The sequence below is a fragment of the Bradyrhizobium sp. USDA 3240 genome (assembly GCF_054063295.1).
Window position 1 is genome coordinate 3503145 of the sequence record NZ_JBSSGD010000002.1, and the last position, 461373, is coordinate 3964517.

The following is a 461373-nucleotide window of genomic DNA, read 5'->3' on the forward strand; positions in this document are numbered from 1 at the left end:
GCGGTGGAAAAGCCTCATAGCAATGCTTAACTTTGTGGGAACATGTGGACGCACGGCCGCGGACTCTTGCGCCAGAGTCACGCCATATTGTAGCGTTTGGCCTGTCGGGTACGACATCTCGTGCGGCAGTACTGGACCCTCTAAGTAGCCTTCGTTCTCGCGTAAACGTTCGGGCGCAACACCGTGCCCGGCGAGGGCTAAGGGATTCTGGCCGCAGGGATATTTGTCCAGATTGGCTCGCAGCGCCGCTCCGATGAGTGGCCGGCGCCATGCGAAAGGAAGAATGTGATGACTGTATTGACATGGTCCGACGATCGCGTCGAGCAGCTGAAGAAGCTCTGGGAATCCGGCCTCTCGGCCAGCCAGATCGCGGCGGAACTTGGCAATGTGACGCGAAACGCCGTGATCGGCAAAGTGCATCGGCTCGGCCTCTCCGGCCGCGCCAAGGCTCCCTCCACGGCTGCGCCGCGGCAGCGCAAGGCCCGCCCCGCCCAGCACATGATGCGGGTGGCGCGCCCGGTCTCGCGCGGCAACACCGCCCTTGCGCATGCCTTCGAGGTCGAGATGGAGCCCGATCCGATCTCCTTCGACAATGTGGTGCCGATGAGCCAGCGGCTGTCGCTGCTCGAACTCAACGAGGCCACCTGCCATTGGCCGGTCGGCGATCCCTCGAGCCCGGAATTCTTCTTCTGCGGCGGCAAGGCGCTCGGCGGCCTGCCCTATTGCGCGCACCACTCGCGCGTCGCCTATCAGCCGGCCAGCGATCGCCGCCGGCCGTCGGCGAAGCCACAGATCAAGTAAGCACTCGGGAAACTGCCTGGACTGCAAAAACAAATCCCCGCGAAAGCGGGGATTTTTTTTTGTGGCTCGTAGCCCGGATACATCCACCGCGTCGTCCCGGCGAAAGCCGGCAACTGTTATGTTGGTTTGGTTTGCAGGTACGGCTTTCGGTCTCGCATGATGGCATTGAGGACCGTCAGCAGCTTCCTGGCGACGGCGATGAGGGCGAGTTTGGCTGGTTTTCCGGCCTGTCGCAGTCGTGCATAGAAGGCCTTGAACGGATCAGCTCTGCGGACTGCGTTGAGGGCCGCCATATAAAGGGCGTCACGAACGCGCTTTCGGCCGCCCGCAATCTTGCGCTTGCCGCGGAAGGCGCCGCTGTCGACGTTGAAGGGGGCAAGGCCAGCGAGCGCTGCGAGCTGTTTCGGTCCGATCCGCCCGAGTTCCGGCATCTGCGCGATGAGCTGCATGCAGGCCACGGGACCCACGCCGGGCAGCGAACGCATTAACTTCGCATCGTCCGCGATCTCCGCTTCGGCTTTAATCAATGCGCTGATGTCGGCCTCGATCTCGGCGATCTCGCTGTCGAGGACCTCGATGAGGCGGCCAATGCGTTCGGCCATGGCGCGATCGTCGGCCTCGCTGCGCCGGTTCTTCTCCTGGGCGCGCATCAGGACCAGCTGATCCCGCCGTTTTGCAAGCCTCGCCAAGGCGTTGCGTGCAGGATCGGCGACCTGCTCGGGGGCGGGCTGCATGGCCCGCGCAAAGGCTGCCAGCATCCGCGCATCGATCGGATCGGTCTTGGCGAGCAGGCCGCTAGCCCGTGCAAAGTCGCGGGCACGGGCCGGGTTGATCCGTGCGAACTGGATCCCGGCCTGACGTAGCGCCTCGCGAAGCGCGAGGTCATAGATACCCGTCGCCTCGAAGACGACCAGCGCATCGCATTGCCAACGCGCCACCTGCTGTGTGATGGCCTGTGTCGCGTTGGCAATGCGCCTCGGCACGCCGTCAGCCTCATCAAAGATATCGAGGTGTTTTTTGGAGATGTCGATTCCGACGTAACGAAGAGCTATGATCACGGTGCCTGTCCCTGTGATGCGAGGTCTGTTGGCGCAGCCTCGTGCAACTGTTCAGGTTTGTAGATGGAACGGGCGGGAGACCGAGCCGGCTCACGGCGTCAAGCGCCAAGGACCCAACGGCTTCCCGCCCACCCCATCATGACAGACTTCCAAGACACAGGGACCCATAACCACGAATGGGTGTTGTTAGAAAGCCGTCTAGCCGCGTGCCGATTGCGACGGCCGCGGCGTATGGGTCCCCTGAGTTCACAAACGAAGTGCAACACTTCCTTGAGGAGGTGTTGCCATGGGGCGGACTTACAAGCAGCTCTCTCTGGACGACCGATGCGAGATTGCCTGTCTATCGGCCAATGGCAGCTCGGTCCGGCAAATCGCGGCAGCTCTGGATCGCTCGCCATCAACAATCTCTCGGGAACTGAGCCGTAATCGGAGCGTTCAGGCTGGCTACAAGCCAAATTATGCCCAGCAACAGATGCGAGCGCGGCGCTGGACGGGCGGACGCCTCGAACGGGAGCCCGTCCTGCGCCGCGCGGTGTTGCAACGCCTTCGCCGAGGTTGGTCGCCGGAGCAGATCGCCGGCCGGCTGGCCCGCGAGTGCGGGCACAAGGTGATCTCCCACGAGACCATCTACCGCTTCATCTATGGCCAACTCAGGCGCACCACGAACTTCAACTGGCGACGCTACCTGCCGCGCGCCAAGAGCAAGCGCGGCCTCCGCGGCAAGCGAGGCGGCAGCCCCGCAAGCTTCATCGAAGGCCGTGTTTCCCTGGCAAATCGGCCCCTTGAGGTTGCCGACCGTAGCGTCGCCGGGCATTGGGAGGCCGATTTGATGATGTTCTCGAAGTACGGTCAGGCCGTGCTGACCGTGCATGAGCGCACCTCTCGCCTGCTGCTCGGCATCCGCCTTGCCAGCAAGGTTGCGCGCGGTGTCGCACGCCATCTCGTCCGCTTCTTCGCTGCCCTTCCACAAGAGCTGCGCCAGACCGTCACCTTCGACAACGGCACCGAGTTTGCCGGTCACCTGGCGCTACATCGCCTCTCGATCGAGACCTTCTTCTGCGATCCCCACGCGCCCTGGCAGAAGGGTGGTATCGAGAACGCCATCGGCAGGATGCGCCGCTTCATCCCTCGCAAAACGGATCTCGTAACCCTCTCGACCGCCAGATTCCGCCAGTTCATCGCCACCTACAACAACACCCCACGCAAATCCCTTGACTACCGCACGCCTGCGGAGTCCTTTGCCGATCAAGTGTTGCACTTCGAGTGTGAATCCACCTCCCGGCTTTCGCCGGGACGACGGCGTGTTGCGGTCTATGATCACTGCACAGCCTTACGGCTGCGGCTCGGCCTTCGCGAAGCGGTCGTCGAGCGCGTAGCCGGCACCGCGCACGGTGCGGATCGGATCCTGCTCGCGGCCCGGATTGAGCAGCTTGCGCAGGCGGCCGATATGCACGTCGACGGTACGCTCATCGATGTAGATGTCGCGGCCCCAGACGCTGTCGAGCAGCTGTTCGCGGCTGAACACGCGGCCGGGATGCTCGAGGAAGAATTCGAGCAGCCGGTACTCGGTCGGACCGAGATCGATCGGACGTCCCGAGCGCGCCACGCGGCGCTTTTCGCGGTCGAGCTCGATGTCGCCATAGGTCAGCACGGTCGCAAGCCGTTCCGGGCTCGCACGGCGCAGCAGGCCCTTCACCCGCGCCAGCAGTTCCGGCACCGAGAACGGCTTGACGATGTAGTCGTCGGCGCCGGTGGCAAGCCCGCGCACGCGCTCGCTCTCCTCGCCGCGCGCGGTCAGCATGATGATCGGAAGCTGCTTGGTCTCGGGCCGCGCCCGCAGGCGGCGGCACAGCTCGATGCCGGACAGGCCCGGCAGCATCCAGTCCAGTACCACGAGGTCGGGAACGCGCTCCTTCAGGCGGGTGTCGGCATCGTCGCCGCGCCCCACCGTCTCGACATCGTAGCCTTCCGCATCGAGGTTGTAGCGCAACAGTGTCGTCAGCGCTTCCTCGTCTTCGACTACCAGAATGCGTGCGCTCATCGGTTTAAGTTCTCTCTCTGTGATGATCCGTTGCCCAGACGCAAACCGAAACGCTTACTTTCCTGAGCACAACCCCCGCGGAAACGACTTGTCGTGAAGACAATCCGGCTCCGCGCCTGCGGATCATGTCCTAGGTACCCGGCACCGTGGTGGCAAAGTTGGTCATGTCGCCCTTCGGGCGCTTGTCGGTGATCTGCTGGCCCTCGATCATGTAGAACACCGTCTCGGCGATGTTGGTGGCGTGATCGCCGATCCGCTCGATGTTCTTGGCGCAGAACATCAGATGGATACAGAACGAGATGTTGCGCGGATCCTCCATCATGTAGGTCAAGAGCTCGCGGAACAGCGAGGTGCAGATCGCATCGACCTCCTCGTCGCCCTTCCAGACGTTCATCGCCGCCGGCAGATCGTGCGCGGCATAGGCGTCGAGCACCGACTTGACCTGCGACAGCACGAGGTCGGTCATGTGCTCCAGGCCGCGGATCAGCTTCAGCGGCTGGAAATCGCTCTCCAGCGCCGCGACGCGCTTGCCCATGTTCTTGGCGAGGTCGCCGATCCGCTCGAGGTCGGTGGCGACGCGCATCGCGCTGACGATTTCGCGCAGGTCGATTGCCATCGGCTGGCGGCGGGCGATCGTCAGCACCGCGCGCTCTTCGATGACGCGTTGCAGATTGTCGATTTCGATGTCGGCGGCGACCACGCGCTTGCCGAGCGCGACGTCGCGACGGATCAGCGCGTCGACCGACTCGGTGATCATCCGCTCGACGAGGCCGCCCATCTCGGCGACCAGGCGAGTCAACTCCTGCAGGTCGCTGTCGAATGCCTTGGCGGTATGTTCAGAAGCCATCTTGTATCTCCTCAGCCGAACCGGCCGGTGATGTAATCCTGAGTCCGTCGATCGCTCGGCGAGGTGAATATCTTGTTGGTGTCGTCGAACTCGATCAGCTCGCCGAGATACATGAAGGCGGTCTTGTCGGAGACGCGCGCCGCCTGCTGCATATTGTGGGTGACGATCGCGATCGTGTAGTCCTCTGAGAGTTCCTGGATCAGCTCCTCGACCTTGGCGGTCGAGATCGGATCGAGCGCCGAGCACGGCTCGTCGAACAGGATCACCTCGGGCCGCACCGCCACGGTGCGCGCGATGCACAGGCGCTGCTGCTGGCCGCCGGAGAGCGACAGGCCGGAGGCGTTCAGCTTGTCCTTGACCTCGTTCCACAGCGCGCCGCCGCGCAGCGCCTTCTCGACCCGATCGTCCATCTCGGACTTCGAGATCTTCTCGTAGAGGCGGATGCCGAAGGCGATGTTCTCGTAGATCGTCATCGGGAACGGCGTCGGCTTCTGGAAAACCATACCGACCCGCGCGCGCAGCAAATTGAGGTCGAGCTTGGGATCGAGAATATTGGTCTGGTCCAGCATCAGCTGGCCGACCGCGCGCTGGCCCGGATAAAGGTCGTACATCCGGTTGAAGATCCGCAGCAGGGTCGACTTGCCGCAGCCCGACGGGCCGATGAACGCCGTGACGCGGTTGGTGCCGAGCGTCAGGTTGATGTTCTTCAGCGCGTGGTGCTCGCCGTAATAGAAGTTGAGGTTGCGCACCGTGACTTTCGGCGGCGCTTCCGGCAGCGGAACCTGGGGAACGTGGCTCGCGACGGTCGTGGAGACGGAAAGCTCGGTCATTTTGTGGCCCTTTCGGCACCAAGGATACGCGCGCCGATATTCAGCGCGAGCACAGTGAAGGTGATGAGCAGCGCACCGCTCCACGCCAGCTCTTTCCAGTAGGCGTAGGGGCTCTGCACGAAGTTGTTGATGGTCACCGGCAGGTTGGCCATCGTCTTGGTCAAATCCCAGCTGAAGAACTGGTTCGACAGCGCGGTGAACAGCAGCGGCGCGGTTTCACCGGCAACGCGGGCGGTCGCCAGCAGCACGCCGGTGATCAAGCCGCTACGCGCAGCACGATAAGCGATCCGCTTGATCACCAGCGAACGCGGCAGGCCGAGCGCGGAGGCCGCCTCGCGCAGCGGATTGGGCACCAGCAGCAGCATGTCCTCGGTGGTGCGCACCACGACCGGGATCACGATCACGGCGAGCGCGAGCGCACCCGCAATCGCCGAGAAGCCGCGCATCGGCATCACCACCGCACCATAGATAAACAGGCCTATGATGATCGAGGGCGCGCTGAGCAGGATGTCGTTGATGAAGCGGATCACCGAGGTGAGCTTGTCGTGCTTGCCGTATTCGGCGAGGTAGGTGCCGGCGAACAGGCCGAGCGGCGCGCCGATGCCGACGCCGATCACGGTCATGATGACCGAGCCGACGATGGCGTTGAGAAGGCCGCCGTCGGTCGAACCGGGCGGCGGCGTGTTCTGGGTGAACAGCTGCACGCTGAGGCCGGCAAGGCCGTTGTAAAGCAGCGTGAACAGGATCAGCGCCAGCCAGGTGACGCCGAACAGCGCCGCGCCGACACAGAGTGCGCGAATGACGATGTCGTTGCGGCGGCGGGATTTGTAGATCGGGTTCATGGCGCTATTTCCCCGCCTTCTTTTCAAGCCGCATCAGCATCAACCGGGCGCCGGCGAGCACGAAGAAGGTCAGCACGAACAGCAAGAGGCCGAGCAGGATCAGGCCGGACTGGTGCAAGCCGTCGCTCTCGGCGAATTCGCTGGCGATCGCCGCCGAGATCGTGGTGCCCGGCGCGAAGATCGACGACGAGATGCGGAACGAGTTGCCGATGATGAAGGTCACCGCCATGGTCTCGCCGAGTGCGCGGCCGAGCGCCAGCATGATGCCGCCGATCACCCCGACGCGGGTGTAGGGGATCACGACGTTGCGGACGACTTCCCAGGTGGTGCAGCCGATGCCGTAGGCGGCTTCCTTCAGGACCGGCGGCACGGTCTTGAACACGTCGACCGAGATCGCGGTGATGAAGGGCAGCACCATGATCGCGAGGATCAGCGCGGCGTTGAACAGGCTGAGATAGGACGGTGGCCCTGCGAACACCGCGCCCAGCACCGGGACGCCCTCGAAGATCCTGATCATGAAAGGCTGGAACGTGTTGGCCAGGAACGGGCCCAGCACGAAGAAGCCCCACATGCCGTAGATGATCGAGGGGATGCCGGCGAGCAGCTCGATGGCGATGCCGATCGGACGGCGCAGCATTTGCGGGCAGAGTTCAGTGAGGAACACGGCGATGCCGATGCCGACCGGAATGGCGATCATCATCGCGATGACGGACGTGATCAACGTGCCGTAGATCGGGCCGAGCGCGCCGAGCACCGGCGGATCGGCCGAGGGCGCCCAGCGCTGCGTCCAGAGGAAGGCGAAGCCGTATTCCTTCATCGCCGGCCAGGCGCCGGCGATCAGCGACAGGATGATGCCGCCGAGGATCAACAGAACCGAAATCGCCGAGATCCGGGTGATCCAATAGAACGCGAGATCACCGAGCTTGAAGGCGCTGAGGGCCTTGGCGCGATCGTAAGGTCCCGCGGCTTCCATCACATCGCTCTGAACAGCCATGTCTGCCACGCCAATCCCCTCATTACTATGTGAAAGCTACGCAAACCGCTACGCCCCGAAGCGATCTTCACTGACGCATTTGGCCAGGCGTCGTTCCGGCTTGCGCCACCCGGGCGCGACCCCCGGCCCCGCCCCGCGTTTCTTGCCGCGTTGATGGAGCCCGGGTCTCAATCGGTCGACCTGTGCCGCCCTTGGGAGGCGGCACAGGCCGTTTTCGAAACGTCGGACTTAGCTCTTGATGTCCGAGGACCAGGTCTTCTCGATCAGCTTGACGACCGATTCCGGCATCGGGATGTAGTCGAGCTCTTCGGCCGCCTTGCCACCCTTCTCGAAGGCGTACTTGAAGAACTTGATCGCTTCCTGCGAGGACGCCTTGTCGGTCGAGTCCTTGTGCATCAGGATGAAGGTCGCCGCGGTGATCGGCCAGGAGGCTTCGCCCGGCTGGTCGGTCAGGATCACGTAGTAGCCGGGAGCCTTGGCCCAGTCGGCATTCGACGCAGCAGCCTGGAAGGCGGCGATGGTCGGCTGCACGGTCTTGCCGGCCTTGTTGACCAGCGCGGTGTAGGTCAGCTTGTTCTGCTTGGCATAGGCGTATTCGACATAGCCGATCGCGTTCTTGGTCTGGCTGATGTTGCCGGCAACGCCTTCGTTGCCCTTGGCGCCGACGCCGACCGGCCACTCGACCGCGGTGCCGGAACCGACCTTGGACTTCCAGTCGGCGTTCGACTTGGAGAGGTAGTCGGTGAAGTTGAAGGTGGTGCCCGAACCGTCCGAACGGCGCACGACGGTGATCGCGTCGGCCGGCAGGGTCAGCTTCGGATTGAGCTTGGCGATCGCCGCGTCATTCCACTTGGTGATCTTGCCGAGATAGATGTCGCCGAGCACTTCGCCGGAGAGCACGAGATCGCCCGACTTGATGCCTTCGACGTTCACGACCGGAACGATCGCGCCCATCACCATCGGCCACTGGACGAGGCCGTCCTTCTCGAGCTGCTCGGCCTTGAGCGGCGCGTCGGTGGCGCCGAAAGTCACGGTCTTGGCCTGGATCTGCTTGATGCCGGCGCCGGAACCGATCGACTGATAGTTCAGGCCATTGCCGGTGTCCTTTTTGTAGGCATCAGCCCACTTCGAATAGATCGGGAACGGAAACGTCGCGCCCGCGCCGGTAATATCGGCAGCGAAGGCCGACGTCGAAGCGGCGATCATGCCGGCAGCGACGATTGCTTTGATGAAATTCATGGGGTCGTCTCCATTTGTGAGCGAAGCGCCGCATGCGCCCGATAGCGCTCACGCCGGTCCATCTAGGAGCGGTCGGTGCTGCTTTTACGAAGGTTGGATGACAGTTCGATGACAGCTCTAAGCGGCTGAAAACGCTTAACTTTGTGTCGGTAACGGGGTCTTCGGCCGAGGAAAACAGGCGGTAAAAGTCGCGCCATTCTTCGGCACGCTCTCGATCAAGAGACGCCCGCGATGACGGTTAAGAATATGTTTCACCAGCGATAATCCGAGACCGGTTCCACCCTGGTTGCGGCTGTCGCCGACGTCCACCCGGTAGAACCGCTCGGTCAGCCGCGGCAGGTGCTCCGGGGCGATGCCGGGACCGAAATCCCGTACCATGACACGGATTTCGGGGATCCCCTCGCCCGATGCGCCCGAAACGGCCTGATTGAGCGACACTATGACGCGGCCGCCCGAGGCGCCGTATTTGAGGGCGTTCTCGATCAGGTTCTCGAACAGGCGGAGCAGTTCCTCGCGGTCGCCGGCGATCGTGACCGGGGTCAGTGGCAGGTCGACATCGATCTCGACCTGGCGCTCGCTGGCCAGCGCCTCGAGCCCGTCGGCCACCTGGCGGATGATCGGCACGATATCGATCGACGCCTCGGGCCGCACATGGGCCGACAGTTCAACCCGCGACAGCGACAGCAGGTCGTCGATCAGCCGCGCCATGCGGGTGGCCTGGGTGTGCATGATGCCGAGGAAGCGCTCGCGCGCCCGCGCGTCTTCGCGCGCCGGCCCCTGCAGCGTGTCGATGAAGCCGGACAACGCGGCGAGCGGCGTGCGCAGCTCATGGCTGGCATTGGCGACGAAATCGGCGCGCATCTCCTCGACCCGGCGCAGCGGAGTCAGATCGTGGAACGTCATCAGCATGCATTTCTCGGTGCCGCCGAACTGGGTCGGCACCGGCACCGGCGTGATCACCAGTTCCATCCAGCGATCGACCGGAACGTGGTCGGAGTAGGTGGCGCGGCGCGGCTCGGTGGTCGCGATCGCCTCGCGCAATGCGGTGATAATCTCCGGCGAACGCAGGGCAAATTGCGCCAGCTCGTTCTTGCGCAGCGCCGGCGCCAGCTGCGCCGCGGCGGTGTTGAGATGGATGACGCGACCCGCGCGATCGAGCAGCACGGCCGGGTCCGGCATGCCGGCGACGACCGCGCTGACGGCGGTCGCCTCGACCGGATTGCCGTGGCGGACATCCTCGCGCGAGGTGCCGGCATCATGCAGCCGCCAGGGCACCAGCGCCGCGGCCGCGATGCAGACGAACACCGCGCAGGCGCGCACCAGCGACAACTCGCCGAGCGCGACCACGACGCTCAGCGCCAGCGCTGCGGCAAGCAGGATCAGCGCGGAATGGCGCAAGCGGTCGGGCCAGGGCGAGAAAATCGAATGCGGCGTATCGTCAATGGCCATCGCGGCGGCTTTCTTCCCGTCGGTTCATGTCTCGCCCAGGCGCGGTCATATCGACCTTCCCTCGGGAGGCATCGGGCCGCGTCATCAGACCCCTGAATCACCGCGCTTGCGGACCAGAACCGCCTCATGGTGCGGCTCGGCGCGGGGACCCGAATCAGTCTGCGGCAGCCGTTTGAGTCGGGCGCCGACGATAACCTCCCGAAACGTCAGCAAGATTACAGATATGACGAACGGCGCAATATAGTAGAGCAGGCGGAACAACAGCATACCGCCGAGCAGGTCCTCGCGGTCCATCTGCCAGAGGCCGACCAGCATGGCGGCGTCGAACACCCCGAGCCCGCCGGGGGAGTGGCTGGCGAAGCCGAGCAGGGTCGCCGACACGAAGATGACCGCGACCACGACGAAGCCGAGATTGGGCTCGTCCGGCACCAGCACGTACATCGCCAGCGCGCAGAAGCCGAGGTCGACGATGCCGATCGCGATCTGCAGCAGCGTCAGCGGGCCGCCCGGCAGGGTCACCGTCCAGGGACCGCGGCCGACCACCCGCGGCTGGGTCCAGACCCAGACCACATAGGCGACCAGCGCGATGATGATGCCACACGCCAGGGTGCGGTTGAGCCAGGGCGGCAGCTGGTCGATGTTGGCGGCGGCTTCCGGATGATAGGCGATGCCGAGCCCGAGCACTGCGGCATTGCCGAGCCAGAAGGTCAGGCCGGCGAGAAAGCAGATCTTCGCGACGTCGATCGCGTTCAATCCCCAGGCCGAATAGATCCGGTAGCGCACCGCGCCGCCGGTGAAGACGCTGGCGCCGACATTGTGGCCGATCGAATACGAGGTGAATGCCGCGAGCGCATTGATGCGATAGGGCACGTGGGCGTGACCGATCGCGCGCACCGCGAACAGGTCGTAGAAGGTCAGCGTGAAGTAGCCGGCTGCGACGAACAGTCCCGCGAGCGCGATTTGTCGCGGCTCGGTGCTCTTGATGGCCTCGAGCACCTCGTTGGTGTCGATGCCGCGCAGCATGTGATAGAGGACGTAGCAGGCGATGCCGATGACGGCGATGCTGATGACAACACCCAGCCGATGCAGGATTTGCTTCTGGCGCAGAAACGCCATCGCCCTGCGTATTGCTTCCAGCATCTAGACCTCGAATTGCGATCCCGCGACGACGGCTCCCGGGCGAACTCCGCCGGCGCTTCGCTGTGCCCCGACCCCTGTAGCGCGTTTTAAGCCGGAGTGGAATTCGTCAAACGACAATAAAACGCGCATCTTCAAGATATTAGGGATGATTCATGACAGCGGGTGCACAAATATGCGCGTTTCTCGCCACGTTCGACAAGACTTGACATCGACGTGCGGCAGTTAGCCCGCCGAACGCTGCGCAAGGCCATCCGGGAAACTACGGGGGCGAGAGCGACGCGCGGCGTCCGCGCAGCGAAAATCGCCGCCGCAATGGTCATGCGACGGCGATCAGGCAAGCCTGCGTAGACTTTTATGCCCGTGCCGCAGCCACTGCGGTGACGATTTCGGCGGCATCGGGGAAATGCCCCTTCACGCGCTTGGCGATCACTTTGCCGTCAAGCTTGACCTCAAAGACGCCGCCCTTGCCGGGCACCAGCTCTGCATCGAGCGCAAGCCGTTCGCGCAGCAGCGCGGCGGCCTCCCCGGCGCGCTTCTCGTAACCGCAGGGACGGCAATAGATGATCGAGAGATCGGTCATGGCGTGCTCTCCCATCCACTCATGCTGCAAGATGTTGCGCGTTGACGGCTTCGATCCCGGCGATCCACCCTGCAACCGAGCGGCCGATCGCCTCCGGATGGTCTTCCTGCAGATAATGCGCGCCGGCGCCGAGCTGGATGACCGCGCAATGCTGGAGCCTCGGCGCAAAATCGGCGGCGAAGGCCGGCGACACCAGTGCCCCGGGAGATCCCGCAAACAGCAGCTTCGGATAGGTCGATGCCGCGAGCGCCGCATGCGCTGTGGCGAGCGCCTGATCGACGTCGGCAGGTTCGCCCGCGATCGGCAGCTCGCGCGGCAGCATCAAGGTCGGCTTGCGGCTCTCGCGCGTCGCAAATGGCGCACGGTAAGCGGCCATCTCTTCCTCACTCAGCTTGCGCAGCATCCCGTTCGGAAGAACGCGCTCGATGAAGGCATTGCCTTCCAGAATCATCGCCTCGCCCACACCTTCGGTCCTGAACTTGCGAAAGGTTTCTTCGCGCACGCCGTGATCGGGATCGAAATCGCTCCATGTCGACATCGGCCGGATAAATTCCATGAAGGCGAGCCCGCGCACGAGTTGCGGACGGCGCGCCGCGAGATGGAACGCGAGCGCGGTGCCCCAATCCTGGGCGACGAGATATGCCGAGCTGATGCCGAGCGCGTCGATCAGCGCATCGAGATAGTCCGCATGGTCGAAGAAGCGGTAGGCGATGTCGGGCTTGCCGGACTGGCCGTAGCCGATCAGGTCGGGCGCGATGCAGTGCCCGACCGGCGCCACCAGCGGCATGATGTTGCGCCAGATATAGGATGACGTCGGATTGCCGTGCAGGAACAGCACGTGCGGCGCGTCGCTGCGTCCGGTTTCGCGATAGGCCATCGTGGTCCCGAGCACCGGGCGATGATGCAGACTGATATCGGCAGACACGGTCATGGCAACTCCTTGAACACGGTTTGGAAGGCGATGGTCTTGAAACGCTCGAGCGCGGCCGCGCTGCGCTCGACCTTCATGCGCAGCATCGCGCCCTGCCAGGATGCGAGCAGGAAATCGGCAAGCGCATCGGGATCGAAGTCGGACGCGATCTCGCGCCTGGCCTGGGCCTCAGCGATGCAGGCCGCAAACGGCGCACGCCATTCGCAGAAAATCTCGTCGAGCTGCTCGCGCAGCATCTCGCTCGAGCCCGACGCCTCGAGGCTGAAATCGCCGATCAGGCAGCCGCGGGTGAAGCCGTCATGCGCGAGCTTGCCGGTGATGAGATCGAGATAGCGCCGGAGCCTGTCGCGCGGCGGCAGTGTCGTGTCGCCGAGGGCTTCGGCGACGAGGCCGCGCACATAGAGGAAGTAGCGGTCGAGCACTTCCGACGCGAACAGCTCCTTGGAGCGGAAATGGTTGGTGAACGAGCCCTGCGGCGCGCCGGCCGCGGCGGTGACGTCGCGCACGCTGGTGCCGTGATAGCCGGTCCGGAACATTTCCTTCAGGCCGGCGTCGAGGATGGCATCGCGGAGAGAGGGTTTTGGCATGGGCACGATTTAATACGTACGTACGTATTGATGTCAAGCGGTAAAATGCATGCGGCTCGCCCTGCACTCGGCGACGCCGCTCGGACCTGTTGGATCAGGGGTTTGGGGTCAGCTCGCGGGCCTGCTGCGCGAGACCACCCAGTCGCGCAGCCAGGAGCCGATCGCGCAGCCGACGAGATAGAGCGCGAACATGACAAGGAACAGGTCGAGCCAGTAGCCGAAGCGGCCGGGCACGACCCGCGCAAACGATGCCGCGACCAGCGCGACGGCGAGCAGAGCCAGCCAGCGGATCCACACCTTCGAGACGCCCTGCGCCCGATGCACCACCGCGATCCAGCCCATGCCGAAGCCGAGCAGCGCGGCGCCGAGCAGCCAACCCCAGAAGAATGTCGCGAGCACGGTCATCGCTACTTCACCACGAATTCGATGCGGCGGTTCTGCGCCTTGCCGTCTTCACTCTCGTTGCCGGCGAGCGGCTGCGTGCTGCCATAGCCGATCGGAGTGAAGCGGTTGGCAGGCAGTCCGGCGCGCACGAGGTAATCGACCACGGCCTGCGCGCGGCGCTCCGACAAGGCCTGGTTGGCCGCCTCTTCGCCGTCGCTGTCGGTATGGCCGGCGACTTCGATCGTCGCGTTGGGACAGCGCATCGCGGTCTCGATCAGGCGGTCGAGCAGACCGGCAGAGTCAGGGACGATGTCGGCCTTGCCGGACTCGAAGCGGATCTTGCCCTTGGAGAGGATTTCGGAAAACAGCTGCTGACACACCGTCGGATCGACCGGCGCCGCCGCCGGCTTCACGGTGACCTCGGCCTTGTACTGCCAGCCCTGCGGAAAATCCTTGCCGAGCCCGTCGCGGATCTGGCCGGCCGCGGCATCATAGAGCGCATCGCCCGACAGCTTCACCTCGCGGTCCGACACCACGAGCGTCCCGGTCGACAGCCGCGACAGCGCGCCGAGCGCAGGCACAACTGCCGCCGCAAACCCTGAGGGAGCGCCGATGCTGGCCTTCAGATTGTCGACCACCTTCTCGCTAAAGAACTTGCGGCCGGCGGCGGCGACCAACGCGGCATGCACGTTGTTGTCGGGCACGTAGCCGGTCAGCGTCAGCGTCACCGCGACCGGATCCTTGTAGGCCTGAAACACGTAAGGCGGCGCCTTGATGTCGTTGGCGGCGATCGAATAACCTTCCGGCAGATTCTTCAGCGCCGCCGCCACCGCTTCGCGTCCGCCGAGCTCGCGCGCCATGCCGGCAAGCGCAACCTTGTTGTCGGTCAGCGTAATCTTGCCTTCCTTCAGCTTGCCGATCTGGTCGAGCAGCAACAGCGCCGCCGGGTCGAAACGCGACGGCGCGCCACGGGCCAGCGCCATCTGATCCACCACCTCGACGCCGCCGAGACTGGCCTTCGCGGCCTCGGTCAGCTTGCTCTTGCTCGACGGCAGCGGCGCGTTGCCGCCAAGCGTGACCCGCACCACGTCGCGTTCGGCGGACCACACAAAGGGCTTGGCTTCGGCAACGAGCCGGGTCTCGTCGTTGACCAGCCGCACGCCCGGCACCGCCTCGACCGACGCCACTGCGCTGAGACGGCCGTCCTCGGAGAAGGCGTTGGCCGCAAAGGTCACATCGCGGCCGTCGACGCTGATGCGGCGCTTGTCGAGCACGGTGTCCTTCAGTGCGGCATTAGCGCGCGCAGCAAGGTCCGCTTCGACCGTTCCCGTTGAGGTCCAGGCCGCGATGCCCCACAGGACGACCAGTGGAATCACCCCCGGCCACCACTTGCTACTCCACTTGAAAAGTCCGTGCATTCAGCGTCCTGCGGGTCTGGAACTAGAGAGAAAACAAACCCTTGGCCGGCTGTCAAACCCCAAATCAAAGGCCGAATCAAAGACCATGGCGGGGACGCCATATTGGATCGGGATAACAGTTTCTTCAGTGGTGTTTCGCTAAGTTTCCGGCGGAATGCAAATCGGCCAGCCCGTGCCCCTCATGAAACAACTCCGCAACACCGTGATCCGTGCCGGGATGGAGGCGTTGTATTTCTCGGGTGCGCACATCCTGCTGCGGCCGATCTTTGCCGGCGTCGGCGCCATCTTCATGCTGCACCACGTCCGCCCGCGCCGCGCCGACGCGTTCCAGCCCAACCATCATCTCGAGGTCACGCCCGACTTCCTGCGCGCGATGCTGACGCACCTGCGCGCGCTCGACGTCGATGTCGTCAGCATAGACGAGGCGCATCGCCGCCTCACCGAGCGGAATTTCGCGCGGCGCTTCGCCTGCTTCACCTGCGACGACGGCTACCGCGACAACCGTGATTTCGCGCTGCCTGTCATGCGCGAATTCGGCGCGCCGTTCACGGTGTTTGTCGCGAGCGATTTCGCAGAGGGCTGCGGCAAATTGTGGTGGATCGCGCTGGAGCGGATCATCGCCGCAGCATCGGCCTTCGAGGTGCCGATCGCCGGCGTCATGACGCGGATCGACACCGCGACGCCGCAAGCTAAGCGCACGGCGTTCAGCCGCATGCACGACTGGCTGCGTTCACTGCCGGGCGAGAAGGAGATGCAGGCCGAGATATCCGCGCTGTGCGCCCGCCACGGCGTCGACGAGGCCGGCATCGCGCGCGAGCTCTGCATGTCCTGGGACGAGTTGCGCGGCTTTGCCGACGATCCGCTGGTCACCATCGGCGCCCACACCATCACCCATTGCAATCTCGCCAAGCAGAGCGAGACCGTCGCATCGTTCGAGCTCGCTACCAGCCGGGCACGGATCGAGGATGCGCTGCAGCGGCAGGTCGCGCATCTCGCCTATCCCTACGGCGACCGGATCGCCGCCGGGCAGCGCGAATTCGCGCTCGCCAGATCGATCGGCTTTCGGACAGCGGTGACGACGCGGCCGGGCATGCTGTTTCCCGAAAGCGCCGAGCATCTGACCGCATTGCAGCGGGTCTCGCTGAACGGCAATTACCAGGACGCGCGGCTCTTGCCGGTGCTGACATCCGGCGCCGCCACCGCGGTGTGGAACGGTTTTCGCCGCATCGACGCGGCGTAATCAAGCAACGTCCTAAACCACCAGCAGCAGTCCCGACACCAGCAACAGGCCGAGGATCACCCGCCTGAAGTTGGCCTCGTCGATGTTGCGAAAGGCAAAGATGCCGAGCCCCGAACCGGCAAGCAGCGCCGGAGCGCCAAGCACAACGTCATAGGCGACCTTCATCGAGAGGTCGCGATGCAGCAGCATCATCACGAGCGCCGAAATCTGCATCGCGGCGATGAAGGGTTGCACGAGGCCGCGCTGTTGCTGCTTCGGCACGCCATGCATATCGCACCAGATGGTCGGCAGCGCGCCCGGCATCGCCGTCAGCCCGCCGATCAGGCCGCCGCCAAATCCGACAAGCGCGTTGCGCCCCTCCGGCAACCGGCCGTAGCCGATCGCTGGCCTGAACAGCATGTAGCCGGCATAGAATGCGACCAAGATTCCGAAGCCTTCACGAAAGGTCCGGCTGTCTGTGTTGTGCAACAGCCAAAGCGCGAGCGGCACGCCGAGCAGCCCACCGGCGATCAGAGACAGGCTCTGCTTCCACTGGATGTTGTGCCGAAGCGCCCACAGATTGGCTGCCTGTACACCGACGCTGCATGCCATCATCAGCGGCACCGCTTCGGTCGGCGACATCGCATGCAGCAGGATCGCGCCGGCGATTGCGGAAAAGGCAAAGCCGGCGAGACCGGACACGAAGGCGCCGCAAAACACCGCAGCGCTGAGCACAAGAAATGACGTGACGTCGGCCACAGCGTGGACCTCCGTTGATGACGGCGATGATGGATGGATCGGGAAGGCGCTAGTCGGTGTGAACCGCCCTCGCCTCTTGCGGCGCGGCCGCATCGGCCGTGGCCGCTGGCATCAGCAACGTCGCAGTGAGGAAGTGCAGCACAAGAAATCCGATTGCGATGGCAACAAGCAGCGTGATCTCGCTGACCTCCGGGAGCCGGATGACCGATTTGCGCGTCGACGACCGTTCAGTAACGGACATTGCGGCCGCCCTCCAAATTGGTGCAATGCCGGTCGGCGCGGTCGATCAGATGCTGATATTGCTTGAGAACGCGTCGCGCCTGAATCCGCCGCGAATAGTGAATTGCGCCGACGATCGCTGCGAACAGTCCTTTCCGCCTTCGGCGAAATTGAACGGGGGTGACAGGCATCACACCGGCCACCGGCAATGAAATGTGCTTCATTATTGGAACTCCTTGATCTGGAATTCCACCCCACGCGCATGATGCGGCAAAACCGGCTGACCAGTTTGTGCACTGCATCACATCTCAAGAAAGCTTGATCGATTCGACGCCCGCCCTTCGCGGGTAAACTGATCAGAACATCGCCGGAGATCGAGCAGGCTGAGCGTTCGCCGGCCGCGGCGGTTCCTTGACTAGCTCCATCAACCCGGCCAGAACGCTTGGCATAGCTAAGGAGGCAACATGTTCAAGGATCTGTTCTCACTGAAGGGCCGCGTCGCGCTGGTGACCGGGGGATCACGCGGCATCGGCAAGATGATCGCGGCCGGTTTCCTCGCGCAGGGCGCCGCGAAGGTCTACATCACCGCGCGCAAGGCCGGTCCCTGCGAGGCCACCGCCCAGGAGCTCACCGCCGCCTATGACGGCGAATGCATCGCGCTGCCGATCGACATCTCGACCGTCGAGGGCTGCGACAAGCTCGCGGGCGAGATCATCAAGCGCGAGCCGAAGCTCGACATCCTGGTCAACAATGCCGGCGCGGCATGGGGCGCGGACTTCGACGAATTCCCGGAGAGCGGCTGGGACAAGGTGATGAACCTCAACGTCAAGTCGATCTTCTTCCTGACCAAGGCGCTGGCCAAGCCGCTGCGCGCCGCGGCGACGCAGGACAAACCGGGCAAGGTGATCAACATCGCCTCGATCGACGGCATCTTCGTCAATCCGATGGAGACCTATTCCTATGCCGCCAGCAAGGCCGCGGTGATCCATCTGACGCGCCGGATGGCGACGCGACTGATCAAGGACAACATCAACGTCACCGCGATCGCACCCGGCGCCTTCAAGTCGGACATGAACCGCGCCGCGCGCGACCACGCCGACGAAGTCGCACAACGCGTTCCGTCGCGACGCGTGGGCAGCGACGAGGACATGGCAGGCACCGCGATCTATCTCGCCTCGCGCGCCGGCGACTATGTCGTGGGCAACACCATCGCGGTCGATGGCGGCGTGGTGTATGCGACCGCGGGGCTCGAGATCGCGGGGTAAGCGACCGCGTCGCTCACGCGCATTAGAACACCGCCGCGCGGCGCTTGGCAGCGAGACTGGTGATACACAAAGGGCGCCTCGCTCGCAGCGAGGCGCCCTTTGTCGCATGGAGTCCGATGGCAATGGGCCTCGCCAAGAAGCGAGGCCACTTTCGTCACTGTGGTCACCCCCAGTTGCGGCCGTGACGCCTCTGGCGCATGTCATTCAGATGCATTACATTGATCGTGAGTAAGGAGATCGCTATGGCTTCGAATGCCCTAGTCCAAACCCGCATCGATGCGGACGTAAAAGAGAAGGCCACCGCGGTTCTGGAAAACATGGGTCTCACGGTGTCGGACGCGGTGCGGATATTGCTGACGCGCACGGCCAATGAAGGGACGCTTCCACTGGAGCTCGTCAGCAACAGCCAAGCTTACGACAGCTGGTTTCGCGAGAAGGTGCGCCAGGCGCTGGCGGATACACGGCCGAGTCTCGATGATTCCGAAGTCGAAGCGCATTTCGCGCAACGTCGTGCCGCCGCACTTCGAAAGGCGGCGGAACGCAAACGGTGAAGCTCGTCTGGACGCGCTTCGCACTGTCCGATCGCGACGACATTTTCAGCTACATCGAGGCGGAGAATCCCCGTGCCGCGGTTCATGTCGATGAACAGATCGCCGATGCCGCGCGGCGCCTGCTCGACTTTCCTGACAGTGGCCGGCCCGGGCGTGTCGCCGGAACGCGGGAGTTAGTCATCCCGCGCACACCTTATGTCGCAGCGTACCTTGTCGACGGCGAGACCGTTCGCATCTTGCGCGTGCTTCACGGCGCGCAGATGTGGCCCGACGAACTTGCAAATGACGATTAAAGCCGGTTGAGCGGCGAACGCCGAGCAGCCACCGCCGATCCGCCTTCCTCAGAGACTCGACGCGAACTCGTCGACGAGCCGGTCGAACGCGTCGGCTCTTTCCCACTGCGTGGCGTGGCCGGCACCGTCGACCACCTGAACCTGGCCGCGCCATAGCGTCGGCGCGGGCAGCCGTTGCAGATAACCGAGATCGACCATCTGCTCCTCGCTGCCATGCACGATCGCCAGCGGAATCCCGAGGCCGCGCACGATCTCGACCTCGTCGGCGAAGCGGCCGGCCTGCACGCTGGCGCCGAGGTAGCCGCGCGCATTGCCGTCGGTGCGGCGGAAATCGGCGTCGACGAACGAGGGCAACGGCGCATAATCCGGCGCGAAGACCGTCTTCAGCCAGGCCGCGATCTCGGCATCGCTGGGCGCCGGCGTGAAGGTGGTCGCCGACAGCCCCTTGAACCCGGAGAACCCGTCCGGCGCCTTGCTGATCGGTGGCGTACCGAAAATCATCAGCCCGGCCGTCATCGGCAAAGACGGGGCTGCGTTGAGCACGGCATGTCCACCGAGGCTCCAGCCCACCACCACCGCGTCCTTCAGGCCGAGCTCCTTTGCGGCCGCGGCAATGCAGCCGGCATAGCCTGCACCCGAATAACCGTGTTCCGGATCGGGCGCAGGCGACGAACCGCCATGTCCGGGAAGATCGATCGAGATCACGCGGTACTTGGCGCCAAGCGGCCCCTGGAGTTGCTTCTGCCAGATCTGCGATGACGACGAATTGCCGTGGATCAGCAGGATGTCGCGGCCGGTGCCCGCACTCTCGAAGCCCGCGATCGTTTGCTCACCGAACTGGAGCTTGAGCGGACGCAGGGTCGGCCCCGGAAAAATCTCTTCACTCATGATGGCCCCGCCGTATTCCTGATCCGCGACAACCGGCTCAAGCGGTCATTGCAGTTCATGTTGAAGCTGCGTGATTTCCGCGCGAAGGCGTCTCGCTTGTCAAGCCGGGAAGCTCCAAGGCTTCATCGCGCACGCGAACGCACGTCTCAAAAAGAAAAGGGGCAAGCCAGGACCTTCTCGGCTTACCCCTTTTCGGCCCCTCCGGGAGGAGAGGAACTGCTAGCTGAAACTCAGCTCTCGATTCTCACATATTCGAAGTCGCCGGGCTTGTTGTCGATGCCGACCTTGGGCGCCGAAATCCACGAGGCGAACTCGCCGGGTTCGGTCACCGGCTTCATCAGCGAGGCGATGAAGTCGCCGTCCGCGGTCGACGGCAGCCAGTCGTTCTTGCGCTTGGCCCAGGTGGCGTCGTCGATCAAGAGGCCATCCGGCGTCGCATGGATGTCCTTGAACTCGCCGATCTGGCGGTGGAAGGCGGTGTTCGGCACCGCGAGCTTGTAGTCGATGCCGGCGGTGGAGATCACCTTGTTCCAGCGCAGCATGCCCTTGACGCAATCCTGCGTGTAGTCGTCGCGCAGCCGCATGTTGAGCGCGGTCAGCGCCGGCTCGTCGACCATCTTGATCTGGCCGTCCACCATCTTCATGACCGGATAGGTCGAGCTCTTGAGCTGGTGATCGTCCTCGATCGTGGTTTCCTTGTAGCGGCCCTTGATGCCGGCATTGAAGGCATTCGCCGCGTTGGTCGATACTTCGGAACCGAACAAATCGAGCGACAGCGAATAGTGCAGGTTCAGCTTCTTCTGGATGGTCGGCAGATCGATCACGCCGAGCGCGCGGATTTTTGCGATGTCGTTCGGATCGGTGATGCCGGCTTCCGTCATCGCATCGCAGGTGCGCTGCACGACGCGGGTGATGCCGGTCTCGCCGACGAACATGTGATGGGCTTCCTCGGTCAGCATGAAGCGGCAGGTGCGCGACAGCGGATCGAAGCCCGACTGCGCCAGCGAGTGCAGCTGCATCTTGCCGTCGCGGTCGGTGAAGTAGGTGAACATGAAGAACGACAGCCAGTCCGGCGTCGCCTCGTTGAAGGCGCCGAGCATGCGTGGGCTATCCGCATCGCCCGAGCGGCGACGCAACAAATCGTCGGCTTCCTCGCGGCCGTCGCGGCCGAAATACTTCTGCAGGAGGTAGACCATCGCCCAAAGATGGCGGCCTTCCTCGACATTGACCTGGAACAGGTTGCGCATGTCGTAGAGCGAGGGCGCGGTCTTGCCGAGATGGCGCTGCTGCTCGACCGAGGCGGGCTCGGTGTCGCCCTGGATCACGATCAGGCGGCGCAGCATGGCGCGATGCTCGCCGGGGACTTCCTGCCAGGCCGGCTTGCCGTAGTCTTCGCCGAACGGAATGACGCGGTTCTCTTCCTGCGGTGCAAGCAAAATGCCCCAGCGATATTCGGGCATCCGCACGTAGTCGAACTTGGCCCAGCCGCGCGGATCGACCGAGTAGGCGGTACGCAGATAGACCAGCGACTCCTGGAAGCCGTCCGGCCCCATGTCCTTCCACCAGTCCATGTAGCCGGGGTGCCAGCCCTCCAGCGCCTTGAGCACCTGGCGGTCTTCGGCGAGATTCACATTGTTTGGAATCTTGGTCGAGTAATCGACGTTCATGATGTTCATGGCCGTGCTCCCTTAAACGCGTGTCATGTCGAATTGCGCCTTCTGGCCGGTGCCGTAGCGGCGCAGCGCGCCGTCCTCACCGACCGCATTGGGCCGCTGGAAGATCCAGTTCTGCCACGCCGTGAGGCGCGAGAAGATCTTCGATTCCATGGTCTCGGGACCGACAAAGCGCAGATTGGCTTCCATGCCGGTGAGGCCATCGGGAGAGAACGAGGTCCGCTCTTCGAAGAACACGCGGACCTCGTCGTCCCAGTCGATATCGTCGAGCGCGAAGGTCACGAGGCCGAGCTCCTCGGCCTCCTCCGCGTCGAGCGCCTTGCCGATCGAGCCCTGCGCGCGTTCGATATCCATTGGGTCGGCCTGGAAGCGCGATTGCAGCCGGGTCAGGCCATGGCTCATCGGATACGGCCCGAAATTCATCGCCGTCAGTTCGATCGCCGGCGGCGGGCGGTTATCGCCCTGCTTCTGGCCGATCAGCATATAGGAGCGGTCGGCGGCGAACACGAGCTCGGCCAGGGTGCCGACGAAGCAGGAGCCGGGCTCGACCAGCGTCACCAGCGTGCGTGAGGTGACGTCGATGCGCTTGAGCACGCGCTTCCAGTAATGCCTGACCTCGTTGACCAGCCAGTGCGCCTTGTTGGCTTCCATGAACGCGTCATAGGAGACGACATTGGCGCGGTCGCCATGGCTCTTGAACACCAGCATCGCGGTCTCGAGCTCGTTGATGCGCAGATGCAGGATCGCATCGTCGAGCTCGCGGGCGACCTGCAGCGGCCAGAACGAAGCGCCCTGTCCGATCATGCCGTCGATGTCGGCAGGCGCCGCAGCTTCCGGCGCCTTGATCGAAATGGTGGCGATGCGCGCGGCGCGATCGATGTCGACGCTGACGAAGCCGTAGCGGATGGCGCTGTCGTCGATGGTCCGCGTCAGCGGCGCCAGTGCGATGCCACGGCCCTCGCCGTTGCGCTTCGACCTGGCGGCGAATTCCTTGACGCGCTCGGCAAGCTTGCCCTCGAGCTTGGAGTTCGGCGCGATCTCGTCGACCAGCCGCCACTGCACCGCGCGCTTGCCCTTGATGCCTTCCTCGATGGTGCAGAAGAAGTCGGCGTGGTCGCGGCGCACCTTGCGCTTGTCGACCACACGCGTGAGGCCGCCGGTGCCCGGCAGCACCGCGAGCAGCGGCACTTCCGGCAGCGCGACGGCGGCCGCGCCGTCATCGGCCATCATGATGTGGTCGGTCGCGAGCGCCAGCTCATAGCCGCCGCCGGCGGCGGTGCCGTTGACGACGGTGATGAAGCTCTGGCCGGAGTTCTCGCTGGAATCCTCCAGCCCGTTGCGGGTCTCGTTGGTGAACTTGCAGAAGTTGACCTTGTGGGCGTGGGTCGAGCCCGCCAGCATCCGGATATTGGCGCCGGCGCAGAACACGCGGTTCTTGCCCGAGCGCATCACCACGACCTTCACCTCGGGATGCTCGAAGCGCAGCCGCTGCACAGCGTCGGCAAGCTCGATGTCGACGCCGAGATCGTAGGAGTTCAGCTTGAGCTGATAACCCTCGAACAGGCCGGCGTTCTCGTCGACGTCCATGGTCAGCGTCGCGACGTCGCCGGCAATGTCGAGCTTCCAGTGCCGGTAGCGCGACGGGTTGGTCTGGAAGTCGATGTACTTCGCCCCGCCTGCAAGGACGCGATCGTCACCAGCCATGGGCCACCCTTATCTGTTGTTCGTTTGAAGGTTCGTTCGTCGAGGTCGTCATGCACAATAGTGCATGTTTTTGATTTCGTCTAGCTCAAAACTCAAAAACATGCATTTTGTTTCATGTTCGAGAAATTCACCCATTGGGCCAATGGCCTGGCACCGGCACCAAAAGTCAGGCCGCCAGTGCCGGGTCGTCGCGCAGCGCCGCTTTGGCGAATTCGGTGACCGCTTCGAGCGTGACAGAGGGCGCCTCGCGGTGCGGCGAGTGGCCGGCGCCGCCGATCGCGGCGACGTCGACCGGGCAGTAGCACTCGTCCTGGGCGATCTCGACCTGACGCATCGTGCCGTATTGATCATCCGCACCCTGCACGATCAGCACGGGCACGCGGATGTAGGCGAGATATTCGGAGATATCCCAGTCGCGGAATGCCGGATCGAGCCAGGCGTCGTTCCAGCCACGGAAGGCGTTGTCGACATCCTTGTGCCAGCGCGCCAGCTTCTCCTTCAGATTCGTGGTCTCATACGCCGTCTTGATCTCGGCGATCGACTTCACCGAAATGTCCTCGACGACGAAGTGCGGCGCGAGCAGCGCGAGGCCGTGCAGGCGATGATCCTGATGCGCGCCGGCATAGATCGCCGCGATCGACGCGCCGTCGGAGTGGCCGACCAAGAGGCCGCGGCGGAAGCCGATCCGATCGAGTAGCTTCGGCAGCACGTCCAGCGCTTCGCGATGCATATAGTCGACCGGACGCGGCAGCTTCGCCGGCGACGACGCGCCATAGCCCGCGCGCGAATAGGCGAACACGCCGGCGCCGGTCGCCGCCTGCAGCTTGTCGGGGAAGTCGCCCCACAGCCCGACGCTGCCGAGACCTTCGTGGAGCATCACGAGGGTCGGCGCCGTCTCGGGTGACGGACCGATCATCCGGTACTCGAGTTCGGCGCCGCCGATGCTGAGGAAGCCCGCGGGGTTCAAGTTCGTCATGGTGGGCCTTCCTCACTCGTCGTCCCGGCGAAGGCCGGGACCCATAACCACAGGGGTCAGTTGTTGCGCAAAAGCCGTTGAACAGCGTCTTTCAAAAACGAAGGACGCGGCGTATGGGTCCCGGCGTTCGCCGGGACGACGCAAGTGGAAATGCTAGTGCGCGCCGTCGTCGTGCCGCAACTTGAACCGCTGGATCTTGCCGGTCGCCGTCTTCGGCAGATTGTCGACCACATCGATCCAGCGCGGATATTTCCACGGGCCGATCTTCTGCTTGACGTGTTCCTTCAGCGCCTCGTGCAAACCATCGGCCGAACTCTCGGGCCGCAGCACCACATAGGCCTTCGGCTTCAAGAGCCCTTCCGGATCGGCCTCCGGCACGACGGCGGCTTCCAGCACGGCGGGATGGGTGATCAGCGCGCTCTCGACCTCGAACGGCGAGACCCAGATGCCGGACACCTTGAACATGTCATCGGCGCGGCCGCAGAAGGTGTAACGACCGTCGGCATCGCGCGTGTATTTGTCGCCGGTGCGGGTCCACGCGCCCTCGAAAGTGGCGCGGCTCTTGGCGCGCTGATTCCAGTAGCTCTCGCCGGCCGAGGGTGCATCGACCAAGAGCTCGCCGACCTCACCGTCGGCGACGTCGGCTCCGAGCTCGTTGACCAGCCGCACCTTGTAGCCGGGCACCGGACGCCCCGAGGAGCCGTATTTGATGTCGCCGGGCGCATTCGACAGGAAGATGTGCAAGAGCTCGGTCGAGCCGACGCCGTCGAGGATGTCGACGCCGAACCGCGCGCGCCACGCATTACCGACCGATTCCGGCAACGCCTCGCCGGCCGACGTGCAGACCCGCAGGCGATCGCCGCCGGACTGCGCCTTGGTCGCCTCGTCGTTCAGCATCGCGGCGAACAGGGTCGGCACGCCGAAGAAGATGCTGGGATGATATTTGTTCATCAGCGCGAACATCACCGCCGGCGTCGGACGCTCCGAATTCAGGATCGTCGTTGCGCCGACCGACATCGGGAAGGTCAGCGCATTGCCGAGCCCATAGGCGAAGAACAGCTTTGCCGCCGACAGGCCGACATCGTCCTCGCGGATCCCGAGCACCTGCTGGGCATAGGTCTCCGCGGTCGCCGCGAGATTGGAATGCAGATGGCGCACGCCCTTCGGCATGCCGGTCGAGCCCGACGAATAGAGCCAGAACGCCGGCTCGTCGGCATGCGTCGACGCGGTCGCGAACACGTCGCCCTCGCGCGCGATCTCATCCGACAGCTTCTTGTGGCCGTGCGCGTCCTTGCCGGAGACCACGACATGCTCGAGATCGGGCATGCGCGCGATGATGTCCTTCACGACAGGCAGCAGCGCCTCGGACACGAACAGCACGCGCGCGCGGCAATCACTGAGGATGTAGGCGTATTGCTCTGATGTCAGCAGCGTGTTGAGCGGCACCGGCACCACGCCGGCGCGGATCGCGCCGAGGAACACGATCGGGAAATCGACCGTATCGAGCATGATCATGGCGACCCGCTCCTCGCGGCGGACGCCGAGCCGGCGCAGCATGTTGCCGACCCGCCGGGTCTGCTGCTGCAACTCGCCATAGGTGATTTGCGAGACCGTATCGTCGAACACGACCTTGGCGCCGCGGCCCTCATCGACATTGCGGTCGAGCAGCCAGGTGACTGCATTGTAGGTCATGGCCCGCTCCTCAGGCACAGGCGCGCCGCGCCTGTCCTCTCTCGTCAAGATTTAAGAATTATAATTCATACAAAGCCACCACATTGGCTTGCTGTCAATCCTCATCGGCATTATGTTTCCTAGACCATTGGACCTGATTCAGTCAGGACCGCGCGTCGCATGGGGATCATGACCGAAGCCAACGATCCGGAAACCGACTTCCTCGAACAGCTCGGGCAGCGGGTGCGCACCATGCGCGCGCTCCGCGGCATGTCGCGCAAGGTTCTCGCCAAGGTCTCCGGCATTTCCGAACGCTACATCGCCCAGCTCGAAAGCGGCAAAGGCAATGTCTCGATCGTGCTGCTGCGCCGTGTCGCAGGCGCGATGGGCGCGCATCTCGAGGATCTGATCCCCTCGAGCGAGCCGATCCCGGACTGGGCCGTGATCCGCGATCTCCTGCGCAAGGCGTCGCCGAACCAGATCGCGCAGGCCAAGGACATGCTCGCCGGCAGCAGCCCGCTGGCGCCGCGCGGCGCCTCGTTCTCAGGCATCGCGCTGATCGGCCTGCGCGGCGCCGGCAAGACCACGCTCGGGCGGATGCTGGCGAAGAAGATCGGCTGGAGTTTCGTCGAGCTCAACAAGGAGATCGAGGCGCAGAACGGTCTCTCGGTCGCCGAGATCATCGCGCTGTACGGCCAGGAAGGCTTTCGCCGCATGGAGCAGGCCGCGCTGACGCAGCTGCTCGCGCGCAAGGAATTGATGGTGCTGGCGACCGGCGGCGGCATCGTCTCCGAGGCGCTGACCTTCGACCTGATCCTGTCGTCGTTCTACACGATCTGGCTGAAGGCCGAGCCGGAAGAGCACATGGCCCGCGTCCGCCGCCAGGGCGATCTGCGCCCGATGGCCGACGACCGCTCCGCGATGGCCGAACTGCGCAACATTTTGGTCAGCCGCGAACCGCTTTATGCTCGCGCATCCGCGGTGGTCGACACCGCCGGGCTTTCGGTCGATGCGGCCGCGGCGCGATTGATCGATTCGGTGCGGCCGGTGCTGCAGAACGAGGCGCGCAGCTTCGGGCTGCGCAGCGTGGCGCTGTAATCTTACAGCTTGATCGACCCGCTATCCCCGTCATTGCGAGCGAAGCGAAGCAATCCATCTTTCCGCGCGTATGGATGCATGGATTGCTTCGTCGCTAACGCTCCTCGCAATGACGAAGCATCGCGAGGAAATAAGAGCGCCTTACAATAGCCTGCTCTTCACATCATCCGCACCGTCGCGCAGCAGCGGCAGGAAGCGGTCGATCAATTCCTTGGCCGGCACGCGATCGACATGCGCGCCCATGTTGATGGCGGCGACGATGGTGCCGTCATAGCGATGCACCGGCACCGAGATCGAACGGAAATGCGGCTCGGCCTCGCGGTCGACCAGCGAGTAGCCCTGCGCACGATCGGCGATGATGGTGGCGAGCAGCTTCTTCGGATCGGTCGTGGTCTGCGGCGTCACCGGATCGCGGCGCATCGCCTTCAGGCGTACCGCGAGCTCGGCATCGCCGAGCCGGCCGAGCATCGCGCGGCCCACTGACGTGCAGAACGCCGGCAGCCGGTAGCCGATATCGAGACCGCCGGAGAACACCCGCGTCGGGCTCGAGCGCGCGACGAACACGACGTCGTCGCCATCGAGCAGCGCGAGCGAGGCGATCTCCTGCGCTGCGGTCGCGATGCGGTCGAGCACCGGTTGCAGCACCGTCACCACCTGGTTGGATTGCAGGAATGAGCCCGCGAGCGTCAGCACATGCGGTGTCAGCGTGAACAGTTTGCCGTCGGTTGCGACGAAGCCGCCATGCGCTAGCGTGAACAGGATGCGGCGCGCGGTGGCGCGCGGCAGGTCGGCGGCGCGGGCGAGGTCACTCAGCGTGGCCGGACCACTGACAGTGCCGAACACCTGCAAAAGGCGCAGGCCGCGATCGAGCGCCTCGACGAAGTCGGTGGCGCGCTCGTCCTGATCGGTCCGCTTCAGCTTGGGCATTGGGGGCTCGCGGATTTGAACGGTTCAAAAATTGCGCTTGCGGTTGGAATGAGACATGGCATAATTCGCACATTCGTTCAATAGGCGAACAAATCCACATTCGGGAGACGCCGCCATGATGAGCCAGGAAGCGAACGATCTGATCACCCGCACCGGGCGCAAAGACCCTTGCGGAAAGCTTATGCGGATGTACTGGCAGCCGGCGGCGCTGGTCGACGAGTTGGAAGGGCCGCGCCCGGTTCGACCGGTGCAGCTGCTCGGTGAAAACCTGGTGCTGTTCCGCAGCGAGGACGGCAGCTACGGGCTAATCGATCGCCACTGCGCGCACCGCGGCGCCGACCTCGCCTTCGGCCGGCTCGAGAATGGCGGGCTGCGCTGCGCCTTCCACGGCTGGCTGTTCGACGCATCAGGCCAGTGCATCGAGACGCCGGCCGAGCCTGTTGGATCGCAACTCTGCAAGGGTATCAAGCAGCGCTCCTATCCCGTGGTGGAGAAGAGCAGCATCCTGTGGGCCTATCTCGGCGAAGGCGCCCCGCCGGCATTTCCGGAGCTCGACTGCTTCGTCGCACCCGACAGTCATACGTTCGCGTTCAAGGGCCACATGAACTGCAACTGGCTACAGGCGCTGGAGGTCGGCATCGATCCGGCGCACGCCTCCTTCCTGCATCGCTTCTTCGAGGACGAGGACACCTCGGGCGCCTACGGCAAGCAGTTCCGCGGCGCCTCCGCCGGCAGCGACATGCCGATGACCAAGATCCTGCGCGAATATGATCGGCCGATCATCAATGTCGAGCACACCGAATACGGCCTGCGCCTGATCGCGCTGCGCGAGCTCGACGAGGAGCGCACCCATGTGCGCGTCACCAACCAGCTATTCCCACACGGCTTCGTCATCCCGATGTCGACCGAGATGACGATCACGCAGTGGCACGTGCCGGTCGATGACGAGAACTGCTACTGGTACGCGATCTTCACCAGCTACGCGGCCCCGGTCGACAAGCAGAAGATGCGCGACCAGCGGCTCGAGCTCTATACGCTGCCCGACTACAAGTCGCGCAAGAACCGCAGCAACGACTACGGCTTCGATCCCCACGAGCAGGCGACCGAGACCTATACCGGCATGGGCAGCGACATCAACGTCCACGATCAGTGGGCGGTGGAATCGATGGGGGCGATCCAGGATCGCACCAACGAGCATCTCGGCCAGAGCGACAAGGCGATCGTGCAATATCGCCGCCTGTTGCGGCAGGAGATCGAAAAGGTTTCCGGCGGCGAGAAACCGATGCTGTTCCTCGACGAAGCCTCCGCGCGTAGCATTCAGGGTCCGGCGACGATGGACGGCATCGGACCGACGCTGGGCTGGGAGCTCTACTGGATGGAAGTCGACGTCAAGCGCCGCCGCGGCGCGCCGTGGGCCGCCCCCGTGCCGCGCGAGATCGCCGGCAAGGTGCACCACCTGACGGCGGCGGAGTAATGTGTGTGAAGTTGTCATTCCGGGGCGATGCGGCAGCATCGAACCCGGAATCTCGAGGTTCCCCGATGCGCAGTGCGCATCTGTGGTCTGGTCCTTCGGACCATCCCGGAACGACAGCAACAAAGGAGTGACGCGATGAGCTTCGTCGAGCGTCACGGCCTGTGGTCGGATGAGCAGAAGGAGGCCGCGAACCGCCTCCGCCGCATCGTCGAGGAGAAGAACCTCGAAGTCATCCGCCTCTCGTTCCCCGACCAGCACGGCATCCTGCGCGGCAAGACCTTGATCGCGAGCGAAGCGGTGCGCTCGCTGGAGGGCGGCTGCTCTATCACCACGACGATGCTCGCCAAGGACACCTCGCACAAAACGGTGTTTCCGGTGTTCACCGCAGGCGGCGGCTTCGGCATGAAGGAGATGGAGGGCGCGGCCGACGTGCTGATGGTCGCCGACCCCACCACGTTCCGCGTGCTGCCCTGGGCGGAGAACACCGGCTGGCTGCTCTGCGACCTCTATTTCAGCGACGGACGGCCGGTGCCGTTCGCGACCCGCAACCTCTATCGCAAGGTGCTCGATCAGCTCGGAAGCCGCGGCTACGATTTCGTCGCCGGCCTCGAGGTCGAATTCCATCTGTTCAAGCTCGACGACGCCCACATGGCGCCGGAGGATGCCGGCCAGCCCGGGCGGCCGCCGTCGGTCAGCCTACTGTCGCATGGCTATCAGTACCTCACCGAGCAGCGCTACGATCAGATGGAGCCGGCGCTCGAAATCATCCGCCGCGACATCATCGCGCTCGACCTGCCGTTGCGCACGGTCGAGGTCGAGTTCGGTCCGAGCCAATGCGAATTCACCTTCGCGCCGACCGTGGGGCTTGCACCCGCCGACATCATGGTGCTGTTCCGCTCCGCCGTGAAGCAGATCGCGCGCCGCCACGGCTATCACGCGACCTTCATGTGCCGACCCAAGCTGCCGAACGTGTTCGCCTCGGGCTGGCATCTGCATCAATCGCTGGTATCGCGCGCCAACGGCGAGAACGTCTTCATGCCGAAGGAAGCCGGCGAGCCCTTAAGCGCGCTCGGCCGCGCCTGGCTGGCCGGCCTGATCGAGCATGCACGCGCCTCGACCGTGTTCACGACGCCGACCATCAACGGCTACAAGCGCTATCGCTCCTATTCGCTGGCGCCGGATCGCGCGATCTGGGGCCGCGACAACCGCGGCGTGATGATCCGCGTGCTCGGCGGCGCGGGCGATCCGGCAACGCGGCTGGAGAACCGGATCGGCGAGCCGGCGGCGAATCCGTATCTCTACATGGCGTCGCAAATTCTTTCTGGCCTCGACGGCGTCGACCGCAAGCTCGATCCCGGCCCGTCCGCCGACACGCCCTATGAGACCAAGGCAGCGCTGTTGCCGAAATCGCTGCGCGAAGCCGTGTTTGCGCTTCAAGACGATCCGTTCTTCCGCCAGGCGCTCGGGCCCGAGTTCGTCGACTATTACGTCTTCATCAAGAACGCGGAGATCGAACGCTTCCAGGCCGAGGTGTCGGACTGGGAGCAGCGCGAATATTTCGAGATGTTTTGACCTCACCGCGGCACAACCACCTGACCCGTCACCCTGAGGAGCGCGAAGCGCGTCTCGAGGGCTCGACGGCCACCAGCCGGGCCGGCATCCTTCGAGACGCGCGAAGACGCGCTCCTCAGGATGACGGGGATGGAGTGAGCGCACCTGCTCCGCCTCAAATCCCCAGATACTTGTGCTGCAGATCCGGCTCGGCGATCAGCTGTTTGCTCGTCCCGCTCCACACCGTCTTGCCACGCTCGATGATGTAGTGGCGGTCGGCGATACGGGTGAGGTTGCCGACGTTCTTGTCGATCACCAGCACCGACTGCCCGCGTCCCTTCAGCATCGACAGACAGCTCCAGATCTCGTCGCGGATCAAGGGCGCCAGGCCTTCGGTGGCCTCGTCGAGGATCAGGAGCTTCGGGTTGGTCATCAGCGCGCGGCCGATCGCAAGCATCTGCTGCTCGCCGCCGGACAGGGTGACGCCCATATTGCCGGTGCGTTCGGCGAGCCGCGGGAACAGCGCATGGATCTTGTCGATCGTCCACGGATCGGAGGCATTCAGCCTATTGCCTGATGCCGCGACGAGGTTTTCGCGCACCGTGAGATTCGGAAAGATCTGGCGTCCTTCCGGCACGAGGCCGATGCCGAGCTTTGCGATCTTGTACGACGGCAGGCCGTGCACCGCCTCGCCGGCGAAGCGGATGGCGCCCCCACGCGCCGGCGTCAGGCCCATGATCGAGCGGATGGTGGTGGTCTTGCCCATGCCGTTGCGGCCCATCAGCGCGACCATCTCTCCCGCTTTGATCTGCAACGACAGGCCGTACAGCACCTGGCTCAACCCGTAGCAGGTCTCGATCCCATCGACTTCGAGCAACGTTTCAGCGGTGTTCGTCTCAGCCATGGCGCGTCACCGCATGCTGATCGCCGAGATAGGCGCGCTTGACCTTTTCGTCCTTGCGGATCGCATCCGGCACGCCGCAGGCGATGACGCGGCCATAGACCAGGACCGTGATGCGGTCGGCGAGCGCGAACACCGCCTCCATGTCGTGCTCGACCAGCACGATGGTGACTTCCTTGCGCAGCTCCTTCAGTAACGCGACCATCCGCGCCGACTCCGTGACGCCGAGGCCAGCCATCGGCTCGTCGAGCAGCAGAAGCTGCGGCTTGGTGGCGAGCGCGACCGCGAGCTCGAGTTCGCGCTGCTCGCCATGGCTCAATTGCGACACCACGATATCGGCGCGCTTGCCGAGGCCGACGCGTTCCAGCGCCGCGCGGGCGGTGTCGCGCAGCTGCCGCTCCTTGCGCGCATTGCCCCAGAAGCGGAACGAATGGCCGTCATGCGCCTGCGCGGCGAGCGCGACATTGTCGATCGCGGAAAAATCCTTCAGCAGCGAGGTGATCTGGAACGAGCGCGCCAGCCCGAGCCTAGAGCGCTTGTAGGACGGCAGGCTCGTGACGTCGCGGCCGGCGAAGCAAATGGTGCCGGAATTCGGCATCACCTGCCCGGTGAGCTGGCTGATCAGCGTGGTCTTGCCGGCGCCGTTGGGGCCGATGATGGCGTGCAGCTCGCCCGGAATGACCTCCATCGAGAGGTTGTCGGTCGCGGTGATGCCGCCATAGCGGCGCACAAGATTGTCGACGCGGAGCAAGGGATTTGGCAAGGGATCAACCACGACTCATCCTCCCGAGCAGGCCCATGATGCCGCCGCGCGCGAACAGCACGATCAACAGCAGCACCGGGCCCAGGATCAGTCCCGAATATTCGGTGAACTGCGACAGCAGCTCCTCGAGCAGGAGATAGACGATCGCGCCGACGACAGGGCCGAACAGCGAGCCCATGCCGCCGAGGATCACCATCACCATCAGGTCGCCGGACCGGGTCCAGTACATCACGGCGGGGCTGACGAAGTCGGTGTTGTTGGCAAGCAGCGCACCGGCGAGGCCACAGATCGTGCCTGCGATCACGAAACAGACCAGGCGATAGCGGTTGGCGTGGAAGCCGATCGCCTGCATGCGCTGCTCGTTGGAGCGGACGCCCTGCACCACGAGGCCGAAGCGCGAATTGACGATGCGCCAGATCAGATAGAGGCCGCCGAACAGGCAGCCGAGGCAGAGATAATAGAACTGCGTACGGTCGGACAGATTGATCAGGCCGGCGAAATCGCTGCGCTTGTAGACGGTGAGCCCGTCGTCGCCGCCGTAGCGCGACAATGCGGAGGCGACGTAATAGGCCATCTGCGCAAAGGCCAGCGTGATCATGATGAAATAGACACCACGGGTACGCAGGCTGAGCGCGCCGATCAACAGCGCAAACAGCGCCGAGACCGCGAGCGCCACCGGCCACTGGATGAAGCCGGAACCGATGCCCTCGGCGGCGAGGATGCCGACGGCATAGCCGCCGATGCCGAGATAGGCGGCATGGCCGAAGCTCATCATGCCGCCATAGCCCATGATCAGGTTGAGGCTCGCGGCCGCCAGCGCATAGATCGCGATGCGGGTGAACAGCGTCAGGATGAAGATATTGCCAGTGACGGCCGAATAGACCGGCAGCAGGACCAAGGCGGCGCACAGCAGCGCCGCGACCGCATTGGAGGCGTTGAGCTTGGGCGTCATCGTTTGGCCGCCGGGAACAGCCCTTCGGGCCGCAGCACAAGGATGATCGCCATCAGGAGATAGATCAGCATCGAGGACAGCGCCGGCGCGGCGGTCGAGGCCGCCGCCCCGCTCAGCACCTTGCGCAGCAGGTCGGGCAGGAACGCACGGCCCATCGTGTCGATGATGCCGACGAAGATCGCTGCCATGAAGGCGCCGCGGATCGAGCCGATGCCGCCGATCACGATGATGACGAAGGCGAGGATCAGGATGTTCTCGCCCATCCCGATCTGCACGGTGAGGATCGGCGCCTGCATCAGCCCGGCGAGACCGGCGAGCGCGGCCCCCAAGCCGAACACCAGCGTGAACAACAGCTTGATGTTGATGCCGAGCGCCCCGATCATCTCGCGGTTGGAGGCGCCGGCGCGGATCAGCATGCCGACGCGGGTGCGCATCACGACGAGATAGAGCATCGCTGCAACCGCCAGCGCGACCACGATGATCATCAGCCGGTAGGCCGGGTAATACACGCCGGGAATGATCTGCACCGGCACGGTGAGCCAGGCCGGCAGCGGCAGCGCGAGGCCGGCCGGGCCCCAGATCAGCCGGACGGCGTCGTTGAAGAACAGGATCAGGCCGAACGTCGCCAGCACCTGGTCGAGATGGTCGCGGCCGTAGAGATGCCGGAGCGCGACATATTCGAGCACGATGCCGAGCAAGAGCGTCGCGCCCAGCGCCAGCAGCGCACCGAGCACGAAGCTTCCGGTCCAGGCCACGAAAGTCGCCGCGAAATAGGCGCCCATCATGTAGAGCGAGCCGTGCGCCAGGTTGACGAAATCCATGATGCCGAACACCAGCGTCAGTCCGGCCGCCAGCAGAAACAGCAGCAGGCCGAATTGCAGGCCGTTCAGCAGTTGTTCGACGACGAGATACATCGTGAGGCTACATCATCCCTAAAAAAACAGCGGCAGTGCATGCCCACCGCCGCATTGCTCGCTGCGTGTTCTCCCTCGCCCCGCTCTTGCGGGGAGAGGGTTGGGGTGAGGGGTAGCTCCACAAACCGGATTCGCGGAAGGAGCCCCTCACCCAATCGCTTCGCGCATAGCCGAAGCTGCGCTTCGGCGTCCTTCGTCAAGAACGGCCGCCGGAGGCGGCCTATGCTCTCCCCGCAAGAGCGGGGCGAGGTGAAGAAAGCAAGCCACGGGCCAGAATTGCCCGAAGATCACTTCATCGAACACTTGTCGTGAAACTTGTCCTGGTCGTCCTTGACGATGGTCGCGACCGTCTTCAGCGAGAGCTGGCCGTCGGCGTCCTTGACCACGTCCTGCAGATAGAAGTTCTGGATCGGGATGTGGTTGTTGCCATACTTGAACGGGCCGCGCAGCGACTTGAAGTTGGCCTTCTCCATCTCGGCCTTCATGGCGTCCTTCTTGGTGAGGTCGCCCTTCACCGCGACGACCGCGCTGTTGATCAGCTGGGCGGCGTCATAGGCCTGGGCGCCGTAATAGGTCGGACGCAGGCCGGGATACTTCTTGCGATAGTCCTCGACGAACTTCTTGTTCTCGGCGTTCGGCAGGTCGTTGACCCATTCCTGCGCGCCGGGAATGCCGATCGCGTTGTCCTTCTGCAGCGGCAGCGACAATTCGTCGACGGTGAACGCGGTATAGAGCGGGATTTGCGCCTTGATGCCGGCCTGGGCGTACTGGTTCAGGAACTGGACGCCGGCGGCGCCGGGATAGAACACGAAGATCGACTCGGCCTTGGAGTTGCGCGCCTTGGTCAATTCGGCGGAGAAGTCGAGCTGGCTCGGCCACACCGTGTATTCCTCGCCGACCACCTCACCCTTGAAGGTGCTCTTCACGCCCGCGAGCATGTCCTTGCCGGCGGCGTAGTTCGGGCCGATCAGGAACACCGACTTGACGCCCTTCTGGTTCATGTAGAGGCCCATCGCGGCAGGCGTCTGGTCGTTCTGCCACGAGGTCGAGAACACGTAAGGCGAGCACAATTCGCCGGCGAGCTGCGACGGACCGGCGTTGGCCGAGATCAGGAAGGTTTTCGAATCGACCGCGGTCTTCAGCGACGCCAGCAGCACGTTCGACCAGATGTAGCCGACGATGAAGTCGACCTTGTCGGACTGCACCAGCTTCTCGGTCTTCTGCTTGCCCACATCAGGCTTCTGCTGGTCGTCCTCGTAGATCACCTCGACCGGCTTGCCGTCGATCTTGCGGCCGAGATGGTCGAGCGCGAGCTCGAACGAATTGCGCATGTCGTTGCCGATCACGGCGGTCGGACCGCTGAAGGTCGAGACAAAGCCGATCTTGACGCTGTCAGCCGCCGTCGCGGGCTGCGCGAGCGCCAGAGCCATGGCGCCTGCCAGCCAGAATGCCTTTTTCATATTCACTCCCCTCCTCAACCAAAGATCCCGCCAGGCTTGATCACGATGGCCCGGGGGTCACGCTTTGCGCGCGCCGTTCTGTGACGTGTTTTGTGCGCGATATCGCAAGTGTGCAGCAAGCATGAACCGACGGCACCCAATTAGAACCTTCGGCGCATACCCCAGCACCTTGCATCATAATTCGTCCAAATCGACCATTGCAAGAAATATAATGCCGGTTGCGTAGGCAACGATTGTCGCAGGGCCCGGCGCAATGCCAGCGACCGGCGCCCGCCCACAGCCGCAGGCTTTAACGATCCGGTAAAGCACCCGGAAACCACGGGCCGGCAAGCGCTCGCGGGCTTCATGGTCTTGAAAGCATCACCGGGCGAGGCTGGGCCCAAAGGGGTGCGTCACATGCTGAATTACATCTTCGGCTTCAATGCCCGGATGGGCCGGTTGGCCTTTTTCTTCTGCACCCTCGTCGTGGGCCTTGGCTTTGTGATGCTGGTCTACGGGATCACGGGCAATGTGCCGCGCGGCAGGACGGACGTGCTGCTGGCGCAGGCGTCGAACAGCCCCGCGCTGATCTTTTCCTTCTACGGCATGCTCGTCGTCTGCTTCATGCTGCAGTCGATGCGGGTGCGTGACATCGGATGGGATCCGGTCTGCGTGATGGCGGCATGGATCGCCCTCATCGTGCTCGACAAAGCCATTGCCGGACGATTTCCCGAATATGCGCTGACCTACCAGCACGCCGGAACGGTGGTCGGTGCGCTCGCCAATGCCGCGATGAACCTCGTCCTGACGTTCTGGCCGGGCGGCCGCTCCGAAGAAGCGCCGCCGTTGCCGCGTGAGAGCAGCGGCGATGGGCTGTTTGAAAGAAGCAGCGCCCCCGCCGCAGCCGGCAGCCGCGTCGCGCGGATCGCCAAAGGCGAGTTCGGCGGCAAGACGCGGTAGTGGCTGTCGTCCCTGCGAAAGCAGGGACCCATAAAACAGGCCTGGATTGTTGAAGGACGCTGGGGCCCCAGCGATACAAGACAATTCCCATGCGTGGTTATGGGTCCCGGATCGCGCTTCGCTTGTCCGGGACGACAGTCAGTTTGTGGCGCGGTCACTGCGCCACGCGCTGATAGCCGCTTACCCTTGATCCACCGCCCATTCGGCGCCGTCGATCGCGTAAGCCGCGTGGCGGAAGTCCCTGATCGTCGCGACCTTGTCGGCCGACCAGTCGAGCAGCATGAACGATCGCGGCGGCCCACCCTGGGCGTTCGGATCGAACACCAGGATCGCGGGACGGCCCTCGACCTGTCCGGTCACCAGGTGCCAATCGTCGATCTTCGCATAATTGCCGAAGTAGCGTGACACCTCGGCCTTGCCGTTCAGACGTGTCTTGTTGACGAGCTCGAGCCTGATGTCATCGGCGATCATGGCGCGGATGGCATCGAAGTCGTGAGCGTTGAAGCGGCCGACATAGGCATTCAGCCGGTTGCGATCGGCCGGCGACAGGCCGGGCCGCGGCGCCTCGTCGGGCTCGCGGGCGAACGCCCGCAGTTGCGTACGTCCGCGATGCAGCGCGGCCTTCACCGCGGGCAGGCTGAAATCCATGATGCCGCAGACTTCCTGCAACGAGCAGCCGAGCACGTCCATCAGGATCACGCTGGAGCGCTGCGCCACCGGCAACCGCATGAAGGTGCGCAGGCTGCTTGCTGCGATCTCGCGGCGGCTGACGTCGTCAAGCTCTCCGGCCATCATGTCCACCTCCTCCGGCGCGTGGAGCGCGTCCTGGCGGTTGCGCCGCCTGAGGAAATCGAGCGCGGTGTTGTGCGCGATCCGGAACAGCCAGGCCTCCGGATGCTGGATCGGGCCTGCGGACGCGAACGCTTCCATCGCCTTGATCAGCGCGTCCTGCAGCACATCCTCGCCGTCGATGACCGATCCGACCATGCGGGCGCAGTAGCGATGCAGCCTTGGCCGCATCGCCGCCAGCAGCGCGTCGACCTCGGCCGGCGCCTGGGGTGGTGACGTCATGATGGCTCCGCCAGATCGCTTCAAGGCCAGTCGGTTCAAAGCCGGTCGGTTCACGGCGCATCCAGCATACGATAATTTCCGACAATCACAGCACTACGAACCAGCGGCGGCTCGGCGCAGCGATCGCGGATGCCGTCCTGGAAGGTCTGGAACGCCGCCAGCTTCGGGATCGGGCTCGAGCCGTCATCGGCCGCGGTCTCGACCATGTGGATGAAGGTGTCGTCCTCCAGTCGCAGGGTCAAATAGCGCACGCCGTCCGGATTGGCCGCCTTCAGTTCGGCGAACACCGCCGCAACCAGCGCGGCATTCTTCTCCGCCATTTCGGGCTTGGTCTTGTACCTGATCAGGGTCCGTCTCATCGCAGCCTCCTTGGCCTCGGTTTTCGGCCTGAACCGGCCGCGTCAGCCCTAAGGACGTTTGCCGGCGGCCAAAGGATGCGGTCCGGCAAAAATAATTCTTCGGCCGCATCCTTTGCCCGCTCCGGTTCGTCCTGGCCTGCGAAGCGCGCCGCAACCTTGCGGTGCGCCAACGGAGAACCACCATGCAAACCTCACAGCAGCGCGCCGAGCAGCGCTGGGTGCTCGGCCTCACCGCGCTGGCATCCTTCATGATGGCGCTGGACGCCATGATCATGACCACGGCCTTCGCCACCATCCGCGCCGATTTCGGCAGCGCCGTCGAGACGCTGCAATGGACCGTCAATGCCTTCAATCTGACCTTCGCGGTGCTGCTCCTGACCGGCGCGGCGCTCGGCGACCGTTTTGGGCGGCGTCGGATGTTCGCGGCCGGGATCGGCCTGTTCGTCGTGGCGTCCGCGGCCTGCGCGCTGGCCGGCAACGCCGCGGCATTGATCGTCGCGCGCGCCCTGCAGGGCGCAGGCGCGGCGCTGGTGATGCCGCTGGCGATGGCGATCCTGAGCGGTGCCTTCGGCCGCGAGGAGCGCGCCCGCGCTCTCGGCATTTTCAGCGGCATCACCGGATGCGCGCTGATCATCGGCCCCGCGATCGGCGGCTTCATTACCGAGCATCTCGGCTGGCGCTGGATCTTCTGGATCAATTTGCCGATAGGCCTCGTCGCGATCGCCCTCGTGATGGCGCGCCTGCGCGAGAGTTTTGGGCCGACGGCGCCGCTCGATATCGCCGGATTGTCGCTGGTCGCGCTCGCGGCGCTGGCGCTGGTCTGGGGCCTGTTGCGCGGCAACAGCGCCGGATGGGCGAGCGCGGAGGTGACGGGCGCGCTGATCGCCGGCATCGCGCTGGCGGTGATCTTCGTGCTGTGGGAGCTGCGAGCGACCAGCCCGATGGTGCCGATGCGGCTGTTCGCTGCCAGACCGTTCGCGGCCGGCATCGCCGCAAGCGTGCTGTTCTACGCCGCGATGTATGGCGTGCTGTTCCTGCTGCCGCAGTTCCTGCAGATCGCGCTCGGCTTTGACGCCTTCGGTGCCGGGCTGCGCCTGCTGCCGTGGACGGCGACATTGTTCGTCACGGCGCCGATCGCCGGCGCCGTGGTCAACCGGTTCGGCGAACGCACGCTCGTGGTCACCGGTCTCCTGATGCAGGCAATCGGGCTCGGTTGGATCGGCGAGATCGTGAGCCCGTCGGTGCCCTACTCCGCACTGATCGCGCCGCTGATGCTCGCCGGCGTCGGCGTCTCGATGGCGATGCCGGCCGCACAGAACGCGGTGCTGAGCGCGGTCGCGGTCAGCGAGATGGGCAAGGCATCTGGTATCTTCAACATGGGCCGCTTCCTCGGCGGCATGTTCGGCATCGCGGCGCTGGTGGCGAGCTTCACTGCCAATGGCACGGCCGATTCGTCCGGACATTTCACGAGCGGATTCGCTGCGGCGATGAGCCTTGCGGCAACGCTGTCGTTCGCCGGCGCGGTCGCGGGACTGTTCCTGCCGATGCGGCGGCGGGTCGTCGCCACGACTGCGCCGCAGGACGCGTGAGGCACGCAGTGATTGGGTTTCGCTATCGGGCGATCGGGCATTTCGTGTTGGAATGAGGCTGCGAATGACTACATAATCAGATGACGAAGCCGTTCGAAACCGAGGGCGACATCAGATGACGCAAGCGCCGGCCAAACCTCATCGCGTGGTGATCGTCGGCGCCGGCTTCGGCGGGCTGGAAGCCGCCTTCGGTCTCGCAGGCGCGCCGGTCGAGATCACGCTGATCGACCGCCGCAACCACCATCTGTTCCAGCCGCTGCTCTATCAGGTCGCGACCGCGTCGCTTGCGACCAGCGAGATCGCCTGGCCGATCCGCTATCTCTTGCGCGACCGGCCCGAGGTGACGACGCTGTTCGCCAATGTCTGCGGCGTCGACGCGGCGGCGAAGCAAGTGCAGCTCGATGACGGCGGCAGCATTCCCTACGACACGCTGGTCCTCGCCACCGGCGCGCGCCACGCCTATTTCGGCCATGACGAATGGGAGCCGTTCGCGCCCGGCCTGAAGACGCTGGAGGACGCGACGACACTCAGGCGGCGTATCCTGGTCGCTTTCGAGCGCGCCGAGCGCGAGACCGATCCCGACAAGCGCGCGGCGCTGCTCACCTTCGTCATCATCGGCGCCGGGCCGACCGGCGTCGAGATGGCCGGCACCATCGCCGACCTCGCCAAGGACACGCTGCCGCAAGACTTCCGTCACATCGACACGCGCAAGGCGCGCGTGGTGTTGATCGAGGCCGGCCCGCGCGTGCTGGCCGGCTTCCCGGACGATCTCTCGGCCTACGCGCAGGCGTCGTTGGAAAAACTCGGCGTCGAGGTGATGCTGGGCGAGCCGGTCACCGAATGCTCGGCCGACGGCGTCGTGTTCGGTGGCAACAGGCTGGAGGCGCGCACCATCGTCTGGGCCGCCGGCGTGCGCGCCTCGCGCGCCGCCGAATGGCTGAACGCGCCGGCCGATCGCGCCCATCGACTGCAGGTCGAGCCCGATCTGACGGTGCCTGGTCATCCCGACATCTTCGCGGTCGGCGACACCGTCACGATCAAGGACCCCGACGGCAATCCGGTGCCCGGCATCGCGCCGGCGGCAAAGCAAGAGGGGCGCTACGTCGCCGCACTGATCAAGGCGCGGCTCGACGGCAAGACGCTGCCGCCATTCCGCTACAAGCATGCCGGCAGCCTCGCGCAGATCGGCAAGAAGAAGGCGGTGATCGATTTCGGCTGGCTCAAGCTGCGCGGCTCACTGGCATGGTGGATTTGGGGCCTCGCCCACATCTACTTCCTGATCGGCGTGCGGCATCGGATTGCGGTGGCGATGAACTGGCTCTGGATCCACACCCGCGACCAGCGCGCCGCACGGCTGATCACGCAAGGCAGCAGCAAGGTCGCGCAGTAGGCGCTGCTCGGCGCGGCCCCCATCTCAGACAGTCTGGACCGGCACCCCCGCGCAACGGCTTTGCCGTTGTCGCTGGAGGTGGCCGCCTCTTCGGCGGCCCTCGAAGGGTCGACGGCCCGGCTGGTGGCCGATTCATCCTTCGAGGCTCGCTCCGCTCGCACCTCCAGCGACAAAGGCGAAGCCTTTGCGCGGGGATGACGGAACTACGTTCAAACCATTGTGCGGCAAGATAGCGCGTGAAATACTTGCCATAGCAACAATATTGCATGGGGAGGAAACGATGCGGATCAATGCGCGCACATGGGCGTTCGCGGCTTCGCTTGTCACATTGATGTCGTGCGCTTCGGCCGCATTTGCGACCAGAATGACCGGTGATCCCGCGGCAACCTGCAGCGGCCTTGCCGGTCCCGCCGACGGCGCCGTCAAGATCGACAGCGCCACACTCCAGGCACCATCGCCGCTCTCGGCCGCCGAGAAAGCGCCGACGCCCGCGGCGCGCATCATCCCGGCCAATCCCGCGTTCTGCAAGGTGCTCGGGCAGATCACCCCGACCGATCCTGCCGCGCCGCCGATCAAATTCGAGGTCAACCTTCCAGTGGAGTGGGACGGCCGCTCGCTGCAATATGGCGGCGGCGGCTTCAATGGCGTGCTGATATCAGGCCTCGGCCTGCCGCCGGCCTATCCATTCGACAAGGCCTCGCCGCTGGCACTCGGCTTTGTGACCGTCGGCACCGACTCCGGCCACGAGCAGAAGCCCGGCGAGCCGCCGCAGCTGTTCTCGCTCAACGACGAGGCGTTCGCGAATTTTTCGCACGAGGCCTACAAGAAAGTGCGCGACGCCGCGCGGGCACTGACCGTCCGCGCCTACGGCAAGCCGCCGGCGAAGACGTATTTCATGGGATCGTCCGAAGGCGGCCGCGAGGCGCTGACCATGGCGCAGCGTTACCCCGACGATTTCGACGGCATTTTCGCGCGCGTGCCTGTCATCAACTGGGTCGGATTGCAGCATGCTGGCACCCGCTCCGGCCTCGTGACCATGGGCGACGGCTGGATCAGGCCGGCGCAGGTCAAGCTCGTCGCCGACGCCGTGCTCAGGGCTTGCGACACGCAGGACGGTTCCGACGACGCACTGGTGCAGGACCCCGTCGGCTGCAAGTCCGCGTTCAAGCCGGCGACGCTGGCATGCGCCGCGGGCCACAGCGGCGACGACTGCCTGACCGACAAGCAGATTGCCGCGATCGAGACGCTGCATGCGCCGTATAAATTCTCGTTCCTGCTCGCCAACGGCCTCGACGACTATCCCGGCTGGGGCGTGTCGGGCGAGAATACGCCGGCGTTCGGCCCGACCGGCGGCTGGAAGGCCTGGTGGCTCGGCAGCGCGGCGCCGGCACAGCCACCGGCTCCGACCAACGGCATCGCCTGGATCTATGGCGCCGGCGGCATGCAATATGTCTTCGCCCGCAATCCGAAACTCGACGTCACGACCTACAAGCCCGAGGACCACAAGGCGCGCGTGCTGGAGGTCTCCGCGCTGATGGATTCCACCGATCCGGACCTCACGCGCTTCCACGCCCACGGCGGCAAGCTCGTGATCCTCGAACACATGTCCGACTACGCGCAAAGCCCCTATGCCGGCATCCGCTACTTCGAGAACGTCGAGAAGACGCTCGGCAAGGACAAGGTCGCGGAGTTCGCCCGGCTCTACACTGCGCCCGGCGTCGACCATGTCGGCTCCGGCGCACCCGCCAATGTCGACATGCTGGCCGTGCTGGTCGATTGGGTCGAGAACGGCAAGGCGCCCGGCGATCTCGAAGTGCGCGAGCAGAAGACCGAGGCGCCGGCCTTCGACACAGTCCGTGCGCTGCCGCTTTGCCGCTGGCCCGCATGGCCGCATTACAAGGCAGGACCGGTCACCGCGGCCGCGAGTTTTGCCTGCGCGCCGTAACGAGAGGACGCCCCGCCCCTCACCCCATCACTTGATGCGGCGAGCGGCCGAACGCGGCCTTGAAGGCGCGGCTGAAATGCGAGACGTCGCTGAAGCCGAAGCTGAGCGCCGCATCGGTGACGTGGCTGAAGCGCCGTTCGGCCAGCGCCTGGTAGGCGCCGGCGAGGCGCTGCTGCCAGAGCCAGCGGATCGGCGTCGTGCCTTCGCGCGCGAACAGGCGATTGAGCGTGCGCGGCGCCATGTTCTGCGCGGTCGCAATCGTATCGAGATCGAGTTCGGGATCGTCGAGATGGGCCAGGATGTAGGCCTTGATCCGCGCCAGCCGTTCGTCGCCGCGCTGCGGCACCTCGTCCGTCAGCTCGGTCTGGAGCGTGGTTGCGAAGATATCGAGCACTGAGGCGCCAAGCCGGTTCGCCGCGGGCCCGGCCTCGTCGTCGAGGCGCGTCAGCCGGCGGATCAACGATCCCGCCAGCGCGCCCACTTTTGACGCGTTGCCGACCCGTCGTGCCGTCAACCGCTGCGCATCCGGCAGGCGCGCGAGCAGCAGCGGCCGCGGGATCGACACCATGATCGAACGCGCGCTCGGCGCGAATTCGAGCGTGAACGGCTGCGCCTGGTCATGCAGCATGAGATCGCCGCGGCGCATCCGCACCTCGCGTCCGCCCTGCGCGAAGCCGACCTCGCCGCGCAGCGTCAGCCACAGCATGAAATAGTCGCGCGGATCCCTGCGGACGTCGCTCGCGCTGCGCATCACCCGGATCCGGTCCGCGGCCGGCGTCGACGACCAGATGTCGTTGATCGCGAGCGGCCCGAAATGGCGGATCGAGATCGCTGCCTGAAATGCCTCGTCCGCGACGCGGCGGCATTCGGTCAGCGAGAATTCGCGGCAGGTGACGTGATGCCAGCGGTCGAAGCTGTCACCCGGCGCAACAAGCGTTTGCGCGACGACTGCGTGATCTGGGGTCTGCATTGGCCTTGCTCCCGCCCAACCCGGCAGCGGGATATTCGGCGTCTACCGCCTGTCTGGCAAGCAGAGTCCAGCGATTGGCCCGCACAGCCAAGAACCGCCGCAGGAACCGGCGTAGAAAATGTCTCCCACCAGGAGAGGAGACATCAAATGGGCTACCAATGCGACATCATCGATCCCGACCGCACCGTCATGATCGTGGTCGACATGCAGAACGATTTCGTGGCCGAGGGCGCCAAGCTGCGTTCGGCGCAAGCCGCCGCCATGGTGCCCCGGCTGGCGCAGACGCTGAAGGCCTGCCGCGACAAGGGCATCCGCGTCGTCTACACGGCGCATGTACATCGTCGCGACGGCAGCGACATGGGGCTCTATGACGATCTCTATTCGCCGATCGCCGACCGGTCGTCGCTGGTCGATGGCACCGCGGGCGTCGAGATCTTCAATGATCTTGCACCGGCACCGGGCGAGCACGTCATCAAGAAGCACCGCTACAGCGCCTTCTTCGCCACCGACCTCGACCTCATCCTGCGCGAATGGGGCATCACGACGGTCATCATTTCGGGGACGACGACCGAGAACTGCTGCCACGCCACCGCGCGCGACGCCATGTTCCACAACTACAAGGTCGTGTTCCTGTCGGATGCGACGGGCACGTTCGACTATCCGGATGTCGGCCAGGGCGCACTATCAGCCGAACAGGTGCAGCGCGCCACGCTGACGATCCTCGCGTTCTCAACGGCGCATGTGATGACGGCAGCCGAGATGCTGGGGCGGGTGAAGGCTGCCGACGGGGCGGCGAAGGCGGCGTAGTAACGGCCAATTCTCGCGCAACGAACTCGGTTCGCCTCTCCCTTTGTGGGAGAGGCCGGAACGCATGAAGCAGAGCGAAATGCGATCCGAGTGAGGGGCTGCGGTCCCTCCACCCGGTACGCCGTGTGTAGAGCACCTCACCCTCCCCTGGAGGGGGGAGGGTCGGATCGCAACGAGCGAAGCGACGTGCGATCCGGGGTGGGGTGATCTCTCAACACGGGCACTGCTCGACTGGAGGGACTTTCACCCCACCTCGGTTTGCATTTCATGCAAACCGATCCTCCCCCTCCAGGGGAGGATGCGCGCGCGGCCGGCGGCTCACTTCACCAAGGCGCACCCGCCATCGGCGATCGGCCGGAACGCCTGCTCGGCCGGGATGGTTGCGATCAGCTTGTAGTAGTCGTAGGGATGCTTCGACTCCTCCGGCTTCTTCACCTCGAACAGGTACATCGGGTGGATGACGCGGCCGTCCTGGCGGATCGTGGTGTCGCCGAACAGTCTGTCCTTGCCCTTGAAGGTCTTCATCTGCGGCACCACGACCTTGGCGTCGTCGCTGCCGGTGGCGGCGACGGCGTTGAGATAGGCGAGCGTCGAGGCGTAGACGCCGGCCTGGTTGCCGCTCGGCATCTTGCCGTTCATGCCGGGCCGCGCGGCAAAGCGCTTTGCGAACGCGCGGGTGTCGTCGTTCATGTCCCAGTAGAAGGCCTCGAGCAGTTGCAGGCCCTGCGCGACCTTCAGGCCCATGCCGTGGACGTCGTTCACGAACAGCAGGAACGCGACCATGGTCTGGCCGCCCTCCTGGATGCCGAACTCGGCCGCCTGCTTCACCGCGTTGATGGTGTCGCCGCCGGCATTGGCGAGGCCGACCACCTTTGCCTTCGAATTCTGCGCCTGCAGCAGGAAGGACGCGAAGTCCGACGTGCCGAGCGGATGCTTGCTCGATCCCAGCACCTTGCCGCCGTGCTTCTCGATGTAGTTCGTCGCCTCCGCTTCAATGCCTTTGCCGAGTGCGTAGTCGACGGTCACAAAGTACCAGTCCTTGCCGCCACGCTGCATCATCGCGGCCGCCGTGGTGTTGCCGGTCGCCCAGGCGTCGTTGACCCATTGAATGGTGTTCGGCGAGCAGGCCTTGCCGGTGAGGTCGGAGCTTGCGGTCGACGACGCCAGGAACGTCATCCGGGAGTCGCGCAGCACGGTGTTGATCGCGAGGCCGACCGCCGAGTTCGGCACGTCGACGATGGCGTCGACGCCTTCGACATCGAGCCATTTGCGCGCGATCGCGGAGCCGACGTCGGCCTTGTTCTGGTGATCGGCATAGACGATCTCGACCTTGATGCCCTTGCCGCCGCCGTTGAAATCCTCTGCCGCCATCCGCGCGGCTTCCACCGAACCCATGCCGTTGGTGTCCTGGAAGATGCCGGAAATGTCGTTGAGCACGCCGACGCGCACGACATTGTCGGAAATTTCCGCGCGTGCGCTGCCGGCGGCACAGGCCAATGCCAGCGCAAGTCCGATCCCAAATCGCCCAACCCCAAAGCTCGTCATCGTATCCCCTCCCATGCTTCCTTTGCCGGTATTGAGCGTCTCGTCAGGCCGGCGTGATCTCGACCGGCAGGCTGCTGAGCCCGCGTAGCGTGTTGTTGAAAAGCCGCTTCGGCTCGCCAGTGATTTCGATCCTGGCGACACGACGCGCCAGCGCCGCCATCATCACCTCGCCTTCGAGGCGGGCGACCAGTTGGCCGACACACATGTGGATGCCCGAACCGTAGCCGACATGGCCCGAGGTACGACGCGTGATGTCGTAGCTATCGGGCGCGTCCCAGCGGCGCGGATCACGATTGGCCGCGGCCAGGAACATCAGCACCTTCTCGCCTTCGGGAATGGTGGCCCCTCCGAGCTCCACGTCGCGGGTCGTGGTGCGGAAGAAGGTCTGGACCGGACTTTCGAACCGCACGGCTTCCTCGAAGGCGTTGCGCGCCAGCGTCGGATCGCCGCGGAGCTTCTGGAACTGGTCGGGGAAGCGGGCGAGGCAGTAGACGGCGGCGCCGATGCCGTTGACGGTCGTGTCGAGACCGGCCGAGAGCAGCGAGCGCACCAGCAGCGGCGCTTCGGTCGCGGTAATGGCGCCGCTATCGACATGGGCGTGGATGCAGGCGCCAATACCACCCGGGGTGAGATTGTCGCGCTGACACTGTTCGGAAATATAGGCCTGGTGCGGCGCAGAGCGCTCGATCGCCTGCTTGCGCAGTTCGTTCGGCGGCCCGAAGGCGTTGAACACCAGGCTTGCGTAAGGCAGCAGATTCTCGCGGCCCTCCGGCCGCAGGCCCAGCGCATCCGGGAAGATCGACAGCGGATAGGCTTCCGCGAGGTCCTCGATCGCATCGAAACGGCGCTTCTCCAGCAGCGCATCGATGCAGGCCTCCGCCGCCGCGGCAAATCGCCCGCGAAGCTGCTTCATCACGGTCGCCGACAGCACGCTGCTCAGCACCGCGCGGGTGCGGGTATGCGCCGGCGGGTCGGCCTCCAGGATCAGGCTCGGCGGCCGCCAGGGCTTCTCCCTGGAGAAGTCGCTGAGGCCCACGCCGCGGCTGGAGCAGAAGGTCGCGGGATCGTTCAGGACCGCATGGACCTCGGCATAGCGCGCCACGCCATAGACATTCCACTTGTCGAGATAGACCACGGGTGCGGCCTCGCGCAGCCGTTCATGGGTCGGGAACGGGTCGGCGAAGAACTCGAGCGCGAACGGATCGACGTCGAGATGCGGGACGGACGCAGCTTCTGTTGCAGTCATCGGGACCTCCCGAGGTTTGATCTTGTCAATACGGGCCGCATGTCTATTGCTCCCGAACAGTTTCGCAGCGATGATTTGATAAATGAGCAGCCAGCCCCTCCCCCGAAAGCCCCGCCGGCCCAAACCGGCCGATCCCGCAGATGCCACCGATGGCCCGCTGCTGGACCTCAATCGCTATGTGCCGGCGTTCATCACCTTCATCGGCAACAAGCTGTCGAACAGCGCCACCGCATTTTACCAGAAGAATTTCGGCGTCAACGTCACCGAGTGGCGAATCATCTCGCAACTGGCGATCGAGCCGGGGATTCCTGCCTCCCGGATCTGCCAGGTGATCGGCTTCGACAAGGGCCCGGTCAGCCGCAACCTCGCGGCGCTGCAGAAGCGCGGCCTGCTGACGATTCGTACCGCGCCCGACGACGGCCGCACCCATTCGATCACCCTGACCGCGCGCGGCCGCGCCATCCACGACAAGGTCATCGTCGCGGCGCTGGAACGCGAGCGGCGACTGCTGTCGTGCCTGAAAAAGGACGAGCGCGAGGTGCTGATCGACCTGCTGCGCCGGCTCCACGAGAATCTCGGCGCCGTGACCGGGCAAAGCACGACCTGACCGCACGGCGGGACCGCGGGCGGCGCCCTGCGCCACCGCGATATTCGCCCGGACTTCCATGCGTGCCGCTCGCGCGCTGCTGCGCAAAATTGTCCTCCCGAAAGCGCGGCCGTTGACCGGCCCTGTCCCTATGGGTGCGGAAACTCGCACAGCTTAGTTGCTATGGCAACTAAAAACGCGCGCGTGCGGCGCGAGGCCCCAGGGAACCGGTGCCGACGGCTCAAGTGGGGTCCATCAGACGTGCCACAAATTCGGTGTCGTCCCGGCCTCCGAGCCGGGACCCATAACCACCAATGCTGATTATTTCACGCCGGCGGAACGACGACCTTTGTACACAAAGTCGGCCGCAGAGTATGGGTCCCTGCTTTCGCAGGGACGACGGCGGTGGCGTCCTCCCAGCACTCTACCGGTACAAATCACGTCACGAGCCCGCGCAGCGGATCGCCTCACCCGATCCGTCGTCCTCCAGCACTGCCACCGCCGCGGCGCGGTGCGTCAGCACGGCGCGCTGGTTGATGTAACCCTTGTCTGTGATCTCCCCGCCGTCGACCGAAGCGGGCTCGGCGAGCAGCAGCGCCCGGGTGGCATGGCCGGAGGAATGGCCGCCCTGCGCCTTCAATCGTGCCAGCCCCTGCCCGATCGCGGAACGGACCGCCGGATGGCTGATCACCTCCCTCGCGTCGGCGCCTTCGGGCAGGCCCGCCAACGCACGGCAGGCGGCGAGGTTCGGGAACACCAGGAAGCGGACCTCGTCGCGGCCGTGGCCGGTGACGACGATATCCTGCGCAAGCGGCGCCAGCGCCGCGATGCCGGCGACCCGCAGGGTGCCGACGCTGACCCAGGTGCCGGAATTGAGCTTGAAATCCTCCGCCACCCGGCCATCGAAGAACAGGCCGAGATCGGGCCGTGCGGGATCGGCGAAGGTGACGGCGTCGCCGATCTTGTAAAAGCCTTCGTCATCGAAGGCCTCTCGGGTAAGTTCGGGCGCTTTCCAGTAGCCCGGCGTGACATTGGGCCCGCGCACGCGGACCTCGAGCTTGTCGCCCGACGGCACGAGCTTAAGCTCGGTGCCTGATATCGGCACGCCGATATTGCCGGAGCGTTTAGCGAGGAAGTGGCAATCGGTCGCCAGCGGCGAGGTCTCGGTCGAGCCCCAGGCCGACACCATCGGAAGCCTGCGGCCGACCGTCTGCAGCGACAATTCCTCCAGCGCGTCCCACAGATTCTGCGGCAGCGCCGCGCCGGCATAGAAGGCGAATTTGGTGCCTTCGAAGAACTTGCGGCGCAACTCGTCATCGGTGCGCAGTGCCGCGATCAGCATGTCGAAGCCGCGCGGCACATTGAAATAGACCGTCGGCACCACGCTGCGCAGATTGGCGAGCGAGGCCGCGAACAGGCCGGGCGCCGGCTTGCCGCCGTCGATATAAAGCGTGCCGCCGTTGCACAGCACCAGATTGAAATTGTGGTTGGCGCCGAAGGTGTGGCTCCAGGGCAGCCAGTCCAAAATCACCAACGCCTCGCCGGTCTGCTCCAGGAACGTCCAGGTCTGCGCCTTGGCCTGCTGGCTCGATGTCAGCATGCGCTGGGTGTTGATCACGGCTTTCGGCGTACCGGTCGAGCCCGAGGTAAACAGGAATTTTGCGATCGTGTCCGGCGTCACCGCAGCGAAGGCGGCGGCGACATCAGGCGATTCAGGCGTCGCCGCGACAGTGCGGAACGACAATGCATCAGCATCATCCGGGTTGCCGCTGACGATGGTTGCCCGATGCAGCGGCGCGATCGCAGCCAGCGCCGCCGCGAACGGCTTGGTGCCCACAACATAGATCGCGCCGGGATCAAGCAGGCTGATCATGCTCTTCAGCTTGTCGAAGTCTTTCGACATCAGCGAATAGGCCGGCGAGATCGCGGCCGAGGGCACGCCGACATGCTGGGCGGCGAGCGCGAACAACGCGTGGTCGATGCCGTTGTCGGCGAGGATGACCAGCGGCCGCTCGGTGCTCAGGCCTTGCGCCAGGATCCACGATGCGGTCCGGCGAACGATTCCGAGCGCATCGCGATAGCTGACGGTGCTCCAGGGCGCTTCGGCGCTGGCGCGCTCACCGAGGAAGATGCGATCCGGCGCCTGCCGCGCCCAATGCTCGAGCCAGTCGCCGACGCAGCGGGCGCTCGGCTTCAACGGCGTCGTGGAGCGGACGAGGATGCTACCGTCCTCGCGGCTGACTGCAATGATCGCGGGCGTGGCGAACAGGCGTTGCGGATCGTCTCCGCTGGCGGCCATCGTCATGGTTTCCTCCTCGCCCGTGTCTTATCAGGATCGCGCTGCAACAAGGTGCGGCGCCGCGGTCCCGGTCGGGCTCTTTGGTCATAATGTTGCGGACATCAATTGTTGTCGTCAACAACAATCTTTCCCTCGCGACGCCGTCGCGCTAGCCTTGAGGCATGGCGAGCAAGCAACAGACGTCGCGCAAGGCGGCAGGAACGGGAGCGGCAATCCGCCGCCCCCAGACACGCGCGGCGAACGGCCGGACACACGGCGATGCCGGCGACGACATCGGCCTCGACGCGCTGGTCGGCCACGCCGGCTATGCGGTGCGGCGCTTCCAGCTCTGGATCTTCCAGGACTTCGTCAAGACACTGGCGACCGTCGATATCCGCCCGACCCAATATTCGGTCATGACCGTGATCGGGGCCAATCCGGGCCTCAGCCAGATGGCAGTCGCAAAGCGGCTCGGGATCGAGCGCGCGCGGCTGGTGCATCTGCTCGACAGCCTGGAAGAACGCGGCTTCGTCAGCCGCATCCCTTCCGCCACCGACCGCCGCTCCCACGCGCTGCATCTGACCGCGCGCGGCAAGACCGCGCTGGCGCAATTCAAGCGGCTCGCCGCCGAGCACGAGCGGCACGTCGCCGACAAGATCGGCAAGGAAAACCGCGAACAACTGCTGCAGATCCTCGCCTGCTTCACCTGATTGATCGACCGGATTTCGGCTTGATGCTATTTGCCTGAAAATTGAGCAGACGCGCTCTCAGGCGAGTTTGCTTCAGCTCCCGTCGACCATTTCAAGCAATTGATATTGTGCAATAATCCGCCGCGCCAGGGCGCAAGCGCATTGTACACAATGGCACATTGCTTGCTTCGATCAGGCTGCAAGCGAGCATCCGATGCTTCACCGCGCCAGAGACGAGGCCAACCACGTGACTGAAACTGTCGCCGCGATCGTTGCCGCACACCGCGCCGGGACCATGACGCCGGCGCAAACGGTAGCACGCAGCTACCAGCGCATCCGCGAGCATAATGACCCCGCCATCTTCATCAGCCTACGCGACGAGAAGGACGCGCTCGCCGAGGCCGCGCGGCTCACGGATCCGACGCTGCCGCTCTACGGCGTGCCGGTCGCCGTGAAGGACAATATTGACGTCGCGCGGCTGCCGACCACGGCCGCCTGCCCCGCGTTCTCCTACCTGCCCGTGCAGGATTCGACGGCGGTGGCAAAACTGCGCGCGGCCGGCGCCATCATCATCGGCAAGACCAATCTCGACCAGTTCGCCACCGGCCTGATCGGCGTCCGCTCGCCTTACGGCATTCCCAAAAATCCGGTGCGCGGCGATCTCGTGCCGGGCGGATCGAGCTCGGGCTCCGCGGTCGCCGTGTCAGCGGGCCTCGTGCCACTGTCGCTCGGCACCGATACCGCGGGCAGCGGCCGCGTGCCGGCGATGCTCAACAACATCGTGGGGCTCAAGCCGAGCCTCGGGTTGATCTCCAACGCGGGGCTGGTGCCGGCCTGCCGCACGCTCGACTGCATCTCGGTGTTCTCGCTCACCGTCGACGACGCACTGGCCGCGCTCGCGGTGATGGCCGGGCCCGATGACGCCGATCCGTTCTCGCGCGACCGGCCGCTGGCACCGCTCGGGCTGTTTCCAGCTAAGCTGAAGCTCGGCATTCCCAAGAGCGGCCAATTGATCTTCTTCGGCGACCGCGAGGCCGAGAAGGCCCATCGCGAAGCCTGCAAGCGCTGGCAGGCGCTCGGCGCCGAGCTCGTCGAATTCGATCTCGAGCCGTTCTACGAGACCGCGCGGCTGCTCTATGAAGGCCCCTGGATCGCCGAGCGCTATCTCGTGATCCGCGACCTGCTGGCCTCGTCCCCGGACGCGATCCATCCGGTGACACGCGAGATCACGATCGGCGGCGCGCGACCCACCGCGGCGGATACCTTCTCCGCGTTCTATCGCCTGCAGGCGCTGCGCCGCGTTGCCGCGCGCACCTTCGCTCAATGCGACGCGATCGTGCTGCCGACCGCGCCGACCATCTATTCAACTGCTGACGTGCTGGCCAACCCCATCGAGCTCAACTCGCGGCTCGGCACCTACACCAATTTCGTCAACCTGCTCGATCTCTGCGGCCTGGCGCTGCCGGCGGCGATGCGGCCCGACGGCGCACCGTTCGGCATCACGCTGCTGGCGCCCGCCGGCCGAGACGCTGCGCTTGCCGGCATCGGCCGCGTCTTCCACGCCGACACCGGGCTCGCTGTCGGCGCCAAGGCGGTGCCGCAGCCGCCGCTTGCCGCGGTCCCGGCGCAGGCCGGCGCCGATGAGATCACGATCGCGGTGGTCGGCGCGCATCTCTCCGGCATGGCGTTGAATCATGAACTGACCACGCTCGACGCGCGCCTGCTGGAAGAGACCGCCACCGCAGCGGACTACAGACTCTACGCGCTCGACACCACGCCACCGAAGCCCGGCATGCTGCGCATCGAGCCGGGAGCGGGTCATGCGATCAAGCTCGAGCTGTGGGCGATGTCGCCGGCCGCGTTCGGCACATTCGTCGCTGCGATTCCGCCGCCGATGGCGATCGGCACGCTCCGACTCGCCGACGGACGGCAGGTCAAGGGCTTTATCGTGGAGCCCGCCGCGATCGCCGGCGCGAAGGATATTTCGGCCTATGGCGGCTGGCGGGCGTTCATGGCGGAGAAGGCGAAGGGATAACCGACTTTCCTGCCGTCATTCCGGGGCGCGCGCAGCGCGAGCCCGGAATCCATTTCGCCGCGGTGACGATCTTAACGTAGCGCATCCATGCGGATGAATGGATTCCGGGCTCGCGCTTCGCGCGCCCCGGAATGGCGGCGTTGATGGATTTGCGCGAGACCTACACCGACACCGCGTAGGTCTCGTACTCCCCGCGCACCTGCTCGATATGGGCGCGCATCGCAGCCGCAGCACCTGGCTTGTCGCCGCGCATGATAGCTTCGACGACGCGGTCGTGCTCGGCGTGGGATTTCGCCAGCCGCCCGAGGTTGCGGAACTGGGCGCGGCGGAACGGCTGCACGCGCACCCGCGTCGCGAGCGTGATCTCGGCAATATAGGCGTTCTGCGAGCCGGCATAGATCGCGTTGTGAAAGCGCTCGTTGACCTCGTGGAAGCGGTCGGGATTGCCGGTGTAGCTCAACACCCGCAGTTCCTCATGGACCGCCTCGAGCGCGTGGCGCTCCGCCGCAGACATCCGCTCGGCGGCAAGGCTGGCGCACATCGCCTCGAGCTCGGCCATCGCCTCGAACATGCCGGTGAGCCGCTCGAGCGAGGGCCGCGCGACCACCGCGCCGCGGTGCGCGCGCGCGTCGATCAGCCCGCTGGCGGCGAGCTGTCGCAGCGCCTCGCGCACCGGTGTGCGCGACACCTTGAAGCGGCGCGCCAGATCGGTTTCATCGAGCCCGGCGCCCGGCGGCAGCGTGCCGCGCACGATCTCGTCGGCGAGCTGCAGCCGGAGTTCCTCCGCGCGGGTGGTCTTATCGACCAGAGACGACGCGCGATCGACACGCGGCACCAGCTCGGCGCCCTGCGCTGGCGGCACGCGGGTCGGAAGATCGTCCAGGCTCATGGCTGCAACGCCCTTTCAATCACCCTGGTTCAAGCCCCCTTAAGTTCATCGATGACGCTGACATGGGCGGCGACGATTCTCCAGCCCTCGGCGAAGCGAATCCATGTCTGCATCTGCCGCCCCACCCGGCCCGGTGTGCTGTCCCGATAGAACAGCGTCGAGGCGATTGCGGTGTCGCGGCCGTAGGTCGTGATCACGGTGCGGTCGATCCTGCGCATCAGCCCGGCCGCCGGCCGCCCCGCGCGAAACGCCGCGATCTCGCCGTAGCCATAAAGGTTCTCGCCGATGCCATAGCGCAGCGTCCGGCTGTCGCTCCGGAACAGCTCGTCGAGCACGGCGACATCGTTCGAGACCAGCGCCTTCTCGTAGCGCTCGAACTGCACGGTGACCTCGGCGAGCACGTCGGGAAGATCGATTTCCATTTTAGAGTCCTCTTGGCGCGGGAGCCGCCACGACACCCATCTGTTCCAGCGCGTAGGCGACCCGCAGCGCGATGTCCTCACGCCAGGGCGCGGCAATGATCTGCACGCCGATCGGCATCGGTTCAAGCGGCACCGGCACGGCGGCCACCGGCAGGCCGATGAAGGAGATCGGCTGGGTGTGGATCCCGATATTGGGACGCACCGGAAGCTCGACCCCGTCGAGCGTGAACGTGGCCTGACCGATCTTCGGCGCCACACATGGCGTTGCCGGCGCCAGGATCACGTCGACCGACTGGAACAGCTCCAGCACCTTGGCGCGGTACCAGCGGCGGAATTTCTGCGCCTTGTCGACATAGACCGCCGGGATCATCGCGCCCGAAAACAAGCGGTCGCGCACCGGCGGATCAAAGTCGTGGGGCCGCGTGCGCAGCCGATCGAGGTGCAGCGCGGCGCCCTCGGTGGTGGTCATGATGAAGGCGGCCGCGCGGGCGCGCGCCGCTTCCGGCAGCTCCACGGTCTGCGTGGCGCCGAGCGCCTTTGCCACGCGCGCGACCGCTTCGACGGCCTCCGGCAGCAGATTCTGCTGGAAATAGCCACCGGCAATCGCAAAACGCAGCCGGCTGACATCATTGGCAAGCAGCGGCACGGTCGGCTCGACCGACTGTACACTGCAGGCGGGATCATCGGCATCAGGCCCCTGCATGGCGTCATAGGCGAGTGCGAGATCCTTCACGCTGCGCGCAAACGGACCGAGGTGATCGAGGCTTGCGACGAACGGAAAGGATCGCGCGCGCGACAGCCGGCCATAGGTCGGCTTCAGGCCGAACGTGCCGCAGAATGACGACGGCACCCGGATCGAGCCGTTGGTATCGGAGCCGAGCGCGATCGGCACCAGCGCGCCGCCGACGGCGCTGCCGGAGCCGCCCGAGGAGCCGCCGGCCATCCGCGTCGGATCATGCGGATTGCGCGACGGACCGTCATGCGCGTTCTCGCCGGTGAAGTCGTAGGCGTATTCGCCCATGTTGAGCGCGCCGACCAGCACGGCGCCGGCTGCTTCCATCCGCTCGATCAACGTGGCATCGCGCGGCGACGGAGGCAGGTCGCGATTGATCTTCGAGCCGGCGCGGGTCGAGAGGCCCTGCACGTCGAACAGGTTCTTCACCGCGAAGGGCACGCCGGCGAGCGGACCGGCCTGTTGGCCCGCATCGATCGCGGCATCGACCGCCTTGGCGCGGGCCCGCGCGCGATCTGCGGTCACGTCGGTGAAGGCATTGAGGACCTTGTCGTGCGCAGCGATCCGCGCGAGCGCCGCCTCGGTCGCGGCGAGGGCCGTGATCTTGCGGCTCGATACCGCCTGCGCGATTTCGGCGGCCGACGTGGCGGTGGGAGTTTCTGACATCGCGATCTCAGGTCGAATAGACGGCGGCCGATACGACGTCATCGGGCAGCGGAAAGTCATCGACCAGCCGCGCCAGCCGCAGCGCGACCTCGAGATTTGCGCGCACCGCCGGACGCCAGGCGTCTTCCAGCGGCAACGCCATCGTCCGGGCGACGGCATTCATGTAATCGTCGAGATGATCGTCCATTTCGCTCCCAGTACGTTTTTTCAGGCCACCGGCAACGGCGGATGCGGGATCGCCGTCAGCAGCTCCCTTGTATAGGCATCCTGCGGATTGCCCAAGACGTCATCGGATGCACCCTGCTCGACGATGCGGCCGCTGCGCATCACGATGACGCGATCACACAGCAGGCGCACCACGTTGAGATCGTGCGACACGAACAGATAGCTCATGCCCATCGACTGCTTGAGGTCCTGCAGCAGATTGAGCACCACCGCCTGCACCGAGACGTCGAGCGCCGCGGTCGGCTCGTCGAGGATCACGAGCTTCGGGTGCAGCGCAATCGCGCGCGCGATGCCGACGCGGGCCTTCTGGCCGCCGGAGAGCTGATGCGGAAAACGGTCCAGCAGATTGACCGGCAGACCGACCAGCCGAGCGAGTTCCTCGCAGCGATCGCGGAGCGCGTCGCGCCCCCTGATGTCACCGAGCTGCATGATCGGGTCCGCGATCGCGCGCGCCGCGGTGAAGCGCGGGTTGAGGCTGTCGGTCGGATCCTGGAACACCATCTGGATCTGGCTGCGCCGCGGCAGCCGCGCGAAGGATTGCGGCATGATGCCGCCGATGTCTTCGCCATCGAACATGATGCGGCCGGAGGTCTGGTCCAACAGCCGCATCACCATCATCGACGTCGTCGACTTGCCGCAGCCGGATTCGCCGACTAGCCCGACGCTCTCGCCATGGTCGATGGAGAAACTGATGCCGTCGACGGCGCGGAAGATGTCCTCCTCGACCGGCGGCTTGCGGCCGAACAGTTTTGCGAGCACCGAGCCTGCGCCCTGGCGAGGATATTCCTTGACGAGCTTTTCGACTGACAGGAGGGGTTCTCTCTTCTCGTCACCCCCCGGCTTGACCCGGGGGTCCATCGAGGAAGGAGCATCCCGCGAAGATTGATGGATGGCCGGGTCAAGCCCGGCCATGACGGAGATAGGCTGCGGAGGCTTCGCCTCCTCCTCCGGCAGCAGATCCCGCAATGACACCCCGATCCGCGGCGTCGCGCGCATCAGCTTCTTCGTGTAGTCGTGCTGGGGCGCGGCGAAGATGTCGGCCGACTTTGCGGTCTCGACGACGCGGCCCTTCTCCATCACCACGACGCGGTCGCAATAGGCGCCAGCCAAACCCAGATCGTGCGTGATCAGGATCGTCGACATCGACCGGCGCCGGGTCAGCTCGACGATCAGGTCCATCACCACCTTCTGGGTGGTGACGTCGAGGCCGGTGGTCGGCTCGTCCGCGATCAGAAGCTGTGGGTTGCAGGCCAGCGCAAGCGCGATGACGACGCGCTGGCACATGCCGCCGGAGAGCTCGAACGGATAGGCGTGATAGCGCTCGCGCGGGCGCGCGATCTTGACCTGCTCCAGCGCCTCGATCGCCTTCGCGCCGCGATCGGTGACCTGCGCCTGCTGCACATGCTGGCGCAGCACGTCTTCGATCTGGTGCCCGACCTTGCGGATCGGATTGAGGGCGGCGCGCGGGTTCTGGAAGATCATCGAGACTTCGCGGCCGCGCAGATCGCGCATCTGGCTCTCCGAGGCCGACTTGACATCGATGCCGGAGAACATCACCGATCCGTCGGCGATCCGGCCGGCGCGGTCGAGGATGCGCATTACGGTATATGACGTCACCGACTTGCCGGAACCGGACTCGCCGACGATGCCGACGGTCTCGCCCTTGCCGACGGAAATGTTGACGTGCTGTACCGCCTTGACGATGCCGCGACGGGTCGTGAACTCGACCGTGAGGTCGCTGACGTCGAGCAGGGGCTGGGCGGTCATGCGCGGCTCCCCTCATGCGAGGCGTCATCCAAAAATCCGCAAAACAACCCCATGCAAAGTAGCGCAGCGGTAGCATGGCACCGTACAGAGACAGTCATCACGTCCTCCGCTGCGGGTCGACGATGTCGCGCAGGCCGTCGCCGAGCAGGTTGAAGCAGAAAACCGCGATCATCAGCGCAAGGCCCGGGAATAGCGCGATCCACCATTCGCCTGAGACCATGAAGCCGGCGCCCTCGGCGACCATGATGCCCCACTCCGCGGTCGGCGGCCGGACGCCGAGGCCGATGAAGGAGAGTCCCGCGGCATTGAGGATCGCGTAGCCCATGGTCAACGACATCTGCACGATCATGATCGGCATGATGTTGGGCAGGATGTGCCCGAGCAGGATGCGGTATTCGCCATTGCCGGACAGCCGCGCCGCCTGGACGAAGCCGGCGTTGCGGCGGACGTTGGCTTCTGCGCGTGCGACGCGGGCATAGAGCGGAAAGTTCACGATCGCGGTGGCGATGATGATGTTCTGCACGGTGTTGCCGAGCGCCGCGACGATGCCCATCGCCAGCACGAACAGCGGGAACGCCATGATGGTGTCGGCGATGCGGCCGACGATGCGATCGGTCCAGCCGCCGAAATAGCCGGCGGCGATGCCGGCGAGGCCACCCATCAGGAACACCAGCACGACAGAGGCGACCGCGATGAAGGTATCGAGTCTGGTTGCAACGATGACGCGGCTGAAGATGTCGCGGCCGAGCTGATCGGTGCCGAACCAGTGCGCGGCGGACGGTGGCTTCAATGCAGCCGCGGTGTTCGAGGCAAGCGGGTCATACGGCACCAGGTAGGGCCCGAACAGCGCGGCGAACATGATCAGGATCAGCAGCGCGAAGGCAAAGCCGGTGACTTTGTTTTCGCTCAGCACATAGCGGGTCTGCTCGATGATTGCGGCGAGCCCGGATGTTCGCGCAGGACCGACAGGCTCGACCGTTGGCGCAACGGAGCTCATGGTTTCAACCCTCCAGCCGCACGCGCGGATCGATCACGCCGTAGAGAATGTCGATCAGGAGATTCAGCAGCACGTACATGACCGCCATGGTGAGGACAAAACCCTGCACCGGTGCGAAATCGGACGCGATCAGCGCCTCGACCGCGTAGGAGCCGATGCCGGGCCAGGCGAACACCTTCTCCACCAGCACATTGGCCCCGAGCAGGAAGGAGAACACCATACTGAGCGTGGTGATGACCGGCAGCATCGCGTTGCGGAAGGCGTAGGTCACGATCACCTTGCCGGGCGACAGGCCGCTGGCGCGCGCGGTGCGGACGAAATCGGACGCCAGCACCGCCAGCATCGAGGCGCGCGTCATGCGCGCGATCGGCGCCAGCGAGAAGATCGCGAGCGTCACCGCCGGCAGGATCAATTGACTGAACGCCGAGCGGAACGCCTCGAAGTCGCGCGCGATGAGTGTGTCGATGAGATAGAAGCCGGTGACGGTCGGCGGCGTACTGTAGAACACGTCGAGCCGGCCGAGCGGCGCCGGCGACCAGCCGAGCCGGAAGTAGAACACGTAAACCAGCACGAGGCCGGTGAAGAACACCGGCAGCGACACGCCCGCCGTCGTGGTGACGCGGCAGAGATGATCGATCCAGGAGCCCGGCCGCGTCGCCGCCAGCACGCCGAGCGGGATCGCGATCACGATCGAGACGACGAGGCCGAGCAGCGTGAGCTCAGCGGACGCCGGCAGGCGATTGCGCAGTTCGGCCGCGACCGGCTGGCCGGTCGTGAGCGAGGTGCCGAGATCACCATGGGCGAGATCATTGGTGTAGCGGACGAACTGTTCGATCAGCGGCTTGTCGAAGCCGAGCTTCTTCCTGATCTGGTCGACCGCTTCCTTGGTTGCCGCTGGCCCTGCAAAATACGCCGCGGGATCGCCCGGCAGCGCGCGCGTCAGCAGGAACGTCACGATCACGACCCCGATCAGCGACGGGATCGCGAACAAGAGTCGCTTGCCGATGAGGGTCAGCATGGCGCGCTCCTGGCGGTATCCAAAGCCACAGCGAGACTGGTAGGGCTCCCTCCCCCCTTGTGGGGGAGGGTTGGGGAGAGGGGTGCCGCTAGCTCCGCTGCCAAACGGAACGCTTCGCTGACCCGCGCGTGATGCTGCGAATGGTCGGGCACGATCTCGCTTGACGTCGTCCTTGCGCGTTCGCGGCTTACCCCTCTCCCCACCCTCCCCCACAAGGGGGGAGGGTGCCTGAGAGGCGCGCTCACCTCACTTGAGTAAGCGGCCCACGCCGACGTGTCGCGGACGATCAGCATGCGCACCTCACCCCTTGGCCATCGCGCGGTAGTCGAGGCGGCGGTGGAACCAGTATTGGTAGCCCGAGATGTTCTTCTGCATCGCGACGTTGACGAAGGGCTGATACAGCGGGATGCGCGGGATGTCGGTGTAGGCGAGATCGACGAAACCCTTGACGTCGGCGTCGTAGGCCGCGGTGTCGCCGTTGGCGGCAGCGATGCGCGCGCCGTCGATGAGCTTGTCCATCTCCGGCGACTTGTAGCTCATCGTGTTGAAGATCGAATTGTTGCCGTGATAGCACCAGTAGAAGAAGTACTCGGGGTAATCGAGCCAGCCCGAGAACACGTTGGTGAACAGCGGCATTTCCTTCTTGGTGAGCTCGGTGCGCCAATTGGCACCGGGCACCTTGTTGATGGTGGTCTTGATGCCGAGCTGCGCGAGGCTCTCCTGCACCAGCACGCAAAGCGGCTCGTTGACTCCTGCGAAATTCAGGTCGAACGAAATCGTGGTCTCGAAGCCGTTGGCGTAACCGGCTTCAGTGAGCAGCGCCTTGGCCTTCTCCATGTCGGTGTTGTATTTGGTCGGCTGCGGCCAGGCCACCTCGGTCGGCTTGTCCTTTGGTGCGCCGAACATCGGGTTGGCGAGGCCGAACAGCACCGCATCCATGATCTTCTGATACGGCATCGCGTAGGCCATCGCCTGCCGCACCTTCGGATTGTCGAACGGCGGCTTGGTCACGTTCATGCCGATGTACTGGATGCCGTTGGAGAACGGCAGCGAGACCACGTTGAGCTTGCCGTTCGTCTTCATCTCCTGGAAATCCTTGAACGGCAGCTCGTAGGAGATATCGGCATCACCGCGTTCGAGCAGCGCCCGGCGGTTACCGGCCTGCGGCACCATGCGCCAGATCACGCGCTTGATCTTGGGCATCGGGCCGGAGACCCAGTCGTCGTTGCGCTCCATGACCACTTCGGTGCCCGCGGTCCATTTGGTCACCTTGTAGGCGCCGGAGCCCGCAGTCTGCTGCTTGGTGAATTCGAGGCCCCACGGATCCTTCTCGCTGGCGTTCTTCTTCACCAGCTCGGAGTTGACGACGCAGGGCACGATGACAGCGAGGTCGGGGATCGTGAGCTTGTCTTTCTTGAGGAAGTCGACGCGCACCGTGTGGTCATCGACGACAACGAACTGCTCGGGCTTGGTCAGCGAGCCCGCGCTCATCTGGAAGGTCGGGAAGCCGCCGACGCTGACGGCACGGTCGAGCGACCATTTGACGTCCTTCGCCGTCACCGGCGTGCCGTCGTGGAATTTGGCGTTCTTGCGCAGCTTGAAGGTGACCGACATGTCGCCGATGTTGAAGTCCTCGGCGAGCTCGGGCTTGAACTTGTCGCGGTCGTAATAGGGCACGCCGCCCGGACCGCTCTTCATCTCGTGGCTGATCAGCCGGTCGTAGCAATTCCACGACACTTCATAGCCGGGCACGTTGGTGCCGACGCCATGGATATCGAGATTGTTGGGACCGCCCTCGGAGACGATCAGCAGCGTCTCGGAGCGCGCGTCGGCCTTGGCCGGCGACCAGATCGCGGGCGCGGTCGGCGCCAGCGCCCCCGCGGCCAGCCCGGACACCGATTTGAGGAAATCGCGACGCTTCATGTGATGCTCCAACGCCCTTGAGAACGGCCTTGGAACTCAGATCGCAAGGATTGTGCCAACCCTTAACGAAACCTTATGAGGCGATAACACACTGGAGATATAGGAGAAATCGCCGAAGGTATCTTGTTCTGACGTCAATCAGGACGGCAAGCATTGCATACAAAGAAGAGCTATCTGCTCAATAGATAGGCGCACCATAGATATTGCTCGCTTTCTGACCGGCGACCGACGTCAGTCGGGCCAAACCAACTCCTGCAACTGCACGAGATCGTCGACCCGGTCCGGCCAGCCCGCGATGCAGATGTGCCGGAGCGGATCGCTGGCCGAGTGCAGCATCATGAGCGCCAGCAGCCGCCGCTTCAGCGCGAAATTCACCTCGCTGCGCGGGATGCCGTAGCCATCGAACAGGCTGCGCACGCGGCGCGGATGACCGGCGGCCATGAAGGCGCTGGGACCGAGCAGGTCGTACTCGCCCCACCCCGTCCGAACGTCGCCGAAGTCGAACAGGCCGGCGACGTGCCAGCCGTCGGGGCGGCGGCCGAGCAGGAAATTCTCCGGGATGTACTCGCCGGTCAGGATCACCGGCGGCGCGTGCATCGGGATCAACTCAGTGGCGTCACGCAGGAGATCGTCGAGCGAGGTGAGGAATTTCGCCGGCAGGCCGAGCCGCTCATGCCGCGCCCGGCACTGCGCGATCTGGGTGCGCATGAAGGCCTCCCAGCGCGGCTCGATCGCAAGCAGGCTGCCGGGCGGCACGCGCTGCACCTCGGCAATCACAGCGCCGATCTCGCCGAGCACGCGCTCGCGCTCGGCTTCCGGTAGCGATGGCCACACCTCCGAGCCGACGGTGCCGGCGAGGTGCGTGATGACGAGATAGGGCCAGCCGTCGCGCTCGCCCTGCGCAACGAGATCCGGGATCGGAATGCCGAGCCGTCCGCGCAGCTCGGCGAGCGCACCACGTTCGGACACGAATTGCGGGCGCAGAAACGGCGGAAACAGTTTCAGGATCAGCTCACCGTCGAGCCCGACGACGAGGTTGGTGCCGGTCGAGAACACATGCGGCGTGCCAAAGGATAGCCCGTGGCTGTCGGCGATATCGCGCGCGACCGGCAGCCAGCGCGACGCGTCGCCGCGCCAGGCGCGGTAGGTGTCGTAGTCGGTAAGGGGTGGCAAAGGCGCGGTCATATTTCAATCGTCATTGCGAGGAGCAAAGCGACGAAGCAATCCATGTTCGAGCAGGCGGCGCGATGGATTGCTTCGCTGCGCTCGCAATGACGCTGGAGAGAGCGCACCACCCTCACCGGTCCGGGTTGGCGCGCTCGAACTGGCGCAGCAGGCGGTTGCCGCGCTCGACGGCGTTGTCCATCGCGGCCTGCGCCGAACGCTTGCCGGCGAACACCTGCTCGAGCTCCTCCTCGATCACGTCGCGGATCAGGACGAATGAGCCGAGCCGAATGCCCTTGGAATTGTCGGTTGGCGGCTTCAGCGTGACCTCCTCGATCGAGATCGAGGCGCCGGGATTGCGATCGTAGAAGCCCTGCGTGCGGGTGAGATCGAATGCGGCGCGGGTGATCGGCAAATAGCCGGTGCTCTGGTGCCAGGCGGCCTGCACCTCGGGCCGCGACAGATAGGCGAAGAACTTCGCCACCCCGGCATATTCGGCGCGCGGCCGGTCGCGCAGCACCCACAGCGTCGCGCCGCCGATGATCGAATTTTGCGGCGCGCCCTGCACGTCAGGCTCATACGGCATCATGCCGTAGCCGACCTCGAATTTCGAATTGGCCTGGATGTCGGCGCGCGTGCCTGACGAGCCGATGAAGATCCCGCATTCGCCCTTTTGAAAACGCGGCTCGGCCGCCTGCCCGCGGCCGCTGTAATCGAAGGTCTTGTCGGCCTGCCATTGCGCCAGCTGCGCGATGTGGCGCAGCACGATCGGGTTGTTGAAGACCAGCTGTGCGTCGAGCCCGGCAAAGCCGTTGGACCTGGTCGCGATCGGCAGATTGTGAAAGGCGGAGAAGTTCTCGACATTGATCCAGGACGGCCATGACGTGGTCACGCCGCACATCGCACCCGCGGCACGCAGTCGCTTGGCGGCGACGCCGAGCTCGGGCCAGGTCTTCGGAGGCACGCTCGGATCGAGCCCGGCGGAGCGGAACATATCCTTGTTGTAATACAGGATCGGCGTCGAGGCGTTGAACGGGAACGACAGCATGTTGCCGTCGACATCGGCATAGTAGCCGGCCACCGCGGGCAGATAGGCCGACGGCGCGAACGCCGCCGACTGATCGCGCATCAGCTCGAACACCGGATAGATCGCGCCGCGCGCCGCCATCATGGTTGCGGTGGCAATCTCGTTGACCTGAACGATCGCCGGCTGGCTGCGCGAGCGGAACGCGAAGATCGCCGCGGTGACGGTCTCGGTGTAGTTGCCCTTGTAGGCCGGCACGATCCGGTAGTCGGATTGCGCGGCGTTGAAGTCGGCGGCGAGTTTTTCGAGCTGCTTGCCGAGCTCGCCCGACATCGCGTGCCACCACATGATCTCGGTCGCCGCCTGCGCTGGTGCCACAAGCAGACGGGTCGCGACGGCGAGATACAACAGCTTCAAGGCGAACTTCACAACGAGTCGTTCCCGGATGCCAACACGCGGTCATAAGGCGCTACAACCGTAAATTCAATCGACACCGCAGGTTGCAGCGCGGTTCTAGCGTTTGGCCGATGGGCGAACCACCGCCATTCTGCTAAAAGCGTTGAACCTTTTGCTCCCGCCCTGGACACAAATCACAAGGGGAATTGTAACCAGTGTACCGCCGCGCCGGCCTTTCGCGGACAATAACGCTTGCCGTCGCGCTGTTATGCACAGCGGTCTCGACGAGCGCTTTCGCGCGCGAATTCCGCACCGCCGATACCCAGAATGAGGACTATCCGACGGTCCAGGCGCTGAATTACATGGACCGCCTGATCGCCGAACGCACCGGCGGCCGGCACCACATCGTGGTCTTCCATTCCCGCCAGCTCGGCGAGGAAAAGGAGACGCTGGAGCAGACCCGGGCCGGCGCCATCGATCTGAACCGGACCAATGTCGCGCTGATCGGAACCATGGTGCCTTCCGTGAACGTGCTGGCGATGCCGTTCCTGTTTCGATCCCTTGAGCACCTGCAGCATGTGCTGGATGGACCGATCGGCAACGATATCCTGAACAGCCTCGAGGCCCACGGCTTCGTCGGGCTGACCTTCTACGATTCCGGCGCCCGCTCGATCTACAACAGCGTCCACCCGGTGCGTTCGCTCGACGATCTCAAGGGGCTGCGGCTGCGCGTGCAACAATCCGAGCAGATGTCGGACATGATCCACGCGCTTGGTGCCCAGCCGATCCAGATGGCCTACGGCCAGGTGCTGACCGGGCTCGCCAACCGGCTGATCGACGGCGCGGAGAACAACTGGCCGTCCTTCGTCACCACCGGCCACTACAAATACGCCGGCTACTACACCCTGACCCAGCACACCGTGAGCCCCGAAGTGCTGGTGATGTCGCGCAAGGCCTGGGCCAGCCTCACGCCGGATGAACAGATCATCTTCCGCGAAGCCGCGCAGCGCTCCAGCCTCTACATGCGCGAGAAGTGGCGGGAGCTCGAGGAGCGCTCGCGCAGGCAGGCGGAGCTGGCGGGCGTCAAGGTCGTAACCGATTTCGACCGCAAGCCGTTCGAGGCAGCGGTGGCCGGCATCTATGCCAAGGCGGAGCGCGATCCGGCGGTATCAGCGCTGATCGAACGCATCCGCAACATGGAGTGACCGGATCTTGGACGCGCCCAAACAGGACGGGACGAAGCGACGGCGGGCGGCCTTTGGGCCGCAGGGCCGTTTCCGCATCGTCCAGCTCCTGCGTGCGGTGCCGATCCGCTGGCGCATTCTTTCGATCGCGCTGCTCAATTCCGCGGTCGTGATCGTGCTCGCGGTGCTGATCTGGAACGGCGCGAAGGTGCTCGGCTCGGCCTGGGACGATGTCCGCCAGGTCCGTGAATCCGACAAGATCCTGGCCAAGCTCGAAAGCGAGACCAGCCGTCTGCAGAACCTGATCCATCGCTACATCAACCAGCCGAGCCCGGACCTATTCGCGGAAATCCTGCTGCTGCGCGAGGCCGTGCTCGGCACGCTGACCAACCGGGCCTCGACCGACCCGATGCTGTCCGGCTCGGTCGAGCAGCTGGAGCGCGTCACCAGCCGCTTCCTCGACGGCTTCGGTGAATTGCGCACCGTGCAGACCAAGATCTCCAAGACCTATGACGAAGAGGTGCTGACGCCGACCAGGGACATGGCCGGGCTCTATTCTATCATCGAGGGCGCCACCGGCCATCGCGACGCACTGATCTGGCCCGCGCTCGGCAAGTCGCGCGAAGCCTTCACTTCACTCCTGGTCGCCGCCAACGCCTATTATCTCTCGCTGGCCTCCTCGTCGGCCGAGGAAGCCCGCCGCAACATCGATACGATCGAGAAGACGATCCCCGTCATGACCGATATGGCGGAGAACGATCTGCAGCGCATGGCGCTGGCGCGGCTCAAGGTCAAGACCGCCGAGCTGCGCGACGGGCTCGGCAAGCTCAGCGAACAGCTCACCAACCGCACCGATCTGTTGCGCAATTCGATCGACGCCAGCCAGGCCGACGCGATCGGCGCGATCGACGATCTCTCGGTGAAGATGCGCCAGCGCGAGCAGAAGGCGCAGGAGACCTTCGACAGGACGCTGACGTCGATCTCGCGCCGGGTGCTGTCGATTGCCGTGATCTTCCTCGGCGTCATCATGTCGGCCGGCGTCATGATCGCATTGTCGATCCGGCTGCCGCTGGCGCAGATCATGGCCGCGATGCGCACCATCACCTCGGGCGACCTCGACCGGCCGGTGCAGGGCACCTCGGCCAAGGACGAGGTCGGCGCGATGGCGCGTGCGGTCGAGGTGTTCCGCGAAAACGCGATCGCCAAGCGCAAGACCGAGGACGAGCTGCGCAGCGCCAAGGAGAAGGCCGAGAGCGCGCTGCTCGAGCTCAACGCCGCGCAGCAGAACCTGATCGATGCCGAGCGCCTCGCCGCGCTCGGCGGCCTCGTCGCGGGCGTCGCCCACGAGGTCAACAACCCGATCGGCATCAGCCTGACGGTCGCCTCGAGCTTTGCCCGCCGCAGCGAGATGTTCGAGAACGACCTGAAGACCGAGCCGCTGCGCCGCTCCAAGCTCGACGAATTCGTGCGCGCCTCGCGTGACGCATCGCAGCAACTGGTCTCGAATCTGCAGCGCGCCGGCGAACTGATCCAGTCGTTCAAGCAGGTTGCCGTCGATCGTTCGCATGCCGAACGCCGCCAGTTTGCCTTGAGCGAAGCGACCGACCAGATCGTGGCGAGCCTGCGGCCGGTGCTGAAGAAGGCCGCCATCGCGCTGTCCGTCGATGTGCCGGACGGGCTCCTGATCGACGGCTATCCCGGCGCCTATGGGCAGATCTTAACCAATCTTTTCCTCAACGCTGTCAATCATGCCTTCGCGAACGGCCGCTCCGGCAACATCACGATCTCGGCGCGGGGCCGCGGCGCTGATGATGTCGAGATCATCTTCGCGGACGACGGGGCTGGCATGACGCCGGACGTGCAGCGACAGGCGTTCGACCCGTTCTTTACGACGCGACGCAACGAAGGTGGTACGGGCCTCGGCCTTCACATCGTCTATAACCTCGTCACCCAGCAGCTCGGCGGACGCATGATGCTGGAGTCAAGGGTAGGACAAGGCACCACTTTTCGCATTATCATGCCCAGGATCGCCAAGGGTGAGCCCACGATCACTGACGCAGCAGCCGACGGAACCAGTCAATGGCCGAACAGGACGATGTCCTCCAACTGATCGACGACACCGAGAGCCCCCCGGAGGACTCGCCGGTACGGAAATGGAAGATCGCCGTGATCGACGACGATCACGCCGTCCACGAAGGCACCCGTTTTGCGCTCAGCGACTACAATCTGAACGGCGCGACGCTGGAGATCCTGTCGGCCTACTCTGCGGCCGAAGGCCGCACGGTGATGCGGGACAACCCCGACATCGCAGCCGTGCTGCTCGACGTCATCATGGAGACCGACGTCGCCGGCCTCGAGCTCGTCGAATACATCCGCAACGAGATCAAGAACGAGACCGTCCGCATCATCCTGCGCACCGGCCAGCCCGGCCAGGCGCCGGAGCGGCGTGTCATCGTGCAATACGACATCAACGACTACAAGGCGAAGACCGAGCTCACCGCCGACAAGCTGTTCACCTCGCTGACCGCGGCGCTGCGCAGCTACCAGCAGCTCGAGCGCATGGTGCAGACCAGACGTGGCCTCGAGATCATCATCGACGCGGCTTCGACGCTGTACGACTTCAAGTCGATGCAGCGGCTGGCCGAGGGCGTGCTGACGCAACTCGCCTCGCTGCTCAATGTCGATTGCGCAGGGATCCTGGTGCTGCGTGACGACGGCAATTCGGCCGCCGCCGATTTCTCGGTGCTGGCCTGCTCGGGCTGCTACAGCCGCTTCATCGGCACGACGTCGTCGAAGGCACTCGATGCGGACCTGCGGCACATGGTGGAGGAAGCGTTCCAGCGCCGCAAGAACGAGTTCGCCGACCACCGCAGCGTGCTCTATTCGCGCACCGGCAGCGGCCGCGAGGTCGTGGTGCTGCTGCAGGCCGAGCGCCAGCTCTCCGACACCGACCGCGCGCTGGTCGAGATCTTCTCAAGCCGGCTGTCGATCGCGTTCGACAACGTGATCCTCTACCAGCAGCTTCACGAGGCCAACAGCCAGCTCGAGGACCGCGTCGCGCAGCGCACCCGCGCGCTGATGCAGGCCAACCGGCGGCTGTCGGCGCAATGGCTGCGGCTGCAGCGCGCCAACGGCTTCAAGAACGAAATCCTCGGCACCGTCGCCCACGATCTGAAGAATCCGCTCGGCGTGATCCTCGGCCGTACCGAGATGCTGACCGAATTGATCGGCGCCGGTTCGCCGAAGGAAAACGTCACCTCCCAGGTCGAGCACATCAGGGATGCCACCAAGCGGCTGACCTCGATGGTCGACCATTTGATCTCGGATGCGATGGCCGACGCGTTCGACATCACCATCCGCCGCGAGCCGGTCGACATCGCGGCCCTCGTCAACGAGGTCACCGAGGCCAATTTGCCCTCGGCCGTCAACAAGCAGCAGAGCATCTCGGTCTCGGGACCGCAGCAGTTCGTCACGATGTGCGACTCCGACCGGATTCGCGAGGCGATCGACAATTTGGTCAGCAACGCCATCAAGTACTCGCCGATCGGCGGCAAGATCACGGTCGCGGTCAGCCACGAGGGCGAAGACACGGTGGTCCGGATATCCGACCAGGGCCCCGGCCTCAGCCCCGAGGATCTCGGCCGGCTGTTCGGCCGGTTCCAGCGGCTGTCGGCCAAGCCGACCGCGGGCGAAAGCTCCACCGGGCTCGGCCTCTCCATCGTCAAGCGCATCATCGACATGCATGGCGGCCATGTGACTGCACAGAGCCCGGGCCCCGGACAGGGGTCGACCTTTACGGTTACACTGCCGGCGACAGAGACATCATGAACCAGAACCCGCATATCTTCATCGTCGACGATGAGGCGCCGGCCCGCGAGATGGTCGGCGATTACCTCAAGATGCACGGTTTCGGCGTGACGCTGTGCGATGGCGGCAAGAGCCTGCGCAAGGAGATCGAGAGCAGCACGCCCGATCTCGTGGTGCTGGACCTCAACATGCCTGAGGAAGACGGCCTCTCGATCATTCGCGACCTCAAGAGCAAGATCAACGTCCCCGTCATCATGCTGACAGCTACCGCCAGTCCGATCGACCGGGTGGTCGGGCTCGAGCTCGGCGCCGACGATTACGTGGCCAAGCCGTGCGAGCTGCGCGAGCTGATGGCGCGCATCCGCTCGGTGCTGCGGCGGAGCGGCCCCGCAAAATCAGCCACGCCGGAACCGGCGAGCGCCAAGGCCGAAAAGGAGCAGCTGGTGCGGTTCGGCACCAAATGGCTCGATCTCGAGGCCCAGGCGCTGCGCGACGACGAGGGCAATGAGCACCCGCTGACCGCCTCCGAATTCGGCCTGCTCAAGGTGTTCGCCGCCAATCCGAAGCGCGTGCTGTCGCGCGAGCGGCTGCTGGAACTCGCCAATGCGCGCGACGCGGAAGCCTTCGACCGCGCCGTCGACCTGCGCATCATGCGCATCCGCCGCAAGATCGAATTCGACCCGACCAAGCCGTCGGTGATCCGGACCATCCGCGGCGGCGGCTACCTGTTCTCGCCGACCGGGGATAAGGCGTAGTCTATTCCGCAGCTACCCCGTCACCCCCGCGCAAAGGCTTCGCCTTTGTCGCTGGAGGAGCCGCGAAGCGGCGTCTCGAAGGGCCACCGGTGGGGCCGATTCATCCTTCGAGGCTCGCTGCGCTCGCACCTCAGGATGACGGATTTGCACGTATAGCGCGGGCACAAATCCATGAATTCGCTGTGCGGCACACCCCGAATCCACACATGTAAGGCTGTCAATCCGCGCAAAAATCCCTAAGTTTCGGCCATGCCGAAAACAGCCTCCCAAGACCCCGCCAAATCAGCCCCGAAGACCGCAGCCAAGCCCGTCGCCGCCAAGCCTGCGGCGAAGGGCGACCACGTCTTCCTGGTCGATGGTTCGGGCTACATCTTCCGCGCCTATCACGCGCTGCCGCCGCTGAACCGCAAGTCCGACGGGCTGCAGGTCAATGCCGTGCTCGGCTTCTGCAACATGCTGTGGAAACTGTTGCGCGACATGCCGGAGGACCACCGGCCGACGCATCTGGCGATCGTGTTCGACAAGTCGGAGATCACGTTCCGCAACAAGCTCTATCCCGACTACAAGGCGCACCGGCCGCCGGCGCCCGACGATCTGATCCCGCAATTCGCGCTGATCCGCGAGGCGGTGCGCGCCTTCGAGCTGCCCTGCCTCGAGCAGGCCGGCTTCGAGGCCGACGACCTGATCGCGACCTATGCGCGGCTCGCCACCGAGCGCGGCGCGACCACGACGATCGTGTCATCGGACAAGGATCTGATGCAGCTCGTCAACGACAAGGTCGTGATGTACGACACGATGAAGGATCGCCGCATCGGCCGCGACGAGGTGATTGAGAAGTTCGGCGTGCCGCCGGAGAAGGTGGTCGAGGTGCAGGCCTTGGCCGGCGATTCCACCGACAACGTGCCTGGTGTCCCCGGCATCGGCATCAAGACCGCAGCCCAGCTGATCATCGAGTATGGCGATCTCGATCAGCTGCTGTTCCGCGCCGGCGAGATCAAGCAGCCGAAGCGCCGCGAGGCGCTGCTCGAGAACGCCGAGAAGGCGCGCATCTCGCGCCAGCTCGTGCTGCTCGACGACAAGGTCGATCTCGAGGTGCCGCTCGACGACCTCGCGGTGCACGAGCCCGACTCGCGCCGGCTGGTCGCCTTCCTCAAAGCGATGGAGTTCTCCACCCTCACCCGCCGCGTCGCCGACTATGCGCAGATCGACCCGGCCAATGTCGACGCCGATCCCGGCAACAAGAGCGGCGCCAGCGTGTTCTCGCCGCTGCCGCCGTCGGACGTGACGCCGGCACCGGGAGACGCTCCGACATCGGCCGCGGCACCACCTGCGAAGGCCAAGCCGACCGGTGCACGCGACGACAAGAACTCCAGCCTGAAGGGCACGCCGGCAACGCTGGCCGAGGCCCGCGGCGAAGCGATCCGCAAGACCGGCTTCGATCGCAAGGCCTACCAGGCGATCGGCAGTCTCGAGCAGCTCAACGCCATTGTCGCGCGCGCGCACGACGGCGGCTACATCGCGATCGAGGCGATGTCGGAATCGATCGACCCGATGCAGGCCGAGCTGTCGGGACTGGCGCTCGCCGTGGCGCCGAACGATGCCTGCTACATCCCGCTCAGCCACAGAGAGCCTGGCGGCGGCGCCGGGCTGTTCGATGCCGGCCTCGCGCCCGGCCAGATCAAGACCGCCGATGCACTGAAGGCGTTGAGGCCGCTGCTGGAGTCTGCCGGCATCCAGAAGGTCGGCTTCAACGTCAAGTTCACCTCGGTGACCTTGGCGCAGCACGGCGTCACGCTGCGTAACATCGATGACGCCCAGCTGATGTCCTATGCGCTCGATGCGGGCCGCGGCTCGCATGCGCTGGAGGCGCTCGCCGAGCGTTGGTTCGGGCATGCCGTCGTCAGCTACGGCGGCCTCGTCGGCAGCGGCAAGGGCAAGCTGACCTTCGATCAGGTCACGATCGACAAGGCCACCGAATACGCCGCCGAAAGCGCCGACCTGATCCTGCGGCTGTGGCGGGTGCTGAAGCCGCGTCTCGTCGCCGAGCGGATGACGACGGTCTACGAGACGCTGGAGCGGCCGCTGGTCTCGGTGCTGGCGCGGATGGAGCGCCGCGGCATCTCAATCGACCGCCAGGTGCTCTCACGCCTCTCGGGCGATTTCGCCCAGACCGCGGCGCGGGTCGAGGCCGAGATCCAGGAGATCGCCGGCGAGCCGGTCAATGTCGGCAGTCCGAAGCAGATCGGCGACATCATCTTCGGCAAGATGGGATTGCCCGGCGGCACCAAGACCAAGACCGGCGCCTGGTCGACCACCGCGCAGGTGCTCGACGATCTCGCCGAGCAGGGCCACGACTTCCCGAAGAAGATCCTGGAGTGGCGCCAGGTCTCGAAGCTGAAATCGACCTACACCGACGCGTTGCCCAACTATGTCAACCCGCAGACCCATCGCGTGCACACCACCTACGCGCTGGCCGCGACGACGACAGGGCGGTTGTCGTCGAACGAGCCGAACCTGCAGAACATCCCGGTTCGTACCGAGGACGGCCGCAAGATTCGCCGCGCCTTCATTGCAACACCGGGCCACAAGCTGGTGTCGGCCGATTATTCGCAGATCGAACTGCGGCTGCTCGCCGAGATCGCCGACGTGCCGGTGCTGCGCCAGGCGTTTCGCGACGGGCTCGACATTCACGCCATGACGGCCTCCGAAATGTTCGGCGTGCCGATCAAGGACATGCCGAGCGAGGTGCGCCGCCGCGCCAAGGCGATCAATTTCGGCATCATCTACGGCATCTCGGCGTTCGGCCTCGCCAACCAGCTCGGCATCGCGCGCGAGGAAGCCTCCGCCTACATCAAGAAGTACTTTGAGCGCTTCCCCGGCATCCGCGCCTACATGGACGAGACCAAGGACTCTTGCCGCCGCAACGGCTATGTGACGACGCTGTTCGGCCGCAAGATGTACTACCCGGACATCAAGGCGTCCAACGCCTCGGTGCGCGCCTTCAACGAACGCGCCTCGATCAACGCGCGCCTGCAGGGCACCGCGGCCGACATCATCCGCCGCGCCATGATCCGGGTCGAGGACGCACTCGCCGAGAAGAAGCTCTCGGCGCAGATGTTGCTGCAGGTGCATGACGAGCTGATCTTCGAGGTGCCCGACAACGAGGTCGCAGCGACGCTGCCGGTGGTGCAGAAGGTGATGCAGGACGCGCCGTTCCCCGCGGTGATCCTGTCGCTGCCGCTGCAGGTCGACGCCCGCGCCGCGAACAACTGGGACGAGGCGCATTAGAATCCACCTCGCCCCGCCTGCGGGGAGAGGTCGGATCGCATGGAGCGAAGCGGAATGCGATCCGGGTGAGGGGGTACAGGTCTAACTACGGCCCTCATACGTGGATAGGCCCTCACCCCAACCCTCTCCCCGCAAGAGCGGGGCGAGGGAGTGCACCACTGCTGCCGCGACATTGCTCCGAGAGCAATTCCAACATGGCCGCGCGGCGGATGGCACGCTAGAAGTGCGTGTATCCCCTTGCGAGATCCACCATGCCCCACACATCCGCGTTGCTCGGCTTTGCGCTCGTCTGCCTCGGCATGGTGCTGACACCAGGGCCGAACATGATGTATCTGATCTCGCGCTCGATCACGCAGGGTCCGGCGGCCGGCATCGTCTCGCTCGGCGGCGTGGCGCTCGGCTTCGTGTTCTACATGCTGTGCGCGGCGTTCGGCATCACCGCGCTGCTGTTTGCGATTCCCTACGCCTATGACGCGCTACGTTTCGCCGGCGCGGCCTATCTGCTCTGGCTGGCGTGGCAGGCGCTGAAGCCGGGCGGCCGCTCGCCGTTCCAGGTCAAGGCGCTGAAGGTCGACGGCCCGCGCAAACTGTTCGCGATGGGCTTCATCACCAACCTGCTCAACCCGAAGATCGCGATGCTTTATCTCGCGCTGTTGCCGCAGTTCATCGATCCCGCCGGCGGCAGCGTGCTGACGCAGTCGCTCGCGCTCGGCTCGATCCAGATCGTGATCAGCGTCAGCGTCAATGCAATGATCGCGCTCGCCGCCGGCTCGATCGCGGTGTTCCTCGGCACCCGCCCGACCTGGCTTTTGGTGCAGCGCTGGCTGATGGGCACGGTGCTCGCAGGGCTCGCGATGAAGATGGCGCTCGAGGCGCGGCGGACGTGAGCCCAACTCGTCATGCGCGGGCTTGACCCGCGCATCCATCGCCCGCTCAAGCGGGCGGCAACTAAAGGGTCTTTGCGAAGAGGATGGATTGCCGGGTCAAGCCCCGGCAATGACACACCCAATCAATCCAGCTTCGCCTCCATGCCCCGCTTCGTCGCGGGGCGGGCCATCAGCGTCTCGTACCAGCGCTTGACGTTGGGGAAGTCTGATAGCTCGACCTTGTGGCGCGGATGGCGCCAGGCCCAGCCGAGGATGGCGAAATCGGCGACCGACAGATCACCGGCGACGAATTCGCGGCCATCGAGCCGGCGGTCCAGCACGCCGTAGAGCCGCCGCGTCTCGGCCATGTAGCGCTTCAGGCCATAGGCGCGGTCCTGCTCGTTCTCCAGCGCGATGAAATGGTGCACCTGGCCCGGCATCGGGCCGAAGCCGCCCATCTGCCACATCAGCCACTCATAGACCGGGATCCGCTCGATGAGCGGTTTCGGCAGGAACTTGCCGGTCTTCTCGCCGAGATAGAGCAGGATCGCGCCGGATTCGAAGATGCTGACCGGCTTGCCGCCGGGGCCATCCGGATCGACGATCGCCGGGATCTTGTTGTTCGGGCTGATTGCGAGGAAGTCGGGCGCCATCTGCTCGCCCTTACCGATATTCACCGGGATGACCTTGTAGGGCAGCCCCATTTCCTCCAGCGCCACCGAGATCTTGCGGCCGTTCGGCGTGTTCCAGGTGTGCAGCTCGATGGTCATTTCCGCTTCCCTCGCAAGTGTTTGGCGTCTGCTTTAGGGGGATTGGAACGGGCGCACAACCCGCGCTTTCCGCACGCGGCTGCGCTGAAATGGCGGCGCGGGCACTGTTGACGGCGGGATTTACCCGCTGGAATGTGCGCCAGACCGCCGATAGATTGCCGGCCGCCTGAAAGCCCCAAAGAACCCCCAAGGGAAAAAGCCTTTGTCCAAATCAGCCTCCCGCGCCCGCCTCGCCGAGATCATCCGCAAGCGCTCGTTCGGCCGCGGCGAGATCACCTTGGCGTCGGGCCGCAAGAGCGATTTCTATTTCAACCTGAAGCCGACGATGCTCGATCCCGAGGGCGCGGCGCTGCTCGCCGAGCTCACCTATGAAGCGCTGAAGGACGACCGGCTCGATTTCGTCGGCGGGCTCGAGATGGGCGCGGTGCCGCTCGCCGGCGCCATCGCGCAGCTCTCATGGCTGAAGGGTCACCCGATCGCCGCCTTCTTCGTGCGCAAGAAGCCGAAGGAGCACGGCGCGCGGCTCGCCGTCGAAGGGCTCGCCAAGGGCGAGAGCCTGGCGGGCAAGCGCATCGTGATCGTCGAGGACGTCACCACGACAGGCGGCTCGGCGCTGAAGGCTGTGGAAGCCGTGCGCGAGGCCGGCGGCGAGATCGCGCTGGTCTTCACCATGGTCGACCGCGAGGAAGGCGCGACGGAGACGTTTGCCGAGGCCGGCTTGCCGTTCCGCGCGCTGTACAAGGCCGGCGAGTTCCTGAAGGACTGAGGCTCTTTTCTTCCCCCTCGCCCCGTTCTTACGGGGAGAGGGTTGGGGTGAGGGGCTGCTTCCACGAGCCGTGAACGCGGTGAGACTTGTACCCCCTCACCCGGATCGCATCTCGCGATGCGATCCGACCTCTCCCCGCAGGCGGGGCGAGGTGAAGAAGGGTTCGCGCAACCTCGCCTTCCTGTGACGCCGTCACCCCTGATCAATCGCTCGTTTACCATCCCGCCTTAAGGTGAATCCGCCGGGGCACCTTGTCGCCGCGGCGAGGCGCGTCGGGTGGAGTTGGCGTTGCGTACAGAGTTGAGTGATCGGCGCATGCGGCGCCGCGTGATGCTTGCCGCCGCTGCCTTTGCGGGTTCCGTCCTAGTCGTGCCCGCTCCCGTCTCGGCCGAAGGACTGTTCGACTTCTTCTTCGGCGGTGCCCAGAAGCAGCAGGGCCGGCAGGCCCCGCCGCAAGCCAATTTCTTCGCCGATCCGTTCGGCCTCAACCAGCAGCCGGAACGGCAAACGTCCGCACCGGTCTCGGGGACGCGCGTGGCCGGTTCCGGACCGGCATATTGCGTGCGCAGCTGCGACGGCAAGTATTTCCCGCTGACGATGCGCGGCAACGCGACGCCGGCGCAGCTCTGCCAGGCGTTCTGCCCGGCGAGCGCGACCAAGGTCTATTACGGCGGCGGCCATATCGACAGCTCCGCCTCGGCCACGGGTGAGCGTTACGCCGACAGCGAGAACGCCTTCGCCTATCGCAAGGCGCTGCGCGCCGACTGCACCTGCAACGGCCGCGACCCGGCCGGGCTCGCGCCGGTCGACCTCGCGCTCGATGCCTCGCTGAAGGCCGGCGACGTGATCGCAACCACCGACGGCCTCGTCGCTTACACCGGCGTCCGCGTCGGCAACGAGCAGTCGTTCGACTTCACGCCGATCGCCTCCTATCCCGGATTGACCGCGGCGGTCCGCGCGCGGCTCGGCGAAATGAAGGTCGCGCCTGTCAGCGCCGAGATCGCCAGCGACGCGCCGCTGCCGGAAACCAGAAGCGATGTCGCGCCCGCGACACCATCGTCGGTGGTGCCGAAGGGCCATGCCGCAAAGCCCGCCAAGCGGGCCGAGGCGAGCTGACGGGCGTAAGCCCGTCATTCCGGGGCGCCTCGACGAGGCGAGCCCGGAATCTCGAGATTCCGGGCTCGATGCTTTGCATCGCCCGGAACGACGTTACGACAACACTCAGCGCGCCACGATCACGCCGATCACGTTCGGCGCGGCCATGTATTTCTCCTCGATCGCGGCCCGCGCCGCCGCGCGGTTCTCCGGATTGAGGAGGCCGCGCTTCTCGGCGAGGATCATCCAGCAATAGCCCCACCAGTCGGTCAGCATGCCGTGATCGTCGACGAGGTCGTAGCCCTGTTCACCGGCGAAGATCCGCGCATGCGCCTCATCGAGCGAGTCGAGCCAGGCGTGATCCTCGTTCGAGAACAGCTCGTCGCTGAAATCATCCGTGGTGTAGCCCCAGATCGACATGCAGACCGCGTTGAACTCGCGGTCGAGCTGGTCATCGTCGATCGGCTGCCGCCGCGAGGCCTGGTGCAGCCGCGACAGCGACCGCGCAAAATCGGCAATCCGGGTCAGAGCGAATTGATCAAAGGCGATGGTGGACATGTAGTCCTCGCGGAGACTGAGAGACCATAGATATTGTGTCGGCGCAGGCGCCGAATCACAATGATATATCAAAGACTTGCTAAAGTGTTCTTAATTCGTTCTGTTGGGTTAATGGGCGTCGCCCCGGCGAAGGCCGGGGCCCATAACCGCCGCTATCGGACATCTCACGTGACCGGTGCCCGGAAATGAATGCCGCAGTCTATTACGTTTACATTCTCGCGAGCCGCCGCCACGGAACGCTCTACATTGGCGTCAGCAACGATCTTTCCAATCGGCTTACGCTTCATCGCTCTGGACGCGGCTCACAATTCGTCAAAAAGTACGGCGTCACGCGTCTGGTTTACATGGAGGTCTATGCTTCACCACAAGAGGCGATCGCACGGGAAAAAGCGCTGAAGGAATGGCGCCGCGACTGGAAGGTTCGCCTGATCGAGCAAGACAATCCGGAGTGGAGCGACCTGTCCCATCTTCTCTGACGGCTGTGGTTATGGGCCCCGGCCTTCGCCGGGGCGACGGGTTGCGGTGACTGCCATTACCCCATGAGAAATGCGGTCGCCGTGCTCGGATATGCCTGCCCGCAAAGCAATACGGGCCGCTGAAAATGTCAGCGGCCCGTTGAAAAATTGCTTCGGAATGAAATGCGTCGGAGCTGAAAATGTGCCCGCCCCATGCGCGACAGGTGTGTTTGTAAAGAACTCGTTAAGCCTTGGAAATCCGTATCACTCCGGTGTTCGCGACCGCGCGTGGACGCGCGTTGTGCGGCCGTCTAATTCGCTGCGGACAACAGCTTGTCACCGCAGGCATTGGCGTAGAACTTGCCGCCGCATTGCCGCTTGATGGCGGCGCAGCGCGCGGCAGGCGTTGCGTTCTGCGCCACGCTGAAGCTGCAGCTCAGGCCGTCGGCGCTGCGGCCCGTTTTGCCCGCCGCATAGGCTGCGCTGGTCGCCGTGATGCACACCATGAGCAACGCCGCGGTCGCGATCTCGATCAAGAGTCTCATCACGCGCATCCTCCGCCCAGATTGCCGCAAGATCCCGGCTTCCACGGCCGATCGTAGCACCGGCAATGACGGTTCCGAAGGCCCCTAAATCGGCCCGGTCCTTGCATAAAATATCGGCAGCGCGATGCACGGCAACGTTCCGGGCGGTTTCGGTTGCCATGCAACGCGCGTATCATCGACCTGGGGCATGATCCGGACACTATGATCGCATCATGATCCGGAAATCTGAACGGCAGGATTGGGCGCTTTGCACGAACAAACAAACTACCCGGCATTGAACCAGCCGATCGATGAGCTGGCGCTGACCGAGATCAAGGGCGCGATCCTCGCCAAGCTCCGGCTTGCGATCGGCAAGGACGCTGGCATGGCGACCAGGCGCGACTGGTACAAGGCGGCGGCGCTGGCGCTGCGCGACCGCATCGTGCACCACTGGCTGACGGCCGAGAAGCAGACCTACGACGCCGGCTCCAAGCGGGTTTATTATCTCTCGCTCGAATTCCTGATCGGCCGCCTGTTCACCGACGCGCTGAACAATATGGGATTGCTGCCGCTGTTCGAGGCGGCACTCGGCGACCTCGGCGTCGATCTCTCGGACCTGCGCAAATGCGAGCCGGACGCGGCGCTCGGCAATGGCGGTCTCGGCCGGCTCGCGGCCTGCTTCATGGAGAGCATGGCGACGCTGGCGATCCCCGCGACCGGCTACGGCATCCGCTACGATTTCGGCCTGTTCCGCCAGATCATGAATCAAGGCTGGCAGCAGGAATATCCCGACGAGTGGCTCGCCTTCGGCAACCCCTGGGAATTCCAGCGGCCGGAGGTGGTCTACAACGTCCATTTCGGCGGCCATGTCGAGCATGTCGACGAGCGCGGCCGAGACCGCGCCACCTGGCATCCGGCGGAAACCGTCGAAGCGATGGCCTACGACACGCCGATCGTCGGCTGGCGCGGCCAGCACGTCAACGCGCTCCGCCTGTGGTCGGCGCACGCGCCCGATCCGCTCAAGCTCGACGTCTTCAACACCGGCGACTACGTCTCGGCCAGCGCCGAGCAGGCGCGCGCGGAAGCGATCTGCAAATTCCTCTATCCGAACGACGAGAGCGCGGCAGGCCGCGAGCTCCGGCTGCGCCAGGAATATTTCTTCGTCTCGGCCTCGTTGCAGGATCTCGTGAACCGGCATCTCGCCTCCGACGGCGGCCTGCGCAACCTCGCGCAGAAGGCGGCCGTGCAGCTCAACGACACCCATCCGAGCCTTGCGGTCACCGAGCTGATGCGCATCCTGGTCGACCTGCACAGTTTCCGCTGGGACGAGGCATGGAAGATCACCGTCGCGACGCTGTCCTACACCAATCACACCCTGCTGCCGGAAGCGCTCGAGACCTGGCCGGTCGAATTGTTCGAGCGGCTGCTGCCGCGACACCTCGAGATCATCTACCGCATCAACGTGGCGCATCTCGCGCTCGCCGAGGAACGTTTCCCCGGCGACATCGAATACCGCGCCTCGGTCTCGCTGATCGACGAGCGCAGCGGCCGCCGCGTGCGGATGGGCCAGCTCGCCTTCGTCGGCTCGCATCGCATCAACGGCGTCTCCGCGATGCATTCGGACCTGATGAAGGAGACCGTGTTCCACGACCTGCATCATCTCTATCCCCAGCGCATCACCAACAAGACCAACGGCATCACCTTCCGCCGCTGGCTGATGCTGGCCAATCCGCGGCTGACCGCGCTGTTGCGCGAGACCTGCGGCGAGGCTGTGCTCGACGACTTCTCGCTGCTCGAGCGGCTCGAGACCCATTCGAGCGACCTGGAATTCCAGAAGCGCTTCCGCGACGTCAAGCACCACAACAAGCTGGCGCTGGCGCGGCTGATCGGGGAGCGCAACCACATCAAGGTCGATCCGTCGGCGCTGTTCGACGTGCAGATCAAGCGCATCCACGAATACAAGCGGCAGCTGCTCAACATCCTGGAGACGATCGCGCTCTACCACGCGATGAAGGACGATCCGGGTGCGAACTGGGTGCCGCGGGTAAAAATCTTCGCGGGCAAGGCGGCCGCGAGCTACCGCTACGCCAAGCTGATCATCAAGCTGATCAGCGACGTCGCCGAGGTCGTCAACAATGACGCTTCGCTCGGCGGCAGGCTGAAGGTCGTCTTCCTCGCCGACTACAATGTCAGCCTCGCCGAGGTGATCATCCCGGCCGCCGATCTCTCCGAGCAGATCTCGACTGCCGGCATGGAAGCCTCCGGCACCGGCAACATGAAGCTCGCGCTGAACGGCGCGCTGACCATCGGCACGCTCGACGGCGCCAACATCGAGATCCGCGATAATGTCGGCGAGGAGAACATCGCGATCTTCGGCCTCGAGGCCGGTGACGTCATGGTCCGCCGCAAGCAGGGGCTCGATGCCAGCGACATCATCCGCAAATCGCCGCGGCTCGAGCGCGCGATCCGCGCCATCGAGAGCGGCGAGTTCTCGCCGGGTGATGCCGCGCGCTTTGCCTCGATCGGGCACGCGCTGCGCTACCTCGACCACTACATGGTCTCGGCCGATTTCGATTCCTATTACAACGCGCAACGCGGCATCGACGCCCGCTGGCAGGTGGTGCCGGCCTGGACCCGCGCCTCGATCCTCAACGTGGCGCGCATGGCATGGTTCTCCTCCGACCGCACCATCCGCGAATATGCCGAGGACATCTGGCACGTGCCGGTGCATCCGAGCGCCTCGCTGCAGCTCGGCAATCAGCGCGAGGCGAAGGGGTAATCCCGGGACGCGGAAATCGATTACGTCCGGCGTTATTGAATTCCGCGCGCCAGCCCGCGATATTGCCAGTAAAGCTCATGCCGTCATTGCGAGCGAAGCGAAGCAATCCATCGCGCCGCAGATGCGGATCAATGGATTGCTTCGTCGCTTCGCTCCTCGCAATGACGAGCAAATATTCAAGGTAATTCATGCTCACCAAGGCTCCGCACCTTTTCGATGAAGCCACCACAGTGACGGCCGGCGACAGCCGCTGGCAGGGACGGACCAGCCCGGATTACTGGGCGTTCGTCGGCCCGTTCGGCGGCTGCACCGCCGCGACGATCCTGCGCGCGCTGATGCAGCACCCGCAGCGCGCCGGCGATCCGCTGGCGCTGACGGTCAATTACTGCGCGCCGGTCGCCGAGGGCGCGTTCGATCTCGATGTCCGCCTGGTGAGAAGCAACCGCTCGAGCCAGCATTGGTCGGTCGAGATGACGCAAGGTGGCGGCGAGGTCGCGACCTTGGCGACGGCCGTGTTCGCCGAACGCCGCCCGTCCTGGTCGCACCAGCCTGCGGAATTTCCCGGCGCCGTGCCATTCGAAGAGCTGCGGCCTTATCCGAAGCTCGCGATGACCTGGGCCAACCAATATGATTTCCGCTTCGTCGAGGGCGAACCGAAGTTCGGCGGCGGCACCGCGAAGCAGCCGTCGAGCCCTTACTCCAAGCTGTGGATCGCCGACCGCGTGCCGCGCAAGCTCGATGCGCTGTCGCTGATGTCGATGTCGGACGCGTTCTTCGGCCGCGTGTTCCACGCGCGGCACGAGCTGGTGCCGTTCGGCACGGTGTCGCTGACCACCTATTTCCACGTCGACGGTGCCGACATGGATGCGGAGGACACCACCCGCGTGCTCGCCACCGCCGACGCCAAGACCTTCCACAAGAGCTATGGCGACCAGCACGGCGAATTGTGGTCGCCGTCCGGCCGCCTGCTCGCCACCACGACGCAGATCGCTTATTTCAAGGCCTAGCGCGTTTTCGAGCGAAGCCTGTCTCGCACTTGATCCGGGATGGGCACCGGTTCGCGGTGAGGAAAACGCGTCAAATCTGGACGCACAGCTCAACTATCCACATGGCCGGATTGGACCGGGTTGCCTATTTCAAGGGTTGAGGGAACAGTGGCGCGTCGCTTCTGTTCCACGCCTTTGGGAGCCCTGCCGCATGTCCGAAGCCGACAATTCCAAGCCCTCGCGCATCGCCCTGCTCGGCGTTCCCATCGAGATCGGCGCGTCGCAGCCCGGCCCGCTGATGGGCCCGGACGCGCTGCGCACCGCGGGCATCGCGCGGCTGCTTGAGCAGCTCGACTTCCACGTTGACGATCACGGCAACCTTGCGATCCCGGCTGTGGTCGCCGACGGTCCGGTGCCGGCGAACACCAAATTCTACGACGAGGTGAAGACCTGGACCCGCGCGCTGTCCGAGCGCGCCTACTGGCTGGCGCATTCCGGCGCGATCCCGATCTTCATGGGCGGCGATCATTCGCTGTCGATGGGATCGATCAACGGCGTCGCGCGCTACTGGCAGGAGAAGGGCCGGCCGCTGTTTGCGCTGTGGGTCGACGCCCATGCCGACTACAACACGCCGGCCACCACCATCACCGGCAACATGCACGGCATGTCGGCGGCCTTCCTATGCGGCGAGCCCGGCCTCGACGATTTGCTCGGCGGACTGCCGCGCGCCTCGATCCCGCCGGATCAGCTCGACCTGATCGGCACGCGCTCGGTCGATCCGCTGGAGCGCAAGCTGCTGCGGCAACGCAACGTCTCGATATCAGACATGCGCCAGATCGACGAGTTCGGCGTCGCCGTGCTCATCCGCCGCATCATCGAGCGCGTCAGGGCCAAGCACGGCGTGCTGCATGTCTCGTTCGATGTCGACTTCCTCGATCCGGACATCGCGCCCGGCGTCGGCACCACCGTGCCGGGCGGCGCGACGTATCGGGAAGCCCATCTGATCATGGAGCTGCTGCACGATTCCGGACTGGTGCGCTCGCTCGATATCGTCGAGCTCAATCCGTTCCTCGACGAACGCGGCCGCACCGCGCGCGTCGCCGTCGAATTGATCGGCAGCCTGTTCGGCCTGCAGATTACGGACAGGCAAACCCCGAGCAATGCGGTGTTGCCGGAGATAGGGGAGTAGCGGACACCTTTCGGTCCCGTCATCCTTGTAAGTCTCGAATCGCCGGATCGGATAGAGTGTCCGGTGCGGTAGCGGACGGGAGACCGCTTCATCCCAGGGCTTTGAAGCCCGATCCTCAGCGCGGCGCCCCGTCCGTTGTTCCATTGAACCCGAACAGTCGCGAGGGCCGCCTGGCGAGCCCGGTTGCGCAAGGAGGGGTGCAGATGGACGCGATCTACGTTGGCATTGATGTGTCGAAGGACCGGCTGGACGTGCATGTGCGTCCGAGCGGGGAAGCCTTTGCCGTGGCGCGTGACGGCAAAGGCTTGGAAGAGCTCGTTGCGCGCTTGCAGGTGATCTCGCCAGCGCTGATTGCGGTGGAGGCAACCGGCGGCTTCGAGACCATCGTCGCTGCTGCGCTGGCGGGCGCTCAGCTGCCGCTGGTGGTGGTCAATCCGGCCCAGATCCGGCACTTCGCGCAGGCGGTTGGTCAGCGTGCCAAGACGGACCCGATCGATGCGGCAGTCATCGCGCGGTTTGTCGAGGCCGTAAAGCCGGAGCCACGTGCCATGCCGGATCAGGAAGCCCGGCTGCTGGCTGAACTGGTCAGTCGCCGACGGCAGATCATCGAGATGATCGTTGCCGAGCGTCAGCGCGAGAAGCGGGCCGAGAATGTCCGCGTCCGCAAGAGCCTTGCCCGCCATATCAAGGTCCTCGAGAAGGAGCTGCCGGAGATCGACAACGACATCGACACGCTGGTGCGCGGCTCGCCAGTCTGGCGCGCCAAGGAGGAACTGCTGGTCAGCTTTCCTGGCGTGAGCAACACCCTCGCGCGGACCTTCCTTGCCGAGGTGCCGGAGCTCGGCGCACTCAATCGGCGCCAGATCGCGAGCCTCGCCGGTCTTGCCCCGTTCACCCGCCAGTCGGGCCGCTGGAAGGGCAAGAGCATGATCGGCGGCGGAAGAGCCAAGCTGCGCGCCGGGCTCTACATGGCCGCTCTGTCGGCCAGCCGATACCATCCGCAGCTCAAGGTCTTCTATCGGCGCCTGGTGACCGCTGGAAAGCCCAAGATGGTCGCCCTCAGCGCCGTTGCGCGCAAAGTTCTCACCACCCTCAACGCCATGCTCAGGGACAAAAAACCATGGCAACCCGCTTGACGAAGAACACAGTCGCTGAGGAGCGCCGCAGGCGCGTCTCGAAGGATGCACGGCCCGACTGATGGCCGTCGACCCTTCGAGACGCGCTTCGCGCTCCTCAGGGTGACGGATTGAGGAAGTGTCGCGCGGCGGTAGAGCGATCGGAACAAAAAAAGGCGGCCACGATGGCCGCCTTTTCAAATCGCGAGATCAGCGCGAGCGAATTACTCCGCCGCGAGCTTCACTTCCGGCGCGGCGGCGCGGACTTCGGCGTCGACCTGCGCTTCGAACTTCGCGAAGTTCTTCTGGAACATGCCGACCAGCGCACGCGCGGTCTTGTCGAAGTCGACCTTGTCGGCCCAGGTCTTGATCGGGTCGAGGATGTGCGGCTCGACGCCCGGCAGCGAGGTCGGCACCGCGAAGCCGAAATACTTGTCGGTGCGGAAGTCGGCGTTGCGGAGCGAGCCGTTCAGCGCCGCGGTGAGCAGCGCGCGGGTCACCTTGATCGGCATGCGGCGACCGGTGCCGTACTTGCCACCGGTCCAGCCGGTGTTGACCAGCCAGCAATCGACATTGTGCTTGGCGATCAATTCGCGCAGCAGATTGCCGTAGACCGACGGATCGCGCGGCAGGAACGGCGAACCGAAGCAGGTCGAGAATTCCGGCTGCGGCTCGTTGCCGAGACCACGCTCGGTGCCGGCGACCTTCGCGGTGTAGCCGGACAGGAAGTGATACATCGCCTGCGCCGGCGTCAGCTTGGCGATCGGCGGCATCACGCCGAAGGCGTCGGCGGCGAGCATCACCACATTCTTCGGATGCGGCGCGCGGCCGGTGCGTGAGGCGTTCGGAATGAAATCGAGCGGATAGGCCGAGCGGGTGTTCTCGGTCTTCGAGCCGTCGTCGAAATCAGGCACGCGATCGTTCGCGCCGAGCACGACGTTCTCCAGCACCGCGCCGAAGCGCTTGCTGGCGGCATAGATTTCCGGCTCGGCTTCGCCTGACAGCTTGATGCACTTGGCGTAGCAGCCGCCTTCGAAGTTGAAGACGCCGTCATCGCTCCAGCCATGCTCGTCGTCGCCGATCAGCGTGCGCTTGGGATCGGCCGAGAGCGTGGTCTTGCCGGTGCCGGACAGGCCGAAGAAGATCGCGGTGTCGCCATCGGGGCCGACATTGGCCGAGCAATGCATCGGCATCACACCCTTCTCGGGCAGATAGAAGTTCAGCGTGGTGAACACGCTCTTCTTCATTTCGCCGGCATAATAAGACCCGCCGATCAGGACGATCTTGCGGGCGAAATCGATCGCGACGACGTTCTCCGACTTGCAGCCGTGGCGTTTCGGATCGGCGCGGAAGCTCGGCAGATCGATGATCGTGAGTTCGGGCACGAAGCTCGCGAGCTCCGACGTCTCGGGGCGAATGAGCAGCGTGCGGATGAACAGCGAATGCCAGGCGAGCTCGGTGAAGACGCGCGTCTTGATCCGATGCGTCGGATCGGCGCCGCCGTAGAGATCCTGCGCGAACAGCGTCATGCCTTCGGCATGCTTGAGGAAGTCGGCATGCAGCGTCGCGAACTGCTCCGAGGTGATCGACTGGTTGCCAGCCCACCACATGCTCTTGTCGGTCAGCCCGTCGCGGACCGTGAACTTGTCCTTCGGGCTGCGGCCGGTGAACTCACCGGTATCGGCGCAAAGCGCGCCATCGGCCGAGAGCACCGCTTCGCCATTGCGCAACGAGTGCTCGTAGAGCTGCGGCGCACCATAGTTCCAATGCACGCCTTTGAGATTTTTTAAGCCGAATTTGTCGGCACCGAAGGCACCGTTATGCACGCCCGTCTCTTGCACGAAGAACCTCCTCGAACCCGCGTATCCTTGTTCGCGCGAATGTCGCTAATCGCGCCCCGTCGCGGTGATGACCGTCAACAGAATATAGCCTCTCGGCCCCGGTCCGGCGACCTAATAGTGGGGATCGCCGGGCTTGCCAAGCCAGTCGAACGGCTTTTGGTTTATTCCAAGGCCAGCACATCGTTGGGTGCAAATACCGCAGCGCGAAACCCTTTCGCTTTGCTTTCGCTTTCCCGTTGTTTTCGCGGCGATCGGGCGACGTTTCGTCGCCGTTCCCGCCGCCAGCAAGGCGTTGCAATGCACAAAGAGTGCCAGCGATTGGCGTATGTCCGCGCCGCGCAACGCAGCAGGCACGGGGAATGCCCGGTATGCGTTTCGCGCTGAGGATGTGTCGTTGAGATCAACCGCCGCGAGTTGACGCTGCGCTGCCGTGCCAGGCGTGTCGTCCACCATCGTGTTGCACGCGGACGGCACCACTGGGTCGGCATTGAGCTGCATGCGATTGAGCTCAACGCTCCGTCGTCCAAGCTGGATCATTTCAATCCCCGGCGACGACGAATGTTCCGCAACGCGCACTGCGTTCGGCGGCAACAAGATCACTGACCGCAACGATCGATGGTAACGCAATCACCGCGTTGGACGTGCATTCAGCGCGGTTGAACTTCGCAATCCGAACGATTTTCCAGCGCAGCAGCACCGGAAATTCTCGCAACGCGCATCGCGCATCGCGCCGATCGGCGACCATATCGGGTGGAGGTGCGAAATGATCGCGCTGTCAGAGGCGCGACGCCCGGCCTCGGCAACTGCGCGCGCGCGGAGCCGCCCCGTGCGACACCATGTCTCGTCGCGCCAGCACCGCTGCTCGAAGCGAGCCGGTCGTACTCCGCCATCCCTTGCCTATCCCTTGGCGCGCGCTTCGCCGGCGAGCCGCACCAGCATCTTGCGCAGCTCGGTGCCGTTGCTGACCCGCTCGGGGAAATCAAGCCGCAGCGTGTTGCGGTCGGCCTGCATGTCCATGCCCTCGGGGTCGCAGCCGGTGCACAGCCAGTCGGCACTTTCCGCGCCAAGCAGCCGCGTGGCGTAGAGGTTCATGGCCTCGCGGTGATCCTCGTTCATATGCGCCACCGCGCCCGCCTCGGCCTCCAGCAGCGCTTCGGCGCCACCGAGGTCGGTCAGAAACTGCGCAGGCTTGAGGTCGACAATGCGGCCGAACCCGGCAACCAGATGGGCGCTGCTCGGCCGGATCACGAAAAACGAGAAATCCTTAAATTCTACAAAGGCTTCCGCCGACGGATGAGCGCCAAGGTAGCGCCGGTGAACGAGCTCCCGCTCGGCCTCAGCAGCCTCCTCCGCCCGGCCGGCCAGCATGATCCGGGCGCCCTCCAGCGGATCGCCCTCGGCACGCTCGTCCAGCATCAGCGACACCCTGCTGTCGGCCAGGATGTTCTTCGTATGCAGCGCCAGCCGGGAAATCAGCAGGATCGGCGAGCCGTCGGGGTGGCTGGCCAGATTAACCAGCGAGCAATAGGGATCGCCGGTACCGGCCATCAGCGTGGCGAGCGCGCCCTGGCGGCTGCGGCGGAGCAGCGAGCGGGCAAGATCGGCGGGGTCAAAGTCGGCGGTCGGTTGCATGGGCCTATCAGGTCATTTTGAGGGCGAATCGAGCCGGTTCCCGTTGAAAAAATAGCCTTTTCTCACGGTCTCAGGGTGCTATATGGGGGTCCAACGCGTGGGTCGCAGAGCGTTTTGCGGAACTCGGTCACACTTCAGCCCAGCTTGCATTGCTCGTTGACCGCGTTCGAAGCCCATTTTCTACGGCGAGTCGCCAGAGTGCCCGCCGTCTAAACCACTCTCAATTGTGAAAGCAGCTCATGCCCACAATCGCCTTGGTCGACGACGACCGCAACATTCTTACGTCGGTCTCGATCGCGCTCGAAGCCGAAGGCTATCGCATCATGACCTACACGGACGGTGCGTCGGCGCTGGATGGGTTTCGCACGTCGCCGCCCGATCTCGCGATCCTGGATATCAAGATGCCGCGCATGGACGGCATGGAAACGCTGCGCCGGCTGCGCCAGAAATCCGACCTGCCGGTGATCTTCCTCACCTCGAAGGATGAAGAGATCGACGAATTGTTCGGCCTGAAGATGGGCGCCGACGACTTCATCCGGAAGCCGTTCTCCCAGCGCCTCTTGGTCGAACGCGTCAAGGCGGTGCTGCGCCGCGGCCAGCCGAAGGATCCGACCGCGGCGCCGAAGGAGCCGGACGCCCGCGCGCTCGACCGCGGCCTGCTGCGGATGGATCCGGAGCGCCACACCTGCACCTGGAAGAACGAGCCAGTGACGCTCACCGTGACCGAATTCCTGATCCTGCAGGCGCTCGCCACCCGCCCCGGCGTCGTGAAGAGCCGCAACGCGCTGATGGACGCGGCCTATGACGACCAAGTCTATGTCGACGACCGCACCATCGACAGCCACATCAAGCGGCTGCGCAAGAAGTTCAAGGTGGTCGACGACGATTTCGAGATGATCGAGACGCTGTACGGCGTCGGCTATCGCTTCAAGGAAGCCTGATCTGCGCTTCGGGAGCGGCTTGTTAACTGACAGGCTCCGCACGGCTGGGGTAAGCTCGGGCGAGGACCTGCTTCGCGGGACGACATCCATACCAACCGGCAGCTTTGCCAGTGCTTGATCGAACGCAGCTCGAGCAGGGACTGAACCCCGAGGACGCCTCACAGCTCCTCGATCAAGAGGCCGTGGCCGACGATCTGGTGCGGGACAAAGGCTGGCGCCGTCCGCTCGGCTGGGTGCGCCGCGCCGGTCAGTTCTTCTTCGCGCTGTCGTTCTCGAGCCTGACGCGCCGCATCGTCTCGCTCAACCTTGCCGGCCTCGTCGCGCTGGTCGCCAGCATCCTTTATCTCTCGCAATTCCGCGCCGGCCTGATCGAGGCGCGCACACAGAGCCTTCTGGTCTATGCCGAGATCATTTCGGAGGCGATCGCGGCGTCTGCGACCGTCGAAGGTAACACCGTCACCATCGATCCCGACCGGCTGCTCGACCTCAAGCCCGGCGAGAGTTTTGGCCAGCCCGATGAATCGGCGGATTTCCCGATCAATCCCGAGCGCGTCGCGCCGACGCTGCGCCGCCTGATCGCGCCGACCAAGACGCGGGCCCGAATCTTCGACCGCGACGGCGGCCTGATCCTCGACAGCCGCAACCTGTTCGCGCGCGGCGACGTGCTGCGCATGGAGCTGCCGCCGCCGTCGGAGAAGCCGTCGCTGTATGAGAAGACCAAGGCCACGATCAAGACCTGGCTCAACCGCGGCGACCTGCCGATCTACCGCGAGCTCGGCCCCGAAGGCGGCAAGGGCTATTCCGAAGTCGCGCAATCGCTCGAAGGCATGAAGGGCAGCGCGGTGCGCGTCACCGATCGCGGCGCGATCATCGTCTCGGTTGCCGTTCCAGTGCAGCATTTCCGCGCCGTGCGCGGCGCATTGATGCTGACCACCCAGGGCGACGACATCGACCAGCTGGTGATGTCGGAGCGCCTCGCCATCCTCAAGATCGGCGGAGTCGCATCCACCGTCATGATCATGCTGTCGCTGCTGCTGGCGAGCACGATCGCGGGCCCGGTGCGGCGGCTCGCCGAAAGCGCCGAGCGCGTCCGCAACCGCATCCAGACCCGCGTCGAGATTCCCGACTTCACCGGACGCCGCGACGAGATCGGGCATCTCTCGGGCGCGCTGCGCGACATGACCAACGCGCTCTACAGCCGCATCGAGGCAATCGAGATGTTCGCCGCCGATGTCGCCCATGAGCTGAAGAACCCGCTGACCTCGCTGCGCTCGGCGGTCGAGACGCTGCCTTTGGCGCGCAACGAGAACAGCCGCGCGCGGCTGCTCGCCGTGATCGAGCATGACGTCAGGCGGCTCGACCGCCTGATCTCCGACATTTCAGACGCGAGCCGGCTCGACGCCGAATTGCAGCGCCAGGATATGGCGCCCGTCGATCTGCGCCGGCTGCTGACCACGTTGACCAGCGTCGCCAACGAGACCCGGCTCGGCCACGACGTCGCCGTCGAAGCCCGCTTCGAGGGCCGCGGACCGACCGACACGCTCTCGGTGCCCGGCCATGATTCCCGGCTCGGCCAGGTGATCTCGAACCTGCTCTCGAACGCGCAATCGTTCTCCAAGCCGGGCGACAAGGTGCGCATCGTCTGCCGCCGCACCCGCAGCGAGATCGAGATCGTGGTCGACGATGACGGGCCCGGCATCGGCGAGGATGCGCTGGAGCGGATCTTCGAGCGCTTCTACACCGACCGGCCGCACCAGGGTTTTGGCCAGAACTCCGGCCTTGGGCTGTCGATCTCCAAGCAGATCATCGAAGCGCATGGCGGACGCATCTGGGCCGAGAACCGCACGGGCCCGGCGGACGAAGACGGCAAGCCCACCGTCGCCGGCGCTCGTTTCGTGGTCAGGCTGCCGACACTATGAGCGACAATTCAAGCGTGCACGCATCCGCCGTTCTGGTCGGCGAGCGTGCGGTGCTGATCCGCGGTCCGTCGGGCGCGGGCAAGTCGCGCCTGGCCTTCGATCTGATTCTCGCCGGACGCACCGGAGCGCTTCCGCCGGCCATTTTGGTGGGCGATGACCGTGTCCATCTCGACACAGCCGGCGAACAATTGTTGGTTCGCCCGGCACAGCAATTGGCCGGTCTGATCGAGATCCGAGGCCTCGGAATCCGCCATTGTCCGTTCGCAGGCGAGGCCGTGGTCGGCTTGATCGTCGACCTCGCCGCCGACGACGCCGAGCGGCTGCCGCCGCCCGAGGCGCTCAAGATCAGCCTTAATGGTGTTTCAATACCGCGAATTCCCGTGCCGGCCGGCTTCCAACCCCTGCCGCTGGTTGTCGCTGCGCTGACGACAACCTGAAAGTTCATCCTCCCGTAATCTTGCGGCCAATTGTGAGAAGGGAATTGGTAACCATATCACATCCACTATCGCGTCGGATTTTGCCGGCGCAGCCTCCCCTCTCTACCGCCAGGAACCGGGAGACTAGCCAAGATGCCCTCTTGCGCAGGGCCTCTGGATGGTCAAAGTGGCGCGTTCGTGCGGTGCACCAAAGGGCGCCCGCGAGGAGTTTCCGATGATTGGTCTAGTGCTGGTGACCCATGGGCGCCTTGCCGACGAGTTCCGAGCCGCGCTCGAACACGTCATGGGTCCGCAGAAACAAATTGAAGCAATTACGATCGGGGCCGAGGACGATTCCGATCTCTGTCGAAGCGACATCATCGAGGCGGTGAACCGCGTCGATAGCGGCGACGGCGTTGCGATCCTCACCGACATGTTCGGCGGCACGCCGTCGAACCTTGCGATCTCCTGCATGAGCCGCCCGAAGGTGGAAGTGCTCGCGGGCATCAATCTTCCCATGCTGGTCAAGCTCGCCAAGGTTCGCGAAGAGCGTTCGCTGCCCGACGCGATCGCGATGGCGCAGGAAGCCGGCCGCAAATACGTCACCATCGCCAGCCGCGTTCTCGCAGGCAAATGAGCGGCGCGGCCCCGGGCGAAAATCATGTCGGCCCGGGCGTGCCGGCGGGCGCCATTTCGCGCGAACTCCTGATCGTCAACAAGCGCGGCCTGCATGCGCGGGCATCGGCCAAGTTCGTCCAGCTGGTCGAGCGCTTCAACGCCGAGATCTGGGTGACGCGCGGCGGCGAAACCGTCGGCGGCACCTCGATCATGGGCCTGATGATGCTGGCCGCAGGGCCTGGCACCACGGTCGTTGTCTCCGCGAAAGGCGACGAGGCGCAGCAGGCGCTCGACGCCATCGCCGAGCTCGTCGCCAGCAAGTTCAACGAAGAAGGCACGTAAGCGCCGCTCGCGCGCCGCTACTCTCCCCGTCATCCTGAGGAGCGCGTAGCGCGTCTCGAAGGATGCACGGCCCGGCTGGTGGCCGTCGATCCTTCGAGACGCCGCTTCGCGGCTCCTCAGCGACTGTGTTCTTCGTCAAGCGGGTTGCCATGGTTTTTGGTCCCTGAGCATGGCGTTGAGGGTGGTGAGAACTTTGCGCGCGACGGCGATGAGGGCGACCATCTTGGGCTTTCCAGCGGTCACCAGGCGCCGATAGAAGACCTTGAGCTGCGGATGGTATCGGCTGGCCGACAGAGCGGCCATGTAGAGCCCGGCGCGCAGCTTGGCTCTTCCGCCGCCGATCATGCTCTTGCCCTTCCAGCGGCCCGACTGGCGGGTGAACGGGGCAAGACCGGCGAGGCTCGCGATCTGGCGCCGATTGAGTGCGCCGAGCTCCGGCACCTCGGCAAGGAAGGTCCGCGCGAGGGTGTTGCTCACGCCAGGAAAGCTGACCAGCAGTTCCTCCTTAGCGCGCCAGACTGGCGAGCCGCGCACCAGCGTGTCGATGTCGTTGTCGATCTCCGGCAGCTCCTTCTCGAGGACCTTGATATGGCGGGCAAGGCTCTTGCGGACGCGGACATTCTCGGCCCGCTTCTCGCGCTGACGCTCGGCAACGATCATCTCGATGATCTGCCGTCGGCGACTGACCAGTTCAGCCAGCAGCCGGGCTTCCTGATCCGGCATGGCACGTGGCTCCGGCTTTACGGCCTCGACAAACCGCGCGATCACTGCCGCATCGATCGGGTCCGTCTTGGCACGCTGACCAACCGCCTGCGCGAAGTGCCGGATCTGGGCCGGATTGACCACCACCAGCGGCAGCTGAGCGCCGGCCAGCGCAGCAGCGACGATGGTCTCGAAGCCGCCGGTTGCCTCCACCGCAATCAGCGCCGGCGAGATCACCTGCAAGCGCGCAACGAGCTCTTCCAAGCCTTTGCCGTCACGCGCCACGGCAAAGGCTTCCCCGCTCGGACGCACATGTACGTCCAGCCGGTCCTTCGACACATCAATGCCAACGTAGATCGCGTCCATCTGCACCCCTCCTTGCGCAACCGGGCTCGCCAGGCGGCCCTCGCGACTGTTCGGGTTCAATGGAACAACGGACGGGGCGCCGCGCTGAGGCACGGGCTTCAAAGCCCTGGGATGAAGCGGTCTCCCGTCCGCTACCGCACCGGGCACTCTATCCGATCCGGCGATTCGAGACTTACAAGGATGACGGAAAACGTCACTGACGCCGGGAAATAACTACTTCGCCGGCGGCACCAGATAGACCTTCCACATCGTCGACGGACCGGGATGGCCGTTGAAGAAGCGCATGGTGTTCATCACCATCGGCTCGGCATTCTTGGCATGCTCGGCCATCCACGCCTCGCATGGCTGCAGGAACACCGGATCGGTGGTGTCGCAGACGCCGATGAAGCCGAGACGCTTGGCTTCGTCGAGCGACGTCAGCCCCGACGACCACGCTTCACCCGGCACCAGCGAGGCCGGATGATCCGGACTGTAGAACGTCATCGGCTCGCCGATGTCGGAACGTGCGACCACCACCGCCCAGCGCGAATGGAATCGGTCCTGCCAGGTCTGGGTCAGCTCGCGCGCCAATTCGGAGCGCGCGGCGTAGGTCGAACCGCCGACACGGTTGGACGCGATCTCCTGCGTCGCGATGCTGGGCGCGGCGATCAGCGTCGCGATGGTGGCCACCAACCACACCGCCGTGATCGAGAACAGCGCCATGCGCGGGAAACGCAGCGAGGGGATCGCAACCAGCGCAAGCGGCACCAGGAAGAACAGCGGGATGCCCCAATCGGTCTTGATATAGACGGTGAACGCCAGCGCGCCGAGCGGCGGCCCGATCGCGACGATCAGCTGGATGATCCAGACGTTGAGCGCCTGCGGAAGGTTGACGGCCGGATTGGGACCGCGCGACCAGATCCGCGCCAGCACGTCCGACGGCCGCCATGGGACCGACCCCAGCAGCAGCGCCACCAGGCCCAGCACGGTCGGAATCGCGAGCAGCCCGAGATTGTGCACGATGTAGCCGATCACGAGCTGGACGTTGAGCTCGCGGCTCGACAGCGCGTAGACGTCGCCGGCATAGGTGAACGGCACGAAGTTCACCTCCTCCAGCCACACCAGATGCGGAATCATCGTCACGATCATCGTGCCGATCGCAACCCATGGCGCCGGCGAGCGCAGGAATTGCATGCGCTGCGGATGGATCAGCGCGGCAAGCCCGACGGCGCCGATCATCGTCACCACCCAGTACTTGGTCATCAGCGCCAGCATGCCGGCAAAGCCGAGCCAGAGCCCCGATTTGAAGCTGCGCTTCTCGAACGCGTTCAGATAGGCCAGCACCAGCAGCGGCAACGGCACCAGCTGCGCGAGGTCGGCGTTGTATTTGAAGCCCTTGAAATTGAAGATCGGGTAGAGCGCGAGCATCACCACCATGAAGAACGCACGGCGGCGATCGACGACACGCAGTGCGATCAGCCAGCACACCACAAGCGCGAAGCTGACGGTTGCCATCGCGAGCGCGTAGGTCGACCAGTTGGTGACGGGGAAGATCCTGAACCAGACCCCGGCGATCCAGCCCGACAGCGGCGGATGCTTGCCATAGCCGAGCAGGAAGCGCTGGCCCCAGGCATAGGCCTCTGCGACATCCATATGGACGTCCTGCGCAGCCTTGAGCTTGACCAGGATCATCGTCCACAGCACCGCGTGAACCAATGCGAAGCCGATCACGAACCACAGGCTGGTCCTGGGATCGACGGCGCGCGAGGCAATCCAGGCGGCAATCCGCCGGATCGTCAGTCTGCGGGTGGTGCGCCTTGCGGCAGGGAGAGCGGTGGCGGTCGACATGGCCTGTGCCTGAGGCATGCCCCGGAAACGTGGAAAGCGGTTTCCCGGAAGGATCATGCCGAATGGAAGCGGAAGGAGCGATGAGTGATTGCTCACCAGCATTTCATGGCGCTTTAGCGCGTTTTTGTGGCCAGTGTAATCAGCTTGGCGTGAGAATGCCTCAAGCTGGCCTGTTCACTTTGCGAGAAACTCCGGCCGGTACTCGAAATGCATGGTGTCGTAGTGGTACCACTTGCCGCCCCAGATGAAGCCGTGGCGCTCGAAGATGTCGACGATCTCGCGCGGCATCCGGTTTCTATAGGGGATGGTCCCGCTGCCCTTGCCCGCCCAAAGCCGGTAATCCGAGACCTTCAGGTTGAGGTCGATGGCGGCCGCATAGCCATGCATGCTCATCCGCCCGGTATCGGCGACGGCGCGACAAGATAGCACACCCGCGATCGGGAAGGCCGCGGCGCGCAGCGCCGGATCGAGCGCGTCGATCTCGGCGGAGACCTGCTTCAGGCGCTCGGCGACGCCGTTGACCCGCGTGACCTGAACCGGCTTGCCCCAGGACCGCGGCAGCCAGGTGATCGTCACCAGGTTCCGCCTGACCTCGGCCGTGTTGCAGTCGCCATACATCTTCTTGAAGAAGGCCTCGTTGCGGAAGCGGCCGGGATCGACATTCGCGGCCGGTGGCGCCGCCGGCCCGGACGGATAGGGCTGCCGCATCTGGTCGAGGATCGAGGCATTGCGCAGCAACTGATCGAACGGCTTGCCGGAGACGCCGTCGTCGACCGGCATCACCGTGCCGTCGCGCCAGGTGATCGTGGTGTCGTCATGGGCGGACAGCGCGTCCGGATAGGCGCGCACCAGGCGGTCGAGCAGTTCGCGTCTGTCTTGGGCATGCGCAGGTGGCGGCATCAGTGCGAGCAAGAGCGTCAGTGCGAGCAAGACATCGGCGCACGCCACCCAGCGCACAGCCGTTCGGCGTTTCCCGGCCTGATCGAACCGCGCAACATTGGCCTCTTCGATCGCGTTCATCCTCGGATTCCAGCTGTTCGGCGCATGCCAGGAGAAGCGAGGGTTTTGGGCCGAAAGACCTAGCAGAAACATGCCCGAAAATCGAACACGGCAGATCTGACTGAAACACGGCCGTGATTCGCCGTCACATCCCTGCAAAATACCGCAATATGGTTGCCCGTGCGGGGGTGCGGATGCTATCCCGCGCCCCATGACAACTGCCCCGATTTCGAACATCCGCAACTTCTCCATCGTCGCCCATATCGACCATGGCAAATCGACCCTTGCCGACCGCCTGATCCAGATGACGGGCGGCCTGACGGATCGCGAAATGGCGGGCAAGGAGCAGGTGCTCGATTCGATGGATATCGAGCGCGAGCGCGGCATCACCATCAAGGCGCAGACCGTCCGGCTGAACTACCGCGCCAAGGACGGCAAGGATTACATCTTCAATTTGATGGACACGCCCGGCCACGTCGACTTCGCCTACGAGGTCTCGCGGTCGCTGGCGGCCTGCGAGGGTTCCCTGCTCGTGGTCGACGCCAGCCAGGGCGTCGAGGCGCAGACGCTCGCCAACGTCTACCATGCGCTCGACGCCGGTCACGAGATCGTGCCGGTCCTGAACAAGGTCGACCTGCCCGCGGCCGAGCCCGAGAAGGTCAAGCAGCAGATCGAGGACGTGATCGGCATCGACGCCTCCGACGCCGTGATGATCTCGGCCAAGACCGGCCTCGGCGTGCCCGACGTGCTGGAAGCCGTCGTCACCCGCCTGCCGCCGCCGAAGGGCGACCGCGACGCGACCTTGAAGGCGCTGCTGGTCGACAGCTGGTACGACGTCTATCTCGGCGTGGTCGTGCTGATCCGCGTCGTCGACGGCGTGATGAAGAAGGGCAGCCGCATCCGCATGATGGGCACCGGCGCCGCTTACGACATCGAGCGCGTCGGCTTCTTCACGCCGAAGATGCAGCAGGTCGATGAGCTCGGCCCCGGCGAGATCGGCTTCATCACCGCGGCGATCAAGGAAGTCGCCGACACGCGCGTCGGCGACACCATCACCGACGACAAGAAGCCGGTCACGGAAATGCTGCCGGGCTTCAAGCCGGCGATCCCGGTGGTGTTCTGCGGCCTGTTCCCGGTCGACGCCGACGATTTCGAGACGCTGCGCGCGGCGATGGGCAAGCTGCGCTTGAACGACGCCAGCTTCTCCTTCGAGATGGAAACCTCCGCCGCGCTCGGCTTCGGCTTCCGCTGCGGCTTCCTCGGGCTGCTGCATCTGGAGATCATCCAGGAGCGGCTGTCGCGCGAGTTCGATCTCAATTTGATCGCGACCGCGCCGAGCGTCATCTACAAGATGAAGCTGACCGACGGCACCGAGCTCGAGATCCACAACCCGGTCGACATGCCCGACGTGGTCAAGATCGCCGAGATCGAGGAGCCGTGGATCGAGGCCACCATCCTCACCCCGGACGAATATCTCGGCAGCGTGCTGAAGTTGTGCCAGGACCGCCGCGGCGCGCAGAAGGAGCTCACTTACGTGGGCTCCCGCGCGATGGTGAAATACGATCTGCCGCTCAACGAGGTGGTGTTCGATTTCTACGATCGCCTGAAGTCGGTCTCCAAGGGCTACGCCTCGTTCGACTATCATCTGACCGACTACAAGCCGGCCGACCTGGTCAAGATGCAGATCCTGGTCAACGCCGAGCCGGTCGACGCGCTGTCGATGCTGGTGCATCGGACCCGCGCCGAGGGCCGCGGCCGCGCCATGGTCGAGAAGATGAAGGAGCTGATCCCGCCGCACATGTTCCAGATCCCGATCCAGGCGGCGATCGGCGGCAAGGTGATCGCGCGCGAAACCGTGCGCGCGCTGCGCAAGGACGTCACCGCGAAGTGCTACGGCGGCGACATCACGCGCAAGCGCAAGCTTCTGGAGAAGCAGAAGGAAGGCAAGAAGAAGATGCGGCAATTCGGCAAGGTCGACATCCCGCAGGAAGCCTTCATCGCCGCGCTCAAGGTGGATAGCTGAGGCGCCGACGCCGGCGCGCCTGTTGCTCATTCTTGTCCCAGCAACAAAACGCACCATGATTTGAATCGCCACGACGCGGCGTGCCGACTAAGCTGCCGTCATGTTGCGCATCCTGTCTCTCTCGATCGTCATCCTCGCCTTGCTGCAGCCGGACCTGAGCGCGGCCGCCTCCTCGAAGAAGCGGCACGGCAGCACCCGCTGGCATGGCTATGGCTTCCTGCCCGGCTACCGCCAGCCGCCCAACGAGACCATTCCGGTGCTCGGCCCGCGCGGCGCCGCCCGCGGCTATCCGGACTTTTCGCCGGAATATTACTATGGCGGCGATTGGCACTATTTCGGCCGGCCCGGCTTCCATGGTGGCGGGCGCTACAACGGCGGCAGCTACGGCCCGTGCTGGAGCTGGACGCCGATCGGCCGCGCCTGGAACTGCGGCTAGCCGCGCGTCGCTGCGACATCCTGCTCATGCGACGCACAATCCGCTTGATCCCGGAATGAGAGGCATGTTGCCCGTCATATTGCCCCTGGACCTCGGATAGGCCACCATCCTCCCTGCGCACACCACAACAAACAACAGCGCCGGGGAAACGCATGAGCAAGGACGCTCGGTTCGACTATGGCTGGGTCGTCGTCGGCGCGGGCGCGCTGATGACCTGCGTCGGCTTCGGCACCATGCTGTCGCTCGCGGTGTTCCTGCAGCCGATCTCGGATGCGATGGGCTGGTCGCGCGCCGGCGTCTCGGCGGCCGCGACGTTGGATTTCCTCTGCATGGGCTTTGCCGCGTTCGCATGGGGCGCGCTGTCCGACCGCTTCGGCACCCGCATCGTGGTGCTGGCGGGCAGCCTGCTGCTCGGGCTTGGCCTCGTGACGGCAAGCCAGGCACAGACCCTGTGGCAATTCCAGCTCTGCTTCGGCGTGCTGATCGGGATCGCCGCCGGCAGCTTCTATGCGCCGATGATGGCGCTTGCGAGCGCCTGGATCGACAAGCATCGCAGCCTCGCCGTCGCACTCGTGTCGGCAGGGATGGGCGTATCACCGGTGACGGTCGCGCCATCCGCCAGCTGGCTGATCACGGCCTATGACTGGCGCTTCGCGATGCTCGTGATCGGCATCGTCGCTTGGGCGCTGCTGATCCCCGCGTCGTTCCTGGTGCGCCCCGCACCGCAGGGAACGAACGTTGCGATCCCAACGGCGGGTAATGCGCCGCAAGCGGAATGGACCGTGGCGCAGGCGCTGCGCACGCCGCAATTCATCACGCTGGCATTGGCGCATTTCGCCTGCTGTGCGGCGCATTCGGGCCCGATCTTCCACATGGTGTCCTACGCGATGGTGTGCGGCATCGCGCCGCTCACCGCGGTCACGGTCTACAGCCTCGCCGGCTTCTCCGGGCTCGGCGGTCGGCTGCTGCTCGGCGTGCTGGCCGACCGGCTTGGCGCCAAGCCGGTGCTGGTCGGCGGTCTCCTCGTGCAGGCGCTGTCGATCGCGACTTATCTTGCAGTGGCGCAGCTCGGCGAGTTCTACGCGCTGTCTGTCGTGTTCGGCCTCGCCTATGGCGGCGTGATGCCGCTCTATGCCGTGCTGGTGCGCGAGTTCTTCGGCGCGCGCATCATGGGCACGGTGTTCGGCGCGGTGTCGGCCTTTGCTAGCCTCGGCATGGCGCTCGGGCCGTGGGCCGGCGGTTACGTGTTCGACACGTTCCACGGCTACACGTGGCTGCACGCCGGTTCCTTCGCGATCGGCCTTGCCGCGGTCGCCGTGGCGCTGAGTTTCTCCACCAAGCGCCAGCCGTCGCTCGATCTCGGTCGCGCCGCCGCCTGAGCGCGGATGCATGCATCGATCGCGCGGCCGCGATGGATAGCTGATCTGCGCCGGCGCCGCCCCGCCTTGCCCTCGTTTGCCGGATGGGCCACCATCGCCTGCCCCGCCCAACAACAACGTCAGAAGGGGCGCCGAGGACACGCATGAACAAGCCGCAGGGAGTAGACCTTGTCGAGCGGGCGCGCGCGCTGGCGCCGCTGATCATGAGCGAAGCCGACGAAATCGAACGGACGCGGCGGCTGACGCCTGCCGTCACCGCGGCCGTCGTCGAGAACGGGCTCTATCGCGCGCTGCTGCCGAAGCGTTTCGGCGGCGCCGAGGCGACGCTGGACGCGTTCATGCAGATGCAGGAGGAGATCGCCAAGGCCGATGCATCGACCGCTTGGTGCCTCGGCCAGTGCAGCGTCTGCGCCATGACCGCGGCCTATCTCGAGCCCGACGCAGCAAACGAAATCTTCAACACCGCACCCGGCATTCTGGCCTGGGGCGCGATCGCCCATGAGGTGCGCGCCGAGCCCGGCGGCTACCGCGCCACTGCGCGCTGGGACTTCGCCTCGGGCTCGCGGCAGGCGAGCTGGCTCGGCGCCCATGTCCGTGTCGTCGAGGCCGACGGCTCGCCGCGCAAGAAGGCCGACGGCTCGCCGGAGATCCGCACCATCCTGTTTCCGGTGTCGCAGGCTGTGATGTACGACGTCTGGGACGTGATCGGCCTGAAGGGCACCGGCACCGATTCCTATTCGGTCGACAATCTCTTCATCCCCGACAAATTCGCCGCGCTGCGCGACGACCCCAGCGCGTGCCGCGAGGGCGGCCCGCTCTACAAGCTCTCCACCAACATGGTGTTCAGCATGGGCTTTGCCGCCACCGCGCTCGGCGTCGCGCGCGCCATGCTGGATGCGGCGACCGAGCTTGCCCGCGGCAAGACCCCGCAAGGCCTCAAGGCGATGCGCGACAACAACGCCGTGCAGGGCCAGATCGGGCGCACCGAGGCCAGCCTGCGCGCCGCGCGCGCCTATCTGTATGCGACGGCGAACGAGGTCTGGAGCGATCTCGCCCGCGGCGATCCGATCAGCGAGGCGCATCGCATCGCGATCCGCATCGCCTCGACCTGGACCATCCACCAGTCGGCCGCCGTGGTCGACATCGCCTATCACATGTCGGGGGCAACGGCGGTGTTTGCGAAGAATCCGTTCGAGCGCCGGTTTCGCGACATGCACGCGATCGCGCAGCAGATCCAGGCCCGCGACACCCAGTATGAGGATGCCGGCAAGGCTATCCTGTCGGGCAATCTCTCCGCCCCGCCGACGACGCGCTGAAACGTGATGAAGTCAGATTGAACCAGGGCGTGCACTCATACATCCGCCATGTCTGTCCTCCTGAAACCTGATATCGCCGGGTGACCACGGCATGTCGGTTTTGGGTCAGAAGCGGAAGTGAATCAGAGGTCGTAAGGTCGGCCTGCGTCGGTAGAATTGACAGAATGCGTGGCTGAAGATAACAATTTCACTTGGGTAGATACGACCCGCTGCTTGCGCCCCATCGGGGCACGGTGAATGTATCGAACCGCTTCAGCCACCCTTTGCCAGAGCGAACGGGTCAGCAACGCAAGCACCTGATAATCCTTCTCTCGTTCGCCAAGCAGAGGATCATCCATGCGCGATTTTCGCGATGCGAAGCCCATGGCGCAAACCTTGCGCGAAGCCCTTAAGGCGAAATCGATTTCTATCACTCACAGTGAGAGCCTTGAGCTAATTGCCAAAGCGCTTGGCTCCCACGACTGGAACGAACTATCTTCAAAAATAGAGGCGACCCGGCCAACTCTCACCAAATCAAGAAGGCTCGTGACGGCGACCACGCTCTTTGAAGCAGCCGTCCCGATCTTACCCTTGCGAGACATCGTATTGTTCCCTGAGATGGTCTGCCCGATCTTTGTGGGACGTCACAAAACCCGGCGCGCCGTCGACAACGCCCTGGACCGGGACGGCCTCATGTTCGTGGTCGCCCAGAGACGTGAGAGTGACGATGATCCCAATCTTGAGGCTCTTCATTCAGTTGGCGTTGCGGCGCACATCACCAATCACTGGACTCTTGTGGATGGGACACTCAAGGTGCACGTTTCTGGCATTGAACGCGCGACCGTCAAGCGCTTCATAAGCGACGAATTTCTCGTAGCTGAGATCGCGCCGGTTAAGCAAGTACGCGTCGATGTGCCCGAAGCGACCGCGCTGTCACGCGCTGTTCTCGAAGCATATCAATGCTACTTCGACGTCGACTTCTCATCACTGCGAGACTCCGAAGGAATGCTTAGTCTGGCCCATGTCGGCAACCCTGGCGCGTTGGCGGATTCCATCGCGCCAGAGCTATCGATCGATATCGACAAGAAACAGAAGATATTGGAGGCCAGCGACGTGGTTAGACGCCTCGAAATGATCCTTGAGCTCATGGCTGGTGGAAAGGCCGCCTGAGGTAGCGATGCTCTGATCAGGACCACGTCTCTTGAGAGGCAAGCGCGGACGTGACCAGATCCTGCGTCACGTCCGCTATCGGTCAAAAGCCCTCGATCGCGACCAAATCTAGGGACGTCCGATTCACTTCGGGGAGCCACTGCTACTAAGCTAGGCATCGTCAACGCCGGTCGTCATTTCCCGGACGGATCACCACATACGCGACGGAAGCAGCCTTCGTGCTGGAAACCGGTGTCGCGGCTCGTCGCCAAACTGATGAGGGGGTTGACGGTATCGTACAAAAATCAAGAATTCTGTCCCATGCGGGTGGCCCGTAATGGCAGGGCTTTACTGAGGGCCGGACTGTGTAAGAAAAAGCGCGGCGGGTTCGCCCCGCCGTGTCTTATCGTATTCGAGGTTTCTGCAGCTCTACTGCAGTTGTGTTTGTGCACAGCGCGCCAGGTTGGCCCTGACCACGAGGTGATGAAAAGGCCTGATCGCGTTGAGATAGGTGAAGCCCAGGGCATTGTGGGTATGCACAACGGTTGTCGCGATGAGCAACGTGCCTGTTGGAGAATGGCGTCGGAGCAGAGATAGCCGGAAGTCCAGGTGTCGGTCATCCGTACCGAGCACAATTTCGTCCTTGCCCTCCCAGTGCACCGGGAAGAAGTCCACCCGTTCATGGCTGTCCGGGGTCGTCCTGACCGTGTCGGAGGTTTTGATGCCGAAGGGCGTCACCATGGCGTCGCGCAGCGCGATCAACGCCTTTTGCCACGCGGGTGGATTGACGAGCGTCCGCGTCGCCAGCTCGCGCATGCTCGACTGTTCCGATGCACCCAAGTCGATGCTGTAGCTGTCGAGTAAACTGGCGTTCTCGTACCAGCTCGCAACGACACTTTCCGACGGCGGCGTCGTCCGGCGCACCTGCGGCTTGTGGTCTAAACCCATGCTCATGACGATGTCACCTATTCAACGGGCCGATCGGAAGAGCCATTCTCTGTTTCAGACGCGAGTAGTTTCCCGACGCTGAGCTCGCAACTTGTCGCTGGTCTGCAGGTCTTCAACTTTACGGCGATTGGCGCGGGGTCTCAAGCGGGGGAGAGCAGGGTTTGGGGGTATCGCCGCTATTCCCATCGTGGAGAGCCCCCACCCGCCGCAAGCGGGAGAGGGGAAGCGAGTCTGCGGCCCCGACTGATTCAGCTCACCTCATCTCGATTTGGCCGCATGGTACGAAAGTAGGCACCGGCGACAATGGTCACGGTACGAATTTTCGGCGGTGCAACACCCGGTTGTTAAGCTTTTTCTGAGACTTTCCGGCTGGCGCTAATGCCTGGAGTTCCGCTGGTACCATGTTCAAGCTTCGATCTATTGCCGCCCGCCTGATCCTGGCGATTTCACTGACCGTTGCAATCGCCTGCGCCATCCTCGGCAGCTTCTGCATCAGCCAGCAGCGCACGCTGACGCGGCTCGCGCTCGATCAGCAGCTCAAGCTGCAATATGACAGCGTGATTGCGGCGATCGAATACGAAGGCCGCGCCGCGCTGGCGGTCTCGGCCGTGATCGCCGCCCTGCCACCGGTCGAAGACGCGATCGCCAAAGGCGACCGCGACGGCCTCGGAAAGCTGCTCGGCGCGCCCTTGGCCGCGATGAAGGCGCAAGGCATCCCGCTGATCTCGTTCTGGCAGGCCCCGGCGACGAGCTTCTACCGGGTCCACGCGCCAAAACTGTTCGGCGACGACGCCTCCACGCGGCGCACGACGGTGGTGGAATCGATCAGGGCCGGCAAGCCGATCGTCGGCGTCGAGCCCGGCCGCGAAGCGCTTTCGATCTTCGGCATGACCCCGGTCATGCATGACGGCAAGACGCTGGCCAATGTCGACGTCGGCGCCGCCTTCGGCAAGGAGTTCGTCGACCGCGCCAAGAAGCGCTTCGGCATCGACCTCGCCGTGCATTCCTTCGACGGCCAGACCTTCAAGCGGCTGTCCTCGACCTTCGGCGACAATGTGGTCGCGACCCAGGACGAGCTTAAGGGCGTGATGAACGGCGCAGCCCTGCTGCGCGACGCCAAGCTCGATGGCCATGCGGTGGAGCTCTATCTCGGGCAGATCAAGAACTATGCCGCGAGCCGGTCGCCGTGCTCGAGATCATCAAGGACACCAGCGATTATGAGGCCGCCGCGGCGAGCGCGCAGCGCAATCTGATCCTCGGCACGGTCGCGATCCTGGCCGCGGCCGTGTTGCTCGCGTTCCTGCTCGGCCGCGGCCTGTCACGGCCGCTCACCGCGATCACCGCGGTCATGAACCGCCTGTCCAGCGGCGACACCAGCGTCACCATCCCCGGCAGCGAGCGACGCGACGAACTCGGCACGATGGCCAAGGCCGTCGACGTGTTCCGCCGCGGCATGCTCGAAACCTCTTCGCTGCGCGATGCGCAGGAGGCCGACAAGGTGAAGGCTGCGGCCGACAAGCAGGCGCTGCAGCGGCAGATGGCCGACCGCTTCGAATCCGACGTCAAGGGCATGGTCGCCGCCGTCGCGCAATCGTCGAGCGCCATGCAGCGCGTCGCGGGCGAGATCACCACCAGCGTCAACGGCACCTCCGAACGGACCGCGGCGGCCGCCGCCGCGTCCGAGGAGGCGTCGGCCAGCGTCAATGCGGTCGCAGCCGCCACCGAAGAGCTGGCGTCCTCGATCACCGAGATCGGCCGCCAGGTCACCCATTCCAGCCGCGTCGCCGACAATGCCGTGGCCAAGGCGATGGAGACCACCGAGATGGTGACGAGCCTCGCCGCATCCGCCGAGAAGATCGGCGACGTGCTGCGCCTGATCAGCGCGATCGCCAGCCAGACCAATCTGCTGGCGCTCAACGCCACCATCGAGGCCGCCCGCGCCGGCGAGGCCGGCCGCGGCTTTGCCGTGGTCGCCGCCGAAGTGAAGGGACTGGCGAGCCAGACCGCGAAGGCGACCGAGGAGATCGCCGGCCAGGTCGGCGCGATCCAGTCCGCCACCGGCAATTGCGTCAGCGCGATCGGCGACATCAGCGGCACCATCCGCGAGATCTCGGGTATCGCGACCGCGATCGCGGCCGCCGTCGAGCAGCAGGACTCGGCGACGCGCGAGATCGCCCGCAGCGTGCAGCAGGCGTCCTCCGGGACGGTCGAGGTCTCCGCCAATATCGCGGGCGCGAGCGAGGCCGCCGGCCAGTCCCGCGCCCTCACCGGCAATGTGCTGGATACGTCCGGCCAGCTCGGCGATCACGCCTCCGCGCTGTCGCACAGCGTCGACACCTTCCTCGCCGGCCTGCGCAACGCGGCCTAGAAAAGCGCTCTGGCCGGCAGCGCAAGGCTCGACTCATGGCCAGGGTAATACGGGCGGAGGCGCGGATCGATCCGGCTTGTCGTCCGGCCCCGGCTCGGACCGTCCCCAGCTGCCCATGAAGGGCATCTTCAACAGCCCGCGCAGCGATTGCTTCTCGGCAGCGTCAAAGCCGTCGAGGCCGTAGCGCAGCTCCGCGAAGCGCGGGCCGTGATTGTAGGTGCCGCCAAGCCGGTCCCAGATCGAGAGCAAATTGGAATAATTGCTGTCGGTCTCCGGCTGGTGACGGGAATGATGCATCTTGTGCATGTTCGGGGTCACGAAGAGGAGCCGCAGCCAGCGGTCGAGCCGTTCCGGCAAGCGGATGTTGGCGTGCTCGAACTGGGCGTTCAACGCGGACAAGGTCAGATAGGTGACCAGCACCCAGGCCGGCGTTCCGAGCACCAGGACACCGGCGATGTGCCAGCTGATCCGCCACAGCGTCTCGCCGGGATGCTCGCGGAAGGCCGTGGTGACGTCGACGAAGCGATCGGCGTGATGCATGCGGTGGAAACGCCACATCCAGCCGAGCTTGTGCATAGAGACGTGGGCGAAATAGGCGAACAGATCGAGTCCGATGATGCCGAGCAAGAGCTGGCTCAGGGGTGACAGGCCGAGCCACCAGGACAGGCCGAATTTCGCATCCAGCGTCCATTGCGCGGCCAATGGCGACAGCGGGCTGAGCAGCAGATTCACACCGACAAAGATCACGGTGATCGTGGCGTTGCGGCCGATATTGCGCATCCGGTCGCTTCGGCTGTAGCTGAACAGTGGAAACGCGGCCTCGAACAGTAGCACTATCGCGAACGACGCGAGCAGGAAGCCGATCCGCGCGCCGATCGACGGCAGCTCGACATGGGCGATCTCGCCGGCCCCCGGATGCCACAAAAGCTTTGCAAAGCCGATCATGCCGGCTGCTCCTCTCTTTACAAAACGAATATTCGTTCTTTATAATGAGCACAGGCGATCGTCAAGCTGGCCCCTGCGCCACGAACAAGGATCGACAATGCCGAAGGTGAAGCCCGAGACCCTGGCGATCCGCCGCGAGGAGATCCTGCAGGCCGCGGAAATCTGCTTTGCGCGCCAGGGATTTCACCAGGCCACGATCCAGGACGTGATCAAGCAGTCGGGGCTCAGCGCCGGCTGCATCTACGGGCATTTCACCAACAAGGAGGAGCTGATCCAGGCGATCGGCGAGAGCCGCCATGGCCGCGACAACGCACTGCTGGCGCTCAAGGGTCCGTCGGACGACCCTTTGCAGAGCCTGCGGTCTATCGCCCGCGGCTTTCTCGGCGACCTGCAAAAGGAAGAAGGACTGCGCACCCGCCGCGTCGCATTGCAGCTCTGGGCTGAAGCACTGCGCGACGACGTTGTTCGCGAACAGGTGACCAGCGGAATCCGCCAGCCGATCGCCTTGATCGTGGAACTGCTGCGGCGCGGCCAAAAGAGCGGTGCAATCGACCGCAACGTGCAGCCGCGCGGCGCGGCGCGGGCGATGGTCGCGATGTTCCAGGGCATCGTGCTGCAACGGCTGTGGGGCGAGACCGTCTCGACGGCGGAAGCGATGCAGGCTTTCGACATCTTCCTCGCCGGCCTAGCCGCAAGGCGCTGACGGGAGATGCGACGATGATCCACGATCTCCTCCTCGGCATCGTCACCGGCCTCGCCGGCGGTCTGAGCGCAGGCCTGCTCGGCGTCAGCCCCGGCGGCGGGCTGGTGGTATTCTCGGTGCTGCTGCTCGGCGCCGGCCAGCACGTCGCGCAGGGCATCTCGCTGGTCGCGCAGGTGCCGCCGACCAGCCTTACCGGAATCCGGCGCTATTGGCAGAGCGGCAATCGGACGCCGCTGCGCTGGATCGTGCTGCTGACCTTCGGCTTCGTCGCCGGCGGCGCAGCCGGTGCGCTTGCCGCCAACCGTGTCGCCGAGCCCGCGCTGCGCTGGACCTACGTGGCCTACCTCGTCGCGCTCGACGCGATGCTGATCCTGCGCGGCAGGCGCGACAAGAAGGAGCATGAGGCCGGCGCCACGCGCGACGTGTCCTGGCCGGCACTGCTCATTGTTGGTCTGCTGGCCGGCCTGTCGTCGGGCTTTCTGGGCATCGGCGGCGGACTGGCGACCGTGGTCGGATTGAGCGCCGTGCTCGGCGTACCGCAGCACCAGGCGCAGATGGCAAGCCTCGTGATGTCGCTGATCCCGACCACGATCCCATCGGCCTGGATCTATTGGAGCGAGGGCACGCTCGCATCATGGCCGGTGCTCACCGGCGTAATCGTCGGCCTGCTCGCCGGCACCGATCTCGGCGCCCGCGCCGCCAACCGCATCGACCGCGCGACGCTGCGCAGCGCGACGATCTTCTTCGTGTCGCTGATGGCGCTCTATATGACCTTCAAGGCGCTGTCATCGTGAGGCGCGGCTGGCCCGCGCGCCGGGCAACTTGCCCCGCCAGCCCAGCGCGATGACGCCCGCCATTCCGAGCAGCAGCACAACGCTGAGCAGGAGGTCGACGACCTTGTGCGCCGGCGCACAGGAATTGAACGCACAGCCTCGCAACAGCATGTCGGCAATCACCGCGAGCAAGGTGACGATAACGAAGATGAGCGGCAGATACAGGCAGATCATCAAGATGCGCTGCCAGCGCGCCGGCATGAGGGACGCGCGCGTCTCCTCGATCCGCGCGACGACGAATTGGCCCGGCCGCGCCTTCGCGGGATCGCGGATCTGCACCGTCGACCGCGTCACCAGATCGTGGATCGCCTGATTGCGGCGCGTCGCCGCGATAACGACGAATGAGTACCAGCCGAGAAAGCCCTTGATCAGGAGCCGCGCGCACGCCTTCAGGAAGCCGACATTGCCGCCGGTCGCGTCATCGACGACGCGCAGATTGCTGAGATGATGCCCGACGGTGCCGCCCGTGAATGACACCAGGACCGGTTCGTAAAGCAGCAGCCCGGCGATCACCACGATCCCGAGCGCACGCGAAACCGAATCGATCGCGACCACGGACACCACGAGCAAGGCAGCGCATATTGCCACCAGCGTGACGACCCAATCGATGAAGATGCCGCGAAAGCGGCGGGAGAACCGCGCATAGAGCGGCGGTACCGCCGCAACAGGTGGTACGGTGCTGCTCATGCTCATCGGGCTCATCTCGTTCTCGCACCCCTGCCGTTAAGACGAGACGGCGGCGGCGAAGGTTCAACCCTTGGCTTTCACGCCGTTGGCGATTGGTCTAGTTTCTGTGCAAGCACACCAAACAACCATGACCGGGCGATGAAGAAATCGAGCGCCAGTGTGACGAGGAAACCGCGCCCGGGCAATCCCGCCTCCGCGGGCGCGTTGTTCGACGCATACCCCACGCCAGTCAGGGCCAAGCTGCTGGCGCTGCGGCGACTGATCTTCGACACCGCGAAGGCAACCAGGGGCGTCGGCGCGCTGGAAGAGACGCTGAAATGGGGGCAGCCGAGCTATCTCACGCCGGAGACCGGCAGCGGCAGCACGGTCCGGATCGATCAGGTGAAGCCCGCCGCCGACCAGGTCGCGGTCTACTTCCACTGCCAGACCAATCTGGTCGAGACCTTCCGCGAGCTCTATCCCGAGCTCAGCTACAGCGGCAACCGCGCGATCCTGCTCGATGTCGCGGAGAAGCTTCCGGAGCCCGCGCTGCGCCACTGCGTGGCGCTGGCGCTGACCTATCATCTGAAGAAGCGAAAGCCGAGCGACCGGGTGTAATCCTCTCCTCCGTCATCGCGAGCGCAGCGAAGCAATCCATGCTGCCATTGCGGGAAGATGGATTGCTTCGTCGCTTCGCTCCTCGCAATGACGGAGCGGGCGGCTTCGCTACGCCGCCGTCGCGACGCGCTGCGCCTTCAGCAGACTGATGACTTCGGCGTTCGGCCGCGCGCGGCTGAACAGAAAACCCTGGCCCTCGTGGCAGCCCTCGGCGCGCAGGCAGCTCAGCTCCGCCTCGGTCTCGACACCCTCCGCGGTGATGGTGACGCCGAGCCCCACGCCGAGGCTGACGATCGAACGCACGATCGCCTGCGCGTCCGGGTTCGCGCCGAGGTCGCGCACGAACGACTGGTCGATCTTGATCTTGTCGAACGGAAAGCTGCGCAGATAGCTCAGGCTCGAATAGCCGGTGCCGAAATCGTCCATCGACATCCGCACCCCGAGCGCGCGCAGTGCATGCAGGGTCGCGAGCACCTGGCTGCTCTTCTCGAGCAGCAGCGTCTCGGTGATCTCGAGCTCGAGCCGTCGCGCCGGCAGGCCGGATTGCCGCAAGGCGTCGGTGATCAACGCCAGCAGGTTGCCGGTGCGGAATTGCAGCGGCGACAGATTGACCGCGACGCGGACGTCGTCGGGCCATTGCGCTGCGTCCATGCAGGCGCGATGCAGCATCAGGGAGCCGAGCGGATTGATCAGGCCGGTCTCCTCGGCCACCGGGATGAACTCGCCGGGCGAGATCATGCCGCGCTCCGGATGCGGCCAGCGCACCAAGGCCTCGAAGCCCGTGATGCGCCCGCTGGTGAGATCGACCAGCGGCTGGTAGTAGGGCCGCAGGCCTTCATTCTGGATCGCATCGCGCAGATCGATCTCGATCTTGCGGCGGCTCTGCGCCCGCGCATCCATCTCGGCTTCGAAGAAGGAAAAGGTGCCGCGGAATTCGCTCTTGGCGCGCGACAATGCCATGTCGGCGCTCTTCAAGAGCTTCTCGGAATCCTCGCCGTCGCCGGGCGACATCGCGATCCCGATGCTGGCGCCGACCACCACCGAGTGGCCATCGAGCAGATAGGGCTCGCCGATCGCATCCAGGATCCGCCGCGCCAGCAGCACCGCATCCTCGGGCCGCATCACGCCGCCCTGCACGATGGTGAACTCGTCGGAGTTGAGCCGGGCCAGCGCGTCTTCCTCGCGCAGCGTCGAGCGCAGGCGCTTGGCGACCCCGCGCAACAGCTTGTCGCCGATGCCGTGGCCGAGCGTGTCGTTGACCGCCTTGAAATTGTCGAGCCCGAGCATCAGCACCGCGACCTTGTCGGTCGAGCGGCGGGTGTGCTGCAGCATGTCTTCCATCTGCTGGCGCAGCAGATTGCGATTCGGCAGGCCGGTCAGGCTGTCGTGCTGGGCCATGAAGGCGAGCCGCGCCTCGGCGCGCTTGCGTTCGGTGATGTCCATCAGCGCGAGCAGCATCGCCGGCTGGTCGCCATGCATCAGCTGGCGCGAATAGATCGCAAGGTCGATCAGCGTGCCGTCCGCGCGCACATGCTTCCAGGTCCGCGCCGCCTGCTCGTCGCTGCTGCGGCCGGCGGCCCAGGGCAGCTCGGCATCGAACGCCTGCAGGCTCTTGATCGTCATCCTCTCGAATTCGGCACGCACATAACCATAGTGCGCGATCGCGGCGTCGTTGACCGCCAAAATCTTCTCTCCGTTGAGCGCGCACAGGATCATCGGCACCGGGTTGCCGTCGAACAGCAGGCGGAACGACGCCTCGCGCTGCTTCAGTTCGGTGATGTCGACGCGCAAGCCGACGATGCCGCCATCCGAGGTGAGCCGCTCCTCGATCAGCACCACGCGGCCATCGGCCAGCACCTGCTCGTGCCGTTCGCCCGGCTGATACATCCTCTCGAGCCGCTCGGCGATCCATTCCTCCTCGCGCCCGGCGGCCTCGGGGTAGTCGCCGCGCGCGACGCCTATGCGGATGGTGTCTTCCAGGCGCGCACCTTGCTCGAACAGGTCGGAACTGCGCTTGTAGATTTCCGAGTATTTCTTGTTCCAGAGGGTGTAGCGGCCTTCGGGGTCCAGGAACACGATGCCTTGCGGCAGGATGTCGATCGCCTCGCGCAGCCGCGCATTGGACCTGCGGGCCTCAACGATCGCGGCGTCGGCCTGCGCGCGCTGGCGCACCAGTTCGCCGATCTCGACGGCGGTGCGGCGCGAACTGCCGGACATCTTCGGCATCGGCCTCACCCGGCGGCCCCCTGGACCTGACAGTTTGGCCTGCTTCGGCTTCTTGATCTTCTTCGGCCGCATCATCGCTATCGCACGCCCCACGCGCATTCCAGTTCGGTGACATTTCTGCGGTAAGTGTCTGAAAAATTGGTATCTCTCGGCGAATAGCTGCGCTGCCTGAGAAAGCCGTAGCTGCCCGCTTTGCAGGCGAGCTCACGCCGGATGCGAGTAGCTTGCGGTGCGCACGCGGCGAACAGAGCAGATTTGCGGCGTGGACCCGCCGGAGCGTGGTGAAGAAAGCGTAAATCGGCGCACCACTGCACAATGAATGCGCCGGATGCGGCTCAAGCGCACGAATGTTTGTCAGCGCGTGACAGGGTTATCGCAGGGTTAAGGCAGCACGTGCAATGACGGGAGGACTTCCGATTGCGGGTTATAGCGGCTTGACCATGCGGATCGTCTCCGAACGAAAACCACCGCGCTCATAAAAATCAACCGCGCGTCGATTGTCGGCGAACACATCGAGACTGAGAAACCGATACTGCATTTCGCGTGCCCAATCCTCGGCATGGCTCATCAGCAATTTGGCGATGCCCTGCCCCTCGGCCTGTTCGGTAAGGGCTAGGATCGCGACATAGCCACATACCTCGTCGGTTACGCCATCCTTTCCGGGCTGCATATGGATGTAGCCCAACCGCACATCATCGTCCGACACGGCGATGAGTGTCCGGAAGTGTTCGACGGCCTGATTCACGGTGGCGGCCATGTACCGGTCTTGAAACTGTTCCATCGCTTCCAAGCCATGCCACGCGGGACCGGGGACGCCTGAGAGACGAGGAGACAATGCGAGAAGAAAGTCGCGGTCCGATTGGGTTGCCTCTCGCACGCGAACCGAACCTGTGCCAATCGGCATTACATTCTCCCACTATGGCGCTAGCGAAAGCCAGAGGAGTTACAACAGATCGGTCCGTCAGGCCACCGATACGCATTGCTGCAAGGCGCGCGTCTTGCAAGCTCGATCCGCCTTGTGGGCGATCAAGCAAATGGGATGAAAGCGCGGTTCGCCTGCGTCGAATCCATGTTAGCCTTGCGCAGACAGAGTGATCCGAATGACACCCCGCCTGCGTCTGATCCCGCTCCTGATCTCCACCCTCCTCGCCTGCACCATCTCCGCGCGTGCGCAGGACAAGGGCTCGCTCAATCCGCAGCCATTGCCGCCGCTCGCCAACCCTAACGATCCAACGATCGGGGCGAAGCAGCTGTTCGCGCGCAAGGTGCTGCCGGCGGCAATGCCGACCCAATCGATCGGCGGCTATACCAAGGGCTGTCTCGCCGGCGCCGCGCAGATGCCGCTGAACGGCGACACCTGGCAGGTGATGCGCCTGTCGCGCAACCGCTATTGGGGCCACCCCGACATGATCGCGCTGCTGAAGCGGCTTGCGGCCGGCGCGCACAAGGACGCCGGCTGGCCCGGCATCCTGGTCGGCGACATCGGCCAGCCGCGCGGCGGCCCCGCGCTCTCCGGTCACGCCAGCCACCAGATCGGGCTCGACGCCGACATCTGGCTGACGCCGATGCCGGATCGCAAATTGTCGCGCGAGGATCGCGAGGAGATGTCGGCGGTGATGATGGTGCGCGACGACCGGCTCGATATCGATCCGCGCGTGTTCACGCCCAGTCATGTGCTGGTCATCCGCGACGCGGCGCGCGAGCCTGCCGTGCAGCGCATCTTCGTCAATCCGGCGATCAAGAAGGCGCTATGCCGCCAGGCCAAGGGCGACCGCAGCTGGCTGTCAAAGATCCGACCGTGGTGGGGCCACGACTACCACTTCCACATCCGCATGCGGTGTCCGTCCGGCAGCCCCGCATGCGAGGGGCAGAAGCCGCAATCGGAGGGCGAAGGCTGCAAGCCGTCCGACCTTGCCTACTGGTTCAAGGACTCGGTGCTGCATCCGAAGCCTCCGCCGAAGCCGCCGAAACCGCGCCCGCCGATGACGCTGGCGCAGATGCCGGCAGAGTGCAAAACGGTGCTGAACGCAGCCGACGCCAAGCAATAAGCATGATCCGGAAAAGTGCAAAGCGGTTTTCCGAAAGATCATGCGAAAGCAAGAGGCCAACGCAATAACATCTTTGTCAGGCGGCTTTTCCAGCCGGCTCGAACTGCGTTATGATCCCGCGTCGTCGCGCCGTAAGCGCGTTCGAGCGATGGATCGGGGCCGCTGATCTCTTTCATCCGTCACAATTGCATTGGACCAGTCATGCGCAAATCGCTCCTCGCCGCATCGCTCCTGCTTGTCTCAGTTCCCGCCTTCGCGGCGGAAGAGCCGAGCGGCTGCGACAAGTTCAAATGGTCGATCGACCGCGCACGCGCCGCGCTCACTGCGCCCGATCGCGCCAAGCTGGCCTCGGGCAGTGAGCAGACGGCAGTACCGTCGACCGCCATCACGCTGGCGCTGGTGGCCCCCGCCGACGCCAAACTGCCGAGCCCGCCGGAGCGCGCACCGAAAGACGGCACCTTTGCCGGCTTCACCAGCTTCAAGGCCACACCGAAGGCCGGGCTCTATACCGTCAGCCTGTCGGCCGGCGCCTGGGTCGACCTGGTGCAGGACGGGCACTTCCTGAAGCCGAAGGCCTTCAGCGGCGCCACCGATTGCGACGGTATCCGCAAGACCATGAAATATGACCTCGCTGCCAGCCCCTTCGTGCTGCAAGTCAGCGGCTCCAAAGAGAACTCGCTGTCGATCGCGATCCAGCCGTCGGATGAATAGCACGCGCCGTTAGACAAACGGTCGCCTTTACCGTAAGTCCCAGCCTGCTATGTTTGCAGTGCGATATCCCCGAGGACCGTAAGTCCTTCGGGGACCAGCGGAACAGCGCTTCCGTCCGTCGCGCCCAGAATCCACCCAACGCCTGTTTTGCGCGCGCTCGTTCGTGCGCGAGCCCGCACGGAGCGCTTTCCATGTCACGACTTTCGATTTCAAGGCTTGCCGGACTTTTCACTGCCTTCGTCATCCTGCTCGGCGCGATCCATTCGCCCGCGCGCGCCGAAGACAAGACGCTCACCGTCTTTGCCGCCGCCTCGATGAAGAACGCGCTCGACGAGATCGATGCGGCCTACACCGCCAAGACCGGCGTCAAGATCAGCGCCAGCTATGCCGCGAGTTCGGCATTGGCAAAGCAGATCGAGCAGGGCGCGCCGGCCGACGTGTTCGTCTCCGCCGACACCGACTGGATGGACTACGCGATCAAGCAGAAGAACATCAATGAGCCGACGCGGGTGAACCTGCTCGGCAATTCGATCGTGCTGATCGCGCCGAAGGATTCCATGATCAGCAATGTCAACATCGGTCCCGGCTTCGATCTCGCCAAGCTCGCCGGGGACGGCAAGATCGCCACCGGCGACGTCAAGGCGGTGCCGGTCGGCAAATACGCCAAGGCCGCGCTTGAGAAGCTCGGTGCCTGGCAGGCGGCGGAGCCGAAATTCGCGATGGCCGAGAGCGTGCGCGCCGCATTGACGCTGGTGGCGCGCGGCGAAGCCGTGCTCGGCATCGTCTATTCGACCGACGCCAAGGTCGAGCCGGATGTCAAGATCGTCGGCACTTTCCCGGCCGACACCCACCCCGCGATCATCTATCCGGTTGCGGCGACCACGACCGCCAAGCCCGAGACCGCTGACTATCTCGCCTTCCTGCGCTCGTCGGCGGCGAAGACGATCCTCGAGAAATACGGCTTCAAGTTCCTGATCAGCCCGACGACCTGAGCGTGTTTGATATCTCGCCGACCGAATGGACGGCGATCCTGCTGTCGCTGCGGGTCGCCGTCATCGCAACGCTGGTGGCGACCCCGTTCGGGATCGCGCTCGCCTGGTTGCTGGCGCGACGCGATTTCTGGGGCAAGTCGCTGCTCGATGCTGCCGTGCATCTGCCGCTGGTGCTGCCGCCCGTCGTCACCGGCTATCTGCTGCTGCTGACCTTCGGCAAGCGCGGACTGGTCGGCGGCTGGCTGGCCGATCACCTCGGCATCGTGTTCGCATTCCGCTGGACCGGCGCGGCGCTTGCCTGCGGCGTAATGTCGTTTCCGCTGCTGGTGCGCCCGATCCGGCTTTCGATCGAGGCGGTTGACCGCCGCCTCGAGCAGGCCGCCGAGACGCTCGGCGCCGCGCCCTGGCGGGTGTTCGCAACGGTGACGCTGCCGCTCGCGCTGCCGGGCGTGCTGGCCGGCATGGTGCTCGGCTTTGCCAAGGCGATCGGCGAGTTCGGCGCGACCATCACCTTCGTCTCCAATATCCCCGGTGAGACCCAGACCATTTCGTCGGCGATCTACTCGCTGATCCAGACGCCCGACGGCGACACTGCCGCGGCGCGGCTCGTGATCATCTCGGTCGTGCTCGCGGTCGGTGCGCTGATCGCCGCCGAAGTGTTCGCGCGCCGCGCCACCGCGCGCCTGCACGGACAATAGCGATGCTGCGCGTCGACATCACCAAGCAGCTCGGAGAGTTCTCACTCACGGCCGCGTTCACCAGCGAGGGCCGCGTCACCGGCCTGTTCGGCGCGTCCGGCTCCGGCAAGACGTCGCTGATCAACACCATCGCCGGGCTGGTGCGTCCCGATCGCGGCACCATCGTGATCGACGGCGAGACGGTCGACGACACCGCGGCCGGCATTCACATCCCGACATATCGCCGCCGCATTGGCTACGTGTTCCAGGATGCGCGGCTGTTTCCGCATCTCGATATCAGGCAGAACCTCGATTACGGCCGCCGCATGAACGGCCTTGTGGAAGATCCTGCGCAACACAAACGCGTCGTCGATCTGCTCGACATCGGCGCGCTGCTCGACCGCCGCCCCGGGAAGCTCTCCGGCGGCGAGCGGCAGCGCGTCGCGCTCGGCCGGGCGCTGCTGTCCAAGCCGCGGCTGTTGCTGCTGGATGAGCCGCTGGGCGCGCTCGACGAGAGCCGCAAGCTCGAGATCCTGCCCTATCTGGTGCGGCTGCGCGACGAGGCCGGCGTCCCGATGGTCTATGTCAGCCACGACGCGGCCGAGCTTCGCCAGCTTGCCACCCAGATCGTGATGCTGCGCCGCGGCCAGGTCACCGCGTTCGGCGGTGTTAAGGTGTTGACGGGCGGTGCGTAGCTGGCCGTTTTTCCGAAAGTCGGCATAAGATAGCCCATCTTGTCTGCTAGGCCCGGATCGGCACACCCGATCGGGCATGGGGAAAGGTGCACTTTGCGACTGACTGGCTGGGTATTGCTGCTGATCGGCGGGCTGCTGTGCGCCACGATTTCGTGGGCCGCCCTGGGCTTCCTGCTGATGGGCGTCGGCCTGATCTCGCTGCAGGTCGCCGAGCGCCGCCGACGCCCCGGTGATGACGCCGTGCCGGCCGGGGCTGGAGGATTTACCCCGCCGCGTCTCAGTGCCGGGCTACAGCCGCCGACCCTCGACCCCGTCACTGGCCAAGACACTGGCCAGGACACCGGACCGCAGCGCCAGCCGCGCCGGGTGGCCTGGCCCGACAAGAACGGTGACGCGCCCTATGACCGGCAGGCTTGGCGCCGGCTGGTCGAGAGCGATCCCGATCTCGCCCAGCTTGCCAAGGTGCTGGCCGATTACGGCCCGCAATATGTCGATGAGCTCGCGGCCAGCTATCTCGCCGCCCCCGACAAGAGCCGCTTGGGCGCGATCGTCGACGGCATCATCGCGCGCGCCCGCGACGGCCAGCCGGCCCCGCCGCCCGCGACGGTCGAAGCATCGCAGCCACCGCCGCTGCCGTTCCGGCCGGAGCCAAGGCAGGTGGCCGGCCCTGCCGCCAGGCCGGCGACTGCGCCGAGCAATCCCGCCGATGCGCTGGAAGCGTCCCTGCTCGCCACGGTCGAGGAGGCTTCCGCCAGGGTCGCCGCCGAACGCGCGGGTCTCTTCAAGCCTGCCAAGGGGCCGGGCAAGGAGCCTGACAAGGCCACCGACAGCCGGCCGTCGACAGCGAGCCAGCGGGAGCCGCTGTTCGGCCGCGCCCCCCGGGACGCGAAGCCCGCCGCGCCGCCGCCGATGCCGGCTGCACCACCGGCCATGCCGACGGAGACGCCCGCCGACCTCGAAGCATCGTTGATCACCGCCATCAGCGAGGCCGCCGCCAGACGGGCGGACGCATCCAAGCCGGAGCCAACACCGCCGCCAGCAAAGACACCGCCTGCAAAGACACCGGCCGATAATCTCGACGAGACGCTGCTTGCGGCGCTGGCCGAGATATCCGGTCAGAAATTCAAGGACGAGCCCACGCCGGACGCTGCGTCCAAGGGCCCGCCGGCCGATGACGGCCTGTCCGACATGATCAAGAAGTTCGCCCCGGATTCGAGCTTCCTGCGCAAGCAGTGACGGCGCGGCTCAGAATGACGGAGCGCATGGTCCTATCCTCGTCATTGCGAGCGAAGCGAAGCAATCCATAGCTCCGCAAAACGGAAGGATGGATTGCTTCGTCGCTATCGCTCCTCGCAATGACGGCGCTGAAAGCTTCACTGCCTCTCAGACGCCGGCGACCGACGCCCAGATATCGGCGAGCTTGCGCCGGACGGTCTGCATCCGCGTCTGCGGTGCGACCTCCTCCTCTTCCTCCGGCAGGCGCAGGCCGACGACATTGACGCGGCCGCCGCTGATGCTGCGCGCCACCAGCACGATCTCGTCGAGCGCGAGCTCGGCACCTTCCTTCGGCGCGCGGTCGAGATTGACGTCGAAAAAATCGGCCAGCGTCAGCTTGGCCTGGTGCTCGTCGACCTTGACGCCGTAGATCTCGGCGAGCTCGCCGAGCGTATGCTCGCCCGACACCATGAAGTCGCCGAGCAGATGCGGATCGGGCGCTGACGACGGCGCCATGTCGACGAAGAAGCGGTCGAGCGCCTCGGCGCGCTCCGGCGGCGCCAGCAGATAGATGTAGTCGCCGGGCGCGACCGGATCGGCCTCGACCGGCGTCAGGATCCGCTCGTCGCGGATCACCAGCGTCGGCTTCGACCACGACGGGATCAGGCCACGGCGGAAATACAGGCTCTTCGGCCGTACCGGATACCCGACCAGCTGCTGCTCGAGCTGGCCGGGCAGATCCAGCTCGACGCGGCGCGGGCCGCGTTCGGCGCGCGGCAGCGCGACGTGCAGCCGCCGCGCCGCCGGCCCCAGCGTCCAGCCCTGTAGTAGCAGCGAGATGATGACGACGACGAAGGCGACGTCGAAATAGAGATAGGCCTTCGACAGGCCGACCAGCATCGGGATCGAGGCGAGGAAGATCGCCACCGCGCCGCGCAAGCCGGTCCAGGCGATGAAGACCTTCTCCCGCCAGTTGAACTTGAACGGCGCAAGGCAGATCAGCACCGCCAGCGGCCGCGCCACCAGCATCAGCGCGAACGCCACCAGCACCGCGCCGCCGGCGCTGGAGAGCAGGCGATGCGGTGACACCAGCAGGCCGAGCAGCACGAACATCACGATCTGTGCCAGCCAGGTCGCGGCGTCGAGGAAGGTCACTACCGAATTATGCGCGCGGGTCGGCCGGTTGCCGATGATGATACCGGCGAGATAGACCGCAAGGAATCCCGAGGCATGCACGATCTGGGAGCCGCCGAAGATCACCAGCGCCGCGGTCGTGACGAACGGCGCGTGCAGGCCTTGCGGCAGCGCGACGCGATTCAGCGCGATCACCACCAGCCGGCCGCCGATCACCCCGATGACGGCGCCGAGCACGGCTTCCTGGATGAACTCCATCGCGATGTGCGCGGCCGAGCTCTGGCCGATCGAGATGAACTCGACCAGCATCAAGGTGAGGAAGATCGCGAACGGGTCGTTGGTGCCGGACTCCGCCTCCAGCGTCGCGCCGACGCGCGGGCGCAGGCGCAGGCCCTGGGTGTGCACCAGGAGGAACACCGCGGCAGCGTCGGTCGAGGCCACGACGGCGCCGACCAGAAGCGACTCGGTCCAGTTGAGGTCGAGCACATAGCGGGCGACCGGCGCCGTGATCAGCGCGGTCAGCAGCACGCCCGCGGTCGCCAGCATCATCGAGGGCGCCAGCACCGTGCGGATGCTGGCAAACCGCGTCTTCAATCCGCCGTCGAACAGGATCAGCGCCAGCGCCACCGAGCCGACCAGATAGGTGGTGCGGACGTCGTCGAACTGCAGCCGGCCAGGGCCGGAATCGCCGGCCAGCATGCCGACCAGCAAGAACACCAGCAGCAAGGGGGCGCCGAACCGCAGCGCCAACAGGCTGGACAGGATGCCGGCCATCACCAGCACCGCACCGAGCAGGATCGCTATACTGACGGAGTCGAGGGATGCCATGCGCCTTTGGAGGTCTCAAGGACTTGGGAGGTCTCAAATACTTGCAATTGCATCCTTATCGTCGCGACACTGGGACGCCAACCAATTTCTGTCCTGAGCGGCAATGTGCCCGGTCCCGTGAGCCCTGAGAGCCTTTTTCCGTTCCGACAAGATCGGAACGGGGCTCTCGATTCTTGTTTTGATGCGTTTTCTTCACGCGAACCGGTGACCACTTCGCTCGAAAACGCTCTAACTCGCCCCGACACTGTGGTGTATCGATGGTCGCGTGCGCGCCTTTGTGGGATTCTGGCTGCACCTTCGAATCACATTCGCCTGACCCGCGCTTCGAGTTGAGATTTTGCCGATGGACATGAGCTGGAAGGACGTCCTGGAATCGCTCCAGATGGCAGCGCGCTCGGTCGGCGCCGAGATCGCCTCGCCCTGGTTCTATCTGCAGTTCGGCATCATCCTCGCCGCCGCGGGCCTCGCCTACGCCGCCGATACCGCCATTCATGCGCGGGTCAACATGTCGTCGCTGGCGAGCCGCTGGCCGCTGCCGCTCCGGCACTTTGCCCGCGTGATGGTATCGAGCGCCTCGACCGCGGTGTTCGCGGTGTTGATGGTGATCTCGCGCATCGTGATGTGGCACGCGACCTGGCCGAGCCGCAGCTATCTGATCGCGGTCTCCGCCAAGCTGGCGCTGGCCTGGCTCGTGATCCGCCTCGTGACCTCGGTGATCGACAACGCCTTCATCGTCAAACTGGTCTCGATCGCAGCCTGGGTGGTCGCCGCCCTCAGCATCATCGGCCAGCTCGACTGGGCGGCCGATACGCTGGATTCGTTCGCGGTCATCGTGGGCGGTCTGCGGCTGAGCCCGCTGCTGCTGATCAAGGCCGGCGCGGTGCTGATCCTGGCGCTGTGGCTGAGCAATATCGCCAGCAATTTCATCGATGGCCAGATCACCCGCTCGACCGACCTGACCCCGTCAATCCAGGTGTTGCTGGTCAAGATCATCCGGATCGGCCTGATGGTGATCGCGGTCGCCATTGCCCTGAGCGCGGTCGGGATCAACCTGTCGGCGCTTGCGGTGCTGTCCGGCGCCGTCGGCGTCGGCATCGGTTTCGGCCTGCAGAAGATCGTCGCCAACTTCATCTCGGGCATCATCCTGCTGGTCGACAAGTCGGTGAAGCCGGGCGACCTCGTCACCATCGGCGACAGCCAGGGCCGCATCAGCGCGATGAAGACCCGCTACATCTCGGTCGCCGCCGGCGACGGCCGCGAGTTCCTGATCCCGAACGAGGACCTGGTGACGCAGAAGGTCACCAATTGGACCTACACCGACAAGAATACGCTGGTGAAGATCGCCTTCGCCGCCAATTACGACGCCGATCCGAGGCTGGTCTGCAAGCTCGCGATCAATACCGCGACGGCCCACGCTCGCGCACTCAAGGGCAAGCCGCCGAACTGCATCCTGACCGAATTCGCTGAGCTCGGCATGAAGTTCTCGCTGACCTTCTGGATCGCCGATCCCGACGGCATGGACGGCGTGAAGAGCGACGTCATGCTGTCGCTGTGGGACGCCTTCAAGCAGGACGGCATCAAGGTGCCTTACCCGGTGCGGGAACTCCGCATCCGCGGCGGCGCGCTGCCGGTCGAGAGCGTGGTCGAGGTATCCAGCTAGCGCCTCCGCACGGCTTTTTCGGGCGAGCGGCCGCCGCTGTTCCGGATTTGGCCGGAAAATCAAGCCGTTTGAGCATTGTCCCCATGCCCAAGCTTGGCTTGCGCCGGGCGCGCCGATCATTAAATTAGGGCCTGAAATCAGCCCCTTGCCCGCAGAAACATCCCGCCCATGAGCTATATCGACGCTACCGACACCTCCCTTCGCAAGACCGGCCAGATCAAGCTGCACGGACCGAGCGGCTTTGCCGGCATGCGCAAGGCAGGCGCCCTGGTGTCGAAATGCCTCGATGCGCTCACCGACATCGTCAAGCCGGGCGTCCCGACCTCGGTCATCGACGACTTCGTCCGCAAGTTCGCCTTCGACCACGGCGCCTATCCGGCGACGCTGATGTATCGCGGCTACCGCTACTCGACCTGCACCTCGATCAATCACGTGGTCTGCCACGGCATGCCGGGCGACCGCCCGCTGAAGGAGGGCGACATCGTCAATGTCGACGTCACCTTCATCGTCGACGGCTGGTACGGCGATTCCAGCCGCATGTATGCGATCGGCGCCATCGCGCGGAAGGCCGAGCGGCTGATCGAGGTGACCTATGAGGCGATGATGCGCGGCATTGCCGCCGTCAAGCCCGGCGCCACCACCGGCGATATCGGCCACGCCATCCAGAGCTTCGTCGAGCCGCAAGGCATGAGCGTGGTGCGCGACTTCTGCGGCCACGGCCTCGGCCGCCTGTTTCACGACGAGCCGAACATCATCCATATCGGCCGCCCCGGCGAAGGCGCGCCGCTGAAGCCCGGCATGTTCTTCACCATCGAGCCGATGATCAATCTCGGCAAGCCGCATGTGAAGATCCTGTCCGATGGCTGGACCGCAGTGACCCGCGACCGTTCGCTGTCGGCACAGTTCGAGCACTCGGTCGGCGTCACCGCCGACGGCGTCGAGATCTTCACGCTGTCCGAGCGCCACGGCGAGAAGCCGTGGGTTCAGGTGTAAGCGCCCTCGACAAGGTCAATAGTCGCTCCGCGTCCGCTCGACGATCTCCTCGGGCGTGTGGTTCTCGCCGATCGACATCGCGCAGATCCGCGACAGATGCAGGTAGGATAGCCCGGTCTCCTCTGCCCAGGCGTTGAACTGCGCCTGCACCTTGGCGAGATCGCGCTTCGACTTGACCTCCTCGGCTATGTCGAGCCCGGCATCACGCAGGCAGGCGACGACGTCGCGCGAGGTGACGAAGCCGTCCCAGCCGAGAAAGCGCAGCAGCATCTGCCCGGTGTTGCCGCCGAGCCGGCTGCCGCGCTTGCTCAGCAGATCGAGCAGCCCGATCTCGTCCGCTGACGGCCAGGCGCTAAGGAATTTGCCGAAGCTGCCGTGCTCGCGCGCGATCTCCTGCACGAAGCGGCCATTGTCGCGCACCGACATGATCTTGGCGCCGTTACGCACGATCCTGGTGTCGCTGACGAGCTTCTCCCAATATTCGTCCGGCTTGAACGCGAGCTTTGCCGGCTGGAAGCCGAGGAACGCGTCCTCGAAGCCCTCCCATTTGGCGTCGATCACGCTCCAGGCAAAACCCGCGCAGAACACGCGCCTGGTCATTTCGGCCAGCACGCGGTCGTCGCCGAGCTTGCCAGTGCCTTGGCGCCCACCGGCGGCCGCAGCAGTTTCTCGAGCGCCTTCGGCCCGCCCTTGCGCTTCTCGGCACGCGAGCGGATTACCTTGAATGACGTCACGCCGCCCTCCCCTTTTCGATCTCGTTGCAGGCAACGGTAATTCGCCCGTCGCGCGGTGGCAAACCGGGAAGTTGCATCGCCCCTTGCAAAACGCGGCAAGCACGGCATGGTTGTGGCCGATGCCCGCCAGACCCGACGCCAGCAATGACGACACCGACGAGACGCCGCATTATCACGGCCATCGCGAACGGCTGCGCGAGCGCTTCTACGCCGCCGGCCCGGATGCGCTGACCGACTATGAGTTGCTGGAGATGGCGCTGTTCGCCGCGATCCCGCGCCGCGACACCAAGCCGTTGGCGAAGGCGCTGTTGAAGAAATTCGGCTCGTTCGCCGAGGTCGTGCACGCGCCGCCGGCGCGGCTGCGCGAGGTCGAAGGCGTCAAGGACGCCGCGATCAACCAGCTCAAGCTGCTCGCCGCGGCAGCGGGCCGGATCGCCAAGGGCGAGATCAAGCGCAGCGTCGCGCTGTCGTCCTGGAACGACGTCATCGACTATTGCCGCACCGGCATGGCGTTCGCCGACAAGGAGCAATTCCGCCTGCTGTTCCTCGACAAGCGCAACCAGCTGATCGCCGACGAGGTGCAGCAGACCGGCACCGTCGATCACACCCCGGTCTACCCCCGCGAGGTAATCAAGCGCGCGCTGGAACTGTCCGCCACCGCGCTGATCCTGGTGCACAATCATCCGTCCGGCGACCCGACCCCGTCGCAGGCCGATATCCAGATGACGAAAGCCATCGTCGACATCGCAAAGCCGCTCGGGATCGCCGTGCATGATCACATCATCGTCGGCAAGAACGGGCATACGAGCTTGAAGGGGATGAAATTGATGTAGTCTCGCTGCATTGAGACCATCGCCATTCCCCTTTCAACCGAAGCGTCGACACGGAGAAGCCGATCATGTCGAATGGTCCCAGCGCAGTTCTCCCTTTCGACGAGATCGACGCGATTGCACGTGACGCCGTTGCAGAAGGACGGGCGGACCGCAAGCAGGCTGCATCGCAGAAGATCCAACCGCTCCGAAAGGCCCAGCGCCACCAGCCTGAGGCCGCGATGGCGTTGTTATGGATTGTCGACGAACGAAGCCTCACGAGGGAAGAGGCAGCCGACATTCTTGCAGAGATCGCCGACGCCCACGATGACGACATAGCTATCCTCTCGAGGCTCGGCCTGTGCCTCGAAGCCGTCCGCGACATCGATGATCTGAATGCGCCGCCGCCGGAGCACCCGATATTTCAGACGATGGTCGCCAAGCTGGACCGCTTGTCCAAAGTCAATGAAGGGCGACCTGAGCAGGAGCAGATCCTTCGCGGGCTCGCTACCGCGGCGCGAATGACGGCGCGCCAGCACGATGCGATCGCCGAGGCCAGTCTTCGGAGACTGATCGACATCGATCCGCAAAGGAGCGCACATCATTACAATCTGGGCCTCTTCTACAAGACGCGCGGCAGGTTCGCGGAAGGCGTGGCGGCGAACCGGGCCGCTGCAAGCCTGTCAGAAGCGGCTGTCGACAGCACCGAATGGAATCTCGGCATCTGCGCCACGGGCGCTCGGGATGCCGAGACCGCGTTGGGCGTGTGGAAGCGCATGGAGCAGAAAATCGAGCATGGACGCTTTGGGTTGCCGGAGGGTGGATATCCGGGTTGCAAGGTGAGGCTTGCCGCGCGTCCGCTCGCTGAGCGGACGGCAGATCGTGATGACCCAGGCGAGGAGGAAACGGTCTGGATCGAACGGTTGTCTCCGTGCCATGGCATTATCCGCAGCGTGCTGTACGGCGATCTCGGCGTCGACTATGGCGATGTCATCCTCATGGACGGCGCCCCGATTACGCATCACACCTATGGCGAGCAGCAGATACCGGTCTTCCCGCATCTGGCAACGCTGCTGCGCCGGAATTACCAGTTCTTCGCTTTCGCAGGCACGCAGGAGACGGCGCGGCAATTGGCCGGCATCAGCGAAGAGCTGGACGGGGACGCCGTGATCTATTCGCACTCGGACAGCCTCAAGATCATGTGCGCGAATTGCTGGCGCAACCCCGATCTCGATCACGCTGAGCACGAGACAATGGAAAAGCACGTCGTCGCCGGCCGCATTGCCGCGTCTCCCGACATCGCGCCTGCGCAGCTTCTGGACATGATCGACAAGGCGATCGCAGAACGCGGAAGCTGCCAGCTTTATGCACCCGACCTTTGCGCCGCAGCGGGACAATCGGCGCGCGAGCGGATCGACCGCCGGCGGTTTGCAATGCTGACGGGCAATTAGTGCGATGGTCTTGGCAAGAATGGGCATGCGGGTTTGACGGGGATGCGGTTGCTGTAAGCCGCGCCGTCGTCCTGGCGAAAGCCGAGACCCATTGCCACCGCATTCGGTGACGGAGCAGATCGTGGCCCCGGCGTCGTGCAACAAATGAGATTTGGGGTAATGGGTCCTGGCCTTCGCCAGGACGACACCGAGTGTGTCGAATGGCCTGTGGATCAAACATCGGCATTCTCGCGACATGACGCGCTCGGCCTGCCCGGACGTCATACGAACCACCGGCAACTGCCGCTAAACTAGCCAATGCAACGTTTTCCGCGCGGCGGCGTTTGTTGCTGGTTGATTTGTCAGTTCCAGGCTTGGGGGACACGATGTCCGATTTTGTGATCGAGGAAGGGCTGCCCTATCCGCTCGGCGCCCATTGGAGCGGCCACGGCACCAACTTCGCGGTGTTTTCCGCCAACGCCACCAAGGTCGAGGTCTGCCTGTTCGACGGCGAGCGCGAGACGCACCGCTTCGAGCTGCCCGAATATACCGACCAGGTGTTTCACGGCTTCATCAACGGCGTGCAGCCCGGCACGTTCTACGGCTATCGCGTCTACGGCCCCTACCAACCCGATGGCGGGCACCGCTTCAATCCGAACAAGCTGCTGCTCGATCCCTATGCCTGCGCCCATGCCGGCAGCCTCACCTGGAATCCGGCGGTGTTCGGCTACAAGATGGAAACCGGCGACGACCTCACCTTCGACGAGCGCGACAGCGCGCCGTTCATGCCGAAGTGCGTGGTGGTCGATCCCAATTTCGACTGGGTCCAGGAAGCGCAGCGGCAGGACGTGCACTGGGACGAGACCGTGGTCTACGAGATCCACGTCAAGGGTTTTACCAGGCAGCACCCGGGCATCCCTGAGAACCTGCGCGGCACCTATGCCGGCTTCGGCGCGAACGCCGCGATCGATCATCTCAAGGCGCTCGGCATCACTTCGGTCGAGCTGCTGCCGGTGCATTCCTTCATCAACGACAGCAACCTCCTGGACAAGCACCTCGTCAACTACTGGGGCTACAACACGATTGGCTTCTTCGCGCCGGATCCGCGCTATGCCGCCGATGTGCCGAACGGCCTGCGCGAATTCAAGGAGATGGTGTCGCGACTGCATGGCGCCGGGCTCGAAGTCATTCTGGATGTCGTCTACAACCACACCGCCGAGGGCAATGAACGCGGCCCGACGCTGTCGTTCAAGGGCATCGACAATGCGAGCTATTACCGGCTGCTGCCCGACAAGAGGCGCTACTACATCAACGATACCGGCACCGGCAACACGGTGAACCTGTCGCATCCCCGCGTGATCCAGCTGGTGATGGACAGCCTGCGCTACTGGGCCGGCCACATGCATGTCGACGGCTTCCGCTTCGACCTCGGCACCATCCTGGCGCGCGAGGTCTACGGCTTCGACGAGCAGTCCGGCTTCCTGAAGGCAATGAACCAGGACCCGTTGCTCGCGACCGTCAAGCTGATCGCCGAGCCGTGGGACTGCGGCCCCGGCGGCTACCAGGTCGGCGGCTTCCCGCCGGGCTGGGCAGAATGGAACGACAAGTACCGCAACATTGTGCGAGATTTCTGGCGCGGCGAGGCGGCGCCCGGTGCGCTGGCGCCGCGGCTGCTCGGCTCGCACGACGTGTTCAACCGCGAGGGCCGCCGTACCTGGGCCAGCGTCAACTTCATTACCGCCCATGACGGGTTCACGCTGAACGACTGGGCGAGCTATAACTCTAAACACAACGAGGCCAACGGCGAGAACAACAACGACGGCTCGTCCGACAACCACTCCTGGAATTGCGGCGCCGAGGGCCCGACCGACAATCCCGAGATCCGCACTTTGCGCGAACGCCAGAAGCGCAACATGCTGGCGACGCTATTGGCCTCGCAGGGCACGCCGATGCTGCTCGGCGGCGACGAATTCGGCCGCACCCAGCGCGGCAACAACAACGCCTATTGCCAGGACAACGACATCTCCTGGTTCGACTGGAATTTCTCAGATGACGCCGAGAAGCTGCTCGCCTTCACCAAACGGATGATCAAGCTGCGGCGCGACTATCCGATCCTGCGCCGCAGCCGCTTCCTCTCCGGCGATCGCGATCCGCAACTCGAGATCCGCGACGTGGTCTGGATCAGTACCTCGGGCGTGGAGATGACGGCGGCCGACTGGACCACCGGCTGGATCAAATGTTTCGGCGTCGTGCTCGACGGCCGCGCGCGCAAAACCGCGATCGCCCGCGCGGGTGAGGACGACACCGTGATCGTGATCCTCAACAGCTACGAGGGCGAGGTCGACTTCAAGCTGCCGGCAACGTCCGCCGGGCCACAGTGGTCGCTGCTCATGGATACCAATGCGCCGGAGGAGCCGGCAGGTGCGCAGTTTGCGTTCGACAGCACGTACAAGACGGCCGGGCGTTCGTTCGTGCTGCTCACGGCCGGTGACGTGAAGTAGTCTCGATAGGGCGGACTAGCGAAGTATATCGACGGGATGTAGTTCCCTCCGTCGTCATTCCGGGGCGTGCGAAGCACGAGCCCGCAATCCATTGGGCCGCACATTCTGCGGATGAATGGATTCCGGGCTCGACGCTATCGCGTCGCCCCGGAATGACGAGGAGAGAGACACGGTGCATCGACCCACTCACACCGTGCAGGCCTGAACGATCTTCGGCAGATAGCCCTGGCAGAAATCCAGATAGGTTCGCACGATAGTCGATTGGTGACGGTGCGGCGGATAGAGCAGGTTGAGCGACCATTCCGGCAGCGGATGCTGCGGTAGCAACCGGATCAGACGTTTCTCACGGATCGCCGCCGCCGCCAGGAAGGGCGGCAGCTCCGTGACCACGTCGCCGCGCAGCGCGCGGGTGCACAGATGATGATAGTCGTTGGTCGACAACACGGCGTTGGGCTCGACCATTTGCCCGCCGAGCTCCCAGCGCACCTGGGTGTCGATCCGCGACGCCCATACCCCGCACGGCAGGTGACGTAGCGCGTCCGGATCTTTCGGCAGCCCGAAGCGCTTGATCAGCCGCGGACTGGCCACGAGCACATTGCGGAACGACAGCACGCGGCGCGCCACCATCGCCTCGTGAACGATCGCGCCGACCCGAAGCGCGACATCGATGCCGTCCTCGACCAGGTCGACGCGACGCTCGGTCGAGTAGAGGTGAACCTGGATGTCCGGATAGCGCTGCTGGAAGGCGGCCAGCAGTTCCCACCACGGCTCGAATGTCTGCGGCAGCGACAGGCGCAAACGTCCCTTCAACTGCATCTGGTCGTTGACGACGGCCTGCTCGGCTTCCAGCAGCTCCTCGATGCCCTGGACGGCGCGCTCATGCAGCCGCGCGCCGGCATCCGTCAGCTTCGCGCCGCGCGCCGATCGCTCCAGCAGCTGCACCTTGAGCTGCCGTTCCAGATCCCTGATCCGGCGGCTCAGTGTCGGCAGCGGAATGTCGAGCCGGGCGGCTCCCGCCGAGAGGCTGCCGGCCTGAACGACCGCGACGAACATCCTGACCGCGTTGAGATCCATGCGGGCAGCCTATCATATCCGGGAGGCTTGTTGCCAATCCTAGGCATTCATTTTCATATTTGGCTGGCTTACCTCTCCAGCCATGAGGGACCTCACCTCCGGAGAGCCTATGAAAACGAGCATCCTGACAGCCATGACATTCGCGCTCGCCAGTTCCGCCACATCGGCACCAACAGCGGCGTCACCGCCGCAACCCGTCACCGTCGCGAACTACGCGCGGGCACAAACCGACGTCTATTTCGCCGGCGTAGTCAAAGCCGGCGGCTTCGGAAAATTCCGTCATGGCCGCGAGCTTGCAGCACCGGTGCAGCAAGGCATCGTCCGCCCCAACCGCGATACGCTGTATTCGTTTGCGATCTTCGATCTCGATGCCGGACCGGTGACAATCACGCTGCCGGACGGCGCCAAGCGCTTCATGGCGATGCAAATCGTCAATGAGGATCAATACACCAGAGGTGTCTATTACGGCGCGGGCAGCCACACCCTGACGCGCGAGGCGATCGGCACGCGCTACGCCATTGCGGTGGTCCGCTTCCTGGTCGATTTCTCCGACAGCGACGAAATCCAGCAGGTTCACGCGCTGCAAGACGCGATCACATCGAACCAGCAGCGCCCCGGCACGTTCGATATTCCGAACTGGGATGAAGCCAGCCTCAACAAGGTGAAGGCAGCCCTGTTGCAGCTCGGCGCCACGGTCTCCGATACGCGGCGCATGTTCGGCGCCGACGCGCACCAGGTCGATCCGGTGAAGCATTTGATCGGCAGCGCCATGCTGTGGGGCGGCAATCCCGAGAAGGACGCGCTGTATCTGCCGATCACGCCGGCCCGCAACGACGGCAGCACCGTCCACACGTTGACGGTGAAGAACGTTCCCGTCGACGGTTTCTGGTCGCTCACGGTCTACAACAGTGACGGCTATTTGCAGCCGAATCCGACCGGCAGCTACGCAGTGAACAGCGTGACTGCCAAGAAAGGCGCCGATGGCGCGGTCACCATCCGATTCGGCGGCTGCGACGGCAAGGTCGCCAACTGCCTGCCGATCACGCAGGGGTGGAATTACACCGTGCGGCTGTTTCAACCGCGGCCCGACGTTGTCGATGGCAGCTGGACATTTCCCGAGGCGCGGCCTGCAGATTGAGCCACGTCCGAGGTAATGATCCCTCCAAGGTCCCCTCCCCGCGACCCCGGCGGCCAATTGACATTCGGCCATTGGCTGCCAGACTTCGCGGAAAATTCGGGGTGGAGACCTCTGGATGGCCAATCTTTCGGCCTCAAATCACGTCGCCCGTGTTTTGTCGGCGGCCAATCAGGTGGCTGGCGTCGACACCGAGGCGCGAATTGCCGCCTCCTGGCGGCGCTGCGTGGTCAATCACAACCTCGATCCGGCCCGGCGCGGGCCGCCGCAGACCCTGACCGAAGCCGAGGTCCGGCACATCGCCGAACCGATGGAGGATTTGATCCAGGTCGCGGTCCCGGAACTCGAGGATCTTGCCCGCCTGCTCCACGACTCCGGCTACTGCGTCAACCTCGCCGATCCCAACGCGACGATGCTGGTGAGCCGGCTGCCCGGGGGCGACTACGCGCGGATGTTCCTGGAGTGGAAGATCTACACCGGCTCGAACTTCGCCGAGACTTTTGAGGGCACTAACGGGCTCGGCACCGCGCTCGCCGAGCAGCGGCCGATCATCGTGCATGGTGACGAGCATTTCCGCGAGCAGTGGCACATGTTCACCTGCGCCGTGTCGCCGCTGTTCGATCATGCCGGGCGGCTCGCCGGCGCCGTCAACATCTCCTCCTGCCGCAGCGATCTCGGCCGCAGCGCGCATGAACTGGCGCTCGCCGTCACCGCAGAGGCGACGCGGCGGATCGAGCAGTCGTTCTTCCGCCGGCGCTACCGTGCCTCATGGATCGCGACACTGCCCGGCGACGGCCACGGCATGCTCGCCTATGACGACGACCGCCGCGTGGTCGGCGCCTGCCGCACCGCGCGCGGCGTATTCGGCCTGACGGACGCGATGATCGACGACGGCATCGACCTGTCGCGCCTGATTCAACTGGACGATCGCGCGGCGCGTTCCGCGGACGAGCCGGTCGCGCTGCGCCGGGCCGACGGCACGCCATGGGGCCGCGGCCGCGTGGCGCCGCCGGCGCGCGCGCGCGTCGCCCGTCCGCTGCCGGCACCCTCGCGCGATGCGCCGGCCGGACAGTTTTCCGGCCTGCACCGGCTCGCCGGCCGCGATCCCGTGCTGATCAAGGGCGTGAAGCGGCTGATGACGGTCGGCAATCTCGATCTGCCGATCCTGCTGCGTGGCGAGACCGGCGCCGGCAAGGACGTGTTCGCGCGCGCCATTCACGCGGCCAGCAATCGCGCCGGCCGCAACTACGTCGCGCTGAACTGCGCCGCGATGCCGGAGAGCCTGATCGACGCCGAGCTGTTCGGCTACGAGGCCGGCGCCTTCACCGGCGCCCGGCGCGAGGGATCAAAGGGGCTTATCGTGCAGGCCTCTGGCGGCACGCTGTTCCTCGACGAGATCGGCGACATGCCGCTGTCGCTGCAAACGCGGCTGCTTCGCGTGCTGGAAAATCGTGAAGTCTGGCCGCTCGGCGCGCTGAAGCCGGTCGCCGTCGACATCCGCCTGATCAGCGCCACCCATCGCGACCTCGCAGCGATGGCCGAAGACGGCAGCTTCCGCTCCGATCTGTATTACCGGCTGCGCGGCATGGAGATCCGGTTGCCCGCGTTGCGCGAACGCGCCGACCGCAGGGACATCATCACGCAGATCGCCGACGAGGAAGCGCCGCACTGCCGCATCTCGGCGGACGCCTGGGCGCAACTGATGGCCTATCCCTTCCCCGGCAACATGCGCCAGCTTCGCCACGTGCTGCGGCTCGCGGGCGCCACCGCCGAGGGCGGCGTCATCACCGAGGCCGAGCTCGATTTGCCGCCGTTCGGCGCGCGCCATGTGGAGGCCGATCATGCGGCGGCCGAGCGCGCAGCGATCGTCGAGGCCTTGCGCGCCAATGACGGAAGAGTGACGGACGCCGCCAAGGCGCTTGGGCTCAGCCGCGCGACGTTGTACCGGAAGATCAAGGCGTTAGGGATCGAGCTGGACAGCTAGACCGGAAGCGCACCTGTTGTTCCGGCCGCGCGGGAACGGTGCTATCCTACGTCTTTCATTCAACGCCACGGAGCGGGTCCCATGACACGGTTTTCCCTCGCTGTGGTCGTTGGCCTCATTGCCGCGACCATTTCGCAGCCTGCCGCCTCGGATTCTACTGAACAACGATTGGGTAAAGTGCATTTTGCGACGTCCTGCAAACCGGAGGCGCAGGAACTATTCGATCGCGCCATGCTGTATCAGCATTCGTTCTGGTACAGCGCATCGCGGCGCACCTTCGAGGAAGTGCTGGAGGCCGACCCGCAATGCGCCATCGCCTATTGGGGGATCGCGCTCAGCTATCTCTACAATCCGCACGGGCCGCCACCGCCCGAGAACCTTCCGCTCGGCCTCGAAGCCGCCAGGAAAGGCCAGGCGCTAGATGCGCAGACCCCGCGCGAGCGCGAATACATCGATGCCATCGCCGCGATGTATGTCGACTATGACAAGGTCGATCACCGCACCCGCGTGCAGCGATTCCTCGCGGCTGAAGAGCAGGTCGCGACGCACTATGCCGACGATGACGAGGCGCAGATCGCCTATGCGATCACGCTGAACGTCGCAGCGTCCCCGAGCGACAAGACCTATGCCAACCAGCTCAAGGGCGCGGCGCTGCTCGAACCGATCTTCAAGCGGCAGCCCGAGCATCCGGGTATCGCCCACTATCTGATCCATCTCTACGATTATCCGGCGCTCGCGGAGAAGGGCCTCCCCGCCGCGATGCGCTATGCCAAGATCGCCGAACGCGCGCCGCATGCCCAGCACATGCCGTCGCACATCTTCACGCGCGTCGGCTACTGGAAGGAGTCGATCGCCTCGAACAAGGAATCCGCGCGCATCGCCAAGGAAGATGGCGAACAGCAGGATCAGGCGCACGCGATGGACTACCTGGTCTATGCCTATCTTCAGCTGGGCCAGGACAAGGAGGCGCGCGCGGTGGTCGACGAGCTCGGCAAGCTCGCGTTCAAACAGGATCGGTTCACCGGCCCTTATGCGGTGGCGGCAAGCCAGGCCCGCTATGTCTTCGAGCGCGGCGACTGGAAGGGAGCTGCGGCGCTTGACGTGCATCCGACCAAATACGCCGCTGCGGACGCCATCACCTACTTCGCGCGCGCAGTCGGCGCCGCGCGCTCCGGTGATCCGGCGGCCGCCAAGGCCGATATCGCCAAGCTCGCCGAGCTGCGCGACAAGTTGAAGGACGCGAAGGACGCCTACTGGTCCAACATCGTCGACATCCAGCAGCAGATCGCGAGCGCCTGGGTGCTGTACGCCGAAGGCAAGCATGACGAGGCGCTCAACGCGATGAATGCCGCCGCGGAGGCGGAAGACAAGACCGAGAAGCATCCCGTCACTCCGGGACCGCTCGCGCCGGCGCGCGAGCTCTACGCGGCAATGCTGCTCGATCGCGGCAAGGCCGCCGACGCGCTCGCCGCCTACGAGGCCGTGCTCAAGAAGGAGCCCAACCGGCTGGCGGCCTATCTCGGGATGATCAAGAGCGCCAAGGCGTCCGGCGACCAGGCCAAGATCCGGGAATGCGCTGATCAGATCGCCCGGCTCACCGCGGATGCGGATCTGTCGAGGCCGGAGTTGATCGAATTGCGCCAGACAACCGGAAGCAAGCTGTGATGCCGCTGACGACATGGCGCAACGGTGCGGCGCTGCTCGGCGCCGTTGCGCTGTCTCTTTGCCACGTGCCGCCGCTTGGCGCGATGGAGATCCTCGGTCAGGCCGGCGTGCTCGGCGAATGGGAACTGACCGGGCATCTCACCGAAAGCGCGCCGGACACGCCCAGGCAATTCTCCGGACCGCTGAAGATGAAGCACGTCGGAATCTGCACGCAGGACGGACCGGAGGAACGCGCCGGCGAGATCCGGCTGCAACTCACGGGTCCGGATTCGCAGGTGACGGCCGAACTGGTGCTGGACGGCGCGCCCTGCACCTACAGCGCCCGCAAGACGCACAATTACGAGGGCACGCTGTCCTGCGAGGGCCGCGCGCCCGTCCCGCTCCTGGTGTGGCTCAAATAGAGGCTGCTTCAGGCCGCCGGCCGCGCGCGGCCCAGCCATTCGTTCAGGTCGATGCGGCCGAGGCGCGCCTCGCCCAACGGCACCAGCGAATGCTCTCCGACCCGGCCGCCCCAGTAGAGGGCGTCGGGGTCGCGCACCACCTGACGCGGGTCGCCGATCGTCTTCAGGTAGCGGGCCACGATCTCGTTGAATGGCGCGCGGTCCGGACCAGCGATCTCGACGATGCCGTTGCGCGGCGGCTCCAGCGCCACATCGGCAACGAGCGCAGACACGTCCTCTGCCGCGATCGGCTGGAACAGGCCGGGCGAGAGCCGGATCGTGTTTCCAACGGCGCTGGCATCGGCGATGGCTCCGACGAATTCCATGAACTGCGTCGCGCGAATGATGGTGTAGGGAATGCCGGAAGCCTCGATCAGTTTCTCCTGCGCGACCTTGGCGCGGAAGTAGCCGTTCTCGGGCGTGCGGTCGGTTCCGACGATCGAGAGCGCGACGTGGTGCTTGACGCCGGCCGGCTTCTCCGCCGCCAGCAGGTTGCGGCCGGAGGTCTCGAAGAACGCCATCACGGCCTTGTCTTCGAATGACGGAGAATTGGCTAGGTCGATTATGACGGCCGTGCCGGCCAGTGCCTCCTTCAACCCCTCACCGGTGATGGTGTTGACGCCGCTCTTCGGCGAGGCGGCGACAACGTCGTGGCCGCGTTGACGCAGAATGGCAACGGTCCTGGAGCCGATCAGTCCGGTGCCACCGATCACAACGATCTTCATGATTGGGCCTCACTTGTTGATGACGCGAGATTCCGGAGAGCGCTTGTGTCCCCGGTTGCGGCCGTCAGGCGCGATGAACGCATCGGCTGATCAACGAGCGCTGCGCGCTGGCGAGACAATCGGCCGTGCTGCTGATGAGAGGTGTTGAAGAGCTCGCGCCGCCTCATCGATCGCTCCTGCACGCGCGGCAGCACGTATAACATGCCGCGCGTGTAGATCGCGTGCGCGTTGAATTGACCAGGATTGGTCAGCGATGCTGATTGACTATGGGAGGCGTGCCGTCCGCCAGCCGCTCTAGGAAAATTCGTTCCAGCTGACGCGCCGCGCGTCGATGTCGCCGAGCACGACCGGATCATGGATGTTGCGCACGCTCTGGAAGCCGCTGCGCAAATAGATCAAGGGATCGACCGTGGTCACGGCGCGGACATGCTGGACTTCGCCGATGAAGACCGAATGGGTCTTGGTCTCGAGCTCCTGGCTCAGCACGCAGTCGAACGCCGCCACCGCATCCTCCAGCACCGGGGCGCCGGTCGCGCCGGTGGTCCAGCGGCCGAAGCCAAAGCGGTCGTCGCCGTTGACGCCCTTCTGGCCGGAGAAGGTCAGCGCCAGCAGCGCATGGTCCTCGTTCAGGAAGTTGATGACGAAATGGCGCTCGGCGCGGATGCGCTCATGCGCGCTGGCATTACGGTTAACGCAGACCAGGACGGATGGCGGATTGTCGGAGAGCGAGCAGGCCGAGGTCACCGTCAGGCCGGTGCGTTGCCCCGGCTCGCGGCCCACCGTCACCAGCGCGACGGCGCCCGCGCAATGCCGCATTGCCTGCTTGAAACTCTGTGCGTCGACCGTCATGCCCTGACCCTGAACCGGAATAGTTCCCTCAAACATATGCGAGGCAGGGTGCGAGGCAAGCCCCGCACCCTGCCTATCTGTCATGCAGCCTTCTCGAACTCGGCGCCGAGGTGCTTGAGCCGCGGCATCACCTCGTTCTTGAGCAGGTCCAGCGAGTGCCGCCAGGCCTCCGGCTTGTGCTTGTAGTCGAAGCCGAACACGCAGAGCACGCCGAAGCCGCCGACCTCCCGGTAGATCTTCTCGATTTTCTCGGTGACCGTCGCGGGCGAACCGACGACCCAATTCCGGCGCGCGCAATATTCGACGGTGACGTCGCTGTCGGGCACGTCGGGCGCGTGCTTCAGATAGTCCTTGAAGCCGAAATGGCCGAGCAGCGGCAGGAAGTACTCCCCCATCATCCGGCCCATCATGTCGCCGGTCGACAGCCTCCACGCCTCCTCATCGGTATCAGCCACGAACACCTCGCGCACCAGCCGCCAGTCCCTGCGGCTCGGCTTGCGGCCGGTCTTGGCGGCGCCGGCTTCGACCGAGTCCCAGTGGCTGCCGACATAGGCCGGGTTGAGGTTCAGGCTCATCGGGATGAAGCCGCGCTCGCCGGCGAGCTTGAGCGTGTCGGAATTCTTCGACAGGCCGGCGACGCCGATCGGCGGATGCGGACCCTGCAGCGGCTTGATGTGCGGCTTGAGGAAGTCGAACATCGTGTCCGGCTTCGACACCGTCCAGTACTTGCCTTTGTGGGTCCAGGGTCCAGGCTCGGACCACATCTTCAGGATGATCTCGAGCGCCTCGCGGGTCATGTCGCGGTTCTGGCCCGACATGCCGTCGACGTTGAACATCGCCCAGTCGCTCGGCAGGCCGGAGGCCGCGACGCCGAAGTTCAAGCGCCCGTTCGAGAGATGGTCGAGCATCGCGACGCGGTTGGCGAGCTCCGCCGGGTGATGATACGGCAGCAGGAAGCCGCCGGGCCCGATGCGGATGTTCTTGGTCTGCAGCAGCGCCTGCGCGACCAGCAGATCGGGTGACGGGTGCGGCTCCCACGGTGCGGTGTGATGCTCGCCGATCCAGGCTTCCTGATAGCCGAGCTCGTCGAGCCAGCGCAGCGTCTGCAGGTCCCAGTCGTGCCCCTCTTTCAATCCGCACTCCGGCGGGTGCGAGGGCATGGTGAAGTAGCCAAGCTCCATGTGCGTTTCCTTCCTTCGCTTTGGGTTCAGTCATGCAATGCGTCTTGCCGCGCATTCGAAGATGCGTTGAGCAAGCGCTGTGCCAGCTGAGGAAATCGCAGGAGAAGAGGAGAAAGGCGGCGTTTTCGGCCAAGTGCAAGCCATGCCTCGGGCCCAGCAAGGCCCTTGCCGTCTCATCGTCGCGAGACGCTGTCGCAACGATGAGACGCGCCGATCAGCATCCAGCCAGTTTACTCCCTCTCCCCGTTCTTACGGGGTCGAGACGAGCGAAACTCGCTCTTAAAGGGTTGGGGTGAGGGGCTGCCTCCGCACATACGGAAACAGATACTCTCGCGGAGACTCCCCCTCACCCGAATTCGAGCTTCGCTCGAATTCGACCTCTTCCCACAGGCGGGGCGAGGCGAAGCGGAGCGGCAAATCAGCCCGCCGCGCGGCGCGGCAGCTTGTTGGCATCCGGCTCCGACGGCGCGGGAAGCTGCATCAGGATGGTCTGGCCCATCGAGGCGATCTCGATGCCCTCCTCCTGGAAGCGGCGCTTCATGCGGCGGTTGAACTCGCGCTGCACCGACCAGCGGCCGCCGTCGGTGCAGCGGATCTGGCCGACGATGGTCACGACCGAGCCGTCGACCTTGTCGACGCCCCACAATTCGAGATCGCCGCGGATCAGCGCGCGATACGCCGTTTCCTGGCGCATCCCGGCGACGATGTCCTTCAGCACCTCGCCGGCGCGATCGGTGTCCTCCTTGTAGGACACGTTGACGCTGACCGCGGCATTGCCGGCGCCGCGGCTGGCATTGGTGATCGTCGTCACCGCACTGAACGGCACGATATGCACCGAGCCGTCGCCGGCGCGCAGCCGCATGGTGCGGATCGAGACGTTCTCGACCACGCCCGAGAGGCCCGACACCGTGACGGTGTCGCCGACCTGCACGGTGTTCTCGAGCAGCAGGAACAGCCCGGTGATCAGGTCCTGCACCAGCTTCTGCGAACCGAAGCCGATCGCGATGCCGACGATGCCGGCACCTGCGAGCAGCGGCGCGACATTGACGCCGATCTCGCTGAGCGCGGTGAGCCCGACCACCGCGACGATCATGCATAACAAAGCGGTGCGCAGCATCGGCTGGAAGGTGCGCAGGCGCGCGGCGCGGGCGAAATGCCCATCGCGCGACAGCGTGTCGATCTGCCGGTCCATCAGCGCATTGGCGACCTCCCAGATCACCGCCGCAGCGAGCGCGGCGACGCCGATCGTCACCAGCGCCGAGATCAGGCGAGAGCCGATCTGGCCACCATAGAACCAGACGATGGCATCGACGCCCCACACCTCGAGCAACGCTACGAAGCCGATCACGGCGATCACCGCCGTGACCACCTTGCGCAGCAGCGGCAGATAGCGATTGGCGCGGGTCTCGAGCCCCGGGAAGCGCTGCATCAGGTCCGGGCTGATCCGGAAGCCGCGATCGATCAGGCTCAGCACCACCATGGTGACGAGCCGGGTGACCAGCAGCACCGCGACGGTGCCGACGAAATACTGCAGCAGCAGCGAATAGCCGTTGCGGATGTTGAGCGCCCACACCGCCCACAGCGCGAGATCGAGCGCGATCGCCAGCACATGCCACAGCGAAGCAAGACGATTGCGCGCCCGCGCCGCAAGGCCGGTGCGATCGGCCGGCGCGCGGATGACGTCGGCGACCTGGCGGCGGCACTGCAGGATGATGACGACGACGAAGAGGTGCACCACCAGCATCACGAGCCGGAGCAGCGCGGCATAACCGGCGCGATGCAGCCCGAGCAGCAGCGCGACATTGGCAAAGGCGATACCGGAGACGCCGACCGCGACGATGCGCCGCGCCCAGATCTCGATATAGGCCGCGGTCTCGGCCCGGACGCGGAACAGGCCGAACGGCCCTGCCAGCGCGCGCACCGCGCAGATCAGCACGCGCGAGAACACATAGGCGTTGACGACGGCGAGGATCACGAGCCGCGTGGTCGACTGATCACCGATCTCGGTGCCGAGCAGCGCAGTGGCGATGCCGCCGAATACCACCACCGGCAGCAATTCGAGCAGCAGGCGGCCGAGCACGAAAGGCAGCCGGACCAGCGACTGCCAGGCCCGCGCCAGGCTGAGCCGACGGCGATGCAGATCGCCCTCCGGCGTGACGTCGGCAACCGACGACGGCGGATCGGCGCTGGCGAGCGCCTGCACCGGCACGCGCGCGGTCTGCGGCAGCCGCGCTTCGAGGAACGCGACCGGCCGCTTGATCAGGCGGAACACCACCCATTCGGCCGCCAACGCGCAGCCGAGCACCAGCGCCAGCTTCCAGGCGATGTCGATCAGCAGGCCATAGGCGGCAGGATCGTTGGCAGTGCGCACGAACCAGTAATAGAACGCCGGAAAGTGCGTCAGCGTGCGCGCGACGTCGGCGACCTCGCGCGACATCTCGCCGACCTGCTCCGAGACCATCAGCAGAAGCTGCGCACCGAGGCTGTCCGCGTTGAGCGGGATCGGTGACTGCGACGCGGGTGCAGGCGGCTCGGCCGCTGGCGCAGGTTGCGCGGCCTGCGGCGAGGCGTTAGCGATGGCGCGCAGAGTGTTGATGATCTCGCCGCGCTTCTTGTCGTCCTGCAGCGTCTCGAGCGCGCGCTTCGCCTGCTCGGGCGTCAATGCGTCGTTGGTACTGGGTTGCGGCGGCGCCGGCTTGGCAGCGTGCTGCGCCAGCGCGGGCGAGACCAACAGGGTGAGGACGAGAAGGATCGCAAAGCGAAGTTTGTGCGACACGAGGGCCTCTTATTAAAATAATTGCGCGACCGCAGATCCCCGGGAGGAAACTGCTCTCGCGCTCGCGCCATGTCGGATCGCCCCTTTTCGCCTTGATGATGTGTCGGAAGTTTGCTGCTGCGACGACCATCTCTTGGCATTTGCCGCAACACAATCGTCACAGGTGTTGAGCGGCGTTTACCCATGGCGGGCGCGGCAGGCCGAGCCGGCCGATCGGCGCGCCACACGCCAGGGCTGAAGCCGGACAATCTTTCGCTTGACGCACAGCCGTCACCATGATGTTCTTCTTTTGTTCTTTCTGTTTCCCGTTGCGTTTCGAGGTGACCATGCACGACGTCTTTGCCGATGACGGTCCGGTCCAGCTCTTCATTCACGACGACGGTGAGACGCCGCTGGAGTTCGTGCAGGACCTGCTGCGCACGGTATTCGGGAAATCCCAGCAGGAAGCCGTCGCGACCGCTGCCTTGATCGAGGCAAGGGGCGCTGTTCCATGCGGCCCCTATCCGGGCGCCGTCGCGCGGGCAATGTTCAACAGCGCCAAGTGGCTGATCCGCTCCAACGGCCACCCGTTGATGATCACGAGCGAGTCCGCCGACGCCAGCCGCCCCTGCGATCTTTGCGAAGCCCCGAAAGCCGTGACGGAGATCATTCTCTCCGGTACGACGGCCTCACTGTGCAGGGACTGCCTGCTCGCCGCGCGTCGCAGCTCGGAAGAATTGCCGAGCCACGAGTTTCGATACGCCTTTGTAGCGCTCGACTGGCATTTCGCCGGCGTGCCGCGCAACCTGATCGTGACGCGGGCACGCCAGTTTCCAGGCCACATGCGTGCCGACGTTCAGGTCGCGATCGACAAGCTGCTCACGGACCCGATTCACTTCTTCGGAATCCATGAGGAATATCGCTACGAGACGATTGGATTTGCGTCCCTAATGAAAGACAGCCGCAATGCGCCGGCGATCGCACCTCCCCAGTACCAGGACGTCGATATCGGCGAGCCCGAGCCGGTGAAATGTCTCGTCAACGGTTTGTGGCTGTGCCGGTCCGGCACGTTACGCTACGCCGTGCTGCTGACCTATCATCGTGAATATGACCGCGAACCCGCTGTTCGGATCGAGATCGCATTGCCGGCAGGCACGGCCGGCGATGCCTTCGTACAGCCGACCTTTGCCGCGCTGGAAGCCGCTGTCCACGCCGCGCGATCCTACCGCGGCAAAATACTCTCGCTCGAGGGTGGTTCGGACTATCGCGGCCGTTCGCGCGGCGTGACCGTGCATCGGCTGCCGACGGTTGCCCGCGATGACGTGATCCTGCCGGAACGGACACTGCGGCTGCTCGACCGCAATGTGCTCGGCTTTGTCGAAAGCCGCGATCTGCTGCGCAAGCTCGGCCAGTCGACCCGCAAGGGCATCCTGCTGTATGGCCCGCCCGGCACCGGCAAGACCCACACCATTCGCTATCTCGCCACCAACCTCCCGGATCACACCACGCTGATCATCACGGCCGAACAGGTCGGCCTGCTCGGCGCCTATATGAACCTCGCCCGCCTGCTGCAGCCGGCCATGGTCGTGATCGAGGATGTCGACCTGATCGCGCGCGACCGCGAGGATATGGGCGGACCGTGCGAGGAATCCCTGCTCAACAAGCTGCTCAACGAGATGGACGGCCTGAAGGAGGATTGCGACATCCTGTTCCTGCTGACCACCAACCGCCCCGAAGAGCTCGAGGGCGCGCTGGCCGGCCGGCCGGGCCGCATCGACCAGGCGATCGAAGTGCCGCTGCCCGACGAGACCGGCCGCGGCAAGCTGGTCCGGCTCTACGGCAAGGGCCTGCCGCTCGAACAGCCTGTCATCGACGAGGCCGTGCGACGCACCGAAGGCGTCAGCGCCGCCTTCATCAAGGAGCTGATGCGCCGTCTCGCCCAGGCCAGCATCATCCGCGACGGCGGCGGAGAGGTCACAACCTCCGACCTCGACGGCGCGGTCGGTGAAATGCTGTTCGACGGCGGCCGGCTCAACGCCAAGCTGCTGGGCGGCGCGCAGGGAATGAGCGCAACGTGACTGACCGGAGGGCTCGGCTGGTCGTCAGCCGCGGGACGCCTGCGGCAGCAGCAGGTCCCGCTCCCCTCGCGCGACCCGCGCAAGCTCGTCGGACATCCGGGTCAGCACGCCCTCCCAGGCCTGCGGTCTGTCCTGGCGGAACAGCCGCATGGTCGGATACCAGGGCGTGTCGGCGCGGTCGCGCAGCCAGCGCCAGTCGAGCGCATAGGGGCACAGCATCCAGACCGGGCGGCCAAGCGCGCCGGCGAGATGCGCCACCGAGGTGTCGACGGCGATGACGAGATCGAGCGCGCAGACGGCCGCGGCGGTGTCGGCGAAATCGCCGAGCGTCGGCGCAAGATCAACAATTTCAGCACCGAGACGCCGCAGCACCGGGGCATCGTCCGGCCGCGGCTCCTTCTGCAGGCTGTAGAGCTGCACGCCTGATGTGACCAGCCGCGGCAGCACGGCATCCGCCGGCAGCGAACGCTGGCGGTCGCCCTTGTGCCTGGCATTGCCGGCCCAGACCACGCCGACCTTCAGCGCGGACGGGCCTGCGAGCGCCTCGCGCCAGCGCGCGAGCTTGATGACGTCGGCCTGGAGATAGGACACGGCGGCAGGGATGGTGTCGACGGTGGTGCGGAAAATCCGCGGCAGGCTCAGCAGCGGCAGTTGCAGGTCGAACGGCGGCAACGGCTCGCCGCGCGCGAACACCGCGACATCGGGCAGCATCGGCCGCAGCAGCGAGACCAACGCCGGCTGCACCTGCAGAATGATCCGGCCGCCTCTGCCCGCCAGCATCGGCACATAGCGGACGAAATTGATGGCGTCGCCGAGCCCGTATTCGGCAAACAGCAGCAGCGTGCGTCCCGCCAGCGGCTCGCCCTGCCATTCCGGCTCGTCGAACACCGGATCGCCTTCGCTGAGCATCTTGGTCTTGCGGCGCCACTGATACTCCTCAAAACCCTCCTCGAACTCGCCGTTCATCAAGAGGAAATGCGCGTGGTTGTAATGCGCCAGCGGCTGTTCGGGATCGAGCGCGATGGCGCGGCGCGAGGCCACCAGCGCCGCATCGATCTCGCCGGCATTGCGCAGCGCGACCGCAAGATTGGCGTGGCCCTTGGCGTAATTGGGTTCGAGCTCGATGGCCCGCCGATGCGCGGCGACCGCCGCCTCGACCAGATTCTGTGCCTCGAAGATGATTCCAAGATTGGTGTGCGCGGCGGCATAGTCCGGCTTGAGCGCGAGCGCCAGTTCGGCGCAGGCGATGGCGTCGTCGACCTGTCCGAGCTCGAACAGGCAGGCGCCGAGATTGTTGAGGATGACGTGATCGGACGGATCGCGGGCCGAGACCTGCCGATAGATGCGGACCGCCTCCTCGCGCTCGCCCAGCTCGTGCAGCACCATGGCGAGCAGGCGCCGCGGCGCGAAATTGTCGGGCTCGAGCGCGATCGCGCGGCGATAGTGCAGGACTGCGTCCTCCAGCCGGCCCAGCCGGTAGAGGGCCGCTCCGAGGCCGCTATGCAGGCCGGGATGATCGGGATCCGCGCCGAGCCCGCGGCGATAGGCGGTGGCGGCGGCGTCATGCTTCTTCTGATCGGTCAACGCATTGCCGAGGTTGAGCCAAACCCCGCGATAGGCCGGATCGCGCGCGATCACCTCGCGATAGGCCTGCTCGGCCTCGACCGGCCGCTGCTGTCCGGCCAGCGCAACGGCGAGGTTGAACCGCGCCCGCGTCAGGCCGCCATCGAGGGCGATCGCGCGGCGAAACGCCGCCTCGGCCTCGTCGAAGCGCGACAGCTCGCACAGCGCGACGCCGAGCTTGATGTGCAGGCCAGCATCCTTTGGCAGCAGTGTGACGCCGCGCTGGAACGCCGCCACCGCACCCTCGTGCTCGCCCTTCACGGCGAGCGCATCGCCGAGCGTGGCGAACGCCGGTCCGTGATGCGGATCAAGGCTGAACACCCGGTTCAGCAGCACCGCGCCTTCCGCGGCGCGATCGGTCACGAAGGCGATGACGGCGGACAGATGCAGCGCCGGAATATGATCGGGATCTGATGTGAGGATGTCGCCGCACAACGTGCCGGCCTCCATCGCGCGGCCCGCGCCATAATGCGCCACCGCATCCAGCAACATCCGATCAACCGCCACACTGCCCACGATACCGCCCCCGCCTCTCAAGACCCCAATGGGGATTAAACGGGCGGCCCGGCCAAATCCGGCACGCGAAGTTCAGCGTCCGCTATCGCCCTCTTGACGTCCACCCCATCATGTAACATATGAAGTTACATGATACGCGATAGCCGTCTATCTGGTGTCCTGCACGGCCTGCTCCACATGATCGGAGCGGGCGAACCGGTCACGTCGGAGCAACTTGCGCAGGCGATGGCCACCAACCCGGTGGTCGTCCGCCGCGTGATGGCGGGCCTGCGCGAGCAGGGCCTGGTCCGCTCCGAGAAGGGCCATGGCGGCGGCTGGACGCTTGCGCGCGATCCCGCCGACATCACGCTCGCCGACATCTATCGCGCGGTCGGCGCGCCCACGATCGTCGCGATGGGCCATCGCTCGGAAAATCCCGGCTGCCTGGTCGAACAGGCCGTCAACGACGCGCTGTCAGGCACGTTTCGCGAGGTAGAGGCGATCTTCCTGAAGCGTCTCGGCGCGGTGACGCTCGAAGCGCTCGCGAAGGATTTCAAGCGCCGCCTCGCCAAACACAAACAAAGTCTCGAGGACCAGATTCATGCAGCCAAGTGACCAGGCGAAGCCGCTTCCGTTCAACGATCCCGCGCATTGGGACAAGATGGTCGCGACCTACGAGGCGCAGTCGCAGCCGTTCACGACACACTTCGCCGAGGCCGCGGTCGCGCTGCTCCCGATCGGCGCGTCGTCGAAGGTGCTCGACGTCGCCACCGGTACGGGGGCTGCGGCGCTGGCCGCCGCGCGCAGGGGCGCCGACGTCACCGCGATCGACTTCTCGGCCGGCATGGTGGCACGGGTCCGCGCGCATGATGTGGCGAATATCGAGGCGCGGCAGATGGACGGCCAGGCGCTCGATCTACCGGATGCCGCCTTCGATGCGGCGGTGTCTGTATTCGGCGTGATGCTGTTTCCCGACTGGCGCGCCGGACTGCGCGAGATGGCGCGGGTGACGCGGTCAGGCGGATCGGCGACGATTGCGGTCTGGAAAAGCGCCGACGGCGCCGCCGTGTATCTCTTGCTCTCGCAGATCATCCGGCGGCTCTATCCCGACAACGTCACGCCGATGCCGTGCACCGGCCTCGCGGAGCTCGCCGATCCCGGCCGCCTCAGCGCTGCGGTCATCGCGGCCGGCTTCTCCGATCCTGTCGTCGCCGAGATCACCCACGACTTCAAACTCAATGTCGCCAATCCCGCCGACGTCGACAAACTGTTCGCGTTCATGCCGCATTGGAGCGGGCTCGATGCGGACCAGAGCGCGGCGGTCGCGCGCGCCTTCCGCGCCGAGATCGAGCGCGGGCGGGTCGGAGACACCTTCGCGATTCCCTCGACCGCACTGATCGCGACGGCCCTGCGGCCCTGACCATCATCTGCTTTGCCTGCGCTGAATGAGAAGAGCCCGCCGCGCGATCGCCAGATCGCAACCATGGCGCGCGCCAACGCCTTCTCAGATTGTGCAATGACGTAGCGGCCCGGCAACGGCGCGACACAAAAGCAGATGCACGCGGAGATTCCGCGACGCGCCTGCCGAGCCGCGTACTACAACAATCCCGTATTTTTTAGATGTGCGCCGCCTGCTGCGGACCGGCGCGACGGGGGTTACCTTTGTTGCCGATTGCAAACCTTGCGCGGACTCGCTTCCGCTTGGCCGCCCCGCGTCTTGCGTCCGAGCTTCACAACAGACTGCCGTCGATGGCGATCGTGCGACGCGCCGGATGGCGTCTCGTCGTGATCGCCGCCGCGCTGTTCGGCTCGGTCGCCGCGGCCAGCGCGCAGGCACCGGTGATAGCCTCGATCTCCCCGACATCAGGTCCCGCCGCGGGCGGCACCAGCGTCACCATCGCGGGCGGCAGCTTCAGCACGGCCACCGCGGTGCGCTTCGGCGCCGTCAACGCAACGAGCTTCGTCATCAATTCGAGCGAGCGGATCACCGCGGTCGCGCCGGCCGGGACCGGCACAGTCGATATCACGGTGACCAACCCGTCCGGGACGTCATTCGCGTCTCCCGTGGATCGGTACACCTACGTGGCGTCCGCGCCGACGGTGACGTCGATTTCACCGACCACAGGCCCGACCAGCGGTGGAACGACGGTCATCATAACAGGCACAGGCTTGACCGCTGCGACGGTCGTAACGTTCGGCGCAACCCCTGCAACCGGCTTCACCGTCAATTCCAGCACCCAGATCACGGCGACCTCGCCGGCGGGAACGGGAACGGTGGATATCACGGTGACGACGGCAGTCGGGACATCAGCGACATCAGCGGCGGACCGCTTCACCTTTGCAGCCACCACGACGACCCAGACCGCGCTGACCTCGTCGCAGAATCCGAGCAGTCTTGGCCAATCGGTGACCTTCACGGCGAACGTCACCGCCCCAGGAGGAACGCCGACCGGCACAGTAACCTTCAGCGACAATGGATCGCCGATCGGCACCGCGACGCTCGCGGCAGGCACGGCGAGCTTCTCCATCGCGACGCTCAAGATCGGCAGCCACACCATCACGGCGAGCTATGCCGGCAGCGGCGCATTCAATGCCAGCACCTCGCCCGCGCTGGCGCAGAGCGTGAATGTCCCGACCGACAGCGTAAAGCTGCGGGCATTGCAGATCGACATCACCAAGCTGGTGGCGCAGAACTCCGGCCAGGCGATCTCGGGCGCGATCGACAACGCGATCTCGGAAGGGTTCAGCGAAGGCGGTAGCTTCATGACACCAGGCGGCGCCGGCATGCACTTCAACTTCGCGGCCGATCCGTCAGACGGCGTGACGCAGACGGACACCGGGAATCGTGGTGCCTACGCCTCGGATCGCACTTTCAGCGCGCCCGGACGCAGCGGCAACAGTTCGCGAATCGACAATGCGTTTGCGGCGATCGACCAGCAGATGCCGATCAAGGCGGCGCCCAAAACCCAGACGACGATCAATCGTGAACCGCGCGATTGGCTGTTCTGGATCGACGTCAGGGGCAGCGGCATCGACCGCTGGTCGTCGCCGACCGCGCCTGGTGTCGGCACAACGGGTTCATCGATCTACGGCAGCCAGCTCAATGCCCTGATGGGACTGACCTACCGGGCGCTGCCCAACCTCCTGGTCGGCGCCGTCGCCGGCTATGAGACGTTCAACTACACGGCGCAGGACATCAACGGAAAGCTCACCGGCGACGGCTGGACCGCGGGCGCCTATCTCGGCTGGATGATCACACCCGCGCTGCGCTACGACGCCGCCGTGACCTTCTCGCAGATCGGCTACAACGGCGTCGCCGGAGCGGCGCAGGGCAATTTCAACGGCGACCGCTGGATGTTCGCGACTGGGCTGACCGGCAGTTACAAGATGAGCAACCTGCTGATCGAGCCCTCCGCCCGCCTCTACACGCTGTGGGAGCATGAGAACGCCTATGTCGACACGCTCGGCACGCTGCAGACGGCGCGTGACTTCGTCACCGGCCGCGCATCCGGCGGTGTCAAGCTGAGCTATCCGCTGGCAACGATCGACGCCGCGATGGTCTCGCCGTATCTCGGCGTCTATGGCGACTACTATTTCAGCAAGGACGACGCCGCGGCACTTTCCGTGAGCGGCATCCCGATCAACCCGACGCTGGTGCTGGAGGGTTGGTCGGCCCGCGTCACCGGCGGGCTGAACGCCAGGCTCGCGGGCGGCATGATGCTCGGCCTCGGCGCGGAGTATGGCGGGCTCGGCGGCACGGCCCGGCTCTGGACGTTCTCGGCCAGGGCGCGCGTACCGTTCAACTGATTGAAGACGGCGCCACCGGCTCGCATCCTCGGCGATGCAGGTCCATCGGCGGCACGCTTACTTGCGCTGGCGCTGGTCGTCGCCCGGCTTCTCTCCGTCGCTCGGCGGTTGCAGGCCGGGGCTGTTGGCCCAGCGATCGAGATCTTCGATGACCCGCCTGTGGCTCGGCCGCAGCGACGGCGGACCACCGGGCTCCTGAGACAATTTTCGGGGCAGCTTGACCTGTTCTGGCATGGCGAGGCTCCAGAGCTGGGCGGTGTGCGGGCCGTTCGCAGCGAGCGTTACGCAACGGAGCCGCGAAGACTATTTGTGATCTGCCGGATTTGCCGGTGCTGCGACCGGCTGCGCGGGAGCGGCCTGCTCCCATGGCGCCGGCAGGATGACCCGCGCCGGCGGCAGGTTCTGCGCCGCGCGCTGCACATTGGCGTCCGCGTTCGCCGGCCGCGACTCCTCGCTGGCACTATCGGCGCGGGCGACGGCGATGGTGATGCCCATCGCCACTACCGCGAGGCCGAGTCCCGCGCCGATCGAAGCGGCAACGACGCCGGCCCGCGGCCTGTTCAGGATGGCAAGATGAGATGGGGTCATCACAACTGCTCCTCACGCAATACACCTGGTTCGGAGCCGTGCGCGACGCTAAAGCAGCGCACGGCTCAAGGCGGTGATCAGGTCTTGATGTCGGCCGGCAGCTTGCCGCCATTGGCGGCGAGCTTGGCCATCACCTGCTGATGCAGCCAGACGTTCATGGTGGCGGTGTTGTTGGTATCGCCGGTGTAGTGCAGCTCCTTGGCGAGCTCCTTGCGCGCAGCAAGGCTGCTGTCGAGCCCGAGCGCCTTCATCAGGTCGACGATCGAGGTCCGCCAGTCGAGCTTCTCGCCGGTGGCAGCCGCCGCCTTGTCGACGATCGCCGCGACGTCGACCGTTTGCGCGGCGGGCGTGCCAGGCGCGGTGGATGCGGCAGTTGACGTCGTTGCCGGCGATGCTCCCGGCGCAGCCGTCGTGGTCTCAGGTGTTTTGGCCTGGGCACCGTGGCCGAAGATTGCACCCATGATGCTTCCAAAAATGCTCATGTTCTCTCACTCCGTGCGCCCGGGACACCGTTGGTCCCGTGACTGGTTCCAGTGACGGGTGAACGATAGGCAGGCCATTGGCCGAGTGGAAGATGACCATCGTCACTATCGGAGTGTGGGACGGCGTGGTGCAGTTGGAGAGAGAATCGTGCGGTCCTGCACCGCACGTCGCGCGCGTTTCATCGCACGCCCCACGTGCGATGAAGTCAGCCGTCCCGGCCCGATTCGCCAGCCCCGAGAAGTCGGGACGGCTGACACAAACCTGCGCGGAGTTATGTGAGCTAGAGCTGACGGCGGCGAATGGTCTGAGCGAGATCGACAAAGCATTCGGCAATGCCGACGCCGGTCTTGGCGCTGACCGGCTTGACGCTCGACTTGGCGAGTTCGGCAATCGCGCCGGCGCTGCCGGCAGCCTCCGGCAGGTCGATCTTGTTGAGCAGCGCCCGGTAGGGCCGGCCCGGGAAGCGCTCCTCGAAACCGCGGACCAGCTCGACCATGCGGGTCACGGTCTGCGGTCGCGTGACGTCGGACACGATGATGGCGGCGGATGCGCCGGTGACATAGACCGTGTCGAAGATCTGCGTGCCGAAATCGCCGTCGGTGTCCCACAGTACGAGGCGCATCGGGTCGCTGCCATCCGCCGGCGCTACGTCATGGCTCAGGATCTCGACGCCCAGCGTGGATTTGTACTGGCCCTCGAACCGGTTGTAGATCAGCCGATAGAGGATCGACGTCTTGCCGACCCCCATGTCGCCGAGCAGCATGACTTTTGCGGTGAGCATCAGCGGGCCACTTCGCCTCGGTAGACCGTCTCGAACGCCACGCGGCGGTTGCCGCCGACGGTGGCGTCGAGCCGGTCGGTGATCGGCATCGTCGCGGCGCGCGACACCAAAATCAGTCGCGACGGGTCGACCCCGAGCGCGGTCAGCTTGCGCTGCACCTGCTCCGCCCGTTTGCGCCCCAGCGTCTTGTTGGTGCCTTCGGTGCCGCTCTGATCGGCGTAGCCGACGATCCGCAGCCTGAGATCATTGTTCGTCAGCAGCCCGGCGAGTTCACGCAGCTGCTGATCGGCCTGGTCGTTGTCGAGGATCTCGTCGGAATTGTTGATGAAGAAGATCGCGGTCGAGGCGATGAAGCGATCGAGCCGCGCCGCCGGACCGTCGGCGACGGACTGCAGCTTCGTGACTTGCTCGCCCAATTTCGCAGACTGCTCGCCGAGCTTGTCATATTGCGCGGCGAGAGCGGCATATTTCTCGTCGCCCGACTTCGCCTGCGCACCCATCGCCTCGCGCATCTGGTCGAGGCTCGCCTGCAACCGCGTCAGGCTCTGCTGCAGGCCCGCGATGCCGGCCTGCGATGCCGCCGCCTGCTCCGGCGTGGGCACCAGTCCGATGCGGTCGACCACCTTGTACGGCGCCGCGGCTACAGCGAGCGCGTCGATCACCGGCGCGGTCTCCAACTGGCTCGGCTCGAGGCCCGAGACGGCCACGCTTCGGCTGCCGTGATCGAAGTCGAGCCGCAGCGGGAAGGTCGCCAGCAAGGGCTGCTTCGCGGCGAGCTGCTCCAGCGCGGCATGGGTCCGCCGCTCCAGCAGCGCGCGTGTCACCGAGGTCGCGGCAAAATAAAGCAACAGCGCGGCCACAGCGGCGAGCACGGCGAACAGGATCACCTTGCCGCGCCGGCTCGCGATCCGCCGCGGCGTGTCGTCGGTCTCGATCGCCGTTGCGAGCGAGGCGAGCATCGGCCCGTCGCAATCCGCACCGCGGTCGATGCGCTCGATCGCATCGAAGAACAGCGAGTTGATCCTGGCATTGTCGGCGGGGCGTAGCGGCCCCAGGCACTCCGCCGCCAGGATGAAGCGCGGCGAGGCGCGCAGCGCGAGCTGCCGTCCGCCGAAATCGAGCGTCTGCAGATTGCCTTCGCCGGCCAGCGCCTGCACGGAAAATTCGAGGATCGCCGCGACCATGGCGCTGAGCAGGTCGGCGCGCTCATCGACGGTCGCCTCGCGCTTCCAGTCGACGACAAGGCGGCCATTGCCGCGTTCGATGATCAGGAGCCGGTTGATCTGCGGCGGACTGTCGGCGAGCACGAACTCGCTGATCGGGCGTCCCGTCACCAGCGACTTGACCCGCCCGACCCACAATTGCGCCGAGGTCAGCGCATTGATGCGCTGCTCGAGCGAGGCAACCAGTTCCCGGAACGCGTTCGCAACCGCGGCGCTGACCAGCCGGCCGACGATCGGATAGAGCGCCTCGATCATCTGCTCGCGCGAATTCTTGATCTCGCTGCGGATCGCGGAGACCACGACCGGCGCGATCGCTGTGGCGAGCTCGCGCGGCCGGTTGACCTCGGCGCGCTCCAGCGCCTCGACCAGAATGCCGGCGGTTGCCGTCTCCAGGCGATCGGCATTGCCGACATAGCGCTGCAACGAGTCGAGGTCGGCCTCCAGCGACGTCAGGCGCGTCGCCTCGGGCTGAAACAGCAATGTCCTGAGCTGCTCGATCTCGCGGTTCTGGCCGGCAGCAGCTGCCATGCTATTTGCCCGTGCGGCCGGATCCCAATCCGCTGATCGCAGCGCCGAGCTGGGTGATGGCCGCACCGACATCCTTCAGCGAGTCGAGACGCCTCTGCTCGGTATCGCGTTCAAGGTCGGAGAGCCGCGCCTGCAGCGCGGTGAGCTCGTTGTTGAAGTCCGCCTGCATCTGCTTTAGCGATGCCTGCATCTCCTCGCGCAGACCCGAGAGATTGGTCTCAATCGAGCGTTGCGCGCCGCCGAACAGGAGATCGCGGACCTGATCGATCGCCGCCATGCTAGGCGCCGCCGAATCCGCGCCGTTGCCGGCCGCCGCGTTTGCCAGTCCATCGCTATCCTTGGTCTGGCGCTCGATACCCTTCATGGTCATTCCCTGTTTAGTCAAAGCCGCGCAATCCGGACCTGCCATGTCAAAAAGCAAATCCGAAACAAACCTATAGCCAATTTTGTCGGCGCGGCACAGAGAAAGGCGAGCAATCTCAGCCAGATCAACCGCGTGGTGTGCGGTTGGGGGCAGTTATTTCTAGTAAGTTATTGCCTTTATTGCCAGTTCCGTACGGTTCTTGACCTGGCATTTCTCCAGGATGGTGCTGACATAGTTCTTCACCGTGCCCTCGGCCAAATGCAGCCGTTCACCGATCTCGGTATTGCTCTTGCCCTCGACGATCAGCGTGAGAATTTCATTCTCCCGCGCCGTCAGCCCGTCGCGAACCGGCAGCTTTGCCGAGACGCGCGGACCGCGCAGCCGCTTGAACTCGTCGAGGATGCGCGCGGCGACGCTGGGCGACAGCCCGGACTGGCCGTTGATCACCGCGCGGATGGTCGATGCGATCTCCTCCATCCTGGCGTCCTTCAGGAGATACGCCTTGGCGCCGGCGCTGACCGCCTCGAAGATCAGATCGTTGGTCTCGAACGTCGTCAGCACCACGATATGGGTCTGCGGCAACTCGCGCAGAATCCGTTGGGTCGCGGCGATGCCGTCGACACGCGGCATCTGCAGGTCCATCAGGATGACGTCCGGCCGATAGCGCCGTGCGAATTCGATGGCCTGCTCGCCGTCGGACGCACCGGGAAGTATCTCGAAATCGTCGTTCTGCTGGGCAAGCAGTGTGGCGATACCTTCCCTGATCAGGGTCTGATCCTCGGCGATCAGCACCCGCACCTTCTCAATTGTGCTCACGGGCTTCAGTCATCCTCTCGAAGGTCCCGAGCATGATCCGCTTGAACCGGATCATGCTCTTGTCCTCTGTTGGTCGCGTTTTCTTAACGCGAACCGGTATCCACTTCGCTCGAAAACGCGCTGAATAGGCGGCGACGACATCAATCGGCCAGCAGGCCGGCAGACGCTGCCGGCGGCACCGCCACGGGGAGCGATATCCGGACCAGCGTACCCTGTCCGGGCGCGCTCTCCACCGCGCAGCTTCCGCCGACGAGTTCAGCAAATTCGGCCATCCCGATCAATCCGAAATGTCCGGGAGTAGGCACCGCGAGATCGAAGCCGCGGCCGTCGTCGCGGATCTCGACGACGAGCTTTCGACCGACCGCAGCCGGCGCTTCGAAGGCGTGAAACGAGACACGGCGTGCCTTCGCATGTGCCTGAACATTGCGCAATGCCTCGCTGAGGATGCGTTGAACCGTCAAGCCGCAATCGCGCAAGCCGGGACGCGCCTCCTCGTCGATCTGGATCGACACCCTGACGCCGCTGCGCGCGGCGAAGTCGCTGAGCAGTCCCTCGACATCGGGATCGAGCTTCAAATCGTCGGGCGTGCGCAGGCGATCGATGGCCTCGCGGGCGCGCGAGAGGCCGCTCGCTGCGGCGTCTTCGGCGGTTGCAAGGCTGTCCGCTACGCGCTCGGGGTCGGCCGAAAGGTAATGCCTGATCAGCCGGATCTGGGTCAGCAGCGCCACGATCGAATGCACCAGCGTATCGTGCAGGTCGCGCGCCAGCCGCAGCCGCGTCCGCGCCAGCGAGGCAAAACGCACTTCGGCGCTCGCCGCCTCGAGCTGCTGCTCCATCAGCCGGCGGGCCCGGCGCTCGCTGCCGAGCAGCGTTTCGACCTGACGTCCCGCGAAGTCCGGCATGGCGATGACGAAGTAATGCGACTGCGCACCATTCCACAGCACCACCGCCGTCATCGGCTGCGCGATGCCGGGCGAGGCACCGCGGACACCGGCCAGTGCGATCATGTCCCGCTGGCCGCGAGCCAGCGCCGCCAACTCAGCCTCCATGCCGACCAGCAGCATGCATTCGCAACAATCGACGCCGATTGCGGGAAGCCATTCGACCAGCCGCCCGATCTTCCGCTGCATGCTTCGGTCGGCACCGATGACGGCGAGACCGATGACGTCAGCTCCTGCAGCCGCAAGCAAATCCGCGCTCAGATCGATCATGCGTTGCCCATCAACTCAGCGAGCAGCCCACTCTGGCGTAGGCCGGCCGCGGCCGCAAACGAATATGACTTTCGTCATAACTGATCCTGACTTTCGTCAGATGCCGCTGCCGCTCGAAATGCGGTTCTGTCTTACGAATGAGTAACAGCGCAAGCCATGATGTGCCACATGCCGGCGTCCATGGCGATGCCGGCCGGTCGCCGGGCCTCGCGGAAGGTCGCGCCCGTCGGCCGGAATGTGAGCTGACAATGAAGGCCGCGCCACGGAAATCGTTGGGTACCGAGCTCATGCTGGCGGAAGCGGAAAAGCCTGCGCGGCGCCGGCGCCTGAGCGCGACCCAGAAGCTGGCGTTGCAGGAAGCGCTGGCCGGCCGCCTGCAGCTCTACCCGCGCGGATATGCCGCGAGCAAGACCGGGCCGTTCCACTCGCGCCGCGCCATTCTCGGACTGGTGCGCGCCGGCCTGATGAGCCTCAGCGCGACCGCGCGCTATGCGGCCGTGACCCGGCGCGCACGGGACATGTACGCGACGCCGGCGACCAGCGAGAGCGAATAGCGCGCGTCATCGGGATACTGCGCATCTCCGGCCGACGCCTAGTCCGGCAGGGGCGCGCCCCAGCTTGCCGTCACGTTGCCGCTGAGCCTCGGATTATTCAAAGGCCTTCTCGAGCTGAGAATTGGCGGCAAGCGCGGATCGTGAAACCGGGCGTAATACGGCTCCATCCAGGCAAGGTCTCCCTGGAACGTCCAGGGGAAGAGCTGCTGCGGAACGTTGGTGAGAGCGCCGAAGCTGCGCTCGTCCTGCACCGCGCGAACGATCAGGTCGGCGAGCCGACGGATCGCTCCGTCGTTCTCCGCATAGAGGTCGATCTTCCGGCGGCTTGCGAGTTCGGCGCAGAACACCAGCGGGGTCAGCGCAAAGTTATGGTAGTGCAGCGCGCGCTCGCCGCGCTTCAACTCGCGCTCCAATTCGCCGCGGGCACCGATATCTCTGATGCCCTGGCGCGCCCGGGAAATGCCGGCATCGACCAGATCAGCCCGATCCGTCAGGGTGCCGATCGACATCAGATCGAGCCCGGCCCAATAGACCAAATTGTTGCCGAGGTGGTTGATGCGATCGGCATCGCGGGTTTCCTCGGCAATCCGGATCAGCCACGGCTTGATCTGCTGGAATCGATGGTCGGCCTTGATGGACGCGTTGGGGAAGCGCAGCAACGCCAGCGCGAAATCGGTCCCGGCCCACGAGCGTTCGAAATCGCCCTGATAGTTCGCCCCGATCGTCAGCAGCGCACTTCCGCTCGCCCAGCCTGCGAGCAAGTCCATCACGCAATCGAGGTCGCGTTCATCGGCGGCCTTGTTGACCTGCGCAATGAACGCATGCAGCGGCTTGATGGCGTCCGCGTAACCGCTTGCGTTCTGGTAGAAGCCGGGAGGATCGACCGATGTCAGCGCCGGTGGCGCCTCACAGGTCCGGGCCGCTGCCGGCTGCGCCAGGCAAGCGAGGACGATCGACACGCCGATCGCCGTGAAACGAACATCAAACTTCATTCCAAACAACTCCGCGAGCCACCGCGGGGACGATACGCCACGTTGTGAGCGCAAGCGCAGTCATCGACAACCGCGCGCACGAAGACAACAAAATCTAATGTGATTCACTCCGGAGCCGGGTTCAGGCGCCGTTCAGATTTTGCAGCATCGTCCAACAATGCCCTGCGACGGCACAGACGATCACGGGAATATGAAGGTAATCTGCGAAGGCAATCTTTACAGTTTACCTTCATATCTGCTAGCCTCATCGACATGAACAATGCAGCGGCCCGTACCGGCTCGGCGCGCACATCCGCGCTCGCCGAAGACCTTCGCCTGTTGATCGGAACGCTGAAGCGCCGGCTGCGCGAGCAGGGGCAGCGTGAGGATCTTCCGCCGTCCCAGGTCGCGGTGCTGCTGCGCCTCGAAAAGGCCGGCCCCGCGACCGTGTCCAGCCTGGCGCGCTCCGAAGGCATGCGTCCGCAGTCGATGAGCTCGGCGATATCGGCGCTCGAGGCAGCGGGCCTGGTCCGCGGCGCGCCCGATCCGGACGACGGTCGCCAGACCATCATGTCGCTCACCGATAGCTGCCGCGAGCGGCTGCGCACCGGCCGTGCCGCGCGGCAGGACTGGCTGTCGCGCACCATCGCCGCGCGGCTGTCGGCACGGGAGCAGGATGAACTCGCCGCCGCCGTCGGCCTGCTGAAACGGCTGGTCGCGGATTGATGCCGGCCGCGCCGCGCCAATCGCGAGAACAGGAGACGATGATGGCTCTGACGACGCTCGATCCGATCACCGCCCTCATTGTCGTCGATCTGCAATCGGGGCTTGTCGGCGCGCCGTTCGTGCATCCGTTCGGAGACGTCGTGGCGCGCGCCTGCGCCCTCATCGATGCGTTTCGGCGGCGTGGACTGCCGATCGTGCTGGTCAATGTCGACGGCACGGCGCCCGGGCGAACCGAGCGGCCGCGCCACAGCGGACAATTTCCCGACGGCTGGGCCGACCTGGTTCCGGAGCTCGACCGGCAGCCGGGCGACATCGTCGTGACCAAGCGGACATGGGGCGCGTTCGCCAGCACCGATCTCGAGAAGCAGCTGCGCGCCCGCGGCGTCAACCATGTGGTGGTCGCCGGCGTTGCGACCGGCACCGGTGTCGAATCCACGGCACGGCAGGCCTATGAGGCCGGCTTCAACGTCACGCTCGCGATCGACGCCATGACCGATGCACGGCCCAACGCACATGACTACAGCATCGAGCAGGTGTTCCCGCGGCTCGGCGAAACCGGCTCGACGCAGGCGATCATCGATCTGCTTGAAAGGACCAACGCGCATGAACTGGCTTGACCTCGTCGCCTATTTCTTCGGCGGCGCCTTCCTCACCAACGCAATTCCGCACGTCGTCGCCGGCATGATGGGCGAACCGTTCCAGAGCCCGTTCGCAAAGCCGCCGGGCGAAGGCCTGTCGTCATCGACCGTCAACATCGTGTGGGGCTTCTTCAACCTCGCGGTCGGATATCTGCTGGTCTGCCGCGTTGGCGACTTCGGCTTGAGAACGACAAGCGACGTCGTAGCGCTCGGTCTCGGCGGCCTCTTGATCGGGCTGTTCCTGGCGCGGCGGTTCGGACGGTTTCACGGCGGGAATGATCCGCAGCGAACATGAGACGCGTCTTTCGATCGCTCGCAAGCTTCAACTACCGGGTCTGGGCGGCCGGCGCGCTGGTGTCCAACATCGGCACCTGGATGCAGCGCGCCGCCCAGGACTGGCTGGTTCTCACCCAGCTCACACAACATAGCGCATCCGCTGTCGGCATCGTGATGGCGCTGCAATTCGGCCCGCAGTTGCTGTTGATGCCGTGGAGTGGCTTTGCCGCCGATCATTTCAACCAGCGCAAGCTGCTGATCGCGACCCAGGCGACGATGGGCGCGCTCGCGCTGGTGCTTGGGATTCTCACTGTCACCGGATTGGTGCAGCTCTGGCACGTCTATGTGTTCGCGTTTCTGTTCGGCTGCGCGGCAGCGCTCGACGCGCCGGTGCGCCAGACCTTCGTCGCCGAGCTGGTCAGCGACACCAACCTCTCGAATGCAATCGCGCTGAATTCGACCTCGTTCAATGCCGCGCGCATGATCGGCCCCGCCGTCGCCGGCCTGATCATCGCCTCCGTCGGCACCGGCTGGGCGTTCCTGTTCAACGGCGCCTCGTTCCTGGCGGTGCTGACCTCGCTGACCCTGCTGCGCACCCCCGAGCTGCGCCCGAACGCGCGGGCGCATCCCACCAAGGGCAGCGTCATGCAGGGCTTCCACTATGTCTGGTCCCGCCCGGATCTCCGGGCGACCTTGATCATGCTGTTCCTGATCGGGACCTTCGGACTGAACTTTCCGATCTTCATCTCCACCATGGCGGTCGGCGTGTTCCACACCGATGCGCGTGGCTTCGGCCTACTGTCGTCGGTGATGGCGCTCGGCACGATGTCGGGCGCGCTGCTGGCCGCGAGCCGCGAGCAGCCGCGGTTCTCGTCCCTGATGCTGGGATCAGCGATCTTCGGCCTCGGCTGCACGCTCGCCGCGTTGGCGCCGAACTATTGGCTGTTTGCTGCCGCGCTGGTCGTGATCGGCGTCGCCGCGCTGACCGTCGCCAACACCTCGAACGCGCTGATGCAGCTCGCGACCGAGCCTGCGATGCGCGGGCGCGTGATGGCGCTGCGGCTCGGCGTGGCGCTGGGCGGCACGCCGATCGGCGCCCCGATCGTCGGCTGGGTCGCCGATCACCTCGGCCCGCGCTGGGCACTCGGCGTCGGCGCTGCCGCCGGCTTCGCCGCCGCGATCGTCGCCCTCGGCATGCTGCCGCGGAAAACCGCCGAAGCCGGCCATGGCAGCCTGCCGCCGGCGGAATAAAGGCAATCGCGTAGCCCTATCCACGTCATTGCGAGCGAAGCGAAGCAATCCATTTCACCACATGTGGAAACGTGGATTGCTTCGTCGCTGACGCTCCTCGCAATGACGGAGTTGGATGCTTTCGCAACGGTTCAGACGAAGGCGCTCAGTCCCGTGATCGACTTGCCGACGATCAGGGTATTCATCTCGCGGGTGCCCTCATAGGAGTAGATTGCCTCGGCATCGGCGACGAAGCGGCCGATATGGTTCTCGAGCAGGATGCCGTTGCCGCCGAGCAGCTCGCGCGCATAGCCGACGGTCTCGCGGCATTTGACGGTGCAGAACGCCTTCGCCAGCGAGGCGTGCTCATCCAGCATCACGCCTTCGTCCTGCATCTGTCCGAGCCGCAGCATCATCGCCTGCGTCGCGGTGACGTTGCCGAGCATCCGGACCAGCAGATCCTGCACCAGCTGGAAGCCGCCGATCGGCCTGCCGAACTGCTGGCGCTCGGTCGCATAACGCAGCGCGTGCTCATAGGCGCCCATCGCGCAGCCGACAGCGAACCACGCCACGCCGGTGCGGGTCATGCGCAGCACCTTGGCGGTGTCCTTGAACGAGTTGGCGTTCTGCAGCCGGTCCGCCTCGGGCACGCGGCAATCCTTGAGCGTGATCAGCCCGTTCTGCACCACGCGCAGTGCCATCTTGGTCTTGATCTTCTCGACCGAGAAGCCGGGATTGTCCTTGCCCACGACAAAGCCCTTGACCTGGTTGGAGCCTTCCTCGCGCGCCCAGATCACGTTGATGTCCGCAAAGGTGGCGTTGCCGATCCACTTCTTCTGGCCGTTGAGGATCCAGACGTCACCCTCGCGTCGGCAGGTGGTCAGCATCCCGCCCGACGTCGCCGAGCCGACCAGCGGCTCGGTCAGACCAAACGAGCCGATCTTCTCGAAGCGCATCATCGCCGGCAGCCAGCGCTGCTTCTGGGCCTCGTCCCCACACAGATAGATCGAGCCCGCCGAAAGCCCAGTGTGCACGCCCCAGAAGGTCGCGACCGAGGAATCGACCCGCGCCAGCTCCATCGCGACAAAGCCGTTCAGCAGCCAGCTGCCGCCGGCCGCGCCATAGCCCTGGTAGCCGACGCCGCCGATGCCGATTTCGGCCATGTCAGGGATGATCGCGAACGGAAATTCGTCGCGGCTCCAGAACTCCTCGATCACAGGCGCGACGACACCCTCCGTGAACTCACGCACACGCCGCACCAGCGCGCGCTCCTTGTCATTGAGGACAGTGGCAATGCCGTAGAAATCGCCATTGATCGGCGGCGGCGCGTAATCCGGCTTGGCAGACCGTGTCGCCTGTGCGTTGGCCATGATGTCCTCCCTGATGCATGGCGATGGCTCGCCCTTATCCCGCGCTCCCGGCAGGACCCGCGCCCTGCCGGGATTCGTCTCATCGTGAGGTCAGGTTGACTTGTTCGGGCGGACGCTGGCGCGGAACTCCTCAAAGTTCTCCTTCATCCGGTCCTGGATAATCTTCACCGCGTCCGTGGTCGACTGCCGCGCTGTCGACGCGCTGTCCTGCGCGCCCTTGACCGCGATATCGAACACCTTCCGCGCGAATTCGGTTTGCAGAGCGAGGTTCTCATGAATCTTGCCGAGCGGCTTGTACTCGCGCGCCAAGGTCGAGGCCTCGCGCAAACCCGCCTCGATCACTTCGCGCTGCTTCTGCGCCACCGATTGCGCGCCCTGGGCCGCAACCTTCGCGCTCTGGCCGAGCGCCTCGAGGTTCTTCTTCTGGGCTTGCAGCAATTCGTCCACGTTCAGCTTCGGCAGACCGAGATCACTGCCGAACTTCCGCAGCATGTCGATGTAAGAGGTATTGTCGGTCACGATATCCTCCCTGGTTGCTGTGTCTAAGGTTTCTGCCGTCCGCCTCCGGACGTTGGAACGAGATCCCTGAAGTAGCTCGTCGTTCGCGCGAGCAGCGATGACGATGCGGCCTGACGGCTCTCGTCGGCCAGAAACGCCTCGATCAGGCCGGCGGTTTCCTTTGGCCGCGTTACCATGAACAGATGTCCGTCGTCGATCAGGCACAGCTCGGCGTTCGGGATCAGGCTCGCCATGATCTGACCGTTGACCGGAGGGACCAGCGGATCGTCACTGCCCATCAGGATCAGCGTCGGCTGCGGCAGCGACCACAGCCAGGGCAGGCTGGTCCAGCCGGTCATCGCGAGCAGCTGATAGAAGTAACCCATGCTGCGCGCGCCGTGCATCGCGGCGGCATGCCGGCCGATCAATGACGGATCGTCGCGAAACGCCCCGCCATAGATGTCGGCCGCAATCGTCTTCATGTAGCCCTTGTCGGTGTAGCGGCGCGGCGTTGCCATCTTCCACAGCACCGACGGGCTTGCCGGCACCATCGTGAAACCGGGCGCGGTCGCGGCAAGCACCAGGCGGCGGCAGCGCTTCGGAAACTGATGCGCGAATTGTTGCGCGATGCCACCGCCCCAGGACACGCCGGCGACATCGACCTCGGCGTAGCCCAGCTCCGCAACGAGCCCAGCGGCAAGCCGCGCCAAGGTCGACGGACGATAGGGCCACGCCGGCCTCGGCGATCCGCCGACGCCGGGCACGTCGAAAATAATGGCGGAGGTGCCGGTGAGCGCATCGAGGAACGGCCTCGCCAGCTCCCAATTGGCTCCGATCCCGTTGAACAGCAAGAGCGGCGGCCCGCTGCCGCCGCCGTGCCGGATCGCAACCTGAAGCAATTGGCCGTCGATCGTGATCTGCCGCGTCTCGATCGCGCCGTGCTGCGCAGCCGCCGCCGGCCCGGCCTTGTCGCCACTGGTGAGATCGTCAATCAAAGACGTAGGTCCCCGGTGCCGCGCCGAGGGATGGATAGCGCGCACTGCCGAGCGAGGCCGGCGCCGCCACCTCGTCGCCCGAACGCGCCTGCAGCCAGTCGCGCCAATCGAGCCACCAGCTGCCCTTGCGCTTCTCGGCCGAGGCCATGAACGCGTCGGGCTTGTCCTTGGAGATCGGCCCGATCATGAACGACGCCTTCGGATTGCTCGGCGGATTGAGCAGGCTCTGCAGGTGCCCGCTGTTCGACAGCACGAAGGTGGTGCCCTCGCCCATGATCTGCGCGGTCTTGTAGACGCCCTTCCACGGCGTGATGTGGTCGGTCACCCCGGCGACGACGTAGCTGTCGGCCTTGACCTTGCTCATGTCGATGGTCTTGTCGTTGAGCGTCAGCTTGCCGGCGTTGACGAACGGGTTGGAGAAATAGAGATCGAGATAGTCGCCGTGCAGCGCCGCCGGCAGGCGCGTCGTATCGGCGTTCCAGTACAGAATGTCGAACGCCGGCGGCTGGTTGCCGAGCAGATAGTTGTTGACCCAGTAGTTCCAGATCAGGTCGTTGGGTCGCATCCAGGCGAACATCCGCGCCAAATCGTGGCCATCGACGATGCCGCGCAGCTGCGAGGACGCCTTGGCCGCGCGCATGGTCTCCGGCGTCATCAGGCAGCCGAACGTGCTCTCCTCGGCCGAATTGGGATCGAGCAGGCAGACCGCCAGCACCAGGTTCTTGATCTTCTTCTCGATTGCGCTGCCGAGCGTCGCGAAATAGGCGGTCGAGGTGATGCCGCCGGAGCAGGATCCCATCATCGAGATGTCCGCGCTGCCGGAAATCTCGCGCGCCGCGTCGACCGCCTCGTCGAGCGCCGCGACATAGGTGTCCAGTCCCCATTCGCGATGCGCCGCCGTCGGGTTGCGCCAGCTCACGGCAAAGACCTGGAAGCCGCTTTCGAGCAGGAAGCGCACCATGCTCTTGTCCGGCGACAGATCGAGCGCGTAGTACTTGTTGATCTGCGGCGGCGTGATCAAAAGCGGCCGCTTCCTGACTTTCGGCGTCGTCGGGGTGTACTGGATCAACTCGATCAGCTCGTTGCGGAAGATCACCGCGCCCGGCGTGGTCGCAAGGTTCTCGCCGACCTTGAACGCGTTCATGTCCACCATCGACGGCATGCCGCGATTCTGCGTCAGATCGCCGATGTAGTTCTTCAGGCCGCTCCACAGGCTTTGCCCGCCTGTGTCGATGAACTTGCGGACTGCTGCCGGGTTGGTGAGCATGGTGTTGGTCGGCGCGACCGCATCGATCAGGATATCCGTGATCAGATGCGCGCGCTGCTTGTCGATGTCGCTGAGGCTGGTCTTGTCGACCAGGCCGTTGACCGCCTCGCCCCACGCCAGATAGGCCTTGAGCAGCCCGGAATGCAGCGAGCTCTCCTTCCAGGTCGGATCGGCAAACCGCTTGTCGCCGGCCTTCGGCGCGCGCTCGGACTTGCCGGCTACGATCGAGCCGAGCTCGCCGACGAAAGACAACCACTGCTCGGTCGCGACTTTCGGCTCGTTGATGACCGCCTTGAACAGGATGCCGGCGCCCTCGACGAGGTCCTGCCCCTGGATGCCGACCAGTGGATTGAGCGCCAACGTGTTCCTGGACGCCGCCTCGGACATGTCAGACGCCGGGGAATCCGGGCTGCGATTTTCCGTGCTCATTGCTCGGCTCCCGCTGGGGGAATCAGAAGCGCCAGCGTTTCGGCGATCAGAGCGGGCTTCTCCGATCCTTCAACCTCCAGCGTGTTCAGGGTTTTCATGATCACCTGGCCACCGTCCCTCGGCTCGATGCCGGACAGCACCACCCGCAGCCGCACCCGCGCGCCTGATGGCACCGGCGCCAGGAAGCGCACCTTGTCGACCCCGTAGTTCAACCCGGCGGCGGCATCGCGCGGGATGATCCCGACCTGCATCGCCAGCGGCGCCACCATCGCGAGCGTCAGATAGCCATGCGCGATCGGACCGCGGAACGGGCTCTCCCGTTTCGCGCGTTCGACATCGACGTGGATCCATTGATGGTCGCCGGTGCAGGACGCAAAATTGTCGATACGCTGCTGATCGATCGCGACCCAATCGGAAAGTCCGAGCTCTTTGCCGACGTGCTCGCCGAGGCCAGCCAAAGTGAGGTTGCTCATGATGTCGTCCTCCTCGATCCGTTCCCGGCTGTATTGAGCCGTCACATGTCGCCGTACAACTCGCGCAGCTCCTTCTTGTTGATCTTGCCGACGCTGGTCTTGGGGATGCTGTCGATGAACAGGATCTTGCCGGGGATGCCGTATTTCGAGATGACGCCCTTGTCGGCGAACAGCTTGAGATGGTCCTTGATGGCGTCGTCGCTGAGGCCGTCGGCACCCGACGGCTTCTTCACCACCAGCGCGAGCGGCCGCTCGCCCCATTTCTCGTCCTTGACGCCGATCACCGCGGCCTCGGCCACGCCGGCGCATTGCGAGATCAGATCCTCGATCTGCAGCGAGGAGACCCATTCGCCGCCGGTCTTGATCACATCCTTGATCCGGTCGGTAATCTGGACGTAGCCGCCCGGGCTGACCACGGCGATATCGCTGGTGTGCAGATAGCCGCCCTCCCAGAGCTGCTCCGAACCTTCGGGATTGTTGAAGTAGCCCTGAGTGAGCCACGGCGCCCGCAGCACGATCTCGCCGGCGGACTTGCCGTCATGCGGCACGTCCTTCATGTCGGGATCGACGATGCGCAGATCGACCAGCGGCCCGGCCATGCCGGCACGGGTGCGGAATTCGACCTCGCCGTCCGGATCGCCGCTGAGATCCCTGGATTGAACATGGGACACCGCGGCAAGCGGGCCGGTCTCCGACATGCCGTAACCCGCGAAGATGTCGATACCGGCCTCCATCGCCTGCTTGGCCAGCGCCTTCGGCAACGCGGAGCCGCCGATCACCATCTTGAGCCCGTGGAGATCGACCTTGGCGGCAGTGGCGGCGTTGAGCAGCATCTGCAGGATGGTGGGCACGCCGTGGGTGAAGGTGACGCCTTCGCTCTTGATCAGCTTGACCAGCATCGCCGGCTCGTAGCGGCCGGGATAGACCTGCTTGGTACCGGCCAGCGTCGCCGACCACGGAAAGCCCCAGGCGTGAACGTGGAACATCGGCGTGATCGGCATGTAGACGTCGTCGCGCGAGAAGCGTCCCTGCGACCCGGCCATGCCGAACAGCGCAAGCCCGGCGATCGTGTGCAGCACCAACTGGCGGTGGCTGTAATAGACCCCCTTGGGCAGACCGGTGGTGCCGGTCGTGTAGAAGGTGGTGGCCTGGGTGTTCTCATCGAAATCGGGAAACTCGTAGTCTGGCGAGGCTGCGGCAAGCAGGTTCTCATATTCGCCGATGAAGGACAGGTTGCCGGTCTGCGGCGACGGCTTGTCCGACATCACGATCATCCGCTTGACCTTGGGCAGCTGCGCCTTGATGCCTTCAAGCAATCCGACGAACTCTTCATTGACCAGCAGCGTCGATGCGCCGGCGTGATCGATCGTGTAGGCGATCTGCTCCGGCGACAGGCGGACGTTCACCGTCTGCAGCACAGCCCCCATCATCGGGATCGCGAAGAAGGCTTCGAGGAAGCGATGACTGTCCCATTCGAGCACGCCGACAGTATCGCCGGGCTCGACGCCTGCCTTGCTGAGCGCCGAGGCGAGGCGGCCGATCCGTTCCCTGGTCTGTCGATAGCTCTGACGCTTGAGATCGCGATAGACGATCTCCTGGTCCGGCGCCTGCACGCTCGGCGTATGCCATAGCTGCTTGAAGATGAGCGGATAGTGATAGGCGGATTGGGCAGTCTGAATCAGTCTTCCGACCATGGAAGCCTCCCTCGACCTGGCATGTCCTCCGACCGTTGCGTCCGCAGTTCTAAGCGAGCGGATCGTGTGGTCTGACGTGCTGCATCACGACGGTCTGACCGTGTGACATTAGGACGAAGCGTCGCGTGGCGCCCGAGATTTGTGAAGGTCCGAAACGGACAGGAGCCGGGTCTGAACCGGACAGAGTGCCGTCATCGACGGCAACCGGTGTTTTGCCGCCCTCGTCGCAGTCTGCGTTTCCGCGCCCACTTTGCTGCTTCGCAACAAGTGAGATCCATTGACGAGTCTTGGGTTTTGGCGCGAACCGGCTATGTTCCAAGGGCTCGCGAACGGAAATCCACTCGGGCCAGGTTTGCGGCGCACGGCTTCCGGACTGAAGGAAAGGCTGGTTCACTTTGCAACCAACCACGCGACTGAAGAGGCCTGTGGGCTCCCGCAACGATATCCTGAGCGTCGGCACCGGCGACAAGGTCTATGAGACGACCAAGCTCGGCGCTGTCTTCGACATGCTGGCGGGCGCCGGCGTCCCGGCCGACGCCATCCTGCGCGACACCCGCATTCCGCTGGCCGACGCGCACTCACCGCAGGCGCGGATTTCGCTGACGCAGCTGATGACGGTTTGTCAAAACGCACTGCGCCTGTCGACCGACCGTCACTTGCCCTATCGCATCGGCGCATCGATCCACATCTCAACCTACGGAATGTACGGCTATGCGTTGCTGTGCTGCCCGGACTTTCGCAAGGCAATGGAATTCGCGATGCGCTACCACGCGCTCGCCGCGCCGCTGGCGACGATCGAATTCACCGAGGACAAGGCCCATGCGCGATGGACCATCGAGCCCAATCTGCACGCACATGCCGATTACGCGCTCTACCGGTTCGTCGCCGAGATGCAGATCGGCATCCACATTTCGCTGATGCGCGACATCATGGGACCAGGCTTCGCTCCCTCCGAAGTCACGCTCGCCTATCCGCAGGCACAAGACTTCGAGCTTCCGCTCGATCATGTCGGGTGCCCGGTGCGCTTTGATCAACCGGCCAACCAGATCATCTTCAAGGCGCAGTTGCTGGACCGGAGCGCGGATCTCGGCAACAGGACGACCTATCCGACCATCGTCGCCCTCTGCGACGACTTGCTTGGTGACTTGAGATTGCGGACCGGCGTCGCCGGAAAAATCCGCGCCATCCTGCTTCGCGATATCGCCAATCCCCCGACCTTCGAGGCGATCGCCAAGCAGCTCGGCATGAACGATCGCTCGCTGCGGCGCCAACTTCGTCAGCAGGGCTTTTCCTTCCGGGGGCTACATGACGAACTGCGGACCCAGATCGCGCTGAAATATCTCCGCAACACGACGCTGGCCAATGACGATATCGCATTGGCGCTCGGCTTCAGCGATGCGGCAAACTTCCGGCGCGCGTTTCACCGCTGGACCAACAAGGCCCCGAGCGACATCCGCGGCGAGTAGCGTTCCTCCCCGTACGCTTTCAGGGCGCCGGTCCTAAAACGCGTAGGAATTCGTATTGGGCTGTACCGTCAGCCGGAAAGCGATGTCGGTCGAACCGTCCATCCTCTCGAGAACTTCATGGCAAACCAGACATAAAAACTCGCCTGCCGCGCCGCCCTTCGACGTCAGTTCGATCCGGCGATAGCCGGCTTGGCATTTTGGACACGTCACATCGGATTTACGCATGAAGTCAGCAAGCGGTTGAGAATCAGTAAGCGGTTGCCGTCTTCATTTTCCCATACGCCACCATCGGAAATGTGACGAGTCGCATCTCCAAGATCGAGCGTCATTGGACATCGGCGATCGTCACCGACGTCCGACCGGCGACGTGTAGACCGGCGCGGCCGGGCGATACGGAAACGCCGAGACCCCGAAGTTGCGGCCATACTGCTGCTGCACCGCCGGGATGTTGACCACGCCCACCTTGAGATCCTGCGATTTCGCGTCGATCGGCGGCGTGTTGGTCACGGGCGGATTGACCTGATCGACCTGCTTTTTCAACCGCTCGTTGATGCAGCCCAGCGAGGCCGCATCGCCGCAGCCCCCGGCGGGCGCGCCGCCGCTGCCTCTTGCCGCAGCCCGGCCGGTGCCGCCGCTGGTGTCACGGTTGAGGTTGACCGCCGGCGGCGGTGTGCCGACGACAATTTCCGGCAGCGGCGTGTGTTGCTGCGTCTGCGCCTGCGCCTGCATCGCCGACAATCCGGCAATGACGATCGCCAACATGATCACTTTCATCGGTACTGCTCCTTGCAGAACCTGAACTGTTTCAAACGATAGGAAGCCAAGGGCTGATATCAATGCGGCGGTGTCGCCGCTTGCTATTTCCCTCCCCGGGCCTGGATCACAAGCGCATTGAGCCGCGTGTTGAGCGCGACCAGATCGACGCGACCGATGCGTCCACCGCCGCCGAGGCATTTGCGGCCGCATCCGCCGCCGCCGCCGGCACGACCCGGTTCGCCGAAGGTCGCGACCGGTACGGTTCCGGTCACCCGAAAGCCGCGGGCAAATAGCCGGCTGCGCACCGCCACGCAATAATTCACCGACAGATAGGAGAAGCGGGTCTCGCCATGGCCTGCGCGGTACTTCATGACCGCGGTACACAGGTCGCCACCGGCAAGGCGCCACGCCTGCGCAAGATACATGACGCCGAGGTGAATGTTGTTTTCGGGAATCGCGAGTTCGGCAAGCGAGCCGGAGAAGCCCAGCATGCGCGCGGTCGACGGCAGCAGCTGCATCAACCCGATTTCGCCGACGCCGCCGATCACGTCGGGATTGTAGCCGCTCTCCACGCCCATCACCGCCTCGGCGATCTCGGGCGCGAGCCCGCTTCCCGCCGCCTCCTTCTCGATCAGCGCGCGATAGCGCATGCGCGCGTCCGACACCGCGGGCTGGCTTGCCGGCGAAGGCGGGAGCGTTTTCCCGCCGCCGTCCTTCGCCGCATCTTTGGCCAGCGCTGCCGGCTTCGCCGTCGCCTCGGCCGGCGGCTTTACCGTGGCGTCGGCTGAAGGGTCGGCCGACTCGCCAGCGGCAAAGCGCGTGCTGAATGACGACGCCGTCGTCGCCTGCTCCGCGTGAGCGGGCCGCGCAAGACAAAGCGCGAGCACAAGACCGCAGGCTGCGATGCGGCTGCCCCTGTGACGAACAGGATCGCGCCGCTTCCGCCGTCGGCTGAAGCTGCCCGTCTTCATCGTTGAGACATCGTCATTCATCGGTCGCTTGCGGTCCTGATCGTCGCGCGTCCGCACGATTTACTGGATCGTGGGAGTTGTCCCCGCTTCCGCAGTGTGCTCATGCGACGGCTGCTGGGCCGGCGCACCGGGTTGCGGGGCCGTAGCCGCCGCGCCATTCCGGGCGACGATCTTCGGCAGCTCCTCGCGCAGATAGGCGATCAGCTCCTGAACCAGCCGGTCCCAGACCTCGATCTGTGCCCGCACAAAATTCGGCGCCACGCCGCCGGCCACGGAGATATCGAGGCAGAACATCAGGAACGGTTGGCTGAACTGCAGCCGCCCGAACCGCCGCGTCGTGTTCCAGCGATTGACGAGGTCGAGCGGCAGCTCGCCCTGCACCTGAAGCGTGGTGACCAGCGTGGCGTCGACAAAACTCTGTTCCTCGCCGACGAGCTGGTTTCCCGGCCGGATCTCGAAGCCGAGCCCAGCCGTCGCCGAGCGCAGGTAGGTCGTGTTGGCGACCGGATCGGTCAGCGTTTCGACGCGATAGCCGACATTCTGGAAGGTGTCGCGCAATCCGTCGATGGTGAGCTTGGTGATGATCTCTGACATCTTTATCTCCGTATTATTTCTTCGACGCGTCGAGCAGGCTCGACAGTGCAAGCTCGTTGAGGACGGGCGGATGCTGCTTCAGCAGCTCGGCGAGATAGGCCCGCCGCATCATGTTCGAGCGCTCGGAGCGGATCTGCAGCACCAGCTGGTCGCGCACTTCCGGCAAGGTGCGGGTATAGGACGCCTTGGTGTCGATCAGCTTGATGATGTGCCAGCCGTCGTCGAGCTTGATCGGCTCGGACACGCTGTTCTTGGCAAGCCCCATCACCTGGTTGCGGATCTCCGGACGGATCTGGTTCTCGGCAACCCAGCCGAGGTCGCCGGCGTCCTTGGCGGCGTTATTGTCGCCGCGCGCAATCGCCGCGAAGTCGGCTCCCGGCGCCTTCAGCTTGCGCTGCACGTCGTCGAGCTCCTGCTTCGCCTTGTCCTCGGCGGCCTTGTCGCCCTCCTTCGGAGCGGCGACGAAGATCTGCGAGAGCTGGAATTGCCGCGGCATCAGGAACGCGGCGCGATTAGCCTCATAGACCTTCTGCAAATCGTCTTCGCTCGGAAAGTTCACCGGCGGCGTCGACACCGATTGCAGGTAGAGCTCGACCACCGCGCCCTCGCGCGCCCGATCGAGCTGCGCGGCGACGGCGGGTTGCTGGTCCCACTTCTTCGCCACCGCTTCCTGCAGCACGAGGCGGTTGGCGAGCAGCAGGCGGACCGCCTGGCTCAGCATGGCCGGATCCTTGGCCAGCGCAGCCTGCTCGCGCGGGGCGAGGGCTGCGACATAGCTGCGGAGATCATCGGCGGAGACGTTGGTGTCGCCGACGCGCGCGATGACATTCTCGGGCGCGGTGGGCTTCGGCGCGGCAGCGACGGGAGCCGGTGCGGGCGTGGCGGCAGCTTGCGCCTGTGCTGCGGGCTGTGGCTGCGGCTTCCTGACCGGCGCCTGCACCGTCCGCGGCGCGGGGGCCTGTGTCTGGGCCTGCGCCGAGGCATCGAGCGGCGCAATGAAGGCCACGACGGCGGCGGCGAGACCGATCGACCGGAGCGGCTTCACAATAAGGGCGGTCGTCATGGATTCACCTTCTGATCGAGGAACTTGTCCTGGCTTTCCTGCAGCTGATTCTGGATTTCGACGCGGCGCTGCTGAATCATCGGCTCGCGCGAGACCACGATCTCGCCGATGGTCAGGTCCTTGTAGCGCTGCACCATCTCCTTGCCGGCCTTGATCAGCTGGGTGTTCTTGGCGACGCAGCTCTTGGTGCTGGCCTTGTAGGCAGTGGCCTCACCCTCGAACTTGGCACGCTCGGCGTCCTTGGTGCGGGCAACGGTGGCAGCTTCTTCGTAAGCCGACTTCCACCTCTCCAGCGTCTCGTCGCGTTCGGCGAGCCGCTGATTGAACTCGTCGACAGCGTCGCGATGTTCCTTGTCGGCTTTCTTCAGCTGCGCCTTGAGGTCGTCGACCTCCTTCTTGGCCGCCGCCTTTTCGCGATCAGCGTCGGCGACTTTTGCCTGCAGTGCCGTGCGCTGGTCTTCCAGCGCACGGGTCTGTGCCGTCGCGCTGCGCAGGGCGTCGCGCAGGCGGTCGGTCTCGGACTGGGCGAATGCGGTGCCGGAGCTCAATGCTCCGATCACCATCATCAGGACGAAGAGTGCGATGCGCATGATCAGAACTTCGCGTTGAGGTCGACTTGCAGGACGTCGACGGCATAGGGGTTGCCGGCGATGCTGTTGGCGCTCATCCAGCGCAAGGTCGCCCAGACATTCTCGCCGAGACCGATATTGCCGCCGACGAAATAGCCCTTGAGATTGGTGCCGCCGAGACCGAAGTCGGAATCCGCGAAGGCATCGATGGTCGCATCGGATTCGAGGTATTTGTAACCGGCGTGGACGTTCCAATCCCAGAGATGCTTGATCTCCCTGTCGCCGACGGTGACGCGGCCGAGCCAACCCTGATTGCCGCCGTTGAACGGACCGGGCGTGTTGCCGCCATCCGGGCTCGGCCCGCGGTTGTTCATGTTGACGCCGTAGATTGCCGCGGCCGCATTCATGAGGGAGCGGCTGAAGGCGGTGTTGTTGACGTACTCGCCGTCGAGCACGATGTGGGTCGGATGGAAATGTCCGAGATCGAGCTGTCCGCTGACCACCACCGGGCGGTACTGGCTGACCAGTCCGAAATATTGGTACTGAAAGGCGGTGCCGCCATTGTTACCGAAGCCGGGGGCATCGGCGATGATGTTGCGCAGCGGAAAGTAGGTGTTTCCTTTCTGCGCAAAGGACGGCCGGGTGATGTCGGTATTGCAGACGTCGGACGCCAGCTCGACGATGCATGGGCTGGAGCGCTGGCCCTGCACATTGTCGAAGTCGTAGTAGGCGACGCCGAACCGGAACGCATATTCCGGGCTGAAGCGGGCATTGAAGCCGACCTGGCCTCCGAACAGCCACTTGTCGTGGCTTGCGAACTTGGTTGGCGCCCCGGTGGCCGGATCCGCCAGATTGATTCCGGCGTTGAAATCGGTGTTGTAGATCGGGAATGCGCCGGCCACGGCGAACGGCGTGAAGCCTTCCCACACCTCGTGCTTGGCCTGAACGGCGAAGCCGTCGAAGCCGAGTTCCTTGTACCAGACGAGATCGGTCGGCGACCAGAACGGGTTGTCGAAACGGCCTGCAGACAGGGTCAAATCGCCATTCCAACCCTGCCAGTTGATGTAGCCGCGATCCAGCCAGAGCGAATATTTCGAGAAGTTGCCTCCAGTGGCACCAAACGTCTGGTTGGTCGACACCGGCGAATTGTTTTCGCCGGTCGCGATGCGCAAGCCGGCCGTGAATCCGTACAGGAGGTCCGCTTCCATGCCGAGCCGGCCGCGAAGCCGGAACTGGTTGCGGTCCTGCGTGGCGTCATAGGTTGGCCCGAAGTACGGGTTCGAGTTCGATATGTCGAACGGCGATCCGGTATTGATCGCATTGAAGTTGCCGGCGCCGGCCTGGTCGTTGCCGGTCGGGAAATAGTTGCCCTGATAGCGCACGCGCGCATCTCCGTAGAAGCGGATGCGTTGCGCCCATTCCGGGTAGGTTCCGGGCGACGCCCAGTTCTCTTTCTGCGCCTTGGCCATCACCTCCTGCTTAATCTCTTCCCGTAACTGTCTTTTGACGACTTCGGGAACGTAGGTGACGTGCCTGGTGCCGGGCGGCTGCGCCGCCGCGGCGGCAGCCGTTGCGGCCTTGGTGGCGTCGTCGGCCTTGGTCGTGGCATCCTTGGCGGCCTGGCGGGAGACATAGGCCTCGTCCTCGGCCTGCTTGATCAGCGCCTGGGCCTGCTCTTCCTTGAGGACGCCCTGCTGCACCAGCAGATTGACGAGATTGACGGTGGCGTTCGACGATGTCGGCTTGGTGCTCGACACCTTCGGCTTCTTGGCATCGGTCCGCTTCGCCGCAGCGGCGGGACCTTGCTCGGCAGCCTGGTCCGCGGTCTGGCCCACAGCCGGCGTTGCGCAGGCGAGCGCGCTCAGCGACACCGCAAGCGGCAACGCGCGCCATTCTGCGTGAGCTCGTTTCTTAAACATCAGTCCCCCAGTTCTCACTCGCACATTGAAGCTCGAAGGTTGGTCATTCGAAGGTTGGTCGTTCGTCAGTTGGTCTCGTCAGCTCGGCCGTCGCGCGGTGACGCGCGTGACCACCGGCATCGGCATGTCCTTGGGCGGCGGCTCGCGCAGCGTCAGGCTGCCGATCACCTCGTTGCGAAGCGCCGCATCGATCTCCGGATTGCCGGACGACGGCGTCAGGACGACGCGGGTGACGTGGCCGGAGCCGTCCACCCACAGCCGCACCTGGATCTGCGTCGCCATGTTGCGGGTCTTCGGATTGGCGCGGATCGCCGCCTCGACCTGCGAGGTGATGATCGTGGTGTACCAACCCCAACGGCTGCCACCGCCGCCGCCTCCGCCATACGGGTTGCCGCCGGGCTTGCCGCCGAGATTGAACAGATCGCCGGGTCCCGTCGGCTTGGCATCGAGCGACAATGGACCGGGTGGCTCGTCGTTCTTGGCATCCTTGGCCGGCTCGTCCTTCGGCTTGTCGACCGGCTTCTCTTCCTTGAACTCGGGCTCCGCCATCTTGGGCTGCTCGATCATCTTCTGCTCGGGCTGCGGCTGTGGCGGCGGAGGCGGAGGTGGCGGCGGCAGCGTCACATTGACGATGGTGAGATCGCGCACCTGACGCGGCGGCGGCAGGTCGTCGTGACCGAGAAAGAAGTAGACGATGCCGCCGAGCAACAGCGCGACCACCGCCACCACCGCGCCGTAACGCAGCAGCGCACTGCGCTCGCCCTTCCGCGCGGCCGTCTGACGAGCAGCCGTCGGCGACGCCGGCGCTGTTGCGGGCGCGACGGCAACATCGTGATCGTCGGCCGGCGGCGCGGCACGCGCGTTCTGGTCCCGCATCGGCGCGTTCATGGCGCAGCCTCCACCGGGGCGCGGTCGAGCAACCTGTCATTGACGTATTGCATGACGAAGCTCGCGAGCGCGTCGAAGTCCCTGGTCTTCAGGATGACCTTAGTGTCGGGGCCTGCTTCGATCGCCGCGTGAAAGGTCTCAACCTCGCTCAAATAGTCGACATAGGCCGTCGCATCGATCGAGAGGCGGGCCCACGGGCACCGCGAGATCGTCAGCCGCAGCGGATTGTCGGCGGGCTCGCGGCCTGCGACGCGTCGGCGCAGAACATCCGCGAGCTTGACCAGCAGGGCCTCGCCATGAACCGGAAATGCCACCACCTCACCGCGCGGCTCCACGTGCACAGCCGCGGCGCCCGGTGCCACACCGAGTTCCGCGCCGATAGCGGCGTGGATCGACGCCGGCGACACGGGGACGGCGCGTGCAATGTCCGCGACACCGCAGCCGTGATCGAATGATCGCATCATGCTGCTCAGCCACGACCGCAGCGTCCTGCGCTCGGTCAGCGGGAAAGGTGATGGCTGCGTGATCATGGCGTCGCCTCCCGGCTGGCTCACTTCACGAGCGGCTTGGTGGCGAGCCCGACCTGGCTCAGGCCGATACGGCTGAGCAGATCGAACACATCCATTACGCTCTGGTACTGCGCCTGCGCATCGCCGCGCAGCACCACGGGAAATTCCGGCGTCAGCGCCTTCTGCTGAATCAGCCGTTGCTCGAGCTCGGCTAGGGTCACCGGTATCGTGTCGAGGAAGATCTTGCCGTCATTGGCGACCGTGATCGCCTTGGTGGTCTGGGTCGCAAGGCTCGGCGCCGCCGAGGCCTTCGGCAGATTGACCTTCTGACCCTGCACGGTCGCCGTCGTCATGATGATGAAGATCACCAGCAGCACGTAGGCGAGATCCAGCATCGGCGTGATGTTGATGTCGTCATAAGGCTTGGAGTCGGCCTGGATCTGCATGGCCGTTACTCCGCAGCGATGCGGTGTTCGATCGGGTCCGGCCGGTCGGCGGAATAGAATTCCGCCATCTTGGTCACGAACTCGTCGACGAAGACCTGGATGTCGTTGGTCAGGTCCTTGATCCGGGAGATCAGGTAGTTGTAGCCGAACAGCGCCGGGATCGCGACGCCGAGACCGGCGACGGTTGCCACCAGCGCCGCGGCGATGCCGGGCGCGATCGCGTTGACGTTGACGTCGCCGCTCGCCGCGATCGCCGCAAAGGTGATCATGACGCCGACCACGGTGCCGAGCAGGCCGAGGAACGGTCCGCCCGATATCGCGATGGTCAGCAGCACCATCAGGCGGTTGAGCCGCTGCATCTCCTTGACGACGCCGCTATCGAGCGCCGCGCGGATCGCCGCGATCGAGACCGCCGACAGCACCGGAGCGCGCTGCGAGTTGCTGAAGCGATGGCGGATTTCCGCGGCGCCGATGTGGTAGATGCGGTAGAGCGAGGACGAGCGCATCATCTTGGCGTCGGCCTCGGTGAGGCGTCCGCCAAGCGTCGAGATATCATCGGCATCACCGCGATCCAGCATGGTGAGATCGGCGGCGATCTCGCGGAACCCCTTCATGAACTGGGCATTCGCCCTGGCCTGCTTGCTGAGATACGAGGCTCGGTCGAACATCACCACCCAGCTGACCGCGGCCATGATCAGCAGAATGCCGATCACCACCCAGCCGTCGAGCGTCACCGACTTCAGGATCACCGCGAAGTAGCCGGACAGCCAGCTTGCAGTCTCCTCGTCGACGCTGAAGGCCATCAGCTTGGCCTGGTCGGGGCCCTGCCCGATCGCCATCACCTTGATCAGTCCGGTCGGGCGCGCGACCTTGCTGATCTGCAGTTCGTCGATGTCGCCGACGAAGCCGGCCATCGCTACGGCAGCGGGCGCAGGTGCCGGCGTTGCCGCCGCATCCGGCGTCGCCGCGGGCGCGGCGCCACCGTCCGCAGCCGACGCATCAGGGGGCACTGATGGTGTTGCTGCGGACGGGGCCGTCGCAGGCGCGATCGGAGAGGCACTGGAGGTCGACGAGTCTCCTCCGATCAGGCCAACGGTATTGAGGGCCGGTAGGCTTGCGTTGAGCGCGGCGTAAGATACGCCGTCGAGATAGAGCGTGACCTGACCGTTTCCGGCAACGACGGCGACATGATGCCAGCTGCCGGCCGCCACCGGTGCTCCGGCGCTTGAGCGCTGCACGGAGCCCGCATTGGTGACTTCGACAAATGGACTGCCGTTATCGATACCGACCACCAGCGCGTTGGCGCCGTCACGCCGGCTGAACAGCGCAGCGTTGGGCTGCAAGGCGGCCGGCTTGATCCAGGCCGACCAGGTCAGCGCAGCACCATCCGGCGAGGCGAGCGACGGCGAGGCCGGCACGGTCAGCGGCACGCGGCCATCGAGCCGCAAGCCGGTCCCGATCAACGAACCGTCCGCAGGCTGGCCGACGCTTTGGGCATTGTTGGCCCACACCGAGGAATCGATCGCCGGCGTGCCGCGCTCGTTGAAGTGATAGACCGTCAACGTGTCCGGGTCGTAAGTGCCCTTGGGATCGCTGGTCGCGAGGGCTTTCTTGTTGCCGTAATAGAGCCAGATATCGGTCCGCGCTCCCGGCGCGATATTCGGCACTGCCACCCAGACCAGGCCTTCGCCGAGCAGCGAATCGAACTTCTCGATGTGATGCTTCAGCGGCGTCTTGTCGTCACCGGCGACGAACCGCAGATCACTGCCGTCGTCCTTCGCCGAGCTGAAGCGGAAGTTGCCGACATGCAGCCGCACCAGCACCGGCACCCCGCCGATCGGATCGGTGACGTTGGCACCCGACGCACTGACGTCGACGGTGATCTTCTTGCGCAGCGACCATTCGTCGTTCCACCACGCATTGGCCGGCGCGAGCGACGCCACCAGGGCGACGAGCCCGAACAACAATGCCGTCGCGGCGTTCGCAATGCCTCGGCGCAGCGCCGTCCGGCGCGTGCGACGCTCGAGAGTAAGACCCATCCCCATCAGAATTCACCCCAAATTCGGAAGTTCACGCGCGGACTGTTTGCGTGCGTGTATTGTTGAGCGACCCCAGGCATCGAAAGCGCGACCATGCCGTTGAAATATTCGAACGTCTTGAATCGCGTGCCGAGGCCGTAGCTCCATGCGACGAATGACGATTGCTGATCGGGCAGCGGCTGCAGGATCGACGCGTAGCCGGCGTCGAAGAATGTGAAGAAGCGCCAATCGTTGAATGTGATGAAGCGCGGCTTGCCGTCGCCGGTTTCGCTCTTGAGCTCGCCCTGCAGCATGCTGCCGACATTGGGGGTACGCAGCTCGAAATTGGCGACAGCGCCGTTGTCGCCGAGCACCTCGGATTCGAGATAGCCGCGGACAGTGTCGAGACCACCGAGGCTGAACTGCTCGCTCGAGACCAGCGGGCCGTCGGCAATCTGCCCCTGCACCTTGCCGTAGAGCTGGAAGCCTTCCGGCAGCTCCTGGGTATGCGAGACGTCGAGGTTGAGGTGGGTGAAGCTCGGCGAGGCCTTAAACCGCTTCGCGTCGAACTCGTCCAACGGGCTGCTCGGCGTCCGGATGTTGTAGGTGACACCGGCGTTGAATTGCGTCGTGAACTTCTCTTCCTGGAACGTCGCCCCATAGGTCGCGACGACGGGATAGTAAGTGACCGGCGACGAGAACCCGTCGGTGCCGAGCTTCACGGTCTGGTCGAAATGCTTGTAGTCCATGCCGACCGACAGCGTATGGAACAGGCCCTCGCGCGTCGGCAGCGTGATCACGGCGCGCTCGCCGATGATCGTGCCGGGGCCGACTACATTGGTGCCGCCGACGGTCGCGACATTGCTGTTCGACTTGACACTGTAGAACAGCAAATTGAGCCAATCGGCGTTCGGTATCCGCGCCATGTAGGAGCCGGAGAACACCTCGGCATCGCTCGGGCGTTCCGGCGCGACCTGATAGGTGAAGCTCAGGGAATGGCCGAGCTGCCACAGATTGTCGTAATGCACGGTGGCGGAGACGCGGCTCGCCGTGGTGGACGGCGACTGCCGGTTGTTGGCTTCGAGGCTGGCGTGGAACGGCGCCTTGTCCTCGACATTGAGATCGACGTCGACCGTGCCCGGCGCCACGCCGGCGCGCAGCGCCGGAGTCACGCGACGATCCGGCCACTGGTTGAGCGACACGATGTCCTTGGTGACGTCACCGAAATTGGGAACGGTGCCTTCCTTCAGCGAAGGCGCGCTGTCCTTGATCCGGTCGAGATCGAAATAACGCGAGTTCTTCACCCGCAGCCGCCCCACCTTTAGTTCGGTCACCTTGAGGGTAACCACACCGCCCGTCACGTTCTGCTGCGGGACCGCGACGCTGACGGTCTGGAGGCCCTTGTCGTGATACGCCTTCTCCAGCGCGGCCCGCGCCTTCTCGACATCCTCCGAGGTCTTGTTCGGACCGAGGAAGGGATAGATCGCCTCCTCGATCTCGACCTGCGGCAGCTTGTCGGCGCCTTGCACAGCGAAGTCGTCGATGTCGAAGCGCTGCAGCGGCGCCGACGGCTTTTGCGCCGGCGCATTGGCCTGAGCCGGCGGCTTGCCCGCCGCCGGCGCTGCCGCTGCAGCAGGAGCATCTTTCGCTGCTTCCTTCGCCGCGCGCGCCGGAACGATGGCTGCTATGGAGCCGACCACGGTGAGTGCCGCAGCTGACACGCGCAACCCGATCCGGCATCGCTGACGATGCCTCAAAACCCAATGATCTCTTCGACTACGCACAGACGTCCCACTTACTTCGCGCAGGCGCGCGCCATCGCGACAGGAAGGCCGCGATGACGACGCCTTACTCAGAAGACGTCCGGGCGAACGCAAACCCGCAAAAGAATCTGCGGCGGCGCAAAAGAAATTTTTGGTTTGTTAGGAAATCGAGCGGCGCGGCGTCGATTCGTTCGAATAGAGCCCCGTTCCGATAGAAGCGGAACGGAGCTCTGGATCTTTTTGACGCGCTTTCTTCACGCGAAGCGGTATCCATCATCCATCCCGCATCAAGTGCGGGACAGCTTCGCTCGAAAACGCTAAGGTCAGCTCATCAGCACCACGCCGCCGGGCAGCGACGTGATCCGCGCGCCGAACAGTTGCTCGACCTGGGCGACGAAATTGTCGAGCTTGTCGACCTGGAATGTGCCGTTGACGAGCCGGCGTTTCAGTTCCGCGCTGGTAATGATGATCTTTCCGGCGCGATACCGGTTCACTTCGTCGACGACGCTCGCCAGCGGCCGGTCGCGGAAGATCAACAATCCGGTCTGCCAGGCCGCAACCTGCCTGGCGTCGACCGGAAGCGATGCCTGCAGGCCCGCGGTCGAATAGGTGACCTGCTCTGCCTTGCGAAGCTGCACCGAGCGGCCGTCCTGCTCGACGGTGACGATGCCGTCGAGGCATGTCACCGAGACGACGCCATCGAGGCAACGCGCGTTGAAATCCGCCTGCAGCGCGCTGATGCGCCCGTCGCGCGCCAGCATCACCAGCGGCGTCGACGACGACCTTCTTGTGACCACCGAGGCCTCGCCCGAAATCAACTCGACCCGCGTTTCGTTCGGCGAGGGCCGCAGCGCCAGGCTGGTCTGGGTGTTCAATTCCACCGAAATGTCGGGCGCCAGCATCACCTTGCGCTGTTCGCCCTTTCCGGTCCGGTAGTCGGCCGAGAGCTCCTCGATCGACGGCCACATCTCGAGTGGCGGGCGGATCATCACATAGCCGGCCGCGGCTGCGATCGCGCCGCCGAGCACGATGCGGCGCGTCAACAAGCGTGATGGACGGGGCGGCAACGCCGCCACGGGGGCCGCGGCGACCTGCTCATCGGCGAGCTCCTTTGCCGCGGCGCTGGCGCTGCGGAGCAGCCGGGCTGCCGCCCTGAAGGCATCCTCGTGGTCGGGACTTTGCGCGCGCCAGCGTTGCAATGCGTCGACGTCGGCGCGTGTCGGGCCGCCGGCTTTCAGCCGAACAACCCAGTCAAGCGCCTCATCCAGCAACGGATCGGGCCCGGAAGTGCGGGTCGGCTCGGTCACGACGGATTGCTCATCACCCTGCTCGCCAAACCTCAACCTCCCGATCGCGTCGAGCACATAGCGAAGGTCGCTATATAGACGATTCCGACGGCAGCAGGGCACCGCAATCGGCCGTTGCGCACAACGCAAGCAGAAACATCCGGCAATCGCAGCTTGTGCTGCATCGCGCACTGCAAGGCAGCACGGCGATCGCATGCCGGGCCGATCAGGTCTGCACGTGTCTTCAAGTGGCGCAACACTTCCAGCGAACCTTTCCCAGGCACCCAAACGGTCCTTATGAGATCGCTCTCTACCCTATAGACGACGGAAAGCCCGCTATCCCGCAGAACAGATGTTGAAAATCCAGCAGCTTGTGACCCCTGATTTCAGGTCAAGCGCCTGCAGTTGTTGGAAATAGTTCCCGCAACAAATTTCGACGACCCGCTGCGCGTGAGGGCGCGCGTCGCGGCCGCGGCAAATTCGATCACGTACGGGGACGAGGACCGCCGAGACGACGGATCAGAGTATAGTCGAGGCAATCGGCACAATGGCTCAGGGCCAACTTCAAATCACTTTCCACCGTTCGCACGCTGACGCCGAGGCGAGTTGCCACATCGTGCGCCGTCCGTCCCTCGATCGTAATACTACAAAGGACGTCGCGCGGCCGCTCCGGCAATTCGGCCAGCGCACGCTTGAAAGCATCAATATCGGAGCGCGCCTCGACGATTCGCGCCGGGCTCGGTCCGTCGTCGCTGACGTCGAGCAATGAATCGATTTCGGCCGCGCTGACGCGGAGATTCTGCGCCTTCTGGCGATCCCTGGCGATGTTGATCGCGATGCGAAAGATATAGTCGGCGGGGCTGCGGATCGGCACCGCGTCAGTGACCCGCTCCAACCGCAGGAACGTCTCGTGCAGGGCTTCGTATGCGAAGTCCGACGATCCCAGACGGCGGGTCAATTTCTTGACGAGGCCGTCGTAGTTGTCTGCAAGCTGGCCCCGCAGCCGCACTCGATTGATTTCAGCCACGTTCCGCGGCCTCCCAGACACCAGCCCGATATCCAGATTGAATTGTTCTTGAAGCTGCCCATCTCGTAACGGCCGCGCACAACACATTTATGACGGCAACAAGTCGACACCGAACGACACGCAAGCTGGTGCATCGGGATCACATCGAAAACTATGAACTGCCGCTCGCGACTGCGAAGCCGAGCGGGACCGCGCGACTGGATCAGGCCGGATCGAACACCAGGGTGATCTGAATATTGAGCCGGTCGGGCAGCGCCGACGGGATCGACGGCAGCGGCTGCGCCCGCCTGATCGCCTCGACGGCAGCCTTGTCGAGCACGGCCTGTCCGGAACTGGTCTTGACCCAGACCTCGAGCAGGGTGCCGTCCCGCTGCATGGAGAACAGCGTCTCGACCGCCCCGTGCAGCCGACCGATCCGCGCCGCGTTCGGATAGCGCTGGTAGCGTGCCACATGACGAAGCAGCGCCTGCTGAAATTTGACCGCGACACTGTTGGGCGGTGCATCGGCAGGCGACGGCGTCGGACGCAGGCTCGGCACGGTTGGCTCCGCCGGCATCGGCTCCCGCGCCGGCGCCGCGGTCAGATTGTCGAGCGGCGGATCGGAGCTCTCCAGCGACACCTCGGTCCGGCTCGCAAGCGTCGCGGTTTGCGGCTGCGACACGGGCGCAACCGGAATCGGCGCAGGCGATGGGCTCGGCAGCAACCGAACCTGGACGATCGAGCTCTGCTCCCGGCTTGCCGGTCCAGCCGGCGGCTGCAGCCGGATCCAGTAGATTCCCCCGACGAACAACAGGGCTGCGATCGCCGGCACCAGGAGCAGACGCAGCACCTCGCCCGAGGTCCACGCGCTCGGATCCTCGGGATGAAACAGCAGCGTCATCGGCCTCAAGCCGCGCACGCCATCCGCTCCGCTGCTGTCGTTGGCACTCATTGGAACGATTTCACCCGGATCGCGATCCGCACCGGCTGCGACGCATTCGCGGGTGTCGTCCGGCTGACGGTCAATCCTTGCAGCGCCGCGGTGACAGCGGCATCGCGGTTCTGATCGCCGGTCGAGCGCAGCAGCTGGGTACGCTGGATCGTGCGCGAGGGATCGATCCAAAGATCGACAACGAGCTGATAGCTGCCGCCGCGCACCCGATATTCTTCTGCAACGCCTTCTGAAGGTCGAGCTGCAGGCTTTCGCTGTAGTCGCGCAGCGCGCCGGTGTCGTTGCCGTCACTGCTCGCCCGCACCTGCAGCGTGCCGAGCGACAGATCCGCGGTCACAAGCGGGCTCGCCGGCGGATGGTCGGCGCGCACGGCGCGCGAAGCAAGCGTGATGGCATCCGGACGAATGTACTGGACCTTCAGGTCGGTTCCAGTCAGCAGCAAATTCAATGCATCCTCGGGCGTGAGGCTGCCTTCGACCGACATCGACCTCCGGCCCGTCGCAGAATTGCTCTCATAGAGCACCTGAACGCCGGTCCGTTCGCCATAGGCCTGCAGCGCGCTCGCAAGCTGCTGGGCCGGGATGTTGAATTCGATCGCGGCCGATGCCGCAACGGTGTCGCGCTGCTGCGCGGCGACGGCGCAGATGCCGCCGATCAGGAGCGGAGCACAAATCCCGAACAGATACCGCGACGTTGCGGAGATTCCCGGAGCGCCAGCGCCGACCGCAGCGCCCGCGCGTGCACCATGTGATCCAACTGCCGTCATAACCTTGCTTCGGCCCAAAGTGACCGTGGGTGAAATTCGGCCAGCATGTCTGTACGGGTTGGCCTTCCGGTCAACGAGCCTGCGTTCTTATATCTGGAATGTGACGGCCGTCTAACCGGCAACATGATCGGCCAAGGTGTCCGGAATTTGTGCTGACCTTTCAGCGCGAAAAGTTCCCGAACCGCGCCAGAGCGGCGCTGCACTCCAGACAAGTGGCGCGGCGCGCACCAAAAAACGAGCGAGCGCTCTCTCAGAAAAATTGATCATCCCCCTTTTCCGAACGGCAGTTCGTGGGCTAGGAATTGAGCAAGGGCGTAAAGCCCGGCCCGGACCGGCAATCAAATGAAATGGTCCGGGGACATAGCCAGGGAGGCAACGTGGGTCTCGCGCGTCAGCGGCCGGGGACGAATGCGTTCGCGATGGACGTGCTTTGCGCACGCATCCTCGAACGTCATCGGGATTCCATCCGGGTCCAGAAGCCGCATCTCGCCGTTCCGAACCTCACGCGCATCATCGGCGCCACGCTCACGCTTTCCAACAAGCACGGCTTTCACGCCACCACGCTGCGCCAGCTCGCGGAGGCCTCCGGTCTCAGCATGGGCGGCCTCTACACCTACTTCGACAGCAAGCCGACGCTGCTGTCGATGATCCTCGGCGAGGTCGCCGAAACGGCGGCGGAAGTCCTCACCGCGCCGCCCGCCAGCGTGAAGCAGGATGCGCGCAAGCACCTGCACTGGATCATCGCCACCCACGTTCGCATGAGCGAGGCGATGCAGCCCTGGTTCGTGTTCTCCTTCATGGAAGCGAAATCGTTTCCGCCCGCCGAGCGCCAGCGCGCGATCGAGATGGAGGTGATGACCGAGAAGATCATCGCCGACGTCCTCAAACAAGGCGTCGCCAGCGGGGCGTTCGCCATCGACCAGGTCACGCTGACGGCCTCGCTGATCAAGCCGCTGCTGCAGGACTGGTACGTCAAACGCGCGAAGTACCGCCGACGCGGCACCTCGATCGAGGCCTACATCAACGCCGTCGGCGCCTTCGTCGACGCCGCGGTCGCCGGCAGGACGCGGCCCGGCCGCGTCGCGACCGGCTCCCGCACAAGATCCAGGCAGACGGCGCAGCCATAGCCGAAAGGAAGGACGAGGCAATGAAGCGATTTCGATTCAGTCAACAGGAGATCGTCTTCGCCGTATTCGCCGTGCTGTTCCTGGCATTCTCGATTTTCCTGCGCGGCTTTCTGACGCCGGAGAACATGCTGACGCTGCTGCAGAACGTGGCGGTGCTCGGCATCCTCGGGCTTGCCATGGCGCTGGTCGTGATCGGCCGCGGCATCGACATCTCGCTGATCGCAGCCCTCGCGGTGCCTCCGGGGCTCGTGCTGCAGATGGTGCAGAATGGCCACTCGCTGCCGGCCTCGCTGTTCACGGCCGTGCTGCTCACGATCGCGTTCGGCCTGGTCAATGGCTGGCTGATCGCCTACGCCGAAGTCCCTTCGCTGTTTGCGACGCTGGCGACCGGCCTGCTGCTCGCCGGCCTCGGACAGGCCGCGCTGTTTCAGCTCGACGTCGTGCAGTGGAGCGACGGCATGCAGGGCTTCGAGCGGCTCGGACAAGGCACCATCCTCGGTATCCCGACCTCGATCGTGATGTTCGCGATCGCCTGCGTGGTGGTCGCCTTCCTGCTGCGCCAGACCCGCTGGGGCGCCTATATCTACGCGATCGGCGACAATCCCTATGCGGCCCGCGTCACCGGCATCCCCTCGCGGCCGATCATCGTGCTGCAATATGTCGTCGCGGCCCTGATCGGCTGCTTTGCGGGCCTGGTGATGGCGGCGTCGGTCAACTCGATGCCGACCCGGGTCTTCAATTCGACCCTGATCTACGACGTCATTCTCGTCGTCGTGCTCGGCGGCATCGGGCTGTCGGGCGGTCGCGGCGGCGTGCTCAACGTCATCATCGGAACGCTGCTGATCGGCACCATGCTGAACGGCATGACCATCATGGACATCTCCTATGCCGGACAAAACCTCGTCAAGGGCGTCGTCCTGCTGCTCGCCGTCATCACGGATTCATTCCTGAATCCGCGCAACGAAGAAACCGCACAGCAGGGCGACATCTAAATCAAGTGGAAGAACGATCAATCACGACCAAGGAGGAAGCAATGAAATACGCTGTCAGGACTGCCAAGGTGATCGCCGCAGCGCTCGGGCTCGCGGCCATCGCCGCCCCGGCTCTGGCCCAGCAGGGCCTCGACGAGCCGTTCCAGAAGCCGTTCAAGGAGGCCCTTGCCGGCAAGACGGTGGCCTACGTTCCGGTCGCCATGAACTTCGACCTCACCGAAGGCTGGTACGCCGGCATGAAGAAGGAGCTCGAGCCCCTCGGCGTCAAGTTCGAGATCCGCGATCCCAACTGGAACACCAACGCCGGCGCGCAGGCGGTGACCTCGCTGATCTCGGAGAAGCCGGCCGTGATGGTGATCCACAATCCGGACGTGCAGACCTACGCCAAGCTGCTGCAGCGCGCCGAGAACGAAGGCATCTACGTCATCCAGATCAACATGGGATCGGCCTATCGCTCGTCGGCCTTCGTCGGCGCCAACTGGATCGAGATCGGCGAGAAGGACACCGAAGCCGTGGTCAAGGCGTGCCAGGGCAAGTCGAACAAGATCGCCATCGTGCAGGGCGCCCTGTCAGCCGCCGCCAGCGCCTACACGCTCAAGGGCGTCGAGAACGTGCTTGCCAAGCATCCGGAGATCAAGGTGGTCTCGAGCCAGGCCGCCGACTGGGATGCGGCAAAGGCCAAGGCGATCACCCAGACGGTGCTGAAGCAGAATCCCGATCTCTGCGGCATCGTCGGCTTCTGGGACGGCATGGACATCGGCACCGCGGCCGCGGTGAAGGAAGCCGGCCTCACCGGCAAGGTGTTCGTCGCGACCTCCGGCGGCGGCGAGCGCAAGGGCGCCTGCGAGCTCGTGAAGTCCGGCGCCTTCGACCTCAACCTGAGCTACGACGTGCCGACCCAGGCCGCGCAGATGGCAGGCACCATCAAATGGCTGCTGTCGTCGGGCGCCAAGGCGGGCTCGATCAAGGGTTCGGAATACACCACCCTGATTCCGATCACCAAGGAGAATGCGGACAGCCAGACCGCGTGCTGGAATCTCAGTGACCTGAAGAAATAGTCCGGCCATTCCCGCCGGACGTCCCGGGCGCATCCCGCCCGGGACGTTCATCTCCGAAAATCGAACGCCTTGCTGGAATGCCGATGCGCGATACCCTGACGAGCCTGCGTTACCGCTACTGGCCGGATCATCTCCTCGGCGAGATCCTGTCCAAGCGTTGGACCGAGACCGCCATTCCGGTGATCCTGCTCTTGATCGTCGGCTTCGCGCTCAGCCGCTCCATCGATCACTTCCTGTCGCCGGCGAGCCTTGCCGACACCGCGCGGCAGGCCGGCGAGATCGGCTTCATCGGGCTCGGCATGGCGCTGGTCGTCATCGTCGGCGGCATCGATCTGTCGGTCGGCTCGATCTTCGCGCTGACGGATTTCTGCGCGCTCTATCTGCTCGACGTGCTGAACTGGCCGGTGCCGGCGGTGGTGGTCGCCACCCTCGCCTGCGGCGCGCTGCTCGGCGCCGTCAACGGCGTCCTGATCGGATATTTGAGGCTGCGCGCCTTCATCACCACGCTGATCACCTTGATCATCTACCGGTCGGCATTCGACCTGCTGATCCGGCGCTATTCCAATTCGATCGCCGCGGCCTTTCCCGACATCCCGTCCTGGAATTTCATCGGCGGCGGCGATGTGTTCGGCATTCCGAGCGTCGCGCTGGTCTACATCGCGATCGCGATCTTCGGGCATATCTTCATGACCCGGCTGCGCCCGGGCTGGCACATTACCGCGATCGGCGGGTCGCGCCGTTCGGCCTACAATTCCGGCATTCCGGTTCGCCGCACCATCGCGCTCTGTTACGTCGCGAGCGGCGTGCTGACCAGCATCGCCGCGCTGTTCTTCGCGGCGAGGCTCGGCACCGTCGGCGGCGACATCGGCGTCGGCCTCGAGGTGATCGTGCTGACCGCGACCGTGCTCGGCGGCATCACGCTCGGCGGCGGCAAGGGCTCGGTCGCCAAATCGCTGGTCGGCGTGCTGATCGTGCTCCTGATCACCAACGGCCTCACCACGCTCAATGCGCGCGGCGGCATCAACCGCATGGCGCTCGCAGGCATCCTGCTGCTCGCCGCGATGGTCGACATCCGCTGGCAGAAGAACCGCACCCGCATCATCAGCAAGGTCTATGTCGCGCCGACCTATCACGCGTTGCCGCCGCCCCCGGCCACCGAGATCGGCCAGGGCGGCCCGTTCGAGCAGAACGACAAGCTGCGCGACGTCGAATTGATCGGCCTCGGCCGCATCGAGGCGCCGGAGGACGTGATCCTCGACCGCAACAACAATCTCTACGCCGGTTCGCGCCATGGCGACATCATGCGCTTCTTCGCGCCCGACTATCAGCGGATGGAGGTATTCGCCCATATCGGCGGTCAGCCGCTCGGCATGGCGTTCGACCGGCAGGACAATCTCTATGTCTGCATCGGCGGCATGGGCCTATACCGGATCACGCCCGACGGCACCGTGGAGAAGGCGACCGACGAGACCAACCGCAGCATGCATTCGGTGAATGACGACAGCCGTTTGCGGCTCGCCGACGACCTCGACATCACCGACGACGGACTGATCTTCTTCTCCGAAGCCACCGTGCGCTACGAGATGGACGAATGGCCGATCGACGGCCTCGAGGCGCGCGGCAACGGCCGCATCATCTGCTACGACACCAAGACCGGCGCCACCCATACGGCGCTGCGCGGCCTCAAATTCCCCAACGGCATCTGTGTCGCGAGCGACGGCCAGTCGATCCTGTTCGCCGAAACCTTCGGCTGCTCGATCAAGCGGCTGTGGTTCGCGGGACCGAAGAAGGGCCAGGTCGAGGTGGTGATGGACAATCTGCCGGGCTACCCTGACAACATCAACCTCGCCTCCGACGGCAATTACTGGCTGGCGCTGGTCGGCATGCGCAGCCCCTCGCTCGACCTCGCCTGGAAGATGCCGGGCTTCCGCCGCCGCATGGCCAAGCGTGTCCCGGTCGACGAATGGCTGTTCCCGAACATCAACACCGGCTGCGTCGTCAAGTTCAACGAGCAGGGCAAGATCCTCGAATCGTTCTGGGACCTGCGCGGCGAGAACCACCCGATGATCACCTCGATGCGCGAGCATCGCGGCTACCTCTATCTCGGCGGCATCATGAACAACCGGATCGGCCGCTACAAGCTCGACAATGCCGACCCGAACTATGTGCAGTATGACAAGCGCTGGGGGAAAGCGTCGTGATCGCGGCCGTCAGAGAATTCGCCAACCGCTTCCTCGGCCGCGGCGAGGCCACCATCACCGTGCCGTCGTTCGACGGCGCGCTCAAGCCGAACCAGAAACTGGAGGCCGCGACGACGCTGCTGGAGTGCGAGGCGCTCGAAGATCTCGCAACCGATGGCCGCAACCTCTATGTCGCCGACGGCCGGCGCCTGCTGCGGCTCGACGGCAGCATCGCGACCGAGCTGCGCAGCTTCGAGCAGCCGATCTCGGCGCTGTGTGCACTCGCCGACGGCGGTATCGCGGTCGCGCTCGGCGGCCGCGAGGTCCGCCTCTATGCCAATCCTTCGGCAGGCGAGCCGAGCGTGACATTCAGCGATGCCGCCTTCAACGCGATCAACGCGCTGACGCCGACGGACGACGGAGCCTTGATCGCGACCGACGGCTCGACAAGCTGCGGCGTCGACGATTGGGCGCGCGACCTGATGGAGCTCAACCGGAGCGGCCGCGTGTTCCGGCTCGATCCCAGGACCCGATCGGTGAAGCCGCTGGCCTCGAAGCTCGGCTACGCCTTCGGCGCCTGCGCGCGCGGCGATGGCGTGCTGGTCAGCGAGAGCTGGCGGCATCGTCTCGTGCTTGTTGCCGACGGCAGGCCGCCGCAGACCGTGCTCGGCCACCTGCCGGTCTATCCGTCGCGATTGTCGAAGGCCGCAGGCGGCGGCTATTGGCTCACAGCGTTCACCGCACGCACCCAGCTGATCGAATTCGTGCTGCGCGAGCCGGGCTACCGCCGCCGCATGATGGCCGAGATCGACCCGGCCTATTGGGTGGCGCCGCGGCTGCGCTCGGGCTTCTCGTTCAAGGAGCCGATGCAGGGCGCGCACATCAAGACCATGGGCGTGATCAAGCCGTGGGCGCCGCCGCGTTCCTACGGCCTCGTGATCCGGCTGGGCGAAGACGGCAAGCCGCTCTATTCGCTGCACAGCCGGGTCGACGGCATCAATCACGGCGTCGTCGCGGCGCTCGAGCTGGGCAGCGACCTCGTGCTGATCGCCAAGGGACCGGGCCGCGTGCTGAAACTGCCCCTCGCCGGGCTTGCTGAGGAGACAGGCTCATGAGCGACACCGTGCTGTCCCTGCGCAAGGCCACCAAGCTTTATGCCGGCGTGCCCGCCATCGAGGGCGTCGACTTCGAGCTTCGCCGCGGCGAGATCCACGCGCTGGTCGGCGAGAACGGCGCCGGCAAGTCGACGCTGACCAAGGTGATGGCCGGCGTCGTGACATTGACGTCGGGTAGCATGACGGTCGACGGCTCCGACGTCGCGCCGCGCACGCCGCTCGAGGCCCGCAATCTTGGCATCGCCATGGTGTTCCAGGAGAACAGCCTGGTGCCGACCATGACCGTGGCGCAGAATCTGTTTCTCGGACAGGAGAAGTTCTACAACCGGCTGCGCGGCATCTACATCGCCGCCCAGCAATTCCTGCAGTCGCTGAATTTCGACGTGACGCCGACCGCGACCGTGAGTGGGCTCGGCGCCGCCAAGAAGCAGATGGTGGAGATCGCGCGCGCGGTCCTGCACAAGGCCAAGGTCATCATCTTCGACGAGCCGACCGCGTCACTGACGCCGGAAGAAAAAAAGTATTTCTTCGACCTCGTCCGTGACCTCAAGAAGCGCGGCGTCTCGATCATCTTCATCTCGCACGCGCTGGAAGAGGCCTTGCTGCTCGCCGACCGGATCACCGTGCTGCGCGACGGCAAGCACGTCGTCACCGACGATGCGGCGAAATTCGACCGGGCGGCGATCGTGCAGGCGATGGTCGGGCGCGACCTTTCAAACACGCTGTACGGCGCCAGGAAGGCCAGCGTCCGGCCCGCCGGCGCGCGCGTGCTCACGGTGCAGAACCTCAAGATGGCGCCGATGGTGAAGAACAATTCGCTGTCGGTGTTTGCCGGGCAGATCACCGGCGTGTTCGGCTTGGTCGGCGCGGGCCGCACCGAAACCTTCAAGATCGTATCCGGTGTGCTGAAGCGGGACTTCTTCCATGGCGGCGAGATCCTGCTGCATGACAAGCCGGTGCGCTATCGGGTTCCGGCGCCGGCGGTGAAGGCCGGCATCGCCTATGTGACCGAGGATCGCAAGGTCGAGGGCTTCTTCGAGACGGCCTCGATCGCCCGCAACATCTATCTCGGCCTGCTGTCGAAGTTTCCCGCCGGCCGGATGATGCTGTCGCGGCGCGAGACCAACACGGTGGGCAAGACCTGGACCCAGCGGCTCAAGGTCCGCGCCATCGGCGACGAGGCCAGGGTGGTCGAGCTTTCAGGCGGCAACCAGCAGAAAGTGGTGATCGCCAAGTCACTGGTGCAGGAGCCCGAGCTGATCATCTTCGACGAGCCGACCCGCGGCGTCGACGTCGGCGCCATTGTCGAAATCCACGAATTGATCAACCAGCTTGCCGACGAGGGCAAGGCGGTGGTGGTGATCTCATCCTATCTGCCCGAGATCATGGCCCTCTCCGACCGCATCCTGGTCTCGCGCCAGGGCAAGGTGGTCGAGGAATTCTCCGCGGTCGAGGCCACCGAGGAGAAGATCATGTACGCGGCGATCCATTGACGGACGCAAGAGAGATGCGTCGTGACCTGCTGGCCACGCCATGGAAGCCGCACCCGCTGCGCCCTCGGTTCGCCCGCTACTGCTTTGGACCGACGGTCCCGGTCGCCTTCAATCTTGCCGACCTCACCCAACCCGAGACGTCGTTGCCGCCCCGTGGATTGAGATACATCACCGACGACCAGCCGTCATTGGTTTGCGCATAGGCGACGAGCGCGTCATTCGGAATGACGAACACGCCGCTGATCGGGCAGTGCAGATTCGGCGCCGAGTAGAATTGCAGCCGTCCCTTGCCCGTCACCACATTGGCGAGCGGCGGCGACAGCATCGGGACGCGGCTGGTGCCCGCCGGCGGCTCCTTGCAGCTCGCCGGCGTCTGCGCGTGCACGGTCGCGCCTAGGGCCCCCAGGATCAGGGCACTGCAGACGATGCAGGCGAGCACGGCTCTGTCCGACATCACTCGATCTCCCGACCGCTGGACGCGATCATTCGTCATTCCAGAGTATTTGTCGCCGCGCCGGGCGGCCAGGTTCTGCGAGCTAGGACGAAAGTTTGCACCCCCGCAGCACGAGCATGGCCGCAGGCACGGTGGCCAGCCCGACGACAATATCGCTCAGATGGTGACCGCCGGCGGTCAGCGCCGATACGATGATCAGAACGTTGAGCGGGAGAAAGACGGCGAACAGGAAAGTGCCCCGGCTCGTCAGGATGAGGATCAGCGCAAGCGCTGCATGGAACGAGGGAAATTGAATGATGCCGTTGATCCTGGCCAGATCGATGACCTTCATGGATCCATCGCGGATCGCATAGAAGTCGGACAGGTAATAGGCGCTCGTCAAATGTGACACAACGTAATGCGCCCAGGCTCCCTCCGCGGGCAGCAGCATCGACAACGGAAGGATCATCAGCAGCGTGATCACAAAGAGCCAGGCGAGTTCTCTTGCCCTTTCGAGCTTTCCGATCGTGTTCAGCACGACCAGCAGCACGCCGAATTGAATGAAGAGGGTATCGTAGATGATATCGAGCGCCCAACCGATGTTGGGATGCTCGAGCTTCACCCAGTTGAAGAATGCGAGCCAATCGAAGCCTACAGCGGAATCGGACGCAGCGAGTGCGTTGTCGACCAGAGGAAATCCGGCGGACGCAGCAAGATAGCTGAGAACGGTTCCGACATTGCTGAACGCAACCAGCTGCGCGCAGGTGAGGGCAAATGACGCGATGCGTCGGTTAGGCCTGATCCTGGTGTAAACCAGATTGAGGCCGACCAACGCCAGGAAGCCGACGACGATCACAGGATTGAATGAGACCCGAAGTCCCGACAGAACGAGCCCGGCAGCGGCAACTCCGGTGAGCGCCGCGATGATAATCCAGAGGCTCCTGGCCTCTGGGGCTTCAGAATTTGAGTGAGGGAACACGCGCGCGGCCCGTGCTGAAACCGGGCCGGGCGCACAAGATTGCACCCCGTCAATATCACCCATGGAAATGCTCGTATCGTTCTATAGCCGAACTCATGTCCCGCGCCGCGCGCGGTTCTGTTTCATCGTCCTTGCAGCAACACGCGCCGGACAACACCAGCGCTTCGCGGATTCCGGCCACGAGACGAAGTGGCCGGCTCAGTTCGCACCCGCGATGATGACGAGATTGTTCAGGACGGGCGTACAACAGAAAGCGACGACAAGAGCGATGTTGTAAACGTTGGTGCTGCGCCAAAGTAGCCACGTCAGGACGAACGTGAGACCGAGCTTGGGGACCAGCCACCATACGCCGAACCATGTCTGAGCCAGATGCATGAACGGGTTCAACTCGCCCAACCCGAGAGTCAAAATCACATTGGTCGACACGAGGTCGGCGTAGCCCAGCAGCAAGGCGAAGAACAGCAAGAGGCCTTTAACCCAGTTCATTCTTTGACTCCCCATGCCGAAGATGCCGGATCGGCCAGATCACGCTGTTGATGATGTCCACCCGTTCGGCAGGCACAAGTCCCGTCGCAGGATACTCGTCCGGCTTCGGCACCCACGCCGTGCCAAACACAATGTCCAGGAGCGGAAAGAAGGCAGCAAAATTCTTGTCCCGATGCTCGGGATGGACCGAATGATGGATCCGGTGCCATTGCGGGTTGTTGACCCATGTCACGAACCGGCCGAGCGGGATGCGGACGTTGAGATGCGCGCACGCATCGGGGACGAAGAAGATGAATCCCGCGGCGATTGCCATATCCGGCGGGATCCGAAACAGGATCGCCAGGATGGGAAGGAAGGCATCAGACAACACCCTCTCCAACCAGAAATGCCGGGCGCCGGTGATGAACGTAATGCCGTTGGCGCTGTGGTGGAACGAGTGCATCGCCCAGAGAAAGGGGATCGCATGCTGCAGGCGATGGAATGTGTACTTGTAGAGATCGAGCGCCACCACGAGGATCGCGAGGGAGACGTACCACCAGTAGCCTTCGGTCGGCAGCTTGATCCAACCGACCCCGACGTAGCTCGCAATCGCACCCGCGCTGATCGCCGCGATCGGAGCAAGCATGTGCTCCAACCCGACGCTCACGATAACCGCCAGCCAGTCATCGCGAAACTCGGCGCGGGAAACATCGGCAATCGGCCACCTCTTCTCGAGGATGCGACTGCCGTAGACGACACCCAGAAAAATCGCCGCTAACAAAATGGCGTTTGAGATCTCACTCGACATGAGAGATGACCCGCCGGTTCAAATGGACAGACAAAATGAATAAAAAACGTTCTGCCGCTTATAGGCTGAAAGAACTTATTTTTTCTCAACGGTCGGACGAGCGCAAGCAGGGGTTTTACGGGGCGGCCGCTCGCCATCACCGGCGTCGATAGCGTTCGCAGGTCGGCAATGTCGAGGCCTTGCGGCTGTCCAAGCATGCGATCGAGTTCGACGACGGCCGCATGCTGCTACGCGGATAAGCGCGGGCGGAGGCAGCCGTTGCACACCTCACATATGAGAAAGCCCGCGACGCGGCCGCGGGCTTTCTGGAGTTGGACCAGTTATGCCAATCAGTGCAACGCGCGGTCCGTCCGGACAGAAGCCCGCGCGGTCGTGATCTTGCTTCGCGGCGTCAGAACACTGAGTTGATGCGGAGTTGCCGACGTCGCAGCTACCGGCGCCTGCTCGTGGACGTTGGCGGCGCCAAGCACACCAGCCTGCACCGGCGAGATCGGCAGGCCCGCGGCTTCGAAAGTCGGACGCTCCGCAGCGGATGCGACCGTCGCGCTCGCGATTGCGAGGGTGGCGGCTACGATGGACAGAGAAATCTTGGTCACTTGGAGGCTCCTCGATAGGACTTGAGCAGCACAGGTAGACGCATTTTGTTGCAATGCAATAAAATCATACTGCGTCGCACAAGTATTTGATCGTCGCGACAAGCCCGGCGCCGGCAGTCAACGGTGTCGCTCCCGCTCCGGCCAGGAGCGAGCGCGGCAAACGACACGAAACTTCAATGAAAACAATGCCAAATGGCGCGCCCGGAACGAGGCGACGGAACCGTCAGCTTCCTATTGAAAAATCAGCGCAAATCAGCGTAGCCGCTGATCGGCTAGTACCACCTTCTATGACCACCATCAAGGCTTTGCATCGACGGCTATAGCCTGCTCGGACGAAGATTGGCTCTGACGACAGCTACCAACTTCCACACGGTCAGGATCAAGATTGCTAACTGGATGGGAATGAACAACAGAAGCAGGAATGCGAATTGATCCCACGAATACCAGCCCGGCGCATAAGCAAACGGAAAATCCAGCGTCAAAAGCCCCTGCACCGTGACTACCCTACCCCACAGGACCAAGCTCAGGCCCTGTGAGATTGAAAATAGCGCGTAGACAACGGCCCCTAACAAAATCGGGACGAACGCACAGAGATAGCCGTACACGCGCCCAAAGAAGTCAGTTGTTTCGAAAGCGAACCAGTATTTGTCGGAGGTAAGTCTACCCTTCGGTAAACGCCGCACTCGTCGCCACAACTCAAAAGATAGCAAGAAATAGACTAGCGGCCCGAGCCGGATGAGTTGAGTGCTTGACGCGCTGATACCGAAATATGAGGCGTCTCTTTCCTTCTGCTCATAAAGCTGCTGCACCGCTTCGTCCAACCGCTCCGGTGCAAAGCGTTTCCCTAACTGCGCGTTCGCGAAGCTCAAAATTAGAAAATCGACCGCCTTTCGATGTAAAATCACAAAGCTTTCTGGCAGATCGAGGTAGGCCCTCAACGCGTCCGGCACCAAGCGCGCGATATTTGCAGCCTGCGCGTCAAAGGGGAAATTGCGAAAATTTCCAGCTCTTGAGGGACCAAGGAACGTCGCATCCAATGAGTCTGGTATCGCGAAAGCGAATTGGCCGTCATCTAGTCTAAAAACAAGAGCTTGGAAGTCATCGCTGGGGAAGGGCTGACATCTATGGAAGATAAGCAGCCTAACCTGACCGCTGTCCACGGTATACGTTTGTCCTACGATCAAGACTGTGGCGAAGTTGAAGCTCGTTCCCGGGGCAAGGTGCGCAACGAGCACATCACATGATCCGCTGACGGCCATGCGCATAGGCACGTCCAGAGCTACTTCCGCGTTGCCGACGAGTTCATCGCCAAACTTCGGAGGCTTGGTCTCTGGCTTTGTCTTCCCTTCCGGCTCATCCGCGTCTACGTCCATTTCCTGTATGGCTTCAGACAGCGCGCTGGAAAAGAATGCAGGGATGTCCTTCATTCGCGCGGGCCGTATCTCGATCATGTTCGCATAGGTCAGCCGCCTCAGAGCCAAGAGTTCGTCCAGGCCGACCAGCTTATCTTCGGTCGCCCGGTGCTCGTAAGTGCTCACGCCCACGTAGACGTAGAGAGCCACGAACGAGAAAATTGCGACGTACAGCGTCCATATCGAGGGGATCAGGCTATCTACGAAGCTTTCGACCGGTCGAGGCTTCAGTTTTGTTGCTGCCAGCATAAAGGTCCGTTCTCGCGGTCAAACACGCCCCGATGAGGCCGCGTGGTTATGCCATCCGGCGGCTCTATGCCAGCGCCGCACGGAGCGTCGGAAAGAAGATAGATATTGGTGTCTCAACCGCTTCGGGAGCTTCGAGCGCTCGTCTTATGTGAGAAGATATGTCCGTCTGATAGGTGCTGATACGAGGTGCGAACGAATAGATATCCGACGTATCGATGATGACGGTCCTCATCTGGTTGACATCGAATGGTATGGTGTCTGACTTCCGAACGATTTGCACGATAGGCAGGCGCATCATGTGGCGAATTGCCAGTTCATAGAAGACGTTTGGATTGTGATAGGACATATCGACGATGACAAGCCGAGCTTTGACAAGAAACTCCATAATCTGCTTGGTGATCATCCCCGGCTTATCTATCTGATCGGCGCGCACCAGTGACACCCCAAACGACGCTACGGCTGGCTCGATGAGTGTGCCCATGAACAGGTCAGAGTGCTGGCGATACTCACTGTCAGCAGCACCGATAGGACTGATGTAAAAGCACGTGGCTTCAAATTTGGCGTGGTCTGCGGTGATGACAGCGCCAGCCGGTGGCGATGTTGTTGGTGGTAGAACGGATGACGGAGAGGTTCCGGACGTCGTCTGCCCCGCAGGCTGCTGAACAGCATCCACGGCAGCGTCTTTCGAGACGAGACGCTCAGCACCGGACAGCATCGCTAACAGGCCGACATACCGCGCATTGAGGATGAATGTTTCAACGGCCTCCGGGGCGGCGTCTTTGCTTTCACCCAGCTCCATAGCTGTGTCGATTAAAGCGGTCTTCGCTGGCAAAGAACGGCCAACAAATCGTTCATGGAGCTTCGCGAAAATCTCGATATCTTCTATCGATAGCTTGATTTTAGCACGGAGCTGATCTCGTGCTGGTATCTGCGGGTCAACAGTCCGTACGCCGTCTTGCGTAAGTTCAAGCGTTTCGCCAGCATAATTGCCTTTGATGAGCCCGTACTTGTTCGCGTTGGTCACCAACATGCGGCTCGCGCCGCTGTCCGGCGACTTACCGATATGGTCGAATAGCGACAGCCTGCGGACGGCTTCACCGCTTCCGAACTCGAACATGCTCTTCACAAAATCGATGCTGTCCTCGAACGGAGCGGCCGGAAAGCTGCGCACGGTGCGCTTGCGTCGCGCGACCTCCTTCTCAACCTTGTCGTTTGCAGCTGCGATAGTTGCGGAAGTCGCCTTTGCCTTGCGTGCCATTGCCCACCCCTTTTTGCGGGTTCCCAAATAGCACTCGCGCAAATAGAAGCGCAACCGTACTACTCGGCCGCGCGGTGGTGGATGAGCTGAGACGTGCAGGCACGCCAGAGCGCTGGCGCTGCCTTCGACCCGTTAGGGTCTACCCTCCCGAGACATTTTAATGAGACACAAAATCTGTCTCATTAGGGTTGACATTTGAGTTGTGAGACATGACTGTCTCAAGGTCTAGATCCTAACGAGACAGGACCCCGAAACATGACCGTCATCGGATACGCGCGCGTAAGCACCACCGATCAGAACCTTGATGTCCAAGAGAACGCATTGCGCGCGGCGGGCTGCGACTTGATCCGCTCTGAGAAGCGCAGCGGCACGACCACCACGGGACGCGAGGAGCTTCGCATAGTGCTCGATTTCCTCCGCACCGGGGATGTCCTGATGGTCACACGTATCGACCGCCTCGCGCGCAGCATCGGAGACCTCCAAGACATCGTGCGGACCGTGAAGGGGCGCGGAGCATCCCTGCGGGCCACAGAGCAGCCCATCGACACCAGCACGGCGGCGGGGAAGTGCTTCCTGGACATGCTCGGCGTGTTTGCTGAGTTCGAGACGAACCTACGCCGCGAGCGGCAGCTTGAGGGCATCGCGGATGCCAAGGCGCGTGGGGTGTACCAAGGTCGCAAGGCTTCCATCGACCCTGCCAAGGTGAAGGCGCTACGGGCGGAGGGCATGGGCGCATCGGCCATCGCGAAGGCGCTCAAGATTGGCCGTGCGTCCGTCTATCGCGCTTTTGAAGACTGAAGGACAGGATCATGACCTTAGCAGTAGCCCTCACGATGATGTTGGCCGGAATAGCATCGGTGGCGCTGGAGTGCGCGGTGGCAGGCTCAGTGCTGCTCGGCGGCGCGGTGCTGATCGCACGTTACGCCATGTGAGAAGAGGGCCGTCCGCCCGGCCCCCTCTTCTAGAAACGGGTCCCCTTTCGCGCGGGACCCCTATTTCCAGTAACTCGCCAAACGAATTTCAAATTCGACGCCCTTTAGGCCGTTTGCTGCTCGGCTACTGCAGCGCCTCAGTGCTCCCGGGAAATCCTGAGCCTCCTGAGCGCGGCGCTACCAGCAGAAGTTCACGCCATTCTTGACCTTCTCCTCCCAGTCGGGTCCTAGGGCCTCCCGGGCGCTCACGGCTTGTTGTGCTCCGGGCTCACCATCGTGGAACATCACGAGGGCAAGGCCTTGATCATGCGAACCAGAGACGACGGTAGGTCCCGGTTGGTACGTCGTGGTCGCTTGCATTACGCCGCGCCCGTAGGTGCCCTCGGTGTTGTAGGTGCCGGGTAGTTGCGTGACGCGCACGTTGTTCTGCGCCTCACCGCCCGTGATGATGTAGCGGTCGTATCCGGCTCGAATGGTTTCGATGGCAGCAAGTCGCTGTGATGCAGCAAGCGCGCCCGTGCCACCACAGACCGCCGCCGCTGAAGTTTGAACGATCATCGTGTTGGCGGAAGTCCGCACCGCCTGCCCTCGCGCGCACGCGCCCAACACAAGCGCCAACGCTAACACGCCCAAAACTCTCATCTCAGTTAGCCCCCCTGCCTGCTCTTCTATCGCAGGTCGCGTTGCACGAAACAACACCCTCGCTAACGGACGTGCGTGCAACGGGTCCCATGATTAACGGGTCCCCTTTTTCGCAATCCGCGCGCAGCAGATTTCAAAATAAGCCAGTAAAGCGCCGTGCCGCTGCTCGGGTGCGCGCGGGGCTCTGAACGCCTCCTAAGCTCGACGGTAAAATGTGCCGCAAAACGACCTTTCCCTAAGCGGTCACAACCACATGACCGTTCTTTCCACTCACCATAGAGGAAAGGGCGCGCTTCGGCTCGCCTTCACTCGCTCCACTCATCCACGAGAACCTACGGCCGCCTCGATGCTCGCAAGTCCCGTTGGATTTTTCGCGAAAACTGGAAAGGACATACGATTGATCAGTGACGACGACGCCACCTTACCGCCCGGTCCCGCGTGGCAAGCGGCTCGCAAGGCATGTCAGACGCCCATCGACCGGGAGCGGCTTGCTGCAGCTACCAAAGCCCGCTGGCGGCCAGAAGAGTTCTCAGAGTACGCGCGCTCGTGTCATCGCCGCCGAGGGCGGGACTACGCAACCTCGCACTCCTATCGAAGCGCGCTGAAGTATCACGGCAAAGAGGATGCGAAGCTGTGGCGCAAGCTCTTCAGGGAGCGCGGCTCACTCCGACTACCGCCTAGGTGTCCCAAGGAACTCGACTATACCGCGCCTGCCTCAGGCATCGGAAGCAATCACCGGTACTGGCCGTTCCATAGCCCAGAGCTGATTGCGCTGATCGACGCGCGTGCCCGTGCGTACTTCAAGATCAGGGACACCTTCTCGGTGCATCCGCACGCGTGGATCGCGTCTTATCTCTGGCACCAGAGGGAGCAGGCCGAGGACATCAAGGCATAGTTTGGTGGGGCGGACGTCTGCTTTGGTGCTCATAGCAGACCTCCGGCACGCCGCGCGGCATTGTCAGCTAAGGGCCAACCGCGGAAATAGTTAGCCTCGCCTGGGGAACAGCTTGTCGCGGATGTAACGAGAGGTTGGTGTTAGCCGGATGCCGCGCGGCTTGCGCCACGTGGCCTTATCTATTTCCTTCTTGTCGCCTATGGCGAGACGACCGGTGGCCTTATTGGCGATGAATATAGCATCGCTCATCTTCCGTCCTGATCTAGGGTTCTTGGCCTTGACCTCTTTCCAGAGCTTCAACCGCCCCAGTTTGAGTTTTGGAAGCTCCTCCCGGATTTCTCTGCGCAGGCAATCTTTTTCTGTTTCCCGCCCGCGCCTACGCCCTCCCGGGAACATCCATAACCGGTCCCGCCTTCTTCTTACCAACAGGACCCGCCCGCGCTTTGCCGCCACGAGTTTTGATGACTTTGCCATTGCTGTTCCGTGCACCGCCTAACATCAAAGCATTTGCACGATTTTATAAGATGATTCTCAAGGCAATAGAATGAGCGGTACCTAGCTGGCGGATGCTTGCCGTGGGCGCCGCTTCTTGCCGGACTTTTTCTTAGCCTCCAGCACATCCGCCTGACTGCGATAAGCCTTCGCCATGTTCAAGAAGCCTTCGGAAATTTCGGGGTCGGCAACGGTCCGCGCCATGCGTTCAGCCTTAGCCGCCTGTTTCCGAAAAAATTTGGTTTCTTTCACCATCGCGCGCCTCAGTGCAAATGCATCGGGACGTACTGAAGGGCGACCCAAACGCAAAGCCCGAAGAGTAGGACGAACATCGCGCCGCCGATAAAAGGTTGAAGCCGCATGAGTGCCCTCGTTTCGAGCCGGGCAGAAGTCCGCCCTCCAATGGGAGCGGGCGGGCAAAGCTTATGCTGAGGGCCAAGGGTCAACACCCTGACGCCTACCGCAATCATATCATGGCGTTAAGCGCCCGGAAATTGATATAAGAGAGCACGAGGGGTTATCGATGGGACAAGAGGACCTGATAATCATCGGCAGAGTGATGGGCGCGCTCGTTATCGGTGCGCTGATCGGGTTTGAGCGCACCTCCCACGGCCGCCCTGCGGGCTTCCGTACTCACTCCCTGGTCTGCATCGCTTCCGCAATTCTGATGATCGTAACAGTTTATCAGAACCAGTGGATGACGTTTCTAGAGCATGACGCCATCCGGACCGACCCCACTCGCATGGCGCAAGGCATCATGACCGGCATCGGATTTCTTGGGGCCGGGGTGATCTTCAAAGAAGGCCTGATCACAGCCGCGTCTATTTGGGTTACGGCAGCTATCGGCATTTTGGTGGGCATCGGGTTTTGGTTTGCTGCCATTGTCGGGGCTGCTGCCGCGCTGATCGTATTGGCGTTGTTTCGGTATATTGAACGCCAACTGCCGAGCGAGTTCTATGCGCATCATATGCTCAAATTTGCACGCGATCACGTCATTGGCGAGGAGGAGGTGTACAGGCTCATCCACGATCACGGCTTCACCATCGCAAATCCGTCATCACGACTAAGCGAGAGTGGCCAGCAGTTCGAATACCGAATGACGATCAAAAGCAGAGACCGCAAGAATGCTGAGGCGCTGTCCTCATACCTTCGCGGACGGCCCGAGGTTATTGAATTTCGGATCACGCCGACCGGCTACTAAACGACCCATTGCTACATCAAACGGGGCACTGAGGACCCGCCGCTTAAGCGCGTGTTAGATTTCCGAGTTGGGTCAAATGCGGAAATCGCAGCGCGCAACCGTGACGTCCGCTTCACCATCGACACCGGACTTGCAATAGCCAGCGCGGTGACGGGTCAAATAGCGCCCGAGAGTCCGCCGCGAGCAGATCGAGACCGCCTAGGAGCCCCTCAGGGATTCGTGAGAAGCGTGGGGAACACATGGCGCCAACCACCGCGCTCCATGTGCCAACGCTCTCCAGCGGCTCCCTGAGTGATCCTAGGGGCGTCCTAGGGCCAGCGGCCTTCTGACCACCGCCCTTCTCCTGCTCCCTTAGACGCAGATAACGTCGTTGGCCCCGGTCAACGCCGCCGGAAAAGGTCCCCTTGAGACCTCTAAAGAGACTCTCTCTTAGAGCTTAGAGGGGGTCCTTTACTGGTCATCAATAATTACTCACCGACCACCATCAACAATGTCACAAGGCTGCTTAGGTGCTCCTAGGGCTCTTATGCGCCTTGTCGTGTCCATCAGGAACACCACAAGATGCCCTCTATCCCCGAAGACGTTGACAGCTACGCGCTCGTGTCACCGCAGGCTTTCTCCGAGCGCATGAACATTCATTGGACTACACCGGCCCCACAAGGCCTAGGTCAATGTGCCTCCCTTGCCCTTCGGACCTTGTGGAAGATTATGGGCGATAACTTCCAACAATCAATTGTAGAAGCCACCAAGGGCACCAAATCGCCTTGGCGCATCCTGCAGCCGCCCACGGGCACCGGGAAGACACAGGGCACCTGCGTGTACGCAGCTATGCAAGCGGACCTAAACCGCAACACCAGCGGAACGCGAAGGCCGGTGGGCATCCTGATCGTGACGCGATTGAAGGAGGAGGCTGACAAGCTCGAGGAAACCATCAACGGAACCGCAGGCCGCTCCGTCGCCGCAGTGGATCATTCAGGTAGGCGGGCGTCGCCGGAAGTGCTTCAGCAAAGCGACGTGTTGATCATAACACACGAAGCGTTCCTCAGTGCCAAGCGCGGACTCAAGGAGCACCAAAGAGCACCTTGGGAGCGGCGGACCCGGTGGCGCGGTGGACAACGTCTCCTGACCATCGTGGATGAGGCCCTTGCAAACGTGGTCGATGAGAGCCACGCCACGACGGAGAACCTGGCTTTCGCCATAGGTCACATCCCGTTTGATGTGCGCGCAGCATTACCCGAGCAAGTGGCAGTTCTGGAGCAGATGCACAGGGTTCTCTTGAGCTACGTCGAGACAGACGGAAGCTCAGACAATGCGATGACGTTGTTGTGGCCGGACGGCGGCGCTCCTGCGTGCATCGACTTCGATCCGCTCCGGACAGCAATGCTTTCTCTACGCTATGACCGCTTAGTCTATGGCCGGGACAACCCCAGCGACCGCACCCGCCTAGCTGCTCGCGTTGATGAGACCCTTAAGGCCGCTCAAGCGACACTGGATCAATTCGCCTACTATGCCAAAACAGGCGAGCGACATTCCATCAACTCAGCGGCGCTTGGGATGCCCTTGGACACCCCGGGGCCGGTCGTGTTGGATGCTACGGCAAGCGCAAACTTCCTTTGGGATCTATTCGAAGAGCGTCACATTCGCCCGGCCGTGCCGAGCAATGCACGGGACTACTGCAACGTCACCCTGCACCTTGCCCGAGCGTCGGGGCTTGGCAAGCACAGCATGATTGAACGCATTGGCGAACGATGGCCACGGGTGCAACGCGCTATCGAAGCTGAGCTTGGTCCAGAGCGCTCAGTCTTCATGTGTATGCACAAGGACGCTGAAGTCGCAGCTGAGGGATACGGCGCGCGGTTCAAGCGCTTCGCGGTAGGCCATTGGGGCGCGGTAGACGGCCGCAACGATTGGCAGGAGTACGATGCGGCGGTCATCCTAGGCCTGCCGTACCGTCCGCAGACTTGGGCAACGAACATGTTCTGCGCGTTGCAAGGTGCCCAGGATGACAAGTGGCTCCGGTCGCCCGAGTGGAAGCAGTACACGAATGTGCGGAAAGTGATGGAAGACCGGCAGCTAGCGGTATCCGTGATCCAAGCCATAAACCGAATCTGCTGCCGTCGCGTCATTGACGCAGAGGGTAATTGTCCAGCGGCTGACATCTTCATCGTGCTGCCGCAGGATAAGACGGGCGAGGCGGTGTTGGACGCCGTGCGCGCCGACATGCCGAGGCTCAATATCGTGCCTTGGTATTTCGAATTGGATGGCCCCAAGGTCCGCCTGCCACGCAGCGGAAGTTCGCACGCCCGGCTGATCAGCCATATGAGCAGCGTGCCACCGGGCATGCTCTCACTCTCTAGCGTTCAAAACGAATTGCGCATTGGGAAGAGCGGCCTGAGCAAGCTCCGTGAAACGCTCAACAACGCGGAGCACGAGACCACCAAGGCGCTGAGCGCTCTTGGCGTGCAGTACATTCCCGGCGGCGGGAGGGGCACTAAATCATACTTACTGAAGAAGGCCGCTTAAGCCTCACGCCCCGCAGCTCCCCGTGCTCCTCGAAGGACATCGTGGGCTGCGGGACGCCCCTTGGCATCAGTACGTTGATCGCTCCGCAATCAGCGGCCCGAGAACATCGTCAGCATTGATGCCCGCCGCTGTGGCCCGTGCATCCACATGCTCCTCAAGGCGCTCCCCGAGGCGCTCAAGGTTCTCACCCGCCGTGCGGAGCTTCCAAGCGAGATTAGAGCGCACCGTGTACGCCTCTGTGCCCTCAAGGCGTCCAGAGAGCGCCGCGATGCGTTGGCCCGTGTCGATGACGAACCACGCTGCGCGGGTGAGTATCGTGAGCGCCAATCGGTTGTTCAGAACTGCATTCAACATGTACGTCTACTTCCCCAACATCCACGCAGCGCAAATGCTGTGCGGGATTCCCTCTAGCTGCTCTTGCGCGTGCCGTTCGGCGCGAATGGACGCACTCGGGATAGGTCTAACCCCGAGTAAGTGATTCTGTTGACGGCATCGGAAAGGGCCGCAGCACCGAAACGTGACAGCATCGCGTTCGCGCCATAGCCCCAACTCACCGAAGATGCCTGTGCATGACCGATGAGTGCCTCACGCATCTCGTGATCCGCTCGGCCCCGCCGTAGGGCATCCTTCACCGTGTGCCTGAAGCTGTGAAACACCTTGGCCTTGTCGGTGACGCCTGAGGCGCGCAGGTATCGCCCAAACCACTGGGACCAAGCAGGCACGCCAGCGCGCCCCCGCTCTGGACACGCTGAGGGGAAGAGCCATGCGTCATTGCCATTGGCGCGGCGTCTCGCATCGACGTAGCTTAGGAAGCCCAGCCGGATCACTTCGGGATGCACAGGTACAACCCGCTCTGAGGCATCGGTCTTGACCCGCTTGCCCCGTGCTCGCTCAGTCACGAAGTAAAGCAAGGGCACAGACGTCGCTGCATCCGTCTGCACGTTAGCGACGGTGAGGCCTCCTAACTCGGCCTGCCGCGCGCCTGTGAAGAGCGCCAGCACAGGCAACCAGAAACCTGCGGCCCCATGGGCCCCTAGCGGCTCCGCGTGCTCTGTGAACACGGGCGCGTTGAATAGAAGCTGCAACTCAGCAATCTCAAACGACGTGCGCTCTGAGCGCTCCTCGGGCAGTCTCAGCTTGCTGAAAGGGTCATTCCATTCCACGTCATCCGGCACGAGGCCGTTGTCACTGGCCCAGATGCACACAGACTGCACGCCCCCGAGTTGCTTGTTGATGGTGGCTGCGGTGATCCTAGGCTCCTCTGGGTGCTCACGGCCCCACGCGGCTTGTGCCGGGAGCGCGGCGCGCAGGAGGTCGCCCTTGCGGAGCTTAGGTACATCCTGGAGCGCTTTGCGATACTCGAGCGCGTGCTTCTTCTTGATCGACACCACGGGCATGTTGCCGTGAAGCTGCACGAACATATCCACGCTGCGGCCAAACTCATCCACGGTGCGCTTAGGCCGCGTGCGGTGGCGCTTCCAGCCTTCTAGGGCCTCTTGAAGTGTGCCGCCCTCCACCGTGCCGCTTGGCCCGGGCAGCATCGCTGCTGGCGTCTCCACGGTGATGCCTGCGTCGCGTTTCTCGATTGCCTCCAAGGCCCTCAGCTCCGCATGGAGGCACGCGGTGCCGAGCTTGATGTAGGCGGGGCTCTGTTCGTTGAGCTGGATGTTAAATGCGTCCAGCGCCTCGCTGACTTGATCCTGCACGGCCGCGATGTCGCCCATAGCGGCGGCTTGGCGCAGCACGCGCAAGGTGTCCGTCAGTTCATCGCGATTGGCTTCAAACACCCTGCTCGGCACACCACGCGGCGGCCACTGCTCATATGGGACCGCCCATGGCTCGAGAGGCGTCCCGTCGCGGCGAAGGTGTTCGGCCTCAAGGCGCTCCATCTCGTCGCGGCCACCGAACCGCACTCGCTCGTCCCAAGCCAGCGTCTTGGCATACACCCACTCGACCATGCGCTTGATTTCGGTGTCGTTCAGGCTGGTACGCTTTACCGTGGGCGCCGCGTTTGTCGCGATGAGCTGCTGCGCCTTGCTTATGATCCTGTCGAACTCAGCCAATACGGGCTTGGCGCGAATGTTGGCCTCGCGGAGGTCCTTGGTGCCAAGCGAGCGCTTAAGGTGCTTCTGAACAGCCCTGCCGTTTGCGAGCACGCGCGCGACGGCGGCCTGAAGCCCCTTAGGCTTCTCAGGTACTGTCTTTCGCGCACAGTAAGTGCCGTGCCGATCCTTAATGACGCCCATCAAAACACGCACGATTCGTACTACCGCTTGTGACCACCACGCGGCAGCTAAGTGCTTCTATCTGCGCTTCTTATTGATCTTCAAGCGATTTCTGGATGAGTGGCGCGCCCGGAACGATTCGAACGTCCGACCCTCAGATTCGTAGTCTGATGCTCTATCCAGCTGAGCTACGGGCGCATCTTCGCAGGTGGGCTTAAAGCCCGCACAGCTCCGGGAGCCCCGGAGCGTCGCGAAAGAGCGCTCTAGCTACAGGCTCCCGGTCCGGTTGGCAAGGTCTGCAAGCGCCAATTTCGGCCGCGGTTTTGGCTGCCCTGGGTTACCAGAATGACCTCAGGCCCTCGCCCGCTCGCTGCGAACCGACAGCAGTTCTACCGGGCGGTCCGGGATCGAGATCTGGAAGGTGGCGCCGATGGTGCCCTCGACCAGATGGATGTGGCCGCCATGGGCGCGGATCAGCTCGGCGGCGATCGCGAGGCCCAACCCGCTGCCGCCGGGGCGACCGGAGGTCTGGAACGCCTCGAACAGATGCTCGCGCGCCTTGGCCGGAACACCGGGGCCGGTGTCGGAGACCTCGAGGATCGCAACCGTGCCCTCGCGGCGGCCGGTGATGCGAATCTGCTGGGCACCGCCGTCGCTGTCCTGCCGGCTTTCCAGCGCCTGGGTCGCGTTGCGCACCAGGTTGAGCAGCACGCGGAACAGCTGGTCCGGATCGGCGTCGATGGTGAGGCCGCGCTCGATTGCACTGATCCAGGTGATCGAGACATCGGTCGCAAGCCCGGCTGATTCCCGCACCTCGGCCACCGCAGGCTCCACCATGATCACGCGGCGATCGGGCGCCGCCTCCTGCGCGCGGCCATAGGACAATGTCGACTGGCAGAAGGCGATGGCGCGCTCCAGCGAGCGCAGCAATTTCGGCGCGAAGCGCTGCACCCGCGGGTCCGGCACGCTGGCGAGCTGGTCCGACAGCAGTTGCGAGGACGCCAGCAAATTGCGCAGGTCGTGATTGATCTTGGAGACGGCGAGCCCGAGCGCGGCCAGCCGGCTCTTTTGATGCAGCATCGAGACCAGGTCGCGCTGCATGTCCGACAGCTCGCGCTCGGCAACGCCGATCTCGTCGCCGCGCTGGCTGGGCACGATGATTCGCGCCGAACTCTCCGGATTCTCGTGGAACCCGACCAGACTCGCGGTCAGCCGCCGCATCGGGCGGACGAACAGATAATGCAGCGCCAGATAGACCAGGCCGGCGGTCAGGCCGGCGATCAGAAGCGCGACGACCAGAACGTTGCGCGAGAAGCGGTACATCGCCTGCCGCAACGGCTTCTCGTCGATCACGACCTCGATGAATTGCGCCTGGCCCGGCGCGGGTCCGACCACGCGGATGGTCTGGTCACCGTGCTCGAGCATGATCTCGAAGGCATCGACGATCGCCGACCACACCGTCATGGCCCGCATGTCGACATCATGGTCGATCGAGGCCGGCAGGTCGGCGCTGGCGAGCAGGCGGCGCTGCTGCCCGAGCTTGATGGCGACGGCGCGGGGCGCCGATGCTGGTCAGGATCTGCCGGGCCAGCGAATCCGGCACCAGGCCGGAGGGGGCGGCATCGAGCACCAGCGCCGCGGTGTTGGCGGCGGCCAGGCGGTCATTGAGCCGGTTCATCCGGAAGTTGGCGATGGCCGGCACGTAGATCAGGAGCCCGGCGATCATCACCAGCGGAATCGTCAGCAGCAAAAGCTTGCCCGACAGCCCGAGCCGGTGGGACGGCTTGGGCCGCTGTTTCTGCGCGGTCGCCTGATCGTCAGTTAGAGCCACAAGATAAGGCCTTGTTGGGCTTAGGGGTCGGAAGATGCGGCCCGGCCCCCAAGCCGGTCAAATTACGGATCGCTAATGTCGGCGGTTCCCGAACGCCCCAAAGCGCTCCTCACCGTCAAAAACCCCGCGAAAACAGTTATATTCGCCCCAATTGCGACGTTTCAAAGAAGCCTCTTTGCGACGCCCTGTGACATTGACGAGAACAGGGCGCTCCCTTATAAGCCGCGCCAACTGTCCGCGATGGCCCGGTTCTTGACCGGGGGCGGCTCATTTGGGGCCGTAGACGGCTCGCTTGGGCCCGCCAGCATCATCGGACTCCATCTCAATACAACGGCAAATTGCCCGGTCAGCGGAGAATTACCCGTGAAGCGGACTTATCAACCCAGCAAACTGGTGCGCAAGCGCCGTCACGGCTTCCGCGCCCGTCTCGCCACGGCCGGCGGTCGCAAGGTCCTCGCTGCGCGTCGCGCGCGTGGCCGCAAGCGCCTGAGCGCCTGAGCCCGGACGTCTCCTCTCCGGAGATACCCATTATGGATCGGCTGAGGCAGCGGGCGGATTTCCTCGCCGTTGCCAATGGCGCACGGGCGAATACCACGGCTTTTGTGCTGCAGGGCCGCCGTCGCGACGATCAGGGCCCGATCCGCGTCGGCTATACCGTCACCAAGAAGAACGGCACCGCGACCGAGCGCAACCGCATCCGCCGCCGGCTTCGCGAAGTGATAAGACGGGTCGATGCCGTATTCATGCGGCCACACCATGATTATGTGCTAGTCGGCCGTCGTGACGCGCTGACCCGCGACTTTGCGACCATGATTGACGACCTGCGGTCGGCGCTGGGCCGCCTCGACCGGCCTGCGCCCAAGACTGGTACCAATAAGACGGGTACCAACAAGGCGGGTAACAAAAGCGCTCCCAATCCGAATGGAATGACGAGACCATAAGAGATGTCCGACAACCGCAACACGATCATCGCCGTCATTCTGTCGGGCCTCGTCCTGATCGCCTGGCAATACTTCTATAACGTGCCGCAGATGGAGAAGCAGCGCGAGGCGCAGAAGCAGGCCGAGCTGCTGAAGCCGACGCCGCAGGCGACCCCTGGCGCTGCTGCTCCCGGCGCCGCTCCCGGAAGCTCCGCGACGCCATCACCGACGGCGGCCGCGCCTGCTGCCGACGCCCCGGTGGCGAGCCGCGAGACGGTGCTCGCGGCCGGCCCGCGCATCAAGATCGAGAGCCCGCGCATCATCGGCAGCATCGCGCTGAAGGGCGCCCGGATCGACGATCTGGCGCTGGTCCAGTTCCGCGAGACGGTTGACCCCACATCGCCGGCCGTCGTGCTGCTGTCGCCGTCGGGCACCGCCGAGCCTTATTATGCCGAATTCCTGTGGCTGACCGCCAGCGGCTCGTCGGTGAAGACGCCGAACGCCGATACCGTCTGGCAGCAGGAAGGTTCGAACAGCCTGTCGCCGAGCACCCCGGTGACGCTGAAATACGACAACGGCCAGGGCCTGACCTTCCACCGCACCATCTCGATCGACGATCGCTACCTCTTCAGCATCAAGGACGAGGTCATCAATCAAGGCAGCGCGCCGGTGACGCTGTATCCGTTCGGCCTGATCTCGCGCGGCGGCAAGCCGCCAGTCTCCGGCTACGCGATCCTGCACGAAGGCCCGATCGGCTATCTCGGCGAACAGGGCCTGCAGGAATTCACCTACAAGAACCTCGACGAGGCCAAGACCCCGACCGGTGGAAACTCGCGCGGCATCGTGTTCTCGAAGATCACCGACGGCTGGCTCGGCATCACTGACAAATACTGGGCCACCGCGCTGCTGCCGGACACCAATGCGACGCTGGACACCGCCCGCTTCACCACCGGCGACAAGCGCTACCAGGCCGACTACATGCTGGGCGCGCAGACCATTCCGATCGGCGGCACCGGTTTTGCCAATGGGCGGCTGTTCGCCGGCGCGAAGGAGGCCGCCACGGTCGGCCTCAACTTCCCGCTGGTCGGCTTCGGCGGCTACAACAAGCAGCTCGGCCTCAACCATTTCGATCTCCTGATCGACTGGGGCCATTTCTACTTCATCACCAAGCCGATGTTCCTGGCGCTCGACTGGTTCTATCGCCTGGTCGGCAATTTCGGCATCGCGATCCTCCTGGTGACGGTGATCGTGAAGCTGCTGTTCTTCCCGCTCGCCAACAAGTCCTACGCCTCGATGGCGAAGATGAAGTCGGTGCAGCCGCAGCTGGCCGCGCTGAAGGAGCGCTATCCTGACGACCGCGTGAAGCAGCAGCAGGAGATGATGGAGATCTACAAGAAGGAGAAGATCAACCCGATCGCCGGTTGTCTTCCCGTCGCCTTGCAGATCCCGGTGTTCTTCTCGCTCTACAAGGTGCTGTTCATCACCATCGAAATGCGGCACGCGCCGTTCTTCGGCTGGATCAAGGACCTCTCCGCGCCCGATCCGACCAATCTGTTCACGCTGTTCGGGCTGATCCCGTTCGATCCGATCGCGCTGCTCGGACCGCATTTCGGCGCCTACCTGGTGATGGGCATCTGGCCGATCATCATGGGCATCACGATGTGGGTGCAGATGAAGCTCAACCCGGCGCCGCCGGATCCGACCCAGAAGATGATCTTCGACTGGATGCCGCTGATCTTCACTTTCATGCTGGCCGGCTTCCCGGCGGGCCTCGTGATCTACTGGGCCTGGAACAACACGCTCTCGGTGCTGCAGCAGAGCTTCATCATGCGCAAGAACGGCGTGAAGGTGGAGTTATTCGACAATCTGAAGTCGGCCTTCGCCAAGAAGCCGACTTAACTCCACTGCGTATCCCGTCATTGCGAGGAGCAAAGCGACGAAGCAATCCATCCTTCCCGTGCTGAAGAATGGATTGCTTCGCTCCGCTCGCAATGACGGCGAAGCCGCTTGCGCCTTGATGGGATCCTTCGCATGACCGTCGAACCTGATGCGGAGCTGATCGAGCAGGGGCGAAAGCTGTTCGCCGGCGACTGGCGCTTCATCTGGGCCTCGCCCTCGATCGAGACGCTGCCGCCGATGGCCGGCCTCGAGGTCGCCTTTGCCGGCCGCTCCAATGTCGGCAAGTCGAGCCTGATCAACGCGCTGACCGGCCGCACTGCGCTGGCTCGCACCTCGCATACGCCGGGCCGCACCCAGGAACTGATCTTCTTCGAGGGCCCGCAAAACGCGGACTTTCGTCTCGTCGACATGCCCGGTTACGGCTACGCCTCGGCGCCGAAGACCAAGGTGGCGTCGTGGACCGCGCTGATCCACAAATTCCTGCTCGGGCGCGCGACGCTGGCGCGGGTCTATGTGTTGATCGACGCCCGCCACGGCATCAAGGACGTCGATCTCGACGTGCTGAAGACGCTGGATAAGTCCGCGGTCAGCTACGAGGTCGTGCTGACCAAGGCCGACCAGGTCAAGGCCGGCGAACTCAAGACCGTCACCGCCGATACGATCGCGATGCTCGCAAAACATCCCGCCGCGTTCCCCGAAGTGCTGGTGACATCGTCGCGCACCGGCGACGGCATGCCGGAGCTGCGTGCCGCCATGGTACGCCTGATCGAGGAGCGGCGCCGATGAACGGCGCATCCCGCCTCCTGATCGGCCTTGCAGCCATCATGGGCGCCTGCGGCGTGATATTGGCGGCGGCCGCAGCCCATCTGCCGGACGCCACGCGGCTGGCGGCGGCGTCCTCGATGCTGCTGTTCCATGCCACCGCCGCCATCGCGACCATTGCGGTCGCAGACCGCGCGATCATCCATGCCAAGCTCGGTGTGGCGGCGGCGGCAGGCTTCGTCATCGCCGCGTCATTGTTCGCGGGCGATCTCACGCTGCGCCAATATGGCGGCCATGGCCTGTTTCCGATGGCGGCTCCATCAGGCGGAACGCTGCTGATCCTGAGCTGGCTGGTGCTGGCGGTTTCGGCGATGTGGCCGAGGCGGTGATCACTGCCTTCCTTCTCCCCTTGTGGGAGAGGTTCGAAGACAGCTTTGCGCCCTGCCCGGCAATCAGATAGAAACGCGCCCGTCCCTCCGCTGACGTGAGACCAGCCCCATGACCGACCAGCACATCAGCCCGCTCGATCAGGCCCGCATCCTGTCCGAGGCGCTGCCGCACATGCAGGAATATGACGAGGAAACCATCGTCATTAAGTATGGCGGCCATGCCATGGGCGCCGAGGACACCGCCAAGGCGTTCGCGCGCGACATCGTGCTGCTCGAACAGACCGCGATCAATCCGGTGGTCGTGCATGGCGGTGGGCCGCAGATCGCGACCATGCTGAAGCGCCTCGGCATCCAGTCGGAATTCGCCGCGGGCCTGCGCATCACCGATGCCGCGACCATCGAGATCGTCGAGATGGTGCTGGCGGGCTCGGTCAACAAGCAGATCGTCGGCTACATCAACGAGGCCGGCGGCAAGGCCGTTGGCCTCTCCGGCAAGGACGGCAACATGGTGAAGGCGTCGAAGACGACGCGCACCATGGTCGATCCCGATTCCAACATCGAGAAGGCAGTCGATCTCGGCTTCGTTGGCGACCCCGAGAAGGTCGACCTCACGCTGCTCAATCAGCTGATCGGCTATGAGCTGATCCCGGTGCTGGCGCCGCTGGCGACCTCGCAGGACGGCCAGACGCTGAACGTCAACGCCGACACCTTTGCCGGCGCGATCGCGGGCGCGCTGAAAGCCAAGCGCCTGCTGCTGCTGACCGACGTGCCCGGCGTGCTCGACAAGTCCAAGAAGCTGATTCCGGACCTGTCGATCAAGGAAGCCCGCAAGCTGATCGCCGACGGCACGATCTCCGGCGGCATGATCCCGAAGGTCGAGACCTGCATCTACGCGCTCGAACAGGGCGTGCAGGGCGTCGTGATCATCGACGGCAAGACGCAGCACGCCGTGCTGCTCGAGCTCTTCACCAACCAGGGCACCGGCACGCTGATCCATAAGTAATGGCAGACGAGGTCGTCATCGCGGGACGCACGGCGAGGAACCCTCGCCGGTCGCCGCCGGCGCGGCTCGCGATGTCGCTGCCGGCCGCGCTGGTGTCGTTCCTGTTCTCGGCGGCGCCGGCGCATGCCGACCTCAAGCTCTGCAACCGCATGAGCTATGTGATCGAAGCCGCGATCGGCATCGACGACAAGGCCGCGACGGCGACACGCGGCTGGTTCCGCATCGATCCGGCGACCTGCCGCGTCGTGGTGCAGGGCGCGCTCACCGCTGACCGCGTGCTGCTCAATGCGCGCGCGCTCGGCGTCTACGGCGCCTCACCGATCCCGCAGAACGGCACCGACACGCTGTGCGTCGCGCAGGACAATTTCGTGATCGCCGCCGCGCGCCAATGCCGCTCCGGCCAGACACCGGCGCAATTCACCCAGATCACGCCGACGCAGAGCGATGACGGCAATCTCGTCGCCTATCTCGCCGAAGACGGCGAATATGACGACGAGCAGGCGCGGCTCGCCGGCATCCAGCGTCTCCTGGTGATCGCAGGCTACGACGCGGCGCCGATCGACGGCGTCGACGGGCCGAAGACCCAGAGCGCGCTCTCCGCATTCCTCAAGAGCCGCGGGCTTGCCAGCGACATCGTGCAGTCGCCGAACTTCTTCACCACCATGGTCGATGCCGTTCAGAAGCCGTCGCCCTCGGGACTGACCTGGTGCAACGACACGCCGCACAAGGTGATGGCCGCGGTTGCGACCGACGACGGCAAGATGGTGACCAGCCGCGGCTGGTATCGGATCGACCCCGGCAAATGCCTGCATCCCGACGTGTCGGGCACGCCGAAGCAGATCTATTCCTTCGCCGAAGCCGTCGACGGCGACAACCGCGCCATCCGCATCAAGGACAAGCCGCTGAACTGGGGCGGCGGGGTGCAGCTCTGCACCCGCGAAAGCAAGTTCGAGGTCAACGAGCAGGGCGACTGCGCCACCCGCGGCCTCACCGCGCTCGGCTTCACCACCGTCGACATGACCAGCGGCGGCAAGACGCTGCGCTTTGCGATGCCGTGATGAAGACAATGGCGCCACATGGATCACCGTCGTCCTGGCGAAAGCCAGGACCCATTACCACAGGCAATCATTTGGCGAAGACGGGTAGTGACCGGCCGTTGCGCGGTATTGGCACCGCGCTTCATTTGATGGATCACGCGGTATGGGTCCTGGCCTTCGCCAGGACGACGACGGAAAGATAACATGAAAACTCCCCGCAGCTTCGGCCATGTCGAGACCTGGGTGTTCGACCTCGACAACACGCTGTACCCGCATCACGTCAATCTGTGGCAACAGGTCGATGCGCGGATCGGCGAGTTCGTCGGCAATTGGCTGAAGATCTCGCCCGAGGAAGCGCGGCGGCTGCAGAAGGACTACTACCTGCGCTACGGCACCACGATGCGCGGCATGATGACCGAGCACGGCGTGCAGGCGGACGACTATCTCGCCTATGTGCACAAGATCGACCACTCGCCGTTGCAGCCGAATCCGGCGATGGGCGCTGCGATCGCCAAACTGCCGGGGCGCAAGCTGATCCTGACCAACGGCTCGGTCGATCATGTCGATGCGGTGCTGGGCCGGCTCGGCATCTCCGACCATTTCGACGGCGTGTTCGACATCATCGCCGCAGATCTCGAGCCGAAACCGGCGCCGCAGACCTACCAGAAGTTCCTCACGCTTCACGACGTCGATCCGGCAAAGGCTGCGATGTTCGAGGACCTCGCGCGCAATCTGGTGGTGCCGCATGAGCTCGGCATGACCACCGTGCTGGTCGTGCCCGACGGCAGCCAGGAAGTGGTGCGCGAAACCTGGGAGCTCGAAGGCCGCGACGCCGCTCATGTCGACCATGTCACCGACGATCTCACCGGATTCCTGCAGCGGCTGAAGCCGTAGCCTCTCAACGGATGTCGTCCCGGCGAAGGCCGGCAACTGTTATGTTGGTTTGGTTTGCAGGTACGGCTTTCGGTCTCGCATGATGGCATTGAGGACCGTCAGCAGCTTCCTGGCGACGGCGATGAGGGCGAGTTTGGCTGGTTTTCCGGCCTGTCGCAGTCGTGCATAGAAGGCCTTGAACGGATCAGCTCTGCGGACTGCGTTGAGGGCCGCCATATAAAGGGCGTCACGAACGCGCTTTCGGCCGCCCGCAATCTTGCGCTTGCCGCGGAAGGCGCCGCTGTCGACGTTGAAGGGGGCAAGGCCAGCGAGCGCTGCGAGTTGTTTCGGTCCGATCCGCCCGAGTTCCGGCATCTGCGCGATGAGCTGCATGCAGGCCACGGGACCCACGCCGGGCAGCGAACGCATTAACTTCGCATCGTCCGCGATCTCCGCTTCGGCTTTAATCAATGCGCTGATGTCGGCCTCGATCTCGGCGATCTCGCTGTCGAGGACCTCGATGAGGCGGCCAATGCGTTCGGCCATGGCGCGATCGTCGGCCTCGCTGCGCCGGTTCTTCTCCTGGGCGCGCATCAGGACCAGCTGATCCCGCCGTTTTGCAAGCCTCGCCAAGGCGTTGCGTGCAGGATCGGCGACCTGCTCGGGGGCGGGCTGCATGGCCCGCGCAAAGGCTGCCAGCATCCGCGCATCGATCGGATCGGTCTTGGCGAGCAGGCCGCTAGCCCGTGCAAAGTCGCGGGCACGGGCCGGGTTGATCCGTGCGAACCGGATCCCTGCCTGACGTAGCGCCTCGCGAAGCGCGAGGTCATAGATACCCGTCGCCTCGAAGACGACCAGCGCATCGCATTGCCAACGCGCCACCTGCTGTGTGATGGCCTGTGTCGCGTTGGCAATGCGCCTCGGCACGCCGTCAGCCTCATCAAAGATATCGAGGTGTTTTTTGGAGATGTCGATTCCGACGTAACGAAGAGCTATGATCACGGTGCCTGTCCCTGTGATGCGAGGTCTGTTGGCGCAGCCTCGTGCAACTGTTCAGGTTTGTAGATGGAACGGGCGGGAGACCGAGCCGGCTCACGGCGTCAAGCGCCAAGGACCCAACGGCTTCCCGCCCACCCTCATCCTGACAGACTTCCAAGACACAGGGACCCATTACCCCGAATATTAGCGATGCGGCACGCTGGGGCCACAGCATGCAACCCAATCGAGATTTGTGGTTATGGGTCCCGGCCTTCGCCGGGACGACGGAGGAGAGAGGTCGCTCTGCGGCGGCAGTTTGCCTTGACTCCGCAGCCCCAAATCCCGAAAAAGCCCTGCAAAATTCCCGTCATATCCCCGATACGCCCAAGGATTGTCCCGATGTCGCTGTCCGCCCTCGAAACCACCGTCAACACCGCGTTCGACGCCCGCGATGGCATTTCGACGTCGACCAAGGGTGAGGTCCGTGAGGCCGTCGACCACGCTCTGGAGCTGCTCGACAAGGGCGAGGCCCGCGTCGCCGAACGCGAGGCCAATGGGAAGTGGAAGGTCAATCAGTGGCTGAAGAAGGCCGTGCTGCTCTCGTTCCGCCTCAACGACATGAGCGCCATTCCCGGCGGTCCGGGCAAGGCGTCGTGGTGGGACAAGGTGCCTTCGAAGTTCGAGGGCTGGGGCGAGAACCGCTTCCGCGACGCCGGCTTCCGCGCCGTGCCGGGCGCGATCGTGCGCCGCTCGGCCTTCATCGCGCGCAACGTCGTGCTGATGCCGTCCTTCGTCAATCTCGGCGCCTATGTCGATGAAGCCACCATGATCGACACCTGGTCGACGGTCGGCTCCTGCGCCCAGATCGGCAAGCGCGTGCACATCTCCGGCGGCGTCGGCATCGGCGGCGTGCTCGAGCCACTGCAGGCCGAGCCCGTGATCGTCGAGGACGACTGCTTCATCGGCGCGCGCTCAGAGGTCGCTGAAGGCGTGATCGTGCGCAAGGGCGCGGTGCTGTCGATGGGCGTGTTCCTCGGCGCCTCGACCAAGATCGTCGATCGCGAGACCGGCGAGATCTTCGTCGGCGAGGTCCCGGAATACGCCGTCGTCGTTCCCGGCACGCTGCCGGCCAAGCCGCTGAAGAACGGCCAGCCGGGTCCGGCCACCGCCTGCGCCGTGATCGTCAAGCGCGTCGACGAGCGCACCCGCGCCAAGACCAGCATCAACGAACTGCTGCGGGACTGATCGGTCTTCCGCCGCGAGACCAGTCCATCACCGTCACCCTGAGGTGGCCGCTCCTTCAGCGGCCCTCGAAGGGTCGACGGCCCGGCTGGTGGCCGTCGATCCTTCGAGACGCCGCTACGCGGCTCCTCAGCGACTGTGTTCTTCGTCAAGCGGGTTGCCATGGTTTTTTGTCCCTGAGCATGGCGTTGAGGGTGGTGAGAACTTTGCGCGCAACGGCGCTGAGGGCGACCATCTTGGGCTTTCCAGCGGTCACCAGGCGCCGATAGAAGACCTTGAGCTGCGGATGGTATCGGCTGGCCGACAGAGCGGCCATGTAGAGCCCGGCGCGCAGCTTGGCTCTTCCGCCGCCGATCATGCTCTTGCCCTTCCAGCGGCCCGACTGGCGGGTGAACGGGGCAAGACCGGCGAGGCTCGCGATCTGGCGCCGATTGAGTGCGCCGAGCTCCGGCACCTCGGCAAGGAAGGTCCGCGCGAGGGTGTTGCTCACGCCAGGAAAGCTGACCAGCAGTTCCTCCTTGGCGCGCCAGACTGGCGAGCCGCGCACCAGCGTGTCGATGTCGTTGTCGATCTCCGGCAGCTCCTTCTCGAGGACCTTGATATGGCGGGCAAGGCTCTTGCGGACGCGGACATTCTCGGCCCGCTTCTCGCGCTGACGCTCGGCAACGATCATCTCGATGATCTGCCGTCGGCGACTGACCAGTTCAGCCAGCAGCCGGGCTTCCTGATCCGGCATGGCACGTGGCTCCGGCTTTACGGCCTCGACAAACCGCGCGATGACTGCCGCATCGATCGGGTCCGTCTTGGCACGCTGACCAACCGCCTGCGCGAAGTGCCGGATCTGGGCCGGATTGACCACCACCAGCGGCAGCTGAGCGCCCGCCAGCGCAGCAGCGACGATGGTCTCGAAGCCGCCGGTTGCCTCCACCGCAATCAGCGCTGGCGAGATCACCTGCAAGCGCGCAACGAGCTCTTCCAAGCCTTTGCCGTCACGCGCCACGGCAAAGGCTTCCCCGCTCGGACGCACATGTACGTCCAGCCGGTCCTTCGACACATCAATGCCAACGTAGATCGCGTCCATCTGCACCCCTCCTTGCGCAACCGGGCTCGCCAGGCGGCCCTCGCGACTGTTCGGGTTCAATGGAACAACGGACGGGGCGCCGCGCTGAGGATCGGGCTTCAAAGCCCTGGGATGAAGCGGTCTCCCGTCCGTTACCGCACCGGGCACTCTATCCGATCCGGCGATTCGAGACTTACAAGGATGACGGGACTAATTCCGCGTCATTGCGAGGAGCGAAGCGACGAAGCAATCCACCGTTCCGCATATGCTGAGACATGGATTGCTTCGCTGCGCTCGCAATGACGTGGATAGGCCGGACGTCCATACTCTACGCCGCCGGCACCCGGGCGCGGATCTCGGCGATCTTGCGCTTCAGCGCGGCCTGCCGCGGATCGGGCATGATGGCGGCGCGGGCTTCGGTGATCGCGGCGGCAAGATCGGGAAGCGCGAGCACGCCGTCGAAGGTCGGCTTGACCAGCCCGTCGATGATCACGTGCCAGTCCGCAATACCCTGGCGATAGGGATCGCCGTAGCCCTGGATCATGGTCGCGGTCTCTGCGACCGCCCTGGGCCGCGGCCGGCTGCTTGGTGAGGCTGCGGTCGATCATATGCAGCCAGCGCTCGACCCAGATCCGCTCCTTGGCGTAACGCCCCGAGAACAGCCGCCAGCGCTTCAGGCCGGCCTCGATCTTGAGCCGGCGAACGCTGAAGCGGGTGTTGGCGCTGAAACGGATCGAGACCCGGCGGCGGCGCCAGCCGAGCCGGTCGAGCACGGCAAGCACCGGATCGGCGACCATCTCCGGCAGGGCGTCGATCAACTCGTCGAGGCGGAGTTTCTTGACGTCATCGGCCGAGCGCGCCGCAAGGCCGCCCGCCGCGTTGACTTCGCCGAGCTTGAGCTGCGCGATGCGGATCGCGTCCTCATAGGCCATGCGCTCGGCCATCAGCCGCGCGATCTCGGCAAGCAGGGCGTCGTCAACGCCGCGGCGGCCGACGAAACGCTTGAGCCGGTCGATATAGAGCTGGGCGTAGCTCGTGCTCTGATAGGCGATCAACAGATCGATGGCCTGGGTGACCGCGGGCCCGAGGTGATCCGGGCAGGCGTCGGGCAGCACCGGCGGCCCCTCGTCCTCATCGCCGATGATGTCGGCAAACAGGTAACGAAGCGAAGCCAGCACACTGTCGTCATCCGGCACTGCGGCGCCTCCAGGACTCGTCGCGGGGCTCATGCAGGTTTCGGCTCCGCGACCTGTGGGGTGGCGTGCTGCGCGAGCCGCTGCTCGAGCGTCGAGATATTCTCGAACAGGCGGGCGCTGAACAGACGCAAGAGGTAGAAGCCGAACGCCGGGTTCTGAACGTAGAGCTGCTCGACTTGGTCATAGGTCACCGACAGCACCATGCCGGTTTCGACGCACTCCAGCGTCTGGGTGCGCGTGTTCGACGGCGACAGCATACCGAACTCGCCGACCAGGGCGCCGACCGGCAGCTCGATGCCGGACTCGACCAGGCGAAAGCGGCCGCTGACAATGTAGAACATGCTGTCGGCCTTCTCGTCCTTGTAGAACAGGACTTCGCCCGCGGTGCATTTGCGCTCCGTCGTGAACGGCCTGAGCCAGTCCATCGACAGATCGCTGTTGACCGATTTCTTCACGCTGCGGACCAGCTGCAGCATCTGGTGCAGCCGATAGGTGTTCACCGGCAGCAGCACGGCATGCAGGATCAGCGTCGCGTAATTATGGGTCGGGACGGCGGTCGCGATCAGGATGATGTTGGTCAGGATGGCGAAGACGCGCAACGGGATCATGGTCCGCATCGACAGCGTGGCGACCACGAAGATCGATGCGAAGAAACTGCCGGCGGCGCCGGCGTGCTCCGCGAGATGTGAGGTATCCATCGGAAACCAACCAATTTCTCAAGAAGTGAACAAGATCGCCTTATTAGTCGCTTCATTCCGGCTGAGGTCGCATAGGCGACCAGCATCCCTGATATACGGTGAAAAAGCGACGATTTGTCTGATTTCTCACATTCGCGCGCGCAAAAACGGGCCAACATGGTTAGGCCATTCGTCCAATGTTTGGCCTCTCGCCGCGACCATCCCGCCATCGCCTGCGCGTTGACGGCCTCAACCGGGAGAGGCACGTTGTGAACAGGCTCGGCCATTCGCAGGGCCTCGATTCCAGCAGTTCAGCGACAGGCAAGCTCCGTTCCGATGTCCAAGCCGCTCGTCCTTCCGGCCTTGACGCGCTTCATTTCCGCCACCGCCGGCCGCAACATGACCACGGCAGCCTATGTTGCGGTCACGGTCGGTGTCGCCATGATGACGCTGCTGACGGTCGCGCCGGCCTATGACGCGGTCCCGCACTGGGTCGATGCGCTGCTGTGGGCCTGCCTTGCCTATTTCGTGTTCGAATGGCTGGTGCGTCTGCGGCACATGCGGCGGCAGGACAAATTCTGGTTCTATGCGCTATCCAGCGCAGGTGTCGTCGATGCGGTCGGCGCGCTGGCGGTGCCGCTGGCGCTGCTTGCCGGCATCGAGCCGAAAACCGCATGGCTGCTCGGCGTGCTCTGGGTACTCAAGGTGGTGCCGGGCATTCCCGGCCTGCGCCAGCTCCGGCGCGTGCTGGTGGTGGAATCCGGCCCGCTGCTCAGCGTGCTGGTGATCTTCCTGATGGTGGTGTTCCTGGCCTCGGTCGCCGAATACTTCCTGGAGCGGGATGTCCAGCCGCAGACCTTCGGCAGTGTGCCGGCGGCGTTGTGGTGGGCGGTGGTGACGCTGACCACCACAGGCTATGGCGACGTGGTGCCGATCACCCCACTCGGCCGCATCGTCGCCGCCATGGTGATGATCTCGGGCCTCGGCGTGTTCGGGCTGTGGACTGGTATTCTGGCGACCGGCTTTGCCGCGGAAACCCGCCGGGATAATTTTCTGAGAACCTGGGAGACCGTCAGCAAGGTGCCGTTCTTCGCGCATCTCGGCCCGGCCGCGATCGCCGACGTCACCCAGGTGCTGCGCACCATGGATCTACCGCCGCGCACCATGATCATCCGCAAGGACACTAACGGCGACTGCATGTACTTCGTCGCCGCCGGCGAGGTGGAGGTCGACCTGCCGGGGCGCAAGGTGAAGCTCGGCGAAGGCGCGTTCTTCGGCGAGATGGCGCTGCTCGGCAACGCCAAGCGGGGCGCCAGCGTCTCGACCAGCAAGGTGACCCGGCTGTTGGTGCTTGACCTCGTCGATTTCCGCCTGTTGATGGCAAGGCATCCCGATCTCGCCGAGACCATCGACGCCGAGGCGAAGCGGCGCGAACTCGAGAATCAATGATGGAGACCGATATGGCCGAGTTGGCCGACACCGCCAGCGGACCCGTGCTCGAAATCGCCGGCGCACGCGCCACGATCCGCCTCAACCGGCCGAAGCACCTCAACCGCCTGCAGACCGAGGACCTCGGCGAGCTCGTCAGGCTGTTCGACCGGATCGAGGCCGATCCGGCGATCCGCGTGCTGGTGCTGACCGGAACCGGCCGCGCGTTCTCGGCCGGCTACGACCTCAACTCGGTGGCCGAGCGCGCGGTGAGCGCCAATGAGCAGCAGAGCGCGGGCTCGGCGTTCGAGGTCGTGGTCAACCGGCTCGAGGATCTCTGCGTGCCGACGATCTGCCGGCTCAATGGCGGCGTCTATGGCGGCTCGACCGACCTTGCGCTGGCCTGCGACTTCCGCATCGGCGTCGACACCGCCGAGATGTTCATGCCGGCGGCGCGGCTCGGGCTGCACTATTACAAGAGCGGCATCCAGCGCTACGTCGCACGGCTCGGCGTCGACAACGCCAAGATGCTGTTCCTGACTGCGCAGAAGATCACGGCGCCGGAGATGCTGCGGATCGGCTACCTCACCGCGATGGTGTCGCTCGACCTGCTCGACGAGGAGGTCGACAAGCTTGCCACGATCCTCGCCGGCAATGCACCCAAGGCGATGGCCGGTATGAAGCGCGCAATCAACGAATTCGCCCGCGGCGCGCTGGATGAGCCCGCCGCCGACCAGCGCCACCGCGACAGCATGCGCGGCGACGAGATCAAGGAAGGCATCAAGGCCTTCGCCGAGAAGCGGGCACCGAGGTTTTAGTTCGTCGCGCCCACTCTCAAGACCGTCACCCTGAGGAGCCGCGAAGCGGCGTCTCGAAGGGTCGACGGCCCGGCTGGTGGCCGTGCATCCTTCGAGGCTCGCTCAGCTCGCACCTCCAGCGACAAAGGCGAAGCCTTTGCGCGGGGATGACGGGTTTGGCATAAATGCACCGATGCTTCACCCTCCCCTGGAGGGGGAGGGTCGGCTCACATGGAGCGCAGCGGAATGTGAGACGGGGTGGGGTGATCTCTCAACGCAGGCAGTGCCCGAGTGGAGAGATCACCCCACCTCGCCGCTCATTTCATTCGCGTCGATCCTCCCCCTCCAGGGGAGGATAAAAAGCGCTACGCCCGCTTCGACCGCATCGCGCGCGTCTGCGCGATGTCAGGGTCGCGGGCGAGCACCTGGTAGCGCTTGCTGTCGACGGCGAAGAGCGCGATGCGGCCATTCGGCATCGGCATGGACGCCCCAGCCGAAGCGCTTGCCGAGCGGCGAGGCGCGCATGCAGGCCTGGCCGCGCGAGAAGAACGTCTCGCGGGCGAGGCTGCGCGCCTTCTTCGTCGCCTTCGGATCAAGCGCGCGGCCGGCCGACGACGTCGCGAACACGACGTCGTCGGAGGTGTATTTGTAGGGCGCGCCTGCGATCATCCGGAACTGCAGCACGGCAACCGTCGGCTGGCCGCCACGCAGCTGCGGCTCCTCGCCGCGCTGCGCCGGGCAATCCTCGGCGACACGGATCAGGGTGTTGAAGCAGTTGGTGCTGTACAACGGTTTCGCCATCGGCACGATCCGTATCACACTCCAGCGGCCGCCGCATGCTGCGCCGCCATCTCGTCGTCGGCCTTCGATATCCGGATGAAAGCCGGGCGTGCGCCGATACGCTCGGCATAGCGGACGAAGACGTCCCTCTTGGGCACGATGCCGAACATCATGGTCCAGCTGAGCGCGATGCCCCAGAGGATGTCGGCCGCCGTGATCTCTTCGCCCAGCAGATAGGGCCCCTTTGCGAGCTGCGCCTCGAGCGTGCCCAGCATGGTGTCGTAATCGGCATAGGGCGATTGTGTGATCGGCGCCGGCTCGCGCTTCATGAAATGGTCGATCACGGCCGGCTCGAACGAGGATCCGTAATAGGCGATCCAGCGCAGATACGGGCCGCGGCGCGGGTCGTCCAGCGCGGGCGTGAGACCCGCCTGCGGAAAAAGATCGGCGAGGTAGATGAAGATTGCGACCTGCTCGGTCACCAGCCCGCCGCGATGGCTGATCGCCGGCACCTTGCCGAGCGGATTGATCGCGAGATAGGCGTCCTTGCGCTGCTCGGCCGCCTTCATGTTGAGGACCTGCAGATCATAGGGCGCGCCGAGCTCCTCCAGCAGCACGCGCGTGCCGGTGGCGCGGCTCTGCGGCGAGTAATACAGCGTGATGCGGTCGGTGGTGGCAGCGGTGGTCATCAGCGGATCTCCTTGCGCCATCAGGGCGCATGGCCTCCTTATGTCCGCCTATACCTGACATCTTGTGTCAGGTATGATCTAGCCATGCGCGCGAGCCGGCTGTTTTCCATCCTCACCACCCTGCAGGCGCGGGGACAGGTCACCGCGCCCGAGCTGGCCGAGGCCTGCGAGGTCTCGGTGCGCACGATCTATCGCGACATCGATGCGCTCTCGGCTGCCGGCGTGCCCGTCTATGCCGACCGGGGCGCCGAGGGCGGCTATCGCCTGCTCGACGGCTATCGGGTGCGGCTGAACGGGCTGTCGCAGGGCGAGGCCGAGGCGCTGTTCATGGCCGGGCTGCCCGGCCCCGCCGCCGCGCTCGGCCTCGATGCCGCGATGGCGGCCGCGCAGACCAAGCTGATGGCAGCGCTGCCGGAGAAGCTGCGCCCCAACGCGCGGGGCATGCAGCAGCGCTTCCATCTCGACGCGCCGGGCTGGTTCGGCGAGACCGAGGAGCCGAAGCATCTGCGCGCCATCGCAAGCTCCGTGTTGCGCGAGACCCTGATCGAGATCCGCTACCAGAGCTGGAAGGCCGAGAAGCGGCGGCGCGTGGCGCCGCTCGGCCTCGTGCTGAAGGGCGGCAGCTGGTATCTCGCCGGCCTGGTCGACGGCAATGTCCGCACCTACCGCGTCGCGCGGGTGCTGGATTGCACCGCGCTGGAGGCGCCGTTCGCGCGGCCGGCGGAGTTCGATCTCGCCACCTATTGGCGCGCTTCGATCGCGCGGCTCGAGGCCGAGCTGCATCCGAACGAAGCCACAGTGCGGCTGTCACCGTTGGGGCTGAAACTGTTCGATGTGCTGGCCCATCCTTACGTGAGGGCGCGAATGCGGCTTGCCGATGGCACTGAGCCCGACGGCTGGCGGACCGCGACCATGCCGGTCGGCAAGACAGTGTGGCATGCGGCGAGCGAGCTGCTGCGGCTCGGCGCCGAGGCCGAAGTGATCGAACCGCAGGAGCTGCGCGACAAGATGGCCGAGCTGGCAGGCGCGATGGCCGCGCGCTACGCGGACGCCCCGCCGCGCCGCCCGCCGCTAGTAACGGCTGTCGGAGCCGATGACGAAGCGGTCGAGAAAATTGACCGGCAGGATCTCGAACCGGTCGAGCGTGAGCGTAATCCCGGTCACGAAGTCGACGCCCTTGATCGTGCCCTCGAGATCGATCCGCAGGCCGCGGCGCAGGCCGCGTGTTTCCGGATGTTGCTCGATATCGATATAGGCATAGATCGGGTTGCCGAGCCGCGAATGGCGATGCCAGCCGCGTTGGAGGAAGCTGAATTGCAGCACGGAGCCCGCGCCCCAGTCGATCGCGTCGAAGAAGCGGGTCTTCCAGGCAACAGGCTGTCCCAGATAATGCGCGGCGATGAACGCGTCGCGCTCAAGCGCAGGCAGACGGTGCAGTTGCCAGCTGATCTCCGCCGGCGTCAGGGAGGCGTTATTCGCCATTGTTGTTCTAGTCGTTCTTCTTGTCGTTTCTTCTTGTCCTCGGCGGGAGGGTGAACCGGCCTCCCCGCCTTGAGGAAACTATACATCCACAAATGTGACAGTATCCGCCACAGTTGCGCGCGACGTGCGGTAGCTGTTCACCTTGTGCGCATGATCCGCATAGCCGAACGAGATACCGCAGACAACCCGGCGATCGTCGGCCAGGTTGAAATGGCGGCGGATCAGGCCGGAATGGCGCGCGATCGCCGCCTGCGGGATGGTACCGAGCCCGAGCGCCTGCGCGGCGAGCATGAAGTTCGAGACATAGCCGCCGCAGTCGATCGCACCATAGATGCCGAGCGGCTCGTTGGTGTGGATCACGGCAATGTGCGGCGCGCCGAAGAAATTGTAGTTCTCCAGCGCCTGCTTGGCATACGCCGCCCTGTCGCCGCGCGCGATGCCGAGCGTGTTGTAGAGCTGGAAGCCGCTTTCGCGGCGGCGCTCCAGATAGACCCCGACATATTCACGCGGCGGCGTGAAATCGTAATCCTCGCCGAGGCCGCGCGAAGCCTCGGCATAGATTGCCTTGCGGAACCGCTCCTTGGCCTCGCCGGACACGATCAGGACTTCCCAGGGCTGGCTGTTGCACCACGACGCGGTACGCTGCGCAGTCGTCAGAATGTGCTCGATGACGTCGCGCGGCACCTCGCGCGGCTGGAACGCACGCACCGAGTAGCGCTCGTTGAGCAGGCTTTGGAGTACGTCAATGCGTTCTTGTTGGTTCACTGCAGCGTCCATTGCGCATCCCATTGTCTGCGTAGGGTGGGTAGCCGAAGGCGTAACCCACCGCCTCTATCGCACGTGGTTGATAGCCAATGGTGGGTTACGCTTCGCTAACCCACCCTACGTTCCCCTAACGGCCCTTGGTCGGGATCTTGTTGTAGGGCACGTCCTTGTCGACACGGATGTCGCCTGGCAGGCCGAGCACGCGCTCGGCGATGATGTTGCGCAGGATCTCGTCGGTACCGCCGGCAATGCGCATGGACGGCGACGACAGCAGCATCTGCTGGAACTGGCCGTTAGCCTGCTCCTCGTCAGTGCCGGTGAGGCTACCTGCGGCGCCCTCGAGGTCCATCGCGTAGGTCGCGATGTCCTGCAGCATCAGGCCGGAGACGAGCTTGCCGATGGAATTTTCCGGACCGGGCCGTTCACCCTTCGACAGCGCCGAGATGGCGCGGTAGCTGGTGTATTTCAGGCCGCTTGCCTTCACCGCCCAGCTCGCAAGCTTGGAGCGCACCGCCGGATCGTCGATCGCGAGGCCATCTTCCAGCATCAAATTCGAGCAGAACTCGAACATTTCAGGCACGCCAGTGGCGAGCCGCGATCCGATCGACATGCGCTCGTTCATCAGCGTGGTCAGCGACACGCTCCAGCCCTCGCCGACCGCGCCAAGGCGCTGGCTGTCCGGGATCACGACGTCGGTGAAATAGACCTCGTTGAATTCCTGCATGCCGTTGGCCTGCTTGATCGGCCGCACCTCGACGCCCGGGCTCTTCATGTCGAGGAAGAACATGGTGAGGCCCTTGTGCTTCGGCACATTCGGATCGGTGCGTGCGATCAACAGGCCGTAGTCGGAGTAATGCGCGCCGGAGGTCCAGATCTTCTGGCCGTTGACGACCCAATTGTCGCCCTTCTTCTCGGCGCGGGTGCGTAGCCCCGCGACGTCGGAGCCGGCCGACGGCTCGGAGAACAGCTGGCACCAGATCTCCTCGCCGGCAGCGAGCTTCGGCAGATAACGGCGCTTGGCATCTTCAGAGCCCCAGGCCATCACGGTCGGGCCGCACATGCCCTCGCCGATCTGGAACGGCTGCGTCAGCTTGCCGTAGACGCCCTCTTCCTGCTGCCAGATCACGCGCTCGATCGGCGTGGCGCCGCGGCCGCCATACTCCTTCGGCCAGTGCAGGCAGGCCCAGCCGCCCTCCGCCTTCTTCTTCTGCCAGGTCTTGCCGACTTCGACCATGTCGTGCTTGGCGAGCCTGATGCGGCCGAGCGAGGATTTTGACAACTCCTCCTCGAATTCCTTCGGCGCGTTGGCGGCGATCCAGGTGCGCGCGATCTCGCGGAATTCGGCTTCCTGCTGCGTGTCATCGAAATTCATGGCGGTTCCTTTTTCTTGTCATTCCGGGGCGATGCGGAGCATCGAACCCGGAATCCAGAGGTTATGCGGCTCGAGGTTCCGGGTTCGCCGCTTCGCGCCGCCCCGGAACGACGGTTATGCCCTTCCCTTGGTCGGGATCTTGTTGAAGGGAACGTCCTTGTCGACCCTGATGTCGCCGGGCAGGCCCAGCACGCGTTCGGCGATGATGTTGCGCATGATCTCGTCGGTGCCGCCCTCGACGCGGGTGCCCGGCGCGCGCAGCAGCATCGCCTGGAATTTGCCGGCGACCTCGGCATCCTCGGGCCCGCTCAGCGCGCCGGCGGCGCCCTGCAGGTCGAGCGCGTAGGTCGCAACATCCTGGATCATCGAACCGGCGACCAGCTTGCCGATCGAGTTCTCCGGTCCCGGGCGTTCGCCGCGGGAGAGCGCGGAGATCGCGCGCATGCTGGTGTATTTCAGCCCGCTCGCCTTCACCGCCCAGTTCGCAAGTTTCGCGCGCACCGCGCGATTCTCGATCGCCGGGCCATCCTCCAGCATCAAACTGTTGCAGAAGTCGAACAGCTCGGGGAAGCCGGTGGAGACGCCGGCACCGATCGACATCCGCTCGTTCATCAGCGTGGTCAGCGACACGTTCCAGCCGTCATTGACATTGCCGAGCCGCTGCGAGTCCGGAATGCGCACGTCGGTAAAATAGACCTCGTTGAAGTCGGAGGCGCCGTTCGCCTGCTTGATCGGCCTGACCTCGACGCCCGGGCTCTTCATGTCCAGGAAGAACATGGTGAGCCCCTTGTGCTTCGCGACATCAGGATCGGTGCGGGTCAAGAGGATGCCGTAGTCGGAATAATGCGCGCCCGAGGTCCAGATCTTCTGGCCGTTGATCACCCATTCGTCGCCCTGCTTCTCGGCGCGGGTGCGCAGACCTGCGACGTCGGAGCCGCCGGCCGGCTCGGAGAACAGCTGGCACCAGACCTTCTCGCCGGAGGCGAGCGGCGGCAGGTATCTGCGCTTCTGTTCCTCGCCGGCGAACGCCATCATGGTCGGGCCGCACATGCCGTGGCCGATGATGAACATCGAGCTGAGGCGGCCGAACGGGCCCTCCTCCTGCTGCCAGATCACGCGCTCGATTGGCGAGGCGCCGCGGCCGCCATAGTCCTTCGGCCAGTGCAGGCAGGCCCAGCCGGCGTCGGCCTTCTTCTTCTGCCAGGCTTTTGCCACTTCGAGGATATTGGCGCCCTTGAGCGCAACGCGGCCGAGCGAGGCCTTGCGGAGCTCTTCTTCGTATTGCTTCGGCGCATTGGCCGTGATCCAGGCTTTCGCCTCGGCGCGGAATGCGGCCTCCTGCGGGGTGTCGTCGAAATTCATCCTGATCTCTTTCCATCATTCCGGGGCACGCGAAGCGTGAACCCGGAATCTCGATTCCCAACCTCTGGATTCCGGGCCTGCGCTTCGCGCATCCCGGAATGACGAATCGTGGAATTACGCCGCGTTCTTCTTGCGCATGCGATCGATCAGCGCGTCTTCCCAATAGGACAGGCTGCCGAGACCGAGCGCCACCGCATTGGCGCGGCGGTAGTACATGTGGCAGTCGAACTCCCAGGTGAAGCCCATGCCGCCATGGACCTGGATGTTGTTCTTGGCGCAGTGCTGGAACGCCTGCGTCGCGCTGATGCGCGCGGCGGCGGCTGCTTCCGGCAATTCGCCGGCATTGGTCGAGAGCGCCCAGGCGCCGTAGTAGCAATTCGAGCGCGCCAGCGTCGCCGAGACATACATGTCGGCCAGCATATGCTTGACCGCCTGGAACGAGCCGATCGGACGGCCGAACGCGATGCGGTCGAGCGCGTAGTCGCGGCCCATCTCGAGCGCGCGATCGGCGCCGCCGACCTGCTCGAATGCCGTCAACACGGCTGCACGATCCAGCACCTGGGTGATCACGCTCCAGCCCTCGCCGGCCGCGCCGAGTGGCTCGGCCTTGGCGTCCTTGAAGGTGATCTCGGCCTGGCCGCGGGTCAGATCGATGTTGGTGAGCGACTTGACCTCGACGCCGCCGGCCTTGAGATCGACGATGAACAGCGAGATATCGGACTCACGTCCGCTCGAACCGGTGCGCGCAGCCACCACAGCGAAATCGGCGATCGCACCGTCGGCGACCGGCTTCTTGACGCCGTTGAGCGCGCCGCCATTGGCCGTGACGTTGATGGCCTTCGGCGACGGATTGCCCTTGCCCTCGAACAGCGCCAGCGTGCCGATGGCATCGCCCGAGGCGATCTTCGGCAGCCACTTCTGCTTCTGCGCGTCACTGCCTGCGATCAGGATCGCTTCGGCGGCGAGATAGACCGTGGAGGAGAATGGCACCGGCGCAAGCGCGCGGCCCATTTCCTCCGCGATCACGCAGAGCTCGAGATGCCCGGCGCCTGCGCCGCCGAACTGTTCCGGGATCGCGACGCCGAGGAAGCCCATCTCGGCGAGGCCCTTCCACAGCGCCTTGTCGTAGGGCGACTTGCCGTCGAGCACCTCGCGCACGGCCTTCGGCGGGCACTGTTCGCTGAGGAATTTCCGCGCCTCGTCGCGCATCTGCTTCTGTTCGTCGGAGAAATCGAAATTCATGGCGGCTACCTTTTTGGTTCTTGTCGTTTCAATTGGCCGTCATTCCGGGGCATGCGAAGCGTGAGCCCGGAATCCATTGAGCCGCAGATGATGTGGCTTGATGGATTCCGGGCCTGCGCCCAAGTGGGCGCATCCCGGAATGACGAATGGAGAGAGCGTCGGCCTCATCACAGCACGATCACCTCATCGCCGGGCTTGCCGGCGTAGAGCTTCTCGACCAGCACGGCGCGGCGTTCGAGGCCGGCGCGCTGGTTGATGTAGCCCTTGTCGGTGAGCTCGTTGCCGTCGATCGACGGCGGCTCGACCATCAGCATCGCCCGCGCGATGCGCATGCTGCTGCCGGTGGTGGACGCGTTGTGCGCCTGCAAACCCTTCCTGAGGCAATCGACCACCTCGGGATGCCGGATCACGTCCTCGTAGCTCGCATCCGCATTGCCGACGATCTGGCGGCAGGCATGCAGGTTGGGCCAGCACAGCAGGCCGATGAACTCGCGGTCCTGCCCCGCCACCAGTGCGTCATGCACGACCGGCGTCGCGGCGGCGATCGCATCGGTGCGCAGCGAGCCGACATGGACGAAGGTGCCGGTCGTCAGCTTGAAGTCCTCGACCACGCGGCCGGCGAAGATGATGCCCTGCAGCGGATCTTCGGAATCGACGAACACGCCGGCGTCGCCGATGCAGTAGAAGCCTTCTTCATCGAACATCTTGGCGGTGAGATCCGCCTGGCCGAAATAGCCGGGCGTGACGTTGACGCCGCGCAGCCGCAGTTCGTATTTCGAGCCGCACGGCACCATCTTCAGCTCGACACCGGGGAACGGCAGGCCGATCAGGCCGACGCGCTCGGTGTCCCAATAGGTGCCGGTCGAGGTCGGCGCGGTCTCGGTCGAGCCCCAGCCGGTATAGAACACGATGCGCTCGCCCGTGGTCTTCACCGCCAGCGCCTGCATCCGGTCATAGAGATCGTCGGGCAGCCGGGCGCCGCCATAAGCCATGATCGAGAGGTTCTTGAAGAAACTCGCGCACAGCGCCGCGTCCTTCTCCATCGCGGCCGCCAGCGCCGCATAGCCCGCCGGCACATTCGCGTAATAGGTCGGCGATACCTCGCGCAGGTTCCTGATGGTCTCCTCGAGCTGGCCCGGCATCGGCCGGCCGTCGTCGATATAGAGCGTGCCGCCATCGACCAGCACCGGATTGAACGCGGCGTTGCCGCCCATGGTGTGATTCCACGGCATCCAGTCGAGCACGGTCGGGATCGGGCCGGCCGTTTCGCGCGGGCGCACCTGCATCATCATCGCCGCATTGGCGCACATCATCTCTTGGGTATTGATGACGGCCTTGGGCATGCCGGTCGAGCCGGAGGTGAACAACAGCTTGCCGACGGTGTCGGGTGTGATCTTCGCGATCGACGCGGCGACATCGGCCGTCACCGGCGTCGCCGCGAGTTCTGCGAAGGCTGTGCTCTTGATCCCCTCGCAGGGACGAAGGACGTGAACGACCGTGATGCCGGTAAGGTCGATCGCCTTCAGCGCCTTCTCGAAGGTCGGACCGTCCTGCACCATCACGACGGCAGGCTTGATCAGGTTGAAGAGATATTTGAGCTTGAGATGATCCTGGCTCATCAGCGAATAAGCCGGCGACACTGGCGCGGCCGGCAGCCGCGCCTGCATCGCAGCCTGCGTCATCAGCGCGTGCTCGATCGAATTGCCTGAGAGGATCGCGACGGGTCGGCCGTCGGCGATGCGGAGATCGAGCAGGCCTTGCGTCAGCGCATCGACGGTGCGCTTGGCTTCACCGTAGGAGACCTTGCGCCACTGCCGGTCGGGGCCACCGCGTTGCGCGAGCCAGATCCGCTCCGGGGCCTGCGCCGCCCATTTGGCGAGATAGGCCGGGATATGCGTCTCGTAGGCCTGCAGCGGAATCCGCGACTTGAGGACGACGGTGCCGTCAGTGCGCCGCTCGACTGCGATGTCACGCGCGAGCCAATCCACCTTGCGGAAGGCAGGTTTCGTCAGCATCGCCGCGTCTCCACCCATTTTGCGTCTCCCGGAATTCTTGTCCTTTTGAGGATCTGTTCTCAGCGCCTGATATAGACAGGCTTTCGTTTCTCAAGGAAGGCCTTGATGCCTTCCTGAAAATCTTCCGAGCGGCTGCACAGCACCTGATTGCGATCTTCCATCGCGATCACGGCCTCGATCGAGCCGGCATCGACGCTCATGTTGATGCATTCCTTCGAGAGGCGCAGGCCAACCGGCGAGGCCGTCATCATTGCATCGATATAAGGATTGGCAGCAGCGTCGAGATCAGCGGCCTCGACCACCTCGGACACAAGGCCCACCGCAAGCGCGCGGTCGGCATGGATGAAGCGCCCGGTGAGGATCAGTTCGGAGGCAACCGACACGCCGACGAGGCGCGGCAGGAAATAGCTGGTGCCGATGTCGCAGCCGCCAAGGCCGAGCTTGATGAAGGCGCAGTTCATCCGCGCATTCTTGGCCGCGATGCGGATGTCGGCGGCGAGCGCCAGCGCGAAGCCGCCGCCGGCGGCGGCACCCTGCACCAGCGCAATGATCGGCTGCGGACAGCGCCGCATCAGCATCACGATGTCGGCAATGCGGCGCTGCGAGTCCAGCGACTCGGTGACGCCGGGCGGCTCGGTCTGCCCGCCGCGGCGCGCCATCGCGTGCTTGAGGTCCAGCCCGGCGCAGAAATTTGCACCGGCGCCCTTCAGCACCACGACGCGGGTGTCGCGGTTGCGCTGCAGGCCCTGAAAGTAAGTATTGAGCGCATCGATCATCGCCGGATCGAGCGCGTTGAGGCTTTCGGGACGATTGAGCGTGACCCAATCGACCCCGTCGTGATGTTCGATCAGCAGCGGTTGAGACACGCGCATGGTCCTCCCGACCGTCGTCCCGGCCAAGCGAAGCGCGAGCCGGGACCCATAACCACAGGCTTTTGTCGTTTTGCGCGACGTCTGCCAGGCTTGCCTGTTACAGACGCCGCGGAGTATGGGTCCCTGCTTTCGCAGGGACGACGGCGGAATTCGCCGTTAGCGCGGCGCCATGCGGATGGCGCCGTCGAGGCGGATGGTTTCGCCGTTGAGCATCGGGTTCTCGACGATGTGGACGGCGAGGTTACCGTACTCCGAGGCATCGCCGAGGCGGGCCGGATGCGGCACCTGGGCGCCGAGGCTCTTGCGGGCTTCCTCGTTGAGACCCATCAGCAGCGGCGTCAGGAACAGGCCCGGCGCGATAGTGTTGACGCGGATCTTCAGGCTGGCGAGGTCGCGCGCGGCCGGCAGCGTGAGGCCGACGACACCGCCCTTCGAGGCCGAATAGGCGATCTGGCCGATCTGGCCTTCATAGGCCGCGACCGATGCGGTGTTGATCGCAACGCCGCGCTCCTCGCCGATCGGGGCTTCGGTGGCGAGGCGCTCGGCGAACAGGCGCAGCACGTTGAAGGTGCCGATCAGATTGACGTTGATGATGCGGACGAACTTCGCCAGCGGATAGACGCCGTCCTTGCCGACGATGCGCTGCGAGCCGCCGATGCCGGCGCAGTTCATCAGCACGCGCGCGATGCCGTGCGCGGCCTCGGCCTTGGCGATCGCCGCCTTGATCGCTTCCTCGTCGGTAACGTCGGCGTGCAGGGCGACGCCCTTCACTTCGGCGGCGACCTTCTCGGCATTTTCCTTGTTCTGGTCGATCACGCCGATCCTGGCGCCCTTGGCGGCCATGGCGCGCGCGGTCGCGGCACCGAGGCCGGAGCCACCGCCGGTGATGAGAACGGCAACGTCTTTCAACTGCATGGGAACAACCTTTCCTTGGGCGTTTCTTCTCTAGACTCGAACTTTGTTATCCGGCGGCGACCGCTACCGTTTCCTTATCGGGATTGAGCACGCCGCCGAAGATCAAGGCTTCCATGTGCTTGATGTATTCGCGGCAGACCTCGTCGGTGACCGGACCGACGCCGACTGCGCGCGACATCGCGTGGCGGCCGAAGAACAGGTGATCGCAGGCGCCGATCAGGCTGGTGTAGAACAGCACCGGATCGATCTTGCGGAATTCGCCGGCCTTGATGCCCTCGGCGAGCAGGCGGCGATGAAAATCCAACAGCGGCGCGACGAAGAATTTCGACACCTCGTTCGCGGCGGCAGTCGAACTCTCGTGCAGGAGATAATGAATCAACCGGTTCATATAGGGGAACTGGTGATAGGCGCGGATGATGCCACCGATATGCAGGCGCAGTTTCGCGGACGGCGTGATCGGTTGGCTGATGAGATATTCTAGCTGCGAGATCTCGGTGGCGGCGTCGCGCGCGAGCAGCGCCAGCAACAGGCCGTCCTTGTTGCCGAAATGATATTTCACGAGCGCAGCGTTGACGCCGGACTTCTGCGCGATGTCGGACAGCGAGACCTCGATCGAGGCGCGCTCGATCATCAGCTCGCTGGCTGCGACCAGTAGCTTGTCGGCAGTGGCATTTTTGCCGGCCGGAAGTTTCGTCGGTACGCTGGTGTTCAACTGCGCTCTGGTCCCGCTTTGTGTCCCCGGCTGTTGGCCACTCAATTCTTGGCTCGCCGGTAAATCGAGGCCGCACATAAGCCCATGGCGGGGCTGCACTCAAGAGTTAATTGATTGATTGACTAAATGCTGAACCGCCCCTTAAATCCGGCCCAACTTTGAAACCGCCCAATCCAGAAACATCAGGGAGATCAGACATGGCCGAGGCATATATCGTCGCCGCCGCCCGCACCGCCGGCGGCCGCAAGGGAGGGCGCCTTTCTGGCTGGCATCCGGCCGATCTGGCCGCGACCGTGCTCGATGCACTGGTCGAACGATCCGGCGCCGACCCCGCGCAGGTCGAGGACGTGATCATGGGCTGCGTGATGCAGGCCGGCGAGCAGTCCAACAACGTCGCGCGCAACGCGGTGATGGCCTCGAAGCTGCCGGAGAGCGTGCCCGCGACCTCGATCGACCGCCAGTGCGGCTCCTCGCAGCAGGCGCTGCATTTCGCGGCGCAGGCCGTGATGAGCGGCACCATGGACTGCGTGATTGCCGCCGGCGTGGAATCGATGACCCGCGTGCCGATGGGCCTCGCCTCCTCGCTGCCCGCCAAGAACGGCTTCGGCCACTACAAGAGCCCGGGCATTGAGGTGAAGTATCCCAACATCGTGTTCAGCCAGTTCACCGGCGCGGAGATGATGGCCGAGAAGTACGGCCTGTCGAAGGACGAGCTCGACGAGTATTCCTACAACAGCCACCAGCGCGCGATCGCGGCCACGCAAGCCGGCCACTTCAAGGACGAGATCGTGCCGGTGAAGATCACCCGCGCCGACGGCTCGACCGACACCCACCATATCGATGAAGGCATCCGCTTCGACGCCAGCCTCGACGGCATCAAGGGCGTCAAGCTGATCGCCGAGAACGGCAAGCTGACCGCAGCCAGCGCCAGCCAGATCTGCGACGGCGCCTCCGGCGTCATGGTCGTCAACGAGAAGGGCCTGAAGGCACTCGGCGTCAAGCCGATGGCGCGCATCCATCACCTCACCATGATGGGCGGCGACCCCGTGATCATGCTGGAAGCGCCGCTGCCGGCGACCCAGCGCGCGCTGCAGAAGGCCGGCATGACCATCGACGACATCGACCTGTTCGAGGTCAACGAAGCCTTCGCCTCGGTGCCGACCGCGTGGCTGAAGACCACCGGCGCCGATCCGGCCCGGCTCAATGTCAATGGCGGCGCGATCGCGCTCGGCCATCCGCTCGGCGGCTCCGGCACCAAGCTGATGACGACGCTGCTGCATGCCTTAAAGCAGCGCAACAAGCGCTACGGCCTGCAGACCATGTGCGAAGGCGGCGGCATGGCGAATGTGACGATTGTCGAGCGGCTGTAAGAGTCCGCAGTAGCGGCTACAACAATGGCGTCGTCCCGGCTCAGGCCGGGACCCATAACCACACCCGTTTGTGGCTAGGCTCGGCTGGGGCCACAACCCAGTCCAACAACAAAAATCAGTGGTTATGGGTCCCGGCCTTCGCCGGGACGACCACTATTGATGCCCTGAGGAAACACAATGACTCATCCGTCCATCCACGCGCGCAACTATCCGAACAAGATCGCCTACCAGATGGCGGCGTCCGGCAAGGCGATCACCTATCGCGAGCTCGACGAGCTCTCGAACCAGGGCGCGCATCTGTTCCGCTCGCTCGGCCTGAAGGCCGGCGACCACATCGCGCTCTTGATGGAGAACCGCCTCGCCTTCATGGAGATCTGCTGGGCCGCGCAGCGCTCGGGGCTCTATTACACCGCGATCAGCCGCTACCTGACGGAAGAAGAGATCGCCTACATCATCAAAGACTGCGGAGCGAAGGTGTTCATCACCACACCGCAATGCGCCGACAAGGTGAAGGGCCTGATCAAGGGCGAGGTGGGCGAACCGCTGTTCTACATGATGGACGAGCCGGCCCCGGGCTTCCGCTCCTATGACAAGGAGGCCGCCGCGCAGCCGACCACGCCGGTGGCCGACGAGGTCGCGGGCTACGACATGCTGTATTCCTCCGGCACCACCGGCCGCCCCAAGGGCATCAAGAAGGAGTTCGAGGGCAACCGGATCGACGTGCCGAACCCGTTCCTGCGGATTCTCACCGCCGACATGTGCGGCATGAATGCCGACTCGATCTATCTGTCGCCGGCGCCGGCTCTATCACGCGGCTCCCTTGCGCTTCAACATGATGGCCACCGTGCTCGGGGGCACCTCCGTCATCATGGAGCATTTCGACGCCGAGGAATTTTTGAAGCAGGTTGAGACGCACAAGGTGACGCAGTCGCAGCTGGTGCCGACCATGTTCGTGCGCATGCTGAAGCTGCCCGACGAGGTGCGCGCCCGCTACAAGGTCTCATCGCTGAAGGGCGCGATCCACGCCGCGGCGCCCTGCCCGGTCGACGTCAAGGCCAAGATGATCGAATGGTGGGGACCGATCCTGATCGAGTATTACGCCGGCTCCGAAGGCAACGGCGTCACCGTCTCGACCTCGCAGCAATGGCTGAGCCATCGCGGCACCGTCGGCCGCGCCGTGGTCGGCAAGGTCAAGATTCTCGACGAGAACGACGAGGAGGCGCCGACCGGCCAGATCGGCCAGGTCTATTTCGCCGACGCGCCTGTCTTCACCTATCACAACGATCCCGAGAAGACGAAGAAGGCCTACAACGCCAAGGGCTGGTCCACGCTCGGCGACGTCGGTTACCTTGATGAGGAAGGCTTCCTCTATCTGACCGACCGCAAGAGCTACATGATCATCTCCGGCGGCGTGAACATCTACCCGCAGGAGACCGAGGACGTGCTGATCACGCATCCCGCGGTCTCCGATGTCGCGGTGTTCGGCGTGCCGAACGAGGAGATGGGCGAAGAGGTCAAGGCCGTGGTGCAGCCGCACGATATCACCAAGGCCGGCAAGGAGCTTGAGGCCGAGCTGATCGCGTTCTGCCGCCAGCATCTGTCGCCGATCAAATGCCCGAAGAGCATCGATTTCGAGCAAGAGCTGCCGCGTACCCCGACCGGAAAGCTGGTGAAGCGGCACCTGCGCGACAGGTACTGGCCGAAGGCTCCCGTGAAGGCGTGATTCCTCTTATCCTCCCCTGGAGGGGGGGTGAAGGATGGACGACGCTTCTAGCGTTATCCAGCGCTACAAATCCTCCGCCGGTCCGCATGCCACCGACGCCACGGCGCGCAAATGCAGTTGGCCGTGCTTGCCTGACGCCGTGGTGGTCCACTGCGCATCGATCTGCTGAAGATCCTCCGACAGCTTGCCGCGATGGCTGCCGTCGGTCTCGAACGCCCCGTTGTCGTCAGGCGAGCGTTCGAAGATCTCGACCTCGAGATCGGACAGCCGGATGAACATCTGCACGCCGATCCTGGTCACATGACGGCCGACCTCATATGAACCGCAGCCGCGCGCTTCCGCATTCTGCTCGTTCAAGGCCTGGACCTTGTCGAAGGTGATGACGACGTTCTGCACCGTGTTGTCGCCGTCCCACAGGAATTCGCCGATATAGGCGCGCGGCAATTTCTCGGTGAGCTCCTTGGTGTCGGCCGCGCGCACCGCAGGCACCAGCAACAGGCCGGCGGCCACGATCATCACGCCGAGACGCGACATCCAGCCGGGCAGCTCTGCAATCCTTGCGTGGCGCATGCGGTATGCATCCCGTTGCCAAAGTTGCTATCGTGAATCAATGGCCGCCAGCATACAGCCAAATGCGCTGGTTGTGCGGCGATGCCCAACAGGTGATCTGCACCATGGAAACGCTCCCCGACGTCCCGCTCCCCTCCACCATCCGCTCGCGTTATGTCGACGGGATCAATGGCCTGCGAATGCATGTGCTCGAAGCAGGCTTCGAAACATCCGGCCGGCCCTGCCTGTTGCTGCTGCACGGCTTCCCGGAGCTGGCGTTTTCCTGGCGCAAGGTGATGCCGAAGCTCGCTGCGGCCGGCTATCACGTGATCGCGCCGGACCAGCGCGGCTATGGTCGCACGACCGGCTGGAACGCGGATTATGACGGCGACCTGACGGCGTTTCGCCTGCCCAATCTGGTGCGCGATGCCCTCGGGCTGGTCGCGGCGTTCGGCTACAAGCACGTCGATGCCGTGATCGGGCATGATTTCGGCTCGTCGGTTGCGGCATGGTGCGCGCTGATCCGCCCCGACGTGTTCCGCGCGGTCGTGATGATGAGCGCGCCGTTCTCGGGGCCGCCGTCGTTGCCGTTCAACATTGCCAATGAACCGGGGAAGCCCGCGAGCGAAGACCCCGTGCATCGCGAGCTGGCGGCACTGCCGCAGCCGCGCAAGCATTACCAATGGTACTATTCGACACGTCCGGCCAATGCCGACATGCATCGCGCACCGCAGGGTGTGCACGACTTCCTGCGCGCCTACTATCATCACAAGAGCGCGGACTGGAAAGACAACAAGCCGTATCCGCTGCAATCCTGGTCGGCGGGCGAGCTGGCCAAACTGCCGACCTATTATGTGATGGATCTCGCCAAGGACATGGCCGCGACGGTCGCCGAAGAAATGCCGTCGGGCGAGGCGATTGCCGCCAACACCTGGTTGCCAGATCGCGACCTCGCCTATTACAGCGCTGAGTATCAGCGCACGGGATTCCAGGGCGGGCTGCAATGGTACCGCTGCGGCACGTCAGGCGCGTTCACGGCGGAATTGCAGACCTGGAGCGGCCGCAGCATCGACCAGCCGTCCGCGTTCATCTCGGGCAAGCAGGATTGGGGCACCCATCAGCGGCCCGGCGTGTTCGAGACGATGCAGACCAAGGCCTGTACCAAAATGATCGGCTGCCATCTGGTCGACGGCGCCGGCCACTGGGTGCAGCAGGAGCAGCCGGAGGAAGTCAGCCGGCTGCTGCTTCAGTTCCTCGCGCGTGCATCGCGATAGGAGATTGTCCTGGAAATATCCGGGAACATTCCGTGGAACCTGGCGTTGCGGTCAGTCGGCTGTGCGTCCGGCGACTGATCATGAGGAGAGACTATGGAAAGGAAGATTGCCGGACTGTTGGGAGTCGTCGCATCGCTTGGCGCGTTCGGCGCCGCCCAAGCCGCACCGGCGCCGGCAGACGTGCTGCAGGCGAATTCCTACGCCGAGCTGCTGCAGCCGATCGCGGACGCCTCGGCGAAGCTGCAGGCACTCGACGAGTCTGCGCCTCCGCAGGCCCGCGACGACGTGCAGCTCGCGCAGTTCTATCATCACCACCATCACCATCATCACGGCTACTATCGCCGCTATGAGGGCCCCGTGGTCGTGGTGCCGCGTGATCGGCGCTACTATCGTCATCACCACCACCATCATCACCATCACCACCACAGCTTCTACCGGCGCGATTACTGAGCGGCGGCAGTCTGGTGATGCGACAGCGGGGCCCTCGGGCCCCGTTCTTCTTTGCCGACCATGATGCGACGCCGCCTCAGTCCAGACGCGCCTTCTCCTTGGCGGCGCGGTGGAGATGGCGATAGGTGCCGTCGAACACCGTGTCGGTCGACGAGGTCCATTCGGTGCCGGCGGCGAGTTTCGGCCGGCTGTTGTAGATGCGGCGCGCCTGCAGCTCGCGTTCGGCAGCTTCCTCCTCGCCCATCGGCTCGAGCTGAAAGTTCGCCTCCTCCGGGATCACGATGATCTGCGCGAACGGCTCGTTCGGCCGGAAGATGTGCGTGCGCCCTTCGGCGGGCGCCTTGAACACGCAGAAGAACATCATCGGCCACCAGTTGCGGATCAGCGCCGGGACGGCGATCGGCACGCTGTCGGTGCGGTCGGTGTAGAATCGCGGATGCGGCTCGGTGCGGACCGCCATGCCCTGCTCGACCTTGAGGTCGAGCAGGATCTGGTAGGTGTAAAACGTGGTGCCGAAATTCCGGAACGGCGGCCACTGCACGCCGCTGTCCAGCGGTTCGCCCCAATCCGCATCGAGGTGCAGCTGGCCATCCCGCGTGGTGACGTGCAGCTCGAAGTCATAGGGGTAGAACAGCTCGATGCCGTATTGCGCGCCCTCCGAGAACGGCACGCAATGCCAGACCTGCTCGCGCGAGCCATCGGCGCGCGGCTCGCGCTGACCCGCCCAGCCCGGGATCTCGAGTTTGGTCCGCCGCGGCGCCAGGCGCGCGTCGTTCAGCCGATATTTGACCCTGTCCATGCAAATCCCCTCCTGCCCCCTCGTGAGCCACAGGAACTCGTACGAGCACGGCCCGGTTCCCCTCATCGTGATCACGAACAGGACCATGGCGCGGCTTTGACGATTGACCGTGGCGCTGCCCGCTAATATTAGAATTATTCTAATTCTAAACTGAGTAAACAGGGCGTTGCCGTGAAGAATTTCGCTGATTTGACCGAGCGCGAGGTGCTGGCGGTCGCAATTGCCTCCGAGGAGGAGGACAGCCGCATCTACATGTCCTTCGCCGAGGACCTCACCGAACGCTATCCGGATACCGCAAAGATCTTCGAGGAGATGGCGGAGGAAGAGCGCGGCCATCGCCATCGGCTGCTCGAAACCTATGAGCAGCGCTTCGGCCCGCATCTGCCGCCGATCCGGCGCGAGGACGTCAAAGGCTTTCTGCGCCGCCGTCCGATCTGGCTGACCAAGAACCTGCCGCTCGACACCATCCGCAAGGAAGTCGAGACCATGGAACTGGAGGCCGAGCGCTTCTATGCCCGGGCCGCCGAGAAGGCTGAGGATGTCGGCGTGCGCCGGCTGCTCGGCGATCTCGCCGAAGAGGAGAAGGGCCACGAGAAGCTCGCGGTCCGCCTGACCGGCGAGATCCTCAAGCCCGATGTGCGCGCGGAGGAAGACCGCACGCGGCGGCGGATGTTCGTGCTGCAATATGTCCAGCCGGGCCTCGCCGGACTGATGGACGGCTCGGTCTCGACCTTGGCGCCGCTGTTCGCCGCCGCCTTTGCCACGCATCACAATTGGCAGACGTTTCTGGTCGGCCTCGCCGCCTCGATCGGCGCCGGCATCAGCATGGGCTTTGCCGAGGCGCTGTCCGACGACGGCTCGCTGACCGGGCGCGGTTCGCCCTGGCTGCGCGGCGTGACCTGCGGATTGATGACGACGCTCGGCGGCCTCGGCCACACCATTCCCTATCTGGTGCCCGACGCCTGGCCGAACGCATTCTGGATCGCAACTGCGATCGCCGGGATCGTGGTGTTCTTCGAGTTGTGGGCGATCGCCTTCATCCGCTCGCGCTACATGGACACGCCGTTCCTGCAGGCGGTGTTCCAGATCGTTCTGGGCGGCGCGATCGTGCTCGCGGTCGGCATCCTGATCGGCGCGGCGTAGCAATTCCGATCAAACACGGCAGCGGTGCCGCGGCTACAGCGATGTCGTGACGGCCCACACGCTGCATTGATCGCGCGGCGCTTGCGGGCGGCAGCCAAACTGCCCATCATCGCGCCAACACCAGAACCGGGAGCACGCCGTGGCCAAATCGCAATACAGTTTCAAGACCGCCGTCGAACTGTCGAAAGCCCTGCGCGACAAGCAGGTCTCCGCCGTCGAACTCGCAGAAGACGCGATCGGCCGCATCGAGCGTCACGACGGCAAGGTCAACGCGGTCTGCGTGCGCGACTTCGAGCGCGGCCTCGCTGCGGCCCGCGCCGCCGACGCGGCCATTGCGCGCGGCGAGCACAAGCCGCTGCTCGGCATTCCCATGACGGTGAAGGAATCCTTCAACGTCGCCGGATTGCCGACCACCTGGGGCTTCCCGCCGCAAAAGGATTTCGTGCCGGCTGAGGACGCGCTCTCGATCCAACGGGTGAAGGATGCCGGCGGCGTCATCCTCGGCAAGACCAACGTGCCGGTCGCCCTCGCCGACTGGCAGAGCTACAACGAGATCTACGGCACCACCAACAACCCTTACGACCTCGGCCGCACGCCGGGCGGCTCGTCCGGCGGATCGTCGGCCGCGCTCGCCGCGGGCTACGGCGCACTATCGCTCGGCTCCGACATCGGCGGTTCGCTGCGCGTGCCGGGATTCCACTGCGGTATCTATGCGCACAAGCCGACCTTCGCGCTGCTGCCGTCGCGCGGCCACACCCCGCCGCCGCTGCCGCCGCTGCCGTTCGATCGAGACCTTTCCGTGATCGGACCGATGGCGCGCGGCGCGGCCGACCTCGCACTCGTGCTCGACGTGATGGCCGGCCCCGATCCGCTCGAAGCCGGCAAGGCCTACCGGCTGGACCTGCCGGCGGCGCGCCACACCGCCTTGAAGGATTTCCGCATTCTCGTGATCGACAGCGATCCGGTGATGCCGACCGACAAGGTGATCCGCGGAAGCATCGACAAGCTCGCGAGCCATCTCGACAAAGCCGGCGCGAAGGTGTCTCGCTCGAGCCCGCTTTTGCCGGACTTCGCCGCGTCCTCGCGGCTTTACATGCGGATCCTGCTGTCGTTCCTGGCGGCGACCTTCCCGCCGGAGGTCTATGCCGGCGCCTGCGCGGCGGCAGCTGCGCTGCCGGCCAGCGACACCAGCCTGCAAGCCGAGCGGCTGCGCGGCATCGCGCTCAGCCACCGCGACTGGGTGATCGCCGACGGCGGCCGCGCACGGCTGCGCGCACAATGGCGCGAGCTGTTCAAATCGTTCGACGCCGTGATCTGCCCGATCATGCCGACGCCGGCCTATCCGCACGATCATTCGCCCGACCAGGAGCAGCGGCGAATTCTGATCGACGGTGAGCCGCACGTCTACACCGACCAGCTCGCCTGGCCCGGCATCGCAACGCTGCCCGGCCTGCCCTCGACCGCGATCCCGACCGGCTTTGCACCCGACGGATTGCCGGTCGGCGTGCAGATCGTCGGTCCCATGCTGGAAGACCGCACGCCGCTCAAGCTTGCCGAGCTGATCGAGCGCGAGTTCGGCGGCTTCGTGCCGCCGAAGATGTTCGATGATTGATGCGGTCATTGCAGGGCGACGACGGGCACCCACCTCTATCACCGTCACCCTGAGGAGGCCGCGAAGCGGCCGTCTCGAAGGGTCGACGGCCGGACCGTGGCCGTGCATCCTTCGAGGCTCGCAAGTGCTCGCACCTCCAGCGACAAAGGCAAAGCCTTTGCGCGGGGATGACAGTATCGAGAGCGCGGCAATGACGAACAATAGCGACAGGGAGGAGCAAAATGAGCAACGACCTCGAGGAGCTGACGAAGCTCAACAAGGATTACGTCGACTCGGTTCAGAACTGCGACGTCAAGCGCTTTGACGAAATCCTGGCGCAGGACTTCTACTGCACCAATCCCGACAAGAGCCTGGTCGACCGCGCCGACTTCCTGAAGCAGACGGCAATCCCCGTGAAGATCAAGGGACTGAAGGCCGAGGACGTCAAGATCCGCATCCTCGGCGATTTCGCCATCATCCACGCCCAGACCAGCTACACCAACGCTGACGGCCAGCCTACGCATGGCCGCTACACCGATTGCTGGGCGCGGCAGAACGGCAAATGGCTCGCAGTGTCCGCGCACGTCGCGCGGTGAGGGCAACGTTTGCAGCGTCGCCCTCCGCTGTCATGCCCCGCTTCACGCGGGGCATCCAGTACTCCGCGGCAGCAGTTGATTCACACGACTTCTGCGGCGGCGTACTGGGTCGCCCGGACGAGCCGGGCGACGACGACTGAGACTAGTTGTCGAACATGATCACGCTGCGCAGCGTCTTGCCGGCCTTCATGTTGGCAAAGCCTTCGTTGATCTCGGAGAGCTTCAGCTTGGCCGAGATCCAGTCCTCGAGATGCAGCTTGCCGCGCATGTAGAAGTCGACGAGGCGCGGCATGTCGACGCGGAAGTGGTTCGACCCCATGGATGAACCTTGAATGCGACGCTCGCGCAAAAAGTCAAAACCGTGCAGCTCGATCTTCTGGCCGAACGGGATCATGCCGACGATGGTCGCGGTGCCGCCCGCTGCCAGCATGGCGAAGGCCTGCTCCGCGGTCTCCTTGCGGCCAAGCACCTCGAAGGAGTGATGCACGCCGCCGCCGGTGAGCTCGCGCACCTGCTGCACCACGTCGCCGCGCGCGGGGTCGACGATGTCGGTGGCCCCGAGCTTTGTCGCAAGCTGCAGCTTCGCCGGATTGGTGTCGATCGCGATGATGCGCCCGGCGCCGGCGATCTGCGCGCCGTTGATCGCGGCCATGCCGACGCCGCCGCAGCCGATCACGGCCACGGTCTCGCCGGCGGTGACCTTCGCGGTGTTCACCACGGCGCCATAGCCGGTGATGACGCCGCAGCCGATCAGCGCGGCGAGATCGAGCGGCATCTCCTTCTTGATCTTCACAATCGCGTTCTCGTGCACCAGCATCTGCTCGGCGAACGACGACAGATTGAGGAACTGATTGAGCTTCTCCTTCCGGCCCCACGACAGGCGGTTGGAGGCGCCGGGCAGCATCTTCACCGTGGTGTCGGTGCACAGCACGGTGCGGCCGGTGGTGCAATTGTCGCAGGTGCCGCAGAACACCGACAAGCAGGTGACGACGTGATCGCCGGGCTTCACGTAATTGACGTCGGAGCCGACTTTCTCGACCACGCCGGCCGATTCATGGCCGAGCACCGCCGGCAGCGGATGCGGATAGAGGCCTTCCATGAAATGCAGGTCGGAGTGGCAGAGGCCCGCGACCGCGGTGCGGATCAAGACCTCGCGCGGCCCCGGATTGGGTACGCTGACATCCTCGATCACCAGCGGCTGATTGACTTCATGCAGGACGGCGGCCTTCATCGGGATCTCCCTTGGCGTTTCTGTTTTGATTAAGCGTTGCGCTCGCGCGGCAGACTACGCTGCTGATAGCAATTCGCCAACCTCGGCCATGCCGACGGCACGATCGCCGAGCAGGTGCTCGGTCATCCGGCGCTGAACGGTATTTTCCGCAAGCCGGAACGGATCGCCCGGCATCACGCGGTGATCGATCACCATCCGCGACAGCAGCAGCCGGCGCGCATCGCCGCGCCTCTCGTGGATGCGTCCGCCCTCCCATGCCAACGCCACCGCGCTCGCGACATGATAGAGCAGGCTGGTGGCGCGCCGCGCATCGCCCTCATTGTCGATACGGCTTGCGACTTCGCGCGCAAACCCGATCGCACGGTCGCCGAGATCGCGCAGCCGGTTGCGCCAGGCCTGCGGGACATTCGGGCTGTCATCGAGCCGCGCATGCAGATCGGCAGCGAGCGCATTGTCGGCGCCATGACGCCCGACCGCACGCTTCAGCGCATCGATCGCGACGATGTTGCCGGTGCCCTCCCAGATCGAGCCGAGATGCGCATCGCGCAGCAGCCGCGGCGTGACGAATTCCTCGATGTAGCCGATGCCGCCGCGCATCTCCATCGCGTCGCCGCAGACCTTGCGGGCGTCCCGGGTGGCGCGGAATTTCAAGGTCGGCGTCAGGATGCGGAGCAGCGCGGCGGCATCCTGGCTGCCGGCCTCGGCGCGGTCGAGCGCATCGGCGGTAAGGAAGCTCATCGACAGCGCCTGCTCGGTCGGCAGCATGATCTTCATCAGCTGGCGCCGCGCCAGCGGCAGATCGATGATCCGTTGCCCGAACACCACGCGGCCCTTCGCGACCGTGATCGCGTCGTGCCAGGCGCGGCGCATCAGCGCGGTCGACTTCACGCCGTTGGAGAGCCGCGACGAATTCACCATCTCGGCCATCTGCACGAAGCCGCGGTCGAGCTTGCCGACGGCATACGCGATCGCGCCGTCGAGCTTGATCTCGCCCGAGGCCATCGAGCGGGTGCCGAGCTTGTCCTTCAGGCGCACGATCCGGTAGTGGTTCTGCGAGCCGTCGTCGAGGAAGCGCGGCATCAGGAACAGGCCGACACCTTTTGTGCCCGGCCCCGCGCCCTCGGGGCGCGCCAGCAGCATCACCACCTTGGCGTCGGCATTCGAGCAGAACCACTTCTCGCCATAGAGCCGCCAGTGATCACCCTCCTGCACGGCGCGTGTGGTCAGTGTGCCGACGTCGGAGCCGCCCTCCTTCTCGGTCATGAACTGGCCGCCCTGCGTCAGTCTGCTCATGTCGGTCTGGGTCAGGCCGTCGAGATATTTCGCCTTCAGCGCCTCGCTGCCGAAATTCGCCAGCAGCTTGGCGCAACCATCGGTGACGTTGATCGGACAGCCCATGCCGAATTCGGTCTGGTTGAACAGGAAGGTGAAGGCGTGCTTGGCCACCACGGGATATTTGTCGGGCCAGCCCATGATGCCCTTGCGGATCGACAGCGCGTGAATGCCGAACTCGCCGAACGCGGCCTTCTCGATCTCGCGATAGGCCGGATGATATTCGATTGTTTGCACGTCGCGGCCGAACTTGTCGCGCTGATGCAGCACCGGCGTATGCCGGTCGGCGAGCCGCGCGCATTCGTCCAGATAGCCGCCGGCCAATCTGCCGAGCCGGTCAAGATGCGGCTCGATGTGGCGGAACAACGCCTCCGGCAGATGCAGTTTGAGAAGATCGGTCAGCGCGGGATCGGCCCGGTAGAAATTCATTCCCGTCGTATCGGGCGCCAACAGGCCAGGCTGGCTGGCGGACGACGTTTTCGGATCCTGCTTGTGCGGCTGCATTGAATTCCCGGCTGCGGTGCTCATTTGTTTGGGCACGACTATCCTCCTCCGGCCTCGCAAAGGAAAGCCCAATGGATATTCCGAAGTACAAGATCGCCCTGATCGTCGGCGCCGGCGAGGGCCTCAGCGCCTCGCTGACGCGGCTATTTTCGCGGGAGGGAATTCGCGTGGCGCTGGGCGCGCGCAGCATCGAGAAACTTGGTGCGTTGTGCAACGAGACCGGCGCGCGCGCCTATGCCTGCGATGCCACCAAGGCCGAGGATGTCGAACGTCTGTTCGGCCTGGTCGAACGCGAGATCGGAACACCTGATCTCGTGGTCTATAACGCCTCCGGCCGCTCGCGCGGACCCTTCGTTGAACTCGTGCCTTCCGAGGTCGAGCAGGCGATCGCGATCTCGGCGTTCGGCGGCTTCCTGGTGGCGCAGGAGGCGGCGAAGCGCATGCTGCCTAACAAGAAGGGCGCGATCCTGTTCACCGGCGCCTCCGCCAGCGTCAAGGGTTACGCGCAATCGGCGCCGTTCGCGATGGGCAAGTTCGCATTGCGCGGGCTCGCGCAGAGCATGGCGCGCGAATTGTCGCCGCAGGGCATCCATGTCGCGCATTTCGTGATCGACGGCGGCATCCGCAGCGTCGCGCGCACCGAGCCCGCCGACCGCCCGGATTCGATGCTCGATCCCGACGCGATCGCGTTGAGCTACTGGAACGTGCTGCAACAGCCGCGCAGCGCCTGGACCTGGGAGCTGGAATTGCGGCCCTGGGTTGAGAAGTTTTGAGATGACGGAGATCATGCAAGCGGCGTAGGCTCTATGCCAACCGCCGCCACGCCCGTCATTGCGAGCGGAGCGAAGCAATCCGTGCCTCGTCTTGGGGAAAGATGGATTGCTTCGTCGCTTCGCTCCTCGCAATGACGAAGGATACAGGGAAGAAACCATGACCGCTGAAATCAAGATCGAGACCGGCACCGACGAACTGCTCTGCGTGATCCGCGACCGCGTCGCAATCATCACGCTGAACCGCCCGGACGCCCGCAACTCGCTGTCGGACACGCTGACGCCGGCGCTGCGCACGATGATCCGGACCTGCGGCGAGAACCCCGAGGTCGGCGTGCTGCTCGTCACCGGCGCCGGCAAGGCGTTCTGCGCCGGCGGCAACGTCAAGGGCATGGGCGCCAATCGCGACCCGAAGAAGCTCGAAATGTCCTATGAGGACAAGGTAGCGGACCTGCAAGAGCGCCAGCGCCTGCTGACCGGCGCGCTCGCCTCGGTGCGCAAGCCGACCATTGCCGCGCTGCCTGGACCCGCGGTCGGCGCCGGCCTTGCGATCGCGATGGCCTGCGACATCAGGATCGCTGCGCAATCCGCCTTCATCTCGACCGGCTATCTGCGGGTGGGACTGAGCGGCGACTACGGCATGGCCTGGCTGCTGACGCGCCTGGTCGGCACCTCGCGCGCCCGCGAGCTGATGTTCACATCGGAAAAGGTCGATGCTGCGAGATGCGAGCAGATCGGCCTCGTCAACCGCGTGGTGCCGGACGAGACGCTGCAGGACGAAGCGTTCGCGCTGGCGAGATCGATGGCCGAAGGCCCGACCTTGGCGCTGCGCTACATGAAGGACAATCTCGACGAGGCGCTGCAGTTCGACTTCGCCACCGCGCGCGACCACGAGGCCGAACGGCTGATCCGCCTGACCACAACGGCCGATCACAAGGAGGCGGTGCAGGCCTTCATCGAGAAGCGCAAGCCGGTGTTTCGGGGCAATTGAGCCTCCACTTGCGCGGCCGTCGTTGCCGGGCTTGACCCGGCAATCCATCGCACGAAGACGCTTTCTGTGGATGGATGCGCGGGTCAAGCCCGCGCATGACGAGCAAGAATCGTGACAAGAGCGCGTAGCCCGGATGGAGCGCAGCGAAATCCGGGACAGGCTTCTCCGCTGTGAGAGCGATCCCGGATTGCGCTCCGCTTCATCGAGCTACGGGTCGGCGCAATCAAAAAGAAAAGGGCCCGGTTCTGGAGGGGCCAGAACCGGGCCTAGTCAGTCAAACCGCAAGCGAGGACATCACGGCCGAGCGGGAAGTGGCGGCGAGCCGCCAGCTGGCACAGGGAATGTCTTGCGGTTCGACGTGGATCTCTTTCGCAAAGCGCACCAGCTTCCAATCGCCGGGGCTTGCAGCGAAGGCATAGCCGGACTTGCGGGCGAGGCCGATCATCGTGGCGTTCGACCGCAGCGTGTCGCCGAAGATGCGCTCGGCTCCGAAAGACGCCGCGCGGCATTCGAGATTCTTCAACAGCGCCTTGCCAATGCCGTGGCCCTGCCACCGGTCATCGATCGACAGGCCGAACTCGACGCTCGACGTATCGGCATGGAAGGCATAGCGGGCTTCGCCGACGATGGTTTCAAAACCATCGACCAGCATCGTCGCGACCACCGTAAACCGGTCAGCCTCACCGACGTGAATGAAACGCTCGAGCTCCGTCTTCGGCAGCTCACTCAGCGCGCCCAGGAAGCGGTTGTAACGGGACCCGGCGGAGAGCGAGCGGATGTAATTCTGCAGCTCTTCACGATCGCGCGGCTCGACGAAGCGCACCTTGATCTCGCTGCCGTTCTTGGCGCGCAGCACATCAGAGTATTGCTTGAGATCGTCGAGATGCAGCGCAGTCATGACACGCTCCTCGGGTGAAGAATTGGCCGGCGCCCCTCGATCGAGGCGGCGCCGGCGATGGCGTCCTTCTCAGGCCCGCCAGAACGGCTTGTCGGTCTCGAAAACGATGTCGCTGCGGGACATGCCGATATCGTGCAGGTCGCGCTCGGTCCACTGCGACAGCTCGCGGCGGCGCTCATAGCGATCCCACCAGACGTGCAGTGTCTCGCCGACCTGGTTCAACAGGCCTGGCGTATGATGATTTGTCATCGATTCATGGGTGAAAATGGACATTTGCGGCTCCTATCGGTAACCTGTTGGCGGTAATATCGGAGCTATTCGGCCTGTTCACAAACGACACTTTGTACCGCTTCGCATGAATTAAAGTCATGCATTGGAGACCATTCCGACATGACCAGCCGCCTGCCTTCGTTGAACGGCCTGAGGGCGTTCGAGGCCGCTGCGCGGCACATGAGCTTCACGGTCGCGGCGTCCGAATTGAACGTGACGCAGACCGCGATCAGTCATCAGATCCGGCGCCTCGAGGAAGAGCTCGGCGTCCGTCTGTTCGTCCGCCAGAACCGCTCGTTGAGCCTGACGCCGGAGGCCGCCGAGTACCTTCCCGGCGTCCGCGCTGCCTTCAACGACCTCAGGCTCGCGACCGATCGCCTGCTGCGCCGGGACGACGATCATGTGCTGACCGTCTCGACGCTGGCATCGCTCGCCGCCAAATGGCTGCTGCCGCGGCTGTCGGCATTCCAGGAGGCGCATTCGGGCATCGACGTCCGCATCACCACCTCGACCAGCCTGGTCGACTTCCAGCGCGACAAGGTCGATGCGGCGATCCGCTACGGCCGCGGACAATGGGCCGGCCTGCGCTCGGACTGGCTGATGGCGGACGAGCTGTTTCCGGTGTGCAGTCCGTCGCTGTTGGATGGAACCAGACCGCTGAAATGCCCCGAAGACCTCCGGGACCATGTGCTGCTGCACACCAGCAACGCCAACAGCGATGACTGGCGGCTGTGGCTGACCGCAGCTGGCCTTGCGACCGACATCTCCAAGCAGCCGGGGGTGACCTTCGACCTGCTGTTCGTGACGATCCAGGCTGCGATCGACGGCATCGGTATCGCGATGGGCCGTACCTCCTATGTGCAGGACGACATCGCCAAGGGCCGCCTCGTGGTTCCCTTCAAGATCGCGCTGCCGGCCGACGCCGGCTTCTACCTGGTCACGCCGCAGGGACGCGCCGATTCACCGAAGCTCTCTGCGTTCCGCTCCTGGCTCGGCGCTGCGGCACATACGACGCCTTGATGTGGCGCACGGCCGCGTCAGCAAATTCCACCTACGGCTTTTTTCCAATGGCGGCGGCGTGATTTCGGGTTGGTCGCGCCGGACAGCCGTGCCAAATTGCCGCATATGGCAGTTAACTGCCTTGGCCGGCGAGACAATTTGCGCCGGCCTTTGTGTCACGGGGAGGAATGGGCGTTATGTCGCAGTCGAGTTCATCGCAAGCACCGCAAATCAAGTCGCGTCTTGGCGCCATCCTGCGTGCGACCAGCGGCAATTTCCTCGAGCAATTCGACTTCTTTCTGTTCGGCTTCTATGCGCAGGACATCGCGAAAGCATTCTTTCCCGCCCAGAACGAGACCGCGGCGCTCCTCAATGCGTATGGCGTTTTCTGGCTTGGCGCGCTGATGCGTCCCGTGGGCGCGATCGTACTCGGTTCCTACATCGATCGCATCGGCCGCCGCCAGGGCCTGATCGTGACGCTCGCGCTGATGGCGCTGGGCACGGTGGTGATTGCCTTCTGCCCGTCCTACGCATCGATCGGCATTGCCGCAACGATCATCGTGCTGATTGGCCGGCTGATCCAGGGCTTCTCCGCCGGCGTCGAGCTGGGCGGCGTCTCCGTCTATCTTTCCGAGATCGCGACGCCCGGCAACCGCGGTTTCTACACCTCGTTTCAATCCTCCAGCCAGCAGGTCGCCATCTTTGTTGCGGCCGTGATCGGCTTCGTCCTGAGAGAGGTGATCCCGGGCGACACCTTCCTGGATGCGATCGGCGGCGGCGTCGCCAAATGGCGCATCCCGTTCTTCATCGGATGCCTCATCATTCCCGTGATCTTCATGTTGCGGCGTTCGCTCGAGGAGACGCCGGCCTTCCTGGCCATGAAGAAGCACCCGACGCCAAGCGAAGTGTTCGCCTCGGCACTCGAGAACTGGCGCATCGTCATCCTGGGCATGATGATCGCGGTCCTGACCACCACGACGTTCTATTTCATCACCGTATATGCGCCCGGCTTCGGCAAGGAGCTGCACCTTTCGGCCTCCGGGACACTGCTGGTGACCCTGCTCGTTGCGGTAACGAATTTCATCTGGAATCCGGTCGGCGGCGCGCTGTCCGACCGGATCGGCCGCAAGCCGGTGCTGATCGCGATCGCGAGCCTGTCATTCGTGACCGCCTACCCGGCACTGTCGTGGCTCGCGCATGAGCCCACGCTCGGAAAACTGCTGGCTGTGCAGATGATGTTCTCGTTCTACTTTGGCGTCTACAGCGGCACGATGCTGGGATGCCTGGTCGAGATCGTGCCGGCGCATGTCCGCACCACCTGTTTCTCGATCGCGTTCGCGTTGGCGGCAGGCATATTCGGCACGTCGACTCCCTTTGTCGCGACCAAGCTGATCGCCATGACCGGGCAGGACAAGGCCTCGCCGGCCTATTGGCTGATGTTCGGCGCTGTTCTCGGCATCATCGCGGCGCTGATCGTCTACCGTGGCGGCCAGACCATCGAGCAGCGCGAGACGGTTGCGGCGTGATCTTTGCGCATGCAATTGGGGCAGGCCGATCGCCTGCCCCGGCATGTTGCTTTCCATGCCAACAACGATAACAAGAGCGCATGGTTGATCTGACGCGCAGGTTCGACGTGCTGGTGATTGGCGGCGGCAACGCCGCCCTCTGCGCAGCGATCAGCGCACGGCGCGCCGGCGCCTCCGTACTGGTGCTGGAGGGCGCCCCGAAATTCTACCGCGGCGGCAACACCCGCCACACCCGCAACATGCGCTGCGCCCATGACGCGGCGACCGAGATCCTCACCGGCCCCTACACCGAGGAGGAGTTCTGGAAGGATTTGCTGCTGGTGACCGGCGGCCAGACCGACGAGGAACTGGCCCGCTTCATGATCCACGAGTCCAAGGACATATTGAACTGGATCGTCGAACAGGGCGTGCGCTGGCAGCCCTCGCTCGGCGGCACGCTCAGCCTTGGCCGCACCAACTCGTTCTTCCTCGGCGGCGGCCGCGCGATGCTGAACGCACTCTATCGCACCGCCGAGGAGCTCGGCGTCGACGTCCTCTACGATGCCGAGGTGATCGATCTCGTGATCGAGGACGGCATGTTCCTGTCGGCGCAGCTGAAGCAGCCGGTCGGCGGCAAGACCGAGGTCCGCGCCTCAACGCTGGTCGCGGCGGCCGGCGGCTTCGAGGCCAATATCGAATGGCTGAAGCAATATTGGGGCGAGGCCGCCGACAATTTCCTGATCCGCGGCACGCCCTATAACCGCGGCGCGATCCTCAAGATGCTGCTCGCCAAGGGCGTGCAGGAGATCGGCGATCCCACGCAATGCCATGCGGTGGCGATCGATGCGCGTGCGCCGAAATTCGACGGCGGCATCATCACCCGCCACGACTCGGTCGTGTTCGGCATCGTCGTCAACAAGCATGCCGAGCGCTTCTATGATGAAGGCGAGGACATCTGGCCGAAGCGCTACGCGATCTGGGGCCGCCTGGTCGCCGCACAGCCGGACCAGATCGCCTACATCATCTTCGATTCCACCGTCGTGACGAGCTTCATGCCGACGCTGTTTCCGCCGATCGCGGGCGCGACGATTGCCGAACTCGCGGGCAAGCTCGAGCTCGACGCTACAGCGCTGGAAAAGACCATCACCGACTTCAACGCCGCGGTGCAGCCCGGGACGTTCGATCACACCATCCTCGACAACTGCCGTACCGAAGGCATCACGCCGGCGAAGACGCATTGGGCGCGCAGGATCGAGACGCCGCCCTATCTCGCCTATCCGGTGCGGCCCGGCATCACCTTCACCTATCTCGGCACCCGCGTGAACAAGCAGTCGCGGATGCTGATGAAGGACGGCAAGCCGTCGGCCAACATGTTCGCCGCCGGCGAGATCATGGCCGGCAACGTGCTCGGCAAGGGCTACGCCGCCGGCATCGGCATGACCATCGGCAGCGTGTTCGGCCGCGTCGCCGGACGGGAAGCGGCGAAGAATGCGCGGAACTGAGGACAAGGCTGGCGCGATGCACGGGACGAGGATCTTGCAGGAAGCTGACCGTCTGATGACGGTGTGCAATTCTTGCCGCTATTGCGAGGGTCTGTGCGCGGTGTTTCCCGCGATGGAGATGCGCCGCGCCTTCTCCGACGGCGACCTCAACTATCTCGCCAATCTCTGCCATGCCTGCGGCGCCTGCTACACCGACTGCCAGTTCTCGCCACCGCACGAATTCAACGTCAACGTCCCGAAGACCCTGGCGGTGGCGCGCGCCGAGTCCTACGCCGCCTACGCCTGGCCGCGGGCCTTCTCCGGCGCGTTCGCGCGCAACGGCCTCGTCATCAGCCTGATCGCAGCAATCAGCGTCGCCGCCTTCATCTTCGGTTTCGCCGCGATCAACGACCGCGGCGTGCTCACCGGTATCCACACCGGGCCCGGCGCGTTCTACAAATTGATGCCGCACAATGCGATGGCGCTGCTGTTCGGCGCCGCCCTGCTCTACGCGATCCTCGCGCTGGTGATGGGCGTGCGCGCATTCTGGCGCGATATCGGCGAGCCGGTCGGCATGAAGACCGACGCAAAATCGCTGTTACAGGCGGTCCGCGACGCCGGCAAGCTGCGCTATCTCGACGGTGGCGGCGTCGGCTGCTTCAACGAGGACGATCACCCGACCGACCGCCGCAAGCTGTATCACCACTTCACCTTCTACGGCTTCGCCCTGTGCTTCGCCGCGACATGCGTCGGCACGCTGTACCACTACCTGCTGGCGCGCGAGGCGCCCTATGCGTGGTGGGACCTGCCCGTCGTGCTCGGCACGCTCGGCGGCATCGGCCTCGTGGTCGGCCCGATCGGGCTCCTGTCAGAGAAATGGAAACGCGACCGCGTGCTGGTCGACGAGCAGCAGATGGGCATGGACACCGCGTTCATCCTGATGCTGTTCCTGACCAGCATTACCGGCCTTGCCTTGCTGCTCTGGCGCGAGAGCGCCGCGATGGGCCCGCTGCTGGCGCTGCATCTCGGCGTGGTGTTCGCGCTGTTCATCACGATGCCCTACGGAAAATTCGTGCACGGCATCTACCGCTTCGTCGCGCTAGTGCGCTACGCGCGGGAACGGCAGATGATGGCGGAATGAGCGGATTGGCAGTCGTTCCGGGGCGATGCGCAGCATCGCACCCGGAACCTCGAGATTCCGGGTTCGCGTCTTCGACGCGCCCCGGAATGACATGCCGCTACAAATCCACCACCACGTAGTCGCTCTCCACCGCGACCTTGATGGTCTCAGCGACATACGGCCCCTTCACCACATTGGTGCCCGGCTCGACGCTGACGGGGTAGGCGCGCACGCGGAAGCGGCGCGGGTCGCAATAGGACTGGCCGGTGCGGATGTCGAACTCCCAGCCGTGCCAGGGACAGCGCAGGATCTCGCCGAGCTTGGTGTATTCGATCTCGCCGGGGTCAGACGACGAGGCGAGTCCGATCAGCGGCCCCTCGCACAGCGCCGCCCCTTGATGCGGGCAGCGGTTCAACAGGCCGAAGAACTCGCCCTTGACGTTGAAGACGGCGATCGGCCGTCCGTCGATCTCGAGGAATTTTCGCGAACCCGGCGGCAGTTCGTCCACCGGGGCAATCACATGACGCGCCATCTAGTTGTTCTCACGCATGATCTGATTCGGAAAACCGGTTCCCACTTTTCCGGATCATGCGATACCGTACAGCTGCTTCGCATTGTCGAGATAGAACGCCTGGCGGTTGGCGTCGCTGACGCCGGCCGGCAGGACCCGCGACGGCTCGTCGTAATCCCAATGCGGGTAGTCGGTCGCGAACAGCAGCTTGTCCCAGCCTATCCACTCGATGGTCTGGAATAGATGGTCGCGGCTCTCCGGATCTTCCATCGGCTGCGTCGTCCACCAGATGTGATCGCGGATATATTCGGACGGCTTGCGCTTCAGATGCGGCACCTCGGCGTGCAGCCGCGCAAACACCTTGTCGAGCCGCCACGCCAGCGACGGCGCCCAGCCGAACCCGGCCTCGACCATCACCATCTTCAGTTTCGGGAAGCGTTCGAACACGCCCTCGAGCACGAGGCTCGCCAGCGCGGTCTGCTGGCACTGCGAATGCCCGACCATCTCCTCGATGTAATAGCTTGGCCAGCCCGAAGCGGTGATCGGATTGCCACCGAAGCCGAAGGCGTGCACGCCGATCGGAAGGCCTACCTCCTGCGCCGCCTCATAGATCGGCCAGTAACGGCGCTGGCCGAGCGGCTCGACATTGCGGCTCAGCAGCAGCACCTGCACAAAATTTTTGTCGCCTGCGCGCCTGCGGATTTCGGCCGCGGCCGACACGCCGTCCTCATTGGCGACGACGACCGAGCCCTTGAGGCGCGAATCCTTGCTGGTCCATTTCTCGATCTGCCAGTCGTTGACCGCCGCGCAGATCGCGCCGGCGAGATCCTGGTTGCGAATGCCCTGCCCGGTGTTGAGCGGGTTGAGCACGCCGAGTGCGACGTTGTTGGGATCGAGATGCTGCTTCTGCATGAAGGACAGCGACGAGCCCTGCGGCCCGCCTTCCGGCGGATAGGCATCGCGGCGCGAGGCATTGGGCTGCGCCTTCGGATAGGGCGGGCCTTCCATCATGCCCTGATAGGGATGGACGCCGAAGGTTTCGAGATGGCTGTGCCAGCGCTTGGCCAGATAAGGATGCAGCTCGTCCTTGGTCGCGCGTGCCGGATGGATGTCGCAATCGGCGATCGCGGTCTTGACGCTGGTCGACGCGGCCCCGTCGGGACGTTCCCGAATCTGGATGTTCATGGCGTCGTCTCCTTCACCTGCAAGCGCGGATAGGTCGCATGCGGGTTGTCGATCATGATCTTGCGGACCAGATCCTGCGACAACCCCTTCGGCAGCACCTCGTCGCCATCGAACTGCCAATGCGGGTAGTCGGTCGAGAATAGGATCAATTCGTCCGACTGCATATGGTCGAACAGCCGGTTCAGCGTATCCCCGTCCGGCGGTGCGTCGACCGGCTGCAGCGAGAAGCGGATGTTGCTACGCACAATCTCCAGCGGCGCGCGATCGACCCACGGCGTCTCCATCCGTACGCCGCGCCAGAACTTGTGCAGCCGCCACAGGAACGGCGGCAGCCAGGTGAAGCCCGACTCCAGCATCACCATCTTCAGGTTCGGATGGCGCGCGAACACGCCCTCGACGATCAGGCTGGTGAGCTGGGTCTGGAACGCCTGCGCCTGCGCGACGTAGTCCTCGATATGATAGGAGCCCCAGCCGACCGAGGTCGGCGGGTTGTGATAGGCGCTGCCGGCATGGATGCCGATCGGCAGGCCGAGCCGTTCGGCCGCGGCGTAGATCGGCCAGTAGTGACGCTTGCCGAGCGGCATGTCGCCCATCACGAGCATCAGTACCTGCACGAAGCGCCTGTCTTGCGCGCAGCGCTCGATTTCGGCGACCGCCTTCTCGATGCTCTGAACGGGGATCACGATCGAACCGCGCAGGCGATCGTCCTTGTCGAGCCATTCCTTGACCAGCCAGTCGTTCAGCGCGCGGCAGAACGCATCGGCCATGTCCTCGGAGAACACCATCTGCACGCCATAGAGCGGATTGCAGATGCCGGTGGCGATGCCGAACGGATCGAGCGCTTGGCGCTGCATGTCGGCAAGGCTCGAACCCGGCTTGCCCTGCGCGGGGCGCCAGTCCGGCCGAGAGGCGATCGGCGAGTTGGTCGGATAGGATTGCGAGATCAGGTCGGTCATGCCGCGGGTCGTCACCTGGTCCCGCCAGTAGTCGTTCAGGTACGGCAGCAGGCTGGTGAGGTGAGGCACAGCGGGATGCAGATCGCAATCCACGCCACCCGCGATCGGCGACGTCATGGTGTTTCCTCTGCGAGACGCTCTCACAACAACTGTCGGGGGCGTCGCTTGGTTGTTGTCCGACATACAAGCAGGCCGTGCCAAGATCCGCAACTCGGCAGACGCCGACGTGGTGTGCTAGGAAGGCAGAACGCCCCACGCTATTTTCATGGCAAGCAACGAGAAAGAGCGCCGATGAACGCACTCACATCCATCGCGGAACAGGTCGCCGCGAAGCTGATCGCGAACAAGCAGACCATTGCGGTCGCGGAATCGTCCACCGGCGGGCTGATCTCGGCATCGCTGCTTGCCGTGCCCGGCGCATCGGCCTATTTCCTCGGCGGCGGCGTGATCTACACCCGCGACGCGCGGCGCGCGCTGATGGATATTTCCGACGATGCCATGCGCGGCCTCCGCTCGTCGTCGGAACCCTACGCACAATTGCTGGCGCGCCAGATCCGCGAGCGCCTCTCAACCGATTGGGGATTGTCGGAGACCGGCGCCGCCGGCCCGACCGGCAACCGCTACGGCGATGCCGCCGGCCATAGCTGCATGGCGGTCGCAGGTCCGCAGCAACAGGTGATCACGCTGGAAACCGCCAGCGGCGACCGGCAGGCGAACATGCAGGCGTTCGCGAAGGCGGCGCTGGAGTTACTGCTGAGGAATCTCTCGCAGTAATTTCCGCTGTCGTCCCGGGCAAGCGAAGCGCGACCCGGGACCCATAACCACAAATGCTGATTGTTGAAGGCGCTGTGGCCACAGCGTCGATCCGAACAACCGATTGTGGTTACGGGTCCCTTCTTTCGCAGGGACGACGTCGAGGAGAGGCCGAAGCCATCACTTCTCGCGGAACGAGCGCATGAACTGGTCGCTCATCGGCTTCATCAGATACGACAGCATGGTGCGGTCGCCGGTCTGGACGAAGGCTTCCACCGGCATGCCGGGGATGATCTTCACCTCGCTGCCGAGGCGCGCGACCTCTTGCGGCGGCATCGAGACGCGGATCGTGTAGTAGCTCTGCCCGGTGCGCTGGTCGGTGTTGACGTCGGCGGAGACGCGGGTGACGACGCCGTTCAGCTCCGGCGTGGTGCGCTGGTTGAAGGCAGAGAGCCGCAGCACGGTCTTCTGTCCGACCTGGAGCTTGTCGATATCCTGCGGATTGACCTTGGCCTCGACCGACAGGTCATCGGCCCTCGGTACGATCATCATGATGGCATCGCCCGCGGTGACGACGCCGCCGACCGTGTGGACGGTGGATTGCAGCACCACGCCGTCCTGCGGGGCGCGGATATCGATGCGGCGGAGCTGGTCTTCGGCGGTCACCTTGCGCTCGACGAACTCGCCGATCTTGTCGTTGGCCTCGCGCAGGTCCTTGGAGACCTCCGAGAGCATGTCCTTGTCGACCTGGATGATCTGCAGCTCGGTCTCGGTGATCTTGCCCTTGGCCTGGGCGCGCGACGCAATGTACTGCGCGCGCTCGCCGGAGAGCCGCGCCGCGTCGCGCTCCAGCGTGGTCAGACGGGTGAGCTGCACCAGATGCTGCTCATACAGCTGGCGGACGCCGACCAGCTCCTGCTGCACCAGCGCGATCTCCTTGTCCTTGGAGGTTTCCTGGGCCTGCAGGCCGGCGATTTCCTCGTTGAGCTGGGTGACGCGCTCGCGCAGCTGCGCCTTCTGGCCGGCGCGGCCGTTGACCCGCACCTCGAACAGCTTGGTTTCGCTCGCCATGATATCGCGGACGTCGGGATCCTTCGCCTGCTCGGTGAGCTGCGGCGGAAACACGATCTTGTCGAGGCCCTGCTGCTCGGCCTGGAGCCGGGCCGCACGCGCATAGAGACCGTTCAGCGTCTTGACCACGATCGCAAGGCTCGCCTTCACGACGGTCTCGTCGAGACGCACGACAACGTCGCCCGCCTTGACCGTGTCGCCGTCGCGCGCCAGGATTTCGCCGACGACGCCGCCGGTCGGATGCTGCACCTTCTTGACGTTGGTATCGACCACCACCGAGCCCGGCGCGATCAGCGCGCCCGAGATCGGCACCGTCGCGGCCCAGCCGCCGACGCCGCCGCCCAGCACCAGGACCACGACGAGGCCGACCACGAGGTGCTTTCTGATCGAAGCATGTGCGTTGCGCGGCTGCTCGCTCATGCGGTCGCTCATGACTTGGTCGCCCCAGCATCGGCGACGATCTTGATCGGCGTGGGCGCCGGCGGCGCGACGCGCTGCAGCACCTGCGCCAGCACGGTCTCCTTCGGCCCGAAGGTCTGCATGCGGCCGTCCTTGAGCACCAGCAACTGGTCGACGCCCTCGATTCCGATCGGCCGGTGCGCGACCACGATGACGACGGCGCCGCGCTCGCGGGCGCCACGCACCGCGCGGGTCAGCGCCTCGTCGCCTTCGCTGTCGAGATTGGAGTTCGGCTCGTCCAGCACGATCAGGAACGGATTGCCGTAGAGGGCGCGCGCCAGCGCGACGCGCTGCGCCTGGCCGGCGGAAAGCGCAGTGCCCTGCTCGCCGACCTGGGTGTCGTAGCCCTCGCGCATCTTGATGATCATCTCATGCACGCCGGCCTCCTTGGCCGCCGCGATGATGCCGTCGGACTTGGCGTCGGGATCGAACCGGCAAATATTCTGCGCAACCGTGCCGGCGAACAGTTCGACGTCCTGCGGCAAATAGCCGACATGGCGGCCGAGCTGGTCCGACGACCATTGATCGAGCGCGGCGCCGTCGAGCCGTACCTTGCCGCGTGCCGGCACCCAGACGCCGACCAGCGCCCGGATCAGCGACGACTTGCCGGAACCGCTCGGGCCGATCACGCCGACGCCACTGCCGGCTTCGACGGCGAAGGTGATGTCCTGCACGATCGGGCGCTGGTCGCCCGGCGCAACCATGGTTACCGCCTCGACCGAAAGCTTCTTCTGCGGCGCCTGCAGCAGCGTCTGCTCCGGCCGCGCCGGAATCTGCTGCAGCAGGCGGTTGAGACGCTGCCAGCTCTGCCGCGCGGCGACGAAGCTCTTCCAATGCGCGATTGCGAGATCGACCGGCGCCAGCGCCCGCGCGCTCAGGATCGAACCGGCGATGATGATGCCGCCGGTAGCCTCCTGGTGGATCACTAGATAGGCACCGACCGCGAGCACGGCCGACTGCAGCATCATGCGCAGCACCTTGGCGACCGCACCGAGCCCGCCGCTCACATCGCTCGCGCGCTGATTGCCCGACAGATACTCCTCGTTGGCTTCGTTCCAGCGCTTGTTCATCCGCCCGGCCATGCCCATCGCCACGAGCACTTCGGCGTTGCGGCGGCTGGAGGCGGCGAGATCGTTGCGCCGCGCCGCGAGCGACATCGCTTCCCTGGCGGGCGTGCGCGACATGTATTCGGTGATCAGCGTCAGCGTCACCAGGATGACCGCGCCGACCAGCGCCGTGACGCCGAGCAGCCAATGGAATGCGAAGCAGATCAACATGTAGAATGGCAGCCAGGGCAAATCGAAGAACGCGCCGGGACCCATGCTGCCGAGGAAGGAACGCACATTGTCGAGGTCGCGCAGCGGCTGCAGGCCCTCGCTGCGATTGCCGGCCATCAGCGGCAGCCGCACGATGGTGTCGAACACCCGCGCATTGAGCGCTTCGTCGAGCGAGGTGCCGACGCGGCCGAGGATCCGTCCGCGCAGCAGATCGAGCACGCCCTGGGCCATGTAGAGGACCGCGGCGATGACGACGAGGCCGACCAGGGTCGGAACGCTGCGGCTCGGCAGCACCCGATCGTAGACCTGCAGCATGAACATCGAACCTGTCAGATAGAGCAGGTTGATCATGCAGCTGATGAGGCCGACGCCAATGAAGGCACTGCGGCATGCGCGCAGCGCCTCAGCCAGTTCGGAACGCCGGACAGCGGGCGCAACTGCCATAAAAACCGATCTCTGCAAATCAAAAAAGGGCTACGTGATCACCACGTTGTATAGACGTTTGCGACCACCGTCCATTTCAAGTCGCGCCGACCAAAGCATGGTTGGCGGCCTATTTTTGTGATGCCACAGACAGTTGAAGGAATAATTAGCGTTAGCCGGCCGCGGAACCCGGACCCGCAGCGGGTGCGCTTCTGGGAAACGGCACGAGAATGACCGACATCGAGACCCGGCCTATCTCGCCGTCCACATCGAGCAATACCCCGCTGCCGACGCCGAGCCCGGCCTCCGGGCGCCAGCGGGCCTCCGCGCGAATGCCGATCCACGCGCCCCGTGGCGGCCTGAACAGCTGCACCGCGAGATTCGGATTGGGGTCGGCCACCACGTTCTGCACCGGGCGCGCGATGCCGTGGGTCCAGTCGGCCGGACCGAGCACCCGCGCCAGCGGGCCGGCATCCGTGATCACGCTATGGTGCATGCGAAACCAGGCGACGTCGCCGCCGGCACGGGCCTCCATCGCGTCCATGAACCAACTGCGGCCATGGACCGCGTGCGGGCTGCGCAACGGAAAGCGCGTGGGATCCACCGGGTCGGCTGCGCTGCCGTGAAAGCCGGGGACCTCGACCGCACGTTCGCGCGTCAGCGTCACGCGCACCGTCGCACAGGGCTGCTCCTCGCCGGCCGGCCAGAGCGTGTTGTCGACGACGCTGACCCGGCCGCCCTCGGTCACGACGGCGACTTGCGTGCGCAATTCGGCCATCGGCGTCGGCCGCAGGAACCAGGCTGAAGCCGATATCGCGGTGCCCCAGTTGCGCGGACCTGCCATCGCCTCGACCTCGGCGGTCAACAGGCTTGCGACCGCTCCGCCCTGCAGGCCTGCGAACGGCCCCGCCGCCAGCGCGGCCGGCTTCCAGTGATGCGGTGTGGCGAGCGGTTCGAAGATGGCCAAGGCGGATGAGACCTCATGAGGTGAATAGGATTGAGCGCAGGAGCAATCTGCTCCAAGAATAGCGGCCATGACAAAAGGCCATTCATCACTTCAGGTGAACAGGATTCACCCGTTGGACGCCCCGGATCCGCGGGCCATCCCACCGCTGACGGCGCTGCTCGCCTTCGAGCGCGCGGCGACCCAGCTCAGCTTCCGCCGTGCCGCGCGCGACCTGTCGCTGAGCCCGTCGGCGATCAGCCACCAGATCCGCGGACTGGAGCAGCAGTTCGGCACCAAGCTGTTCATCCGCGGCGCGCGCTCGGTGCGGCTGACCGCGGACGGCGAACGTTACCTTGCAAAGGTGTCGGCCGCGCTGGCCACGCTGCAGGAAGCAAGCCGCGACATGCTGCGGCAACGCGGTGAGGCCAGCGGCGAGCTGTGGATCAGCTCGTTGCCGTTCTTCACCAGTGCCGTACTGCTGCCCGCGCTGCCGGAGTTCAAGCGGCGCCATCCGCAACTGACGCTACGGATCGAGGCCACGCACCAATATGCCGACTTCAACGGCTCCCGCGTCGATGTCGCGATCCGCTACGGGCGAGAACATGCCGCCGGGCTGAAGGTCGAGCCGCTGGTCCAGGTCAGGGGATTGCCGGTGTGCACGCCGGCGCTGGTCAAGGCAGGGCTTCGGACCCCCGCGGATTTGTCGCGGGAGGTGCTGATCCATGTCACGACGCAACCGCGGGGGTGGCCGGCCTGGCTGAAGGAGGCCGGGCTGCCGCATCTCGCCCCGCGCGGACATCTGTGGCTCGACAGCGTGCCGGCGATGCTGGAGGCCGCCGAACATGGGCTCGGCGTGGCGCTCGCGATGGCGCCGCTGATCAAGGCGCGGCCGGGCTTCGGCAAGCGGCTGGTGGCGCCGTTTGCGTTCGAGGCCGCGCATCATGAGACGATCTACCTGGTCTCCCGCACCGAGCAGGCGCGAGACCGGCGGATCGCGGCGGTGCGGCGCTGGATCGCCGACGCGGTCGCGCGGGCGAGCTAAACCGCGGCGACTGCCGGTTCTGCGAGAACGCAGCGCGCCAGATGCCCGGGCGCGGTCTGCACGCTAGGCGGCAATTGTTCACTGCAGCGCGGTTCGGCGAACTTGCAGCGTGGCGCAAACGAGCAGCTGGCCGGCGCGTGGTCGAGCGAAGGCGGCGTGCCCGGAATGGTCTCGAGCCGCTGGCCGCGCATCGCGCCGTGAATGGTCGAGGCCAGCAGGCCCTTCGCGTAGGGATGAACCGGCGTGCGCACGATGTCGCGCAAGGCGCCCTGCTCCACGATCTGGCCGGCATACATCACCGCGACCCGGTCGCAGATCTCGATGGCAACGCCGATATCGTGGGTGACGAAGATGACGGACATCCCGAATTCGCGCTGCAACTCACGCAGTAGCAGCAGTATCTGGATCTGCACGGTGGCGTCGAGCGCGGTGGTCGGCTCGTCCGCGAGCAGGATCTTCGGCTTGCAGGCCAGCGCCAGCGCGATCATCGCACGCTGGCGCATGCCGCCCGACATCTCGTGCGGATAGGAGTCGAGCCTTCGTTTCGCGGAGGGGATCCGCACCACTTCGAGCATCTCGAGCGCGCGCGCGGTGGCGTCGCGCTCGCTCTTGCCCTCGTGACGCATCACCGTCTCCGCGATCTGGCGGCCGATGGTGTAGACCGGATCGAGCGCCAGCGCCGGCTCCTGGAAGATCATCGAGACGGTCTGGCCGCGGAATGCGGATAGCGCCTCGTCATCCATCGCCAGCACGTCCCGGCCGAGCACATTGACGCGGCCGGAGATCTGCGTGCGCTTCTTCGGCAACAGCCGCATCAGCGCGCGCAGCGTCACGCTCTTGCCCGAGCCGGACTCGCCGAGCAGCCCCAACACCTCGCCCTCGCCGAGCGACAGGCTGAGATCGTTGACGGCATGCACCGTGCGATCTCCGGTGAAGCGGATGTTGAGGTTGTTGATCTCGACGAGGCTGGTCATGCGAGCTTGGGCACCCTGGCGTGGAAGTCGGTCGCGCGCTGGAAGGCGGCGCCGATCCGGAGCAACACCGGTTCCTCGAAGGAGCGGCCGATCAGCTGCATGCCGACCGGCAGACCCGCCTTGGTGAAGCCCGACGGAATCGAGAGCGACGGCAGGCCGAGATAGTTGACCGGACGGGTGAACCGGGTCAGCCGCTGGATCACCGCTTCCGCGCCCGGACCATTGCCGACGTCGCTCTCGGCGATCGTCGGCGCCGGCACCGGCGAGGACGGTGCGATCACCGCATCAATGCCGTTGACCGCCGCATTGTGCGCGGCGAGCGCGGGCCCGCGCCAGCGCATGGCTTCGAGATAGGTGACCGCGGGAATGGTGAGGCCATTTTGCAACCGCATCAGGACCTGCGCGCCGTAATCCTGCGGCCGCTCGATCATCCAGCGCTTGTGGTAGGCTGCGGCTTCGGCCGCGAGCACCAGTTGCGACGCGGCGCCGAGCTGGCGCTGATCCGGCAACTCGACCTTGACGATCTCGGCGCCCTCCTCCTTCAGCGTCGCCACCGTCTCGTCGAGGACACGCGCCACTTCGGGATCGAGGTCGTCGACATAGAATGCCGTCGGGAGGCCGATCCTGAGGCCCTTCAGCGATTGTCTGGTCGCAGCCAGATAGTCGGGCACCGGCTGCGTCGACGCCGTCAGATCCTCGGGGTCGGCGCCGGCCATCAGGCCGAGCAGCAACGCGCAATCTTCCGCGCTCTGCGCCAGCGGACCGACGGTATCGAGCGACTGCGACAGCGGCATCGCGCCGGCCCGGCTGACGCGGCCGACCGTCGTCTTCAGGCCGGTGACGCCGCAGAAATGCGCGGGCATGCGCACCGAGCCGCCGGTGTCGGAACCCAGCGCGGCAAAGGTGAGACGCGCGGCGACCGCCGAGCCCGAGCCGGACGACGAGCCGCCGGTGATGTGCTCGGTGTTCCAGGGATTGCGCACAGGGCCGTAATGCACATTGTGGCCGGTCGGACCATAGGCGAACTCGACCATCTGCAGCGAGCCGAGCCGAACCTGCCCGGCATCCTTCAGCCGCTGCAACGCCGTCGCGGTCGTCTTCGGCACGAAGTCGCGGCGGATCAGCGAGCCGCAGGTCACGACCTTGCCGGCCTCGTAATACATGTCCTTGTGCGCCAGCGGCACGCCGTGCAGCGGGCCTCGGCTGTTGCCCTTCGCGAGCGCGGCATCGGCCTCGCTGGCGGCGGCAAGCGCCTGTTCGGATTCGATCGCCATATAGGCGTTGAGGCGCGGCTGCCATTCCGCAATACGATGCAGCACGGCGCGCGTCACCTCATGCGAGGAGACCTTCTTGTCGGCGATCGCCTTGGCGACCGAGGTCAGCGTCATCAGGGCCGGATCAGAGCTCATTTCGACACCTTCTGCGCCAGCAGGAAGCTCGCGGGTTCGAGATCGAACGGCAGCGTGCCGGAGATCGGCGTGAAGCCGTCGAATGCCGGGCCGATCGAGTTGGCGATGCGGGTGGCGACATCGTCATCGGCGGGCACGTCGGCGACGTGCGCGATCACCTTGACGTCCTTGGGAGTTGGTCTGGTCATGCCGCGTTTTCTCCTTTTGCTTTTGCCGGCGCGCGGCTGTGCCCCGAGCCAGGAATGGCCATGTAGCACGCCGCTTGATGGCCCATTGTATCGAGATCGCTGAGTTTTGGCGTGTCGTTTGCGCAGAGCGGCTCCGCAAACGGGCAACGGGTGTGGAATCGACAACCGGCCGGCGGATCGATCGGATTGGGCGGATCGCCCGAGATCGGCGGCACTTCGGTGCGCCTGTCGGGATCTGATGACGGCATCGCCGCCAGCAGCGCGCGGGTATAGGGATGCGCCGGCGCATCCCAGACCGCGTCGACCGGGCCGAGCTCGACCACTTCGCCGAGATACATCACAAGCACGCGATCGGAGATGTAGCGGACCACGTTGAGATCGTGGCTGATGAAAAGATAGGTCAGGCCGAATTCGCGCTTCAAATCGGCGAGCAGATTGAGCACCTGCGCCTCGACCGATTTGTCGAGCGCGGAGACCGCCTCGTCGAGGATCACGAGCCGCGGCGACAGCGCGAGCGCGCGGGCGATGTTGACGCGCTGGCGCTGGCCGCCGGACACTTCATGCGGATAGCGATTGGCGAAAATCTCCGGCCGCAAGCCCACCTTGCCGAGCAACTCGCGCGCCAGCGTCCGCGCCGTGTCATCGGCCATGCCGTGGACCTTGGGTCCGAAGGCGATCGACTCCTCGATGGTGAGGCGCGGATTGAGCGAGGCGTAGCTGTCCTGGAACACCATCTGCACGCCCCGCCGCAAGTCGCGCAGCGAAAGCGCCGGGCCGACCTGCCGGCCGTCAAAGATGATGTCGCCGGCATCGCGCGCCATCAGGTGCATCAACAGCCGCGCGGTGGTCGATTTGCCGCAGCCGGATTCGCCGACGATGCCGACGGTCTCACCCTTCATGACCGCGAAATTGACGTCGTCGACGGCACGCACGGTCTTGCGCGGGCTGAACAGCCCGCCGCGCACCGGGAAGTGCTTGGTCAGCCCCTTGACCTGCAGCAGCGGCTGCGCGGCGCCGCCGATATCGGCGACCGGCTCCAGCATATCGACGGAGAGATTGGCCTCGCTCATGCTCTAGTTCCTGATGTCCATGGCGCTGCGCATGCCGTCGCTGAGCAGATTGAAGCAGATCGAGACCGCGAAGATCATCGCGCCCGGCAGCGCTGCGACCCATGGATTGACATAGATCGCGGTGCGCAGCGTGTTCAGCATCAGGCCCCATTCCGGCTCCGGCGGTTTGGTGCCGAGCCCGAGGAACGAGAGACCCGCCGCGAGGATCATCGACACCGAGATCAGGCCGGTGGCGTAGACGAAGATCGGGCCGAGCACATTGCCGAGCATGTGCACGCGCATGATGATGAAGGGACCGGCGCCGGACGCGCGCGCCGCCTCGACGAAGTCCATGTTGCGGACGCCGGTGGTGACGCTTTCGGCGACGCGGGTGATCTGCGGCACGAACACGATGGTCAGCGACACGATCGAATTGGTGATGCCGGCGCCGAGCGCGCCCGAGATGGCGATCGCCAGCAGCACCGAGGGGAAGGCGTAGAACACGTCGACGGTGCGCATGATCGCGGTGTTGAGCTTGCCGCCGACGTAACCGGCGACGAGGCCGAGCGAGGTGCCGATCATGAAGGCGAGGACCACCGGCAGGATGCCGATGACCAGCGACAGCCGTCCGCCGTAGATCAGCCGCGCCAGCATGTCGCGGCCGAGCTCGTCGGTGCCGAGCGGATAGCCCGGCGTGCCGATGTGGCGGAGACGGCGGATCATCGAGCCCTGATAGGGATCGGCGAGATGCAGCCATGGCGCCAGCAGCGCGGAGGCGAAGATCAGCACCAGGATGATGGCGCAGGCCATGCTGACCTTGTCGCGCCTGATGCGGCGCCCGACCGTCGCCCAGTAGCCGCGCGCCTTGGTCGCGGGGGCGGCCTGCAATGCAGTATCTGACATCGCACTCATGCGCTGGCTCTTTGTTGGAGCATGATCTCCGCGCAAACGCGTTCCGCGTTTGTCGCGAGGGAAAACCGGTCCCCACTTTTCCGGATCATGCTCAGCTCCGCTTGATGCGCGGATCGATCGCGGCCTGCGCGATGTCGACCAGGAGATTGAGCAGCACGAAGAACAGCGCCAGCACCAGGATCGTGCCCTGCAGCAGCGGCAGATCGCGCTGGAAGATCGCCGAGTTCAGTAGCAGCCCCGAGCCCGGCCAGGAGAACACGGTCTCGATCAGGATCGAGCCGCCGAGCATGTAGCCGAGTTGCAGACCCATCACCGCAAGCGCGGTCGGCGCCGCGTTCTTGATGACGTGACGAAATACCCCGGTCTCGCGCAGGCCCTTGGCGCGCAGCGCCTCGACGAAATCCTGGCTCAGGATATCGCCGGTCAGCGCGCGCACCGTGCGGGTGACGATGCCCATCGGGATCACCGAGGTGGTGATCGCCGGCAGCACCAGATAGCGCAGATGCTCCCAGTCCCATGCCCAGGCGCCGGAGCCGCCAGGACCGGCGCCGACCGCGGGCAGCCAGTTGAGCTGCACCGAGAAGATGATGACCAACACCATGCCGAGCCAGTAATGCGGCAGCGAGACGCCGGCGATGGCGATCGATGTTGCGACCTTGTCAACCCAGGTGTCGCGGAAATAGCCGGCGATCAGGCCGAACAGCAAGCCAAGCGTGAAGCCGATCATCGCAGCCGCAATCGCCAGCATCACGGTGTTGCTAACCGCGCGCATCACTTCAGACAGGACCGGCCGCCCCGTGGCGATCGAATTGCCGAGATCGCCATGGATCGCGCGCCACAGCCACAGGCCGAATTGCACAGGCAACGGACGATCGAAGCCGTAAGCGCTGCGCAATTGCGCGGCGAGCTCCTGCGAGGCATCGGCCGGCAGCACCGCGACCAGGGGGTCGCCGGGCGTGATGTGCACCAGGAGGAAGCACACCAGCGCAACGCTGAGCACGATCGGAATGACGTAGACGATCCGTCTGGACGTATATGCGAGCACGTTGGACTCTCTTTTCCTTCTCCCCTTGTGGGAGGAGGTGGCGCGCGAAGCGCGCCGGATGAAGGGTTCTATCCGCGGATGAAGTCATTTCAGATCGAGAAAGGAGCGTCCGCGGAGACAACCCCTCACCCGGCTTCGCTTTCAGCGAAGCCACCCTCTCCCACAAGGGGAGAGGATGCACCGATTTATGCCATCAAGGTCACGGCACGACCGAGACCGGCGAGAAGTCGACGAACCAGCTCTTCGGCTGCACAAAGCCCTTGACCTTCGGGCTCATCGCGCGCGGCGCAACGTCGTGGGCGACGTAGAGGAACGCCGCATCATCGACCGAGGCGGCGTGCAGCTCGGCGAGCGCGGCGTCGCGCGCCGCCGGCTCGAAGGTCTGGCGGGCCTTTTTCACCAGCTCGTCGAACTTCGGGTTGTTGATGAAGCCCCAATTGTTCGAGACCGGCGGCGCCATGCCGGATTGCAGGAAGCGCACCAGCGCGAAGAACGGATCCATCGCCGCATAGGTGACGTTGGTCGCGTTCGATCCGTTGGCCGACGGATCCTTGGCGCCGCGCCGCCAGTTGGTGAACAGCGTATTCCACTCGATGACGTCGAGCTGCACATCGAAGTAGCACTCGGCCAAAGCCTGTTGCAGATACTCGTTCATCGGCAGCGGCAGCATCTGTCCCGAACCCGACGCCGAGGTCTGGATCTTGACCGTCAGCTTCTTGTTGGGACCGAACCCGGCCTCCTGCATCAGCTTCTGCGCGGCCGGCTTGTCATACTTGATCTGGAAGGTCGGGTTGCCGCGCCACGGGTGGCCCGGCTCGAACGTGCCGGTGGCCGGCACCATCAGCCCCGCGAGCAGGCCGTCACGCAGCCCTTCGCGATCGACGCAGAGGTTGGCGGCCTTGCGGACGCGGATGTCGTTCCACGGCGATCCCTCGACGCGGGAGAACTGCCACGGCCAGACATGCGGCTCCTCGTTGGAGTACAGATTGAAGCCACGTTGCTTGATCTCCGGCAGTGCGTCGGGCGCCGGCGCCTCGATCCAGTTGACCTGCCCCGACAGCAACGCCGCAGTGCGCGCGTTGGCCTCGGGCATCGGCAACAGCACCATCTTTTCGGTCTTCGGCACGCGGACCTTGTCCCAGTAGTTCTCGTTCTTCACCAGTTCGAGCCGCTCACGCGGGGTGAAGCTCGACATTTTCCAGGGGCCGGTGCCCGACGCGTCCTTGGCGAACGCCGCCCATGCGGCCTGCGACTTCGCCTTGGCATCGGCACCTTCGGCCTTGTCGTAGAATTGCTGCCACTTGGCCGGGCTCGCCATGAACAGATTGGTGAGGTTGATCGGCAGGAAGCTGTCCGGCTCCTTGGTGGTCAACTCCACCGTCATGTCGTCGATCTTGCGCGCCGACACCAAGGTCGGCATGCGCGAGGCGGTGACGCCGACCTGGCTCGCGTCGTATTGCGGCGCGTCCTGCTTCAGCACCTTGTCGACGTTCCAGACCACGGCGTCGGCATTGAACGGTGAGCCGTCGTGAAAGCTGACGCCGGGACGCAGCTTGAAGATCCACTTGGTCTTGTCGGCATCGTCGACCTTCCACTCGGTGGCGAGGCCTGGAATCATCGCGCTCGCCTTGTCCGACGACGACAGGTCCCACATCGTCAGCGCGTCATACATCGTGAGCCCGGTGAAACGGTTGCCCTCAAAACCTTGGTCGGGCTGCCCGAGCGTGCGCGGAATATCGGCAGCCGTCATGCCAATGCGCAGCACGGTCTCGGCGCTGGCGATCGCCGGCACACAATTGGCGATCGCAAGCGCCAGCATGATCGCCGTCGCATTGGTCTTCCTGTTACGCATCTGAGCAACCCCTTCAAAGTCTGGTGACGTTTTGGTGATTATTTCTTGTGCAAGCGTATGCAATGCCTGTGCCAAGGGGAATAGTTCTTCGGCAAATAACCGCTGGGCGCGTCATTTCTTCCCACCTCGCGTCTGAACCGTGCGAAGATGCCTATTCTGGCATCATGCTTGCAGGATTTGGCCCCGACTTCCCAGCAACGGAGCCTTCATATGCGCGCGCGCAATTCGATCCTGATGGCCGCAATGGCGCTCGCCTTGACCGCGGGCTGGCCGGCCATGTCGGCGCGAGCCGAGTCCATTGTGCGCTACGGCATTTCGATGGCCGACATTCCGCTGACGACCGGCCAGCCCGATCGCGGCGCCGGCGCCTATCAGTTCACCGCCTACACGATCTACGATCCGCTGGTGGCCTGGGAGATGGACGTTGCCGACCGGCCCGGCAAGCTGGTGCCCGGGCTTGCGACCGAATGGAAGGTCGACGACAGCGACAAGACCAAGTGGCGCTTCACCTTGCGCAAGGGCGTCAAATTCCACGACGGCAGCGACTTCAACGCCGACGCGGTGATCTGGAATCTCGACAAGGTGCTGAACGACAAGGCACCGCAATTCGACAAGCGGCAGAGTGCGCAGGTCAAGACCCGGCTGCCCTCGGTTGCGAGCTACGCCAAGATCGACGACCAGACCATCGAGATCACCACCAAGACGGTCGACTCCTTCTTCCCCTACCAGATGCTCTGGTTCCTGGTCTCGAGCCCCGCGCAATATGAGAAGCTCGGCAAGGACTGGGACAAGTTCGCCAGCCAGCCCTCCGGCACCGGCCCGTTCAAGCTGACCAAGCTGGTGCCGCGCGAGCTCGCCGAACTGACCAAAAACCCGGACTATTGGGACAAGAAGCGGCTGGCAAAGGTCGACAAGTTGATCCTGATCCCGATGCCGGAGGCGCTGACCCGCACCAACGCGCTGCTGGCCGGCCAGGTCGACCTGATCGAGACGCCGGCGCCAGATGCTGTGCCGCAGCTCAAGGCCGCCGGCATGAGGATCGTCGACAACGTGACGCCGCATGTCTGGAATTATCATTTGAGCGTGCTGCCGGGTTCGCCCTGGACCGACATCCGGCTGGCTGCGCAAGGCGCTTAACCTCGCGATCGACCGCGACGCGGTGGTTGGCCTGATGAACGGCCTCGCCAAGCCGGCCAAGGGCCAGGTCGACCCGTCGAGCCCGTGGTTCGGCAAGCCGAGCTTCGAACTGAAATACGACCTCGCGGCCGCGAAAAAGCTGGTGGAGGAAGCCGGCTATTCCAAGGACAAGCCGCTGAAGACGACCTTCATCATCGCCCAGGGCGGCACCGGGCAGATGCTGTCGCTGCCGATGAATGAATTCCTGCAGCAGAGCTTCAAGGAGATCGGCATCGATATCGACTTCAAGGTGGTCGAGCTCGAGACACTCTATTCGCACTGGCGCAAGGGCGCCGCCGATGAGATGAACGCCGGCATCACCGCCAACAACATCGCCTATGTCACCTCGGATCCGCTCTACGCCATCGTGCGGTTCTTCCATTCCGGCCAGGTGGCGCCGACCGGCGTCAACTGGGGCGGCTACAAGAATCCGAAGGTCGACGCGCTGATCGACGAGGCCAAGCAGACCTTCGACAGCGCGAAACAGGATGCGCTGCTGGCGCAGGCGCACGCGCTGATCGTCGACGATGCCGCGCTGGTGTGGGTGGTGCACGACACCAATCCGCACGCGCTGTCGCCGAAGGTGAAGACCTTCGTGCAGGCGCAGCACTGGTTCCAGGATCTGACGCAGATCGGGCTGGAGTAAGTCTCTCGTCGTCCCGGCGAAATGCCGGGACCCATAACCACGAATGGGTGTTGTTAGAAAGCCGTCTGGCCGCTTGCTCACTACGCCGGCCACGGCGTATGGGTCCCGGCCTTCGCCGGGACGACGACGAACGTGTGGCGTCTATTTCGTCATCAGCCGGGACGACATCGAACGTGCATCACCTATTTCGTCGTCAACGCAAAGGCGCCGTCCCAATCGTCCGGCGGCGGCTCCTTCTGGAAGGCGCGGATGCGCGCCTCGTAGAGGCGGTAGAGATATTGCAGCGTCTGTGCCTCGTCGGTCTTGCGGCCGCGCTCGATCGCGGCGAGCGCGCCGTCCCAGTCGCGGCCGCGGTAGCAGGCGAGCATCTCGATGGTCAGGTTGCGCAGCCGCTGGAAGCGGCCGGAACCGGCCACGTTCTCGCGACCGGCGATCGCATAGATCACCTCGGGCTCCTTCTTGCCCTTCACCATGATGAAGTCGAGTTCGAGGATCGCGAACTTCTCCTTCACCGCAAGCGCGGTCTTCGATCCCACGATGATCGGGAAGCCGTACTCCTTGGACTGCCCCTCCAGGCGCGCGGCCAGATTGACGCTGTCGCCCAACACCGAATAATTGAACTTGAGATCGGACCCCATGTTGCCGACCACGCAGGTGCCGGTGTTGAGGCCGACGCCGATGTTGAGCGGCACATAAACGTGGCCACCTTCCTTGGCCTCCTCCTCGCGCGTCTCGTTGAGCTCGTCGACGCGCTCCAGCATGTCGAGCGCGGCCTCGCAGGCGTTGAGGTGGTGCTGCTTGTCGTCGAGCGGCGCATTCCAGAACGCCATGATGGCGTCGCCCATGTATTTGTCGATATAGCCCTTGCGGGCGAGAATCACGTTGGTGAGCGGGGTGAGGAAACGGTTCATCAGCGCCGTGAGGCCCTGCGGATCGCGCTTATAGGTTTCCGAGATCGTGGTGAAGCCCCGCATGTCCGAGAACATGATGGTCATCTCGCGCTCTTCGCCGCCGAGCACGAGCCGTTCCGGCGCCTGCGCCAGTTGCTCGACCAGCGCGGGCGACATGTACTGCACGAATTGCGACCTGATCTGGCGGCGCTGCTGCTGTTCGCGCACGAAGGCGGAGAAGATCAGGGTGAGATAGATCGCCGTGGTCGACATCAACGGATAAGTGAAATCGATCAGGAGCCGGTGCTGGGAGTAGAAGTACCAGGAGGTGCCGATCAGCACCGAGGCAAACAGCCCGCCGACGACGACCAGCGTGATCGGACCGAACTTCGGCGCGAAGGCGATGACCAGAAGCCCCATGATCAGCGCCGCGAAGAACTCGATGCCGATGCCGTAGTTCGGCTGCGAAACCACGTCACCGGTCAGCGCGCTCTCCAGCACCTGGGCGTGAACCTCGACACCGGGCATCGCCGGCGTCACCGGCGTGGTCTTGATGTCGTTGAGCCCGACCGAAGAGGTGCCGATCAGGATCAGCTTGCCGGCGATCCTGTCCGGCGGCACCCGCCCATCCAGCACATCGACGGCCGAGACGTAGATCGAGGGGTCACGGCGTGCGTAGTGGATCCAGAGCTGGCCATAGAGATCGGTCGGGATCGCAAAGCCCTTGATGCCGAGGCTCTGGATGCCGGCCTTGTCGGTCTTGATCAGGATGGTGCCCGAGCCGCCAGCGACCCGCAGCATTTCGAAGGTCAGCGAAGGCATGGTGATGCCCTGCGCGACCATCATCATCGGCACCCGCCTGACAATGCCGTCGCGTTCCGGCCTGATCGTGAACAGGCCTCGCCCGGCCGCGGCCTCCTCGAGCACCGGCACGTTGCGCAACAATCCCGGAAACTGGAACATGAAGCGCTGCGGCTCCTCGCCGAGCATCGCAAGCCCGGTGACCGGCAGCTTTTCGTTGAGGTCGGCGCGCACGTTGGGGCCGCCGGATTCGCCGAGCACCACACGCGAGTTCTTGATGGCGTCGGCCAGGATGCTATCGTTGCTCGGCAGTTGCCGCAGCCTGGCGCGCATCTCCTCATCGAGGCTGCTGAACGTATCGGCCGCGATATCGGGGTTGAGGCGGTCGGGCTCGGAGAACACCGCGTCGAACGCGATCACCACGGCGCCGAGCCGGGTGAGGTTGATGACGATGTCGGCAAGCCGCGTCCGCGGCCACGGCCATTGCCCGAGCCGGGGATCGGCGAGGCTCTTCTCGTCGATATCGACGATGGTGACGGGCCGCGCGGTCTTCTGGCGGGGTTCGAGCACCTGGAACGTGTCAAACGTCCTGACGCGAAGCTCCTGCACCGGAGCCGGGTCCGCGACCCGCAGCGCGGCAAAGCCGATCAACAGCGCCACGCAGGCCAGCCGCGCATAGCCGAAGCGCCGTCCGAACCACCTTCGTATCGCCTTCAGCCGTCTCATACCGTCTGGATATCACGCGCGGAGATTTGTTCCAATCGAGCAGACGTTGCGCAATGCAGGATCCAGCCGGCCTTTTCAGAAGGCCGGCGCCGATCACGTATAATGAATGATGAAGTCGCTCTGATGCAAACTCGCCTTCGAGACATTGTGCAGCGTGATCGTGTCTGCACTGTCGACCGTGATCAGCGTATCCGCCGAATTCGTCGTCGACGTCGCCACATGCTGATCGAACCAGCTGCTGAAGGTGCTTGTCGAGACGACCGTGGACAGGTCGATCTGGTCCTGGCCCGGCGTAAAGTTCAGGATCGTGTCGTGATTGAAGTTCGGTGCAAACACGAACTTGTCCTGAGAGCCCGATCCGAAAAACACGTCCTTGTCGCTGGTCCCCGTCAGCGTCACCGGCTGAGACGGATTTTGCTGGACGTTGAAGATCAGGTTGACCGTATCGCTCGCGCCGTTGCCGTCGGTCACGGAGAGCGCGATCTTGTCGGTCGCCGGCGGGGTCTCGCCCGGGTTGTAGACGAGGCCCGGCGCCCCGAGCGCGGTGTTGATATCCGGGAGATGGCCGAGCAGCGCCGGCGGCGCGACGCTGCTGCCCGAACCGGGGTTCGTCGCGGCCGCCAGGGTGAAGTTCTCGTTCGCGCCGGCATCGACATCCGTGACGGTCAGACCAGAGATCGTTTCGGTCCCGTCAGGATTGTTGGTGATACTGATGTTGTCGGCGTGGATCACCGGCGCGTCGTTGGCGCCGACGACATCGACCGTCAGCGTCGCAGTCCCGGTCGCGCCATGCGCATCGATGGTCTCGACGGTGAATGTGTCGGCATAGGTGCCCTTGGCCAGCGCGTTGATCGCGGCGGCATCGGGGACGTAACTGTAGGTGCCATCCGGGTTGACCGTGAGCGAGCCGTAAAGGCCCGCGATCGACGAGTTGACCGCGACGTGGTCCGAATTGAGGCCCGCATAGGTCAGCGTCGCGGTCTCGCCATCGTCGACGTCATGGCCGTGCAGTGCGCCGGTGAGCGGGCTGAACGTGTCGTCAGCAGCGGTATCGGTGAGCGTGCCGGCGCTGACGTCGGCCAGCGTCGGCGCGTCGTTGGCGCCGGTGATGGTGATCGTCACGGGCGTGGTGAGGACGCCGCCATGATGGTCGTCGATCTGGATCGTGTAGGTCAGCGTCAGCGTCTCACCGACGGCGAGATAGTCGAAATTCTGGTCCGCGGCCGAGAAGGCCCAGGCCTGCGATCCGTTCACATGGCCGGTCGAATCCGTCAGCGTGCCCAGCGACAGCCAGTTCAGGATCGTGGACTGGTCCTCGGGCAGGCCCGCGATCGCCCCGGATTCGGCCACGCCGGTGATGGATACGGCGTAAGTATCGCTGAGATCGACATCGGCAAATCCCACCACGCCCGATGCGACGTCCGGCTTGGATGAACCCGTCGTGTCGGGCTGCTCGGGAATGGTGGCGATCTGCGGTGCCGACGTCACGGTCGGCGCGTCGTTGGCGCCGGTGATGGTGATCGTCACCGGTTGGCTGATCACGCCGCCATGATGGTCGTCGATCTTGACTGTGTAGGTCAGCGTCAGCGACTCGCCGACGGCGAGATAGTCGAAATTCTGGTCCGCGACCGAGAAGGTCCAGGCTTGCGATCCATTCACATGGCCGGTCGAATCCGTCAGCGTCCCCAGCGAGAGCCAGTTCAGGACCGTGGACTCGTCCTCAGGCAGGCCCGTGGTCGTGCCGGATTCCGCGACGCCAGTGATGGACACGGTATGGGTGTCGCTGAGATCGACGTCGGCAAACGCCACCACGCCTTGGGCCACGTCCGGCTTGGTCGAGCCGGTCTCGCCGATCGCCTCGGGGATCGAGGTGGTCGACGGTTCCGATGTGAATGTCGGGATGTCGTTGGTGCCCGTGATGGTGATCGTGACGGGCTGGGTGACGACGCCGCCATGGTGGTCGTCGACCTGGATCAGGTAGGTCAGCGTCAGCTTCTCGCCAGCCGCCAGATAGTCGAAATTCTTGTCGGCGGCCGAGAACGTCCAGACATTGGATCCGCTGACGCCGCCGGTCGTATCCTTCAGCGTGCCCAGCGACAGCCAGCTCAGGATCGTCGCCTGATCGGGCAGCCCGGTGGTCACGCCCGTTTCGGTGACACCGGCCACGGTGATGCTGTGGGTGTCGCTGAGATCGGCATCAGTGAAGGTCACGGTGCCGGACGCGGTATCCGGATTCACCGAACCGGTTACACCTTCGGCCTCGGTGATGGCCGCCGCCTGGGTCGGCGAGGTGATCACCGGCCTGTCGTCGGTGCCGACGATCGTGATCGTGACGGGGACAGTGACGACGCCGCCATGATGGTCATCGATCTGGATCGTGTAGATCAGCGTCAGCGTCTCGCCGGTGGCGAGATAATCGAAACTCTTGTCGGCGGCCGAGAACGTCCAGGAACGCGATCCCGTCATGCCGTCGGTCGAATCGGTCAGCGCGTCCAGCGACAGCCAGCTCAGCAAGGTGGCCTGGTTGGGAATTCCGCCAGTGAAGCCGGTCGCGGTAACGCCGGTGATGGCGACCGTGTGCGTGTCGGTCAAATCCGCATCGGTAAACGTCACCGTGCCGTGCGCCGTATCGGGCGCGGCGGAATTCGTCGTCCATGGCAATTCGGTGATCGAACCAACCTGCGCCGCCGACGTCACGACCGGCGTGTCGTTGGTGCCGGTGATCGTGATGGTGATGGTCTTGAATGCGGTCTCGTTGCTCAGCGCGTAGTTGTTATCGACGCGCACCATGTAGGTGAGCGTCAGCGTTTCGCCGGCGGCGAGGAAGTCGAAGGCGCCGTCGGCAAGGCTGTAAGTCCAGGTCGCCGAACCGATGTTGTTGTTCAGCGGATTGGGGTCGAGCAGCACCGGGACCTCGACGGCCGCGATGGCCGCCTGTTCCGCCGCCGTCAGCGACGAAGTGACGTCGTGGCCGCCGGCGTCGTGGTAGCTGAACGTACTGAAGTTGATCGTTGCAGTCGGCTTGTCGCCGAGATTGACGTCCACCCAGGTGATCTGGCCGGTCACCGTGTCGGGCAGCGCGCTATCGGTCTGTCCGGCCTGCTCGGTGAACGCCGCATTCTGCGTCACGACATGCGGCGGCCCGGCGATGTGGTCGGACTTGATGGGCGCGGCCTGCGATGCGGGATTGTTGGTCAACCCCAGCAGAAAGCTGATCGGCACGATCGCCTCGCCGGTCGCGAGTTTCAGGCCGAACGTGACCGGGACGACGCTGTCCGTGAAGTTCGTCGTGAGCTTGGTGTTGGGATTCGAGTTGTCGGTGAACTTCAGCGCAAAGACGTCGGAGATCAGCTTCTGGGCATCGGTCGACAGTTGCGCCGACGAGACGAAGCTGACGCTGCCCTGGCCGTTGACGATGGTCTGGGTACCGGCCTGATCGACGGTCGCGATCGGATTGAGCGTCGTCTTGTCGAACAGGATGTAGGAGCCGGTGGTGCCGTCGGGCTCGACCAGCACCTGGAATTTGGCCGGCGGCACGCCACCCGAGCCCTGGACGTCGAAATCGATCTCGACCAGCACGGCGGTGCCGCGGATGCCCATGGTCGCGACCGGCGTATCGACCTTCATGTCGCCATGCTTGGCGGTGGCGCCGGCAACGAACGAGATCGTGCCCGAGACGAGGCTCATCAGCGACGAGTTGCTCGACCCGTTCGGGTCGTAGATCATCTCGTTCAGCACCATCTTGGCATTCGGTCCGAGACCGAACACGGTGCCGTCGATGAAGGTGATGCCGAGCGTCGAGTCACTGCCGGACTGCACCACGTCACCCTTGTTGACGTTGTCGCCCTGGTTCAGGACAACAGCGACACCATTGCGGATCGCGGTGGCGCTGCCCGTCAGCTTGGTGACATGGCCGATGACCTTTGCCGGTTCCACCACGCCGCCGGCCTGGGCATATTGGGTGTGGCCGGTGAGCGCGCTGACGATCTCGCCAGTGAGATGCGCACCTTCAGGCGACGCCAGTGCGGCGTGTTTCTCGCCCTTGAAGTAGTCGCGCAGGACGAGTTCCCGGTCGTCCTTCGAGATGACGAGATCGAGCCCGGTCCGCTTGAAGTCGCCGGTGAACAGCAATTGCCCGTCGTCGACGGTGATCGCGCCGGGCGGCGCGTGCGTGGACACGCTGTCGACATGCACCGATCCGCGGGCATAAGCGTCCACGTTCGGCAAATGGCCGTCGAATTTCTCGACAAAGTTCACTGCGGATCACCGCACGAAGGTTAATATTGGTAGATTATCCGAATGATTACGCGTGCATATCATCGGATAAAGCTTCGCGAAACCATCCTGTGCTTTCGCAAGGTGCTCTGATTGCGCGGTTTGAGTGGGTGTGACTTGGCTCACTCTCACATGAGTCGTGTATTTCCGACTCGCCTGACGGTACCATGAGATGGGATTGAAACCAAGATGGGTACTGAGCCACGTATTCGTGGTATTCACTGGCATTTCTCTACTTGCCTTTATTTCCCCGCGGCCCCGAGAGGGCATCTGACCCCAATTTTCCGGCCAAAGCTGTGACTTGGCTTACAAATCGCAGCTATCCCGCGCGCGGACCGGCCGGGTTAACCAGAAGGCAAGGATGAGGCGTTTCGCGGTGGAAAAAGGTTCGCCGGTCCGTTTCACAAACCGGTAAAGTTTTCGGGACCCGGCGCACGCGCCCTTTAGCCTCCTGCCCGGTTTCCCCACATCTTAAGTCGATTCGAAGGGATCGTTGGCCATGCTGCCGGCATGAAACGATCCGGTCGCGTGCGCGGTGCAGTATCCACCCGTCGATGAGCGGACAGGGGGTGTCACATGGGTAACTCGCTTCGCTCGTTTGCGCTGCGCGCCGTCATGCTGGGCTTCGGCCTGGCCATGGCCGCGCCGATTGCCGAGCTCAATGCCGCCTCGGTGCTTTCGCCCGGCCCGGCGACCCTCCTCAGAAAGTCGACCGAGCCGTTCGGGCTGGCGACCAGCCTGCTTGCCGACGGCGGCCTGCGCGAGAAATGGCTCGGCGTGCAGCGCCAGCTTGCCGACGAACTGGTGCAGCTCGCAGCCTGCGAGAGCGACCGTGCGGAATGTGCGTCGCCGGAGGCGCTGCGGTTCCTAGCAATCGTCGACGCCGGACGCGCGCGCAGCGGCCGCGCCCGTCTCGGCGAGATCAACCGCGCGATCAACCTGGCGATCCGCCCGGGCAGCGATCTCGCGACTTATGGCGAGCCCGACGTCTGGGCCACGCCGCTCGCCACGTTCGCCCGCGGCAGCGGCGATTGCGAGGATTATGCGATCGCGAAATTCGTGGCGCTCGGCAAGGCCGGCGTTGCGCCAGAAGATTTGCGCATCGTCGTGATGCATGACCTGCTCAGTGGCGAGGATCATGCCGTGGTCGCGGCGCGGCTCGACGGCCACTGGCTGACGCTCGACAACCGCCGCATGGCGATGATCGAGGATGCCGACATCAGGCGTTTTCGGCCGACCTTCGTGATCGACCAGAACGGCGTCAGCCGTTATGTCGATGCTCCGCTCGTCACCGAGGCCGCGTGGTGGTCGGCCGCGGGAGTGAATTGACGCGCTCGACTGCCGATCATGGCATGAGCCGCTGCCACAACGTCATTGCGAGAAGCGAAGCGACGAAGCAATCCACGTTTCCTTCGCGGAGCTATGGATTGCTTCGCTACGCTCGCAATGACGGAGTGCCGGACCGCTCAGAACATCAAATTGTCCTTCACAAGTACCCAGCGGCCGCCCTTGACCTGCTGCACCTGGGTGATGGTGTTGGCGAGATGATCGGTCTTTGAGAACTTGGTCGGCGGCGAGCTGAAGATGTCGAGGAACTTGTCGCCTGACTCCAGCGCGTCCAGCATCTTCTGGCCGGTTAGATCCTTGCCCGCCTTCTGCGCGTAGAAGGCGAAGGTCATCACTGCGTTGTAGCCGATGATCGCCTGCGTGTTGGCCTCGCTGTTGAACATCTTCTTGTAGTTGACCAGCCAGTCCTTCACCTTGCCCTTGGCGGTGTCCTCGTAGGGAATCTCGAAGCCCGACGCGGCGTAGAGGCCCTCGACCGCTTCCTTGCCGAGCGCCGGCACTTCGAGCACGTTGGTCGGCGTGGCGCCGAGGAAGGTCACGTCCCAGCCGAGCTTCTTCGCCTCGTTCATCGCGCCGATGGTCTCGCGGATCACGGTGCCGAGCACGACGAGATCGCAGCCGTCGGACTTCATCTTGGCGACCTGCGCCGAGAAGTCGGAGGCGCCGCGCTTGTAGCTCGTGATCGAGGCGGGTTGCACCTTCATCGCGCCGAGCTGCTGGGTGAAGCCGTCGAGCACGTTCTTACCGTACTCGTCGTCCTGGTGCATGATGCACGGCTTCTTGAAGTTCTTCCACTCCATCATGTATTTGATCGCGGCGCGCGTGCTCTCGACATAGGGCAGCAGGTTGTTGAACTTCAGCCGCTCCTGCGGCTTGGCGGGATCGAACTTGAAGGTGAATTCTGCGGCGGTCAGCGGGAAAAGCTGCAGCACGCCGGCATCGAACAGGATGTCCTGCGCGGCGAGCACGGTCGGCGAGCCCATCGGGCCGATCATGGCAAAGACCTTGTCGCGCTCGACCATCTTCTGCGAGGCCAGCACGGCCTTCTTCGGGTCGTAGCCGTTGTCCTCCAGGATCATCTTGATCTTGCGGCCGTTGATGCCGCCGCTGGCGTTGATTTCCTCAACCGCCATCTTCATGCCGTTGGACACCGGAACGCCCCAGACCTTGATCGGGCCGGACAGGTCTTGATGCGTTCCGATCACGATCTCGGTCGGCGAGATGCCTTCATTGGTGACCTTGGTCTGGGCTGCGGCCGGCACACAGGTCAGCGCCAGCGCGCTCACCACAAGGCCCAGCGCCTTCAGCGATTTCGACATTGCAGTCTCCTCCTCACATGGCCCATGTTGAGCGAAGGGTCGGGCCTGCTCGCTCCTTCGCCAATTCCATGCCTTCGCTTACGCGACCGCGCGTTCGCCATACATGGCGTCGATCTCGGCCGCGTAGCGCTTGTTCACAAAGCTGCGCTTCAGCTTCATGGTCGGTGTCAGCTCCTCGTCTTCGGGCGTGAGCTGGCGCTCGATCAGGTAGAATTTCTTGACGGTCTCGACGCGCGCGAACTTTGCATTGACCGCCTCGATCTCGCGCTGAATCAGGTCCTGGATCTCGCGAGCCCGGCACAGGCTCGCGTAGTTGGTGAAGGGGATGTCCTGGTCCTGGGCGAATTTCTCGACATTCTCCTGATCGATCATGATCAGGCAGGTGAGATACGGCCGCTTGTCGCCGATCACGACCGCATCGGAGACGTAAGGCGAGAATTTCAGCTGGTTCTCGATCTCCGACGGCGTGATGTTCTTGCCGCCGGAGGTGATGATGATGTCCTTCATCCGGTCGGTGATCTTCACATAGCCTTCATTGTCGATCGCACCGACGTCGCCGGTGTGCAGCCAGCCTTTCGCGTCGATCGTCTCGGCGGTCTTCTCCGGCTGGTTGAGATAGCCCATGAACAGGAAGTCGCCCTTGATCAGGATCTCGCCCTTCGGGCAGATCATGACCTCGCCCCAGGGGGCGGCCTTGCCGACCGAGCCGAGCTTGATGCGCTCCGCCGGCATCATGGTCGCGACGCCGCAATTCTCGGTCTGGCCGTAGACCTCGCGCATGTCGATGCCGAGCGCGAGATACCAGCGGATCAGATCCGGCGAGATCGGCGCCGCGCCGGTCAGCGCGATCCGGCAGCGGTCGAGCCCGAGCATGCGGCGGATGTTGCGGAACACCAGCCAGTAGGCCGCACGGTTGGCGAGCCGCAGCGACAGCGGCGGCGTCTCGCCCTCCAGCCGGCACTCGGTCATCCGGTTGCCGATCGCAAGCGCGCGGGCGTACATCCAGTTCTGGAACGGGGTCGCGTCCTTCAGCGCGATGGTGATGCCGGAATAGAACTTCTCCCAGATCCTGGGCACCGCAAGGAATGCAGTCGGCTGCACCTCGCGCAGATTATCCGGCACCGTCTCCGGGCTCTCGGCAAAATTCATCACCGAACCCAGCGCGAGCGAGATGTAGTAGCCACCGACCCGCTCGGCGACATGGCAGAGCGGCTGGAACACCAGCCGCTCCTCGCTGTCGGTCGAAGGATAGAGATCGTTGGCGTGGCGCATCTGGTGCGTGACGCTGCGGTTGGAATGCATCGCGCCCTTGGGCGGGCCCGTGGTGCCTGAGGTGTAGACCAGGATCGCGAGATCGGAGGCGGTGCGGCTGCCGGTCATCTCATCCCACAAGGCATCATTGCCCCGCGCATGATTGCGGCCGAGCGCCGTGAATTCGGCGAGCGACAGCACCATCGGATCGGAGAATCCGGAGAGGCCCTCCATGTCGAACACGACGATTTTTTCCAGCGTCGGACAGCGCGACCGGCAGGTCAGCACCTTGTCGAGCTGCTCCTCGTCCTCAACGAACATCACCCGCGTCCGGGAATCATTGACCAGGTATTCGACCTGCGCCGCCGAATCGGTCGGATAGATGCCAGAGGACACGCCGCCGGCGCACAGGATGCCCATGTCGGCATAAACCCATTCCGGCACCGCGTTGGCGATGATCGAGGCGACGCCGCCGGGGCGGAAGCCGGTCGCATGCAGGCCGAAGGCGATGTCCTTGGAGATCTGCAGCCATTCGCGCCAGCTGGTCGGTTGCCAGATGCCGAACTTCTTCTCGCGGATCGCGGGCCGGTCGCCACGCGTCTGCACCGCGAGCAGAAAGCTCCTCGCGATCGTGTCGGCAACCGTCAGCACCGCTGGTCCTGCCATGCGCGCTCCCTCCTCTGCCGCTTGCCTCATCCGCCGGCTCGAAGGCCGGTCTTGTTCGCGAAGCAGGCCCGAAATCTAGCTCCAACTCGCTCTCAGCGCCAAACCTTCCTCGGCCAACTTTAGTCGACGCCAACCTTCGTCTGCGGCAGCCTTACCTCTCAGCGCCACGTCTTCTTCTTTTTCCAGCGCCGCTCGCCCCGCGCGCCGGCTTCCTTGGCGCCGAGGTAGAACTCCTGGATATCGGGCGAATTCAACAGCCGTTCGCAGGTGTCGTTCATGACGACGCGGCCGATCTCCAGCACATAGCCATAATGCGCCGTCTCCAGCGCGATCTTGGCATTCTGCTCGACCAGCAGGATCGACATGCCCTGCTCCTCATTGACCCGGCGGATGATGGTGAAGATCTCCTTCACCAGGATCGGCGACAGCCCGAGCGACGGCTCGTCCAGCAGCAGCAAGGTCGGCCGGTTCATCAGCGCCCGCCCGATCGCAAGCATCTGCTGCTCGCCGCCCGAAAGCTGTCCGGCCGGCTGGCCGAGCCGCTCCTTCAGCCGTGGAAAATAGCCGTAGACGCGTTCGAGGTCCTGCGCCACACCGTCGCGGTCCTTGCGCAGAAAGGCGCCCATCATCAGGTTCTCGCGCACCGACAGGAACGGAAACACCTCGCGTCCTTCCGGCACATGGCTGAGGCCGAGCCGGACGATCCGGTCGGCCTCCATGCGCTGGATCGGCTTGCCCAGGAATTCGATCGACCCCTTCTGCGGATCGAGGATGCCGGAGATAGTCTTCAGCACGGTGGTCTTACCGGCGCCGTTGGCGCCGAGCAGCGTCACGATCCGGCCGCGCGGCACCTCGAGGCTGATGCCGCGGATCGCCATGATCGGCCCGTAATAGCTCTCGATGTTGGAGAGTTTCAGGATGATGTCGGGCGTGCTCATGGCATCATCCTCATGCGCCGAGATACGCTGCGACGACGTCGGGATGGTGCTGCACCTCGGACGGCGAGCCCATCGCCAGCACGCGGCCGTAGTTCAGCGCGATGACGCGGTCGGAGACCCGGTTGACCAGCGTCATGTCGTGCTCGACCATCAAGACGGTGATGCCGAGCTCGCTCTTCATGTCACGGATCCAGAACGACATGTCGTCGGTCTCCTCGACGTTGAGGCCGGACGACGGTTCGTCGAGCAGGATCAGCTTCGGCTCCGAGCACAGCGCGCGCGCCAGCTCGATCACCTTGCGCACGCCGTAAGGCAGTCCCGAGATCAGCTTGTCGCGGTAGGGCTCGAGATCGAGGAATTCGATCACCTGCTCGACCCGGCGACGATGCGCCTTCTCGCCGGCGCGGACGCTCGGCAGGAACAGGAGCTCCTGCCACAGCTGGGTGGTGGAATGGCGATGCCGGCCGACCAACAGGTTGCTCAGCACGGTGGCATTCTCGAACAGCTCGATGTTCTGGAAGGTCCGCGCGATGCCGAGCTTGGCGATGTCGTAGGCCGGCTGCTGGGTGATGTCCTGATCCTCGAAGAAGATCTTGCCCGAGGTCGGCGGATAGATCCGCGAGATCAGGTTGAAGATCGAGCTCTTGCCGGCGCCGTTGGGCCCGATGATCGAGAGTATCTCGCCCTTCTCGACCGCGAAGCTGACTGCATCGACCGCCTTGAGGCCGCCGAAATGCAGGGACAGGTTCTCGGCGCGGAAATAGCTCATCGGTTCCGCTCCGATTTCACGTAGATCTTCTGCCGCTTGAAGGTCGCGCGCTTGTAGAGCGGGAACAGCTGGAAGAAGAGCTTGATCTTGAGCCAGCGGCCATAGAGCCCCAAGGGCTCGAACAGCACGAACACCACGATGATGACGCCGTAGATCGCGCCCTTCAGCCCGTTGGCGGAGGCGAAGGCCGCGACCGCATCCTGGATGTGGCCTGCGCGTTCCGTGCCGGCGCCGAGCGTGGCGGCGACGCCGGCGATCACGCCGGGCATGTCGTCCTTCAGGTAGGTCAGGAACGGATCGATCATGACCAAGAAGATCGCGCCCAGCACTGCACCGTGCAGGCTGAACGTACCGCCGATCAGGATCACGATGATGAACTCGATCGAGAGCTGCAAGGTGAACATCTCGGGCGAGATGAAGGAGAGCTTGTGGGCGAACAGCACGCCGGCAAAGCCCGTGATCGCCGCCGAGATCGCGAACGACTTCACCTTGTAGAGCGCGACGTTGATGCCCATGCTGCGCGCCGCGGTCTCGCTGTCGCGGATCGCGACAAAGGCGCGCCCGGTCGGCGAGCGCAGCAGGTTGAGCGTGCCGACGATGGTCAGCACCAGGACCGCGAGACACAGATAATAGAAGGTCGGGCCGTCGCGCGACACCGTGGTGCCGAGCAGCTGAATGGTCTTGACCCGCATGCCTTCATTGCCGTGGGTCACGCTTTCCCAGCGCGCCAGGATTTCCTCGACGATGAAGGCAAACGAGATCGTCGCGATCACGAGATAGATGCCCTGCAGCCGCAGCGCCGGAAATCCGACCAGCGCACCGACTACGCCGGTCAACAGCCCCGCCGCGAGGAAATAGACCGGAAACGGCACGTTGAATTGCTGCAGATAGGCCGCCGTGTAGGCACCGATCGCCAGAAACGCGGCATGGCCGAGCGAGGCCTGTCCGGTGAAGCCGGTCAGGATCAAGAGCCCGACGCCGACGGTCGCATAGATGCAGACGAAGACGAGCTGGCTCATCAGATAGCTTGAGAGCACGTGGGGCGCGATCAGCAGCACCGCCAGCAGCAGGCCGTAGGAATAGATATAGCCGGAATGCGGAAACAACCTGATGTCGTCTTCATAGTCGGTCTTGAAGAGAAACCGCATGTGTTCCCCCTCAAACCTTCTTGCGGACATGAAGGCCGAACAGGCCCTCGGGCTTGAGCAGCAGCACCGCGAGCAGCACGATGTAGGGCGCGACGTCCTTCCATCCCTGCGGCAGATAGAAGCCGGCCATGCTCTCGATCACGCCGATCAGGACGCCGCCGACCACGGCACCCGGGATCGAGCCGAAGCCGCCGAGCACCGCGGCCGGAAACGCCTTCAGCCCCAGCACCAGGCCGACATTGGAATGGATGAAGGTGATCGGCGCCAGCAGCACGCCGGCGCAGGTCGCCACCGCTGCCGAGATCGCCCAGACGATCGAGACCACGCGCTTGACCGGAATGCCCATGTAATAGGCAGCCAGCATGTTCTCGGAGCTGGCGCGCATCGCGGTGCCGAGCGTGGTGCGGTTGAAGAACAGATAGAGCAGCGCGCACAGGATGATGGTCGCCGCGATCACCGACAATTTGTCATAGGCGAGCACCAGGCTGCCGATCCTCAGGACGCCCTGGCTGAATGGCGTTTCGATCTTGAAGTCGTCGGTGCCCCAGATCATGCCGGAGACCGAGCGCAGGAAATAGCCGAGCCCGATCGTCGCCATGATGATGGAGAACTGCGGATAGCCGAGGATCGGCCGCACCACGACCCGCTCGGCCAGCATGCCGAACAGCGCCATGCAGATCACCGCGCCGGCGAAGCCGACCCAGTAATTCAGCCCGAGCATGCCGATGAAGGTGAAGGCGAAAAAGCCACCCAGCATCATCAAATCGCCTTGCGCGAAATTGACGACCTCGGTTGCCTTGTAGACCAGCACGAAGCCGAGCGCGATCAGGCCGTAAACGCAGCCGAGCGCGATGCCGCTGACGAGCTGCTGAACAAAGTCCAGCATCGTTCCCTCCCCGATGCCCGGCGATTCTTATCCGATCGCTCGTCGCATCCCGCCTTCACGCCTTGTGTCGGAAGCGCTGAAAGCTGCCTATGTCCGCTCCGATTGAGCCAAAAGGCCCGTTCCCTGTCAACAAACCGCTGATCCGGCTGTATCATCACATTTGCGGAGATATGCCGCAGCACGGACTAATACGGATATCGCGGTCGATTTGCTCCGTGCGATTCACTGCACCGAAACGGTTTTTGTCCAAGCTTGCGCAACCGACGAGCGAACTCCCGGATCGCCACACACCATGACTTCGCAACTGTCCGCACTCGCCGTGCGAGGGTTAACCAAGCGTTTTGACCGCCCGGCGGTCGACGCGCTCGATCTCACCGTCCGTGTCGGTGAATTCTATGCGTTGCTCGGGCCGAACGGCGCCGGCAAGACCACGACGCTACGCATGGTGGCGGGGCTGTTGCGGCCCGATGCCGGCTCGGTGTCGATCCTCGGCATCGATGCGCTGGCCGACCCGGTCTCAGCCAAGCAGATCATGGCCTGGGTGTCCGACGAGCCGATGATCTACGACAAGCTGACGCCGCTCGAATATCTCGAATTCGTCGCTGGCCTGTGGGGCATCGATCCCCGCACGTCGGAGAAGTCGGCGCGCAATCTCCTGGTATCGCTCGGGCTGGAGCCGCATCTCAACGAGCGCTGCGAAGGCTTCTCCAAGGGCATGCGCCAGAAGGTGGCGCTCGCCGGCGCGCTGGTGCACGATCCCCGCCTCATCATTCTCGATGAACCGCTGACCGGCCTCGACGCGCTGTCGGCGCGTCACGTCAAGGGACTGTTGCAGGAGCGCGTCCGCGCCGGCTGCACCGTGATCATGACCACCCACATTCTCGAAGTCGCCGAGCGCATGGCCGACCGCATCGGCGTCATCGCGGCCGGCAGGCTGATCGCCGAGGGCACGCTGGCCGAGCTGCGCGAGCAGAACGGCCGCAACGACACCACCCTCGAGGACATGTTCATCGCGCTGGTCGATACCGAGGCGGCCGCCGCGTGAGCTCGACCGCCCATCTCACCTGGTTCGCCCGCCACGAATTCCGCCTCGCCTGGCGCGAATGGCTGGCGATGATGACCGGCGGCCGGCGCCGGCGCAATCGCGCCGCGATCGGCCTCTTGATCTTCGCGGCGATCCTGCATCTGCCGGCCTATGCCGTGGTCGCCCGCTATGTCGACCTGCGGTTTCCGCTCGATCCGTCCTCGCTGATCGTGCTGACCGCGACGATCTTCCTGTCCTGGGCGCTGATGCTCTCGCAGGCGATCGAGTCGGTGACGCGGGTGTTCTACGCCCGCGCCGATCTCGATTTGATCATGTCGTCGCCGGCAAAGCTCACCAACATCTTCTCGATCCGGATCGCCGCGATCGCATTGACGGTGAGCAGCATGGCGCTGTTGCTGTCGACCCCGTTCATCGACGTGCTGGTGTATCTCGGCGGCGCACGCTGGCTTGCCGGATTCGGCGTCGTGCTTGCGATCGGGGTGTCGGCGGCCGCCGCGGCGATCGCCGTCACCGCGTTGCTGTTTCGCCTGATCGGACCGGGCCGGACGCGGCTGGTGGCGCAGATCGTCTCCGCCGTCATCGGCGCCGGCTTCGTCATCGCGCTGCAGGTCGTCGCCGTGCTGTCCTACGGTACGCTGTCGCGCTTTGCCTTTCTGACCTCGGAGACCGCGGCACGCATTGCCCCGGCCCCCGACAGCCTCGTCTGGTGGCCGGCGCGCGCATCGCTCGGCGATGTCGACATCATGCTGCTGCTGCTCGCCACAGCGCTCGTGCTGCTCGGCGTCGTGATGGCGGTGTTCGCGCCGCGGTTTGCCGACACCGTCGCGCGCGTGGCCGCCAATCCGGCTGCGGTCACGCAGGGACGGGCCCGCGCGTTCCGGAGCGGCTCGCGGCAGCAGGCGCTGCGGCGCAAGGAATTGTTGCTGCTACGCCGCGATCCGTGGCTGCTGTCGCAGAGCCTGATGCAGATGCTCTATCTGCTGCCGCCGGCGCTGATGCTGTGGCGCAGCTTCTCCGGGACGTCGACCGCGATCGTGCTGATCACGCCCGTCATCGTGATGGCCGCAGGCCAGCTCGCCGGCGGACTGGCGTGGCTGACCATCTCGGGCGAAGACGCGCCCGATCTGGTGGCGACTGCGCCGCTGCCGCCGTCGCGTGTGACCCGCGCCAAGGTCGAGGTCGTCCTGCTTGCGATCGCTGCGGTTTTCGCGCCGCTGGTGGCCGCGCTGGCGTTCGCCTCGCCGGGGCAGGCCGTGGTGACGGCGATCGCGATCGTCATCGCGACGGCATCCGCCGCCGCGGTCCAGCTCTGGTTCCGCGCGCAGGCCAAGCGCAGCCAGTTCCGCCGGCGCCAGACCTCCTCCCGCATCGCCACCTTCGCGGAAGCCTTCTCCTCGATCGGCTGGGCCGCAACTGCCGCACTAGCCCTGACGATCCCGATGGCCGCGCTCGTCAGCGGCATTCTGACGCTGCTGACACTTGCGACAGCCTGGAAGATCAGCCCGCGGCGCGTTTGACGGTCATCACGCCTTCATCACTTCCATCACCGCCGCGGCGAACGCCTCCGGCGCTTCCTGCGGCAGGTTATGGCCGGCGCCCGGGATCACGCGATAGGCGCGGCGCGCCGTGTACTTCGCCGCGCTGGCGCTGCCGTCGCCGGCAGCCGTAACCCCGTCATCGCCGCCGTCGAGCGTAATGGTGGGGACCGTAATCACCGGCAGCGCGTCCAGCCGCCGCTGAATGTCAGCATACTGCGGATCTCCAGCGACAACGCCGTAGCGATGCCGGTAGCTGTGGATCACGACGTCGACATAATCAGGATTGTCGAATGCAACTGCAGTCCGCTCGAAGCAGGCGTCATCGAATGCCCAGCTCGGCGACCATTGCGACCACAATAGCTTCGCGATGCCGGCCCGGTGGGCGGCGAGCCCGGCGCGCCCCCGCTCGAGCTGGAAGTAATACTGATACCACAGCGGCACTTCGCGCTCCGGCCGCGCCGGCACCATCGCATGCGCGATGTCCTGGATCATGTAGCCGTTGGTGCAGACGAGGCCGATGCATCGTTCCGGCCACAGCGCCGCACCGATCGAGGCGGCGCGGCCGCCCCAGTCATAGCCGGCGAATACCGCGCGCCTGATGCCGAGCCCATCCATCAGCGCCAGCAAGTCGGCGCCGACCGCCGCCTGCTCGCCCGAGCGTGGCGTCGCCTTGTCGCGGAACACCGTCGGTCCGTAGCCGCGCAGATAGGGCACGATGACCCGGCAGCCCTGCGCCGCCAGCAGTGGAGCGACGTCCACGTAGGAATGGATGTCGTAGGGAAAGCCGTGCATCAGCAGCACCGCCGGCCCGTCCGCCGGACCCGCCTCGTAATAAGCGATGTCGAGCACGCCTGCGTCGACATGGCGCAGCGGCTCGAGCCGCCTGGTAGATGATGCGCGCGGCGCGGAGCTATTGTCAGTCACGCAGAACTCCCTGATCGCTGTGATCTGCGCGGCATGGTAGCGCGTCCCGACTCAAGAATCGCCCGGATCGTATTGCAGTCAACGCCATGGAGCGATGCGCCCGCCTCATCATGACGACACGCCGATTGCGCGATAGTGTGACGCCGGCGGATATCGCCGGAGACGGAACAACTCATGCTGAGATTGCTTGCCGCGCTCGCTTTGCTGGGAACATTGACCAGTCACGCCCTGGCGCAGGACGCCCCGCGCAGCGAATGCCTGGCGATGGCCAATGCACCGCCGCACGCCGTCCCGGTGAACTACCGGCGCGTCGCGGCCAAGGCCGACGAGGTCGCGATCACCTATGCCGGCCATTCCACCTATTACATCGACACGCCCGGCGGCGTCAGGATCGCGACCGACTACAACGGCGTCTACCGGACCGGGCGGCTGCCCGACGTCGCGACCATGAACCGGGCGCATGCGACGCATTACACGCTGTTTCCCGACCCGAAAATTCCCCACGTGCTGCATGGCTGGGGCGAGAACGGCCAGGCCGCGCATTACGGGATGCGGATCGGCGACGTCTATATCCGCAACGTCACCACCGACATCCGCCGCTATTGGGGCGAAGACTCCGGCGGCGAGATGATCAAGGACGGCAATTCGATCTTCATCTTCGAGGTCGCCGGCCTCTGCATCGGCCATCTCGGCCACCTCCACGTCAAGCTCGACGACAGCCATTTCGCGGCGATCGGCCGGCTCGACATCGTGATGGTGCCGATCGACGGCACCTATACAATGTCGCTCGACGGCATCTCCGAGATCACCAAGCGGCTGCGCTCAGCCGTCGTGCTGCCGATGCACCGCTTCGCCACCCCGCTCGACGAGTTCATGCGCCTGATCGGCCAGCAATTCGAGATCGACCGCCGCGGCGGTGAGCGCACGTTGCGGATTTCACGCGACACCCTGCCGGCGACGCCGACGGTGATCATTCTTGACGGGGTGTGACGTCTCTTTTCAAGAAGAAGCAAAACCAAACGGGAGCGAAATCGATGACCAGTACCTTGCCGGCCTCTGCGAGCGGACTCTACGCCAATCCGCGCGAAGACTGGCTCGCCCAATATACCGAGGAGATCATCGATCCCAACAGGCCGATCGTCGATCCGCACCATCATCTCTGGGACCGCGGGGGCTTGCGCTACCTGATCGAGGAGATGCGCGACGACATCGCCTCGGGCCACAACATCGTGGCGACCGTCTATGTCGACTGTCGGTCGATGTACCGCGCCGACGGGCCGGAGGCGTTCCGCCCGGTCGGCGAGGTCGAGTTCGCCAACGGCGTCGCGGCGATGGCGGCGAGCGGCGGCTACGGCAAGGCGGCGATCTGCGCCGGCATCGTCAGCCACGTTAACCTTCTGATCGGCGATCAGGCCAAGGCGGTGCTGGAGGCGGAGATATCAGCCGGCAACGGCCGGTTCCGCGGCATCCGCCACTCCTCGGCCTGGGACGAGGACCCCAATGTCGCCCACATGTATGCCAACCGCCCGAAGGGCATCTTGCTGGATTCCACCTTTCGTAGGGGGTTCGCCTGCCTGGCGCCGCTCGGGCTCAGCTTCGATGCCTGGCTGTTCCACCCGCAGATCGGCGAGTTGACCGACCTCGCCCGCGCCTTCCCCGACACAAGGATCGTGCTCGACCATTGCGGCGGGCCGGTCGGCACCGGCCGCTTCGCCGGCAAGCGCGAGGAAACCTTTCCGGTCTGGAAGGCGTCGATCCAGGAGATCGCCAAATGCCCGAACGTCGTGGTCAAGCTCGGCGGGCTCGCGATGTGCCTGCTCGGCTACGACTTCCACCTCCGCCCCAGGCCGCCCTCGTCGGAGGAACTCGCCGCCGCCTGGCGGCCCTATGTGGAGACCTGCATCGAGGCGTTCGGCCCGAGCCGTTGCATGTTCGAGAGCAACTTCCCACCTGATAAGGGACAGTGCAGCTATCAGGTGATCTTCAACACCTTTAAACGGCTTGCATCACAATATAGCGAAGCCGAAAAGACGGCGTTGTTCTTGCAGACGGCAAAGGATGTCTATCGGCTCGATATCGGGTAAACTTGCGACTCATGGATGACAGCATCACCATCCGGCCGCTTCGTGAGGCTGATGCAGAAGCGGTGGTCGAACTCTACGCAAAGGCGGCTGCGGTGGAACCGCGGCTGGGCCCTGTCACGCTGCCGCAGTGGGACCAGTTCCTGAAACTGCCGCAGAACCGTGGCGGCCGCGATTTCCGCGTTGCCGAACGGAACGGCCGGCTGCTCGGCTTGGCCGAATCTTCGTTGCGCGATCAGGGCGCGCATCATTCGAGGTTCCTCAAGATCGTCGTCGCGCCCGAGATGCGGCGCCGCCGGATTGGCCTTGCGCTGTTCGACGACGTGCTTGCGATCGACACCGATCCCGATCTCACCGTCCAGACGCTGGTGAGCAGCGACTGGCCGGCGGGAATGGCCTTCGTCGCCGCCTTCGGCTTTGTTCATCTTGAGTCCGAGATCGGGATGAAATGCGTCGAGCCGTTGCAGCCGGCGCGCACGCTCGCGGCGGCCCGCGCCACCATCGAGCAGGCCGGCGACGTCACCGCCTGCGCCGGCGAGGTGGCGCGCATCCATAACGCCGCCTATGCCTCGGACTCCGCCTTCCGACGGTATTCGCCGGAGGAGATGGCGCAGGTCCTGTCCGAGAGCGAAGTCTGGATCGCGTCGGAAGATGGCCAGATGTCGGGCTTCTGCCTGACCGAGCCGGAACGGAACTCGATGTGGATCGAGTCGGTCGCGGTCGACCCGGCACGGCAGGGACGCGGGCTCGGCCAACTGCTGGTCTACCGCGTGCTGGCCGCACACGACGTGTCGGTCGAGCATCCCTGCTGGCTCAACGTCTCGAGCCGCAATGCTGCCGCGCTGAAAATCTATCGCCGGCTCGGGTTCAAGCCGCAGCACGAGACCTGCCGCTTCAGCGCGCCGCGCGACGAGCTGATCGCCGCGCGGGAACGCAGGTTTCAATAGCACCCTGCAGCGTAAGCCCGGCAACAGCAGATTTATCCCCGTCACCCTGAGGAGCCGCGAAGCGGCGTCTCGAAGGGTCGACGGCCACACTCTCGGTGGTAGAGAAGCAACGCGCGGACGCATCTGGGCCGTGCATCCTTCGAGACGCGGCCAAGTGGCCGCTCCTCAGGATGACGGAATTGAGCTGCGCAAGATGGGCTAGCCGCCCCTTACGCCCACTCGCCCTTGCGGAACACTGGCACGCTGCGGCCGTCGGCATGGATGCCGTCGATGTCGGTGTGGGCGGAGCCGATCATCCAGTCGATATGGATCAGGCTCTTGTTGCCGCCCTGCTCGGCGATCTGCTGCGGCGTCAGCTTGTCGCCGTTGACGAAGCATTTCGAGTAGCATTGGCCGAGCGCGATGTGCGAGGCGGCGTTCTCGTCGAACAGCGTGTTGAAGAACAACAGCCCGCTCTTCGAGATCGGCGATGAGTGCGGCACCAGCGCGACCTCGCCGAGGCGGCGCGCGCCCTCGTCGGTGTCGAGCACCTTGTTCAGCACCTCCTCGCCGCGCGACGCCTTGGCCTCGACGATGCGACCTTCCTCGAACTTCACCGAAATATTGTCGATCAGCGCACCCTGATAGGACAGCGGCTTGGAGCTGACGACATGGCCTGAGACGCGGCGGCAGTGCGGCGTGGTGAAGACCTCCTCGGTCGGGATGTTGGCATTGCAGACAATGCCGTTCTTGGCGGTCGACGCGCCGCCTTCCCATTCATGACCGTCGGCAAGGCCGATCGTGAGGTCCATTCCGGGGCCGGAATATTTCAGCGCATGGAAGCGCTGGCCGTTCAGCCATTCGGTGCGCTCGCGCAGTCTGGCATTGTGCTGTTCCCAGTTGGCGACGGCGCCGTCCTGATCAACCCGAGACGCAGAGAAGATTGCATCCGCGAGCTTGGCCACCGCGACATCCTCGGCATCATCAGGGAATACCTGCTTGGCCCACGACGTGCTCGGATAGGCGATGATGTTCCAGTTGGTGTCGAAATTGACGATCTTCTGCAGCGCCGGCTGGTAGGCGATCGAATTGGCCTTGCTGGCGCGCGCCACCTTGGTCGGGTCTTCGCCCGACAGCAGCATCGGATTGTCGCCGACGATCGCGAGCCGCGCGGTGTTGGCACCGAACGCCTTCGCCATGCCCTCATAGAGCCAGCCCGCGGCACGATCGAAGCTCGCGTCGTTGGCGTAGCGATAGCGCGCCAGCGTGAGCTCCTCGTCCGAGAAGAACGGGGTCACGAGACCCGCGCCGGCCTTGTAAGCGTGCTCCGCCACCCGCCGCACCAGCGGCATCGCCGCGGAAGGCGCCGTCAGCAGCAGGTCCTGTCCCGGCTGCAGTTGCAGGCCGACCTTGATCGCGACTTCGGCGAGCCGATCGAGTTTGACAGGATCGATCGAGGCGGAAAGGTTGCGTTGATGTGCGGTCATGAAGTGTCCGGCCGTGTCGTTTGAGGGCTTTGAGGATTCGTAGTCCAATTCGATCGGCGTTCGCAAGGTTCCCGCCCGCCGCGTCCGATCACGCGACGGCGAGCAATTGCCTCGAATTTTACCGCTTCACTGAGGCCAGCACCCGGTCGACCATCTCGGGCGCGAGGCCGAGATAGTTTTTCGGCGCGGTGAGGCGATCGATCGTCGCCCGATCGATCCGGCTCGCGACGCGATCATCCACCGCCAGCGCCTCGGCCAGCGTCAGGCCCTTGTCGTTGGCGACACGGCAGGCGTCGTAGACCACATCATGCGCCTCCTGCCGGCCGATCGCGGGCGCAAGGCCCATCATCACGGCTTCAGCCACAATGAGCCCGCGGCTGATGTCGAGATTGGCGGCCATCCGCTTTTCATCAACAATCAGGCCGCCAAGCGCGAACCTCGCCTGATGCAGCGCGCCCGCGGTCAGCACGAAGCTTTCCGGGATCGCCATCCATTCGGCGTGCCACGGGCCGGTGGCGCGTTCGAAATCCTGCACCATGGCATCCAGCATCAGGCCGGCATGCTGGCGCACCGCCTTGGAAGCAGCGAGCATCAGCTCCGACGAGATCGGGTTGCGCTTCTGCGGCATGGTCGAGGACGCGCCGCGTCCCTTCACGAAGGGTTCGTAGACCTCGCCGAATTCGGTCGAGGCCATGATCATGATGTCGAGCGCGATCTTGCCGAGCGTTCCCGTGACCAGCCCGAGGAAATTCACCGCTTCCGCCAGACCGTCGCGCGCGACATGCCAGGTCGAGACGGGCACACCGAGGCCGAGCTCCTCGCACAGCGCCTGCTGGACCTCGAAGCCCTTGTCACCCAGCGAGGCCAGCGTGCCGGCGGCGCCGGCGAACTGGCCGACCAGCACGCGCGGCTTCAGCTCGGCCAGCCGCGCGGCATGGCGATCGAACGCGGCAAGCCAGATCGCGGTCTTGTAGCCGAAGGTCACCGGCAGCGCCTGCTGCAGATGGGTGCGGCCGGCCATCGGCGTGTCGCGGTATTTCGTCGAGAGATCGGCGAGGATGCCGCGCAGCACGGCAATGTCGTCCTCGATGATCCCAAGGCCATCGCGCAGTTGCAGCACCACAGCGGTGTCCATGATGTCCTGCGTAGTGGCGCCCCAATGGACGTAGCGGCCGGCCTCGCCGCACTGCTTCGCCATCTGATGCACCAGCGGCAGGATCGGGTAGCCGACGATGTCGGTCTCTTGCCGCAGCAGGTCGAAATCGAACGCGGCGACGTCCGTGCGCTTTGCGATCTCCGCGGCCGCTTCCGCAGGGATCACGCCGCAACGGGCTTCGGCCTTCGCGAGCGCCACTTCGACTTCGGCATAGCGCTGGAGCAGCCGCAGGTCGGAGAACACCTCGCGCATCGCGGGCGTGCCGAAGGCATCGCGAAACAGCACGGAATCGAGCACGGTGGTCGAAGTGGGGAAGCCGGACATGGACGCATCCTGTTGCCGTTCGCAGTCGGCAACGTCCCTATCACGGCGCAGGCCCGTGCCCTACCCCTCCGCAGGCGCCTCGCCGAACACCTCGGCTGCGATCTTGCTGGTCTCGATCGCGGCTGGAATGCCGCAATACATCGCGACCAGCAGCAGCACGTCCTGCACCTGCGCGGCGGTGCAGCCATTGGCCAGCGCGCCCTTGGCATGGACGCGGAACTCGGTGGGCTTGCTGCTCGCCGCGGTGATGCCGAGCATCACGAGGCTGCGGATCTGGTCGGACAGCCCGGAGCGCTCCCAAGACGTCGCCATAGACGTAGGCATTGATGATGTTTTGCAGCGGCGTGCCAAAATCGCCCGCGGCGGCCATCCGCTTGGCGACATCGACCTCGCCGAACATCTTCTGGCGCCGGCGCAGCCCGCGGGCATGGAGATCGCTGGTGTCCACCATCGTCGTCTGGCTCCCCTGTATGGGTTATTTATACGGATAAATATGTCGCTCCTCAATATTTCGATAGGCCTACTGCTTGCCTTTCTGATCTATTTGTCCGTATAAATTTGCCCAAAAGCAGGGACGGAGGGGACCGGGATGAAGTTACGGCTGGGGCTGCTCGTCGTCCTGCTCGCTGCGCTTCCGGCCCTGCCGGCTTTCGCGGCGGACGATTTCCCGCAGCGGCCAATTAAGATCATCGTGCCGTTTCCGGCCGGCGCCGGGCCCGACAATGTCGCGCGGCTGGTCGGCCAGCATCTGCAGGACGCGTTCGGCCAGACCGTGCTGATCGAGAACCGCGCCGGCGCCCTCGGCAGCATCGGCGCCCAGGAAGTCGCCCGCAGCGCGCCCGACGGCTACACGCTGTTGATGGGCACCAACACCACCCATGCCAGCAATGTCGCGACGCTGAAAAGCCTGCCCTATGATCCGGTGAAGGATTTTGCGCCGGTGATCCGCACCACCACCACGGCGATGGTGCTGCTGGTCAACCCGAAGCTTGCGGCGAAGGACCTGCCGCAGTTCCTCAGCTACGCCAAAACCACCCCCAATCTGACCGCGGGCTACGGCTCCGGCGCCTCGCAGATCTCGATCGCGCAGCTGCAATCGCGCGGCGGCCTGTCGCTGATCGCAGCCTCCTACCGCGGCGTGCCGCAGGCGATGACCGATGTGATGGCAGGCGTCATCGACCTGACCCTCGGCGACTTCTCGGTCGCGATCCCGCAGATGCAGGGCGGCACCTTGCGCGGGATCGCCGTGACATCGGCGACCCGCAACGAGCTGACGCCCGGCCTGCCCGCGCTCTCCGAAGCAATGCCCGGCTTCGAGGCCACCATCTGGTACGGGCTGTTCGCGCCCGCCGGGACGCCGGAACCGGTGGTCAACAAGATCTACGCCGAATGCGCCAAGTACCTCGCGATGCCGGAGACCAGGAAGAAGCTCGCCGATGTCGGCGTGATCGTGGCGCCGCTGGCGCCGGCCGAGTTCGGCGCCTTCGTCAAGAGCGAGGTCGTGCGCTGGTCGGCGGAGGTGGAGGCGGCCGGCATCCAGCCGCAATAGCGCGAAGCGGCGTCGCATCATGGCTCGCGAGACACCTGTCGGCATGATTGGCCTGGGCCTGATGGGATCGGCGCTTTCCGCGCGGCTGATCGATGCCGGCATCGGGGTGATCGGCTTCGACGTCGATGCCGCGAAGAGCGACGGCTTGCGGGCCAGCGGCGCCGAGTTCGCGGCCTTCGCCGCCGACGTGGCGGCGCGGTGCCGGATCATCGTGATTGCCGTGTACGATGCGGCCCAGGTCATGGGCCTGTTACCGGACCTCGCGAATGCGACAGTGCCGCCGCTCGTGATCTGCACCACGACCTGCGCGCCGGGCGAGATCACGGCGATCGCCGAATTCGCCGCGCGCGTGCGCCTTGCCTTCATCGAAGCGCCGATCTCGGGCACCAGCGCCGAGGTCCGCGCGGGCACGGCCACCGCGCTGGTCGCCGGCGACGGCGACGTCATCGCGGCCGCCGCGGCGACGCTCGACATCCTCTGTCCGCGGCGGATCAACGTCGGCGCGATCGGCAATGCTAGCCGCACCAAGCTTGCCATCAACCTGATCCTGCAGAACAACCGCGCCGCCTTGGCCGAAGGCATCGCCTTTGCCGAAAGCCTCGGCCTCGACGGCGCGAGCTTCCTTGCGACCGCGCGGCAATCGGCGGCATATTCCAGCGTGATGGACAGCAAGGGACCGAAAATGCTGGTGCGGGATTTCGCGCCGCAATCGCATATCGCGCAGACCCTGAAGGACGCCGAGCTGATCCTGCAGGAGGCCGACCGGCACGGCCTGCCGTTGCCGCTGACCTCGGCGCAGGCCGAGTTGCTGCGCGCGGCAATCGCGCTGCAAGGCCCGGACAGCGACAGCGCCGCAGTGATCGAGGCGATCCGGGCCGGACGCGACCAGAGCAAGGAACACTCATGATCAATTGTGCGATCGCGGGCCTCGGCCGCTGGGGCCGCGCGCTGGTCCAGGCCGCTCAGAGCGAGCCGCGGCTGCGGATCGTTCGCGCGGTGGAACCCGACACGAGCGGCGCCGCGGACTTCTGCGCGGCGCACGGTCTGTCCCCCGCGGCCAGCCTGGAGGCCGTGCTGGCCGAGCCCGATATCGATGCCGTGCTGCTCGCAACACCGCATTCGCTGCACCGGAACCAGGTGATCGCGGCAGCCAGAGCCGGTAAGCAGGTGTTTTGCGAGAAGCCGCTGGCGCTCAAGCGCAGCGATGCGGCCGAGATGTTCGCGGCCTGCCGCAACGCCGGCGTGCTGCTCGCGGTCGGGCATAACCGCCGGTTCTGGCCGTCGATGCAGGCACTGCGCGCGATGGTCGCCAGTGGCGAGCTCGGCACCATCCTGCATGTCGAGGGCCACAACAGCAACGAGAACTCCCTGGCCGTCACGCAGGGCTGGCGGCTGTCGCCCGAGGAGTCGCCGGGCGGCGGGCTGACCGGCGCGGGACTGCATGTGCTCGACGGCTTCGTCAGCCTCCTTGGTCCTGCCCGACAGGTTTATGCCCGGTTGAGTGAACGCGAGGCCGGGCCGCCGCCACTCGACACTGCAACTTTAGCGATTGAATTTGTGAATGGCGTGAGTGCAACCCTTGCGACAATCCGCGCAACACCGTTCTATTGGCGCGTGCATGTGTTCGGGACGAAGGGATCCGCAGAGGTGCTCGACGAGGGGACGATGGTGCAACGGAAATCCGGCGAGGCACCGAAAACGACGCGCTATCCGGCGGTCAACACGCTCACCGCGGAACTTTCGGCCTTTGCCGACGCGGTCGAACGCAGACAGCCGTTCCCGGTGCCCGAAGCGGATGTGCTGGCGACGCTCGCCGCATTCGAGGCCGCGTTGCAGTCGATGCAGTCTGGACATCCGGTTGCCTGCCATACGGCATACCAGTGATGCGCCATGTCTGAACAACCGGAGAGGGCAAGATCGTCCCGCTACCGCGACATCGCCACCGGGCTGCAGAAGGACATCCGTCTCGGCGCCTACGCGGTCGGCAATCTGCTGCCGACCGAAACCGAGTTGATGGCGAGCTATCAGGCGAGCCGCCAGACCGTGCGCGAGGCGCTGCGCATCCTGATCGACCAGGGCCTGATCGTGCGCCGCGCCGGCCTCGGTTCGGTGGTGATCGCCTCCGAGCCACCGGTGCTGTTCACCCACAGCGTCAAGTCACTCGGCGAGTGGCTGCGCTATTCCAACGAGACCTACCGCGACGTGGTCGGTAGCAGCGACATCGTCGCCGACCGCAAGCTGGCCGCGCTCCTGAAATGCGAGCCCGGCAAGAGCTGGTTCCTGATCGAGGCCGTGCGCCGCTCCGACCAGTTCGCCGCACCGCTCGGCTGGACCGAAATCTACGTACTGCGCCGATTCGCCGATGTCGTGACCCGCAGCGACCACGGCCGCACCCCGGTGCACGAGCAGATCGCCAAGATGTACGGCCAAGTCACCGAGCGCGCGCAGATGGAAATCTTCGTGCGGAGCATGCCGGCGCCGATCGCCAAGGCACTCGGCGTCAAGACCGGATCGCCGGCGCTCACCGTGGTACGCCGCTACTACGGCCTGCGCGAGGAACTGTTCGAGGTCACCATCACCACGCACCCGGAAGGGCGCTACACCTACACGATGGATATGCAGCGCTCGCTGCGGCCGAAGCTCTAGATTCTAGTTTTGACACGTTTTCTTCACGCGAACCGGTGTCCACTTCGCTCGAAAACGCTCTGGCTTTTGTGGAGACGCGTTGTCTTGACGCGAGGCGGAAACCGCTTCGCTTGAAATTGCGCTAGCGCGCCCGGGCCAGATGCGTGCTGCTGGCAGAGGTATGTGCCATCTGCGGGGTTCCGCTCACGCCCCAGATCACGACCGCGATCAGCGCGGCCGCCCAGACATATGGCACAGCATTCGGCTTCTTCATTTCCGAGATCATCCCCACCGTCTCAGGTGCACCGACGAACCTTACAACCTCGGTCGTGAATCTCACGACCTCAATCGTCAGCGTCTCATCAGGCACCCATCCTTCACAACGCTACTAAGGTTAGACCTTGTCGGTTTCGGGACGTCTTCGTGCGAATCCAGAAATGATTTCGTCGGAACCGGCTCCTCTCATCCGAATTGATGAGACTGAGGTCTCAACGGCCTCGGCCGCTTGCGACAAGGCCGGAGAATTTCCTGCTTAAATTTGAGTCAGTTGCACAACAAACATTCCAAAGACCCCCCGCTGAATTCTTTTTGATTGTCCGCCGGACTCCGGCCGTGGCATGCCTGCGCCTGTGACACCGCGATGACAAGGGTTCTCCCGTGACTGCCCAATCGGCCAAACCGCACGGCGGCTCCCGCCGCCACTCCCAGGAAACCCAGGACGAGGTCGCGCGGTCGCTGGAGCGGGAGCTTCAGTTCCTGACCGAAGAGCGCCAGGAGCGCGCCCTCCGGCTCGGCTTCGACTTCGCAGCCAAGACGCCGAAGACGGACCACTAGCCGCGCTGCCGCCCGCTTCCGATTCAACTGTCGAACAGCTACTCGGTGTCATTACCCGCGCATGCGGGTGATCCGGTATTCCAGAGACGCCTGTGCTTGAGCCGAGAAGCCGCGGCGTACTGGATCGCCCGCATGCGGGCATGACACCGGCGAGAATGCGATGCCGCGGCTCCATCCCAGGCGTCGTCCCGGCGAAGGCCGGGACCCATACGCCGCAGCAGTTGTTGTGAGAGAGACTCGTCGTTCCAGCCTCGCACAACAACAGTCGTTCGTGGTTATGGGTCCCGGCCTTCGCCGGGACGACGATGAGGACGGTTCTCGCGCGATACGACGCATCATCATTGCGGACTTCACGGTGTCCGTGAGGATGGGCCGCGAGCGCTGGGTAGAACCGTCACGCCAGGCTATTGGCCGCCCTGCGCTTCCGCATCGACCTGCACATCCTGGCCGAAGCGATCCTTGCCGCTGAGCCTGGCCTTGCCGCCGTCGAACGTGAGCAGCCATTTGCGGTCGGTATCACCGCCGACCAGACGCAGGTCGATCGCAAACGTCTCAGCAGTCTGCCACGTCCCCTTCAGCGCCATCACGCCGAGCGGCGTCGGCTGGCCGAGACGATAGGTGCCGTCGAGCCCGATCGGTCCCGCCAATCTCACCACCGGCCGCGCCGGATCCGGCGTCGTTTCCAGCTCATAGCGCGGGGACGGATCGGTCAGATACAGCGTCAGCACCCGCAGATTGAGGCCGTTGGCCGGGAAACGCCAAGTCTTGCCCGAGATGGCCGCCGCGGTCTCGGGCACAGCACCGACCGCCGACGGCTTTTCCGTCGCGCTATCTCGCAGCGCCGCGGCAAGCTGATTGCCACCGGCGGAGTTCACCGGCAGCGCCGTGTCGGACTTGACCGCGCCGGAAACGTCGTCGGCCATCCTGCCGAACGAGCAGTAGTTGCGCGCGGTCACGACGGTGACGATGTCGAGCGCGGGAAAGATCATGATCAGCTGGCAGCGGTCGCCGACCGCCATGAAGGCCTGCTGCTTCGGCATCACCCAGAAGAAATTGGCGTAGTGCAGGGACGGATCGAACGAGGTGTGCATCTCGGTCGTCGCGTGCCTGATACGATCGACCCAGCCGAACGGCAGCAACCGCTGCCCCTCCCATTCGCCGTCATGCAGATAGATCAGCCCGATCTTGGCGGCGTCGCGCGGCGCGAGCAGAAGCCCACCGCCGCCCTGGGTCAGCCCCGGCCCGATGCTGTGCCAGTACGGCGCGGCAACCCGAGCGGGCGAAACAATTTCGTCACCGCATAGTCCCGCGCGCTCACGCCGGTGAGCTTGTTGATGATCGCGGCCAGCAGCTGCGGATTGCCGGTGTTGTAGTAGAACGCCTCGCCCGGCGCCTTCGCCATCGGACGGTCCAGGATGAACTGGATCGCATCGGGGCTGCGCCCCCATTCGATCAGCGACTCCGGCCTGCCGCCCTCGACGCCTTCCGTCCAGGCCATCCCCGAGGTCATGTCGAGCATGGTCTGGATCGTGATCGCCCGCTTGCGGTCATCGAGATTGGCGATGGTGCGGTCGCCAAAGAAGTCCACCATGTGATGGTCGAGGCTGTCGAGCACCTTGTCCTTGAGCAGCATCGCGACCAGCGTGCCGGTCACCGCCTTGGTGACGGAATTGAAGAGATGCGGAATCTCCGGCGTATACGGCGCATAGTAAGCGTCGAGCACGATCCGGCCATGACGCGCAATCAGGAGGCTATCGAAACTGTGAGCCGCGCCAAAGTTGACGAGCCGCGCCAGCGCGCCGGAGTCCATCCCCTGCTCTTCCGGCGTCGAACTCTGCCACTGCCGGGTCGGCCACACAGGATCGGCGCCGCCTTCTGCGCGGGATGCACCTGACAAAGCTGAGGCTGCGAGCAGCAACCCGGTCAGGATCGGTAGGGCCAGTCGTCTGAGATGCATGGCATGGCCTCATTTCCGCCCAAGAGAATAAGCGCACTGGTATATGTTTCCAGTCGTTTTCAGAGCGCATTTCTTGCAATTCATTTCTGACGGGGCGCTGTCATGACGCTGATCGATGGCTTGGGTTACCTCGCGTCGGCTCTTGTGTTGCTGACGTTCTGCATGAGCACGATGTTGAGCCTGCGCGCTGTCGCGATATCCAGCAACCTGGCATTCATCAGCTATGGATTGGGCGACCGGATCTACCCCGTGCTCATCCTGCACATCATTCTGCTGCCGCTCAACGTGGTATTGCTGTTCCAGATGGTTCGGCTGCTTCGCAAGGCCAGGCGCGCTGCCGCGACTGACCTTTCTCCGAGCTGGCTGCAACCGTTTATGCGGCCGAAGCACATCAAGGCAGGAGAAACGATCTTCAGGAAAGGCGATGACGCCGACCTGCTCTACATGGTCGTATCGGGCGAGGTCAGGTTTCCCGAGATCGATCGCGGGGTCGCGGCGGGCGAGTTGTTCGGAGAAATTGGACTGTTCTCACTCGAGCGACGACGCACGCAGACTGCCCTGGCAGCGACCGATGTGGATTTGCTGTCGATCAGCGATGGCGCACTGATGAAGCTGTGCGAACGCAATCCAGGACTGTCGCTGTATTTCCTGCGGCTGACGGCGACCCGGATGACGGAAAACGCAGCCCGCGCCATCGGGGTTGCCGCGGCACCGCCCAATCCGGCGTAAAGCGCGGGGGCACTGCGTCGCTTGCAGGCCTACGGCGCGGACGACGACGCAAGGCTCGGCAGCGGCGCGAACTGCATCTCTGCAACGGCCGAGCCGGCATACGCACTGGCGATCAGGATCATGACTCGAATGGCGACGAACATGGTGCCTCCTCAGTCTTTTTGTTGCTCTCTTGATGCCAGAGACTTCTTTCCCGCCGGTGAGGAAAGCTGGTTGCCGCAACCTTGAAGGCATTGGTAAGCGAGCCGTTTACGCAAGCCCGTTCATGAGTTGGGAACCGTATCGGCCGATCGGCCGGAGCGCTAAACGCGCGGTTCACTGTGTCCAGGCATTGTTCGCCTCAATCAAGAAGGCGCAATCACAATGCCAATTTTCAGGACGATCCTTGTTGTCGTATCGATTTTTCTTGCCGGCTTGTACGTCTACGATACCTGCCGCAGCGACTGGCTCACCATGCCGGCATCGGTAAACGATATCTTTGCGCGACGATGGCCGGAACCAGATGAATTTCGTGGCACGGCTCTCCCCGTCGCCACCCTCGCCGCAACCGCGACGCCGGCGGCGCGCGTTAGGGAAACGTTTGCGATGTTCATCCCCAGGGACGCACGACGCCACCTGATGCAACGCAGCCTTTAACGCTTCGGTTCAGCCCAGGGATACGCCGGCCTTGGCGCGGCTGATCCCGAGCGCCACGATGCGATTCAACAGTACCGGGTAGTCCAGTCCATCATGCCCCGCGGCTGTCGCGAACTCCTGGCTCTTGGCGATTTCGGGATTGGGATTGGCTTCAATGAAATACGGAACGCCATTGGTGGACAGGCGGAAGTCGATGCGCGCGTAGCCGTCGAGCCCCAGGGTCCGGTAGATGCGTTTCGCCAGCCGCTGAATATGGGCGGATAGTTCGGGCGTCAGATCCTCGGCCGGCCCGTCCGCAATTCCGATGCGCTCCTGATAGCTGGTGTCGTGCTTGACCTTTTCGGTGGCGATCTGGCGCGCAGCGGGGCCGCCCATGCTGCCGAACTTCAATTCCCAAACCGGCAGGACCCGCAGCCTGTTGTTGCCGATCACGCCGACATAGAGCTCGCGCCCCTCGATGAACTGCTCGGCGATCGCGGCCGTTCCGATCCGCTCATGGATGAAGGCGACACGCTCGGCGAGCTTCTCGTCTGTATCGACGATCGACGCCTGCGAGATGCCGAGCGATCCATCGCTGCTCAGGCTCTTGACGATCAGCGGCAGCGCAAGCCGCGGCGGCCGCTTGACCTTGCGGCGCATCGGGAACACCGCGAAGGCCGGCACCGGGATGCGGCGGTGATGCACCAGCGTCTTGGACAGATCCTTGCCGCGCGCCAGGATCAGGCCGCGCGGGTTGCACCCGGTATAGGGGATCTTCATCAGCTCGAGATAGCTCGCGATGTGCTGGTCATACACGACGTCGTAGTGAAACTCCTCCAGCAGCGTGAACACCACGTGCGGCTTGAAGCCCTCGATCTCGTCGCGCACCGGCTTGATTTCCTCCTGCACGCCGAGCGGACGCACGTCGTGCCCGGCCGCACGCAGGGTACTCACCACGTCGTATTCGGTTTTCCACTCATTGATTTCCCGCGCTGAGTATCCGTCGCTGGAGTCCGGCGGCACACAGTCCGGGTGCATCAGCACCAGAATGCGAAAGTGTTTCATAGCGCGATCCATTTCCGGCGCGACGGGCCGAACAGCGCGTGCATGGTCTTGGCTGTCAGCAGGATGGTGAAGTTGGTCACCAGCTTCTGCTCGGGGCCGACGGCACGCAGATTGAGCTCGCGGCAGCGCGATATCATGTCGTCGAGCACGGCATCGAGCGTCAACTGGTTCTCGCCGGTCCAGCGCGCGACCAGCTGCCTGACCTGAGCGCGATGCCGCCTGATGAAGGACGCAGCCGGCGGATGCCGGTGATGCCGCGGATCGGCGGAGAACAGCTTGGACAGATCGCGGTCGTAGGTCTTCGGCGGTGTGAAGGCGTAGAACGCCTGCTTCTTCTTGTAGTGTTCGCCCAGCGTCTGCTTGAGCGTATGCAGCGGATCGACCCGCTCGCGTGTCGTCAGCAGCGGCCGCTCGCCGGCAATCTCGCCCATCAGCTCGTCGACATATTCGAGCTTCTTCAGCGCCGGCCAGCCGGCATACCGGGTCCGCCAGTTGGAGCGCGGCCGCAGCCACACCGCGAAGGTCTCGGCGAAATCCTCGTCCGGATGGCTCTGCGCGTACCACAGCCGGAGATGCTGGACATAATTTCGGCTAGCCGGATTGGGCCGGTAGTAGCGCGGATAGTGTTGCGACGACGGACCGAACAGCTGCTGCCAGCGCCGGCGGCGTTGCAGCTGGTAGCCGTGCTGGATGGCGTGCCCCGCCTCGTGGCGGAGAATGGCCATGCACTCGGACCACGAGGCGCCCTCGACGTCGAGCATCATCTTCTTCTCGAGCTTCATCAGGCGGGGATGAGCGAGATAGAACGGAATGGCGATGCCGGGCACATCGGCCGGGCTGAACCATTCGCTCGAGATCCATGCATGCGGCCGCAGCCGGATGCCGCGCTCTTCGAGCTCTTCGTAGAGTGTGCTGACACAATCCGCGAGCCAGGTGCCTTCGACCGCAACCCTCAGACTGCTGAGGCGTTGCTCGAGCAACTGAGCATCCGTGAGCTTCTCCCAGGCAAATTTGCGGCGCGGCATAGGGTCCCAAAAGCCATGACAATTCAGAATTTTGAATGTTGTCATAGATAGGTTGGGGCTGGCAACAACCGCCGGGCCTTCGCGGTGGGCTCGGCCCGCGTGCCAATCTACCGCGCCGCGCGCTAAGGCTTGACCCAGCGCTGCACGGCAGTAGTGGTGTCGGCCGGGTTGGTGTTGAAGCAGATGGCGGCGCCGGGCGCGAGCCGGTGCACCAGATTGAGGATCGTCTCGAACAGCAGCAGCCGCTCCGGCGGCTCGCGCAACCCGGCACCGATCACGACGCAATCGTAGCGGCGCGCGTTGAGGGCCGCCGCCGTCACCGCTTCGGCCGTATCGCCGAGGTCGATGAGACAGCTTTCGACATCGTAGCCAAGCATCCGCAGGCCCTCGATCTGTGCGTCGATGTAGCTGCGCACGAGCTCGGGCGTGAATTGCGGCATGACGGACAGATCAACGAAGGTGGGGTCAAGCCCGATCGCCAGCACGGATGATTTCGTCATGGTCGCGGTTCCCTGACGCATTGCGATTCGGCGAACATGCCGGCGCTTTGCGTCGATCGCGAGGCCGTTCAGCCGCCAGCCTGCTCCTGCGCGGCGCGTGCCGCGACCGCGGCGCGCCGCTTGAGCAACTCACGCTCGCGCGCATTGCCGGCGAGTGCAGCGGCGGCCTCGAACGCGGTGTGCGCCTCCGCAAAGCGGCTCAGTCGGTGCAGCAGATCGCCGCGCACGCTTGGCAGCAGATGATAGGATTTCAGTGCCGGCTCGTCCGCGAGGCCGTCGACGATCGCGAGCGCCGCCAGCGGCCCTTCGGCCATGCCGATCGCGACCGCGCGATTGAGCGTGATGACAGGCGAATCCAGCAGCGCGGCGAGATCGCCGTAGAGGGCGGCGATGCGGCGCCAATCCGTCGCGTCAGGCATGTCGGCCTCGGCGTGGCAGGCGGCGATCGCGGCCTGCAATGCGTAGAAGCCGCCGGCGCCGCCGAGCTCGCGGGCGCGCGCCAGCGCCAGTCGCCCGCGGCGGATCTGCAGGCGATCCCACAGCGCGCGGTTCTGGTCCATCAGCAGGATCGGCTCACCGGCCGCATCGGTGCGCGCCGCCATCCGCGAGGCGTTGAACTCCATCAGCGCCAGCAGACCGTGCGCTTCCGGCTCGTTCGGCGCGATCGAGCTCAGCACACGGCCGATGCGCAGCGCCTCGTTGCAGAGCTGCGGCCGCAGCCACTCGTCGCCGCTTGCCGCGGTGTAGCCCTCGTTGAAGATCAGGTAGGCGACCTCGAGCACGGAGGCGAGCCGCTCCGACAGCGCCTCGCCGCGCGGCGTCTCGTAGGCAAGACCTGACTCCGACAGCGTGCGCTTGGCGCGCACGATGCGCTGGGCGATGGTCGCCTCCGCCTGCAGGAAGGCGCGCGCGATCTCCTCGGTGGTGAGACCGCAGATCATCCGAAGCGCCAGCGCGGCGCGCGCCTCGCGCGACAGCAGCGGATGGCAGGCGGTGAAGATCAGCCGCAGCAATTCGTCGCCGATATCGTCGTCGAGCGCGGCATCGAAATCCGGCATGGTCTCCTGCTCCCGCACCAGATCATGCGCCAGCATGCCGTGCTTTTCGGTCCGCATGCGGTTGCGCCTGATATGATCGAGCGCGCGCCGCTTGGCGGTCGTCATCAGCCAGGCACCCGGCTTCTCCGGCACGCCACTGAGCGGCCAGTGCTCGAGCGCGGCGATCAGCGCTTCCTGGGTCAGATCCTCGGCGAGCGGCACGTCGCGCAGCATCCGCGACAGGCTGGTGATCAGCCGCGGCTGCTCGATGCGCCACACACCGAGGATGGTGCGCTTGACCTCGTCCTCCGTCACGCCGACCACCGGCATGCGACGGAGGCGACGGTCAGCACTCCATGAAGGGGCGAACCTCGCATGACAGTTCCCAATCCGGCATATGGTCGAGATGAAGCTGCATGAACTCGACGGCGCGCGCCACGGCCTCCTCCTTGTCCTTCAGCTCGAACACGGCGTAGCCGCCGACCACCTCCTTGGCCTCCATGAAGGGACCGTCGGTGACGGTGAGCTTGCGATCCTTGATCTTCACTTCCGCGCCCGCCGTGCGCGGCAACAGCGCGCCGGTATCGAGCATGCGGCCGGCCGCGATCTCGCGTTCGGCGAGCTTGCCGATCGCCTCCCTCAAAGGTGGATTCGGCAGCATCGGCTTCTCCGCCACCAGGACATACATGAAGCGCATCGCCTGTCCTCCGGCTCACTCGGGACACTGTCCGGCAAAGCCCGCGAAGGCGCGGACCTCGCAGGTGCCTTGCCAGCCGGGCATGTGATCCTTGTGGAGCTGCATGAACTCGACTGCGAGCGCCACCGCTTCTTCCTTGCTGCCCAGCTCGAAGATCGCGTAGCCGCCGATCACTTCCTTGGCCTCGACGAACGGACCATCGACGACGCTGAGATGGCCGTCGACAATGCGGACCTGCGCGCCGGTCGCGAGCGGCATCAGCCCGCCGGTATCGACCATGCGGCCGGCCTTGATCTCGCGGTCGGCGAGCTTGTGCATGGCCTCCAGCAGCGCCGGGGTCGGCTGTGCCGGCGACTGGGGCGAGGTGACGATCGACATAAAGCGCATGAAATGCTCCTGTTTGCGGCAAGCCACGGGATTATCGCGGTGAAATCGGCTCGCTATGGGGAACGACGATCCGGGGCGTGCCGGATCGACAAGGAAAGCGAATTATTTTTGGAGAAAATGCATCAACTACGGCCGCAGCGGTAGTGCACCCGCTCTCCCGCTTGCGGGGGAGGGTTGGGGTGAGGGCATTGCCGCAAATGACGCCGTGCATTTGCGCGGAGAAAGCCTCCACCCGCCGCAAGCGGGAGAGGCAAGCGAGGGTTAGCGCCCTATTGCTCCCGCAACATGATCAGCGGGTCGGCGCTGTCGGGGACGCGGCGCCATTGGGCGTTGTCGTCGGCCTCGAACTGCCAGGTCTCGCCCTTGGGCGACATCAGGACCATCTGGCCATGGTCGAGCCGCCACAGCGTCGGGTTGAAGGCCGCGACCGCGGGATCGCATTTGCCCTTCAGGAACAACTGGAAATTGTCGTTGCCGGCCTCGGTGTTGGTCAGCACCAGCGCGCAGATCGCCTGGCCATTACCGCGGACCATCGACCAGTCGCCGATCATCTGGTCCATCGACTTGGCGAGCGCGCGCGCCGCTGCGAGGTTTTGCAGGATGTAGACGCCCTCGTTGGTGCGCATGCCCTCGAAGATGCCGGTCTCGACCTCGGTGAAATCGATCACCGCCTCGCCGGCCGCATTGTGCAGCCGCACGATGTCGCCGAGGCCCTTGATGCTCCAGCCCGTGATGTCCTTGGTGAAGGGCAGTGCGGCGGCGCAGGCCGGCTCGAGCTCGAGCTTGAAACCTTGCGGCGTCGCATCGCTCTTCAGCGTCACGACGCAGGTCTTGCTGCGCTCGGTGGTGGCGAGCTCCCACTGCCCGATCATGTCCTTTTTCAACGTCGAGACGTCCTGCGCGGCTGCCGGACCGCACGCGGCCAGCAGTACAAGCAGCACGAGGTTGAAGCGGGACAGCGGCATCAGCGGCCCTTCACCGGCGTTTCCGCAACCGGCGTCAGCGGCGGCTTGCCGGCGAACCAGTTCGTGATGTTGTCGACCATGAGCTGGTCCATCGCATTGCGCGTCACCACCGAGGCCGAACCGATATGCGGCAGCAGCACGACGTTCTGCATCGCCTTCAATTCGTCCGGCACGTTAGGCTCGGCCGCGAACACGTCGAGACCGGCGGCGAGAATGGTGCCGGACTTCAGCGCCGCGACCAGCGCCGGCTCGTCGACCACCGAGCCGCGCGCGACATTGATCAGCACGCCGCGCGGGCCGAGCGCCTTCAGCACGTCGGCATTGATCATCTTCGCCGTCGAGGCGCCGCCCGGCACGATGACGATCAGCGTGTCGACCGCCTTCGCCATCTCGATCAGATCGGGATAATGCTTGTAGGAGACGTCCTTGGATGGATTGCGCGAGTGATAGGACACCGGCACGCGCGAGGCCTCCAGCCGCCGCCCGATCGCCTGGCCGATCCGGCCCATGCCGACGATGCCGATCTTGCGATCGCGCAACGAGCCGACGCTGAGCGGATAATTCTGGGTCTGCCACAGGCCGGAGCGCACATAGCGATCGGCCTTGACGAATTCGCGCAGCGTCGCGATCAGCAGCCCCATCGCGACGTCGGCAACCTCTTCGGTCAGCACGTCGGGCGTGTTGGTGACCACAATATTGTGATCGCGGGCGTAATGGGAATCGACGTGGTCGTAGCCGACGCCGAAGCTGCCGACGATCTCGAGCTTCGGAAACATCGCCATCGCGGTCTTGTCGGTCGCCATCGTGTGATAGGTGACGGCGATGCCGCGGATCTTGGCCATGGTGTCGGGCGTTAGCCGCTCGAGGTCGCCGCGGCTCTCGGCCCGGTGCAGCACATACTGATCGGAAAAGCCGTTTTCGAGGATTGGCCGGATCGGTCCATAAACCAACAGATCGATCTTTTCGGAAGAAATCGGGGCCATCAATTGTCCTTTCCTAACGCGCTTTCATGCCAACGCCGCAACAGAAGGTGCGAAACTAGCGCCAGCACCCCATAGATGACAATCCCGGCCAGCGATAGCAGCAGAAGTGCTGCAAACATGCGGGGAATATTCAGCCGGTAGCCTGATTCAGCGATCCGGAAGGCAAGGCCCGAGCCGGCGCCGGCGCTGCCCGCCGCGATCTCGGCGACTACGGCGCCGATCAGCGACAGCCCGCCGGCGATGCGCAGGCCGCCGAGGATAAAGGGCAGCGCCGCGGGCAGCTTCAGGAACAGCAGCGTCTGCAGCCGCGAGGCGCCATAAAGTTGAAACAATCCGGCGAGGTTGCGGTCGACCGAGTTGAGGCCGAGCGTGGTGTTCGACAGCACCGGAAAGAACGCCACGATCCAGGCACAGACGATCACGGCGGTCTGCTGTTGCAGATAGATCAGGAGCAACGGCGCGATCGCGATCACCGGCGTGACCTGCAGCACCACCGCATAGGGGAACAGCGAATATTCCAGCCATTTCGACTGGTTGAACAGCAGCGCCAGCACGACGCCGCCGACCGCGGCGGCGATGAAGCCTTCGAGCGTGGTCAGCAGCGTGACGCCCAGCGATTGCGACAGCACCGGCCAGTCTGCGACCAGCGTTCTCAGCACCAGGAGCGGGCTCGGCAGCACATAGGGCTGGATGCCGTAGGCGCGGACGATCGCTTCCCAGAGCACGAGGCCCGCGGCAAACACCGCGAGCGGCAGCAGAAAGCGGACGAGGTGCTGCGGAGACTTCATGCGCCTGCCTGCCCTGCATAGGACGGCGCCAGCGCGCCCGAGACCTCGCGGCAGAACGCGGCATATTCGGCCGAGGTGCGGAACTCTTCACCACGCGGCTCCGACGAGGTGATGCGAAACTCGGCGCCGATCCGGCCCGGGCGCGCCGTCATCACGATCACGCGCTGCGAGAGATAGACCGACTCGAACACCGAGTGCGTCACGAAGATGACGGTCTTGTGCAGGTTGCGCCACAGCGACAGCAGGTCGTTGTTGAGGCGAAAGCGCGTGATCTCGTCGAGTGCCGCGAACGGCTCGTCCATCAGCAGGATATCGGGATCGGTGACCAGCGCGCGCGCCAGCGATACCCGCATCTTCATGCCGCCGGAGAGTTCGCGCGGATAGGCGGCCGCGAACTCCGCAAGCCCGACCTGATCGAGCGCCGCCTCGATGCGTGTATCGGCGTCCGTCGCCGCCGCGCGCGCGAGCTTGAGCGGCAGGCGGACATTGTCGCGCACATTGGCCCACGGCATCAGCGTCGGCTCCTGAAATACGAAGCCTACTCTGCGGCTGCCGCGCCGCTCGGCGCCGTGATGGGCGAGCTCGACCGTGCCGGCGCTCGGGGCGGCGAGACCGGCAATGAGGCGCAGCGCGGTAGACTTGCCGCAGCCGGAGGGTCCGAGCAGCGAGACGAACTCGCCGCTGACGACATCGAGGTCGAGCGGCCCGAGCGCCGTCACCCCGCTGTCGTAGGTCTTGGTGACGCCGCGCAGGCGCACCGCCCAAGCGGCATCAGGTCCGGACAACGCAGGCTCCGCCATCGCGCGTCCGCACCCTCAGTTCTTCGGCCGGAGCTCGACGCCGACCGCCTTGTTGACGAAGCGCAGCGTGTAGCCCTGGCGATAGTCGATCGTGCCCTTGACCACGCCGGCTCGCACCATCTTGTCGAAGAAGCTCGCCATCCGCTCGTCGGTCATGGCGCCGATGCCGTTCTTGATGGAATCGCCGGAATCGACGATGCCGTGCTCGCGCATCTTGGCGACGCAATAGGCCAGCAGCTCGTCGTTCATATCAGGGTTGAGCTTCTTGATCATCGCATTGCCGGCCGAGTTGTCGCCGTAGACGTAAGTGTACCAGCCGACCACAGAAGCATCGACGAAGCGCTGCACGAGGTCCGGCTTCTTGTCGACGAGGTCGCGGCGGGTCTCGATCAAGGTCGAGTAGGAGTTGAAGCCGTAATCGGCAATCAGCAGCACGTTCGGCTTGAAGCCGGCGGCTTTCTCCACCGCAAAGGGCTCCGAGGTGACGTAGCCCTGCATCGCGGTCTGCTTGTTCACGATGAAGGGCTGCGGATTGAAGGTGTAGGGCTTCACCTTGTTCTCGTCGAAGCCGTATTCGGACTTCAGCCACTGGAAGTAGCTGGTGATGCCTTCCTTCGAGATCAAAAGTGTCAGCGGTTTCAGATCCTCGATCTTGCTGACCTTGACCTCGGGATGGGTCAGGAAGACCTGCGGGTCCTTCTGGAACATCGCGGCGACCGCGACCAGCGGCACGTTGTTGGTGACGGCGTCGAAGGTCTGCAGCGAGTTCGCGCTCATGAAGAAGTCGAGCTTGCCCGCGATCAGGAGCATGCGGTTGTTCTCGTTCGGACCGCCGGGCACGATTGTGACGTCGAGGCCGTATTTCTTGTAGGTGCCGTCGGCGAGCGCCTGGAAGAACCCGCCATGCTCGCCCTCGGCGACCCAATTGGTGCCGAACGAGACCTTGTCCAAAGTCTTGTCCTGCGCCCGCGCCGGGAGGAGGCCCGCGGAAACGCCGAGGGTCGCGGCCAGAACGGCTGTAGTTAACGCTCGCGGCAAAAAGGCCGGGATCATGGTTGGACTCCGTCGATCATTATGGCCCATGATGGAAGGCGGGAAGACGCGCACCGCGCCCGGAGACGCGAACGCCTCACCGATGTTAAACAAACTAGCCTGCAAATCCATCCCATGAAACGCTTGTATTGAAACGACCGGCTTGATGACTTCTCAGCTTCCGCCCCGTGACTGGACCGCCATCCACTGGCCAGACCTCGCCAAGGACACGGCCGCGCGCTGGATCGCGGTGCTGCCGCTGGCCGCGACCGAGCAGCACGGGCCGCATCTGCCGCTCGGAACCGACGTCATGATCGGCGAGGCGTATCTGGCACGGGTTCAGGAACTGCTGCCGGCGGCCATCCCGGCGACGTTCCTGCCCCTGCAGCCGGTCGGCATCTCCACCGAGCACATCGATTTTCCGGGCACGCTGACCCTGCCGACGAAGGTGGCGCTGAACAGCTGGATGGCGCTCGGCGAGAGCGTGGCGCGCGCCGGCGTCAGGAAGCTCGTGATGGTGACGAGCCATGGCGGCAATTCCGCCGCGATGCAGCTCGTGGCGCAGGACCTGCGCGCGCAACACAAGATGCTGGTGGTGACCACGAGCTGGTCACGCTTCGGCACGCCGGACGGGCTGTTCGATTCCGACGAATTGCGCCACGGCATCCACGGCGGTGCGGTCGAGACCTCGATCATGCTGGCGAAATATCCGCAAGCCGTGCGCAAGGATGCGATCGCGGACTTCAAGCCCGCGAGCGTGCAGATCCAGAAGGATCACCGCCATCTGTCAACCCAGCGGCCGGCGCCGTTCGCCTGGCAGGCGCAGGACCTCAATCCGAGCGGCGCGATCGGCGATGCGACCAAGGCCTCGGCCGAGAAGGGCGAGCAGCTAATCGAGCACGGTGCACGCGCGTTCTGCGAGCTGCTCGCCGACGTCGACCGGTTCGATCCGGGCGTCTTCGGGGGCAACTGACCGGGAATTCCTTCGTCTTGGCAGAGGCCGACGAAACAATTCACGAAACCATATTTCCGGCACGGCCTTCGAACCGGAACCGAAAAGCCTCCGTCCAACGGGCATGCGGAACAAACCGGACCGCGCCCAACAGGATGGAGTATCCCATGTCGATCAAGACCAAGTTTGCCGCCCTCGCCCTCACCGCGCTCGCCGTGACCGGCACCATCACGTCCACCACGTCGCAGGCCAATGCCAAGCCGTATGGCTGGGGCTGGGGCGTCGGCGCGGGCCTCGTCGGCGCCGCCATCGTCGGCAGCGCGGTCGCGGCCAGTGACGGCTATTACGACGGCGGCTATCGCCGCTGCGTCTGGGTCCGCCAGTTCGACGCCTACGGCAACTACATCGGCCGCGTGCGCTCCTGCTACTGATCGACAGGTTTTTTAGAAGGCTGCGGATCCTGCGTTCGGCACGGGTCCTCATCCACCCCGTGTCGCGCACGACCCGTCCGGTCATCCCCCCGGGCGGGTCAACCGTTGCGAGCTCGCGACATGCGGGCTCGGATCACAGATATTTCGCGATCAGCCGGAAGTCGCGCAGCACGTTGCGGCCCTTCGGACCCGATGCCTTCAGCGTCTCCTCCAGGCTGTGGCCGATGTGATCGTGGATCAGCGCCTTCTTGGCGCTCTCGATCGCGCTCTCCACCGCCTGCAATTGCTGGGCGATCTGCGCACAGGGCCGGCCCTGCTCGATCATCTCGACGATGGTCTCGAGATGTCCGTTGGCGCGCTTCAGGCGCCGGGCAATCGCTGCGTGCGGATGGTCGTCTGACATTCGGCTCTCCTATCCTCCCTGGAGGATAATCATGATCCTCCCCGGAGGATAGCAGAATCGGCTTGACAGGCCATTGTGGCAGGCGTAGTGCCCGATTGCCGGAACATGCGTTCCGCACCGGGGTATGACCCCGGACATCAACCCGACCACGAGCCAACACAGAAGGCACATGGGCAGTAGCAACTCAGGCGACAGTAGACCGGCAACGGGACTGTTGACGCCGCAACATAGCAAGACTGATCGCGCAGATTTCGCCTGCGTGGATGGGTGGTCACGCCTCGCGTAACCGCCTGCTCCTCACCGGCCTGCCGCGCGACAGCGGAAGTGGAGGTGAGCGATGTTCGAAAAGCTCGCAAAATTCCGGCCGTTCGAGCCGCGGCAGATCCCGCCGCGGGCGGCCACCTATTCCAATGACAACCAGCCGGGTTTTCGCCGCCCGGCGGATCGCCGGCGTCCAACCCCGGCCTGTCATTGGATCCTGATCGACGGCCGCCCGGAGTGCCGGTGGATCGTCGAAACCACCCTTGAATCATCAACGAATGATCTCGATCGAGCGCGGCGCGCGGACCGGTTTTCCGGCCCGCGCGCAATACCTGCGCATTCCGCAGCAAAGATGACCGCAAGCGCCTGAAGGACCGACATGGACGAAGGACCTAGTCGTCCCGTTGCGCGTCATCGCGGCGCGGCAACGGGACTCCCTCCGGGGAACGACATCAATTTTGGAATAGCCGCTGCTCACGGCAGCGGAGCCTGCGCGCACGCATAGAGCTGCTCCGCGTCCCTCCTGCCGTGTCCAACACGCAGCGGGGAGACGACCATGAGCAAGACAAGTGACATCTTCGGGCAAACCCGTCGGCCGACCGTTGCCGGTGCCGTCAGGCGTCCGGCACCGGCCAACGACCCGCTCGTCCCGGTGATGCGGAGCATCGTCGGTCTCATCAACGAGAGCGCCGGCCTCGTGCGCCATGTCGCCGCGCTTGGCATCGCGCTGATGCTGGACACCGGCCGCGCGCCACCGCGGCGCCGGCCGGCTTCAGACTCCATCCCAGTGCCTGAAGCCGGCAACATCATCCGCTTTCCAACTCCCAAAACTACCAAACACGCAAATGAGAAGGAATGAGTCATGACCGTCGTCAATGACTTGAACGTGCACGCCTCCGATCGTGAGGCCACCACCAGCTCCGTCCGCACCGCGGTGCTCGACCGCGCGCATCTCGGTGACATCCATGGCGCGCTTGGAAGCATCGCCGAAGGTGACACCGCGCCGCGCGCGACATGGCTCGCCCGGCTGAAGACGCTGCTGGCGATCGTCGGCCCCGGCCTGATCGTGATGGTCGGCGACAACGATGCCGGCGCGTTCGGCACCTATACCCAGGCGGGGCAGAACTACGGCACCACGCTACTGTGGACGCTGCTGCTTTTGATTCCCGTGCTCTACGTCAACCAGGAGATGGTGGTGCGGCTCGGCGCCGTCACCGGCGTCGGCCATGCGCGGCTGATCTTCGAGCGCTTCGGCAAGTTCTGGGGCGCCTTCAGCGTCATCGACCTGCTGGTGCTGAACGCGCTGACCATCGTCACCGAATTCATCGGCATCACCTTCGCGCTGCATTTTCTCGGCGTCTCGCAGTTCTGGGGCGTGCTGGCCTCCGCTGTTATCGTGATGCTGGCGGTCTCGACCGGCGACTTCCGCCGCTTCGAACGCTTCGGCATCGTGCTGGTCGCAGGCAGCCTGCTGCTGGTGCCCGTGATCCTGATGGTGCATCCGCCGGTCGGGCAGATCGCGGCGGATTTCTTCGTGCCGAAGATGCCGCAAGACGCCAAGCTCAGCGAGGTGATGCTTTTGATCGTCGCCATCGTCGGCACCACGGTGGCGCCGTGGCAGTTGTTCTTCCAGCAGAGCTACATCGTCGACAAGCGGATCACGCCGCGCTTCATCCGCTACGAGCGGATGGATTTGTGCATCGGCATCGTGCTGGTCGTGGTCGGCGCCGTGGCGATGATCTCGTTCTGCGCCGAAGTGTTCGCCGGAAAGCCCGAATTCGGCAATTACACCGACGCGCTGGGGACCGCGGTCGGGCTCGAGAAATATGCCGGCCGGCTGCCGGCGGTGCTGTTTGCCCTCGCACTGCTGGATGCCTGCATCATCGGCGCGGCCGCGGTCTCCCTCTCGACCGCCTATGCGATCGGCGACGTGTTCGCGGTCAAGCACTCGCTGCACCGCAAGCCGTGGGATGCGAAAGGTTTCTATGGCGTCTATTGCGGGCTGATCGTGCTCGCCGCCGTGCTGGTGCTGACGCCGGGCACACCGCTCGGGCTGCTCACCAATGCGGTGCAGACGCTGGCCGGCGTGCTGCTGCCGAGCGCGACCGTGTTCCTGCTCTTGCTCTGCAACGATCGCCACATCCTCGGACCTTGGGTCAATTCCGTCAGGCTGAACCTGTTCACCGGCGCGGTGGTGGCGGGGCTGGTGATGCTGTCGGTGATCCTGACTGCCGCGGTGCTGTTCCCGGATCTCGGCGAGGCATGGATCATCGGCATCCTGGTCGGCGGCAGCCTGCTTGCACTTGCAGTCACCGCGGCGGTCAAGCTGTACGAGATGCTGTCGCACGGTCGCGCGTCCTCCCGCTTCAAGCACAAGCCGCCGCTGTTCGACCGTGACACCTGGCGGATGCCGCCGCTTGACCGGCTGCCGCCGGCACGGCTCAGCCCGCTGAGCCGGATCTGGATGCTGGTGCTGCGCGGCTACCTCGTCGTCGCTGCCGGCCTCGTGCTGCTGCGGATCGTCCAGCTCGCCACGGTGGGGGCGTGACGACGCTCGGCCGCGGCCGGCGATGGGGCGCGATCGTGTTGTTCAGGCTGGCGGGCGCCGTCCTGCGCGGCGCGACCGCGCTCTATCAGCGACGTGTGATTTCAGGCGCCGATCTGCGGACGGCGCTGTCGATAGCGCGATGCGTCGAACGGGCCGGCGCGAGGGTCGTGCTCGGCCGGCCATCGCAGCCGGCATTCATCAAGACAAGGGACGAAGACAATGGTGGCCTCGATTGAACGGTCGGATCTCGACCGATTTGCCACAGATGTGCGGTCGATCGCAGCCGATCAGGCTCGCGGCCTCGTGGCGTTACGCGACTGTCATAGTGGCGTGCAAATCGAAGAGGTATCCGGCGCACCTCAGTTGCTATTGCGAATTACTTGCAACAGGCGACAGGGGATGCTAGGTGCTGATCTGGCTTTGGATGGGACGACACGGATCGGACCGGGGACGGCGGGCGATGAATTCAAATCTCGGGTGGCAAGTGGCCGCCAAATCTGTAATGCCGGGCGAAACCGCCAACCATTCGCGGAAAGCCGCGTCATGACCTGCGTCCGCCTCTTCCGGGTTCGGATCGCCGCCGGCGCAGCGCTCGGCGCGGCGGCGCTCGGCACGTCGGCGGCCGCGGCCGATCTGCCGCTCAAGTCTCCCGCCGCCAAGGCGGTGTACAGCTGGACCGGCTTCTACGTCGGCGCCCATGTCGGCTATGGCGACGGCACGCTGGGTCCGGGCACTAACCCGATCCTGGAACAGGGCGTGTTCTTTCCGCCCACGATCACCGGCGGGATCGGCGGCTTCCAGGCTGGATACAACAAGGAATTTGCCAACCGCTTCGTGCTCGGCGTTGAGGCGGATGCAACCTTCACCGGCCCGACCGACCTGCCGCGGCGCGTGCTCGGGCCCTTCAACTCGTCGATCGACTATGTCGGCACGCTGCGCGGCCGCGCCGGTTACAGCTTCGGCACCTGGATGCCCTATGTGACCGGCGGCTTCGCCTGGGGACACACCGAGGTCAGGGTCAATGATGCCGGCGGCAATGTGATCTCGCAGCCCGGCCAGTACCAGACCGGCTGGACCGTCGGCGCCGGCGCCGAATTCGCAGTGAGCGGCAATTGGACGGCCAAGGTCGAATACGACTACATCGACCTGTCGCGCCGTACGCAGGGTCTCAACGATTTCGGCATGCCCGGCGTCAGCATCGACCCGCGCATTCACCTGCTGAAGTTCGGCCTGAACTACCAGCTCGGCGATTCGCCCTGGTCGGCGACGCCGACGCGCAACTCGCTGCCGGAATCGAGCGACTGGAGCGTGCACGGACAGACGACGCTGCTCGGTCAGGGCTATCCGTCGTTCCGCGCGCCCTATACCGGCACCAACAGCCTTCCGGGCCCGGGGCAAATACAACAGACCTGGACCACGACGGCGTTTCTCGGCGTGCGGCTCTGGGAAGGCGGCGAGTTCTATTTCAATCCGGAGACGGCGCAGGGCTTCGGCCTCAACGGCACGCTCGGTCTGGCCGGCTTCTCGAACGGCGAAGCGCAGAAGGCCGGCGCCGAATTCCCGAAGATCCGGCCGCAGCGCTATTACTTCAAGCAGACCTTCGGCTTCGGCGGCGAGCAGGAGGACGTCCCCGACGGCCCCAACCAGATCGCGGGCAAGCGCGACATCGACCGCCTCACGATCGTGGTCGGGCGCTTTGCGGTGGGCGACTTCTTCGACGGCAATTCCTACGCCAAGGACCCGCGCGCCGACTTCATGAATTGGGCGATGTGGGCCTCCGCGGCCTACGACTTCCCTGCCGATCTGCCCGGATACACCCGCGGCGCCGTGGTCGAGCTCAACCGCAAGGACTGGGCGGTGCGCGCCGGCGTGTTCCAGGTGCCCAATGCACCGAACAGCGACGTGCTGATCTTCAACGCCAACAATGGCGGCGCGGTGGTGGAATTCGAAGGCCGCTATTCGATCTTCGATCAACCCGGCAAGCTGCGCGTCGGCGTGTTCGGCAATCGCGGCAACACCGGCAATTATCGCCAGGCGCTCGCGATCGAGGACGCCAATCCCGGGCTCGACATCAACGACGTGATGGCCGGTATCCGCAAGGACAACACCAAGTACGGCTTCTATTTGAACGGCGAGCAGCAGATCGCAACCGATGTCGGCCTGTTCGGCCGCCTCAGCTGGAACGACGGCCGGAACGAGATCCTGTCGTTCACCGATGTCGACCGCAGCGTCTCCGGCGGCGTGTCGATCAAGGGCAGCACTTGGGGCCGGGCGAACGACACGATCGGCATCGGCGGCGCGGTCAACGGACTGTCATCGGCGCATCGCGACTACCTCGCCGCCGGCGGCCTCGGCCTTCTGATCGGCGACGGCGCGCTGAACTACAGCCCGGAGCGGATCTTCGAGACCTACTATGCCTACCAGGTGAACAAGAGCCTGACGCTGACCGCGGACTATCAGTTCATTACCAACCCCGCCTACAACGCCGATCGCGGCCCGGTGCACATCTTCTCCGGCCGTATCCACGGCGAGTTTTGAGTCCCAACGTCGTCCCGGCGAAGGCCGGGACCCATAGCCACCGCTGTCTGTGGTTATGGCAGGCTGGGGCCACAGCGAGGCAAACACAACATCCTGTGGTTATGGGTCCCGGCCTTCGCCGGGACGACATTGAATTTGTCGCGCAGTTCTTCGCTATGTGAGCTGGATTGGTCGGGGCTGCAAACGCCCTCTTCCCACTTAGATATATGTAGCCCCCCCCCGGGCTTGCCGCAAGCCCGGGGTCATCCCGTAGAACGCGCGCCCAATCGAACGGAGGAGTGCGGGATGCGGGAACATGCTGTGGTGATTGCCGGCGGAGGACCGACCGGGCTGATGCTGGCGTGCGAGCTGGCGCTGGCCGGCGTCGATGTTGCGATTGTCGAGCGGCGCGCGAGGTCGGACCTGATCGGCGCGAGGGCGGGTGGCCTGCACGCACGCACCATCGAGGTATTCGACCAGCGCGGCATCGGCGACCGCTTCGTCGCGCTGGGCACGCGGCATCCGGCGGTGCTGTTCCACTCGCATCTGGTTCCGCTCGAGATCGGCGACTTCCCGACCCGGCGCAATTTCACCCTCGGGCTGCGGCAGAACCATATCGAGCGCGTGCTCGGCGAATGGGCCGACGAACTGGCGGTGCCGATCGAGCGCGGGCGCGAGGTGACCGGCTTCACGCAGGACGACGATGGCGTCGACGTCGCGCTGTCGGATGGCCAATTGCTCCGGGCGCAGTATCTCGTCGGCTGCGACGGCGGCCGCAGCATCGTCCGCAAGACGGCCGGCATCGAATTCGCCGGATGGGATCCGACCAGGAGCTGGCTGATCGCCGAGGCCGAGATGTCAGACGAACCGGAATGGGGCTTTCGCCAGGACGACGCCGGCATCTATGCCATCGGCAAGGTGGAAGACGGTGAACGGGTGCGGCTCGTGCTGACCGAGCCGCAACTCGGCACCGACAGGGAGCCGACCCTGGGCGACGTCAGCGAGCGGCTCGTCGCGGTCTACGGCACCGATTTCGGCATCCACAGTCCGGTCTGGATATCACGCTTCACCGACATGACCCGGCAAGCCGTGACCTACCGCAAGCAGCGCGTGCTGCTGGCCGGCGATGCCGCCCATGTGCATCCGCCGATGGGCGGACAGGGCCTCAATATCGGCGTGCAGGACGCCGTGAATCTGGGCTGGAAGCTCGCCCAGGTGGTCAAGCAGGCATCGCCGGACAGCCTGCTCGACAGCTATCAGACCGAACGCCATCCCGTGGCGGCTCGCGTGCTGCGCAACACCATGGCGCATGTTGCGCTCAGCCGAACCGATGCACGCAGCAAGGCGCTGCACGAAATCGTCTCCGAATTGCTGCGCATGGACGAGCCGCGCCGAAAATTCGCCGCGATGATGTCGGGTCTCGACCTGCATTACGATCTCGGCGACGGCCATCCGCTGCTCGGACGCCGCATGCCCGATCTCGATCTGGTGACGACCAACGGCTCGCTGCGGGTCTTCGCGCTGCTGCATCAGGCACGGCCGGTGCTGCTCAATCTTGACGAGCCCGGCAGCATCGACATCGCGGGATGGAGAGATCGGGTTCGGCTGGTTGATGCCGATTATGCCGGCGCGTGGGAGCTTCCCGCGCTCGGAACGGTTGCGGCGCCCGGCGCGGTGCTGGTCCGGCCCGACGGCTATGTGGCGTGGGTCGGAGGAGACCGGGATCAGCCAGGCCTCACGGAGGCGCTGACCAAGTGGTTCGGCGCGCCGGCGTAGCTGGGTGCCCCTACCCCGCCGGCTGGAACGAATCCGCGCGCGCCATCGCCCAGGCTTCGCGGAAGCGGGGATCCTGGGTGCCTTCGAGCAGTTCGCCCGGGCGCAGCGTCGGATAGAGTTGCGCGAAGGTGCGGACGTCGGTGGTCGAGCTCCGCTGCGAGAAGTGGATCGGGCGCAGGTCCTGGGTGTGCTCGAGGCCGGCGGCCGCGAGCAGCTCGGTCAGCGCGTGCAGAGTCGCGTGGTGGTAGTTGTAGACGCGGTCGATCTTGCCGGGCACGTAGAGCGCGCGGTTGCGGATCGGGTCCTGCGAGGTGACGCCGGTCGGGCAGCGATCGGTGTGGCAGCTCAGGGACTGGATGCAGCCGAGCGCGAACATGAAGCCGCGCGCCGAATTACACCAGTCGGCGCCGATCGCCATCGCGCGCGCCATGTCGAAAGCGGTCGCGATCTTGCCGGCGGCGCCGATCTTGATGCGATCGCGCGCGCCGATGCCGATCAGCGCGTTGTGGACGAAATTGACGCCCTCGCGCATCGGCATGCCCAGATGATCCATGAACTCGAGCGGCGCGGCACCGGTGCCGCCCTCATTGCCGTCGACCACGATGAAGTCGGGATAGAGCCCGCTCTCCTTCATCGCCTTGCAGATCGCCAGGAACTCCCAGGGATGGCCAATGCACATCTTGAAGCCGGCCGGCTTGCCGCCGGACAGTTTGCGCATCTGGGCTATGAATTCCATCATCTGCAGCGGCGTCGAGAACGCCCTGTGATAGGCCGGCGAGATGCAGTCCTCGCCCATCGGTACGCCCCGGATCTTGGAAATCTCCTCGGAGACCTTTGCGGCCGGCAGCACGCCGCCATGGCCGGGCTTGGCGCCCTGGCTGATCTTGAGCTCGACCATCTTGATCTGGTCGTCGCCCGCGACGCTTGCGAACAGCTCCGGATTGAAGGTGCCGTCACGGTTGCGGCAGCCGAAATAGCCGGAGCCGATCTCCCAGATGATGTCGCCGCCCATCTCGCGGTGATAGGGGCTGACGCCACCCTCGCCGGTGTCGTGGGCGAAGCCGCCCTTCTTGGCGCCCGCATTGAGCGCCCGCACCGCGTTCGGGCTGAGCGCGCCGAAGCTCATCGCCGAGATGTTGAAGACCGAGGCCGAATACGGCCTGGTGCAGTCGGGACCGCCGATCGTGATGCGGAATTTCTCCTCGGCGCGCGGCTTCGGCGCCACCGAATGATGCATCCACTCATAGCCCTCGCGATAGACGTCCTCCTGGGTGCCGAACGGCCGCTTGTCGAGCACCATCTTGGCGCGCTGATAGACCAACGCGCGGGTGTCGCGGGAGAACGGCATGCCGTCCTTCTCGCTCTCGAAGAAATACTGCCGCATCTCCGGGCGGATTTCCTCGAGCAGGAAGCGCATATGCGCCGAAATCGGGTAGTTGCGCAGCACCGCATGGTTCTTCTGGGTCAGGTCGCGGATGCCGAGCAATGTCAGCGCGCCGAAGATCGCGAGCGGAATCACAACGATCTTGAAGACCTTGTGGTCGAAAATCCCGACCAGCAGCAGCAGTGCGGTGACGACGGCGCAGATCGTCAGCACGATGAAGCGCGGCGAGAACGGAAGCAGCATCGTATCCATCAAATCTCTCCGGTCTGCCTTGAATACCCTGTCGGCGGTGAGCCTAATCCAACTCGCGGAACAAGTGCACTACGGTTATACGGCCGAGCAGTCACAGATGTGACAACCGCCCGGATGGGCGGGTACGGCACCAGGCAAATTGAAACGAAATCGCCTTTTGCAGTGCAACGCAGCGGAGCTTCGCAAAGGCTGCGCCCCCTCTCCCGCTTGCGGGCAGGCCGCACTGCCAAAATAACGAAAACAACCCCATGCAAAGTAGCCGGCGGACCCGGCAACTTGACTCGTCGGGCAAATCAGCGGCATTCTTCCATTATTCCGAAATCGTGCAGACGCCTCTCGCGGTGTCATCACCCGCGCATGCGGGTGATCCAGTATTCCAGAGACGTCCGTGCTTGAATCGAGAAGCCGCGGCGTACTGGATCGCCCGGTCCATGTGCGCAATTGCGCACAGGCCGGGCGATGACAGTTGTGGACGAGGATGTAGCCTCACAGGGAAGAGCCCCGTCCGGCATCAATGGTCGTGCGGCTGCAATTCGTGGGGGATGTGCCCCGCCTTCAGGCCGTCGCTGGCGAGCCATGCATTGGTGGTGTCGAGGGCGCGGGCGATGTGATCTGACGTCCGGGAGAAATCATAGGGCGAGCCGACCAGCGGGCACAGCGGCGGCACCACGAAATACTCGACGTCGGGGCCGATATTCTCGAGCTCGTTGACGAGCTGCCGCGCGATCAGCAGCGTCAGCGCATGCAGCGCATTGGCGAGCGCGCCGACCGGCGGCGCCTGGTTGGCGCAGGCATGCCCGGTCGGCAGCACGATCAGGCGCTTTGCCCCATGCTTCACGGCGACGCGGACCGGCGTGTTGCTGGAGATCGCGCCGTCGGCGAGGTAGCGATTGCGGTAGTGCACCGGCGTAAACGCACCGGGGATCGCGGTCGACGCAACGATCGCCTCGGCCGCGGAGCCTTCCGACAGCACCACGCTGTCGCCGCTGATGATGTCGGTCGTGACGATGTGGATCGGCAGCCGCGCGTCCTCGAGATCGCGGAACGGGATGTAATCCTCGATCAGCCTGCGGACGCCGTCATGCGGGATCAGGAAGTCGCGCCGCCACAGGAAGCCCACCAGCGTCCGCCAGCTCACCGGAAACACGTCCTGCCGGTTCAGGCCGCGCCAGATCTCGGCCAGCCGCGCCACGCCCGAGACCGTCGGGTCGCCGGCATAGAACGCGCCGTTCAAGGCGCCGACGCTGGAGCCGACCACCATGTCGGCGGCGACGCCATGCGCGGCCAGCGCCTGCAGCATGCCGACCTGAACCGCGCCAAAGCTGCCGCCGCCGGCGAACACAAAGGCGGTCTTCGGGGCATCCGGATCGGTGATGGACAAGGTGCGGCTCCCTCGGGTCGCCGCGTTCGGGGAACGGCTGCGCGGCGTTGGGGGCGTTATAGCAGTGGGGGAATGGACGGCGCTATATCAGGCGTCATTCCGGGGCGATGCGAAGCATCGAGCCCGGAATCCATAACCACAAATGCAAAAGGCTGGAGCCAGATGGGGCCCCAGCCTTCGACAAACAAAGAGCAGTGGTTATCGATTCCGGGCCCATCGCTTCGCGATGTCCCGGAATGACGAAGTGGAAGGAGCCTTAGCGCTCGACGAACGCCTTCTCGATCACGAAGTGACCGGGCGTGTTGCCGCTGCCTTCCTTGAAGCCACGGGTCTCGAACAACTGCTTCAGCTCGTCCAGCATCGCCGGGCTGCCGCACATCATGATGCGGTCGGTCTCGATGTCGAGCGGGCCCTGATGCAGGTCGGTGAACAGCTGGTTCGAGGTGATCAGGTCGGTGATGCGGCCGCGGTTGCGGAACGGCTCGCGCGTCACGGTCGGATAGTACGACAGCTTCTCGGACAGCAGCGGCCCGAACAATTCGTCGTCGCGCAGCTTGGCCACCAGCTCCTCGCCATAGGCGAGCTCGGAGACCTGGCGGCAGCCGTGCACGAGCAGGATCTGGTCGTAGCGATCGTAGACCTCGGGGTCCTTGATCAGGCTGGCGAACGGCGCAAGGCCGGTGCCGGTCGACAGCAGCATCAGCCGCTTGCCGGGAATCAGATTGTCGGTGATCAGCGTGCCGGTGGCCTTGCGGCCGACCAGGATGGTGTCACCCTCGCGGATCTTCTGCAGCTTGGAGGTGAGCGGGCCGTCCTGCACCTTGATCGAGAAAAACTCGAGCTCTTCCTCGTGGTTGGCGCTCGCCATCGAATAGGCGCGCAGCAGCGGCCGGCCCTCGACCTCGAGGCCAATCATGGCAAACTGGCCATTCTGGAAGCGGAAACCGGAATCGCGGGTGGCCCGGAAGCTGAAAAGCGTATCGGTCCAGTGCTGAACAGAAAGAACTTTCTCTCGATAGAACGCGCTCATGGGTTTTCGTTTTCTCGACTGATCAGATTTAGAATGGTTTGATTTCTAGACTGCTCGCGACGGCGCTGAAGTGGCCGAAATCATTGAAGATCTCGCGTTTCCATTGCGCCAATGCATGAGATAGTCAAGATCAACTGGCGTGCAATTGCGATCTCAGAATGGCAGTCGTCCGATTTCGCGCAGAGGTTCAGCCACGACATCGTTAACACGTGGCGCTGCAGGTAATTTACTTGCTGAGATCGCCGCCGATCTGTCAATTAATTGCTACGAAAGCCGCGGTGAAGGGAAAATGATCTCGTGGTCCTGATCAGCCAGCGAATCTTCCTGGAAACCATCAAAAAATATTGTTTGGCGCGCTCGATTGCCGTCGAGGTGCGATCCGGCGGCTGGCTGGTCATCATGACCAAAGGCGGCACGCGGCGACTTGCGATCGCTTACGACATCGGACTGAACAGCGCGGTCGCGCATCAGGTCGCCAACGACAAATCGGCCTGCGCCGAAGTGCTGGCATCGGCCGGCGTATCAGCCATTCCGCACAGACTGTTTCTTGGCAGCAAGCTCAGCAAGCACATCCCCGGATCGGACTCGCTGGATGCGATGCTGCTTCTGCTCGCGCAGCATCCGCACGGCCTCGTCGTCAAACCCAACGAGGGGACATCCGGCGAGCTGGTCTTCCGCGTCACGACGCGAGCGCAACTGGAGACCGCGGTCGCACGCATCCTCGCCGCGCACCCGAGCCTTACGATCTCGCCTTACGTCGAGATCAAGGACGAGGTGCGCGTCGTACTGCTCGATGATCGCGCGCTGATCGTCTACGGCAAGACACGGCCGTCGGTGATTGGCGACGGCGTTCGCTCGCTGCGCGCGCTGGCAGAGGCGACCGCGACGGCCGAACAGTTGAAGGCCCTCTCCGAGGATTTCGATGCCGCCGCACTCGATGCCATTCCGCCCGCCGGCGAACGGCTTCTGCTCAACTGGCGGCACAATCTCGATGCCGGCGCCGAGCCCGCGCTGCTCACCGATGCCGCGACACGCGAGGCCTGCGTCGCGCTCGCGACCAAGGCCGCGCAAGCGGTCGGCATCCGCTTCGCCTCCATCGACGTCGTGCGCGTTGACGGCGGTTGGCAAGTGCTCGAGGTGAATTCGGGCGTGAAGATGGAAGCGCTGGGCCGCCGACATCCGGCGCTGGTCGAGGCGGCGTATTCGGCGGCGCTGGACGAAGTGTTCGCGTAAGCGACGTACTTGCCTTTAGCTCCGATCATTCTCGCGGGTGTTCTTTCTCAAAGGCGGCGACAATCAGTTCCGATTGCTCGACCTGTGCGGTGAGGCGGTCGATCTCGGCTTGCGTCTCCGGAAACACGTCAGCGCCTGCCGTATTTCCGGATTGCAACTCGGCGAGCAGTTCACGATTCTTCGTGATCTGCTCGCGGTGCCAATCGATTTCGGGATCGTCTTGCATAGGCCAGGTCTCGATCGGCTAGGGACTACGACGCCAGCTCGCGCAGCAGAGTGGATGGATAAACCGGCTTGGCAAAGAATTTGACGCCGTCTGGCAGATCGCTGGGCGGCGCCAGGCCCGAGATCACGAGCACGCGCACGCCCGGGTCGCAATCCAGGGCCCATTGTGCGAGTTCAATGCCGTTCATTCTGCCCGTGAGCTTGACGTCGGTGACCAGCAGCGACGGGTGACGCATCTTGATGGCAAGCGCAGCCGTCTCGCCGTCTTCGCATTGGATGACGTCGAAATGCCCTTCCTTCAACAACAGCGCAATCATGTCGCGCTGAATCGTGTCGTCTTCGACCACAATCGCGGTTTGGTGAATTGAGCTCGCGTAGCCCATGACAACCTCCAAACGGTCAACCCCGGTGTTCAATGATCGGGGACGCTTAAAGTTCTGGTTCCAGACTCGATAACCGGCAGGTTCCGGCGGACGTTTGCAAGTTCCGAGCGGAACAACATTCGAGGCTGGCGCGTCATTGATGAGAGACGAGCCGGATGGTTCGGGCCTGGGGAAAGGAAGTCGTGCCAGGAGGCAAAGCTGATGAAGAACGCTGTACGCTCCGATCAGGATTTTTCTGAACCCTACAAAGCCGACGCGGCGGCTGGCGCGCCGAGCTATCTGTTCTCTCGACGACGGGGCGAAGACCCGGTACCGGGTGCCAATGACATGCGACATCAGGCGATAGAGCGAGAGACGACCGGTTCGCTTGTCGATCCCTTTGGCGCTCGCCTGCCGCACGACATCGTTTCCGAGATGGAAGCAGAGCTCAAGCAGCAGGTCGATCGGCTTGTCGCGGAGCGACACTAGAGCCTATCCCGTTCCGATTGAATCGGAACGGGGCTCTAGACACTTGTTCTGACGCGTTTTCTTCGCGCGAACCGGTATCCACTTCGCTCGAAAACGCTCTAGCTGGTGAAGTGACGAGTTCGCAAACTTCAACAGTGGAATCTCGCCTGCCGATGATGCTCCAGAGATCGCGGCGCGGAAACTCGAAGCAAGATCCCCGCCGGATCAATGGAGTTTTGATGGGAGCGATCCTTGGACGCGCGATCTTCCAGGTCATGGTTGTTCTGGCTGCAGTCGGCATCGTTGCCCTCGCCTGCATCGCAGTCCACGGCGGCTATTCGCGCGCGGCGGTGCAGCTTGCGGCAAGATTCACTCCGTCACTTTGACCGATTCAGCGGCTTGCTCATCCTGCTCAAGGGAGTACGCTGATGCGCATTAATCGATCCGGATACAGATTATGCGCAAACTCCTTTTGAGCTTCCTCGCGGTCGCGGCGTTCGCCGCTGCCTTCAATCCACCGCCCGCCAACGCCGTATTCTGGCGCGGCGTCACCGCACCGACGAATATCGACATCCATGGCTATCCGATCATCAAGGAGCCGCCGCCGAGCCCATGCCAGCTGATCCATGTGAACGGGTTCTGGGTCCGGCAGTGCCTGGATCTGTCGTATCGCCATTCGCGATGAGCGAAGTCGCGCTTCGTCGGGACAGTTCGGGAACGCTTCGGAAGCCGTGCGCGTTGCGCAAGACCCCCACCCGGATTGCGTCTGCAATGCAATCCGGCCTCGCCCGCAACGAGAGAGGCCGGACTTCGAGGCTAGTTTGCTCCGCCCGCCGAATCGTCGAGCGCCTTGAAGGCATCCTCGAGCTGCGGTGACAGCGCGACGTTGAGCTTCTCGCCGGTCGGCAGGCGGGCGACGAACCACTTGTTGTAGAGCGGGACGATGTCGCGGTTCGAGGCGAGCTTGCGGAAAGCGCGCTCGACCACGTCCTTCATCTGCGGCTCGCCCTTGCGGTACATGATCCCGTAGGGATCGTAGGACAGATAGTCGCCGGTGACGCGGAATTTGTCCTGCGACTTGTGCCGCGCGATCAGGCCGTAGAGCAGGATGTCGTCGGTCGCGAACGCGTCCGCCTTGCCGTCTACCAGCATCTGGTAGGACTGCTCATGGTCGGGCGCAGTCACGATGTTGAGGCCGAGCTGTTGCTTGGCGTCGACATTGTGCATCGCCTGCTCGTTGGTGGTGCCCTTGGTCACCACCACCGTCTTGCCCTTCAAGTCGGCGACCTGGTTGACGCCGGAGGCCTTCGGCACCATCAGCTTGGTGCCGGCCACGAACATCAGCGGCGAAAATGCGACCTGCTTGCCGCGCTCGGCATTCGCCGTGGTCGAGCCGCATTCCAGATCGATCTTCTTGTCGACGACCGCGGGAATGCGGTCGTCGGAGGTCACCTTGACGTAGTCGATCTTGAGGTTGGCGTCGTCGACCTCGGCCGCGATCTCATCGACGATCGCATCGCACAGCTCGAGGCTGTAGCCGATCGGCCGGTTGGAGTGATCGAGGAACGAGAACGGCGGCGAACTTTCGCGATAGCCGACCCGCACCGCGTGCGTGGCCTTGATGTTGGCGAGCGTGGGGCTGAGCCCCTCGCCCGCCGGCTGTGCGGACACCGGTCCGATCAGCAGGCCTGCCGCCAGCAGACATGCTGACAACAGGCATGTCGACAGTAAGGGCGCCTCAGCCCGTATCGGCCTCCAGCGGGCGCGATGCATGCATGCCTCCCGTCAATGACCGGCCATCACGGCGCCGGGCACCGCATCCTGCGGCACCGCGTCGTCCGGCCCGAGCTCGTGCTCGGGCTTCAGCTCGCCCTCCCACTTCGCGACCACGGCGGTGGCCAGCGAGTTGCCGATCACGTTGGTGGCGCTGCGGCCCATGTCGAGGAAGGTGTCGATACCCATGATCATCAGCAGGCCGGCCTCCGGGATGCCGAACTGCGACAGCGTCGAGGCGATCACCACCAGCGACGCGCGCGGCACGCCGGCGACGCCCTTCGAGGTGATCATCAAGGTGGCCAGCATCGCGAGCTGCGTGCCGAGCGACATCTCGATGTGGTAGGTCTGCGCGATGAAGATGCTGGCGAAGGTGCAGTACATCATCGTGCCGTCGAGATTGAAGGAATAACCGAGCGGCAGCACGAAGGCCGAGATCCGCGAGGAGGCGCCGAACTTGTTCAGCCCCTCCAGCGTCTTCGGGTAGGCCGCCTCCGAGGAGGCGGTCGAGAATGCGATCATCAGCGGCTCGCGGATCAGCCGTAGCAGATGGCTATATCGCGGCCCGATCACCACGAAGCCGACCGCGACCAGGATGCCCCACAGGAGCAGCAGCGACAGGTAGAAGCCGCCCATGAAGACGATCAGCTTCCAGAGCACGCCGAGCCCGTTCTTCGAGACGGTCGCCATGATGGCGGCCCACACCGCGATCGGCGCGAACAGCATCACGTAGCCCGTGACCTTGAGCATGATGTGGGCGAGGTCGTCGATCAGGCTCATGATCGGCTTGGCGCGCTCAGGCATGGCGCCGAGCGCGACCGCGAAGAACACCGCGAACACCACGATTTGCAGGATTTCGTTCTGCGCCATCGCATCCGCGATCGAGGTCGGGATCAGATGGGTCAGGAATTTCTCGATCGAGAAGGCCGAGACCGGCAGGCCGGTCGACTGCGCCTTGTCGGGCAGCGTGCCGGGGAAATTGGCGCCGGGCTGCAACAAATTGACCATCACGAGGCCGAGCAGCAGCGAGATAAAGGAGGCGGAGACGAACCAGCCCATGGTCTTGGCGAAGATGCGCCCGAGCTTGGCGCCGCTTCCCATATGGGCGATGCCGCCGACGAGGGTTGCGAATACGAGGGGCGCGATGATCATCTTGATCAGGCGCAGGAACAGCATCGCGATCAGGTTGACGTCGGCTGCAATCTCGGCACGGCTGTCAGGAAAATAGTTGAAGACGATCGTCCCCATTGCGATGCCAAGGACCATCGCAATCAGGATGTACTGCGTAAACCTGTTCGACATTCTCTTACCCCCGTAAGTTCCCGGCGAAGGGCAAGTGTGGCAGATTTACGCAGCTACGCAACACGCTTCGCGCCGTGCGGGACTTTGCCGATCTGTTCCCGTTGTGGAATGCCAGCGCGGAGACTAGCGTTCATGCAGCGCACAATCTGTGCAATGAGCTGCGCGCGCCGCAGTCAAACTGCATGCGAAACGACCAACGCCAAGGAAAGCCAAGAGGGGAGACACCGCCAATGAACGACACCGTCAATCGCCAGATCCTGCTTGTTGAAAAGCCGACCGGCAAGCTTGGCCCCGAGCATTTCCGCCTGACCAAGGGCACGGTCCCCGCGCCGAAGGACGGCGAGGCGCTGGTGCGGACGCGCTACATCTCGCTCGACGCCGCCAACCGCGCCTGGATGCACGGCGCCACCTACCGCGCTGCGGTGGAAGCCAACACCGTGATGGCCGGCGGCGGCATCGCCGAAGTCGTGTCATCGAATGACCCCGGCCTGAAGCCGGGCGATATCGTGTTCGGCGACACCGGCTGGCAGGACTATGCCGCCGTGCCGGCCAAGCACCTGGCCAGGATGCCGAAGCTCGAGCCGATGACGCATCTGCTCAGCGTCTACGGCATTGCCGGCCTGACCGCCTATTTCGGCCTGCTCCATGTCGGCAAGCCCAAGGAGGGCGAGACCGTGGTGGTGTCGGCGGCCGCCGGCTCGGTCGGCTCGATCGTCGGCCAGATCGCCAAGATCAAGGGCTGCCGGGTGGTCGGCATCGCCGGCGGCATGGACAAGTGCCACTGGCTGACCTCGGAGCTCGGCTTCGACGCCGCGGTCGACTACAAGGACGGCGCCACCTACAAGGCGCTGCGCGCGGCGGCGCCGAAGGGCATCGACGTCTATTTCGACAATGTCGGCGGCGACATCCTCGAAGCTTGTTTGGCGCAGATGAACAACCGCGGCCGGATCGCCTGTTGCGGCGCGATCTCGCAATATGACGGCGTGCCCTCCGCGCACGGGCCGCGCGGCGTGCCCGGCCTGATCGTGGTGAAGCGGCTCGTCATGCAGGGCTTCATCGTGATGGACTACATGGACCAGCGCGATGCCGCGCTCGCCGACCTGCAATCCTGGGTCTCCTCAGGCAAGCTCAAGGTCCAGGAGGACGTCATCGACGGCATCGAGAACACGCCGCAGGCGCTGATCGGGCTCCTGGCTGGCGAAAACCGCGGCAAGCGCATGGTGAAGGTGTAGAGGCTGGGCGCGATGCCGTAGGGCGGGTTAGCGAAGCGTAACCCGCCAGCTTTGTTCATCACGGAGAGAATGGTGGGTTACGCCTTCGGCTAACCCACCCTACGCTATCAATCCCGTCATCCTGAGGAGCGCTCAGCGCGTCTCGAAGGATGCACGGCCCGGCCGGTGGCCGTCGCCCCTTCGAGACGGCCGCTTCGCGGCCTCCTCAGGGTGACGGGGATAGGTTTGGTGCACGGCCCTAATGCACCGTGCCCGACGCCTGCGGAGCGGCTTGCGGCGCGGGCGCCTTGCCCTTCTTCGCCTTGCGCCAGTTCTCGAAATTCTGCACCACGACGAAGAACGCCGGCACGAACAGCACCGCGAGGCAGGTCGAGGCGATCATGCCGGAGAACACGGTGATGCCGATCGACTTGCGGGCGTTGGCGCCGGCGCCGGTCGCCAGCACCAGCGGCAGCACGCCGAGGATGAAGGCGAACGACGTCATCAGGATCGGCCGGAACCGGGCGCGCGCCGCGTCGATCGCCGATTCCAGCACCGGCTTGCCGTCGCGGATATGATGCTCGAGCGCGACCTCGACGATCAGGATCGCGTTCTTGGCCGACAGCGCGATCAAGAGGATGGTGCCGATCTGGGTGTAGAGATTGTTCTCGATCCGGAGCGACGTCAGCACCAGCATGGGCCCGAGCAGCGACAGCGGCACCGCCAGGATCACCGAGATCGGCGCGTACCAGCTCTCATATTGTCCGGCGAGCACGAGATAGACCAGCAGCAGCGCCAGCGCGAATACATAGTAGATCTGGCTGCCGACCTCCTTCTCCTGGTACGACATCGCCGTCCACTCATAGCCGGTCCCCGGCGGCAGCGTCTTCGCGGCGATCTCCTCCATCAGCGCCATCGACTGGCCGGAGCTGTAGCCTTGCGACGGCAGGCCGATGATGGTCGCGGACGGATAGAGGTTATAGAGACTGATCAGCGACGGCCCGACCGACGGGGTGATCTTCGCCACGGTGCCGAGCGGGACCATGTCGCCATTGCTGTTGCGCACCATCATGTTCTCGATGTCGCGCAGCGTCAGGCGGTATTGCGCATCGGCCTGGGTGTAGACCTGGAAGGTGCGGCCGAACTTGGTGAACTGGTTGACGTAGCTCGCGCCGAGATAGGTCGACAGCGTCGAGAAGATCTGGTCGGTGGTGACGTGCAGCGTCTCGGTCTTGACGCGGTCGATCTGGACGTCGAACTGCGGCACCATCGAGCGGAACGACGACTGCACCCGCTGCAGCGCGCTTTGGGTCTGCGCATTGCCGACGACGGCACCGGTCACCGCCTGCAGCTTGCCGTAATCGGCGTTGCCGTCACGGAGCTGCACCTGCATGGCAAAGCCGGCGGCATTGCCGATGCCCTGGATCGGCGGCGGCGGGATCACCAGGATCCGCGCCTCCGGAATCACCGCAAGCTTGTCGTTGAGCCCGTAGACCAGCGAGCGCAGATCCTCGCCGGGGCCGCGCGAGCCCCAATCCTTCAGGATGACATAGGCGACGCCGGCATTGGCGAGGCTCGACGAGTTGTCGAGGGCGGAGATGCCGGCGATGGCGACCACCTGCTCGACACCCGGCGTCTTGCTGGCGATCTCGGTGACCTGATCGAGCACCCGCTGGGTGCGGTCGATCGCGGCGCCGTCGGGCAGCTGCACCGCCGCCAGCAGGTAGCCCTGGTCCTCGATCGGAATGAAGCCGGTCGGCACCCGTGACAGCCCGTACCCGGCAATTCCGATCAGGACGAGCGCGACCAGGACCGAGGTCTTGGCGTGGCCGGCGATGCCGCCGATCATCCGGGTGTAGCCGCGCTCCACCCGGTCATAGACCGCGTTGAAGCCGCGATAGAAGAAATTGCGCTGCTCCGGCGGTGCCGGCGGGCGCAGCCATAGCGCACATTGCGTCGGCTTCAGGGTCGCGGCATTGACGGCGCTGAGCAGCGCGGTCGCCGCGATCACCAGGGCGAATTGCGCGTACATCCGGCCGGTCAGTCCCGGTAGGAAGGCCGCCGGCAGGAACACCGAGATCAGCACCAGCGTGATGCCGACGATCGGCGCGAACAATTCGTCCATCGCCTTGATCGCGGCATCGTGCCCGGACATGCCGCGCTCGATATTGTGCGCGGCCCCTTCGACCACCACGATGGCATCGTCGACCACGATGCCGATCGCCAGCACGATCGCAAACAGCGTCGAGAGATTGATGGTGAAGCCGAGCGCGGCCATCGCCGCGAACGCGCCGATGATGGTGACCGGCACCGTGGTGGCGGGCACCAGCATCGCCCGCCAGTCCTGCAGGAACACCAGGATCACGACCAGCACCAGCAGGCCGGCCTCGATCAGCGTCCGGTACACCTCGTCGATCGAGGCCTGGACGAATTTGGTGGTGTCGAACGGGGTGTCGTATTTGATGTCCTGCGGGAACTGTTTGGCGAGCTGCGCCACCTTCTTCTGCACTTCCTTCTCGACCTGCAGCGCGTTGGCGCCGGGCGACAGGAACACGCCGATGCCGGTGGCCGGCTTCTGGTTGAGCGAGAACACCTGGCTGTAGGTCTGCGCGCCGAGCTCGACCGAGCCGAGATCGCGGACGCGGGTGACGTCGCCGACATTGCCCGTCTTGACGATGATGTCCTCGAACTGGCTCGCATCGTCGAGCCGGCCGTTGACGTTCAGCGTGTATTGGAACGCCTGCCCCTGCGGCGCGGGCGGCGCGCCGACCTGGCCCGCGGTGACCTGCTGGCTCTGCTGCTGGATCGCCTGGATGACGTCCTGTGGCATCAGCCCGCGCGCCTGCAGCTTGTTCGGATCGAGCCACACCCGCATCGAATACTGCCCGGCGCCGAACACGGTGACATTGCCGACGCCGGGCAGACGCGACAGCTCGTCGCGGATGTTGATGGTGGCATAGTTCGACAGGAACAGGCTGTCATAGGTCTTGTTCGGCGAGGTCAGCGTCACGAACAGCAGGATCGAGGTCGACTTCTTCTGCACCGTGACGCCCTGGTTCTGCACCGAGGTCGGCAGTTGCGACAGTGCCGAGGAGACGCGGTTCTGCACCAGCACCTGCGCGAAGTTGAGGTCGGTGCCGATCTTGAAGGTCACCGTCAGCGTGTAGGTGCCGTCGGCGCCGCTATAGGACTGCATGTAGAGCATGTCCTCGACGCCGTTGACCTGCTGCTCGATCGGCAGCGCGACCGTGTCGATCACGGTTTTTGCCGACGCACCGGGATAGCGCGTCGTCACCTGGACCGTCGGCGGCACCACGTCGGGATATTGCGCGACCGCAAGATTGAACAGCGCGACGCCGCCGATCAGGATCATCAGGATCGCGATGACGTTCGAAAGGACCGGCCGCTCGATGAAGAATTTCGAGATCATGGCGCGCCCCTCACTTGGCCGGTGCCGGCGTCGCGTCGCCCTTCTGCATCTGCGGATCGACCTTCTGCCCCGGGATCGCGCGCAATAATCCGGCGGTCACGACACGGTCATCGGCCTTCAGCCCGCTCTCGACGACCCGCAGCCCCTGGTCGAGCGGACCGGTCGTCACCTTGCGCTGCTCGACCACATTGTCGGCATTGACGACCAGCACGTAACGGCCGGCCTGGTCGCTGCCGATCGCAACGTCGGGCACCAGCAGCGCGTTCTCCTGCTTGGTGAAGGGCACGCGAACGCGGACATAGAACCCCGGCAGCAGCACGCGATCCGGATTGGGGATCAAGCCACGGACGGGAAGCGTTCCGGTCGACTGATTGACGGTCGGCGCGACGTAATCGAGCTTGCCCTTGTGCGGATAACCGGTCTCGGTCTGCAGGCCGACCTCTACCGGCAATTGCCTGATGTCGTTGACCGTCATCCCAAGGCGACGCGCCTCGTCGCGGACCCGTTGCACGTCCTGCTCACTGACGTTGAAATTCACATAGATCGGGTCGAGCTGCACGATGGTGGCGAGCTGGGTGGGTGAGGCCGCGCCGACCAGTTCGCCGACCGAGACCAGATGGTTGCTGACGATGCCGTCGAACGGCGCGGCTACGTTGGTGTAGCCGTAATTGACCGCGGCGATCTTGGTGTTGACCTGGGCCTGCTGCAGGTTGGCCTGGGCGTTGTCCCGCGTCGAGGTTGAGTTTTCCAGCGTCGCCTGCGAGACCGCCTGGCGCTGCACCAGATCCTGCTGCCGCTTGTAATCGGACTCGGCCTGCTTCACCGTTGCCTGTGCGCCGACCTCCGCAGCCTGTGCCTGCTCCAGCTTCAGCTTGTAGGTCTCCGGCTCGATCGTGAACAGGGTGGTCCCCTCCTTCACGAAAGTGCCGTCCTGGTAGTTGATCGCCTGCAGGAAGCCCTGCACGCGCGCGACCAGATCGACGGTCTTGATCGGCGCGGTATTTCCGGTGGCGTCCAGATAGCGCGTGATGGCGCGTTGCACCGGCGGCGCGACTTCGACCTTGGGCGGCGGCGGCGCAACAAAACTGTTTTGCTCGCAGGCACTTAAACTGACCAGGGCCGCTACGACGAAGGCGATGCGCACAAGCGGCGCATTTGGCAGCCGCACAAAATCACTCTGACCGAAATGTGCCGACGCGCGCGCATGCCTCATTTCCGAGCCTCAATTCAAATGTCTTAATTCAAAGATATAGAAGCGAGCAAAAAATTCAGCCGACGTATTCCATAGCAACAATCTGCTTGCAGCGGAACTCGAAAGCGAAAATGATGTCGCTCGCGAAGGTTGTTAGAGCAAAACTATTTCAGACTCAGTTCAGTTGAGCCGGAGGCTTCCGGCGCGACGAGAGGATTTATTCAGATGATCAACGCGTTGACACGTGCAACGAAGCTTTCCGCATGGCTTGTGCTTGCGGCACTGATGAGCGCCGCACCAGCCTTGTCGCAGGCGCCGACCCAGGCGCAGCGCGACGCCATCAAGTCGCAATGCCGCAACGATTACATCGCACACTGCTCCAGCGTGCCGCCCGGCGGCGAAGCGTCATTGCAATGCCTGCAGAAGAACATGGCAAGCCTCGGCCCTGGCTGCGCCAGCGCCGTGAAGGCCGTGGAAGCTCCAAGCGCCGCACCCGCAGCAGCCAAGACCGACGCTGCGCCCGCCGCGACGGCGGCCAAGCCCGCGGAGACGGCGGCACCGAAGGCCGCGGCAGGAAAGCCAAGCAGCGCGCAGATCTCCGCGATCCGCAGCGCGTGCCGCTCCGATTATCCCAAGGTCTGCGCGGGCGTGCCGACCGGCGGGGCGCCGGCGCTGCAGTGCCTCGAGAAGAACAAGGACAAGCTTTCGCCGGCCTGCGAGAAGGCCGTGGCGGCCGCCGGCGGCGGTGGCGCCGCGCCGGCCGCGGGTGCAGCAGCGACAACGGCAGCACCGGCGGCGGCGCCGGCGGTGATCGTGTTGCGGCCGCTGCGGCCGCGCGAAGAGATTTTCGTGCTGCGTTCGGCCTGCGGCGGCGACGTCCGCTCGATCTGCGGCGGCGTTCAGCCGGGCGGCGGGCGGATCGTGCAATGCCTGGCAACCAATGCCGGCTCGCTCTCGCCGGCGTGCCGCGACGTGCTGGCGCCGTTCGCGGCGCGGTAGTCCTGTTGTCACACGACTGACCGGAAAAGGGAGCGATCGATGCTGCGTATTATCCTGACCGCCGTTCTGATTTGCGGCTCAACCGCCGTCTACGCCCAGGAGCTGACAACAGCGCAACGCGACGCCTGCATGGGCGACTACCAGAAGTTCTGCAAGAGCGTGACGCCCGGCGGCGGGCGCATCATCGCCTGTCTTGCCAAGGAGAGCGACAAGCTGACGCCCGCCTGCAAGAAAGTGCTGGCGGCAGCGGAAAAGAAATAGCCGCGCGGGCGGTGAGAGATAGGTGCCCGGCGATTAGCCGGGCACGGAGCCGCAGCACCTTGTTGTCACAAACAGGCCAACCAACCTCACCCCGGGAGAGGGAATTATGATGCGCTCATTATTGCTGATCGCTGCGGCTCTGCTGTCTTTTGCCGCGACCATGACGTTCGAATCCTCCGATGCCAACGCCGTTGTGTGCGGACGCGGCCCCTATCGTGCCGGATGCGCGAGCACGCGCGGCGCGGTGGTCGTCCGCAAGCCCGTCGTCGCCGGCTGCCGCTGGGTTTGGGTCGGCGGGGTCAAGGTCCGCCGCTGCTACTGAGCCGTTCGCCGCCACGCTGGTAGCCACTGCGCGCATTTTCCCTCTGGCGTTCCCGCCAGAGGGCGATTAGTCTGGACCCAATTAGTAAGTACACTGTCAATCTGGGAGGCAGACGTTGCGGATCGCCGTGATTGGCGGAGGGCCCGGCGGGCTCTATTTCGCCTATCTCTGGAAGAAGCGTCATCCTGACGCCGAGATCGATCTGTTCGAGCAGAACGCCGCCGGCGCCACCTGGGGCTTCGGCGTGGTGTTCTCCGAGCAGGCGCTGGAGTTCCTGCGCGCCGACGACCCCGAGACGGTCGACGCCATCGCGCCGCGGATGGAGAGCTGGAAGAACATCACGCTCAATCTGCGCGGCGAGAGCGTCGAGATCGACGGCGTCGGCTTCTCCTCGATCGGCCGGCTGGCGCTGCTGACGATCCTGCAAGAGCGCGTGCGCAGCACCGGCGTCACGCCGCGCTTCGACACCGTGGTGCAATCGGTCGGCGAGCTCAGGGGTTACGACCTGATCGTCGCCGCCGACGGGCTGAACTCGATGGTCCGCCGCGATTTCGAGACCGCATTCGGCGCGTCGGTCACGCATTCGACCAACAAGTTTGCCTGGTACGGCACCACCAAACCCTTTGCGACGCTGTCGCAGACTTTTGTGGCGACCGAATTGGGCTGCTTCAACGCCCATCACTATCGCTATGCGAAGGACATGAGCACCTTCCTGGTCGAATGCGACGCGGCAACCTGGGAGGCCTACGGCTTCGCCGACAAGACGATCGAGGAATCGCAGGCGATCTGCGAAGACGTATTCGCTGCGACGCTGGACGGCCACAGACTGATCTCGAACAAATCCGTGTGGCGCAATTTCCCGTGGATCTGGAACGAGCGCTGGTCGCACGGCAACATGGTGCTGATCGGCGACGCGCTGCATTCGGCGCATTTCTCGATCGGCTCGGGCACCCGGCTTGCGATCGAGGATGCGATCGCGCTGACCAAGGCGCTCGAGGCCGAGCGCGGTATCGCCGCCGCGCTGGCCCGCTACGAGAGCGAGCGCAAGCCGATCGTGAAGAAGCTCGTCACCGCGGCGCGCACCAGCGCCGACTGGTACGAGCATTTCCCCGCGCATATGAAGCGCGACCTGATGGATTTCGCCTACAGCTACATCACCCGCTCCGGCCGGATCGACGATGCGCGACTGCGCGCGATGTCGCCGGCCTTCATGGCCCGCTTTGAGGCCGCAAAGGGACGCTCATGACCGGGATCGCCGACCAGGTTCCGCTGGACAACCCCGGTGCGCGCGAGATCGGATTTGTGATCCCCGAGCGCTACAATGCGAGCCGCATCCTGTTCGACAATCTTGGCGACGGCAACGCCGACCGCCTGGCGCTGACCGGTCCCGCCGGCACGCGGACCTATCGCGAACTCTGCGCCGACGCCTCACGCTGGGGCCACGCCTTCCAGTCGCTCGGGCTCAAACGCGGCGACCGTGTCCTGCTATTCCTCGACGACACGCCAGCCTATCCGGCGGCGTTCTTCGGCGCGGTGCGCGCCGGCTTCGTGCCGCTGCTGATCAACACGCTGACGACGCCGGAGCTGCTGCAGTTCTATCTGTCCGACGCCGGCACGCAGGTCGCCGTCACCGATGCGGAGTTCTGTTCGCGCTTCAGCACGGAGGCCTGCAAGGACACACCGCTGCGCACGCTGGTCGTGGTCAATGGTCCTGGTACCGGGCATGCCGTCGCAGAGACGCGCAACGCCGGCGACTGGCTGGATACCTTTCCGAGCGAGCTCGACGCGGCTGACACCTGCCGCAACGAGATGGCGTTCTGGATGTATTCGTCGGGCTCGACCGGCCGTCCCAAGGGCATCGTGCATCTGCAGCACGACATGGCCTATAGCGAGCTCGCCTTTGCCCGCAACGTGCTGAAGCTTCGGCCCGGCGACATCTGCTTCTCGGTGCCGAAGATCTTCTTCGCCTACGGCTTCGGCAATTCGATCACGTTTCCCTTCTCGGTCGGCGCCGCGACGCTGCTGCTGCCCGGCCAACCGAAGCCCGCCGCGATCTTCGCGGCGATCGCCCAGTATCGCCCGACCGTGTTCTTCGGCCTGCCGACGCTCTACATCACCCTGACCAAGGCCGAAGGCGCCGAGCAGGCTGATTTCTCCTCGCTGCGGATGGCGGTCTCGGCCGCCGAGGTGCTGTCGGCCGATGTGTTCAACGGCTGGAAGCGGCTCACCGGACTCGAGATCATCGAAGGGCTCGGCTCGACTGAGGTGCTGCACGTCTATCTCAGCAACCGCGCGGAGCAGAAGAAGCTCGGCGCCGCCGGCCTGCGCGTGCCCGGCTACGAGATCATGCTGCGCGACAGCGACGGCCGCGAGGTCGGCGACAATGAGGAAGGCATTTTGTGGGTGCGCGGCGATTCCGCGACGCCACTGTACTGGAACCGGCCGGACAAGACCGCCGAGACCGTGCGCGAGGACGGCTGGATCTACACCGGCGACCGCTTCATCCGCGACAGCGACGGCTTCCACTTCTTCCGCGGCCGCGCCGACGATCTGATCAAGATCTCCGGCCAGTGGGTCTATCCGCTGGAGGTCGAGCTGTGTCTTGCCGATCACCCCGATGTCCGCGAATGCGCCGTCTACGCCGCCGAATTGCCGGACCGACGCATGACGCTGCGGGCCGTGGTGGTGATGAACAAAGCCGGCTTCGACACCGATGAGGCGACGCGGCGGCTGCAGGACTACGTCAAGACGAAGCTGTTGCCGTACAAGTACCCGCGCGAGGTTAAGTTCATCGACGAGCTGCCGAAGACGGGCACGGGGAAGATCGACCGGCAAGCGGTGATGCGGATGTAGGATGCCCGACTGCGCATCACTGCCGCCACACACTCAGTGTCGTCCCGGCGAAGGCCGGGAGGTGGATTCACACTCGAAGTGCAACACTTGATCGGCAAAGGACTCCGCAGGCGTGCGGTAGTCAAGGGATTTGCGTGGGGTGTTGTTGTAGGTGGCGATGAACTGGCGGAATCTGGCGGTCGAGAGGGTTACGAGATCCGTTTTGCGAGGGATGAAGCGGCGCATCCTGCCGATGGCGTTCTCGATACCACCCTTCTGCCAGGGCGCGTGGGGATCGCAGAAGAAGGTCTCGATCGAGAGGCGATGTAGCGCCAGGTGACCGGCAAACTCGGTGCCGTTGTCGAAGGTGACGGTCTGGCGCAGCTCTTGTGGAAGGGCAGCGAAGAAGCGGACGAGATGGCGTGCGACACCGCGCGCAACCTTGCTGGCAAGGCGGATGCCGAGCAGCAGGCGAGAGGTGCGCTCATGCACGGTCAGCACGGCCTGACCGTACTTCGAGAACATCATCAAATCGGCCTCCCAATGCCCGGCGACGCTACGGTCGGCAACCTCAAGGGGCCGATTTGCCAGGGAAACACGGCCTTCGATGAAGCTTGCGGGGGCTGCCGCCTCGCTTGCCGCGGAGGCCGCGCTTGCTCTTGGCGCGCGGCAGGTAGCGTCGCCAGCTGAAGTCCGAGGTGCGCCTGAGTTGGCCATAGATGAAGCGGTAGATGGTCTCGTGGGAGATCACCTTGTGCCCGCACTCGCGGGCCAGCCGGCCGGCGATCTGCTCCGGCGACCAACCTCGGCGAAGGCGTTGCAACACCGCGCGGCGCAGGACGGGCTCCCGTTCGAGGCGTCCGCCCGTCCAGCGCCGCGCTCGCATCTGTTGCTGGGCATAATTTGGCTTGTAGCCAGCCTGAACGCTCCGATTACGGCTCAGTTCCCGAGAGATTGTTGATGGCGAGCGATCCAGAGCTGCCGCGATTTGCCGGACCAAGCTGCCATTGGCCGATAGACAGGCAATCTCGCATCGGTCGTCCAGAGAGAGCTGCTTGTAAGTCCGCCCCATGGCAACACCTCCTCAAGGAAGTGTTGCACTTCGTTTGTGAACCCAGGGGACCCATAACCACAAATGCCTGTTGTTGCACTCGGCGGTGGCCCAGCTTCTAACCTCATGAACAGCGGTGGTTATGGGTCCCGGATCGCGCTTCGCTTGTCCGGGACGACGACGGAGAATGCGGCGACTACGCCGCGTTCGTCAGCAGCGAGCAGCTAGCTGCCCAGCCCCGTCCCGCCATACAGCCACGCGATATCGTCGCACCACTCGGCTTGCGACTTCGTACTCATGATCGCGTTGCGGATGCGGGCGTGGTCGCCGGCGGGATGGTAGATGTGCTCGCCGATCGCGCGTGACATCAGCTGCACGCGCGCGGTGCGCGGGAAGCGCTGCGCGCGATACGCATCGAGCGCGGCCGCCTGATCGTCGTGACTGGCCAGCATGTGCGAGAGACACACCGCGTCCTCCATCGCCTGGCAGGCGCCTTGCGCGAAATATTGCAGCATCGGATGCGCGGCGTCGCCGAGCAGCACCACGCGGCCGTCGATCCAGCGCTCGGTGGGGTCGCGGTCGCACAGCACCCAGAGCTTCCAGTTGGTGCCGTGACGGATGATGTTCTGCGCCCGCTCGTGGACGTGGGTGAAGCCCCGCATCACCTCGTCCTCGGAAACCGGCTTGCCCGCGACCGGCTCCGGCGCGTCGTTGTGATAGGTGACGACGAGGTTGAACACCTTCCAGCCCGACAGCGGATAATGCACGATGTGGCATTTCGGGCCGGCCCACAACGTCGCCGCGTTCCAGCGCAGATCCTCCGGCATCTGTTCGGTCGGGATGACGGAGCGATAGGTGGTGTGGCCTGACACACGCGGCGGGCCATCCGCCGTCACCTGCTTGCGGATATTGGACCACAACCCGTCGGCGCCGATCAGCAGACGGCCGGTGATGCGCTCGCCATTGGCAAGCGTTGCGGTCACCGACGAACCGTCCTGCTCGTAGCCCGTCACCTCGCTGGACACGCGCAGCTCGATCAATTCATGGTTCTGGCAGGCACGCAGGAACACGCCATGCAGGTCGCCGCGATGCACGACGGCATAGGGATTGCCGAACCGCGTGCGGAAGGCATCGCCGAGGTTGATATGGGTGATCTCTTCGGCGGTCAGCGCATCCATCAGCCGCAGCTGGTCGATATAGACCGCCATGTTGCGCGCGGCCTCGCCGACGCCGAGATAGTCGAAAGCGTGGAATGCGTTCGGTCCAAGCTGAATGCCGGCGCCGATCTCGCCGAGTGCTGATGCCTTCTCCAGCAGGATCGAGCGAATGCCCTTCTGCGCGAGGCCGAGCGCGACGGCGAGGCCGCCGATGCCGCCGCCCGCGATCAGGACCGGCTTGCTCTCCGCCATCAGCCCGACCTCCCGAGATGTTCGAGCGCATCCTCGGCGCGCAGCGGCACGCGCGACGCCTCGTTGTTGAGGTCGACAAGTTGGGTCAAGAGCGAGAGAAGCGTCTTGCGGTCGGCCGGCTTCAGCGGCTGCAGCATCCGCGCCTGCGCCTTGTCGACCGAGGGCATGATGTCGCTGAGCACCGCCGCGCCGGCCTTGGTGAGGTAGAGCAGCTTGACGCGCTTGTCCTCGGGCGCCGGCTTGCGCACGATGAATTCCTTGGCTTGCAGCCGCTCGATCACATTGCCGAGCGTCGAACGGTCGAACGCGATCACCGCCGAGAGCCTTGTGGCGTCGATGCCGGGATGGGTCGAGATCGTGACCAGCGCGGCGTATTGCACCGGCGTCAGGTCGAACGCCTTGCATTCCTCGATGAACAGCGCGACCGCGATCTGCTGCATCCGCCGGAACAGATAGCCGGGCGCGGTGTAGACCGCGTCCATGGTGACGGGCGTTGGCTTGCTACTCGGCATCGGGCTGCTTGTCCGGGGCGGCGTCGGCGAACGCCTTGACCTGCTTTGTCGCGGCCTCGGCCTTGAGCAGGCGCGGATAGGCCGACACGTCGACGCCGAAGCGTCGCGCATTGGCAAGCTGCGGCACCAGGCAGAGATCGGCCAGCGTCGGCACATCGCCGAAGCAGAACGGCCCGGCCTCATCAGCGATCAGGGTCTCGCAGGCGGAAAGGCCCTCGCGATTGGCCCAGGCCGCCCATTCCGTCACCTGCTCCTCTGGCAGGCCGAGCTTGCGCAGCCGCGCCAGCACTTTCAAATTCTGCACCGGGTGGGTGTCGCAGGCGATCGCCTGCGCGAACGCGCGTACCTTGGCGCGCCGCAGCGGATCCTTCGGCAGCAGCGGCGGATTGGGATTGGTCTCGTCGAGCCATTCGATGATCGCGAGCGACTGGGTGAGGATCGCGCCGGCATCGCTCTCCAACGTCGGCACCAGCCCCTGCGGGTTGATCGCGAGATAGGCCGGCGCGCATTGCTCGCCCTTGCGCAAATGATGCGGCAGGTGCTCTGGCGTCAGCCCCTTCAGATTGAGGGCGATCCGGACCCGGTAGGACGCGCTGCTCCGGAAATAGCCATGCAGCTTCATCGGAACCTCCCTTGCATTTCGTGATTGGCTTGCTTGATTGACGCTAGCCATATTGTGAGTATACTGTCATTTAATTGAACCGACAAGAATGATGATGGGAGGCTTGCCATGGAAGCCGTGCAGAAGACCCCCGAGCGCGAAGCGTTCTACAAGAAGATCGACGGCCAGAACCTCTCGGCGCTGTGGAACGTGATGAACGATCTGATCACGACGGAGCCGAAAAGCGCCTGCCGTCCGCATCTGTGGAAGTTCGACCAGATCCGCGATTACATGAACGAGGCCGGCAAATTGATCACGGCCAAGGAAGCCGAGCGCCGCGTGTTGGTGCTGGAAAATCCCGGCCTGCGCGGCCAGTCCAAGATCACGACCTCGCTGTTCGCCGGCGTGCAGATGGTCGTGCCGGGCGACATCGCGCCCGCCCATCGCCACGCCCAGTCGGCGCTGCGCTTCGTGCTCGAGGGCAAGGGCGCCTTCACTGCGGTCGACGGCGAGCGCACTGCGATGGCGCCGGGCGACTTCGTCATCACGCCGTCGATGACCTGGCACGACCATTCCAACGAAACCAGTGAGCCGATGTTCTGGCTCGACGGGCTCGACATCCCGATGGTGCAGTTCTTCGACTGCTCGTTTGCCGAAGGCGCCAAGGAAGATCAGCAGTCGATCTCCAAGCCGGCCGGCGCCAGCTTCGCGCGCTACGGCCACAATTTGCTGCCGATCGACCAGAAGCGGACCTCGAAGACCTCGCCGATCTTCAACTATCCCTATGAGTACACCCGCGAGGCGCTGGAGAAGGCCAGGGCCGGCGACGAGTGGGATGCCTGCCACGGCCTGAAGCTGAAATTCTCCAATCCCGAGACCGGCGATTTCGCGATGCCGACCATCGGCACCTTCATCCAGCTGCTGCCGAAGGGCTTCAAGACCGCGCGCTATCGGTCAACCGATGCCACCGTGTTCGCCGCGATCGAGGGCAAGGGCCGCACCCGGGTCGGCGACCAGACTTTCGAGTGGGGACCGCGCGACCTGTTCGTGGTGCCGAGTTGGCACTGGGTCACCCACGAGGCCGATGCCGACTCCGTGCTGTTCTCGTTCTCCGACCGCCCGGTGCAGCAGAAGCTCGACCTGTTCCGCGAGGATCGCGGCAACGCATAACGCCCGTCGTCGCAAGGCACGCAGCACCCACCCCACGTCGTCCCGGCGAAGGCCGGGACCCATAACCACCACTCTCGATTGGTTGGACGCGCTGGGGCCCCAGCTTTTCCCAACAACCACGCCCTGTGGTTATGGGTCCCGGCCTCCGCCGGGACGACGGCAGGGATTGTGGCCGGCAGCGTGGCCGTCACCGCCAGTGCAGCAGCCTCACCTCGAGCAGGTTGATCAGCCTCCCCACCACGAGCCCGAACAGCGACAGGATCACGACGCCGGCGAGCAGCTGATCGGTCTGCATCAGATTGCCGGCCTGCAGCACGAAGGCGCCGATGCCGTATTGCGCGCCGATCATCTCGGCGCTGACGACGAGCAACAGCGCAACCGACGAAGTGATGCGGAAGCCGGCGAGGATCGAGGGCAGCGCGCCCGGCCAGATCACGCGGCGCACGATGGCGTGGAACGGCACGTTGAAGCTCTGCGCCATCCGGATCAAATTGCGCGGCACCGCATCGACGCCGCTATAGACCGAGATCGCGGTCGAGAAGAACACCCCGAGCGCAATGGTCGCGATCTTCGGCTCCTCGCCGATCCCGAGCCACAGGATAAGCAGCGGCAGCAGCGCGATTTTCGGAATCGGAAACAGCGCCGAGATGAAGGTGATGCCGACGCCGCGTGCCATGGTCGACAGCCCGATCGCGAAGCCGACAATGACGCCCGCTGCCGTGCCGATGATCCAGCCGGTGCCGATCCGCATGATCGACCACGACAAATGCAGCCACAGCGCCCCCGACATCGCGAGCTTATAGATTGCGATCGCGATCGCCGACGGTGCCGGCAGGAACAGCGGGTTGACCCATCCTGAGCTGCCGGCAAGCTGCCAGAGCGCGATGACGAGCGCGAGTGCGATCCAGCCGGCATGACGGCTGCCGCCAGACGTAAAGCCGGCGCCGCGAAACGCGACCGGCCGCGTCGCTTCCACCGATTGATCCTTCGTCTCCTGCGGTGCGCGATCAAGCATGCTGGACCTCGCGCTCGGCATCGATCGCTTCCTTGCGGATCAGCGACCACAACTCGCCCTGCAAGACGGCCATCTGCGCACGGGCATCCGGCGCGCCGCGCTCGGCGCGCGTCATCGGGATGGTCACGATCTCCCGGATGCGGCCGGGGCGGCGCGACAGCACCACGACGCGGTCGGCCAGCCGCACCGCTTCCTCGAGGTTATGCGTGACATAGACTGCGCCCATCGCGCCGTCGGCAAGCAGGCCGACGAAATCCTCCATCAGGAGCTCGCGGGTCTGCGAATCCAGCGCCGACAGCGGCTCGTCCATCAACAGAATCGCCGGACGAACCGCGAGCGCCCGCGCGATGCCGACGCGCTGGCGCATGCCGCCGGACAGCTGCTTCGGATAGGCCGCGCGAAAGTCCGAGAGCCCGGTGCGGCGCAGCGCATCGTCGATCACAGCGCGGCGCTCGCCGGCGCTCAAGGCCGCGTGCAGCAGCGGAAACGCGACGTTCTCCTCGACCGTGTTCCACGGCAGCAGGGCAAAGTCCTGAAACACGAAAGTCAACGGATTGAGGCTGCCGGCCGGCGGCGCGCCGCGCAGTTCGGCGGCGCCCGCAGATGGCCGCAGCAGGCCGCCGAGAATCGACAGCAGCGTGCTCTTGCCGCAGCCGGACGGCCCGACGATCGCGACGATCTCGCCGGCCGAGACCTGGAAGGAGACATCGTCGAGCACGTCGAGCGCGCCGAAGCGATGGCTGATATGGTCGGCGATCAGGTCCATGGCGTTACAAACTCGCTACCAATCCCGTCACCCTGAGGAGCCGCGCAGCGGCGTCTCGAAGGGTCGACGGCCCGGATGCATCAGCTCGGCCGTCGCCCCTTCGAGACGCGCGCAAGTGCGCGCTCCTCAGGGTGACGGTGATAGAGTTGTGCGCGCCGCCCGACATCAATCCGCCTTCACATAGTCCTTGGCGATGATCCCGCTCGCATCAAAGCCCTTGTCGACGAAACCCTGCCCTTGCAGCCATTTGATCTGGTTGTCGAGGTTCTTCACGTCGAGCTTGCCGTCGGGATCGATATAGGCGCAGTTGCCGACCACCTGCTCGACCGGCAAATTGGTGTATTTGGCGATGATCTCGAGCAGCGGTTTTGTCTTGTCGTTGATCGGCGCCACGCCGTCCTTGATCGCGGTCAGGATCACGTCGTGATATTCGTGGTCGGCGCGGGTAAGCGCGGTAAGCAGCCTGGTCACCAATGCGGCGTTGGTCAGCGTCTTCGGCGAGGCGAAGATGGCCCCGAGTTGCCATGGCGTCTCGTCGCCGACCCAGCCCAAAAGTTTCGCGCCGTTGGCATCGATCAGCGTCCGCGCGGTCGAGACCGGCAACAGCGCGGCGTCGACGGTTTCGCCCTTCAGCGCCGCGGCCGCATTCGACAGCGATTGCAACGGCACGATCTTCACGTCGGACAGCTTGAAGCCGTATTTGTCGGCGAGCAGGCCGAGCGAATAGTGGAAGCTGGAGCCGACCTGGGTCACCGCCACGCGCTTGCCGGCGAGATCCTTCGGGGTCTTGAGACCGCTCGCATAGGCGTTGTTGCTGGCGAAATAGCCGATCAGGGGATACCCGGCCTTCTCGCGGCTCATGCCGCCGATCACCTTCAGCGTGCCCTTGCCGGCGAGATTGTAGAGGCCTGCGGTGACGGCCGTGACGCCGAAATCGACGTCGCCTGATGCGGTCGCGACTGCGATCGGCTGCGCCGCGTCGAAGAACTTCAGCTCGACGTCGAGCCCGGCATCGCGGAAATAGCCCTTGTCCTGCGCGATGAACACCGGCGCCGAGGATGACAGCCGCAACACGCCGATCTTCGCCTTCAGCAGATCATCGGCCCGCGCGATGCCGCTCGCGGCCCACACCAGGAGACCCGCGAGTGCGAGCCGCGCCCAACCCTTCATTGCCGTCTCCACTCATAATCCTTCAGGCACGGCCCGATCGCGGCCGATGAATGCGCCCTGCTTGCCAAGCTGTTGTTGCAACTTTTCGACGGAAATGTCGCGCGGAATCGTATTGCCCGACAGCGCCAGCGCGGCGGCGGTTCCGGCCGCCTCGCCCATCACGAAACAGGCACCGGAGACGCGCGCCGCCGATTGCCCCTCATGGGTCATCGAGGCGCAGCGGCCGGCGACCAGCAGATTATCGACGCCATTAGGCACCAGCATGCGGTAAGGCAATTCGTTGTAGCCGCGGCTTTCCGGAATCGGCGGAAACTCGAAGATCACGTCGCCCGGCACGTGGGATTCCTTCGGCCAGCCATTGACGCCGATCGAATCCTCGAACGAAGCACACCCCAGCACGTCCTCGCCGGACAGCATGTAGCCGCCGATCACGCGCCGCGTCTCGCGGATGCCGAGCTGCGGCGGCAGATCGACGATGTAGGAATTCTCGAAGCCCGGCACCGTGCGCAGGAACTTGAAGGCCTCGACCGCCTGGCGGCGGCCCTCGATCTCGCCGCGCGTCATGTCGTCAGGATCAATACCCGAAATGGCGCCGCCATCGCTTCGCGTCACCTGGGTGAAATTCACCCGCCATTCGATCTGCGATTTCTGCGGCCGCACGATCGCGGACTTGCGCGGGAATTTATGGGTGCCGGCGGCCTCGGCCTCCGCCATCAGCGCCGGGATCGTCCGCCACGCATCGCCCGCTTTTGCCGGATCGATGCCGTTGAGGCGGAACATCATCGAAGGGTAGAGCATGCCGCCTGCATTATCGCCGACCTCATAAGGCGCGCCGGCCCACACCGCGAGATCGCCGTCACCGGAGCAGTCGATGAAGATGCCGGCTCGCACCGCCCGCCGGCCGGCCTTGGTCTCCACCATCAGCGCGCGGATGTGCGCGCCATCCATGACGACGCCGGCGCCGAGCGCGTGGAACAGGATATCGACCTTGTGATGCGCCAGCAGATCATCCGCCGCGATCTTGTAGGCCGCGGTGTCATAGGCCTGCGCAAGGATCTTGCCGAGGATCAGATGCGGCGCGTTCAAGCCCCCGAGCCGGTCGATCCGCGCCAAGAGATCGGAGGCGATGCCCTGCACCACGCGGTGCATCTCGCCGAAGATGTTGGCGTGCAGCCCGCAGAAATTCGTCACGCCCGCCGCGGTGCCCATGCCGCCGAGAAAGCCGTAGCGCTCGATCAAGAGCGTCCGTCGCCCGGCCCGCGCCGCGCCGACCGCTGCCGCGATGCCGGCCGGACCGCCGCCAAGCACCACCACGTCATATTCGCCATAGACCGGGACCTGTCGCGCAGGTTCTTCGATCGTGCTCATCAGCATCATTTCCGCCCTGAACAAAGTTGATTGGGCCAACTATGAATTGATGCGGATTGCAGTACAATCCACCAAATTATGTAATCAGCTTTCGCGAATCGAGAAAGGCTATTGGGAAGCGCGGATGGATACGCTGGTCAATCTCGAAGCCTTCCTCGCCACCGCCGACGCCGGCGGCTTCTCCGCCGCGGCGCGCAAGCTCAACGTCGCGACGTCGGTCGTCGCCAAGCGCGTGACCCAGCTCGAGGAGCGGATCGGCACCGCGCTGTTCCACCGCTCGACCCGTCAGTTGCGGCTGACTGAGGCCGGGCAGCAATATGTCCATCGCGCCCGCGGCGTGGTTGCCGATGTCGGCGATCTCCTGTCGCGGATGGGCGAGAAGCAGCGCGATCTCACCGATCATCTGCGCGTGAAGGCGCCGACCTCGCTGACGGTGGCGCGGCTCGCCGATGCCTTCACGACCTTTCAGAAGCAGAACCGAAGCGTGAAGCTCGAGATCGTGATGATCGACCGCCCGGTCGATCCGGTGACCGAAGGCTTTGACATCGCGATCGGCGCTTTCCCGCATTCCTTCGGCGGTGTCGTCGACGAGCCGCTGTGCCGGCTGCCGCGGCTGTTGTGCGCTTCGTCCGCGTATCTAAAGAAGCACGGCACGCCGAAGCATCCACGCGACCTGGTCGATCATCGCTGCCTCAGCTTCTTGCCGACCGGACCGGAATGGCCGTTCGAGGGGCCGCGCGGCCGCATCAATGTCCAGGTCCGCCCGATTCTCTCCTCGAACGAGGGCCGGGTGCTGACGCAAAGCGCGATCGCCGGCAACGGCATCGCGCTGCTCTCGCATTATCTGGTCGCGGATGCGCTGCGCGACGGCGCCTTGCAGCCGATCCTCGCCGAGTTTCCGATCCCGGAACTATGGGTGAAGGCCGCCGTTCCCGAGCGCCGCATCAATGCCGCCGCGGTGCAGGCGCTGCTGAAGACATTGAAAAAGTCGCTGGCGCAATCGCTTTGACACGACCGCAGTCTTGCCCCCTGCACGCCGACCTGAGACAAGGACGGATAAGGATCGCCCGCTTTGAAACTCCTGATGTCAGTGTCGCTTGGTCTCATCATCGCCGCCGGGCCGGCGGCGGCGATCGAAACGTGCCGGTTCATCGAGGCCAAACCGGAACGCGAGGCCTGCTACCATCGCCAGGAGCAGGAGCTGGCGGCCAAGCGCAAGCCCGAGCCGTCGATCACCCAATCGAGCGAATCGAAGACGTTCGATCAGTTGCAGCAGATGCGCCGCGACGACGAAGAGGTCTATCGCAGCATGCGCGGCATCTGCCGCGGTTGTTGAGCTGAGCGGCCGGGCTTATGCCCCGCCGCCGCCCCACCGGCCCGCGCGCTTCTCGGCAAAGGACGCAAGCCCTTCGGCCGCCTCGGCGGTCTGCCGCTTTGCCGAGTGCAGGTGGACGAGGCGCTTGTAGGCTTCATCGTCGACGCCCATGCCGCCGAATGAGCTTTCCATCGCGAGCTTCTTGGTCTCGGCCATCGCATCCGGCGCGTTGCCGAGCAGCTGCTCCACGACCTTGGCCCCTGCGCTCTCGAGATCGGCCAGCGGCACCACCTCGTGCACGAGGCCGATGCGCCGGGCGTCCTCGGCGCCGAAACGTTCGCCGGTCAGCGCGTAGCGGCGCACCTGGCGCACGCCGATGGCGTCGCAAAGCTGCGGGATGATGATCGCAGCGGTGAGGCCCCAGCGCACCTCGGTGATCGAGAACAGCGCATTGTCGGCCGCGATCACGATATCGCAGGCCGAGATCACGCCGGTGCCGCCGCCGAAGCAGCCGCCCTGCACCAGCGCCACGGTCGGCACCGGCAGCGTGTTGAGGCGCTGCACCGCCTCGAAGGTGGCGCGCGACGCCGCCTCGTTCTCCTCCGATGATTTCGGCCGCACGCCGTTGATCCATTTCAGGTCGGCGCCGGCCTGGAAATGCTTGCCGTTGCCGTTCAGCACGACGACGCGCACCGGCTTGGTCGAGAGATCGTCGATCGCGGCGAGCACGCCCGCAATCAGCGCGCCGTCATAGGCGTTGTTGACCTCGGGCCTGTTCAGCGTGACGGTCGCGACCCCGCGCGCATCGAGGCTCCACAGGACTGGGTTGGCCGACATGACGTTTCTCCCTCGTTCGGCATTACTCTTGGTGCCACTATGGCGAGAGGCGATGGCTTGATCCATCACTTTCGAGCGCGCGCGGCCGCGCCGCATGCAAGGCGGGTTGCGCGATGCCCTGCGCTTGTGGAAACTGACGCGACACGTTGCAAGGATTTGTTCCACCCATGCGTATTTGCATTTTCGGCGCGGGCGCCGTCGGCAGCCATTTTGCGGTTCGGCTGTCACGCGCCGGCCACGATGTGTCCTGTGTGATGCGCGGGCCACATCTCGACGCGGTTAAATCCAACGGCTTGACGCTGAAGGTCGGCGGTACCAGCGTCACTGCGAAGGTAAAGGCGTCGGCCGATCCTGCCGAGCTGGGGACGCAGGATTTCGTCATCAGCACGCTGAAGGCGACCGGCATCGGCGCGCTCGCAACCGGGCTGCCGCCGCTGCTTGAACGCGACACCGCCGTCGTGTTCGCGCAAAACGGCATTCCCTGGTGGTACGATCTCGGCCTGCCGGCGCAGCATCCCGCGATCCCCGATCTCGGCTTCCTCGATCCCGGCGGACGCCTGCGCGCCGCGATCCCGAAAGAGCGGATCGTCGGCGGTGTGATCTTCTCCTCCAATGAGGTGATCGCGCCCGGCGTCGTGGCGAACCTGACGCCGGACCGCAACCGCCTTCTGATCGGTGAATGCGACGACCGCCGGAGCGAACGCATCGCCAATCTGCGTGCGGCGCTCAACGACGCCGCGATCGAATCGCCCGAGGTCAAGGAGATCCGCGAGACGATCTGGTCGAAGCTATTGACCAACATGTCGATGTCCGTGCTCTGCCTGCTGACCGGGCTGACCGCGCGCGCCGTCCGCGACGATCCTGCCATGCAGGACGTGATCCCGCGCCTGCTCGACGAGGCCAATGCGGTGGCGACACGCACTACATTTCCGCGGTCAAGCGCGTCACCCGCTCAGGGCCGGCGCCGGACCACAAGCCGTCGATCCTGCAGGACTACGAGCTCGGCCGCGCCATGGAGATCGATGTGCTGGTGCGCGCCCCGGCGGCGTTTGCCCGCGCGGCCGGCCTTCCGACCCCGATGCTCGACCTGATGGCCGCGCTCGCGATCCAGAAGGCGCGTGACAAGGGGCTCTATCAGGGCTGACAATCCGAACACGACGATCTCAAGCGGGGACATCGAACCATGCAAGTGAAGGACAAGGTCTGCGTCGTCACCGGCGGCGCGAGCGGGATCGGCGAGGCGGTGGCGCGGGCCTATGCGGAGGCCGGCGCGCGCGGCGTCGTGGTCGCCGATCTCAAGACCTCACGCGACCGGCTCGCCAGCGTCGCCGGCGATATCGACGGGCTCGCGGTCACCGCCGATGTCGGGCTCGAGGAGGACGTCAAGGCGCTGATCGCGGCGGCCGAGGACAAATATGGCCCGGTCGACGTGTTCTTCTCCAATGCCGGGCTGTCGCGCAAGGGACAGGAGGCCGCGTCCGATGCCGACTGGGATGTGAGCTGGCGGGTGCATGTGATGAGCCACGTGTTCGCGGCGCGCGCGCTGGTGCCCGGCATGCTCGCGCGCGGCTCCGGCTATCTCATCAACACCGCATCGGCCGCGGGGCTCTTGGCTTCGCTGAACTCGATGCCTTACGGCGTAACCAAGAACGCCGCGGTCGCGCTCGCCGAACACCTCGCCATCCAGTATGGCGATCGCGGCATCCGCGTCTCCGTGCTCTGCCCGCAATCGGTGCAGACGGGAATGAGCACGCCGGGCCCGAGCGCGGCGCGCGTCGACGGCGTGCTGCAGCCCGGCGAAGTGGCGCGGATGGTGATCGAGGCGATGGCCGAGGAACGTTTCCTGATTCTCTCGCATCCCCAGGTGCAGGAATACATGCAGCGCAAGGCCAACAATCGCGAACGCTGGCTGTCCGGCATGCGTCGCCTGCGCGACCGGATCTATGGCGGAGCGGCGTCATAAATCCGTCTCCCCGTCATTGCGAGGAGCGACAGCGACGAAGCAATCCATTTCTCCGTGTGCGGCGCCATGGATTGCTTCGCTTCGCTCGCAATGACGGCGGTTAGTCCTCTGGAACCGGCGCGAATCCTTCGAGCAGCCCCGCGTACTTTTTCGCTCCAGGCGAAGCGTAAGCGCCACGGCGCGACGTCGTCAGCTTGAGGCCGGCGAGCGCTTCCGCCTGCTTCACCGCGGCGGCCACACCGTCCACGACAGGCACACCGAATTGCACTGACAGCTCATTTGCAAGATCGGCCATGCCGGCGCAGCCGAGCACGATAGCGTCGGCGCCGTTTTCCAGCGCCCGCGCGATCTCCGCTTCCAGCTTGGATTTTGCGCCCGAACCCGGTTTCTCCAGATCGAGCACCGCGACGTCGCAGGCGGTGACCACAGCGCGGTCGGCAAAGCCGTAGCGGCGGACCAGCTCCTCGAGCGGCACGATCGAGCGCGGCAGCGTGGTGACGATGCCGATGCGCTTTGCGATCTGTCCGGCCGTGACCAGCGCCGCTTCGCAGATGCCGACCACCGGATAGCGCGCCGCCGACCGCGCGGCATCGAGCCCGGTGTCGTCGAAGCAGGCGATGATGCCGGCATCGGCGTCGGGCGTCTTCAGCAGTGCCTCGATCAGCCCGGGAACGGCGAACGCCTCGTCATAGAAGCCTTCGATCGAGGCGGGTCCCATCGCCGATGTGACGGCCACGATCTCGGTGTCATCGGCGGCAACCGCCCGCGCGGCAGTGGCGATGGTCGCAGTCATCGACGCGGTGGTGTTGGGATTGACGATCAGGATTTTGGTCATGGATCGAGATTAGTAGCCCGGATGCAGCGAAGCGCAATCCGGGACGGTGTCACAGGCGGAACGCCGTGCCTGCTCACGAATGCTTCGCGACCCAGGCCGCGAAGGCATCCAGCACCTCGGCCATCACCTCGCGGTCGTTGCGGCCGGAGCGCTTCAGGACATGAAAGGAGTGATCCGCTTCCTGCACCAGATGCAGCGTCGCCCGCGCGCCGAGCCCCTTCACCACAGGCTCGAGCAAGTCGAGCTCGGCCAGCGCGTCGCGCGTGCCCTGCAGGAACAGCATCGGGATCTTGACCTCGGCGAGATGTTTGGCCCGCTCGCTCGACGGCTTGCCGGCTGGATGCAGCGGAAAGCCGAGGAACACCAGCCCGCGCACGCCGTCGAGCGGTGCTTTGGCCTGCGCCTGCGAGGTCATGCGTCCGCCGAACGACTTGCCGCCGGCAAACAGCGGCAGTTCGCCGCAACGGCGCGCGGCCTCCGCGACCGCGGCGCGCGCCGTCGCCTGCGCGACGGCGGGCGGATCGGGCCGCTTGCTGCCCTGCTCCATGTAGGGAAACTGATAGCGCAAGGTCGCGATGCCGCGCTCGGCGAGGCCGACCGCAATCGTCTCCATCGAGGCATGGGTCATGCCGGCGCCAGCGCCATGCGCGAACACATAGGCGCTACGGGCCTGCGCCGGGCGCAGCAGCAGTGCGGACACTGAGTTGTCGCCCGAAACCGTGATCGTGAGCGGTTGTGCACTTGGCGCGTTCAAGATGATATCTCGAAGAATTGTTGCTCCGCCATTTCTAGCGGCAGGCCGCCATGCGCGCAAATGCCGCCGAGGTGAACCCGCGCAAGTGAACTGGCTCACAGCCAATCAATATTTCCTTTGCAATATTTCCTTGGCAACATTTCCGTTGTTAGACCAAGAGCCGCCACTGTAGGATGGCATACAGCGCATCACACGCTTAACGCGAACCAGTTTCGGCGATTTTTAATATCTCATCCATATGACGCGCGGGTACCGCGAATTGGGGGACGGGGCATGCCTCGCAAGACGATCTTCTTCATCGGCCTGCTGATTGTCGCCGGCGTCCTCTACTTCAAGGACGATATCGAGACGGTAGTGAGCGGCTTCCATGTCAAGGTCGTCGACTACCAGCCGCCGGCAAAGACGGTGTGGCTGGATCAGAATGTCAGCGCCGAACGGCTGCGCTGGTTCTACCACGCCGACCAGGGCACGCGGACTTTCGGCATTCCCCTTGAATGGTTCATGGCGCTGGAGCAGCCGACGGTCTGGCCACTGCTCACTGCGGCACCGCGGCTCAGCGAGACCAATTATCTCGGCCGCTTCGGCTTTATTCCCGACACCGTGATTCCGGGCAGCCCCGATGCGCTGCCGATCGGCTTTGCGCCGAGCGGCCCGATGGCCGACGCCAACGGCGCACCGTGGCGCAATCCGCATAGCAAGGCCGACATGAACGGGGTCGGGCTGACCTGCTCCGCCTGCCACACCGGAAGCTTCAGCTATCGCGGCACCGAGATCGTGATCGACGGCGGGCCCGCCAACACCAATCTGTTCGAATTCCAGAAGGGCGTCGGCGTCTCGCTGCTGCTGACCCGGTTCTGGCCGGGCCGCTTCGCGCGCTTTGCCGACGAGATCCTCGGCAAGGACGCCACCGTTGACGAACGCATGGCCCTGCGCGGCCAGCTCGATCTCGTGCTGAAGCAATACGCCAACATCAATGCGCTGGAGACCAAGGTCGCCGCCAACAGCGTCGAGGAAGGCTATGCGCGGCTCGACGCGCTGAACCGGATCGGCAACCAGGTGTTCTCGATCGACCTGAACAATCCGAACAACTACGCCGCACATTCGGCGCCGGTGCATTTCCCGCGGATCTGGAACGCGCCGTGGTTCAGCTGGGTGCAGTATGACGGCTCGATCATGCAGCCGATGGTGCGCAATGCCGGCGAGGCGCTCGGCGTCAGCGCCGAGCTCAATCTGCTCGACGAGTTCAGGGGCCTGTTCAAATCGAGCGCGCGGGTCGACGTGCTGCACGAGATGGAGCGGATGATCGCCGGCGAGCCGCCTAGCGAGGACAAGGGCTTCGGCGGCCTGGCGTCGCCGAAATGGCCGGAGAATATCCTGGGACAGATCAACATGGATCTCGCGAAGAAGGGCGGCGAGCTCTACAAGACGCATTGTCAGGGCTGCCACGGCCCGGCGATCGACAGCAAGGCGCTGCCTGCCAGCGAAGCCTTTGCGCTGTTCAAGGACAAAAAGCGCTGGATCAAGAACGACGCCGGCCAGCCGCTGCTCGACGTCGAGATGATTCCAATCAGCCATATCGGGACCGACAGCGCGCAGGCCGAAGGCCTCAAGAGCCGCACGGTCGAGACGCCGGCCAATCTGAACATCAAGGACGGCGGATTCGGACCCGCGCTCGGCGAACTGGTCGAGAAGACCGTCGACACCTGGTACGACCAGAACAAGACCCCGCCGGAGGACCGCAAGCGCATCAACGGCTACCGGCCGAACGAGATCCAGGCGCCGCTCGCCTACAAGGTCCGGCCGCTCAACGGCATCTGGGCGACCCCGCCCTACCTGCACAACGGATCGGTGCCGTCCATCTACGCGCTGCTGTCGCCGGTGAAGGATCGTCCCGCGACCTTCTATCTCGGCAACCGGGAGTATGATCCCAAGGATCTCGGCCATGTCTGGAAGGACAACATCAAGAACGCCTTCGTGCTCGACACCAGCAAGCGCGGCAACAGCAATTCCGGACACGAGTTCTCGAACGAGAAGCGCACAGGCGTGATCGGGCCGGAGCTGAAGGAAGACGAGCGCCGCGCCCTGATCGAGTTCATCAAGACGCTTTGAGCTTCGGCCAGCTCCTCATGCCGTCGGCACGCTGAGCGGCACGCTCTGGGCGTGGCGGAACAAATCATCGGGATCATATTGCTGCTTCACCGCGACCAGGCGGGCGAGGTTGTCGCCCCAGTAGGCTGACGCATAGTCGTCGAGGTCGAGATCGCAATAATTGACGTAGGACGCGCCCGGCATGAAAGGGCGCATCGCCGCATAGACCCTTGCGACGTCAGCGAGATGCGCCGCGGTGTCGGCGGATCGGCTCCAGCTCGAGAAATACTGGATACAGTACTGCGTGCCGGCGCGGCGCGGGAATGCAGTGGCGTCGGCGGCAACATCGGCGATCCGACCGCCGTAGGAATCGCACAGCAGCACGATGCCGCCCGGCGCGATCGGCGCGACCGCCGCCATCATGGCTTCGATGCCGTCAGAGGCGAGCGGCGTCAGCACATAGTCCGACTTCGCCTTCATCAGCACCGACTCGTAGGCGAGCGGTCCGGCAAAGTGCTTGACCGCATCGAGGAAGGCGAGCGATTGCACCGACAGCGCCGATGACGGCGGTCGCACCGCCGTCAATCGCCGGAGCTCGCTGCGCAGCTCGCTCTCGCTGCCGACCGACTGGCCAATGCAGCGCATCGTGATCAGGCCTTGGCCGGCCGGGCCGACCTTCATGATCGAGGTGATGTTCGACGGCGCATTCGGCGCCCAGTCCTGCCAGGCGGCGAACAATTGCGCGGCGTGGGCCTGCGACAGTTTCCAGGAGACACCGAACACCCGCGCGGTCTTCAAGGGAAACACCTCGATCTTGAACTCGGTCGCGATGCCGAAGCTGCCACCGCCGCCGCCGCGGCAGGCCCACCAGAGGTCCGGCTCCGATGTCGCATTGGCCTGCAGCACACGCGCCTGGGCGTCGACGACATTCGCTTGCAGCAGGCCGTCGCAGGTCAGTCCGTGCGAGCGCGCGAGCAGGCCATGGCCGCCGCCGCTGAGATGGCCGGAGATGCCGACGGTTGGGCAACTCCCTGCCTGCAGCGCGAGGCCCTGGGCGGCCAACGCGGAATAGAGCGCATACAGCGATACGCCGGAGCCTGCCGTGACGAGGTTCGAGGCCTTGTCGACCACAATCTGCTGCAATCCGCGCACGTCGATCGCAACCCCGGACGATTGCGACAGGCCTTCATAGGAATGCCCGCCGCAGCGAACCGCGAAGCTCAATCCATTGCTGCGCACCCAGTCGACCATCACGGCAACCGCGTGCTCGGTCTTGCAGACTGCACGCAACGCCGGCGCCAATTGCCTGCGCTTGCTCGCGGCAGGCAGGTAATCCGCATAGTGCGCGTCCTGCGGCCGCAGGAACTGAACGTCGGTCGCCGGCAGGTTGGGCAATGGCGGCAGCGGTGCCACGGCCTCCGCCGGCGGCGCGGCGATCTCGGCGGCGGCGGCGGCAACCGGCGCATCGGAGGGCAAGAACTCGCCGACGCGAAGCGGATGTTCCATGGCGCCCCCTCAGACTTCGGGAATTGCCGGGTTGACGATCGGCGCGTGGACGGGGTTGTGGATATGGATGTCGGGCAGCGGCCTCGCCGGTGCCTTGCCGAACAGCGAGGCGATGTGATCGACGAGGCCATGGCACACCGCCTTGTCCGGGGTCTCGTTGTTGACGCCGGGCTCGAAGGTGCCGCCGATCACGACGTGGTCGCTGCGCGGGAACAGGTAGCCGTTCTGGCCGTAGAGGTATTGCAGCGCCGGCTGCGGCCGCAGCAGCGCAAGCTGTCCCTTGATCGGCATCATTTTGGTGTCGCTCCACAGCGTCATCGATCCGAGCCCAGTGCAGTTGACGATGATCGGCTGCGGCACGCTGGCCAGGATATCCGAACGGTTGACGAACCGCTTCGACACGAAGCTGACGCCGCGCTGGTCAAGGTCGGCCTTCAGCCTGGCGAGCAGGACCGGCGGCTCAATCAGCAAGGTCTGGTAGACGAAGCCGGGCTTGGTGTGGTGCGCGAACGGCAAGCGCTGCAGCGACTGCCGCGGCGGGATCAGGCCGGGCGCGAGTTGCAGCACGATGTCGAGATTGTGCGCGCGCGTCGCGGTGTAGTTCGGCCGCTCGAACACACCGAACCCCTGCCCGATCCGATCCTTGAACGCACGATAGGCGCTCTTGATGATGTCGGTGAGCTCGCGTTCCTTGCCGGCGAATTCCACCACCGAGACGGCCCACTGGCCGCCGGCCTTGGCGGAGGTGGTCTCGAGCGGCACGCGATCCGAATAGACCGTGACCTTGAGCCCGAGATCGAGCAGCAATGTCGCGGCGGTCAGACCCATCACGCCGGCGCCGAGCACGGCGGCTTCGGTGACCCCACGGCTTGCGGCCAGATGATCCCTGACGATGTCGCGGACCTTCGCGGCGCAGCCGAAACTCAGCGTGATGCCGGCGCCGCCATGGCCGTAATTATGCACGATGAAGCTCTGCGAGATGGTTTCGGCATCGAGCCGGTACGATCCGTTGCGATAGGGCCGCACGCCGGCAATGCAGGCGCCGGGCTGCTCGGGATCGAAGGCGAAATCTGGCGTCGGCAGGTTGGGCGTGGCCATGGCAAACCTCGCAATCCCTATGCCGCGGGCGCGGTAAGTCGATTATCTAAAGTTGCTTCATCGTATCATACATCTCCAATGGACGTGTGACCGGCTTCACAAGGCGTCATCACGGACCCGTCGGCATGCGGCCGGCGGGTCCGTCCTGCAAGGGTCAAAATGGATGTTCGTCGGGCGGGATCGGTAACGCCTGCTCTCAACTTTCCTTCAACTTCGGCACGGGCTGACGGCGCGCCGGGCGGGTCATGGCTTCGAGCTCGAGCAGCTGGTTGAGCTGCTCCTCGGTCAGCAGCTTTTCCTCCAGCACGATATCGGCGACCGAGCGGTTCTCCTTCAGCGCGCGGCGCGCCACGCGCGATGAGGCCTCATAGCCGAGCGCCGGCGCCAGCGCCGTGATCAGGCCGATCGAGCCCTGCACCAGGCTGCGGCAACGCTCGCGGTCGGCCTCGATGCCGTCGACACAGCGCTTGGTCAGCGTATCGATCGCCGCCGTCAGCATGCGCAGCGAACTCAGCACGCAATAGCCGATGGTCGGCTCGAAGGCATTAAGCTGGAGCTGGCCGCCTTCGGCGCACATCGTCACCGTGAGATCGTGCCCAATCACGAGGAAGGCGACCTGGTTGACCACCTCCGGAATCACGGGGTTGACCTTGCCGGGCATGATCGACGAGCCGGCCTGCACCGCAGGCAGGCGGATTTCGCCAAAGCCGGTACGTGGCCCCGATGACAGCAGACGCAGGTCGTTGCAGATCTTCGACACCTTCACCGCGACGCGCTTCAGCACGCCGGAGAACAGCACGAAGGCGCCGAGGTCGGAGGTCGCCTCGATCAGGTTCGAGGCCAGCACCATGGGCTGGCCCGACAGCCGCGACAGCTCCTCGACCGCAAGCGCCGCATAGCGCGGATCGGCATTGATGCCGGTCCCGATCGCAGTGGCGCCGAGATTGACCTCGCGGAACAGGCTCGAAATCTCGTTCAATCGCGCGACGTCCTCCTTCACGGTGGCGTGGAAGGCGTCGAACTCCTGGCCGAGCGTCATCGGCACCGCGTCCTGAAGCTGGGTGCGGCCCATCTTCAGGACATCGGCGAACTCCACCGCCTTGCCCTTGAAGGCGTAGGCGAGGTCATCGAGCGCGCGCACCAGCGGCTGGGTGGCAAAGATCACCGCGAGCCGCAGCGCGGTCGGATAGGCGTCGTTGGTCGACTGCGCCATGTTGACGTCGTCGTTCGGATGCAGCGTGTGATAATCGCCGGGCTTCTTGCCCATCAGCTTGAGCGCGACGTTGGCGATCACCTCGTTGGCGTTCATGTTGGTCGAGGTCCCGGCGCCGCCCTGGATCGCATCGACGACGAAGGACTCGGCATAGACCTTGTCGGTCGCGATCTGGATGCAGGCCTTGTCGATCGCATCGGCCTTTTCCGGCGCGAGATAGCCCAGGCGCTTGTTGGCGCGGGCGGCCGCCTGCTTCACCAGCGCCAGCGCGCGCACGAATTCCGGGAAATGGCCGACCGGCACGCCGGTGATCGGAAAGTTCACCACCGCGCGCTTGGTGTGGATGCCCCACAGCGCATTGGCCGGCACCTCGTCCTCGCCGAGCAGATCGTGCTCGGTGCGGGACTGCGCCTGCTCGATCGGCACGGTACGGACGGTCGCGATTGCGAGCTCGCTGACGCTGCTACTGTCGCCGGAGGGTGGCGCGGCACCTGCAGTGTTGGCGGTCTCAACCTTCGATTCGGCCATCGGTCCCTCCGTTATCTGCTGCAAATCTCGTCGTCAGCGACACCAGCCATGATGCGCCCGACAGGCATCGAAAGCCAATGCCTATCGGCAAAGTCTTGCACATCGGCGAATGGAAAGACGCATCAAAACGGGATCGGCCTGCGCGCGACACGCGAAATTGAGGAGTTACCTTATCCGTCATGATAACAACAACTTATAGCTCAAGGCCGCGGCTAGCCCCGCGCGCGATGCGGCTGCTTTCTCCGCCCCGTCATCGCGTGCTAGATCAGCATCGACTGGCGCAAGGGCGCTGCCGACACCGAACGAACCAAGGGCCAAAACCGTGTCCAACAACAACGAAGCGATGACCATCAAATTCCGCTGCCCGGCGGAGCTCGAAGGCAAGATTCCGCCGCCGGTGGCTGCGTCATTGGGTCTTCCCGGATGGCTCAAGGCGATGCCGACGCAGGCCTTCAATGCGATGAGCAATCGCGAGGAGGATACCGTCAAGCGCTGCCCGCCATTCATCGACGCGATGACGTCCGGCTTCCTGATGCCGCTGATCTGCGACCTCAAGATCGAGAATGGCGAGATGACATGGGACAACGACCTTCCGTCCGGAGGTGTGCTCGAATTCCCGCGTTCGCCTGTCGGATTCCACGACGAGAGCCAGGTGATCGGCTCGCCGCTGTTCGAACAGGACCGCTTCGTGATCAAGTTCGTCAATCTGTGGACCATCGAGGCGCCGGTGGGCTACTCGCTGTTCTTCACGCATCCGGTCAATCGGTTCGATCTGCCGTTCACCACGCTGACCGGCATGGTCGATTGCGATCAGTTTCACGACAGCTGGATTCATTTTCCGGCGCGCTGGCACGACACCAATTTCAGCGGCGTGCTGCCCAAGGGCACGCCGGTTGCGCAATGCTTCCCGGTGAAGCGCGAGAACTGGGTCGCGCAGACCGCGGCGATGACACCGGATGAAACATCGCGCGCACAGGACCTGTCCAACCGGATGGCCCGCGAGCCCGGACTCTATCGCCGCCAGTTTCGAACGTAGATCGGAGCGCACGAGACAGCGTTCGGGACGGCTCCCTCCATTCGTAGTCCCTGCTACGCTGGAGTCCCGTCATCCTGAGGAGCCGCGAAGCGGCGTCTCGAAGGATCGACGGCCACCAGTGGGGCCGTGCATCCTTCGAGGCTCGCTCCGCTCGCACCTCCAGCGACAAAGGCGAAGCCTTTGCGCGGGGATGACGGGTGAGCTCTTGATTCAACTGTCAAACGGCAGAGTCGGTGTCATCAAGATGAGGTTGCGGCTTCGCAGTCTCGCGACATGATTTGCCCGAGCCTTGTTCAGCTCAGAAATTTCGCAGCCGCGCTGGGACGGAAGAAGAAGCGGCCGTGCGATGCCATGGCCAGCGCGGACGTGGTGCGGCCGATCATTTGCGGCCGGCCGCGCAACGCCAGACGCAGATTGGCCTCGCCGGCAGCGCGGTCGCCCATTTCGAGGAGACAGGCGGAGAAGCTGGTCCGCGTCAGGGGATCGTCGGGGCGCTGCGCCAGCACCTGACGGTAGAGATCCGCCGCAGCCGCATATTCGCCATCGAGCAGCAGCACACGCGCGAGCGCGGCCAGGATATCCGGATGTCCCGGCACCGCCGTGCGAAGCTTCTCCAGAATCTCTCGCGCGCGGCCGCGCTCATTGCGATGGGGCAAGAGCTGCGCGAGCAAGAGCAGCAACTCGACGCTGCCGGGCGCGAAAGCAAGCGCGCTCTCGACGACGGCAACCGCCTCGTCGATGCGGCCGGCCGCGCCCAATTGTCCTGCCAGCCCCTGAAATGCGGGCAGGAACGGTGGCCGCCGCGCGGTGGTTCGCCGCAACAGATCGATCGCCTCGCTGCGCCGACCGGCACCGCCGAGCGCCGCGCCGAGCAGGGTCTCAATGCCGGGATCCTCGACGCGGCGCGCGGCGCGCTCGAGCGGCGCGATCGCCTCCTCGTTGCGGTTCTGGGCCATCAGCGCCCGTGCCAGGATCGAGGCCGCGCCGACATCGGTCCGGTTTGCCTTCAACACCTCCGCCGCCAGCCGCTCGGCTTCGACGACCTGCCCCATCTGCAAAGCGACCATGGCGCGGTGCAGAGCCGGCGGTGGGCTGGGCTCGCGATTGGAAGGAGGCGGAGGTTTCGGCATGCTGCCCGTCATGAGGTGGTTGTCCCAGCCGTTATCACCGCCGCCGACGGAGCTCCAGCGAAAGTCGCACCCCTGCACCAAGATACCGCCCGGTTCCGACAACGCCGGCACGGGCCGATGTGATGCGTCCCTGCGGCTGTCAGGCGACCGACGCCGAACCGCGCTCTCCTGCGCGATTTTTCGACTACTTAACCTATTCGACCTAGCCTGCATTGCCGAAACAGGGCCCGGCTTGATGTTCGCAACTACCCTCGAAGCAATTCGGTCGACCACGTCGAAGCGGACCGCCTATATCCGCGGAATCCTCGCGCTTCTGATCATCGCCATCGTCTTCAAGGCGGTGTGGCTCGCTCAAGTGGGGCTCGGGCATGGCCGCGAGCTCGTCGACTTTGCCGCCTTCTACATCACCGCAAAGCTGGTGTGGCTGGGCACCGTGGATCAGGCCTATCAGTTCGCGAAGCTCATCGTCATCCAGAAGGAGGCATCGGGCGGGCACGATGGCTTCATGTCGTGGACCTATCCGCCGCAGTTCAGCCTGCTGCTGGCGCCGTTCGCGCTGATCCCGGTCGGGATTGCCTATTTGCTGTTCGCGGCCTCGACGCTGACGCTTTACCTTGCCGTGCTGCGCCGTCTCGCCGGCAACAACTTTGTGCTCGTGCTGATCGTCTTCTTTCCGACGATCGGGATCACCCTGGCATGCGGGCAGAACGGCCTGCTGACGGCCGCGCTGATCGGAATGGTCTGCCTGTTCTTTGAAGAGCGGCCGATCCTCGCCGGGGCCGCCCTCGGTCTGATGATCATCAAGCCGCATCTCGCCATCGCGTTCGCGGTCTACGCCATGCTGCGGCGTTCCTGGAGCGTCGTGACCACGGCCGCCGCAGTCGTGCTGATCAGCTCAGCGATCTGTACGGCGGTTTTCGGTGTGGAGGTCTGGAGCGCGTTCCTGCAGAGCGTGCGCGATTCGTCGGTGTTCCTGGAGCAAGGGAATTACCCGATGCATCGCATGATCTCGATCTATGCCGCGTTACGAACCGCAGGGATGTCTGCGTCGGCAGCATTTGTCGCCCAGGGCGCCGTCGCGGTCCTGGCGCTTGCCGTCGTTCTCATCGCCGTTTACCGGACGATGCCGGCACGCGAGCGCCTCGGCCTCGTCGCGATCGTATCGGTCTGCATCAGCCCCTACGCCTACGACTACGACTTTCTGATCTTCAGCGTCGGCCTGGCGCTGCTGTTGCCGGCGCTTCTGGCGAGCGCGCGTGAGTGGGAACGAGGTATCATCTACGCCTTGCCGATTCCGATCGGTGCGTTTGGCTACCTGGCGCAGATGACGACCGCTCACCCGGGCGCGCAGTCACTCGGCATGCTCTTGATCGGCGGCTTTGCGATCGTCCCCTTGATCGCGCTCATTGTCGGCATTCTGCTGCTGCGCAGCTCAGGAACGGAAGCAATCAGCGAGGCCAACGTCAGATGCGCATCCGCTTGAAGATCGGCTCCGGCAGCGCGCAGATGATCGTCATCACCAGCCAAAATCGCTTGGCCACATAGATCACATCCCGCGGCCTCGTCACGTCGGCGCGGTAGATATCCTCCGCAACCCGATCCGGCTCGACGGTCAGGGGCGCCGGCAGCTTCATATGCGCCGTCATCTTGGTGCGCACGAATCCGGGCTTGACGGTGACGACGCGGACCCTGCCGGCGAGCGCCAGGCGGTTGCGCAGGCCGGACAGGAATTGCGTGAAGCCGGCCTTGGCCGCGCCGTAGTAATAGTTCGACGCCCGCCCGCGATCGCCGGCGACTGAGCTGACCCCGACGATCGTTCCCGAGCCGCGCGCCGCGAAGGCTTGCGCGAACTGTTCGAGCAACAGGCTGGGTGCCTCGAAATTGGTGCGCATGATTGTCGTCGCAAGCTCGGGATCGGTCTGGGCACGCAGCTGATCGCCGAGTTCTCCGACAACGCACACGACGGTGTCGGGGAGCGCGGACAGGCCGGCGACGAAGCCGGCAAGCTGTCCGGTCTGCAGCACGTCGAGCGATTGAACCGTTGTGTCGACGCCGCTTCGCGTCCTGATATCGTCGGCGTTGCGCTGCGCGGCCGCAAGATCGCGGGCGGCGAGCGTCACGCGCCACCCCTCCTTCGCATAACGCAGCGCCGTCGCGTGCCCGATGTCCGAGCTGCCGCCAATCACCAGAATTGATTTTGTGCCGGTCATCAAATTCCAAGCCGTTCTGAAAGATGGGAGGCAAGGCGCGTGGTCGCCCCGGTCTGCCGGCGGATGTCGCGCAGGGCCGCAAGGCCGGGATATCCGGATTCGAATGTCGCGCGGGATTGCCGCGCGTCCTTGGCGAGATAGAGCCGGCCGCCGGCATCGACCACAAGCGCGTCGAGCTGGTCAAGAAACGCGAACAGCGTGTCGCTGACGGGAAAGTCCATCGTCAGGGTATAGCCGCGAAGCGGAAACGACATCGGCCCGCCGCCATCGCCGAGCTGCTTGAGCACCGCAAGAAACGACGCATCGCCGCGCCGGGACACCCGATCCAGGATGTCGGCAAGCACGCGGCGCGCGCGCTCGAGCGGGATCACGCATTGATACTGCACGAAGCCGCGCCGGCCGTAGATCCTGTTCCAATCGGAGATCGCATCGAGCGGAAAGAAATAGGGATCCCAGTGCACGAGGCGCTGTCTGCCCTGCTGCGCAGCACCGCGGCGGAAATACAGCTCGTTGAACACCCGCATCGATGTGCGATTGAGCAGCCAGCCGGGAAACAGCTCCGGCACCGAGAGCCGCTGCGTGCGAGGGCTGGGGAAACGGCGCGAGGCCGGGCCCCAGCATATCCATGTCGCGGCGCGTGGCGTGCTCGGCCAGATAGACCAGCGACCGCCCCAGCGCTGCGCCGCGCGCAAGGCAATCGATCCAGGCCACCGAATAGGTGGAGGAGGCGCTGTTTTCCAGCTGATCGATCGCCGCATCGAGATTACCGGCGACGCGCGTATCTTGCCGCAGCCAGGCCGTCTCGACCGGGAGCAGTTGCAATGTCGCGTCGAGGATCATGCCGGTCAGGCCCATGCCGCCCAGCGTCGCCGCGAACAGCGCGGCGTTTTCCGACCTCGAACAGGAAACGATCTCACCGCCCGGCAGCGCAAGCCGAAACGAGTCGACGATCATGCCGAAGCCGCCGTCGCGATGGTGATTCTTGCCATGAACGTCGGCTGCGATCGCGCCGCCGACCGTCACGAATTTCGTGCCCGGCACGACTTTCAGGAAGAAGCCGCGCGGCTCGAACGCAGCAAGAATGTCGGCGATGGTCACGCCGGCTTCGACCGTCAATTGGGCCGTTGCGGCATCGAAGCTTCGCATCCGGTTCAGGCCGTGCGACGAGATCGTGGCTTGCGTGCCGATCGCCGCATCACCATAGGCGCGGCCCGCGCCGCGCGCGATGACACCGGACCGCCCGAGCAGATCATTGCGCGCGGCTGCGGGCGTATGTGGAGCCAGTAGTTCGGTCGACCCCTTGGGATAGTTGCCCCAGCCGGAGAGGCAAATCTCGCCCGGATTGGAGGTCGCTGTCGCGCGTCCTGGCAAGGCAGCCGCCGGCATCGCTAGATGGCGGCGAGCATGACGACGCCGATCGCGCCAAGCGCGACCCAGCTGGCGCGATCCCGCAGCGCGAACATCACGGGATCATCATCGATCAATCCGCGCTGCGCGAACAGCATCACGCGGCCGATCCAGTACATCAGGATCGGACAGCAGACCCAGAGCAGTTGTGGGTGGCTGTAGAGCGCGCGAACCGTATCGGAGGAGATGTAGAGCGTGAAGATCACGACGGCGTTGAAGCCCGACGCGGCCGCGAGGATCGCGACCATCGACTTGTCTTCGATCCGATAACCGCGCGCCGCGAGCACCGCGCCGTCCGGCTGGCTCGCGAGCTCGATATGGCGCTTCACCAGCGCCAGCGACATGAAGATGAACAGCGAGAACGCGAGCAGCCACTCCGACATCGGCACGCTGATCGCGACCGCGCCGCCGATCACGCGAACGGTGTAAAGCGTCGCCAGCACGACGACGTCGACGATCGCGATGCGCTTGAGCCACAGCGAATAGGAGGTGGTCAGCGCGAAATAACTGAGCAGGACGCCGGCGAACCCGACCGATATGCACAATGCGATCGCGAACGCGGCGACCAGCACCAGCGCCATCGCGCCGGCAGCTTGCGTCGCGGGGACGGCGCCGCTTGCGATCGGGCGGTTGCGCTTGGCCGGATGCGCGCGGTCGGCCTTGATGTCGAGAATGTCGTTCAGGATGTAGGCGGCCGACGCACAGAGCGAGAATGCGATCAGCGCAAACAGCGACGTCGCCGCCGACCCGAATGCGAACTTGTGCGCGGTCAGCAGCGGCACCAACACGAGGGCGTTCTTCGCATATTGATGCACCCGAAGCAGCTTCACCCAGCTGCGCAAACCAGCCGGCGCGGGTGCAGCCGCGGCGGATCGACCGGTGCGCACCACGCGTGACGCGAAGCCGGGCAGCGCAACCGCTTCGCTGCCGATGTAGTCGAAGCCCTGCAAGAGCGCGGGCGGCAGGTCTTCGCCCTGTGCCGGCGACCGGCCGTCCGGTGCGGCAGCCCAGGCCGTGAAGACGCCGAGATGCTGGGCAACAGCGCTGACGAACGGCTCGGGATGGGTTTCCGAACAGAGATACACCGGACGACCTTCGCCCAGCACCTGCAAAAGGAAGGTCACGGCGTCGTGGTCAAACCGTGCGCGGGATGGATCGAAGCCGGATGCATCAGCAACACGCGCTGCCGGCCCAAGCGCAGCGGCAATCGCCGTGGTGACGGCGCGAAAGCGGCCGGTCAGCGCGGAAGCGATATTCGCCGGGAAGGAGCTCTCCGGAACCATCACCTCGTCGACATCGACGACGAGCGGCCGGCCCTTCGAACGCAGCGGATCGCGCAAGGCGTCGCTGCGGCCCTGCTCAACCCATTCTGGAACGCTGGCTCGCATGCGCGCGGTCTTCCGGTGGCCCCCTCCCCATTGTCCCGGGCTTTCCCTAATTTGGGGTGAACTGAGGGGGCGGACGCCCGGCAGACCGTGCCGGAGCACGTTGCCCAAACGTGGCTTCGATGAGGAGTGGGCGCGCTATGGCGCGCAGCCAGGCTGAAAATGGCGATCCCGGGAAGACTCGAACTTCCGACCTACGGTTTAGGAAACCGTCGCTCTATCCGGCTGAGCTACGGGACCGCACCGCCCGCAGCGAAGCATGCGGGCGTCGCCATCCCCATAGCAGAGGAGCCGAATGATCGCCAGCCCGCGCCATATCGGGCGCGGGCGAAGTTGCGCAATGTTCGGCGCTTGGCGCTATGCCACCTGCCGGGCCGGATTCGAGCCGGCATTCGCCGCGCCGGCCCGGCGCGCCGGCAGAAACTCGATCGCCTCATCCTTCAGCGAGCCGAAACGCAGCGTCACGATATCGAGCGCATAGTTCTGGTAGAGCCGCCAGGGCCGGCGCGAGCCCTGTTTGGGGAACCTGGTGGCGGCGCGCTGGATATAGCCCGAGGAGAAATCCACCCAAGGCAACTCGGTCACGGTCGGATCGTTCCGCCGCGGCGTGACTTGCGCGAAGCCATTCGCCTTCATGTGGTTGAGCATGCGGCAGACATATTCGCAGGTCAGGTCGCATTTCAGCGTCCACGATGCGTTGGTGTAGCCGAACGCCGCAGCAAGATTCGGCACGCCCGAATACATCAGCCCCTTGTAGTTCATGGTCTTCGACAGATCGACCGGCGCGCCGTCGACCTTGATCTCGAGCCCGCCAAGCACCTGCAGATCGAGGCCGGTCGCGGTCACAACGACGTCGGCGTCGAGCACGTTTCCGCTCTTGAGCTTGATGCCCCCACGCGTGAAGGTCTCGATCTGGTCGGTGACGACAGACGAGCCGCCACTGCGCAGCGATTGAAAGAGATCGCCGTTCGGCACCAGGCAAAGCCGCTGGTCCCACGGATTGTAGCTCGGCGTGAAATGCGTCGCGACGTCGTAGTCGGGACCGAGCGCATGGCGGACGCCGCCGAGGATCAGCTTCTTCACGCGCTCCGGATCGCGCTTGCAGAGCCGGTAGAAATACATGCCGAACAGCACGTTCTTCCAGCGCGTGAGGCCATAAGCGAGTTTTGCGGGTAGCCGCGCCCGCAGCCAGTTGGCGACCTTGTCCTCATCCGGCCGCGCGACGACATAGGTCGGCGAACGCTGCAGCATCGTGACATGGGCTGCGGTCTTGGCCATTTCCGGCACCAGCGTCACCGCGGTCGCGCCGCTGCCGATCACCACCACCTTCTTGCCGGCATAGTCGATGTCGTCGGTCCACTTCTGTGGATGGACGACTCGGCCGGCGAAGTCGGCGAGGCCGGGGAAGTCCGGCGTGTAGCCGTGCTCATACTTGTAGTAGCCGCTGCACATGAACAGGAAGCTGCAGGTGAGACGCTCGATCGTCTGCTCCGGCCCGCGCTCGACTTCGACCGTCCATTGCGAGTCGGCCGACGACCAGTCGGCACGCACGACGCGGTGGTTGAAGCGGATCTTCTTGTCGATGCCGTACATGCGCGCGGTCTCGCGCACATAATTCAGGATCGACGGGCCGTCGGCGATCGCCTTCGGCTCGGTCCAGGGCCGGAACGAGTAGCCGAGCGTGTACATGTCGGAGTCGGAGCGGATGCCGGGATAGCGGAACAGGTCCCAGGTGCCGCCGATGCAATCGCGGCCTTCGAGAATGGCGTAGCTGCGGTCCGGGCAATTGGTCTGCAGATGATAGCCGGCACCGATGCCCGACAGCCCGGCACCCACGATCAACACGTCGAAATGAGCAGACATGCCCTGACCTCCCGTGGCAGAATTGACAATTCGTATTGTCAGATAACTTGACATCTGACAATGGCTCGTGTCAATACACTTTTCATGGCAAGCAGCCGGAAAGCCCGCCTCTATGGCGGTATGGACGCCGAGGAACGCCGCGCTGAGCGGCGGCTGAAGCTGATTGATGCTGCGATCGAGGTCTATGGCGAGGTCGGCTATCGGGTCGCCACTGTGAAGGCGATCTGCGAGGCGGCCGAGCTCACCGAACGCTATTTCTACGAATCCTTCACCAACAGCGAGGCGCTGCTGATCGCGGCCTACAACCATGTCGTCGGCCACCTCCACGAGGAGATGGCGGCCGCCGCCGCGTCCGGCGGCGACGATGCCGAAATGCGGCTGCGCGCTGCGCTGACACTGTATTTCATGCGGTTGAAGGAGCATCCGAAGCCGGCACGGGTCTTCCTGCTAGAGATCGCCGGCATCAGCCCGGCGGTCGATGCCGTCACGCTCGACGCATCGCGCACATTCAGCGACATCCTGGTGCCGCCGCCACGCGATCCGAAACGCAGCGACAAGGGTACTCCGGCCACGCTGCTTTCGATCGGCATGGTCGGCGCCGTGATCTCGATCGCCCGGCGCTGGGTATCGAAGCACTATCCGCAAACCGTTGAGGACGTCGTCGCGATCGCCGCCAGCTTCTGCCGCGTGGCATTGACCGAGGCCGATCGCCGCCGGGATCTGCATTTGCTGTAGCGGTGGGCTCGCCCCCTCGCCGATTTTCGATCATGTTTCGCCAGGGTTTGCGGGCCCGGCCTTCGGCCGTGACGCTGATTTAACTTGCATATCCGGCGGTCCGAGCCTTCTTATGCACGGTAGCGGGTGCAAACAGGTCCGGCCTGTTTCGTCCTGTGAAACAACAAGAAATCTGCATCAGGCGGAGCTGAGCCTTTGGTCGACGTGCACAGGCTGGACGACGTGACCGCGCGCCTTGGCGACGTGGTTCTCGATCCCGCGACCTGGCCGGCCTTCATGGACGAGGTCTGCGCGGCCGTCGGCGCGACCGGGGCTGCGATGCTTCAGAGCGATATCCGCACCGAAGACATTCCGCGCACGCAATCGATCACCGACTATTTCACCAAGACCTACTTCCCGCAGAATTTTCATCTCACCGACATTCGCGCCGCGCGCGGCGTGCCGCTGATGCTCTCCGGCACCAACGTCATCACCGACGCCGACCTGTTCGGCGGCGAAACCGAGATGCTGCGCGACCCGCTCTATGCCACGCTCGGCGAGTTCGGGCTGAAATGGTTTGCGGGAATCGGCTTCCGCGCCGGACCGGCGTTGTGGGCACTGAGCATCCAGCGCACGCCGAAGGAAGGCATGTTCGAGGCCGACGAGGTCAAGGCACTCTCGCGCGTGTCAGCGCGGCTGACCGAAGCTGCGACGCTGTCCACCGTCGTCGGCCGCTCCGCGATTTCGGGCATTACCAGCGCGCTCGACCTGATCCAGGTCGCCGCGATTGCCGTCGGCCGCTTCGGCGCCGTCATCGGCATGAACGGCCAGGCGGAAGCCTGCCTCGGCCATGACCTTGCGATCCGCAACAACCGCCTCACTCTGCTCGACCGGCAGGCTAATACCGATCTGACCAGGCTGATCGATCTGCTGGCCCACAGCTCGGACCTGCACCCGCTCCCGACATCGCCGATCGTGGTGCGCAGGATCGACAAGCGGCCGATCGTGATCCAGATGCAGCCGGTGCCTCCCGCCGCACGCTCACCGTTCCTGGGCGCGCGCGCGATCCTGTTGATCCGTGATCTCGAGGGCAACGCCGCTTTCGATCAGGCGCTGCTGGCGGCGGCGTTCGAGCTGACGCCGGCGCAGGCGCGCCTCGCCACGCGACTTGCGCGCGGCGATTCGGTCGAGGCCGCCGCACAGGAAGCCGGCATTGCCCTTGCCACCGCGCGCAATCAGCTGAAAACGATCTTCCAGAAGACCGGCACGCATCGGCAGGCGGAACTCGTCGCATTGCTGCATCGGGTCAAGTGAACGTTTCGAGACGAATTGTTCCAATTTCCGCTGCGGCAATACGGCAGGAATTCTTCAAATATTGCAATTGCGTACAGCGATTATTGGATCATGCCAACCGACCGGCCTGCGACTTAAATGGTCAGGGAAATCGTCGGGTTCCGAGGTGACAAGGGTCACAAAAATGGCGACAATCTGCTCACTCTGTGTCGTTCGGGTTTGCTTGCAATGTCCGTGATGCTGTCACGATCATCGACGTTGGCTGTTGCCGTTTTTGTCGCCGCGTTCGCGCTGGCGCCGATGACCGCGCGCGCGCAATGGTGGCGCAGCGCACCGAAGGACTTTGAGGATTGCGCCGACCTCGCCGAGAAGGCGAAGTCCAGGGAAGACAAGACCGCGCAACTCGCCGACTGCAATGCCAAGTTTGCCGGACGCCGCAAGTCCGGCGGTGGTTACACCTATTACGACTTCATGCAGGACCGAAGCTTCGACATCGCCGGCCCCAATCCGACGCCGGACGAGCAGAAGAAGATCGACCAAGAATATACCGGCTATCTCGAGAAGGAGCGCCGATCGAGCATCGTCGCGGCGTTCAATGCCAAGCAGCTCGAGCGTCAGGAAAAGCAGCAGGTGCGGCCGCCGCAGCTTCAGCAGGCGTCACTGCACGGCGAGCCAGTGCACAGCGAGCCGGCGAAAGTCCCGGCCCCTGTCGCACGGCCGGTCAAGCCGCGGGTTGCTGCTGCTCCTCTTCCCAGGGTGCGGCCGCAGGCGGCGAGTTGCGTGAAGGGTACGTTCTCCTGCGAATGGCCGCGGCTTTCCGAAGGATTGGACGGCCTGAAGAAACTGTTCACGCCGGCATCGCCGCCGCCGACCAAGGTTGCGAAGCGCAACTGACGCTAGAGCACTTCGGTTCTGATTGAATCAGAACCGCAGTGCTCTAGATTCTTATTTTGACGCGTTTTCTTCACGCGAACCGGCGTCCACTTCGCTCGAAAACGCTATGGTCAATCGGTAATCACCATCGCCCAGAACCTGCGGTACGGCGACTTCGGATTGTCGACGAAGGCCACACCGACGCGCTTCGCGCCCGGCATCAGCAGATTCTCGCGGTGCCCCGCCGAGTTCTCCCACTGCTTCAGCATCTCGGCGAAGGCGATGAAACCGGCGCCGATATTTTCGGCGGCGCGCTGCTTCTTCAGCGGCGTGATGCGGGTGAAGAAGCTGCCGCCCGCGGAGTGGCTTACCGATCCGGTGGCTGACATCACCTGCGCCTGCTTCAACGCCATCACGTTCAGCTTCGCGTCGAGCTTCACCGCGGGCATGCCGTTGGCGCGCCGGTAGGCACTGATCGAACCGGCATAGTCGGCGGCGTGTGCCGCCGTCGTGATGCCGAGCACGAAGGTGAGCGCGAGGAACAGCAGCTTCATCTGAGGTCTTCTCTGCATTGGATCAGTGCGCGCGACCGCGCTTGTGGTGTCGATGCGTGACCGGCTTGCGTGCTGCCGTGGCCGATCGGCTCGATGCCGCGGCCGCCGCGCGCTGCTCCTGCAAGCGCGCATCATAGCCCGGCGAAGGTGTCACAGTCGGCGGCGCGGCGCGGACCGGGACGGAGCCAAGCGCAGCAAGCGCGAGCAGCATGATGCAGGATCGTTTCATGATGTCACCTCCTCGGTTTTCCGAACGCCATGACTGACGATCGTCGGCGTTCGCGGTCAGCGGCCATCGCGTATCTGCTCCGGCGTCAGCCCCGGCGAACCCTTGCCGTCGGCCTCCGCCTTCCGGATCAGCGCGATGATACGTCTCGACAGCGGCGCCTCCAGCCCGCGGCGATCCGCGATCGCGGTGATCACGCCCTGCAGATAGTCGATCTCGGTGCGCCGGCCACGTTGCAGATCCTCCCACATCGAGGAGCGCGCTTCGGGATCGATCTTCATGGTGCGGCCGAGCAGCATGTCGAACAGCGCGTCCGGCAACCGCAGCAATGCCGGCATCCAGCTCGAAGGCAGCGGCGTCGGCGACACCGGCACGATCCCTTCGGCGCGAATCGCGGCCAAACCCTCGGCCATCTGGTCGGCGAATAATTGTCGCCAGCCGCGCTGCGCGAGCTGCTGCCGCAGCGGAATGTTGGACAGCGCATTGAGCGCGTTGTTGAGATTGACGATCAACTTGCCCCACTGCACGCCGTCGATGTTGGAGGTCGCCTTCATCGCAAGACCCGGCACCGAGAGCCGTGCCGCGGTGCCGGCATCGTCCTGCGCGATCACGACGTCGCCCGAGGTCGAGCGATGGAAACGGCCGTCGCCGAGCGCGACCACATTGAACGGCACCATGCCGCCGAGCACCTTGCGGCCCGGCAGGCGGTCGCGCAGCAATGGCACATTGCCGACGCCGTTCTGCAGGCTGATCACCGCGGCGTCAGTAGCCGCGTGGCCAACGATTAATTCGGCGATCTCGGCTGTATCGGCGCTCTTCACCGTCACCAGCACCGTCTGGACGTCGCGCAGGATCGACGGATCGTCGGACAGAACGAGCCGGTCCGCGGATACCATCCGCTCCGAGCCGTCGAAACTGCTGACCCGCAAGCCGCTGGCTGCGATCTCCTGGATCAACCGCGGCCGCGCCAGCAGCGCGACGCGGCGGCCGGACGCAGCCAGCATGCCGCCGACGAAGCAACCGATGCTTCCGGCGCCCGCGATGCCGATCGGCCGGTCCGCGTTCATCTGGCTAAACGTCCGTTCATTATGGCTCGATAGCAGACCTTGAGTTGCCTGCCTATTTCCACGCGCCGCCGCCCGGGTGGCCCGCCTTGTAACCGTCATGGCCCGAAGCTATGTTTCCGGCTCGGGGCACGGTTGCGGCAGGAGACGATCATGGGTTTACTCGACGTACTCAACGGCATGCAGAACGGCCCTCGCGGTCCAAGCGCGCCAAGCACCCCATCCGACAGCTCAAGCGGTGGCGGCAGCGGAATGTCGCCGATGACGATGGCAATCCTGGCGTTGCTGGCCTGGAAGGCGGTCAAGCATTTTTCCGGCGGCCAGCCGGGCGCGACCGCGCCTCAGCCGACGCCGACGCCAGCGCAGGCACCGTCACTTCCCGGCAACGTCACCGCGAGCCTGCCCGGCGGCGCTGGTGGCGGCGGGCTCGGTGATCTGCTCAAGGGCGGCCTCGGTGGCCTGCTCGCGGGCGGCGCGGCCGGCACCGTGCTTAGCGGCGGCCTCGGCGATCTGCTCAACCAGTTGCAGCAGAAGGGCCATGGCGACGCGGCCAATTCCTGGGTCAGCAACGGCCCCAACAAGCAGATCGCGCCCGGCGATCTCGCCAATGCGCTCGGCGCCGACCAGATCGACTCGCTGGCGTCGCAGAGCGGCATGTCGCGCGACCAATTGCTGCAGGGCCTGAGCCAGTATCTGCCCGACGCGATCAACCATCTGACGCCGGACGGCCGGCTGCCGAGCGGCGACGAGTTGCACGGCCGGCTTTAGCGGCAGCGTTGATTCCATCTGAGGAGGACGACAGTCATGGGCGGCATCATCTGGGTCATCATCGTCGGCTTTGTCGCGGGGATCATCGCGCGGCTCCTGTCGCCGGGACCGAATAATCCGAGCGGCTTCATTCTCACCACCGTGCTCGGCATAGTCGGCGCGTTTCTCGCGACCTTCATCGGCCAGGCCATCGGCCACTACGGCCCTGAACAGGGCGCCGGCTTCATCACCGCCACGATCGGCGCGCTGGTGGTGTTGTTCATCTGGAACCGGCTGGTCGCGGCGCGCGTGATCCCGGATCTGGGAAACAAGTGACGGCAACGCCGTCATCCCGGGGCGATGCGTAGCATCGAACCCGGGATCTCGAGATTCCCCGGTGCGCAATTGCGTACCTGAGGTCTGGTGCTAACGCACCATCCCGGAATGACGGGACAACAAGCCGAAGACCGCTTCAACATGAGAATGCCCGGGCATGGCCCGGGCATTTTCGTTTCTGCAATCACTCTGAAGACGTGGATGACTACGTCACTGAATCAGGTGCATGCCGGCGTCCATGCGGACGAATTCGCCGGTCATGTTGCTCGACGCCGGGCTTGCCAGGAAGCAGACGAGATTGGCGATATCTTCGGCCGTTGACGCGACCTTCAGCGGCACGCGCGCGACCACGGCATCGCGCACCTGCTTGGCGCCGTCCTCGCCGCGGCCCTTGGTGAACCAGGGCGTATCGATATAGCCTGGGCACACCGTGTTGACGCGGATCAAGGGCGCCAGCGCGCGCGCCAGCGACTGCGTCATGGTGTTGAGCGCGCCCTTGCTCGCGGCATAGGCGACCGACGAACCGCCGCCGGAAATGCCGGCGACCGAGGAGACGTTCACCACCGCCGACGGACGTCCGGATGCCTTTGCACCGGCCTCGAGCAGTGCCCGCGCAGCACGGACCATCTGGAACGGGCCGATGGTGTTGACGGCATAGATGCGCTGGAAATCCTCCGCGGTCAGGCCGTCGAGATCGTGATGCGGCACATGCTTGGTAGTGCCGGCATTATTGACCAGCACGTCGAGCCGGCCCCAGCCCTGCGCGGCGGCTGCGATCTTCTTGCAGTCCTCATCGCGCGAGACGTCGCCCTGCACCACCAGCACCTCGGCGCCCTGCTTGCGGCAGGCTTCCGCGGTCGCTTCGGCTTCCGCCTTGCTGTTGGAATAGTTGATGATGAGGCGCGCGCCCTGCGTGGCGAGGATTTGCGCGGTGGCGGCGCCGAGGCCCGATGCCGATCCCGTCACGATCGCGCACAAACCATCCTTGGACATCTGCATTTTCCTTGTTGTTGTGAGCCAGATGAACTCCGGCGGCGGCATACCATATCGCGCGGGATGCCATCTGCAAACCGCGCCAAAGCCTCAGGCGCAGGTCCTCACGTATATGCGTTCACGCCCTTTTGCAGGCCGGCCCACTGCGCTTCGTCATGGCCGCAGATGATCTTGACGCCGGCGGCCTCCAGCTTGGCGATCTCGTCGAGCGAGTTCAGGAACTGGTCGACATCGAGGCTGTTGCGCGGCGAGGTCCGCTGATCGAGATTGGCGCGCACGCTGAGCGAGTCGGACGCCAGCAGGTATTCGCCGCTGTTGTCGAGCTTGACCAGCGCGCCGGTCGTTCCCTTGGAATGTCCCGGCAGCGGCACCAGTGTCAGTCTGCCGTCACCGAACACATCCATCTGCCGGTCGAAGATCTCCATCTTCAGCGGATGATCCCAGTCCGCCTTGATGTATCCGCGATCGAACGCGTTGTCGGCATTCGCGGCCTCGATCTCGAGCGCATGGACGAAGATCGTCGCCTTCTTGAAGAAGGCATTGCAGCCGCAATGATCGGTGTGCAGGTGGGAGCAGATCACCACGTCGATATCGTCGGGGCCAAGGCCGACCGCCTTCAGGCTCGTCAGCACATGATCGTCCGCCGGCATGATCGGCTGCATGTATTTAGCAAGCGTGCCGAGCCGTCCTTCGGGATCGGTCGCGACATCGGGATGGCACCCGGTGTCGAACAGCACATTGCCCTGCGTATGCCGCAACAGCACGCAGGCGACCGGCAGATCGATCATCTCGCCGCGCGCCGCGTCAGGTAGGTAGGTCCGCCTCGACATCCGCAGACGTCCGCCCGACAGCATATGCATCTTCATCCAAGCCACCTCCGATCCCGGCCTCAAGCTAAGCATGAGTTCATCAGAACTCATATGCTTGTCGCTCGGCCCGGTCACGCCCGGCGCGGGCGTCGTCGGCCCGAACCTGCCGCCGATCGCGGAAGGCGATCGAGTTTCATCTGGCGGACTGAACAGATGTCACCGGCCAATTTGCTGTTGCGCGTGGCATACAAACGGAGGCGGTCGAAAGTTCACTATGCGGAATTCCTGCACCCGGTCCGGCTTCATGCCATCCGCGCAAGTGGCCCTGCGGGCAACGCTTGTCACGGCTATGGCTTTTCCGCATCATTGAGCGCAAGACAGCATCGCAAGCAGGGCCAGCCGAACGGCGAGCCCCAAGCCAATCAACACGAGGAACGCTGTGGCGGAGGGTGAGAACATCGTCGCCGAGACCGCGGAAAAGATTTTCGCCGATCTCGCGGATGCCCAAACCATCAATCACGACAAGCAGGGCGCATGGAAGGCGCCGCTGTGGCAGGCGCTGACCGAAGCCGGCTTGCCGCTGTCCTGGGTGCCCGACGATCTCGGTGGTTCCGGCGCCAGTCTCGCGGAAGGTTTCAGTGTCCTCAACGTCGCCGGGCGGCATGCGATCGCTGTTCCGCTGGCCGAAACAATGCTGGCCGGCTGGCTGCTGACGCAAGGCAAGATCACCTCCCCGGAAGGCGAGATGACCGTTCTGCCGGCAAGCCCGAAGGACCGCATCACTGTTGGCGCCGACGGCTCGCTCTCGGGCCGCGCCCGCGGCGTGCCGTTCGCGAAAGACGCGAAACATTTCGCGGTGCTGGCAACCGGCAATGGCGGCATCTCGATCGCGCTGGTCGATGCCGCGAAGTGCCGGATCGAATCCGGCATTGGACTCGGCGGCGATCACAACGACACCGTCACGCTCGACAAGGTGCAGCCGGTCACGACCAAATCGGCGCCGAAGGGTTTTGACCAGACCACGCTGATGCTGATGGGCGGCGTGGTGCGGTCACTCCAGATCGCTGGCTCCCTGGAATCGATGCTCGACATCTCCGTGCGCTACTCCAACGAACGCGTCGCGTTCGAGAAGAAGATCTCCAAGTTCCAGGCGGTGCAGCACAACCTCGCCCGCCTCGCCGGCGAGTCCGCCGCGGCGCTGGCCGCCGCAACGTCGGCGGCCGATACCATCGCGAACGCTGCGTCGTTCGACAATGACGCGGTGTTCCTCGAAGCCGCGGCGGCCAAGATTCGCTGTTCGGAAGCGGCCGAGAAAGGCAGTGGCATTGCGCACCAGGTGCATGGCGCGATCGGCTTCACCAACGAGCACATCCTGCACCGCTACTCGCTGCGCGCATTGGCGTGGCGTGACGATTTCGGCTCGGAGAGCTACTGGGCGGTCGAGCTCGGCAAGTTCGTCGCCGAGCGTGGCGCCGATGAATTGTGGCCTCTGGTGGCTTCGCGCTGAGATCAGGCAGAAAGATCAGGACTGGACATCATGACTGCAGCCCTACGTTTCGATCCGATCCGCCTGCCGGAAAAGTGCGAGCAGCTCCGCAAGGAAGTGCGCGCCTTCCTCGCCGAGGAGATCGCCGCCGGCACCTTCGATCCCTACGCGCCGAACCGCGAGGACAATGACGCGCCAGAATTCTCCCGCCGCGTCGGCGCCAAGGGCTGGCTCGGCATGACCTGGCCGAAGAAATACGGCGGGCAGGAGCGCTCGTTCCTCGAACGCTACGTGGTGACCGAGGAGATGCGGGTGGCGAACGCGCCGACCCGGCGCTTCTTCGTCGCCGATCGCCAGAGCGGCCCGGTGCTTCTGAAATACGCGCCCGAGCACATCAAGATGGACATCCTGCCGCGCATCTGCCGCGGCGAAGTCTGCTTCGCGATCGGCATGAGCGAGCCGAACTCAGGCTCCGACCTGTTCGCGGCGAAGACCCGTGCGACCAAGACCGACGGCGGCTATCTGATCAACGGCACCAAGATCTGGACCTCGTCGGCGCATATCGCCGACTACATGATCGCGATCTTCCGCACCTCGCCGCCGACCAAGGAAAACCGCCGCCACGGCCTGACCCAGTTCCTGGTCAAGATGAAGCAGCCGGGCATCCAGGTGAATCCGATCGGCCAGATCACCGGCCAGTTCGAATTCAACGAGGTGGTGTTCACCGACTACTTCGTGCCCGACGATCACGTGCTGGGCGAAGTCGACGGCGCCTGGAAGCAGGCGACGTCCGAGCTCGCCTATGAACGCTCCGGCCCGGAGCGCTTCCTCGAGACCTATTACGTGCTCACCGAGCTGGTGCGTGCGGTCGGCAAGAACCCGGACACCCGCAGCGCCGAGGGCATCGGACGGCTGGTCGCGCAAGTTCACACCATGCGCCGCATGTCGGTGTCGGTGGCGGGCATGCTGCAGGCCGGCAAGGAGCCGGTGGTGGAGGCCTCGATCGTCAAGGACATCGGCACGGTTTGGGAGCAGCAGCTACCGCATCGGGTCCGCGATCTCGCGGCGTTCGTCGAGGAGACCGCGACCAACCGCGAGACGCTGGAAAAGCAGCTCGATTTCGCCATCAAGACCGCGCCCAAGCTGACGATCCAGGGCGGCACCACGGAAGTGCTGCGCGGCATCATCGCCCGCGGGCTTGGTTTGCGCTAGCCGCGCGGGCTCGCTTGCATCAATTCAACGAGGACAGATCATGACCAAGTATACTGATATCGGCGTCGAGACTCATGGCCATGTCGGCCTGATCGAAATTCGCAAGCCGCCGCTGAATTTCTTCGACGTCGCGCTGATCAACCAGATCGCCGACGCGCTGGAGGAGTTCGACAACAATATCGAGATCCGCGCCTCGGTGCTCGCCGCCCAGGGCAAAGCGTTCTGCGCCGGCGCTAATTTCGGCGATCCGGCCCGCCAGGAGCAGGAGGAGCGCGCCAAGAGCGATCCGGCCTCGAACCTGCCGATCAACCATCTCTATGTTCAGGCGGTACGCATCTTCCGCAACAAGAAGCCGATCGTCGCGGCGATCCACGGCGCCGCGATTGGCGGCGGGCTTGGCCTTGCCGTCTCCGCCGACTTCCGCGTCGCCTGCCCCGAAGCGCGCTTCGCGGCGAATTTCACCAAGCTCGGCTTCCATCCGGGCTTTGGTCTCACCACGACGCTGCCGGAACTGATCGGCAAGAACAACGCGGAGCTGATGTTCTACACCAGCCGCCGCGTCACCGGCGAAGAGGCCTATCGCTGGGGTCTTGCCAACGTGCTGGTGCCGCAGGACCAGGTGCGGGCCGAAGCGATGAAGCTCGCACAGGAGATCGCCGAGTGCTCGCCGCTCGGCCTGGTCTCGACCCGCGCCACCATGCGCGCCGGCCTCGCCGACCGCGTGCTCGCCGCGACCAACCATGAGCTGGAAGAGCAGACCAAGCTGCGCGCGACCGAAGACTTCAAGGAAGGCGTCAAGGCCACCGCCGAGCGCCGCGTCGCGAACTTCAAGGGACGGTAAGGCCGCAAGCGCTGCTCTCTCAATGCGTCGTCCCGGCGAAGGCCGGGACCCATAACCACCAATGCGAGTGGGGAGACAAGCCGTCTCCCCTTGTGCCATTTCCGCGGGCCGCGGCGTATGGGTCCCGGCCTTCGCCGGGACGACGGCGGTGGAGATAGCTCGCTACTTCCTCGGCACCACCAGCGCATCGACGATCGTCGTGCCCAGCCTTTTCCGGATGCATCAGCACGGGATTGACCTCAATCTCGGCGATACCGTGCATTGCGCATGGTCACCGGCCAGTCCGCTCACACGATCATGGGTGGTATTATGTATTTATGCGACTCCTGAGAGATAATTCACATTTCAAGTCCGCTAGCGGCCGTACAGTCCGACATTGGGCGCTCCGTATTCATCACAGCATGGAGCAACGCAATGACTGCCAAGCATTCCGTTCCCGTTCGCGGGCTGTCCACAACGGCCAGTTCGCCGCTTTTTCAGGGTCGGTTCGGTCGCATGTTCCGCATGGAGCCAGCGACATTTGGAAAGACCGACACCGACGCGCAGAACGCGCTTGCCAAGCTTGCGAAGGCGATGACGTCGTCCCCCGACGATCCGAAGGACGGACGCGACGACGAGGAGAGCGGGATCCCCGCGCTCTATACGTATTTCGGCCAGTTCATCGACCACGACCTGACATTCGACCCGAACAGCTCACTGCAGAAGCGCAACGACCCGGATGCGTTGACCGACTACCGGACGCCTGCATTCGATCTCGACTGCATCTACGGCCGCGGCCCTGACGACCAGCCCTATCTGTATGACGGCAGCAACGGCTTCCTGCTCGGCAACCCCATACATGGCGCCGGCGACCCGGACGCCCACGACCTCCCGAGGAACGGAGCGCCGGTAAAACGCGCCCTGATCGGCGATCCGCGCAACGACGAAAACGCGATCGTCTCGCAGTTGCAGGGCCTGTTCCATCGCTTTCACAATGCGATGCTGAAGCGGCACCCCGACGCCGAATTCTCCGACCTGCAACGGATCGTGCGACACTACTACCAGTATATCGTGCTGTACGACTTCCTGCCGCGGATCGTCGATCACGGCGTGCTCGACCAGCTCAAGACCGGCGGACGATATGACCAGTCGAAGCTGAGATACTTCCACTGGAAGAACGAGCCCTTCATGCCCGTGGAGTTCTCGGTTGCGGGCTATCGGCTCGGTCATTCGATGATCCGGCCGGGATACCGTTTGAACGACGGCGTCCTGCTTCCGATCTTTCCGAGCGGCCAGAACAAGGACGGCTTGACCGGCTTCCGCGAGATGAACCCGGCCTGGGCCATCGACTGGGGCCGCTTCATCGACATCGACACGCGCGACTATGACGGCGACGACGCGGTCAAGGCCAAGCGGCTGCAGTTCGCCTATCGCATCGATACTGCGCTGGTCAATCCGCTGGCGAATCTACCACCCGCGGTCGCTTCCAACCCGTCGGTGCTTGCGGAGCGCAACCTGCTGCGTGGCTGGCGGCTGGGCCTGCCGTCGGGCCAGGATATCGCCTACGCGATGGGCGTTCAGCCGCTCAACGACGAGGAGATTCTGATCGGTCAGGGCGTGGACAAGCCCGACACCCCACTGCCGAACATCCTCTCGGTGGATCCGGTCTTCCGCAAGAATTGTCCGTTGTGGACATACATTCTCGCCGAGGCGATGCATCACGCGGTGAAGGTGAAAATTCCGGTCAAATCGGACGTCGAAGTGACGACGCCGCGGCTCGGACCGGTCGGCGGGCGGATCGTCGCGGAAGTCTTCGTCGGGCTGATGTTCGGTGACAACAGCTCGATCCTCAACATGAACAAGAACTGGTTCCCCGGATCCGGCCCCAATTTCGCGCTGAAGGACCTCGTCCGGATCGCTCTCGGAAAATAGCTTCGGGGGCCGGGTAAGCCCGTTCGTCATCCTATAGCCGCCGCGTCCCCCTGCGCGGCGGCCTTGATATTTACGTCGTCGACCAAACCGCGACTTCACGGAGCGGCGAACTCCTCCCTTCTCCCCTTGTGGGAGAAGGTGGCGCGCAGCGCCGGATGAGGGGTCTGCATCCGCGGAGATCAGACCCCCAGTGTGCGCCGCTCTCTCAACACGTCGTCCCGGCGAAGGCCGGGACCCATAACCACCGAACTGAGTTGATAGGAGAAGCCGACGCCGCTTGTGCCACTTTCGTCGGCCGCGGCGTATGGGTCCCTGTGTCTTGGAAGTCTGTCATGATGGGGTGGGCGGGAAGCCGTTGGGTCCTTGGCGCTTGACGCCGTGAGCCGGCTCGGTCTCCCGCCCGTTCCATCTAAACCTGAACAGTTGCACGAGGCTGCGCCAACAGACCTCGCATCACAGGGACAGGCACCGTGATCATAGCTCTTCGTTACGTCGGAATCGACATCTCCAAAAAACACCTCGATATCTTTGATGAGGCTGACGGCGTGCCGAGGCGCATTGCCAACGCGACACAGGCCATCACACAGCAGGTGGCGCGTTGGCAATGCGATGCGCTGGTCGTCTTCGAGGCGACGGGTATCTATGACCTCGCGCTTCGCGAGGCGCTACGTCAGGCCGGGATCCAGTTCGCACGGATCAACCCGGCCCGTGCCCGCGACTTTGCACGGGCTAGCGGCCTGCTCGCCAAGACCGATCCGATCGATGCGCGGATGCTGGCAGCCTTTGCGCGGGCCATGCAGCCCGCCCCCGAGCAGGTCGCCGATCCTGCACGCAACGCCTTGGCGAGGCTTGCAAAACGGCGGGATCAGCTGGTCCTGATGCGCGCCCAGGAGAAGAACCGGCGCAGCGAGGCCGACGATCGCGCCATGGCCGAACGCATTGGCCGCCTCATCGAGGTCCTCGACAGCGAGATCGCCGAGATCGAGGCCGACATCAGCGCATTGATTAAAGCCGAAGCGGAGATCGCGGACGATGCGAAGTTAATGCGTTCGCTGCCCGGCGTGGGTCCCGTGGCCTGCATGCAGCTCATCGCGCAGATGCCGGAACTCGGGCGGATCGGACCGAAACAACTCGCAGCGCTCGCTGGCCTTGCCCCCTTCAACGTCGACAGCGGCGCCTTCCGCGGCAAGCGCAAGATTGCGGGCGGCCGAAAGCGCGTTCGTGACGCCCTTTATATGGCGGCCCTCAACGCAGTCCGCAGAGCTGATCCGTTCAAGGCCTTCTATGCACGACTGCGACAGGCCGGAAAACCAGCCAAACTCGCCCTCATCGCCGTCGCCAGGAAGCTGCTGACGGTCCTCAATGCCATCATGCGAGACCGAAAGCCGTACCTGCAAACCAAACCAACATAACAGTTGCCGGCCTTCGCCGGGACGACACCTAGTTATTTCGGCACCACCAGCGCATCGACGATCGTTACGCCCTGCCCTTCCGGGTGCACCAGCACGGGATTGACCTCGATCTCGGCGATTTCGCTGCGGTGCTGCGCTGCCAGCACTGAAATCTGCGAAATCAGCTGCGCCAGCGCCACGACATCGGCTTTCGGCGCGCCGCGGAAGCCGTGCAGCAGCGGCGCGGCTTTCAGGGTCTCCAGCATCGCGGTCGCCTCAGGCGGACTCACCGGCGCCGGACGATAGATCACGTCCTTGAACAGCTCGGTCGTAATGCCGCCGAGCCCCACCATCACCATCGGCCCGAAGGTCGCGTCCGTCATGGTGCCGACGATGATCTCGACGCCCTTCTTGGCCATCGGCCCGACCAGCACGCCTTGGATTTTTGCTTCAGGTCGCTGCTGCTGCACGCTATCCAGCATGTCGCGATAGGCGGTGAACGCCGCGCCCTTGGCGGCGATATTGACGCGGACGCCGCCGACCTCACTCTTGTGCGCGATCGCGGGCGATTGGATCTTCATGACCAGCGGGAAGCCGGCCCGCTCGATCGCGGCGTCGAGCCCGTCGCGGTCGGTCACCAACACCTCATCCGGCAGCGCGATCCCGGCGGCACGCAGCAGCGACTTGCTGTCATGTTCGGACAACGTCTTCGCCGTGAGATGCGCGGAGAGATCGTGCGTCCGCGAGGCTGATGCTGCCATCTCGGGGGCGGGCTTGAAGGCGGCATAATCCGCCAACCGCCGCATCGCGACGCCGACATGGGTCAATCCCGAGAGCACCACCACGCCCGACTTCGCGAGCTCCTGCCGCGCGAATGGCGACGGCAGCGTATAGGAATAGAACACCACCGGCTTGTTCTGCGCCGCGATCAGAGGCTTCAGCTCGGCCTTCTTGAACGGCATCCGCGTCTCGCTCGACAGCGACAGCACGACCAGGGTCGCATCCACTTCATCTGACGCGTCGAACAGCTCGATGCTCTTCTGCAGGCCGCCGGAGGAGACGCCCTGCGCGGTGACGTCGACCGGATTGCCCGCCGCGCCATAGGACGGCATCCATTGCTTGATCTGGCTCTGGATCGCAGTCGACAGCTCCGGCACACGCAGGCCTTGCATCGACACAGCGTCGGCGCCCCAGATGCCGGCGCCGCCGGACACCGTCAGCACCGCGACACGGTCGCCCTTCGGCGGCGGATTGGTGGTCAACACGGCCGCAATCGTCACCGCCTCGTCGAGGTCGTTGGAGACGATGAAGCCATATTTCGCGAACACCGCGTCATAGGCCGCCGACCAGCCCGCCATGCTCGCGGTGTGCGAGGCCGCTGCGCGCTCGCCGGCGCCGGAACGGCCCACTTTAGTGACGATGACGGGCTTCCTGAGCTCTGCCGCGCGCTTCGCCGCCGCCAAAAACTTGTCGACGTCGCGGATGCCCTCGATGAAGAGCAGGATCACATCGGTCGCGGGATCCTGCACCATGTAGTCGAGGAACTCGCCGGCGCCGAGATCACTCTCATTGCCGGCGCTGACGACGTAGCTGAGTGCGACACCGAGCGCCTTGGCGCGATGATAGATCGCAAAGCCGATGCCGCCGCTCTGCGCGACGATGCCGATCCGCCGCTTGGTCGCGACCAGCGCCGGCGCGTCCGGCTTGACGTCGACCGTCGGGCTGAAGGTCGCGGCGACCTTCTGCACCTGGCTGTAGAACCCCTCGGCGTTCGGACCGGAGATCCGCATCCCGGTCCGCTTCGCCAGCGCCACAATCGCGTCCTGCATCGCTGCGCTATCGCCGCCCTCTTCCGCAAAGCCGGACGAGATAATGACCGCGTTCCTGACGCCGGCGGCCGCGCATTGCTCCAGCGCCGGCAGCACAGCACGCGCGGGAATGACGATGACCGCGAGATCGATCGGCGCGCCGATCTCGGCGATCGACTTGAAGCATCTCAGCCCGTCGATCTCGTCATAGTTCGGATTGATCGGATAGAGCCCGCCCGGATAGCCGTTCTTGCGCAGCATCGCGAGCAGCCGCCCGGGAATCTTCTCGTGATCGCGCGAGGCGCCGATCAGCGCGATGCTCTTTGGGGCGAAGAAGGAATCGAGCGGATGCGGCATGGGGGCGTTCCGTTGTTCTTGTTGTAAGCCACGATATTGAATCGCTACAGCCAGCTCAACCGCCCTTCCCGTCATCCTTGTAAGTCTCGAATCGCCGGATCGGATAGAGTGTCCGGTGCGGTAGCGGACGGGAGACCGCTTCATCCCAGGGCTTTGAAGCCCGATCCTCAGCGCGGCGCCCCGTCCGTTGTTCCATTGAACCCGAACAGTCGCGAGGGCCGCCTGGCGAGCCCGGTTGCGCAAGGAGGGGTGCAGATGGACGCGATCTACGTTGGCATTGATGTGTCGAAGGACCGGCTGGACGTGCATGTGCGTCCGAGCGGGGAAGCCTTTGCCGTGGCGCGTGACGGCAAAGGCTTGGAAGAGCTCGTTGCGCGCTTGCAGGTGATCTCGCCAGCGCTGATTGCGGTGGAGGCAACCGGCGGCTTCGAGACCATCGTCGCTGCTGCGCTGGCGGGCGCTCAGCTGCCGCTGGTGGTGGTCAATCCGGCCCAGATCCGGCACTTCGCGCAGGCGGTTGGTCAGCGTGCCAAGACGGACCCGATCGATGCGGCAGTGATCGCGCGGTTTGTCGAGGCCGTAAAGCCGGAGCCACGTGCCATGCCGGATCAGGAAGCTCGGCTGCTGGCTGAACTGGTCAGTCGCCGACGGCAGATCATCGAGATGATCGTTGCCGAGCGTCAGCGCGAGAAGCGGGCCGAGAACGTCCGCGTCCGCAAGAGCCTTGCCCGCCATATCAAGGTCCTCGAGAAGGAGCTGCCGGAGATCGACAACGACATCGACACGCTGGTGCGCGGCTCGCCAGTCTGGCGCGCCAAGGAGGAACTGCTGGTCAGCTTTCCTGGCGTGAGCAACACCCTCGCGCGGACCTTCCTTGCCGAGGTGCCGGAGCTCGGCGCACTCAATCGGCGCCAGATCGCGAGCCTCGCCGGTCTTGCCCCGTTCACCCGCCAGTCGGGCCGCTGGAAGGGCAAGAGCATGATCGGCGGCGGAAGAGCCAAGCTGCGCGCCGGGCTCTACATGGCCGCTCTGTCGGCCAGCCGATACCATCCGCAGCTCAAGGTCTTCTATCGGCGCCTGGTGACCGCTGGAAAGCCCAAGATGGTCGCCCTCATCGCCGTCGCGCGCAAAGTTCTCACCACCCTCAACGCCATGCTCAGGGACCAAAAACCATGGCAACCCGCTTGACGAAGAACACAGTCGCTGAGGAGCGCGGAACGCGCGTCTCGGAGGATGAACGGCCACCAGCCGGGCCATGCACCCTTCGAGACGCGCTGCGCGCTCCTCAGGGTGACGGGGAAAGATATTCGCGTAGCCCGGATGGAGCGCAGCGCGATCCGGGGCGATCCATCCACGGACGGAGTGGCCCCGGATTTCGCTTCGCTGCATCCGGGCTACGAAGTCAGGCCGTCAACTTGAGCGTCACGCCGCAAAGCTGGAACTCATCGCCCTTCACGGCACAGCCTCTGGCTTTCGCGGCATCCAGCACCTTGGCCTTGTCGGCGACCTTGAACGTCAAACCGCTCATGATCTCGCTCTCGCCTTTGACGAAGCGGAAGGTCGCGTTCGGCAGCTTCACCACGGCGCCATCAGCGGGAATGCCGACGATCTTCCCCCAATGCGCCGCCAATCCCTCGGGCTCGGGGCTCTGCATCTCGACCTCGGTCAGCGCCAAAGTCGTGTCCTTGCGGATCGACTTCTGCCAGTCGGGGCCGGCCGGTGGGTACGGCCCCAGCACATCGTCGCTGCCGTCGGTGTGGTTGAACTCGATGAAGGCGGCGCGGCAGTCGCGCGGGTGCAGTTGCACGCCGTGATAGGGCGCGTGCGTGATCACGTTGGCGGTCCGCACCCCGATCGCATTGGCCTTTGCGCCGCGCGCGTTGGGATCTTCGCAAGCGAAGATCGCCATGTAGCCGCCGCGGCCGCCGGTCTTCTCGATGAAGCGTCCGGCCGCGGTGCCCGGCCCCGGCTGGAACGGCGATACCACTTCCAGCAGGATGGTATCGACCGGCAGCAGTGCGTTCTCGAGGCCGTATTTGGCGACATTGCCGTCGCGGTAGCAGACATCGAGGCCCATGATCGCGGAGATATCAGCGATCACGGGCGCAAGCTGTGGTGCCACCAGGCAGATCTGCCGCAGCCGCATATATTCGGCCATGGTTTACTGCCCCTGGAAGGTGGGCTTGCGCTTCTCGACGAAAGCCTTGGCCGCTTCCTTGTGGTCGGTGGTTTCGCCAGCACGGGTGTGGTGGATCGCCTCGCCGTCGAAGCAGGCTTCCAGCGTCATGGTCTCGGCATTGTTGATGTTGCGCTTGATGTAGCCGAGCGCCACCGACGGCCCCTGCGCCAGCGACCGCGCCAACTCCAGCGTCTCGGCCTCGACGTCGGCATCGGGCACCACCTTGGAGACCATGCCGAGGTTGTAGGCTTCCTGCGCCGACAGCACCGGCGACATCATGTAGAGCTCGCGCGCCTTGGCGCTGCCGAGCATCTTGGTCAGGAAATACGTTCCACCGTAGTCGCCGGAGAAGCCAACCTTGGCAAAGGCGGTGGTGATCTTGCAGGAGGCGCCGGCGACGCGCAGATCGCAGGACAGTGCGATCGAGAGGCCGGCACCGGCCGCCGCACCGTCGAGCTGCGCCACCACGGGCTTCGGCATCGTGTGCAGGATGCGCGAGACCTCCATGCCGCGGCGCAGATTGGCCATCTTGGCCTCGAACGGCAGCGGCGCGCGGCCTTCCGCCATCGACTTGACGTCGCCGCCGACGCAGAAGGTGCCGCCGGCTCCGCGGATCAGCACCGCACGCACCTCGGTATCGTCCTGCGCCCGCTGCGCCGCCTCGACGAGGCCGCGCGTCATGTCGGGATTGAGCGCATTGCGCCGATCCGGCCGGTTCATGGTGATGGTGAGCAGGCCCTGGTCGAGGGATTGGAGAACCATCTGATTGTCGCTCATGGCGTTTTGCCTTTCGTTGTTGTTGGTTGTCTCAGCGTCATTCCGGGGCGATGCGCAGCATCGAACCCGGAATCTCGAGATTCCGGGTCTGGTCCTTCGGACCATCCCGGAATGACGCTTCGCGTCACTTCTTCACCAGCGGGCAGCGTGACTCCGACAGCGGCTGGAACGCCTGGTCACCCGGCACGGTCGCGAGCAGCTTGTAGTCATCCCAGCGGCCCTTCGACTCCGAGGGCTTCTTGACCTCGAACAGAAACATGTCGTGCACCATGCGGCCGTCCTCACGGATCTTGCCGTTCTTGGCGAACATGTCGTTGATCGGGGTCTCCTTCATCACCTTCATGACGGCAGCTGCATCGGTGGTGCCGGCAGCTTTCACCGCCTGCAGATAATGCGTCACGGACGAGTAGACGCCGGCCTGCGCCGAGGTCGGCACCCGCTTGGTGCGCTCCATGAAGCGCTTGGTGAAGGCGCGGGTGTCGTCATTGAGATCCCAATAGAAGGCTTCCGCGAGCAGCAACCCCTGCGCGGTCTCGAGCCCGACGCTGTCGATATCGGTCACGAAAGCCAGGAGCGGCGAGATCTTCTGGCCGCCCTTGGTAATGCCGAACTCGGCGCCCTGCTTGATCGCGTTGATGGTGTCGCCGCCGGCATTGGCGAGCCCGATCACCTTGGCCTTCGAGGCCTGCGCCTGCAGCAGGAAGGAGGAGAAGTCCGAGGTGTTGATCGGGTGCCGCACGCTGCCGAGCACCTTGCCGCCCGACTTCACCACGACATTGCTGGTATCTTTTTCGAGGTCCTGGCCGAACGCGTAGTCCGCGGTCAGGAAGAACCAGGTGTCGAGGCCGGATTTCACCGCGGCAAGGCCGGTCACATTGGCCTGCGCGAAGGTGTCGAACACGTAGTGCACGGTATAGGGGCCGCAGGCCTCATTGGAGAGGCGGATCGAGCCCGGGCCGTTGAACATGATGATCTTGCCGCGGGCCTTGGCGATCTCGCCGGCAGCGAGCGCAGTCGCGGACGCCGCAACGTCGAAGATCATCTCGACGCCCTGGTTGTCGATCATGTCGCGGGCGATGTTGGCGGCAAGGTCGGCCTTGTTGAGATGGTCGCCGACCACGATCTCGACCTTGCGGCCGAGCACCGTGCCGCCGAAATCCTCCACCGCCATCTTGGCGGCGGTTTCGCTGCCCGAACCGGTGATATCGGCGTAGAGGCTCGACATATCGAGGATGCCGCCGAGCTTCAGCGGAGGCTTGTCCTGCGCCAGCGACGCATTCGCCGAGATCGCAAACACACAGGCCAACACGCCGGCCAAAACCCGTCTCATTCAGATCCTCCCTTGAAGAACGGACCTCATTCCATCAGGTCCGTGTCGAGGGCCGGATCATGCCGCATGGCCCGCACTGCAGCAAGCCGCAGCGACAGCAATCTGTTTTCCGCTAAGCGGAATGATGCGCCGCGCCGACCATTTCTCAGCGTGACACGATCAGAGATGGAAGTCGGAAACGGTCTGATAGGGCGTCCCTGCCGGCAGCCCGAGAAACAGGTACTGCATGCCATATTGTCCGGCGAACGCCGACGCCACGGTGTCCATGATGACGTGACCGCCCAGATCCAGATGCAGTTCCGGGCGGGTGATCGGCCCGAGCGTGTAGGCCGGCGCGATGGTTTCGTTGATGTGCAGCGCGTCGAAGGCGGCGGACACCGCCGACAGCGAGGCCGCATTGCCGGCCAAGTCGACAACGCTTGAGCCATTGGCGGCGAAGCCGGTCACGGAGAGCGATGCGGCACGATTCGTCGACGACACGATGTGATCGAACACCAGCTTCGAGGGATCGCCGAGCAGCGCGGTTGCCGCAGCGTCGTAGATCGCGCTGCCGCCGTCGTTCAGCGTCAGGAGCGGCGTGCCGTTGACGACGTGAACCGCCTCGTTGAAGCCGACGGTCAGCTGCACCAGCGAGCCCGTCGCCGCAACGCCGCCGGACGGGGTTGCCGTGATACCGGTGAGATGGGGCACGGTGGTATCGAGGGTAAAGGTCAGGCTCGACGACGCGCTGACATTGCCGGCGGCATCGACCTCCTGCACCGTCACGGTGTGCACGCCATCAGTTGTGAAGACCGGCGCCATCGCCGAAAAACTCGACGCTCCGTCGGCCTTGAAGCGCAGCGTGTCGGCCAGATCGGATTTGGTGTAGTCGATCAGCGGATTGCTGGTGATGTGGTCGGTACCCGAGAAGCCGGTGTCCTGATGCAACGAAAGCAGCGGTACCGCCGGCGGCTTGGTGTCACCGGTGAAAAAGATGGTACCGCTTGCCGCGCCGGCATTGCCGGCGATGTCGGTGTAACTCGACGCGGTGACGGACAGATTGGCTGACAGATGATCGGTGATTTCGGCGGTGAAGACCGCGGTGTAGATGTCATGGCCTGCGCCGTTGACGCCGACATGGACGAGGCTGCCGAGTAGCCCGCCATGGACGGCGATATCGCCGAGCCCGAAGCCCGCGACCGCCTCGGAGAAGGTAAACGTCATCAACGCCGCGTCGCCCGCGTGCAGCACGGTATGGTCGGCTGCGACCGACACCGTCGGCGAATGCGTGTCGCCATCGATCGTGGCAGTATTGCTCGCCGCGCCGGCATTGCCGGCGTCGTCGGTATAGCTCGAGCCCGTGACCCGGATCGAACCCGCCAGGACATCGTTGATATCGGGCGCGAAGGTCGCGGTGTAGACGTCCTGGCCTGACACGTTGAGCCCGACATGGACCAGATTGGTCAGCACGCCGCCGGCGACGACGGTATCGCCGAGCGTGAAGCTGGCGACATGCTCGGAAAAGGTGAAGGTGACAACCGAATTCTGGCCTGAAAGCAGCGTGCTCGGGCTCGCCGCGACCGACACCGTCGGCGCCTTGGTATCGCCGGTGAAGCTGACGGTATTGCTAGCCGCGCCGGCGTTGCCGGCGACGTCGGTGAAGCTCGATGCCGTGACCTGCACCGAGCCCACCTCGGCGTTGCTCTCATCCGGCGTGAAGGTCGCGGTGTAGACATCCTGGCCTGATGCGTTGACGCCGACATGGACCAGATGGCCCAGCGCCCCGCCATGCACGGCCACGTCAGCGAGCGCGAAGCTTGCGATCTGTTCGGAGAAGGTGAACGTCACCACCGCGGTCTGCCCCGCCAGCAACGCGTTACGGTCCGCCGCGATCGACACCGTCGGCGCCAGCGTATCGCCGCCGATCGTCGCAGTGTTGCTCGCCGCGCCGGCATTGCCGGCCAGATCGCTGTAGCTGGACGCATTGACTTTCACCGAGCCGGTTTCGGTGTCGCTGACATCGGGCGTGAAAGTCGCGGTATAGACATCGTGACCGGAGCTGTTGAGCCCGACATGCACGAGATGGCTCAGCGCGCCGCCATGGACGGTGGTGCCGCCGAGGGTGAAGTTCGCGACGGCCTCCGAGAAGGTGAAGGTCGCAACCGAGAGGTCGCCGGCCAGCACCGCGTCCGGATTGAGCGTGACGGAGACGGTCGGCGCCAGCGTGTCGCCAGCGAAGGTCACCGTATTGCCGGCCGCGCCCGCATTGCCGGCCGTATCGCTATAGCCGGACGCGTTGACCTGCACCGAGCCTGCTTCGGCGTTGGTGACATCAGGCGTGAAGGTCGCGGTGTAGATATCCTGGCCGGTGCCGTTGACGCCGACATGGACAAGGCTGCCCAACGCGCCGCCGCTGACGCTGACATCGCCCAGCGCGAAGCTCGCGACAGTCTCGGTGAAGGTGAAGGTGACGGTGGAGGTCTGACCTGCGAGCAGCGTGCCGTGATCAGCCGAAACCGCCACCGTGGGCGCCTTGGTGTCGCCGGTAAAGTTGATCGTGTTGCTGGACGAGCCGGAATTGCCGGCGACGTCGGTATAGCTCGACGCGTTGACCTGGACCGAACCCGCTTCAGTGTTGCTGACATCGGGTGTGAAGGTCGCGGTATAGACGTCATGGCCGGCCCCATCGACGCCGACATGGACAAGATTACCCAGCGCGCCGCCGCTGACGGTGAGATCGCCGAGCCCGAAGCCGGCGACGGCCTCGGAGAAGGTGAAGGTGACGAGCGCGTGATCGCCGGCGGTGAGCGTGCTGTGGTCGGCGGCGACCTGCACCGTCGGCGCCTTGGTGTCTCCGGTGAAGGTGATCGCACTGCTTGCCGCGCCGGGATTGCCGGCGATGTCGGTATAGCTCGATGCGTTGACCTGCACCGAGCCTGCCTCGGAGTTGGTCACATCGGGCGTGAATGTCGCCGTGTAGACGTCCTGGCGCGAGGCATTGAGGCCGACATGGACGAGGTTGCTCAGCGCGCCGCCGCTCACGGTGGTGTCAGTCAGCACGAAGCCCGCGACCGCCTCGGAGAAGGTGAGGGTGACGGTCGAAGCCTGCCCGGCCAGCAGCGAGGTCGAGGTCGCGGCAACCGACACGGTCGGCGCGACCCCGTCGATCACCAGATGCAGATCGGCCGCTGCATGGGTGACGTCGGCGTCCTGGCCGCCGGGATCCTTGATCGCGCCGCCATTGAGCGAGAGGCTCTGCACTTGAAGGTCCGACGTGCTGTCGCCGGCCTGTACGGTGTAGCTGAACACCAGCGCCTGTGAGCCGCTGCCGCTGACATAGGTCGCGGCCTTGCCGTCGTTGAGCAGCAACTCCGGTACACCCGTCACGCTCACCGTGTTGCTGAAATTGACCGTGATGGTGACGACCTTGCCGGTGTTCAGTGTCGCGAGGTGACCGGTGGTGTCCGATGTGACCGAGGCGATGCTCGCCTGTGACCTGAGCTCGAGATGCGGCGAGGCCGAGCCGTCGTAGCCGAGGCTCAGCGAGTTGGCGGTGGCGCCTGCGCCAAAGCTCAGATGCAGCGAGGCGAGCGTCACCCCGCCGCTGCTCTTCACCACAAGTACGCCGTTCGCATAGGACAGCGTAGCGGTCGCATCATAGGCGATGTTGCCGAAGTCGATCGTATCGCCGCCGCAAAAGCCTGTGATCGATGTGCCGAACGACGCCCCGGAGAATGCAGCGGCATCGAGCACGAGCTTCTCGGTGCTGCCGTCGGTGAAGGCGATCGCGCCCGTTCCCGCCGCGCCGCTCGCCGCGAGTTCGAGGATCGAGCCCTTGATAACCGTGCCGCCCGAATAGGTGTTGTGCGCAGACAGCACCAGCCTGCCGCCGCCGGTCACCTCGACATCGCCCGGCGTCGCGCCATCGGAGATCACGCCGCTCTGGGTGACGGTCTCGCCGGCTGCGACATTGAAGACCGGATCGCCCGAGACCGCGATGTTGCGGGTGTGCGTGAAGCCGTCGGTGAAGCTGATGCCGGTGCCGTCGCCCAGCGTCAGCATGTTGGTGACCGCGCCGAGATTGACGTTGGCGGAGATCGATACCCTCGTGCCGGCGCCGCTGACAGCGGTGTTGCCCGTATAGCTGTTGTTGCCGCCGAGAATGACGGTGCCGCCGCCGCTGATGACGAGGCCGCCGACGCCGGCATTGGCACCGGTGCCGCCATTGCCGCTCTGGTCCGCGATGTCGTTGGCGACATTCAGCGTCTGGCCGCTGCCAGGCGTGAAGCTGAGATTGCTGTTGCCCTGGATGAAGATGCCGGAGCCGATGCCCGAGCCGCTCGCCTGGCCACTGCCGTTAGTGCCGCCGGCGACGGCGTTGAAGCCGGAATCGTTGGAGAGCGAGCCGCCCTTGATGGTCAGCGAGCCGCCTTGCTGAACGAAGACGGTGCCACCCGCGCCAAGCCCGCCGCCGCCACCCGCCGTGCCATCACCACCGCCGAAGCCGCCGAGCCCGCTGACGCCACCCCCGCCCCCGAAGCCGCCATTGCCGCCATTGCCGCCGCCACCACCGAAACCACCATTGCCGAACGCCCCGCCGCCACCACCGTAGCCACCATTGCCGCCGTCGATTGCGTTGCCGCCGCCGACGCCGCCGCCGGTGCCGTGTGCGCGGTTATTGTTGCCGAAGAAGCCACCGGCGCCGCCGCCGCCGCCATTGGCGCCGCCCGTTCCGCCATACCAGTAAAGAAGGGTCCCGCTTCCGTATGGGATCAGGTAGCCGTCGACTCCCTTGCCGCCGCCCGCGGTGCCGGGGACGATGCCAGCGGCCCCGTTCTGAAATGCGGCGGAGTTCGCACCCTGCGCATGAAGACCGATGCCGCCACCGCTGCTGTTTCCGCCTTGGCCCCCCATGCCGCCACCGCCGCCGAAGCCGTCGATATTGACGTTGCTCGCGGTGCTACCGGTTCCGCCGTTACCGCCGATCGCGGCACTGTCGTGAAACACGACATTGTCGATCGTGACGCTGCCGTTCGACGAGACGAACAGCGCGCCGCCGAGGCCGGCACCACCGCCGCCGCCGCCCTGGATGACGCCGCCGCCGGCAGCCACCGTGTTCTGGATGGTCAGGTTCTCGAGATTGACGTTGCCGGCATAGACGAAGAAGCCGCGCTGTGCATTGAGGCCGTCGATCGTGTGCGTGCCGCCGTGGCCATCGCTGCCGTTGATCGTGACGCTCGATCCGCTCAGCAGATTCAGCGCGTACAGTTCCGACGTCAGACTGAAGTTGGCGGTGATGTTGATCGTGTAGTTGGCATTCGCCGCGGCGTTAACCCCGCTGGAATCCATCTGCAGGATGGCGGCGTTGAGTTCGGCGACATTGGAGGCATTGAAGACGCGGGTCGACACGACCTGCACGATCGTTCCACCGTTCGCATCCTGCGAGAGCTGGAAACTGGTGCCGGAGCCGACCCCGGCAAGGGTCAGCGTATCGGTCGTGGTGCCGTTCGAGATCGAGAGCGTATTGCCGGACAGACTAACCGTGTTGAGCGACGGATTCTGGGTGTTGTACTGCAACCCGGTCAGGTCGATGAACTGGCCGGGATTGAAGTTCGCAATCGTGTTGGTGAACGCATTGCCGGTCAGCGCGGCGTTGTCGATCTTCAGCGTACCGACAATGCCTGAGGTAAACGAGATGTTGCCGGTCCCGGCTGCGCCGACCGCGGTGAGCCACACCGTGCCCGAGTAGATCGTCGTGCTGCCGTAGGTGTTGGCGGCATGACCAAGCACGAGCGTACCACCGCCGTCGATACCGAGATTACCGCTGCCGATGACGAGCGCAGTGTCGGTGACGGTTGACCCATTTGCAATCGCCAGTATCGAATTGCCGCTGATCGAGAGCGTGTCGTCGAAAGTGCCGCTCGATGTCAGCGAGAGATGCGCGCCGCTCAGGCCGAACGTCCCAGTCAATCCTGCGAGCTGACCCATCCCGAGCTGCAACGTGCCGGCGCCCGACAGCGTGAACGTGCCGGAGCCGCTGATCGAGCCGGTATCGGCGATCGTACCGGACGAAATATCGAAGGTGCCGCCATTGGCGGTGAGCTGAATGTCGTGCGTGAAAGTGTAGCCGCCGGTCGTGGTCAGCGTGCCGCCATTGTGGATCAGCGCGCCGGCCGACCCGCCGATGTTGTTGTCGGCCGTGATCGAGAGGACGTTGCCGCTGTCAATCTGCGTGCCGCCGACATAGGTGCTCGCACCCGTCAGCGTCAGCGTGCCGCCGCCGGAGACGAGCACCTTTCCGGTCGTGCCGCTGCCGCTGATGCCACGCTCGTCAGCGATCGAATCGGCGATCGTGAGCGTCGTGACGGTTTGCAGGCCCTGCGAGAAGGTGGGGACGGTGTGCGTCGGGGTGACGACCATCGTACCCTGGATGAAGATATCGCCATGGGCGGAGCCGTTGCCCGCGCCGTTGGCGCCGGTGCCACCGGTCTCGGTCGCGCCCGACAACGTGCCGCCGATGATGGTGAGCTTGCCGCCCTGCTGAACGAAGATGTTACCGCCGGCACCCAATCCGCCGCCACCGCCGCCGCCGAGCGAGCCATCGCCCGCGCCGAAGCCGCCGCTGCCCGGTGTGCCGTTCGAACCGCCGCCGCCACCGCCAAAGCCGCCATTGCCGCCGGTATGCGCATATCCGCTGCCGTTGCCCGAGCCGCCGCCACCGCCGGCGAAACCACCATTGCCGCCGGCATAGATGCCGCCGCCGCCACCGCCACCCACGCCGCCGGCGCCGCCATAGCCGATGATGTTGCCCGAGGGGCCGCCGCCGACCGAGTTGCCACCGCCGATGCCGCCGCCGCCACCACCGACGCCGCCGCCACCACCGCCACCACTCGCACCGCCACCAGAATGCGCGCCATAGCCGATGCCGCCGTAATTGTCGGCGCCCAGTCCACCGCCCGCCGCGCCTTCGATCGTCGCGGGCGTGCCGCCCGCGCCGCTCGCGCCGGTCGAGGGGTGCTGGGTGTCGGAGCCGGCCTCGCTGTAACCATTGCCGCCATTGCCGTGATAGCCGTAGTAGTCTTGGCCGCCGAAGCCGCCGCCCCCACCGCCGCCGCCATTGCCGCTGCCGCCGTCGGCACCGATGCCGCCGCCGCCACCGCCGCCAGCCGGATCGACCGCGCCGCCGTTACCGCCCTTGGCGGTATTGCTGCCGAAATTGACGTTGTTCAGCGTGACGTTGGCGTTCTGCCCGACGAACAGGCCGCCGCCGAGGCCCGCACCACCGCCGCCGCCGCCGACCCCGCCATTGCCGCCGCTTGCCACGGCGTTGATGATGGAGAGGTTCTTGAACGTCACCGTGCCGGATGTGACGACGAAGCCTTGGTAGCCGCGCGCGTCGATGACGTCGCTGTAGTCCTGACCGCCGAGCTGGTTGTTGTAGTCGGAGTTGCCGTCGAAGGTGAGCGTCGAGCCGTTCATCAGATTGATGGCCGGCAGATCGTCCAGCAATTGCAGCGTGCGCGCGCCGGACGAGAGCGAGAAGTTGATGACGTAATCGGTGTTGGTCGCGGCGAGACCGCCGCCGACGCTGATCGCGGAGATTGCGGCGTAGAGCTGAGTGTAATCGTGGACGGGATCGCTGGTCGTCAGCGTGAGAACAACTGGGTTCGACACAAGGCCCTCGGCAATATGCGCGAACGACCGCGATCGGTCGCTGTTTCCAAAAATTTCTGAATAGTTATCTTGCGCCGCAAGCCATTGGCAACAATAACGAATTCTCATTCCGCGCACGGAGTTGAGATGGTCAATGGGTAAGGTTGACGCGCGCGAGGACCGCGTTGCGCAGGCTCAAACGCCGATCTTCGTCACGACAGGGGACATACGAGACGCATTCGTCCCGCAGCGGCCATGCGTTGATGTGAAACTGGGGCCCCATGCCTGCGCGCGATGAGAAGCGCTGCAAGAAATTGATCGGCAATGCGTCGCCGAATCACGGTCGGCCCCGCCCGAGGTCGTCTCGCTTCGCCTGTGGCTCGGCGGCGATGTTTCCGTCAAACTGTCCGCGTCGGCGACCACGCTCCGAGCGGAGCGCGCCGAAGTAACGAGAGCAGCATGACGCCTCCACGCGATAGAGCATGGCAACACCGTCCGCGTGCAGTGGCGATGACAGCGTACGCGCTTGCGATCGTCGCCTGCATCGGACGCGCCGAAGCGGCCGGATGCAATTTCGAGATTCAGGGCGAAGGTCGCGTCGCGGCTGTGGTCGATGCGCGCAGCCTGCGGCTCGACGACGGCCGCGAGGTCAAGCTCGCCGGCATCGAGGTGGCGGACCGGGCCAAAGCCATCGCGGCGCTGTCGGCGCTGCTGGTCGGCCGCGAGGTGACGCTGCGCGGGCAGGACGACACGCCGGACCGCTACGGCCGCCAGCCGGCCGACGCATTCCTCGAACGCCGCGAACTCCCCGTGCAGAGTGAGCTGCTGCGCCAGGGCCTCGCGCTGGTGTCGTCCGAGATCGCCGACAAGGACTGCGCCACGGCGCTAATGGCGGCGGAGGCCGAGGCACGGGCCGCCCGATCGGGAACCTGGGCCGAGTCCGCCGTCATAAAAAACGCCGAAAGTCCGGACGATATTTTGGCCGGGATTGGGCGCTTTACCGTGGTCGAGGGCCGGGTTTTGTCCGTGCGCCAGGCGGGGGCGACGACCTACCTGAATTTCGGCCGAAACTGGACACGGGACTTTGCTCTGACTATTTCAAGGCGCATAGTCCCTGCGTTTGAGGCGGCCGGCCTTGCGCCCAAGTCTCTGGAAAATCGTAGGATTCGTGTCCGAGGCTGGGTGGAAGCACGACGTGGGCCGCGAATCGAATTGCTCCGGGTGGGGCAGATTGAAGTGCTCGGCGGGAACTAGGGGCCCACAGGCCACGGCTCGGCCGAGTCACGGGACAAGTTGTGGGTTTTTGACGTGATTGTGCGCGCTGGACGGCGTGAAGATGGAACTGGCCGCCGGCTTTCGGCTGCGCTGGCGCTCGTCTGCGCGACCCTGACGCTGTCGGCCTGCGGCAATGTCGGCCGGTTCGAGCAGGTCACCCCGACCGCGGCGGCGGCGCCGGTGAAGCCGAACCGGGTGGTGCAGCAGACGCCCAACAGCGAGCGCGAACATGAGCGCATCCTGTCGTCCTATGGCGGCGCCTATGACGACCCGAAGCTCGAGGCCCTGATCAGCAAGACCGTCGACCGGCTGGTCGCCGCGTCCGAACGGCCCGACCAGGCCTACAAGGTCACGATCCTCAACTCCGGCGCGGTGAACGCCTTCGCGCTGCCGACCGGTCAGCTCTACGTCACGCGCGGTCTCATTGCGCTCGCCAGCGACACCTCCGAGCTCTCCTCGGTGCTGAGCCACGAGATGGCGCATGTGCTGGCCAAGCATGCCGCGATGCGCGAGGACCAGGCGCGCCAGGCGGCGGTGGTGACGCGCGTCGTCACCGACATGAGCACCGATCCCGATCTCACGGCGCTGGCGCTCGCCAAGACCAAGCTGACGATGGCGAGCTTCTCGCGGCAGCAGGAGTTCGAGGCCGACGGCATCGGCGTCGGGATCGCCGCGCGCGCGCATTTCGATCCCTACGGCGCGTCGCGCTTCCTGACCGCGATGGAGCGCAATGCCGCGCTCAAGATCGGCAAGACCGCGCTCGATCCGCGCGCGCAGGATTTCACCTCGTCGCATCCGGCAACGCCGGAGCGCATCTCCAATGCGCAGACCACCGCGCGACAGTATTCATCGCCCGAGAGCAACGAGCGCGACCGCGAGACCTATCTCGCCGCGATCGACAACATCGTCTATGGCGAAGATCCCAGCGAAGGTTTTGTGCGCGGCCGCCGCTTTCTGCATCCCAAGCTCGGCTTCACCTTCACCGCCCCGGAGAATTTCACGCTCGACAACACCGCGCAGGCGGTGATCGGCGTGCGCGAAGGCGGCAGCCAAGCGATGCGCTTCGATGTGGTGCGGGTGCCGGCCGAGCAGTCGCTCGGCGACTATCTGAATTCCGGCTGGATGGAAGGCGTCGAGAAGTCCTCGACCGAGGATCTCAACATCAACGGCTTTCCGGCGGCATCGGCCACCGCGCATGGCGACCAGTGGCAGTTCAAGGTCTACGCGCTGCGCTTCGGCAGCGACGTCTATCGTTTCATCTTCGCCGCCAAGCAGAAATCCACCGAGAGCGAGCGCAACGCGCGCGAGACCGTCAACTCGTTCCGTCGCCTGACCCTTGACGAGATCCAGGCCGCGCGCCCGCTACGCATCAAGGTCATCAACGTGCAGCCCGGCGACACCGTGGAATCGCTGTCGCACCGCATGGCCGGCATCGATCACCCGGCCGAGCGCTTCCGCGTGCTCAATGGCCTCGACGCCCACGCCCAGGTGAAGCCGCGCGACCGCGTCAAGATCGTGGTGGATTGAGGCTGCGAAGCGTCGCGCTCCTGCCTCACGACCGCTGTCGTCCCGGCGAAGACCGGGACGACGGGTGGAGAGAGTTTGGTGCGATTGCAGTAGCCCCTACTTCGCCTTCTCCTTGAGGAAGGCGATGATGTCGGCGCGATCCTTCGGATCCTGAACCTCGTAGAACATCTTGGTGCCCGGAACCATCGCATCCGGACCGGTCAGCCATTTGTCCAGATTGGCCTCCGTCCATACGATCTTCGAGTTCTTCAGCGCCGGCGAGTAATTGTAGCCCGCGACCGAACCGGCAACGCGGCCCACCACCCCCTTGTGCATCGGACCGACGTCGTTCTTCTCGATCGAATGGCAATCGCCGCAGCCCTGGTACAGCGTGGCTCCGCGTGACGCATCGCCCGCCGCACGGGCACTGTTCAGCGCGAGCAGGATCGCGATGGCCGCCATCGCGGCGATCTTGGCGTGCCGCGGCGCCAGCGCGCCTGCGATCGAACGAATGGTCATTCCGGGGTCTCCTGTTTTGCCACCACAACAGGAGCAGCCAGGTCGCCATTCTATTCCCTGAAATTTCGCCCGCCCGCTGGACACCAGCCGAATCGATCGCCAAAAATGGCACTTGTTGTTGAAGTTTTTTGCCGCCGACGAGGAATATCCGCGTCATCAGCCGATCACTATCCTAGCTGCCACCTCCGCAGCGGCGCCGGGTTTTTGGAGCATCCCCAGTGTTTCACAATCGGTTCGGCGCCGTCGCTCGACTTGCCGAACTCGGGTGCGTGCTTGCTGCGATCACCCTCGCAGCAGCCACCGCCGCGCGCGCGGACGGTTGTCCCAAGCCGAGCGACGAAATTGCGACCGACCGGCCCGACGTCACCAATTCGAGTATCGTCGTGCCGGTCGGGAGCCTGCAGAGCGAAAACGGCGTCAACCTGACCGGCCGCAACACTGGCCGCAGCATCGACGGCAGCAACAGCCGCTGGCGGCTCGGCATCGCGCCCTGCCTCGAAATCCTGATCGACCTGCCGAGCTATACCGGCACGATGAGATCGCCGGGCGCCGCGGGCTTTTCCGACGTCGCGCCGGGGATCAAATGGCAGATCAGCCCGGTGCCGGGAAAGATCGACCTCTCGATCACCGCGGGTGTCGCGCTGCCAACCGGCGCAGCCGCCATCGCCGGGCGCGGCGCGCAGCCCTACATCCAGCTGCCATGGTCATGGGAGCTGCATGACGGCTGGGGCCTCAGCGGCATGTTCACGGAATTCTTCCGACCCGCCGAGCTGACCGGCCAGCACATGTCGGAAACGACCTTCGTGATCGAGAAGAAATTGACCGAGCGGATCAGCGTGTTCACCGAATATGTCGGCGACTATCCGGACGGCGCACGGCCGATCCAGCTGATCAATTCCGGCGGCCTGTACCGGCTCACGCCGACCCAGCAGCTCGATCTCCACGTCGCGTTCGGACTCAACCACAACTCGCCGAACTACATCGTCGGCCTCGGCTATTCGTTCCGCGTCGACGGGCTGTTCCGTTAAACGAAGCTCCGTAGCCCGGATGCAGCGCAGCGCAATCCGGGGCAGATCCATCCGCAGTGAGAGCGGCCCCGGATTTCGCTTCGCTGCATCCGGGCTACAAGCAGAAGGAGACGGCCGCGTGACTAGTTGACTTCCGCTTCGCGCAGGCCGCTCAGCCACAGCGCGAGCAGCGTCCACACCGCGCCCGACAACAGATACGCGCCGGCCGAGATCAGGCCGAAATGCGTCGCCAGCAGCAGCGCGGCGAGCGGCGCAAAGCCGGCGCCGAACAGCCAGGCGAAATCCGAGGTCAGCGCCGAGGCGGTGTAGCGATAGGTGCGCGCGAAGTTCGAGGCGATCGCGCCGGATGATTGGCCGAACGACAGGCCGAGCAGCACGAAGCCGAGCACCATGTAGACGGTTTCACCGAACGCCCCGGCATCGAGCAGCTGCGGGGCAAAGCCGCTATAGACCGCGATCGCGACCGCGGACCCCAGCAGCAGCGGCTTACGCCCGACGCGATCGGCGATCATGCCCGAGGCGATGATCGCGACGACCCCGACCATGGCGCCGATCATCTCGATGATCAGGAAGCGCACCGGGCTTTCCCTGGTGAACAGGAACACCCAGGACAGCGGAAACACCGTGACCATGTGGAACAGCGCAAAGCTCGCCAGCGGCGCGAAGGCGCCGAGCAGGATGTTGCGGCCCTCTTGCGCCACGGTCTCGCCGACCCGCGCCGGCTCGAGGTCGCGGCTTTCGAACAGCTCGGAATATTCATCCGTCGCCACCATGCGCAGCCGCGCGAACAGCGCCACCACGTTGATGGCGAAGGCGACGAAGAACGGATAGCGCCAGCCCCAATCGAAGAAATCGTCCGCCGAGAGGTTACCCGCGAAGAACGCGAACAGCGCGCTCGCCACGATCAGCCCGAGCGGCGCGCCGAGCTGCGGCACCATCGCGTACCAGCCGCGCTTGTTCGCCGGCGCGTTCATCGCGAGCAGCGAGGCGAGGCCGTCCCAGGCGCCGCCCCAGGCGATGCCCTGCACGACGCGCGCGGCGGCCAGCAGCCAGATCGCCGCCGCGCCGATCGTGTCGTAGCCAGGAAGGAACGCGAGCGCGACCGTGGCGGTGCCGAGCAGGAACAGCGCGATGACGAGCTTGGCGCCCTTGCCGTGGCGGCGGTCGACCGCCATGAAGATCACGGTGCCGAGCGGCCGCGCGGCGAAGGCGAGCGCGAAGATGCCGAATGAATAGAGCGTGCCGGTCAGCTCGTTGACGAACGGGAACACCAGTTTCGGAAAAACGATCACCGAGGCGATCGCGTAGACGAAGAAGTCGAAGAATTCCGACGTGCGTCCGATGATGACGCCGATGGCGATTTCGCCGGGTTTCGCCTGCCCGTGACCTGATGCCATCGGGGTGCCGTGAGCCATTGCTGGGGCCTGTGCCATCGCCGGAGAACCGTCCTTTGGAGCGTGATCCGGAAAAGTGGAAACCGGTTTTCCGAACCGATCATGCTCAAGCTAGATGAGGCCACGGGCAGCCTCTGCCACGCGGTCCACCTCACCTTCTGATCTCGTATCCCGCAGTGCAACATTGGACAAATTGTCCAATGTCAACTTTGCTGCATCGCAGCTACCCCTTGGCGGAACTCATAAAATTCAAGTGGGGTGAGCCGTGCGCGCCTTGAAATTATTGGCCTTATTGCCGTTCGCGGCGCTCCTTGGCGGGTGCGATTTCGTCGTCCTGGCCCCTGCCGGCGACGTCGCCATCCAGCAGCGCGACCTCGTCGTGATCTCCACCGTCCTGATGCTCATCATCGTGCTTCCGGTGATGGCGCTGACCATCTTCTTCGCCTGGCGCTACCGTCAGTCCAACACCGCAGCGCCCTACGAGCCGGAGTGGGATCACTCCACCCAGCTCGAGCTCGTGATCTGGTCGGCGCCGCTGCTGATCATCATCTGCCTCGGCGCGCTGACCTGGATGGGCACCCATCTGCTCGATCCCTACCGCTCGCTCGGCCGCATCGCCGCCGACAAGCCGATCGAGAGCAAGGACGCCCCGCTCAATGTCGAGGTGGTCGCGCTCGACTGGAAGTGGCTGTTCATCTACCCGGATTACGGCGTCGCCGCGGTCAACGAGCTCGCCGCTCCGGTCGATCGCCCGATCCGCTTCCGCATCACGGCGTCCTCCGTGATGAACTCGTTCTACATCCCTGCGCTTGCCGGCCAGATCTACGCCATGCCCGGCATGGAGACCAAGCTGCACGCGGTCGCCAACAAGGAAGGCACCTTCCGCGGCTTCTCCGCCAATTACAGCGGCGCCGGCTTCTCCGGCATGCACTTTGAGTTCAAGAGCCTCTCGAACGCCGATTTCGACAAGTGGATCGGCACCGCCAGGGCCAGCGGCAACATGCTCGGCCGCACCGACTATCTGCAGCTCGAGCGTCCGAGCCAGAACGATCCGGTGCGGCTCTATCGCTCGGTCGACCGCGATCTCTACAAGGCGATCCTCAACATGTGCGTCGAGCCCGGCAAGATGTGCATGAGCGAGATGATGGCGATCGACGCCAAGGGCGGCTTCGGCCGCGAAGGCCTCAACAACACGCTGCCGCTGACTTACGACAAATACGCCCGCCGCGGCGCGCCGCTCGGCACCGAGCCGACCTTCGTCGCCGGCATCTGCTCGATGGACGAGATCAAGGACGCGCCGTCGCGCGACGTTCTCGCGCCGCTCGACCTGACGCCGCTGCGTGGCGTCGGGCTGAAGCGCCCGCCGTTCTCTCCCGCCCATCCGTCATCGACATCGTTGCTGCTCGGCCAGCGCCCGAAATCAGACTCCTGAGGAGCGCCGCATGAATCCCGATCTCATCAAGATGATCTTCGGCCGCCTCAACCTGGACGCGTTGCCGCTGCATGAGCCGATCCTGGTCGGCACCTTCGCGGTGGTCGCGACCGGTGGGCTCGCGCTGTTCGCGATCGTCACCTACTTCCGGCTCTGGACCTATCTGTGGCGCGAGTGGTTCACCACCGTCGACCACAAGCGCATCGGCATCATGTACATGATCCTCGGCATCGTGATGCTGCTGCGCGGCTTCGCCGACGCGCTGATGATGCGCCTGCAGCAGGCGATCGCCTTCAACGGCTCCGACGGCTACCTCCCGGCCCATCACTACGACCAGGTCTTCACCGCCCACGGCGTGATCATGATCTTCTTCGTGGCGATGCCGCTGGTGACCGGCTTGATGAACTACGTGGTGCCGCTGCAGATCGGCGCCCGCGACGTCTCCTTCCCCTTCCTCAACAATTTCAGCTTCTGGATGACGGTCGGCGGTGCCGTGCTGGTGATGATGTCGCTGTTCGTCGGCGAATTCGCCCGGACCGGCTGGCTCGCCTACCCGCCGTTGTCGAACATCGGCTACAGTCCTGACGTCGGCGTCGATTATTACATATGGGGACTACAGGTCGCCGGCGTCGGCACGACGCTATCGGGCATCAACCTGGTCTGCACCATCGTCAAGCTGCGCGCGCCGGGCATGACGATGATGAAGATGCCGGTGTTCACCTGGACCTCGCTCTGCACCAACGTCCTGATCGTCGCCTCCTTCCCGGTCCTGACCGCGGTGCTGGCGCTGCTGTCGCTCGACCGCTACGTCGGCACCAACTTCTTCACGAACGACTTCGGCGGCAACCCGATGATGTACGTGAACCTGATCTGGATCTGGGGCCACCCCGAGGTCTACATCCTGGTGCTGCCGGCGTTCGGCATCTTCTCCGAGGTGACCGCGACGTTCTCCGGCAAGCGGCTATTCGGCTACACCTCGATGGTCTACGCCACCGTCGTCATCACCATCCTCTCCTATCTGGTATGGCTGCATCACTTCTTCACGATGGGCTCCGGCGCCAGCGTGAACTCGTTCTTCGGCATCACCACCATGATCATCTCGATCCCGACGGGCGCGAAGATGTTCAACTGGCTGTTCACGATGTATCGCGGCCGTATCCGCTTCGAGCTGCCGATGATGTGGACGGTGGCGTTCATGCTGACCTTCGTGATCGGCGGCATGACCGGCGTGCTGCTCGCAGTGCCGCCCGCCGATTTCGTGCTGCATAACAGCCTGTTCCTGATCGCGCATTTCCACAACGTGATCATCGGCGGCGTGCTGTTCGGCCTGTTCGCCGGCATCAACTATTGGTTCCCGAAGGCGTTCGGCTTCAGGCTCGATCCGTTCTGGGGCAAGCTGTCGTTCTGGTTCTGGGTCTCGGGTTTCTACTTCGCCTTCATGCCGCTCTACGTGCTCGGCCTGATGGGCGTGACCCGCCGGCTCCGCGTGTTCGACGATCCCAGCTTGCAGATCTGGTTCGTCATCGCGGCCTTCGGCGCCTTCCTGATCCTGCTCGGCATCGGTGCGATGCTGGTGCAGTTCGCGGTGAGCATCCTGCGCCGCGAAGAGCTGAAGGACACCACCGGCGATCCGTGGGATGCCCGCACGCTGGAATGGGCCACCTCGTCACCGCCGCCGGATTACAACTTCGCCTTCACGCCCGTGGTCTACGACAACGACGCCTGGTGGGACATGAAGCGCCGCGGCTACAGACGGCCGTTGACCAGCTTCAAGCCGATCCACATGCCATCGAACACCGGCACCGGCATCATCCTCGCCGGCTTCGCGACGGTGATGGGATTCGCCCTGATCTGGTACATCTGGTGGCTTGCCGCCGTCAGCTTCGTTGCGCTGCTCGCGGTCGCGATCGGCCACACCTTCAACTATCACCGCGACTTCCACATCCCGGCGGATGAGGTGGTGCGGACCGAAGACACGCGGACGCGCGTTCTCGCCGCGGGAGCCCAGACATGACCATTGCTACCGTCTCCACACAAGGCTCCGAACCGGTCTTCCACGTCATCGACGAGCACGCGCATCCGGAAGGCGCCAGCACCATGCTGGGCTTCTGGATCTACCTGATGAGCGACTGCCTCATCTTCGCGATGCTGTTTGCGACCTACGGCGTGCTCGGCGGCAACTACGCCGCGGGCCCGGCGCCGAAAGACCTGTTCGACCTCAAGCTGGTCGCGCTCAACACCACGATGCTGCTGCTCTCCTCGATCACGTATGGTTTCGCCATGCTGACGATGGAGAAGTCGAAGATCGGCCAGACGCAGCTCTGGCTCGCGATCACCGGGCTGTTTGGCCTCGCCTTCCTCGGCATCGAGCTCACCGAGTTCGCCCACATGATCCACGAGGGCGCGACGCCGCAGCGCAGCGCCTTCCTGTCGTCGTTCTTCACGCTGGTCGGCACCCACGGCCTGCACGTCACCTTCGGTCTGGTCTGGCTGGTGACGCTGATGGTGCAGACCGCGCGCTTCGGCCTCACCGAAGCCAACCGGCGCCGCCTGATGTGCCTCTCGATGTTCTGGCACTTCCTCGACGTGGTCTGGATCGGCGTCTTCACCTTCGTCTACCTCCTGGGAATGCTGCGATGACAACAGAAGCCCGCACTCTCGAAGCCAATGCCGGCGGACACGGCCATGATGACCATGGCGGCGCGGCCCACGGCTCGCTGAAGACCTATCTGATCGGCTTCGGCCTCTCCGTCGTCCTGACCGCGGTGCCGTTCTGGCTGGTGATGACCGGCGCGATCGCCGACAAGCAGGTCACCGCGCTGATCGTGCTGGTGCTCGCCGCGGTGCAGATCGTCGTGCACATGATTTACTTCCTGCACATGAACACGCGGTCCGAGAACGGCTGGACCATGATGGCGATGATCTTCACCGTGATCATGGTGGTGATCGCGCTGACCGGATCGCTCTGGGTCATGCATCATCTCAACGTCAACATGATGCCGATCCACGACATGAGCCAGATGCCGTGACAATGCGGTCTGCCCGACCATCGCTTGTGCTGCTCACGCTCGGCATGCTGGGCGTGGTGCTGCTGGGCGCACTCGGTATCTGGCAGGTCGAACGGAGGGCCTGGAAGCTGGCGCTGATCGAGCGGGTCGAGCAGCGCATGCATGCGGCGCCGACGGCACCGCCGCCCCCCTCGTCATGGCCGGCGGTCACGGCCACGATCGACGAATATCGCCGCGTCACCCTGCGCGGCACCTTCCTCAACGCCGATGAGACGCTGGTGCAGGCCGTCACAGCAGACGGTCCCGGTTTCTGGGTGCTGACCCCGCTGCAATTGGCTGACGGAACCACGGTGCTGGTCAACCGCGGCTTCGTCCCGCCCGACCGGCGCGATCCCGCGACACGGCGCGACAGCGTCCCGCAGAGCGCCGTCAGCGTCACCGGGCTGCTGCGGATGTCAGAGCCCAAGGGCGGTTTCCTGCGCAGCAACGATCCCGCGGCAGGCCGCTGGTATTCGCGCGACGTCGACGCAATCGCCGCCACGCACGGATTGTCGCAGGTAGCCCCCTTCTTCATCGACGCCGATGCGACGCCAAATCCAGGCGGCTTTCCCGTCGGCGGGCTCACGATCGTGCGGTTTCCGAACAACCACCTGATTTACGCGCTGACATGGTTCGCGCTGGCCTTTATGCTGGCCGGCGCACTCCTGCGCGTCATCGGCGGCAGGGGCCGCGCCGGCGCCTCCGATCCAAGGTGGAGTTCGAGGCGCGCCGCCGTGCGCCGCCTGATCGGCGCAGCCCGCAATCTGTCTCGCGACACAGGCCCAGATGCTCGAGCGCACATCGGATCTGCATGACGAAAACACCGCGACCGGCACCGCCGTGATGCCATCCGCCGTGAGCGCGGCTGCCGGCATGCCATTCGACCTCTCAGCGCCCACCGACCTCGCGACCAATCGCAAGAACATGGCCCTGCTGGTCCAGCTGCGCTGGATCGCCGTGATCGGCCAGATCGCCACCATCGGCTTCGTGCAATTCTGGATGGGCGTCGCGCTGCCGCTGCTGCCGATGGCGGCCGTGATCGCCGGCTTGGTGGCGCTCAACCTCGTCAGCCTGCTGTGGCTGCGCTACCGCGCCGACATCAACAACCGCGAGCTGCTGGTCGCGCTGGCGCTCGACGTCGCGGCGCTGACCGTCCTGCTCTATCTCGCCGGCGGCGCCACCAATCCCTTCACATCGCTCTATCTGCTGCAGGTGACGCTTGGCGCGGTGCTGCTCGATGCCCCCTCGACCTGGTCGCTGGTGGCGCTGGTCTGCATGAACTTCGCCTGGCTCACCAGCTACTACCGACCGCTGGAGCTGCCGCAGCAGGGTTTTGCCGAGGCCTTCAATCTCTACATCGCCGGCACCTTCATCGGCCTCGTGCTCGACGCCGTGCTGCTCGTGGTGTTCATGACCCGGATCAACCGCAATCTGCGCGATCGCGACCTCCGCCTCGCGGCGCTGCGCCAGCACGCCACCGAGCAGGACCACATCGTCCGGATCGGCCTGCTGGCCTCCGGCGCCGCGCATGAGCTCGGCACGCCGCTCGCCTCGCTCTCGGTCATCCTGGGCGACTGGCGCCGGATGCCCGCGCTCGCCACCGATCCCGAGCTGTCGCAAGACCTCGGCGAGATGGAAATCTCGGTGCAGCGCTGCAAGTCGATCGTGACGGGCATTCTGCTATCGGCCGGCGAAGCCCGCGGCGAAGGCTCCTCGCCGACCACGGTTGCGGCGTTCCTGACGGCGCTGGTGGAGGAATGGCGGACGACGCGGCCGTCGGCCACGCTGTATTTCCGCAACGCCTTCGGCACGGATCTCGCGATCGTGTCCGACGTCGCGCTCAAGCAGGCGATCTTCAACGTGCTCGACAATGCCGCCGAGGTCTCGCGCGACTGGATCGAGCTGATGGCCGAACGCAATGCCGACAAGCTCGTGCTGTCGGTGACCGATCGCGGCCCGGGCTTCTCGCGCGAGATGCTCGCGCATGTCGGCAAGCCGTATCAATCGACCAAGGGTAGTCCCGGCAGCGGCCTCGGCCTGTTCCTGGTCGTCAATGTGGTGCGCAAGCTCGGCGGCGTGGTGACGGCGCGCAACCGGCCGGACATCGGCGCCGCGGTCAAGCTCGAGCTGCCGCTCTCGACGCTCGCGATCGGAGATCCTCTTGACGGATGAACGCCAGCTCCTGATCGTCGAGGACGATGCGGGATTTGCCCGCACGCTGAAACGCTCGTTCGAGCGCCGCGGCTACGGCGTCGCGGTGTCAGCCTCGCTCGACGAGGTCCGCGAGCTGCTCGAGCAGCAATCGCCCGGCTATGCCGTCGTCGACCTGAAGCTCGCCGGCGGCGCGTCGGGCCTTGCCTGCGTCGAAGCGCTGCACGCGCATGATCCTGACATGCTGATCGTGGTACTGACCGGATTCGCCAGCATCGCGACCGCGGTCGAGGCGATCAAGCTCGGCGCCTGTCATTATCTGGCCAAGCCATCGAACACCGACGACATCGAGGCCGCGTTCCTGAAGGCGCAAGGCAACGCCGCCATCGAGGTCGGCGCGCGGCCGACCTCGATCAAGACGCTGGAATGGGAGCGCATCCACCAGACCCTGATGGAGACCGATTTCAACATCTCCGAAGCCGCGCGGAGGCTCGGCATGCACCGCCGGACGCTGGCGCGCAAGCTCGAGAAGCAACGGGTCAAGTAGCTCGAAGAGGCGGATGACGCCGGCGAGACACGCGAATGCGCGGCTGATTCAGCCGGCCGCCTCCCGCTCCGTCACGTCATCGCGGCGACATCCGCCGCAGTGTCGATGTATTCCTGAAAGCGGACCGCCTTTCCTTCGCGGTACTTGAAAACGTGGGCCCATTCGTTCTTGACGGTCTTGCCTGTCTTCTTTGCCCGCGCCGTGAGCGTACCCAAGACCACGACGGTGTCGCCCTGCTCAATCATCTCACGCGGTGCAAACTCGCTGAATTCGAGATTCTCGCCGACCTGGACGAAGAAGTTTGCAATCTGCTGCTTTCCCCTAAAGGTCCCAGCCCAAGGCAATTTGTCCTGGGGACCTGGCGTTATCCACGTACAGTCGTCATCGATCAGATCTCTCATGAGCGCCGGAATGTCGCCACGTTGAAAGGCCTCATAACCCTTCCTGGTTGCCTCAACATTGGATGTCATCGGATTTCTCCTCGCTGCAAATTGATGGGTCACTTCAATGTCGATCAAATGGCGGCTGGGCGGCCAGCATAACATGCCGCGCTCCGATTGCCGTCGTCATCCGTGAAGACGATTCTGGTCAGGATTGCTTACGTGGCTTTCAGGCCGTTCGGTCGCCGGAGGTCCGCACTCACCTCGATCAGGAGGTTTCACTTCATGCGGGCTACGATTGGAGAGCCGCGTGCACACGCAGTTGCCGCTCACTCCGGTGCCGGTGTATAGCGACAGCATGAGTTACGCCGACGACCTGTTCCAACCCGGCACCGATGATGCCGACGACGCCAGCATGATCGCAGCGGCGATCCGCTGCATCGACGATTTCACCGACCGCTTCAATGCCCGCGATCTCGCCGGCATGGACGCGCTGCTGCACTTCCCGCACGTCATCCTGTCCGGCGAGCAGCTCGTGATCTGGGAACGGCCGGGCCAGCTGCCGGCGTCGTTCTTCGACGATCTGGCGCGCACCACGGGATGGGCGAGGAGCACCTATCAGCGCAAAGAGCCGGTGCTGGTCAGCCCACGCAAGGTGCATCTCGTGGTCGAATACAGCCGCGACCGCGCCGATGGATCGATTGCCAGCCGTCACCGCAATCTGTGGATCGTGACCTCGGAGAACGGCCACTGGGGCATCAAGCAGCGCTCGTACTGAGGGCGCGGCGCGGCAGCAATAGTGGCGTCGCCAGCAGAACCAGCCCGCTCAGCGCAATCGCCGTCCGGACACCCGCAACACCTGCCAGCACGCCCCAGAGCGCGGTCAGCACCGCGATGGTTGCGCTGCTGGTGATCGTCCAGGCCGAGAGCACGCGCGCGGTCCGCTCCATCTCGATCTGGGCCAGTCGATAGGCTGCAAACACCGGGTTGAAGATACCGGCGCAGGTGACGAGACCGAACTGCAGCGCGAAGACGACGGCGATGCCCGCAACACCGTTCGGCATGAAAGCGAGGCCGAGCGACCAGCACGCACGCAGCGTACCGGCCGCGAGCAACACATTGTGCTGGCCGAAGCGCGTGGCGAGCGAAGGCGCGAGCCGCGCGCCGATCAGGCCGCCGATACAGGGCGCCCCGAAGGCGAGGCCGTACTGCCATGGCGCAAAGCCGAGATCGCGGAGCATCAAGACCGCAAGCAGCGGCGCCGTCGCCATGATCAGGCCATTGACCAGCACGGTGTTGAAGAACAGCAGGCGGAGCACCGGATGCGCGAGGATCGCCCGCCATCCCTCGATCAGCTCGGCCGCGCGAAATCCCTGCGCCTGGCGCTGCACGGGCGCAGGCTCGCTTCCGCCGATCCGCCGGATCGCCAGCGCCGAGAGCAGGAAGCTGACCCCGTTGGCGATCACGGTCACCACCGGGCCGAGCACGCCGATCGCAGCGCCGCCGAGCGGCGGGCCGATCGCGGTCGCAGTCCAGGTCGTGGCTTCGAGCCGTCCGTTCGCGATCACCAGATCGTCCGGTTTTACGAGCGCCTTCAGGCAGGCGCCGCTCGCGGCACGGAACGCAATGTCCGCGGCGGCCATGATGACGGCGACGACAACGAGCTGGACGAAGGTCAGCCGTCCCAGCACGAACGCGAAGGGAACGCTGATCGTGGCAGCGAAACGAAGCAGATCCATCGCGATCATCACCGGCCGCTTGCGGCGGAATTCGATCCAGGGCCCGAGCGGCACCGCGACCGCAGCCCCGGCCAGCAGGCCGACCGCTGCGAGCGCCGAGACCGCCTCCGGCCTTGCATGCAGCACGAGGATGGCGAGCAGCGGGAACGCGTCGAAGGCGACCCAGGTCCCGAAGGTCGAGACCGCGAACGCGGTCCACAGCCAGTCGTAACCGCGCCCCAGCGACCGTCCTGCAAGCATGCCGCGCCCCTCGCCGGCTCCGCGATCTCGCCGCCAGCGCGGCGCAGCAGGTCATGAGTCGCGGCGATCAGCCAAGGGGCGATTTGTGCATGCCGGGCTCGAACTGGTCGCGCGCTAGCTCGCTTTTTCGGTAACGAGCTTCAGCCCCAGGCCAATGAAGACGACGCCGCTGACGCGGTCGATCCATTTGCTGACGCGGGAAAACGCCGCCCGCATCCGGGGCGTCGTCATGAAGTAGCTGACGCCGACAAACCAGAGGATCAGGCAACTCGCCATCACCAGGCCGTAGCCAAACCGAACCATGGCCGGCGTGTGGACGCTGACGACGGTCGCGAAGATCGAAAGGAAAAAGAACACCGGCTTGGGATTGAGGACGTTGGTGGCGAAGCCAAGGACAAAGGCCTTGATCAACCCCTGTTCGGCGACGGGCTTTTGCGAGAGGGCAAGCGTGCGGTCCTGCGGCGGGGTGTTCTCCACCGTGAGCGCGCCGGCACGCAACGCCTTGATCCCGATGTAGACGAGATAGGCAGCACCGCACCATTTGACGATGTTGAACAGCGCGACCGATTTCGAGATGATCGCCCCAAGACCAAGGATCGTATAGCTGATGTGAAACAGCAGAGAAACGCCCAGGCCGAATGATGTGACGATGGCCGCTCTGCGGCCGTGAACCATCAACTGACGCAGGACCATGGCGAGATCGGCGCCAGGCGAGACGATCACAAGGGAAAAGATCGTCATCAACGTCACGAGTTCGATCACGTAAGCGCTCATCGAAATTCCTCGCAAGGCGCCAATCGGCGTGGCCAGCGTAGACGCTGACAGAAGTGCGGCGACAAAAAAGCCCGGTCTCTCGACCGGGCTTTTCGAAATCCTGCAACGCTGCTTAGGCGGCTTCGTCTTCGACGGCGGTATCGTCGCCATCGGTATCGGCATCCTCACCGTCGGCATCGCCCTCGCCTTCACCCTCGGCTTCCGCCTTGGCGCCGCGGCGCGGGCTCTTGGCGAGCTGGCCTTCAATCTCCTTGATCGCCTCGGTCTCGGTCGAGTGCTGGACGACGGCGATTTCGCGCGACAGACGGTCGAGCGCCGCTTCATAGAGCTGGCGTTCGGAGTAGGACTGCTCGGGCTGCGATTCCGAACGATAGAGGTCGCGGACCACCTCGGCGATCGCGACGATGTCGCCCGAATTGATCTTCGCTTCGTATTCCTGGGCGCGGCGCGACCACATGGTGCGCTTGACGCGGGCGCGGCCCTTCAGCGTCTCCAGCGCCTTCTTGACCAGCGCCGGCTCCGACAGCTTGCGCATGCCGACATTGGCGACCTTCGCCGTCGGGACGCGCAGCGTCATCTTGTCCTTCATGAAATTGATCACGAACAGCTCGAGCTTGGCGCCCGCGATCTCCTGCTCCTCGATCGCCAGGATCTGGCCGACGCCGTGAGCGGGATAGACGACGAATTCGTTGGCCTTGAAGCCCTGGCGCTGGGTCACGACCTTCTTCGGCTCCTCGACGCGCGGCGCGGCGGCCGGCTTGGCAGCAACCTTCGGAGCAGCGGCGGGGACGGCAGCCTTCGGGGCGGCCGGCTTCGGCGCAGCAGCAGCAGTCTTGGGGGCGACCTTCGCAGCAGCGGGCTTCGCAGCTGCCGCTTTCGCGGCAGTCTTGGCAGTCTTTTCTGGCATCACGCTTCTTTTGTTCTTTGAGGACTTTGCAGCCGCCGCCTTCTTGGCCCCCTTCACGGGCGCCTTGGCACGGCCCTTGGTTGCGCTGCGAGCAACGACAGCGGCTTTCTTCGTCGTCTTTGAAGCACTCTTTTTACGCGTTTTCTGTGACACAGCCTGCGCGCGGAAACTGCCACGCCCCTGTTCGATGTTTGCGGGAACCTCGAAGCCACAAGGTACGCATGGCAAGGGGTTCTTGGCCTGTAATGGTGCAGATATAGCACATTTTCCGCAAAAATCAATGGTTTACGCCCGATTCCGGGCATAACAGGGCATCCTCAGGTCATATGTCCATCATTAGGGTTAAATCGGCGGCCGAACGGTGGGCCGCCGCAGTCCAGGCCCGCCCTTATCGGGGTAGTCCCGACGGCTGTAGGGAAACGTCAGCGAATCAGTCGCCGCTGCCCGGATTCGGAGAAAAATATTTCTCGAACTTGCCTTCCTTGCCTTCCCACTCCTTGGCGTCCTCAGGCGAGTCCTTCTTCTGGGTGATGTTCGGCCAGCTCTTGGCATACTCGGTGTTCACCTCGAGCCACTTCTCCAGCCCCGGCTCGGTGTCCGGCTTGATGGCGTCAGCCGGGCATTCCGGCTCGCACACGCCGCAATCGATGCATTCGTCAGGATGGATGACCAGCATGTTCTCGCCCTCGTAGAAGCAATCGACGGGGCAGACCTCGACGCAGTCGGTATATTTGCACTTGATGCAGGCTTCAGTGACGACGTAGGTCATCCAAAACTCCGGAACGATCGATTTTTCTGGGGTTGCGTAGCGCAGGAATACCGGGGCCGCAAGGGAAGCCGCCTCTGAAAAACGCCAGTATTCTCACGCCCCTGCCACCAATTTTATCGGGAGCATGATCCTGATCGGAAAACCGGACCCCACTTTTCCGGACCATGCTCAATTGAGATAGCAAGCGCTAGATAACTACTCCTTGCCGGCCTGCAAATTGCCGGCCTGCAAATCCTCATACAGCACGCGTGCCGCACTGGCATCGCCGCGCCGCTCGGCAAAGCCCGTCACCTTCAGCACGCGGACGCTGTTGTCGAGCGCTATGGTGACGACGTCGCCCGCCTTCACCGCATGGCCCGGCGATTTCTCGCGCGTGCCGTTGATGCGGACATGACCTGATGCGACGAGTTCAGCCGCGCTGGTGCGGGCCTTCACCACCCGCGCGTGCCACAGCCATTTGTCGAGCCGCTGTCTGTCCAAGCGTCAGACCAAGGGTTGGATTATTCCTTCCGGCCGGCGAGCTGCTCTTTCAGGGCAGCGAGCTTGGCGAATGGCGAGTTCGGATCGATCGGACGGTCGCGCTCGCGCGGCGCGCTCGACGCGTAGGGCCGATGCGACGGGCCGCCCTCGCGCTTGTCGCGGCCGCCCTTGCCGAAATCGCGGCCGCCGCGGTCACGATCACCGCCCTTGCGATCACCACCACCACCGAACTTGTTGTCGCGGCGACGCTCATTGTCGCGATCGCGCCCCTTGCCCTCAAAACGCTCGCGGCGCTGGCCCCTGTCCTCGCGCGGCGCGCCGTCGGCCGGCGCGGCAGCGACCGGCGCAGCGCCGTCAGCGGGCGCGGCTGGACGCGGCACGCGGAAATCCTGGTGGCGGCGCGGCCGGCGATGATGCTCGCGCTTCTCGCCGTCGCCACCGCCTTCCGTGGCCTGTGCGCCCTCGGCGGGCTTGTTCTGATGGCGGCCGCGATTGCGGTCGTGGCCGCGATGATGCGGACGGCGCTCGTCGGAGCGGCCGCCGGGACGCCAGACTTCGACCATTTGCGGCTCGGCCGGCGTCTCCGCGGCAGCAAGCGCGGCCTCCGCGGGCGCTGCGTCAGCGCTCGCGGCCTCCACGGGCGCTTCCGCGGCGGGCTCTGACGGTGCCTCAGCAGCCTCAGGCGGCGTCTCCGCAGCGGCCTCGACGGCAGGCGCGGGCTCGGCTGCAACTTCGGCAGCGGGCGCTTCAGGCGCGGGTTCTCCGGCGACAGCGGCAGGCTCTGCGGCAACCTCTGCCACGGGCTCGGGCTGGGCCTCGATGACAACCGGCGTCGCCTCGCTGGCGACCACCTCGGCAAACCCGACGTCGGGCAGCAGCGCAGCCGACGGCGCGGGATCGCCAGATACCGGCTGCTCGACGGCGGCTTCGGCCTCGGGCGCAGCGGCGGCCTCCGGCGCATCGGCCACCACCTCGGCGGCGGCATCGACCGGCGCATCCGAGGCGGCATCAGACGTCGCCTCGACCGGCGGCGTCTCGGCGGCGACCGTCTCGGTGGCCTCAGCGGGCGCAACCTCGACAGCCTTCGGCGGCAGCGGCGGACGGCGGTCCATCCGGTAGCCGAGCGCGCGCAGGATCGAGGCAAAGTCCTCACCGGCGGAGCCGGTCAGCGAGGTCATCGCCTGGGTGACGACAAAGCCGCGGCCATCGAACGCACCGGCGGGCTTCTCGCCCGGCGAGGTCTCGCGCCAGGCCAGCGCCGGACGGATCAGATCGGCGAGCCGTTCGAGAATATCGACGCGCACCGCGCGCTCGCCGCACTGGCGATAGCCGAGCACGCGATAGCCGTCGCGCGGCAGGGCCTTGTCGACCGGGAACGAGGTGCGGCCGCTGGAGGCGAGATGCTGCACATTCGACAGCGCGCCCATGTCGACATTGCTCTGCTTCTCGGCCCATAGCAGCGAGGCCAGCGAGCGTGCCGCGGGCTTCAGCAGCTGCGGGAAGTAGATGTGATAGGCACCGAAGCGCACGCCGTATTTGCGCAGCGCGGCGCGCGAGGGTTGGTCGAGATCCTTCATCTCGGCCGCGATCTTGCTGCGCTCGAGCACGCCGAGCGCTTCGACGAGCTGGAAGGCGATGCCGCGGGCGATGCCCTGGATATCCTCTGCCTTGGACAGTTCGAACAGCGGCCCGAGCAGCTTTTCGATATGCGTCTTGAGCCAGAGATCGAGCCGGGTCTGCACGGCTTCGCGCGAGGCGCCGGTCAGCCGCTCGTCGGAAATGATGCGCAGCCGCGGATGCAGCGCGTCGTCGGCGGCCACAAGCTTGGCGACCGCATCGCCGGTCCAGCGGATGGTGCCGTCGGAGGTCAGCACGAACTGCTCGTCGGGGGCGGCGCCCAGTTTCTCGGCACGCGTATCGATCTCGCGCGCCAGCACCTGCTGGGCTGCGGCTTGCAGCGCCTTGGCGTCGCTGCCGGCCTCGGCCGCATCAGGTGCGAAGGTGAAACCATCGAGCCGGCCGATCACGTGGCCTTCCACGATCACTTCACCGGTCTTGCCAATTTCCGTATTCAAAACTGAGTTCTCCCGCAGGCGGCGCATCAATACACTGGTCCGCCTGTCAACGAAACGCTCCGTGAGCCGTTCATGCAGCGCATCGGATAATTTATTTTCGAGATCGCGCGTGATCCCCTGCCAGTGGTCCGGGTCGTAGAGCCAGTCGGGCCGGTTGGCAACGAAGGTCCAGGTCCGGATTTGCGCGATCCGGCCCGATAGCGTGTCGATATCGCCGTCGGTCCGGTTGGCCTGGTCGACCTGGGCGGCAAACCATGCGTCAGGGATACGACCCTTTTGCATCAGGAAGCCATACAGCGTGGTCACGAGTTCGGCATGGGCGGCCGGCGCCAGCTTTCGGTAGTCCGGAACCTGGCACGCCTCCCACAGCCGCTCCACCGCTTTAGCCCCATGCGCGAATTCGCGCACCTCGGCGTCGCGTGCGACATGTTCGAGCACCCGCAGGTCCTCGGCCACCGGGGCCCGCGTCAGTGCCTCATGATTGGGCGACAGCGCCAGCGACACCTGCAAGGCGCCGAGCGAGGAGAAGTCCAACTTGGCGTTGCGCCATTGCAGCATCTTGACGCTGTCGAAGGTGTGGTTCTGCAGCGCATTGACGAGCTCCGGCTCGAACGGCGCGCAGCGACCCGTCGTGCCGAAGGTGCCGTTGCGCGTGGCGCGGCCGGCGCGGCCCGCGATCTGCGCGAATTCGGCCGGCGTCAGCCGGCGGAACTGATAGCCGTCATATTTACGGTCGGAGGCGAAGGCGACGTGATCGACGTCGAGATTGAGCCCCATGCCGACCGCGTCGGTGGCGACGAGATAATCGACGTCGCCATTCTGGAACATCTCGACCTGCGCATTGCGCGTGCGGGGCGAGAGCGAGCCCAACACCACGGCCGCGCCGCCATGCTGGCGGCGGATCAGTTCGGCGATCGCGTAGACCTCATCCGCGGAGAACGCGACGATTGCTGTTCTACGCGGCTGCCGCGTGATCTTGCGATCGCCGGCGAATTCGAGCTGCGACAGCCTCGGCCGCGTCACGATCGAGGCGCCGGGCAAGAGCCGCTCGATGATCGGGCGCATTGTGGCTGCACCCAGCAGCAGCGTCTCGTCGCGGCCGCGGCGGTTGAGCATGCGATCGGTGAAGACGTGGCCGCGCTCGAGATCGGCGGCGATCTGGATCTCGTCGACGGCGAGAAAGGACACATCGAGATCGCGCGGCATCGCCTCGACAGTCGAGACCCAGAAGCGCGGCGCCTTCGGCTTGATCTTCTCTTCGCCGGTGATCAGCGCGACATTGTCGACGCCGCCGCGGGCCGCGACCTTGTTGTAGACCTCGCGCGCGAGCAGCCGCAGCGGCAGCCCGATCAGGCCCGACGAATGCGCCAGCATGCGCTCGATGGCGAGATGCGTCTTGCCGGTGTTGGTCGGGCCCAGCACCGCAGTGACGCCTGCGCCGGGCACGCGGTCATTTCCGAACGAAGTTGAGAAAGCCATATTTTGCAGGTGTTTCTTTTATTGTCCGGCGGCTGTCAGCCGTCATTGCGAGCGAAGCGAAGCAATCCATTTCGCGTGCGCGTCGGCACGATGGATTGCTTCGTCGCTGCGCTCCTCGCAATGACGCGGAAATCCGGAAACTGATCGATCATGGGCATCATCTGAGGCGAATCTGTCTCACAATGCGACGCTTTCTGCGCCGCCCTTAAGCTTCAGAACGAGTCTAGAACGAATCGCGGCCGAATCGGTGACTCCATTCCAGACCTGAAACGTTCACCGCAACATCTCGGGCAGGCTGACGGCGGCGGCACTAGATCAAGTTTGAGAGGGCTCCACAAGCACAGGATATGCGGACTGAATTCCTTAAATTCCAGAGGCGGACGAGTCGAATCAGAAGCCGGCAAGAGTCAACTGGATTCCGGTGACGTTTGTTGCATTCCGCAGGGTCCCAACCCGTCATGCCCGGGCTTGACCCGGGCATCCATCAACCAAGAACGACCTCTCTCGAAACGGATGGATTGCCGGGTCAAGCCCGGCAATGACGAGGTGCGTTGCCGCCCTACTGCGTCTTCGCCACGCGCGGCGGCGCGGCTGTGGTGACGAAGGAGGTGGCTTCCAGCATGGCCTGGCCGAGCGGGGTCGGGATCGTCATGCGGAACGGCACCAACAGGCGGGTGCCCGCGATCGGCACGAAGGCGATCTCGATGTTGCGCTGGGCGGCGAGATATTTGATGACCGGGCGATCCGGGATGTAGCCCGAGATCGGCACGAAATAGAGCGCGCAGACCAGCGCGGGGCCGTGATAGCCGCGCTCGGCTTTCACGATCTCGACGCGCTTGAAATCCAGCTTGAGGTCGTAGCGCATGCGGCCGTCGAACACGCCGGCGCCGGTGCGGCAGACATCCGGGCTCATCAATTCGGCATTGCCGGGCGCGCGCAGGAACGAGCCGGTCATCGGATCGAACACGTTCTTCTTCTGCGCGTCCGAGACCGGCAGACGGTCGGCATCGACCGGCGGCTCCGGCTCGATGGAGGATTCCTTGATGCCGCCATTGGCCAGCACCATCCGGATCGTCTCCGACTTCTTCGATGTGGTGGTGGTCGCGGTGTAGGAGGCGGCAACCAGCGCGCCGTTGACGACGCGGCCCTGCGAGGCGCCCCCACCGCTGCCGCCGGAGAACGCCTTCAAGAGGCCCGCGGTGCCGCCTTGGGCCGAGGCCGAGAAGCTGTCGTCGCCGATTTCAATGGTCCAGCTGCCCTTGCCGACCGGGATACCGCCCAGCGTCGCCTCATACTGGGCGTCGAGCCGCCCCTGCGCGCTGGCGCGCTCGGCGCAAAACAGCAAGAGCGCACCGGCGCACAGGCCGATGAGCCGGCCGAGCGGGGGCAAAAGGGCAATGGCGGTCGTCACTTAACCTACCTGACGGTCCTGCTATCGGCGCTCTGTTCGTTGTCCATTTGGTCCTTCAATTCGGCCGGACAACACGCGCATCTGTTATGGAACCAAGACTTGCAGCCGAATACGCCCTTTATATGGTTGCCATATCCGTCGTTAAGTGGCTGGTAGCGCTTATGAACCGCCATTTCCCGGTACGGTTATGCGGCGATATAATCTTGACGCTTGGGTATTCTCCCCCTATACACCCGCGGTTCCTGGAAAATGGACGCGAATTCAAAACCCCCGCGCGGGCCGCGTGATCGCACGTGCCGCCGGAAGCGGGGATGCAATAAGGATTTTGTAAGATGTCCCGGCGCTGCGAACTGACGGCCAAGGGCCCCCAGACGGGCCACAAGGTGAGCCACTCGAACATCAAGACCAAGCGGCGCTTCCTGCCGAACCTGGCCAACGTGACCTTCATCTCGGATGCGCTCGGCCGCAACGTGCGCCTGCGCGTCTCGACCAACGCGCTGAAGAGCGTCGACCACAATGGCGGCCTCGACGCCTACCTGATCAAGGCCAAGGCCGAGGTGCTCTCGCCCCGTGCTCTCGATCTCAAGCGCGCGATCGAGAAGAAGGTCGGCAAGCCGGTGTTCGTGAAGAAGGCGAGCTGAGCTCAACCGAACGCGGAATTCGCGGAGAGAGTTTTGAACGGCCGGGTCGGATGACCCGGCCGTTTTTGTTTTGGCATGCACCGGGTACAGCGGCGAGAAAAGCTCTAGTCCTTGCTGTAAGGACCGATGCACGCTCTGTAATGAAAATCGATCGACAGTCTCGTCAGTCCGAACCACCCAAAAGCACTGGGTGTGATAATCGGCCGACAAGACCTCAAAGTGATCTTACCCGATCCCCTTGGCGATAGCGCTTGAGCATTGAAACGCCCTTGCGGCTGGCGTCCACTTTGCAAAACATGAAAGTTGTTGCGCGGGCGGCGCCAAGCATGTCCGGCCTCGCCGGCGCTCCCTGCGCGCTCTGCATCACGAGCGGGGATCAAGCTGCCGCACGACCTCGGCCGGCGGCGCCGCGCAAATGCACGCGGTCGTCCCGCAATCCTAAATCTGCATCGAGCGGCCGGTCGCCTGCCGGATCACGCGCTCCCGATCATGACACGTCGCGAGGACAGCACGGATCGCGCCAACGCCCGTCTCACTTCGGCGACCGCAACCCCGGCGACATCACCCACGCGTTGATGTGTGAGGCGGTCTCGGCCTGACGGGCCATGCGGATCAGGCGGTCGCGTGCGACGCCGGGAGGCATGACGCGGGCTTCGCCGCGGAGGCGGATCGATTCATCCGCTTGGCGTTGCTCCGGGGATAGGCGCGGGTTGGGAAGGCTGTTCTGCATCACGCTGCTCCATTCCATCCGAAGGCGGGAGCGCAATTGGCGTTCTCGGTCACCGGCAGTGCCGGATATGCGCGCGGTGATCACCCACAGTACGCCTGCGGGGCGTGGCCGGACGGTGCACTAGTGAACACAGCGAAGGAAATCGACTGAAGGGATTTGCCCGCCCCGGAGTGCACGGCCCTGGCTTTGGGGGCAGGAAATTGCAGGGCCGTGCAGGCCGGTAACCAGCCCGCTGCATCAAGTCGGAGCCGCAGCGCTTGTTCCAGCGTGCCGCGCGACGCGCCAGAAAGCGAATCTCACCAACAATTTCCACGCGACACAGCCTGACCAGTCCTTGCAGAGAAAATATTCCTCTTTCCCGACACCCCAATTGTTGCTCGGGACCCACGGGTGCGTGCTGGCATCTAGCGTTCCCTGCTCCATCAGCGAGGGTCAAGCTGCCGCAAGGCTCGGGCCGATCGCGCCGCGAGATGACGCGCGCACGCTCTCTCCCGCTGTCTGATAGGTGAATCGATCCGACCACGACGTGCATGTGCGGCACGTGAGAGGATTCTTCTTTGCGCAATGACGCGTGAAGTAAAATCGTCCATCGCATCGCACGGGGAGAGATGAACTGCTTCGTCGCTTCGCTTCTCGCAATGACGGCGTCGCGATGCTTGCGACAGGCCCGCTGACAGCTGTTGCCAATGACAGCGGTGTCATCGCTTCCATCACGCGCACATCACGCGAATCTCCGCTTGATGCGTCGAAAGCGCGTGAAGAAAGCCTTAACGCGCGCGCCGCGCACGACCAAGAAAGCCTCTAAATCACGGCAAAAACGGCGTGTCGCTGCGCCATTAATCACAACCTCACGCGATCGATCACGAGCGCATGAGGCGCATGCAAAACGCCACGATCTCTTCCAACTCATGGTGTGCAAACAAGCCGTCCGACACGATTGCGATTCGACGCGGCGAACGCCGCGCGGCTCGAACACCGTGAGGGACATCACGGCCGGCACAACTGATTGTGAGGCATGTGCGCCGCACTCTTGGGAAGAAGCCTGGCCGTTCTTACATCACGTCCAAAGAACGACCCCAATAAAGGAATTGGTCAATGCAAGTTCGCGCAGCCGAAACGCGCGGAAGACTGGTGCCTGCGCTCGCAACCGCCGCCGTGGCGGTGCTGGCCACGGCAGTCCTCGTCATCCTCGAATTCACCCCGCCCCGCGATGTGCAGGCCGCGGCCGAGCCCGGCATGATCACCTCCGCCGCCGCCAGTAGAGCCGGCGCCACCGTGCTGCCGACCGACCCGGTCACCACCGGCAGCGTGCGCTACCGCTGAGGGGCGTCGCTCTCTCATCATCGTCGTCCCGGCGAAAGCCGGGACCCATTACCACTAGTCTTTGCCGTTACCCGCCGAATGTCGCCCCAGCGTCGCACCACATAAGCAGTTGGGGTAATGGGTCCCCTGAGTTCACAAACGAAGTGCAACACTTCCTTGAGGAGGTGTTGCCATGGGGCGGACTTACAAGCAGCTCTCTCTGGACGACCGATGCGAGATTGCCTGTCTATCGGCCAATGGCAGCTCGGTCCGGCAAATCGCGGCAGCTCTGGATCGCTCGCCATCAACAATCTCTCGGGAACTGAGCCGTAATCGGAGCGTTCAGGCTGGCTACAAGCCAAATTATGCCCAGCAACAGATGCGAGCGCGGCGCTGGACGGGCGGACGCCTCGAACGGGAGCCCGTCCTGCGCCGCGCGGTGTTGCAACGCCTTCGCCGAGGTTGGTCGCCGGAGCAGATCGCCGGCCGGCTGGCCCGCGAGTGCGGGCACAAGGTGATCTCCCACGAGACCATCTACCGCTTCATCTATGGCCAACTCAGGCGCACCTCGGACTTCAGCTGGCGACGCTACCTGCCGCGCGCCAAGAGCAAGCGCGGCCTCCGCGGCAAGCGAGGCGGCAGCCCCGCAAGCTTCATCGAAGGCCGTGTTTCCCTGGCAAATCGGCCCCTTGAGGTTGCCGACCGTAGCGTCGCCGGGCATTGGGAGGCCGATTTGATGATGTTCTCGAAGTACGGTCAGGCCGTGCTGACCGTGCATGAGCGCACCTCTCGCCTGCTGCTCGGCATCCGCCTTGCCAGCAAGGTTGCGCGCGGTGTCGCACGCCATCTCGTCCGCTTCTTCGCTGCCCTTCCACAAGAGCTGCGCCAGACCGTCACCTTCGACAACGGCACCGAGTTTGCCGGTCACCTGGCGCTACATCGCCTCTCGATCGAGACCTTCTTCTGCGATCCCCACGCGCCCTGGCAGAAGGGTGGTATCGAGAACGCCATCGGCAGGATGCGCCGCTTCATCCCTCGCAAAACGGATCTCGTAACCCTCTCGACCGCCAGATTCCGCCAGTTCATCGCCACCTACAACAACACCCCACGCAAATGCCTTGACTACCGCACGCCTGCGGAGTCCTTTGCCGATCAAGTGTTGCACTTCGAGTGTGAATCCACCTCCCGGCCTTCGCCGGGACGACGGCAATAATAGTCACCCCCGCCGCAATTTCGCATCCCTGCCCCGGCGTCTCATCGCAAGCCTGCCTCCCTCGACCTGCGTAAGGTCTCCCTCGCGAACAAAACAAAAAAGCCACAGGGAGGCTCACGATGATCTGGAAGGCCATCACGGCAGCACTCGCGCTTGCGCTCGCGACACAGGCGCACGCCGCCGAGAAGAAATATGGCGCTGGTACCAGCGACACCGAGATCAAGCTCGGACAGACCTCGCCATTCTCGGGCGCGGCGTCGGCCTACAGCGTGATTGCGAAGGTGCAGGCCGCCTACTTCAAGATGATCAACGACCAGGGCGGCGTGAACGGGCGCAAGATCAACCTGATCACGCTCGACGACGGCTACTCGCCGCCGAAGACGGTGGAGCAGACCCGCAAGCTGGTCGAGCAGGAGGAAGTCGCCGCGATCCTCAATCCGCTGGGCACGCCGACCGGCCTTGCCGTGCGCAAATATCTCAACGACAAGAAGGTGCCGCAGCTGTTCGTCGGCGCCGGCGCCACGCTATGGGGCGACTATGCGCATTATCCGTGGTCGATCGGCTTCCAGCCGTCGTACCAGGCCGAGACCGCGGTCTACGCCAAATACGTGCTGACCAACAAGCCGGACGCGAAGATCGCGCTGTTCTACCAGAACGACGACGCCGGCAAGGATTACGGCAACGGCTTCAAGAAGGGGTTGGGGCCGGAGAACACCGCCAAGATGGTGGTGGCGGAGACGACTTATGAATCGACGGACCCTACGGTCGACAGCCAGATCGTGAAGCTGAAAGCCTCCGGCGCCAACGTGCTGTTCATGCACGCGATCCCCAAGCAGGCGGCGCAGGCGATCAAGAAGATCGGCGAGATCGGCTGGAAGCCCGACCTGTTCTTCCTCGCGGCGACACCGACCTCAGTGTCCTCGGTGCTGAAGCCCGCCGGCTTCGAATACTCGAAGGACATCATCTCGTCCTACTCGCTGAAGGATCCGAACGATCCGCAGTGGAAGGACGATAAGGACGTGATCGCCTGGCAGGACTTCATGAAGAAGTACTTCCCCGACGGCAATCTGCAGGACCAGCTGATCGTCTACGGCTATGTGGTGGCGGAGGCGACGGTGCAGGTGCTGAAGCAATGCGGCGACGACCTCACCCATGAGAACATCATGAAGCAGGCCGCCAACCTCGACATCGAGTTGCCGATGTTCCTGCCCGGCATCAAGGTGAAGACCTCACCGACCGACTATTTCCCGGTCGAGGCAATGCGGCTGCAGAAGTTCAACGGCGAGACCTGGCAGCTGTTCGGCGATACGATCGGGAATGATTGAGGCATGTGATTGAAGGCTGAACTATCCACATCGTCGTCCCGGCCGAGTGCGCAATTGCGCACGGGGGCCGGGACCCATAACCACCGCAGCCCGTCGTTGGAGCAGGCTGTGGCCCCAGCATCGTGCAACACCGACATTCGGGGTAATGGGTCCCCTGAGTTCACAAACGAAGTGCAACACTTCCTTGAGGAGGTGTTGCCATGGGGCGGACTTACAAGCAGCTCTCTCTGGACGACCGATGCGAGATTGCCTGTCTATCGGCCAATGGCAGCTCGGTCCGGCAAATCGCGGCAGCTCTGGATCGCTCGCCATCAACAATCTCTCGGGAACTGAGCCGTAATCGGAGCGTTCAGGCTGGCTACAAGCCAAATTATGCCCAGCAACAGATGCGAGCGCGGCGCTGGACGGGCGGACGCCTCGAACGGGAGCCCGTCCTGCGCCGCGCGGTGTTGCAACGCCTTCGCCGAGGTTGGTCGCCGGAGCAGATCGCCGGCCGGCTGGCCCGCGAGTGCGGGCACAAGGTGATCTCCCACGAGACCATCTACCGCTTCATCTATGGCCAACTCAGGCGCACCTCGGACTTCAGCTGGCGACGCTACCTGCCGCGCGCCAAGAGCAAGCGCGGCCTCCGCGGCAAGCGAGGCGGCAGCCCCGCAAGCTTCATCGAAGGCCGTGTTTCCCTGGCAAATCGGCCCCTTGAGGTTGCCGACCGTAGCGTCGCCGGGCATTGGGAGGCCGATTTGATGATGTTCTCGAAGTACGGTCAGGCCGTGCTGACCGTGCATGAGCGCACCTCTCGCCTGCTGCTCGGCATCCGCCTTGCCAGCAAGGTTGCGCGCGGTGTCGCACGCCATCTCGTCCGCTTCTTCGCTGCCCTTCCACAAGAGCTGCGCCAGACCGTCACCTTCGACAACGGCACCGAGTTTGCCGGTCACCTGGCGCTACATCGCCTCTCGATCGAGACCTTCTTCTGCGATCCCCACGCGCCCTGGCAGAAGGGTGGTATCGAGAACGCCATCGGCAGGATGCGCCGCTTCATCCCTCGCAAAACGGATCTCGTAACCCTCTCGACCGCCAGATTCCGCCAGTTCATCGCCACCTACAACAACACCCCACGCAAATGCCTTGACTACCGCACGCCTGCGGAGTCCTTTGCCGATCAAGTGTTGCACTTCGAGTGTGAATCCACCTCCCGGCCTACGCCGGGACGACGATGTGGTTACACTCCCTTCGCCAACAATGGCTGGTGCGACCGGAGATTAAACACCCCGCTCCAACAGCACCTTGAAGTCCACTCGCGCCCGCTGCGCCTCGGCGCGTGCGGCCTCCGACGCATCACCGAGGCCAAAGTAGCCGTGAATGAGGCCCTCGCCGGTATGATACGCGAACTGCACGCCGGCCGCTTGCAACGCCTTGGCGTAGGCATGGCCCTCGTCGCGCAGCGGGTCGAACCAGGCTGTCGTGACGACGGCCGGCGCGACTCCGGCGAGAGATTTTGCGCGCAGCGGCGAGACGCGCCAGTCAGAACCCTGCGCGGGATCCGCGAGATAATGCCCGGCGAACCACTGCATCGTCGCCCGCGTCAGGAAATAGCCCTCGGCATTCTCGGCGCGCGACGGAAATTTCGCATTCTCGGCAGGATCGGCAAAACTTCCGACGACGTCGGTGACGGGATAGACCAGCAATTGCCCGGCGAGCCTGATGCCGGCGTCGCGGCAGGCGAGCGCGGTGGTGGCGGCGAGATTGCCGCCTGCGGAATCGCCGGCGACGCCGACGCGGGAGAGATCGCCGCCGAATTCACTGAGCCGCGCGATCACGTCGCGGATCGCGGCGAAGGCATCCTCGAAAGCGCCGGGGAAGCGCGTCTCCGGCGGGCGACGGTAGTCGACCGAGATCACCACCGCGCCGGTCTCGATCACGAGGTTGCGCGCCTGGCGGTCATGGGTCTCGAGATCGCCGGCGACCCAGCCGCCGCCATGGAAGAAGATCACGGTCGGCGCCGTGCCGCGGCCGTTGCGATAGAGCCGCGCGCCGAGCTTGCCCGCGGCGCCCGCGACTTCGATGTCGCGCGCCACGTCGACCGGCGGCGGCGGCACTGCCTTGCGCGCCTCGGCCAGCGCGCGCAGCGAATCGCGGCAGCTCTGCGGCGTCATGGTCGTGGGATCGCGCAGCGGCAGCAGCGGGATGATCTTCTCAATGTCGGGATCGAGCGGAAGTGGCATGGGAATCCTTTAGTTCAAGTTCAGGTCAGATGCTTGGAAAGGCTGCTGGCCTCGATCGCTGATATTTGCAGCGCGATGAAGCGGCTGTAGATGCGGGCCTGCGAGAAGGCGCCGCCGGTGAACCAGAGGCCGGGCTGGGGCGTGCGCGTCCACATGTTGCGCAGCTCCTGCGTCGCATCGTCGAAGCCCCAGACGCGGCCGACGCGCGCTGCGACGTCCTCGCCGAACAGTTTTGCGAGCAGATGATCGTGGCCCTTGTAGCCGGTGGCGAGCACGAACAGCTCGGCGGCGAGCGCAGTGCCGTCGTTCAGCGCGAGGCCAGAGGCGGTGAAATCAGCAACGTCGGCGGCCTGGATCAGGCGTATCTTGCCGTCGGCGATCAATTCGGAACAACCGACGTTGAAGTAATAGCCGCCGCCGCGGGAGCGGAATTTCAGCGGCCAGCCGGTGCCGTCTTCACCGAATTCGAGCCGGAAGCCGGCGCGCTCCAGCCGCGATAGCAATGGCGCATCGAGCCGCTTCACCTCGTCGGTGATGATCTTGTGCGCGATCTTCATGACCGGCAGCGGCACGCCGGAATTGAGGATGTCGCGCACCTCGATCGTCGGACCGTCGCCGAGATAGGTCTTGTCGTAGAGTTGCGCCGGCTCGACATTGACCACCATGGTCGGGCTGCGCTGAACCATCGTGACATTGGCGCCCGCGGCGTGCAGCTCTTGGCAGATGTCATGCGCGCTGGTGCCGGTACCGAACACGATCACCGAGCGCCCGGCCCATTCGCGTCCTGCCGCGAACGCGCTGGAATGTAGCACACGGCCAGCGAACCGCTCGATGCCCGGGATGACGGGGATGTTCGGCGTGCCGCTGACGCTGGTCGCGAGCACGATGTGCTTCGGGTGCAGCGTGCGCGGACCATCGGCTCGTCGCAGCGTCACCGTCCAGCGTTGCGTCGCATCGTCATAGCGCGCGCCTTCGAACGAGGTCTCGGTCCAGAAGTCGAGCTCCATGATGTCGACATAGCTTTCCAGCCAGTTCGCGATCTTGTCCTTCGGGATGTAGTCCGGAAAGCTCAGTGGGAACGGCAGGTAACGAAACAGATTGACCGGCGTCTTGTTGTGCAGCTTGAGGCCGCGATAGCGCAGCCGCCAATTGTCACCGACACGCCGCTCGCGATCGACGATCAGGGCATCGAGCCCGATCCGCTTGCACTCGACGGCAGCCGCGATGCCGGCGTGGCCGCCGCCGACAACAAGCACATCAGGCTCGCGGTCGGCATAGGCGCGCGAGGCCTGCCTCTGCTCCAGCCAGTCGGGGTGCGGCGAAATCGCGCGCGTGGGATTCCTCCATGGCGTGTTTGGCGCTGATGTCGCAGATGCGATCGAAGTCAGGCATCGTGGAGAACGTCCACGCCGCGGAATTTCCATCCGCACCGCTCAGCAGGCGGACAGCGCCGATGCCGGGGCCGTTCGATGTGTCGAAGGTGAAGACCGCCTCGATCACCTCGCATCCGGCCATTACGGCGCGCCGCGGTATCAAGGCACGGTCATCGAGACGAAATTCACGCGCGTTCGCCGCGGCAGCACGCGCGAGCAGCTCGGCAACGACGCGCTGCCGCCCGCTGAACGTCGCAAAATGCCAGGAGATGCCGAAGATGTTGCGCCAGTGGCTCTCAGGCGCGAACAGCGCGGAAAGAGCATTCGCGGAGCGGTTCGCGAGCGCCGCATCCAGCGCACCGATCCAGCGCTCGGCTATCAGTTCAGGCGCGTCCTCGGTAGCCGGGTTCAGTTTGTCCAGCATGATCGTGCTTTCTCGGGAGCAGTTGCCAACTATCTGACAACATGCTCCCGAAAAGCACAACCATCATGCCAAGACTCATGCGACGTGTTGCTCGAGCTGCTCCGGCCCGCCCTCCTCGGCAGCGGGCTCGGCCTGCACCGCAGGCGCTGCGGCGAGTTCCTTCGCAAGCGCCGTGGCGCCGACATAGTCGGTCTTGCCGGTGCCGAGCAGCGGCACCTTGTCGACGACGCGGATGTCGGCAGGCACCGCGAGCTCGGACGCGCCGACGCTCTTGGCCTGGCGCTGCATCGCGGCGCGGTCGGCGTTCCTCTCGGTGGTGAGCAGCACGATGCGTTCGCCCTTGCGCGCATCGGGGATCGAGACCGCAACCGACATCGCCTGCGGCCACAGCGCCGATGCCATCGTCTCCACCGCGGAGAGCGAGACCATCTCGCCCGCGATCTTGGCAAAGCGCTTGGCGCGGCCCTTGATCGCGATGAAGCCCTGCGCGTCAACCGTGACGATATCGCCGGTGTCCGTGCCAGCCCTCGGGCAGCGGCTCGAGCACTCCGGGGTTTTCGGCGCGCAGGTAGCCGAGCATCACGTTCGGACCTTTCACCGACAGGCGGCCGCCTTCCTCGATGCCGGGGACCGGATCGAGGCGGTACTGCATCAGCGGCGAGATGCGGCCGACGGTGCCCTGGCGGTTTGCCATCGGCGTGTTCATCGCCAGCACCGGCGCGGTCTCGGTGACGCCGTAGCCCTCGAGAATGCGGATGCCGTAGCGCTCCATATAGATCTGCCGCGTGCGCTCCTTCACTGCTTCCGCACCGGCGATGACGAGCCGCAGCGTGCGGAAATCATAGGCATGCGCCGAGCGGGCGTAACCGGTGAGGAAGGTGTCGGTGCCGAACAGGATGGTCGCGCCGGTCTGGTAGATCAGCTCGGGCACGATCCGGTAGTGCAGCGGCGACGGATACATGAAGATCGGGATGCCGCCGAGCAGCGGCATCATCATGCCGCCGGTCAAACCGAACGAATGGAACACCGGCAGGACGTTGAACACCTTGTCGTTGGCATTGGCATCGACCCGCGCCAGCGCCTGCGCCGCGTTGGCGAGGATGTTGCGGTGGGACAGCACGACACCCTTCGGAGTGCCTTCCGAACCCGAGGTGAACAGGATGACCGCGGGATCGTTGGCCTCGCGGGCGACGCGCGGCGCGATGCCGGCGCGGAAGCCTGCGATCTTGTCGCCAAGGCCGATGCCGGCCCTGACGTCCTCGAGATAGATGACGCGCGCCTGGCCCGCCATCGCCGTGATCAGCTTGTCGAGCTTACCCTTCTCGATGAAGGCCTGCGAGGTCAGCACGGTCTTGACCTGCGCCGCCTTCATCGCCGCCAGCACGTTGACCGGACCTGCCGAGAAGTTGAGCATCGCCGGCACGCGGCCGATGGTCTGCAGTGCCATGAACACGACGGCGACGCCCGCCGAGTTCGGCAACAGTACGCCGACATTCTCGCCGACCGCGGTGCCCTGCTCGAGCTTGCGGCTCAGCACCTGCGCGCCGAGGATCAGCTTGCGATAGGTCAGCGTGGTGCCGAGCGCGTCCTCGATGATCGGCTTGCCGGTGTCTCGGTCGCGATAGGCATGGCCGAGGCCCTCGAACAGCGTCTGGTCGAGCATCGCGTTCTGCACCATGGCGTCGATCATGACGTCCTGCAGCGCGGCGCCCGCGGCATTGCGACGCGCCTTGCCCCTGAGCGACTGGTCGATCGGCAGCTTCACCGGCGGCAGGATCGAGATCGTCACCTTGGGGAACCAGGACCGCTTGATCTCGCCGTTCTTGAGATAGCTGAGATGCGAGCGCTGCGCGCCCTCGATGCGGACCGGGACGACGACCGCGTCGGCCTTGTCGGCGATCATCGCGGTGCCGTCATAGACCTTCATCAGCGAACCGGAGACCGTGATGCGGCCTTCCGGGAAGATCACGACCGGCTCGCCGGCGGCGACCAGCTTGATCAGGTCGCGCGCCGCCAGCGGCTTCGACGGGTCCATCGTGTAGTGCTTGATCATCTTCAGGAACGGCTTTGCCCACCACGCCTTGGCGATGCCGGTGTCGACCGCGAAGCTCGCATCGATCGGCAGCATGGCGTGCAGCAGCGGGCCGTCGACCAGGCTGACATGGTTCGGCGCAATCAGCATCCGGGTGCCTGCGGGCGGCAGGTTCTCCATGCCGCGCACCTCGAGGCGGAACAGCGCCCGGAACAGCAGCGCGCCGAAATCGCGCACGCCTTCCTTGCCCCACTTGGTCAGCACGAACCAGACGGTGCCGAAGCTCGCGATCGCCAGGCCGAAGAAGATCCAGGCGATCGGCAGACCGGCAGCTTGCAGCGCGCCGACGAACACCGCGCCGGCGACCATGAAGCCTGCCTGCAAGATGTTGCCGGCGGCGATGATGCGGGCGCGCTCGGACGGCGCGGTCCAGGCCTGCACGGCCGCAAACGACGGCACCACGAACAGGCCGCCGCCGAACGCGAACAGGAAGAAGTCGGCCAGCATGCGGAAGCCGCCGAACGAGGCCGCGAACGCTGCCGCGGTGACGTCCTTGCCGAGCGAGGTGGTGGCGATCGCCCAGGCGAGGTCGAGGCCGATCACGCCCATCACGATGGCGCCGATCGGCACCAGCGCGAGATTCGGGCGGACGTGGCTCAACTGGGCGGCGAACAGCGAACCGGCGGCAATGCCGATCGCGAACACGGCGAGGCACAGCGTGACCACGCCCTCGGTGCCGCCGACGCCTTCCTTGATCAGCGCGGGCAGCAGCGACAGCACGATCGCACCGACCATCCAGAACCAGGACACGATCACCATGCCGTCCCACAACCGCTGTTCGGCATAGAGCGACTTCAACAGGCGCACCGTCGAGGTCCATGGATTCTTGGTGATCGGCAGATCGGGCGCGGAGGGCTGCGTCACCGGGATGCGCGACGCAAATCCCCACGACAGCACCGACAGGCCGACCACGGCGGCACAGATCCAGCCCATGTGGCTGGCGCCGGCGACGAACATGCCGCCCGCGATGGTGCCGATCAGGATCGCCATGAAAGTTGCGCCCTCGACCAGCGCGTTGCCGGTCGCGAGTTCGGATACCGACAGCTGGTCGGGCAGCACGGCATATTTCACCGGGCCGAACAGCGCAGCGACAATACCAAACAGCGCCAGCGCGATGAACAGCAGCGGGATCGAATGAGTGAAGAAGCCGGCTGCGGCGAAGGCCGCGGCGAAAATCTCGAAGAACTTCAGCCGACGCGCGACGACGGACTTGATGTAGCGGTCGGCGAGCTCGCCGCCGAGTGCCGACAGCACGAAGAACGGCGCGATGAAGATCGCACCCGCGAGCTGGACCAGCGCCGGCCCCTGCTCGTTGGCGACGCCGTACAACAGCATGATGACCAGCGCGTTCTTCAGCACGTTGTCGTTCAGCGCCGAGCAGAACTGCGACCAGAACAGCGGCGCGAAGCGGCGGGACGTCATCAATTCCTTGATCATGACCGGTTCCTTGGGTTAGCGCGCATGGCGCTGGCAGGTCTGCGAATTCGCGTGGCAGAGAATGGGGAGCGTGGTGAAAATGACGGAGATGCCGCAGCCTTTAGTCTTTTCCGCAACGTATCGGTTCGAACCAGCGCGGATCGGCCGCGCCGGGCGCCGCGACAATGACCGGCAGAAATGTACGAGACCTTATCCAGGGTTGTGGTCGATCGACATCGAAACGGGCTCGCGGCGGACATGGTGAGTGCTTCGTTGAGGTTTCGGTGACAATTGCGGCGCGGCCGCTTCAGGTCAGTTCACTCAACCCGCGGAATGGCGACCAGCGGCAGTTGCGCGACTTGCAGCGGCTGCCGCGCTGGGCCGCCGGGCGCGGCGCGCGCCGATCGGCGCGCCGCTGCTCCAGCACGCCTGCGACGTCGCAGGCGCGGGCGATCCGCTCGATCGGGGCGGTCGCCAGTGCGAAGATGGCGCGGCCAAAGCCCGTCACGAGCTCGATCGCGTCATCGACAAGGGTGGTGGTCAATTGAAGTGCTAGGGTCTGCATGTGAGTGGCCTCCTATGCCAACTTGAGCAACGCTCAAATCAGTAATACAAAAATGAACATTGTTCAAGAAGAAACGCGGCGCAGCCGGAAAAAACTTCAGCGGCGCACTTTGCTGATCGAGATCGCACGCCGATCCATCGCGACTAAAGGTTTGAGATCATTGAAGGTTCGCGATGTCGCCGAGGCCGCCGGCTGCTCCATCGGCAGCGTCTATAATGAGTTCGGCGACTTCGACGGCCTGATCCTGACCGTGAACCGGGAGACCGTTCAGGCCCTGACCGCCCGGCTCAAGGCAGTCCCGGCCGACGATCCCCTGCACCAGCTGCACGGGCTGGCGGACGCCTATCTCGGCTTCGCCACCGAGCACGCCAATCTGCTGCGCTCGCTGTTCGAGCACCGGATGGAGGACGACCGGCCGTTTCCGGAAGATATCCTGGCGATGGTGATGGATGCCTTCGCGCTGATGCACGCGCCGCTGGTGCGGCTATTGCCCGACCGCGATCCCAACGACGTCGCGCTGCTGTCGCGGATGATGTTCTCTGCGGTCCACGGCATCATTTCGCTCGGCCTCGAGGAGCGCATGGTCGCCGTGCCGCCGGAGATGTTGCGCGAGCGGCTCGCGCAGTTCGTCGACACGCATCTTGCGGGATTGGGCGTCACGCGCGGCGCCTAGAGCGTTTTCGAGCGAAGTGGAGGCCGGTTCGCGTGAAGAAACCGCGTCGACAAGAAACCTGGGCTTCGGCTCTGATGCAATCAGGACCGAAGCTCTGATCACACCCGGGTGCGAGCGATCGTGCCGGCGACGATCTGCATGGCGACACCGAGCACCCAGCCCGTCATGATCGCCGCGGTCCAGGCGATGTCCGGCTCGCTGCGCAGCACGACGACGCCGACCGAGAAGAACGCGACCATGGTCGCGAGGAAGGTGCCGACCGCGCTCAGCAGCTCCGCCGCGTCGATCTTGCGCGTCGAGCTCCCGTCCTTCGGATGGAACAGCTTTGGCGGCGTATCGATGCCCACATAGAAGCCGATCGCACCGCCCAGCATCATGATCAGCAGGAACGCCTGCGAGGTCAGCACCGACACGCTCGAGCCGACATGGATGGCGACGAACAGACCGCTGGCAGCTCCCGCCAGGGCAAGACCGAAGCGCTCCAGGACATGGGCAAATTTTCTGACGCGGCTGCGCATTGCTGTGCCTCATCAATGAATTGCGCCGCTAACAGGCTAGGCCTTTTCGCAGCAGCGCGAAAGGCGTCTCGTCTCACATGGCCGCGACCTCGTGACGCTTTTGTGCGTCAGTTCACATCTGTCGTGGCACAGAATGACTAAATATCGATCCAAGGTAGCAATCGAATCCGCTACCACTACACTGCGCCATCCGCTTCATTCATTTCAGCGAGCGTCTTTTCGATGCCGAGCCCCAAGATCATCATCCTATCCGACGGCACCGGCAATGCCGCTTCCAGCGTCTGGCGCACCAATGTCTGGCGGATATTCCAGTCGCTGGATTTGCAGGGCAACGCGCAGGCCGCCAAGTATGATGACGGCGTCGGCACCTCGAAATTCGTGCCGCTTGCGCTGCTCGGCGGCGCCTTCGGCTACGGCCTCAAGCGCAATATCCTGGATGCCTACAAATTCATCTGCCGCAACTACGACCACCAGAACGGCTCGCAAATCTACCTGTTCGGATTCAGCCGCGGCGCATTCACCGTGCGCACGCTCGCCGCACTGATCCTCGATCAGGGCCTGATCGTCGCCGACACCGAAGCCGAACTGCACGACGGCGCGGTGAAAGCCTATCGTGCGTACCGCGCCGCGGGCTACCACTCGATCTGGCGCATCGAGGTGCTGTTCCGCGCGCTACGCGACTACATCCTCGTGCCGGTGCTGGACCGCCTTCAGCGCAACAAGCCTTATGCGGAGATCGCGCGGGAGCAGGTGCCCGCGATCGAGTTCATCGGCATCTGGGACACCGTCGCGGCCTACGGCCTGCCGATCGACGAGATGACACGCGGCATCTCCAACTGGGTGTAGCCGCTCGAGCTGCCGAACCGGATTCTCAGCCCGAAGGTCAAGTGGGCACGGCACGCGCTGGCGCTCGACGACGAGCGCACGACCTTTCATCCGGTGCTCTGGACGGAGCAGGAGCCGGGACAGCCCGCACCGGCCGTGCCGGCAACGATCGACGGCGAGCGCCTCGTCCAGGTGTGGTTCGTCGGCATGCATGCCAATGTCGGCGGCGGCTATCCGGACGACGCCGTCGCCTTCGTGCCGCTGGCCTGGCTGGTCGACGAAGCCGTCAAGCGCGGGCTCGTGTTCAAGAGCGCGCCGATTGCCGATCCCGATGCGATCAAGGCGATCAAATCCTCCGAGGACAAGGATGGCCGCCTCTACGATTCGCGGGCTGGCCTCGGCGCCTATTACCGGTACGGTCCCCGCAAGGTCGCCGACCTCTGCAACGATCCCTATGCCGGCGTCAGCGTACCGATGCCGAAGATCCACGAAAGCGTGTTCGAGCGGATCGACAGCGGCGCCAATGCCTATGCCCCGATCGGACTTCCGCCGAACTATGTGGTGGTCTCCCGCAGCGGCCAGGTCACACCGCTGGGCTCCACGACGTTTGAAACACCCGTCGGCGCGCCGGCGCGTCATGCCGCGCAGGAGAAGCTGTGGAATTTCGTCTGGATGCGGCGGATCGCCTACTTCGCCACGCTGGCGGCGTCGCTGCATCTGGCGGCGTTCTGGCTGTTCCACAACCAGCACAAGGAGCACGAGTTCAGCTCCTGGTTCAGGATGATTTCAGAGCTGGTGCGCTTCATCGAATCGTTCCTGCCCGCTTCATTTCATTGGTGGACCGATTGGTACGCCGGCAACCCGGAATGGTTCGCCGGCGGCATCGTCGCCGTTTTCGTGCTGATGGGTGTCGGCAGTTCGCTCAGCGCAACGATCAGCGACAGGATGCGGATCATCTGGCGCGAGCGCACGAACCCGACGCCGCTCTCCGGGACCGCGCACGAGGCGATCTACCGATTCCGTACCAGCACGATCTATCAGTGGATCCTCAATGTCGGGAAGCGCCATGTTGTTCCGTTCGCACTGACAGCCATACTGGTCTGGTTCAGCGCAACGCTGCTCAGCCATTTCCTGTTCAATGCCGCGGACTCGATGGGCGCCTTCTGCAAGGGGAGCGCGGCCGACAAGCTCGTCGCCGTCGACAAGGGCATTGCGCAGGATGCGGCCGATTTCGACACCAGCGCGATCTGTGCGCCGACCGGCCTCAAGGTCCGCACCGGGTTCAGTTACGAGATCGCGATCACGATGTCGGAGCCGTGGGAGGACGCCGGGCGCGCGGTGACGCCGATCGGATACCGGACCTCGACCATCGAGGGCGCGAAACGGTGGCGCGGATACGCCACGATCTTCCTGCGGCGCGTCCTGTTCCGGCCGTGGTTCAGGCTGATCGCGCGGGTCGGCGAAACCGGGGTCGACGAGTATTTCCTCGATCCCTTTGCGGCGCCGAACACCGATCCGCAGGTCTACAAGGCAAGGTTCACCGCCGATCGCAGCGGTGAGATCTTCCTCTACGTCAACCAGGCCGTGATCGGCCTGCCCTGGATCTACAAATGGTTCTACGGCGATCACAAGGGCAAGGCGAAGATCACGGTGAAGCTGCTCTAGGCAGCCGCAGTCGCGGCGGACCGGTCCGCACGGCGTGATCCATCCGTGATCCAGCCGATAGTTTCGGTTGCATGCCCTGTTCCATACTCCTCCTGCTAGATGGGCCGCCGGGCGTCCGGAGCGATCCGACATGACATCCCGGATTCCCTGAGCCCTGACGCGCTAGATTCATTTCGACCGGATACTTCTCATCAGTGATTTGGAGGCATCACCATGATTTCCACAATTCACGCATTTCCGACTACCGACGGCATCTTCGTGGTTTGGGAGGTCGCAGCAATGATCCCCGACTGCCTCGGCTTTGCGCTCTATCGTCAGCAGCAGGGCAAGAGCGCGACCGTCGTCGACACCTGGGTCGGGTTCGAGGATCAGGTGCAGGGCCACAAGGCGGGAGATCATCGGCCGAGCACCGAATGGCCGGTGCAGAAGACCAACTGGACCGATTTCCTGGCTCCGGCCGATGCGCCGGTCCGCTACGGCGTCGTCCCGGTGCTCAAGGACGGCGTCACCAAGGTGAAGCCCGCCTACAGTGCGCCGGCGACATGGACCGAATACGTCTCCGCGGCGCCGTCGGGCCCGCTCAAGCCATGGTTCAACCGCGGCACGATCTCGGCACAATGGCTGTCGCGCGCGATCGGCACCACGCCGAAAGCCTCCCAGACGCTGGAGAAGGCGATCTCCACCAAGGGCAACAAAATCCGCGACTTCCTCAAGGGCGAGCTTGGCGCGCGCTTGCTCGCCCTGCTGGCCGGGGCCAAGAAGGACAAAGTCGACGTCTATGTCTCGCTCTACGAGCTCAACGATCCCGAATTGATCGCCGCGCTGACCGCGCTGAAGCGCAAGGCGCATGTCGTGCTCGGCAACAGCACCGGCAAGTCCGACGCCACCGCAAAGGAGACCGAGAAGAACGCCGGCGTGCTGAAGAAGGCAGGCGTCGACATCGTTCGCCGCAAGATCGCGCCGAGCCGCTACGCGCACAACAAGTTTGCGGTGTTCTGTGACGGCGCCAAGCAGCCGAAAGTGGTTTGGACCGGCAGCACCAATTGGACCCGGACCGGACTCTGCACCCAGAACAACAATGGGCTGGAGATCACCGACGACAAGATCGCGGCGGCCTATCACGAGCATTGGAAGGCGATCTACGCCGACGGCAGCAAGTCGCCGAAGGCGCTGGCTGTGGCCGGCGATCACGTATGGCCGTTCACGATCGGCAGGTCGAACATCAGCGTCTGGTTCACGCCGACCACCAAGAGCGGCGATCTCAAGGAAGCGACCAAGTTGATCGAGGACGCCGAGCATGGCGCGGTGTGCCTGATGCTCAATCCCGGCAACAAGGGCCTGCTCGGCCCGATCCTGGAGAAGGCGCAGGACAAGAAGCTCTATGTGCGCGGGGTGCTCAACAACTTCCCGGCGCAGGGCAAGGACAGTCCGAAGGACCAGCTGCAACTGCTGGCCGGCGGCGGTCAGCAGCAGGTCTTCAAGGGCAAGCAGATTGCCGACGTGATCCGGCCCGCCGGCATCGACAAGACTGCCGACTGGTGGCAGCACCAGATCAAGAACACCGGAAAATTCATGATCGCCGTGCACAGCAAGGTGATCGTGCTGGATCCGGCCGGCAAGAACCCGGTGGTCATGACCGGCTCGCACAATTTCTCCGACCGTGCCAGCACCAAGAACGACGACAACCTCGTCATCATCAGAGGCGATTCACAGCTGGCGCTGACCTACGCCGCGCGCATCGTCAGCATCTACGGCCAGTATCGCTGGCAGGCCTGGCGCAACACGCCGGAAGGCCAGAAGGACAAGGGTCTGAAGCGCAGCGATGCCTGGCTGAGCAGCCGCATCGGCAAGGGCTGGGCGCAAATCGAAACCCGGTTCTGGCTCGGCACCGCCTGAGGCCGACGATCCATCATGACATACGGGGCAGCGTTGCCGCTGCCCCGCACTCATCCTCAAGCCTACGCCGCGCGGCCGACCGAGGCGTCGAGATGCTTCAGCTTCGGCAAGACCTCCTGCTTCAGGAGCCGCAGCGAATTGTGCCAGGCTTCGGGCTTGTGCTTGTAGTCGAAGCCGAACACCAGCAAGACGCCGAAGCCGCCGACCTCCTGATAGATCTTCTCGATCTTCTCGGTGACGGTCGCGGGCGAGCCGACGATCCAGTTGTTGCGGGCGCAATACTCGACGGTGACGTCGCTATCGGGCACGTCGGGCGACGCCTTCAGATAATCCTTGAAACCAAAGTGGCCGAGCAGCGGCAGGAAGTACTCGCCCATCATCCGGCCCATCATGTCGCCGGTCGAGAGCTTCCACGCCTCCGCGTCGGTATCGGCGACGAACACCTCGCGCACCATCCGCCAGTCCTTGCGGCTCGGCTTGCGGCCGGTCTTGGCGGCGCCGGCTTCCACCGAGTCCCAGTGACTGCCGACATAGGCCGGGTTGAGGTTCAGGCTCATCGGGATGAAGCCGCGCTCGCCTGCGAGCTTGAGCGTGTCGGAATTCTTCGACAGACCCGCGACGCCGATCGGCGGATGCGGTGCTTGCTGCGGCTTGATGTGCGGCTTGAGGAAATCGAACATCGTGTCCGGCTTGGTCACGGTCCAGAACTTTCCCTTGTGGGTCCACGGAGCCGGCTCGGTCCACATCTTCAGAATGATCTCGAGCGCCTCGCGGGTCATATCGCGGTTCTGACCGGACATGCCGTCGACATTGAACATCGCCCAGTCGCTCGGCAGGCCTGAGGCCGCGACGCCGAAGTTCAAGCGGCCATTCGAGAGATGATCGAGCATCGCAACGCGGTTAGCGAGCTCCGCCGGATGATGATACGGCAGCAGGAAGCCGCCGGGCCCGATGCGGATGTTCTTGGTCTGCAGCAGCGCCTGCGCGATCAACAGATCCGGCGACGGATGCGGCTCCCAGGGCGCGGTGTGATGCTCGCCGATCCAGGCTTCCTGGTAGCCGAGCTCGTCCAGCCACCGCAGCACCTGAAGATCCCAGTCGTGGCCCTCCTTCAGTCCGCACTCCGGCGGATGCGACGGCATCGCGAAGTATCCGAGTTCCATGGGTTTCCTCTCTTTGTTCGATGCGTGTCTTCCGCACGCGCTCCGGAGAGTACCTGCCCCGGCTACGGCAGAACAATGGCTTTGTCGCATGCCGCCCGGTCGGGAATTACGCGTAAGGCGTCCCCTTCAGCATGACCGCGATACCCGAGAAGCTGCGCTCCATGATCTGCAGGAAGGCCTCGCGTGTCGAGGTCGCCGATCGGCGCGCCTTGTGCTCGCGAAGCCCCTCCGCGTAGGCGACGGTCACGGCCGTGACCACCATCGACGCGGCGAGCCGGGCGTCGGCATCGGCGAGCGGCCGCTTGATGGCGCCGGCCAGCACGGCTGCGAGATCGTCGATCAGCTCGTCGCGCATCTCGCGCGCCCGCGCCGAAAGCGCCGGGCTCTCGGCGACGGTGCGCCAGAATTTTGCCGTTGCATCGGTGAATTTCGCGAACGGATGCGCCCGGTCCGCCAGGCTCTGCACCAGCCTGTGCAGCGTCATCAGCGGCGCTTCGCCCGCCGGTCGCTCGGCGAAGGCGGCCTTCAGAATCTGGCGGCTCTCCTCCTCACGGTCGAAGAACAGATCTTCCTTGCGCGGGAAGTAATTGAACACCGTCATCCGGGAGACCTCGGCGGCCTCGGCAATCTCGGCCACCGAGACATTGTCGAAGCCGCGCGCCACGAACAGCTCGGTCGCGACATCCGAGATCGCCTGGCGCGTCGCCTCCTTCTTTCGCTCCCGCAATCCGTCCCGGTTTGACATGGAAGAATTTGTACCATACAAAATATTGTACTTAGTACAAATTTATGGTGACGACGTGACGCGTGAACGAACGGATGTGGTTGTGGTCGGCGCCGGACCGACCGGATTGCTGCTGGCGATCGAATTGACCCTCGGCGGCGCCGACGTCGTCGTGATCGAGCGGCTGGCGGAGCCCGACCAGACCATCAAGGCCGGCGCGATCGGCGCACTCGCCGGCGAGGCGCTGGAGCGCCGCGGCCTCAGTGAGGCGATGGATGCGGTCGAACGCAGCATGGCGGAGGGCATGTCCAGGCTCATGAAGAGCGCGGACGGAGGGGCCGAACTGCCGTTCAAGAAATTCGGCGGTCACTTCTCCGGCATCTTCCGGATCGACCAGACGCGTCAGCGCGAGCCGGACCGGCGGTTACGCGGCGTGAACCAGCAAGCCCTGGAGAAGATGCTCGGCGAGCGCGCCCACGCACTGGGCATCGCGGTCCGGCGCGGCTGCGAATTGATCGATTTCGAGGATACCGGAGACGCTATGCTGGCGAGAGCAAGGGGCGCGACCGGCGATGTCGAGCTGCACTCCGCGTATCTTGTCGGCTGCGACGGCGGCCGCAGCGCGGTGCGCAAGCGCGCAGGCTTCGACTTCCCCGGCACCGAACCGACGCTGACCGGACACCAGGCCATCGTCGACCTCGATCATCCGGATCGTCTACTCCCGGTCGGCTGGCGGCGGACGCCTATCGGCATGATGGCCTATGGACCGATTCCCGGCCGGGTGTTCATGGCGGAGTTCGACGGACCGCCGGCCGATCGCAGCGCGCCCGTGACGCGCGAGGAGATCGAGACCACCCTGCGCCGGATCAGCGGCGCCGACGTCCGTGTCACCGCCGTCAAGACCGCCACCCGCTTCACCGACAATGCGCGACAGGCCGACAGCTATCGCAGGGGCCGCGTGCTGCTGGCCGGCGACGCCGCGCATGTGCACTCGCCGTTCGGCGGGCAAGGCCTCAATCTCGGCCTGCTCGATGCGGTCAATCTCGGCTGGAAGCTTGCGGCGGTCGTCTGCGATCGCATGCCCGAAAACCTGCTCGACAGCTACACGGCAGAGCGGCATCCGATCGCGGCCAAGGTGCTCGCCAACACCCGCGCCCAGGTCGCATTGATGCGGCCCGACGTCATGACGGACGCCCTGCGCGACATCGTCGCCGACCTGATGAGCGGCGACGAGGGCACCCGTTACTTCGGCGAAATGATCAGCGGCATCAAGATCCGCTACGACCTCGGCAGTGATTATCCATCCGTCGGCCGGCTCTCCGGCAATTTCGCGCTCGGCGACGAGGCACACACGACCTTGTTCGATCAGATGGAGGAAGGCAGGGCCGTGTTGGTCGATGCAACTGATGGGGCTGCGTCAGCGATCGCGGCTCGCTGGGACATGTTCGTCCGATGCGTACCAAGGCGCGCCGGCCCGTCGCTGCTGATCCGCCCCGATGCCTGCATCGCCTGGGCGGCCGACGGCGAGGACCTGGCGGGCCTCGACGCCGCGCTCGCGCGCTGGTTCGGACCGGCCATGCATTGATCTCGCGGCGAGGCCGGGGCGAGACGGCGTCTCAGCGCGTCCCGAACGTGGTCCTGCCGAACAGCGCCTTCTGCGTCGAGGGCTGCGAGCGCCAATATTGCTGCGGCGCGCTGACCTCGCCGCCAAGCTCGGCGGCGGCGTGCCAGCCCCAGCGCGGGTCGTAGAGCATGCCGCGGGCGAGCGCGATCATGTCGGCCTTCCCTGAGGTAACGATCTCCTCGGCCTGCTTCGCTTCCGTGATGAGGCCGACCGCCATCGTGGTGATGCCGGTCGCCTCCTTCACCGCCTGTGCCGCCGGCACCTGGTAGCCCGGCCCGAGCGGAATCTTCTGCAGCGGCGACACGCCGCCGGAGGAGACGTCCATCCAGTCGACGCCACGCTTCTTCAGCTCCTTGGCAAATTCGATGGTCTGCGCGAGGTCCCAGGCCCCCTCGACCCAGTCGGTCGCCGACACCCGCATGCCGATCGGCTTGTGATCCGGGAACACCGCGCGCACCGCGTCGAACACTTCCAGCGGGAAGCGCATGCGGTTTTCCAGCGAGCCGCCATAGCGGTCGGTCCGCTTGTTGGCGATCGGCGACAGGAACTGGTGCAGCAGATAACCGTGCGCGCCGTGCAGCTCGAGCGCGTCGATGCCGAGCCGGTCGGCGCGCTTGGCGGCCGCGACAAAGGCCTCGCGAATGCGCTTCAGGCCGGCGTCATCGAGCGCCAACGGCGGCGCTTCACTTTCCTTGTGCGGGACGGCCGACGGCCCAACCGTCTGCCAGCCGCCTTCGGCGATCGGGATCAGCTGCCCGCCCTCCCACGGACGCTGGCTCGAAGCCTTGCGGCCGGCATGGGCGAGCTGCAACGCGACCGCAGCCTTCGAATGCTTGCGCACCGAGGCCAGGATCGGCTTCAGCGCCGCCTCGTTGGCATCACTGTAGAGGCCGAGGCAGCCCGGCGTGATCCGCCCGATATCCTCGACATGGGTGGCCTCGATGCAGAACATCGCGGCGCCCGACAGCGCCAGCATGTTGATGTGGGTGAAGTGCCAATCATTGGCGGAGCCGTCGTCAGCCGAGTACTGGCACATCGGCGAGACCATGATCCGGTTGGAGAGTTTGAGGCTGCGCAGTTCGATCGGGGAGAACAGGGTGCTCATGCGAGGGACATCCGGGATCGGGGAAACGGCCACCACAAGATAGAGGCGGCCGCCGCGATCACCAACAGGCTGGAGCGGCGGAGAGGCCAGGACGCAGAGCAGCAATGCAGACACGGCCTCCGCTCACCCTCCCCTGGAGGGGGAGGGTCGCATCGCATCGCGCGCAGTAAGATGCGATGCGGGGTGGGGTGACAGTCCCTCCACTCGATCACTGTCCGTGTTGAGAGATCACCCCACCTCGGCTCACATTCCGCTGCGCTCCATGTGCGCCGACCCTCCCCCTCCAGGGGAGGGTGAAGAGAAGCCTCACTCAACCAGCGTGAATTGCAGCAGCAAATTGCGCTGGATCAGGGAGAAATTGTCGTCGGAAACCATCGTCAGTACGGTCTCGCCCTCCGCGGTGACATGGGCGTCGATTCCTTCCATGTTGTCGATCTCGTTGCCGAGATCGGCATTGAAGATCGCCGGACCATCGACGACGGCACCGGGCGCGATGTCAGACAAAGCAAGGCGACGGATGCGAATGCCGGCGCCGCCGAGCCAGGAGAATTTCCGCTCCAGGATCAGCAGATCGCCCGACGGCAGCAGGACCGCGTCGCTGATGTCGTAATTCTCGGTTCGGCGCACGCTGAACTGGCCCGGCGCGTTGCCGCCGACCAGGAAGGCGATCAGGTTGCCGCCGGCATCGAGCCCGCGTTCCGAGAACGCGATCAGCGTACCGGCCAGCGGCGGGCTCGCCGGTGTGGCTTTGGGCATGACCTTGGGCACGAAGACGAGCGCCTCGAGCCCCTTGTTGATGGGCAGCTTGCGCGCCGCCGCGGGCAGCGGCACCACCTCGCCGCGCGCGCGGGTGAGGCCCTTGGCGAAATCGTAGCGCAGCACCTGGTTAACCCGCTCGAGCCCGACATAGGCAATCGATCCGTCGAGCGCGAGCGATTCCGAATCGTACCAGCCGCGGGTCGCGGTGATCGGCTTGCCCTGGGCGTCGAGCAGCGGCGCCGCCTCGACATCGTCGAGCCCGGCCATGTCGCGGCCGCGATAGACGATGCGGCCGGTGAACCAGGTGCCCTGGTCGCTGACCGCGATGAAGCGTTCGCCCTTGGCATCGAGCCGCAGCGCGGACAGGCCGCCGAAGCCGGAGAATGACGAGCTCAGGACCAGGCCGCTGCGATATTCCAGCGCGCCGAACCGCACCCGCGAACGATCGCGGATATCGAACGACGGCAGCGGCCGCGCGTTGACCTCGACCGCTGCGGGTTCGTCGACGCGGTGGCGGCCCGGCCTGCCGGGCGGTCCCGGTATCAGCGCCGGCTGGCTCGCGCCCTGTGCTTGGGCAAGGCTCGGCAATGCCGCGGCCGACAGCCCCGCCGCCATACCTCGCAGGACATGGCGACGGCTAAGTGGTGAGCGCATGTCTCACGAGTGGAGGCGGCGCCGCGTGCCCGGTGCGGGCGCCGAGCCGTGAGTCTCGCTGAACAGCTCGGCGAGCTTTTCGGTGATCGCGCCGCCGAGTTCTTCGGCATCCACGATGGTGACGGCGCGGCGATAATAGCGCGTCACGTCGTGACCGATGCCGATCGCGATCAGCTCGACCGGCGAGCGGGTCTCGATCTCCTCGATGATGTGGCGCAGGTGCCGCTCGAGATAGTTGCCGGGATTGACCGACAGCGTGGAGTCGTCGACCGGCGCGCCGTCGGAAATCATCATCAGGATGCGGCGCTGCTCGGGACGCGCAAGCAGACGCTTGTGCGCCCAGTCGAGCGCCTCGCCGTCGATGTTCTCCTTGAGCAGGCCCTCGCGCATCATCAGGCCGAGATTCTTGCGCGCACGACGCCACGGCGCATCGGCCGATTTGTAGATGATGTGCCTGAGATCATTGAGGCGGCCGGGATTGGCCGGCTTGCCGGCCGCAAGCCACGCCTCGCGCGACTGCCCGCCCTTCCAGGCGCGGGTGGTGAAGCCCAGGATCTCGACCTTGACGCCGCAACGCTCCAGCGTACGCGCCAGGATGTCGGCGCAGGTGGCAGCAACCGTGATCGGGCGGCCGCGCATCGAGCCGGAATTATCGAGCAGCAGCGTCACCACGGTGTCGCGGAAGGTCGCCTCCTTCTCATGCATGAAGGACAGCGGATGATAGGGATCGGTGACGACGCGCGACAGCCGCGCCGGATCGAGGATGCCTTCCTCGAGATCGAAATCCCAGGCGCGGTTCTGCTGCGCCATCAGGCGGCGCTGCAGGCGGTTGGCGAGCCGCGCCACGATGCCCTGCAGATGCGCGAGCTGCTTGTCGAGATAGGAGCGCAGCCGCTCGAGCTCGTCGTGATCGCAGAGATCTTCCGCGGCGATCACCTCGTCGAACTTCGGCGCAAACGCATGATATTCCGGGCCGCGCGGCTCGTTCTGGCCGCGGGAATTCGGCCGCGTCGCCTCGCCCGGCGTCTCATCGTCGCCGAGTTCGCCGTCGTCGAACGTGTCTGACGTAGAGGCCTGCGCGCTCTCCATCGCGCTTTCGCTCATCTCTTCCGCAGTGGTCTGGGCCTGATCGGCGCTCATCTCCTGCGCGGCGTCGGAATCAGGCGAGCCCTCGGCGCCGGACTGATCGTTCTCGCCGTCCTGGTTCTCGTCCTGGTCATCGTCGTCGTCGGAATCCATGTTGCGGTCGTCGCCGAGATCGAGCGCAGACAGCAGATCATGGACGAGGTCGCCGAACCTCGCCTGGTCCTCGGCAAAGCGGCTGAGCTGGTCGAGCCGCGAACCGATCTTGTCCTCCAGCGTCGGGCGCCAGAGATCGACCATCTTCTTGGCGGCCGCCGGCGGCGCCATGCCGGTCAGGCGTTCGCGCACTAGCATCGCCAGCGCATCCGACAGCGGCGCATCGGCGCGATCGGTGATCTCGTCATACTTGCCGCGGTGGAAATGATCGTCGAGCATCGCGGTGAGATTCTTCGCAACGCCGGCCATCCGCCGCGAGCCGATCGCCTCGACGCGCGCCTGCTCGACCGCCTCGAACACGCCGCGCGCCTGCGGATTGCCCGGCATCAGCTTGCGATGCACCTTGGGATCGTGACAGGCGATTTTGAGCGCGATCGAGTCGGCGTGGCCGCGCACGATCGCCGCATCGCGCTTGGTCATCTTGCGGGCCGGCTCCGGCAGCCGCGCCTTGCCGGGCGCAAGCCCCGGACGCTCGGCAGCGAAGGAGACCTCGAGCTCCGGCTTCTTGGCGATCGCCTTCAGGCACGCCGACACCGAGCGCTTGAACGGCTCGGTCGGCGCTTCCTTCGATCCGGGACGGAATTTGATATTGGAGGCTGTCATAGCGATTTCGTAAACCAGTGGCGCGTGACGCCGCCGGGATACCCCTCAATCGAACCGAACTCTTTATATCCATTGGCGCGGTAGAAGCCCGGCGCCTGGAAGCTCATCGTATCCAGATAGGATTGCGTGGCTCCGAAGCGCCGCGCCTCGTCTTCGATCGCCTTGATCAGCTTCGCGCCAAAGCCCTTGTTGCGAAACTTCTGCTCCATCCAGAACAGCTGGATGAACAACACCGCGGTCCAGACCTCGCCGACGATGCCGCCGACGATCTCGTCGCCTTGCCGCAGCGAGATGGCGAAGCGCTTGTACTTTTGCTTCCCCATCTTCTCGTTGTTGTAGCGGAGCAATCCGCCGAGCACCGCTTTCTTCGTCTGTGTGACTGTGCGCTCGACGGAGATTTTCGGCATGGACTAGCTGAGCGCCACGTTGACCGAGGATTCCGGCAACTCGACGTTGAAGCAGCGCTGGTAGAACTCGGCGACCAGCGGCCGCTCCAGCTCGTCACACTTGTTGAGGAAGGTGACGCGGAACGCGAAGCCGATGTCGTTGAAGATGTCGGCGTTCTCGGCCCAGGTGATCACCGTGCGCGGGCTCATCACCGTCGACAGGTCGCCATTGGCGAACGCGTTGCGGGTGAGATCCGCCAGCCGCACCATCTTGTTGACGATGTCGCGGCCCTCCTGGGTGCGATAGTGCTTCGCCTTCGCCAGCACGATCTCGACTTCCTCGTCATGGGCGAGGTAGTTCAGCGTCGTGACGATCGACCAGCGGTCCATCTGGCCCTGGTTGATCTGCTGGGTGCCGTGATAGAGGCCCGATGTGTCGCCGAGGCCGACCGTGTTGGCGGTCGAGAACAGGCGGAACGCCGGATGCGGCTTGATCACCTTGTTCTGGTCGAGCAGCGTCAGGCGGCCGGAGACTTCCAGCACGCGCTGAATCACGAACATCACGTCCGGACGGCCGGCATCGTATTCGTCGAACACCAGCGCGATGTTGTGCTGCAGCGCCCAAGGCAGGATGCCGTCGCGGAATTCCGTGACCTGCTTGCCTTCCTTGACCACGATGGCGTCCTTGCCGACGAGATCGATACGGCTGATGTGGCTGTCGAGGTTGACGCGCACGCAGGGCCAGTTGAGGCGGGCCGCAACCTGCTCGATGTGAGTCGACTTGCCGGTGCCGTGATAGCCGGTGACCATCACGCGGCGGTTCTTGGCAAAGCCGGCGAGGATCGCGAGCGTGGTGGCGCGGTCGAAGCGATAGTCGCTGTCGACTTCCGGCACATGCGGATCGACTTCGGAATAGGCGGGAACTTCCAGATCGCTATCGATCCCGAAGACCTGCCGAACCGAAACCTTCATGTCGGGCAAACCGACGGGTTCTTGCGCTTTGGTCTGGACGGCCGTCGTCATTCATCCTCCGAGGTCCCGGGCGCTCCCGAAACCAGATTTAGGTCATTTGGCTGCGGATGGGGTGCTACGCACAAGCCTAGCAGAGAGCATCGGCCGGCAGAAGCCCACGGGCAAATCAAAGTTCCGTTGTTGTATCATAAAGATAGGCGCAAAACTCGGTTTTTGGAAGGCTGCTCTGCAAATCTCGCCGTACTTTCGCCGCAGCGCCACGGCGGCTTGTCCGCAGGCACTTTTCAGCCCGGCGGGGAGTTGTTAGCTCTCGGACCTGTTTCATCGCCACCCAGGAATTCTGTGACGTCATTCCTTGACCCTTTGATCGCGTTCGTTTCGGCCCATGCCTGGCTCGCCTATCTGACGCTGTTCCTGGCCGCCCTGCTGGAAGCCGTCCCGGTGGTCGGTTCGCTGGTGCCGGGCTCGACCATCATCCTGGCGCTGAGCGCGCTGGTGCCGGGCGGCGAATTGAAGCTCGTGCCGGTGCTCGCCGCCGCGGCCGCCGGTGCGATGCTCGGCGACGGCACGGCCTATCTGATCGGCCACCGCAGCCAGCGCGAGATCCTGTCGGCGTGGCCGCTCTCCAACTACCCCCGCGTGGTCGCGCAGAGCGAGGCCTTCTTCAACCGTTGGGGCGTGCTCGCGGTGTTCTTCGCCCGCTTCGTGCCGCCGATTCGCGCCTTCGTGCCGATCACCGCCGGCGCGCTCGACATGCCGCCGGCGCGCTTCTACGCGATCAACATCCCCGCGATCCTGCTCTGGGCGCCGGCCCATGTGCTGCCCGGCGTGCTCGCCGTCACCGCGCTGCACGACTATGCCGGCCTGCCGCACCATGAACATGTCGGCAAGCATCTCTGGATGTTCGCAGTCGCGGGCGCTGCCGTCATCCTGACGCTCGCGATCTGGACCATCCGCCGCCGGCATGGCGGCGGCCTGATCGAACCGGCCAGACCGGCGAAATAGCTAAATACTATTGGTGGCGCCGGCGCGCCCGGGTGCGGGACCGACATAGCGCGCGCGAGGCCTGATCAGCTTGCCGAGTTGAAGCTGCTCGCAGGCATGCGCGATCCAGCCGACGCTGCGGGCCATCGCAAACAGCGCGAGCTCGCTGCCTGCGGGCATCCGCAGCGCATGCACCAGCACCGCCAGCGCGTAATCGATGTTGACGAACTCGCCGGTTGCTTCCGCGATCCGCTCCGGCACTTCTCTGGTGAATTTGCGCGGCGCGCCGGCCCGCGTCAGCGCCTCAAGCAGCGAAATCGCGCGCGGGTCGCCCTTCTTATAGACGCCGTGCCCGAAGCCGGCGAAGCGCTCGCCGAGCGCGACCCGCTCGCGGACGACAGGCGCGACGTCGTTGTCGATCATGGTCTTGACCAGACGCGAAGCGAGCACGCCGGCGCCGCCATGCATCGGCCCCTTCAGCGCGACGAGACCAGCGATGACGGCGTCGTACAGATTGAGGCCGGTCGATGCCGCGCAGCGCGCGGTGAAGGTGGAGGCGTTCAATTCGTGATCGGCGAGCAGCACCAGCGCGCGGGCGAATCAGGTCGGGCGCGTGCTTGTTGTCAGGCGTCCAGACCCGCGCCACCTGCTCATGCAGCGGCTCGGCCGATGGCACCGCATTCAGCATGGTCGCGACCAGCAGCCGCAGGATTCGCCCGCCGACCATCGCGCGGCCATCAGGCGCGCGGGTGAACGCGCCGGGATCGGCACTGGCCGCCAGCGCCAGCACAGCGACGGTGCGGTCGATCGGCTGGGCGCGCCGCGCGGCCTCGGCGATCGCGCGCATTTCATCGGAGACATGCGGGCAATTGTCCGGCGCGAACGGATCGACGCCGGTGACGTCCCACAACAGCGTCGCGGTGTGCTCCAACGTGTCGCGCTGGGCGAGATCGACGCAGTTCACGCCGCGATAGATCGGGCCCTGCTCGGTGATGGTTGCGATCGCCGAATCCATCACCGGCAGGTCGGCATCGAAATTGCGGAACCCGCGCGGCTCCGGCGACGGCACGCGGCGCTCCTTCAACCCCCTGATGTCCTCGGCGCGGTAGCGGTGGCTGCGCGAATCCGGCGACGGCTCGGATCGGATCAGGCCACGGCTGACATAGGCGTAGAGGGTCGCCGGCGAGATCGCGAGCTCGGCGGCGGCTTCGCGGGCGGAGAGGTAAAGCTCGGCGGATTTTCTCATATTGATTTATATAATCAAGATTGATCGACTCGTCGAGAGGCCCGACCTTGAAGGGGTGAAGCAAGGAGATCGGGCCATGAACATGATTCTCACCAAGAGCCAGATCGGTCTGGACGGCGTTCCCGCCGCCGAGACCGTGTTGAGCCATGTCGACGGCGAGCGCGGCGAACTGATCATCGCCGGCGAGCACGTCGCCAACCTCGCGGGCAAGTCGAGCTTCGAGGGCGTCACGGCGCGGCTGTGGAACGGCGCCACCGGCAAATCGCTGAGCGAGGCCAATGTCCGCGCCAGCCTCGGCGCCGCCCGCGAACGCGCCTTCGCCCGGCTGCCGGACCTGCTGCCGGCGACGCGCGGCATGTCGATCGTCGACGGCTTCCGTGCCGCTGTCGCAGGCCTGCGCGGCGAGAACGGGCTGGAGCACGAGGCGACCATCGTCGGCGCCTTCCCGGTGATCGCGGGCGCCCTGGTCCAGCACGCCAAGGGACATGCCCCGATCGCGCCGGACCCGAATGCCAGCCACGCCGCGGACACGCTGCGGATGCTGCGGGGCGGCAAGGCCGAGCCGCGCGAGGTTGCGGCGCTCGACGCCTATTTCGTCACGGTCTGCGATCACGGCATGAATGCGTCGACCTTCACCACGCGGGTGATCGCCTCGACCCAGGCCGATCTGTTCGCGGCCATCACCGGCGGCTATTGCGCGCTGACCGGCCCGCTGCATGGCGGCGCACCTGAGCCGGTGCTCGAGATGTTGGATGCGATTGGCACCCGCGAGCGCATCAAGCCCTGGGTCGACGGCGCGCTGGCGCACGGCGAACGGCTGATGGGATTCGGTCATCGGGTCTATCGCGTGCGCGATCCGCGTGCCGACGTGCTGAAGGTCGCGATCGAGCAGCTGGAGGCCAGTGGTGCCGACCTGCCGTTCGCCGGCGAGGTCGAGGCCTATATCCGCGCAGCGCTGCGCAAGAAGAATCCGGAGCGGCCGCTCGAGACCAATGTCGAGTTCTTCACCGCGATCCTGCTCGATGGGCTGGAGATCCCGCGACAGGCATTCACGCCGATCTTCGCTGTGGCCCGCGCCGCCGGCTGGACCGCGCACGCACTCGAGCAACGGCGCACCGGACGGCTGATCCGACCGAGCTCGTCCTATGTCGGGACAGTGCCGAAGGGCTGAGGGTTAGCCGGCGAATCGACAGCGGAGCCACGAACTCCGCTGTCGTCCCTGCCTAGTGCGCAGTTGCGCACTGGAGCAGGGGCGACGAAGACAGCGAGACCCTACGCCTCGCGCACCACGGTCTTCAGATAATTATACGCCTTGATGATCTCGATCAGGCGATCCTCAGTAGAGCGGTCGCCGCCATTGGCGTCGGGATGGTGCTGCTTCACCAGCGCCTTGTACTTCGACTTGACGTCTTCGAGCGTCGCGCCGGCGCCAAGCCCCATCACCAGCAGCGCCTTGCGCTCGGCGTTCATGACCTTGCGGGTCTCGGGCTTGGGCTCCGCGCCGCCCGGCCCGGGACGCCAGCGGCCGCGGCCGTTGAGCTCGGAGAACACGTGGAACGGATCGGCGGCGGCGTCGAGACCGCTCTCCTTTTTGCCGTTGTTGGCGCCCATCTTCCAGGTCGGGCGGTGGCCGGTCAGCGCGTCCTTCTGGTAGCGCGCGACGTCGTCAGGATTCATACCCTGGAAGAAATTGTAGGACTGGTTGTACTCACGGACGTGATCGAGACAGAAGTGCCAATACTCGCGCGAATTCTCGCGACCCTTCGGGGCGCGGTGCGCGCCCTTGTTCTGGCAACCCGCCCACTCGCAGGCAACAGCCTGCTCGCCGGCTTGCGCCTGGCGCTTCGCACTCACCTTGGTCGGCTTGATGCGAATGGAGTCGAAGAATTTAGATGAATCGATCGGCATGTTCTCTTTGACTACGCAATGCACAAATCTTCAAGTCTTGACATTGCGCAGACCTCGTTTCCCGCTTGCACCATTGACGAAAAGCCGTCGCGGACCTAACTCCGCCGCCATGAGCACCAAAGACGCTATCATAAACAAGTTGCGTGAAGCTTTCTTGCCCGAAAGCCTCGACGTGGTCGACGAGTCACATCTGCATGAGGGCCACGCCGGCCACAGGCCAGGCGGCGAGACACATTTCAGGGTATATATTGTGTCTCCGGCCTTCGAAGGGAAGAGCCGGATCGAACGCCATCGCATGATAAATGCGACGCTGGCGCAGGAACTCGCCGGCTCGGTGCACGCGCTGGCGATCCACGCCCACGGCCCCGGGGAAAAGCCGCGCTAGCGCGCGCTTGGCTCAAGACGAAGCAGCGGTTTTCCGTTATGAGAATGGGACCTCGGGCGACGGACCTGCGCCATCTGCGAGCAGGTGAATGGATCGTATCGCCACGCTTGATATGGGGCCATTGATGATCCCTTGCTGGCCACGTTTCCGGTCGATTGTCGCCGCCGCCGGCCTGCTCCTGATCTGCGCGATGCGCCCGGCCGCGGCGCTGGATATGCCGAGCCCGTTCGTCCAGGAGGTGCTGATCAAGAGCATCCTGGTCTCGCTCAACGACGCGGTGGCCGCGAACAATTTCACCGTGTTCCACGCCAAGATCTCAAAGCCGTTCCGCGACCAGTTTTCGCCGGACAAGCTGAAGACGATCTTCAAGGATCTGGTCGACAAGCATGCGGTGTTCGACGCGGTGGTGACCAAGCCGATCGTGCTCGATGAGGACGCCAAGATCGACGACAAGGGCGTGTTGCGGCTAAAGGGCCATTTCGACACCACGCCCAAGCAGGTGAAGTATCAGCTCGGCTTCATCCCCTCCGACGGCGCGTGGAAGCTGTCGGGCATCACGATCGATATCGAGTAGGCCAGCGCCCTTTCCTAATCCGTCATCCTGAGGAGCGCGCAGCGCGTCTCGAAGGATGCACGGCCACTAGTCGGGCCGTCGACCCTTCGAGACGCCGCTTCGCGGCTCCTCAGGGTGACGGCGAGAGACCTCCGCTTGACCCACTAGAACGCCGTCCCGGCCCGCTTCGGCTTCTTCTCGTCGAGTTCGGCGGCCTCGCGCGGGACGGCGACGATGCGCAGGGCGGTGATGCGGTTGCGCTCGCGGCGGAGCACGCGGAAGCGGAAGCCGTGGAAGGTGAAGCTCTGGCCGCGATCGGGAATCGAGCGTGCCTCGTGGATCACGAGGCCGGCGACCGTGGTCGCCTCCTCGTCCGGCAGGCGCCAGTCCATCGCGCGGTTGAGGTCGCGGATCGGCACCGAGCCGTCAACCACGACCGAGCCGTCCGGCTGGGCGCGTACGCCGGCGACGACCACGTCGTGCTCGTCGGAGATGTCGCCGACGATCTCCTCCAGGATGTCCTCCAGCGTCACCATGCCTTCGACCTCGCCATACTCGTCGACCACGAGGGCGAAGTGGGTCTTGCGGCGGCGAAACGCCTTCAGCTGTTCGGAGACCGGGCGCATCTCCGGCACGAACCAGGGCGGCAGCGCGATCGCCGAGGCATCGATCGCCGACATGTCGCCCTCATTGGCGCGCATCGCGCGCAGCAGGTCCTTGGCGTGGAGCACGCCGACGATGTTCTCCGGCTTCTCGCGCCATAGCGGGATGCGGGTGTATTCGCTCGCCAGCACCTCGCGCACCAGCTCCTCGGGCGGCAGGTCGGCGTTGACCATGGTCATCTCGGTGCGGTGGACCATCACGTCGGAGACCTGCAACTCGCTGAGGTCGAGCAACCCGCCGAGCATGTCGCGGTCCTGCTTCTCGACCTTGCCTTCGTGATGCAGCAGATCGACCGCGCCGCGCAGGCGTTCGGTCGGCGACAGGATGGCCTGATGCGCGCCGATCTTGATGCCGAGCAGCCGCATCAGGGCGCGGACGATCCCTTCGATGATGGTCAGCAGCGGGCCGAGCACGAACACCGTCAGCCGCATCGGCCGGGCCACCAGCAGCGACACCCGGTCCGGCGCATTGATGGCGACGGTCTTGGGCAGCACTTCCGCGAAGATCACCACCAGCACCGTCATCACGCCGGTGGCATAGAGCACGCCGACATCGCCGAACCAGGCGGTGAAGATGCCGGTGGCGAGCGCAGAGGCGCCGATATTGGCGATATTGTTGCCGAGCAGCAGTGCGCCGATCATCCGCTCGCGCATCGCCATCAGGCTCGAGACCACCGTGGCGTCGCTGTTGCCCTGTTTCGACAGCCGCAACATGCTGGCGCGCGAAGCGCCGGTCAGCGCCGTCTCACTCGCCGAGAAGAAGGCGGAGACGAGCAGACAGAGCAGCACGATCGAGAAGGTCAACCATCCCACTGACTTGATCCGTGGCTAGAGCATGATCCGGAAAAGTGTGTAGCGGTTTTCCGAAAAGACCATGCTCAAATCAAAGAGATAGAGCGGGATGACGATTCGAAGAAGAGTCATCCCGCTCTAGGCCTTCAGCTTGGCTTGCAGGAAGTCGCGCACCGGCTGCGGCTCGACATTGTTGGCAATCACGGCGCGGCCGACCGCCTCCAGCAGGATGAAGGTGAGCTTGCCGCGCTTGACCTTCTTGTCCTGCGCCATCAGCGCCAACAGAGCGTCGGCATCGGCAAGCCCTTCCTGCGTGAAGCCTGCGATATCCTGCAGGCGCGTCGGCAATCCTACCGCGGAAAGATGACGCGCGATGCGGGCCGCATCGTCGGATGAAATCATGCCGAGCTGCGCGGAGAATTCAGCCGCAAGCACCATGCCGACCGAAACGCCCTCACCATGGAACAGGCGGTCGGAGAAGCCGGTCGCGGCTTCCAGCGCATGGCCGAAAGTGTGGCCGAGATTGAGCAGCGCGCGCTCGCCGGTCTCGCGCTCGTCGCGGGAAACGACGCCGGCCTTGGCGCGGCAGGAGGTTGCGATCGCATGCTCGCGCCCCGTACCGCCCGAGAAGATGTCGGCGTGGTTCTTCTCCAGCCAGGCGAAGAAGGCCTCGTCACCGAGGATGCCGTATTTCGCGACCTCGGCGTAGCCGGCGCGGAATTGGCGCGGCGACAGCGTGTCGAGCACCGAGGTGTCGGCGATGACCAGCACCGGCTGGTGGAAGGCACCGATCAGGTTCTTGCCCTGCGGCGAGTTGATGCCGGTCTTGCCGCCGACGGAGGAATCGACCTGCGCCAGCAGCGAGGTCGGCACCTGCACGAAATCGACGCCGCGGCGCAGGATCGCAGCCGCGAACCCGGCGAGATCGCCGACCACGCCGCCGCCGAGCGCGATCACCAGATCGTTGCGCTCGATTTTCGCCGCGATCAGCGCCTCGCTGACCTGCGTCAGCGTGGCGTAGCTCTTCGAGCCCTCGCCCTCCTCGACGACGATCCGCGACGTCGGCACGCCCGCTGCGGCGAGCGACGCCTCGGCCGGCTCCAGCCAGTGTTTTGCGACGGTGCGGTCGGTGACGATGGCGGTCCGCACACCGGGCCGCAGCGCCGCGACCCGCTCGCCCAGCGAGGCCAGCACGTCGCGGCCGATGACGATGTCATAGGCGCGGTCGCCGAGTGCGACGTCGACGGTAACGGAGGCGGAGTGTTTCAAGGGTGCCGTCATGAGGTTGCGTTCAATCCATCAGGTGGTGGCTCGCCGGCCGGACGCACGCCGCACAGATGCGCATGCAGGGCCGCGAGGCATTCGTCGACGATGCGGTCGTGCGGCACGTCGCGCGAGGCAATCGTCAGATCGGCGGTCTGGTAGACCGGCTCGCGCTCGCCGAGCAGCCGGTTCACCGTCGCCTCGGGATCGGCGGTCTGCAGCAGCGGACGATCGGCGCGGCGGCGGACCCGGCGCATGATGATATCACTGTCGGCCTTGAGCCAGATTGAAACGGC

General features: G+C 64.8%; 407 protein-coding genes, 2 tRNA genes and 16 pseudogenes (1 of these 425 cut by a window edge). 183 read left to right on the forward strand and 242 right to left on the reverse strand.

What is annotated here, in order from left to right; translation table 11 throughout:
* Window positions 1-288 precede the first annotated feature (288 nt).
* Window positions 289-801 (forward strand): GcrA family cell cycle regulator, encoded by a 513-nt coding sequence (locus ACVIGA_RS17305; protein ID WP_456667298.1) that lies wholly within the window; start codon window positions 289-291, stop codon window positions 799-801.
* Between the two features lie 116 nt (window positions 802-917).
* Here ACVIGA_RS17305 and ACVIGA_RS17310 read toward each other — a convergent pair whose 3' ends face one another.
* Entirely contained in the window at window positions 918-1859 is a 942-nt protein-coding gene (locus tag ACVIGA_RS17310; RefSeq protein WP_456665701.1) for an IS110 family transposase, read from the reverse strand.
* Between the two features lie 286 nt (window positions 1860-2145).
* Between ACVIGA_RS17310 and ACVIGA_RS17315 the strand changes: the two are divergent.
* Window positions 2146-3135, forward strand: a pseudogene (locus ACVIGA_RS17315) (IS30 family transposase); the annotation flags it as partial.
* Between the two features lie 54 nt (window positions 3136-3189).
* On the opposite strand, the gene phoB reads toward ACVIGA_RS17315, so the two are convergent.
* From phoB to ACVIGA_RS17380, 13 genes are all read right to left on the reverse strand, one after another.
* Window positions 3190-3900, reverse strand: a complete 711-nt coding sequence (phoB, locus tag ACVIGA_RS17320; RefSeq protein WP_016844067.1) for a phosphate regulon transcriptional regulator PhoB — start codon at window positions 3898-3900, stop codon at window positions 3190-3192.
* Between the two features lie 130 nt (window positions 3901-4030).
* A complete protein-coding gene (gene phoU, locus ACVIGA_RS17325; RefSeq protein ID WP_050403109.1) occupies window positions 4031-4747 on the reverse strand; it encodes a phosphate signaling complex protein PhoU in 717 nt (238 codons plus the stop codon).
* 11 nt (window positions 4748-4758) lie between these two features.
* Window positions 4759-5577, reverse strand: coding sequence for a phosphate ABC transporter ATP-binding protein PstB (gene pstB, locus ACVIGA_RS17330; protein ID WP_029079896.1), 819 nt, complete (start codon window positions 5575-5577; stop codon window positions 4759-4761).
* Complete coding sequence (gene pstA, locus ACVIGA_RS17335) at window positions 5574-6419, reverse strand: phosphate ABC transporter permease PstA (protein ID WP_456667299.1); 846 nt, start codon at window positions 6417-6419, stop codon at window positions 5574-5576. Before pstA ends, pstB begins: the two co-directional genes overlap by 4 nt.
* 4 nt (window positions 6420-6423) lie before the next feature.
* Window positions 6424-7413 (reverse strand): phosphate ABC transporter permease subunit PstC, encoded by a 990-nt coding sequence (gene pstC, locus ACVIGA_RS17340; RefSeq protein WP_456667300.1) that lies wholly within the window; start codon window positions 7411-7413, stop codon window positions 6424-6426.
* A 228-nt stretch (window positions 7414-7641) separates the two neighbouring features.
* Window positions 7642-8652 (reverse strand): phosphate ABC transporter substrate-binding protein PstS, encoded by a 1011-nt coding sequence (pstS, locus tag ACVIGA_RS17345; RefSeq protein ID WP_456667301.1) that lies wholly within the window; start codon window positions 8650-8652, stop codon window positions 7642-7644.
* Window positions 8653-8787: 135 nt separating this feature from the next.
* Entirely contained in the window at window positions 8788-10101 is a 1314-nt protein-coding gene (locus ACVIGA_RS17350; protein ID WP_456667302.1) for an ATP-binding protein, read from the reverse strand.
* Window positions 10102-10185: 84 nt separating this feature from the next.
* On the reverse strand, window positions 10186-11241 hold the full coding sequence (locus ACVIGA_RS17355) for a putative bifunctional lysylphosphatidylglycerol flippase/synthetase (RefSeq protein WP_245452840.1): 1056 nt from the start codon (window positions 11239-11241) through the stop codon (window positions 10186-10188).
* A 352-nt stretch (window positions 11242-11593) separates the two neighbouring features.
* Window positions 11594-11821, reverse strand: coding sequence for a SelT/SelW/SelH family protein (locus ACVIGA_RS17360; RefSeq protein WP_456667303.1), 228 nt, complete (start codon window positions 11819-11821; stop codon window positions 11594-11596).
* A 19-nt stretch (window positions 11822-11840) separates the two neighbouring features.
* Entirely contained in the window at window positions 11841-12752 is a 912-nt protein-coding gene (locus ACVIGA_RS17365) for a haloalkane dehalogenase (protein ID WP_456667304.1), read from the reverse strand.
* Window positions 12749-13339: a TetR family transcriptional regulator C-terminal domain-containing protein gene (locus ACVIGA_RS17370; protein ID WP_456667305.1), complete on the reverse strand. Its 591-nt coding sequence runs from the start codon at window positions 13337-13339 to the stop codon at window positions 12749-12751. The genes ACVIGA_RS17365 and ACVIGA_RS17370 overlap by 4 nt, the downstream gene beginning before the upstream one ends.
* 108 nt (window positions 13340-13447) lie before the next feature.
* Window positions 13448-13744, reverse strand: coding sequence for a hypothetical protein (locus ACVIGA_RS17375; protein ID WP_223974949.1), 297 nt, complete (start codon window positions 13742-13744; stop codon window positions 13448-13450).
* 2 nt (window positions 13745-13746) lie between these two features.
* Window positions 13747-15141, reverse strand: a complete 1395-nt coding sequence (locus tag ACVIGA_RS17380) for an OmpA family protein (protein WP_456667306.1) — start codon at window positions 15139-15141, stop codon at window positions 13747-13749.
* 181 nt (window positions 15142-15322) lie between these two features.
* On the opposite strand from ACVIGA_RS17380, the gene ACVIGA_RS17385 reads away from it, so the two are divergent.
* Complete coding sequence (locus tag ACVIGA_RS17385) at window positions 15323-16381, forward strand: polysaccharide deacetylase family protein (protein ID WP_456667307.1); 1059 nt, start codon at window positions 15323-15325, stop codon at window positions 16379-16381.
* Window positions 16382-16393: 12 nt separating this feature from the next.
* Here the strand turns inward: ACVIGA_RS17385 and ACVIGA_RS17390 are convergent, their stop codons facing one another.
* Entirely contained in the window at window positions 16394-17119 is a 726-nt protein-coding gene (locus tag ACVIGA_RS17390; RefSeq protein WP_456667308.1) for a sulfite exporter TauE/SafE family protein, read from the reverse strand.
* Between the two features lie 200 nt (window positions 17120-17319).
* Here ACVIGA_RS17390 and ACVIGA_RS17395 point away from each other — a divergent pair, with 200 nt between their 5' ends.
* The 4 genes from ACVIGA_RS17395 (at window position 17320) to ACVIGA_RS17410 (ending at window position 19447) form a co-directional block, all read left to right on the forward strand.
* Window positions 17320-17550 carry a hypothetical protein gene (locus ACVIGA_RS17395; RefSeq protein ID WP_456667309.1) on the forward strand — a complete coding sequence of 77 codons (231 nt, stop codon included), beginning with the start codon at window positions 17320-17322 and terminating at the stop codon, window positions 17548-17550.
* Between the two features lie 252 nt (window positions 17551-17802).
* Entirely contained in the window at window positions 17803-18603 is an 801-nt protein-coding gene (locus tag ACVIGA_RS17400) for an SDR family NAD(P)-dependent oxidoreductase (protein WP_456667310.1), read from the forward strand.
* A gap of 242 nt (window positions 18604-18845) precedes the next feature.
* Window positions 18846-19154 (forward strand): type II toxin-antitoxin system RelB/DinJ family antitoxin, encoded by a 309-nt coding sequence (locus ACVIGA_RS17405; RefSeq protein WP_212317135.1) that lies wholly within the window; start codon window positions 18846-18848, stop codon window positions 19152-19154.
* Complete coding sequence (locus ACVIGA_RS17410) at window positions 19151-19447, forward strand: type II toxin-antitoxin system RelE/ParE family toxin (RefSeq protein WP_173639207.1); 297 nt, start codon at window positions 19151-19153, stop codon at window positions 19445-19447. The genes ACVIGA_RS17405 and ACVIGA_RS17410 overlap by 4 nt, the downstream gene beginning before the upstream one ends.
* A gap of 48 nt (window positions 19448-19495) precedes the next feature.
* Here ACVIGA_RS17410 and ACVIGA_RS17415 read toward each other — a convergent pair whose 3' ends face one another.
* The 5 genes from ACVIGA_RS17415 to ACVIGA_RS17435 form a co-directional block, all read right to left on the reverse strand.
* Complete coding sequence (locus tag ACVIGA_RS17415; protein ID WP_456667311.1) at window positions 19496-20335, reverse strand: alpha/beta fold hydrolase; 840 nt, start codon at window positions 20333-20335, stop codon at window positions 19496-19498.
* Window positions 20336-20565: 230 nt separating this feature from the next.
* Window positions 20566-22002, reverse strand: coding sequence for a benzoyl-CoA 2,3-epoxidase subunit BoxB (gene boxB, locus ACVIGA_RS17420; RefSeq protein WP_456670827.1), 1437 nt, complete (start codon window positions 22000-22002; stop codon window positions 20566-20568).
* Between the two features lie 21 nt (window positions 22003-22023).
* Window positions 22024-23712 (reverse strand): 2,3-epoxybenzoyl-CoA dihydrolase, encoded by a 1689-nt coding sequence (gene boxC, locus ACVIGA_RS17425; protein WP_456667312.1) that lies wholly within the window; start codon window positions 23710-23712, stop codon window positions 22024-22026.
* A gap of 166 nt (window positions 23713-23878) precedes the next feature.
* Entirely contained in the window at window positions 23879-24688 is an 810-nt protein-coding gene (locus tag ACVIGA_RS17430; RefSeq protein WP_456667313.1) for an alpha/beta fold hydrolase, read from the reverse strand.
* Between the two features lie 153 nt (window positions 24689-24841).
* On the reverse strand, window positions 24842-26380 hold the full coding sequence (locus ACVIGA_RS17435; RefSeq protein WP_456667314.1) for a benzoate-CoA ligase family protein: 1539 nt from the start codon (window positions 26378-26380) through the stop codon (window positions 24842-24844).
* 159 nt (window positions 26381-26539) lie between these two features.
* Here ACVIGA_RS17435 and ACVIGA_RS17440 point away from each other — a divergent pair, with 159 nt between their 5' ends.
* On the forward strand, window positions 26540-27457 hold the full coding sequence (locus ACVIGA_RS17440) for a helix-turn-helix transcriptional regulator (RefSeq protein ID WP_312011696.1): 918 nt from the start codon (window positions 26540-26542) through the stop codon (window positions 27455-27457).
* Window positions 27458-27598: 141 nt separating this feature from the next.
* Here ACVIGA_RS17440 and ACVIGA_RS17445 read toward each other — a convergent pair whose 3' ends face one another.
* The gene (locus tag ACVIGA_RS17445; protein WP_456667315.1) at window positions 27599-28384 is read right to left on the reverse strand and encodes an IclR family transcriptional regulator domain-containing protein; all 786 of its coding nucleotides are present in this window, start codon (window positions 28382-28384) and stop codon (window positions 27599-27601) included.
* A 115-nt stretch (window positions 28385-28499) separates the two neighbouring features.
* On the opposite strand from ACVIGA_RS17445, the gene ACVIGA_RS17450 reads away from it, so the two are divergent.
* On the forward strand, window positions 28500-29858 hold the full coding sequence (locus ACVIGA_RS17450; RefSeq protein ID WP_456667316.1) for an aromatic ring-hydroxylating dioxygenase subunit alpha: 1359 nt from the start codon (window positions 28500-28502) through the stop codon (window positions 29856-29858).
* A gap of 135 nt (window positions 29859-29993) precedes the next feature.
* Window positions 29994-31430 (forward strand): glutamine synthetase family protein, encoded by a 1437-nt coding sequence (locus tag ACVIGA_RS17455; protein WP_456667317.1) that lies wholly within the window; start codon window positions 29994-29996, stop codon window positions 31428-31430.
* A gap of 154 nt (window positions 31431-31584) precedes the next feature.
* Here the strand turns inward: ACVIGA_RS17455 and ACVIGA_RS17460 are convergent, their stop codons facing one another.
* The 5 genes from ACVIGA_RS17460 to ACVIGA_RS17480 form a co-directional block, all read right to left on the reverse strand.
* A complete protein-coding gene (locus tag ACVIGA_RS17460) occupies window positions 31585-32313 on the reverse strand; it encodes an ABC transporter ATP-binding protein (protein WP_456667318.1) in 729 nt (242 codons plus the stop codon).
* Complete coding sequence (locus ACVIGA_RS17465; protein ID WP_456670828.1) at window positions 32306-33073, reverse strand: ABC transporter ATP-binding protein; 768 nt, start codon at window positions 33071-33073, stop codon at window positions 32306-32308. The genes ACVIGA_RS17460 and ACVIGA_RS17465 overlap by 8 nt, the downstream gene beginning before the upstream one ends.
* Before the next feature lie 4 nt (window positions 33074-33077).
* A complete protein-coding gene (locus tag ACVIGA_RS17470) occupies window positions 33078-34025 on the reverse strand; it encodes a branched-chain amino acid ABC transporter permease (protein WP_223974929.1) in 948 nt (315 codons plus the stop codon).
* Window positions 34022-34939: a branched-chain amino acid ABC transporter permease gene (locus ACVIGA_RS17475; RefSeq protein WP_097673862.1), complete on the reverse strand. Its 918-nt coding sequence runs from the start codon at window positions 34937-34939 to the stop codon at window positions 34022-34024. The genes ACVIGA_RS17470 and ACVIGA_RS17475 overlap by 4 nt, the downstream gene beginning before the upstream one ends.
* 287 nt (window positions 34940-35226) lie before the next feature.
* A complete protein-coding gene (locus ACVIGA_RS17480; RefSeq protein WP_050426229.1) occupies window positions 35227-36399 on the reverse strand; it encodes an ABC transporter substrate-binding protein in 1173 nt (390 codons plus the stop codon).
* A 396-nt stretch (window positions 36400-36795) separates the two neighbouring features.
* On the opposite strand from ACVIGA_RS17480, the gene ACVIGA_RS17485 reads away from it, so the two are divergent.
* Window positions 36796-37338 (forward strand): DUF805 domain-containing protein, encoded by a 543-nt coding sequence (locus ACVIGA_RS17485; protein ID WP_456667319.1) that lies wholly within the window; start codon window positions 36796-36798, stop codon window positions 37336-37338.
* Between the two features lie 180 nt (window positions 37339-37518).
* On the opposite strand, the gene ACVIGA_RS17490 is transcribed toward ACVIGA_RS17485, so the two are convergent.
* Both ACVIGA_RS17490 and ACVIGA_RS17495 read right to left on the reverse strand, forming a co-directional pair.
* Window positions 37519-38409: a sigma-70 family RNA polymerase sigma factor gene (locus ACVIGA_RS17490; protein WP_456667320.1), complete on the reverse strand. Its 891-nt coding sequence runs from the start codon at window positions 38407-38409 to the stop codon at window positions 37519-37521.
* A 50-nt stretch (window positions 38410-38459) separates the two neighbouring features.
* Window positions 38460-38768 (reverse strand): hypothetical protein, encoded by a 309-nt coding sequence (locus ACVIGA_RS17495; RefSeq protein ID WP_456667321.1) that lies wholly within the window; start codon window positions 38766-38768, stop codon window positions 38460-38462.
* A gap of 182 nt (window positions 38769-38950) precedes the next feature.
* Between ACVIGA_RS17495 and ACVIGA_RS17500 the strand changes: the two genes are divergently transcribed.
* The 3 genes from ACVIGA_RS17500 (at window position 38951) to ACVIGA_RS17510 (ending at window position 43692) form a co-directional block, all read left to right on the forward strand.
* Entirely contained in the window at window positions 38951-40357 is a 1407-nt protein-coding gene (locus ACVIGA_RS17500) for an MFS transporter (RefSeq protein ID WP_456667322.1), read from the forward strand.
* Window positions 40358-40472: 115 nt separating this feature from the next.
* Complete coding sequence (locus ACVIGA_RS17505) at window positions 40473-41747, forward strand: NAD(P)/FAD-dependent oxidoreductase (RefSeq protein ID WP_456667323.1); 1275 nt, start codon at window positions 40473-40475, stop codon at window positions 41745-41747.
* 331 nt (window positions 41748-42078) lie between these two features.
* Window positions 42079-43692 (forward strand): tannase/feruloyl esterase family alpha/beta hydrolase, encoded by a 1614-nt coding sequence (locus ACVIGA_RS17510; RefSeq protein WP_456670829.1) that lies wholly within the window; start codon window positions 42079-42081, stop codon window positions 43690-43692.
* A gap of 19 nt (window positions 43693-43711) precedes the next feature.
* Here the strand turns inward: ACVIGA_RS17510 and ACVIGA_RS17515 are convergent, their stop codons facing one another.
* Entirely contained in the window at window positions 43712-44662 is a 951-nt protein-coding gene (locus ACVIGA_RS17515) for an AraC-like ligand-binding domain-containing protein (protein ID WP_456667324.1), read from the reverse strand.
* 147 nt (window positions 44663-44809) lie between these two features.
* Here ACVIGA_RS17515 and ACVIGA_RS17520 point away from each other — a divergent pair, with 147 nt between their 5' ends.
* Window positions 44810-45469, forward strand: coding sequence for a cysteine hydrolase family protein (locus ACVIGA_RS17520; RefSeq protein WP_456667325.1), 660 nt, complete (start codon window positions 44810-44812; stop codon window positions 45467-45469).
* Between the two features lie 318 nt (window positions 45470-45787).
* Here ACVIGA_RS17520 and ACVIGA_RS17525 read toward each other — a convergent pair whose 3' ends face one another.
* Window positions 45788-47014 carry an ABC transporter substrate-binding protein gene (locus ACVIGA_RS17525; RefSeq protein WP_456667326.1) on the reverse strand — a complete coding sequence of 409 codons (1227 nt, stop codon included), beginning with the start codon at window positions 47012-47014 and terminating at the stop codon, window positions 45788-45790.
* A gap of 43 nt (window positions 47015-47057) precedes the next feature.
* Window positions 47058-48260: a cytochrome P450 gene (locus ACVIGA_RS17530; protein WP_456667327.1), complete on the reverse strand. Its 1203-nt coding sequence runs from the start codon at window positions 48258-48260 to the stop codon at window positions 47058-47060.
* Between the two features lie 82 nt (window positions 48261-48342).
* Here ACVIGA_RS17530 and ACVIGA_RS17535 point away from each other — a divergent pair, with 82 nt between their 5' ends.
* Complete coding sequence (locus ACVIGA_RS17535) at window positions 48343-48867, forward strand: MarR family winged helix-turn-helix transcriptional regulator (protein ID WP_223974993.1); 525 nt, start codon at window positions 48343-48345, stop codon at window positions 48865-48867.
* A 421-nt stretch (window positions 48868-49288) separates the two neighbouring features.
* Here the strand turns inward: ACVIGA_RS17535 and ACVIGA_RS17540 are convergent, their stop codons facing one another.
* Complete coding sequence (locus ACVIGA_RS17540; protein WP_456667328.1) at window positions 49289-51151, reverse strand: feruloyl-CoA synthase; 1863 nt, start codon at window positions 51149-51151, stop codon at window positions 49289-49291.
* 155 nt (window positions 51152-51306) lie between these two features.
* On the opposite strand from ACVIGA_RS17540, the gene ACVIGA_RS17545 reads away from it, so the two are divergent.
* Both ACVIGA_RS17545 and atzF read left to right on the forward strand, forming a co-directional pair.
* The gene (locus tag ACVIGA_RS17545) at window positions 51307-51834 is read left to right on the forward strand and encodes a MarR family winged helix-turn-helix transcriptional regulator (protein ID WP_456667329.1); all 528 of its coding nucleotides are present in this window, start codon (window positions 51307-51309) and stop codon (window positions 51832-51834) included.
* 226 nt (window positions 51835-52060) lie between these two features.
* Complete coding sequence (gene atzF, locus ACVIGA_RS17550; protein ID WP_456667330.1) at window positions 52061-53848, forward strand: allophanate hydrolase; 1788 nt, start codon at window positions 52061-52063, stop codon at window positions 53846-53848.
* A 160-nt stretch (window positions 53849-54008) separates the two neighbouring features.
* Here the strand turns inward: atzF and ACVIGA_RS17555 are convergent, their stop codons facing one another.
* The 10 genes from ACVIGA_RS17555 to ugpB all read right to left on the reverse strand — a co-directional run bounded on the left by ACVIGA_RS17555 (window position 54009) and on the right by ugpB (window position 65105).
* Complete coding sequence (locus tag ACVIGA_RS17555; protein ID WP_456667331.1) at window positions 54009-54737, reverse strand: GntR family transcriptional regulator; 729 nt, start codon at window positions 54735-54737, stop codon at window positions 54009-54011.
* A 29-nt stretch (window positions 54738-54766) separates the two neighbouring features.
* Window positions 54767-55159, reverse strand: a complete 393-nt coding sequence (gene hpxZ, locus ACVIGA_RS17560; RefSeq protein ID WP_456667332.1) for an oxalurate catabolism protein HpxZ — start codon at window positions 55157-55159, stop codon at window positions 54767-54769.
* A 1-nt stretch (window position 55160) separates the two neighbouring features.
* A complete protein-coding gene (locus ACVIGA_RS17565) occupies window positions 55161-56558 on the reverse strand; it encodes an AtzE family amidohydrolase (RefSeq protein WP_456667333.1) in 1398 nt (465 codons plus the stop codon).
* Window positions 56559-56565: 7 nt separating this feature from the next.
* Window positions 56566-56745: a DUF4089 domain-containing protein gene (locus ACVIGA_RS17570; protein ID WP_456667334.1), complete on the reverse strand. Its 180-nt coding sequence runs from the start codon at window positions 56743-56745 to the stop codon at window positions 56566-56568.
* A 20-nt stretch (window positions 56746-56765) separates the two neighbouring features.
* Entirely contained in the window at window positions 56766-58550 is a 1785-nt protein-coding gene (locus tag ACVIGA_RS17575) for a dipeptide ABC transporter ATP-binding protein (RefSeq protein ID WP_456667335.1), read from the reverse strand.
* Window positions 58551-58647: 97 nt separating this feature from the next.
* A complete protein-coding gene (locus ACVIGA_RS17580) occupies window positions 58648-59547 on the reverse strand; it encodes an ABC transporter permease (RefSeq protein ID WP_456667336.1) in 900 nt (299 codons plus the stop codon).
* A gap of 4 nt (window positions 59548-59551) precedes the next feature.
* On the reverse strand, window positions 59552-60565 hold the full coding sequence (locus ACVIGA_RS17585; RefSeq protein ID WP_223974901.1) for an ABC transporter permease: 1014 nt from the start codon (window positions 60563-60565) through the stop codon (window positions 59552-59554).
* A gap of 300 nt (window positions 60566-60865) precedes the next feature.
* Complete coding sequence (locus ACVIGA_RS17590; protein ID WP_456667337.1) at window positions 60866-62488, reverse strand: ABC transporter substrate-binding protein; 1623 nt, start codon at window positions 62486-62488, stop codon at window positions 60866-60868.
* Between the two features lie 231 nt (window positions 62489-62719).
* Window positions 62720-63673 (reverse strand): aminoglycoside phosphotransferase family protein, encoded by a 954-nt coding sequence (locus ACVIGA_RS17595; protein WP_456667338.1) that lies wholly within the window; start codon window positions 63671-63673, stop codon window positions 62720-62722.
* 112 nt (window positions 63674-63785) lie between these two features.
* Window positions 63786-65105, reverse strand: coding sequence for a sn-glycerol-3-phosphate ABC transporter substrate-binding protein UgpB (gene ugpB / locus ACVIGA_RS17600; protein ID WP_456667339.1), 1320 nt, complete (start codon window positions 65103-65105; stop codon window positions 63786-63788).
* Between the two features lie 182 nt (window positions 65106-65287).
* Between ugpB and ACVIGA_RS17605 the strand changes: the two genes are divergently transcribed.
* From ACVIGA_RS17605 to ACVIGA_RS17630, 6 genes are all read left to right on the forward strand, one after another.
* Complete coding sequence (locus tag ACVIGA_RS17605; protein WP_456667340.1) at window positions 65288-66277, forward strand: TRAP transporter substrate-binding protein; 990 nt, start codon at window positions 65288-65290, stop codon at window positions 66275-66277.
* A 97-nt stretch (window positions 66278-66374) separates the two neighbouring features.
* The gene (locus ACVIGA_RS17610) at window positions 66375-68366 is read left to right on the forward strand and encodes an ATP-binding protein (RefSeq protein WP_456670830.1); all 1992 of its coding nucleotides are present in this window, start codon (window positions 66375-66377) and stop codon (window positions 68364-68366) included.
* Window positions 68336-70084, forward strand: coding sequence for an ATP-binding response regulator (locus ACVIGA_RS17615; RefSeq protein WP_456667341.1), 1749 nt, complete (start codon window positions 68336-68338; stop codon window positions 70082-70084). Before ACVIGA_RS17610 ends, ACVIGA_RS17615 begins: the two co-directional genes overlap by 31 nt.
* Window positions 70081-70818 (forward strand): response regulator, encoded by a 738-nt coding sequence (locus ACVIGA_RS17620; RefSeq protein ID WP_456667342.1) that lies wholly within the window; start codon window positions 70081-70083, stop codon window positions 70816-70818. Before ACVIGA_RS17615 ends, ACVIGA_RS17620 begins: the two co-directional genes overlap by 4 nt.
* Window positions 70819-71067: 249 nt before the next feature.
* A complete protein-coding gene (gene polA / locus ACVIGA_RS17625; protein ID WP_456667343.1) occupies window positions 71068-74106 on the forward strand; it encodes a DNA polymerase I in 3039 nt (1012 codons plus the stop codon).
* A 251-nt stretch (window positions 74107-74357) separates the two neighbouring features.
* Entirely contained in the window at window positions 74358-74993 is a 636-nt protein-coding gene (locus ACVIGA_RS17630) for a LysE family translocator (protein ID WP_456667344.1), read from the forward strand.
* Window positions 74994-75115: 122 nt separating this feature from the next.
* Here ACVIGA_RS17630 and ACVIGA_RS17635 read toward each other — a convergent pair whose 3' ends face one another.
* Window positions 75116-75742, reverse strand: a complete 627-nt coding sequence (locus ACVIGA_RS17635) for a glutathione S-transferase family protein (RefSeq protein ID WP_456667345.1) — start codon at window positions 75740-75742, stop codon at window positions 75116-75118.
* 202 nt (window positions 75743-75944) lie between these two features.
* Here ACVIGA_RS17635 and pyrE point away from each other — a divergent pair, with 202 nt between their 5' ends.
* Entirely contained in the window at window positions 75945-76508 is a 564-nt protein-coding gene (pyrE, locus tag ACVIGA_RS17640; RefSeq protein WP_092122894.1) for an orotate phosphoribosyltransferase, read from the forward strand.
* Window positions 76509-76823: 315 nt separating this feature from the next.
* Window positions 76824-77624 carry a DUF2865 domain-containing protein gene (locus tag ACVIGA_RS17645; protein WP_456670831.1) on the forward strand — a complete coding sequence of 267 codons (801 nt, stop codon included), beginning with the start codon at window positions 76824-76826 and terminating at the stop codon, window positions 77622-77624.
* Window positions 77625-77729: 105 nt separating this feature from the next.
* Here the strand turns inward: ACVIGA_RS17645 and ACVIGA_RS17650 are convergent, their stop codons facing one another.
* The gene (locus tag ACVIGA_RS17650; protein WP_212317066.1) at window positions 77730-78161 is read right to left on the reverse strand and encodes a hypothetical protein; all 432 of its coding nucleotides are present in this window, start codon (window positions 78159-78161) and stop codon (window positions 77730-77732) included.
* Between the two features lie 185 nt (window positions 78162-78346).
* Here ACVIGA_RS17650 and ACVIGA_RS17655 point away from each other — a divergent pair, with 185 nt between their 5' ends.
* The gene (locus ACVIGA_RS17655) at window positions 78347-78637 is read left to right on the forward strand and encodes a GIY-YIG nuclease family protein (RefSeq protein WP_342726059.1); all 291 of its coding nucleotides are present in this window, start codon (window positions 78347-78349) and stop codon (window positions 78635-78637) included.
* A 290-nt stretch (window positions 78638-78927) separates the two neighbouring features.
* On the opposite strand, the gene ACVIGA_RS17660 is transcribed toward ACVIGA_RS17655, so the two are convergent.
* Complete coding sequence (locus ACVIGA_RS17660) at window positions 78928-79170, reverse strand: hypothetical protein (RefSeq protein ID WP_456667346.1); 243 nt, start codon at window positions 79168-79170, stop codon at window positions 78928-78930.
* 238 nt (window positions 79171-79408) lie between these two features.
* Here ACVIGA_RS17660 and ACVIGA_RS17665 point away from each other — a divergent pair, with 238 nt between their 5' ends.
* The 4 genes from ACVIGA_RS17665 to ACVIGA_RS17680 all read left to right on the forward strand — a co-directional run bounded on the left by ACVIGA_RS17665 (window position 79409) and on the right by ACVIGA_RS17680 (window position 85230).
* A complete protein-coding gene (locus ACVIGA_RS17665; RefSeq protein WP_456667347.1) occupies window positions 79409-81919 on the forward strand; it encodes a glycogen/starch/alpha-glucan phosphorylase in 2511 nt (836 codons plus the stop codon).
* Between the two features lie 188 nt (window positions 81920-82107).
* Window positions 82108-82926 (forward strand): acyl-CoA thioesterase, encoded by an 819-nt coding sequence (locus ACVIGA_RS17670; protein WP_456667348.1) that lies wholly within the window; start codon window positions 82108-82110, stop codon window positions 82924-82926.
* A 190-nt stretch (window positions 82927-83116) separates the two neighbouring features.
* Window positions 83117-84094 (forward strand): arginase, encoded by a 978-nt coding sequence (gene rocF / locus ACVIGA_RS17675; RefSeq protein ID WP_456667349.1) that lies wholly within the window; start codon window positions 83117-83119, stop codon window positions 84092-84094.
* Window positions 84095-84297: 203 nt separating this feature from the next.
* Window positions 84298-85230, forward strand: a complete 933-nt coding sequence (locus ACVIGA_RS17680) for an IS110 family RNA-guided transposase (protein ID WP_456667350.1) — start codon at window positions 84298-84300, stop codon at window positions 85228-85230.
* 203 nt (window positions 85231-85433) lie between these two features.
* On the opposite strand, the gene ACVIGA_RS17685 is transcribed toward ACVIGA_RS17680, so the two are convergent.
* The 4 genes from ACVIGA_RS17685 to ACVIGA_RS17700 all read right to left on the reverse strand — a co-directional run bounded on the left by ACVIGA_RS17685 (window position 85434) and on the right by ACVIGA_RS17700 (window position 88682).
* Window positions 85434-87050: a phosphoenolpyruvate carboxykinase gene (locus tag ACVIGA_RS17685; protein WP_223974877.1), complete on the reverse strand. Its 1617-nt coding sequence runs from the start codon at window positions 87048-87050 to the stop codon at window positions 85434-85436.
* A gap of 111 nt (window positions 87051-87161) precedes the next feature.
* Window positions 87162-87587 (reverse strand): hypothetical protein, encoded by a 426-nt coding sequence (locus tag ACVIGA_RS17690; protein ID WP_456667351.1) that lies wholly within the window; start codon window positions 87585-87587, stop codon window positions 87162-87164.
* Between the two features lies 1 nt (window position 87588).
* On the reverse strand, window positions 87589-87747 hold the full coding sequence (locus tag ACVIGA_RS17695) for a hypothetical protein (RefSeq protein WP_223974875.1): 159 nt from the start codon (window positions 87745-87747) through the stop codon (window positions 87589-87591).
* A 200-nt stretch (window positions 87748-87947) separates the two neighbouring features.
* The gene (locus tag ACVIGA_RS17700) at window positions 87948-88682 is read right to left on the reverse strand and encodes a HugZ family pyridoxamine 5'-phosphate oxidase (protein ID WP_456667352.1); all 735 of its coding nucleotides are present in this window, start codon (window positions 88680-88682) and stop codon (window positions 87948-87950) included.
* 239 nt (window positions 88683-88921) lie between these two features.
* Between ACVIGA_RS17700 and ACVIGA_RS17705 the strand changes: the two genes are divergently transcribed.
* The 5 genes from ACVIGA_RS17705 (at window position 88922) to ACVIGA_RS17725 (ending at window position 92918) form a co-directional block, all read left to right on the forward strand.
* Window positions 88922-89623 (forward strand): response regulator transcription factor, encoded by a 702-nt coding sequence (locus tag ACVIGA_RS17705; protein WP_016843287.1) that lies wholly within the window; start codon window positions 88922-88924, stop codon window positions 89621-89623.
* A gap of 110 nt (window positions 89624-89733) precedes the next feature.
* On the forward strand, window positions 89734-91542 hold the full coding sequence (locus ACVIGA_RS17710; RefSeq protein ID WP_456667353.1) for a stimulus-sensing domain-containing protein: 1809 nt from the start codon (window positions 89734-89736) through the stop codon (window positions 91540-91542).
* Window positions 91539-91979, forward strand: a complete 441-nt coding sequence (locus ACVIGA_RS17715) for an HPr kinase/phosphorylase (protein WP_456667354.1) — start codon at window positions 91539-91541, stop codon at window positions 91977-91979. Before ACVIGA_RS17710 ends, ACVIGA_RS17715 begins: the two co-directional genes overlap by 4 nt.
* 214 nt (window positions 91980-92193) lie before the next feature.
* A complete protein-coding gene (locus ACVIGA_RS17720) occupies window positions 92194-92595 on the forward strand; it encodes a PTS sugar transporter subunit IIA (RefSeq protein ID WP_021076632.1) in 402 nt (133 codons plus the stop codon).
* On the forward strand, window positions 92592-92918 hold the full coding sequence (locus ACVIGA_RS17725) for an HPr family phosphocarrier protein (RefSeq protein WP_097676893.1): 327 nt from the start codon (window positions 92592-92594) through the stop codon (window positions 92916-92918). Before ACVIGA_RS17720 ends, ACVIGA_RS17725 begins: the two co-directional genes overlap by 4 nt.
* 135 nt (window positions 92919-93053) lie before the next feature.
* Here the strand turns inward: ACVIGA_RS17725 and ACVIGA_RS17730 are convergent, their stop codons facing one another.
* From ACVIGA_RS17730 to ACVIGA_RS17740, 3 genes are all read right to left on the reverse strand, one after another.
* The gene (locus ACVIGA_RS17730) at window positions 93054-93986 is read right to left on the reverse strand and encodes an IS110 family RNA-guided transposase (RefSeq protein ID WP_375777642.1); all 933 of its coding nucleotides are present in this window, start codon (window positions 93984-93986) and stop codon (window positions 93054-93056) included.
* Between the two features lie 213 nt (window positions 93987-94199).
* Window positions 94200-95813 carry a glycosyltransferase family 39 protein gene (locus ACVIGA_RS17735; RefSeq protein ID WP_456667355.1) on the reverse strand — a complete coding sequence of 538 codons (1614 nt, stop codon included), beginning with the start codon at window positions 95811-95813 and terminating at the stop codon, window positions 94200-94202.
* 174 nt (window positions 95814-95987) lie between these two features.
* Complete coding sequence (locus ACVIGA_RS17740) at window positions 95988-96833, reverse strand: M15 family metallopeptidase (RefSeq protein WP_456667356.1); 846 nt, start codon at window positions 96831-96833, stop codon at window positions 95988-95990.
* Between the two features lie 190 nt (window positions 96834-97023).
* Between ACVIGA_RS17740 and lepA the strand changes: the two genes are divergently transcribed.
* From lepA to ACVIGA_RS17760, 4 genes are all read left to right on the forward strand, one after another.
* Complete coding sequence (lepA, locus tag ACVIGA_RS17745) at window positions 97024-98835, forward strand: translation elongation factor 4 (RefSeq protein ID WP_223974865.1); 1812 nt, start codon at window positions 97024-97026, stop codon at window positions 98833-98835.
* Window positions 98836-98935: 100 nt separating this feature from the next.
* On the forward strand, window positions 98936-99271 hold the full coding sequence (locus tag ACVIGA_RS17750; protein ID WP_223974863.1) for a hypothetical protein: 336 nt from the start codon (window positions 98936-98938) through the stop codon (window positions 99269-99271).
* 152 nt (window positions 99272-99423) lie between these two features.
* Window positions 99424-100650, forward strand: coding sequence for an MFS transporter (locus ACVIGA_RS17755; protein WP_456667357.1), 1227 nt, complete (start codon window positions 99424-99426; stop codon window positions 100648-100650).
* Between the two features lie 143 nt (window positions 100651-100793).
* Window positions 100794-101966 (forward strand): acyl-CoA dehydrogenase family protein, encoded by a 1173-nt coding sequence (locus ACVIGA_RS17760; protein ID WP_456667358.1) that lies wholly within the window; start codon window positions 100794-100796, stop codon window positions 101964-101966.
* Between the two features lie 122 nt (window positions 101967-102088).
* On the opposite strand, the gene ACVIGA_RS17765 is transcribed toward ACVIGA_RS17760, so the two are convergent.
* Window positions 102089-102304, reverse strand: a complete 216-nt coding sequence (locus ACVIGA_RS17765; protein ID WP_456667359.1) for a hypothetical protein — start codon at window positions 102302-102304, stop codon at window positions 102089-102091.
* On the opposite strand from ACVIGA_RS17765, the gene ACVIGA_RS17770 reads away from it, so the two are divergent.
* Window positions 102303-103115, forward strand: coding sequence for an LON peptidase substrate-binding domain-containing protein (locus tag ACVIGA_RS17770; RefSeq protein ID WP_456667360.1), 813 nt, complete (start codon window positions 102303-102305; stop codon window positions 103113-103115). The genes ACVIGA_RS17765 and ACVIGA_RS17770 overlap by 2 nt on opposite strands.
* A 408-nt stretch (window positions 103116-103523) precedes the next feature.
* Here ACVIGA_RS17770 and ACVIGA_RS17775 read toward each other — a convergent pair whose 3' ends face one another.
* Entirely contained in the window at window positions 103524-104048 is a 525-nt protein-coding gene (locus ACVIGA_RS17775; RefSeq protein ID WP_456667361.1) for a DUF2867 domain-containing protein, read from the reverse strand.
* Between the two features lie 395 nt (window positions 104049-104443).
* Between ACVIGA_RS17775 and ACVIGA_RS17780 the strand changes: the two are divergent.
* Window positions 104444-106410 (forward strand): annotated as a pseudogene (locus tag ACVIGA_RS17780) (methyl-accepting chemotaxis protein).
* Between the two features lie 33 nt (window positions 106411-106443).
* Here the strand turns inward: ACVIGA_RS17780 and ACVIGA_RS17785 are convergent.
* A complete protein-coding gene (locus tag ACVIGA_RS17785; RefSeq protein WP_456667362.1) occupies window positions 106444-107355 on the reverse strand; it encodes a sterol desaturase family protein in 912 nt (303 codons plus the stop codon).
* A 97-nt stretch (window positions 107356-107452) separates the two neighbouring features.
* Here ACVIGA_RS17785 and ACVIGA_RS17790 point away from each other — a divergent pair, with 97 nt between their 5' ends.
* The gene (locus tag ACVIGA_RS17790) at window positions 107453-108058 is read left to right on the forward strand and encodes a TetR/AcrR family transcriptional regulator (protein ID WP_456667363.1); all 606 of its coding nucleotides are present in this window, start codon (window positions 107453-107455) and stop codon (window positions 108056-108058) included.
* Window positions 108059-108072: 14 nt separating this feature from the next.
* A complete protein-coding gene (locus ACVIGA_RS17795; protein WP_456667364.1) occupies window positions 108073-108852 on the forward strand; it encodes a sulfite exporter TauE/SafE family protein in 780 nt (259 codons plus the stop codon).
* Here the strand turns inward: ACVIGA_RS17795 and ACVIGA_RS17800 are convergent.
* Entirely contained in the window at window positions 108844-109584 is a 741-nt protein-coding gene (locus ACVIGA_RS17800; RefSeq protein WP_456667365.1) for an RDD family protein, read from the reverse strand. The two genes, ACVIGA_RS17795 and ACVIGA_RS17800, sit on opposite strands and share 9 nt — an antisense overlap.
* Window positions 109585-109716: 132 nt before the next feature.
* Between ACVIGA_RS17800 and ACVIGA_RS17805 the strand changes: the two genes are divergently transcribed.
* Window positions 109717-110175: a DUF1801 domain-containing protein gene (locus tag ACVIGA_RS17805; RefSeq protein ID WP_456667366.1), complete on the forward strand. Its 459-nt coding sequence runs from the start codon at window positions 109717-109719 to the stop codon at window positions 110173-110175.
* A 108-nt stretch (window positions 110176-110283) separates the two neighbouring features.
* Here ACVIGA_RS17805 and ACVIGA_RS17810 read toward each other — a convergent pair whose 3' ends face one another.
* Complete coding sequence (locus ACVIGA_RS17810; RefSeq protein ID WP_456670832.1) at window positions 110284-112473, reverse strand: putative bifunctional diguanylate cyclase/phosphodiesterase; 2190 nt, start codon at window positions 112471-112473, stop codon at window positions 110284-110286.
* A 352-nt stretch (window positions 112474-112825) separates the two neighbouring features.
* On the reverse strand, window positions 112826-113305 hold the full coding sequence (locus tag ACVIGA_RS17815; protein ID WP_456667367.1) for a GNAT family N-acetyltransferase: 480 nt from the start codon (window positions 113303-113305) through the stop codon (window positions 112826-112828).
* A gap of 196 nt (window positions 113306-113501) precedes the next feature.
* Between ACVIGA_RS17815 and mepA the strand changes: the two genes are divergently transcribed.
* From mepA to ACVIGA_RS17845, 6 genes are all read left to right on the forward strand, one after another.
* A complete protein-coding gene (gene mepA / locus ACVIGA_RS17820) occupies window positions 113502-114449 on the forward strand; it encodes a penicillin-insensitive murein endopeptidase (protein ID WP_223974844.1) in 948 nt (315 codons plus the stop codon).
* 201 nt (window positions 114450-114650) lie between these two features.
* Window positions 114651-115160 carry a hypothetical protein gene (locus ACVIGA_RS17825; RefSeq protein ID WP_456667368.1) on the forward strand — a complete coding sequence of 170 codons (510 nt, stop codon included), beginning with the start codon at window positions 114651-114653 and terminating at the stop codon, window positions 115158-115160.
* Between the two features lie 206 nt (window positions 115161-115366).
* Complete coding sequence (gene modA / locus ACVIGA_RS17830; RefSeq protein WP_456670833.1) at window positions 115367-116152, forward strand: molybdate ABC transporter substrate-binding protein; 786 nt, start codon at window positions 115367-115369, stop codon at window positions 116150-116152.
* Between the two features lie 2 nt (window positions 116153-116154).
* Window positions 116155-116850, forward strand: coding sequence for a molybdate ABC transporter permease subunit (gene modB / locus ACVIGA_RS17835; RefSeq protein WP_375778291.1), 696 nt, complete (start codon window positions 116155-116157; stop codon window positions 116848-116850).
* Between the two features lie 2 nt (window positions 116851-116852).
* On the forward strand, window positions 116853-117524 hold the full coding sequence (gene modC / locus ACVIGA_RS17840; protein WP_456667369.1) for a molybdenum ABC transporter ATP-binding protein: 672 nt from the start codon (window positions 116853-116855) through the stop codon (window positions 117522-117524).
* Window positions 117525-117617: 93 nt separating this feature from the next.
* Window positions 117618-118760 carry a hypothetical protein gene (locus ACVIGA_RS17845; protein ID WP_456667370.1) on the forward strand — a complete coding sequence of 381 codons (1143 nt, stop codon included), beginning with the start codon at window positions 117618-117620 and terminating at the stop codon, window positions 118758-118760.
* 147 nt (window positions 118761-118907) lie between these two features.
* On the opposite strand, the gene ACVIGA_RS17850 is transcribed toward ACVIGA_RS17845, so the two are convergent.
* A complete protein-coding gene (locus ACVIGA_RS17850) occupies window positions 118908-120701 on the reverse strand; it encodes a potassium/proton antiporter (RefSeq protein ID WP_456667371.1) in 1794 nt (597 codons plus the stop codon).
* Between the two features lie 343 nt (window positions 120702-121044).
* Here ACVIGA_RS17850 and ACVIGA_RS17855 point away from each other — a divergent pair, with 343 nt between their 5' ends.
* Both ACVIGA_RS17855 and map read left to right on the forward strand, forming a co-directional pair.
* Window positions 121045-122361 (forward strand): mechanosensitive ion channel family protein, encoded by a 1317-nt coding sequence (locus tag ACVIGA_RS17855; protein ID WP_456667372.1) that lies wholly within the window; start codon window positions 121045-121047, stop codon window positions 122359-122361.
* A gap of 168 nt (window positions 122362-122529) precedes the next feature.
* Window positions 122530-123354, forward strand: coding sequence for a type I methionyl aminopeptidase (gene map / locus ACVIGA_RS17860; protein WP_092122802.1), 825 nt, complete (start codon window positions 122530-122532; stop codon window positions 123352-123354).
* Between the two features lie 15 nt (window positions 123355-123369).
* Here map and ACVIGA_RS17865 read toward each other — a convergent pair.
* A pseudogene (locus ACVIGA_RS17865) lies at window positions 123370-124088 on the reverse strand (DNA-3-methyladenine glycosylase I).
* Window positions 124089-124207: 119 nt separating this feature from the next.
* On the opposite strand from ACVIGA_RS17865, the gene radC reads away from it, so the two are divergent.
* The 3 genes from radC to glgX all read left to right on the forward strand — a co-directional run bounded on the left by radC (window position 124208) and on the right by glgX (window position 128828).
* Complete coding sequence (radC, locus tag ACVIGA_RS17870) at window positions 124208-124921, forward strand: RadC family protein (RefSeq protein WP_456667373.1); 714 nt, start codon at window positions 124208-124210, stop codon at window positions 124919-124921.
* A gap of 65 nt (window positions 124922-124986) precedes the next feature.
* Window positions 124987-126348, forward strand: a complete 1362-nt coding sequence (locus tag ACVIGA_RS17875) for a tetratricopeptide repeat protein (protein ID WP_456667374.1) — start codon at window positions 124987-124989, stop codon at window positions 126346-126348.
* Between the two features lie 365 nt (window positions 126349-126713).
* Window positions 126714-128828 carry a glycogen debranching protein GlgX gene (gene glgX / locus ACVIGA_RS17880; RefSeq protein WP_456667375.1) on the forward strand — a complete coding sequence of 705 codons (2115 nt, stop codon included), beginning with the start codon at window positions 126714-126716 and terminating at the stop codon, window positions 128826-128828.
* A gap of 186 nt (window positions 128829-129014) precedes the next feature.
* Here glgX and ACVIGA_RS17885 read toward each other — a convergent pair whose 3' ends face one another.
* Complete coding sequence (locus tag ACVIGA_RS17885; protein WP_456667376.1) at window positions 129015-129902, reverse strand: LysR substrate-binding domain-containing protein; 888 nt, start codon at window positions 129900-129902, stop codon at window positions 129015-129017.
* A gap of 109 nt (window positions 129903-130011) precedes the next feature.
* On the opposite strand from ACVIGA_RS17885, the gene ACVIGA_RS17890 reads away from it, so the two are divergent.
* The 4 genes from ACVIGA_RS17890 to ACVIGA_RS17905 all read left to right on the forward strand — a co-directional run bounded on the left by ACVIGA_RS17890 (window position 130012) and on the right by ACVIGA_RS17905 (window position 135087).
* Window positions 130012-131040 (forward strand): DUF1254 domain-containing protein, encoded by a 1029-nt coding sequence (locus tag ACVIGA_RS17890; RefSeq protein ID WP_456667377.1) that lies wholly within the window; start codon window positions 130012-130014, stop codon window positions 131038-131040.
* Between the two features lie 115 nt (window positions 131041-131155).
* Entirely contained in the window at window positions 131156-133021 is a 1866-nt protein-coding gene (locus ACVIGA_RS17895; protein ID WP_456667378.1) for a sigma-54-dependent Fis family transcriptional regulator, read from the forward strand.
* Window positions 133022-133102: 81 nt separating this feature from the next.
* The gene (locus ACVIGA_RS17900) at window positions 133103-134686 is read left to right on the forward strand and encodes a hypothetical protein (protein WP_456667379.1); all 1584 of its coding nucleotides are present in this window, start codon (window positions 133103-133105) and stop codon (window positions 134684-134686) included.
* On the forward strand, window positions 134686-135087 hold the full coding sequence (locus tag ACVIGA_RS17905) for a hypothetical protein (protein ID WP_456667380.1): 402 nt from the start codon (window positions 134686-134688) through the stop codon (window positions 135085-135087). The genes ACVIGA_RS17900 and ACVIGA_RS17905 overlap by 1 nt, the downstream gene beginning before the upstream one ends.
* 8 nt (window positions 135088-135095) lie before the next feature.
* Here the strand turns inward: ACVIGA_RS17905 and ACVIGA_RS17910 are convergent, their stop codons facing one another.
* From ACVIGA_RS17910 to ACVIGA_RS17930, 5 genes are all read right to left on the reverse strand, one after another.
* Window positions 135096-135851 carry an SDR family oxidoreductase gene (locus ACVIGA_RS17910; protein WP_456667381.1) on the reverse strand — a complete coding sequence of 252 codons (756 nt, stop codon included), beginning with the start codon at window positions 135849-135851 and terminating at the stop codon, window positions 135096-135098.
* A 294-nt stretch (window positions 135852-136145) separates the two neighbouring features.
* Window positions 136146-136700, reverse strand: a complete 555-nt coding sequence (locus tag ACVIGA_RS17915; RefSeq protein WP_223974825.1) for a flavin reductase family protein — start codon at window positions 136698-136700, stop codon at window positions 136146-136148.
* An 80-nt stretch (window positions 136701-136780) separates the two neighbouring features.
* On the reverse strand, window positions 136781-137881 hold the full coding sequence (locus ACVIGA_RS17920) for an LLM class flavin-dependent oxidoreductase (protein ID WP_092122775.1): 1101 nt from the start codon (window positions 137879-137881) through the stop codon (window positions 136781-136783).
* Window positions 137882-138299: 418 nt separating this feature from the next.
* Window positions 138300-140657 carry a mechanosensitive ion channel family protein gene (locus tag ACVIGA_RS17925; RefSeq protein ID WP_456667382.1) on the reverse strand — a complete coding sequence of 786 codons (2358 nt, stop codon included), beginning with the start codon at window positions 140655-140657 and terminating at the stop codon, window positions 138300-138302.
* A gap of 157 nt (window positions 140658-140814) precedes the next feature.
* Window positions 140815-140985, reverse strand: coding sequence for a hypothetical protein (locus ACVIGA_RS17930; protein ID WP_456667383.1), 171 nt, complete (start codon window positions 140983-140985; stop codon window positions 140815-140817).
* On the opposite strand from ACVIGA_RS17930, the gene ACVIGA_RS17935 reads away from it, so the two are divergent.
* Window positions 140984-142714, forward strand: a complete 1731-nt coding sequence (locus ACVIGA_RS17935; RefSeq protein WP_456667384.1) for an ATP-dependent Clp protease adaptor ClpS — start codon at window positions 140984-140986, stop codon at window positions 142712-142714. The genes ACVIGA_RS17930 and ACVIGA_RS17935 overlap by 2 nt on opposite strands.
* A 24-nt stretch (window positions 142715-142738) precedes the next feature.
* Here ACVIGA_RS17935 and ACVIGA_RS17940 read toward each other — a convergent pair whose 3' ends face one another.
* The gene (locus tag ACVIGA_RS17940; protein WP_456667385.1) at window positions 142739-144829 is read right to left on the reverse strand and encodes a tetratricopeptide repeat protein; all 2091 of its coding nucleotides are present in this window, start codon (window positions 144827-144829) and stop codon (window positions 142739-142741) included.
* Window positions 144830-144982: 153 nt separating this feature from the next.
* Between ACVIGA_RS17940 and ACVIGA_RS17945 the strand changes: the two genes are divergently transcribed.
* The 3 genes from ACVIGA_RS17945 (at window position 144983) to ACVIGA_RS17955 (ending at window position 148639) form a co-directional block, all read left to right on the forward strand.
* Window positions 144983-145447 (forward strand): Rrf2 family transcriptional regulator, encoded by a 465-nt coding sequence (locus ACVIGA_RS17945; protein WP_456667386.1) that lies wholly within the window; start codon window positions 144983-144985, stop codon window positions 145445-145447.
* Complete coding sequence (locus ACVIGA_RS17950; RefSeq protein ID WP_456667387.1) at window positions 145434-146252, forward strand: class I SAM-dependent methyltransferase; 819 nt, start codon at window positions 145434-145436, stop codon at window positions 146250-146252. Before ACVIGA_RS17945 ends, ACVIGA_RS17950 begins: the two co-directional genes overlap by 14 nt.
* A 329-nt stretch (window positions 146253-146581) precedes the next feature.
* Window positions 146582-148639, forward strand: a complete 2058-nt coding sequence (locus tag ACVIGA_RS17955) for an IPT/TIG domain-containing protein (protein ID WP_456667388.1) — start codon at window positions 146582-146584, stop codon at window positions 148637-148639.
* A gap of 57 nt (window positions 148640-148696) precedes the next feature.
* On the opposite strand, the gene ACVIGA_RS17960 is transcribed toward ACVIGA_RS17955, so the two are convergent.
* The 8 genes from ACVIGA_RS17960 to ACVIGA_RS17995 all read right to left on the reverse strand — a co-directional run bounded on the left by ACVIGA_RS17960 (window position 148697) and on the right by ACVIGA_RS17995 (window position 154633).
* Window positions 148697-148873 (reverse strand): hypothetical protein, encoded by a 177-nt coding sequence (locus tag ACVIGA_RS17960; protein ID WP_456667389.1) that lies wholly within the window; start codon window positions 148871-148873, stop codon window positions 148697-148699.
* A gap of 69 nt (window positions 148874-148942) precedes the next feature.
* The gene (locus tag ACVIGA_RS17965; protein ID WP_456667390.1) at window positions 148943-149227 is read right to left on the reverse strand and encodes a hypothetical protein; all 285 of its coding nucleotides are present in this window, start codon (window positions 149225-149227) and stop codon (window positions 148943-148945) included.
* 77 nt (window positions 149228-149304) lie between these two features.
* Window positions 149305-149709, reverse strand: a complete 405-nt coding sequence (locus ACVIGA_RS17970; RefSeq protein WP_223974816.1) for a DUF3597 domain-containing protein — start codon at window positions 149707-149709, stop codon at window positions 149305-149307.
* 281 nt (window positions 149710-149990) lie between these two features.
* Window positions 149991-150491, reverse strand: coding sequence for a Rab family GTPase (locus ACVIGA_RS17975; RefSeq protein ID WP_456667391.1), 501 nt, complete (start codon window positions 150489-150491; stop codon window positions 149991-149993).
* A complete protein-coding gene (locus tag ACVIGA_RS17980) occupies window positions 150491-152242 on the reverse strand; it encodes an OmpA family protein (RefSeq protein WP_456667392.1) in 1752 nt (583 codons plus the stop codon). Before ACVIGA_RS17980 ends, ACVIGA_RS17975 begins: the two co-directional genes overlap by 1 nt.
* 1 nt (window position 152243) lies before the next feature.
* Window positions 152244-152606 (reverse strand): hypothetical protein, encoded by a 363-nt coding sequence (locus ACVIGA_RS17985; RefSeq protein ID WP_456667393.1) that lies wholly within the window; start codon window positions 152604-152606, stop codon window positions 152244-152246.
* A 159-nt stretch (window positions 152607-152765) separates the two neighbouring features.
* Window positions 152766-153422, reverse strand: a complete 657-nt coding sequence (locus tag ACVIGA_RS17990) for a response regulator transcription factor (RefSeq protein ID WP_456667394.1) — start codon at window positions 153420-153422, stop codon at window positions 152766-152768.
* A gap of 140 nt (window positions 153423-153562) precedes the next feature.
* Window positions 153563-154633, reverse strand: coding sequence for a sensor histidine kinase (locus tag ACVIGA_RS17995; RefSeq protein ID WP_456667395.1), 1071 nt, complete (start codon window positions 154631-154633; stop codon window positions 153563-153565).
* Window positions 154634-154905: 272 nt separating this feature from the next.
* Between ACVIGA_RS17995 and ACVIGA_RS18000 the strand changes: the two genes are divergently transcribed.
* The gene (locus ACVIGA_RS18000; protein ID WP_456667396.1) at window positions 154906-155187 is read left to right on the forward strand and encodes a hypothetical protein; all 282 of its coding nucleotides are present in this window, start codon (window positions 154906-154908) and stop codon (window positions 155185-155187) included.
* 38 nt (window positions 155188-155225) lie between these two features.
* On the opposite strand, the gene ACVIGA_RS18005 is transcribed toward ACVIGA_RS18000, so the two are convergent.
* Window positions 155226-156179 carry an alginate lyase family protein gene (locus tag ACVIGA_RS18005; protein WP_456667397.1) on the reverse strand — a complete coding sequence of 318 codons (954 nt, stop codon included), beginning with the start codon at window positions 156177-156179 and terminating at the stop codon, window positions 155226-155228.
* Between the two features lie 252 nt (window positions 156180-156431).
* Here ACVIGA_RS18005 and ACVIGA_RS18010 point away from each other — a divergent pair, with 252 nt between their 5' ends.
* The 4 genes from ACVIGA_RS18010 to ACVIGA_RS18025 are packed head-to-tail and all read left to right on the forward strand — an operon-like array spanning window position 156432 to window position 159049.
* The gene (locus tag ACVIGA_RS18010; protein ID WP_456667398.1) at window positions 156432-156884 is read left to right on the forward strand and encodes a MarR family winged helix-turn-helix transcriptional regulator; all 453 of its coding nucleotides are present in this window, start codon (window positions 156432-156434) and stop codon (window positions 156882-156884) included.
* A gap of 41 nt (window positions 156885-156925) precedes the next feature.
* Window positions 156926-157501 (forward strand): isochorismatase family protein, encoded by a 576-nt coding sequence (locus ACVIGA_RS18015; RefSeq protein WP_456667399.1) that lies wholly within the window; start codon window positions 156926-156928, stop codon window positions 157499-157501.
* The gene (locus tag ACVIGA_RS18020) at window positions 157488-157817 is read left to right on the forward strand and encodes a hypothetical protein (RefSeq protein ID WP_456667400.1); all 330 of its coding nucleotides are present in this window, start codon (window positions 157488-157490) and stop codon (window positions 157815-157817) included. Before ACVIGA_RS18015 ends, ACVIGA_RS18020 begins: the two co-directional genes overlap by 14 nt.
* The gene (locus tag ACVIGA_RS18025; protein WP_456667401.1) at window positions 157814-159049 is read left to right on the forward strand and encodes an MFS transporter; all 1236 of its coding nucleotides are present in this window, start codon (window positions 157814-157816) and stop codon (window positions 159047-159049) included. The genes ACVIGA_RS18020 and ACVIGA_RS18025 overlap by 4 nt, the downstream gene beginning before the upstream one ends.
* Before the next feature lie 131 nt (window positions 159050-159180).
* On the opposite strand, the gene ACVIGA_RS18030 is transcribed toward ACVIGA_RS18025, so the two are convergent.
* From ACVIGA_RS18030 to ACVIGA_RS18055, 6 genes are all read right to left on the reverse strand, one after another.
* Window positions 159181-160398, reverse strand: a complete 1218-nt coding sequence (locus ACVIGA_RS18030) for an acyl-CoA dehydrogenase family protein (protein WP_456667402.1) — start codon at window positions 160396-160398, stop codon at window positions 159181-159183.
* A gap of 90 nt (window positions 160399-160488) precedes the next feature.
* Entirely contained in the window at window positions 160489-160917 is a 429-nt protein-coding gene (locus tag ACVIGA_RS18035) for a phasin family protein (protein WP_223974793.1), read from the reverse strand.
* A 23-nt stretch (window positions 160918-160940) separates the two neighbouring features.
* Window positions 160941-161891, reverse strand: a complete 951-nt coding sequence (gene phaZ, locus ACVIGA_RS18040; protein ID WP_456667403.1) for a poly(3-hydroxyalkanoate) depolymerase — start codon at window positions 161889-161891, stop codon at window positions 160941-160943.
* The gene (locus tag ACVIGA_RS18045; RefSeq protein WP_456667404.1) at window positions 161884-163587 is read right to left on the reverse strand and encodes an alpha/beta fold hydrolase; all 1704 of its coding nucleotides are present in this window, start codon (window positions 163585-163587) and stop codon (window positions 161884-161886) included. Before ACVIGA_RS18045 ends, phaZ begins: the two co-directional genes overlap by 8 nt.
* Entirely contained in the window at window positions 163584-164060 is a 477-nt protein-coding gene (locus tag ACVIGA_RS18050; RefSeq protein WP_456667405.1) for a MaoC family dehydratase, read from the reverse strand. The genes ACVIGA_RS18045 and ACVIGA_RS18050 overlap by 4 nt, the downstream gene beginning before the upstream one ends.
* Before the next feature lie 41 nt (window positions 164061-164101).
* Entirely contained in the window at window positions 164102-165754 is a 1653-nt protein-coding gene (locus tag ACVIGA_RS18055; protein ID WP_456667406.1) for a fatty acid--CoA ligase, read from the reverse strand.
* Between the two features lie 425 nt (window positions 165755-166179).
* On the opposite strand from ACVIGA_RS18055, the gene ACVIGA_RS18060 reads away from it, so the two are divergent.
* Window positions 166180-167220, forward strand: a complete 1041-nt coding sequence (locus ACVIGA_RS18060) for an AraC family transcriptional regulator (protein WP_456667407.1) — start codon at window positions 166180-166182, stop codon at window positions 167218-167220.
* 206 nt (window positions 167221-167426) lie between these two features.
* Here ACVIGA_RS18060 and ACVIGA_RS18065 read toward each other — a convergent pair whose 3' ends face one another.
* From ACVIGA_RS18065 to ACVIGA_RS18140, 16 genes are all read right to left on the reverse strand, one after another.
* On the reverse strand, window positions 167427-167549 hold the full coding sequence (locus tag ACVIGA_RS18065) for a hypothetical protein (RefSeq protein ID WP_456667408.1): 123 nt from the start codon (window positions 167547-167549) through the stop codon (window positions 167427-167429).
* A gap of 16 nt (window positions 167550-167565) precedes the next feature.
* A complete protein-coding gene (locus ACVIGA_RS18070) occupies window positions 167566-167994 on the reverse strand; it encodes a hypothetical protein (protein WP_456667409.1) in 429 nt (142 codons plus the stop codon).
* An 83-nt stretch (window positions 167995-168077) separates the two neighbouring features.
* Window positions 168078-168947, reverse strand: a complete 870-nt coding sequence (locus ACVIGA_RS18075) for a lytic transglycosylase domain-containing protein (protein ID WP_456667410.1) — start codon at window positions 168945-168947, stop codon at window positions 168078-168080.
* Window positions 168948-169007: 60 nt separating this feature from the next.
* A complete protein-coding gene (locus ACVIGA_RS18080; protein WP_456667411.1) occupies window positions 169008-169541 on the reverse strand; it encodes a YbjN domain-containing protein in 534 nt (177 codons plus the stop codon).
* Window positions 169542-169554: 13 nt separating this feature from the next.
* Complete coding sequence (locus ACVIGA_RS18085) at window positions 169555-170604, reverse strand: peptidylprolyl isomerase (RefSeq protein ID WP_456667412.1); 1050 nt, start codon at window positions 170602-170604, stop codon at window positions 169555-169557.
* On the reverse strand, window positions 170601-171194 hold the full coding sequence (locus ACVIGA_RS18090) for a hypothetical protein (RefSeq protein ID WP_456667413.1): 594 nt from the start codon (window positions 171192-171194) through the stop codon (window positions 170601-170603). The genes ACVIGA_RS18085 and ACVIGA_RS18090 overlap by 4 nt, the downstream gene beginning before the upstream one ends.
* A gap of 2 nt (window positions 171195-171196) precedes the next feature.
* Window positions 171197-173092, reverse strand: coding sequence for a putative porin (locus tag ACVIGA_RS18095; RefSeq protein ID WP_456667414.1), 1896 nt, complete (start codon window positions 173090-173092; stop codon window positions 171197-171199).
* A 78-nt stretch (window positions 173093-173170) separates the two neighbouring features.
* Complete coding sequence (locus ACVIGA_RS18100; protein WP_456667415.1) at window positions 173171-173980, reverse strand: TonB C-terminal domain-containing protein; 810 nt, start codon at window positions 173978-173980, stop codon at window positions 173171-173173.
* Window positions 173977-174510 (reverse strand): hypothetical protein, encoded by a 534-nt coding sequence (locus ACVIGA_RS18105; RefSeq protein ID WP_456667416.1) that lies wholly within the window; start codon window positions 174508-174510, stop codon window positions 173977-173979. The genes ACVIGA_RS18100 and ACVIGA_RS18105 overlap by 4 nt, the downstream gene beginning before the upstream one ends.
* A gap of 20 nt (window positions 174511-174530) precedes the next feature.
* A complete protein-coding gene (locus tag ACVIGA_RS18110; RefSeq protein ID WP_092122695.1) occupies window positions 174531-174935 on the reverse strand; it encodes an ExbD/TolR family protein in 405 nt (134 codons plus the stop codon).
* A gap of 5 nt (window positions 174936-174940) precedes the next feature.
* Complete coding sequence (locus ACVIGA_RS18115) at window positions 174941-176974, reverse strand: DUF2341 domain-containing protein (protein WP_456670834.1); 2034 nt, start codon at window positions 176972-176974, stop codon at window positions 174941-174943.
* 5 nt (window positions 176975-176979) lie between these two features.
* Window positions 176980-178674: a ShlB/FhaC/HecB family hemolysin secretion/activation protein gene (locus tag ACVIGA_RS18120; RefSeq protein ID WP_456667417.1), complete on the reverse strand. Its 1695-nt coding sequence runs from the start codon at window positions 178672-178674 to the stop codon at window positions 176980-176982.
* A 365-nt stretch (window positions 178675-179039) separates the two neighbouring features.
* Entirely contained in the window at window positions 179040-180023 is a 984-nt protein-coding gene (locus tag ACVIGA_RS18125) for a FecR family protein (protein ID WP_456667418.1), read from the reverse strand.
* A gap of 463 nt (window positions 180024-180486) precedes the next feature.
* A complete protein-coding gene (locus ACVIGA_RS18130; RefSeq protein ID WP_456667419.1) occupies window positions 180487-181029 on the reverse strand; it encodes an RNA polymerase sigma factor in 543 nt (180 codons plus the stop codon).
* A gap of 202 nt (window positions 181030-181231) precedes the next feature.
* Window positions 181232-181960: a TonB family protein gene (locus tag ACVIGA_RS18135; RefSeq protein ID WP_456667420.1), complete on the reverse strand. Its 729-nt coding sequence runs from the start codon at window positions 181958-181960 to the stop codon at window positions 181232-181234.
* A 70-nt stretch (window positions 181961-182030) separates the two neighbouring features.
* Window positions 182031-182726, reverse strand: coding sequence for an STN domain-containing protein (locus tag ACVIGA_RS18140; protein ID WP_456667421.1), 696 nt, complete (start codon window positions 182724-182726; stop codon window positions 182031-182033).
* 419 nt (window positions 182727-183145) lie between these two features.
* Between ACVIGA_RS18140 and ACVIGA_RS18145 the strand changes: the two genes are divergently transcribed.
* The 6 genes from ACVIGA_RS18145 to ACVIGA_RS18170 all read left to right on the forward strand — a co-directional run bounded on the left by ACVIGA_RS18145 (window position 183146) and on the right by ACVIGA_RS18170 (window position 190691).
* Entirely contained in the window at window positions 183146-183853 is a 708-nt protein-coding gene (locus ACVIGA_RS18145; protein WP_456670835.1) for a TetR/AcrR family transcriptional regulator, read from the forward strand.
* A 20-nt stretch (window positions 183854-183873) separates the two neighbouring features.
* The gene (locus ACVIGA_RS18150) at window positions 183874-184845 is read left to right on the forward strand and encodes an ABC transporter permease (protein ID WP_456667422.1); all 972 of its coding nucleotides are present in this window, start codon (window positions 183874-183876) and stop codon (window positions 184843-184845) included.
* 41 nt (window positions 184846-184886) lie between these two features.
* Window positions 184887-185903: a sugar ABC transporter substrate-binding protein gene (locus ACVIGA_RS18155; protein ID WP_092122674.1), complete on the forward strand. Its 1017-nt coding sequence runs from the start codon at window positions 184887-184889 to the stop codon at window positions 185901-185903.
* 77 nt (window positions 185904-185980) lie between these two features.
* A complete protein-coding gene (locus ACVIGA_RS18160; RefSeq protein WP_456667423.1) occupies window positions 185981-188104 on the forward strand; it encodes an ABC transporter permease in 2124 nt (707 codons plus the stop codon).
* Window positions 188101-189198: a hypothetical protein gene (locus ACVIGA_RS18165; protein WP_456667424.1), complete on the forward strand. Its 1098-nt coding sequence runs from the start codon at window positions 188101-188103 to the stop codon at window positions 189196-189198. The genes ACVIGA_RS18160 and ACVIGA_RS18165 overlap by 4 nt, the downstream gene beginning before the upstream one ends.
* A complete protein-coding gene (locus ACVIGA_RS18170; RefSeq protein WP_456667425.1) occupies window positions 189195-190691 on the forward strand; it encodes a sugar ABC transporter ATP-binding protein in 1497 nt (498 codons plus the stop codon). Before ACVIGA_RS18165 ends, ACVIGA_RS18170 begins: the two co-directional genes overlap by 4 nt.
* 76 nt (window positions 190692-190767) lie before the next feature.
* Here ACVIGA_RS18170 and ACVIGA_RS18175 read toward each other — a convergent pair whose 3' ends face one another.
* The 7 genes from ACVIGA_RS18175 to ACVIGA_RS18205 all read right to left on the reverse strand — a co-directional run bounded on the left by ACVIGA_RS18175 (window position 190768) and on the right by ACVIGA_RS18205 (window position 196891).
* On the reverse strand, window positions 190768-191145 hold the full coding sequence (locus ACVIGA_RS18175; RefSeq protein ID WP_456667426.1) for a hypothetical protein: 378 nt from the start codon (window positions 191143-191145) through the stop codon (window positions 190768-190770).
* 82 nt (window positions 191146-191227) lie between these two features.
* Window positions 191228-192166: a phosphatase PAP2 family protein gene (locus ACVIGA_RS18180; RefSeq protein ID WP_456667427.1), complete on the reverse strand. Its 939-nt coding sequence runs from the start codon at window positions 192164-192166 to the stop codon at window positions 191228-191230.
* A gap of 135 nt (window positions 192167-192301) precedes the next feature.
* Entirely contained in the window at window positions 192302-192589 is a 288-nt protein-coding gene (locus ACVIGA_RS18185) for a DUF5658 family protein (RefSeq protein WP_375778252.1), read from the reverse strand.
* Complete coding sequence (locus ACVIGA_RS18190; RefSeq protein WP_456667428.1) at window positions 192576-193376, reverse strand: sterol desaturase family protein; 801 nt, start codon at window positions 193374-193376, stop codon at window positions 192576-192578. Before ACVIGA_RS18190 ends, ACVIGA_RS18185 begins: the two co-directional genes overlap by 14 nt.
* Window positions 193377-193705: 329 nt before the next feature.
* Window positions 193706-193972 carry a hypothetical protein gene (locus ACVIGA_RS18195; RefSeq protein ID WP_456667429.1) on the reverse strand — a complete coding sequence of 89 codons (267 nt, stop codon included), beginning with the start codon at window positions 193970-193972 and terminating at the stop codon, window positions 193706-193708.
* Window positions 193973-194289: 317 nt separating this feature from the next.
* Complete coding sequence (locus tag ACVIGA_RS18200) at window positions 194290-195633, reverse strand: hypothetical protein (RefSeq protein ID WP_456667430.1); 1344 nt, start codon at window positions 195631-195633, stop codon at window positions 194290-194292.
* Between the two features lie 64 nt (window positions 195634-195697).
* Window positions 195698-196891, reverse strand: coding sequence for a hypothetical protein (locus tag ACVIGA_RS18205; RefSeq protein ID WP_456667431.1), 1194 nt, complete (start codon window positions 196889-196891; stop codon window positions 195698-195700).
* Window positions 196892-197146: 255 nt separating this feature from the next.
* On the opposite strand from ACVIGA_RS18205, the gene ACVIGA_RS18210 reads away from it, so the two are divergent.
* Window positions 197147-197689 (forward strand): recombinase family protein, encoded by a 543-nt coding sequence (locus ACVIGA_RS18210; protein ID WP_456667432.1) that lies wholly within the window; start codon window positions 197147-197149, stop codon window positions 197687-197689.
* A gap of 11 nt (window positions 197690-197700) precedes the next feature.
* A complete protein-coding gene (locus ACVIGA_RS18215; protein ID WP_456667433.1) occupies window positions 197701-197823 on the forward strand; it encodes a hypothetical protein in 123 nt (40 codons plus the stop codon).
* A gap of 177 nt (window positions 197824-198000) precedes the next feature.
* Here ACVIGA_RS18215 and ACVIGA_RS18220 read toward each other — a convergent pair whose 3' ends face one another.
* Window positions 198001-198402: a hypothetical protein gene (locus tag ACVIGA_RS18220; RefSeq protein WP_456667434.1), complete on the reverse strand. Its 402-nt coding sequence runs from the start codon at window positions 198400-198402 to the stop codon at window positions 198001-198003.
* A 460-nt stretch (window positions 198403-198862) separates the two neighbouring features.
* Between ACVIGA_RS18220 and ACVIGA_RS18225 the strand changes: the two genes are divergently transcribed.
* Window positions 198863-199360: a hypothetical protein gene (locus ACVIGA_RS18225; RefSeq protein ID WP_456667435.1), complete on the forward strand. Its 498-nt coding sequence runs from the start codon at window positions 198863-198865 to the stop codon at window positions 199358-199360.
* 90 nt (window positions 199361-199450) lie between these two features.
* On the opposite strand, the gene ACVIGA_RS18230 is transcribed toward ACVIGA_RS18225, so the two are convergent.
* Together ACVIGA_RS18230 and ACVIGA_RS18235 are read right to left on the reverse strand one after the other, a co-directional pair.
* The gene (locus ACVIGA_RS18230; RefSeq protein WP_456667436.1) at window positions 199451-199834 is read right to left on the reverse strand and encodes an NUDIX hydrolase; all 384 of its coding nucleotides are present in this window, start codon (window positions 199832-199834) and stop codon (window positions 199451-199453) included.
* 81 nt (window positions 199835-199915) lie between these two features.
* Window positions 199916-200107 carry a hypothetical protein gene (locus tag ACVIGA_RS18235; protein WP_456667437.1) on the reverse strand — a complete coding sequence of 64 codons (192 nt, stop codon included), beginning with the start codon at window positions 200105-200107 and terminating at the stop codon, window positions 199916-199918.
* Window positions 200108-200375: 268 nt separating this feature from the next.
* Here ACVIGA_RS18235 and ACVIGA_RS18240 point away from each other — a divergent pair, with 268 nt between their 5' ends.
* Window positions 200376-201053 (forward strand): MgtC/SapB family protein, encoded by a 678-nt coding sequence (locus tag ACVIGA_RS18240; RefSeq protein ID WP_456667438.1) that lies wholly within the window; start codon window positions 200376-200378, stop codon window positions 201051-201053.
* 708 nt (window positions 201054-201761) lie between these two features.
* The gene (locus ACVIGA_RS18245) at window positions 201762-203576 is read left to right on the forward strand and encodes a hypothetical protein (RefSeq protein WP_456667439.1); all 1815 of its coding nucleotides are present in this window, start codon (window positions 201762-201764) and stop codon (window positions 203574-203576) included.
* A 66-nt stretch (window positions 203577-203642) separates the two neighbouring features.
* On the opposite strand, the gene ACVIGA_RS18250 is transcribed toward ACVIGA_RS18245, so the two are convergent.
* The 4 genes and pseudogenes from ACVIGA_RS18250 to ACVIGA_RS18265 all read right to left on the reverse strand — a co-directional run bounded on the left by ACVIGA_RS18250 (window position 203643) and on the right by ACVIGA_RS18265 (window position 207632).
* The gene (locus ACVIGA_RS18250; RefSeq protein WP_456667440.1) at window positions 203643-203930 is read right to left on the reverse strand and encodes a hypothetical protein; all 288 of its coding nucleotides are present in this window, start codon (window positions 203928-203930) and stop codon (window positions 203643-203645) included.
* Window positions 203931-203983: 53 nt separating this feature from the next.
* Window positions 203984-205822 carry a DUF6538 domain-containing protein gene (locus tag ACVIGA_RS18255; RefSeq protein ID WP_456667441.1) on the reverse strand — a complete coding sequence of 613 codons (1839 nt, stop codon included), beginning with the start codon at window positions 205820-205822 and terminating at the stop codon, window positions 203984-203986.
* Between the two features lie 100 nt (window positions 205823-205922).
* Window positions 205923-205999 (reverse strand) — tRNA-Arg (locus ACVIGA_RS18260).
* Between the two features lie 153 nt (window positions 206000-206152).
* Window positions 206153-207632 (reverse strand): annotated as a pseudogene (locus ACVIGA_RS18265) (sensor histidine kinase).
* Window positions 207633-207995: 363 nt separating this feature from the next.
* Between ACVIGA_RS18265 and rpmH the strand changes: the two are divergent.
* From rpmH to ACVIGA_RS18305, 8 genes are all read left to right on the forward strand, one after another.
* Window positions 207996-208130, forward strand: a complete 135-nt coding sequence (gene rpmH, locus ACVIGA_RS18270; protein ID WP_008542748.1) for a 50S ribosomal protein L34 — start codon at window positions 207996-207998, stop codon at window positions 208128-208130.
* A 32-nt stretch (window positions 208131-208162) separates the two neighbouring features.
* Window positions 208163-208573 carry a ribonuclease P protein component gene (gene rnpA, locus ACVIGA_RS18275; protein ID WP_456667442.1) on the forward strand — a complete coding sequence of 137 codons (411 nt, stop codon included), beginning with the start codon at window positions 208163-208165 and terminating at the stop codon, window positions 208571-208573.
* Window positions 208574-208576: 3 nt separating this feature from the next.
* The gene (yidC, locus tag ACVIGA_RS18280; RefSeq protein ID WP_456667443.1) at window positions 208577-210451 is read left to right on the forward strand and encodes a membrane protein insertase YidC; all 1875 of its coding nucleotides are present in this window, start codon (window positions 208577-208579) and stop codon (window positions 210449-210451) included.
* 132 nt (window positions 210452-210583) lie between these two features.
* Entirely contained in the window at window positions 210584-211237 is a 654-nt protein-coding gene (yihA, locus tag ACVIGA_RS18285; protein ID WP_456667444.1) for a ribosome biogenesis GTP-binding protein YihA/YsxC, read from the forward strand.
* Window positions 211234-211602, forward strand: a complete 369-nt coding sequence (locus ACVIGA_RS18290; RefSeq protein WP_456667445.1) for a DUF423 domain-containing protein — start codon at window positions 211234-211236, stop codon at window positions 211600-211602. Before yihA ends, ACVIGA_RS18290 begins: the two co-directional genes overlap by 4 nt.
* Window positions 211603-211711: 109 nt before the next feature.
* Window positions 211712-212605 carry an acetylglutamate kinase gene (argB, locus tag ACVIGA_RS18295; RefSeq protein WP_163158486.1) on the forward strand — a complete coding sequence of 298 codons (894 nt, stop codon included), beginning with the start codon at window positions 211712-211714 and terminating at the stop codon, window positions 212603-212605.
* Between the two features lie 71 nt (window positions 212606-212676).
* The gene (locus tag ACVIGA_RS18300; RefSeq protein WP_456670836.1) at window positions 212677-213663 is read left to right on the forward strand and encodes a DUF1036 domain-containing protein; all 987 of its coding nucleotides are present in this window, start codon (window positions 212677-212679) and stop codon (window positions 213661-213663) included.
* Window positions 213664-213846: 183 nt separating this feature from the next.
* Window positions 213847-214536, forward strand: a complete 690-nt coding sequence (locus ACVIGA_RS18305) for a pyrimidine 5'-nucleotidase (RefSeq protein WP_456667446.1) — start codon at window positions 213847-213849, stop codon at window positions 214534-214536.
* A gap of 39 nt (window positions 214537-214575) precedes the next feature.
* On the opposite strand, the gene ACVIGA_RS18310 is transcribed toward ACVIGA_RS18305, so the two are convergent.
* Window positions 214576-215517, reverse strand: coding sequence for an IS110 family transposase (locus ACVIGA_RS18310; protein ID WP_456667447.1), 942 nt, complete (start codon window positions 215515-215517; stop codon window positions 214576-214578).
* A 375-nt stretch (window positions 215518-215892) separates the two neighbouring features.
* On the opposite strand from ACVIGA_RS18310, the gene dapD reads away from it, so the two are divergent.
* A complete protein-coding gene (gene dapD / locus ACVIGA_RS18315; RefSeq protein WP_097674394.1) occupies window positions 215893-216738 on the forward strand; it encodes a 2,3,4,5-tetrahydropyridine-2,6-dicarboxylate N-succinyltransferase in 846 nt (281 codons plus the stop codon).
* Between the two features lie 145 nt (window positions 216739-216883).
* Here dapD and ACVIGA_RS18320 read toward each other — a convergent pair whose 3' ends face one another.
* From ACVIGA_RS18320 to ACVIGA_RS18330, 3 genes and pseudogenes are all read right to left on the reverse strand, one after another.
* Window positions 216884-217816: an IS110 family RNA-guided transposase gene (locus tag ACVIGA_RS18320; RefSeq protein WP_456667350.1), complete on the reverse strand. Its 933-nt coding sequence runs from the start codon at window positions 217814-217816 to the stop codon at window positions 216884-216886.
* 307 nt (window positions 217817-218123) lie between these two features.
* Window positions 218124-219024: pseudogene (locus ACVIGA_RS18325) on the reverse strand (DUF6537 domain-containing protein).
* Window positions 219021-219689: a Crp/Fnr family transcriptional regulator gene (locus tag ACVIGA_RS18330; RefSeq protein WP_223966309.1), complete on the reverse strand. Its 669-nt coding sequence runs from the start codon at window positions 219687-219689 to the stop codon at window positions 219021-219023. Before ACVIGA_RS18330 ends, ACVIGA_RS18325 begins: the two are co-directional and overlap by 4 nt.
* Before the next feature lie 315 nt (window positions 219690-220004).
* Here ACVIGA_RS18330 and ACVIGA_RS18335 point away from each other — a divergent pair, with 315 nt between their 5' ends.
* Window positions 220005-221117 carry a cyclic nucleotide-gated ion channel gene (locus ACVIGA_RS18335; RefSeq protein WP_456667448.1) on the forward strand — a complete coding sequence of 371 codons (1113 nt, stop codon included), beginning with the start codon at window positions 220005-220007 and terminating at the stop codon, window positions 221115-221117.
* 11 nt (window positions 221118-221128) lie between these two features.
* Window positions 221129-221914 carry an enoyl-CoA hydratase/isomerase family protein gene (locus tag ACVIGA_RS18340; RefSeq protein ID WP_456670837.1) on the forward strand — a complete coding sequence of 262 codons (786 nt, stop codon included), beginning with the start codon at window positions 221129-221131 and terminating at the stop codon, window positions 221912-221914.
* 344 nt (window positions 221915-222258) lie between these two features.
* Here the strand turns inward: ACVIGA_RS18340 and ACVIGA_RS18345 are convergent, their stop codons facing one another.
* The 3 genes from ACVIGA_RS18345 to ACVIGA_RS18355 are packed head-to-tail and all read right to left on the reverse strand — an operon-like array spanning window position 222259 to window position 223362.
* Window positions 222259-222318 carry a hypothetical protein gene (locus tag ACVIGA_RS18345; RefSeq protein WP_456670838.1) on the reverse strand — a complete coding sequence of 20 codons (60 nt, stop codon included), beginning with the start codon at window positions 222316-222318 and terminating at the stop codon, window positions 222259-222261.
* Window positions 222299-222694, reverse strand: coding sequence for a DUF6157 family protein (locus ACVIGA_RS18350; RefSeq protein WP_456667449.1), 396 nt, complete (start codon window positions 222692-222694; stop codon window positions 222299-222301). Before ACVIGA_RS18350 ends, ACVIGA_RS18345 begins: the two co-directional genes overlap by 20 nt.
* Before the next feature lie 14 nt (window positions 222695-222708).
* Window positions 222709-223362 carry a glutathione S-transferase family protein gene (locus ACVIGA_RS18355; protein WP_456667450.1) on the reverse strand — a complete coding sequence of 218 codons (654 nt, stop codon included), beginning with the start codon at window positions 223360-223362 and terminating at the stop codon, window positions 222709-222711.
* An 84-nt stretch (window positions 223363-223446) separates the two neighbouring features.
* Between ACVIGA_RS18355 and ACVIGA_RS18360 the strand changes: the two are divergent.
* Window positions 223447-224415 (forward strand): annotated as a pseudogene (locus ACVIGA_RS18360) (helix-turn-helix transcriptional regulator); the annotation flags it as partial.
* Window positions 224416-224922: 507 nt separating this feature from the next.
* Here ACVIGA_RS18360 and ACVIGA_RS18365 read toward each other — a convergent pair.
* From ACVIGA_RS18365 to ACVIGA_RS18400, 8 genes are all read right to left on the reverse strand, one after another.
* Window positions 224923-225621, reverse strand: a complete 699-nt coding sequence (locus ACVIGA_RS18365; protein WP_456667451.1) for a nitroreductase — start codon at window positions 225619-225621, stop codon at window positions 224923-224925.
* Between the two features lie 115 nt (window positions 225622-225736).
* A complete protein-coding gene (locus tag ACVIGA_RS18370; RefSeq protein ID WP_456667452.1) occupies window positions 225737-226981 on the reverse strand; it encodes an acyl-CoA dehydrogenase in 1245 nt (414 codons plus the stop codon).
* Window positions 226982-227095: 114 nt separating this feature from the next.
* Window positions 227096-228343 carry an acyl-CoA dehydrogenase gene (locus ACVIGA_RS18375; RefSeq protein ID WP_456667453.1) on the reverse strand — a complete coding sequence of 416 codons (1248 nt, stop codon included), beginning with the start codon at window positions 228341-228343 and terminating at the stop codon, window positions 227096-227098.
* Between the two features lie 114 nt (window positions 228344-228457).
* Window positions 228458-229585, reverse strand: a complete 1128-nt coding sequence (locus ACVIGA_RS18380; protein WP_456667454.1) for an acyl-CoA dehydrogenase family protein — start codon at window positions 229583-229585, stop codon at window positions 228458-228460.
* A 167-nt stretch (window positions 229586-229752) separates the two neighbouring features.
* Window positions 229753-231618, reverse strand: coding sequence for an AMP-binding protein (locus ACVIGA_RS18385; RefSeq protein ID WP_456667455.1), 1866 nt, complete (start codon window positions 231616-231618; stop codon window positions 229753-229755).
* Between the two features lie 41 nt (window positions 231619-231659).
* Entirely contained in the window at window positions 231660-232466 is an 807-nt protein-coding gene (locus ACVIGA_RS18390; protein ID WP_456667456.1) for an enoyl-CoA hydratase/isomerase family protein, read from the reverse strand.
* A 162-nt stretch (window positions 232467-232628) separates the two neighbouring features.
* A complete protein-coding gene (locus ACVIGA_RS18395) occupies window positions 232629-233387 on the reverse strand; it encodes an SDR family NAD(P)-dependent oxidoreductase (protein ID WP_029077953.1) in 759 nt (252 codons plus the stop codon).
* Between the two features lie 46 nt (window positions 233388-233433).
* Entirely contained in the window at window positions 233434-234099 is a 666-nt protein-coding gene (locus tag ACVIGA_RS18400) for a TetR family transcriptional regulator (protein WP_456667457.1), read from the reverse strand.
* Window positions 234100-234296: 197 nt separating this feature from the next.
* Here ACVIGA_RS18400 and ACVIGA_RS18405 point away from each other — a divergent pair, with 197 nt between their 5' ends.
* Both ACVIGA_RS18405 and ACVIGA_RS18410 read left to right on the forward strand, forming a co-directional pair.
* On the forward strand, window positions 234297-235469 hold the full coding sequence (locus tag ACVIGA_RS18405; RefSeq protein ID WP_456667458.1) for an acetyl-CoA C-acetyltransferase: 1173 nt from the start codon (window positions 234297-234299) through the stop codon (window positions 235467-235469).
* A gap of 177 nt (window positions 235470-235646) precedes the next feature.
* Window positions 235647-237192: pseudogene (locus ACVIGA_RS18410) on the forward strand (acyl-CoA synthetase).
* A 63-nt stretch (window positions 237193-237255) separates the two neighbouring features.
* On the opposite strand, the gene ACVIGA_RS18415 reads toward ACVIGA_RS18410, so the two are convergent.
* Entirely contained in the window at window positions 237256-237762 is a 507-nt protein-coding gene (locus tag ACVIGA_RS18415) for a hypothetical protein (protein WP_456667459.1), read from the reverse strand.
* Between the two features lie 104 nt (window positions 237763-237866).
* On the opposite strand from ACVIGA_RS18415, the gene ACVIGA_RS18420 reads away from it, so the two are divergent.
* Window positions 237867-239015 (forward strand): alpha/beta fold hydrolase, encoded by a 1149-nt coding sequence (locus tag ACVIGA_RS18420; protein WP_456667460.1) that lies wholly within the window; start codon window positions 237867-237869, stop codon window positions 239013-239015.
* A gap of 93 nt (window positions 239016-239108) precedes the next feature.
* Window positions 239109-239465, forward strand: a complete 357-nt coding sequence (locus ACVIGA_RS18425; RefSeq protein WP_456667461.1) for a hypothetical protein — start codon at window positions 239109-239111, stop codon at window positions 239463-239465.
* Between the two features lie 76 nt (window positions 239466-239541).
* Here the strand turns inward: ACVIGA_RS18425 and ACVIGA_RS18430 are convergent, their stop codons facing one another.
* A complete protein-coding gene (locus ACVIGA_RS18430) occupies window positions 239542-240264 on the reverse strand; it encodes a hypothetical protein (protein ID WP_456667462.1) in 723 nt (240 codons plus the stop codon).
* A 171-nt stretch (window positions 240265-240435) separates the two neighbouring features.
* Between ACVIGA_RS18430 and mbfA the strand changes: the two genes are divergently transcribed.
* From mbfA to ACVIGA_RS18445, 3 genes are all read left to right on the forward strand, one after another.
* The gene (mbfA, locus tag ACVIGA_RS18435) at window positions 240436-241407 is read left to right on the forward strand and encodes an iron exporter MbfA (RefSeq protein WP_375777423.1); all 972 of its coding nucleotides are present in this window, start codon (window positions 240436-240438) and stop codon (window positions 241405-241407) included.
* A gap of 139 nt (window positions 241408-241546) precedes the next feature.
* Window positions 241547-243019: an amidase gene (locus ACVIGA_RS18440; protein ID WP_456667463.1), complete on the forward strand. Its 1473-nt coding sequence runs from the start codon at window positions 241547-241549 to the stop codon at window positions 243017-243019.
* Between the two features lie 221 nt (window positions 243020-243240).
* A complete protein-coding gene (locus ACVIGA_RS18445; protein ID WP_456667464.1) occupies window positions 243241-243594 on the forward strand; it encodes a nuclear transport factor 2 family protein in 354 nt (117 codons plus the stop codon).
* Between the two features lie 142 nt (window positions 243595-243736).
* Here ACVIGA_RS18445 and ACVIGA_RS18450 read toward each other — a convergent pair whose 3' ends face one another.
* A complete protein-coding gene (locus ACVIGA_RS18450) occupies window positions 243737-244825 on the reverse strand; it encodes a Zn-dependent alcohol dehydrogenase (RefSeq protein ID WP_223966275.1) in 1089 nt (362 codons plus the stop codon).
* A gap of 54 nt (window positions 244826-244879) precedes the next feature.
* Window positions 244880-246661 (reverse strand): acyl-CoA dehydrogenase family protein, encoded by a 1782-nt coding sequence (locus tag ACVIGA_RS18455; protein WP_456670839.1) that lies wholly within the window; start codon window positions 246659-246661, stop codon window positions 244880-244882.
* Between the two features lie 71 nt (window positions 246662-246732).
* On the opposite strand from ACVIGA_RS18455, the gene ACVIGA_RS18460 reads away from it, so the two are divergent.
* Both ACVIGA_RS18460 and ACVIGA_RS18465 read left to right on the forward strand, forming a co-directional pair.
* The gene (locus ACVIGA_RS18460) at window positions 246733-247434 is read left to right on the forward strand and encodes an SDR family NAD(P)-dependent oxidoreductase (RefSeq protein ID WP_456667465.1); all 702 of its coding nucleotides are present in this window, start codon (window positions 246733-246735) and stop codon (window positions 247432-247434) included.
* 157 nt (window positions 247435-247591) lie between these two features.
* Window positions 247592-248422, forward strand: a complete 831-nt coding sequence (locus ACVIGA_RS18465) for an enoyl-CoA hydratase (protein WP_456667466.1) — start codon at window positions 247592-247594, stop codon at window positions 248420-248422.
* A gap of 274 nt (window positions 248423-248696) precedes the next feature.
* On the opposite strand, the gene ACVIGA_RS18470 is transcribed toward ACVIGA_RS18465, so the two are convergent.
* A complete protein-coding gene (locus tag ACVIGA_RS18470; RefSeq protein ID WP_456667467.1) occupies window positions 248697-249320 on the reverse strand; it encodes an N-acetyltransferase family protein in 624 nt (207 codons plus the stop codon).
* A 69-nt stretch (window positions 249321-249389) separates the two neighbouring features.
* Complete coding sequence (locus tag ACVIGA_RS18475) at window positions 249390-249593, reverse strand: DUF1127 domain-containing protein (protein ID WP_207834731.1); 204 nt, start codon at window positions 249591-249593, stop codon at window positions 249390-249392.
* Between the two features lie 117 nt (window positions 249594-249710).
* On the opposite strand from ACVIGA_RS18475, the gene ACVIGA_RS18480 reads away from it, so the two are divergent.
* The 4 genes from ACVIGA_RS18480 (at window position 249711) to tcuB (ending at window position 254716) form a co-directional block, all read left to right on the forward strand.
* Window positions 249711-250610 (forward strand): transcriptional regulator GcvA, encoded by a 900-nt coding sequence (locus ACVIGA_RS18480; protein WP_223966268.1) that lies wholly within the window; start codon window positions 249711-249713, stop codon window positions 250608-250610.
* A 176-nt stretch (window positions 250611-250786) separates the two neighbouring features.
* On the forward strand, window positions 250787-252115 hold the full coding sequence (gene tcuC, locus ACVIGA_RS18485) for a tricarballylate/proton symporter TcuC (protein ID WP_456667468.1): 1329 nt from the start codon (window positions 250787-250789) through the stop codon (window positions 252113-252115).
* A gap of 80 nt (window positions 252116-252195) precedes the next feature.
* Window positions 252196-253596 carry an FAD-dependent tricarballylate dehydrogenase TcuA gene (tcuA, locus tag ACVIGA_RS18490; RefSeq protein WP_456667469.1) on the forward strand — a complete coding sequence of 467 codons (1401 nt, stop codon included), beginning with the start codon at window positions 252196-252198 and terminating at the stop codon, window positions 253594-253596.
* A 16-nt stretch (window positions 253597-253612) separates the two neighbouring features.
* Window positions 253613-254716, forward strand: coding sequence for a tricarballylate utilization 4Fe-4S protein TcuB (gene tcuB, locus ACVIGA_RS18495; RefSeq protein ID WP_456670840.1), 1104 nt, complete (start codon window positions 253613-253615; stop codon window positions 254714-254716).
* 97 nt (window positions 254717-254813) lie between these two features.
* On the opposite strand, the gene ACVIGA_RS18500 is transcribed toward tcuB, so the two are convergent.
* The 3 genes from ACVIGA_RS18500 to ACVIGA_RS18510 are packed head-to-tail and all read right to left on the reverse strand — an operon-like array spanning window position 254814 to window position 257464.
* Window positions 254814-255227, reverse strand: a complete 414-nt coding sequence (locus ACVIGA_RS18500; protein ID WP_016846808.1) for a Rieske (2Fe-2S) protein — start codon at window positions 255225-255227, stop codon at window positions 254814-254816.
* Window positions 255228-255281: 54 nt separating this feature from the next.
* The gene (locus ACVIGA_RS18505) at window positions 255282-256391 is read right to left on the reverse strand and encodes an amidohydrolase family protein (RefSeq protein ID WP_375777429.1); all 1110 of its coding nucleotides are present in this window, start codon (window positions 256389-256391) and stop codon (window positions 255282-255284) included.
* Complete coding sequence (locus ACVIGA_RS18510; protein WP_456667470.1) at window positions 256388-257464, reverse strand: amidohydrolase family protein; 1077 nt, start codon at window positions 257462-257464, stop codon at window positions 256388-256390. Before ACVIGA_RS18510 ends, ACVIGA_RS18505 begins: the two co-directional genes overlap by 4 nt.
* A 174-nt stretch (window positions 257465-257638) precedes the next feature.
* Here ACVIGA_RS18510 and ACVIGA_RS18515 point away from each other — a divergent pair, with 174 nt between their 5' ends.
* The gene (locus tag ACVIGA_RS18515; RefSeq protein ID WP_456667471.1) at window positions 257639-258121 is read left to right on the forward strand and encodes a CinA family protein; all 483 of its coding nucleotides are present in this window, start codon (window positions 257639-257641) and stop codon (window positions 258119-258121) included.
* Window positions 258122-258280: 159 nt separating this feature from the next.
* Here ACVIGA_RS18515 and ACVIGA_RS18520 read toward each other — a convergent pair whose 3' ends face one another.
* The 3 genes from ACVIGA_RS18520 to ACVIGA_RS18530 all read right to left on the reverse strand — a co-directional run bounded on the left by ACVIGA_RS18520 (window position 258281) and on the right by ACVIGA_RS18530 (window position 262297).
* Window positions 258281-259603: an HlyD family type I secretion periplasmic adaptor subunit gene (locus ACVIGA_RS18520; RefSeq protein ID WP_456667472.1), complete on the reverse strand. Its 1323-nt coding sequence runs from the start codon at window positions 259601-259603 to the stop codon at window positions 258281-258283.
* On the reverse strand, window positions 259600-261351 hold the full coding sequence (locus ACVIGA_RS18525) for a type I secretion system permease/ATPase (RefSeq protein WP_223972483.1): 1752 nt from the start codon (window positions 261349-261351) through the stop codon (window positions 259600-259602). The genes ACVIGA_RS18520 and ACVIGA_RS18525 overlap by 4 nt, the downstream gene beginning before the upstream one ends.
* Before the next feature lie 151 nt (window positions 261352-261502).
* Window positions 261503-262297, reverse strand: coding sequence for an acyl-CoA thioesterase domain-containing protein (locus tag ACVIGA_RS18530; RefSeq protein ID WP_456667473.1), 795 nt, complete (start codon window positions 262295-262297; stop codon window positions 261503-261505).
* A gap of 112 nt (window positions 262298-262409) precedes the next feature.
* Between ACVIGA_RS18530 and ACVIGA_RS18535 the strand changes: the two genes are divergently transcribed.
* Window positions 262410-263318 (forward strand): LysR substrate-binding domain-containing protein, encoded by a 909-nt coding sequence (locus ACVIGA_RS18535; protein ID WP_456667474.1) that lies wholly within the window; start codon window positions 262410-262412, stop codon window positions 263316-263318.
* On the opposite strand, the gene ACVIGA_RS18540 is transcribed toward ACVIGA_RS18535, so the two are convergent.
* From ACVIGA_RS18540 to ACVIGA_RS18570, 7 genes are all read right to left on the reverse strand, one after another.
* Complete coding sequence (locus ACVIGA_RS18540) at window positions 263315-264292, reverse strand: ABC transporter ATP-binding protein (RefSeq protein WP_375777434.1); 978 nt, start codon at window positions 264290-264292, stop codon at window positions 263315-263317. The genes ACVIGA_RS18535 and ACVIGA_RS18540 overlap by 4 nt on opposite strands.
* Window positions 264289-265701, reverse strand: coding sequence for an amidase (locus tag ACVIGA_RS18545; RefSeq protein ID WP_456667475.1), 1413 nt, complete (start codon window positions 265699-265701; stop codon window positions 264289-264291). The genes ACVIGA_RS18540 and ACVIGA_RS18545 overlap by 4 nt, the downstream gene beginning before the upstream one ends.
* Window positions 265698-265889 (reverse strand): hypothetical protein, encoded by a 192-nt coding sequence (locus tag ACVIGA_RS18550; protein ID WP_456667476.1) that lies wholly within the window; start codon window positions 265887-265889, stop codon window positions 265698-265700. The genes ACVIGA_RS18545 and ACVIGA_RS18550 overlap by 4 nt, the downstream gene beginning before the upstream one ends.
* Window positions 265886-266959, reverse strand: a complete 1074-nt coding sequence (locus ACVIGA_RS18555) for an ABC transporter ATP-binding protein (RefSeq protein WP_456667477.1) — start codon at window positions 266957-266959, stop codon at window positions 265886-265888. Before ACVIGA_RS18555 ends, ACVIGA_RS18550 begins: the two co-directional genes overlap by 4 nt.
* A 3-nt stretch (window positions 266960-266962) precedes the next feature.
* Window positions 266963-267850 carry an ABC transporter permease gene (locus ACVIGA_RS18560; RefSeq protein WP_456667478.1) on the reverse strand — a complete coding sequence of 296 codons (888 nt, stop codon included), beginning with the start codon at window positions 267848-267850 and terminating at the stop codon, window positions 266963-266965.
* 91 nt (window positions 267851-267941) lie between these two features.
* Window positions 267942-268895, reverse strand: coding sequence for an ABC transporter permease (locus tag ACVIGA_RS18565; RefSeq protein WP_223972469.1), 954 nt, complete (start codon window positions 268893-268895; stop codon window positions 267942-267944).
* Window positions 268896-269094: 199 nt separating this feature from the next.
* On the reverse strand, window positions 269095-270747 hold the full coding sequence (locus ACVIGA_RS18570) for an ABC transporter substrate-binding protein (RefSeq protein WP_456667479.1): 1653 nt from the start codon (window positions 270745-270747) through the stop codon (window positions 269095-269097).
* A gap of 210 nt (window positions 270748-270957) precedes the next feature.
* On the opposite strand from ACVIGA_RS18570, the pseudogene ACVIGA_RS18575 reads away from it, so the two are divergent.
* A pseudogene (locus tag ACVIGA_RS18575) lies at window positions 270958-272569 on the forward strand (ABC transporter substrate-binding protein).
* Window positions 272570-272751: 182 nt separating this feature from the next.
* Here the strand turns inward: ACVIGA_RS18575 and ACVIGA_RS18580 are convergent.
* Both ACVIGA_RS18580 and ACVIGA_RS18585 read right to left on the reverse strand, forming a co-directional pair.
* Window positions 272752-274986 carry a CHASE2 domain-containing protein gene (locus tag ACVIGA_RS18580; protein ID WP_456667480.1) on the reverse strand — a complete coding sequence of 745 codons (2235 nt, stop codon included), beginning with the start codon at window positions 274984-274986 and terminating at the stop codon, window positions 272752-272754.
* A gap of 93 nt (window positions 274987-275079) precedes the next feature.
* The gene (locus ACVIGA_RS18585) at window positions 275080-279243 is read right to left on the reverse strand and encodes a VCBS domain-containing protein (RefSeq protein ID WP_456667481.1); all 4164 of its coding nucleotides are present in this window, start codon (window positions 279241-279243) and stop codon (window positions 275080-275082) included.
* 594 nt (window positions 279244-279837) lie between these two features.
* On the opposite strand from ACVIGA_RS18585, the gene ACVIGA_RS18590 reads away from it, so the two are divergent.
* Entirely contained in the window at window positions 279838-280590 is a 753-nt protein-coding gene (locus tag ACVIGA_RS18590) for a transglutaminase-like cysteine peptidase (protein WP_456667482.1), read from the forward strand.
* A gap of 137 nt (window positions 280591-280727) precedes the next feature.
* On the opposite strand, the gene ACVIGA_RS18595 is transcribed toward ACVIGA_RS18590, so the two are convergent.
* From ACVIGA_RS18595 to ACVIGA_RS18620, 6 genes are all read right to left on the reverse strand, one after another.
* Window positions 280728-281927 (reverse strand): ABC transporter substrate-binding protein, encoded by a 1200-nt coding sequence (locus ACVIGA_RS18595; protein WP_456667483.1) that lies wholly within the window; start codon window positions 281925-281927, stop codon window positions 280728-280730.
* 78 nt (window positions 281928-282005) lie between these two features.
* Window positions 282006-283844, reverse strand: a complete 1839-nt coding sequence (locus tag ACVIGA_RS18600) for an AMP-dependent synthetase/ligase (RefSeq protein ID WP_456667484.1) — start codon at window positions 283842-283844, stop codon at window positions 282006-282008.
* Window positions 283845-284002: 158 nt separating this feature from the next.
* The gene (locus tag ACVIGA_RS18605) at window positions 284003-284782 is read right to left on the reverse strand and encodes an ABC transporter ATP-binding protein (protein WP_456667485.1); all 780 of its coding nucleotides are present in this window, start codon (window positions 284780-284782) and stop codon (window positions 284003-284005) included.
* 10 nt (window positions 284783-284792) lie between these two features.
* Entirely contained in the window at window positions 284793-285551 is a 759-nt protein-coding gene (locus ACVIGA_RS18610; RefSeq protein ID WP_050403853.1) for an ABC transporter ATP-binding protein, read from the reverse strand.
* The gene (locus tag ACVIGA_RS18615; RefSeq protein ID WP_456667486.1) at window positions 285548-286699 is read right to left on the reverse strand and encodes a branched-chain amino acid ABC transporter permease; all 1152 of its coding nucleotides are present in this window, start codon (window positions 286697-286699) and stop codon (window positions 285548-285550) included. Before ACVIGA_RS18615 ends, ACVIGA_RS18610 begins: the two co-directional genes overlap by 4 nt.
* A gap of 10 nt (window positions 286700-286709) precedes the next feature.
* Window positions 286710-287585 carry a branched-chain amino acid ABC transporter permease gene (locus ACVIGA_RS18620; RefSeq protein ID WP_212311793.1) on the reverse strand — a complete coding sequence of 292 codons (876 nt, stop codon included), beginning with the start codon at window positions 287583-287585 and terminating at the stop codon, window positions 286710-286712.
* Window positions 287586-287877: 292 nt separating this feature from the next.
* Here ACVIGA_RS18620 and ACVIGA_RS18625 point away from each other — a divergent pair, with 292 nt between their 5' ends.
* Window positions 287878-288630, forward strand: coding sequence for an ABC transporter ATP-binding protein (locus ACVIGA_RS18625; RefSeq protein WP_456667487.1), 753 nt, complete (start codon window positions 287878-287880; stop codon window positions 288628-288630).
* The gene (locus ACVIGA_RS18630) at window positions 288627-290147 is read left to right on the forward strand and encodes a permease (RefSeq protein ID WP_456667488.1); all 1521 of its coding nucleotides are present in this window, start codon (window positions 288627-288629) and stop codon (window positions 290145-290147) included. The genes ACVIGA_RS18625 and ACVIGA_RS18630 overlap by 4 nt, the downstream gene beginning before the upstream one ends.
* A 6-nt stretch (window positions 290148-290153) precedes the next feature.
* Here the strand turns inward: ACVIGA_RS18630 and ACVIGA_RS18635 are convergent, their stop codons facing one another.
* Window positions 290154-291092: an alpha/beta fold hydrolase gene (locus ACVIGA_RS18635; RefSeq protein ID WP_456667489.1), complete on the reverse strand. Its 939-nt coding sequence runs from the start codon at window positions 291090-291092 to the stop codon at window positions 290154-290156.
* Window positions 291093-291266: 174 nt separating this feature from the next.
* Between ACVIGA_RS18635 and ACVIGA_RS18640 the strand changes: the two genes are divergently transcribed.
* From ACVIGA_RS18640 to ACVIGA_RS18650, 3 genes are read left to right on the forward strand one after another with little or no spacing between them, the layout of a single operon-like run.
* Window positions 291267-292082, forward strand: a complete 816-nt coding sequence (locus ACVIGA_RS18640) for an MBL fold metallo-hydrolase (RefSeq protein ID WP_456667490.1) — start codon at window positions 291267-291269, stop codon at window positions 292080-292082.
* A gap of 44 nt (window positions 292083-292126) precedes the next feature.
* Window positions 292127-293176, forward strand: coding sequence for an amidohydrolase family protein (locus ACVIGA_RS18645; RefSeq protein WP_456667491.1), 1050 nt, complete (start codon window positions 292127-292129; stop codon window positions 293174-293176).
* Window positions 293177-293187: 11 nt separating this feature from the next.
* Entirely contained in the window at window positions 293188-294120 is a 933-nt protein-coding gene (locus ACVIGA_RS18650) for a GNAT family N-acetyltransferase (protein ID WP_456667492.1), read from the forward strand.
* 209 nt (window positions 294121-294329) lie between these two features.
* On the opposite strand, the gene ACVIGA_RS18655 is transcribed toward ACVIGA_RS18650, so the two are convergent.
* The 3 genes from ACVIGA_RS18655 to ACVIGA_RS18665 form a co-directional block, all read right to left on the reverse strand.
* Entirely contained in the window at window positions 294330-295586 is a 1257-nt protein-coding gene (locus ACVIGA_RS18655) for an aminopeptidase (protein WP_456667493.1), read from the reverse strand.
* Window positions 295587-295704: 118 nt separating this feature from the next.
* Window positions 295705-297066: a 3-carboxy-cis,cis-muconate cycloisomerase gene (gene pcaB / locus ACVIGA_RS18660; protein ID WP_456667494.1), complete on the reverse strand. Its 1362-nt coding sequence runs from the start codon at window positions 297064-297066 to the stop codon at window positions 295705-295707.
* A gap of 60 nt (window positions 297067-297126) precedes the next feature.
* Window positions 297127-297378, reverse strand: a complete 252-nt coding sequence (locus ACVIGA_RS18665) for a carboxymuconolactone decarboxylase family protein (protein ID WP_456667495.1) — start codon at window positions 297376-297378, stop codon at window positions 297127-297129.
* A gap of 277 nt (window positions 297379-297655) precedes the next feature.
* On the opposite strand from ACVIGA_RS18665, the gene ACVIGA_RS18670 reads away from it, so the two are divergent.
* Genes ACVIGA_RS18670 through ACVIGA_RS18685 form a run of 4 tightly spaced genes read left to right on the forward strand, consistent with a single transcriptional unit; the run spans window position 297656 to window position 301261 of the window.
* Entirely contained in the window at window positions 297656-298615 is a 960-nt protein-coding gene (locus tag ACVIGA_RS18670) for a Bug family tripartite tricarboxylate transporter substrate binding protein (RefSeq protein WP_456667496.1), read from the forward strand.
* A 19-nt stretch (window positions 298616-298634) separates the two neighbouring features.
* Window positions 298635-299522 carry an NAD(P)-dependent oxidoreductase gene (locus ACVIGA_RS18675; RefSeq protein WP_456667497.1) on the forward strand — a complete coding sequence of 296 codons (888 nt, stop codon included), beginning with the start codon at window positions 298635-298637 and terminating at the stop codon, window positions 299520-299522.
* A complete protein-coding gene (locus ACVIGA_RS18680) occupies window positions 299519-300499 on the forward strand; it encodes a Gfo/Idh/MocA family protein (RefSeq protein ID WP_456667498.1) in 981 nt (326 codons plus the stop codon). The genes ACVIGA_RS18675 and ACVIGA_RS18680 overlap by 4 nt, the downstream gene beginning before the upstream one ends.
* Window positions 300500-300505: 6 nt before the next feature.
* A complete protein-coding gene (locus tag ACVIGA_RS18685; protein ID WP_456667499.1) occupies window positions 300506-301261 on the forward strand; it encodes a GntR family transcriptional regulator in 756 nt (251 codons plus the stop codon).
* A 121-nt stretch (window positions 301262-301382) separates the two neighbouring features.
* Here the strand turns inward: ACVIGA_RS18685 and ACVIGA_RS18690 are convergent, their stop codons facing one another.
* Window positions 301383-301610: a hypothetical protein gene (locus ACVIGA_RS18690; protein ID WP_456667500.1), complete on the reverse strand. Its 228-nt coding sequence runs from the start codon at window positions 301608-301610 to the stop codon at window positions 301383-301385.
* A gap of 287 nt (window positions 301611-301897) precedes the next feature.
* Here ACVIGA_RS18690 and ACVIGA_RS18695 point away from each other — a divergent pair, with 287 nt between their 5' ends.
* Window positions 301898-302074, forward strand: a complete 177-nt coding sequence (locus tag ACVIGA_RS18695; RefSeq protein WP_456667501.1) for a hypothetical protein — start codon at window positions 301898-301900, stop codon at window positions 302072-302074.
* 404 nt (window positions 302075-302478) lie between these two features.
* Here the strand turns inward: ACVIGA_RS18695 and ACVIGA_RS18700 are convergent, their stop codons facing one another.
* Window positions 302479-303213, reverse strand: a complete 735-nt coding sequence (locus ACVIGA_RS18700) for a hypothetical protein (RefSeq protein WP_456667502.1) — start codon at window positions 303211-303213, stop codon at window positions 302479-302481.
* A 92-nt stretch (window positions 303214-303305) separates the two neighbouring features.
* A complete protein-coding gene (locus ACVIGA_RS18705) occupies window positions 303306-304031 on the reverse strand; it encodes a serine hydrolase domain-containing protein (RefSeq protein ID WP_456667503.1) in 726 nt (241 codons plus the stop codon).
* 102 nt (window positions 304032-304133) lie between these two features.
* On the opposite strand from ACVIGA_RS18705, the gene ACVIGA_RS18710 reads away from it, so the two are divergent.
* The gene (locus ACVIGA_RS18710) at window positions 304134-304760 is read left to right on the forward strand and encodes a Crp/Fnr family transcriptional regulator (protein ID WP_456667504.1); all 627 of its coding nucleotides are present in this window, start codon (window positions 304134-304136) and stop codon (window positions 304758-304760) included.
* A 363-nt stretch (window positions 304761-305123) separates the two neighbouring features.
* Window positions 305124-305396 (forward strand): hypothetical protein, encoded by a 273-nt coding sequence (locus ACVIGA_RS18715; protein WP_456667505.1) that lies wholly within the window; start codon window positions 305124-305126, stop codon window positions 305394-305396.
* Window positions 305397-305405: 9 nt separating this feature from the next.
* Here the strand turns inward: ACVIGA_RS18715 and ACVIGA_RS18720 are convergent, their stop codons facing one another.
* The 11 genes from ACVIGA_RS18720 to ACVIGA_RS18770 form a co-directional block, all read right to left on the reverse strand.
* Window positions 305406-306440, reverse strand: coding sequence for a D-alanine--D-alanine ligase family protein (locus ACVIGA_RS18720; protein ID WP_456667506.1), 1035 nt, complete (start codon window positions 306438-306440; stop codon window positions 305406-305408).
* Window positions 306437-307420, reverse strand: coding sequence for a putative zinc-binding metallopeptidase (locus ACVIGA_RS18725; protein WP_456667507.1), 984 nt, complete (start codon window positions 307418-307420; stop codon window positions 306437-306439). The genes ACVIGA_RS18720 and ACVIGA_RS18725 overlap by 4 nt, the downstream gene beginning before the upstream one ends.
* Before the next feature lie 167 nt (window positions 307421-307587).
* On the reverse strand, window positions 307588-307965 hold the full coding sequence (locus tag ACVIGA_RS18730) for a hypothetical protein (protein ID WP_456667508.1): 378 nt from the start codon (window positions 307963-307965) through the stop codon (window positions 307588-307590).
* A gap of 68 nt (window positions 307966-308033) precedes the next feature.
* Complete coding sequence (locus ACVIGA_RS18735) at window positions 308034-309317, reverse strand: RNA polymerase sigma factor (RefSeq protein ID WP_456667509.1); 1284 nt, start codon at window positions 309315-309317, stop codon at window positions 308034-308036.
* Window positions 309318-309348: 31 nt separating this feature from the next.
* Window positions 309349-309699, reverse strand: coding sequence for a YciI family protein (locus tag ACVIGA_RS18740; RefSeq protein ID WP_028341793.1), 351 nt, complete (start codon window positions 309697-309699; stop codon window positions 309349-309351).
* Window positions 309700-309714: 15 nt separating this feature from the next.
* Window positions 309715-310086 (reverse strand): YciI family protein, encoded by a 372-nt coding sequence (locus ACVIGA_RS18745; protein ID WP_223972363.1) that lies wholly within the window; start codon window positions 310084-310086, stop codon window positions 309715-309717.
* Between the two features lie 269 nt (window positions 310087-310355).
* The gene (locus ACVIGA_RS18750) at window positions 310356-311051 is read right to left on the reverse strand and encodes an AprI/Inh family metalloprotease inhibitor (RefSeq protein WP_456667510.1); all 696 of its coding nucleotides are present in this window, start codon (window positions 311049-311051) and stop codon (window positions 310356-310358) included.
* Window positions 311051-312034 (reverse strand): 2-hydroxyacid dehydrogenase, encoded by a 984-nt coding sequence (locus tag ACVIGA_RS18755; protein ID WP_456667511.1) that lies wholly within the window; start codon window positions 312032-312034, stop codon window positions 311051-311053. The genes ACVIGA_RS18750 and ACVIGA_RS18755 overlap by 1 nt, the downstream gene beginning before the upstream one ends.
* Window positions 312034-312822: an ABC transporter permease gene (locus ACVIGA_RS18760; RefSeq protein ID WP_456667512.1), complete on the reverse strand. Its 789-nt coding sequence runs from the start codon at window positions 312820-312822 to the stop codon at window positions 312034-312036. The genes ACVIGA_RS18755 and ACVIGA_RS18760 overlap by 1 nt, the downstream gene beginning before the upstream one ends.
* Window positions 312819-313622, reverse strand: a complete 804-nt coding sequence (locus tag ACVIGA_RS18765) for an ABC transporter ATP-binding protein (RefSeq protein ID WP_456667513.1) — start codon at window positions 313620-313622, stop codon at window positions 312819-312821. The genes ACVIGA_RS18760 and ACVIGA_RS18765 overlap by 4 nt, the downstream gene beginning before the upstream one ends.
* Before the next feature lie 15 nt (window positions 313623-313637).
* Entirely contained in the window at window positions 313638-314675 is a 1038-nt protein-coding gene (locus tag ACVIGA_RS18770; protein WP_456667514.1) for an ABC transporter substrate-binding protein, read from the reverse strand.
* Between the two features lie 145 nt (window positions 314676-314820).
* Here ACVIGA_RS18770 and ACVIGA_RS18775 point away from each other — a divergent pair, with 145 nt between their 5' ends.
* Window positions 314821-315627 carry a creatininase family protein gene (locus tag ACVIGA_RS18775; protein WP_456667515.1) on the forward strand — a complete coding sequence of 269 codons (807 nt, stop codon included), beginning with the start codon at window positions 314821-314823 and terminating at the stop codon, window positions 315625-315627.
* A gap of 146 nt (window positions 315628-315773) precedes the next feature.
* On the forward strand, window positions 315774-316037 hold the full coding sequence (locus ACVIGA_RS18780) for a hypothetical protein (protein WP_456667516.1): 264 nt from the start codon (window positions 315774-315776) through the stop codon (window positions 316035-316037).
* Between the two features lie 133 nt (window positions 316038-316170).
* Here the strand turns inward: ACVIGA_RS18780 and ACVIGA_RS18785 are convergent, their stop codons facing one another.
* Window positions 316171-316440: a metal-sensing transcriptional repressor gene (locus tag ACVIGA_RS18785; RefSeq protein ID WP_050403822.1), complete on the reverse strand. Its 270-nt coding sequence runs from the start codon at window positions 316438-316440 to the stop codon at window positions 316171-316173.
* A 337-nt stretch (window positions 316441-316777) separates the two neighbouring features.
* On the opposite strand from ACVIGA_RS18785, the gene ACVIGA_RS18790 reads away from it, so the two are divergent.
* The 6 genes from ACVIGA_RS18790 (at window position 316778) to ACVIGA_RS18815 (ending at window position 323542) form a co-directional block, all read left to right on the forward strand.
* Window positions 316778-317071 carry a hypothetical protein gene (locus tag ACVIGA_RS18790; RefSeq protein WP_456667517.1) on the forward strand — a complete coding sequence of 98 codons (294 nt, stop codon included), beginning with the start codon at window positions 316778-316780 and terminating at the stop codon, window positions 317069-317071.
* A 186-nt stretch (window positions 317072-317257) separates the two neighbouring features.
* The gene (locus tag ACVIGA_RS18795) at window positions 317258-317560 is read left to right on the forward strand and encodes a hypothetical protein (RefSeq protein ID WP_456667518.1); all 303 of its coding nucleotides are present in this window, start codon (window positions 317258-317260) and stop codon (window positions 317558-317560) included.
* Between the two features lie 3 nt (window positions 317561-317563).
* Window positions 317564-319249: an Nramp family divalent metal transporter gene (locus tag ACVIGA_RS18800; RefSeq protein WP_456667519.1), complete on the forward strand. Its 1686-nt coding sequence runs from the start codon at window positions 317564-317566 to the stop codon at window positions 319247-319249.
* Window positions 319246-319485, forward strand: a complete 240-nt coding sequence (locus ACVIGA_RS18805) for a hypothetical protein (RefSeq protein ID WP_456667520.1) — start codon at window positions 319246-319248, stop codon at window positions 319483-319485. Before ACVIGA_RS18800 ends, ACVIGA_RS18805 begins: the two co-directional genes overlap by 4 nt.
* A gap of 307 nt (window positions 319486-319792) precedes the next feature.
* Complete coding sequence (locus tag ACVIGA_RS18810; protein ID WP_456667521.1) at window positions 319793-321787, forward strand: carbohydrate porin; 1995 nt, start codon at window positions 319793-319795, stop codon at window positions 321785-321787.
* Window positions 321788-322072: 285 nt separating this feature from the next.
* Window positions 322073-323542: an FAD-dependent monooxygenase gene (locus ACVIGA_RS18815; protein WP_456667522.1), complete on the forward strand. Its 1470-nt coding sequence runs from the start codon at window positions 322073-322075 to the stop codon at window positions 323540-323542.
* A gap of 10 nt (window positions 323543-323552) precedes the next feature.
* Here ACVIGA_RS18815 and ACVIGA_RS18820 read toward each other — a convergent pair whose 3' ends face one another.
* The 3 genes from ACVIGA_RS18820 to ACVIGA_RS18830 form a co-directional block, all read right to left on the reverse strand.
* Window positions 323553-325178 carry an FMN-binding glutamate synthase family protein gene (locus ACVIGA_RS18820; protein WP_456667523.1) on the reverse strand — a complete coding sequence of 542 codons (1626 nt, stop codon included), beginning with the start codon at window positions 325176-325178 and terminating at the stop codon, window positions 323553-323555.
* Window positions 325179-325689: 511 nt separating this feature from the next.
* On the reverse strand, window positions 325690-326559 hold the full coding sequence (locus ACVIGA_RS18825; RefSeq protein ID WP_456667524.1) for a patatin-like phospholipase family protein: 870 nt from the start codon (window positions 326557-326559) through the stop codon (window positions 325690-325692).
* Between the two features lie 256 nt (window positions 326560-326815).
* A complete protein-coding gene (locus ACVIGA_RS18830) occupies window positions 326816-327589 on the reverse strand; it encodes a ferredoxin--NADP reductase (protein ID WP_097670994.1) in 774 nt (257 codons plus the stop codon).
* A gap of 297 nt (window positions 327590-327886) precedes the next feature.
* Between ACVIGA_RS18830 and ACVIGA_RS18835 the strand changes: the two genes are divergently transcribed.
* Window positions 327887-328822: an ATP-grasp domain-containing protein gene (locus ACVIGA_RS18835; protein WP_456667525.1), complete on the forward strand. Its 936-nt coding sequence runs from the start codon at window positions 327887-327889 to the stop codon at window positions 328820-328822.
* A 25-nt stretch (window positions 328823-328847) separates the two neighbouring features.
* Here the strand turns inward: ACVIGA_RS18835 and ACVIGA_RS18840 are convergent, their stop codons facing one another.
* The gene (locus tag ACVIGA_RS18840) at window positions 328848-329048 is read right to left on the reverse strand and encodes a hypothetical protein (RefSeq protein WP_223972313.1); all 201 of its coding nucleotides are present in this window, start codon (window positions 329046-329048) and stop codon (window positions 328848-328850) included.
* 25 nt (window positions 329049-329073) lie between these two features.
* Complete coding sequence (locus ACVIGA_RS18845; protein ID WP_456667526.1) at window positions 329074-329430, reverse strand: response regulator; 357 nt, start codon at window positions 329428-329430, stop codon at window positions 329074-329076.
* A gap of 201 nt (window positions 329431-329631) precedes the next feature.
* Here ACVIGA_RS18845 and ACVIGA_RS18850 point away from each other — a divergent pair, with 201 nt between their 5' ends.
* From ACVIGA_RS18850 to ACVIGA_RS18860, 3 genes are all read left to right on the forward strand, one after another.
* Window positions 329632-329898, forward strand: a complete 267-nt coding sequence (locus ACVIGA_RS18850; protein ID WP_223972309.1) for a hypothetical protein — start codon at window positions 329632-329634, stop codon at window positions 329896-329898.
* A 218-nt stretch (window positions 329899-330116) separates the two neighbouring features.
* Window positions 330117-330263 (forward strand): hypothetical protein, encoded by a 147-nt coding sequence (locus tag ACVIGA_RS18855; RefSeq protein ID WP_223972307.1) that lies wholly within the window; start codon window positions 330117-330119, stop codon window positions 330261-330263.
* A gap of 71 nt (window positions 330264-330334) precedes the next feature.
* Complete coding sequence (locus ACVIGA_RS18860; RefSeq protein WP_456667527.1) at window positions 330335-330562, forward strand: hypothetical protein; 228 nt, start codon at window positions 330335-330337, stop codon at window positions 330560-330562.
* Window positions 330563-330693: 131 nt separating this feature from the next.
* Here ACVIGA_RS18860 and ACVIGA_RS18865 read toward each other — a convergent pair whose 3' ends face one another.
* Together ACVIGA_RS18865 and ACVIGA_RS18870 are read right to left on the reverse strand one after the other, a co-directional pair.
* Window positions 330694-331650: an amino acid ABC transporter substrate-binding protein gene (locus ACVIGA_RS18865; RefSeq protein ID WP_375777483.1), complete on the reverse strand. Its 957-nt coding sequence runs from the start codon at window positions 331648-331650 to the stop codon at window positions 330694-330696.
* Window positions 331651-331662: 12 nt separating this feature from the next.
* Window positions 331663-332952 (reverse strand): dicarboxylate/amino acid:cation symporter, encoded by a 1290-nt coding sequence (locus ACVIGA_RS18870; protein ID WP_223972300.1) that lies wholly within the window; start codon window positions 332950-332952, stop codon window positions 331663-331665.
* Between the two features lie 230 nt (window positions 332953-333182).
* On the opposite strand from ACVIGA_RS18870, the gene ACVIGA_RS18875 reads away from it, so the two are divergent.
* Window positions 333183-334184, forward strand: coding sequence for an NADP-dependent oxidoreductase (locus tag ACVIGA_RS18875; protein WP_456667528.1), 1002 nt, complete (start codon window positions 333183-333185; stop codon window positions 334182-334184).
* Between the two features lie 238 nt (window positions 334185-334422).
* Here ACVIGA_RS18875 and ACVIGA_RS18880 read toward each other — a convergent pair whose 3' ends face one another.
* Window positions 334423-337593, reverse strand: a complete 3171-nt coding sequence (locus ACVIGA_RS18880) for an efflux RND transporter permease subunit (RefSeq protein ID WP_456667529.1) — start codon at window positions 337591-337593, stop codon at window positions 334423-334425.
* Window positions 337594-337603: 10 nt separating this feature from the next.
* Entirely contained in the window at window positions 337604-338806 is a 1203-nt protein-coding gene (locus tag ACVIGA_RS18885; RefSeq protein ID WP_456667530.1) for an efflux RND transporter periplasmic adaptor subunit, read from the reverse strand.
* Between the two features lie 204 nt (window positions 338807-339010).
* On the opposite strand from ACVIGA_RS18885, the gene ACVIGA_RS18890 reads away from it, so the two are divergent.
* The 5 genes from ACVIGA_RS18890 (at window position 339011) to ACVIGA_RS18910 (ending at window position 343220) form a co-directional block, all read left to right on the forward strand.
* Window positions 339011-339784 (forward strand): cysteine rich repeat-containing protein, encoded by a 774-nt coding sequence (locus ACVIGA_RS18890; RefSeq protein WP_456667531.1) that lies wholly within the window; start codon window positions 339011-339013, stop codon window positions 339782-339784.
* A 39-nt stretch (window positions 339785-339823) separates the two neighbouring features.
* Window positions 339824-340045: a cysteine rich repeat-containing protein gene (locus ACVIGA_RS18895; protein ID WP_223972289.1), complete on the forward strand. Its 222-nt coding sequence runs from the start codon at window positions 339824-339826 to the stop codon at window positions 340043-340045.
* Window positions 340046-340154: 109 nt separating this feature from the next.
* On the forward strand, window positions 340155-340367 hold the full coding sequence (locus ACVIGA_RS18900) for a hypothetical protein (RefSeq protein WP_097671005.1): 213 nt from the start codon (window positions 340155-340157) through the stop codon (window positions 340365-340367).
* A 115-nt stretch (window positions 340368-340482) separates the two neighbouring features.
* Window positions 340483-341613, forward strand: a complete 1131-nt coding sequence (locus ACVIGA_RS18905) for an FAD-dependent monooxygenase (protein WP_456667532.1) — start codon at window positions 340483-340485, stop codon at window positions 341611-341613.
* Entirely contained in the window at window positions 341610-343220 is a 1611-nt protein-coding gene (locus ACVIGA_RS18910) for a benzoate-CoA ligase family protein (RefSeq protein WP_456667533.1), read from the forward strand. The genes ACVIGA_RS18905 and ACVIGA_RS18910 overlap by 4 nt, the downstream gene beginning before the upstream one ends.
* A gap of 33 nt (window positions 343221-343253) precedes the next feature.
* Here the strand turns inward: ACVIGA_RS18910 and ACVIGA_RS18915 are convergent.
* The 4 genes and pseudogenes from ACVIGA_RS18915 to maiA form a co-directional block, all read right to left on the reverse strand.
* Window positions 343254-344271: pseudogene (locus ACVIGA_RS18915) on the reverse strand (IS30 family transposase).
* A gap of 203 nt (window positions 344272-344474) precedes the next feature.
* Window positions 344475-345659, reverse strand: a complete 1185-nt coding sequence (locus tag ACVIGA_RS18920; RefSeq protein WP_456667534.1) for a 3-hydroxybenzoate 6-monooxygenase — start codon at window positions 345657-345659, stop codon at window positions 344475-344477.
* The gene (locus ACVIGA_RS18925; RefSeq protein ID WP_375777491.1) at window positions 345659-346171 is read right to left on the reverse strand and encodes a MarR family winged helix-turn-helix transcriptional regulator; all 513 of its coding nucleotides are present in this window, start codon (window positions 346169-346171) and stop codon (window positions 345659-345661) included. Before ACVIGA_RS18925 ends, ACVIGA_RS18920 begins: the two co-directional genes overlap by 1 nt.
* Window positions 346161-346793, reverse strand: a complete 633-nt coding sequence (gene maiA, locus ACVIGA_RS18930) for a maleylacetoacetate isomerase (protein ID WP_456667535.1) — start codon at window positions 346791-346793, stop codon at window positions 346161-346163. The genes ACVIGA_RS18925 and maiA overlap by 11 nt, the downstream gene beginning before the upstream one ends.
* Window positions 346794-346901: 108 nt before the next feature.
* Here maiA and gtdA point away from each other — a divergent pair, with 108 nt between their 5' ends.
* A complete protein-coding gene (gene gtdA, locus ACVIGA_RS18935; RefSeq protein ID WP_456667536.1) occupies window positions 346902-347942 on the forward strand; it encodes a gentisate 1,2-dioxygenase in 1041 nt (346 codons plus the stop codon).
* A 187-nt stretch (window positions 347943-348129) separates the two neighbouring features.
* Here the strand turns inward: gtdA and ACVIGA_RS18940 are convergent, their stop codons facing one another.
* The 4 genes from ACVIGA_RS18940 to ACVIGA_RS18955 all read right to left on the reverse strand — a co-directional run bounded on the left by ACVIGA_RS18940 (window position 348130) and on the right by ACVIGA_RS18955 (window position 352267).
* The gene (locus ACVIGA_RS18940) at window positions 348130-348957 is read right to left on the reverse strand and encodes an ABC transporter permease (RefSeq protein WP_456667537.1); all 828 of its coding nucleotides are present in this window, start codon (window positions 348955-348957) and stop codon (window positions 348130-348132) included.
* Window positions 348950-349723, reverse strand: a complete 774-nt coding sequence (locus tag ACVIGA_RS18945; RefSeq protein ID WP_456667538.1) for an ABC transporter ATP-binding protein — start codon at window positions 349721-349723, stop codon at window positions 348950-348952. The genes ACVIGA_RS18940 and ACVIGA_RS18945 overlap by 8 nt, the downstream gene beginning before the upstream one ends.
* A 165-nt stretch (window positions 349724-349888) precedes the next feature.
* Entirely contained in the window at window positions 349889-350893 is a 1005-nt protein-coding gene (locus ACVIGA_RS18950; RefSeq protein ID WP_456667539.1) for an ABC transporter substrate-binding protein, read from the reverse strand.
* 12 nt (window positions 350894-350905) lie between these two features.
* Entirely contained in the window at window positions 350906-352267 is a 1362-nt protein-coding gene (locus ACVIGA_RS18955; RefSeq protein ID WP_456667540.1) for an FAD-dependent oxidoreductase, read from the reverse strand.
* A gap of 118 nt (window positions 352268-352385) precedes the next feature.
* Here ACVIGA_RS18955 and ACVIGA_RS18960 point away from each other — a divergent pair, with 118 nt between their 5' ends.
* Together ACVIGA_RS18960 and ACVIGA_RS18965 are read left to right on the forward strand one after the other, a co-directional pair.
* Window positions 352386-353270: a LysR family transcriptional regulator gene (locus ACVIGA_RS18960; protein WP_375781283.1), complete on the forward strand. Its 885-nt coding sequence runs from the start codon at window positions 352386-352388 to the stop codon at window positions 353268-353270.
* Window positions 353271-353345: 75 nt separating this feature from the next.
* The gene (locus ACVIGA_RS18965; protein ID WP_456667541.1) at window positions 353346-353597 is read left to right on the forward strand and encodes a hypothetical protein; all 252 of its coding nucleotides are present in this window, start codon (window positions 353346-353348) and stop codon (window positions 353595-353597) included.
* Window positions 353598-353612: 15 nt separating this feature from the next.
* On the opposite strand, the gene ACVIGA_RS18970 is transcribed toward ACVIGA_RS18965, so the two are convergent.
* The gene (locus tag ACVIGA_RS18970; protein WP_456667542.1) at window positions 353613-354413 is read right to left on the reverse strand and encodes an enoyl-CoA hydratase-related protein; all 801 of its coding nucleotides are present in this window, start codon (window positions 354411-354413) and stop codon (window positions 353613-353615) included.
* A 167-nt stretch (window positions 354414-354580) separates the two neighbouring features.
* On the opposite strand from ACVIGA_RS18970, the pseudogene ACVIGA_RS18975 reads away from it, so the two are divergent.
* Window positions 354581-355557: pseudogene (locus ACVIGA_RS18975) on the forward strand (ketopantoate reductase family protein).
* Window positions 355558-355596: 39 nt separating this feature from the next.
* Window positions 355597-356376 (forward strand): SDR family oxidoreductase, encoded by a 780-nt coding sequence (locus ACVIGA_RS18980; protein WP_456667543.1) that lies wholly within the window; start codon window positions 355597-355599, stop codon window positions 356374-356376.
* Window positions 356377-356476: 100 nt separating this feature from the next.
* Here the strand turns inward: ACVIGA_RS18980 and ACVIGA_RS18985 are convergent, their stop codons facing one another.
* Together ACVIGA_RS18985 and ACVIGA_RS18990 are read right to left on the reverse strand one after the other, a co-directional pair.
* On the reverse strand, window positions 356477-357211 hold the full coding sequence (locus tag ACVIGA_RS18985) for an aspartate/glutamate racemase family protein (RefSeq protein ID WP_456667544.1): 735 nt from the start codon (window positions 357209-357211) through the stop codon (window positions 356477-356479).
* A gap of 73 nt (window positions 357212-357284) precedes the next feature.
* Window positions 357285-357965, reverse strand: coding sequence for an alpha/beta hydrolase family protein (locus tag ACVIGA_RS18990; RefSeq protein ID WP_456667545.1), 681 nt, complete (start codon window positions 357963-357965; stop codon window positions 357285-357287).
* Between the two features lie 273 nt (window positions 357966-358238).
* Here ACVIGA_RS18990 and ACVIGA_RS18995 point away from each other — a divergent pair, with 273 nt between their 5' ends.
* Complete coding sequence (locus ACVIGA_RS18995) at window positions 358239-360074, forward strand: di-heme-cytochrome C peroxidase (protein ID WP_456667546.1); 1836 nt, start codon at window positions 358239-358241, stop codon at window positions 360072-360074.
* A gap of 15 nt (window positions 360075-360089) precedes the next feature.
* Here the strand turns inward: ACVIGA_RS18995 and ACVIGA_RS19000 are convergent, their stop codons facing one another.
* The 3 genes from ACVIGA_RS19000 to ACVIGA_RS19010 all read right to left on the reverse strand — a co-directional run bounded on the left by ACVIGA_RS19000 (window position 360090) and on the right by ACVIGA_RS19010 (window position 364398).
* The gene (locus tag ACVIGA_RS19000; RefSeq protein WP_456667547.1) at window positions 360090-361559 is read right to left on the reverse strand and encodes an FAD-binding oxidoreductase; all 1470 of its coding nucleotides are present in this window, start codon (window positions 361557-361559) and stop codon (window positions 360090-360092) included.
* Between the two features lie 9 nt (window positions 361560-361568).
* Complete coding sequence (locus tag ACVIGA_RS19005; protein ID WP_456667548.1) at window positions 361569-362657, reverse strand: FAD-dependent oxidoreductase; 1089 nt, start codon at window positions 362655-362657, stop codon at window positions 361569-361571.
* 196 nt (window positions 362658-362853) lie between these two features.
* Window positions 362854-364398, reverse strand: a complete 1545-nt coding sequence (locus tag ACVIGA_RS19010) for an aspartate ammonia-lyase (RefSeq protein WP_456667549.1) — start codon at window positions 364396-364398, stop codon at window positions 362854-362856.
* A 343-nt stretch (window positions 364399-364741) separates the two neighbouring features.
* Between ACVIGA_RS19010 and ACVIGA_RS19015 the strand changes: the two genes are divergently transcribed.
* Entirely contained in the window at window positions 364742-365434 is a 693-nt protein-coding gene (locus ACVIGA_RS19015) for a hypothetical protein (RefSeq protein WP_456670841.1), read from the forward strand.
* A gap of 293 nt (window positions 365435-365727) precedes the next feature.
* Here the strand turns inward: ACVIGA_RS19015 and ACVIGA_RS19020 are convergent, their stop codons facing one another.
* Window positions 365728-366501 (reverse strand): tetratricopeptide repeat protein, encoded by a 774-nt coding sequence (locus ACVIGA_RS19020; protein WP_456667550.1) that lies wholly within the window; start codon window positions 366499-366501, stop codon window positions 365728-365730.
* A 298-nt stretch (window positions 366502-366799) separates the two neighbouring features.
* Here ACVIGA_RS19020 and ACVIGA_RS19025 point away from each other — a divergent pair, with 298 nt between their 5' ends.
* Window positions 366800-368047, forward strand: coding sequence for a glycosyltransferase family 87 protein (locus ACVIGA_RS19025; protein WP_456667551.1), 1248 nt, complete (start codon window positions 366800-366802; stop codon window positions 368045-368047).
* On the opposite strand, the gene ACVIGA_RS19030 is transcribed toward ACVIGA_RS19025, so the two are convergent.
* From ACVIGA_RS19030 to ACVIGA_RS19050, 5 genes and pseudogenes are all read right to left on the reverse strand, one after another.
* Complete coding sequence (locus ACVIGA_RS19030) at window positions 368028-368774, reverse strand: SDR family oxidoreductase (RefSeq protein WP_456667552.1); 747 nt, start codon at window positions 368772-368774, stop codon at window positions 368028-368030. The genes ACVIGA_RS19025 and ACVIGA_RS19030 overlap by 20 nt on opposite strands.
* A pseudogene (locus ACVIGA_RS19035) lies at window positions 368774-370160 on the reverse strand (FAD-binding protein). Before ACVIGA_RS19035 ends, ACVIGA_RS19030 begins: the two are co-directional and overlap by 1 nt.
* Before the next feature lie 2 nt (window positions 370161-370162).
* Window positions 370163-371569: a UbiA family prenyltransferase gene (locus tag ACVIGA_RS19040; protein WP_456667553.1), complete on the reverse strand. Its 1407-nt coding sequence runs from the start codon at window positions 371567-371569 to the stop codon at window positions 370163-370165.
* Between the two features lie 160 nt (window positions 371570-371729).
* Window positions 371730-371806, reverse strand: a tRNA-Arg gene (locus ACVIGA_RS19045).
* A gap of 117 nt (window positions 371807-371923) precedes the next feature.
* Window positions 371924-373429, reverse strand: a complete 1506-nt coding sequence (locus ACVIGA_RS19050) for a flavin-containing monooxygenase (protein WP_456667554.1) — start codon at window positions 373427-373429, stop codon at window positions 371924-371926.
* A gap of 84 nt (window positions 373430-373513) precedes the next feature.
* Between ACVIGA_RS19050 and ACVIGA_RS19055 the strand changes: the two genes are divergently transcribed.
* The 3 genes from ACVIGA_RS19055 (at window position 373514) to ACVIGA_RS19065 (ending at window position 376330) form a co-directional block, all read left to right on the forward strand.
* Window positions 373514-374164, forward strand: coding sequence for a TetR/AcrR family transcriptional regulator (locus ACVIGA_RS19055; protein ID WP_456667555.1), 651 nt, complete (start codon window positions 373514-373516; stop codon window positions 374162-374164).
* 222 nt (window positions 374165-374386) lie between these two features.
* Window positions 374387-375457 carry a helix-turn-helix transcriptional regulator gene (locus ACVIGA_RS19060; RefSeq protein WP_456667556.1) on the forward strand — a complete coding sequence of 357 codons (1071 nt, stop codon included), beginning with the start codon at window positions 374387-374389 and terminating at the stop codon, window positions 375455-375457.
* A 216-nt stretch (window positions 375458-375673) separates the two neighbouring features.
* A complete protein-coding gene (locus tag ACVIGA_RS19065; RefSeq protein ID WP_456667557.1) occupies window positions 375674-376330 on the forward strand; it encodes a hypothetical protein in 657 nt (218 codons plus the stop codon).
* Window positions 376331-376440: 110 nt separating this feature from the next.
* Here the strand turns inward: ACVIGA_RS19065 and ACVIGA_RS19070 are convergent, their stop codons facing one another.
* From ACVIGA_RS19070 to ACVIGA_RS19080, 3 genes are read right to left on the reverse strand one after another with little or no spacing between them, the layout of a single operon-like run.
* Window positions 376441-376863 (reverse strand): CAP domain-containing protein, encoded by a 423-nt coding sequence (locus tag ACVIGA_RS19070; RefSeq protein WP_456667558.1) that lies wholly within the window; start codon window positions 376861-376863, stop codon window positions 376441-376443.
* 22 nt (window positions 376864-376885) lie between these two features.
* A complete protein-coding gene (locus tag ACVIGA_RS19075) occupies window positions 376886-377092 on the reverse strand; it encodes a hypothetical protein (protein WP_456667559.1) in 207 nt (68 codons plus the stop codon).
* A gap of 56 nt (window positions 377093-377148) precedes the next feature.
* A complete protein-coding gene (locus tag ACVIGA_RS19080) occupies window positions 377149-378156 on the reverse strand; it encodes a 2-dehydropantoate 2-reductase (protein ID WP_456667560.1) in 1008 nt (335 codons plus the stop codon).
* Window positions 378157-378306: 150 nt separating this feature from the next.
* Between ACVIGA_RS19080 and ACVIGA_RS19085 the strand changes: the two genes are divergently transcribed.
* Entirely contained in the window at window positions 378307-378921 is a 615-nt protein-coding gene (locus tag ACVIGA_RS19085; RefSeq protein WP_456667561.1) for a YidB family protein, read from the forward strand.
* Window positions 378922-378957: 36 nt separating this feature from the next.
* Window positions 378958-379236 carry a GlsB/YeaQ/YmgE family stress response membrane protein gene (locus ACVIGA_RS19090; RefSeq protein WP_092119939.1) on the forward strand — a complete coding sequence of 93 codons (279 nt, stop codon included), beginning with the start codon at window positions 378958-378960 and terminating at the stop codon, window positions 379234-379236.
* 210 nt (window positions 379237-379446) lie between these two features.
* Here ACVIGA_RS19090 and ACVIGA_RS19095 read toward each other — a convergent pair whose 3' ends face one another.
* Window positions 379447-380229 carry an SDR family NAD(P)-dependent oxidoreductase gene (locus ACVIGA_RS19095; protein ID WP_456667562.1) on the reverse strand — a complete coding sequence of 261 codons (783 nt, stop codon included), beginning with the start codon at window positions 380227-380229 and terminating at the stop codon, window positions 379447-379449.
* Window positions 380230-380333: 104 nt separating this feature from the next.
* Window positions 380334-381095, reverse strand: a complete 762-nt coding sequence (locus ACVIGA_RS19100; protein WP_456667563.1) for an N-acyl homoserine lactonase family protein — start codon at window positions 381093-381095, stop codon at window positions 380334-380336.
* Between the two features lie 382 nt (window positions 381096-381477).
* Between ACVIGA_RS19100 and ACVIGA_RS19105 the strand changes: the two genes are divergently transcribed.
* From ACVIGA_RS19105 to ACVIGA_RS19125, 5 genes are all read left to right on the forward strand, one after another.
* Complete coding sequence (locus tag ACVIGA_RS19105) at window positions 381478-382545, forward strand: acyl-CoA dehydrogenase family protein (protein WP_456667564.1); 1068 nt, start codon at window positions 381478-381480, stop codon at window positions 382543-382545.
* Window positions 382546-382575: 30 nt separating this feature from the next.
* Window positions 382576-383736 (forward strand): acyl-CoA dehydrogenase family protein, encoded by a 1161-nt coding sequence (locus tag ACVIGA_RS19110; RefSeq protein WP_097671039.1) that lies wholly within the window; start codon window positions 382576-382578, stop codon window positions 383734-383736.
* Window positions 383737-383776: 40 nt separating this feature from the next.
* On the forward strand, window positions 383777-384577 hold the full coding sequence (locus tag ACVIGA_RS19115) for an enoyl-CoA hydratase/isomerase family protein (protein WP_024582673.1): 801 nt from the start codon (window positions 383777-383779) through the stop codon (window positions 384575-384577).
* 504 nt (window positions 384578-385081) lie between these two features.
* Window positions 385082-386488, forward strand: a complete 1407-nt coding sequence (locus ACVIGA_RS19120; protein WP_456667565.1) for a peroxidase family protein — start codon at window positions 385082-385084, stop codon at window positions 386486-386488.
* Between the two features lie 470 nt (window positions 386489-386958).
* Window positions 386959-387900, forward strand: coding sequence for an IS110 family transposase (locus ACVIGA_RS19125; RefSeq protein ID WP_456665701.1), 942 nt, complete (start codon window positions 386959-386961; stop codon window positions 387898-387900).
* A gap of 32 nt (window positions 387901-387932) precedes the next feature.
* Here the strand turns inward: ACVIGA_RS19125 and ACVIGA_RS19130 are convergent, their stop codons facing one another.
* Entirely contained in the window at window positions 387933-390044 is a 2112-nt protein-coding gene (locus ACVIGA_RS19130) for an acetate--CoA ligase family protein (protein ID WP_456667566.1), read from the reverse strand.
* Between the two features lie 255 nt (window positions 390045-390299).
* Between ACVIGA_RS19130 and ACVIGA_RS19135 the strand changes: the two genes are divergently transcribed.
* Window positions 390300-391232, forward strand: coding sequence for an IS110 family RNA-guided transposase (locus ACVIGA_RS19135; RefSeq protein WP_375777642.1), 933 nt, complete (start codon window positions 390300-390302; stop codon window positions 391230-391232).
* A 214-nt stretch (window positions 391233-391446) separates the two neighbouring features.
* Here ACVIGA_RS19135 and ACVIGA_RS19140 read toward each other — a convergent pair whose 3' ends face one another.
* The 4 genes from ACVIGA_RS19140 to ACVIGA_RS19155 form a co-directional block, all read right to left on the reverse strand.
* A complete protein-coding gene (locus tag ACVIGA_RS19140; protein ID WP_456667567.1) occupies window positions 391447-392202 on the reverse strand; it encodes a hypothetical protein in 756 nt (251 codons plus the stop codon).
* A gap of 3 nt (window positions 392203-392205) precedes the next feature.
* The gene (locus tag ACVIGA_RS19145) at window positions 392206-393000 is read right to left on the reverse strand and encodes an enoyl-CoA hydratase (protein ID WP_456667568.1); all 795 of its coding nucleotides are present in this window, start codon (window positions 392998-393000) and stop codon (window positions 392206-392208) included.
* Window positions 393001-393124: 124 nt separating this feature from the next.
* Window positions 393125-394330, reverse strand: a complete 1206-nt coding sequence (locus ACVIGA_RS19150) for an ABC transporter substrate-binding protein (RefSeq protein WP_456667569.1) — start codon at window positions 394328-394330, stop codon at window positions 393125-393127.
* A 159-nt stretch (window positions 394331-394489) separates the two neighbouring features.
* A complete protein-coding gene (locus tag ACVIGA_RS19155; RefSeq protein WP_456667570.1) occupies window positions 394490-401983 on the reverse strand; it encodes an Ig-like domain-containing protein in 7494 nt (2497 codons plus the stop codon).
* 489 nt (window positions 401984-402472) lie between these two features.
* Here ACVIGA_RS19155 and ACVIGA_RS19160 point away from each other — a divergent pair, with 489 nt between their 5' ends.
* Window positions 402473-403216 carry a thermonuclease family protein gene (locus ACVIGA_RS19160; protein WP_456667571.1) on the forward strand — a complete coding sequence of 248 codons (744 nt, stop codon included), beginning with the start codon at window positions 402473-402475 and terminating at the stop codon, window positions 403214-403216.
* Between the two features lie 54 nt (window positions 403217-403270).
* Complete coding sequence (locus ACVIGA_RS19165) at window positions 403271-404764, forward strand: M48 family metalloprotease (RefSeq protein ID WP_456667572.1); 1494 nt, start codon at window positions 403271-403273, stop codon at window positions 404762-404764.
* A 96-nt stretch (window positions 404765-404860) separates the two neighbouring features.
* Here the strand turns inward: ACVIGA_RS19165 and ACVIGA_RS19170 are convergent, their stop codons facing one another.
* The gene (locus ACVIGA_RS19170; protein WP_456667573.1) at window positions 404861-405262 is read right to left on the reverse strand and encodes a c-type cytochrome; all 402 of its coding nucleotides are present in this window, start codon (window positions 405260-405262) and stop codon (window positions 404861-404863) included.
* Between the two features lie 218 nt (window positions 405263-405480).
* Here ACVIGA_RS19170 and ACVIGA_RS19175 point away from each other — a divergent pair, with 218 nt between their 5' ends.
* On the forward strand, window positions 405481-406290 hold the full coding sequence (locus ACVIGA_RS19175) for a transporter (RefSeq protein WP_456667574.1): 810 nt from the start codon (window positions 405481-405483) through the stop codon (window positions 406288-406290).
* 122 nt (window positions 406291-406412) lie between these two features.
* Here the strand turns inward: ACVIGA_RS19175 and ACVIGA_RS19180 are convergent, their stop codons facing one another.
* Window positions 406413-407705, reverse strand: a complete 1293-nt coding sequence (locus ACVIGA_RS19180; protein ID WP_456667575.1) for an MFS transporter — start codon at window positions 407703-407705, stop codon at window positions 406413-406415.
* A 244-nt stretch (window positions 407706-407949) separates the two neighbouring features.
* Here ACVIGA_RS19180 and cyoA point away from each other — a divergent pair, with 244 nt between their 5' ends.
* The 7 genes from cyoA to ACVIGA_RS19215 are packed head-to-tail and all read left to right on the forward strand — an operon-like array spanning window position 407950 to window position 414861.
* Window positions 407950-409116, forward strand: a complete 1167-nt coding sequence (gene cyoA, locus ACVIGA_RS19185; RefSeq protein WP_456667576.1) for a ubiquinol oxidase subunit II — start codon at window positions 407950-407952, stop codon at window positions 409114-409116.
* Between the two features lie 10 nt (window positions 409117-409126).
* Window positions 409127-411130, forward strand: a complete 2004-nt coding sequence (gene cyoB / locus ACVIGA_RS19190) for a cytochrome o ubiquinol oxidase subunit I (RefSeq protein WP_456667577.1) — start codon at window positions 409127-409129, stop codon at window positions 411128-411130.
* Window positions 411127-411756 (forward strand): cytochrome o ubiquinol oxidase subunit III, encoded by a 630-nt coding sequence (gene cyoC / locus ACVIGA_RS19195; RefSeq protein WP_456667578.1) that lies wholly within the window; start codon window positions 411127-411129, stop codon window positions 411754-411756. The genes cyoB and cyoC overlap by 4 nt, the downstream gene beginning before the upstream one ends.
* Window positions 411753-412145 (forward strand): cytochrome o ubiquinol oxidase subunit IV, encoded by a 393-nt coding sequence (cyoD, locus tag ACVIGA_RS19200; protein ID WP_223972197.1) that lies wholly within the window; start codon window positions 411753-411755, stop codon window positions 412143-412145. Before cyoC ends, cyoD begins: the two co-directional genes overlap by 4 nt.
* A gap of 2 nt (window positions 412146-412147) precedes the next feature.
* The gene (locus ACVIGA_RS19205) at window positions 412148-412978 is read left to right on the forward strand and encodes an SURF1 family protein (protein WP_456667579.1); all 831 of its coding nucleotides are present in this window, start codon (window positions 412148-412150) and stop codon (window positions 412976-412978) included.
* On the forward strand, window positions 412950-414335 hold the full coding sequence (locus ACVIGA_RS19210; RefSeq protein WP_456667580.1) for an ATP-binding protein: 1386 nt from the start codon (window positions 412950-412952) through the stop codon (window positions 414333-414335). The genes ACVIGA_RS19205 and ACVIGA_RS19210 overlap by 29 nt, the downstream gene beginning before the upstream one ends.
* Window positions 414325-414861, forward strand: coding sequence for a response regulator transcription factor (locus ACVIGA_RS19215; RefSeq protein WP_173640164.1), 537 nt, complete (start codon window positions 414325-414327; stop codon window positions 414859-414861). The genes ACVIGA_RS19210 and ACVIGA_RS19215 overlap by 11 nt, the downstream gene beginning before the upstream one ends.
* A gap of 71 nt (window positions 414862-414932) precedes the next feature.
* Here ACVIGA_RS19215 and ACVIGA_RS19220 read toward each other — a convergent pair whose 3' ends face one another.
* On the reverse strand, window positions 414933-415331 hold the full coding sequence (locus ACVIGA_RS19220; protein WP_456667581.1) for a nuclear transport factor 2 family protein: 399 nt from the start codon (window positions 415329-415331) through the stop codon (window positions 414933-414935).
* Between the two features lie 220 nt (window positions 415332-415551).
* On the opposite strand from ACVIGA_RS19220, the gene ACVIGA_RS19225 reads away from it, so the two are divergent.
* On the forward strand, window positions 415552-416019 hold the full coding sequence (locus ACVIGA_RS19225) for a hypothetical protein (protein ID WP_456667582.1): 468 nt from the start codon (window positions 415552-415554) through the stop codon (window positions 416017-416019).
* On the opposite strand, the gene ACVIGA_RS19230 is transcribed toward ACVIGA_RS19225, so the two are convergent.
* From ACVIGA_RS19230 to ACVIGA_RS19260, 7 genes are all read right to left on the reverse strand, one after another.
* Window positions 416000-417220, reverse strand: coding sequence for an MFS transporter (locus ACVIGA_RS19230; protein ID WP_456667583.1), 1221 nt, complete (start codon window positions 417218-417220; stop codon window positions 416000-416002). The genes ACVIGA_RS19225 and ACVIGA_RS19230 overlap by 20 nt on opposite strands.
* A 114-nt stretch (window positions 417221-417334) precedes the next feature.
* Entirely contained in the window at window positions 417335-417994 is a 660-nt protein-coding gene (locus tag ACVIGA_RS19235) for a LysE family transporter (protein WP_456670842.1), read from the reverse strand.
* Between the two features lie 112 nt (window positions 417995-418106).
* Window positions 418107-418901, reverse strand: coding sequence for a CarD family transcriptional regulator (locus ACVIGA_RS19240; RefSeq protein ID WP_163160932.1), 795 nt, complete (start codon window positions 418899-418901; stop codon window positions 418107-418109).
* 430 nt (window positions 418902-419331) lie between these two features.
* Window positions 419332-419670 carry a ferredoxin FdxA gene (fdxA, locus tag ACVIGA_RS19245; protein WP_092120017.1) on the reverse strand — a complete coding sequence of 113 codons (339 nt, stop codon included), beginning with the start codon at window positions 419668-419670 and terminating at the stop codon, window positions 419332-419334.
* Between the two features lie 195 nt (window positions 419671-419865).
* Window positions 419866-420150, reverse strand: a complete 285-nt coding sequence (locus ACVIGA_RS19250; protein WP_223972185.1) for an RNA-binding S4 domain-containing protein — start codon at window positions 420148-420150, stop codon at window positions 419866-419868.
* Window positions 420151-420170: 20 nt separating this feature from the next.
* Complete coding sequence (locus ACVIGA_RS19255) at window positions 420171-423704, reverse strand: helicase-related protein (protein WP_456667584.1); 3534 nt, start codon at window positions 423702-423704, stop codon at window positions 420171-420173.
* Between the two features lie 559 nt (window positions 423705-424263).
* Complete coding sequence (locus ACVIGA_RS19260; RefSeq protein WP_456670843.1) at window positions 424264-425094, reverse strand: DUF3108 domain-containing protein; 831 nt, start codon at window positions 425092-425094, stop codon at window positions 424264-424266.
* 353 nt (window positions 425095-425447) lie between these two features.
* Here ACVIGA_RS19260 and rpmB point away from each other — a divergent pair, with 353 nt between their 5' ends.
* The gene (rpmB, locus tag ACVIGA_RS19265) at window positions 425448-425756 is read left to right on the forward strand and encodes a 50S ribosomal protein L28 (RefSeq protein ID WP_092120029.1); all 309 of its coding nucleotides are present in this window, start codon (window positions 425448-425450) and stop codon (window positions 425754-425756) included.
* A 147-nt stretch (window positions 425757-425903) separates the two neighbouring features.
* Here the strand turns inward: rpmB and ACVIGA_RS19270 are convergent.
* Window positions 425904-425966, reverse strand: a pseudogene (locus ACVIGA_RS19270) (DUF3223 domain-containing protein); the annotation flags it as partial.
* A gap of 322 nt (window positions 425967-426288) precedes the next feature.
* Complete coding sequence (locus ACVIGA_RS19275; protein WP_456667585.1) at window positions 426289-426486, reverse strand: hypothetical protein; 198 nt, start codon at window positions 426484-426486, stop codon at window positions 426289-426291.
* Window positions 426487-427581: 1095 nt separating this feature from the next.
* On the opposite strand from ACVIGA_RS19275, the gene ACVIGA_RS19280 reads away from it, so the two are divergent.
* The 4 genes and pseudogenes from ACVIGA_RS19280 to ACVIGA_RS19295 all read left to right on the forward strand — a co-directional run.
* Window positions 427582-427809: a hypothetical protein gene (locus ACVIGA_RS19280; RefSeq protein ID WP_223972181.1), complete on the forward strand. Its 228-nt coding sequence runs from the start codon at window positions 427582-427584 to the stop codon at window positions 427807-427809.
* Between the two features lie 172 nt (window positions 427810-427981).
* Entirely contained in the window at window positions 427982-429001 is a 1020-nt protein-coding gene (locus ACVIGA_RS19285) for an IS30 family transposase (RefSeq protein ID WP_456667586.1), read from the forward strand.
* 119 nt (window positions 429002-429120) lie between these two features.
* Window positions 429121-430326, forward strand: a complete 1206-nt coding sequence (locus ACVIGA_RS19290; RefSeq protein ID WP_456667587.1) for an ABC transporter substrate-binding protein — start codon at window positions 429121-429123, stop codon at window positions 430324-430326.
* A 200-nt stretch (window positions 430327-430526) separates the two neighbouring features.
* Window positions 430527-431516, forward strand: a pseudogene (locus ACVIGA_RS19295) (IS30 family transposase); the annotation flags it as partial.
* Between the two features lie 69 nt (window positions 431517-431585).
* On the opposite strand, the gene ACVIGA_RS19300 reads toward ACVIGA_RS19295, so the two are convergent.
* The 5 genes and pseudogenes from ACVIGA_RS19300 to ACVIGA_RS19320 all read right to left on the reverse strand — a co-directional run bounded on the left by ACVIGA_RS19300 (window position 431586) and on the right by ACVIGA_RS19320 (window position 438418).
* Complete coding sequence (locus tag ACVIGA_RS19300) at window positions 431586-432548, reverse strand: alpha/beta hydrolase (protein WP_456667588.1); 963 nt, start codon at window positions 432546-432548, stop codon at window positions 431586-431588.
* Window positions 432549-432568: 20 nt separating this feature from the next.
* Window positions 432569-433804, reverse strand: a complete 1236-nt coding sequence (locus ACVIGA_RS19305; protein ID WP_456667589.1) for an NAD(P)-binding domain-containing protein — start codon at window positions 433802-433804, stop codon at window positions 432569-432571.
* Between the two features lies 1 nt (window position 433805).
* The gene (locus ACVIGA_RS19310; RefSeq protein ID WP_456667590.1) at window positions 433806-434405 is read right to left on the reverse strand and encodes a hypothetical protein; all 600 of its coding nucleotides are present in this window, start codon (window positions 434403-434405) and stop codon (window positions 433806-433808) included.
* Between the two features lie 15 nt (window positions 434406-434420).
* Window positions 434421-437874 (reverse strand): annotated as a pseudogene (locus tag ACVIGA_RS19315) (acyl-[ACP]--phospholipid O-acyltransferase).
* A 286-nt stretch (window positions 437875-438160) separates the two neighbouring features.
* Complete coding sequence (locus tag ACVIGA_RS19320) at window positions 438161-438418, reverse strand: hypothetical protein (protein WP_456667591.1); 258 nt, start codon at window positions 438416-438418, stop codon at window positions 438161-438163.
* Window positions 438419-438470: 52 nt separating this feature from the next.
* Here ACVIGA_RS19320 and ACVIGA_RS19325 point away from each other — a divergent pair, with 52 nt between their 5' ends.
* A complete protein-coding gene (locus tag ACVIGA_RS19325; protein WP_456667592.1) occupies window positions 438471-439091 on the forward strand; it encodes a TetR/AcrR family transcriptional regulator in 621 nt (206 codons plus the stop codon).
* Window positions 439092-439189: 98 nt separating this feature from the next.
* Here the strand turns inward: ACVIGA_RS19325 and ACVIGA_RS19330 are convergent, their stop codons facing one another.
* Complete coding sequence (locus tag ACVIGA_RS19330) at window positions 439190-439609, reverse strand: hypothetical protein (protein ID WP_456667593.1); 420 nt, start codon at window positions 439607-439609, stop codon at window positions 439190-439192.
* A gap of 222 nt (window positions 439610-439831) precedes the next feature.
* On the opposite strand from ACVIGA_RS19330, the pseudogene ACVIGA_RS19335 reads away from it, so the two are divergent.
* Both ACVIGA_RS19335 and ACVIGA_RS19340 read left to right on the forward strand, forming a co-directional pair.
* Window positions 439832-442099: pseudogene (locus ACVIGA_RS19335) on the forward strand (DUF2235 domain-containing protein).
* 213 nt (window positions 442100-442312) lie between these two features.
* A complete protein-coding gene (locus tag ACVIGA_RS19340; RefSeq protein ID WP_456667594.1) occupies window positions 442313-443995 on the forward strand; it encodes a phospholipase D-like domain-containing protein in 1683 nt (560 codons plus the stop codon).
* Between the two features lie 62 nt (window positions 443996-444057).
* Here ACVIGA_RS19340 and ACVIGA_RS19345 read toward each other — a convergent pair whose 3' ends face one another.
* Together ACVIGA_RS19345 and ACVIGA_RS19350 are read right to left on the reverse strand one after the other, a co-directional pair.
* Complete coding sequence (locus ACVIGA_RS19345) at window positions 444058-445158, reverse strand: LLM class flavin-dependent oxidoreductase (RefSeq protein ID WP_097671068.1); 1101 nt, start codon at window positions 445156-445158, stop codon at window positions 444058-444060.
* Window positions 445159-445264: 106 nt separating this feature from the next.
* Window positions 445265-445903 carry a TetR/AcrR family transcriptional regulator gene (locus ACVIGA_RS19350; RefSeq protein ID WP_456667595.1) on the reverse strand — a complete coding sequence of 213 codons (639 nt, stop codon included), beginning with the start codon at window positions 445901-445903 and terminating at the stop codon, window positions 445265-445267.
* Window positions 445904-445958: 55 nt separating this feature from the next.
* On the opposite strand from ACVIGA_RS19350, the gene ACVIGA_RS19355 reads away from it, so the two are divergent.
* Window positions 445959-447467: an FAD-dependent monooxygenase gene (locus ACVIGA_RS19355; protein ID WP_456667596.1), complete on the forward strand. Its 1509-nt coding sequence runs from the start codon at window positions 445959-445961 to the stop codon at window positions 447465-447467.
* A 31-nt stretch (window positions 447468-447498) separates the two neighbouring features.
* Here ACVIGA_RS19355 and ACVIGA_RS19360 read toward each other — a convergent pair whose 3' ends face one another.
* The 5 genes from ACVIGA_RS19360 to cobS all read right to left on the reverse strand — a co-directional run bounded on the left by ACVIGA_RS19360 (window position 447499) and on the right by cobS (window position 453335).
* On the reverse strand, window positions 447499-448611 hold the full coding sequence (locus ACVIGA_RS19360) for an NADH:flavin oxidoreductase/NADH oxidase (protein WP_456667597.1): 1113 nt from the start codon (window positions 448609-448611) through the stop codon (window positions 447499-447501).
* Between the two features lie 306 nt (window positions 448612-448917).
* A complete protein-coding gene (locus ACVIGA_RS19365) occupies window positions 448918-450024 on the reverse strand; it encodes an esterase-like activity of phytase family protein (protein WP_456667598.1) in 1107 nt (368 codons plus the stop codon).
* Window positions 450025-450027: 3 nt separating this feature from the next.
* Window positions 450028-451926 (reverse strand): cobaltochelatase subunit CobT, encoded by a 1899-nt coding sequence (gene cobT / locus ACVIGA_RS19370; RefSeq protein WP_223972147.1) that lies wholly within the window; start codon window positions 451924-451926, stop codon window positions 450028-450030.
* Window positions 451923-452333, reverse strand: coding sequence for a GNAT family N-acetyltransferase (locus ACVIGA_RS19375; protein WP_095731654.1), 411 nt, complete (start codon window positions 452331-452333; stop codon window positions 451923-451925). The genes cobT and ACVIGA_RS19375 overlap by 4 nt, the downstream gene beginning before the upstream one ends.
* 3 nt (window positions 452334-452336) lie before the next feature.
* Window positions 452337-453335: a cobaltochelatase subunit CobS gene (gene cobS, locus ACVIGA_RS19380; protein ID WP_050405952.1), complete on the reverse strand. Its 999-nt coding sequence runs from the start codon at window positions 453333-453335 to the stop codon at window positions 452337-452339.
* A gap of 291 nt (window positions 453336-453626) precedes the next feature.
* Between cobS and ACVIGA_RS19385 the strand changes: the two genes are divergently transcribed.
* Window positions 453627-454289, forward strand: a complete 663-nt coding sequence (locus ACVIGA_RS19385; RefSeq protein WP_456667599.1) for a DedA family protein — start codon at window positions 453627-453629, stop codon at window positions 454287-454289.
* Here ACVIGA_RS19385 and ACVIGA_RS19390 read toward each other — a convergent pair.
* Window positions 454290-455514, reverse strand: a pseudogene (locus ACVIGA_RS19390) (citrate/2-methylcitrate synthase). It lies immediately after the preceding gene.
* A 76-nt stretch (window positions 455515-455590) separates the two neighbouring features.
* Here ACVIGA_RS19390 and ACVIGA_RS19395 point away from each other — a divergent pair.
* Window positions 455591-456685, forward strand: a complete 1095-nt coding sequence (locus ACVIGA_RS19395) for a citrate synthase/methylcitrate synthase (RefSeq protein WP_456667600.1) — start codon at window positions 455591-455593, stop codon at window positions 456683-456685.
* Between the two features lie 101 nt (window positions 456686-456786).
* Here the strand turns inward: ACVIGA_RS19395 and ACVIGA_RS19400 are convergent, their stop codons facing one another.
* The gene (locus ACVIGA_RS19400; RefSeq protein WP_223972137.1) at window positions 456787-457422 is read right to left on the reverse strand and encodes a J domain-containing protein; all 636 of its coding nucleotides are present in this window, start codon (window positions 457420-457422) and stop codon (window positions 456787-456789) included.
* 109 nt (window positions 457423-457531) lie between these two features.
* Here ACVIGA_RS19400 and ACVIGA_RS19405 point away from each other — a divergent pair, with 109 nt between their 5' ends.
* Both ACVIGA_RS19405 and ACVIGA_RS19410 read left to right on the forward strand, forming a co-directional pair.
* A complete protein-coding gene (locus ACVIGA_RS19405; RefSeq protein ID WP_028338206.1) occupies window positions 457532-457807 on the forward strand; it encodes a BolA family protein in 276 nt (91 codons plus the stop codon).
* An 88-nt stretch (window positions 457808-457895) separates the two neighbouring features.
* A complete protein-coding gene (locus ACVIGA_RS19410; RefSeq protein WP_456667601.1) occupies window positions 457896-458381 on the forward strand; it encodes a hypothetical protein in 486 nt (161 codons plus the stop codon).
* 143 nt (window positions 458382-458524) lie between these two features.
* On the opposite strand, the gene ACVIGA_RS19415 is transcribed toward ACVIGA_RS19410, so the two are convergent.
* From ACVIGA_RS19415 to ACVIGA_RS19425, 3 genes are all read right to left on the reverse strand, one after another.
* Window positions 458525-459835, reverse strand: a complete 1311-nt coding sequence (locus tag ACVIGA_RS19415) for an HlyC/CorC family transporter (protein WP_223972130.1) — start codon at window positions 459833-459835, stop codon at window positions 458525-458527.
* Window positions 459836-459952: 117 nt separating this feature from the next.
* Complete coding sequence (aroB, locus tag ACVIGA_RS19420; protein WP_456667602.1) at window positions 459953-461095, reverse strand: 3-dehydroquinate synthase; 1143 nt, start codon at window positions 461093-461095, stop codon at window positions 459953-459955.
* Window positions 461092-461373, reverse strand: partial view of a shikimate kinase gene (locus ACVIGA_RS19425; protein ID WP_456667603.1) — the 3' end only. Its footprint extends 351 nt past the window's final position; the window shows 282 of its 633 coding nt (coding positions 352-633); its start codon lies beyond the right edge, outside the window; its stop codon occupies window positions 461092-461094. The genes aroB and ACVIGA_RS19425 overlap by 4 nt, the downstream gene beginning before the upstream one ends.

Coding starts and splice junctions, on each gene's coding strand:
- ACVIGA_RS17305 (WP_456667298.1), top strand. CDS start 289: ATGACTGTATTGACATGGTCCGACGATCGCGTCGAGCAGCTGAAGAAG.
- phoB (WP_016844067.1), bottom strand. CDS start 3,900: ATGAGCGCACGCATTCTGGTAGTCGAAGACGAGGAAGCGCTGACGACA.
- phoU (WP_050403109.1), bottom strand. CDS start 4,747: ATGGCTTCTGAACATACCGCCAAGGCATTCGACAGCGACCTGCAGGAG.
- pstB (WP_029079896.1), bottom strand. CDS start 5,577: ATGACCGAGCTTTCCGTCTCCACGACCGTCGCGAGCCACGTTCCCCAG.
- pstA (WP_456667299.1), bottom strand. CDS start 6,419: ATGAACCCGATCTACAAATCCCGCCGCCGCAACGACATCGTCATTCGC.
- pstC (WP_456667300.1), bottom strand. CDS start 7,413: ATGGCTGTTCAGAGCGATGTGATGGAAGCCGCGGGACCTTACGATCGC.
- pstS (WP_456667301.1), bottom strand. CDS start 8,652: ATGAATTTCATCAAAGCAATCGTCGCTGCCGGCATGATCGCCGCTTCG.
- ACVIGA_RS17350 (WP_456667302.1), bottom strand. CDS start 10,101: ATGGCCATTGACGATACGCCGCATTCGATTTTCTCGCCCTGGCCCGAC.
- ACVIGA_RS17355 (WP_245452840.1), bottom strand. CDS start 11,241: ATGCTGGAAGCAATACGCAGGGCGATGGCGTTTCTGCGCCAGAAGCAA.
- ACVIGA_RS17360 (WP_456667303.1), bottom strand. CDS start 11,821: ATGACCGATCTCTCGATCATCTATTGCCGTCCCTGCGGTTACGAGAAG.
- ACVIGA_RS17365 (WP_456667304.1), bottom strand. CDS start 12,752: ATGACCGTGTCTGCCGATATCAGTCTGCATCATCGCCCGGTGCTCGGG.
- ACVIGA_RS17370 (WP_456667305.1), bottom strand. CDS start 13,339: ATGCCAAAACCCTCTCTCCGCGATGCCATCCTCGACGCCGGCCTGAAG.
- ACVIGA_RS17375 (WP_223974949.1), bottom strand. CDS start 13,744: ATGACCGTGCTCGCGACATTCTTCTGGGGTTGGCTGCTCGGCGCCGCG.
- ACVIGA_RS17380 (WP_456667306.1), bottom strand. CDS start 15,141: ATGCACGGACTTTTCAAGTGGAGTAGCAAGTGGTGGCCGGGGGTGATT.
- ACVIGA_RS17385 (WP_456667307.1), top strand. CDS start 15,323: ATGAAACAACTCCGCAACACCGTGATCCGTGCCGGGATGGAGGCGTTG.
- ACVIGA_RS17395 (WP_456667309.1), top strand. CDS start 17,320: ATGACCGATTTGCGCGTCGACGACCGTTCAGTAACGGACATTGCGGCC.
- ACVIGA_RS17400 (WP_456667310.1), top strand. CDS start 17,803: ATGTTCAAGGATCTGTTCTCACTGAAGGGCCGCGTCGCGCTGGTGACC.
- ACVIGA_RS17405 (WP_212317135.1), top strand. CDS start 18,846: ATGGCTTCGAATGCCCTAGTCCAAACCCGCATCGATGCGGACGTAAAA.
- ACVIGA_RS17415 (WP_456667311.1), bottom strand. CDS start 20,335: ATGAGTGAAGAGATTTTTCCGGGGCCGACCCTGCGTCCGCTCAAGCTC.
- boxB (WP_456670827.1), bottom strand. CDS start 22,002: ATGAACGTCGATTACTCGACCAAGATTCCAAACAATGTGAATCTCGCC.
- boxC (WP_456667312.1), bottom strand. CDS start 23,712: ATGGCTGGTGACGATCGCGTCCTTGCAGGCGGGGCGAAGTACATCGAC.
- ACVIGA_RS17430 (WP_456667313.1), bottom strand. CDS start 24,688: ATGACGAACTTGAACCCCGCGGGCTTCCTCAGCATCGGCGGCGCCGAA.
- ACVIGA_RS17435 (WP_456667314.1), bottom strand. CDS start 26,380: ATGACCTACAATGCAGTCACCTGGCTGCTCGACCGCAATGTCGATGAG.
- ACVIGA_RS17440 (WP_312011696.1), top strand. CDS start 26,540: ATGGGGATCATGACCGAAGCCAACGATCCGGAAACCGACTTCCTCGAA.
- ACVIGA_RS17445 (WP_456667315.1), bottom strand. CDS start 28,384: ATGCCCAAGCTGAAGCGGACCGATCAGGACGAGCGCGCCACCGACTTC.
- ACVIGA_RS17450 (WP_456667316.1), top strand. CDS start 28,500: ATGATGAGCCAGGAAGCGAACGATCTGATCACCCGCACCGGGCGCAAA.
- ACVIGA_RS17455 (WP_456667317.1), top strand. CDS start 29,994: ATGAGCTTCGTCGAGCGTCACGGCCTGTGGTCGGATGAGCAGAAGGAG.
- ACVIGA_RS17460 (WP_456667318.1), bottom strand. CDS start 32,313: ATGGCTGAGACGAACACCGCTGAAACGTTGCTCGAAGTCGATGGGATC.
- ACVIGA_RS17470 (WP_223974929.1), bottom strand. CDS start 34,025: ATGACGCCCAAGCTCAACGCCTCCAATGCGGTCGCGGCGCTGCTGTGC.
- ACVIGA_RS17475 (WP_097673862.1), bottom strand. CDS start 34,939: ATGTATCTCGTCGTCGAACAACTGCTGAACGGCCTGCAATTCGGCCTG.
- ACVIGA_RS17480 (WP_050426229.1), bottom strand. CDS start 36,399: ATGAAAAAGGCATTCTGGCTGGCAGGCGCCATGGCTCTGGCGCTCGCG.
- ACVIGA_RS17485 (WP_456667319.1), top strand. CDS start 36,796: ATGCTGAATTACATCTTCGGCTTCAATGCCCGGATGGGCCGGTTGGCC.
- ACVIGA_RS17490 (WP_456667320.1), bottom strand. CDS start 38,409: ATGACGTCACCACCCCAGGCGCCGGCCGAGGTCGACGCGCTGCTGGCG.
- ACVIGA_RS17495 (WP_456667321.1), bottom strand. CDS start 38,768: ATGAGACGGACCCTGATCAGGTACAAGACCAAGCCCGAAATGGCGGAG.
- ACVIGA_RS17500 (WP_456667322.1), top strand. CDS start 38,951: ATGCAAACCTCACAGCAGCGCGCCGAGCAGCGCTGGGTGCTCGGCCTC.
- ACVIGA_RS17505 (WP_456667323.1), top strand. CDS start 40,473: ATGACGCAAGCGCCGGCCAAACCTCATCGCGTGGTGATCGTCGGCGCC.
- ACVIGA_RS17510 (WP_456670829.1), top strand. CDS start 42,079: ATGTCGTGCGCTTCGGCCGCATTTGCGACCAGAATGACCGGTGATCCC.
- ACVIGA_RS17515 (WP_456667324.1), bottom strand. CDS start 44,662: ATGCAGACCCCAGATCACGCAGTCGTCGCGCAAACGCTTGTTGCGCCG.
- ACVIGA_RS17520 (WP_456667325.1), top strand. CDS start 44,810: ATGGGCTACCAATGCGACATCATCGATCCCGACCGCACCGTCATGATC.
- ACVIGA_RS17525 (WP_456667326.1), bottom strand. CDS start 47,014: ATGACGAGCTTTGGGGTTGGGCGATTTGGGATCGGACTTGCGCTGGCA.
- ACVIGA_RS17530 (WP_456667327.1), bottom strand. CDS start 48,260: ATGACTGCAACAGAAGCTGCGTCCGTCCCGCATCTCGACGTCGATCCG.
- ACVIGA_RS17535 (WP_223974993.1), top strand. CDS start 48,343: ATGAGCAGCCAGCCCCTCCCCCGAAAGCCCCGCCGGCCCAAACCGGCC.
- ACVIGA_RS17540 (WP_456667328.1), bottom strand. CDS start 51,151: ATGACGATGGCCGCCAGCGGAGACGATCCGCAACGCCTGTTCGCCACG.
- ACVIGA_RS17545 (WP_456667329.1), top strand. CDS start 51,307: ATGGCGAGCAAGCAACAGACGTCGCGCAAGGCGGCAGGAACGGGAGCG.
- ACVIGA_RS17555 (WP_456667331.1), bottom strand. CDS start 54,737: ATGAGCCTGGACGATCTTCCGACCCGCGTGCCGCCAGCGCAGGGCGCC.
- hpxZ (WP_456667332.1), bottom strand. CDS start 55,159: ATGGAAATCGATCTTCCCGACGTGCTCGCCGAGGTCACCGTGCAGTTC.
- ACVIGA_RS17565 (WP_456667333.1), bottom strand. CDS start 56,558: ATGTCAGAAACTCCCACCGCCACGTCGGCCGCCGAAATCGCGCAGGCG.
- ACVIGA_RS17570 (WP_456667334.1), bottom strand. CDS start 56,745: ATGGACGATCATCTCGACGATTACATGAATGCCGTCGCCCGGACGATG.
- ACVIGA_RS17575 (WP_456667335.1), bottom strand. CDS start 58,550: ATGACCGCCCAGCCCCTGCTCGACGTCAGCGACCTCACGGTCGAGTTC.
- ACVIGA_RS17580 (WP_456667336.1), bottom strand. CDS start 59,547: ATGAGCTCCGTTGCGCCAACGGTCGAGCCTGTCGGTCCTGCGCGAACA.
- ACVIGA_RS17585 (WP_223974901.1), bottom strand. CDS start 60,565: ATGCTGACCCTCATCGGCAAGCGACTCTTGTTCGCGATCCCGTCGCTG.
- ACVIGA_RS17590 (WP_456667337.1), bottom strand. CDS start 62,488: ATGAAGCGTCGCGATTTCCTCAAATCGGTGTCCGGGCTGGCCGCGGGG.
- ACVIGA_RS17595 (WP_456667338.1), bottom strand. CDS start 63,673: ATGACCGCGCCTTTGCCACCCCTTACCGACTACGACACCTACCGCGCC.
- ACVIGA_RS17615 (WP_456667341.1), top strand. CDS start 68,336: ATGGCCGAACAGGACGATGTCCTCCAACTGATCGACGACACCGAGAGC.
- ACVIGA_RS17620 (WP_456667342.1), top strand. CDS start 70,081: ATGAACCAGAACCCGCATATCTTCATCGTCGACGATGAGGCGCCGGCC.
- polA (WP_456667343.1), top strand. CDS start 71,068: ATGCCGAAAACAGCCTCCCAAGACCCCGCCAAATCAGCCCCGAAGACC.
- ACVIGA_RS17630 (WP_456667344.1), top strand. CDS start 74,358: ATGCCCCACACATCCGCGTTGCTCGGCTTTGCGCTCGTCTGCCTCGGC.
- ACVIGA_RS17635 (WP_456667345.1), bottom strand. CDS start 75,742: ATGACCATCGAGCTGCACACCTGGAACACGCCGAACGGCCGCAAGATC.
- ACVIGA_RS17645 (WP_456670831.1), top strand. CDS start 76,824: ATGCGGCGCCGCGTGATGCTTGCCGCCGCTGCCTTTGCGGGTTCCGTC.
- ACVIGA_RS17650 (WP_212317066.1), bottom strand. CDS start 78,161: ATGTCCACCATCGCCTTTGATCAATTCGCTCTGACCCGGATTGCCGAT.
- ACVIGA_RS17655 (WP_342726059.1), top strand. CDS start 78,347: ATGAATGCCGCAGTCTATTACGTTTACATTCTCGCGAGCCGCCGCCAC.
- ACVIGA_RS17660 (WP_456667346.1), bottom strand. CDS start 79,170: ATGCGCGTGATGAGACTCTTGATCGAGATCGCGACCGCGGCGTTGCTC.
- ACVIGA_RS17670 (WP_456667348.1), top strand. CDS start 82,108: ATGCTCACCAAGGCTCCGCACCTTTTCGATGAAGCCACCACAGTGACG.
- rocF (WP_456667349.1), top strand. CDS start 83,117: ATGTCCGAAGCCGACAATTCCAAGCCCTCGCGCATCGCCCTGCTCGGC.
- ACVIGA_RS17680 (WP_456667350.1), top strand. CDS start 84,298: ATGGACGCGATCTACGTTGGCATTGATGTGTCGAAGGACCGGCTGGAC.
- ACVIGA_RS17690 (WP_456667351.1), bottom strand. CDS start 87,587: ATGATCCAGCTTGGACGACGGAGCGTTGAGCTCAATCGCATGCAGCTC.
- ACVIGA_RS17700 (WP_456667352.1), bottom strand. CDS start 88,682: ATGCAACCGACCGCCGACTTTGACCCCGCCGATCTTGCCCGCTCGCTG.
- ACVIGA_RS17705 (WP_016843287.1), top strand. CDS start 88,922: ATGCCCACAATCGCCTTGGTCGACGACGACCGCAACATTCTTACGTCG.
- ACVIGA_RS17715 (WP_456667354.1), top strand. CDS start 91,539: ATGAGCGACAATTCAAGCGTGCACGCATCCGCCGTTCTGGTCGGCGAG.
- ACVIGA_RS17720 (WP_021076632.1), top strand. CDS start 92,194: ATGATTGGTCTAGTGCTGGTGACCCATGGGCGCCTTGCCGACGAGTTC.
- ACVIGA_RS17725 (WP_097676893.1), top strand. CDS start 92,592: ATGAGCGGCGCGGCCCCGGGCGAAAATCATGTCGGCCCGGGCGTGCCG.
- ACVIGA_RS17730 (WP_375777642.1), bottom strand. CDS start 93,986: ATGGACGCGATCTACGTTGGCATTGATGTGTCGAAGGACCGGCTGGAC.
- ACVIGA_RS17735 (WP_456667355.1), bottom strand. CDS start 95,813: ATGTCGACCGCCACCGCTCTCCCTGCCGCAAGGCGCACCACCCGCAGA.
- ACVIGA_RS17740 (WP_456667356.1), bottom strand. CDS start 96,833: ATGAACGCGATCGAAGAGGCCAATGTTGCGCGGTTCGATCAGGCCGGG.
- lepA (WP_223974865.1), top strand. CDS start 97,024: ATGACAACTGCCCCGATTTCGAACATCCGCAACTTCTCCATCGTCGCC.
- ACVIGA_RS17750 (WP_223974863.1), top strand. CDS start 98,936: ATGTTGCGCATCCTGTCTCTCTCGATCGTCATCCTCGCCTTGCTGCAG.
- ACVIGA_RS17755 (WP_456667357.1), top strand. CDS start 99,424: ATGAGCAAGGACGCTCGGTTCGACTATGGCTGGGTCGTCGTCGGCGCG.
- ACVIGA_RS17760 (WP_456667358.1), top strand. CDS start 100,794: ATGAACAAGCCGCAGGGAGTAGACCTTGTCGAGCGGGCGCGCGCGCTG.
- ACVIGA_RS17770 (WP_456667360.1), top strand. CDS start 102,303: ATGCGCGATTTTCGCGATGCGAAGCCCATGGCGCAAACCTTGCGCGAA.
- ACVIGA_RS17765 (WP_456667359.1), bottom strand. CDS start 102,304: ATGGATGATCCTCTGCTTGGCGAACGAGAGAAGGATTATCAGGTGCTT.
- ACVIGA_RS17775 (WP_456667361.1), bottom strand. CDS start 104,048: ATGAGCATGGGTTTAGACCACAAGCCGCAGGTGCGCCGGACGACGCCG.
- ACVIGA_RS17785 (WP_456667362.1), bottom strand. CDS start 107,355: ATGATCGGCTTTGCAAAGCTTTTGTGGCATCCGGGGGCCGGCGAGATC.
- ACVIGA_RS17790 (WP_456667363.1), top strand. CDS start 107,453: ATGCCGAAGGTGAAGCCCGAGACCCTGGCGATCCGCCGCGAGGAGATC.
- ACVIGA_RS17795 (WP_456667364.1), top strand. CDS start 108,073: ATGATCCACGATCTCCTCCTCGGCATCGTCACCGGCCTCGCCGGCGGT.
- ACVIGA_RS17800 (WP_456667365.1), bottom strand. CDS start 109,584: ATGAGCATGAGCAGCACCGTACCACCTGTTGCGGCGGTACCGCCGCTC.
- ACVIGA_RS17805 (WP_456667366.1), top strand. CDS start 109,717: ATGAAGAAATCGAGCGCCAGTGTGACGAGGAAACCGCGCCCGGGCAAT.
- ACVIGA_RS17810 (WP_456670832.1), bottom strand. CDS start 112,473: ATGCGGCCGAAGAAGATCAAGAAGCCGAAGCAGGCCAAACTGTCAGGT.
- ACVIGA_RS17815 (WP_456667367.1), bottom strand. CDS start 113,305: ATGCCGATTGGCACAGGTTCGGTTCGCGTGCGAGAGGCAACCCAATCG.
- mepA (WP_223974844.1), top strand. CDS start 113,502: ATGACACCCCGCCTGCGTCTGATCCCGCTCCTGATCTCCACCCTCCTC.
- ACVIGA_RS17825 (WP_456667368.1), top strand. CDS start 114,651: ATGCGCAAATCGCTCCTCGCCGCATCGCTCCTGCTTGTCTCAGTTCCC.
- modC (WP_456667369.1), top strand. CDS start 116,853: ATGCTGCGCGTCGACATCACCAAGCAGCTCGGAGAGTTCTCACTCACG.
- ACVIGA_RS17850 (WP_456667371.1), bottom strand. CDS start 120,701: ATGGCATCCCTCGACTCCGTCAGTATAGCGATCCTGCTCGGTGCGGTG.
- ACVIGA_RS17855 (WP_456667372.1), top strand. CDS start 121,045: ATGGACATGAGCTGGAAGGACGTCCTGGAATCGCTCCAGATGGCAGCG.
- map (WP_092122802.1), top strand. CDS start 122,530: ATGAGCTATATCGACGCTACCGACACCTCCCTTCGCAAGACCGGCCAG.
- radC (WP_456667373.1), top strand. CDS start 124,208: ATGCCCGCCAGACCCGACGCCAGCAATGACGACACCGACGAGACGCCG.
- ACVIGA_RS17875 (WP_456667374.1), top strand. CDS start 124,987: ATGTCGAATGGTCCCAGCGCAGTTCTCCCTTTCGACGAGATCGACGCG.
- glgX (WP_456667375.1), top strand. CDS start 126,714: ATGTCCGATTTTGTGATCGAGGAAGGGCTGCCCTATCCGCTCGGCGCC.
- ACVIGA_RS17885 (WP_456667376.1), bottom strand. CDS start 129,902: ATGGATCTCAACGCGGTCAGGATGTTCGTCGCGGTCGTTCAGGCCGGC.
- ACVIGA_RS17890 (WP_456667377.1), top strand. CDS start 130,012: ATGAAAACGAGCATCCTGACAGCCATGACATTCGCGCTCGCCAGTTCC.
- ACVIGA_RS17895 (WP_456667378.1), top strand. CDS start 131,156: ATGGCCAATCTTTCGGCCTCAAATCACGTCGCCCGTGTTTTGTCGGCG.
- ACVIGA_RS17900 (WP_456667379.1), top strand. CDS start 133,103: ATGACACGGTTTTCCCTCGCTGTGGTCGTTGGCCTCATTGCCGCGACC.
- ACVIGA_RS17905 (WP_456667380.1), top strand. CDS start 134,686: ATGCCGCTGACGACATGGCGCAACGGTGCGGCGCTGCTCGGCGCCGTT.
- ACVIGA_RS17910 (WP_456667381.1), bottom strand. CDS start 135,851: ATGAAGATCGTTGTGATCGGTGGCACCGGACTGATCGGCTCCAGGACC.
- ACVIGA_RS17915 (WP_223974825.1), bottom strand. CDS start 136,700: ATGACGGTCGACGCACAGAGTTTCAAGCAGGCAATGCGGCATTGCGCG.
- ACVIGA_RS17920 (WP_092122775.1), bottom strand. CDS start 137,881: ATGGAGCTTGGCTACTTCACCATGCCCTCGCACCCGCCGGAGTGCGGA.
- ACVIGA_RS17935 (WP_456667384.1), top strand. CDS start 140,984: ATGCACGACGTCTTTGCCGATGACGGTCCGGTCCAGCTCTTCATTCAC.
- ACVIGA_RS17930 (WP_456667383.1), bottom strand. CDS start 140,985: ATGGTCACCTCGAAACGCAACGGGAAACAGAAAGAACAAAAGAAGAAC.
- ACVIGA_RS17940 (WP_456667385.1), bottom strand. CDS start 144,829: ATGTTGCTGGATGCGGTGGCGCATTATGGCGCGGGCCGCGCGATGGAG.
- ACVIGA_RS17945 (WP_456667386.1), top strand. CDS start 144,983: ATGATACGCGATAGCCGTCTATCTGGTGTCCTGCACGGCCTGCTCCAC.
- ACVIGA_RS17950 (WP_456667387.1), top strand. CDS start 145,434: ATGCAGCCAAGTGACCAGGCGAAGCCGCTTCCGTTCAACGATCCCGCG.
- ACVIGA_RS17955 (WP_456667388.1), top strand. CDS start 146,582: ATGGCGATCGTGCGACGCGCCGGATGGCGTCTCGTCGTGATCGCCGCC.
- ACVIGA_RS17960 (WP_456667389.1), bottom strand. CDS start 148,873: ATGCCAGAACAGGTCAAGCTGCCCCGAAAATTGTCTCAGGAGCCCGGT.
- ACVIGA_RS17965 (WP_456667390.1), bottom strand. CDS start 149,227: ATGACCCCATCTCATCTTGCCATCCTGAACAGGCCGCGGGCCGGCGTC.
- ACVIGA_RS17970 (WP_223974816.1), bottom strand. CDS start 149,709: ATGAGCATTTTTGGAAGCATCATGGGTGCAATCTTCGGCCACGGTGCC.
- ACVIGA_RS17975 (WP_456667391.1), bottom strand. CDS start 150,491: ATGCTCACCGCAAAAGTCATGCTGCTCGGCGACATGGGGGTCGGCAAG.
- ACVIGA_RS17980 (WP_456667392.1), bottom strand. CDS start 152,242: ATGGCAGCTGCTGCCGGCCAGAACCGCGAGATCGAGCAGCTCAGGACA.
- ACVIGA_RS17985 (WP_456667393.1), bottom strand. CDS start 152,606: ATGAAGGGTATCGAGCGCCAGACCAAGGATAGCGATGGACTGGCAAAC.
- ACVIGA_RS17995 (WP_456667395.1), bottom strand. CDS start 154,633: ATGATCGATCTGAGCGCGGATTTGCTTGCGGCTGCAGGAGCTGACGTC.
- ACVIGA_RS18005 (WP_456667397.1), bottom strand. CDS start 156,179: ATGAAGTTTGATGTTCGTTTCACGGCGATCGGCGTGTCGATCGTCCTC.
- ACVIGA_RS18010 (WP_456667398.1), top strand. CDS start 156,432: ATGAACAATGCAGCGGCCCGTACCGGCTCGGCGCGCACATCCGCGCTC.
- ACVIGA_RS18015 (WP_456667399.1), top strand. CDS start 156,926: ATGGCTCTGACGACGCTCGATCCGATCACCGCCCTCATTGTCGTCGAT.
- ACVIGA_RS18020 (WP_456667400.1), top strand. CDS start 157,488: ATGAACTGGCTTGACCTCGTCGCCTATTTCTTCGGCGGCGCCTTCCTC.
- ACVIGA_RS18025 (WP_456667401.1), top strand. CDS start 157,814: ATGAGACGCGTCTTTCGATCGCTCGCAAGCTTCAACTACCGGGTCTGG.
- ACVIGA_RS18030 (WP_456667402.1), bottom strand. CDS start 160,398: ATGGCCAACGCACAGGCGACACGGTCTGCCAAGCCGGATTACGCGCCG.
- ACVIGA_RS18045 (WP_456667404.1), bottom strand. CDS start 163,587: ATGAGCACGGAAAATCGCAGCCCGGATTCCCCGGCGTCTGACATGTCC.
- ACVIGA_RS18050 (WP_456667405.1), bottom strand. CDS start 164,060: ATGAGCAACCTCACTTTGGCTGGCCTCGGCGAGCACGTCGGCAAAGAG.
- ACVIGA_RS18055 (WP_456667406.1), bottom strand. CDS start 165,754: ATGGTCGGAAGACTGATTCAGACTGCCCAATCCGCCTATCACTATCCG.
- ACVIGA_RS18065 (WP_456667408.1), bottom strand. CDS start 167,549: ATGACGCTCGATCTTGGAGATGCGACTCGTCACATTTCCGATGGTGGC.
- ACVIGA_RS18070 (WP_456667409.1), bottom strand. CDS start 167,994: ATGAAAGTGATCATGTTGGCGATCGTCATTGCCGGATTGTCGGCGATG.
- ACVIGA_RS18075 (WP_456667410.1), bottom strand. CDS start 168,947: ATGAAGACGGGCAGCTTCAGCCGACGGCGGAAGCGGCGCGATCCTGTT.
- ACVIGA_RS18080 (WP_456667411.1), bottom strand. CDS start 169,541: ATGTCAGAGATCATCACCAAGCTCACCATCGACGGATTGCGCGACACC.
- ACVIGA_RS18085 (WP_456667412.1), bottom strand. CDS start 170,604: ATGACGACCGCCCTTATTGTGAAGCCGCTCCGGTCGATCGGTCTCGCC.
- ACVIGA_RS18090 (WP_456667413.1), bottom strand. CDS start 171,194: ATGCGCATCGCACTCTTCGTCCTGATGATGGTGATCGGAGCATTGAGC.
- ACVIGA_RS18095 (WP_456667414.1), bottom strand. CDS start 173,092: ATGTTTAAGAAACGAGCTCACGCAGAATGGCGCGCGTTGCCGCTTGCG.
- ACVIGA_RS18100 (WP_456667415.1), bottom strand. CDS start 173,980: ATGAACGCGCCGATGCGGGACCAGAACGCGCGTGCCGCGCCGCCGGCC.
- ACVIGA_RS18105 (WP_456667416.1), bottom strand. CDS start 174,510: ATGATCACGCAGCCATCACCTTTCCCGCTGACCGAGCGCAGGACGCTG.
- ACVIGA_RS18110 (WP_092122695.1), bottom strand. CDS start 174,935: ATGCAGATCCAGGCCGACTCCAAGCCTTATGACGACATCAACATCACG.
- ACVIGA_RS18115 (WP_456670834.1), bottom strand. CDS start 176,974: ATGGGTCTTACTCTCGAGCGTCGCACGCGCCGGACGGCGCTGCGCCGA.
- ACVIGA_RS18135 (WP_456667420.1), bottom strand. CDS start 181,960: ATGAGTGCCAACGACAGCAGCGGAGCGGATGGCGTGCGCGGCTTGAGG.
- ACVIGA_RS18140 (WP_456667421.1), bottom strand. CDS start 182,726: ATGACGGCAGTTGGATCACATGGTGCACGCGCGGGCGCTGCGGTCGGC.
- ACVIGA_RS18145 (WP_456670835.1), top strand. CDS start 183,146: ATGGACGTGCTTTGCGCACGCATCCTCGAACGTCATCGGGATTCCATC.
- ACVIGA_RS18150 (WP_456667422.1), top strand. CDS start 183,874: ATGAAGCGATTTCGATTCAGTCAACAGGAGATCGTCTTCGCCGTATTC.
- ACVIGA_RS18155 (WP_092122674.1), top strand. CDS start 184,887: ATGAAATACGCTGTCAGGACTGCCAAGGTGATCGCCGCAGCGCTCGGG.
- ACVIGA_RS18160 (WP_456667423.1), top strand. CDS start 185,981: ATGCCGATGCGCGATACCCTGACGAGCCTGCGTTACCGCTACTGGCCG.
- ACVIGA_RS18170 (WP_456667425.1), top strand. CDS start 189,195: ATGAGCGACACCGTGCTGTCCCTGCGCAAGGCCACCAAGCTTTATGCC.
- ACVIGA_RS18175 (WP_456667426.1), bottom strand. CDS start 191,145: ATGTCGGACAGAGCCGTGCTCGCCTGCATCGTCTGCAGTGCCCTGATC.
- ACVIGA_RS18180 (WP_456667427.1), bottom strand. CDS start 192,166: ATGGGTGATATTGACGGGGTGCAATCTTGTGCGCCCGGCCCGGTTTCA.
- ACVIGA_RS18185 (WP_375778252.1), bottom strand. CDS start 192,589: ATGAACTGGGTTAAAGGCCTCTTGCTGTTCTTCGCCTTGCTGCTGGGC.
- ACVIGA_RS18190 (WP_456667428.1), bottom strand. CDS start 193,376: ATGTCGAGTGAGATCTCAAACGCCATTTTGTTAGCGGCGATTTTTCTG.
- ACVIGA_RS18200 (WP_456667430.1), bottom strand. CDS start 195,633: ATGCTGGCAGCAACAAAACTGAAGCCTCGACCGGTCGAAAGCTTCGTA.
- ACVIGA_RS18205 (WP_456667431.1), bottom strand. CDS start 196,891: ATGGCACGCAAGGCAAAGGCGACTTCCGCAACTATCGCAGCTGCAAAC.
- ACVIGA_RS18210 (WP_456667432.1), top strand. CDS start 197,147: ATGACCGTCATCGGATACGCGCGCGTAAGCACCACCGATCAGAACCTT.
- ACVIGA_RS18215 (WP_456667433.1), top strand. CDS start 197,701: ATGACCTTAGCAGTAGCCCTCACGATGATGTTGGCCGGAATAGCATCG.
- ACVIGA_RS18230 (WP_456667436.1), bottom strand. CDS start 199,834: ATGGCAAAGTCATCAAAACTCGTGGCGGCAAAGCGCGGGCGGGTCCTG.
- ACVIGA_RS18235 (WP_456667437.1), bottom strand. CDS start 200,107: ATGGTGAAAGAAACCAAATTTTTTCGGAAACAGGCGGCTAAGGCTGAA.
- ACVIGA_RS18240 (WP_456667438.1), top strand. CDS start 200,376: ATGGGACAAGAGGACCTGATAATCATCGGCAGAGTGATGGGCGCGCTC.
- ACVIGA_RS18245 (WP_456667439.1), top strand. CDS start 201,762: ATGGGCGATAACTTCCAACAATCAATTGTAGAAGCCACCAAGGGCACC.
- ACVIGA_RS18250 (WP_456667440.1), bottom strand. CDS start 203,930: ATGTTGAATGCAGTTCTGAACAACCGATTGGCGCTCACGATACTCACC.
- ACVIGA_RS18255 (WP_456667441.1), bottom strand. CDS start 205,822: ATGGGCGTCATTAAGGATCGGCACGGCACTTACTGTGCGCGAAAGACA.
- rnpA (WP_456667442.1), top strand. CDS start 208,163: ATGGATCGGCTGAGGCAGCGGGCGGATTTCCTCGCCGTTGCCAATGGC.
- yidC (WP_456667443.1), top strand. CDS start 208,577: ATGTCCGACAACCGCAACACGATCATCGCCGTCATTCTGTCGGGCCTC.
- yihA (WP_456667444.1), top strand. CDS start 210,584: ATGACCGTCGAACCTGATGCGGAGCTGATCGAGCAGGGGCGAAAGCTG.
- ACVIGA_RS18290 (WP_456667445.1), top strand. CDS start 211,234: ATGAACGGCGCATCCCGCCTCCTGATCGGCCTTGCAGCCATCATGGGC.
- argB (WP_163158486.1), top strand. CDS start 211,712: ATGACCGACCAGCACATCAGCCCGCTCGATCAGGCCCGCATCCTGTCC.
- ACVIGA_RS18300 (WP_456670836.1), top strand. CDS start 212,677: ATGTCGCTGCCGGCCGCGCTGGTGTCGTTCCTGTTCTCGGCGGCGCCG.
- ACVIGA_RS18305 (WP_456667446.1), top strand. CDS start 213,847: ATGAAAACTCCCCGCAGCTTCGGCCATGTCGAGACCTGGGTGTTCGAC.
- dapD (WP_097674394.1), top strand. CDS start 215,893: ATGTCGCTGTCCGCCCTCGAAACCACCGTCAACACCGCGTTCGACGCC.
- ACVIGA_RS18320 (WP_456667350.1), bottom strand. CDS start 217,816: ATGGACGCGATCTACGTTGGCATTGATGTGTCGAAGGACCGGCTGGAC.
- ACVIGA_RS18330 (WP_223966309.1), bottom strand. CDS start 219,689: ATGGATACCTCACATCTCGCGGAGCACGCCGGCGCCGCCGGCAGTTTC.
- ACVIGA_RS18335 (WP_456667448.1), top strand. CDS start 220,005: ATGTCCAAGCCGCTCGTCCTTCCGGCCTTGACGCGCTTCATTTCCGCC.
- ACVIGA_RS18340 (WP_456670837.1), top strand. CDS start 221,129: ATGGCCGAGTTGGCCGACACCGCCAGCGGACCCGTGCTCGAAATCGCC.
- ACVIGA_RS18350 (WP_456667449.1), bottom strand. CDS start 222,694: ATGGCGAAACCGTTGTACAGCACCAACTGCTTCAACACCCTGATCCGT.
- ACVIGA_RS18355 (WP_456667450.1), bottom strand. CDS start 223,362: ATGACCACCGCTGCCACCACCGACCGCATCACGCTGTATTACTCGCCG.
- ACVIGA_RS18365 (WP_456667451.1), bottom strand. CDS start 225,621: ATGGACGCTGCAGTGAACCAACAAGAACGCATTGACGTACTCCAAAGC.
- ACVIGA_RS18370 (WP_456667452.1), bottom strand. CDS start 226,981: ATGAATTTCGATGACACGCAGCAGGAAGCCGAATTCCGCGAGATCGCG.
- ACVIGA_RS18375 (WP_456667453.1), bottom strand. CDS start 228,343: ATGAATTTCGACGACACCCCGCAGGAGGCCGCATTCCGCGCCGAGGCG.
- ACVIGA_RS18380 (WP_456667454.1), bottom strand. CDS start 229,585: ATGAATTTCGATTTCTCCGACGAACAGAAGCAGATGCGCGACGAGGCG.
- ACVIGA_RS18385 (WP_456667455.1), bottom strand. CDS start 231,618: ATGGGTGGAGACGCGGCGATGCTGACGAAACCTGCCTTCCGCAAGGTG.
- ACVIGA_RS18395 (WP_029077953.1), bottom strand. CDS start 233,387: ATGCAGTTGAAAGACGTTGCCGTTCTCATCACCGGCGGTGGCTCCGGC.
- ACVIGA_RS18405 (WP_456667458.1), top strand. CDS start 234,297: ATGGCCGAGGCATATATCGTCGCCGCCGCCCGCACCGCCGGCGGCCGC.
- ACVIGA_RS18415 (WP_456667459.1), bottom strand. CDS start 237,762: ATGCGCCACGCAAGGATTGCAGAGCTGCCCGGCTGGATGTCGCGTCTC.
- ACVIGA_RS18420 (WP_456667460.1), top strand. CDS start 237,867: ATGGAAACGCTCCCCGACGTCCCGCTCCCCTCCACCATCCGCTCGCGT.
- ACVIGA_RS18425 (WP_456667461.1), top strand. CDS start 239,109: ATGGAAAGGAAGATTGCCGGACTGTTGGGAGTCGTCGCATCGCTTGGC.
- ACVIGA_RS18430 (WP_456667462.1), bottom strand. CDS start 240,264: ATGGACAGGGTCAAATATCGGCTGAACGACGCGCGCCTGGCGCCGCGG.
- ACVIGA_RS18445 (WP_456667464.1), top strand. CDS start 243,241: ATGAGCAACGACCTCGAGGAGCTGACGAAGCTCAACAAGGATTACGTC.
- ACVIGA_RS18450 (WP_223966275.1), bottom strand. CDS start 244,825: ATGAAGGCCGCCGTCCTGCATGAAGTCAATCAGCCGCTGGTGATCGAG.
- ACVIGA_RS18455 (WP_456670839.1), bottom strand. CDS start 246,661: ATGCAGCCGCACAAGCAGGATCCGAAAACGTCGTCCGCCAGCCAGCCT.
- ACVIGA_RS18460 (WP_456667465.1), top strand. CDS start 246,733: ATGGATATTCCGAAGTACAAGATCGCCCTGATCGTCGGCGCCGGCGAG.
- ACVIGA_RS18465 (WP_456667466.1), top strand. CDS start 247,592: ATGACCGCTGAAATCAAGATCGAGACCGGCACCGACGAACTGCTCTGC.
- ACVIGA_RS18470 (WP_456667467.1), bottom strand. CDS start 249,320: ATGACTGCGCTGCATCTCGACGATCTCAAGCAATACTCTGATGTGCTG.
- ACVIGA_RS18475 (WP_207834731.1), bottom strand. CDS start 249,593: ATGTCCATTTTCACCCATGAATCGATGACAAATCATCATACGCCAGGC.
- ACVIGA_RS18480 (WP_223966268.1), top strand. CDS start 249,711: ATGACCAGCCGCCTGCCTTCGTTGAACGGCCTGAGGGCGTTCGAGGCC.
- tcuC (WP_456667468.1), top strand. CDS start 250,787: ATGTCGCAGTCGAGTTCATCGCAAGCACCGCAAATCAAGTCGCGTCTT.
- tcuA (WP_456667469.1), top strand. CDS start 252,196: ATGGTTGATCTGACGCGCAGGTTCGACGTGCTGGTGATTGGCGGCGGC.
- tcuB (WP_456670840.1), top strand. CDS start 253,613: ATGCACGGGACGAGGATCTTGCAGGAAGCTGACCGTCTGATGACGGTG.
- ACVIGA_RS18500 (WP_016846808.1), bottom strand. CDS start 255,227: ATGGCGCGTCATGTGATTGCCCCGGTGGACGAACTGCCGCCGGGTTCG.
- ACVIGA_RS18505 (WP_375777429.1), bottom strand. CDS start 256,391: ATGAACATCCAGATTCGGGAACGTCCCGACGGGGCCGCGTCGACCAGC.
- ACVIGA_RS18510 (WP_456667470.1), bottom strand. CDS start 257,464: ATGACGTCGCCGATCGCGGGTGGCGTGGATTGCGATCTGCATCCCGCT.
- ACVIGA_RS18515 (WP_456667471.1), top strand. CDS start 257,639: ATGAACGCACTCACATCCATCGCGGAACAGGTCGCCGCGAAGCTGATC.
- ACVIGA_RS18520 (WP_456667472.1), bottom strand. CDS start 259,603: ATGAGCGACCGCATGAGCGAGCAGCCGCGCAACGCACATGCTTCGATC.
- ACVIGA_RS18525 (WP_223972483.1), bottom strand. CDS start 261,351: ATGGCAGTTGCGCCCGCTGTCCGGCGTTCCGAACTGGCTGAGGCGCTG.
- ACVIGA_RS18540 (WP_375777434.1), bottom strand. CDS start 264,292: ATGACCAGCCTCGTCGAGATCAACAACCTCAACATCCGCTTCACCGGA.
- ACVIGA_RS18545 (WP_456667475.1), bottom strand. CDS start 265,701: ATGAGCTCTGATCCGGCCCTGATGACGCTGACCTCGGTCGCCAAGGCG.
- ACVIGA_RS18550 (WP_456667476.1), bottom strand. CDS start 265,889: ATGACCAGACCAACTCCCAAGGACGTCAAGGTGATCGCGCACGTCGCC.
- ACVIGA_RS18555 (WP_456667477.1), bottom strand. CDS start 266,959: ATGAGCGAGGCCAATCTCTCCGTCGATATGCTGGAGCCGGTCGCCGAT.
- ACVIGA_RS18560 (WP_456667478.1), bottom strand. CDS start 267,850: ATGAGTGCGATGTCAGATACTGCATTGCAGGCCGCCCCCGCGACCAAG.
- ACVIGA_RS18570 (WP_456667479.1), bottom strand. CDS start 270,747: ATGCGTAACAGGAAGACCAATGCGACGGCGATCATGCTGGCGCTTGCG.
- ACVIGA_RS18580 (WP_456667480.1), bottom strand. CDS start 274,986: ATGAGACGGCTGAAGGCGATACGAAGGTGGTTCGGACGGCGCTTCGGC.
- ACVIGA_RS18590 (WP_456667482.1), top strand. CDS start 279,838: ATGGGTAACTCGCTTCGCTCGTTTGCGCTGCGCGCCGTCATGCTGGGC.
- ACVIGA_RS18595 (WP_456667483.1), bottom strand. CDS start 281,927: ATGTCGAAATCGCTGAAGGCGCTGGGCCTTGTGGTGAGCGCGCTGGCG.
- ACVIGA_RS18600 (WP_456667484.1), bottom strand. CDS start 283,844: ATGGCAGGACCAGCGGTGCTGACGGTTGCCGACACGATCGCGAGGAGC.
- ACVIGA_RS18605 (WP_456667485.1), bottom strand. CDS start 284,782: ATGAGCACGCCCGACATCATCCTGAAACTCTCCAACATCGAGAGCTAT.
- ACVIGA_RS18610 (WP_050403853.1), bottom strand. CDS start 285,551: ATGAGCTATTTCCGCGCCGAGAACCTGTCCCTGCATTTCGGCGGCCTC.
- ACVIGA_RS18615 (WP_456667486.1), bottom strand. CDS start 286,699: ATGCGGTTTCTCTTCAAGACCGACTATGAAGACGACATCAGGTTGTTT.
- ACVIGA_RS18620 (WP_212311793.1), bottom strand. CDS start 287,585: ATGCTGGACTTTGTTCAGCAGCTCGTCAGCGGCATCGCGCTCGGCTGC.
- ACVIGA_RS18625 (WP_456667487.1), top strand. CDS start 287,878: ATGACTTCGCAACTGTCCGCACTCGCCGTGCGAGGGTTAACCAAGCGT.
- ACVIGA_RS18640 (WP_456667490.1), top strand. CDS start 291,267: ATGCTGAGATTGCTTGCCGCGCTCGCTTTGCTGGGAACATTGACCAGT.
- ACVIGA_RS18645 (WP_456667491.1), top strand. CDS start 292,127: ATGACCAGTACCTTGCCGGCCTCTGCGAGCGGACTCTACGCCAATCCG.
- ACVIGA_RS18650 (WP_456667492.1), top strand. CDS start 293,188: ATGGATGACAGCATCACCATCCGGCCGCTTCGTGAGGCTGATGCAGAA.
- ACVIGA_RS18655 (WP_456667493.1), bottom strand. CDS start 295,586: ATGACCGCACATCAACGCAACCTTTCCGCCTCGATCGATCCTGTCAAA.
- pcaB (WP_456667494.1), bottom strand. CDS start 297,066: ATGTCCGGCTTCCCCACTTCGACCACCGTGCTCGATTCCGTGCTGTTT.
- ACVIGA_RS18665 (WP_456667495.1), bottom strand. CDS start 297,378: ATGGCGACGTCTTGGGAGCGCTCCGGGCTGTCCGACCAGATCCGCAGC.
- ACVIGA_RS18670 (WP_456667496.1), top strand. CDS start 297,656: ATGAAGTTACGGCTGGGGCTGCTCGTCGTCCTGCTCGCTGCGCTTCCG.
- ACVIGA_RS18675 (WP_456667497.1), top strand. CDS start 298,635: ATGGCTCGCGAGACACCTGTCGGCATGATTGGCCTGGGCCTGATGGGA.
- ACVIGA_RS18680 (WP_456667498.1), top strand. CDS start 299,519: ATGATCAATTGTGCGATCGCGGGCCTCGGCCGCTGGGGCCGCGCGCTG.
- ACVIGA_RS18685 (WP_456667499.1), top strand. CDS start 300,506: ATGTCTGAACAACCGGAGAGGGCAAGATCGTCCCGCTACCGCGACATC.
- ACVIGA_RS18705 (WP_456667503.1), bottom strand. CDS start 304,031: ATGCATCTCAGACGACTGGCCCTACCGATCCTGACCGGGTTGCTGCTC.
- ACVIGA_RS18710 (WP_456667504.1), top strand. CDS start 304,134: ATGACGCTGATCGATGGCTTGGGTTACCTCGCGTCGGCTCTTGTGTTG.
- ACVIGA_RS18715 (WP_456667505.1), top strand. CDS start 305,124: ATGCCAATTTTCAGGACGATCCTTGTTGTCGTATCGATTTTTCTTGCC.
- ACVIGA_RS18720 (WP_456667506.1), bottom strand. CDS start 306,440: ATGAAACACTTTCGCATTCTGGTGCTGATGCACCCGGACTGTGTGCCG.
- ACVIGA_RS18730 (WP_456667508.1), bottom strand. CDS start 307,965: ATGACGAAATCATCCGTGCTGGCGATCGGGCTTGACCCCACCTTCGTT.
- ACVIGA_RS18740 (WP_028341793.1), bottom strand. CDS start 309,699: ATGCGCTTCATGTATGTCCTGGTGGCGGAGAAGCCGATGCTGCCGAAT.
- ACVIGA_RS18745 (WP_223972363.1), bottom strand. CDS start 310,086: ATGCGCTTTATGTCGATCGTCACCTCGCCCCAGTCGCCGGCACAGCCG.
- ACVIGA_RS18750 (WP_456667510.1), bottom strand. CDS start 311,051: ATGCCGCTGTCCCGCTTCAACCTCGTGCTGCTTGTACTGCTGGCCGCG.
- ACVIGA_RS18755 (WP_456667511.1), bottom strand. CDS start 312,034: ATGGCCCCGATTTCTTCCGAAAAGATCGATCTGTTGGTTTATGGACCG.
- ACVIGA_RS18760 (WP_456667512.1), bottom strand. CDS start 312,822: ATGAAGTCTCCGCAGCACCTCGTCCGCTTTCTGCTGCCGCTCGCGGTG.
- ACVIGA_RS18765 (WP_456667513.1), bottom strand. CDS start 313,622: ATGGCGGAGCCTGCGTTGTCCGGACCTGATGCCGCTTGGGCGGTGCGC.
- ACVIGA_RS18770 (WP_456667514.1), bottom strand. CDS start 314,675: ATGATCCCGGCCTTTTTGCCGCGAGCGTTAACTACAGCCGTTCTGGCC.
- ACVIGA_RS18775 (WP_456667515.1), top strand. CDS start 314,821: ATGACTTCTCAGCTTCCGCCCCGTGACTGGACCGCCATCCACTGGCCA.
- ACVIGA_RS18780 (WP_456667516.1), top strand. CDS start 315,774: ATGTCGATCAAGACCAAGTTTGCCGCCCTCGCCCTCACCGCGCTCGCC.
- ACVIGA_RS18785 (WP_050403822.1), bottom strand. CDS start 316,440: ATGTCAGACGACCATCCGCACGCAGCGATTGCCCGGCGCCTGAAGCGC.
- ACVIGA_RS18790 (WP_456667517.1), top strand. CDS start 316,778: ATGTTCGAAAAGCTCGCAAAATTCCGGCCGTTCGAGCCGCGGCAGATC.
- ACVIGA_RS18795 (WP_456667518.1), top strand. CDS start 317,258: ATGAGCAAGACAAGTGACATCTTCGGGCAAACCCGTCGGCCGACCGTT.
- ACVIGA_RS18800 (WP_456667519.1), top strand. CDS start 317,564: ATGACCGTCGTCAATGACTTGAACGTGCACGCCTCCGATCGTGAGGCC.
- ACVIGA_RS18810 (WP_456667521.1), top strand. CDS start 319,793: ATGACCTGCGTCCGCCTCTTCCGGGTTCGGATCGCCGCCGGCGCAGCG.
- ACVIGA_RS18815 (WP_456667522.1), top strand. CDS start 322,073: ATGCGGGAACATGCTGTGGTGATTGCCGGCGGAGGACCGACCGGGCTG.
- ACVIGA_RS18820 (WP_456667523.1), bottom strand. CDS start 325,178: ATGGATACGATGCTGCTTCCGTTCTCGCCGCGCTTCATCGTGCTGACG.
- ACVIGA_RS18830 (WP_097670994.1), bottom strand. CDS start 327,589: ATGAGCGCGTTCTATCGAGAGAAAGTTCTTTCTGTTCAGCACTGGACC.
- ACVIGA_RS18840 (WP_223972313.1), bottom strand. CDS start 329,048: ATGCAAGACGATCCCGAAATCGATTGGCACCGCGAGCAGATCACGAAG.
- ACVIGA_RS18845 (WP_456667526.1), bottom strand. CDS start 329,430: ATGGGCTACGCGAGCTCAATTCACCAAACCGCGATTGTGGTCGAAGAC.
- ACVIGA_RS18850 (WP_223972309.1), top strand. CDS start 329,632: ATGAAGAACGCTGTACGCTCCGATCAGGATTTTTCTGAACCCTACAAA.
- ACVIGA_RS18855 (WP_223972307.1), top strand. CDS start 330,117: ATGGGAGCGATCCTTGGACGCGCGATCTTCCAGGTCATGGTTGTTCTG.
- ACVIGA_RS18860 (WP_456667527.1), top strand. CDS start 330,335: ATGCGCAAACTCCTTTTGAGCTTCCTCGCGGTCGCGGCGTTCGCCGCT.
- ACVIGA_RS18865 (WP_375777483.1), bottom strand. CDS start 331,650: ATGCATCGCGCCCGCTGGAGGCCGATACGGGCTGAGGCGCCCTTACTG.
- ACVIGA_RS18870 (WP_223972300.1), bottom strand. CDS start 332,952: ATGTCGAACAGGTTTACGCAGTACATCCTGATTGCGATGGTCCTTGGC.
- ACVIGA_RS18875 (WP_456667528.1), top strand. CDS start 333,183: ATGAACGACACCGTCAATCGCCAGATCCTGCTTGTTGAAAAGCCGACC.
- ACVIGA_RS18880 (WP_456667529.1), bottom strand. CDS start 337,593: ATGATCTCGAAATTCTTCATCGAGCGGCCGGTCCTTTCGAACGTCATC.
- ACVIGA_RS18885 (WP_456667530.1), bottom strand. CDS start 338,806: ATGAGGCATGCGCGCGCGTCGGCACATTTCGGTCAGAGTGATTTTGTG.
- ACVIGA_RS18890 (WP_456667531.1), top strand. CDS start 339,011: ATGATCAACGCGTTGACACGTGCAACGAAGCTTTCCGCATGGCTTGTG.
- ACVIGA_RS18895 (WP_223972289.1), top strand. CDS start 339,824: ATGCTGCGTATTATCCTGACCGCCGTTCTGATTTGCGGCTCAACCGCC.
- ACVIGA_RS18900 (WP_097671005.1), top strand. CDS start 340,155: ATGCGCTCATTATTGCTGATCGCTGCGGCTCTGCTGTCTTTTGCCGCG.
- ACVIGA_RS18910 (WP_456667533.1), top strand. CDS start 341,610: ATGACCGGGATCGCCGACCAGGTTCCGCTGGACAACCCCGGTGCGCGC.
- ACVIGA_RS18920 (WP_456667534.1), bottom strand. CDS start 345,659: ATGGCGGAGAGCAAGCCGGTCCTGATCGCGGGCGGCGGCATCGGCGGC.
- ACVIGA_RS18925 (WP_375777491.1), bottom strand. CDS start 346,171: ATGCCGAGTAGCAAGCCAACGCCCGTCACCATGGACGCGGTCTACACC.
- maiA (WP_456667535.1), bottom strand. CDS start 346,793: ATGAAGCTGCATGGCTATTTCCGGAGCAGCGCGTCCTACCGGGTCCGG.
- gtdA (WP_456667536.1), top strand. CDS start 346,902: ATGGAAGCCGTGCAGAAGACCCCCGAGCGCGAAGCGTTCTACAAGAAG.
- ACVIGA_RS18940 (WP_456667537.1), bottom strand. CDS start 348,957: ATGCTTGATCGCGCACCGCAGGAGACGAAGGATCAATCGGTGGAAGCG.
- ACVIGA_RS18945 (WP_456667538.1), bottom strand. CDS start 349,723: ATGGACCTGATCGCCGACCATATCAGCCATCGCTTCGGCGCGCTCGAC.
- ACVIGA_RS18950 (WP_456667539.1), bottom strand. CDS start 350,893: ATGAAGGGTTGGGCGCGGCTCGCACTCGCGGGTCTCCTGGTGTGGGCC.
- ACVIGA_RS18955 (WP_456667540.1), bottom strand. CDS start 352,267: ATGCTGATGAGCACGATCGAAGAACCTGCGCGACAGGTCCCGGTCTAT.
- ACVIGA_RS18960 (WP_375781283.1), top strand. CDS start 352,386: ATGGATACGCTGGTCAATCTCGAAGCCTTCCTCGCCACCGCCGACGCC.
- ACVIGA_RS18965 (WP_456667541.1), top strand. CDS start 353,346: ATGTCAGTGTCGCTTGGTCTCATCATCGCCGCCGGGCCGGCGGCGGCG.
- ACVIGA_RS18970 (WP_456667542.1), bottom strand. CDS start 354,413: ATGTCGGCCAACCCAGTCCTGTGGAGCCTCGATGCGCGCGGGGTCGCG.
- ACVIGA_RS18980 (WP_456667543.1), top strand. CDS start 355,597: ATGCAAGTGAAGGACAAGGTCTGCGTCGTCACCGGCGGCGCGAGCGGG.
- ACVIGA_RS18985 (WP_456667544.1), bottom strand. CDS start 357,211: ATGACCAAAATCCTGATCGTCAATCCCAACACCACCGCGTCGATGACT.
- ACVIGA_RS18995 (WP_456667546.1), top strand. CDS start 358,239: ATGCCTCGCAAGACGATCTTCTTCATCGGCCTGCTGATTGTCGCCGGC.
- ACVIGA_RS19000 (WP_456667547.1), bottom strand. CDS start 361,559: ATGGAACATCCGCTTCGCGTCGGCGAGTTCTTGCCCTCCGATGCGCCG.
- ACVIGA_RS19005 (WP_456667548.1), bottom strand. CDS start 362,657: ATGGCCACGCCCAACCTGCCGACGCCAGATTTCGCCTTCGATCCCGAG.
- ACVIGA_RS19010 (WP_456667549.1), bottom strand. CDS start 364,398: ATGGCCGAATCGAAGGTTGAGACCGCCAACACTGCAGGTGCCGCGCCA.
- ACVIGA_RS19015 (WP_456670841.1), top strand. CDS start 364,742: ATGACCATCAAATTCCGCTGCCCGGCGGAGCTCGAAGGCAAGATTCCG.
- ACVIGA_RS19020 (WP_456667550.1), bottom strand. CDS start 366,501: ATGGTCGCTTTGCAGATGGGGCAGGTCGTCGAAGCCGAGCGGCTGGCG.
- ACVIGA_RS19025 (WP_456667551.1), top strand. CDS start 366,800: ATGTTCGCAACTACCCTCGAAGCAATTCGGTCGACCACGTCGAAGCGG.
- ACVIGA_RS19030 (WP_456667552.1), bottom strand. CDS start 368,774: ATGACCGGCACAAAATCAATTCTGGTGATTGGCGGCAGCTCGGACATC.
- ACVIGA_RS19040 (WP_456667553.1), bottom strand. CDS start 371,569: ATGCGAGCCAGCGTTCCAGAATGGGTTGAGCAGGGCCGCAGCGACGCC.
- ACVIGA_RS19050 (WP_456667554.1), bottom strand. CDS start 373,429: ATGTCTGCTCATTTCGACGTGTTGATCGTGGGTGCCGGGCTGTCGGGC.
- ACVIGA_RS19055 (WP_456667555.1), top strand. CDS start 373,514: ATGGCAAGCAGCCGGAAAGCCCGCCTCTATGGCGGTATGGACGCCGAG.
- ACVIGA_RS19065 (WP_456667557.1), top strand. CDS start 375,674: ATGCTGTCACGATCATCGACGTTGGCTGTTGCCGTTTTTGTCGCCGCG.
- ACVIGA_RS19070 (WP_456667558.1), bottom strand. CDS start 376,863: ATGAAGCTGCTGTTCCTCGCGCTCACCTTCGTGCTCGGCATCACGACG.
- ACVIGA_RS19075 (WP_456667559.1), bottom strand. CDS start 377,092: ATGAAACGATCCTGCATCATGCTGCTCGCGCTTGCTGCGCTTGGCTCC.
- ACVIGA_RS19080 (WP_456667560.1), bottom strand. CDS start 378,156: ATGAACGCGGACCGGCCGATCGGCATCGCGGGCGCCGGAAGCATCGGT.
- ACVIGA_RS19085 (WP_456667561.1), top strand. CDS start 378,307: ATGGGTTTACTCGACGTACTCAACGGCATGCAGAACGGCCCTCGCGGT.
- ACVIGA_RS19090 (WP_092119939.1), top strand. CDS start 378,958: ATGGGCGGCATCATCTGGGTCATCATCGTCGGCTTTGTCGCGGGGATC.
- ACVIGA_RS19095 (WP_456667562.1), bottom strand. CDS start 380,229: ATGTCCAAGGATGGTTTGTGCGCGATCGTGACGGGATCGGCATCGGGC.
- ACVIGA_RS19100 (WP_456667563.1), bottom strand. CDS start 381,095: ATGAAGATGCATATGCTGTCGGGCGGACGTCTGCGGATGTCGAGGCGG.
- ACVIGA_RS19110 (WP_097671039.1), top strand. CDS start 382,576: ATGACTGCAGCCCTACGTTTCGATCCGATCCGCCTGCCGGAAAAGTGC.
- ACVIGA_RS19115 (WP_024582673.1), top strand. CDS start 383,777: ATGACCAAGTATACTGATATCGGCGTCGAGACTCATGGCCATGTCGGC.
- ACVIGA_RS19120 (WP_456667565.1), top strand. CDS start 385,082: ATGGAGCCAGCGACATTTGGAAAGACCGACACCGACGCGCAGAACGCG.
- ACVIGA_RS19130 (WP_456667566.1), bottom strand. CDS start 390,044: ATGCCGCATCCGCTCGATTCCTTCTTCGCCCCAAAGAGCATCGCGCTG.
- ACVIGA_RS19135 (WP_375777642.1), top strand. CDS start 390,300: ATGGACGCGATCTACGTTGGCATTGATGTGTCGAAGGACCGGCTGGAC.
- ACVIGA_RS19140 (WP_456667567.1), bottom strand. CDS start 392,202: ATGGCCGAATATATGCGGCTGCGGCAGATCTGCCTGGTGGCACCACAG.
- ACVIGA_RS19145 (WP_456667568.1), bottom strand. CDS start 393,000: ATGAGCGACAATCAGATGGTTCTCCAATCCCTCGACCAGGGCCTGCTC.
- ACVIGA_RS19150 (WP_456667569.1), bottom strand. CDS start 394,330: ATGAGACGGGTTTTGGCCGGCGTGTTGGCCTGTGTGTTTGCGATCTCG.
- ACVIGA_RS19160 (WP_456667571.1), top strand. CDS start 402,473: ATGACAGCGTACGCGCTTGCGATCGTCGCCTGCATCGGACGCGCCGAA.
- ACVIGA_RS19170 (WP_456667573.1), bottom strand. CDS start 405,262: ATGACCATTCGTTCGATCGCAGGCGCGCTGGCGCCGCGGCACGCCAAG.
- ACVIGA_RS19180 (WP_456667575.1), bottom strand. CDS start 407,705: ATGGCTCACGGCACCCCGATGGCATCAGGTCACGGGCAGGCGAAACCC.
- cyoB (WP_456667577.1), top strand. CDS start 409,127: ATGAATCCCGATCTCATCAAGATGATCTTCGGCCGCCTCAACCTGGAC.
- cyoC (WP_456667578.1), top strand. CDS start 411,127: ATGACCATTGCTACCGTCTCCACACAAGGCTCCGAACCGGTCTTCCAC.
- cyoD (WP_223972197.1), top strand. CDS start 411,753: ATGACAACAGAAGCCCGCACTCTCGAAGCCAATGCCGGCGGACACGGC.
- ACVIGA_RS19205 (WP_456667579.1), top strand. CDS start 412,148: ATGCGGTCTGCCCGACCATCGCTTGTGCTGCTCACGCTCGGCATGCTG.
- ACVIGA_RS19210 (WP_456667580.1), top strand. CDS start 412,950: ATGCTCGAGCGCACATCGGATCTGCATGACGAAAACACCGCGACCGGC.
- ACVIGA_RS19220 (WP_456667581.1), bottom strand. CDS start 415,331: ATGACATCCAATGTTGAGGCAACCAGGAAGGGTTATGAGGCCTTTCAA.
- ACVIGA_RS19230 (WP_456667583.1), bottom strand. CDS start 417,220: ATGCTTGCAGGACGGTCGCTGGGGCGCGGTTACGACTGGCTGTGGACC.
- ACVIGA_RS19235 (WP_456670842.1), bottom strand. CDS start 417,994: ATGAGCGCTTACGTGATCGAACTCGTGACGTTGATGACGATCTTTTCC.
- ACVIGA_RS19240 (WP_163160932.1), bottom strand. CDS start 418,901: ATGCCAGAAAAGACTGCCAAGACTGCCGCGAAAGCGGCAGCTGCGAAG.
- fdxA (WP_092120017.1), bottom strand. CDS start 419,670: ATGACCTACGTCGTCACTGAAGCCTGCATCAAGTGCAAATATACCGAC.
- ACVIGA_RS19255 (WP_456667584.1), bottom strand. CDS start 423,704: ATGGCTTTCTCAACTTCGTTCGGAAATGACCGCGTGCCCGGCGCAGGC.
- rpmB (WP_092120029.1), top strand. CDS start 425,448: ATGTCCCGGCGCTGCGAACTGACGGCCAAGGGCCCCCAGACGGGCCAC.
- ACVIGA_RS19275 (WP_456667585.1), bottom strand. CDS start 426,486: ATGCAGAACAGCCTTCCCAACCCGCGCCTATCCCCGGAGCAACGCCAA.
- ACVIGA_RS19280 (WP_223972181.1), top strand. CDS start 427,582: ATGCAAGTTCGCGCAGCCGAAACGCGCGGAAGACTGGTGCCTGCGCTC.
- ACVIGA_RS19285 (WP_456667586.1), top strand. CDS start 427,982: ATGGGGCGGACTTACAAGCAGCTCTCTCTGGACGACCGATGCGAGATT.
- ACVIGA_RS19290 (WP_456667587.1), top strand. CDS start 429,121: ATGATCTGGAAGGCCATCACGGCAGCACTCGCGCTTGCGCTCGCGACA.
- ACVIGA_RS19300 (WP_456667588.1), bottom strand. CDS start 432,548: ATGCCACTTCCGCTCGATCCCGACATTGAGAAGATCATCCCGCTGCTG.
- ACVIGA_RS19320 (WP_456667591.1), bottom strand. CDS start 438,418: ATGCAGACCCTAGCACTTCAATTGACCACCACCCTTGTCGATGACGCG.
- ACVIGA_RS19325 (WP_456667592.1), top strand. CDS start 438,471: ATGAACATTGTTCAAGAAGAAACGCGGCGCAGCCGGAAAAAACTTCAG.
- ACVIGA_RS19330 (WP_456667593.1), bottom strand. CDS start 439,609: ATGCGCAGCCGCGTCAGAAAATTTGCCCATGTCCTGGAGCGCTTCGGT.
- ACVIGA_RS19340 (WP_456667594.1), top strand. CDS start 442,313: ATGATTTCCACAATTCACGCATTTCCGACTACCGACGGCATCTTCGTG.
- ACVIGA_RS19345 (WP_097671068.1), bottom strand. CDS start 445,158: ATGGAACTCGGATACTTCGCGATGCCGTCGCATCCGCCGGAGTGCGGA.
- ACVIGA_RS19350 (WP_456667595.1), bottom strand. CDS start 445,903: ATGTCAAACCGGGACGGATTGCGGGAGCGAAAGAAGGAGGCGACGCGC.
- ACVIGA_RS19360 (WP_456667597.1), bottom strand. CDS start 448,611: ATGAGCACCCTGTTCTCCCCGATCGAACTGCGCAGCCTCAAACTCTCC.
- ACVIGA_RS19365 (WP_456667598.1), bottom strand. CDS start 450,024: ATGCGCTCACCACTTAGCCGTCGCCATGTCCTGCGAGGTATGGCGGCG.
- cobT (WP_223972147.1), bottom strand. CDS start 451,926: ATGACAGCCTCCAATATCAAATTCCGTCCCGGATCGAAGGAAGCGCCG.
- ACVIGA_RS19375 (WP_095731654.1), bottom strand. CDS start 452,333: ATGCCGAAAATCTCCGTCGAGCGCACAGTCACACAGACGAAGAAAGCG.
- cobS (WP_050405952.1), bottom strand. CDS start 453,335: ATGACGACGGCCGTCCAGACCAAAGCGCAAGAACCCGTCGGTTTGCCC.
- ACVIGA_RS19395 (WP_456667600.1), top strand. CDS start 455,591: ATGAACATGATTCTCACCAAGAGCCAGATCGGTCTGGACGGCGTTCCC.
- ACVIGA_RS19400 (WP_223972137.1), bottom strand. CDS start 457,422: ATGCCGATCGATTCATCTAAATTCTTCGACTCCATTCGCATCAAGCCG.
- ACVIGA_RS19405 (WP_028338206.1), top strand. CDS start 457,532: ATGAGCACCAAAGACGCTATCATAAACAAGTTGCGTGAAGCTTTCTTG.
- ACVIGA_RS19410 (WP_456667601.1), top strand. CDS start 457,896: ATGGATCGTATCGCCACGCTTGATATGGGGCCATTGATGATCCCTTGC.
- aroB (WP_456667602.1), bottom strand. CDS start 461,095: ATGACGGCACCCTTGAAACACTCCGCCTCCGTTACCGTCGACGTCGCA.